The organism is Halomonas cupida (assembly GCF_900142755.1).
Taxonomy (GTDB): Bacteria; Pseudomonadota; Gammaproteobacteria; order Pseudomonadales; family Halomonadaceae; genus Halomonas; species Halomonas cupida.
In genome coordinates, this window is sequence record NZ_FRCA01000001.1 from 118,559 (window position 1) to 579,931 (window position 461,373).

Here is a 461,373-nt window from a genome sequence, read left to right on the forward strand (position 1 = left end):
ACCCAACAACCGGACAAGGTGTTGATCGACACGCCTGAGGGTGACGAGTATCGCTATATCGATGTCCAGACGGCCTCGCAGCGCCTGGCTAGCGTGCTGTCCGAACTTGGCGTACAGCCGGGGGATCGCGTGGCCGTACAGGTCGACAAGAGTCCTCAGGTGGTCATGTTGTATCTGGCCTGTCTGCAGGTTGGTGCGGTCTATCTGCCGTTGAATACGGCCTATACCGATGCTGAGGTTGAATACTTTCTTGGCGATGCTCGGCCGCAGTTGTATGTCTGTACGCCGGATAAGCTGGCCAACGCTCAGCAGTTCAGCCAGCAAGGGCTAGTGGTGCAGGTCGAGTGCCTGGGCACGGCAGGTGATGGAACCCTGATGGATCGCGCCGAGTCGGCCGAGCCGACCACTGAGGTGGCGCAACTGGATGGCAATGACCTGGCAGCAATTCTCTATACCTCCGGCACCACGGGGCGGGCCAAGGGCGCCATGCTCAGCCACGAGAATCTGGCCTCGAACAGCCGCTCTCTGGTTGAGGCCTGGCGCTACAGTGCCGATGACCACCTGCTGCATGCCTTGCCGATCTTCCATACCCACGGCTTGTTCGTGGCCTGCAACGTGACCCTGACGGCAGGAGCCTCCATGACGTTCATGTCACGGCTGGATGTTGACGGGTTGCTCGATCGAATGCCGACGGCGAGTGTGCTGATGGGTGTACCGACCTTCTACACGCGTCTACTGCAGTCACCGCGTCTGGACCAAGAGGTCGTGCGCAACATGCGTCTGTTCGTATCTGGTTCGGCGCCGCTACTGGCCGAGACCCATGAGGAATTTCAGCAGCGCACCGGTCACGCCATCCTTGAGCGCTATGGCATGACGGAAACCAACATGAATACCTCCAACCCCTATGTCGGCGCGCGTCGTCCCGGCACTGTGGGCATGCCGCTGCCCGGCGTGGAAGTGCGTATTACCGATCGTGAGAGTGGGCTGAGCGTGGCTCAGGGCGAGACCGGTATGGTTGAGGTGCGTGGGCCTAATGTCTTTCAGGGCTACTGGCAGATGCCCGAAAAGACCCGCTCGGAATTCCGCGACGATGGTTTCTTCATTACCGGTGATCTGGGGCGCATCGATGAGCAGGGTTATCTGCAGATTGTCGGGCGTGACAAGGATCTGGTGATTTCGGGAGGCTACAACGTCTACCCGAAGGAAATCGAGCAATTGATTGATGAGCTTCCCGGCGTCCTCGAATCGGCGGTGGTTGGTGTGGCTCACCCGGATCTGGGCGAGGGTGTCACGGCGGTGGTGGTGCTGAAGGACGGAGAGCGTCTCGACGAAGCGCAGGTCATCGCCAGCCTCCAGTCAAGCCTGGCACGCTACAAGCAGCCACGTCGGGTGTTCTTCGTCGATAGCCTGCCGCGCAATGTGATGGGCAAGGTTCAGAAGAATCAATTACGAGCGACCTATGCCGACATCTATCAGCACAAGGAGGCGACGACTGCCTGAAACGGTTCGCCCGCTTGAACGAACAGGGGCGGGCGACGTTACAACAAGTACGCCAGTGCGCGCCGACAAGAGCGCGACACTTCAGCAAGACGACAGCTTCATCACAACGATAACAGCGAGAAGTGACCATGGTGATTTACGGTGTTGCCCTGTTGGCAGGGTGCATGATGGCTGGCCTGATCGTAGGCGATCTGTTGGGTCAGCTACTGGGTATCGACTCCAATCTCGGAGGCGTGGGTATTGCCATGCTGCTGCTGATCTTCAGCACCAGTTGGCTCAAGGATCGTGGCCGTTTGCCCGAGGCAACGGCGTCCGGCATCAACTTCTGGAATGCCATGTACATTCCCATAGTGGTTGCCATGGCTGCCAGTCAGAACGTGGCGGCGGCCTTCAGCGGTGGTCTGGTGGCCATTCTGGCCGGCGCTCTAGCCGTGGTGCTGGGGTTGGTGATGGTCCCGGTCATTGCCGGCAAGCCCCGTGACGACAAGGCTTCTGGAGCAGTACCCAATTCCGAGGGGCGTTTGACCTCGGTATCCGAGCCGAGCCGCTGAGGGAGGAGCAAAAATGCTGGAATCACTACTGGAACTCTTCGACAAGTATCATCTCGTGGCGGCATTCGCGGTCATTGGCCTGACCATGTACGCAGCCTACTGGGTCAGCGCCCGCTTCACCCGCGGTAAACTGCACGGATCTGCCATCGCCATCATGATCGGCCTCGCGCTGGCGTACTTCGGTGGGGTGACGACCGAGGGTACCCATGGCCTGGCGGACATCAGTCTGTTCTCGGGACTCGGCTTGATGGGCGGAGGCATGCTGCGGGACCTGGCGATCATTGCAACGGCCTATGGTGTGCAGTTCAGCGAGATTCGCAAGGCAGGTGTTCGTGGCGTCATCGCACTGTTTGCCGGTGTCATCGTGTCCTTCGTGGCTGGCGCGGTGATTGCCGTGGCCTTTGGCTACACCGACCCCATCGACATCACCACCATCGGTGCCGGAGCCGTGACCTATATCGTTGGCCCGGTGACCGGCGCGACCCTGGGGGCGAGCTCCGAGGTAGTCGCGCTGTCGATCGCTGCCGGCCTGGTCAAGTCGATCCTCACCATGATTGCCACACCGATGACGGCGCGCCTGATCGGGCTGGACAACCCGCGTTCGGCGATGATCTTCGGTGGCTTGATCGGTACGACCAGCGGGGTGGCAGCAGGGCTTGCGGCGACGGACGCACGGCTGGTGCCTTATGGTGCCATGACCGCCACCTTCTATACCGGGCTCGGGATTCTGCTGGCGCCCACAGCGCTCTTCCTGGTGGTACGCGCACTGTTCTGAGGAACGGCGTTCACTGACTGACAAGGCGGTGACCGTAGGGGCTGATGCTCAAACGGTCGCTGCTGATTTTCCGGTTATCCTGCCAGGTTCCACTGGCCCATCCCTTTCTGCTGTAGATGCCTTCCCATCAGATGTCCGGGGCCTCCTTGCTTCTGGAAATCTGCTTCTGGAAATCTGCTTCTGGAAATTTGCTTCTGGCCATTTGACCGCCAGTAGCAGCTTCGGGCCTTGTCGCGTGAATATAGCCTCTTTGTTGATCCTCAGGGCATGCCAATTAATGAGCCTTGATTATTTTATAAGCGCTCGCTGTGCTGCTTTGGTACTGAGTTTTTGATTTTACTGGTGGGAAGTTTTTGATGCTGGTTAATTTGTAGTTAAGGTCGCATGTCATGACGCGCTGTTTAGTGTGTTTTATCTGGATCTTTATTTTTGATTCGCCCAGGTTCCATATTTGGCCTGAGACCTTTTTACTTGTGTTGTTCTCTATGTCTTCTGCCTCCTGAAAATTTGATATGGCGAAGTTTTCAAGAGGCTTTTGGTGATTCGACGATGGAGCCTGTGAGGCATGCTTCTCGGAGTGGATCAGAGAATGTTTGAGCGGTGGTCCGTAACGGTAAATGGTAAATGCCTTGAATGAATTTGATGGTTTTCGGCTGTTCCTCGAGGCATGAATTCATGACGAGTTTTATATATGGGCTTTTCTCCTGGGGATTTGGTTGTGCTGGCCAGAGAGGGATCAGGGTTTTTGAAATACGTAGCGATTATGGGTGTGGGGATAAGTATTGCTAATCCATTTCGGGATTCGAAGAACTCAAGATAGAGGATGCACAATGGTGAAGATTCTCCCTTATTCCCGACAGGGGCTTCCGGCAGGACGGAAATACTGTTACGGCATCGCCTGTATGGTGGCACTGTCGCTGGCCGGTTGTGCGGTGACTCCCGAGCCGTTTACGCAGCATGAGAACAGTCAACGAGCCTCGGATCTACTGGAGCGCTATACCGCTGATCAGGAACCGGTCACCGCACCGATTGATCTCTATACCGCCATGGCCAGGGCAATCAAATACAACCTCGACTATCGAGTTGAGTTGATGGAAACAGCGGCCCGTCTGCAGCAGTTGGATGTCAGCCGCTATGACATGCTGCCCCGCATTGTCGGCTCACTCAATTACAACGGACGCTCCAATGATGCAGGCAGCGTCAGCCAGTCACTGTTGACAGGGAAGACGTCGCTGGAGCCGTCAACCTCTTCGGAGCGTGAGTCCCTGGCCGGCGACTTGGCGTTGAGCTGGGATGTGCTGGATTTCGGACTGTCGTACGTCCGCGCCAAACAGAAAGCGGATGAAGTCCTTCAGGCGGAGGAGAACAAGCGTCGAGTGGTCCAGCGCATTGTCGAGGATGTGCGTTCAGCCTACTGGCGAGCGGCCAGTGCCGAACGCTTGATGGCCAGAACCCAGCAGCTCGAGGAGCGTACTCAACAGGCGCTGGATATGGCGCAACGTCAGAAGGCCAATCACCTCACCTCGCCCATGGCTGCACTGAGCTATCAGCGCGAACTGTTGTCGATCCGTCAGCAGCTTCAGCAGTTGACGCGGGAGCTCAAGGTGTCCAAACAGCAATTGGCAGCGTTGATGAACCTGCCCCCGGATACCGAATACAGCATTGTGGTACCGGCGCGTGATCTGGCCTGGGAATCGCTGAATATGAGCTATGACGACATGTTGCACCTGGCGGTGATGAATCGCCCGGAGCTGCATGAAGTTGCCTACAAGTTGCGCAGCAACGAAATGGAAGGCACAGCGGTGCTGCTGCAGACATTGCCCAGCCTGCGACTCTTCGCCGGTGCCAACTGGAGCAACGACGATTTCCTCTACAACAGTGACTGGGCGAGTTGGGGCGCCAAGGCCAGTTGGAACCTGTTGAATGTCTTCCGTATTCCAGCGGAACAGCAGCGCATCGAGGCGGGAGGCGAGTTGCTGGATGCCCGAGCCCAGGCACTGACTATGGCGGTGGCGACTCAGGTCTCGGTGAGTCGAGCACGCTACGCGCTGCGTCGCAAGGAACTGGAGACTGCACAGCGCTACCTCACCGTGCAATCCAGCATCGAGCACCAGATCGAGGCGGGGTATCGCGCAGAAAGCGTCAGTCGCCAGACCTGGATTCGTGAGCAGATGAATACTGTCGTTGCCGAGGCCAAGCTGGATGTGGCATTGGCGGATCTGCAGAGTGCCTATGCCAACGTCTACACCTCCATGGGGATCGATGCAGTCGATGCCAGCATGAGTGCCGACGAGAGTGTGGCGGAGCTGGCCGGTGACCTGCGTCACCTGTGGGCCGGACGCGGCGATGCCCTGGCACTGGCGGGAGATCTCTGACATGGCGATGTGGCGCAATGATGTTCGGCACATGCTGCTGGTGGCTGGACTGGCATCGCTGTGTTCGCTCCCTCTGCACAGCCTTGCACAGGAGTCGAGTGATCCTGGAGCGGATGCTACCGGAGAGGAAACCGCCGAAGTTTCGGGTACTCCATCGTCGGCTCCATTACCGGTGGGGAACCTACAACCGGTGGTGGCGACTGCGAGCACCGACGCGGCTGTGGATGAGAGGTCGAATGGCGTGGTTCGTGGTGTGTTGCGAGCAGAGCAGGAAGCTGTGCTGGCCAGCAACGTCTCGTCGCGGATCATTGCCATGCCGTTCAGGGAAGGTGACAGCTTCGACAGTGATGCCGAACTGGTGAAGTTCGACTGTTCTCGGTTTGAGGCTCAATTGCGTGGAGCAAGGGCGCAAGCCAATGCCGCCTCGCGGGATGCTGAAGTACAGCGTGAGCTGTTGAGCATGGGAGCCGGAGGTCGAGCCGATGCCGATATTGCCTTGTTCAAGGCGAGTCAGGGGCGTGCCGATGCCCAGGCCATCGAGAGTCAGATGCAGGGGTGTTCGATTCGGGCCCCCTTCGCCGGTAGTGTCGTTGAGCCGATGGTTCACCAGAACGAGACACCTGCGCCCAATGAGCCACTGATCCACATTGTCAGCGATGGTGCTCTGGAATTGCAGATGGTGGTGCCATCCTGCTGGTTGGCCTGGCTGACGGACGGCGCGACCTTCCATTTCCGAGTCGATGAGACCGGTGACATGTTGCAGGCGGAAGTGAGGAGGATGTCTGCAGCGGTCGATCCTGTCAGCCAGACAGTCAAGGTCATCAGTAGGGTGCTCGAGGTGCCGGAAGGAGTGTTGCCCGGCATGAGTGGTTCGGTGTACTGGCTGGAGGGAGACACACAGCCTGGTGATATTCAGGGCTGTCATTCGGAGTCTGCCGCGTGAGTGTGGCGGAGGTGCTGCCATCGGCGGTGGATCAGCCTGCCGCGAATGGACCCACCGGTGCTACCCGGGCTGGTATGGACGCTCCTTCTGAAACACAACGTCCGGTTGTCACCAGTCTGGACCATCTGGTTCGAATCGAAGGGGGGCTGCGTGCCTGTCGTTGCCTGGAGCAGCTGGCTGCCCATCTGGCCAACGAGACAGTAGCGCTGTTGCCGTTCTCCGAGTCTCTGGTATTCAAGCTGGAACGCGGGTGGCGAATGCAGGCTGCCAGTGGGCGCGCCACGGTGCAAAGAGATGTCTCCCGAGTACGTTGGTTCGAGCGCCTGGTGAGCCGCGTGTGGCAGCAGACCGACAGGCAGTTGGCGCCCACTGCTTTCGAGGTCTCCGGCTACGCCGATCCCGATGATGCGCTAACTCGGGAACAGGCCCAGCGCCAACTACTGTGGATACCGCTGGCTGATGCCGAACGCTCTGTCGGTCTGGGCTGGTTGCTCTGTCGGGCCTTGCCCTGGGAACCTCATCACCTGGTACTGGCCGAACGGCTTGCGGCGGCTTATGCCCATGGCGCCCATGCCATCCACGGGCGTCAGCGCCGTTGGCAGCCGTTGAAGGGAAGGGCGGTCTGGCTGGGAGTGGCGGGGATATCGGTGCTGGCCGCTGCAATGGCGCTGGTGCAGGTGCCCTTGATCACCCGTGCGCCGGTGGAAGTGGTGGCGGCGAGCCCCTTTGTGGTTGCTGCTCCCATGGAGGCCGTGGTTGACCGCATTCTGGTAACGCCTGGCACTGAGGTAGCCACCGGCACTCCTCTGGTGCAGCTCAATGACATTGAGTGGCGCAACAAGTATGAGGTGGCTCAGCGCCAGTTGGAGGTGGCCGAAGCGAGGACCTTGCGGCTACGTCAGGCATCGATCACCGATAGTGATGCTCGTCGTGAGTTGGCTATTGCACAGAGCGAGCAGCGTGTTGCGGAAGCCGAGCGTAACTACGCCCAGGTGATGCTCGACAAGACGCTGATCCGCGCACGAACTTCTGGTGTCGCATTGTACAGCGATCCTCGGGACTGGGTGGGCCGGCCAGTGGCGGTGGGAGAGGCGTTGATGCAGGTCGCCGATCCCGCTGATGTCGAGTTCCGTATTGAGGTGCCAGCGGCTGACGCAGTCAATCTTCTCCCAGACGCTCGGGTGGATGTCTTTCTCGATGCGGCGCCACTGGACCCTATCGAGGCCCATCTTGAACGCGCTTCCTACAAGGCTGAAGCCAACGCTGCCGGAATAGCCAACTTCACGGTCGCGGCGGGGGCGGAAATGCCTGACGGCGAGATTCCGCGTATGGGTTTGCGCGGCGTGGCACGCATTCATGGTGACCAGGTGTCACTGTTCTACTATCTATTTCGACGGCCGCTGGTGGCGCTCCGTCAGTTGACGGGGGTATAGCGCCATGCTTCCAGCCAACTCAGATTCCGGTGCTCCCGATGAACTACCACTGCCGCCGTTGCGCCAGGACTTGAAACTGATTCGCGGCGGAGCGGAAGGCGCGGATGACCAGCGCTGGAAGATCCATGATCCGTTGAGTGATCAGTTCTACGAGGTCAGTCAGGATGTCATTGATATCCTGTCGCTCTGGTATCTCGGGCAGGCCCAACGAATCGTTGATCAACTGCAGCGTGGCCTGCACCACGATATAGGTCTTGAGGCAGTGACGGAGGTGTTGGAGTTCCTGCGTCAGCACGAACTGCTGCAGGCACAGCCCGGTGAGAGCTACACCCGGGCGGCAGACAGGATCAAGGCAGGCAAGGGGCGCTGGTTCAGCAAGGTGTTGCACGGCTATCTGTTCTTTCGGGTGCCCTTGACGAGGCCTGCTCGCTTTCTACGTGCCACCATGCCGCTGGCCAGCCTGTTCTTCCAACCTCTGTTCTGGGGAATCACAGCACTGGCTGCCATGATCGGGCTGTTCCTGGTATCCCGTCAGTGGGAATCCTTCGTCACGACCCTGCCACAGATGTTCAGTGTCTCTGGCGTGGTGGCCTTCAGTCTGAGTCTGGTCGTTGTCAAGACACTCCATGAGTTGGGGCATGGGTATGCCGCGACGAGATCGGGGGTTCATGTCACCACTACCGGTGTGGCCTTCATTGTCATGATGCCAGTGCTGTACACCGATACTACCGATGCATGGCGGCTGTCATCACGTCGCAAAAGAGTCCTGATTGACGTTGCGGGTATCGCGGTGGAATTGATCATCGCGGTATATGCCACCCTGGCATGGGTGTTCCTGCCGGATGGACCAGTGCGCTACGTGGTGTTTGCGCTGGCCACAACTGGCTGGCTGGTCAGTCTGCTGGTCAACGTCAATCCGCTGATGCGCTTTGATGGCTATTACCTGTTCAGTGATCTGGTCGGAGTGGCCAATCTACAGGAGCGTTCCTTTGCCATGGGGCGTTGGTGGTTACGTGAAGCCCTGTTCGGGTACGGCGATGAGATTCCCGAGGAGACCACCGCATCACGACGGAGGTTGTTCATCGGCTTTGCCTTCGCCGTGTGGATCTATCGTTTTTTCCTGTTTCTTGGCATTGCCGTGCTGGTTTACCACTTCTTCTTCAAGGTCTTGGGACTGTTTCTGTTCCTGGTGGAAATCAGTTGGTTCATTGTGCTGCCGATCAGCCGTGAGTTGCTGGTGTGGTGGCAGAGGCGGCGAGATGTGGGACATCGCGTCGTTGTCACCATGATCGCTGGTCTGAGTGTACTGGCCGTGTTGATTGTCCCACTGCCGTTCACGGTACGCGCTCCGGCAGTTCTCGGTTCGGCCGAGCAGCATCCTGTTTACACACCGCATCCAGCGCGCATCGAACAGGTGTTGGTGGATGTGGGAGACAGGGTGGTCAAGGGACAACCTCTGGTGCAGTTGTCCGATCCCGAATTGAGCCAACGCATCGCTGCTGCTGTCGAGCGACGCTATCTCCTCAAGGCCCGGCTTGATCGGCGCAGTGCGGATCAACAGGACCGAGCGGAAAGCCTGGTACTGGATAGTGAGCTGGTGTCTGTGGAGCAGGAGCTCGATGGGCTCAAGCGGGAGCAGCAGCAGTTGCAGCTCAAGTCACATATCGATGGTGTCGTGGTCCAGCGCGATGACAACCTTCACACGGGGCGCTGGGTCAACGACAGCACTCGGCTGCTGCTGGTGGCCCAGCCACGAGCACTTGTCGTTCAGGGATACATCAACAGCGACGAGTTGAACCGAGTTCACCCGGGCCAGGCCGGAAGCTTTGTCGATCAGCAGTTTGTTCTGCCTCCGCTGAACATCGAGATCGATGAAGTTGCCGGTGCAGCGGCGGACTCCCTGGATAACTGGATGTTGGCTTCTGTCCATGGCGGCTCGGTGCCGTCGCGTATGGATGGTGAGACAGCGCATGCCGAAGGAGCAGAGTTTTCTCTGACAGCGCATGTGACCGGTGATAGCCCGGCCAGCCTTACCGAATTGCGTGGAGAAATGCAGTTTCGCGGAGAGCCGATCAGCCTCGCCGCTCGTGGTTTCAACCAGATCATCAAGGTGCTCTTGCGTGAGATGTCGGCGTAGGCCGCTATCGGCAAGATGACAGAAGGAGAGTTGTCATGACCAGCAAAGGAACCCCCTCAGTGAGCCCCACCGACAAGCCCTTGAAGAAAGAACGCAGCGCCTTGTTGCTTCGCGCACTGGAGCCTCGCATGTTGTTGGATGCGGCTGGTGCGATCACCGCGAGCAAGGCGGCCTCCGATGTGGCCACCGATCACCACGACCAGACACCGCCGCCTGCGGTAGCACCCACCACAGATCTAATGCGAGCACTGGGTATGCAGCAGGCAGAACGCAGCGCCCCTTCGGATCAGCGCACCGAGTCAGCGCACGACGGTGGAGTTACAACACCTCATGATATCTACTTCATTGATGCCGCGGTGGAGGAGAGCAGCGAACTAGTCAAGGACCTTCCTCCCGGTGCCGAGGTTCATATCCTTGATGCTCACCGTGATGGCGTCGAGCAGATCGCTGAGGTAGTGGGAAATCGCAAGGGCATAGACGCCATCCATATTCTCGGCCATGGCCATGAAGGTTCGTTGCAGTTGGGCAACGGGATACTCGATAGCGCCAGTGTCGAAGCCCAATACCGTGATGAGCTGGCAATCATCAAGAGCGCCTTGTCTGATTCCGCGGACCTTCTGATCTATGGCTGTGACTTTGCCGGCAATGAGGTCGGTCGACAGTTGGCGGACCAGTTGGCATTCATCACCGGTGCCGACGTTGCGGCGTCCACCGACTATACCGGTACGGCCAGCAAGGGCGGTGACTGGGATCTGGAATATCAGCGTGGTGATATCAATGCTGCCGTGGTGTTGTCAGATGACTGGAATCATCTGATGGCCCCGCCTTCCATTGATCTGGATACCGGGCGTGATGGAAGTGGTTCCACCATTATCTATGACAAGGGCTCGGTTATCATCGGGAAGGATATCTCGATAGAAGATCCGGATAATGCCGGGATCAAGTCAATGACGGTCACGCTCGAAAATGCTGGAGAGGGAGATTTCCTGTATCTATCCAAGCAACAGGATCACATCATTTATACTTATGATCCTGAAAATGGAACCCTGGTGTTGTCCGGTTCGACCAATGCGGCAGAATATCAAGCAGCGCTCGCTGACGTGCGATTTTCCACGACAAGGGGGGACCTGGCATCACGCACCATTACAGTAAAGGCTGTTTCCAATAGTGGAGGTGCTGAGACAAACGCGGCTGTTTCCACTATCAACCTTGTTGATACTGATGGCGATGGGGTTTTAAATAATGTAGATATTGATAACGATAATGATGGGATTGTTAATGGCAACGAAAAATTAGTTACTGAAGATACAGTGGATTTTTCTGCAAGTAGCGGGCAATCTCATACGTTCATCACTTCTGGAGGTAGTGAAGGAGTTGTTTTTGATGTCTTTACGCTGGACAACTCTTTTAATCTTACCATCAATGGGAAAGCAATATCAGGAGAGGATCTTCAGTTTTATACCGGTGGAGGCGGGAACCAGGTGCGCTTCCAGGATGGTAGTGCCTATGGTGCTATATGGATGATGAGGGGGAGCGCAGATCGTCCTTTGGTGCGTATAACTGTTGATGTGGATGGCAATGTCAAACTTTTTGGCTCGCGAACAAGTCGTGGGCCTCTTGAGGAGCTTGTGGTCTACAATGGAAATAAAATTTCCGATGATAATGTCTATAAGTTTGAAAAAGTAGAGTGGAGCAGTACTGGTGAAGATGTTGTTGTTGTTTCTCAGGAAGTGATTGGGGCTACATATGTTACGGGGCGCTCCTATGGGTATAAAGTCGTCGATATTGATGAGGATGAAGATGGGGTTGGCGATTCACTTGATATTGATGTAGATAATGATGGTATCACCGATAATGTCGAGGCTCAGGCAACCAGCGACTATATCGCACCGTCCGGTGTCGATAAAGATGGTGACGGGCTGGACGATGCTTACGATACCAATATCGGGGACACCAGTGCGGTAGCCAGTGTCGGCCTGATTCCAGTCGATACGGACAGCGATGGCCTTGGTGACTATCAGGACGGTGATAGTGATAATGATGGCTGGCTGGATATTGCCGAGCGTGGCGATGGGCAACCTGATTCGATCACTGATACTACCGATAGCGATGGCGATGGTCTGCTGGATATCTTTGAAGGAAAAGATATCAATGATGGCTATGATGCCAATGATGATAACGTGGTAAATGGTAAATTCAATCTGGCCGACAGTGATGATGATACCGTTGATGATGGGTCTGATGCTGTGGCGATGAATTTTGATTTTGATTATCGAGATTCACGGTTCAATATCGATACAGATGGCGATCGCGTGCTGGATGATGTTGATATTGATGATGATAATGACGGAATCATAGATGCTGTTGAAGACTCGTCAACCAAGGACGAGATATTCAATATAACTGATGGCCTTAGCCCTGGAAAGCATTCAGGGGATGCTTTTGTTGAAGATGGGTTTACTGTGGGTGTGGCTGACACTGAAACACTCGATATTATATCAAGTGATATTAATGTGATAGATCACAAGGGGGATTCTGACAAGAAGCTTGTTTATGAATATGGGAATGCTGTGAGTATTACCCTGGAGAACGAGTCTGGTGGGTACTCCAGTGACTATGTTTCAATTATGGCTGATCCTGCCGTCGATGGAAGTATTATCACTATCGTGGCAAGAGATATTAATGGAAAAGAGATATTCCGTCGGCAATTTCCTGACGGAAAAACATACACTATAGACTCTTCCATGACCCTTGGAGGGGCAGGAATTCATCAGATATTTATCTGGGGGTCAAAAGGCACCACTGCGGTTGATCAGATTGGCTTTAATGCAGCTCGATTTACGCAATCTGATAGTGATAATGATGGTATAGAAGACCGTCTGGATATTGACTCTGATAATGATGGCATCACCGATAATGTCGAGGCTCAGACAAGCAACGACTATATCGCACCCTCTGGTATCGATGAGGATGGCGATGGCCTGGATGACGCCTATGATGCGGCCATTGGTGACACCAGCGCAGCCGCCAGCCGGGGGCTGACTCCCGTGGATACCGATAGCGATGGTGCCGCGGATTATCTGGATGAGGACAGTGATGACGACGGACTGCTGGACGTCGCAGAACGTGGCGATGGGCAACCTGATTCGATCACTGATACTACCGATAGCGATGGCGATGGTCTGCTGGACATCTTTGAAGGTAGCGATGCCAGGGACGGCTATGATGCCAATGACGAGAATATCCAGGATGGCAGCTTCAACCTGGCCGACAGCGATCAGGACATGCTGCATGGCGAGGGCAAAGCCGAGCCCTCCGGTATCGATTACGACTATCGTGATGATGCGCGTATTGCTCCACCGACGCCGGTCGATGACACCATCTCGGTAACGGAAGACACGCCGTTGATCGTAGGCCCTGCAGGTGGCATTGCTGCCAATGATGCCAATGTCACCAACGGTAAGGTGGTGGGGGCCACCATCGATACTGATGGTGATGGCAAGCCTGACATGGCATTTCCCATCGACAAGGCGACCGACATCAAGGACGCCGACGGCAAGCTGGTGGGCACCATGACGCTGGGGGCTGATGGTTCCTACAGTTTTGTTCCGGCCGCCAACTACTACGGTGCCGTGCCGGTCATCAGCTACGTGATCAAGGGACCGGGAGGATACGGAACGGCCAACATCTACATTACTGTCAAGCCGGTGAACGACACCCCCATTGCGGAGGATGATCACAATACCACGGCTGAGGACACTCCCCTTGTGGTGGAGGCCAATGAAGGAGTGTTGGCCAATGACGCTGATATCGAAGGCGACTCGCTCAGCGTGGTGGACTTCTCCATCGAGGGCATCGACGGCACTTTCGAGGCCGGAGAGACTGTCAGTATCGCGGGTATCGGCATCCTGACACTGAGTGCGGACGGTTCCTATATGTTTGTGCCGGCACGCAACTACCATGGCGATGTGCCGGCCATCAGTTACCGCGTGAGTGACGGTGATGCCACGGCAACAGCGACGCTGGCGCTCACGGTGACCTCCGTCGAGGATGTTGTGACCATTGATGATCTTGATGACGGCAGTGATGCAGGAAGTGATGGTGAAGTCGATGAGGCTGGGTTGCCGAGCGGCACCATGGCGAATACTGCCGGAGAGCAGTACTCCGGCAATTTCACCATCAGCAATGCCGAAGGCCTGGAGCAGTTGACCATTGCCGGAGTCACCATCAGCTTCGTCGAACTTGTGGCGAGTGCGGATTCCCCTCTGACCATCGGTGGTGATTACGGCACCCTGACCATTACCGGCCTGGATCTGGCGACTGGTGTGGTCACTTATAGCTATGTTCTTGAACACCGAGCGGACCACATGGCAGGTCCGGTAGCCGACAGCTTCACGATGAGCCTGACCGATGGTGATGGTGATGTCATCACCCATGCCGGTAGTCTGGCGATTACCATCCTCGATGATCAACCCACCGCAGGTAATGATCAGCAGGGAATGACCGAAGACGCTTCGCCCCGAGGGGTCAGTGGTAGTGTGCTGGACAATGATGAAGCGGGTGCCGATACCACCGAACAGCCCATTACCGGGGTGGCGGGAGGGACAGAAACACCGGATGCCACAGGTACCGGCCAGCCGGTGGATGGCCAATATGGCACCCTGACACTCAATGCCGATGGCAGCTACGTGTATGTGCTTGACGAGGCCAACGCCGCCGTCGATGCGTTACAGAAGGGTGAGATCCTGACGGAAGTCTTTACCTACCAGTATACCGACGCTGATGGAAGTACTGCGACAGCGACACTGACGGTGACCATCCACGGTGCCAACGATGCCCCTGAAGCACAGGCTGAATCATTGACCGTTGCCGAGGATAACTCAGGTACCGGGCAGGTCACGGCCAATGATGTCGAGGGGGATGATCTCAGCTACCGCATCACTACCCCCCCGGCTCATGGAACCGTGGTGATCGAGGCGGATGGCAGCTATGCCTACACGCCGGACACTAATTACAACGGCAAGGACAGCTTCGAGGTCACGGTATCCGATGGCCATGGTGGTACCACTGTCGTCAAGGTGCCGGTGACAGTAACGCCAGTGAATGATGCGCCGACCGCAGCCAACGACACGGCTTCGGCAGTGGAAGACCAGACTCTTGAGGTGCCAGCGTCCGAGGGGGTACTCAGCAACGACCATGATCTGGATGGCGATACGCTGGTAGTCAGCGGCTTCACCATCGAAGGCATGAGTGAGACCTTCAGGGCCGGTGATACGGCAGTGATTGATGGGGTGGGGGCTCTGACACTGAATGCGGACGGCTCCTACACCTTTGAACCCGCATCGAACTACAACGGACCAGTGCCCGACGTACGCTACACCATCAACGATGGGCATGGCGGTGAAGCCTCCGCCAGATTGTTGGTGGAGGTCAGTGCCCAGGACGACAGCGTTGTTATCGATGGCCTGGATGATGGTAGTGCCGGTGGCACCGATGGCAGTGTCAAGGAAGCCGGATTAGCTGACGGGTCGGACGCGGATTCCGGCAGCGAGCAACTGGATGGCTCCTTCAATGTCGGCCCCGCCGACAGCCTGCGCAGCATGACCGTTGGTGGGACGACGCTGACCATCGCTCAGTTGCTGGAGAGTGCCGAATCGCCTATCGAGATTGCCGGACGTCATGGCATTCTGACCATCACCGGCTACGACGCATCCAGTGGCACGTTAAGCTATCAGTATGAGCTGACCTCCACCGTCAACCACGCCAGGGGAGATGTCAGCGAAGTCTTTGCCATCGGTGTCACCGACGTGGATGGCGATACCACGGCGAAGGCTGGCCGTCTTGCTTTCGAGATCATTGATGATACCCCGCGCCCCGTGGACGATGCAGACTCGGTCAGTGAGGGCGACGAAAGAGCGATAAATGGCTCGGTCAGCGATAATGATGTGGCAGGTGCGGATGGCGCAGAGGCTGCTGTAACAGGCGTAGGGACCGATGAGGCGGCGACAACGGCTGGTAACGTAGGAGAGGCGATCACTGGCGCCTATGGCACTTTGACGCTGAATGCCGATGGCAGCTACCGCTATGTGCTCGACAACAGTAACCTCGAGGTCAACGCGCTGCAGAAGGGGGAGGCGCTGACCGATACCTTTACCTATCAGACCACCGATGCCGACGGTGACGCGGTCGTCGCCACGCTCAGGATCACCATTGACGGCGTCAATGATGCCCCCGAAGCGACAACGGAGACCGTGACCGTCCCCGAGGATGGAGCGGCAACGGGGCAGGTGAGCGGCACCGATGTCGAGGGTGATGACCTTGCCTACCGTCTGGATGATGGCCCGAAGCATGGCTCCGTGGTGGTCAACGAGGATGGCTCCTTCCGCTATACGCCTGACCAGAATTTCACCGGCGAGGACAGCTTCACGGTGGTGGTGGATGACGGTCATGGCGGCACGACAACGGTTACCGTGCCGATCACGGTAACGCCGGTCAACGATGCGCCGAGCACGGCCGACGATCACAAGACCGCGACGGAAGATACGCCCCTGGTGGTCGATGCCGATAGCGGCGTGCTGGCCAACGATAGTGATATCGATGGCGACGCCATGAGCGTGACCGGCTTCACCATCGATGGACATACCTACAGTGCCGGCGATGCCGCTGTTATCGATGGTGTTGGCACCCTGACCCTCAATGCCGATGGCTCTTATCGGTTCGTTCCCGCCGAGAACTATAACGGCCCGGTACCGGTCATCACCTACACCGTCAGTGATGGGCATGGTGGTGAGGCTACCGCCCGCTTGACGCTGGATGTCGCCAGTGTGAATGACAACATCGTCGTGGACGGACTGGATGATGGAGTTGAGGACGGCTCGGATGGTTCCGTTCAGGAGTCTGCGCTGGCCGATGGTAGTGGTGGTGGCACCACGCGCCATGCCGGTAGTTTTACCGTGGGCCCCGCGGAAAGTCTCGATAGTGTGACCATCAGCGGCACCGAAATCAGCCTTGCCGAACTGCTGGCCAGTGGCGAGACGCCGGTGGTGATCGAGGGTGCCCATGGCACCTTGACGATCAATGGCTATGACGCCGCGACAGGCAAGGTCAGTTATGTCTACACCCTGACATCACATGCCGATCACTCCAGTGAGCAGCAGCCGGTCAAGGACAGCTTCGTGATCGGTGTGACCGATGCCGATGGTGATGTGACCAGCAATGCCGGTACCCTGGCGATGTCGATTGTCGATGATGCTCCCGTTGCCGAGGCCGACAGCGATAGCGTCATCAATATCCCTGATCAGCCCAGCAGTACTGCCGATGGTAACGTGATCACCGGCAAGGGCGGCCAGGACCCCGGCACAAGCGATGGCAGTCCGGATACCGTTGGAGCGGATGGGGTGGTGGTCAGCGGCGTGGTATCAGGCGAAGGCGATGGAGTCACGCCGGTGGCGGCCGATGTCGGCAAGCAGATTACCGGCAAATACGGCACGCTGACGCTCAATGACGATGGCAGCTACCTCTACGAACCGGACCTGGATAACGAGGCGGTAAAGAGCCTGACGGGAGGCTCCTCGGTTACCGATATCTTCACCTACCAGATTACCGATGCGGACGGCGACACCTCGGTGGCCACCCTGAAGATCGATGTGTCCAGTACACCGACGCTGATGGATACCACCGGTGGGGTGGTACGCGAGTCAGATCTTGCCGAGGGCAGCAACCCGGATGGCAATGCCGATGTGTACAACGGCGACTTCAAGGTCGTGCTGTCCGAGGAGTTCCCGTTGGCCACGCTGACGGTGGGCGACCAGACCTTCAGCCTGCAGGACCTGTTGAGTTTCAGTGAGGATTCATCATCCGCGAAGATCATCACCGAACATGGTTATATCGTGATCACTGGCTATCAGCAGGGCGACAACGCCACTGATACCGTCAGTTATCGTTTTGTGCTTGAGACACCTGCTTCCCACGGGGGTGGTCCCGTGGTCGATAGCGTCGACATGAGCCTGACGGATGAGGCCGGTAACGATACCAGCGCACATGCGAAGTCCCTGCGTGTGGCGATTCGTGATGATATTGGCCGAGCAGTGGATGATACCGGTGGCATCACTGAGAACAGTACGGGGCCTATCGAAGGCTCGGTGATCAGCAATGATGTGAAGGGCGCTGATGGGACGAACTCACCGGTCACTGGCGTGGGAAGCGATGAGCACAGCGCCACGGCGGCCAATGTGGGGAGCGCAGTAGATGGTGACTATGGAAGGTTGACGCTCAACGCCGACGGCACCTACCGCTACGTGCTTGACAACAGCAACTCGACAGTCAACGCGCTTCAAGAAGGCGAGACGCTGACCGAGACCTTCACCTACCAGATCACCGACGCCGATGGCGATGTCTCCATCGCGACCCTGACCTTGACCATCAGTGGCGCCAATGATGATCCGACAGCTTCCAGCGAGCCGGTCAATACCCGCGAGGATGCGCCTGTCGATGGCCGTATCGTCAGCGAGGACGTCGATGGAGATGAACTCAGCTACGAACTGGATGAGGGTAAGGGGCCGACACATGGCACTGTGGTGGTCAACGAGGATGGCACCTTCCGCTATACGCCTGATCCCGACTTTACTGGCGAAGACAGCTTTACGGTGGTGGTGGACGATGGTCATGGTGGCAAGACACTGGTTGAAGTGCCGGTCACCATCGAGGCCGTCAACGATGCGCCGGTCTCCGCGGATGATGCCGACAGTCTGGCCGAGGACACCACGCTTGTCGTCAATGCGGATGAAGGCGTGCTTGCCAATGACAGCGATGTCGATGATGACAGCCTGGTCGTCAGTGGCTTCACCATCGATGGCATGAGCGAGTCCTTCGACGCCGGAGACACGGCAGTCATCGATGGTGTAGGTGAGCTGACATTGAATGAGGACGGCTCCTGGACATTCACACCAGCGAGCAACTATCACGGCCCGGTGCCGGTAGTGACCTACACCATCAGCGACGGCAATGGTGGTACCGACAGCGGCAGTCTGACGCTCGAGGTCACAGGCGTCGATGATGTGGTGGAGATCGATGGCCTGAACGATGGAGATGTCGCAGGGACCGATGGACAGGCCGATGAAGGAGCGCTGGATGGTGGCTCGCATGCCTCGGACAACACCGAGACATGGCCCGGGGGCTTCAATATCGGGCCGTCCGATAGCGTGGCCAGCCTGGTGATCGGTGGCCGTGAGCTATCGATTGACGAGTTGAAGGCCAGCGACAGCACGGCGATCATCATCAAGGGCCGCTTCGGCACCTTGACCATCAATGGCTATGATTTGGCCACTGGCGCTGTCAGCTATGAATACACACTGACTCGGCATGCCGATCATGGTGCAGGAGATGTCGGCGAAAGCTTCCGCATCGGCGTCACCGATACGGATGGTGAGACCAGGCACAATGCCGGTACGCTGGTGATCACCATCCTTGATGATGCCCCCCTGGCTGACAATGACAGCGGAGACGTACAGGAAGACGGCGACAACCCGGTATCCGGCAATGTGCTGACCAACGATACCGGCAGCGCAGATGGCATCGACATCAGCGGAGTGGCCCGTGGTGGAGAAACGCCGGATGCTGCCGGCATCGGCGACGTGGTGAAGGGTGAGTACGGGGAGCTCGTCCTCAATGCCAATGGCAGCTACAGCTACAGTCTGGACAACAGTAACGCGAAGGTGAACGCACTCCAGAAGGGCGCGACGCTGACCGAGACCTTTACCTATCAGGTCACCGACGCTGATGGCAGCACCTCTACCGCCACCCTGACCCTGGTCATCCACGGAGCCAATGATGCCCCCACAGCGAGTGCCGAGGCGGTAACGACTCAGGAGGATGTGCCCGTCTCCGGCGCCATCACCACTCATGATGTGGAGGGGGACGAACTGAGCTTCAGTGTGGTGGATGAGCCGTCCAGTGGCACCCTTGTGCTCAATGATGACGGCACCTTCACCTACACGCCGGACAGCAATACCAAGGGCGCAGACTCCTTCCGTGTCAAGGTCGATGATGGCCATGGCGGCACCACCATCGTGACGGTTCCGGTCAAGGTGATGCCGGTGAACGATGCCCCGGTGGCCAGGGATGACGCTACGACCACGCGCGAGGACACTCCGATCACGGTCGACGCTGAGTCGGGACTGCTGGCCAACGACCGCGACATCGAGGGGGATGAGCTGGTGGTCCGCGATTTCTCCATCGAGGGGATCGATGGCACCTTCTCTGCGGGCGACTCTGCCTCAATCCCGGGCGTTGGTGAACTGACCGTGAACACCGACGGCTCCTGGCAGTTCGTGCCGGCAGACAACTATCACGGCGAGGTGCCGGCGATCAGCTACACGGTGGCTGATCCATCAGGCGACACCGATACCGGAGTGTTGAAGCTGTCAGTCACTGCGGTGGACGACGTGATCACCATCGATGGTCTGAACGATGGCTCCGCCGGAACTGATGGTTTGGTCAATGAAGCGGGACTGAGTGACGGCAGCCGACCGGGAGAGGCCGCGACCCGCCATGATGGCACTTTTGTGGTCGGACCCGACAACAGCCTGGCCATTCTGACCATTGACGGCACCGATATCAGCATTGATGAACTGCACAATAGCGGTTCGACACCGATCAGGATTGCCGGTGAACATGGCACGCTAGTGATCAATGGCTATGACGCGCAGTCCGGTACCGTAAGCTATCGTTTCACCCTCGAGCGAGCTGCGGACCATTCCGCCCGTGGTGTGAAGGATGTGTTTACGGTGGGATTCACCGACACGGACGGAGAAGTGACCCACAATGCCGCTAGCCTGGCGATCGCGATCATCGACGATGCACCGGACACGGTTGCTGATGACGACGGGATCAATGAGGGGCAGACGTCGATTTCTGGTGATGTATCGACCAATGACCGTCCGGGTGCTGATGGTGCAGAAGCCGCAGTGACAGGTGTAGTCGCCGGGAATGAGGGCAAGCCGGCGGGCAACATTGGTCGTCCGATCAATGGCCGGCATGGTCAGTTGATCATGGACGCTGATGGCAGCTATCAGTATGTGCTCAACAATGACGATCCGGCTGTCGACGCCCTGCAGGAAGGCGAGAGTATCACTGACGTATTCTGCTACAAGACCACCGATGCGGACGGTGATGTCAGGCTCGCTACACTGACGGTGACCATCCATGGTGACAACGATGACCCCACCGCCTCAACTCAGGACATCACCACCAGTGAGGATGCACCGGTAGAGGGGCAGATCACTGCCGAGGATGTGGATGGTGACGAGCTGACCTTCGAGGTCATCGACGGCCCATCCAAGGGCACTGTGGTGATCAACGATGATGGGACCTTCACCTATACACCGACGCAGGACAGCAACGGCAATGACAGCTTCACAGTGCTGGTCGATGACGGCCATGGTGGCACCACCACGGTGACGGTTCCGGTCTCGGTGTTGCCGGTCAACGATGCGCCGGTGACATCAGCGGATACGGCCAGCCTGGCCGAGGATACGGCACTTGTCGTCGAGGCGGATGAGGGAGTACTGGCCAATGACACGGATGTCGATGATGACCCACTGAGTGTGACCGGCTTCGAGGTTGCCGGTATTGATGGGACCTTCACTGCCGGAGAGACGGTGGTCATCGATGGCGTGGGTGAGTTGACGCTGAATGCAGATGGCTCCTATGCGTTCGTGCCTGTGCCCGACCATCACGGCGAGGTGCCGACGATCACCTACACGGTCACCGATGGTGCGGGAGCCACCTCGACCGGGACACTGGACCTGAACGTGACGGCGGTTGATGACAGGGTCGTCATCGACGGTCTCGATGACGGTCATGATGTGGATGGCGGCGGCGCCAGTGACGGTAGCGTCGAGGAAGCCTCATTGCCGGAGGGCAGCCACCCCGGCCATGACGGGCGCTCGTCCAGCGGCGACATGACCATCCACAACCTCGATGCTCTGACCTCGATCCAGATCGGTGATACGACCATCAGTCGTGACGAACTGATCGCTGCGGGTGATCGCCCGATTGTCATTGAAGGGCGTTTTGGCACTTTGACCCTCAATGGCTTCGATACGCAGACCGGCAAGCTCTGCTATGTCTACGAACTGTCCCGCTCGGCAGACCATACCCAGGGAGCGGTGCGGGATGTCTTCGCACTGGAGGTGACCGATGTTGACGGTGATGTGGATCGACACGCCGGTCACCTGGCCATCGCCGTCCTGGATGATGCTCCCGAGGCCATGGCTGACGCGGGAAGTGTCAACGAGGATGCCGCCGGCGCGATCCAGGGCAATGTGATCGACAATGATACCGCTGGTGTCGATGGTGCCGACATTCAGGTCACCGGCATCACCGGCAGTGGTGGCGAGGCGGAGGCAGGGTTGCCCGTCGAGGGGCGCTTCGGGCAATTGGTGATGAATGCCGATGGCAGCTATCGCTATGTTCTCGACAATGACCATCCGCAGGTTGATGCACTGCAGGTGGGCGAGAGTCTGACCGAGGTCTTTACCTACCAGGTGATGGATGCCGACGGCAGCCTGTCGGAAGCCACGCTGACGCTGACGATTCACGGCGCCAATGATGCCCCGGAAGCGACGGTGATACCGGCGGAGGGCCAGCAGGATACACCCATCGAGGGCAACATCCCGGTAACGGATGTAGAGGGAGATGATGTCTCCTTCACCATCGTCACCCCGCCGCAGAACGGCAGTCTGGTCATCAATGACGACGGCAGTTTCATCTATGTCCCCGAGCCCGGCACCAGTGGCAGCGACAGCTTCACGGTGGTGGTCGACGATGGGCATGGCGGCACCACCACCGTCACCATTCCGGTGATCGTGGAAGATATCAACGACGCGCCTGAGGCACATGCCGACCCTGTCGAGGGCAAGGAAGATAGGCCCGTCGATGGCAAGGTGGTTGCTGAGGATCTCGACGGGGACAGCCTGGACTTCCGTGTGCCGGAGCAACCGGCCAACGGTAGCGTCATCATCCATAAGGACGGCAGCTATACCTATATACCGGACAGTGGCTTCACTGGCGAGGACAGCTTTGTGGTCATCGTCAGTGATGGCCGTGGCGGTCAGGCCGAAGTCGTCGTGCATATCACCATCGAGCCTGGCGCCGGTCACTACGTTCCGCCCATTGCACCGGCCTCGCCGGACGTAGTGCCTTCCGGGCCGACGGCAGCGGAATCCTCGACGCCATCACGCCCGGTGATCAGTGATTCGGTGAACGAACTGTCTGACCTGGGAGGACTTCGTGACATCACGGCTGATCGCGCTGTCGAACAGGCTGTTGATGCTGCCTCTGATCTGGGAGGGCTGCCGGAACTGGGGGCCAATGGTGTTGTCCTGGCGACGGTCAATGCCATTGATCCGCTCCGGGATCATGCCGGAGCGAAGGACCTCTGGAACGACCGCATGGCTGGTCGTATGGTCGAGCCGGGCGGCGCCCAGCCGGCAATGCATGCATCGAACATTGCCGGTGATGGCCGTGTGGCGGTGGACCTGGCTATCGAGGCCAGCCAGGCCAGACTCTCGGTAGGCGATCTGGTGGCTGATGCTCAGGGTGCGGTGACCCATATGGATATCCGAATGGCCAATGGCGCTGCGCTGCCTGGCTGGATCAATACCGGCACGCGAGGTGATGTGATCATCGACCGTGTACCGGGGGCCGAGCAGATCTCGCTGAGGGTCAGCCTGGACCGAGAGGGCGGCGACACTCGCAGCTACCGCGTTACCCTCGACCTGAACACTGGCGAGATCAAGGTGAACGCCTTGAATGCTTATCCTCGCCAGGCGAGTGCTGCTATGTCATTTGCCGACCAACTGGCGCAGGCCAGTAGCTGGAATGGTGATCTGGCAGAGGGGCTGGCTCGCAACGACGAGCTAAAGCAGGGCTGATGTAGTACACCGGCAGCGGCCATTCGTGCCGCTGCCGACTTCTTGTTCTCTTCCCCCCATGATTCCCTTCCCTCCACGAACGAGAGCCTTTCTCTCGCTCGCTCAACATCCCGCTAGCCGCGGCGCCATGTTCCCTGCTACGGCTGGAAATATGGCTTCATCGCGCGATCATTACGGCACAAATTGGTTGATGTATTTATATTTTCTCCTGGGAAGTGAATCGTGGTTATTATTTAATGATTAAAAAACAATAAGATAGATTAAAATAGGAGAATTGGTTTGAATTTTTCGACCAAGGTTGCATTTCTGATTGGTCGACCAATACATATCTTTTAATGGTCAACCAATTATCGAGAGGTGCTCCATGGAGGCTTCGTCAGTGGGTGTCGAGCAGAACGACATCGAGCAGTTGAGACAGCATGCCTATCGCATCCGGCGCAACGCCTTGCTGATGGGCGAGGTTCAGGGGCAAGGCTATGTCGGTCAGGCGCTGGGCGTCTCCGATGTCCTGGCGGTGGCGTACTTTCGTCACCTGAACTTCAAGCCCAGCGATCCCGAGTGGGAAGGGCGCGATCGCTTCCTGCTGTCGATCGGTCATTACGCCATTGCGCTTTACGCTGCGCTGGTCGAGGCCGGTATTGTCGATGAGCAGGAAATCGACAACTACGGCAGTGATGACAGCATCCTGCCGATGTCGGGCATGGCAGCCTATACCCCGGGTATGGAAATCACCGGTGGCTCTCTGGGGCATGGTCTGGGGATTGGTGTCGGCATGGCGCTGGGACTCAAGCGCAAGCAGAGCGCTTCACGCATCTACAACCTGCTTTCCGACGGCGAACTCAATGAAGGCGCTACCTGGGAAGCGGCAGCCTCCGCGGCTCACTGGAAGCTGGACAACCTGGTCGCCATCGTCGATGTCAATGACCAGCAGGCCGATGACAAGTCGTCCACCGTGCTCAACTACGAACCCATCGCCGACAAGTGGCAGGCCTTCGGCTGGGAAACCTGGCGGGTCGACGGCAATAACCTCGAGGCTCTGGTCGAGGCATTCGATGCTGCGGTCAACAGCACTTCCGATAAACCGCGAGTCGTGATCTGCAACACCCTGATGGGTTGCGGTGTGCCATTCCTCGAGGAGCGCGACAAGACCCACTTCATCCGTGTTGACGAGAATGAGTGGAGCCTGGCGCTTCAGCAGCTGGATGAGGTCTACGGTGTCACTGGTCAGGAGCAGAAGGCATGAGCGTGAAGAAGAAACTCAAGACGTCGGCAATGATCGCCTCGATTGCGGCAGAAGGTCAGCCGACCACAGCGGCGCCCTTCGGTCATGCATTGGTTGAGGCCGCCCAGGGAAACGAGCGTATCGTCGGTATGACGGCGGATCTCGGCAAATACACCGATCTGCACGTCTTCGCTCAGCAGTTCCCCGATCGTTACTACCAGATGGGCATGGCCGAGCAACTGCTGATGAGTGCTGGTGCAGGTATGGCACGGGAAGGTTTCGTTCCCTTCGTGACCACTTACAGCGTCTTCGCCTCGCGTCGTGCCTATGACTTCATCTGCATGGCTATCGCCGAGGAAAGGCTCAACGTCAAGATCGTCAGTGCGCTACCTGGCCTGACCACCGGCTATGGTCCCAGCCACCAGGCAACCGAGGATATCGCCATCTTCCGCGGCATGCCCAACCTGACCATCATCGATCCCTGTGATGCCCTCGATATCGAGCAGGCAACACCCGCCATAGCCGACTTCGATGGCCCGGTCTATATGCGTCTGTTGCGTGGCAAGGTGCCCAGGGTGCTGGATCGCTTCGATGATTATCAGTTCGAGATCGGCAAGGCGAAGCGCCTGATGTCTGGTGGTGATGCCCTGATCATCGCTTCCGGGTTGATGACCATGCGCGCCATCGAGGCGGCGGATGAGTTGGCGAAGCAGGGTGTCAAGGTCAGTGTGCTGCACTGCCCGACCATCAAGCCACTGGACAATGCCACCATCATTGAAGAAGTGCGCCGCCATGCCGGTAAGCCCGTCTTTGTCGCCGAGAACCATACCGTGGTTGGCGGCCTTGGTGAGGCGGTGGCCGGTGTGCTGATTCGCGAGCAGGTTATGGCGAATTTCCACCAGATCGGCTTGCCCGATGAGTTTCTCGATGCGGGGGCGCTGCCGACCCTGCACGACCGTTATGGAATCTCCACCAGGGAAGTGGTGCGCAAGGTCGAGGGCGTCCTCGCCGCCTGAGGGGAGGGGCGTGTTCGACCGTAATACGTACCTGGCTTGAGTACGCACCTGGCCTGAGTACGTACTTGATATGAGTACAAGGCAATCACACACAACAACTGAAGAGAACCTTGCGTCATGAAAACGATAATTACTGGTTCCATCATCGCTGGCTCACTACTGGTGAGTTCCTCCGCGCTGGCCGTTCAGACGCTTCAGCTGGCGCACAATGCCGCGGAAGGCAATCCCAAGTGGGATGCTTCTGAACTGTTTGCTGAACTGGTCGAGGAAAAGACAGATGGCGAGATCGTCGTTGATGTGGGCGGTAACGCCCAGTATGGCGACGATGTTGAAGCCCTGACCCAGATGCGTCTCGGTAGTCTGGCCTTCAGTGCCAACTCCCAGGGTACTACCTCGGGGGTGATTCCCCAGTTCTCGATCCTTGGCCTGCCATTCCTGTTTGACTCGCTGCCAACGGCGTGGCGAGTCATGGATGGAGAAGTTGGCGATGAGCTGAAGCAATTGTCCGAAGAACAGGGGCTGGTATTGCTGGCGTTGTGGGATAACGGCATTCGCAACGTCAGCAACAACGTGCGTCCCATCGAGACCCCTGAGGACCTTGAAGGCATCAAGATTCGGACACCACCGGATCCGGTCACCGTGGATATCTTCGAGGCACTGGGCGCCAACCCTACACCAATGAACTTCTCCGAACTGTACATAGCGCTGCAACAGGGCGTGGTGGACGGCCAGGAGAACCCGCTGATGAATATCTACTCCTCGAAGCTGCATGAGGTGCAGGACTACATCTCGCTGACCGGCCACAAGTACGAGTCCACGCCATTGTTGATGAGCAAGGTGGTCTGGGACTCGCTGTCGCCGGAAGACCAGCAGGCGGTCCAGGAAGCCGCCGTCGAGGCAGGCGAGTTCAACCGTCAGGCGTCGCTGGAAGCCGATGAGAACCTGCGTTCGGCCATGGAAGAAGAGGGTGTCGAGTTCAATGACGTCGACAAGACACCTTTCATCGAAGCGACGCAGTCGGTCTATGACGACTGGCGCAAGCAATACCCCGAGCTGGTCGAGATGGTCGTCGAGGCAGCCCAGAGTGATGCTCCGTAAACGGGAGGATGCTGGTATGAAGCTCTCCGAGGAGAGCCTCGGCAGTGAGGCAGGGCAACCTGCCTCACTGCTGCAGGGCTCGAAAAATGCAATCTATCAGTTGTTCAAATGGGTGGCGATCATCTCGATCGTGACCATGTTCGCCTCCCTGATGAGCGGTGTTGTTGTTCGTTATGTGCTGTCCACCAGCCTGGGCTGGGTATCAGAGGTGCCCAACCTGTTCTTTCCGTGGCTGACGATGAGCGCCATCGTCGCCGCCGCCGCGAGGAATGAGCATATTGGCGTTGAGGTGGTGGTCGGCTCCCTGCCATCGACTCTGCGTCGAATCATTGCCCTTGCGGTGAATGGCCTGGCGGTTGTCGCCTTCTCGGTCATGGCCTGGTATGGCCTTGATGTCATTGCCATTGCCGGCAACCAGACACTACCCATCACCGGTATCGCAATGTCCTGGGCGTACTGGTCGGTGGTGGTCGGTTTTGCCGCCGTAGCGCTGGTGTCGTTGATCAATATTGCCCAGTTGCTCAAGGGCGAGTCGGTGCACCCGCCGGAGCTGGTCACCAGGGAGGAAGTGTCATGACCGTACATATGGTGTTGGGCTTCATCGTCTTCATGCTGCTGGCCATGCCGGTTGGGTATTCGTTGGTGATCAGCGGTTGGGCGGCGTTGTCGGTGTTCGGTCCCATGCCTTCGAGCATGGCGGTGATGAAGATCTTCCAGCCCACCCAGAGCTTCCCGTTGTTGGCGATTCCGTTCTTCATCCTGTCGGGCGGCTTGATGATGTCGGGCAAGCTGGGTCAGAAGCTGGTCGGTCTGGCGTCGATGCTGGTCGGCAAGTACCACGGTGGCCTGGGGCAAGTGAGCGTCGTGGGCTCCACTGTCTTCGGTGGGGTTTCCGGGTCCTCTGTGGCAGAAGCCTCAGCACTGGGCTCGATGCTGATCCCCTGGCAGAAACGCGAGGGCTATCCGGGGGCATTCGGTGCCGCGGTCACCTCGTCTTCCTCGGTCATTGCGGGGCTGATGCCGCCGTCGATCCCGTTGATCCTGTTTGCTACCGTTTCCAACACATCGATTGCAGCACTCTTCATCGCGGCGGTTATTCCGGCGCTGCTGCTGGCATTCGGCATGATGGCGGCCTGTTACTTCACCGGCAAACGGCGCGGCTTTCCGCGGCTTGACTTCAAGTACACCCGACGTGAGGTTCGTGACACCTTCCTCAGCGCCTTGCCTGCCTTGCTGATGCCGGTATTCATTCTGGTGTTGCTGCGCGCCGGTATCGCCACACCCACCGAGGTCAGCATCATTGCCGTGGCCTATGCCCTGCTGGTCAGTGGGCTGGTCTACCGTGATCTGAATGGCCAGCGGGTGATGGCGGCGCTGGTCAACACCGTGATCACCACCGGTGTGGTCATGCTGATCATCGCGGCGGCCAACATCATCGGTTACATCCTGACGTCCGGCGGTGTTCCCCAGGCCGTCGCGCAATGGGCCGTCGAGTATCTAAAGGACCCCCTGCTGATCATTCTGGCAATCAACCTCTTGTTGCTGGTCATCGGCATGCTCCTCGATCTGCCGGCTGCGATCCTGCTGCTGGGGCCGACTCTGGTGACGATTGCCAATGCCATCGGTCTGGATCTGGTCCAGCTCGGCATCATGATGTGCGTCAACCTGAGCATCGGGCTGTTTACTCCACCCATCGGGACCACGTTGTTTGTCTCTGCGGCGATTGCCAGGGAGAACATCGGCAGTGTGGTCAAGGAGCTGGTGCCGTTCTATCTGGTGGCGCTGGCAGTCCTGCTGCTGGTGTCCTACGTCCCGATGCTGATCATCTATTGATGGGGCAGGTCTTGAGGGGCATGTCTTGAGCAGCCGCACTTGAGGAGAAGAGCCTGTGAACAAGAAAGTGAGGAGAGCATCATGAACAACATCGTATTCGCCGGGCTGGGCTCGATGGGGATACCGATGGCCACCAATCTGCGTGCCGCAGGTATGCAGGTCCATGGTCTCGACGTCGATCGAGCCCGGGCAGAGCAGTTCAACGGTCTGGCGGAGCGGCAGATATCTGAGGGCGAAGCTCTTGCGGGTGCCGATGGCCTGGTGATCATGGTGGTCAATGCCGCTCAGGTACGCGATCTGTTGTTCAAACAAGAGATGGTCAGTCAACTTCCGGCAGGTGCCTGCATCGTACAGATGTCCACCGTCGCGCCGGGGGACTCTGCTGCCATCAGCGCCGAGGTCAAGGCGTTCCGTGACGACCTGCACTATGTCGATGCCCCGGTGTCCGGTGGCGTGGCGGGTGCGCGTGACGGAAGCCTGACGATCATGGTGGCGGCTGGCGATGATGCCTTCACGGCATGTCGGCCGATATTCGAGGCCATGGGTCGAGCCATCTATCGCGCGGGCACCGACGCGGGGCAGGGCTCGACCATGAAGGCAGTCAACCAATTGCTGTGTGGCGTGCATATCGCCGTGGCGGCTGAAGCCATGGCGATGGCAGAGAAGAATGGGTTGGATCTGGCGGTGATGCTGGAAATGCTCAGCGGGTCCGCAGCATCGAGCTGGATGATCAAGGACCGTGGGCCGCGCATGATACTCCCGCCGGACGAAGTCACCAGTGCCGTGGATATCTTCTGCAAGGATCTGGGCATCGTCTGTGAGTCGGCTGCTCAGTCGCGTACCTATACTCCTCTGGCCCACGCGGCTCATCAGTTGTTCGTCGCCTCCTCGGAGCGTGGAGAAGGGCAGCTCGATGACAGCCAGGTCATTCGCACCTATCGGCTGCTCAATGGTAGTCCTTCTCAGGAGGAGCAGTGATGTCGTTGGTATCGGTCAGCACTGCCGCCTATGACGGCTATGGTTTCGATGCCATCTTCGCGTCGCTGGCGCACTGTGGTGTGACGAATGTCGAGGTAGCCTTCATCGAAGGCTACGTGGAGGCCTTCACCGATAAGGACCTGAGCCGAGCCTATGCCCGTGAGCTGGGCGCGGAGATGCAGCGTCTCGGCCAGCAATGCCGTTATTTCTCGGGACATATCGATCTCGGTCTGGCGGATGCACCACAACGACTCGAGGCCCGCTGCCGTTTTGCCGCAGAGCTGGGGGCCAGCAATGTCATCACCAATGCGGCCAGTATGGCTTCCAGTAGTCAGTTCTTCGCCCATACCGGAGAGCTGGCGGCCATCGCCAGGCATCATGGTGTGCGCATCCTGCTGGAGAATCCCGGCAATCGTCAGGCCAATCTGCTCGATTGCGCGGCAGATATCCCCCTGCTACTGGAACAACTCGATGGCAAGGCCTTCGGCATCAACTTCGATGCCGGCAATCTGATGTCCCACTGTCCTGAACTCGATCCTCTGACAGATGGTCTCGAAGCACTGCCTCGTGCGGATCACTTCCACATCAAGCCTTGCAAGGCCGTGACCGATGGCTATGACTTCGTGCCATTAGGGGTAGGGGACATCGATGATGGAAGCCTGATTCGTCAGCTGAAGCGGCAAGGGATGCCATTCTCGCTGGAATTACCCTTTCGCCTGCATCGCGACCTGACGGCACAGCCCTGGCGAGATGAACAGCCGCTGGCACTGGAAGATATCGAAGAAAAACTCAAGCAATCACTCGCCTGGATGGACGAAGTCATTTTTCAACCTGGAGATTGAAAATGTCACTACAAAGTACGCTTTTGAAAAACCCGCTTTTGAAAGACAAGGTCTGTATCGTCACTGGCGCGGCAGGTATCAATGGAATCGGCCTGAGAACGGCGCGGTTGTTCTACGAGCAGGGCGCTACTATCGTCATTTCGGATGTCAATGCCCAGGCCTGTGAAGAGGTTCGCTCCATGTTCGATGCGGACCGATCGATGGTTGAGGTCAGTAATGTCACCGATCGCGATGATTGTATTGAATTGGCGAAAAAGGTAGTGGAGCGTTTCGGGCGTATTGATGTGCTGGTCAATAATGCCGGGATTACACAGCCGGTCAAATTTGATGAAATAATGCCTGAGGATTACGACCGAATCATGGACGTCAATCTTCGGGGTATGCTGTACATGTCCCAGGCCGTATCACCGCAGATGAAGCAGCAGAAAAGCGGTTCCATCATCAATACGTCATCGGTCTCTGCCCAGCGTGGAGGAGGTATCTTTGGCGGGCCTCACTATAGTGCTGCCAAGGCAGGTATGCTGGGGTTGGGCAAGGCCATGGCTCGTGAGTTGGGCGGCTACGGCATTCGGGTCAATGCTGTGACGCCAGGGCTGATTGCCACGGATATCACCGGTGGTAAACTCACTGATGAAATGAGAGAGAAGATTCTGGAAGGTATTCCGCTGGCCAGACTGGGCAAGCCGGAGGATGTCGCCAAGGCATTTCTGTTCCTGGCCAGTGACCTTTCCGACTATATAACAGGCGCTACATTAGACGTGAATGGCGGTATGCACATTCACTGACTGGTGCTATCCTGCCCCTGTGCACGTCAGGCAGGGGCAGCAATGGATATTCATATGAGTGCAATCGATCCGGGTCTCCTGGATAGACTCAAGGAATTCGTCTCTGTGTCGGAGCTTTCGAAGGATGGGCGCCTCAAGCTTCCTCCTGAGCGTGCTCTTTGCGAGCATTTCGATATGCATCGCACTTCGGTACGTAATGTGCTTTCCGTACTGCACAGTCTCGGGTTCATCGAGCGTAAACAGGGCAGTGGAACTTTCCTGAAAATGCCCGAGCCGGTTTTTATTCAGTTGTACTTCGAGCTGGCATTGAAGCTGAACTATATCTCTGTTGATCACCTCGAAACTGCCCGCGAAATGTTCGAGCGGGAAATCGTTCAGGCGGCAGCAATCAACCATTACGATCATGAACTGGACAGGCTCGAAGAGCTTTGTGGGCTTATCGTTAATTCCACTGATGTGAACGAAGGGATTCAGGCGGATTACGATTTTCATGAGCAACTGGCGATCATGGCAAGAAATCCTGCCATTCTGGTGATCTTTCAGGGCCTGTCTTCGGTATTGAAGACAGTACTCCACCAGCGCCGAGTTCTAGCGCGGCAGTCGAAGGTTGCGCAGGAAAAGACCAACGAAACCCATATCGCCATCGTTTCTGCGGTCAGGACGCGTGACCGTGAATTGGCGCGCCAGGCCATGGACGAACACTTTGAAACCTGGAATCGCCAGACCATGCGCGTCTATCGTAGTGACGAGCCTGGTCTGGCTTGAAGGTCAGGCCTTCATCTCGACCTCAATGAAGGCGAAACTTTCGCTACCGGCATTGATGACATTGTGTTCCACGCCAACAGGGCGGCGATAGGAAACACCTGGCGTCAGCGTGGCTTGCTGCTCCCCATCCGGTGTCTCGAGAAGCATGGTGCCCGGCGTCAGCGGGATCACTACATAGTCATGACCATGGCGGTGCCAACCGGTTTCTGCGCCGGGGGGGAAGTCCCAGCGCGTTACGATGCAGCGCTCATCGTCGATCTGAACAGTAGGGGTTGCAGAGGGGCGAGGTGCAGTCATGGGAGTTCCTTGTCGCTATTATTGTTTCCGAAACGATTAAACCACAACTGCGACAAGGAAGACTCCCGATGCTCGAATTCCTGCTGCTGTCGATGGTCATCGGTGCCGGTGGCACCGCGGCTCTGGATCTCTGGAACCTGCTGCTCCACCGAATCTTCGGCATGCCACTACCACCCTGGCACCTGGTGGGGCGCTGGTTTGCTGGATTGCCGAGCGGACAGCTGGTTCACAGCAAGGGCATAGGCGAGTCACCAGTGGTGGCCAATGAGCTGGCCATCGGCTGGGTCATGCATTATCTGGTCGGCATGCTGTTCGCTGCCATCCTGCTGGCGCTCTGGGGGATGGATTGGGCCGTGGCACCTACCTTCCTGCCACCGCTGATCGTCGGCCTGGTCACCGTGGGCGCCGGCTGGTTCATTCTCCAACCGGGCATGGGGGTTGGCGTAGCCTGTTCAGGAGCACCCCATCCCAGCGTCGCCCGACTCAACAATGTCGCCGGACATGTGGTGTTCGCCATCGGCATGTATCTTGCGGCGCTGGTGATAGGCTGACGTCATTCCCTGTCCAGCGAACGTGGTGGGGCGCCCCGATAGTCCCACAACCAGCCCTTGGGCATGGGGCCCTTGTTGCGCCCGCCCTGGCATTGCTGCTCCCGGGCGTGGGCAAGGATCCCGACGGAGCGTGACAGGCAGAACAGGCCGCGAGCCAACGGTGCCGGGAACTCCAGCTCTGCGTAGATCACTGCTGTGGCGCCGTCGATGTTCAAGGGAATAGGCTTGCCCTTCCGGGCGGCCAATTGACGCTCCACTTCACGTGCCACCTGAGCGAAGCGTCCATTGATATCGCCACGCTCCGCCGCTTCGTCGACCAGTGCCAGCAGGCGTGGAGCACGCGGGTCTATTGGATGAAAACGGTGGCCGAAGCCGGGCAAGATGGGGCCTCTGGATTGCTGCCACTGGTCGATGACGGCTTGTGTGGCTGATTCCAGAGCCATGCCATCGTCCAGTCTTGCGGCGATTTCCCGGTAGAGCTCAACGGCCTGTTCGCCGGCCCCACCATGAACATCGTCGAGCACATTGATGGCCGAGGCCATGGCGTTGTTGAGGCTGCTGCCGCAGGTCACTGCCATGCGCGCGATGGCGATGCTGGGGGCCTGAGGGCCATGATCAACCGCGCTGACCAGAGCGGCTTCGAGGAGTTCCGATTGAGCGGCCGTCGGCAGTTCACCGCGGGTCATCAGCCATATCATGTCGGCGAACCCAATGCGCCCGATCAGTTCTTCGATCGGGTAGCCACGATAACGAATCTCGCCCGGCTGCATGTCGATAATTTCGGTGTGCCACCAGTCGGCGGCGTGCTGATTCAGCTTCTTGGTATCGGTCATGCTTATGTCGCTCATACTTATATCACTCATGGCTATGTCATTCATGACCTGGGCTCCTGTCCTGGCGCCGAGGTGGTATCGAAGATAGAGGTGGCACCGAAGAACCTGGCATTGTCGGCACCCAGCGTTGGTGGCGGTTGACTGACACGGGGGGGATGGCCGTCGATGCGGTAACCACCACTGATGACTCTCAATGGTCTCCCGATACCGGCATCATCGAACTGCTCAACGACGCCGCGTTCACGAACCTGTGGATGCTCGAGCGCCTGGGCGACGCTGTAGACCGGACCTGCCGGCACCCCTGCAGCCACCAGGGCATGCCACCAGTGTTCGGTGCCTTGTGTGGTCAGTGTCTTTTCAATGAGTGTCTTGAGTTCCGCGCGGTGCTCCAGGCGTGCCTGACGCTCATGAAAGCGAGGGTCCTGACTCCATTGCGGCTGGCCGAGCACCTCACATAGCGCCAGGAACTGCTCCTGCTTGTTGGCGGCGATATTGAGCAACCCATCGGCAGTGCGAAAGGTGCCGGATGGCGAAGCGGTGACATTGTCGTTGCCCAGTGGAGAGGGGGGACGACCGGCGACCAGCAGGTTGGAAACCGCCCAACCCATGGTGGCAAGCACAGAGTCCAGCATCGAGACATCGATGAATCTGGCCTTGCGTTCGGGCTCGGCGAGGGCTGCATTGATGGTCATGGCGGCGGTGAGGCCGCCGATGGAGTCGGCCAGAGGATAGCCAACGCGATAGGGGGCATTGTCGGCATCCCCTGTGATGCTCATGACACCGGACATCCCCTGGATGATCTGATCGTAGGCGGGGAAATTCGATAACGGACCATCCTGACCGAACCCCGAGATCGCGCAATAGATCAGGCGGTCGTTCAACTGGCGCAGATCATCGAAACCGAGCCCCAGTCGCTGCATCACGCCGGGGCGGAAGTTCTCCACCAGTACGTCAGCAGTGGCGACCAGTTCCCGAAAGCGCTGGCGGTCCTGTTCATCCTTCAGGTCCAGGCTGACGGAGCTTTTGCCGGCATTCTGTGCCAGGAAGGAGACGCCCATCAGGCGCTGGTTGAGTTGTGGGTCGGCGCCAAGCTGTCGAGCCAGGTCGCCGCCATCGGGACGCTCGACCTTGATGACTTCCGCGCCGAGGTGAGCCAACTGGTGGCAGCAGAATGGGCCTGCCAGTACATTGGTCAGGTCGAGTACTCGATATCCGTTGAGAGGCAAGGGCATAGGGGTTCCTGAAAGCATGTTTCCTGAAGCGGTGGCACTTCCCTGTGTCGCGATTGACCCGACACAAACGCCTGTCGGGTCAGTACCTGTAAAAAGCAGTGCAGAGATCAATGGGTTGCAACGATGTTGCTGCTGCCGCAACATCCGGTTCTGGTCCTACCCAGTTGAAGGAGCCTGACCGTGGCGCAACGACGCGTGGAAGCAGTGGAACGAGCGCTGACCCTATTGGAAGTCTTCGATCAGACGCATCGCGAGTTCTCACTGACAGAACTGTCCCAGGCCACGGGGTTCTACAAGAGCACCATCCTGCGCTTGATGGCATCGCTGGAAGTCTTCGGCTACGTGGTTCGCGATCATCGCGGCATCTACCGAATCGGCCCAGCGGCCACACGCCTGGCGCCACTGGCGGTGGAAGGTATCCAGGTCGAGGGGCTGATAAGACCGGTGCTCGAAAGCCTGCGTGATACCAGCGGTGAAACCGCATCCTTCTATATTCGTGATGGCGAAGAGCGTATCTGTCTGTACCGAGAGAATGGTCGCCACGAGGTTCGCCATCATCTCGAACAAGGCACCAGACTCCCCCTTCGTCAGGGGGCAGCAGGCAAGGCGCTGTGTGGTGAACACCCGCATCGCGAAGTACAGGTGTCTCTTGGCGAGCGTGAACCTTCGGTGGCCGCCGCGGCCATTGGCATCGAACGGCACGATGGTGAGCTGCTCGGTGCGCTGGCCCTGTCGGGGCCTCGCGAGCGCTTCGCCTCCTCGCTTGATGAGCATCGACGTCTGCTGTCAGAGCGAGCCGCTGCACTGGAGTCTTCGTTACCACGAGGCCCGCTCCGCTTTCATTGAATGCACCTTCATCGAATCTACCGGGTCCATGCATGGCAGGCTCAGGGCTGGATCAGGCCGATCTCGGCCGATAGCTGGTGAATGTCTTCGATCTGCTGATTGACGAAGGCTTCGAATTCTTCACCCTGCATGTCGAAGGGAATCAGCCCATTACTGGTCATGACCTGTTGCCATTCATCGCTGGCATACAAGGTATCCAGAGCATCGACCCAATACGCCTCGGCCTCCTCGGGTACATCGGCTGGCATGTAGAAACCGCGCCAGTTGACTCCCACGACATCCAGTCCCTGTTCCCTTGCCGTCGGAAAATCAGCGAGATCTCCCTGCAGACGCTGATCTGCAAGCACGGCGAGAACGCGAAGATCTCCCGAGGCGGCGAAGCCCAGTACTTCACTGACATCGCCGGTAAACGCAGTGATATGCCCGCCGACCACCTGGGTCAGCGCCTCTCCACCTCCGGTATAGGGCAGGTACTTGATCGCGGGCAGGTCTTCGATCCCTGCCTCACGGGCAGCCATGAGCACCTTGAGGTGGTCCCAACCTCCCTTGGAACTGCCGCCGCCAAAGCTGATGGATGACGGTTCCTCGCGTAGGGCATCCATCAATTCGTTGAGGTTCTGAAAGTCGGAATCCGACGCGACTGCGATGACACCGAAGTCAGCACCCACGGCTCCCAACCAGGTGACCATGTCCGCCGACATGCCATTGAACTGGTCCTGGGCCAGACGAGTGGTGGTTGCCGTTGATGCAGCAATCAGCAATTGCTTCTCTCCGGCACGTTTGCTGACCACATGAGCGAAGGCTACGCCCCCGCTGGCTCCCGGCATGTTCACGGTCTGTACGCTGCGAGGTACCAGATCGAGCGTTTCCAGAACATTGCCGACACTACGGCAGGTGAAGTCCCAGCCACCGCCGGGGTCTGCTGGTGCAAGGCACTCGACCTTGCCCTGGGGGGCAAAATCTTGTGGCTCGAAAGCCTGAGCGGATGCCCCAGTGGTCAGGCAGACCGCGATGAAAGAGGCTGTGGCGAGAGTCTGGCGTGTGAAATGCGAGTTCATTGGTGGCTCCAGGTTTCCTGATGTTGTTTGTCAGGACGTCTTGTTGTTGGATTTGTTTTTCTTGATAGAACTTGTTGCTAGGAGTAGAACCTAGAGGGCGTCAATCGTCCGGTCAAGGGCAACGGGACGGGTTGAGACGAAAGTCGTGTTCGGGGGAGGGGGATGCCAAAGCGCCTGGTGAACCAGGCGCGATCTCACCGCACCATGACTATGTAACGGCAGCGGGCTGGCTTTCTGTTCACTGGGCCCTGTTGGATACCCACTGAATCCATAGTGGAGTGATGATCATCAAGGTGACCAACCTCAGAAGGTGGTGGAAGGTAACAAAGATGGGGTCCATGCCCAGGGCAACGGCAATGATGGCCATTTCACCGATTCCCCCAGGCGCAACCGACAGCAAGGCCACACTGAATGAGACATCAACGCTCTGATGGATCAACCAGGCGAATAGCGCCAGTACCGCCAGGGTAATGGCAGTTGCCATGCACGCCTGGGTTGCGTAGGTTGCCAACTGCCGCCAGTGAACGCCAACAAACCTGGCTCCGATGCTGCTGCCCAGTACAATCAGAAGGATGTCCAATCCCCACTCGGGAAGCACGAGATGGGCAATGTCAGCCAGACCCAGAGTTGATGCCACCAGCAGGGGACCGAGCAGGTCTGCACTGGGGAGTCGCAGGTATCGTGATAGCGGAATGATCAGTGGTAGCGTCAACAACAGCCACAGAGATGATGGTGGTAGAGGCGCTTCCAGTATCCGAGAGTCTTCAACATCACCATTGAGCACCCAGAATAATGCTGGGAGAAGAAGCACCACGAGCACAACACGAACCCCCTGGGCAATGGCAATGCGACTGGCTTCGACACCACTGCCACTGACCAGAGCCATGATGGCATTCATGGCTCCGGGGGTCGACGCCAGCCAGGCACTGATGCGCTCCATGTGGCAGGCATGTCGATACCAGAGCCATGTCGCCAGTGTAGAAACCAGCATACCTGACAGCAGCAGCACTGATGATAGCGGCCACTCGATGATGCGGTCGCTCAGCGCCGGAGTGACCTGACCGCCCAGCAGTAGACCCAAAGTACCAAGGAACCCGCTGCGAAACCGTTCTGGAATCGCTATCTGAACACCGGATATGGCCGCGACCAGGTTGGCGACCAGCGGCCCCAGCATCCAGGCAAGAGGCATCCCGGCCAAGTGGAAGGCAAGGCCCCCTGATGCGCCGATGAGCAGCGACTTGACGATGGGCATTCGGGGGGTCATGCAATCGGGTTCCCGGCGGCGATGGCAGGGTTCTGGCCCGAGTGCTGAAGCGCCTCGTGTATCAGCCCACTCTGGCGGGCTTCCTGCAGGAAACGTTCCAGCGGAGCAATAGCGTCGGCGTGATCAGAGGGAACTGCCATGGCCTGTTCTATCCGCGTGAAACTTCCGGGTAACACGCGATAGCCTGGGTGGTCCGCGCAGTAATGCTCGAGTGGTTGGCGTACGCCCGCAGCTGCATCCAACTGGCGTTCGACCTTCCAGTGGACCGCATCGGCGGATGTGGGGGCACGAACGATGCTGGCGTACTGCAGGGTGCGTGACAGATACAGATCGTAGGCAGCCCCCTGACCCACTGCGATGTCGACACCCTTGGCGTCGAGCTCTGACACCGTCTGAAAGGGCGCGTCCTGCGCTACCAGGTAGGTGCCTTCGATGATGACATAGGGAGAGGTAAAGGCGATGGTCTCTGCTCGAAGAGGGTCGCGGGCGAGGAAAGCCAGGTCCCATTGGTTGCTGTCACGGGCGGCGACGACCTTGCCTGCGGCATCATGCACCACAAACTCGATCTCCACCTGCAGCAGCTCAGCGAGATGTTGGGCGAGAGTGACGGACACTCCACCCAACTCACCGTTGTCCTTGCGCTGGGCAAGAACGGGGTTACCGAGGTTGATGGCGGCACGGAGGCGGTTGTCGGTGGTCAGCTGTCGGCGTAGCGTTTCCAGATATTCATGCATGATGGCTCCACAAGGGCTGGAGAGGAAGGCAACACGCCCGGAGAACCAGGCGCGATCTCATTGATCTGTTACTGCTCAGTCGCCGGTAGCAGCTTCGGGGTTGGCGGCACGCATTCGACGTCGTAGCACCGGGCCGACGATATAGGGCAGGATCAGACCCGCCGCCGCAAAAGCCCAGAGACCGATGGCCAGGCCGCTGTTCCACAGAATGGCCCAGTCGCCGTCGGAGATATCCAACGCATGGCGCAGGTTTTTCTCCATTTCCGGACCCAGCAGTAGACCGAGGATGATCGGGACCAGTGGAATCTCGAGCTTGCGCAGAACGTATCCCGCTACGCCAAAGGCCGTCATGAAGTAGAGGTCGAAGGTGGTATTGCTGATCGAGTAGATGCCGACGAAGGCCACCATGGTTACGATCGGCAGCAGATACATCGGTGGTACGGACAGCAGTTTGACGAAGATGCCCACCAGAGGAATGTTGAGCAACAGCAGCAGGAAGTTGCCGATCAGCAGAGCGGCGATGACTCCCCAGACGATGTCTGCATTCTGGGTGAACATCAGCGGTCCTGGAGTAATGTTCAGCGAGATCAGCAGGGCCAGAAGGACGGCAGTGGTACCACTGCCGGGAACGCCCAGGGTCAACATGGGCACCAGGGCGCCACTGGAAGCTCCATTGTTGCCGGCTTCCGGAGCCGCTACACCTCTTGGATCACCCGAGCCGAAATAGCCTTTACTGCCCACGGCCTTCTTTTCCATGGTGTAACCGATGAAACTGCCGAGCGAAGCGCCGGCGCCGGGCAGTACACCGGCAATAAAGCCCAGTACACCGCCGCGAAGGCTCGATGGCAGGATGCCGCGAATATCGGCCCACTTCAGCGACAGCTTATTGACCTTGATGGTCTGGTGTCCCTTCCCTGCACGATTCTCGATGAAGGTCAGCAACTCGGAAATGGCAAACAGGCCAACAATGGCGATGATGAAGTCCACTCCCTCGTAGAGTTCAAGAATGCCGAAGGTATAGCGCTGCACTCCAGTATTATCGATGCCCATGGTCGCAATCATCAGCCCCAGACAAGCGGCGACGACAGTCTTGATCGGGTTCTTGCCGGTAATGCCACCCAGGGTGGCGAAGGCCAGCAGGAACAGGGCGAAATACTCTGCAGGGCCGAAGGTAAGAGCAAAATCAGCCAGCACGGGGGCAAGCAGAATCAAGCCAATGGTAGCGATCAGGCTGCCGATGAACGAAGCGATGGCGGAGATGGCCAGCGCTTCCGCGGCCTTGCCGTTGCGTGCCATGGGATAGCCATCAAGGCATGTCATCATGGCTGGTTCGTCGCCCGGAATATTGAGCAGAATCGACGAGATGCGTCCGCCATACATGGCGCCGGCATAGACTGCGGTCAGCATGATCAGGGCGGTCTCTGGAGCCAGCCCCAGGCTGAAGGCCAGTGGAATCAGGATCGCTACGCCATTGGCCGGACCAAGGCCGGGCAGGGCGCCGATCAGGGTACCGAGAATCGCCCCGAGCAAGCCAAAGAGCAAGTTCTCGGGGGCCAGAGCGACGGCGAAGCCATCCATCAGAAATCCCAGGGTTTCCATCAGTTGGTCTCCAGCGGTGAAAGCAGGCCCAGCGGTAGAGCCAGGTCCAGGGCATAGCTGAATACGACGAACACCACGATGCCGGCGATGGCTCCAGTCAGGAAGCCCTTGAGCGGACGAGCACCCATGCGCCAGCAAAGCGTACCGACAGCCAGGGTGGTGCTGAGAATGAAGCCCAACGGCTCGAGCAGAGCGGCATAGAGCGTCAGCACCAGGATGGCAACGATCAGCTCAATCCCGGTGCGACTCCAGGGCCAGGCGTTGTCGGGGTCCGGACGGATGATCAGGTAAAGACTTGCCAGCCCGAGGGTTGTCGCAAGCATGTAGGGAAAGGTCTCGGGGCCAATGGCCTCCGAGCCTCCTCCGAAAGGTTCAGGAAACTGACTGGCGCCCCAGCCGTACGCGACGGCCAGGACGATAAGCAGTATTCCCGCTATGCGGTCGTTATAGATCATATGGGGTGGTATTCCTGATTACTGGGCGACCATTCCGAGTTCGGCGGACAATTCGCGGATGTCTTCGACCTGCTGAGCCATGAACTCCTTGAATTCCTCACCGCTGTAGTGGAACGGCATCAGGCCATTCGTTGCCATCACGTCCTTCCACTCGTCGCTCTCGTAAAGGGTTTCGACAGCATCGACCCAATACTCGTAAGCCTCATCGCTGATACCGGCGGGCATGTAGAAGCCGCGCCAGTTGGGCCCAATAGCATCGACGCCCTGTTCACGAGCGGTGGGGATCGAGGAGAAGTCGCCAGGCAGGCGCTCCGGAGCCAGTACGGCGAGGATGCGCAGGTCACCGGATTCCCAGAACCCGCGGGCTTCGGAAATGTCACCGGTGAAGGCGTCCAGGTGCCCTCCAACCACTTGGGTCAACGCTTCGCCACCATTGTTGTAGGAGAGATAAGGGATCTCGCGCAGCGTATCGACACCGGCGGCTCGGGCGGCGATCAGAGCCTTGAGGTGATCCCAGCCACCCTTGGCGCTGGCGCCGGCGAATTTCACTGCTCGTGGATCTTCCTTGATGGCATCCATCAGCTCCTCAAGGTTCTGGTACGGCGAATCATCGGTCACGGCGATGACGCCGTAGTCGGAGCCAACAGTGCCGATCCAGCGCACCATATCCATGGTCATGCCGGGGAACTGTCCCTGGGCAAGGCGCGTTGGCACGGCGGTGGAGGCTGCAATGATGAGGTTCTCATCTCCCTCTCGCTTGGCAACCACATGAGCATAAGCAACGCCACCACCTGCACCGGCCATGTTGATGGTCTGGACGTTACCTGGAACCAGGTCGAGGTCGGCAAGCACCTGACCGCCGGTTCGGCAGGTGAAATCCCAGCCACCGCCGGGGTCTGATGGTGCTATACACTCGGCACCCGAGCCCGGTTCAAAAGCGTGGGCGGTGAGAGATGTGCAAGCCAGCACAGCGGCAATGGAGACAGAAATGCGGGAAGTGGAAATGCGCATGAGTGGTTTCCTGATTATTGTGTTTATTGACCCCCGGCAATCACGATGCAGAGGAGTCAATTCATCGACAACGGGCATCCCCTGGCTGCCATGGTTGATATGACGAGAGCTCAAGGTAATGAACAGACTAGAGTTGTGCGGTGGAGACGAGAATTGCTTATCCGGAAAGCTGATCTTTCTCGTTTGAGTAGGGTTTCAATTCATTGTTTATAAAGAACAATATCTTCACTTGCTGGATCGTATATGACCTTTGTCCAGGACGTCTGCTATCTCGATTGAGCGAGCAAACACCCAGCAGTTCTACGAGAGCGGAGGCGCAAGAAGGCCGCCCTTGTAACCATGAGTTGGGGCAGCCCTGAACCGCAATAATCCGGAGATCAAGGTCACCGGGTAAGGTCCTCGTGATCACTGGTTGTTGGTTGAGCGCAACTGTTCCATGGTGGTTTCCAGCGAAGCGATCTGGTCGTGGAGAAAGCTCTCGAATTGTTCGCCACTCAGTTGGAAGGGCGTCATTCCGTTGCGAGCCATGATTTCCTGCCACTGATCACTTTCATACACTCGGCGGATTGCTTGCTCCCAGAACTGCCGGTCATCCGCGCTGAGTCCCGCAGGAGCGTAGAAACCACGCCAGTTTGGCGCTACCACGTCCACGCCCTGTTCTCGGGCGGTAGGAAAACCATCCAGAGGGGCAGGCAATCGTTCCTCTGCGAGTACCGCCAGCACACGTAGATCCCCACTGTCGACAAAGCTCTTGACCTCTGAAATGTCGCCGACCACTACGTCCAGATGGTGGCCCAGTACCTGAGTGATGGCGCTGGCGCCGTTGTTGAAATCGAGGTAGGTCACCTTGTCCAGAGATGTCACCTCTGCATCGGCAAGGACACGCAGCATGTTCAACTGGTCCCAGCCCAGAGGGCCGCTACCGCCGGAAAAGCTGACTGCCTTGATGTCTTCCTGAAGAGCATCGGTGATGTCAGCAAGCTCCTGCCAGGGCGAGTCCGTTGATACAGCCAGGGCCGCATAGTCGGCGCCGAGAGTACCCAGCCAGGCCACATCATCAACATCGAGGCCGGGATACTGTTGCTGTGCCAGACGTGTGGCGTTCGAGGATGAGGCGGCGACGATCAGGCCATCGTTGCCTTCTCGTTTACTCGCCACGTGAGCGTAGGCCACGCCACCAGCAGCCCCCGCCATGTTGATGGTCTGCATACTGGCATCCAAGATACCCAACTGGCGAAGCACCGTGGCGAACTGGCGGCAGGTGAAGTCCCAGCCGCCGCCGGGGTCGGCTGGTGCGATGCATTCCAGCCGCGAGGTCGGGGGTTCAGCTCCGAAAGTGGTTGATGACAGACCGAAGGTGGCCAGTGAGAGTGCAATGATTGAAGCGTGATGCATGGCGTTGACTCCAGTTGTACTTGTTGTTGCTGAACATCAAGTCATCGACGAACAGCCTGAGGTTGAGGCACGGTGGTTCAGACTCGGTGGTTGAGGCACAGGGGCATCCGTGCGATCCACCAGGGGGTCACAGTCGTCCAGGAGTGCCGTTGCGGGATTCGTCAACGGCAACGAATGCGGGTCAGAAAGAGCTCAGTCCATACGGAACGCCACACAGACGGGACTTGGGGTTGATATCTCACACAGTGGAGCTGTCAGCGTATCCAGTGACGATCCATCAAGAATGCACAGGGAGTCGCTGTCCTCGTTGGCGACATGCAAGCGACCATGGGGATCGAAACCGATGAAACGAGGTGTCGAACCACCCGATGCGAGGGTATGGCTGTAGTGCAGTTGTTGATTGGTGGGGTCGAGGCGGTACACGCTGATACTGTTCTCACCACGGTTGGTGACCAGTACATGCTTGCCCGACGGTGATACTGCAATGCCTGCGGCTCGGTTGTTTCCGGTATGGAAGGGCGAGACGCTGGGGCAGACCTGATAAGGGGTCAGGCGAGCGGTCTCTGAGTCAAAGCGGTAGGCGGTGAGCGTCGAGTCCAGCTCATTGACGATAAAGGCCAGCCCCCCCGATGGATGGAAATCGATATGTCGGGGGCCTGCTCCTTCGCGTGCCGTGACAGTGAGCTCGGGGCAGGGTGTCAGGCGACCTCGCTGATCATCGAAGGCGAATACAAAGGTACGGTCCAGACCCTTGTCCGGGACAATAACGAATCGTCCGTCGGCGGTGAATGGATTGGCGTGGGGCTTGGAGAACGGCTGTTCGATGCGGTGAGGTCCCACATCGCCGGAGAGTTCCACCAGGTCGACCACGCCCCTGAGACGGCCATCATCCTCGAGGGCGATGACTGCCAGTGAACTGGAGATATGGTTGGATACGACGATGAAGTGCTCATTATGGGAGAGCGCCATATGCACAGGGTTGGCCCCCCCTGTACTGACCTGATTCAGCAAACGCAGTTCGCCACTCACGGGGTGCACGGAAAAGGCGCTGATGTCGCTGCGATCACCATGAATGCAATAGAGACGGTCTCCGCGTCGATTCAGCAACAGCCAGGAAGGATTCACCAGCCCTTCCAGACATTGCAGTAGCTCCCATGCCCGGCCATCCTGGCTCACATGGTAGACACTGATACCCTTGCCGCGTGCCCGTCGACGTTGTGTGGTTCGACAGCCGATGAAAGCCAGCATGGTCAAGCTCCTGAAATTGGTGAGGGTGTGGCGGGCGATGGCATGGGGGACGAGCCCTGCGACGCCCCAGCCTGTTTTCGCACAACGTAGGGAAGAATGCCGCCGTGCCACAGATAGCGCAGCTCCTGATCCGAGTCGATCTGCAGATCAAGAAGGAATTCATGGATTGTCTCATTGCGCAGGACCCGCAGGTGGACCCGATTGATGCCCAGACTGAGCTGCTCCGGCACGTCGATATCCAATCGCTCTTCACCGTCGAGAGACAGACTTGTCGGGGTACTACCGTCAGGCAGGCGCAATGGAAGGATGCCCATGCCGATCAGATTGCTGCGGTGAATGCGCTCAAAGCTCTGGGCAATCACTGCACGCACGCCCAGCAGAGACTGAGCCTTGGCTGCCCAATCACGACTGGAGCCCGCCCCGTAGTTGATCCCGGCGACCACCACCAGCGGGATGTCTGCCGCAACATAGCTCTGAGCGGCCTCGTAGAGGATTTCGGGACTGGACTGATTCAGGGGTCTGGCCCAGACGCCCTTGCCTCCACTACTGGTGCCGGGGAGCTGGTTGTCCACCCGCGAGTTGGTGAATGCTCCACGCAACATGACTTCGTGATTGCTGCGGCGTGTGGAGTACTGGTTGAGGTCCCCAGCAGATTCGCCGTGCTCGAGCAGATAGCGTCCCGCCAGGCTATCCGCAGGTATCGCCCCGGCAGGAGAAATGTGATCGGTGGTGACATTGTCTCCAAGCTGCATGATCACTCTTGCACTGGCAATGGACAGTGTGTGACGAGGGGATCGTGCCACTGACTCGAGATAGCGTGGGCGACGTAGATAGGTGGAGTCTGGTGCCCAATCGAAACGCAGACTTCCGCTGGCATCGAGTTGCCGCCAATGGTCAGTGCCATCCCACAGAGTAGCGTTGCGCCGGGAAAAGGCCTCGGGCACCACTACCTTACGTACCAGTCTTTCGACTTCATCATCGTCTGGCATCAGCTCATGGAGGTATACCGGCTTGCCTGCGGCGTCATGGCATAGAGGTTCTCTGGTGATATCGATGGTGACATCGCCTGCCAGCGCATAGGCAACGACAAGTGCCGGGGACATGAGATACCCGGATGACAGTATCGGATTGACGCGCCCCTGGAAATTGCGATTGCCCGATAGCACGGCGACCGCATCCAGACCATTGCGTACCAGTTGATCAACTTCCGGGATCAGACCACCGGAGTTGCCGATACAGGTCATGCAGCCGAACCCGGTGACGGCGAAGCCAATGGCATCGAAGTCAGCCTGTAATTCCGCTGCCTCGAGATAATCGCCAACAATGCGTGAACCCGGTGACAGTGATGTCTTGACCCAGGGGCGGCGCGTCAGGCCGCGCTGCCGGGCGCGGCGGGCCAGTAGACCTGCCTGGATCATCTCAGCCGGATTGGCGGTATTGGTGCAACTGGTAATGGCAGCGATGGCAACAGCACCGTGATCGAGTTGCCAGGCCCAATCCGGGACGTTGCCGGCCAGGTCAGCATGGCGGCTGGTGGCAAGCAGGTTGCTTGACGGGTGAGCGCTATTGCGCCAAGAGGGGGAAAGCTGGTTCAGGGCGTGACGTTCATGGGGCTGATGTGGGCCGGCGACACTGGCTTCTATGGCCGTCAGATCCAGGTCCAGACAGCGGGTGAAGTGTGGTTCCGGTGACTCATCGCGACGCCAGAGTCCTTGCTTCTCCAGATAGGTTGCTACCTGTTCACGCAGTTCCGGTGAACGTCCACTCAGCTCCAGATAATCCATGGTGATGTCGTCGAAGGGGAAGAACATCACGGTAGCGCCGTATTCCGGAGCCATGTTGGCGACAGTGCCACGGGCCGCCCAGCTCAAGCAGGAAAGTCCCGGGCCACAGAACTCGACGAACTTACCGACGACACCCTCGGCACGCAGCAGCTCGGCAATATGCAACGCCAGGTCCATGGCGGTGACCGTAGGCGAAAGGCGTCCTGTCAGGCGTATGCCAATGACTTCAGGAAGCGTCAGCGTCACCGGTTCACCCAGCATCGCTGCCTGACCTTCGAGACCTCCGACACCCCAGGCCAGAATGCCAAGCGCATTGATCATCGGTGTGTGACTATCCGTGGCCACCATGTTGTCGGGGTGAATCCACTGACGCCCCTGATCATCTTCATGCGTCCACACCACCTGGGCCAGCGACTCCATATTGACTTGATGGATGATCCCGGTACCGGGCGGTACAACACTGAAGTTGTCGAGGCTGCGCTCGGCCCACTTGATGAAACGATAACGTTCGGCGTTGCGGCGAAAGTCGATGTCGAGATTGCGCGCGAGAGCATCGGGATGGTCGAACTCCTCGACGATCACCGAGTGGTCAATGGCCAGTACTGCAGGGATCGATGGATTGATGTTCTCGGCCTTGCCGCCCAGTTCATGAACGGCATCACGCAGGCCGGCGAAGTCCGCCAGTGCAGGCAGGCAAGTGGTATCGTGAAACATCAGGCGGTTGGGGTAGTAGTTCACTTCGCCACTGGAGGAAGTCCCGGCGAGAAACGCCAGCAGGTTAGGCAGGTTGTCGGGTGATCGGCGCGCGACGTTTTCCAGCAGAAGGCGCAGCGAATAGGGCATCTGTTCCAGCTGTTGCGACTTCACCAGGTCGCTCAGGTCAATGTAGTGGTAATCCTGGCCGGCAATACGCAGAGTGCGTGGTGACGGTTGTTGTCGTGCTTGTTGTGTGGTGACAGACATCTGGCCCTCGAGCATCGTAGTGGCGGCTTGATTGCACGATACGCCCGGAGGGTGGTAGCGAAAATTGAAGCTTGGGCAAGGATGGGTTCGCCACGAGAGAAGGCGGACATTCAAGCTGTTTGTTGGCGCTTTCTGCTCAGGCTGTGGGCAGCCGCTCAGGAGGCACGTAGATGCTCGACAAAGGCGCGGGCTGTCGGTGACAACTGGCGGAAATCCTTGACCCCGATGCGCAGGTTGCGAATTGCCCAGGGCTCATCGAGAGGCACATCGGTGATACCAATGGAGTGGGCATAGATACGGATCACATGACGAGGCAGAAGGGCAACGCCGAGGCCGCCTGCCACCAACTGACACATGCAGTCGAAACTGCTGACGCGGACCTTGACGGTAGGCGTCATGCCGAGCTTCTCGGCTTCCTGAGTGATCAGCGCATAGAGCGCGCTTTCAGCGTGCGAGGCAATCAACTCGTGACGCAGCACCTCGGAGAAGCGCACGGCTTCACGATCACTTAGATCATGGTTGACTGGTACGGCCAGGCATATCTCATCGCTGCGCCAGGCGAAGGTCTCGAGATCCGGAGCCGGCGTATGGCTGGCGAACACTCCCACCTCGGCACGGCCGTCATTGAGAGCCCTGACGATGGCAGCACCGACTCGTTCCTCGATATCCAGTTTGACGCCGGGGAACTGAGTGGTGAAGGTCTTGATTTCTGCGGGCAGGAACTGGGCCAGCGCCGAGGTGGTCGCGTGTAGCTGAACCTGTCCCTTGATTCCTTCAGAGTAGTCCCCCAGCTCGTTTTCCATGCGATAGAGCGCTTCGAACACCTGGCGGGCATGGGTGAGCATCGATTGTCCAGCAGGCGTCAGCTCTACACCACGTGGATAACGCGTGAACAGTGGCGAGCCGACGCGATGCTCCAGTTCGGCGATACGTTTGCTGATGGCCGACAGCGCTAAGTGGGCCCGCTTCGAAGCTCTGGTCAGGCTCTTTTCCTCGGCGACACAGAGGAATATCTGAAGGGAAGTGAGATCGAAGCGCATGGTGCAGGGCACTCGGGTAGTCAATGGGTTAGGGAACAGATAACACGTTGATATAGCTGAATCAAACGCTGTTGGCGCGCGGGGGGTAGTCTTCAGCCGAATTCAGCCATGTTGTCTGGCCCCTTGATGATCCGATCCAGCACGGAGAGGTCTTCTCGGATCATGATTACGATCCTGATATCGAACATTGGGCGGAGGGGCCTGACTTGCTCAGGGGTGCTCGAATCCCTCTTCACGGAGATACCTGACATCATCTCAACACGCTCCACCAGGCAACAGCGATCAATGCGACGGCCATCACCAGGTTGAATACCCTCATGCGACTGGACGTGGTCAGTAATCTGCGACTGCTGATTCCCATCAAGGCCCAACTCGAGGTGCCCAGCAGCGCCAGGCACAGGAATACCGTGGCCATGGTGGCAATGGTCGTCGGCGTCGCGTCGCTGCCGGCGAACACGGTGACCGCGGTCAAGGCCATCATCCAGCCTTTGGGGTTGATCAACTGTAGGCCGGAGGCCTTCAGACCGGTCAAAGAAATGCCCTGTTCGGCGCTGGCCGATGTTGTGGTCTTCGCCGTGGCCAGACGCCACGCCATCCAGCTCAGCCAGATGACACCGACCCATGACAGCAGGATCGGCACCAGTGGCGCGCTGATCATCAGGCTGGCCATGCCCAGCCCTGCCAGCACGATGGTGAGTGCTGCCGTAGTACAGGCCGCGAGGATGGCTGGTGCGGTAGCACGCCAGCCGGACTGACCTGCCTTGGCCATGACCAACAGATTGATGGGGCCGGGGCTGAAGGTGATGGCCAGTGTAAAGAGTGTGTAGGGGAGCCACTGTTGCATGTCGAGAGCCTCGTGATGGTGATGTCACGAGTGTCGCTGGTGGCGGGTGATGAGTCTGGAAGGTTTGAGCAGAAAGGATTGAAGCAGAATCAGTGTGCCTGAGAGCCTGTCAGGCATTGGCGTCGATACTGCGCCGGTGTCAGTCTGTAGGCACGGCGGAACCAGCGACCGAGGTGACTCTGGTCGGCAAAGCCGAGTTGGTGAGCGACATCGATGGGCAACTGGCCGGCGGCGAGGCGCTTGCGTGCCTGGTTGAGACGTAGCTGGACCAGGTAGGCATGAGGTGCAAGGCCATAGGCCGTCTTGAAGGTGCGAGACAGCCTGAAGCGATCCACTCCGCAGGCGTCGGCAAGCTCATGCAGGCTGATGTCCTGCTCGATATGGGCGTGCAGGTAGTCCCGTGCACGCGCTGCAATGGCCGGGTGGTGAGGTTGGCCGAGCTGGCGGGGCTTCCAGCCGATATGGGGCAATAACCCCTGCACCAGACTATCCAACGCAGTGTCTCGCATGATGCGCCAGGGCTGGTGACGCAGTGCATCGATGCTGCGATGAATCTGTATCGCCAGACTGGGATCATCGGCCAGAGTGCTGTTGAAGCCGGGATAGAGCGTGGCGGGAGCGGCATCACTCTGGTGACGAAGCTCGTTGTCCAGCCACTGGGGAGAAAGGTAGAGCATGGAGTAGGTGAAGCCAGCGTCGGTTGCTGCATGGCCATCATGGACTTCCCCCGGCTCAACCAGCACGAGACGCCCGGGCGTGCTGCTGTGACGTGAGCGACGGCAGTGGAATTGCTGCACACCCTGTTCGGTGACACCGACCAGGTAGCTGTCGTGCCAGTGGGGGTCGTAGGCATGACCATCGAAATGCGCACGAATGGTCTCGATGCCGGTGTCACTGTCCTGTTGCAGGTCGACCCAATCGGACTTGGCCATGGCTAACGAACTCCTGACACCACCAGGGAGCCAACGACCAATGGTGGTCGTTGGCTTGGGAGGTTGGTTGGTAATCCTGTGTTGGTCAGCATGGCACTATGCCAGGAGCACAGACTAGAACATTTGTGACATCGTCCGCGCCTGTTACGGGAGCCTTACTGTTGCAGTTCCTGCTCGCTGAACATGCCTTCGAAGAGGGCGGAGCTCAGGTAGCGCTCGGCACTGTCGGGCAGAATGACCACGATGTTCTTCGAGCGGAATTCCGGCAACTGCGAGATTCGTACCGCAGCAACGACCGCTGCGCCGCAGGAGATGCCACCGAGGATGCCTTCCTCGCGCATCAGTCGGTGTGCCATTTCCATGGCATCCTCGTTGGATACCTGTTCGACACGATCCACCAGCGACAGATCGAGGTTGTCAGGGACGAAGCCTGCGCCGATGCCCTGGATCTTGTGGGGCGCGGGAGTCAGTTCTTCACCTGCCATGGCCTGGGTGATGATCGGTGAGGCTGTCGGCTCCACGGCCACTGTGGTGATCGCCTTGCCCCGGGTCTGCTTGATGTAGCGTGATACCCCGGTCAGAGTGCCGCCAGTGCCGACGCCGGAGACGAAGACCTCAACTTCGCCATCGGTATCTTCCCAGATCTCCGGCCCCGTGGTGGTCTCGTGAATCATCGGGTTGGCCGGGTTGCTGAATTGCTGGGGCATGAAGTACTTGTCAGGGTCCGATTGAGCAACGGCTTCCGCCTCGGCGATGGCGCCAGGCATGCCCTTGGCAGGCTCGGTCAGAATCAATTCCGCGCCCAGCGCCTTGAGTACCTTGCGCCGCTCCAGGCTCATCGAGGCCGGCATGGTCAACAGCAGCCCATAACCACGGGCGGCCGCCACATAGGCCAGGGCGATACCGGTGTTGCCACTGGTGGGCTCGATGATGGTCATGCCGGGCTTGAGCTGGCCGCTCTTCTCGGCTTCATGGATCATCGATGCACCGATGCGACACTTGACGGAATAGGCCGGATTACGACCTTCGATCTTGGCCCAGATCGTGGCACCGTTGTTGACTCGGTTGAGGCGGACCAGCGGCGTATTGCCGATGGAGCGGGAATTATCGTCGTAGATACGCGCCATATCATGCTCCTTTCCGAATGCGGCCTACGCAGCCAACTGTGACCAGTAGCTGCGCATGGACAAGTGAAACCGGTCCTCATCATGCCTGAGTATCAACGAGATATCTGCACTCGATCCGCGATGTATGAGGGGCTCCGGGGATATGGTGATATTAACCCGGCATGCTTTCATGTTGGGTTAATGGCGGCACAGGGACGTGTCGCCGTCGGCCATCAGGCCGACGCGAGGCCGCACCCCACCAGCAGATCCGCGCATCTGCGCCAGTGTGGTGCGGACGACAATCAAATCGATCAGGATGAGCTATTTGATTGCCATGTTAATAGCCTGGCATACCGCTTTTCGATCGGCATACCAATCGCAAGTCAGTATGTCAGGCTCATTGGTTCAGGCGGCAACTTCGACCGGTTCTACTCGATGGCGCCGTCGCTCCACCAGGCGTCGCACACCAACGTAGAACAGTGGTGTCAGCAGCAGGCCGAATACAGTGACACCGATCATGCCGTAGAACACTGCCACCCCCATGGCCTGGCGCATCTCGCTGCCCGCGCCGGTGGCCAGCATCAGCGGGATAACACCGGCGGAGAATGCCACGGAAGTCATCAGGATCGGTCTCAGGCGCAGCCGGCACGCGGTGAGCACGGCCTGAACACGGGATTCGCCACTCTTCTGGCGTTCACGAGCGAACTCCACCAATAGAATGGCGTTCTTGCAGGCCAACGCGACCAGCACGATCAACCCGATTCGAGTGAAGATATTGTTGTCCCCCTGGCTGAGCCAGACGCCCGCCATGGCCGACAGCAGCGTCATGGGCACGATCAGGATGATCGAGAAGGGCAGCGACCAGCTTTCGTACTGGGCGGCCAGCACCAGGAACACCAACAACACGACCAGCGGGAAGATATACACCATGGTGTTGCCGGCCAGCTCCTGCTGATAGGTGACCTCCGTCCACTCGTAGTCGATTCCCTCCGGGAGCTGCGCGGCGAGAATCTCCTCGATGGCCTGTTTGGCCTGATCGCTCGATACCCCCGGCGCCGGGGAGCCATTGATGTCAGCACTGACGAAGGTGTTGTAGTGCATGACCCGATCCGGCCCTGTGGTCGGGGTGATAGAGACGAAGCTACCCAGTGGAATCATGCGCCCATCAGTGCTGGCCACCTTGAGCTGCCGAATGGATTCGGGGTCGAGTCGCCAGGCGGCATCAGCCTGGGCACGGACCTGATAGGTACGGCCAAAGCGGTTGATGTCATTGACGTAGAGTGAGCCCATGTAGACCTGCAAGGTGTCGAACACCTTGTCCAGCGGCACACGCATCAACATGGCCTGTTCACGGTCGACATCGATATCGAACTGCGGTACCTGGATACGGAAGCTCGAATAGACACTGGTCAGGCGTGGGTCCTGCTGGCTGGCATCGACCACCTGCTGCACGGCGTTGAACAGGCCCTCGAATCCCTGGTTACCGCGGTCCTCGAGTTGCAGCTTGAAGCCACCGGTGGTGCCCAGGCCCAGAATCGGCGGTGGCGGGAATACCGCGACAAAGGCCTCATCGATGGTCGAGAAGCGAGCATTGAGTTCCGCGGCAATGGCGTTGGCGGAGAGCTCGGGCGACTGCCGCTCCGCAAAGGAATCCAGCGTCGTGAAGACGATGCCTGAGTTCGATGCATTGACGAAGCCATTCACCGAGAGGCCGGGGAAGGCAACGGTGTGGGTTACCCCTGGCGTGTCCAGAGCGATACTCTGCACTTCATCGATAACCTCGCTGGTGCGCTCGAGACTGGCCGCATCCGGGAGCTGCGCCATGGCTACCAGGTATTGCTTGTCCTGGGATGGGATGAAACCACCGGGTACGGCATCGAACACCTTGACCGTGAGCAGCAACAGCCCGAGATATACCACACCGACGACAATGCCAAAGCGCAGCAGACGCTTGATCAGCCCGGTGTAGCCGCGTGACAGGGCAGAAAATACCCGATTGAAGGGACTGAACAGCCAACTGCCGAACACGGTATTGATGATACGGGTGAGCCGATCGGGCGGGGCATCATGGGGCTTGAGCAACAGGGCCGCGAGCGCTGGGGACAGCGTCAGTGAGTTGAATGCCGAAATCAGCGTCGAGATGGTGATAGTCAGCGCGAACTGCTGATAGAACTGTCCACTCAGCCCGCTGATGAAGGCGGTAGGTACAAAGACCGCCGTCAGTACCAGCGCAATGGCAATGATCGGACCAGTCACCTCGGACATGGCGATGCGAGTTGCCTCGTACGGCGAGTGGCCCAGCTCGATGTTGCGCTCGACGTTCTCCACCACCACGATGGCGTCATCAACCACGATGCCGATGGCCAGTACCAGACCGAACAACGACAGGGTGTTGATCGACACCCCCAACAACTGCATGACGGCGAAGGTACCGATCAGCGAAACCGGCACGGCAATCAGCGGGATCAGCGAGGCACGCCAGGTCTGCAGGAACAGAACCACCACCACGACGACCAGCATGATGGCTTCCACCAGGGTATGGACGACCGCCTCGATGGAGCCGCGGACGAATACCGTGGGGTCATAGACGATGTCGTAGCTGACGCCGTCCGGGAAGCGTTGCTGAGCCTCGGCCATGTAGGTACGAACGGCATCCGACAGGGCGATAGCGTTCGAGCCCGGTCGCTGGAAGATCGGCATGGCCACGGCATCGAAGCCATCCAACTGCGCGCGCAGGGCATACTGATCGGCACCCAGCTCGACACGGGCCACATCACCAAGGCGGGTAATACGGCCGTTGTCATCGACACGAATGACGATGTTGCGGAACTCTTCTGGTGTCTCCAGCCGTCCCTTGACGTTGAGTAGCTGCTGGAACTGACTGTGATCAGCACTGGGCTGGGCGCCGAGGCTTCCCGCGGCAACCTGTTGGTTCTGCGCCCGCAGTGCGCTGATCACATCATCGGCACTCAGACCTCGTGCGGCAACGGCATCGGGATCAAGCCACACGCGCATGGCATATTCACCGGCGCCGAACAGCTGCACGTCACCGACACCATCCAGACGAGCGATATCATCCTGCAGATTCAGCCGGGCAAAGTTGGACAGCCATAGCTGGTCATAGCGTCCGTCCGGCGAGGTCAGGTGGACCACCATGCTCAGGTTGGGAGAAGACTTCTCGGTGGTGACCCCCAGCGCCTGAACCTCCTGCGGCAGGCGTGGCGTGGCTCTGGCAACGCGGTTCTGGACATTGACCTGAGCCTGGTCGAGGTCGGTGCCCAGGGCGAAGGTGACAGTCAGGGTGAGATTGCCATCGGCAGTTGCCTGGGAATCCAGGTACAGCATCCCCTCGACACCGGTGATTTCCTGCTCCAGTGGTGTTGCCACCGTGCGCGCGATGACATCCGGGTTGGCCCCCGGATAATTGGCGCGCACCACTACCGTGGGCGGAACCACCTCGGGGTATTCCGACACCGGCAGTTTGACCAACGCCAGGCTGCCGGCGACCACGATCAGGATGGACAGGACCGCAGCGAATACCGGCCGGCGGACAAAGAAGTTCGACAGGTTCATGAACGCTCCCTGTTGTCCGCGGCGATGATGGCTTTATCTGCCGCCAGCGGAGGGGTATCGCGGAGTTGTGCGGCAAGGCGGCTGGTGCGCTCCGCCAGACGAGCCAGGCTTTCACTGTCTGGCCCCGGTACCAGGCTGGCCTCGACTGCCATGCCCGGGCGTACCTTGGCGGGACCTGCCGCAACAACCTGCTCTCCACCCTCGAGGCCGGAGGTGATTTCACGCCAGGCGCCAAAGCGACTGCCAATGGTGACCGAGCGGTAGGTTACCTGGCCGGTGTCGTCGACAACCAGCACGAAGCGGGAGTCGAGGTCAGTGCCGACAGCTCGGTCAGGAATCAGCACGCCAGGCTGTTGGCGGGCGGCGGCGATGCGAATACGGGCAAAGGCGCCCGGGCGCAATGCTCCATCGGTGACCGGGACACGAGCACGCACGCGCAGGGTGCCGGTGTCCGCATCGACGCGATTGTCGATGAAGTCGAGGCGACCGTTGTAGGCAAAGCCATCCTGACCGGACAGTTGCAGCTCCACCGGCCAATCGTTGGTGGCACTCAGTTGGGCAAAGTCGCGGTTCCAGGTACGTTCGTCGATGTCGAAATAGGCGTCCACGGCAGCGGTGCTGACAAGGGTGGTCAGGACGCTCTCGCCGTTGGTTACCAGATTGCCTTCGGTCAGGTTAGCGTTGGAGATCCGCCCACTGATCGGGGCGCGTATCCGGGAGTGGTCGAGGTCGAGTTGTGCGCTGTCCAGCTGTGCCGACAGTGCTGCAACCTGAGCGCCCAGCCCACGAGCATTGGCGCGTCGTGCTTCGGCTTCCTCGCGCGACATCAGGTTGCGTTCGATGAGCTGACTGGCACGATTGGCCTCGCCCTGAGCCTGGGCAAGTTCGGCACGCCCGCGTTCCAACTGTGCCTCGAGCTCACGTATGCGTGCCTCGAAGGGCGCCGGATCCAGCGCTACAAGGAGATCTCCCGCTTCGACCCTGGCACCTTCGGTGAACAGGATCTCATCGATCTGGCCACTGACCCGTGGGCGTACCGTGACGCGCTCGGGAGCCTCCAGGCGAGTGGTGTATTGATGCCAGGTGGCGATGGGTTGGCGCACGGCCTCGACCACTTCGATGGTGGGGACTGGGGCACTGGTGGTCGCCGCATCGTCCGCCCCCTGGCTGGGCTGGCAGGCGCTCAGGGCCAGACTCAGTGAGCCCATGATGCCGATCAATGCCCAGGCTCTGAAGCCCCTGCGCTGCGCTTTTGACGGGGTATGGAGCAGGGATGGATGGGTGGAAACAGACAATAGGGGTTCCGAGGACTGCGATCGGGCCGCATCCGCAAAGAGGTCTATGCTTGGCATGGCAGCAATGGTCCTGAAGGAGATTGGCAGCCAGTGTAAGGGTGAAAACAGGGTTGTATTAGACCGGTCGGTCGCACATGATTGTTGCTGTGATTGCACGCAATGAAAAATGCCGATGGCAGCTTGAATCACCGAAGCCCTTTCCCTGGCTCAAGGGGAGAGTCTGTGCTGTTGGGGATTTCTAGCTCGAAACTGCACTGGAGCCCTGGATGGATACGCCGAGTCGCATTCTGATGCTGGTGGAAGTCGCGGAGTTGGGAAGCTTTTCCGAGGTTGCCAAGCGTCGCGAGATGGATAGATCCGTTGTCTCGAAACACATTGCCCGGCTCGAGCAGGAGCTCGGGCTCAGGCTGATCAATCGCTCGACTCGCTCGTTGTCATTGACCGAGGCCGGACAGGCCATGGTCGAGCAGGGGCGCTCGTTGCGCGAGTGGATACATGACACCGAGACCATGGCCGAAAGCCTCGGTCAGGGCTTGAGTGGGCGCCTCAAGATCAGTGCTCCCGGGGTGCTGGGTCGTTGTATTGGTTTTCACGCCATGCGCAGCTTTCACGCCCAGTACCCGGATGTGGAGTTTGATCTGCAGTTGGAGGAGCGGCGTGTGGACCTGATTGCCGAAGGCTATGACCTGGCACTGCGAGTCGGTGATCTGGAGGATTCCAATCTGATTGCACAGCCGCTGGCCCTCAATCATCTGCTGATCGGGGCCAGTCCCGATTTCATTGCCCGTGTCGGCGAACCGCGTGATCTCAAGCAGTTGGCATCCCTGCCTGCGTTGACCTGGTCGTCACGCGACCTGCAGGTCGACTTCCTGCGCTATCGTGACGCCAATGGTGTCGTGCAGGAGCAGCAACTCAACACGCTTGTCCGTACCAGCGAAGTGGAAGTGATTCGCAATGGTGTGCTTGCCGGCATGGGGATTGGCGTACTGCCGGCCTTTGCTCTCGGCAATGATGTGCGTGATGGCTCGATCATTCCGCTGATGACCGATCTGCCACTGGAGCCTTTCGGTGTCATCAACATGATCTACCCCCATCGCCAGCTGCCGCTGCGCACGCGCCTGTTCATGGACATCATGCGCGAGACGATAGGATCGCCACCGATGTGGGAACAACGCATCCCGGGGTTCGACAGCATGTACGGCAAGCGCCGTGAGGCGCCTGCCGCAGTCCAGACAAGGGCTTCCGGCAGCGTGCTGGAGCCGGTGCCGTCGAGATCGATGAAATGTACGCCATGCGCGCTGGACGACCTGATGGCGCGTCCTGCGGGCCAGGCTCAGGAAGAAGCCTCAAGCCTGGTGGAAGAGCTCACGTAGGTGAGTGCGGTATGCGTCGCAATGGGCCTCGATATCCGGAGCCTTGATCACATCGTTGGCGAGGAAGGTCGGCAGGGCACTCATGCCCAGGAATTCGTGGGCCTTGTGCATGGGGAAGTAGACACCATCGACACCCTTGCCGTCGAAGAAGTTGCCGGGCTCCTCGAAGGCCTCGCGCGGCGCATTCCATGTCAGTGACAGCATGTAGCGGCGGCCCTGCAACAGACCACCGCTGCCATACTGGCGCTGGGGGTCCTTGCGTGAGCGACCGTCGCTGGCATACAGACGACCATGGCCGGTGGTCAGCACTTCGTCGAGGTAGCGCTTGACCGTCCAGGGCGCCCCCATCCACCAGCCGGGCATCTGATGGATGATCACATCCGCCCACAGCCACTTCTCGACTTCGGTTTCGGCGTCATAGCCATCATCAACGCGGGTTTCCTGCACCTGGTGGCCCATCTCCACCAACTCGCCTCGGGCCAGATCGTGAAGGGTGTCGTTGTAGCGTCCACCGGAGTGGGCGTAAGCCTTGGCACCATTGATCAGTAAGATGTTCATTTGGACTCCGTGCCTCATTCAGTCGTCGTTCCGCAGGGCGCCGTCATTTCAGGAACAGTGAGCGTCCGCAGATGTCAGCCAGACAGAAGAAAAAAGATAGCTGGCTAAATAGTGCCGCGAGTCTGACGGAGACCGAAGCCGTGAACAAGCGTCAGGAGTGCAAAACACCTTTACGCTGGTGAGGGTAATCGCTGGTGAAGGTAATCGCTGGTGAGGGTAATCGCTGGTGAAGGTAATCGCTGGTGAGGGTAATCAATGGGAATGTGGGGAGCGTGTGGGGACCGTGACCGACGGGAGCCGGTCACGGCATTGGCGTCAGACCGTCTGGGGAGTGCGATGACGGCGGTGGTGACGGATGGCAAGCAGGATGGAGACCGCCGCCAGCACCAGCAGAGCCAGAGAGATCGGGCGGGTGAGGAACAGCATCCAATTGTCGTCCGACATCAGCGCACGGCGCAGATTGGACTCGGCAATCGGGCCGAGAATCACGCCCAGCACCAGTGGTGCCAGCGGGTAGTCGAGCTTGCTGAGAAGATAGCCGAAGGCGCCGACGCCCAGCAGCAGGTAGATATCAGTGATCCGATTGTTCAGGGCAAAGGCTCCGATCACGCAGCACACCAGCACCACCGGCACGATGATGGAACGCGGGATGGCGGTCACGCGCAGGAACAGCCGCATGCTGAACAGACATACCACCAGCACCATGGCAGCGGCTACCAGCATGGCCATGAACATGCCGTAAACCAGGTCGCCGTGGTCGAGGATCAGTCGTGGGCCAACACCGATGCCATGAACCATCAGCGAGGCCATCAACACGGCATCCACGGCGCTGCCGGGAATCCCCAGAGCAATCATCGGAATCAGGCCGCCGCCCGAGGTCGCCGAATTGCCGGATTCCGAGGCAATCACGCCTTCGGGGGTACCGGTACCGAAGGTTTCGGGATGCTTCGAGGCGCGCCTGGCCTGGTCATAGGCGAGCAGGTTGGCGATGCTGCCACCGGCGCCGGGAACTGCGCCGATGAATACGCCGACGAAGGACGAGCGTATCAGGTTGACGGGATAGCTGAGTGTCTCGCGCATGCCGTCCATCGGGCGGAAGGAGACCTCCTTCGGCATCATCGGTCTTCCGCTGGCGACGTCATCGGCATCCTCGACTTCCGACATCAGCTGGCTGACGGCAAAGATGCCGATCAGTACCACCAGGAAGGGGAAGCCATTGGCAAGCAGGTCGCTGTCGAAGGTGAAGCGTGGTACGCCCATCATCGGATCGGAACCGACGGTGGCAATGAACAGACCCAGTAGTCCGCTGAGCAGGCCCTTGAGCATCGATTTGCCAACCAGGCTGGCGACCACGGTCATGGCGAAGATGATCAGCGAGAAATACTCCCAGGCGCCCAGCTTGACGGCCACCAGTGCCAGCGGAGGAGCGGCCACCATCAGCACAATGGCACTGATCAGCGCGCCGAAGAACGACGCCCAGATGCCCAGCGCCAGAGCGCGGCCAGGCTGGCCGGCACGGGCCATGGGAAAGGCATCAAAGGTAGTGGCCACCGATGAGGGGGTACCGGGAATCCCCAGCAGTGCGGCCGAGATCAGGCCACCGGAATAACCACCGACATACACCGCCAGCATGGTGGCAACCCCCTGCAGCGGGGGCATGGCGAAGGTCAGGGGCAGGGTCAGTACAATGGCCATGGTAATGGTGAAGCCGGGTATCGCCGAGGCGATGACTCCGGCAACCACCCCCAGCAGCATGGTGGCCATCGTGGAAATCGTGAAGAGCTGGTCCATGCCGGCCAGCAGGGCATCCATCATGATGACGTTCCTCTGTGATGCCTAATCTTGTGATGCCTGATCTTGTGAGGCCTGATCTTGTGATACCTGATCTTGTGATACATGGCCTTGTGAAGATCGGCTCTGCGATGAGTGGCCATGTCAACCGAGCAGGCCACGTGGCAGGCTGATGACGAAGACCTCGCGGAACAACAGGTCGATACCGAACGAGAAGCACAGGGCGATGATCAGTGCGATGCCCAGACCTCTGGCAGTGCGCGCGCCGAGTAGCCACTGACCGGCCAGCAGGAAACACAGCGAGGCCAATGCGAAGCCCAGCCAGGGCAGGCAGAGGATGTAGGCACCGAGCAGTACCAGCACGCCGAAGGCCAGACGATGGCGTCGCAGCCATTGCACGACCATGCCGGGCTCGCCGGGTTGCAGAGTACGCAGGCGGCGGGCCTCCTTGAGCATGATGGCGAGGTTGATCAGCACCAGAATCGCCAGGATCAGGCGCGGGAAACTGCCGGAGCCGAGTGGCTCCCACATCGAGGATGGCAGTTCCCCAGCGCGCAGGAACAGGCCGGCAAACAGCAGCGCGAGGATACCGTTCAGCACCAGGTGTGCGACAGGCTCGCCGCGCCCCCCAGACCTGGCAGGCCTATCAGACCCAGCAGACCCAGCAGACCCAGCAGATCCCGTAGGGGAGTTGGGCCGTTCCTCCGCGGAGGAACGGCTGGAGGATGGCGTACTCATCTTGCCAGCTTCCCTGCCAGGCGCTCGATGGTGGCGTTGGTCTCTTCGAGGTACTGGGCGAATGCCTCGGGGCCTTCATAGACCACACTGGCACCGGCATTGTGGACTTCCTCGGCGAACTTCTGGTCCTGGCTCATGGCCTCGAAGGCGGCCGCAAGCGTATCGACCTGGGCCTCGGGGGTTCCTGCTGGCGCCAGAATGCCGCGAACGATGTTCAGCTTGAGTTCGGGGTGCCCCAGCTCGGCGAAGGTCGGCACATCCGGCGTCTCTTCCTGACGCTCCTCGCTGCCGACGGCGAGGAAGCGCAGGTCGCCGTTCTTGACGAACTCCCCGCTGGACGAGATATCACCGATCGCGGCATCGATGTGACCACCGACCAGAGCGCGGATACGTTCACCTGTGCCTTCGAAGCCGACATAGCGGAACTCCAGGCCTTCGGCGTCTTCCATCATCGCGCCGTGAAGGTGGGGGACGCCGCCGAGCGTCACGCCGAAGCGGATCTCGCCGGGATGCTCACTGGCGTACTCGACGAATTCCTCGTAGGTGGAATAGGGCCCATCGCCGGGCACGGTCAGATACTGCGGTGACTGGGTAACCGCGGCCACCGGCGTGAAGTCGTCCCAGTTCTGCGGTGTCAGGCCGGTATGGTGAGCAACCATCAGACCCTCGTGAACCTGACCAACGGTGTAACCGTCGGCATCACGGCGAGCCAGTTCCTTGAGTCCGGTTGTGCCACTCACCCCCGGCATGTTGATGACCGGCATGGCTTCGCCGAGATATTCCTCGGCATGATGCGAGACCAGTCGCATCAGGGTATCGCTGCCGCCGCCCGGCGACCAGGGGACGATGAATTCCACCGGCTTGTCGGGGTAGTTGTTTTCCTGGGCCTGAGCAGTGGAGGCCAGGCCCAGGCTGGCAATGATCAGACCCAGACCGGTAATGAGGGGTGCTGTGGTTATGGTAACGGCACGTTTCATTGTCGGATTCCTCGCTATTGAGTTGTTGTTGAGGTGTTATTGATGGGGTGTAGCGGGTATTGCGTCATGGGTGGATGAAGCGGAACGCTGGGCTCAGCCCAGCAATAGCGCGCCATAGCCGAGGCCAAGGCACACCACCAGTGCAGGATGGACACGGGTCTTCAGCAGCAGCAGCGCTGCCACTGCGCCAATGATCAAGGTGTGCAACCAGCCGGAGGTATCGACGCCTTCCTGCAGGAAATTCCAGGTCAGCCCAGCCATCAGCACCATCACCACGGGCCTGACCCACTGGCTCATCGACTTGACCTTGATCGAGTTGCGGTAGCGGTACAGTGTGCCCAGCGCCGCAATCATCAGCAGTAGCGAAGGGCCAACGGTAGCGAGCACAGCGACGAAGGCGCCGCCGACACCGGCGATGTCATAGCCGATATAGCCCGCCATCTTGGTGGCAATGGGGCTGGGCAGGGCATTGCCGAGAGCCAGAGTCTCGGCAAACTGCTGGTGTGTCATCCAGCCATAGGTGCCGACTACCTCGTTCTCGATCAGCGGAATGATCGCCGGACCACCGCCGTAGCCGACGATGTTGGGGATGAAGAACGCGAGGAACAGCTGCCAGTAGATCATGGTGCAGACTCCTCGCCTTGTGCGCGTTTGCGGTCGGGATTGGGATCAGGACGTAGCAGGGCAGCGATCAGAATGGCACCGATCACCAGTCCTGGATGGACGCCAAGTACCAGAATAAGTACAGCAGCGGCTGCGCCGGTTGCCAGCGTGGCCACCAGGCCCATACCGGCACGGGACTTGGCGAAGAAGTCCCAGGTCAACTGGGCCATCATCACCATCACCACCGGCACCACACCCAGTCCCATGCCGTGTACCCAGCGCTGGTCACCGTAGCGGGCATAGAGTCCCAGCAGGCCGATCATGGCGACGATCAGCGGCACGATAACGGCAATCACCGCGTTGATCGCCCCCAGGGTGCCGCCGACACGATAGCCGATGTACCCCGCCATCTTGGTGGCAATAGGGCCGGGCAGCGTGTTGCCGATGGCCAGCACATCGGCGAAAGCTTCGTCCTCCATCCAGGCATGGCGCTTGACCACTTCCTGATGAACCAGCGGAATCATCGAAGGACCGCCACCGAAGCCGAAGATGCCGATACGAAAGAAGGCCATGAACAGCTGACCCTGCAGCTTGAGGCCTCGGGCCTTGAGGTCCTGTGTCTCGGAAGAATCATCGGCCATGGTTACAGCACCGCGATGGCAGCATCGGTGCGTGGCTCGGTGCCACCGCAGTAGATGCCGGTCTGTGGGTCACGCAGGATGACCTGACCGCGGCCGTAGCTGCGATTGTCATGGGCGACCTGCATGTCGTGCCCACGAGCCGACATGGCACGCACCAGGGCCGGTGAATAGCCGTGCTCAATGCCGATGGTGCGCTCGCCCATCCACTGCCAGCGTGGGGCGTCCAGTGCCGATTGTGGATTGAGGCCGAAATCGACCAGGTTCATTACCACCTGAACATGGCCCTGGGGCTGCATGAAACCGCCCATTACACCAAAGGGCCCCAGTGCCTTGCCGTGCTGAGTCAGGAAACCGGGGATGATGGTGTGGAAGGTCTTCTTGCCGGGCTGCAGGCAGTTGTCGTGGTTCTCATCGAGGCTGAAGTCGTGGCCGCGATTCTGCAACGCGATGCCGGTGTCCGGAACCACGATGCCCGAGCCGAAGCCGTGATAGTTGCTCTGGATGAAGGACACCATGTTGCCGTCGGCATCGGCGGTGGCCAGGTAGACCGTGCCGCCGGCACTGGGTTTGCCCGGCTGCGGATCGATGGCCTGATCGCCGATCAAGTCGCGGCGTTGCTCGGTGTAGGCATCCGACAGCAACTGCTCGACCGAATATGTCATGTGATCGGGCTGGGAAATATGTGTCTTGCCGTCGGTGTAGGCCAGCTTCATGGCCTCGAGTTGCCGATGCAGCAGCTCCGGGTCGTCGCGATGTGCAGGTGGGAAGCCATCCAGGATGCGCAGCGCCATCAATGCCACCAGGCCCTGACCATTGGGGGGAATTTCCCACACATCGACATCGCGATAGCGGGCCGAGATCGGGTCGACCCATTCTGGGTGATAAGCGGCCAGATCCTCCTTGCGCAGATAGCCTCCGGTTTCCCGGGAGAAGGCATCGATCCGTTCGGCCAGTTCGCCACGATAGAAGCTCTCTGCCTGACTCTTGGCGATGCTTTCGAGAGTGCGGGCCTGGGCCTCGCAACTCCACCAGGCGCCGGCTTCGGGGGCCTTTCCATTCGTGGTGAAGGTCTCGAACCAGGGGCGGGTCGCGTCTCCTTCGAGGTGACGCTTGAAATTGGCGGTATCGCGCTGCCACAGACTGGCGATGATCGGTGAGACTGGAAAACCCTCTCGAGCCAGGCGGATGGCGGGCTCTAGCAGGCTGGCGAAGTCGAGCTTGCCGAAGCGGCGCGACAGTTCCGCCCAGGCCGATGGCGTACCGGGCACCGTGACCGGAGTCCAGCCGTAGAGCGGTACGTTGCTGTGGCCTGCCTCGAGGACTGCATCCCGTGTCAGCGTGGCGGGAGCCGTGCCACTGGCGTTCAAGCCATGGAGCTGGCCATTGCCCTGGTCGTCGCTGGCGATCCATACCAGCGCGAAGGCATCGCCGCCAATACCGCATCCGGTGGGCTCGACAACGGTCAAGGCCGCCGCTGTGGCAATGGCGGCATCCACGGCATTGCCACCCCTGGCAAGAATATCGCGACCAACCTGTGCCGCCTGGGGCTGGGACGCCGCCACCATGCCGTTGCGGGCATAGGTGGGACTACGACGAGACGGATAGGGCGTCATGTCGGGATAGCGCGTGGCGTCGGAATAGGATGAGGCAAGCGTGGTCATGATGGCTCCAGTTGCAATGATCGAATGGTGCGCCAGTCGCTGTTGTTGCGCTGACTGCTGGCGCACTGACGGTTATCGGGCTGTCTGTTATCGAGTCGGGTGCGAGGTGCTCAGGTGCTGTGACGCCTGAGCATCTGCCTGACGGTGGCCGAGGCCGATCCCGGTCACCACATAGAACAGCGAGAACAGGATGGCGCCGTAGCAGAGAATGGCATAAAGGAAGAAGTCTGCCGTGGCGACACCCAGGGTGGCGGCGGTGAAGGCTCCGGTGACGCCCCAGGGGACCAGCGGCGACAGGGTGGTGCCGGTGTCTTCGAGAATGCGTGAGAGGTTCTTCGTCGGCGTGCCACTGTTGGCGACCAGCGGGCGCAGCAACGGCCCCAGCAGTGAGAAGGTCACGTAGTAACTGCCGGTCAGCAGGAAGGCCAGACCATGCAGGCCCATGGCGCCACCGAGCACCTGGCGGCGACCGGCATGGCGCTTGTTGAGCATGGCAATGGCAGCATCAAGGGTACCGGCGCTCTTGAAGGGCGTGCCCAGCACGGCAGCGGCAATGAGTACCGCGACAGTGGACATCATGCTCTGCAGTCCGCCGCGGGAGAGCATGCCGTCGATCATCTCGTTACCGGTGCTGGAGGCATAACCGCCGTTCATGGCCTGGCCGATGTCGCCGAGGCTGGCACCCTGCAGGACCAGGGCAATGGCGGCGCCACTGACGATACCGAGGGCAAAGGACGGCAGCACGGGTTTCTTGAGCAGAATGCAGCCGAATACCACCAGGGGCGGCAACAGGGTAATCGGGTTGGTACTGAACAATTGGTGAAGGGTCGACACAATGTCGGCCGCCTGGCCGGAGATACCGGACTGAGTCCCTTCGATGCTGCTGCCCAGCCAGGCATAAACGGCGAGGGCGATAAGGTATGCCGGCAGGGTGGAGTACAGCATATGGCGAATATGGGTGACGATATTGACCTCGCACACCGCTGAGGCCATGACGGTGGTATCCGACAGCGGTGACAGCTTGTCGCCGAAGAAGGTGCCGGTGATGATTGCCCCAGCGGCCCAGGCGGGGGGGACATCAAGGCCGATGGCGACGCCCATCAGTGCAACGCCAATCGTGCTCAGTGTCCCCCAGGACGTGCCGGCCATGATCGACATCAGCGAGCAGGACAGACAGGCGACCACCAGAAACAGGGCAGGTGAGAGTAACTCGAGTCCAAGCGTGACCATGGCTGGGATGGTGCCCGAGAGCATCCATACGCCGACCATCATGCCAACACAGATCAGGATAAGGATCGGTATCAGCATTGCCTGGATGCCACTGAGCAGATCGGCTTCCAGCCGTGCCCAGGGAATGCCCCACACCAGGCATAGGGACATGGCCAGACTGCCGGCAACGATCAGTGCAACGGCTGTCGGGATACCCAACAGCATGATGGCAATCAGCAGGCTGCCGATGGCAACGCACAGCAGGACGAGGTGGCGGACTCCGCCTTGCAGAGCAGGCTCGGGAGTCGTCGCAGTTTGACTGGAACTGGTCATGGAGAGACCTCTGAACAGGGTGTTATCGTTGTTGTGATCGAAGGCTGCGATGTATTTCCATGCGCAGCCGCCTCGATTCTGTCGAGCTGGCAAGTCTGTCGGACTGGCAAGTCTGTCGGATTGGCAAGACATGGGCTCGATTGTTGTGTGAAAAATCGCTTGGTTTTGAAATAATCGATTTTTTGCGACTATGCCCTGGTGTCCAGCCGACGTCAATCGACTGCCTGGGCTTGAGACTTGAGCTGAGATATAAGCTGAAACGTGGGCCTCAGGCAGATTCAAGGGTGGTGATGAGTGAGTGGTGATATGACGATTTCCCCTTCAGCGGTAGACGGGGCTGTCAGCGAGACCGCTGCCAGTCAGGCCTTCGAGGCCATCAAGCGTGACCTGATTCGGGGGCGCTTTGCAGCTGGCGAAAAGCTGGCCATCAGTGCCTTGAAGGCGGAATATCAGGTGGGGTTGAGCCCGCTGCGCGAGGCACTCAATCGCCTCTCGGCCTATGGCCTTCTGGAACAGCACAACCAACGCGGCTTCCGAGTCCCACCGTTATCGGAGCAGGAGCTGGAAGATATCGCCAGACTGCGCATTCAACTGGAATGCATGGCCTTGACTCAGGCCATGCAGCAGGGCGATGCAGAGTGGGAATCTCAGTTGCTGGCGGCACAGCACCGTCTATTGCGAGCGGATCAGCAACCCAGTCAAGTGGAGCAATGGGAGCAGGCCCACCTGCGGTTCCACCGAACCTTGCTGGCCCCCTGTGGATCGCCCTGGCTGCTGCGCTTCATTGGTCAGTTGCATGACCAGTTCGATCGTTATCGTCGTCTGGCCCCTCCCAACCCGGCCATTCGCGCACAGCTGGATGCACAGCACAGCGAACTGGTGGAAATGGCGCTGGATCGACGCATTCAGGACGCCCGCAGCCTGCTGGAACAGCATATCCAGTTGTCATGGCAGGTGGCTCAGGGAGCCACCGGCTGTTGAGCGTGGCTCGTCGGTCAACTGAAGGCACGGCGATAGAGACTCAGGTAGCGTTCCTTGGAGGGCAGTAGGTGCTCTCGGCACAACTGACGCAGCCTTTCACGGTCCTGGTCGCGGATGGCATCGAGCATGGCGTGGTGCTCTCGACGTGCCTGAGACAGGCTTTCCTCGTCGGCAATGGCGATGAAGCGGATGCCATGGGCACGCTGGGCGAATTCGTTGATGGTCTGATACAGATAGGGATTGCCGGTCGCGGCGAACAGGGTGCGGTGAAAGGCGATGTTGAGGTGAAATACCTGACGCAGATCGTGCCTGTCCACGGCGGCACTGTACGCCTGATGCACGCTTTCCAGTTCCTCGAGCCACTCGGCGGGAGCGGGAAGGGGCAGGGCATCGACACCTGCCAGTTCGAGAATCTCGCGCATCGCGTAGAGGTTCTCGACTTCTTCCGGTGTCCAGGTCTTGACGAAGGCACCGCGATTCTTGATGCGCTCGACCAGGCCGATGGTCTCGAGTTGAAACAGGGCCTGCCGCACCACATGGCGTTTGCCGCTGAAGCGCTCGATCAGGTCTTCCTCGACCAGACGCTCTCGAGGGTGTAGCCGGCCCAGGACAATGTCCTCCTCAACGGCGGCGACAATATCCTCGACTCCGGTACTGGTATCCGCCGCTGGTGTGGCGCGGACAGTTGAAGACGGATTTCCCATGCTCGCTTCCCCTGCGATAAGTACTGTTCAAAGAGCGCTGTGCGAAGAATGCGGTGTGACGAGTACTGTGTGAAGAGCACTGTGTGAAGAGTACTTTGTGAGTAGTGCTGTGCGAAAAGTCGCGGGCGCAATGACCGGCGATGCACAAGCCGTACATCGCCTCGTTGTCAGTCTACCAATCCCGGGCCCTCATGAGCGAGGTACCCGGCTGTGAGGTTGTGGGCGGCAAGCTCGGAAGTCGCAGCCTTCTTCCGCCTGCAGAATCTGCTCCATGAACAGTCGTCGATAGCCGAGCAGGTTGGTGTCTTCCTGCTGCGGAGACTGTTGTTGGCGTCTGGCCTGGAGTTCCTCTTCCGCGACTTCCAGCACCAGCTCGCGTGACTCCACATCCAGGCGAATAGTATCGCCGTCGCGCACCAGTCCCAGTGGTCCTCCCTGTGCCGATTCCGGTGATACATGCAGCACAATGGTGCCTGCCGCGGTACCACTCATGCGGCCATCGGAGATGCGTACCATGTCCTTGACGCCCTGGGCTGCGAGCTTTTTCGGTATCGGAATATAGCCCGCTTCGGGCATGCCGGGGGCGCCCCTGGGGCCGATATTCTGCAACACCAGCACGTCATCGGCCTGAACATCGAGATTCGGGTCGTCGATGCGTTGGGCGAGATCCTCCAGCGAGGCAAATACCACGGCACGTCCGCGGTGACGCATCAGTTCGGGGCTGGCGGCCGACTGCTTGATGATGGCCCCGGCCGGGGCAAGGTTGCCACGCAGCACGGCGATTCCCCCGCGAGCATAGATGGGGTTGTGGCGTGACCGAACCACGGGTTGGTCGACCAGGTGTACCGCCGCATCGATATTCTCGCCCAGGGTGCGGCCGTTGATCGTCATGGCGTCGAGATGCAGCAATGGCTTGAGTTCACGCAGCAGCGTCGGCAGGCCTCCGGCACGATGCAGGTCTTCCATGTAGTGTTCGCCGGAGGGCTTCAGGTCGACCAGTACGGGAGTTTCATGGCTCATGCGGTCGAAGGCATCGAGGTCGATGTCGATGCCCAGCCGGCCGGCAATGGCGGTCAGGTGGATCAGGCCATTGGTGGATCCGCCCAGTGCCAGTAGCACTCTCAGGGCATTCTCGAAGGCGTCTGGTGTCAGGATACGGTCCGGGGTTACGCCGGACCGTGCCAGGGCCACGGCGAGACTTCCGGAGTCCTCGGCCACTCGCAGGCGGTCGGCAAACACCGCCGGCGCCGTGGCGCTTCCCGGCAGCATGATACCGAGGGTTTCGGCGAGGCAGGCCATGGTGCTGGCGGTCCCCATCACCGAGCAGGTGCCTACGGTCGGTACCAGCTTGTCGTTGACCTCGGCGATCTCGGCATCGTCGATATCCTCGCCTCGGTACATGGCCCAGTAGCGGCGACAGTCGGTACAGGCGCCCACGCGAGTGCCACGATGGGAACCGGTCAACATCGGGCCGGTCACCACCTGAACGGTGGGAATGCCGGCACTGGCAGCGGCCATCAACTGGGCGGGCACCGTCTTGTCGCAGCCGCCGATCAGTACCACCGCATCCATTGGCTGGGCGCGAATCATCTCTTCGGTATCGATGGCCATCAGGTTGCGTAGATACATGCTGGTGGGGTGGGCGAAGGACTCGTGCAGGGTAATGGTCGGAAAGTCCACCGGCAGGCCGCCCGCCAGCATGACGCCGCGCTTGATGCTCTCCACCAGGCCGGGGACATTGCCGTGGCAGGCGTTGTAGCCGCTGTAGGTGTTGGCAATCCCGATGACTGGACGTGACAGGGCGTCGTCGGTGTACCCCATACCCTTGATGAAGGCCTTGCGCAGGAACAGCGAGAAGGCCGCGTCGCCATAGTTGGTCAAGCGGTTGGACATGCCATGACCTTGATGGCCGGTGCTGTCTCCCTTGCGCTGTTGCTGGTCATCGCTCATCGAAGATTCCTCGCTGGTCACATGGTTTGTTGTATTTGGCAGTGCCTGTTGCTGCCGGATTCAGTTGCCTCTGCACTGGAGGCTAGGTGGCGATAATATCTTTGACAAGATTATTGACAATTTTATTGGCAGTCTACTAGCTTGATTCCGGCAAGTGCGATCCCTGCCCTCAGCCATGCTGTGGCGCAGCACAACGACAACAGCACTGGAGATTCCTCATGATCAAGCGTGGAGCAACTGCCGCCGTTCTCGTATCCGGCATGCTGGTAGCGGGTCTGGCCCAGGCCGAGTACTCGGCAGGAGATGAAATCAAGGTACTGCAGGGCTTCAAGGCCGGCGGTGGTAGTGACACCCTGGCGCAACTGACGCAACCCTTCCTCAGCGAGGCGCTGGGCGTGGATTTCGTCAACGAGTATCTACCCGGAGCCACCGGTGCCATTGCCTGGACCAGACTGGCCAAGCAGTCCCAGGCCGATGGCACCGTCATCAGCATCACCAACACCCCGATGCTGATGACCAACTACATCATGAATGACTCCATCACCTACTCGGTGGATGAAATGACACCGATTGCCAATGTGGTGACGGACCCCGGCATCATTGTGGTACCCGCGGACAGCCCCTACGAGACGGTGGAAGACTTTCTTGCTGCCGCCGAGGCAAGCCCTGGAACCATCACCGTGGGCAATTCCGGTGTCGGTGGTGATGATTTCTTTTCCACCATCCTGATCGAGCAGGCCACCGGGCTGTCCTTCCAGAAGGTGCCTTTCCAGGGGGATGGGCCCTCGGCAACCGCTGCCATGGGCGGACAGGTGGATGCCAGTTTCAACAACCTCGGCAATGTCTACGGCCATATCGAGGCGGGGAGCCTGCGTGCCCTGGCGGTGTTCTCCGCTGAGCGTCTGGAAATGCTGGCCGATGTACCGACCATGGCCGAGAAGGGCGTGGATGTGGTTGCCGGTTCATCACGGGGTTACAGCGCGCCGGCGGACATCCCGGACGAAGCCCGTGAGCAGCTGATTGCTGCCTTCGAGTCGCTGAAGGACAACGAGGAGTTTCAGCAGACTGCGCGTGACCGGGCTCTCAACCTGGATATTCGGACCGGGGATGACTACCAGCAGATGATCAAGGACATGGAAACCCAGTACGAGCAGATCTGGGAAGAAGTGAAGGACCAGGTCAACGAGTGATGGCCAGTGGATGATCATGGATTGGAGGGGCTGCAATGAATATCAGTCGTGTGGCCCTGGCGCTGGTCAGTATCGGCATTGCCGGGGTCTTCTATGTCAATGCGCTGGAGTATCCATCACGCGCAGCGAGCATGCCATTGATCTATTCGGTGGTCGTGGCCCTGCTCGGTGTCGCGATGCTGGTTCAGGAAGTGGTCGGGGCTCGGCGTCGGAAGCTGGCGCCTGCCCCGTCATCTGACACCTCTGAGGGCGACAGCAGCGAAACAGGCGGGCAGCGCTGGAAGGCCCTGCTGGTACTTGTACTGGCGGCGGTCTACATCAACTGCATCATGTGGCTGGGCTATGTATTGGCGACGGTGGTGTTCATGTTGGTCGCCCTGGCCATCGTTCGCCACGTGGCACTGCGCTTCAGTCTGATCGGCATCTCGTTGCTGGTGGCCATGGTGTGTCTGGTGTTCATCGGCTTTCTCGGTTTGCCCGTGCCACTTCTACCTCCCTTCCTGGCAGCATTCTGATCTTCCCGACTGCTGTCATCTGGAGGCAGATGGCGGCAGCCGGGGATGGAGTCTTGTGTAATGGATAATTCCCTGATCATGACCGGACTGGTCAACGTGCTGAGTTTCACCAACGTGGCGTTGGTGATAGGCGGCACCCTGCTGGGCCTGTTCGTGGGTGCCATGCCGGGGTTGTCGGCGACCATGGCGCTGGCACTGCTGTTGCCGCTGACCTTCTCGATGGAACCGGCCAGTGGTTTGAGCATGCTGGCGGCGCTTTATGTAGGAGCGTCCTACGGTGGTTCGATCGCAGCCATCCTTCTGCGTACGCCAGGCACCCCATCGGCGGCCGCCACGGTGCTGGATGGCTTTCCTCTTTCCCAGCAGGGCAAGGCTGGGCAGGCGCTGGGTGTGTCGCTGTTTGCTTCCTTCTTCGGTGGGCTGCTCAGCGGTGTGGCCTTGCTGACGGCCGCGCCGCTATTGGGAGTGATGGTGCTCAAGTTCGGTCCGGTGGAACTGTTCGCCATTGCCGTGCTGGGCATCACCATCATCGGCTCGTTGTCTCAGGGCTCGGTGATCAGTGGTCTGCTGTCCGGGGCGTTGGGGCTGTTGCTGAGTACGGTGGGCATGGACCTGATTACCGGCACGCCGCGCATGACCTTCGGCAATATCAACCTGTTTTCGGGCATCGAGTTCACCGTGGCGTTGATCGGGTTGTTCTCGATCCCCCAGGCACTGTTGTTGATCGAGAAGGCGCACGGTACTCAGAAGGTCGCCAGCCGCATCACTGACCGGCTGATTCCGCGTCTATCCGAGTTGCGGCGCCTGATGCCCAACATTCTGCGTTCCAGTGGTATCGGCATTGTGACAGGGCTGATCCCTGGCACCGGAGGAGATACCGCCAGTTGGTTCGCCTATAACGAGGCCAAGCGCTTTGCCCGTGACAAGAGTCGTTTCGGCAACGGTGATCTGGCAGGTGTTGCTGCCCCCGAGGCGGCCAACAATGCTGTGGTGGGTGGGGCGCTGATTCCCACCATTGCGCTGGGGATTCCCGGCAGCTCATCGACGGCCATTCTGCTGGGTGCCTTGATGGTGCAGGGCATTCTGCCGGGTCCCAATCTGCTCACCGACTATGGCGATGTCACCTACACCCTGATCTGGGCGGTCATCATGGCCAACATCGGCCTGCTGGTCGTGGGGCTCATGTTCACTCGCATGTGTGTGGCAGTGACCCGAATTCCGGACAGTTTCGTCGCCTGCGCCATCATCACCCTCTGCGTCATCGGCGCCTTCGCCATCAACAACAGTCTGTTCGAGGTCGGTCTGATGCTGGGCTTCGGATTGTTCGGCTACTGGATGCAGAAGGCCGGTGTCTCTCCGGCACCGATGGTGATTGGTCTGATCCTGGGGCCGGTCATGGAAACCAGCTTCCAGCAGTCCATGCTGATCGGCCAGGGACGTATGAGCATCTTCCTCGATAGCCCCATTGCGGTGGTGCTGCTTTGCATCGCGGCGCTGTCGATTCTACAGGCGACACCACTGTTCCGCTGGCTGCGCACGGCAGTCGGCGGGCTGCGCCAGACGCAACGATGAAAGTATAGATATAGATAACCCCAGGACAACCCACAGGACAAATCCAGCGAGGACCCTTCATGACAACGATAAGATCGGTACGTGCCCGCACTATCAGTGTGCCTCTGGACCACCCCACCAGTTTCTCCAATCGCCAGGTATTCAAGCGCGACTATGCGGTCGTGGAGGTTGAGGGTGAGGACGGCCACAAGGGCATTGGCTTCTGTTATGGCGGCAGCAACGCCGGTGCGTTGGTTACCCATGCGGTACGTGAACTGTTCGCACCGCTGCTGGTTGGCGCTGATTGTCATGCCACCGAGGCGCTGTGGCAGAAAATGTACCAGGAGGCGCTGTTGCATGGCCGTTGCGGCTCGGTGATGCGCGCCATCAGCATTCTCGATACCGCGCTGTGGGATCGCAATGCTCGAGCGGCGGGGTTGCCGTTGTACAAGTACCTTGGGGCCAGCGATCTGGAGTCTGTCCCGGCCTATGCCAGTGGCGGCTATTACCTCGAGGGCAAGACACCAGATCATCTCGCCCAGGAAATGGCCAATCATGTGGAACAGGGCTTCACGGCGGTCAAGATCAAGGTGGGGCGCGGAGACCTGGCCAGTGAAGAAGCGCGTCTGGCTGCGGTGCGAGAGGCCATCGGACCGCATGTGCAACTGATGATGGATGCCAACAACGCCTGGCATGATCTACCCAGTGCGCTGGCCTTCATGCGCATGGCTGAGCCTTATTTTCCGTTCTGGATCGAGGAGCCCTTCAGTCCGGATGACATCGACAATCACCGCCGTCTGGCCGAGCGTACACCTGTACCGGTGGCGACCGGCGAGATTGAGGCAGGGCGCTGGCGCTTCCGCGAGCTGCTCGACAAGGAAGCGGCAATGATCCTGCAGACCGATGCTGCCGTGTGTGGTGGTATCAGTGAGTTTCGTCGTATTGCGGCCACCGCTGCCAGCTTCGGTGTGGAGATCTATCCTCATTGGTTCCATGACCTGCATGTGCATCTGGTGGCGTCGGCACCCAACGTGCGCATGGTTGAGTTTTTCGCCGATGATCAGGTGCTCAACTTTCGCCGTCTGGTCGATACCCAGCTGGAGCTCGACAACGGACGTTTGCTGTTGCCGAAGACACCAGGCCTCGGCTTCGACTTCGATGCGGAGACGCTGGACCGTTTTGCCAGCGACGCCTGGCAGTAGACGGCCCCATCTCGGTAACCGTTCAAGGAGGTCTTCATGTTTCCCGGTTCTACACAACAGGCGGACTCGGGGCAGGATGCCGGTTCGCCGGCATCCGCCGCAGGAAGGGTCTGGGCACCGGTCATCACTCCCTTTGATGATGAGCTGACGCCTCGCGCGAAGTCGTTGGTGGCCCATGGCCGTTGGCTGGTTTCCCATGGTGTGGGGTTGGCAGTGTTCGGCACCAATTCCGAGGCCAACTCGATGGCAGTGGCGGAAAAGCAGGCGTTGCTGAGTGCGCTGGTCGAGGGCGGTATCGAGGGTGAGACGCTGATGCCGGGCACGGGGCATTGCGCCATTCCCGACACGGTCACACTGTCACGGCATGCCCTCGACTGCGGTTGTGCGGGTGTGTTGATGTTGCCGCCGTTCTACTACAAGGGCGTCAGCGACGAAGGGCTGTTTCGCTACTACGCCGAGGTCATCGATAGGGTCGGCGATGATCGGCTGCGTCTGTATCTCTACCACATTCCCCAGGTGGCTCAGGTACCGCTGTCGCTGGATCTGATTGCACGCCTGCGTGCCACCTTCCCGAACATCATTGCCGGTATCAAGGACAGCGCTGGCGACTGGGCGCATACCCAAGCACTGATTGAGCAGTTCGCGGCTGACGACTTTGCGGTATACGCCGGCAGTGAACGTTTTCTGCTCGACACCCTGCGAGCGGGAGGCGCCGGCTGTATCAGTGCCACCGCCAACGTCAATCCTCAAGCCATTGCTGCGCTGGCCTCCCGTTGGCAGAGCAATGGGGCTGATGAACAACAGCAACGGCTCAATGCCATACGCGATTGTTTCGAGGGCTTTCCGGTCATTCCTGCAATGAAGGCGGCAACAGCGCATTTCTTCGCTGATGCGGACTGGCGAAGGGTCCGGCCACCGCTGGTCGAACTCGATGAGGAGCGTTGTCGTTCGCTGATCACTCAGCTGGAGGCAATGGGGTTCTCGATGGCCGGACCCTCGATGTCCGACTCCTCGATGTCTAAACCGGGGGAGCAACATAATGGCTGAACGACGCATTGTGACGCTGCGACGGCTTGATGAGGCACAACTGTCGCGCCTCAGGCAGATTGCCGTCGTCGATGCCTTCGAGGACCTCAACGAGACCAACCAGGCGCAGTTCATGGAAGCCTTGTCTCGGGCCCATGGGCTGGTGGGCGGCAAGCTGGAGCTCGATGAGGTCATGCTGGACAAGGCGCCATCGCTGGAAGTGGTCTCGACCATTTCAGTGGGTTACGATCACCTGCCGCTGGCGGCGATGAATGAGCGGGGCATCCTGTTATGCAACACGCCGGATGTGTTGACCGAAACCACCGCCGATACCGCCTTTGCCCTGATCATGGCCACCCAACGCCGTCTGGTGGAGCTATCGACCATGGTGCGCGAGGGGCGCTGGACCGCGCACGTTGATCGAGAACACTTCGGCAGCGATGTACACGGCAAGACTCTAGGCATTGTCGGGGCCGGGCGCATAGGAGCGGCCATTGCCCGGCGAGGGGCGCTGGGATTCGGCATGCCGATCCTGTATGCCGCCAACTCGGCCAAGCCGGAGCTCGAGGCTGAACTGGGGGCTCGGCACTGTAGTCTCGACGAGTTGTTGAGTCGTGCGGATATCGTCTGTCTAGTGGTGCCCTACAACGCCGACACTCATCACCTGATGGATGCTGGGGCGTTGGCCCGCATGAAGCCGAATGCCGCGCTGATCAATGTGGCACGGGGCAAGGTGGTGGATGAGTCAGCCCTGGTCGAGGCACTTGAGCGAGGCGTCATCCGCGCTGCCGGACTCGATGTCTTCGCCGAGGAGCCGTTACCCGCGACTACACCATTGGCGGCAATGGACAACGTGGTGGTGCTGCCGCATATCGGCTCGGCCACCCATGAGACACGTGATGCCATGGCACGTCGTGCCGTGGACAACATCATTGGAGCGCTGGCGGGAGAAGGTCCGATCAGCGCTGTCAATGAACACCGATGGCGCCATTATCAACAGAATCAACATCAACAAGATCAACATCAACCACACCGATACCATCGCTCCACAGAGGATAATGCATGACATCGAGGCTGGAACGGATTCTCAACCTGGATGATTTCGAACAGGCGGCACGACGACACCTACCAAGGCCCTTGATGGGCTATGTCTCCAGTGTCGCGGAAGATGGCCACACGGCGCAGGCCAGTCGTGATGCGTTCGAGGACCATCAGTTTCTGCCGCGTGCGCTGGTCAATGTGTCTTCCATCGAGCTCGAGAGGGAGCTGCTGGGCCGCCGTTATGCACTTCCGTTTGGCATTGCGCCGATGGGCATCAGTGCCCTGAGTGCGTTTCGTGGTGACCGGGTACTGGCGCAAGCCGCCGCGTCAGCCGGGATTCCGATGATTGTCAGTGGCTCATCGCTGACGCCCATGGAGGACCTGGCCGGAGAGCAGGGAACCGACTGGTTTCAGGCCTATCTGCCCGGGACTCCGGAGGAAGTGGAGGCGTTGTTGGCTAGAGTGACGCGGGCGGGCTTTCGCAATCTGGTGATCACCGTGGACTTCGCGGTACCGCCGAATCCGGAGACCCATCGCCGCCACGGCTTTTCCAGTCCCTTGAGACCCAGCCTGCGCCTGGCCTGGGACGGACTGGTGCGCCCGCGTTGGCTGTTCGGTACTTTCCTGCGCACCCTGGTCCAGGACGGCATGCCTCATTTCGAGAACAATGCCTCGACACGTGGTGTGGCCGTGCTGTCGCGTAACGTCAATCGTGATTTCTCCGGTCGTCGGCATCTCGACTGGTCGACGCTGGCCCACGTGCGCAGCCACTGGTCGGGCAATCTGGTGGTCAAGGGGATTCTGCATCCGGACGACGCACGCCGAGCCGTGGCAACGGGGGCCGATGGCCTGATCGTTTCCAACCATGGCGGTCGGCAACTGGACTCCACCGTGGCGCCTTTACGTATGCTGCCGGAAGTACTGAAGGCGGTCGACGGCGCGGTTCCGGTGATGATCGATGGTGGGTTCCGGCGCGGCAGCCACGTACTCAAGGCGCTGGCACTGGGCGCGGATTTCGTGTTCCTGGGGCGGCCGTTCAATTACGCTGCGAGTATCGGCGGAGAGGCAGGAGTCGCTCGTGCCGTTCAGCTGTTGGCGGAGGAGATCGAGCGTAATATGGCATTGCTGGGCGTTACCAGCCTTGCCGAGCTGGGGCGGGAGCAGTTACGCCCGACAATGTCTGTTATCAACATGGCAATCAAATAGCTCATCCTGATCGATTTGATTTTCGTCCGCACCACACTGGCGCAGATGCGCGGATCTGTTGGTGTGGTGCGGAGAATCAGGCGCCGTGATAGCCATCTTCTTCCGGTGTCTCGCGCTGGCCGTTGGGTAGCTGTGAGACCCAGTCCATGGCCGCTTGCCGTTCCGTCGGGGGGAAGGTCTTGATCTCGATGGCCTTGAACAGCTTCTCCTCGAGGTGGGCAATGTGCTTGATCCATTCCTGATCGGTGATCACGGCGGCTCGGTGATAATGCTTGAACTCACCGATCTGAGTGAGGCCGTAGCCGACATCCTTGAGCAAGGCGGTCAAGGTCATCCAGCGCAGGCCATCGATTTCGGCGACCATGCTGATGCGATCATGGTCGCGCTTGGCCGTTTCGATGGCGTCGATGGCTTTCTGCAGCTCGCTGGCGCTGATGGTGCCACCTAGTTTCATGGCGACCACATGGGGGGCGGGGGGAGGTAGGCATTCCAGCATCGGTGTGCTCCTGAAGGTCCCTGGGTGAAAGCAAGCGTTCAAGGACAAGATCGAAAGACTGCGTCGAAGGACTGCATTGAAGGACGACCTGCCTCTGTGACAGCACCTACGTGTCTCTGTTCAAGGGCTGTCTTCAAGGGCTGAGTACGGGCTGCTGTCCTCTCGCCGGTTGCCTTCAGCATAGCCCCATTGCCCACCCGTGTACCGACTGTTCGCCCTGATTTCTGTCAGCGCTCACGAATCGAGAGCAGCCGCGCTCCAGTGCCTGAGTTAGAGATCGAGCTGATAGGTCTGCCAGTTGGTGTGCGTGGCCACCCGATCATAGACGGCGCGGCCGCGATAGTTGTTGTCACGAGTGATCCAGCGAATCAGTGGCCAGCCCTGGCGACGGCCTTCTTCGGCGATGGTGGAGAACAGCGCATCGACAGCGCCGCTGCCACGATGGGCAGGATCGACGAACAGATCATCGAGAAAGCCGACCATGGTGCCGCGCAAGGGAGACGGCATGGCGCGGAAGTGTGCCAGACCAATCGGTGTCCCGTCGTTGTCGAGCGCCAGGCGGCAGAAGAAGGGCTGCTGGTCATCATGAATCCACTCCCAGACCTGAGCCAGAATATCGTCAGTCATCGGCACCTGGTAATACGCTGCATAGCCGCGATAGAGGCGCTGCCAGGCGGTCTGGTGTTCCGGCAGGGGAGTGCTGGTGGTGATCGACATCAGGTCTTCTCCGAGTATTGTGGGGTCGACGGGGTGATGGATTCTCCGCCGGACTGAGGCCAGCGCAGCACCTTGTCGCGATTGAGCAGACCATGAGGATCGAGGGCCTGCTTGAGTGTTGTCATCAGTGCCAGCTCGGCGGGACTGCGGGAGATAGGCAACCAGTCGCGTTTCTCGAGGCCAATACCATGCTCGGCGGAAATCGAGCCGTTGAGTGCCGCCAGCGGTTGATACAGGCAGTGTTCCACCTCGTGTCGGGTGGCTTGGGTGTTTTCGCTGATGCTGACCGACAGATGCAGATTGCCATCACCCAGGTGGCCGAACACCACCAACCGCGCCTCGGGCCAGCGCGATCGCAGCTCGGTTTCGACACCGCTGACATAGTCCTGCATATGCTCGATCGGCAGACTGACATCGAAGGCCATCAGTGGGGAGAGGGCTTCCACAATGCCCTCGATATCATCGCGGATGGCCCAGAGCGACTCACGCTGGGTGCCCGACTGGGCGATGACGGCATCCTCGACGAGCCCCTGTGCGAAAGCGTCCTCCATGGCACGTTCGAAAAGTGACTGGTGACGATCCGAGTCGGCTGACAGCGATTCCACCAGTGCGTAGTAAGGTGCGCTAGTGGCAAGAGGTGGGGTATGCCGGCCACTGTGCTCGGCAATCAGTGCGAAATGGCTCTGCCACATGACCTCGAAGGCCGACAGGCTGCCGCCGAGCTGGTGTCGAAGGCGAGTCAGCAGCGTTGTTACCGCATCGAAGCTCGGACAGGCGACCAGCGCGGTGCGGGTGTCGGTCAGGGCAGGCTGCAGCCTGAGCACGGCGCGAGTGACAATCCCAAGCGTACCTTCGCTGCCGATGAACAGCTGCTTGAGGTCATATCCGGCGTTGTTCTTGAGCATGGGGCTCATCGAACTGATCAGCTCGCCATTGGCCAGCACCGCTTCCAGCCCGATGACCTGCTGACGCATCATGCCGAAGCGGATGACTCGGTTGCCGCCGGCATTGGTGGCGATGTTACCGCCAATGGTGCAACTGCCACGGGCGCCCAAGTCGACGGGGAACTGCATATCCGCGGCAGCGGCGGCTTCCTGCACACGCTGTAGTGGCACCCCGGCCTGTACCTGGATGGTGCCGGCCACCGGGTCGAGGTGTTCGATGGCGTTGAGGCGCTCCAGAGAGATCACCAGCTCCTCGGGCTGCGCCTCGGCTCCGTGCACCAGCCCCGTCAGTCCGCCGTGGGTGACCACTGGCTGCCTGGCGGCGTGACAGAGGCGCATGATCTCCTGAACCTGGTGTGGTGTTGCCGGGCGCAGAATGGCGGCGGCATGGCACGGGGCCTTGCTGAGCCAGTCGACCTCGCGGTTGGTAACATCAGTGCCTGTCAGTACGGCGTTGTCACCCAGCAGGTCACGTAGCCGCTCGAGCAGAGCGGAGAGCCCTGTTGTGGGCATCGAAGTGGGGGCAGAGGAAGCGGTCATGTAATCGCGGTGGCCTCATGATGGTGGTCGTGTCGGCGTCCAGGAATGGCGTCCAGTAGCTGCCGGGTGTAGTCCTGCTGAGGATCGACGAAGACGTCCTGGGCATATCCCTGCTCAACGATGCGTCCTTTCTGCATCACGATGATGCGATCACAGATCTGGGCGGCAACACGGAGGTCGTGGGTGATGAACAGCAGTGACAGTGAGAAGCGTTGCTTGAGGTCTTCCAGCAGCTCCAGCATCTGTGCCTGGATCGACACATCGAGTGCCGACACCGCCTCGTCGGCCACGATCAACTCGGGCTTCAACGCCAGCGCGCGGGCGATACCGATGCGCTGACGCTGCCCACCGGAGAATTCATGGGGGAAGCGATCAGCGGTGCCCTCGAGACCGACGGTGGCCAGCAACTCGTCGGCCATGGCCAGCGCCTGGGCACGTGGCGTTCCGTTGGCGATGGGGCCCTGGGCGATGGCCATCCCCACCCGAGTTCGAGGGTTGAGCGAGGCGTAGGGATCCTGAAACACCATCTGGACCCGATGGCGTTCGAGGCGCAGCACATCACCACTGAGGGCAGACAACGGCACCCCGTCGAGTATGATCTCACCGCTGTCGGGGCGCTCCAGACGTACGATGCAGCGCCCCAGTGTCGACTTGCCGGAGCCGGATTCGCCGACAATGCCGATGGTCTCGCCACGCGACAGGGTGAAGCTGACATCCTGCAAGGCACGCACCTCGCGTGCGGGCTTGAACAGTCCGCCACGGGAGCGGAACACACGATTGAGATGGCTGACTTCCAGCAATGGAGAAGGCGGCAACGCCTTGCGTTGGGGAGGCGCTGCATCGCTGGGAATGGCTTCCAGCAGGTCGCGAGTATAGGGGTGGCGAGGGTTGTCCAGCACCTCATCGCGACTGCCCAGTTCAACCACCTTGCCATGGCGCATGACGCAGACCCGGGTGGCGATTTCTGCCACCACACCGAAGTCATGGGTAATGAACATCACTGCCATTTGTCGACGGTGCTGAAGGTCACGAATCAGTTCCAGGATCTGCGCCTGGGTGGTGACATCCAGCGCCGTGGTCGGCTCGTCGGCAATCAGTAGTTGTGGCTCCAGTGCCAGCGCCATGGCGATCATCACCCGCTGACGCTGACCACCGGACAGCTCGAAAGGGTAGGCGCGAATGGCACGCTCGGGCTGCGGAATACCGACTTCGGTGAGGAGTTCCAGGGCACGAGCCTGGCGCTCTGCTCTGTTGTTCAGCGCGCGATGCGCCTCGAATACTTCGGCAATCTGGTCGCCCACTCGCATCAGCGGATTGAGGGCGGTCATCGGCTCCTGAAAGATCATGCCGATGTCCTTGCCGCGCAAAGCGCGATGCTGACGCTCATCCAGTTCCAGCAGGTTGTGCTCGCAAAACCATACTTCCCCGGCCACCGGACGGACGCCACGTGGCAGCAGGCCCATCACGGTATTGGCGGCCATCGACTTGCCGGAGCCGGATTCGCCGACCACACAGAGAATTTCCCCGGGATGCACCTCGTAACTGAGGTCTTCCACAGCGTACTCGCGGTCGGCACCGTCGGGCAGGGCGACCGTTAGACCGTTGATGCTCAACAAGGCATCGCTCATGGTGTCGCTCCCGGGTTCAGTGCCGCTCACGGGCAAGTTTTGGATTGAGGGCGTCATCGAGGCCTTCGCCCACCAGGTTCAAGGCCAGCACGGTCAGCAGAATGGCCACGCCGGGAATGAACGATAACCACCAGGCCTGGCGGATGACCGTACGTGCCGCGCCGATCATATAGCCCCAGGACATGGCATTGGGATCGCCAAGTCCGAGAAACGACAGCGACGACTCGAGCAGAATGGCGGTGGCCACCATCAACGAAGCCAGCACGATGATCGGCGATAGGGTATTGGGCAGGATCTGACGCAGGATGATCTGGGTATTGGTCTGGCCGATCAACCGAGCGGCTTCGACATATTCGCGATGGCGCAGCGACATGAACTCGGCACGTACCAGGCGTGCGACAGGCGGCCAACTGACCAGAGCAATCGCGAGGACGATCGAGGTCACACTGGGTTGCATGACGGCAACCAGCACGATGGCCAGTGCAAAGTTGGGGATGGTCTGGAAGAACTCGGTGAAACGCATCAAGGCGTCGTCCAGCCAGCCGCCGTAGTAGCCGGCGATGGCCCCCAGAGGCACACCGATGAGCAGTGCCACGGAGGTCGAGATCAGACCGATCAGCAGTGACACCCAGGCACCATGCATCAGCCCGGCGGCGACGTTGCGCCCCATGGTATCGGTACCCAGCCACATGCCATCCACGGCGAAGGGGGGCAGGAACGGGCGTTGTACCATTCGCCAGGGTGACTCGGGAAACACGATCGGCGCCAGAATCGCCATGCCAATGATCACCCACAGGATGATCAGTCCAAACAGTGCGCCACGATTGCGGGCAAAACGAGCGAAGAAACTCATGCACTGGCCTCCTTGATGCGTGGATCGGCAATGCGATAGATCAGGTCGGTGATGATGTTGAACAGGATCACCATGGCCGCGGAGAAGAAGAACACCCCGAGCAGCAGGTTGTAGTCACGCTGTACCAGGGCTTCATGCATCAGCCGGCCGATACCCGGCCACGCGAACACGGTCTCGGTGAGAATCGCGCCGCCGACCATCTGGCCGGCCTGAAGCCCCGCCAGGGTGATGATTGGCAACAGTGCGTTGCGCAGGATATGCCGTCGCTGAATCACGCCGGGCGCCAGACCCTTGGCCCGCGCTGTCTTGACGTAGTCCTGCTGTGCGGCCTCCAGCATCGAGGTGCGTGTCATGCGGGTATAGACCGCCATGAAGAACAGCCCCAGAGTGGTTGCCGGCAAAATCAGGTGAAGGGCGATATCCAGCACCAGGTCGAGGCCCTGCAGGTTGGCGCCCACGGTGAACATGCCGTAGGCGGGCAGCCAATCCAGGTAGACCGAGAACAGCACCACCGCCATCAGCGCAACCCAGAACAGCGGTGTGGCGTAGAACAGTAGTGCCAGTGCCATGATCACTGAGCCTGATGGCTTGCGAGCCCGCATTGCTGCCATGGAACCGGCGACGATGCCGAGCACCAGTGACAGCACGAAGGCAGTACCGGTAAGCAGCAGTGTGGCGGGGAGGCGGTCGAGAATCAGATCGAGCACCGGCATCTGCTGGCGGTAGGAGTAGCCGAAATCGAGGCTCAGAATGCCCGAGACATACTTCCACAGTTGCACGTACAGGGGTTGGTCGAGCCCGAACCGCTCGCGTAGCTGGGCGATGAAAGCCTCATCGGCGGCGCCGGCCTCGCCTGCCATGATCGCCGCCGGATCTCCGGGGGCCAACTGGATCAGCAGGAAGTTGAAGATGATGATCATCAACAGCACGATCGCTGCCTTGAACAGCCGCAACAGGATCAGACGCGCGTAGACCATGCTCACTCCTGGCAATGATGGGCCACGACAGCAAGGCTGTCGGTGGCGCTGGAAAATCGGGTGACCGGGTCGGAGCGTGTCCGGCTTCGACCCGGTCGCTCAGGATTACTCGTCGATCCAGGCGTCGCGGAAGCCTTCGTTCACTCCCACGGCTGAATTGACAAGGTTCTTCACATTGCAGCGATAGATGGTCGGGAAACCCAGCTCCAGCAGCCAGCCCAGCGGCACGTCTTCCTGAAGGATTTCCTGAACCTCGTGGTAGAGCGCTTCGCGTTCGCTGTCGGGATGGGCGGTCGCTGCGGCATTGAACAACTCGTCGACCTTCGGGTTGGCGTAACCTTCGACGTTGTTCCACGGCGAACCTGCTGCGGTATTGGTCGACAGATAGGAACGTGAGATACCCAGGGCGGGATCGCCATACTGGTACAGGTAGGTGAAGGCGAGGTCGTAATCGCGCTCGGCCAGACGCTGGTTCCAGCCGCCGACATCGGTGGCAACGGTGCGCACATTGATGCCGACTTCCTTGAGGTTCTGTTGTACGGCTTCAGCCCAGCGTGTCCAAGTCTCGCCATAGGGCACCGGCAACAGGGTGACTTCCGTGCCGTCGTAGCCCATCTCGTCGAGCAGCTCGCGAGCGCGATCCGGGTCGTAGTCGTAGGGTGTCAGATCCTCGTTCTGGAATCTGGCGTTGGAGCCGAAGGCGCCGAGTGGTACCTGGCCCATGCCATTCCACAGCACATCACGAGCGAACTCTCGATCCATGGCGTACATCACGGCCTGGCGGAAACGCTTGTCGGTCATCGGTCCATGGCGGTTGTTCATCCACAGCATGGCGAAGGGGCTGAAATACTCGTGTCCCTGTTCGGTGGAACAGGTGTTGTCGAGTTCGCTCAGGCGGGGAACATCGAAGTTCTCGACGGTGCCGTAGGGCAGCACGTCGACGGTGCCGTTCTCGTAGGCCACGGCGCGGGATGCACCATCCGGGATGATGTGCCAGTTGACCCCATCCAGATAAGGCAGGTCTTCCTCGTAGTAGTCCTCATTACGCGTCAGCTTGATGACCGTGCCACGATCCCAGCTATCGAACTTGAACGGGCCGGTGCCGATGGGATGGTTGTTGGCATCGTTGTTGCGGAAGTCGGTACCTTCGTAGATGTGCTTTGGCACCATGGTGAAGGTGCCGGCCTCGAACGACAGCAGAAAAGGCCCGAATGGTTGCTTCAGGGTGAATACCACGGTGTGGTCATCGGGGGCCTCGATGCTTTCGACATGCTCGAGCACGGCGCGGGCACTGGGGTTGAGCTCGCGATGAAAGACATCGGCAGAGAACACGGCATCGGCAGCGGTGAAGGGCTCGCCATCATGCCACAACACGTTCTCGCGCAGGTGAAAGGTGTAGACCTTGCCGTCTTCACTGACGTCCCAGCTCTCGGCTAGTTGGGGAATCGGCTCCAGGTCTGTGGTGTAGCGCAGCAGTCCTTCGTAGATATTGCCGGCGACAGTCCGTGTGGGGGCGTTCTGGATCATGCCGAGGACCAGACCCGGTGGCTCGGGCTGGATTATCGTATCGATGACGCCACCGCGGCGCGGTTGCTCCTGCGTCTCTTCGGCCAGGGCGCTGATCGGTAGTGCGGTCAGAATTGTCAGCCCGAGGCCGCCAAACAGCTTGCGGAGGCCCGGTGCTGTCGGCAGCGCTGTCTCGTTGCCGCATGGAAGTTCGGAACGTGAGGGCGGAAGCGGTTCATTCATGGAACACCTTGTCTTGCCGTGGCGGTATCACCCGAGGTACTGAGCTCGCCTTGAGTGAAACCCGCCGGATTATTGTTGTGCAGCAGGCGGCGCTTCTGTGTGTTGTCCTGGACGGGCGGTGAGGCCCACTGTCCGCGGCCACTACTGATGCGTCAGGGTCCAACTGTCTCTTGAAGTTAGCAGTGACTTTTCAAACTGTCGACAGTCGACTGTTATACGAGCCAGGTTTCTTCCATACTGAAGGCCATGAGCGCATGGTCAGCCGTCATGAAAGGCTGAAGGTGGCGACATCGCTGCATATCACACAGACGCAAGGTGGAAAGACATGAAGTCAACCGGTCCGATATCCGCGCCATTCCCGGTTCAGCGCAACCTGGTCGATCAGGTGGCCGACTATCTGACCGAGGCAATCCTGTCTTCCCGGTTCGTGCCCGGGGAACGTCTGTCGGAGGTGGCCCTGGCTACGGACCTTGGCATCAGCAGGGCGCCGGTGCGCGAGGCTGCACGACTGTTGGAAAGTCGTGGACTGGTGATCTCACGTCCACGGCGAGGCTTCTTTGTGCGTAGCCTGGATGCGGAAGAGCTGAGCGATGTATTCGATCTACGCATCGGCCTGGAACGCCATGCCTTCGAACGAGTACAGCAGCGCTACAGCGCGGCTATTGATGCGCGCTTGAGCGCCGCCATCGAGCACCTGTGTAGTGTGGCCGAGGGGCAACGAGAAGGGTGCCGGATAGAAGAGGACCTCGCCTTTCATCGCTTGATCTTTGAGCTGGCTGACAATACGCGCCTGCTGCGCGCCTTCGATGACCTGTCCTTTGAGCTGCGGCTGTGTATTGCCTTGATCGACAGGACTCATGACATCCCCGCCAGTATTGCGTCAGCGCACTGGTTGCTGCTGGAAGGACTGCGCAGCGGCGACCCGCAGCAATGCCGAGCGGCCGTGGATCATCACATCGGGGTGGCGCGTGACTCGGTGCTGGCGCATTTGATGGATGCCGATTAGCGATACCGGTGAGTGGCCGACTTGCTGCAGGCTGCGTGGGCCGGTTGTCGTTGACAGGTTGTTCCGGCGGTCGGTAGCCGCCATGCCGTGAACACTGGTCAGCCACTACTTGTCCGTTACTACTGTGCGAAGGTGCTCAATATCCAGGCAAGAAGTATCATCCTGGATTGTGGTTTGGCATAGTAGCAGCATCCAGAAAAGCACCATTCCGATACGGCCGCATGTTTGATGCCGAAAACCCGATTCCAGCACCGCTGTCGTCGGGCATATCCGGTTGTCGCATCAGGCCGAGGCGCGTGCTCCTTCAACCTCATAGGGAAGTGAGGCCAATCTCATGAACCAGACTGACGCACTGCTTGATTTCCTCGGAACCGGCCCGCTGTCACAGCACGAGCGTCTGCTCAGGTTGCAGCTCGGCTCCGCGGATCTCATCCCTCATCGACTGGTGGGCAAGGAGCGCATCTCGCGGCCCTTCGCCTACACCCTCGATTGCATCTCCCAGAATGGCGATATCGAACTCAAGACGCTGATGGCGCAACCGGCCGAGCTGGCCATTCGCCAGGCCGATGGCAACTATCGTCAACTCTCCGGGCTGGTGGAGTCCGCCGCCCTGCTGGGGGAGGATGGCGGCGTCTACTATTACCAGATCACGCTGGTGCCGTGGCTGGCGATGCTCAAGCTGGGCCACGACAGCCGCATCTTCCAGGACCGCAACGTGGTCGAGATTCTCGAAGATGTCTTCGGCCGGCATGCCATCGCCATGGGGGAAAATACGGCTCGCTGGCGCTTCGATCTGCGCCGCGATTACCCGGCGCGTAGCTATTGCGTGCAGTACCGCGAGAGCGACTTCAATTTCGTCAACCGGCTGATGGAACAAGAGGGCTTGTTCTATTACTTCGAGCACGCCGGAAATGACGGTGATGACGAGGGCCGTCAGGGTAGCGTCGATGGCCACCGTCTGGTGATCACCGACGATGTCGAGACCTGCCTGGCGGTCGCGCCGCAGACCATTCGCTTCCATCGCCAGGATGCCACCGAGACCGAGGATTCGATCACCCAGTGGAGCGGGGTGCGTCAGCAGCAGCCCACCCGTGTCAGCTTGGCCACCTTCGATTACAAACAGCCTGGCCTCGAGAAGCGCAGCGGTCTGGAGACAGTGCGTGATCAGGGCAATCTGCCCGAGATGGAAGTCTACGACTATCCAGGTGAGTACTACTATCACGGTCATGAACGTGGCGAGCGGCTGACCCTCAACCGCCTCGAGGCGCTGGAGTCACAGGCCAAGCGGTTCCGTGGTTCAGGTGGGGCTCGTCAGTTGCAGGTGGGCCAATGGTTTGAACTCAGCCAGCACGCCCGCCATGCCTCGGGTATCAACAGCCGGGGTGACGAAAGCGAGCGTCAGTTCCTGGTGCTGGGCCTGAACATCCATGCCGAGAGTGCGCTGCCGGTCTCTGCCCATCTGAAGACCCTCCCCGGTAGCCTGCAACCCCAGATCGATGCGGCCTTCGAGGCCCATGGTTTGAATGACGACCGGCAGGATGACGAGGGGTATCGGGACAATTACCGGCGTGTCGGTACCGGCCACTATCTGGTGGACTTCGAGTCCCAGCGTCTCAGCCAGCCCTATCGTTCCTTCCTCGATCATCCGCGCCCGGTGATCGGCGGCCCACAGACCGCCACTGTCGTTGGCCCCGAAGGCGAGGAGATTCACACCGACTCGCTCAATCGAGTCAAGATCCAGTTCCACTGGGACCGCCAGGGCAGGCGCGACGCCAGTTCCAGTTGCTGGGTGCGTGTCTCCCAGCCCAATGCCAGCGGTCGCTGGGGTGGTGTCTTCGTACCGCGCATCGGTCAGGAGGTCATCGTCGACTTCCTCGAGGGCGATGCCGACCGGCCCCTGATCACCGGTCGCGTCTACAACGGCGACCAGACCCCCGACTGGCACAGCAACGGCCTGCTGTCGGGCTTCAAGACCAGCACCTACCGAGGCGGCAAGTTCAATGAACTGGTGTTCGACGATGCCACCGATCAGGAACGGGTCAAGCTCAACTCCGAACACAGCAAGAGTCAGCTCAACCTCGGTTACCTGATTCATCAGCAGGGCAATACCCGGGGTGCCTTCCGTGGCACCGGCTTCGAGTTGCGCACCGATGCCTATGGAGCCGTGCGTGCCAACCAGGGCCTGCTGCTGAGTAGCTGGGGCCAGATCGGCGCCAACGGCGAGCAGCTCGACATGACCCAGGCCCAGCAACAGCTCCAGAGCGCCTCGCAGCTGGCGGATAGCCTCAGCGAAAGCGCCACCGGTCACAACGCCGAACCGCTGGAAACCCGCCGCGACATCAAGCAGGCCAGCGAGGATGCCAAAGGGCGCTACGGGATCGCGGAGAGCAGCGGCCAGGTCGACTTCAACACTGCCCAAGGGGCGGCTCAAGGCGGCCGTGGCGAGGCCGCGCGGCTGGATGCCCCCTGGTTGCACGCCACCTCACCGGCGGGTATCGCCATGAGCACGCCGGAATCCACCCATCTGGCCCAGGGCAAGTCGTTAAGTGTGACCAGCGGCGAGGACATCAACCTTGCCACCGGCAAGAGCCTGATCGCCACCCTGTCCGAGAAGCTGTCGATGTTTGTCCAGCGGGCCGGCATCAAGCTGTTTGCCGCCCAGGGCAAGGTCGAGGTTCAGGCCCAGAGCGACAACATGGAATTGACCGCCGAGAAGGATCTCAAGATCACCGCCACCGAAGGCAAGGTTCACCTTAGCGCCGCGGACGGCATCCTGCTGGCCAGCGGCGGCGGCTACGTGCGCATCAAGGGCGGCGATATCGAGATTCACGGCCCCGGCAAGGTCGACCTCAAGGGCGCCCAGCACCAGTTTGCCGGGCCGACCAGCCTGGACGCACCGCCGGTGGAGTTGCCGGAGTTCGAGGACAAGCTCTGTGCCTTCAAGCGAGGCGAGGCTGAGCAGAGTGGTGGTGGAATCGTGGAGAGCTGACATGGAGAGTGCAGTATCTGCAGAGCCATTGCTGACATCGCTGAGCCGACGAGAGGGCTCGGCGCTGTATTGCTTGATCGACCCGGGTAACGCACCTGATCGAGTGTTGACCAGGGAGCAGAGGGAAGATTGTGGTGTTATCCGCAATCCCTTTTTTGATGACCCACTGGCAAAGCGCTTGTACCTCCAGCCTGTAGCGAAGGTTGACGATGACCTGCTGGCATTGGTCAAGCGTGAGCATCGTGCCTTGCCGCCCAGAAGGACTCAGCCCGTGGCATTCTGTGGCTGGATTTCAACTCGGGAAGACATTCGCACGGTGGCGGCCTACATGGAAAAGCAACTCACCGTGGTGAGTCCGCAAGGCAAGGCCTGTCTATTCCGGTTTCATGATCCGCGGGTGCTGGAGCGTCTGGAAGATATTCTAGAGCCCTGGCAGCTCTCGCGCTTGCTGGGGCCGGTCGACAGCTGGTGGTACTTCGACCACCAGAAGCGCCTGAGGGAACTATCACCCCATGGCGAACGACGTGGGCTGGGTCGCCTGAATCTGAGAGAAGCTCAATGGCAGGCCATCAAACGGATCGCTGATATCAATCATATCCTCGAGTTGTGGAACTCAATGGGCATCGAGAATGGGTATATCGCATCACCGGCGGATATTGATCAACTGATGGTCACCGCTGAAGGCTATGGTCTTCATGAATATGATGATGTCTCCCTTTTTGCTGTTCATGGTCTACTGACGGGTATCGAGTTTCATCAGCACCCAAGGATTCGGCAGCTTCTCAGGTCAATGAGTGCTGGGCGAGATTACTCGATGGTGACAGAGTGTCTGGAAGATGATGATTGGGAACGGATTGCCAGGGAATGCAGGGAGAACACTCATGTCCGACACCTATAAGAATGCGCGCGAACAGGTAAGAGCTCAGAGAAACTCAAGGAGAGCTGGCTCGAAGTGCCCTCTCTGCGAGAGAAAGGGATTGCCGATACTTCCTGTTCGGCTGGCCGTCTGTGAACGAACGGACCTGAACAGCGCGATCCCCGAGGTTCCGCCATCACGGGTCCAGGAGTTGACCGGGGTAACGCTCGACAAGTCTCTGGTAGATGGAGAGAAGCAGTCCAGGACACTCTCCGAGAATGTGCGGAAATATTACTCGGATGCCACGGGAAGCAGTGTCACCAAGTATGTGCTTCGCCAGCTCAGACCCGGTTATCTCTATATCCTGGATGACTCTGCCACCGAGCCTTTCAACTGGTTCGCCTATGTCGTAACGCCAGATGGAATGTTCTATCAGTTCAGCATCAATGGTACTCCCCCTGCACCGGAGGAGGCACAGTTTGATTGTGGTGGTGCGCCTGAGGAAGAGAAAAGCCACAAGGCGTTGAATGCTTCTCTGGTTGCACTTCCCACGGTTGAGAATGAAGGCAAGCTCTATTTCGCTTTCACCGAGCACCCCTGGTCTCAGGGGCACTTGAACAAAATTCGTAACACATCGCAGGTTCGAGACCAGGTCATGCAGGAAATCGACCTTAAACAATGGCTGGACAACCAGGAGGTTCCCTACGCCTTTGGAGTGGATGATCTCTCCATGGTGGCGGAGTATAGCGATGGGGCTTCCGGAATGGAGCATGAGTTCTGGCCGACGCAGCCAGAACGCCGACTGTTCAGTCGTGAGGATATCAGCACTGCCATGGATCACCGCTTGTCGAAAGCCGATGATCGGTATCAGGGGCGGGGATTGATACTGGTGGTCAAGGACGAGCTGGGCGTCATCGAGGAACTGAACGCTTACCGACAGCAACCGCTGGAGCTCATGCAGGAGTTTCTCGGTGAGGATGGCTCCGATAACCGACGTCAGTTGACGGTCATGCATGCCGTCGAGGCCTTCAAGGAGAACTTCAGAAACACCTATCTGGATAGCACGGCTCTTGCGGAAGATGAGACGGAATACCTGGAAAACCAGGACGCAGCCTATGATGCAGGGCTGTCCAGCATAGAGGCTCGAATCAGCGATGCGCGTGCCAATGGCGATGAGAATGCGCTGCTTCGACATCAGAGGGACAAGGAACAGTATATCGAGATATTTGGATGGCGGAACAATGCTCTCCAGAGGAATACACAGTCCCGTATGGCACAGGCCGATAACAAGTTGGCTGATTTTTCACAAGAGATGAGTGACCACTACGACGAAGCGAGATTGTCACTTTTTCAAAATGGTACCCCGAGTGATGACTGGGGTGGCTACAACGGCCGAGTGGAAATCATCCAGCAGTTGGTGACGGCTCTGGACGAAGACTACAGCTTCTGGGTTCTGGAGCATCTCAGCACTGCCGCAAAACGTTATAGCCAGGAAGACGCGGATTATTATTATGGCCTTGGACTCAGTGGCCTTGTTGCCAGCGCGTTGTCGGGGGGCATCTATTCTTCTGCGAGTGTGTACTTGTGGTCGGAGTTGGCGAAAGACCTGGATACTGAGTCATCACCCATTGGTCGTGCTCTTTTCGGCAATATGAACAACCTGCGCAACCGTGCCCTGCAGGACTGTAATTCCTTGAGTGGCTGGGGGTATTTCGATGAAGCCAGGCTCAAGGAGTGGCGGAGCGAATTCATGTCGCTGCGCTCCAGAGTGGAAAATGTGGCAGCCGAGACACTGGAGGAGCGTTATCAGGAAGCGGTTTCATCACTGATTGAAATATTGGGCGGGTCGTTCTCGGCACTGGCCATGGGTGAGACAGCGCTGGAGGTGATGAAGGCCACCGCGGAAGGAGATGGTGTGTCAGCAGGGGCTCGCGAGCACGGTATGACAGCGCTGCCGTCTCTTGTCCGCTATCTACAGCTGGTAACGATGGGACAGGCGGACATGTTCGAGGACAGTGCAGAACTGCCGATCATGGAGCGACTGCACTTGAAGAAGAAGGACTACTACGCATGGCTGCAGAGTCTTCCCCAGCAGATTGACACGGTTCGCCGCGGTCACCCCAGAAGCCAGGACAGTGGGGCTATGCACTACCCGGAAGGATCGGGAGGAAACTTCTCACTCGACACGCTTGATGGTGATGGCACTCTGGAGATCGTCGTACCGGTCTCGATGTCACTGGGCTTCCTGAATATCAATACCGGCACTTCTGATGGCGCGAGTCACGATGATCAAAACAAGAGCGCGGATATTGCCCGGTCAAGCCTGAAGACGGCAGGTGACGTGTTGGATGCAATGCAGGTTCACGCTGCCACGGCGAAAAGCCTTGTGACCATCAGTGCTGTCATTGCTCTCAGCCAGGAGTTCACCAAGACCGGGGAAAACAGAGACAACCTCAAGATATTTGGCGCGTTTGTCGCCTTTGTGGGAGCCGCTATGGGCCTCACCGAAGCGATAGTCAAGCGGAGAAACCAGGCGGTTGTCAGTAGCGGTGGCACGCCGTGGGGCCTCACCAGTCATCGACGTTGGGTCATTTCTGCTAAAGCTGCCAAGTACACAGGTGTCTTTTTCTCCCTGTACGATACCGGCAACAAGCTTTCTGCTGCAGAAACCGCCAGAAAGCGAGGCGTTCCTGTTGAAATAACCGGGAATTATATACAAGCCACGTTTTCCGGCATTGGTATCGTTGCAGGCCTTGTAGCTGGTTGGCAGGGAGTAGTGCTCGGGCTAGCATTGGCTCTGCTGGCTGGATACTTTGCCAGCGCATACAAGGCCCTGGTGCCTCTAGCATGCAGTACCTGGCTGGATCGGTGCTTTCTGCGGCGGGTGCTCGATAACTCGGGAAGGGGATGGGGACAGATTGATCCTTTCGAGGACGCCAACCACGAGATGAGCTCTCTGGATATGGTCTTCAGAGGCGTGACGGTTGATCTGTTGTGGGGGAACACCACGATCAAGCAGGAAACCGAGCGCGACAGTGGCGAGGACGACATCGCTGTTCTCCCGCATATGCGTGCCGGAACGGGCACGTCCAGTATTGCCAGCGGCTACCCGGCTATTGCCATCCAGGAAGAACTGGCCGGTGCGGTTGAAGGAAAGAAGATCAAGATTGAAGTCACCGTACCGGACTTGGATGAAATGGAATTAATGATTAGGCTTAGAAGTGGCGAAGATGAAATGAGCGCTGAGCTTTTTGAATATGTTTATAAAAAAGATTTGGCTGGAGAGCTTGTGCCGAGAGAAGACTCTGCGATAGTTGCGGAAAGTGTGATGGGAGAAGTTTCAAAAGGTGAAGGGTTGTATAAAATTTCTTTGGAGAAGGATTACCAAAACTCTGTGGTTTATGAGGCTGTGAGCTTGGATGTGAGTTTTAATAATGGAAGAGGTGGGGTTAATCAAAAGCGAGATACTTTCACCTTGAGGTTTTGAATATGAATAAAAGGTATGCGATTTTTCTGGTTTTCATCCCCTTGCTCTTTGTTCTTGTAGGGTGCGAAGAAAGAAAAGGTAGTGACTCATCTTCTGGTAATGGAGAAGTTTTTGTTGAGATGAGTTCTGAAGGTCGGGTGTATAACTCTGACCCAGATGCCTTGATATATGAAGATGTTTATGGGGGGTTGCCGATAGACGCGGTGGAGGAGGATGTGGATAAGGAGGATCCTTATGCTATATATCTTCTTGGCGTTCTTTATTTCAAGGGAAGCTCTCGGCATGGTCTGGAGGTTGATCATGTAGAAGGCAGGAAGTTGTTGGAGAAGGCTTGGGCGATGGGGGTCGTTGATGCTGGGTATTCGTTGTATCAAATTTATGGGAAAGGGATTGGTGTCGAGAGAAATATTGATTTAGCAGTGGCTTATCTTAATGAGTCTGCAGAGATGGGCTACATAGAATCACAGGTAGCACTAGCAAAAGATTACTTTGGACGAGGCGAAGTCGACTACCTTGATACGGACTATCAGCAGGCGAAGGTGTGGTATACGAAAGCTGCATCGCAGGGTGATGGTGAGTCAGGAACTGCTCTGGCATATATGTACAGGAAAGGCCTCGGGGGAGACGCAGACGAAAATCTTGCCTTTGAGTGGATGTCGAGTGTTGAGAACATGCCGTACGATGGCTATACATTCAGCTTCGGTGGATTGGCTATGTATTATGAAGAAGGTATCGGTACTGACATAGACCTTGTTCAAGCATATAAATACCGGGACCTGATGGGGACTGCGGGAATCCCTGATAAGGAACGTTTGTCCGAGCAGATGACCCCGGAACAGATTCAGGAAGCTATTCGGTTATCAGGCGAGTGGCAGCGAGAACACAATATCTCCATGCCCAATTCGGAAGGCTATCAGTATAGATAGAAGGCCTGGTTTTCTGAAGCTAAAGCCTGCCATCGTCAAGGTGTCAGTAATCCACGGTGGTGGGCAGTCAGGTGCGCTGAATATGCGCATTAATCATTACCCGCCTGTGTGCGACTATCTTCGCCTCCAGCACCGCTGCCGTCGCTGGATATGGTGTTCAGAGGCGTGACGGTTGATCTGTTGTGGGGGAACACCACGATCAAGCAGGAAACCGAGAGCGACAAGAGCGAAGATGACATCGCTGTTCTCCCGCATATGCGTGCTGGAACGGGTACGTCCAGTATTGCCAGCGGCTACCCGGCAATCGCCATCCAGGAAGAACTGGCCGGTGCGGTTGAAGGAAAGAAAATCAAGATTGAAGTTACCGTGCCGGATTTGGATGAGATGGAAGTGACGTTGAACTTGAGGGTTGAAGGCAGTTTTGCTGAAGATCACCTGTTTGGTTACGGTTATGTGAAATATGACCAAGGAGAAGACCTAAAGCCTTCGCCGAACGGGACGTTGGATAAAAGCGAAATGGGTGAAGTTTTCACGGTTGGTGGTGGATATAAGATTTCACTGGAGAAGTCTTATGAAGCTAGTAGAGTTTCAACAGGAGTTTCTTTGGAAGTCGTTTTTGTCGACAATTCTGGTGCTGGTAAAACTAGAAGTGATGAATTTGTTGTGAGGTTTTGATGATGGTTGTTTTTTCGTTTCCCAAACTTCTGGTTTTTATGCTCCTCATGATGTTCCTGGTTTCTGGGTGTAAGGGTGAGGATGAGGCGTCTGCAAAAGAAAGTGGTGCGGTAGAGTTTGTTGGTATGGAAGTGGATGGTAGAGTTTATAATCCTGACCCCTATGCTTCTTTATATGGAGATGTTTATGGTGATTCTCCGATAGATTCGGTTGTCGATGATTTGAGAGATAATGACCCTTATGCAACCTACCTGATGGGGGTTCTATATTATAACGACTATCCTGAGTATGGAATAAAGCGTGATCTTGAAAAAGGGAGAGAGCTGTTGGAAGAGGCTTGGCGGATGGGGGTTATTGATGCCGGGTACTCCCTTTATGAAGTGTATGGTTCGGGAAATGGGGTTGGTGAAAGCCGCAGCGTAGCATTGGAATATCTTATATCGTCAGCGGAAATGGGATATGTAAAGTCACAGGTTGCGTTAGCAGAGGATTACTTCGGGAGAGGAGAAAACGACTATCTTGAAACGGATTATAGGTTGTCTAAAGAGTGGTATGAAAAAGCGGCAGAACTAGGTGATAAAGAATCTGGGGTTGCCTTGGCAAAAATTTATTATGAAGGGTATGGCGTTCCAGTCAATTATAATGCTGCCTTTGAGTGGATGAAACGAGCCGAAAATATGCCGTATGGCAGTGCCACTTTTGGGTTTGGTACTTTGGCAAAGTGTTACGAAGAAGGTATTGGTACGACTATAAGTCTAGTTCAGGCTTATAAGTATTACGATCTTCGAGGCACCGCCGGAATCCCCGATAAGGAACGTTTGTCCGAACAGATGACTCCAGAACAGATTCAGGAAGCTATTCGGTTATCAGGTGAGTGGCAGCGAGAGCACAATATCTCCATGCCCAATTCGGAAGGCTATCAGTATAGGTAAAGTAGACAGCCTTGAGCTAGTATCCATCATCACTGGGATGTGTCGTTGCTTAGCGGTGATGGGCTGGGCGAGGTTGTTCAAGACCCTGCGTCAGATGGAGCGTCATGGGTTGATATGGCCGTCCAGGCGATTCGGAAAATGTATCGCTATTGTTTTGTGCTTCTCTAATGAGGTATTTTCTCCACAATGTGGGTGGAAATCTTTTATGATAAGGAATGTCATGTCATACCAAAGTAAGCTGGAAGCCGCTCATCAGGAGCTTAAAGAAAAAGGTGTATGGAAGTTTACGTATGACCCTCCGATTCTTCGGATATGCAGGGGATTAGGGATTAAGGTGATTCCCTTTCATTATCAGGGCTTTGTTAAGAATGCTATTATTTATTTCTTTATTATGCTTGTCATAGCCACTTGCTTCGGAATTGCTGCTGGACTTCATGTGAGTTGGGGAGCGTCGTTTTTCACCAGAATGATGCTTGTCGAGGGTGCCGTTGGTGGCATCCTTTCGGCGTCTTTTTATTATATTCGCAAAAAGCAATTGTCACTTACGGATTGGGATGATCTTCCGTAGGCAATTCAACGGTTAGCGATGTTCTGAAAAAGCCGTCGAGCAGGATGAGGCGCCATTCATGCTGTTCGTGCAGCATCCTGCCTGGTGGTTTCTCGGAGCATCTCCATAGCCAGAAGCAAAACTTGTTGCTGAACCCCGAGGGTGCCTTGGGCGCCCTCGGGTTGAGATGTCACCCTCAATGCGCGTCAGGTGAGTTCTCCAGTTTGCGGGTGACATCTCCTGGCGAGCTGAGCGGGTATATCTCGTCACTTACATTTTCGGCAGCCGATGACTTTGCAGAGGCAGTAGCTCATAGGAAAAATAACATATTACTTGCTTCCGCGTATTTTTCTAGGTTCTCTGCCAATGTGGGTATTGCTGTACTTGGCTCGGCGGTGGGATTGGCTTCTTCCGCATCCTATTTAGCCAAGCTTGCCGAGTACGGGAAAAACCAGTTGATGAGAAAACTGGCATCGCTACTGCTGCCATTGGCACGTACCTTGGCCACAGCCACCATTCGCGGAGTATTGGTCAGCAGTGCGCTGGTCATCGGCTATGCGGTTGCCTCCTGGGCAGCAGTAATTCTCAGTATTGGACTATGGTTTTTCAGCGATGATGGCCTTCAGGAGTGGTGCAAACGTTGCGTGTTCTCAAAGGAAGATAATCCGGACTATTATGATGATTATGCCGATGAGACCGGTGCTTTTTATCAAGCTCTTCAGGATGTGAACTGATGTATTTCAATGATTGGCTGCTGCACCGCACCCTGACTGCCAGCAAGAAGGATATTACCGGTTTCGAGGGAGATATGAAGGCCTTCGAGAAGGAGGCCATGAAATATGGCGAGCAATACCGAGGGTTCCAGTCGCGTAGTATCAGCGATGAGCCTTCCGATGCCCGTTCCATCTATAGAATGAATGACACCTATATGGATGTTAGGACATTCTTTGATGAATGGCGGGGAGGTGTTCTTGTAGGGTTGTCGCCCTTGTTGTTAGGTGTTGTTGGCTTTCCAATAAGCTTTTTGATACCCCTGTTAGACGTTTTTATTCATGGGGTGTGGCCTAATACTGGAGAGAAAGCGACAGCGGCAGATTATATCGGCACTATAGGGATGTGGGGCCTTTGGATTATCATGGTAGTGGCATTCAGGTACTTGTTTAAAATATTCCGCCTTGAATGCTTGGTCCAACGCCATATCGTCGTCCGCTTCAATCGCAAGACCCGCAAGGTGTATATCAACCGGCCCAATTTTGCCGGTGGCAACAAGGTCTACCACTGGGATGATGTAGTGGCCTCTGTCGACCCTGACGATATGGTGGTCACGAAGAAGCGTAAGCGCGAGATTCTGATGTTGTTCTTCTTCAAGCAACGTACCGGTGCCGAGCATCATGATGCGGTGTTCCTCGGCGCGCCTCTGCGTAGTGAGCATGAGCTTTATGCGTTGTGGGAGTACATTCGTCGCTATATGGAGGAAGGTCCGGAGAGCATCCCCAAACCCCGATGCATCCCCAGCTTTCCCTGGCCGTGGCGTTCGCTGCTGGCCCCCTGGAGCTTTATCGAGAACCGCTGGGCGCGTAATCCCTGGAGCCTGAAGATGATAGCGCTGGTGATTGTGTTGTCACCGGTCATGTTGCTCCATGCCACTGCGCACTGGTGCTCGCTGCTGCTGTGCTGGCCGGTGTACTGGCCCGGCGATCTGCGCCGCGAGAGCAAGGCCTCCAACCCCGTTTGACGACAGTCGAAGCTCGGCAGATCAACTTCTCAAGAACTGGGCCCCACGGGGCCCAGTTCTTTTACAGGGTCTGTGCTTCTGCCAACTGAGCATTGGCTCCTGCTGCTGTTCGCCCCTGCCCGATGCCTCCGAAGCCAACTCGACCGCTATGGTCTGCGTAGCTTTTGGCTTACCTCTACGACGCTGTGGCCGCTGGTTCTGGGCCTGTCTGGGTATGAAAAAGGGCAGTCCTGCAATGATTCATGTGGGATGCGTCTGTAGGTGTTGTAGGCCGTTTCCTACAACCTGTGGAAATTGATCTGGATCAATTTCTCATCGTGGATACATGAATATCCTTCGCTTCGCTAACCCAAGGGGCAGTCGGGTATGAAACCTGGTCGCCGACATTGGGCCGAGTTTCATGATTCCTGGCTGGAGGCTGTGATTACCAGTCATGAAAACTGCATTACCACGCTAGTCCATTACTGAGAAAATCATATGAAAACGTCTACCAAGTTGTTTATGGCTTCCTGCTGCGCCCTGATTTCCAGCAGCGCCCTGGCTGTCGATGGCACCATCGATATTACCGGTACTGTTACCGACTCTTCCTGCACCATCGCGCTTGATGGCGGCGCTGCCAGTGGCAGTGTAGTACTGCCAACCGTGTCAGCGACATCACTGGCCTCTGAGGGTACCGTAGCCGGTGCTACGCCCTTTACCTTCAACCTTTCCGGATGTCCGACAACCGGTGCGACACGTGCTTTCTTCGAGTCGACCAATGTCGACCAGAGCACAGGCTTCCTGGCCAATAACTCTGCCACTCCGGCAGGTAACGTCCAGGTGCAGGTTGCCGATGTCAATGGTACTGCCATTGATCTGCGTGACCAGACCAACAATCCCTTCGTCAGCTTCGATGCCTCCGGCAACGCCAACCTGACCTACAACGCTCAGTATGTTGCTGTCGGCGGCGGTGCAACTGCTGGTGAAGTGGAAACTCAGCTGGTTTATACCCTGGAGTACAACTAAGCAGGACGCCCTCCCGTAGCTGCCAGGGAAGGCAGCTATTCCCCTGAGTGCAGGATGCCTTTCGATCGACTGAGAGACCGTAGTGTCTCGTTATGACTCCCGCTGGTGTGTTCTTGTGTCTTTTCCTGGAAAGCGGGTGTCTCCCTTGAGGTGCTGTGACAATGCCGGTTATTACTGGTTATATCGCTTTTCTGGGCAATATTACTGAACACTGTTCGCTGGCGGGTGCCGGAGAGCGGGAGCGATCCTCTCGCGAGACGTCTGGTCGTGAAAAGTGGCTCCGCTTTCGGGGCGAGACACAACTGCGCAAGGTGCTGGTAGCGACAGCTCTATTGTCGTTGGTCATCAGCCCTGCATCTTTCGCTCAGGATGCGCCAGTCGTTGAATTCGACTCCCGGTTTCTGCGGGGCAACGGCAGTAATGTCGATGTGGCTCATTTCGAGCGCGCCAACCTGTTGACGGAAGGGCAGTATCGGCTGTCGGTATGGCTGAACGAGAAAGAGGTCTTCGATCAGGAAGCGCAGGTCGTTACCGGCCCCGATGACGAACCCGTACTGTGTTTCAGCGAAACCGCCGTGCAGCAATGGGGCGTCAAGTTTGATGCGATTCCGGATCAGTCGCTGCTCGAGCAGCAGAAGCAACAGCAGTGTCTGAATGTCGAGGCTCTGATCCCGGAAGCAACAGTTGCCATTGATACCTCTGCTCTGCGTGCGGATGTCACCATTCCGCAGGCGTATCTCGGTCAGGTGAAGCGCGGCTATATCTCGCCGACGGACTGGGACAACGGTATTACCGCGGGCTTCGTGGGCTACACCGCCAACGCCTTCAATTCACGCCCGGATACGGGCGACAGTTCCACTCGCTACAACGTCAATCTGGCGGCGGGTTTCAATCTCGGCGCCTGGCGGCTACGGCACAATGCCAATGTGCAGGGCGGCGATGAAAGTGGCTATGAAGCCATCAATACCTACGCTCAGCATGATGTAGTGCCGTTGAAGGCACAGTTCACGGCGGGCGAATACTTCACTCCTGCGGACCAGTTCGACAGCGTGCCCTTTGTCGGTGTTCAACTGGCCAGTGATGATCAGATGCTGCCCGAATCCGAGCGTGGTTTTGCGCCGGTGGTTCGCGGTGTCGCCAATACCAACGCGGTGGTCACGGTGCGGCAGTCCGATACCGTGATCTACGAGACCTCGGTGCCCCCCGGTGAGTTTGTCATCAATGATCTGTACGCCACCAGCTATGCCGGTGATCTAGAGGTAACGGTCACCGAAGCCGATGGCAGTGAGCGCCGCTTTACTGTTCCCTTCTCGTCGGTGGTGCAGTTGCTGAGGCCTGGCGCCTCGCGTTTCAGTGCTACCCTGGGACAATACCGTGACAGCGAAGAGGGGTATGGCCCGGCCTTTGGCCAGATCACCTATCGTCGCGGTATCAGCAACTTCATGACCATGTATGGTGGTGCCACTCTGGCGGAGCGCTACGGCTCGGCGGTGGTCGGGGCCGCGGTCGCGACTCCCATTGGTGCGTTGAGTACCGATGCCACAGTGTCACGGGCCCAGGACGTTCGGGTTGAATCGGGCGATCGGGAAACCCTGTCCGGCGAGAGTTATCGGGTCAGCTACAGCAAGAAACTGGATACCAGTGATACCAACCTGTCACTCGCCGCCTATCGTTTCTCCAGTGAGGAATATCTGGGCTTCTCTGATTACGCGCAGCTCGAGGCTCGTGACGAGAGCTTTGATCGCATCACCCGCGAACAGAACCGCTTCCAGGTGAGCATCAGTCAGCCGCTGGGACAATACGGCAATCTGGGTGTCAGCGGTATTTCCAGGTCCTACTGGGACGAGCGTGAAGACACCACGACTTATCAGGTCAACTACAGTCGTGGCTTCAATTGGGGAAGCCTGTCGCTGTCCGCCAGCCGGGACCTCTCCGACGATAATGACGCTGACACTCGTTATCTGGCCACGTTCAGCTTCCCGATTGGCCAGGGGGCTCGGCGGCCGAGGGTTTCGGTCAGCAGCAGCTTCGAGGACTCGGACAACTATCAACTGCGCAGCAGCCTGAGCGGTGTGATGGGCGAGCGTGACCAGGGCAGCTACCAGGTCTACGCGACCCATACCACGACCGTGGGTGAGAGCTCCGGGGATTACGGCGGCAGCCTGCAGTGGAATACGCCGGTGACGGCCCTTGGCGCCAGTGCCAGTGTGTCCGATACCTCCAGCCAGTACTCGGCTTCCATGAGCGGTACGGTCCTAGCGCACTCCGATGGGGTGGTGTTCAGCCCCGAGCGTGGCGAGACCATGGCGCTGATCAAGGCGGAAGGCGCCGGTGGGGCGGCATTGAGGTCCTCGCGGGGCACCGTTGTCAACGACAAGGGATATGCGCTGGCCGCGACCCTGACGCCGTATCGCTATAACAATCTGAGCCTCGATACCAGCAATCTCGATGCCAGTATTGAGCTGAGTGCCACCGGCCAGCAGGTAGTACCGACCCGTGGTGCCGTCGTCGCGGTGGAATATCCGACAGATACCGGGATGCCACTGTTGATTCATGTCACCAACAGCCAGGACATTCCCTTTGCCTCGTCGGTGATCGATCCCCAGACCGGGAATATGGTCACCATGGTGGGGCAGGGAGGATTGGTCTACGTCCGTGGGCAGTACAGTGTGCTGGACGTGGATCTGGGGTCAGACGCCAGCTGCCAGATTCAGTTGCCGGATATCGAATCGCTGCCGGTGGATGAGCGGGGCTATCGCAGTATCGATCTACCCTGCTCCGGTGCCGGGCAACTACACTCGATAGCAGGTTCATGAGTATCGCCAGTTCCGCGGCGCCTGGCGCTGCGGACGGCTCAATGTCATCGCATGTCATATGCCTTGTGACGTCAAGCAGTGAAGAGTGGCGTCAAGGAGCGAGGAGGGTGCATGCGGATGAGTCACCAGATGGTTCAATATCAGAGAAATCCCATGAAATCACTTCGACTCAAGGCCACCATTTTCAGCCTCTGTCTGTTGCTTCTCGGCGCAAGCCAGGCACAGGCAGCGATCACCATTTCCGGCTCCCGGATCATCTATCCAGCCGAACGCCAGGATGTGAGTGTCGAGCTGTCCAACAATGGCGATGTACCGGTGCTGGTGCAGTCATGGCTGGATAGTGGCAACGCCAGCAGCCAGCCGGGTGAGGAAGCGTTGCCTTTCGTGATCACGCCGCCAGTGGCCCGAGTCGAACCTCGCTCCGGGCAGACATTGCGGCTCGCTTATATCGGCGGCAATCTCCCACAGGATCGTGAATCCCTGTTCTGGCTCAATGTGCTGGAAATTCCGCCCAAGGCCTCGGGAACCGAGAACCTCAATACCGTACAGGTGGCGCTACGTACTCGCCTCAAGGTGATGTTCCGCCCCAGTGGCCTGCAGGGTAGCCTCGCCCAGGCCGCCGATGGCCTGCGCTGGCGCTGGGGCAACTCAACACCGGCCGGTCAGGAACTGATCGCCGAGAACGCTTCTCCGTATTACCTCAACTTTGCCAACCTCCGGGTGTCCTGGTCAGGAGGCAGCGGCAGCGTCGAAACCACACCGATTCCGCCGAAAGGTCAGCAGGTATTCGTGGTCAGCGGCGCCCAGGGAGCACAGTCCGGTGCCCGTATCAATGGCGACTGGATCAATGATTATGGCGCCACCACCAGTGTTGATTACTCACTGTAAGTGGCTGGCTTGCCGTATGTCATCAAGCCTGGTGGCGCAATCTGCAAAAGGAGAAGTCGTGTGAAAATGAAGGTGACAGGTACCTGGCTCGGCGCTCTCTGGATGCTGGCCATACTGCTGGGCGGCGAGCTTGCGTTGCCTACGGCGGCCTATGCCGGAAGGACGGATAATTGCAGCACTTCCCAACTGCCCTGGAGTCCTGTTCTGAATGCTCGAGTGGTTGGTAGTCTTGCTGTTGGTTCCATGATACCGGGCTCCGACGCCTATCAGTCGATATCCATCAACTGTGATGCTGCCTGGTCCAATGACTCCATTATGGGAGATACGTGCACTGGAGGGCCCAACTGGGCACTTTCCGAGCAGAGTGGCGCGGCGATTCAGCAAACGTCACTCCCAGGAGTCTTCACCTTTGCTGGGCTGCCTCCCAGTATCGGGTACCAGTTTATGGACTCGGGCGGACGGCCGCTTGAGCTGGACCCCGAGGGGAGGCACAACACCGGGGTCAGTATCAGAACGGGGGTACAGGAGGTTCCGATCTATTTTCGCCTGGTCAAACTGAGTGATGCGCCGGTGGCGGCAGGTAGTGCCAGCGTGAGTATGCATCTCAGTTGCAATGGCAACGAGTGGGCAAATCAGAATGGATCGAACAGTACGGTTACCTTGCATGTGGATATCGAACAGATCACTCAAACGTGCCGCATGGTGACGCCCAACACCGCGGTTGTCCTGCCGACGGTCTCTCGACCGGAGTTTACCGGCGTGGGGCATGCGGTGGGCAGCACTCCCTTCACCCTGGACTTCCGGTGTGATGCCGACGCCTCAGCGCGAGTCAATATTTCCGATGCCACCACCCCGAGCAACTCCAGCGAGATCCTGTCCCTGCAGGAGTCGTCGACGGCCAGCGGTATGGGCGTTCGCCTTTCCCATCAAGGTGTACCGGTGACGTTGGCGCCCAACCAGATGTTCGATCAGAACGGCAGCGAGTTTCCGCTGGACAGTCCGGGAAGCGAACAGGTCATCAGCCTGCCATTGTCCGCCGAATACGTGCAGACCAATAACACCATCACGCCCGGAACGGTGCAGGCGCTGGCCGTTGTGACCATTGCGTACGATTAGGCAATGGATTGCCTGGGGGGGGAAGGAGGAGGCTTCGCCGTATCACCTCAATTTGCCGACCTTCAGGTATTTGTGGTCAGTGGCGCCCAGGGAGCACAGTCCGGTGCTCGTATCAATGGTGACTGGATCAATGATTATGGTGCTACCACCAGCGTTGATTACTCGTTGTAAGTGGCTGGCTTGCCGTATGTCATCAAGACAGGTGGCGCAATCTACAGAAGGAGAAGTCGTGTGAAAATGAAGGTGACAGGTACCTGGCTCGGCGCTCTCTGGATGTTAGCCATACTCTTGAGTGGCCAGCTTGCGTTGCCTACGGCGGCCTATGCCGGAAGGACAGATAATTGCAGCACTTCTCAACTGCCCTGGAGCCCTGTCATGAATGCTCGGGTGGTTAACAACCTTCCTGTTGGTTCTCCTATTCCTGGTTCTGACGCTTACCAATCGATATCCATCAACTGTGGTGCTGCCTGGTCAAATGATTCTATTTTGGGGGACACTTGCACCGGAGGACCACACTGGGCGTTGTTCGAGGCGAGTGGGGCTCCTATACAGGAAACGAGCCTCCCCGGTGTTTTCACTTTCGCAGGTCTGCCGGATGCTCTGGGTTACCAGTTTATGGACTCCTCCAACCAGCCGTTGCCTCTGGATTCTTCCGGGAGACACAACACGGGAGTTCAGATCAGGACAGGGACGCAGAATGTCCCGATACATTTCCGGATGGTCAAGCTGAGTGATGCGCCGTTGGTCTCAGGCAGCGCTAGTCTGAACATGGGGCTTGGTTGCAATGGTAATGAATGGGCGAACCGGACTGATGCAGGTAGCCGGGTTACCCTGACAGTGAATATCGAACAGATCACTCAAACGTGCCGCATGGTGACGCCCAACACCTCGGTTGTCCTGCCGACGGTTTCTCGACCGGAGTTTACTGGCGTGGGGCATGCGGTGGGCAGTACTCCCTTCACCCTGGACTTTCAGTGTGATGCCGACGCCTCAGCGCGAGTCAATATTTCCGATGCTACCACCCCGAGCAACTCCAGCGAGATCCTGTCCCTGCAGGAGTCGTCGACGGCCAGCGGCATGGGCGTTCGCCTTTCTCATCAAGGTGTACCGGTGGCGTTGGCGCCCAACCAGATGTTCGATCAGAACGGCAGCGAGTTTTCGCTGGACAGTCCGGGGAGTGAGCAGGTCATCAGCCTGCCATTGTCCGCCGAATACGTGCAGACCAATAACACCATCACGCCCGGGACGGTGCAGGCGCTGGCCGTTGTGACTATTGCATACGATTAGCCAGCATCCTGATTTGATCTGGTGGAAGAAGATGCTGCAAGTTGCTGATGGAAGCCCGTTATATCCAGTCTGGTGACACCATCACGCCAGGCCAGGTTGACGCTCTGGCCACCATCACATTCTCCTACCAGTAGGGCTATCGCTCGGGGCAAGGTGGGGAGGTTCTGCACGCCTGCCATTCTGGAGAATGGCCAGCATTCTCTGTTGAGCTGAACTGTGATTTTCCGTCGGGCGCCCGACTTCTTTCTGCGGCAATGTCTCGTCCGGACTATTAACCCGGCATGCTTTCATGTTGGGTTGATTGCGGCACAGGGACGTGCCGCCGTCGGCCATCAGGCCGACGCGAGACCGCACCACACCAGCAGATCCACGCATCTGTGCCAGTGTGGTGCGGACGACAATCAAATCGATCAGGATGAGCTATTTGATTGCCATGTCAATAAGTCCCGAGTCGGCACTGATTGCGTTTACATTGCCTTCTGCTTATCTTCAATAGCTTCTGCAACGGTCTTATACAACGGTCTTATACAACAACAGCAGGAGGCACTGATGAGGCACTCGATGCTAGCCGTGGGATTGGCATATGGCATGTTCGCCGTTACGGCGCAGGCCGCTCCACAACAGGATGTGTACGATGCCGTCGAGGAGCAGCAACAGCCGTTACTGGATACCCTGGCAACCCTGGTCAACATTGACTCCGGTACCGGCTTCATCGCCGGTCTGAGTGAGGTCGAGGCGCTGCTCACCGAACGTCTCGAAGCCCTTGGCGCCGAGGTGGAAGCTCACCCCGCCGAAACCTACGGCGGCAATACCCTGGTGGGCCGTCTGCAAGGTAGCGGTGATCGCAACATCATGTTGATGATTCACTACGATACCGTCTTCGGTGAGGGAGCCGCAGAAGAGCGTCCCTTCCGCATCGAGGATGGGCGAGCCTATGGGCCGGGCGTGGGCGATGCCAAGGGTGGCGTCGCAGTGATCCTGCATAGCCTTGAGGTGCTCCAGACACTCGGCTTTGACGACTATGGCCAATTGACCGTGGTTCTCAATCCCGACGAGGAGAAAGGGTCTCTGGGCTCTCGCGACCTGATCCAGCAACTGTCCGCCGACCAGGACGCGGTGCTGGTATTCGAGCCGACGTTCAGTGAGGACGCCGCCGATGCCGTGACGGTAGTCACCAAGGGCATCAACTATGCCTTCCTCGAGGTGAGTGGCCGCGCCTCTCATGCCGGAGGTGCGCCGGAAGAGGGGCGCAATGCGGTCATGGAGCTCTCTCACCAGTTGCTGCAATTGGGTGATCTTGGTGATCCTGACAAGGAAACCACCCTCAACTGGACGATCGTCGAGGGTGGCACCAAGCGTAATATCATCCCCGAGCAGGCTCGGGCGGAAGGCGATATGCGCTACTTCGACAGCAGCGAATACGAGCGCGTTCTCAATGAAGCCAATGACATCATTGCCAACCAACTGATCGAAGATACAGAAGTGGAGTTCCGTCTCGACAAGGGACGTCCGCCTCTGCCCCCCAACCCCGAGACTCAGGGGCTTGCCGAGCAGGCTCAGCAGATCTATCAGGAACTCGATCGGGAGCTGCAGGCCGTCGAGATCGGTGGTGGTACCGATGCGGCATACGCCTATCACGCCGATTCCGCCACTCCAGCCGTGCTCGAGTCTCTCGGCCTGGTCGGTGGGCGCTTCCACAGTGATGAGGAGTTCGTGCTGGTCGACAGTGTAGTACCGCGGCTCTACCTGACCACGCGGATGATCATGGAGTTGTCCGACGCCGATCCAGAAAGCTGAATCACCGAACTGTGCCACGTTCCAGCCGGGCGCCCTATGGGCGCCCGGCTGTCGTTTGCGTTGAGGCCCGACCTGGTGCCGGGTTGATAAGACGCTCAGTGCGCGTCCGGTGAGTTCTCCATTTCCTTCTCCAGCTTGCGCGACACATCACCGGGGGAGCCCGTGTGTCGGGCGAGGAGATCGTAGGCCACGGGCACCACAAACAGCGTGAAGAAGGTGGCGGCGGCTACGCCGGTGAAAATCACCGTACCGATGACCATACGGGTCTCGGCACCCGCGCCGCTGGACAGGATCAGCGGGATGCTGCCGGCGATGGTGGTCACCGAGGTCATCACAATGGGGCGCAGACGGGTGAGGGCGCTACGGATCAACGCCTCGCGGAATTCCACGCCTTCATCGCGCAACTGGTTGGCGAATTCGACAATCAGAATGCCGTTCTTGGCCGCCAGCCCCACCAGCATCACCAACCCTACCTGGCTGTAGATGTTCAATGTCTGTCCGGTCACCCAGAGACCGAACAGAGCACCACCTATTGCCAGAGGTACGGTCAGCATGATCACCAACGGGTGTACGAAACTCTCGAACTGCGCCGCCAGCACCAGGAATACCACAAGGATGCCGAGCACCAGCAGGAAGGTGGTGGCGCCAGTCGACTCACGGTAATCACGTGCCGCGCCCTTCACATCGGTCTGCACACCTGCCGGCAGGATATCCTCGACGGCCTGGTCGAGGTAGTCGAGCGCTTCGCCCATGGAGTAGCCGTCGGCAAGGTCTGCCTGGAGGGTGATGGCGCGCAGGCGGTTGTAGCGATTCAGTGTACTGGGGCCGGCATAGGACTCGATATCGACCAGGCTCGACAGTGGCACCAGCTCACCGGTACGTTCCGAGCGCACACGCACGCTGTCCAGTGCAGCGGGTGTGGGGTTGGAGCCGCGCTCGGCTTCGAGGATCACATCGTACTCTTCACCTTCGTCGGTAAACTGGGTGACGGTGCGCCCGCCCAGCAGCGTTTCCAGGGTGCGGCCGATTTCGGTCACGGTCACGCCGAGGTCAGCAGCGCGGGTGTAGTCGATGTTGACGCTCAGCTGCGGCTGGCTTTCCTCGTAGTCGCTCTCGAGGTTGATCAGCTTCGGGTTGGTCTGGCGGATATAGTCCATCAGCGCATCGCGCCAGGTCACGAGCTGTTCATAGCTGCCACCGCCAAGTACGAATTGCAGACCCTGTTCGCTGCCCCCGCCGAAGCCCTGAGACATGACCGGAAAGGCACGGATACCGGGCAACTGACCCAGCGACTCGCGGACTTCATTCATGATGGGCCAGGCGGAACGGCGCTCGGACCAGTCGGACAGTCCAACGATGGCGAAGCCGGAGTTGAAGGTCTCGACATTGCCGCGTCCCATGGGCGAGATAACCAGCACACGCTCGACTTCCGGCTTTCCTTCTCCGTCCACCTGTTCAGTCAAGGGCATGATGCGCGCCTCGACCTCGTCCATGTAGTCCTCCATCCATGAGAAGGTCGCGCCGGGTGGGCCATTGACGATGACGAAGAAGGTGCCACGATCCTCGCGTGGGGTGTACTCCGCCGGCAGTTGTGGGTACAGCCAGGCGACTCCACCGAGCAACGCGACAAAGGCCACGGCGACCAGCCAGCGCAGCTTGAGAACCTTTTCCAGCAGGCCACGATAGACCCCCTGGGCATGCTTGAGACCCGAATCCACCCAGTGGGCGATGCGACCCTCATGCATGCTGGGCGAGAGGATCCGTGAGGCCATCATCGGCGTCAGGGTCAGGGCGAGCAGGGTGGAGATGGCCACCGCCGTTGATAGCGTCAGAGCAAACTCGGTGAACAGCTTGCCGATATCGCCCTGTACGAAGCTCAGGGGCACGAACACCGCGATCAGTACCAGACTGGTGGCCAGTACGGCGAAGGCCAACTGGCGGGCACCACGGAAGGCTGCGACCAGTGGCGTCTCGCCATACAACTGCATGCGCCGGTGGATGTTCTCCAGCATGATGATGGCGTCATCCACCACCAGACCGATGGCCAGTACCAGCGCCAATAGTGTCAGCAGGTTGATCGAGAAGCCCAGAGCGGCCAGACCGGCAAAGGTACCGACCAGGGTGATGGGGACGGTGATGGCTGGGATCAGCGTGGTGCGAATATTGCCGAGGAAGATGAAGATCGATACGACCACCAGGCCTATGGCAATGATCAGGGTCGACACCACTTCCTGGATCGATTTGGCCACAAAGGTCGAGGAATCGTGGTTGAGGGACAGCGTCATGCCTTCCGGTAGACGCGGCGATAACCGCTCCATCTCGGCGCGCACGGCCTTGGACAGAGCCATGACGTTGGCATTGGACTGCTTGATGATCCCCAGGCCGACCACGGTCTTGCCGTTGCCTCGAAACAGCGAACGTTCCTCGACGGTGCCCAGCTCGACGCGGGCGACATCGGCGAGACGTACCAGATAATCATTGTCGCCGCGGTCGAGGACCAGTTCGCGGAAGTCTTCCGGTGTGCTGAAACTGCGGGGGAGGCGTACCACGAACTGTCGATCCACGGATTCCACCGAACCACCCGGCAACTCGACGTTTTCGGCGCGCAGCACATCCTCGACATCGCCCACCGTCAGCCCGCGGGCGGCCAGCGCATCGCTGTCCAGCCACACGCGCATGGCATACTCCCGAGAGCCACCGACACGCACGCTGGATACGCCTTCCTGTACCGAGAAGCTATCGGTCAGGTAACGCTCGGCGTAGTCGGTCAGCTCTGCGGTGGTGTAGCCGTCGCCCGCGAGCATCAGCCACATGACGGTTTCTGAGCTGGTGTCTTCCTTGCGCACCTCGGGCGGGTCAGCCTCATCGGGCAGGTTGTCGGCGGCACCGGAGATACGGTCCCGCACATCGTTGGCGGCGGCGTCGATATCGGTGGACAGACTGAACTCGATATTGATGCTGGAGCTGCCGTCCTGGCTGGTCGAGGAGATCACCTCGATCCCGGCGATCCCGGCGATGCGTTCTTCCAGCACCTGAGTGATGCGGGTTTCGACGACATCCGCGGAGGCCCCTGAGTAGCTGGTGCGAATGCTGACCACCGGAGGGTCAATGGTCGGATATTCCTGCAACGGCAGGCGAGAGAGGGCCAGCAGGCCAAAGGCAACAATCAGCGACGCGATGACCATGGCCAGCACGGGGCGCTGAACGGAGACATCCGATAACCGCATCAGTCGTCTTCCCCGCTGCGCTGGCTCTGCAGGATATCGCTGACATCAGTGTCTTCATCCTGAATGCCCAGCAGTTGAATGGTGGCCGCAGAATGCAGACGGTCGGCGCCGTGCGTGACAACCATCTCTCCTTCAGCCAGCCCGGCCGTGACCTCGACTTCGCCTTCGCGACGCGAGCCGATCTCGATATCGCGTTGTTCGATACTGCCGGCTTCCTGATCGGTAATGACCCAGACTCGCTTACGCTGGCCTTGAGGTACCACCGCAGCTTCGGGAATGACCAGCGTTTCACGTGGGGAGCGGGCGATGGTTACACGCATCAGCATGCCGGGCTTGAGGAGCCCATCGCTGTTGTCGAGCACTGCCCTGACCTGAATACTGCGGCTGACCGGGTCGATTCGGGAGTCGATGGTGGCGACCTCGCCGTGGAACACCTGGTCCGGGTAGGCGGCGGTGGTAGCGGTCAGTGAAAGCCCCTGAGACAGGGAGCCGAGACGGACTTCAGGCACCTGGAAGTCGAGCTTCATGCTGGAGATATCATCCAGTGTGGCCAGCTCGGTGCCGGGGGTGACCAGGGTGCCGGCGCTGACCTGGCGAACCCCCACCACGCCATCGAAGGGCGCGCGAATACTGTAGTTGTCCAGGTGTGCCTGAAGCGCCTGGATATCGGCATCGACCTGCTGCAACTGGGCACGGCTGTCTTCGACATCGGCGCGCGGTGCCATGTTGCGGGACTCCAGTTGGGTGAAGCGGTTGACGGCATTCTGGCGTTCCAGGCGCAGCGCCTGTGCCGAGCGCAGATCCGCCTGTTCCTCGGTATCATCCAGCTTGATCAGTACATCGCCGCGCTCGACATGCTCGCCGCCTTCGAAGTTGATCTCGTTGATGATCTCGGTCACCGTCGCCGAAATCGTCACACTCTCGTTGGCCTTCAGCGTACCCAGCGATTCCAGCGGATCGGACCACGCCTTGTGCTCCACCTCGGCACCAATGGCCGGTGTGGGGGGCAGCGTCGTGGGCATCTCCTGTGCCACAGCCGCTTGAACGGTGAGCAGCAAGGTAGTCAGAGAGGTGAGCAGCAGAGCCGCGATACACCATCCCTGGCGGCGCTCGAGGAACTTGCGGCTGAATGTCAGGCGCGAAGCGGGAACTACGGTCATGTTATCGGCTTCCGAGCGTAGGGTAGTGGGGCTTTCTGTGATCCCCAGTCAACGGAATAAGCGTTACAGCATAGCGGCTGAGCGCATCTATAAATCAGTCAATTCTGTAATGGGTACACCATGCCCCAACGATACCCTGTTGAGGGGCGGTTTATCGTGACTTGCACAGTTTTTCCGCAACATGTTCGATACCTTGCAACAGATCGTTGCCGACATCGTGCCCCAGGGTAACCCACCACGGGCTGGGGCGGATGGCTTCTGCTACCATGGCGCCTTTCACTGGTGCGGGTGGCGGGAAACAGCATGGCGACGCAGTACGACGTGGTAATCATTGGTGCGGGTGCAGCGGGCCTGATGTGCGCGCTGACGGCGGGATATGCCGGGCGCTCGGTGTTGGTGATTGACCATGCCAACAAACCGGGCAAGAAGATCCTGATGTCCGGAGGCGGGCGCTGCAACTTCACCAACATGGCCACGACACCGGCCAACTTCTTCTCCGCCAATCCGCATTTCTGTATTTCGGCACTCAAGCGCTATCGGCCGGAGCATTTTGTCGAGCTGGTCGAGCGTCATGGTCTCGAGTACGTCGAGAAGGCGCCGGGCCAGCTGTTCTGCGCGGGCTCGGCGAAGGATCTGCTGCACATTCTGCTTACCGAGTGCGACTGGGCCGGTGTTGATATTCGCCTGAAGACCTCCGTCGAACAGTTGACGCAACACGGTGAGGGTATGCGCCTGGCCACATCCATGGGCAGTATCGAGGCCGGTGCGGTGGTGATCGCTAGTGGAGGCCTGTCGATTCCCACCATGGGCGCGACCGGCTTCGGCTATGACATCGCTCGGCAGTTCGGTCTGGAAGTCACGGAGACACGTGCCGCTCTGGTGCCCTTCACCTTGACCTCACAGTGGAAGGCACGGGCTGAAGCATTGGCCGGTGTCAGTACCGAAGTACAGGTGCGTTGTCGGGATGGTCAGTATCGCGAGCCGATGCTGTTCACTCATCGTGGAGTGTCAGGTCCGGCCATGCTGCAGATTTCCAGCTACTGGCTGCCTGGCGATGAACTGGATATCAATCTGTTGCCTGGGGAGGATGCGCTGGCGGCCTTGACCAGCGCGCGCCAGACAACACCAAGACGGCGTCTCTCCACCTGGTTGGGAGAGCGCTTCCCGAAGCGGCTGGCGCAGTCGTTGGTGGAATGGCAGGGGCATGATGGTGTGCTGGCCGAGTGTTCCAACGCGACCCTGGCCGAATGGGCGGAGACACTCAACCAGTGGCGCCTCAAGCCCGCCGGAACCGAAGGTTGGCGCACCGCAGAGGTGACCATGGGTGGTGTCTGTACCAGTGCCATCTCGTCGAAGACCTTTGAAGTCCAGGGGCTACCGCAACTGCGTTTTATCGGTGAGGTGCTGGATGTTACCGGTGAACTCGGCGGCTATAACTTCCAGTGGGCCTGGGCGTCGGCGGTAGCCTGCGGGCAGTCGTTGTGATGGGCTGAGCTTCGAGCCAGCTATGTTCGTTCCCGACGAACAAACGCACTTCCCACATCCATGTGGGTCGCGAGCTACGAGCTCACGGGGCGGCTACGTTCAGGCAGAGTGCTAAAGAATTCTTTCGACTTGCCAGGATTCTGAGGGCGGGCTGCGTCCAATAGGTAAATCGCTGGTAGATGGAAACTCCATGGCAGAACCTCACTCGGCAGGGGATTCGGACAGTGCACTGGCGGCGGCTGCCTCTCGGGGCTGCCGCAACGCTTTTGCCGAGCTGCTTGACCGCCATTACGACCGACTGTTCGCCTTTGCCTGGCGCCTGACCGGAAGTCAGCATGAAGCCGAGGATGTCACCCACGACATCTGTGTGGCCTTGCCGCGCAAGTTGGCCAGCTACGATGGTCGCGCGGCCTTTTCCACCTGGTTGTATCGCGTGGCGGTCAACGCCACTCATGACCGTCGCCGTCGACAGTCCGCTCATCTGCGTGCCGCCAGTGGCTGGGGCGAATGGGAGCAGCAGCGCCTTGACGAGGACCGACACGGCGAGGGCGATCAGCAATCCACGGATCTTCATTGGCTACAGCAGGCCATGGCCAGGCTGCCGGATGATCTGCGCGAAACCGTCGCTCTGGTGCTGGGTGAAGGGCTATCTCAGGCCCAGACAGCAGAGGTGCTGGAGATATCTCCCGGCACCGTGTCCTGGCGCATGAGTGAGGTGAAGCGGCGATTACGTGAACTGAGCCAGACGGAGGAACGATCATGAGCGATGAATTCGACCGTCTTGAGCAAGGCTTGAAGTCGCTTGGCACAACGCCTGCGCCACGTCGCCGTGCGCGTGATCTCGATGCCGCCATGCAGGCTTTCGAGCAGCATCAGGAAGGCTTGGTTCGGGAAAAGCAGGGTCGGGAAAAGCAGGGCCAGGAAAACCTGAGCCAGGAGAAATCGAACCAGGATTCCGCCGACGACATGCGTATCACTCCTGAGCGCCCCTGGTGGGCGAATGTGACAACAGGAGTGATGGCGATGGTCTTCAAGATTCCGCTTTCCAAAATCCGGTTTTTCAAGACTCGGTTTCTCAACAGCCCGTTTTTCAAGTTCTTGTCCTTGAGCAGGCCGATTCCTGCCGTGACCCGTCTGGCTTCGGTGGCGGTGCTTGGTCTTGGTGTCTATCTGTTGATTCCCCACTGGCAGGATGACCAGGACCCGGTGCCCGACGTCAGCCCTGGTGCTGTACAACAATCCGCACAGAAGACGGCGGACGGTGCTGAAGAGACGCTCAGCGAGAGCGAGTCCAGGGCAGGCTTGGCGAATCAGGCGCAGGAGCGTGTTGTCACCGAATCGACGGCCAGGTCGCAGCTGGAGACTTCGCCGGCGGATCTCGGTATGGCGATGGACGCCCCCGACGTGGCGATGAGCCGGGGCAGTGCTGGCAGTGCAGCTCTCGACAGCAGGGTCAGACGCCAGGTCGGCAGTGCCGAGATGAGCACGGTCCGGATCAGCAATGGTCATGCGCCGAGTTTGATGGCACCGGCACCTGAGGCATCTTCCGAGGCCTTTCCCGAGTTCGAGAGCAACGGCCTCAAGGTCACTGCCGAGTCGCCGGTATCGACCTTCTCCGTTGATGTCGACACTGCCGGTTATGGCATCGTGCGCTCATCACTGATGAACGGACAGATGCCGCCCCCCGGTGCGGTGCGTATCGAGGAAATGATCAATTACTTCCCCTATGACTATTCAGCACCAAACCAGTCAGCACCAAGCCAGCCAGCACCCGGTGCGGACGACGATGCCTTTCGTACTACGGTGACAACCATGGAGGCTCCCTGGGATAGCGGCAGGCAACTGGTGACCATCGGTATTCAGGGGCGCCAGCCGGCCATCGAGGATCGCCCACCGCTGAACCTGGTGTTGCTGGTCGACACGTCCGGGTCAATGCAGGGCCAGAACCGTTTGCCGCTGCTCAAGCAATCCATGCGCTTGATGCTTGGTGAATTACGCGCCGATGATGAGGTGGCGATTGTCACCTATGCGGGCTCGGCTGGGGTGACTCTGGAGCCGACGCCCGCCCAGGATCGCGCGGCGATTCTGACGGCTCTTGATCAACTGCAGGCGGGAGGTGGTACGGCCGGTGCTGCAGGCTTGCAGCAGGCCTATCAACTGGCGAACCGCATGGCCGAGGATGGCGAGGTGTCTCGCGTACTGCTGGCCACCGATGGGGACTTCAATATCGGTATCAGTGACCCCGAGGCGCTGGAAACCTACATCGGCAAGCAGCGTGACAGCGGCACCTATCTTTCGGTGCTGGGCTTCGGACGTGGCAATCTCGACGATGCCACCATGCAGGCACTGGCGCAGCACGGCAACGGCCAGGCCGCTTATATCGACACCTTGAGCGAGGCCCAGAAGGTACTGGTCGATCAGCTTACCGGAGCGCTGGTGCCGATCGCCGATGACGTCAAGATCCAGGTGGAGTTCAACCCGGCTAGGGTTCAGGAGTATCGACTGATCGGCTATGAGACCCGCAGCCTGGCGCGGGAGGACTTCAGCAATGACAAGGTGGATGCGGGAGATATCGGCGCGGGCCACCAGGTAACGGCCATCTATGAGATCACGCCAGTGGGTTCCGAGTCAGCGCTGACCGAACCGCTGCGCTATGCCGATCAGCATATCGATCAACCCGGTGGTGCGGTATCGGGTGGCGGCAATGAGGATGAGCTGGGCTTCCTGCGCCTGCGCTACAAGGCGCCGGGGGAGACCACCAGTCAACTGATCGAGACCCCTATACCTATCGATAGTGAAGCACCTTCCGAGGATGCACGCTTTGCCGTCGCCATTGCCGGTTTCGGCCAGTTGCTCAGCGGTTCCGTCTACCTTGGTGAGTGGAGCTGGAAGGATGCCATTGCGCTGGCGGAACAGTCCCGCGGTGAAGATCGTTTCGGCTATCGTGCCGAGGCCATCCGCCTGATGCGCCTTGCCGGCAGCCTGGATGACGCCTCTTCGCATGGTGAGGAGAGCGGGGAGTTGAGCCGGTAACGCTGTGCCACCATTGGACAATGTCGGTGATGTGCCCTCGCAGATGTGTCTATAGTCAGAGCAGGATAACGCTATTAACCCGGCATGCTTTCATGTTGGGTGAATGGCGGCACAGGGACGTGCCGCCGTCGGCCATCAGGCCGACGCGAGGCCGGGCCACACCAGCAGATCCGCGCATCTGCGCCAGTGGGGTGCGGACGAAAATCAAATCGATCAGGATGTGCTATTTGATTGCCATGTTGATCGCGTGGAGAGGATATGGCCAAGCCGCTTGCCGAACGCCGCCTGGGTACCGTGCTGGAGACCGTGGTTGTCGAACTGCTCGATGAAGCTCGGCTTGCCTGGCCTCGCATCCAGGATCCCGACGACTCCGAGGGGCTGCATGACTTTCGGGTTGCCCTGCGTCGTTTGCGTTCCTGCCTCAAGGACTATTTCAAGGACTATCTCAAGGGCTATCGCGGCTTTGCCGGTGTATCACTCGACAAAGGCCTGATGCGTGAACTGCGAGATCTTGCCCGATCCACCAACGCGGCCCGTGACGGTGAGGTAATGCTGGCCTGGCTGCAGGATCAGCATGAACTCTTGAATGGTAGTGAGCGTGCAGCGGTGGCCTGGTGGTGTGAACGTCTCGTGCCACAGGTCGAAGAGGAGTATCGCCGCATCGAGTTTCGCGTGGCAGCCTTCCCTCTGCTGGATGCACGTTTGCGTGAAGCGATGAAGGGCATCCGTCTGAAGGCACGCAAGACACCCCGTTTCGGCCCGGCGAGCGCCGATGTACTCGAGCGCCTGGTGACGCAGTGGTGCGCGGAATTGGATGCCATCAAGGGGCGCGAGGATGAGGATGCCTTGCATCGCCCGCGGATCACCGGCAAGCGCCTGCGTTACCTACTCAGGGCCTGGCGTGGTGAAGGCGAGGTGCTGGTGGTAGCCGAGTCGGCGCTGAAGTCCTTCCAGGAGGCCTTTGGCCAGTTGCACGACGACCTGGTGCGTTGCGAAGCACTGAGAGCCAGTGTCCAACAACACGTACTCGAGGAGACGGATGCGCGTCTGGCGGCTGCCATTCGTGATCCCGGCGCACGTGCCACGGCACCTCGCCACCTGCGTGGTTTCATGGGCCTGGTGGCCCACCATGAGCAGCGTACCGAGGCCCATCTGGCTGAGGTCCTGAGACTGTCACGTGGCAAACCGCGTCGCGAGCTGGAAAAACAGCTGGCGGAGGTGGCGGCAACCATGCGCGGCAGTCACTGAGTTGCAGGTCGCAGCCAGATCCAGCGCTATAGCTGAAGGCGCTGGTGGAGCTCACTCCACAAGCTTTCATACGCCCGGCAGGCAGGGGAGGCGGGGGCGAACTCGCGTACCGGTGCGCGCTCGACTCCCATGCGCTCGACGACACTGGCAGCAGGGATCACCGTGGATAGTCGCAATGGCCAATCCTTGCCGAGGTTGTTGATGATCTCGACATGCATGCTGCGGCGTCGGTCAGCGAGCGTTACGAACGGCCACAGGGGGCAGGGTAGATCATGCTCGTCGAGAAACTTCTGTAGCTGTTCCAGAGTGCGTAGCGACAACGTGGTGGGCACCATCGGTACCAGCAGGGCGTCCACGCTGGTGAACATGTTTTCGGATAGGTGAGACAGGGTCGGTGGGCAGTCCAGCACGACCAGGTCGTATTCCTTGCGCACTTCCTTGAGCATCTGGCGCAGATGGCTGGTGCCGCGCTTTTCCAGCAACTGATCCATCTCTCGTGAGGCCAGCGATGCGGGGAGGACATCCAGGTTTTCCAGGGAGGTGGTGCGGATGACCTTGTCCCAGGATGACTTGCCCTTGACCAGCTTTTCCACACCGCCACGAATTCGTGGCTTGATCTGCAGGTAGAAGGTGGTGGCCGCCTGTGGATCGAGATCCCAGAGTAGCACCCGCAACCCCTTGTGAGCGGCTTCCGCTGCGAGGTTGACGGCCGAGGCGGTCTTGCCTACGCCGCCCTTGATGCTGTACAGGGATACCATGCGCATCCGGTTGGGTCCTTTTATCTGTCGTTGTCACCGGTGTTGTTCAACCTACCATAGCCATGATCTAGCCATAGCCATGATCGAAGCGAAGGCGACCGTTCTCTGTCGTACCTGCTGGAGCGTTGTATCATTAACATGGCAATCAAATAGCTCATCCTGATCGATTTGATTGTCGTCCGCACCCCACTGGCGCAGATGCGCGGATCTGCTGGTGTGATGCGGTCTCGCGTCGGCCTGATGGCCGACAGCGGCACGTCCCTGTGCCGCCATTCACCCAACATGAAAGCAGGCCGGGTTAATATCTATTTAAAATGAATTAAGTCATACAAATCAATGATTGTCGCCGCCACCGCCGAGGACTGCCACTGACAAGAGCATTCCATACAGGATCTTGCCGGGCAGGACCATTTTCCGGAAAGGTGGCTTATGAAAAAAATGTCTTATGACAAGGATGGCTTATTGACAAGAATGGATTATGACAACAGGCGACGGAGTCGCTGTATCGTAATCGCAGTGGTCAGCGTCTTGCCGATGATGCGGGTGATGGTGCCGGGACGGCGGAGGACGGGAATCAGGGCGATGCCACCTGCCGTCAGCAGAGCGGTTCGGTAGGGCTTCAGCATATGCCAGTAGCGGTCGAGGCGACGGCTGGCATCGTTGCAGTGTGAGGCAGCATTGATCAGCGCCAGGCGCTGCTGATCAATGCTGGCTTCGAGTTCGGCCTTGCGCTGGGCTCGTTGGATGCGCTTGCTGCTGTTCACGCTCATCCGTCCTCCCGAGTGCTGTCCTCGGCCAGTTGCCTGTCCAGTGCCAGGTGTTTCAGGGTGCTGGTCAACAGGGTACGGCGACGAGCCAGACGCATGGCCCACAGTGCCGCGCCGACACCGGAACCGAGCAGTACCAGAGCACTCACGGCCACCGCAGTGATTCGCCACGAGTCCCAGAAAAGGATGATGACCAGAGCGGTCAGAGTGGCAATGCCCAGTAACAGCAGGATCAGGCTGAGACCGAGCAGTAGTGCCAGCGTGGCTAGCCGCGCGCGCTCTTCCTCGAGTTCGAGTACTGCCAGCCGCAGGCGAGTCTCACCCGTGGCCAGCAGTGTCGTCAGTACGCGTTTACCCGCGCTCAACAGACGCTGAGCGGGTCCGAGGCTTTCGGCCATCAGCGCCTTCCGATCAGCAGCCCGACAATGACACCTACGGCGGTGCCGATACCCACACTCTTCCAGGGGTTATCGTGGACATAGCGATCACAGCACTCGACCTGATCGCTCACGGTATCCCTGGCCTGGCGATAGTGGCGCTCGCCCTGTGCTTCAAGACGGGCACGGGTTTCATGAAGCCGTGCCTCGGCCTTGGTCCGCCATTGCTTGATGTTCTCACGTGAGTCATCGGCGGTAGCGCTGAGCAGCTCCTCGAGCGTGCCGGACAGTTGCTTGAGGTCTTCCTTCAGTTGCTGAGCCGAGGCATTGGTATGAGGGGCGGCTTGCTCGGCAAGTGTCTCTTCGGTGGATTCGGCGCTCTTGCTGGTTCTGCTGCGTGTAGCCATTGGATCTTCCCTGTTCAGGTGGAAACGCAATAGAGGACCGTTGCCGGTGGTCACGTTTCCTGATGGACAATCAGCATGGACCGGCAAGGCAGGCATGTCGATCCATGTTCTCCACGTCAACCAGCTTCCACATCAACCAGAGGCGCCCAGGTAGGCCACCTGTGTCATCTGATCGACTGGAAACTTTCGTCCGCCTGGAAACTACTGCCACCCCTGTCACCGGATGGGAACAACGGGTTCAGGCTGAAACCGATACCCAGACGGTTGGTTCTGGCGTTGTAGTCGAGCAGACTTTCGCCATAGCCATTGTAGTACTGTACATGGCCTCGGACCTTGCCGAAAAGGGGCCAGGAGTAATCGAGTTGGGCACCGTAGTTACCGTCACCGGGGTTGCCACGAAGCAGTAGCGAGGCCTCGTGGGTATTGAACAACTGGTGAGCGATGGTGATGTCAGCATAGCCGACATAGCTCTCGATATCCGGGTTGTCATCGTCTTCGTCGTCTTCCGGTACGCGCCAGTGCGGAGCCACCATCAGCGCCCAGTCATCGTTGATCCAGGACGAGGTAAAAATGACGCGGTTCCAGCTACGTGACAGCTCCGAGGAGCGGCCGTTGGACTGATGGTTGAAGGCAACACGGTTGTTGGTGTTGGTCCAGCCCCACAGTTCGTAGTCATTCTGGAAATCGAGGAAGACTTCCGGCTCGTAGTTGGTCTCACGGAAGGGTGCGGACTCCTCACTGTTGTATGCTTGCCACCAGCTACGCTGGGTGTAGGCGAAGAACAGGTCACCATTGTCGAACAGCAGGTCTTCGGCGATGTTGAACTTGGCACTGAACTGGAATTTCACTTCAGTGTTGTCCATTTCGCCATTACCGTCCTCGCGGAACGGGTCCTCATTCGGCTTCTGGTTGTAGCTGATCGGCAGAATGTAGTTGCGATGGTGCGTGGTGATGGCGAAGGGGTTACTCTCCGACTCTTCCTCCAGCACACGACGTTCCTGGACAACTTCTGCCGTCCCGGAGCTGGCAACCGCCGCAATCGTACCGTCGGTGATCAGTTCGTCGTGGACGGAGATGGATTGTTGGGTGGTGGGTGCACTGGCAGAGTCCGTATCAGAGGCAGCATCGTCATCCAGCTGTGACTGCAACCGAGACAGCTCGCTCTGGAGTTGCTGGACCCGAGCTTCCATGGCCTCGCGCTCGCTCGGACTGAGTGAGGTCTCGGCGTTGCTCTGTCCAACAATGCCTAGTGCCAGCACCGGTGTGACCAGCAGACCGAGAGCAGCGGGGCGTTTCATCATGTGGCTACCTGAATGGAAATGTAGAAAACGGTTTCTACCACGACTCGTGAACAAGTCAAACTTGTGGGAAACAACTTGCACTGGATTGCCATACTGACACAGTGGGTTGAAAATCTCGCCACACACATTTGCTGCGACAGGATTTTGTTGCTCATGCCTCGTTCTCCCATCGTTACAATGCGTCGTTGGTTTACCTCGTCAGCGCTGGTGCTGTTACTCCTGGTGTGTGGGGTTGCCTGGGCGCAGAGCAGTATCACCGACGATGAGTCCCTGCCCGGTATCGAAGAGTTGCAGAAGCAACTTGAGGAGCGCACTGCCAGTGCCGGTGATCCGCCGGATGCGGCTGCCAGCGAGGATATTGACGCCTTGAATCAGGCGATCACTGCGGTGGAAAAGCTGGCGGATACTCGCGAACAGCTAGAGGAACTGCAGACGCGTGTCGAGCAGGCGCCTCAGGAACTGGAGCAGCTCGAACATCAGTTACGCGAGCGGCAGGAGAGTCAGGACTTCGATATCAGTGAGCTGGAGGGACTGTCTCTCGATGCGCTGGAGCAACGCCTGCGTGATGCCACCGGCTCCCTTCAGCGGGTTCAGGATTCGCTGACTCGAGTGCAGAGCCAACTGCTGGGGGCCCAGACGCTGCCGGAGCGGGCCCAGAAGTCGATTGCCGAGGCGATGAAACGTGTGGACGAGGTTCGTCTGGAGCTCGAGGACCTCGCGCGGCGTGATATTCCCGATAATTCTCCCCAGCGTATCGCTGTGCTGGCCGAGCAGCAGCTGGCCGAAGCGGAGTTGCGCCTCTATCAGCAGCAGTTGAACTCCAATACCCGCTTGCGTGAATTGTTGCAGCAGCGTAGCGAGTTACTGGAGCTCGAGGCTGCTCGCGAAGAAGCCTGGGTTTCGGCGCTGCAGAGCCAGTTCGACCAGTTGCGGCGCAAGCAGTCGGAGCAGGCGATTGCTGATGCGGTGCAGAATGAGCCCCAGGCAATCGCCGAACACCCGGTTATCCAGGCGGAGCAGGAAGCCAACCGTGAGATATCGCAGGCACTGCTCAACGCCACCAGCAAGGCCAATGAGCTGGTTCGCGAAGGGCTGCAAACGCGTCGCCAGCTGGATCGGGTTCGGCGCATGCAGCAGGGACTCTACGATAACATTGAGTCGGTGCGCGGCAGCGTGCTGTTGTCCCGTATCCTGCGTGAGCAGCGCGAATCCCTGCCGGATATCGAGGAGCGCAGTGGGTTGGCCGACGAGATTGCCGATATACGCCTGACTCAGTTCGAGGTCGAGAGCCACCGGGAGAGCCTGCGCTTTCCCGAGCAACTGGCTCGGCAGACTCTCGAGGAGGCCGCCATCAATGAAGCGCTTGATGAGGAAACCAGTGAGGCCCTGACAGCGCCCCTGGTGCAGTTGTATCGCTCCAGGCGTGATCTGATCGATCAGTTGGAGCCGATCTATGGTGAGATCCTGACCTCGGCCATCGCTCTGCAGCTCAATCAACAGCAGCTCGTCGAGGTGGTGAGGGAGTTGCGTAATACCATCGATGAGCAGCTGTTCTGGGTGGCCAATGCTCAACCCCTGGACATGAAATGGCTGGGTAAATTACCCGCTCACCTGGCAGCCGAGTGGCATGATGGTGCCTGGCGCAAGGGTCTGCCCGGTAACTGGCAACGACTCGATGCGGGGGCCTGGTTGGCCCTGCCGGTGCTGTTGGCGGCAATAGCGCTGCTGATGTTGCGTCGTCGGATCAAGGCCCGCCTGATGGGGATACATGAACAGATCGGCCGGCTGCGCCACGATACCCAATTGCACACGCCGCGGGCGATCCTGCTCAACCTGCTGCTGGCGGCACCTGCTCCCCTGGTCGTGACGACACTGGGAATGATGCTGACCTTTGGAGGCACTGGCGCTGCTGTTGCCGTGGGCATGTCGTTGCTGCAACTGTCCGCCGCCTGGACCATGGTGGCCTGGGCGCGCCGCCTGCTGGTCAGCGATGGCGTGGCGCGACGGCATTTCTACTGGCCAGAAGGATACGTACGCAAGCTGCGCAGTTGGATGCTGTGGTTGGGGATCAGCCTGGCGCCGGTGTTGTTGATCGCCCCGTTGGCGAAGGACGCCGCTGTTACCTTCAATGAACAGCCGATCAGTCTGGTGATTCTGCTGATTGGCTTGACGGGCATGTCGGTGAGTATGGCGAAGTTGATTCTGGCCCATGTGCCTTTCTTCGGCGTCAAACTGTTCCGTCTCATACTGGGCCTGGTGATGGCCATGGTGCCGTTGGCGCTGGCCGGTGCAGTGGTGTACGGCTACGTCTATTCGGCGCTCAGCCTGGTCAGCCGCTTTGTCTTCACCCTGTATCTGTTCTCGTTCTGGATTCTTGTCGAGGCTGCTGTGGTCCGTGGTCTGGCGGTGGCAGCAAGGCGCCTCGCCTACCGTCGTGCACTGGCGCGACGTCGCGCGATGAACAAGGACGATGGTGATCGCGGCCTTGATATCGTCGAAGAGCCGCCGCTGGACATGGAGCAGGTCAACCAGCAGTCACTGCGCCTCTCCAAGCTGATCTTGACGATTGGCTTTGCTGCCCTGATGTACCTGGTGTGGGCGGACTTCCTGACCGTGCTGAGCTACCTGGACCATGTCGTGGTGGTGGAAGGTGCCTCCGGTGAGGGCGCAGACGCGCTGGAGGACAATCTCAGTGTGGGCGACGTGATTGTGGCGCTGTTCACCATCGGCATGACAGTGATGCTGGCACGTAACCTGCCGGGTCTGCTCGAGGTGATGGTGCTGTCACGCCTGGTGCTCAAGCAGGGCAGTGCCTATGCCATCAGTTCGCTACTGTCCTATGTGATTGTGGGCACCGGAACGGTGATGGCGCTGGCGACCATGGGGGTTTCCTGGGACAAGCTGCAGTGGCTGGTGGCGGCTCTCGGTGTGGGTCTGGGTTTCGGCCTGCAGGAAATCTTTGCCAATTTCATTTCCGGCCTGATCATTCTCTTCGAGCGTCCGATTCGTATCGGCGACACGATTACGCTCGGTAACTTGACCGGCACCGTCAGCCGTATTCGGATCCGCGCGACCACGGTAACGGATTTCGACCGCAAGGAAATCATCATTCCCAACAAGACCTTCGTCACCGATCAGTTGATCAACTGGTCGCTGTCCGACAGTGTTACCCGGGTGACACTCAAGTACGGGGTCAGCCACGATGCCGACCGCCGCGTGGTGCATAGGCTGCTGGAGCAGGCGGCTACGGAGAACAGTCGCGTGCTGGCGGATCCGCCTCCGGAGATATTCTTCATGGCCTATACATCGAGCACCATGGAGTACGAGCTGCGTATCTACGTCAATGCGCTGGGCGACCGGCTGTTGGCAACCGATGAGCTGAATGGCCGCATTGGCGATCTGTTCGCCGAGAATGGCATTCGCATCGCCTTCGACAAGCTGGATATCCATATCCAGCGTGCAGGCCGCGAAGGCTGGGGAACGCCGGTGGGGGCAGCGCGTGAGCTGGACGAAAGCCACCCGCCTCCTGGCTCCGATGGTGACCCCGGCGACGTCGGTATTGGCGGCGATGGTGGTGGCGGAGATGGTGGCGGCCGCTAAGAGCGCCCGCCGGCAGGTGCCTGCCGTCTAGCGGCGGCGGGCATGAAGCAGGAACTCGCGGTTGCCGTCGCCGCCCAGGATCGGGCTGTCTTGCCAGTGTTCGATGCCCAGTTCGAATTGTGTGCAGCAGACCCGGATACGTTGCTCCACATCAGCGTAGAGGCGTGTGTCGGTGACCAGACCGCGGTCATCGACACCGCCAGGTCCCACTTCGAACTGCGGCTTCACCAGTGATACCAGAGTGGCGCCGCTGGGTAGCAGGGCGGCGATCTCCGGCAGGATCAGTGTCTGGGAAATGAACGACACATCCATCACTGCAGCGCCCAGCGGGCCCTGTTCATCAATGGCGGCAAGCAGTTGTGGTGCTTCGGCCATGGCACGAGCGTTGAGGCCTTCCAGGCAGGTAATGCGTGGGTCCTCGACAAGGCTGGCATCCAACTGACCGTGGCCGACTTCCACTCCGATCACATGGCGTGCACCGAAACTCAGCGCACAGTCACTGAAACCGCCGGTGGATTGACCGACATCCAGTACTGTCAGGCCCGTGAGATCCAGGTTCAGGGTCTTGAGTACGGCCTCGAGCTTGAGGCCTGCACGGGAGACATAGCGTTCCTCGGGATCTTCCTCGACCCGCAATACCAGGTCCTCGGGACACTTCTCTCCCGGACGGGTCAGCAACTTGCCATCCTCGGCACGGCTTACCCGGCCATGGCGAATCAATCGCTGGGCCCGAGTGCGTGAGCGAGCGTGACCTTGACTGACAAGCAACTGATCGAGGCGGGGCATGACAACAACATCCTGGGCGGCTGGAAACGGCGCCAGTATGCCATAATGGACAGCCTGCTCAGACAGGGCCTGCTGACGTTTTCATCGCGGCCGCGACAGAGGCGGCGTTTGGTGGACAACAAGACGTGAGGCGCGTGGTTGGGTTGTTCCCAATGAGCGGCGAACAACGCCGTGGTGCGCCAAACTGGCCCTGTCCCTTCGGGTTGCGCGGCAAATGACGCCATGCGGTGTTGCGGAATTTGGCAAGGGAATGACCCTTACCTGCATCCCGCGTCTTGCCTGGCGCCATTTGGCGCCGCAACGCGGTTCACGCGGAAACGTCAGCAGGCCCTGATTACATGAGGACGCAAATGGATCGTCAGCACTGGTTGTCACTGATACGTTCTCTGGCGCTCGGTGCTGTGGGCGGTGCGTTGTTCTCGTTGACTGGCCTGCCTCTGGCCTGGATGCTAGGCCCTCTGGTGGCCAACCTGATCGCTGCCAATCGTGGTATGCCGGTTGAGATTCCCGAGCGGGTACGCAGCGGGTTTCTCGGTGTCATGGGGCTGGTGCTGGGTAGCCAGGTCACTCCAGAGTTGGCCAGCCAGGTATCCGAGTGGGGACTTTCGGCTCTGATGTTGATTCTCGGTGTGGCGGCTTCGACCCTTGCTGCCGCGGCCTGGTACCGTCAACGTGGCTTTGATGGCACCACTGCACTGTTCGCCGCAGCCCCTGGCGCGATGACCGCGATGATCATCATGGGAGAGGAGAGTGGCGGGGACCCTGCGCGTATCGCTATTGCCCAGTCGCTGCGTGTGGTGCTGGTGATACTGCTGTTGCCACCGCTGTTCTGGGCCATGGAGGATCCGGGCACGGTGGTCAGTGAGGTAGCCACGCCCTATACCGGGCTCTGGCTGTTGCTGGCCATTGCACCGGTGATCTGGCTGGGCACGCTGGTTCGCCTGCCAACACCGGCATTATTGGCGCCGCTGCTGCTGGCTGCGGTGCTGTCGGGTTTTGACCTTGCCCACTTCTCGCTGACCGACAACGCCATGAATGTGGTGTTGTGGGTGTTGGGCAGTTCCATCGGAGCACGCTTCCGTGGCCTGACCGGTGCGGTATTCACGCGTTATCTGGTCGACGCCAGCGTGGCCACCGTCATCGCTCTGGCCGTGCTGGCGCTGTTTGCCGAGGCGATCCATCAACTGATGGGGGTGCCGCGTGATGTCGCCATGCTGGCGTTGGCGCCGGGTGGTATTGGTGAGATGGCCATCGTCGCGCTGGCGTTGGATCTCGACCCGGTGTTTGTTGCTTTCCACCACCTGCTGCGCATGGTGCTGCTGATGTTCGCAGCACCTCTGGTGGCGCGCTGGATCCAGCGTTCTCAGCCCTGATCAGTTGGGCCGCTCTCCGCCTGCAGGTCGGTTGGGGGCAGCCGGTTGGCTCCCCAACTGCGGTGTACCATGGCAATCACTTCGGACAGTTCCTGCTCCGTGACCTCTGCCAACTCGCCATGCTCGAGAGGGTCATGGTGGAAGATGTACAACCGTGACGCGAACTGAGGAAAGGGCAGCGATGCCTCACCGAAGCGTTCGCCATTGCCGGCCGTACTGACTTTGACGCCATCTCCCCAATCCTGACCGCTATCGTTGTTGGGGTTGAAGAAGTACACCCGGACCACGCCACTCGGGTCCATGGCCGTGCGCAGAATGGTGATGGCATGCCAGCCAATGAAGCGTGCGGCGCTGTCGGTGATCGCCATTCCTGCCGGCTGGGGGTGGATCAAGGGCTGATTACCGTTGTAGCCGGGGTGGTAGCTGGCATAGAAGTGACGCAGGAAAGTGTCCATGTCACTGAGCTGGCCGGTCGCGACATCGACGTTGATTCGAAAGCCACGGCCCGACCACCAGCCATGAAACTCGGGATTGACCCAGCGGTGGGGATCGCCTTCCCGACCAACACAGCGTCGACCCATCTCGACATAGATGCGATCGAGGTGAGGCACGACCAGCAGTGACACCGGGTCGAGGTCCAGCGGCAGGTTCTGGGCAACCCCTCCTATGCTGTCCCGAGAGGAGATGGGCTGACCCTCGAAATGCATGATGATTTCGTCATCCCGTGCCGCCCAAGTGACCATCTGCAGTAGGTAGTCCGGGTCATTGAACGACCACATCGACAGTGCGCGGGCCGACTGGCAGGTCGGGTTGTTGCCCTGGCCGATACCCAGCGGTAGACCCAGTACACAGAGCACGCCTTCCATCAAGCGGGCGCGGTGCGAGACGCTGTCGCCGAAGGCCGCGTATAGACGCGCTTCCGACCATTCGGACAGCGTCAGCCCCAACTGTCGCCACAGGCTGGGGGCAATCGGTGGCTGATAGAGGATGCCCCGTTCCAGGGTCAGGGCCAGACCATAGGCCGCCTGGGAAGTCTGGGGGTGCACCGAGGTGCGAATGATGGTGTGCACCAGTTCGCGATAGCACAGTAGACAGTCTCGTCCCGTTGAGGACAGTCCCAGTGCTTCGGCGAGCAGTTGATCGCTGTGGTCGAGGAGATGGCGCAGCAGTACCGGATGATAGGGTGATACCAGCCCCGTATCGTGCATGGCCCGGGCAAAGCCGGTGGCCTCGTACTGGAGCGCGCCGCTGTCCATGCCGGACAGCCGTTCTCGGTAGACGTCGATGCCCGGGTCCTCGCGACAGGCCTGAGTGGGTCCGTAGAGCGAGCTGACCAGACGGTCGGCTCCCTGACCGCTGGAACCGAGGTCGATTGCTGGGTCCGCCTGACTCAGGGCGATCTGGGTGATCATCTGCTTGACCGGCTCGACCTGGATGGGACGTTGTTGCAGGATGCGCCAGATTTCCTGAATCAGCTCGTCAATGATGTGCTCGTAGCCGATGCGAGCAGCAATATGCTGGAACAGCAGCCGGGGTAATTGAGCCAGGCGACCCTGAGTCTCGCGTTCGGCCTCGTTGGGTGCAGTGAACAGCAGTGAAAGGTTGAGGGCCATCACCTGGGTGAGAAAGTGGAGGGCACTTTCGTCACTGATCAATGTGTGGCGATACAGCCCCTTGGCTACAGCCAGCATGCGCAGCTGGCTGAGGGACTCGATCACCACCAGGGTGACATCTGCGCTCTGCAGAGAACCGCCACTGAGTGACGGCATCAGGATCTGGGGCTGGGCCCAGTCCGAGCCATCAAAGATGCCCTCGGCCTCGAGCCGTTCGGCGCGTTCCTCGATAGCCGCACAGCCGCCTTCCTGCATCATCACGCGCCGCGCGATATCCAGTACATGCGGAACCTTCGACGGTTTGGCAAACTCAGCAGCTTCACTGAGTTGTGTAATACTCGCATCGAGCTTCTGCAGCAGGCCCGTCAGCTTGTCATTGCTCGCCGGTGACGAGGTGTTGGGGGGAGTCACGCAGGCTCCTTGGTCATCGGTTCGAGGTCACGACTGTATACGAAGTGCCCAGCACCGGATACTCCTCCCACCCGGCAACGGGAAACCAGCAGTACCGGTCAAGAGCCAAAACCGAGTGGGGGAAGCCGAATGAGCAGGGGTATCACCCCTGCTCGAGTGCACTAGACGTAGTAGTCCATATCCTCCTGCTCCTTCAGCAGGTCGCGCAGGGTGTGGGCATCCTCACCGCGGAAATACACCAGGCCCCAGTGGGTGCCGAACGCCGTGCGCTTGGTAACGGTCTCTTCCATCGGTGGTGTCAGTTCGTGAGATTCGAAGTAGGGGTGATCTTCCACCTCTTCGGGAATCTCTAGGCGACTGACCACTCGACGGCGTGGGTAGACACCGAAACAGCCGGCGAAGCCGTCGGCGTCGACCACCTCGCGAGGGAAGAACTCGGCCACCTCTTCGGCGGTTGTCTTCGGATCAAAGACCAGCATGCTGGCCTGATAGGCATTGAAGCCGTAGACGCGCTCCAGCAGCTCGAAGACCTTGAACCCCGGCGGGCGATAGGCGACTTCACCGAAGTACATCTCGCCATCGCTGGTCACAAAGTATTCCGGATGAATCAGGCCGAACTCGATATCGAAGGTCTTGACCAGCTTCTCGATCTGCTGACGGATCTGTTCACGATACCTCTCCAACTCGGGGGAGGCGGGCACGAACACCGAGTAGCCGAGGGTGACGTACTCGGAGATATTGAGAAACGCGATCTTGCCATTGTGAATCCAGGCCTCGACGGCAAACTCCCAGCCATCCAGGTGGGATTCCATCAGCACCGGAAATTCTTCGTCCGGGATGGCATCGATCTCATCGGGGGTACGTATCACCCGATGCCCAAGGCAGCCGGCCTTGTCGAAGGCCTTGAGGTGGATGGGGTCGTTGGGGTCACCGTCCAACTTGAGCAGGGTCTGATTGACGCGCTTGAGAAAACGCACCACATCACCCTTGTCGTGGGCTTCCTCGAAAATGCCGACACGAATGCCCCCCAATTGCGCGCGACGCTTCATCAGCGCCTTGTCACGCAGCAGCAGGGACTGGCCATAGAGACGAGGGTTGTCCAGCAGTACCGAGTTGATGGCGCCGGCCCACTCGACGGTTTCCTCGAATAGGGGAATCGACACGTCTACCCCCATTTCCTTGAGTGTCTCGGCTATCTCTACCGAGCGGTCATTGAGGCGCTCGAAGTTCCAGGACACGTAGGGAATGTCGTGCTGTTTGCAGTACTCTTCTGCCCAGTCCGGGGCAACCACCACATAGCGGCGGTCGAATTTCTCGGCGGCCTCTACTGCGTTCAGGCTCCAGCCCAGTAGAGCGATGAAGCCCTTGTTGGGATCCTTTTTCATGGTGGTACCTCCAGCGGGTAAATAGGGGGGTGTGGTTCGTGATCTCTCTCTATCGTTCTGGTGCGATGTTAGGGGAGACATCGGCCCTGCAGCGTGTCGCGGCTGGGTCGAAAAAAGAGCGCCTGACGAGTGGTGGTCGCCAGGCGAACAGCTATCTCTACCCTACAGAACTACTCGGAAGAACGCATATTTGTCTCAGTGTACGATCAAAACGGCAAAGTATGGACGTCAAGGCTTGAGCTCAGGGTGCGACATTGGTATAGTGCCCGCCGGCTTTGACAAATCTATGATTTTCAAGCCGTTCAACAGGCTCCGTCAGTCTGAAGATTGATCTGATGTGATAGCCTTGCTGTGGTGGCCCCGTTGGTCCTCCCGCAACGCGAAACTGCGAACCCCGCCAGGCCCGGAAGGGAGCAACGGTAGTGGTGGATGCGTGTGCCGGGATGTGGCTTTCGGGGTCGCCTCCTTTTGTGTTTATCCTTTTGATTCCGCTGGAAATTCTTCCTCCTTGACCTGCAAGTGGTACAAGTGGTGGTACAAACCATGTCTGTTTCAGCGCATCAGAAGGCTCGTCGAAGTTCCAGTACTCCCTACCTGTTCAAGTCCCGTCATGGCATCTGGTGTTTCCGGCTGGTGGTACCTGAGAGCGCTCGTGTGTCTGTTGGCGCCATTATTGAGAGAACCAGGGACCCTGAGAACCGTCAAACGGTTGGGGCCAATACTGGGTATATAGTGGAGATCCAGGCTGCCTGAATGATAAACATCATTGATGAATGACGTTACGTTCTGGTTATTGCTCTCGTCTCAAGCCGTGGGCTTCATGCCGAGGTGTCCTCGTTGTCCCTGGTTGCTGTTGTCGCCGAAGGTTGGGTGGAGTCCTCGTGGATCAGATCGGCGCCTTTCTCGCCGATCATCATCGTGGCCGCGCAGATGTTGGCTGAAGGTATTTCCGGCATGATCGAGGAGTCGATCACCCGCAGTCCTTCAAACCCATGCACACGAAGTCGATCATCGACCACCGCCATGGGGTCGCTGCTCGGCCCCATGCGCGCGGTGCCGTTGAGGTGGTAGGACGACACACCATAACGGCGGGCATAGTCCAGCAGCTCTTCATCGCTCTGGTGCTCGACACCCGGCAGTGCCTCTGTATCCATATAACGAGCCAATGCGTCACTGGCGAGCAGTTGTCGAGCGAGGCGAATGCCCTTGATCAGTACCTCGCGATCTCCCGGCTCGTTGAGGTAGTTGGGCTGAACTTCCGGTGCTGCCAGTGGATCCGTACTGGTGATGCGAACATAGCCCGTGCTGGCAGGACGGTGCTGCCAGAAACCACAAGTCATGCCGGGGTAGTTGTCGAGCATGCCGACATAGCCCTGACGATAACTGGCCGGCGTAAAAACCCCCTGCAGGTCGGCGCGCTCCATGTCGTTATCCGACTTCCAGAAGATATGCACCAGTGATGGGCTCAAGGCCAGGATACTGGGTCGGCGCAGCAACCAGTTGGCGATCTGGCGGACCAGTCGCAGTCCTCTGGCCTCCTCGTTGAGAGTCGTGCTGTTCTTGACCCGACCGACAATGCGCACCGAATAGTGATCCTTGAGATTGGCGCCAACTCCCGGCAGATCCCGAACGACAGGAATATTCAGTGATTCGAGCAGCTCGCGTGGTCCAACCCCCGAGAGTTGCAGCAGTTTTGGCGTATTGATGGCGCCAGCGCTGACGATCACTTCACGGCGGGCCGTGATACGAGTGGCCTTGCCGCTTGTGGGGTGGCGATATTCCACCCCAGTGGCGCGTGCTCCATCGAACAGGATTCGTGTGGCCTGGGCGTGGCAACGGATACTCAGGTTGGCGCGTTTGCTGGCGGGCCTCAGCCAGGCCTGGGCCGTGCTCATGCGTCGCCCACGATGGATGGTGCGTTGGAAGTAGCCGACACCAGCCTGGTGTTCGCCGTTGTAATCGGGATTGCGTGGGATACCGAGCTGTTCGGCTCCCTGGATGAATGCCTCACAGATCGGGTGAATCCAGTCGATATCGGTGACCGGCAGTGGTCCGTTCTGTCCTCGTAGCAGAGGATCACCTGCCAGGCGGTGTTCGAGTTTCCTGAACCAGGGCAGCACGCTGTCGTAGTCCCAGCCGACATTGCCCAGGCGGGCCCAGTGATCATAGTCCTCGCGCTGGCCACGGTTGAACACCAGGCCATTGATGGAGGTCGAGCCGCCCAGGGTTCGTCCCTGGGGAATGGGGATTTCGCGATCCAGTGTCAGGGCGTTGGGTGCCGTCCTGAACTGCCAGGCATAGCGCGGGTTGAAGATCATCTTGATGAAGCCGGCGGGAATATGGATGAAGGGGTGATGATCCTTCGGACCGGCCTCCAACAGGCAAACGCTGATATGGCTGTCGGCACTCAGCCGGTTGGCCAGAATCGCGCCGGCGGCACCACTTCCGACAATGATGTAGTCGTAATCTGCCCGCTCGGCCATAGGAGTCGTCTTCCCGGTTATGATCGTTGTTGTCTGGTTTTGGTGGCCTGGGTTGAATCGATGGAACCATGTCTCTGGACAGTGTCATCCTGGCATAGGTGTGGTGATTGAAGAACAGGACGAAGGCCCAGTTGCCGCCGGTAGGGCACTGAGCCATCCTGCCTGAGTGGTGGAAATGACAATGGCAACCATGGTGACAATGAGGGAGGCGAACGATGGCGGAACAGGCAACAGGTGGTATGGCCCTGCAGGGACTCAAGGTTCTGGAACTGGGGCAACTGATTGCCGGCCCCTTTGCTGCCAAGCTGCTGGGTGAGTTCGGCGCCGATGTGATCAAGGTCGAGCCGCCCGGGGTAGGGGATCCATTGCGTCGCTGGCGCAAGGTGCAGGATGGCACTTCGCTATGGTGGCATGTGCAATCGCGCAACAAGCGCTCCCTGACTCTCAACCTGCGTGAATCCGAAGGTCAGGATATCGTGCGTCGTCTGGTCGAGGAGTGTGACGTGGTGGTCGAGAACTTCCGACCGGGCACACTGGAATCATGGGGCCTTGGATGGGACGAACTCTCCGCCATCAACCCGCAGCTGATCATGGTTCGGGTCTCCGGCTATGGTCAGACGGGACCCTATCGTGACAAACCGGGGTTCGGCGTGGTCGGCGAGGCCATGGGGGGATTGCGTTACCTGACCGGTCAGCCCGGCGAACCTTCGGTGCGCGTCGGCGTCAGCATTGGTGACTCGTTGTCGGCCCTGTATGCAGTGATCGGTACGCTGCTGGCGCTGCAGGAACGCCAGCGTAGTGGCCAGGGGCAGTTCATCGACGTGGCGCTGTATGAGTCGGTATTCGGCATGATGGAAAGTCTGTTGCCGGAATATGACGCCACCGGTGAGATTCGCCAGCCCAGCGGCAGTGCACTGCCGGGGATTACGCCATCCAACGCCTATGCCTGCCTGGGGGGAGACTATGTGCTGATCGCCGGTAATGGTGACAGTATCTTCAAGCGCTTGATGCAGGCGATCGGTCGCGATGACCTGGCCGAGGATCCGCGCCTGGCCCATAACGATGGTCGTAGTGCCAATGCTGAGCTGATTGATGGTGCGATCGGCGACTGGGCCGCTCGACACCCGCGGGCACATGTTCTTGAAGTACTCGACGCGGCGAGGGTACCGGTGGGATATCCCTACACCGCCGAGGATATCGTCAGAGATCCTCATTATCAGGCGCGGGAGATGATCCAGAATATCCAGTTGGCCTCAGGCTCACCGCTAAAGGTGCCGGGCGTGTTGCCGAAACTGAGTCGTACACCGGGGCGTATCGGTGGAGCAGGCCCGGAGCTGGGCCAGCATACCCGCGAGGTGCTGGATGAGTTGGGGATCGATGAACACACCCAGCAACAGTTGCGAGAAAGGGGGATTGTGTAATGAGTCAGGGACGTGAACGGGTCTATATCAATGATGTGGCGCCACGCGATGGTCTGCAGATCGAAAAGCAGTGGGTGGCCACGGCAGACAAGGTTCGGCTGATCGACGGCCTGATGGCAACCGGCCTGGCCAGGGTTGAGGCAACATCGTTTGTGTCACCCAGGGCGATTCCCAACCTGGCCGACGCAGCCGAGGTCGTGCAGGGCATCCGTCGTGTGTCTGGTGTCGGCATCGTGGTGCTGGTGCCCAACGTCAAGGGGTGTGAGCGGGCGCTGGCGAGTGGTGTGGATGAGATCAACCTGGTGATGTCGGCCAGTGAGTCCCACAGCCGCGCCAATCTGCGGATGTCACCGGAACAGTCGTTGGCGCAGTTTGCCGAGATTGTCGATCTGGCCAAGGGGAGTGGAGTGTTCGTCAACGGTTCGTTGTCGACTGCCTTTGGATGCCCTTTTGATGGCGAGGTACCCCAGTCCAGGGTGCTGGGCTTCATCGAGCGTCTGCTGGAACTGGGTGTCGAGGGGGTAACGCTGGCGGATACTACCGGCATGGCCAATCCCGCCCAGGTGGCCAGGTTGTGTGAAGCGGTCATGACGCGCTGGTCACAGGTGCCTTTTACTCTGCACGTGCACAACACCCGGGGGATGGGGCTTGCCAACTGCCTGGCGGCCTGGCAGTCCGGCGTTACGCAGTTCGATGCGGCGCTCGGTGGACTGGGAGGTTGCCCCTTCGCGCCCGGTGCCACCGGTAATGTATGTACCGAGGATCTGGTGCATATGTTCGAACAGATGGGAGTGGATACCGGCGTGGACCTGGCGGCGTTGATCGAGCTTTCCACCACGTTGCCGGAGCTGGTTGGTCACGATGTTCCCGGCCAGGTGGCCAAGGCTGGTCCGGCGGATCGGCGCTATCCCTGTCCAGCGGGGCTGTGACGGATACGGCAGAACGGTAAATAGCTGACCACACCGATAATTGAGATCGCACCGGGGCTCCTCGTCATCTCGGTCAACCCTGGGTCATGGCATGGCTGGGTGTAGGAAATCTCCGTATATCGGTCGGATTGTACGGAATATGGTGGTAGGCGCTGGAGTGTCTGCCGATCCTGCCGCACCATTTCCCTCACACAGGCCTGGCCTGACAGCGCTGGTGGGCGTGCCGGATGTCTCGGGATCGGCACCAGCACCGTAAGAATAGTTTAAGCAACGCCTGGTAGCGTAGGAGGATCCATGACCCACAGTCCTTGTGCCGTGGGTGTTCGATCGAGCGTGCGGCGGGGGGAAACAATGAAAGGTGCAGATTATCTGGTTGAGTCCGAGAGCATTTCCTGGCTGACGACCTGGCAGGAAAGCTACGAGAAGCAATACGATCGCAATATTCTACGGTTGCTGATCAAGATGGTGGTCATGGTCGGCATGCTGGTGGCGCTCCATTGGGCTGGCGCGAGCGGTTACGGTGTGGTCAGCGTCCTGGCTATTGCGACCTTTCTATGTTGCTACTCATCCGTGAACATGTTCTTTGATGACTTCTTCTGCAACGGACTGTTCCGCGAAGAGACCGACCATGTCAGCAGCTTTTCCCTGGCCATGGTGCTTGCCGCAGTGACCCCGGCAGTTCTCTGGTGGTGACGTGACCACTGACTGTCAGGCGTGTCACTGGTTGCTGCGGTCGCATGCTCGGGTGTGGCCGCAATACCGGTACATTCAACAAACCGCCCTCCCAATAGACGGTCCGTCAGCACAGTAGCGGATGCCTGATGCATTCGACATTCACCAGCATGGCAGCCAGCATGGTGACTGTTTCTGGTGTAATATGTTGAATCGAAAAGGAAAGCCTGTCCTCCCTGGTTGACGGTGCCATACTGTCATGGCGGAGCGATACTGCCGGCTTCCGTCGATTCCTGTGGAGACTGTCAATGACCCGTTCGCACCACTCCTTCAGTGAGGAGGAGCGCCAGGGGCTCTACCGAGCCATCTTCGAGCGTCGCGACGTACGTTCCCAGTTCCTGCCCGACCCGATCCCGACGGATGTGCTGGGGCGATTGCTCGAGGCGGCTCACCATGCCCCTTCGGTGGGCTTCATGCAGCCTTGGGACTTCCTGGTGATCGACAGTATCGAGGTGCGCCGACGGGTACTGGATAACTTCGAGCGTGAGAACGCCCGCGCCACAGACAACTATGAGGGCGAGCAGCGTGCTGCCTACAGTGCTCTCAAACTGCAGGGCATACTCGATAGTCCCCTGAACCTGTGCATCACCTGTGACCGTAGCCGCGGTGGTCCGACCGTGCTTGGCCGCAACAGCATCGTCGAAACCGACCTGTTCAGTACCTGCCTGGCGGTTCAGAACCTGTGGCTGGCGGCGCGTGCGGAGGGCATTGGCGTGGGCTGGGTCAGCATCCTCGATCAGCAACGTCTGGCCAGGGTTCTCGACCTGCCTACGACAGTCTACCCGCTGGCCTACCTATGCCTCGGCTATGTCAGCGAATTCCTCGAGCAACCGGAACTCGAGGCCAGAGGCTGGCGTTCACGCCTGCCGCTGCAGGAGCTCGTGCATCACAACGGCTGGCACCAGCCGCTGCAGGATGAACATCCGCTGGCCGAGTGGTTGGTTCAGCATTCCAGCCGTCAGCCTACTCGGAAGGAATGATGACGGTTTGCGCCTGTCATGATGATTGCTTTAGGATGCTCAGATCGAGACAGGTGCCCCTGCCATTCAGGGGATAATCGAGAAGTATGGTGCGGCCCCTCGTGGCCAATTCCATCGCTGCCCCCGCAACGGTAATGAATGAGTAGCCTGCGAAGACCACTGGCCCCGGCCGGGAAGGTGCAGGCAATTGCGTTTTCTCTACGGAAGCGCGCTCATCGAGCCCGGAGACCGGCCTGTCACTCTGTTCCATCCAATGGCGGTGCGGCGGGCACCCGAGGGGTATCAGATGTCTTCCAGTTCCACGTTTTCCTCCCAGCGTTCTTCGCGTTCCAGTTCCCGATTGTCTGCTCTCCAGCAGGGCGCCGTTGTACTTTTCGGTGCGCTGATCCTCTATGCCGTCGGCTTCCTGCCGATGAGCGCGGCCCATAACGCGGCTCACGATACCCGGCACGTTTTCGTCTTTCCCTGTCACTGACGTTTATCCCTGTCACTGACGTTGGCTGTGGATTGGTTGCCGTTGCTGCGGTGTGGTCGTTCTGATTGCTCCGGCGGCGTATGTGTCGAATGCATTCTGGAGAGTTCTCGATGTTCCGTTCCCTGGTACTGAGTGCCTGTCTGGTCGGTATTGCCCTTGGGTTGGCGATGACGGCCATGCAGTCTGTGGGCGTGACGCCTATTCTGCTGGCTGCAGAGCAATATGAAGTCAGTGATGCCGGAACCGATATGGCTCATGACCATGCAAGTGGTGGCCATGATCACCATCATGATGAGCAGGCCTGGGCACCGGCCGATGGTGGCGAACGCTTCTTCTACACCATGATGTCCAATATCGGCGCTGGCATAGGCTTTGCCGCCATCCTACTGGTGTTGATGAATCACCTCCACGCCCGTGGCCGGCTGGTGTTGATGCCGGTGACTGGCCTGGTAGTCGGAGTGCTGTGTTATCTCGCTGTCTTTGTCGCCCCTTCGCTGGGGTTGCCGCCCGAGATTCCCGGTGCTTCCGCCGCTGCGCTTGAGTCACGTCAATGGTGGTGGTTTACCACGGTGGTAATGGCCGCCGCTGGTCTGGGGATATTGAGTCTGACTACGGGCTGGAAGCGTCTACTCGGGTTGCCTCTTCTGCTGGTGCCTTATAGCTGGGTACCGACCCATGAAGGGGCAATGTTTACCCATCCTGACCCACAAGTGGTGCAGATACTGAGTGAGTTGCATCGAGAGTTCATCTGGGCCGCTGGTATCACCAATCTGCTGTTCTGGTTGCTGGCCGGATTGCTATGTGTCCTTGTCCTCCAGCGCCTGACCACCAATCCCCCTGCTCCTGACCACCAACGCCAGGCCGGTTGCCCATGATGCTTCCACCTGAGTTTCCGTTTGTGGCGGTGGTTGGCCAGCACGCACTCAAGACAGCGCTGTTGCTCAACGCCATCGATCCTCGAATCGGCGGGGTGCTGATCAGCGGCCCCCGGGGAAGCGCCAAGTCCACCTTGGCTCGTGCTCTGGCGGATGTCCTCCCCGACGATGCCGAAGGCGGCCGTCCGCCGTTCGTCAACCTGCCGCTGGGGGCGAGCGAAGACCGCCTGACCGGCAGCCTGGATCTGCAGCAGGTGCTGTCGGAACGTGAGGCGGCCTTCCAGCCCGGATTGCTGGCGAAGGCCGATGGTGGCGTGCTCTATGTCGATGAGGTCAACCTGCTGCCGGACAGCCTGGTGGACCTGCTGCTCGACGTGGCCGCGCGGGGCATCAATATCGTCGAGCGCGACGGGATCAGTCACACCCATGCGGCGCGCTTCAGTCTGATCGGCACCATGAACCCGGATGAGGGCGAACTGCGTCCCCAACTGCTCGATCGCTTCGGTCTCTGTCTCGAACTGCAATCGCAGTTGGCCATCCAGGACCGGGTCACCATCATGCAGCAGCGCGAGTCCTTTGACCGTGATCCGTTTGCTTATGTCCAGGCCCATCAGCCCGATCAACTGGTGTTGATGCGCCGTCTTGAGTCGGCGCGACAAGCCCTGGCGAAGATCGTCGTGCCGAATTGGTGCTATGAGCATATTGCTGCAGGCTGCGAGGCCGCTGTTGTCGAGGGCATGCGTGCCGATGTGACCTGGCATCGTGCGGCAAGGGCCCATGCCGCCTGGCGGGGAGCGGAACAGCTGGGGCTGGAGGATCTCGACGCCGTTGAGCCCTGGGTCCTTGCCCATCGTCGAACCCACTCCCCTGAGTCAACGACACCGTCATCCTCACCACCCCCATCCTCGGTGCACGGAGGCGGTTCGGGGAAGGGCCAGTGTGATGGAAGGCGTCCCAATGCAGCCAGTGGCGACCCCCGGTCAGGCAAGGATGTGGACTCTGCCGAACAGCAGGGACGGCAGCAGGAACAGTGGGGCGCTCTGCCGCCGGTCACACAGCAGAATCATATACAGAAAACCCTTGCCACGCCGATGCTTGAGCTGCCGGGTATCGGCAGCGAGTCTCGAGCTGGCGCCTGGTCCAGCCCCGCTTCCCGGCGTATCCAGCGGGGGCCACAGTCGGGCCCGCGTCGGGCTCGGGATATGTCGACGTCCCCGGACTGGTTCAGCACCCTGGTGGCCAATCGTGGAGAGTGGCCACCTCGTCAGTGGTGTTACCGCAAGGCGCGTCGCGGCCAGTCGGTAGTGCATCTGGTGCTGCTCGATACTTCCGGCTCCACTCTGGGCCAGCAACTGCTCGGGCGAGCCAAGGGACTGGTCGAGGCGCTGGCGAGCCAGGCCTATGCCATGCGCGAGCAAATGGCAGTAGTGGGCTTCGGTAATGATGGTGTTGTTCCTGTGCTCAGGCGATGCCGTGCGCCCAGCGACATGCGGGGGAGGCTCGATGTCACCAGGGCAGGCGGTGGTACACCGATTCGGGCGGCTATCCGCCGGGCGTTGGAGCTGATCCAGAAGTGGCGGCGTCAGGCCCCCGGCCTGCATGTGCGGACCTATGTCATCACCGATGGCAGGACTCGGGAGTCGGTGACGGACCTGCCGCCACTGGGTGACTGCATCCTGGTGGATACCGAGCAGTCCAGCGTCAGGCGCGGGCAGGGACCGCGCCTTGCCCGGCAGTTGGGGGCTCTCTATCGCACGCTATCCACAGAGGTTCAGTCGGCCACAGAGGCTCTGCCTGGGAAGGTGTCGACATGATGCCCCATGGTAGCGAGCAGGCAGTTGCTGGGGCCGTCTGTGCCGCCGTCTTTATTGCCGCACCGTCCTCCGGCCAGGGCAAGACCACCGTTACCGCGGCACTGGCGCGGATGCTGCGTGATCAAGGCAAGGTGGTGCGAGTGTTCAAGACCGGTCCCGATTACCTGGATCCTCAGGTACTGGCCCAGGCCTCGGGACAACCAGTGGAACCGTTGGACCTGTGGATGGCTGGCGAGGCCTGGTGTCGGCAGCGTCTCCATGAGGCGGCGCTGGTTGCCGATCTGATCCTGGTCGAGGGCGCCATGGGGCTCTACGATGGCGAGCCTTCCAGCGCCGACCTGGCGGCACGCTTCGGTCTGCCGCTGGTCATCGTCATGGACGTCAAGGGCATGGCGCAGACGGCGGCGGCCTTGGTCACTGGCCTTGCTGGATTCCGTGATGACATCCATGTGGCAGGGCTGATCGCCAATGCGTGCGCTTCACCGCGTCATCGTGAGCTGATCGAGGCGGCCCTGCCGGAGCGGATTCCGTTGCTGGCCGCCATGCCCCGTGATCCGGGCCTGGCTCTGCCCGAGCGCCATCTGGGGTTGGTTCAGGCCGAGGAGATTCGTGAGGACCTGGAAGCCCGCTTCGAGGCCAGCGCCCGGGCGCTGGAAGGCGAGCCGTTGGCTGAGGCCCTGCTGCACCTGCCCGGTGTCGAGTTTGCGCCAGGGCCACTGGATACCACGATGTCTCCTGAGCTTCAGGATGCGCTGCGGGGACGGGTCATCGGCGTGGCCAGAGATGCCGCCTTCAGCTTCATCTATCAGGCCAACCTGGACCTTCTGGTGCGGATGGGCGCGGAATTGCGCTTCTTCTCACCATTGAATGATGATCACCTGCCTTCCTGCGATGCGCTCTGGCTGCCCGGAGGCTATCCGGAGCTGCATGGTGCTCGCCTGGCGGCCAATCAGTCGCTGGCCGACGATATCCGTCACTTCCATGCGGCGGACCGGCCGATCCTCGCTGAGTGCGGCGGCATGCTCTATTGCCTGGAAACACTGACGGATCACGCCGATCAGACCCATCTCATGCTCGGACTGATACCGGGGCGAGGGTGGATGCGTGGCCGCAACGGTTGCCAGGGCATGCAGACCGCCGAGTTACCCGAAGGCGACATTCGTGGGCATGCCCATCATCGCTCGGTGACCGAAGGCACCCCCGACCCCATCGGTCATGGACGGCGCCAACGCCATCCTGCGCCGGGTGAGGCCATCTATCGACAGCGATGCCTGACGGCGACCTATCTGCACCTGTTCTTTCCTGACAACCCTGCCGCTGTGGCACGTCTGCTGCGTGGTGACAGGGTGATGGACCTTCCTGCTGAGGAGCTTCCCGCATGCAATTGAACAAGATTCCCGCCACGGTGGTGACCGGCTTCCTGGGGAGCGGCAAGACCACGCTGCTGGCCAGTCTACTGCGCGGCGTGACCGGCAAGCGTATTGCGGTGATCGTCAACGAATTCGGTGAGCAGGATATCGATTCCGACCTGCTGCGTAGTTGTGCCCTCGGTTGTAGAGAAGAGGGGGGGAGCGAAGAGGGTTGCGAAGGCCCAGGCGCGGTGTCCCAGGGGGAGGACGGCATCTATGAACTGGCCAATGGCTGTATCTGCTGCACGGTGGAGGAGGAATTCCTGCCGGTGATGAAGAAGCTGGTGGCGCGTCGGGATGATATCGACCACATCCTGATCGAGACCAGCGGACTGGCGCTGCCCAAGCCGCTGGTGCAGGCTTTCAACTGGCCGGAGGTCCGCCAGCACTGTACCGTCGATGCGATCATTACCGTGGTCGACGGCCCGGCGGTGGCCTCCGGGCGCTATGCCGATGATGTCGAGCGGGTCGAGGCCCAGCGCCGCGCCGACGAGAGTCTCGATCATGATCCCAGCCTGCGCGAACTGCTTGATGATCAATTGAGTGCGGCAGACCTGGTGTTGGTCAGCAAGACCGACCTGCTCGAACCCGGTGACCGTCAGGCAGTCGAGTCGCTGGTTCGCGGGCGAGTGACAGGTTCGGTCAAGACACTGTTCATCGACCAGACACTGGCTGCGGACAGCACTCAGTTGGAGGCGTTGATGGGCATCGGTGCGGCGAGCGAGGAGCATATCGACCATATCGATAACCACCATGACCGCCATCATGCCGAGGGCGCTCATCATGATCATGCCCATGATCATTTCGACTCCTGTGTGATTCGTCTCGGCGAGGTCGATGGGCAGGCCCTGGCGACGGTTCTGCGCCAGTTGTTGAAGGAGCAGGAAATCTATCGCGCCAAGGGCTTTGCGGCCATCCCGGGCAAGCCCATGCGCCAGGTCATTCAGGCTGTAGGTGAGCGTCTGGATAGCTACTTCGATCGCCTCTGGAGAGCGGACGAGCCGCGCCACACCCAATTGGTCTTCATCGGCAGGTCGCTGGATGAGGCTGCCCTGCGCGAGGCGCTGTCCTCGACCCGGGTCGCCGAGACTGATGTGGACGTCTGATGCATCTGTTTGCCGCTAGACCCGGAGGTTTCGTCGATGACGAGGGGGTCGTCGACCTGCAGCAGGATCCTGCCGAGGTCGTGATCCTGTCCGCCGCCGACAGCAGTCTGTCGGCGCTGGCCCTGGCGGCCGAGCGGCTCGGTGATGACTACCCAACGGTGCGGCTGGCGAACTGGATGAATCTGGTCAAGCCCGCCGCCTACGATCTGTATGAAGATCGGGTGCTGGACAAGGCTCGCCTGGTGATCGTGTCGCTGCTCGGTGGCAGTGGCTACTGGCGTTACGGATACGAGCGCTTGTTGGCCTGGGTCAATGCGGGCCGCGATCGGCAGTTGATCGTGGTGCCGGGTTGCGATGCTCCGGATGAGGCTCTGCTGCAGGACTCCAGTGTGCCGACAGCTCTGGCACACCGCGTGTGGCGCTACCTGCGTGAAGGCGGGGTAGACAACGCCGAGCAGATGCTGCGCTGTGTGGGCACCCATTGCCTGGGCCTTGCCCTCGACTGGCGCGAACCCCGGCGCATGCCTGAGGCACTGCTTTACTTACCCCCCTCCTTACCACCTTCTGCCCGACGAGGGGGTGAGGAAGCCACGCTGAGTGAATGGCGTGAGCAACAGCGGGACGGGCGACCAGTGTGCTTGCTGCTGTTCTATCGCAGCCACCTGCAGGGCGCCAATACCCAGGCGCTGGACGGGCTGGTAGAGGTATTGCGGGAACGTGGCCTCGAGCCATTGCCGGTGGCCGTGACCTCGTTGAAGGAAGAGACCAGTCTGGCCTTCGTCAATCATTTGATCGAGCAGGCCGGCGCGACGCTGATCATCAATACCACCGGATTCTCCATCAACCGCAGTCCGGATGAGGAGGGCGACAGTGCAGCAGGGGTGCTGTTCAGCGGTCGCCCTGTGGTGCTACAGGCCATCCTGTCGAGCACGACCGAGGAAGACTGGAAGGAAGGCAGCAACGGTCTGCGCAGTCGGGACATGGCCATGCAGGTGGTGCTGCCGGAGATGGATGGTCGGATCATCACCCGCGCGGTGGCCTTCAAGGCAGAGGCGCTGTACAGCGAGCGCTGTCAGGTCTCGGTGATTCGTCATGTCCTGCATCCCGAGCGCGCTGCTTTTGTCGCTGAACTCGCCAGGCGTTTCTGTGCCTTGCGTCAGACACCCAATGCCCGCAAGCGACTGGCGCTGGTGCTGGCCAATTATCCCAACCGTGATGGCCGTATCGGCAATGGTGTTGGCCTGGATACTCCTGCCTCGACCGTGCGGATTCTTCAGGCGCTCGAAGCGGCCGGATATCCCGTGAGTGACGTGCCTGCCGACGGTGATGCGCTGATCGAATGCCTGCAGGGCGCGGTGACCAACGACCACGATGCTCTGGATCTGCGACCCTGCCGGCAGTCCATCGGTCTTGACGACTATCTGGCCTGGTTCGAGACGCTGCCGGAAGCACTGCGCACATCGGTACGGCAGCGCTGGGGCGCACCCGAGAGCGACCCGAAATACCGCCAGGGACGGTTGATGATTGCCGGTATTCGTCTCGGCGAGACCTTTGTCGGTATCCAGCCCGAGCGGGACTTCATCGATGATCTGACGCAGACCTACCACGATACCGAACTGGTGCCGCCGCACAGCTATCTGGCGTTCTACCTCTGGCTGCGCGATCACTACCGAGTGGATGCCGTCATCCATGTCGGCAAGCATGGCAACCTGGAGTGGCTGCCGGGCAAGAGCACGGCGCTGTCCGGTGACTGTTGGCCGGATATTGCCCTGGGACCGTTGCCGCACTTCTATCCGTTCATCGTCAATGACCCCGGCGAAGGGGCCCAGGCCAAGCGCCGTAGCCAAGCGGTGATCATCGATCACCTGATGCCACCACTGGCCCGTGCCGAGCTCTACGGCCCCATGGCGGAACTGGAAGCGTTGACCGATGAGTATTACCAGGCGCTGGGCATGGACCCGCGTCGTGAAACCCTGTTGCGCGAGCGCATTCTCGAGCACCTCCGTCAGACCGGCATCGATCAGGAACTGACGCATGGAGTGGAAGGGGGGGATGGCGGAAGCCGCCCGGGTGATGAGGCACTGCTCAACGAACTGGATACCTGGTTGTGTGACATCAAGGAAGCCCAGATCCGCCATGGGCTGCACATCCTCGGTTGCCTGCCGGAGCATGACAAGCTGGCCGCCACCCTGGTGGCGATCCTGCGCCTGCCGAGAGGAGAGGCCATCCACCAGCGTGGGTTGCTGCACAACCTCGCGGACGATCTGGGGCTGATGGCGGGAGAGTCGGGGATGGACGGTTTCGATCCGCTGAGGGCGGGCGCCGAAGCCTGGACGGGACCGCGGCCGCAGGTGCTGGTCGAGCAGGAATCGTCAATCTGGCGTACTGCTGCCGACACCCGGGAGCGCCTGGAGCGTCTGGCTCAGCGCCTGGTGGCCGACTATGTCTTGGCAGACCCGGTGCAGGCCAACTGCCCATTGGAGGAGCTGGTGGGAGACTACCCAGCCACCGCCGAGCTGTGTCGCTATGCCCGGGACACGGTCTGGGCGGCAATGAAACGCGGCGCCGAGATGGAAATCCAGTCGCTGCTGGATGGTCTCGATGGCTATTTCGTGCCTCCAGGGCCGAGTGGTGCGCCCAGTCGCGGGCGATTGGATACCCTGCCCACGGGGCGCAACTTCTTTACCGTCGACAATCGCTCGATTCCGTCGCCGGCGGCCTGGACGTTGGGGGAAAAGTCAGCTCAAGCCCTGGTTGAGCGCTACCTGCAGGACAACGGCGATTTTCCCCGTCGTCTGGGGTTATCGATCTGGGGCACGGCCACCATGCGTACCGGTGGCGACGACATCGCCCAGGCATTGGCACTGATGGGGGTTCGGCCTGTCTGGTCGCCGGGCTCGCAGCGCGTGGTCGATATCGAGGTGATTCCCGCCATGTTGCTGGGGCGTCCGCGGGTGGATGTCACGCTGCGGGTGTCCGGCTTCTTCCGCGATGCCTTTGCCAATGTGATTCGTCTATTCGATAGCGCTGTCCAGGCGGTGGCCGCCTACGAGGAGCCAGGCAACGGCAACGTCATCCGCGACACCATTGTGGCTCGTCAGCGAGAGTTGGAGGCCGATGGGCTGAGCGCCGAAGTGGCGGCACGGGAGGCCAGTTACCGGATCTTCGGCAGCAGGCCCGGTGACTACGGCACCGGCCTGAATCGCTTGATTGACAGCCGTGCCTGGCAGACTGCCGATGATCTGGCGGAGACCTATTTGCGTTCCAGTGGCTACGCCTATGGCCAGTTTCCCGAGTCCGGGGTTGCCGCTCGTGGCGCTTTCGAGCACCAGTTGGCGGGCCTTGATGCCGTCCTGCACAACCAGGACAACCATGAGCACGACATTCTCGACTCGAACAGCTACTACGCCTTCCAGGGTGGCATGGCCAATGCCAGTCGCGCGCTTGGGGGGCAGACTCCTTCGATCTATCACGCCGACCATGCCAACCCTGCTCAACCGACCATCCGTACGCTCAAGCAGGAGTTGAACCGGGTGATCCGCTCCCGAGTGCTCAATCCCAAATGGATCCTCGCCATGCGTGAGCACGGATACAAGGGTGCCTTCGAGATGGCCGCCACGGTGGACTATCTGTTTGCCTATGACGCCACCACCGATCTGGTGGCGGACTACCAGTACGCCCAGGTCACCGAGGCACTGGTGCTGGATGAGGCCAACCAGCGCTTCCTGCGTGATCACAATGCCGCTGCACTGGAAGAGATGGCGGAGCGCCTGCTGGAAGCCGCGCAGCGTGGCCTGTGGCGGGAGGCCGGTGAACAGGGAGAGGCACTGCAGGATCTGTTGCTGGAATTGGATGAAGCCCGGGAGATCTCAGGTTCTCCAGCCGGCGATTATGCCACGGCTACACCAGGCGGCTCGGTGTGATGGGGGGGACATGAATCAGATGCCACTCATCAAGGGCTGGTGCCCGGGAGCCTGGCAGCCAATGGCATCCGGGGATGGATTGCTGGTACGTGTCAGGCCGTTTCTCGGACGCCTGACCCGCCGCCAGGCGCTGGCGTTATGCGATGGGGCGGAGCGTTTCGGCACGGGGCTGATCGAGGTGACCAACCGGGCCAATCTGCAGCTGCGCGGTGTCCCCGAACAGCACTGGTCGGAACTGCTGGCGCATCTCGCCGAGCACGGACTGGTGGATTCCGATCCTGACACCGAGCGTCGTCGCAATATGCTGGTGACGCCGGACTGGCAGGCCGGTGATGACACTCACCAGTTGGCGACCCGGCTCATGGCGCGACTGGGCGATCTTCCTGAACTGCCGGGCAAGGTCGGCTTTGCCATTGACGCGGGAACCGCTCCGCTGCTGGCCGGGGTCTCGGCGGACTTTCGCGTGGAACGCTCGGCGGACGGCGGCCTGCTGGTACGTGCCGATGGCCACGCCAGAGGCACCGCGGTGACCTCGGTGGAGGAGGCGGTGGAAGGGCTGGTGCGCCTGGCACACTGGTTCGTCGACAGCGGTGGATGGGAGGCCGGGCGAATGCGTCGCCATCAGGCCTTGCTGCCGAGCTGGGCGCCACGGCAGGCGCTGCCTGCCGCATGCCGTGACCGGCCTGTGCTGGGGCAGCATCCCCGGGGGCTGTTGATCGGCATTCCTTTCGGACGCGTTACCGCCCCCGCGTTGCGCGAGGTGGTTCAGGGGGCCTTGGTGGGTGACGTGCGAGTCACTCCCTGGCGACGCCTGTGGATCGAAGGTGGCATGCCCGATTGCACTGGGGGGCTGCCCACAGATGAAGAGGATCCGCGGCTGGTGGTGGATGCCTGTCCTGGAGCGCCCTGGTGTAATCAGGCCAGTGTGGAAACCCGCCGACTGGCCGAAGCCCTTGCCTCGCAGGTTCCGGGGTCGGTGCATGTATCCGGCTGTCGCAAGGGCTGTGCCCGTCGCCAGCCCGCTGCACTGTGCCTGACGGGGCGTGACGGACGTTTTGACCTGATTGTCGAGGGGCGTGCGGATGGCGTGCCCGAAGTGACTGGCCTCAGTGAAGCCGAGGTCCTTGATTATCTGAAACATCATTTTCCTGCAGGAGCATAGCGATGCCTTTCGTCTATGAAACGAACGGGCCGGATATCTACCGTGAGTCCTTTTCCATCATTCGTCGCGAGGCCGAACTAGCTCGCTTCTCGGTGGACGAGGAGCCGGTTGCGGTACGCATGATCCATGCAGCAGGGCTGGTGGAGCTGGCTCGGTATATTCACTTCCGTGGTGATGTCGTCGAATGCGCGCGCCATGCGCTGCAACAGGGCGCACCGATTCTATGTGACGCGCGCATGGTGGCCGAGGGAATCACACGCGGCCGCCTGCCGGCAGACAACCCGATCATCTGTACGCTGCATGATCAGCGGGTACCGGAACTGGCCCGAGAGATGGCCAATACCCGCTCGGCGGCGGCCCTCGAGTTGTGGCGACCTCACCTGGATGGTGCCGTGGTGGCGATCGGTAACGCGCCTACGGCGCTGTTCCATCTGCTGAACATGCTGGAACAGCCGGATTGCCCGCGCCCTGCGGCGATCATAGGTTGCCCGGTGGGCTTTGTCGGTGCCGCCGAGTCCAAACAGGCACTCTGGGAAAGTGGGCCGGTGCCAAGCTGCATTGTGCAGGGGCGTCTCGGCGGTAGTGCGGTGACGGTGGCTGCCGTCAATGCCATGGCGGACCGCAGCGAATGACCAGAGGAACCATTTACGGCGTCGGGCTGGGGCCGGGCTGCCAGGATCTGATGAGTGTGCGGGCGGACCGATTGATCCGCCAGGCCTCGCACGTTGCCTATTTCCGTAAGCGCGGTCGCACAGGTCATGCACGGAGCATTGTCGAAGGGTTGCTGTCGGACACTGTCATCGAGTTGCCGATGGAGTATCCGCTGACCACCGAGATTCCCGTCGAGGATCCGCGCTACAACGAATGCCTGGCGAAATTCTATGGCGAATGCGTGGCCCAGCTCAGTGAGATAGCCGGGGCCGGTCGGGATCCGGTGGTGCTGTGTGAAGGCGATCCCTTCTTCTATGGTTCCTTCATGCATCTGTACCGTCGTTTGTGGGGGCGGGTACCGGTATCCGTGGTACCCGGTATCACCGGTATGTCCGCCGCCTGGACTGCCACCGGCCAGCCCATGACCTGGGGCGATGATGTCATGACGGTATTGATGGGCACACTACCGGAGGAAACCCTGGCGAAGCGTATTGCCGAGACCGATGCACTGGTGGTGATGAAGATCGGTCGCCATCTCGACAAGCTGCGCCGGGCTCTGGCTCGGGCCGGGCGTGAGGACGAGGCCTGGCTGATCGAATATGCCGCCATGCCAGAGGAGAGGGTGATGCCGTTCCGCGAGGCGGGGGACAGTGCGCCTTATTTCTCGATCCTGCTGATCCATGGCAACGGGAGGCGTCCATGAGCGGCTGGCTGGCCATCGTCGGGCTTGGCCCCGGTGCTGAAGCCATGGTGACGCCGGAGGTCTCCACGACCCTGGCCGAGGCCACCGATGTGGTCGGTTATCAGCCCTATGTCCAACGCGTAGCGCCGAGACCCGGCCTGGTACATCACGGTTCGGATAACCGTGAGGAACTGCAGCGAGCGCAGGCAGCGTTGCGTCTGGCCGCCGCAGGGCGCCGTGTTGCCGTCGTATCGTCGGGCGATCCGGGGGTGTTTGCGATGGCGTCGGCGATCTTCGAGGCGGTGGAGGCCGGAGACCCGGCCTGGCGCAGCCTGGATATCCGAGTACTGCCGGGCATTTCAGCGATGCTGGCCGCCAGCGCTCGCGTGGGAGCGCCGTTGGGGCATGACTTCTGCTGCATCAATCTGTCGGACAACCTCAAGCCCTGGCCGCTGATCGAGCGGCGCCTGCGGCTGGCCGCCGAGGCCGACTTCGCCATGGCCTTCTACAACCCGCGCTCCAGAGCACGTCCGGAAGGCTTTGCTCGGGTTCTGGAGGTGCTGCGCGAGGCCTGCGGTAGTCAGCGTCTGATCGTATTGGCTCGGGCCGTGTCGACACCGCAGGAAGCCGTTCACGTCACCTGCCTGGGCGAGGCAAGGCCGGAGATGGCCGACATGCGTACTCTGGTGATAGTGGGTTCGAGCCGTACTCGACGAATCGAGCGGGATGATGCCACGCCGCTGGTTTACACACCGAGGTCGGTGCCGTGGTCGTCATGAAGGCTGTCATGAGCGTCGTTACCATGAGCAAGCCACGACAACACCGCATCGACAGAATGAACCTCCCGGCGCTGCGGCAGTTCGGGACGCTCGATCATCAGCACCGGCAACCCCATCTGGCGAGCTGCTGCCAGCTTGGACATGGCGCCCTCACCACCGGCGTTCTTGCAGACCAGATGCTGGATGCCGTGCTCACGCAACAGGTCGAGATCTCCCTCCAGGCTGAAGGGGCCGCGGTCGACGGTGATGGTGTGATGGGGCAGCGGGGGAGACGTTTCGGGAGTGTCGACCAGACGCAGCAGGTAGTGGTGCTGGGGTTGAGCCGTGAAGGCGGTGAGATGCATGCGGCCGATCGCCAGCAGTATTCGCTCGGGCGGACCGGTAAGGGCATCGACGGCGGCTTCAACGCTGGCGACTCGTTGCCAGCGGTCGCCCGTCACAGGCTGCCAGGCGGGACGAGTCAGGGCGATGAGTTCGATATCGCTGTCTGCTGCGGCCTGTACGGCATGGCGGCTCATCTGTGCGGCGAAGGGGTGGGTGGCATCCACCAGATGGGTGATGCCGTTCTCCGCCAACCAGGACTTCAGCCCCTCGATGCCGCCGAAGCCACCAACGCGGGTGGGCAGTGGCTGGGCCTTTGGTGTAGTGACACGCCCGGCATAGCTGAACACGGCGGGAATCGAGCGACTGGCGAAAGCCTTGGCCAGGGCGCTGGCTTCGCTGGTACCTCCCAGAATCAGGACGTTGTTCATGGCTGATTTCAAGCGTGCTTCCTTAAATGCCGGTCCCTTCGACACGGCTTCGTGCGACAAGCGCCCTTGGTTGACGATACTGGGCTGGACGGAGGGTGGCACAACGGCACTGACAACGGCAAGCCGAACGGCCCTCGACACTGCCGAGCTGGTGTTCGGTGCGCGTCGCCATCTGCGACTGTTGCCGCGGCTGGAGGCCGAGGTGCGAGAGTGGCCGGTGCCCTTTGCCGATGGCATTCCTCAATTGCTGGCCGAGCGTGGCAGGCGAGTGGTCATGCTGGTCTCGGGCGATCCCTTCTGGTTCGGCGCCGGGACCAGTCTGACCCGCCACCTGTCGTCTGGTGAGTGGCAGGCACTGCCGTCGCCGTCCTCTTTCAGTCTCGCCGCCTCTCGGCTGGGATGGCCGCTGGAGAGCTGTGTCTGCCTGGGACTGCATGCTCGACCGCTGACACGTATTCGCCCGCATCTACACCAGGGCCGGCGCCTACTGGTGCTGTTGCGGGATGGTGATGCAGCGATCGAGTTGGCGGCGCTGCTGGAGCAGTTCGGCTTCGGCAAGTCTCACCTGCATCTCCTCGAGTCCCTGGGGGGAGACAACGAACGCCTGCGCACTGTGCTGGCGGGGGACGAACTGCCGGACGATATCCAGCATCCGGTCGCGGTAGCGGTGGAAGTCGCCGGTGCCGGCCCCGCGCTCCCTCCGATATCAGGATTGGCGGATGAATGGTTTGAACACGACGGTCAGATCACCCGACAGAGTGTGCGTGCCGTGACCATGGCCGCGCTGGCGCCGATCCCGGGCGAACGACTCTGGGATATCGGCGCCGGATCCGGCTCGGTGGCCATCGAGTGGCTGCTGGCCCACCCCGATAATCGGGCGCTGGCCTTTGAGCGTCATGCTGAGCGCGCCACTCGTGCCCGTCGCAATGCCTGTCAGTTGGGTGTTGACTGGCTCGAGGTGTTGGAAGGCCCTGTGCCCGATGTCCTCGCTGACCAGCCGCCACCTGATGCGGTATTCATCGGCGGTGGGCTGTCGGCTGCTTTGCTGGAAACATTATGGCGGCAGTTGCCGGAAGGCGTTCGTCTGGTGGCCAATGCTGTCACCCTGGAGTCGGAGGCCTTGCTCGGCGAGTGGCAGCAGCGGGTGGGCGGTGAGCTGGTGCGTCTGGAGCTGGCCACAGTTTCTCCCATCGGCACTCGCCGAGGGTGGAAGTCGGCATGGCCCATCGTGCAGTGGAGGGTTCTGCGATGAAGGTGGCGGGATTCGGCTTTCGTCGCTCGGTATCGCTGAGTGCTCTCGAGGAGCTGCTGGATCGTCTGCGGGAATGCCATGGTCCCATCGACCGACTGGCGGCCAGTGAGGCGATGTGGCCGAGGGTCGCGGAATTGGGAAAGGCGCATGGCCTGGTGGTGCTCAGAGTGCCGGAGGCGTCCCTGCCGACAGCTGTCACCATCACGCATTCCAGCCATAGTCTGAAGGCCAGGGGGACGGGCAGTGTTGCCGAAGCGGTGGCATTGATCGCCGCCGGGTCTGATGCACAGTTGCTGGGTCCCCGGCTGGTGTCCGGGGATCGTCAGGCCACCGCTGCGGTGGCGGAAAGGAGTTTTTCATGACGGTACATTTCATCGGCGCTGGACCCGGTGCCCCCGACCTGCTCACGCTGCGCGGGCGCGACCTTATCGCCCGTTGTCCGGTGTGTCTGTATGCGGGCTCACTGGTGCCCGAGCAGATACTCGAACACTGCCCGCCAGCGGCAAAGGTCATCAATACCGCACCGCTGTCGCTGGACGAGATCATTGAACACATCGCTGCCGCTCATGCGGCGGGGCAGGATGTGGCGAGGCTGCACTCCGGGGACCTGTCGCTATGGTCCGCCATGGGCGAGCAGTTGCGCCGCCTGCGCGACCAGGACATCCCCTATGCCATCACGCCGGGGGTGCCGTCCTTTGCCGCTGCGGCGGCCACCCTTGGTCAGGAGCTGACCCTGCCGGGAGTGGCCCAGTCGGTGGTCCTGACGCGTACATCAGGGCGAGCCAGCGCCATGCCGGACAACGAGACCCTGGCCAACTTCGCGCGCAGTGGCGCCACCCTGGCACTGCATCTTTCCATTCATGCGCTGGGCCGGGTAGTGGAGGAATTGGTGCCGTTCTATGGCGCCGATTGTCCGGTGGCCATTGTCTGGCGCGCGAGCTGGCCCGATGAAAGGGTAATCCGCGCCCGACTGTCGACGGTAGAGGCGGCACTGGAGCCCGCGATGAATCGCACCGCGCTGATTCTGGTCGGCCCGGTACTGGCGGCGGAGGACTTCGACGAAAGCTGTCTGTATGCGCTGGGTTACGATCGCCGTTTTCGTCCTCAGTCGGCGGCCTCTCCCTTTGCGGATACGGCTCCCGAGATGTTGCAGGACGACTCGGCAGAGCCGGGGAAAGGCCAATGATTCAGCTTTCTCTGATCGGCATCGGTACTGGTAACCCCGATCATGTCACCCTGGCGGGAGTAAAGGCGCTCCAGGCCGCAGATCTGATCCTGTTGCCACGCAAGGGTGAGGGCAAGTCGGATCTGGTGGATCTGCGTCGCCTGTTGTGCCGCGAGCTATTGGGTCGAGAAGCGTCGGGTCGAGAATCGCTGAATGATATGCAGCGCCCGCGGGTGGTGGAGTTCGACCTGCCGGAACGCGACAACAACACCGATTATCTGGCTGCGGTGGATGACTGGCACGCGGCGATTGCCGATGTCTGGGGTGAGCTGATGGGCACTTGGCTGCCACGGGGAGGTCGAGTCGCTATGCTTATCTGGGGCGACCCCTCGCTGTACGACAGCAGTCTGCGTATTGCCGGTCGCCTCGGCGAAGGCGGACGGCAACGGCAGGTCGAGGTCAAGGTGGTGCCCGGGATCACCAGCCTGCAGGTGCTGACCGCAGAGCATCGAATTCCCCTCAATGCCCTCGCCGAACCGGTCCAGATCACCACCGGACGCCGACTACGCGAGCGAGGCTGGCCGACAGACGCCGCCAGTGTAGCGGTGATGCTCGACAGGGGGGGAGCCTTCGAGACATTACCCAGCGAAGGCATTCATATCTGGTGGGGCGCTTACCTGGGCATGGACAAGCAATGCCTGATTCAGGGGCCGCTGAGCGAGGTCGGTGCAGCGATCCTGCAACAACGCGCCGCACTGCGTGAGCAGCATGGCTGGATCATGGATACCTATCTGCTGGCGAGGCGCTCGTACTGACTCACCAGGAGCTGTCTTCTATAGGGCGCGGTCTGCTATCGCGGCATTGAGGTCTTGGGAAATGACATTCTGTATATCTGGGCTTGGATAGAAATTTTTACCTTATTGATGGCATTCAAGGCACCGCTTTGGAATCTCCTTCCTGGAGGCCAGCGTTAGACTGAACCAGTACACAACTCATGCGGAGTTCCCCATGCGCGACTGGGTTCGTCAAGCCATCCATCGTATCGATAGTGACCGTCGCCGTTCGGCGGATACTCACTTGTACAAGCTTGATATTGCGTCCCTCGAGCAGATGGGGATCGACATCTATCTCAAGGATGAGAGCTCGCACCCCACAGGCAGCCTCAAGCACCGCCTGGCACGTTCGCTGTTTCTGCATGCCATCTGCAGTGGCCGGGTGAGGGAGGGCACGCCCGTCATTGAGGCGTCGTCCGGCAGTACCGCCGTGTCCGAGGCCTACTTCGCACGCCTGCTGGGGTTGCCGTTTCATGCGGTGATGCCGGCCTCGACGGCGCGCAGCAAGATTGCCCAGATAGAATATCTGGGTGGCCGGTGCTGGTTTGTCGAGCGTGGCTGCGAGATGTACGCCCGGGCCGAACGTCTGGCCGAGGAACTGGACGGCCACTACATGGACCAGTTCACTTTCGCCGAATGTGCTACCGACTGGCGCGGTAACAACAATATCGCCGAGAGCATCTTTCAACAGATGGCCATGGAGCGGCACAGTGTTCCACATACCATCGTTATGGGCGCCGGTACCGGCGGCACCTCGGCCACCATTGGCCGCTATATTCGCTATGCCGGACATGCTACCCAACTGCTGGTGGTCGACCCGGAAAACTCGGTCTTCCATGACAGCTTCCAGAAACGCGACCGCAGCCTGACCATCGAAACCGGCAGTCGCATCGAGGGTATCGGCCGGCCCAGGGTCGAGGCGTCCTTTGTTCCGGATGTCATCGACGAGATGATGGAGGTGCCGGATGCCGCCTCGATTGCCGCCATTCATTGGCTGGAACAACGCCTGGGGCGCAAGGCTGGCGGCTCCACCGGAACCAATCTGTGGGGTGTGCTGACGGTAGCCGAGCGCATGCGTGACAGTGGCCAGCAGGGTTCCATCGTGACCCTGATGTGCGATGGCGGTGAGCGCTATCTCGACAGTTACTACGATGAGGCCTGGCTAGCTGCCAACCTGGGGCCGCTTACCCCCTGGAACGAGTGGCTGGCGCGCTTCGACCAATAGTCGGTATCAGCTTCGAACAATAATCGGAATCAATAGCCTACAGGTAGCGCGGTGGTGTTCTTGATCTGCTCCATGGCAAAGTTGGAGCTGATGTCGCTGAGACCGTCAACACTGGCGATCAGGCGCTTGTAGAAGGCATCGTAGGCAGCGATGTCCCGCACCACGACGCGCAACATATAGTCCCACTCGCCGGACATGCGATAGAACTCCACGACCTCTTCGAACCCCATCACCTTGCGGGCAAAGTCCTCGAGCCAGGCATTGTTGTGGCTGCGGGTCTTGAGCTGCACGAACACCGACAGGCCCAACCCCAGTTTCTCGGGGTCGAGCAGCGCAACTCGAGCACGGATGTAGCCTTCATCCGCCAGTCGCTTGAGACGCTTCCAGCAGGGTGTTGTGGAGAGGTTGACGGCCTCGGCCAGCTGCTTGACCGACTGTGAGGCATCCTGCTGCAGCAGACGCAGTAACTGTCGGTCGTAACGGTCCAGTGACGACACAACTCTTTTCTCCTGGTTCTGTTCTCTCTAATGACTGGAGAATGGAATTCTACATCAGTGTGTCTGTGGCGATCATTTTTCCTCACCATCCATGACGGCGATCCGCACCAGCCAGCGTCGAATCACTTGCTCGTCATGCTCGGATAACCCGTGAAGCAACTCCTGGTCGATGGTACGTGCGCGGGGGCGGCACTCTGCCAGTAACGCCTCGCCCTGTCTGGTCAATTCGATCATGCGAATGCGGCGATGCACGGCATGCGGACGGCGGGTGATGGCACCATCTTCTTCCAGTCTGGCCACCACGACATTGACTGTCTGCGGTGTCAGGGCGCATAGCCGCGCGAGGTCAGCATTCGAAAGCCCCGGGTAGGCACCCACCATGGTCAGCACCAGAAACTGCGGCGGTGTCACCCCGATGTCGCTCATCAGGCGCTCCATTCGATGTCGGTTCGCCGCCGATGCCTGCGTCAACAGGTAGCCAAGGTAACCCTGCTCTCCACGTTTTCCTTCACCTGGCGCGGGAACTGTGGGTCCCGATTCATGGTTGATCATATTGTCAGTGTCCTGATAAGTTGTCTGTGTCCTGATATTGTATATTTCACTGTACGGAAACTCACCATGTCGACGACATACGCTTCCACTATCCCGCACCTGGAATTATCCGATCTCAACGACAACCTGCCTGGGGTTCAGGATGCACTCCGGGAAATGGGTAAGGCCGTTACTGACACGGGCTTTGATAAGCAATTGATTGAACTTGTGAAAGTTCGTGTCTCTCAGATCAACGGCTGTGCCTATTGTGCCCAGCTCCACCTCAATATCGCCCGCCAGTTGGGTGTCTCCCAGGCCAGGCTCGACCTACTGGCGGTCTGGCGTGAAACCAGTCGCCGTTACTCCAGACGTGAACGCGTCGCCCTTGGCTGGGCTGAGGCGCTGACGGATCTGGCACACCGGTCGATTGCAGCTGACGTCTATACCGATGCCACGGAGGAGTTTACCGAGACCGAGCTGATGGCGCTGACCGTCGCCATCGCCAACATCAATGCGTGGAACCGCATTTGCGGCCCATTGCACTTCAGCCCTCCGGAGCCAACATCATGACTTCTGCCATTGATATCCGTTATGCCGATGACGAGAACGCTGTCCGCTCCTGTTATCCTCTGATGCGGCAGTTACGTCCACACCTCGACACCGCAGCCGAATTTCTCGAGTGTTGGCGACGACAGCACGCTGAAGGCTACCGCATACTCGCCTTGTGGGAGGGCAGTGTGCCGATGGCGATTGCGGGTATCCGCACCCAGCACAACATGATTTACGGTTGTTTTCTCTATGTGGACGATCTGGTCACCGAAGGAAGTCAACGCAGCCACGGATATGGAGCTGTCTTGATGGCGCGACTGAAGGAAGAAGCGAGCGAACTCGGTTGCCGTCGGCTGGTACTCGATAGTGGCCTCGACAACGTCCTCGCTCACCGTTTCTATTACCGTAACCAACTTGTCGCCAGTGCTCTGCACTTTGGTATGCAAGTCGACTAGATGAGACGAGGGATTGCGTGATGCTGCTACACATTCCGGTCAGTCCGCGCGGGGAGGCTTCGTTCAGCCGCAGTGCGGGCCTGACCCTGCTCGACCGTCTACATGCGATGGCGCCTCGAGTGGAAGTCGTTACACGAGATCTGGCTGCCGAACCACCAACGCATCCTGACCACTCCTTTGTTGAAGCAAGCTTGATGCCTGCCGCAGATCGGAGCGCTGACCAGGTGGAGAGTCTCGGACTGTCGGAAACCCTCATCGGCGAACTGGAAGCCGCCGATGCTGTGTTGGTAACTACGCCGATGAACAATTTCACCGTTCCCTCTGCGCTGAAAGCCTGGATCGATCATGTGGTCCGCCCGAGTCGTACGTTCGATATTTCGCCGACCGGCAAGATAGGCCTGGTGCCTGACCGACCTGTCCTTGCCGTTGTCGCCTGTGGTGGGCGCTTCGGTGACTTTCCCGGTGCGCAGGAGGACTTCTTCACTCCTTATTTCAAGTACGTACTGGGCTCCATCGGCATTACTGATGTTGAAGTGCTGCGCCTGGAGGGCCTGGGCCACGGCCCCGAGTCTATCCCGGATGCGCTTGGCGAGGCTGGGAGCTGGCTGGAGCGGATCGTGAGCATCGAGCGCTGATGTGTCGCGGTCTCGCGTCGGCCTGATGGCCGACGGCGGCACGTCCCTGTGCCGCCATTAACCCAACATGAAAGCATGCCGGGTTAATAACCCCGACCAGAGATGATCAGCGCTCCTGTTGTTGTCAACGGTGATGGTGGCAGCAGGTTGCGATAGGCTAGTGTGGCGTCCCACAAGTTGGCATGATTTCAGCGCGTCATACCGGGTCGATGGCCAGACGCCGCTTGCAGGGAATGGCCGATACCCTTTCCAAAAACGGCAACACCGCCAGCGGCCCGGTATGGCGCGCCCTTTGGGAGCCATCAGGTGCCGTTGGTGCTGTGTTGTGTACCTGGTCCATATAGGCGATATGAACTGCAGAACACGCCAGGGTGCTGGACCACGTGCCCCAACGGCACCTGATGGCTCTGAAACACGATGAACTTGCGGGGCACCACACTAGAGCCTTCTGATTCGGAGGAGTATTTTCATGGCGTCCATTTCCCATGTGCTGAACAAGCCCGGTGATCCCACCATTGGCTTGGGTTGCATGAATCTCTGCCATGCCTATGGCACGCCACTGAGCGAGACGCAGGCACTGGATGCATTGCGTAACGCCTTCGATATGGGCTATCGGCACTTCGATACCGCCACGCTGTATGGGGCCACCCTCAATGAACGGCTGGTCGGTCAGGCGCTGGCGCCGTATCGCAGCGAGATATTCCTTGCCAGCAAGTGCGGTATGGCCAGAGACCCGGAACTGGAACGCAAGGTCATCGACGGTCGACCCGAGGTGCTGAGGCGTCAGTGCGAGCAGAGTCTTGGGCGGCTGAAGACCGATCATATTGACCTCTATTATCTGCACCGTCTCGACTTCAAGGTACCGATCGAAGAGAGCGTGGGCGAGCTTGGCCGCCTGGTGGAAGAGGGCAAGATCGGCGGGATCGGCCTGTCTGAAGTCTCGGCGGATACCTTGCGCCGAGCCGCGGCGGAGCACCCGATTGCCGCCCTGCAATCCGAGTACTCGCTGTGGACACGTAATCCCGAGGTGGCCACCCTGGCAGCCTGCCGTGAGCTGGGCACGGCCTTCGTCGCGTTCAGTCCGCTGGGACGGGGATTTCTCACCGGCAAGCTCGAGGATGTCTCAAGCCTGGTAGAGGGCGATGTTCGGCTCGGCATGCCGCGTTTTACTGAGCAGAACTATCCACTCAACCTGGCACGCCTGCAGGAAGCGCTGGCGCTGGCGGAGCAGGTCGATTGCACTCCCGCGCAGTTGGCATTGGCCTGGTTGCGTGCTCAGGGCGATGATGTGCTGTCGATTCCCGGTACCCGCAGTGTGGCGCATATGCGGGAGAACCTGGCCGCGTCGGAGATCCAACTGCCTGCCGATGTGGTTGCTCGACTCGACGACATGCTGTGTGAGGTCGATGGTGATCGTTACAGCGAGGCCCAGTTGAAGGAAATCGATACCGAACCGATGCCGGCCGTTGGGGGGTAAGTAAACGCCTCGGATGGCACCAGAGCTGCCTCTCCTGTTTGCGGAAATATATACACGGCGCGCCGGGGCAGGACCCCGACGCTTGACCCGCTCATCCCCTGGTCACGAGCCGACCCGGTCCGGGTAGTTCATCACCAGATTGACGAACAGCTCGGTACCGGTCTTCAGCGCCGCTTCATCAGCGAAGAAGTGTGGCGAGTGATTGGGCGCGGCCTCGGCGAGGTTCTGGTCCGGCGGGGTGATGCCCAGGTTGATGAACATGCCGGGCACCTCTTCGGCATAGTACGAGAAGTCCTCGGCGGCAGTAGTCATCGGCACCTCGACAACGTTTTCCTCGCCGACCAGTTGTTGCGCCACCGGCAGCATGGCGTTGACCAGTTCCGGGTCGTTGACGGTGACCGGGTAGCCTTCGTGCAGGTGGGCTTCGGCATTGGCGCCATTGGCCTCGGCGGTGGATGTGGCCATGCGCTCGAGATTGGCGAAGACCTGATCGCGGATGTCCATGTCGAAGTTGCGCAGGGTGCCCTTGAGAGTCACGCTCTCGGGGATGATGTTTTCGCGCACGCCGCCTTCGAAGATGCCGAAGGTCAACACGGAAGGCGTGCGGATATCGACCTGCCGACTGATGATGGACTGTGCGTTGTTTACGATCTGCGAGGCAGTGACGATGGGGTCGACGCCATTCCAGGGGGAGGCACCATGGGTCTGGCTACCATTGACGGTGATCTCGAAGGTATCACTTGAAGCCAGTAGTGGTCCTGCGCGATATCCCAGCTGCCCGGTATGCAGTGACGACACCACATGGATGCCGAATACGGCCTCCGGAGGATGTTCGTCGAAGGCACCTTCTTCCAGCATCTGCTTCGCACCCCAGGTGTCGGCATCGTAGACGCCTTCCTCGGCAGGCTGAAACACGAACAGCACGTTGCCACGCAATTCGTCCTTCATTTCTGCCAGAGCTTCAGCGGCACCCATCAACATGGCGACATGGTTGTCATGGCCGCAGGCGTGCATGACCGGAACTTCCTTGCCGTTGTAGGTGGCCGTGGCCTGTGAGGCGAAGGGCAGATCGGTCTTCTCGGCGACCGGCAGGGCGTCCATGTCGGCACGCAGAGCGATGGTCGGACCGGGTTGGCCGCCTTCCAGGAAGGCGACGACACCGGTTTCGGCCACGCCGGTGCGGACCTCCATCCCCAGTGACTCCAGATGTTCGGCAACCAGCGCGGCGGTGCGTGTTTCCTGATTGCCGAGTTCCGGGTGCTGGTGAATATCGCGACGCCAGTCGATGACCTGTTGCTCCAGGCTGTCATCAATATTGAAGCTCGAGGTGTTGGCCATGACCGCACCACTGGCGAGAGGGGTAGCGGTGATGAGGGTGGCGAGAATGGCAGTGGCGAGGGGAGATCGGGAGGTTATTGGGGTATTCAGCGACTTTTCGATAGTGCTCATTGTTGTGTTTGGCAATGTTCTTGTCCTTGGTGATGTTGCTGTCCTTGAGGGACGTCTTGTCCCGAGGAGTTTCATGAATTCCCCGGCCTCCGGGCCCGGAGGCCGGGAGAAGGATGGCTTGTATACATCCTGGCCATCAAATGAAACTCTGTCCCAATCATACGTATATAACAGTATTGTTTGGTTGCTGCACGGTGATGTAGCGTTGCTGCGGGGCTCAATGGAGTCGGTACCGATACTCAGTCACGAATGACCGGGCCGTATTCCACCGGCAACCAGCGATAGCCCTCGCCATCGCTCAGGACGTGGCCAATACCCGGGAATGGCATATGCGCGCCGGCCACCCAATGGCCGGTTTCAGCGGCGTTGGCCAAGATGGCCCGACGGGAGTCGACGGCCTGCTGCTGATCGCTGTCGAATTCGATGGCGACGCTGGGGTTGGCAAACTGCACCCCGTAGCTGTGAACCACATCTCCCCATACCAGAATCTCGTCATTGTCTCCCTGGAACAGAAAACTGACGTGGCCAGGTGTGTGCCCGACGCTGTCGACCACTGTCAGGCCTTCCAGTAGTTGATCGCCGGATTGAAAGGTGGTCACACGCCCGGACTCCTGGTAGGGAGCAACAGCTTCGCGCGCCATGCTGAAGAAGCCCTGCATCTCTTCCGGAGCAGCGGCCGCCTGCTCTTCGCTCAACCAGTAATCGGCGTCCGCCTGGCTGACGCGCAGTTCGGCATTGGGATAGATTGCCTGGCCGTTACTGTCCGTTATTCCGCAGACATGATCCGGGTGGAGGTGGGTCATCAGCAAGGTATCCACATCCTCGGGTGTGTAGCCCGAGGCGCGCAGATTCTCGGGCACATGACCCATGGTCGGCCCGAAGCAGGCTGCAGAACCGGCGTCGACCAGCACCAGGTGGTCTCCGGTATGCACCAGAAAGGCGTTCACGGCCGTCTGCACGCCGTTTTCGCTGTCGATGAACAGATGATTCAAGCGTTGGCGAATCTCCTGCTGGTCCAGCCCAGACAGCAGGGCGGTATCGATGTCGACGAAGCCATCATAGAGCGCGGTGACCTGGTGCTGATCCACTTGCATGCGGAACCAGCCCGCTACCTGGTCCTGACGTGGCTCAGGCGGCGTGGCCAGGGCCGGGGAGGCCAGCAATGCACTGGCGGCTGTGGCAGTAAAGGTCGAGCAGAGCGAGCGATGAGACAGGGGCATGAGAGAAGGATCCATGGTGGTGGAGGCACAGGTGCAGAACCCGAAACCTGAAACGCGGTGTATTCCATTTGCCTGCGAAGGAATAGCACAGCCTAGGCGACTTTGCCTGGCGGTTGGCATGGCAAGTTTTCACATACCGTTCCAAGGGTATGTCCCATGCAACATCGCGCTTGCTATAACGTTTGCGACTTTGCTCGATCCTGAGTCGAGTCCGGCGTAATGTAGGACAATGACAACGACATACCCCTTTCAAGAGAGGTGCAGATGATCAGTTATCAGGTGACCAACCCCGCAACCGGTGAAGTGGAGTCGACCTATGCCACGGCCAGTGATGCCGAGATTCATCAGGCATTGGAAGGCGCTCATGCCGCCTGGAAGAGCTGGCGGACCGTTGCTCCCGAGGAACGCGCTGCCCTGCTGACACGGGTGGCTGATCTGCATCACCAGCGCCGCGAGGAACTGGCCGACATCATCGTGCGCGAGATGGGCAAGCCGAAGGCCCAGGCGTTGGGCGAGCTGTCGGTGGTGGTCGATATCTATCGCTACTATGCCGACAATGGCCCGGCCTGGCTGGCACCGGAAGCGATTACCACGGCAGGCGCTACCGCTCAGGTTCGCAAGCAGGGGCTGGGGGTGTTGCTCGGCATCATGCCGTGGAACTTCCCCTACTATCAGGTGGCGCGTTTTGCCGCCCCGAACCTGCTCAACGGTAATACCATTCTGCTCAAGCATGCGCCTCAGTGCCCGGAGTCGGCCCAGGCCATCGAGCAGATCTTCCGCGATGCCGGGGCAGCGCAAGGGCTCTATACCAATATCTTCGCCAGCAATGAGCAGGTCAGCGAGCTGATCGAAGACCCGCGGGTGCTGGGTGTGTCGCTGACCGGTTCCGAGCGTGCTGGCGCCGCCGTTGCCGAGCAGGCCGGGCGTCACCTCAAGAAGGTGGTCCTCGAACTCGGTGGCTCTGATCCTTTCCTGGTGCTGGCGGATGCCGATCTGGAACAGGCAGTGACTCATGCCATCCAGGGACGCTTCGGCAACTGCGGCCAGGCCTGTAATGCGGCCAAACGCATCATTGTCGAGGATGCGGTGTATGACGCCTTTCTGGCGGCATTCGAGCAGGGCATCCAGTCGATCAAGGTCGGCAATCCCATGGCTGACGATACCGTGATGGGGCCGATGTCTTCCGAGCAGGCGTTACGCAATCTGGATGGCCAGGTGCAGGATGCCATCAGTCAGGGGGCGCGTCTGGTCACTGGCGGCAAGCGCCTCGACCAGCCGGGCGCCTGGTATGCTCCTACGCTGCTGGTGGATGTCACGCCGGATATGCGAATCTTTCATGAAGAGTTGTTCGGGCCGGTGGCAGTGGTCTACCGGGCCTCTGATCTCGAGGAGGCCATTGCTCTGGCCAACGACAGCCAGTACGGCCTGGGTGCGGTGATTCAGACCACCGACCCGGTACGTGCTCAGGCGCTCGCCGACCGCCTGGAAGTGGGCATGGTGCATATCAATGAGCCGCCCGGCAGCGAAGCCGAGTTGCCGTTCGGTGGCGTCAAGCGTTCTGGTTTCGGGCGCGAGCTTGGCCGTGCAGGCATGGACGAATTCGTCAACCGCCAGATGGTCAAGGTGGCCAGGCCTGGATGATGTACACGCCCAACTGATCCAGTAGTGATCCTTCTGCTCGGCGGCCCCGGTGACGACTTCGCCGGGGCCGCTGTCGTCTGGAGGGTTGGCCGGGCTATGCTGCAGTTGTTGTTTGTCGTCAGAGGGAACATCGCCGTCAGGCTGAGTTCCAATCAGCACCACTCATCCCTTTTTGCAGTGCCACCAAGGAGATACCGATGAATGCCAAGCACCTGCTTGACCAGATGATGAAACAGGCTTCCGGTTCCAGCGGTTCCAGAAGTAGCGGCAGTGGTAGTGGCGGTGGATTCAATGTACAGGGCCTGATCAACAGCGTGTCGTCACAGTTGTCCGGCAGCAAGAAGGGGGGCTCGTCCTCGTCCGGTGGTTTTGACGTCAAGAGCCTGCTGGGCGGCGGTGCGCTGGGCATGCTGATGGGATCCAGCCGCGGCCGCAGCATGGGAGGCAAGGCTGCCAAGTACGCAGCTCTGGCCGGCGTGGGCATGATGGCCATGAAGGCCTGGCAGAACTATCAGGGCAAATCGTCTTCAAGTGCCAACTCGGCGGGAGAGGGTCAGCCGCTGGAGGAGCTTCAGGGACAGGCGCAGGAGCAGCGCAGTCTGGAAGTGCTCCAGGCGGTGATCTGGGCCGCGCGTGCCGATGGCCATATCGACGCCGAGGAAAGGGCGTTGATCACCGAGCAGATTCAGCAATTGGGGGCCGATGATGAACTGCATGCCTGGGTACAGCAGCAGTTGGAAGCGCCACTGGATGCCCAGGCTCTGGCAAGTCAGGCGGACTCTCCCCAGGCGGCTCGTGAGATCTACCTGACCAGCGCTGCGGTGATCGATGAGCAGAATGCTATGGAGCGTGCCTGGTTGGATGAGCTGGGTTCGGCTTTGGGGATCGAGGAAGGTGTGCGTCAAGAGCTGGAAAAGCAGCTGCCAGCCAACTGAGGCAAGCTGCCCGCCCCGAAGCATCATCAGGGGCGGGCAGCGAAAATCAGCTCTCCGGAGGCGGGGCAAGCTGAGCAGGTGACACGACGTGATGCCCCGAGCCCGGCTGAATCCGATAGATTGTCCGGAACAGCTTAAGCCCCAGCCACATCAGCACCAGCGGAACCACCAGCGTACGCAGTACGAATAGTGCCATCAGGCTGAGGATGGCCCTGGTGCCGGATTCGATGCGTGCCTGGATGGCCTCGAGGCTGAGGCTGTCGCTGAGGCTCGACAGTCGTTGGCTGAGGCTCTCGACCAGGCTCTCGTCCTCGCCGGCCAGACGACGGCGTATCTGCTCGCGGCGTGCATCCAGATGAGCCAGCTCCTGGAGGAGCTGTTCGCGGCGCTCGACCTCATCTTCCAGACGGGATCGCTGTTCGGCGAGGCTTGTTTCGAGTCGCTCGAGTTCCGCATCTTCATGGAAGGGGTTGAGGCGTTCGGCCAGGCTCATGCGTGCCTTGATCATGGCCGCGCGTCCGCGGGTCTGTTGCAAGCTGTCCTCGGCGAGGGCGACACGTCGGTTGGCTTCGACCAACTGGGTGTGGAGATTGGGGCGACGCGTCTGAAGCAGTTCCTGCTCCGTCTCGAGGTCGGCTCGTTCGGCGCTGCTCAAGCTGCCGCTTCCGGCACTGGCACTGGTGGCCTGAACTTCATTGGCAAGGCTCTGGACTTCAGTCATGTTCTGTTCGGTGGGTTGGTCAAGGAAGGCGCGGTCGATGGCGGTATTTGCCAGCAGCGCCAGTAACAGCAGAAAGCGTACCAGCGCGACAGATGCGAACAACTTCCAGGCAAGGGCAGCGCTGCCCGGCCGCCACCACAGAGAGATAAGGCAGATCGCTGCGGCAAGGGTCAAGGCCACCTTGAATATCAGGCTGGAGGATATTTCCAGCAGCAGTGTCTGACCGATCAGCGAGCCGATCGCCAGCTTCATGACGCTCGAGTAATCCTCGACCAGATCATTGAAGGGGTCGAGCGCCTCGAAGGGATGGGTCGATACGCCAATCCCCACTTCAGTGGATTGCAGTACCGAGATGCCGGCGTTGAGCCCGCGTGCTGCGGCAAAAGCCACCAGTGCCTGGGTCGTGGCGCTTTCCACCTGGCGCTGTGTGGCACGGTCGAGCACCGACAGCCAGCACAGAGCGACCAGTGCGGCAATCAGCAGGCTGAGCAGCACCTGCATGCGGCGCTGCGACGAGGGTCTGGCGGGCGGAGATTGCCCGGGCGGAGTTGCCGTCGTGGGCGGCGCGGTTGGTGAGCTGGAAGTAGGTTCTTGCATGGAAGTGGGTCCATGAATGTGTGTCCATCTCAACGGTGATCGACAGACAGGATGAAAAACGATGTCGGTGGAGCAGGGTATTCTGGGGAGGCCTCTGCGTTCTGGCGCTTTTGTGCCTTTGCGCCTTCGCTGCCAGCCGGTAGAATGACACGAATTATTATCGATGAAATAAAGCCACGACTTACTTTTCGATAAAATATTGTCGAGTCGACGAGCGATGCTTTGCCAGCGGTGCAATCGGCACCGGCATCAGGCCCCGCAGCAAGGAAACCACGCCTCATGAGCTATCAGGTCCTGGCCCGCAAATGGCGGCCACGTACCTTCCACGAACTGGTCGGACAGGAACATGTTCAGCGCGCGCTGGTCAATGCGCTGGATCAAGGGCGCCTGCATCATGCCTATCTGTTCACCGGCACGCGCGGCGTGGGCAAGACCACCCTGGCGCGAATCCTCGCCAAGTGCCTCAACTGTACCGAAAAGGGTGATGGTGACGAGGGCATTACCTCGACGCCCTGTGGTTCCTGTGATGCCTGCCAGTCCATCGATCAGGGGCGATTCGTTGATCTGATCGAGGTCGACGCAGCCTCCCGGACCAAGGTCGAGGATACCCGCGAACTTCTCGACAACGTGCAGTATGCTCCGACTCAGGGCCGCTACAAGGTGTACCTTATCGATGAGGTGCACATGCTCTCCACCAGCAGTTTCAATGCGCTGCTCAAGACGCTGGAAGAGCCGCCGCCCCACGTGAAGTTCCTGTTGGCGACCACCGACCCGCAGAAGTTGCCGGCCACGGTACTGTCTCGTTGTCTGCAGTTCACCCTCAAGCATATGCCGCCCGAACGTGTGGTCGGTCACCTGTCGCGGGTCCTCGAGGCCGAGCAGGTGCCGTTCGAGGAATCGGCGCTGTGGTTGCTGGGCAAGGCCGCCGCGGGTTCGATGCGTGATGCCATGAGTCTGACCGATCAGGCGATTGCCTTCGGTCAGGGTGAAGTGCGCCATGCTGACGTGGCCGCGATGCTCGGCACCCTGGATCATCGCCATGTGCTGGAATTGATCGAGGCGTTGGCGGAAGTGGATGCCCAGCGCCTGCTGCAGGCGGTGGCCAGCCTCGCCGAGCAGGGCCCGGATTTTGCCGCTGTGCTGGATGACCTGAGTGCAGTGCTGCATCGTCTGGCCATCGGCCAGATGGTGCCGCAGGCACTGGACAATGGTCATGGTGATCGTGAAGCTCTGGTGGCGTTGGCCGCGCGCTTCACTGCCGAGGATGTCCAGCTCTATTATCAGATCGGTGTCCAGGGGCGGGCCGATATGGCACATGCGCCGGATTTGCGGACTGCCCTCGAGATGACACTGCTGCGGATGCTGGCGTTTCGTCCCCAGGGGGTGCCGAAACCCGCGCGAACGCCGCTGCCGATGCGTGGTGAGTCCGCCGATGCCGCTGCTGCGCCGTCGGCTGCCAATACGACACCTCCTGCTGCACCGAGCCACAACCCCGCGCCGAGTCAACAGGCGTCGCCGGATCAGGCCGCGCCGCAAGCGCCTGCACCGGTCCCCGAACCGATGGCTCCCGTAGCGTCTGAGCCTGCCTCTGATGCACAGCCACAGCCTGCTGCAGAGTCCACCGTGGAACCACCTCCGCCCTGGGAGGGCGGCGAACCCGAGGACCCTTCGTCGGGCGCTGAGGCGCCCCAATCTGCACATGAGTTGGCGACACATGAATCGGCCGCGAATCATCCAGCTGCCAGGGAAACCCCGCGGCCGGCAGTTGATCCGGTGGCGTCGAATGCTGCGGCTCAGTCCCGACCTCAGTCTCAGTCTCAGTCTCAACCACGGGCCGACTCACCGCAGCCGACCATGGAGGTGTCTGCTCCCGTCGACCCGGGATCGGCAGAGAGGGAAGTGACAGCGACGCCGGGAGAGATGCAGGTAGAGGGGAATGTGCCTGGGGATGATGAAGCCGCGCTGAATGAGTCGGTCGAGAAGGCTGGCCCTCAGTCGGTGGAGGACTCCAGCAGTGATGATGCTGCAGAGTCCGGCCCGGTCATGACGTCCGAGGCAGCGGCGCCGGCAGTATCGGGGGCGCTGGATCATGGCACCTGGTTGGCCGGTTTCGATCAGTTGGGTCTCTCCGGGCTGACCCGAAACCTGGCGGCGCACTGCATTGTCGCCGAAGATGATGGCAGGCGGATATTGCTGCATCTGGACCCGTCCCAGGCGGCCATGAATGCGGAGGTCCATGTGACACGCATTCGCAACGCTCTGGAGGCGGCTGGATATCCGCGTCGGCTGGAGGTCGAGGTGATCGAGCCGGACGGGCGAGTGGAAACGCCACGACAGATGTTCGATCGTCTGGCAGCAGAACGTCATGCGGCAGCGGTTGAGGCCTTGAAGCGTGACCCCCATATACTGCAGTTACAGCAGATATTCGGAGCCCGTTTGATCGAGTCGACGGTGACACCGGTGGAAGCGGAAAGCGGATCCTGACGTTGGGCGTTTCAAGAGCTCCTGGCGTTTCGAGAGCTCCGAGAATTTCGAGAGACGCAGAAGAATGCGGCTCTCCACTCTAGATGAGGACAGAACCATGATGAAGGGTGGAATGGGCAACCTGATGAAGCAGGCCCAGGAGATGCAGGAAAAGATGCAGCGTGTGCAGGAGGAAGTTGCACGCGCCGAGGTCCTGGGTGAAGCCGGTGCCGGTATGGTCAAGGTGACCATGAACGGTCGTCATGACGTCAGCAAGGTCGAGATCGATCCGAGCGTCATGGAGGAAGACAAGGAACTGCTGGAGGATCTGCTGGCAGCCGCGGTCAATGATGCCGTGCGCAAGGTAGAAACCAACTCGAAGGCGAAAATGGAAGAAGTGACCTCGGGCCTGAATCTGCCTGCGGGCTTCAAGATGCCGTTCTGATTCGGATTGGCCCTGTATTTCCAGGAGCCGTCTTTTCGAGAGCCGTGTTTCCAGGAGCGGTGTTCTCAAGGACCGTGTTTCAGAACGTCAGGTTCAGGAGCACCTGACAGGGTGCTTCCGCTACCTGTGTATCTGCAGGTGACTTGACCGAGTGAGATGCCTCAAGTGCCATCCCCGGAGGTGGCACTTTTTTGCTGAGCCGAGACGACGATGAGTTTTTCCCCGCTGGTCGAGCAGTTGATGGACGCCTTGAGGGTATTGCCGGGTGTGGGGCCGCGAACAGCGCAGCGCATGGCGATGCACCTGCTGGAGCGTAACCGTGAAGGCGGTGAGCGCCTGGCCGGAGTGCTGCGTGAGGCGGTGGAGCGCGTGGGCTATTGCCAGCGTTGCCGTACTCTGACCGAGGAGCCGCTGTGCACCCTGTGCCAGAGCCCCAGGCGGGATGACCGTCTGCTCTGCGTGGTGGAGTCGCCTGCCGACATGCTGGCCATGGAAGAAGCCGGGGGCTATCAGGGTCGCTACTTCGTGCTCCATGGACACCTGTCACCGCTGGATGGTATCGGCCCCGAGGATATCGGCCTCGATCAGCTCGAAGCGATCATCGCTGAAGGCAAGGTCGAGGAAGTGGTGCTGGCCACCAATCCCACCGTCGAGGGCGAAGCCACCGCTCACTATATTGCCACACAGATCGAGGCTCATGGTGCACGGCTGTCACGGCTCGCCTATGGTGTTCCCATGGGTGGTGAGCTCGAGTATGTCGATGGCGGCACATTGAGTCGCGCCTTTTCCGGTCGCTTGCCCTTTGCTGGCGAGTAGTACCTTCCCCTGAGCTGGATGCTTGAATGCCTGTTTCTCCCGATATTCGATGGATCGATAACGCTGCGGCCCTTGATGTGGCATGTGCTGACCTGATGGACGCGCCGGTACTGGCGCTGGATACCGAGTTCTTCCGCGAGAAGACCTTTCATCCGGTGCCTGCCCTTATCCAGATTTGTGCCGGTGGACCGGCCTGGCTGATCGACCCGCTGGCGGTGGAGTGCACGGATGCACTGCGCCAGCTGTTGACCAACGACGCCATCAAGCTGCTGCACGCCAGCAGTGAGGATCTCGAGGTCTTTGCCCATTGGGCAGGGGTGTTGCCTGCGCCGTTGGTGGATACCCAGGTGGCGCAGAGCCTGCTGGGCGAGGACGCGGCCATGGGCTATCAGCGGCTGGTGGAGCATTGGGTCGGAGAAACGCTGCCCAAGGAAGAGACCCGCTCCAACTGGCTGGAGCGCCCCCTGAGTGATGCCCAATTGAGCTACGCAGCGCTGGATGTGGTCTATCTGCTGGAGGTCTGGCATCGTCAGCGCGAGGAACTGGTTCGCCAGCAACGCCTGGAGTGGGTGATGCAGGATTGCGCGGATATTCTACAGCAGTCCGAGCGCAGCGAAGCGAGTGATGGTCAATGGTACCTGCGTCATCGTCAGTTGTGGCGCCTGAAGCCTCAGCAGATCGAAGCCTATCGACTGATGACCACATGGCGAGAGGGCGAGGCCCGCAGCCGCAACCTGCCGCGGGGTTGGGTGGTACAGGACAGGCTGCTCTACGCCATCGCCGAGCGCATGCCGGAGAATCGCTTCGAGCTGGCCGAAGTGGACGATATCAAGCCGACTCTGATCAAGCGGGAAGGCGATGAGCTGCTGGCCATGGTCAAGCAGGCCCGTCATGAAGACACGGTCAACCTGCCTCCTGCTCCCTTGTCGCCCGCGTTGCCGCCTTTCAAGAAACGTCTCAAGGCGCTCAAGCAGGTCGTCAACGGCGAGGCGCAGCGTCTGGGCGTGGCACCGGAAGTGCTGATGCGTCGCCGCGAACTCGAAGCCCTGGTGGTGGCCAACATGCGCGCTGAAACACCACCGCTGCCGACCGGCTGGCGCGGAGAGCTGCTCAACGCGGGTCTCGACGATGCCTTGAAGGCCTTCTCAGCTTGAAGGGCCTTCCGCCTTGAAGGTCTTGCCATGATGACCCGCTGTTGGATATCTGAATTCAAGTGACAATGAGAGAATCATGACCGATACCGCGAAACACACCACGATGCAGGGCAAGTTGTTGTGCGAGGTCTTCAAGAGCCCGCGCAAGGAAGAGATGTACCTGTACGTCGACAAGCGCAAGGGCCTCACCGAGGTTCCCGAGGCGTTGCTGGAGCGGTTCGGTAAACCCATCTCGGCGATGACGCTGATTCTCACCGCCGACAAGGTGCTGGCGCGCACCACTGGCGCCGAGGTGATGAAGGTTATCGAGGAGAAAGGATTCTATCTACAGATGCCGCCGGCGAAGGACGACTACCTGCTGGATCTGTACCGCACACCGACAGAGGCAAGATACTGAAACGAGCCACGAGCCACGAGCCACGAGCCACGAGCCACGAGCCACGAGCGACACAGTTGCACCGCACAGCTCGGTGCCCGTCGCTCGAGACTCGTCGCCACAGGAAGCACCGTGACAATGAGCAATGACTGCGTGAGACGGTCTTGAGAGATGACCTTGAGAGATAGATTCTGGGAGCGCTATGCGCTCGAGGAACTGAGTGATGAGGAGTGGGAGGCGCTCTGCGATGGCTGTGGTCAGTGCTGTCTGCTCAAGTTTCAGGACGAGGACAGCGGTGATCTGGCGGTGCTCAATGTGGCTTGTGAGCTACTGGATATCCACGGCTGCCGGTGCAGTGATTATCCCCACCGCTTCGACAGAGTACCAGACTGCACCCAACTGACCCCCGAGCTGGCTGGGCAGTTCAAGTGGCTGCCGCACTCCTGTGCTTACCGGCGCCTGGCAGAAGGGCGCAAGCTGGCCGGCTGGCATCACCTGATCAGCGGGGATCCCGAGCGGGTCCACCGCAAGGGCATCAGCGTGCGCTCTTTTGCAGTCTCTCAGCGAGAAGTGCCGGAGGAAGACTACGAAGACCACGTTATCGCCGTGATTCCCATCGATGATTAACGAGCTACGAGCTACGAGCTACGAGCTACGAGCAGCTCGCGGCTCGACTATCCCGCCATCATCTCGATCAGAGCATCATGAAACGCCTGAGCCGTGGATGTTAGACCTCGTCCAGCATCCCAGGCCAAGCCCACATCCATGGTCGGAATCGGGTCGCTGAGATCGATGTGTTCGATGCGCCGTCCTTCCAGCGACCAGGGACGGTAGACCATATCCGACAGGATGCTGATGCCGGAGCCATTGGCTACCAGGCTACGCACTGCTTCCACCGATGACGTACTGAACAGCACCTGGGGCGACAGCCCACTGGGTGCCCAGTACCTCATTGCCGTACTTTCCGCTTCATCAACATTGAGCATGATGTAGGGCTCCCGGGCGACGTCGGCCAGTCTGACCTGACGTTGCTGCAGCAACGGGTGGTGGCTGCCGACCCAGAGTCTTCTCGGCGAGCGGATCAGCAGGTGGTGGTCCAGAGGCGTATCGGACTCGAGGTTGGAGACCAGTACGATGGCCAGGTCGAAGCGTTCACTCTGTAGCCCTTGCTGAATGTCCGTGCGCGAGGCCTCGTGCAACTTGACACTGACCCCCGGATAACGTCGCTGGAACTGGGCCAACAGCGGAGGAAGGAAGTAGCCTGCCACCGTATAACTCATGGCCAGTTCGAGGCTGCCGGTGAGGGTCGGGGAGTGCATTCGGGTACTATCGAAGGCTTCGTCCACGGCCTGAAAGATATGCCGAACGCGGTGTAGAAAGCGCGTTCCTTCGCGAGTCAGCAGCATGCCCTGAGCCTGACGTTCAAACAGTTTGACGCCCAACTCCTCTTCGATTTCGCGCACGCCGGTGGTGATGGATGACTGGGACACGTTGAGGTCGACAGCCGCCTGGGTGACTCGACCGCTTTCTGCGACAGCAATGAAGTAGCGCAGCTTGCGTAGTGAGGGGGTGCGGGACATGGTGCAGCTCTCTTGTTCCAGATATGGCTCGTCGTGTGACGGCCTGTGTCTATTGTGTTCGGATTTTTTGATAATGCCAAACAAGAATGAGTATTTCCAAACATGGTGTCCCTTGCGCTAAACCTGTGGGTACCCAACCTGGAGACCCACAATGACAACAGTGCTGGATATCAATGCCGATATGGGCGAGGGCTTCGGTCCCTGGCTGATCGGCGAGGGTGTTGATGACGAGATCATGGCGCTGATCAGTTCAGCCAATATTGCTACCGGTTTTCATGCCGGTGATCCGTCAACCATGGTGCATAGCTTGCGTGAGGCTGGTCGCCATGGTGTGGCCGTCGGTGCTCACCCCGGGTTTCGAGACCTGGTCGGTTTCGGGCGCCGACATATCAATGCCAGCCCGGAAGAGCTGGTCAATGACGTGCTCTATCAGTTGGGTGCACTGCGTGAACTGGCCCGGCGAGAGGGCCAGACGCTGCACCACCTCAAGCTGCATGGTGCGCTGTTCATGCATGCGGCACGTGACGAGGCGTTTGCTGTTCAGCTGTGTGAAGCCTTGGTGGCGTCAGGCACTGATCTGCCGATCTATTGCCTGGTTGACTCAGTACTCGACCGAGTGGCTCGGCAGGCTGGTCTGCGTTCCGTTCACGAGTTCTATGCCGATCGTGATTACGACGATAACGGTTCGATTGTCTTCGTTCGCCAGGTGGCGCGACGTGACCCGGAGCAGGTCGCTGCCAAGGTGCTGCTGGCCGTCACTGAGGGTGTCGTCGAGAGCATCAATGGCAAGCGAGTGACGGTGAGCTGCGACTCGGTGTGTCTGCACAGTGACTCGCCGGGAGCGCTGGATATGCTCAAGGCCATTCGTCGTCGCCTGGATGAAGCCGGTATCGCAGTACAAACGGTGTGACCTTTCCCGCCAATCGCACATCCACAACAACAGGATTCATGTCATGTCACAACTTACTCAACAAGCCCCGTTTCCCGGCGTCTTCTACCGTCGGCCCTCACCGGACTCTGATCCCTTTGTCGAACCTGGCAGCTCGGTGGATGTGAACACGACCATCGGCTTGCTGGAAGTCATGAAGCAGTTCGTCGAGATCAAGGCTGAGGCCGCTGGCAAGGTGCTGGAGGTTCGTGCCGACGATGAGCAGGTGTTGGAGGCTGGTGACGACCTTCTGGTGATCGACACCAGTGGGGAGGGCGCATGAACGGTCGACTGCTGATTGCCAACCGGGGCGAAATCGCTGTACGCATCGTACGTGCTGCACACGAGCTGGGACTGACCAGCATTGTTGTACACAGCGAGGCAGATACTGAAAGCCTTGCCGTGCAGTTGGCGGATGAAGCGGTGTGCATTGGCCCGGCCCAAGCGGCGAAGAGCTATCTGAATATTGACGCTATTCTTACGGCGGCCCGCGATAGTCGTGCCGATGCGGTACACCCCGGTTATGGTTTCCTGTCGGAGAACGCCGAATTTGCCCGGCGCGTCGAGGCGGCGGGAATGGTCTTCGTGGGACCGGATGCCAGTCTAATCGAACGCATGGGCAACAAGTCAGAGGCGCGGGCCACTGCAATGGCGGCGGGTGTTCCGGTAGTGCCAGGCTCTCCCGGGTCGGTGGTTGGCATTGATGAGGCAACAAGTGTTGCCGGTGATGTTGGCTATCCATTGCTTATCAAGGCTGCCGCGGGGGGCGGTGGGCGTGGCATTCGTACTGCGCGTAACGAGAGCGAACTGCGTGAACAGTTGCCGCTGGCTCAGGCAGAGGCGCGTGCAGCATTCGGTGACGATAGCGTCTATCTGGAGCGGTATATTGAGCGGGCGAGGCATATCGAGGTACAGATTCTCGCCGATGGCGAGCGTGCTGTGCATTTGTTCGAGCGCGAGTGTTCCCTGCAGCGTCGTCGCCAGAAGGTGTTTGAGGAAGCGCCGTCTCCGGCACTTTCCGAGCAGGCACGTCAGCAGCTCTGTGAGTCTGCTGTGGCATTGGCCGAGCATGTCGGCTACCGCGCTGCGGGCACGCTTGAATACCTGTATGACGACGATAGCGGTGAATTCTTCTTTATCGAGATGAATACCCGCATTCAGGTAGAGCATCCGGTCACGGAGATGATCACCGGGATCGACCTGGTTCGAGAGATGATCCGTATCGCCCTGGGGCAGGGCCTGTCACTGCAGCAGGCGGATATCCAACGTCGCGGTTGGGCGGTGGAAATGCGACTCAATGCCGAGGATCCCGACAAGGGGTTCTTCCCGTCACCAGGACGAGTGGAGAAGCTGATCTGGCCCACCGGTCCCGGTATCCGCATCGATTCGTTGCTCTATGAAGGCTATCGCATGCCTCCCTATTACGATTCGATGGTTGCCAAGCTGATTGTCTGGGATGAAACCCGTGAGGCGGCACTGAAGCGCGCAGCGCGGGCGCTGGATGAGTTCTGCCTGGAAGGATTTACCACCACGGCGGGCTTACATCGCCGCCTGCTGGATGACCCAGCCATCCAGAGCGGTGATTTCCACACCGGCAGCCTGGAAGTCTGGCTGGAGACCCAATCTCAAGCGCTCTCTCAGCCCCCGTCTCAACCCCCGTCTCAACCCCGGCCCTCATCAGTGGAGGAGGCATCATGAACGCTGAATCCGTTGCGGAAAGTGCTGCGGCACGCTATAGCGTCGCGGGCGATGAATTCCTGTTCGTCGAGCTCAGCGAATCGATGACCCTGGAGGCTTTCTTTCGCTCGATCTCGATCACTGGTCGTCTGCGGGAGAGGGCGTTACCGGGGGTGCTGGAAATCTGTCCGGCCAATGCGTCCTATCAGGTGCGCATTGATCCGCAGCAGATATCGGTGAGCCAGTTGCAGGCCGAGCTGGAAGACATCGATGCCGAGGTATCCAGCCAGTCCGTGCAGAGGCTGACCACGCGGGTGGTTGAGGTGCCCGTGTTGTATAACGATCCCTGGACCCATGAAACGCTGATGCGTTTTCGGGATCGCCATCAGGATCCGAGTGGTACGGATCTGGAGTATGCCGCACGCATCAATGGCTATGCCGATGTCGAGGCCTTTATCGAGGCTCACAGTGGCAGCCCCTGGTTTGTGTCGATGGTGGGGTTTGTTGCCGGTTTGCCGTTCATGTACCAGATGGTGCCTCGCGAACGCCAGATCCAGGTGCCCAAGTATCTGCGGCCACGCACCGATACTCCGAAGCAGACCGTCGGTTACGGTGGCTGTTTCAGCTGCATCTATTCAGTGCGTGGGGCGGGGGGCTACCAGATGTTCGGTGTCACGCCGATGCCCATCTACGACCCCACCGGTAGCGTGCCTCATATCGACGACTCGATGATCTACTTCCGGCCCGGCGATATCGTCAAGCACTGCCCGATCAATCGTGAGGAGTACGACACCCTGCTTGCTGCTGCGGAAGCAGGCCGATTCCGGCCACGAACTGCCGAGTTCGTGTTTGATCTGGATGATTTCACTGCTGATCCCGATAGCGTCGCCAATCGTGTCAAGGAGGTGCTCAATGAGCATTGAAGTGATCAAGCCGGGACTCGCGACCACGGTTCAGGATGGTGGACGTAGTGGCCATTACCATCTGGGGATCCCTCCATCAGGAGCCATGGACCAGGTTTCGATGCGCTCCGCCAATCTACTGCTCGGTAATCCGGAGACTGCTGCAGTGCTTGAATGCGCTTTGATGGGCCCGGAACTGCGCTTTCATGACACCCTGCGTGTCGCCACCGGTGGCGCGGAAATGGTGCCGAAAATCGATGGCGTCGCCTGTCCCAATCATGAAGTCATTGAGGTACCGGCGGGGAGTGTACTGAGTTTTGACTTCGTGCGAGCGGGGGCGCGACTGTATCTGGCGGTGGAAGGGGGCTTCGATGTACCCGAACGCCTGGGCAGTCGCAGCACCTATGCATTGGGCAGTCTGGGAGGTCTGGATGGTCGGCCGCTGCAACCAGGGGATCGATTGAAGGTAGTGTCGGCAGAGCGTTGTGCTGACGCCGGCCGATCCTTGCCGGAGTCCTTGAGGCCTGTCTATCACAAGCAATACGAGCTGCGCGTGGTGCCCGGTATCTATGATCACCGACTGACACCGGCCGCTCGCGAACGCTTCTACGACGAGCTGTGGTCAGTGGGTTCCGAAGCGGATCGCATCGGTTATCGCTTCAAGGGGGGAACGCCACTGGAGTTCATCGAGCGTGAGCCGCCTTTTGGTGCTGGTGATGACCCTTCGAATATTGTCGATGCCTGCTATCCCATTGGCTCCATCCAGGTGCCGAGTGGTAGCGAACCCATCGTGCTGCATCGTGATGCGGTATCCGGCGGTGGCTACGCGATGATCGGTACCGTGATCAGCGCCGACATGGATCTGATTGGTCAGATTCAGCCCCATCAAAAGGTGCGTTTCGTGCCGGTCAGTCTGGATCAGGCACTCGAAGCTCGCGGTCAGCGTTCCAGGCGGCTCGAGGCACTGCGTCAGGCACTGGGCTGACGCCATCCTGAACGAGGGGGCAACTGCCATTGAGCTGTCCCCCGTTCGATCATTACTTCATCCCGAACTGTTCTGGGCGAGAGGCCGCAAGGCCTCTCGAGGAAACCCTGTGTCTGTCTGTTGTCGGCGCAGGAGAAAGCAATAACAACATCAATGAGGTGCAACAATGCAGGAAGACGCGAAGACGTCCTCGTCCGGGGATCTCGACTACACCGACTGCCCGATGCCCACGGATCAGCGTATGACCAGGGGCAGTCTGATGATGGCCTGGTGGGCCGTGTGCAGCGCCATCTTCTACATGGTGGTGGCTGCCGCCATGGCTCGTAGTTACGGTACGGTCAATGCCCTGATCGGTATCGTGCTGACGGTACTCTGTTATGGGCTGATCAATGCGGTGATCAGCCGCTTCGCGATACGCTCCGGGCTGACCGTGGCGCTGTTTTCCCGAATTCTGTTCGGCCACGTTGGCGCGGTGATCGCCACCTTGATCTTCTTTGCTACAGCGCTCTACTACGCGGTATTCGAAGGCTATGTGATGGCGCTGGTGCTTTCAGAGTGGTCAGCTTCGCTGACCATGACAGTGGCGACCTTGATCGTGGTGGTGATCGGTGTGGCGCTGATCTTCGGCAGCGTTCAACATTGGCTGGACAAGTTCAATGGCGTGCTGCTGCCGGTCTATGTGGTCGGCATGCTGGTGGCCGTGGGCATGGCCATCGCCGAGTTTGGTTATCCCGCCGACTGGCTGACCCGAGTGCCCGAGGGGGGCGTACCCAGTTGGGGGTGGCTGCACACCTTTACCTATTACATGGGAGTATGGGTGTTGATGATGTTCACCTTCGACTATGCGCGATTCGGGCGAGTCGAGGATGAAGCCTTCCATGGTCGCGTGACCTTCGGCATTCCCTTTTACCTGATGACTTTCCTGTTCAGTGGTGTGGTCGGCATTCTGCTGGATACCTGTCTGCCCAGTGAAGGGCTTTCCGAGGCATCGATCGTGCTCGGCTTGCTGGAGCTGATGGGGTTGGGTGGATTGTTGCTGGTATGGGTTACCCAGAGCCGCATCAATACGGCCAATTTCTATCTGGCTACCGTGAATCTGCAGGCCTGTATCAACAAGCTGTTGGGGGTCAGAATCAACAAGATCATGGCCGGATGCCTGGTGGGGGGGGGGGCCTGGGCGCTGATGTCGGCAGACGTCTTTTCCTATCTGTTGAACGCGCTGGCCTACCAGGGAGTCTTCGTGGTCGCCTGGGTGGGAGTGGCGTTGGCACATATTCTGACAGGGCGTCAGGTGACACCGCAGAGCTGGGATGAAACCACCTTATCTTCGTTCAATCCCTGGGGCATTCTCGCCTGGGGAGTGTCGACGATCATCGGCATTGTGCTGATGCATTCGCCATTGTCCGGGGCTTCAGCGGTAGCGACCTTCATCGTCGCCAGCCTGGTCTATGGCATTGGGTTGAGGCTGGCGCTTCGGCGCGAGTCGCTGGTGGCTCCCAACTGAGTCAAGCCTGCAACCTCGATCCGAGGCCCCTCCAGGGAGAGGCCTCGGAACACGGCGATCAACAGCCAGCATGTCGAGACTCAGTAACTGGAGTCTGTCGCTTCGTCCTCAGCGGTGTCATCCGATGTCTCATTCTCACCGCCGGAGTTCTGGGTGTTGCCATCACTGCCAGTGGCGTCGCTGCTTTCGCCATTGTCGCTGCTTTCACCATCGTCACTGGCTTCGTCACTGGCATTTTCCGGCTCCGCGGCGGTGGCCGCTTCCTGTTCGTCAACCAGGTCGGCGTTTTCATAACTGCCGTCGATCTCGCCTTCGAACAGGGGCTGAGCATCATCCAGGCTGTCGAAGGGTTCGATCAGCGTGGTGGTCGGCTCGGCGTCCGTGGTGTCCCCTTCGGCTTCGACATAGCTTGAACCATCAAAGCGCAGGCGCACAGTTTCGCTGGGCTCGTCGGCACCGACGTGGCGCTGCATCAGGAGATCCTGCCAGCCATCGTGGGCGCTGTTGGCCAGCTGTACGGGCGGCTCCGTGGTCGGTTGAGCACTGACCACCTGCCAGGCGTTGTCCTGGGCCTGAAGAATCAGGGTGTCGCAGCCGCCGGTACCACAGACCATGGGACCGACGACATGGACGACAGCTTCCTGCTGATCGTCGCCATTGAGATCGGCCCAGCCTACCAGGTAACGCACTTCGCCCAGTTGGGGGTCGAAGTTGGCGCGCAGAGAATCCTCCAGCGTGGCCTGACGGTCGGCTTCCGACATCGGCTCGCTATGGGACTCCTCCTCGCCGCTGTCTTCGGCGGAGGTGGCTTCATCGTCGGTGGACTGACTCTGAGCACTGGTGGTTTCGTTCTGCTCAGTATTCTCGTCATCGCCGTCGGAGCATGCACTCAAACCAATACCGAGCCACAGGGCTGCGGTCAGTGCGAGCATGGGTTTTGCGTTCATGAGAAAGATCCTTTTCTACCGGTGTTGATTCCGGAGACTGCACAGACAGACTGTAGTGCGCGCCTCAGCATAACCAATTTCAGTGAGCGGTGTCGTTATCGTCTTCTACCCGGCTATCCATGACACCATTTGCCAAACCCAGGGCCCAGAGAATGAAGGCATCCTGGCGGGCGCCATCGCGCCAGGCCTTGAAACGACCCGAGGCACCTCCATGACCGGCTTCCATGTCGGTGCGCAACAATACTGGTCGATTGGACAGTACAGGATCCACCGCGTTCGCCAGTGACAATCGCGCGTAGAGTTTGGCAGGCTCCCAGTAGGGTACACGGGTGTCGTGCCAGCTGCCCTGGAGGAAGACCGCGGGCCAGTCCTGGGCGGCAAGGTTGTCGAGCGGCGAGTAGTCACGAATGCGCCTTGCATCGCGTGGATTGCCGGGGTTACCCCACTCGGTGTATTCCGCGGTGGTCAGGGGCAGGTCGGGGTTCTCCATGGTGCGCAGGACATCCACGAAGGGCACATCCAGCACTGCGGCACAGAACGCATCCGGCTGCAGATTGAGGCTGGCACCGACCAGCAGGCCGCCGGCGCTGGCACCATAGGCAACGATACGTCCGGACTCTGCCTGGCCCTGCTCGACCAGCATGTTCCGTGCCGCCAGAAAATCGTGGAAGCTGTTGGGCTTGTGTTCCAGCTTCCCGGCCAGATACCAGGGCTCGCCGCGATCGCCGCCACCGCGCACGTGCGCCACGGCGAAGGCGACGCCACGACCCAGCAACTCCAGTCGCGCGGTGGCGAACCATGGGTCAAGGGCTTCGCCATAGGCACCATAGCCGTAGAGCAGCGTCGGCAACGGTTGGCCTGCAAGTCGTGCCAGGCGAACCACCGAAACCGGGATGCGTTCGCCGTCGTGGGACTCCGCCCACAGGCGTTCGCAGATGAGATCCTCCGGCGACAGGTCGCCATGAAGAGGCTGGCGCTTGAGCAATTCACGTTCGCCGGTGTCGAGATCCAGTGCCCACCAACTGGCGGGTGTCGTGAAGGACTCCTCGCGCAGTCGCAGAACACGAGCGTCGAAGTGCGGGGTATCGCCGAGGCCGATACTTACTGGTGGCGCGGCGATTGGCAACAGTTCGTCGCGCACCAGTGCTCCGTCGTCGGTGAATTCCATGCAGCGTAACTGAACCTGGGCGGTATCGTGGTTGCGTTCGGTGGCAATCAGACCCCACTGCCAGGCATCGATACCTTCCAGGGTGACATTGGCGCGATGGGGGATGATCACAGTGCCTTGCTGGGCACCACCACTGAAATCCTGCTCGGGGAAAGCATCGAGCTGGAAATGTACCGCTGCCTGGTTGTGCAGCACGTAGAACAGGCCAGGACGGTGATCCACGGCGTATTCGACGCCCCGCTGGCGAGACCGGAAGCAGACCGGCGGCGTTGCCGGCTGATCCGCTGGAATCAGGTGGGTCTCGCTGGTGTCCTTTGACGCACTCTCGATCAGCAGCCAGCGACGTGAGCGTGTCTTGCCGATTCCCACCCAGAACTCCGGATCCTCCTCGCACAGGATCAGCCCGGGCTCGTCACTTCGGCAGCGTCCATCAAGCTCCAGAGTGAGCGGTAGGCGCCATATGCTGTCCGGGCGTTGAGTCGCGTCGTAGCGGGTAAAAAGCAGTGTCGAGCCATCTTCTGCCCAGCACAGTTCTGCGCCGATCTGCTCAAGCAGGGCAATGGGATTACCATCGGGAAGGAACTTCAGGTACAGAGTGTAGGTCTCGTCTCCTTGTGTATCCTCTGTCCAGGCGAGCCATTGTTCGTCGGGTGACAGTGCCATGTCGCCAAGCTCGAGAAAAGTCTGTTGCGCGGCACGGGTTTGAAGGTCGAGAAAACACTCGCGCTGTTCGGGCTTGTCGTTGGGATGGCGCCACCACAGGGGGTATTCGGCGTCGGCTGCGGTCTCGCTCCATACTGTAAAGTGGTCGAGGCGTGTGGCGAGGCCGGTAAGTGCCAGCTCGCGGCGTGCAAGATGGCTGCTGTAGAGGCACTCGGCAAGTGGCTCGAGGGGCTGGAACCAGGCGTCCGAGGCACTGTTGGCCGCCTCGAGAAAGGCCGTGACCTGATGGTCATCGCGTGCTTCCAGCCAATGCCAGTCAGGGTCATCCTGACGCTGGAATTGCCTGGCAGGAAGGGAGGTTGCAGCATTGTCATCAATATTTGGCGGCTGTGCTTTCATGTGACGAGATGTACCATACACAAGGAAATTTCTGTCATGCACCAGGCTGACCCTGGTGCACCTGAACGTGAGGAACCCATGCTCATCTCGGATTCAATGTCATTGCTTTGGATGATTTATGCGGCATTGTCGCTGGTGGTACTACTGGCTGGCTACCTTGGTCTGGCTTTTCTGCCTCGTCTGCTACGCATTGTATTAACCTGGGCCGTCGCCGGTGTGATGTGGATGCCCGCCACATTCGAACTGCCGCTGGTGGAAGAAGGTCAGGTCTATGCCGGCAAGGCACCGGCTATCATGGTCGCTGCTGTGGCTTACTTCGAGCATGATGCCCAGTTTGCCGGTGCGGCGGCGCTGGTGGTAGTGGGCGCAGGCATTGGTGCGCTCTTCGGGTTGGTACTGTGGTGGTTCGGTCGCCAGCGGATCCAGCGCAAGGCTGCGGCTGTCCGCCGTCAGGCGCAGCGCGACCAGGATGATGACAACGGGCGTCCCGATGCCTCTGACGACGGCCAGCGCCGTGAGCCGGTGCTGGGCTGACGCCCGGTGACTGCAATGGACTTCATCGACTATACAGGATCATGATGCGAGCCCCCATGGTTGCCATGCCACATTGGCTGAGTCGTACCGTCACTCTTGCGGTGATGAGTGCAGTGCTGCTGTGGGTCGGAGGTCCGGGGAGCGCCCATGCTCAGATCCCCGCCAGTTCAACTGCACAGGAGCGCCCGGATGTTCGGGTGGTGGTCGATGTCTCCGGCAGCATGAAGGCCAATGATCCCAACCGGTTGTCCAGCAGTGCTCTGGACATGCTGGTCGCGCTGCTCCCCGGCGAAGTCTCGGCCGGAATCTGGACCTTTGGTGAGCGGGTCGATAACCCCTTGCCGTTGGCGCCGGTTACTGCTGAGTGGCGGGAGAATGCATTGCGCCTGCCACCCGCATTGCAGAATTATCAGCAATATACGGATATCGAGGCGGCTTTGCGTACGGCGTCGGCGGTCGATGGCAATGGATGGCGGCATGTGGTGCTGCTCACCGATGGCGTGATCGATCTGCCATCGACGCGAGGCACCAAACCCGCGATCGATATTGCTTCACGGGCTCGTGTGCTCGATGCCATGTCACCGGACCTGGTCAGGCAGGGCGTCGTGGTGCATGCGATTGCCTTCTCGGCTGGTGCTGATGTGGCCATGGTCGAGCGATTGGCCCAGCAGACCGGCGGGCTGGCCGCCGTAGTGGAAACACCGGAAGCCTTGCTGGGTGCTTTCCTGGATATCGTGGGCCGGATATTCCCGGCTGAGCAGGTACCGCTCGATGACGATGGAAGTTTCGTGATCGATGATAGCGTCAACGATTTCTCCGCTTTGGTCTTCCATGATCCGGATGATGGCGACATCACTCTGGTAGCACCGGATGGTACGCGCTACAGCCGCGATAACGTGCCGGACGAGATCAGTTGGCAGCACGAGCCACGCTTTGACCTGATTCGCGTGCCGGATGCGCAACAGGGGGAGTGGCGCATCGAAGGTGCGATGGGGGCCAACAGCCGCATCACGGTCTCCGGCGACCAGCGTCTGGTGACTGGGGCGCTGCCGTCGACGCTGTATACCGGGTTCGAGGTGCCGCTGGAGGCCTGGCTGGAGTCGCCGGAAGAGGCGACTGCCCCGGAGGAGTTGACTGTTACCGCGACTCTCAGTGGTGAAGCCTTCAAGGCGCCCGTCAATGCCACTCTGCAGCGCCGTGGTAAACATTTCTCCGGTATGCTGCCGGCACCGACGGCCATCGGCAACGCACGACTGGTGATCGATGCGCGCGGCGAGAGCTTTCATCGTCAACGCGTCCAGGCGGTCAATATTCTACCGGCCATTGGCGCAGTGGTGAGTGATGATCGTCGTCATGTCGAGCTGGTGGCCGAGCATCCAGGCCTCAATCGCGGCAATACGGTGCTGTCCGGCGATCTACTGGGTGTGCCGCTGGTGGTGGAACCGGTAGGGCGTCAGCGTTGGGAAATCGCGCTGCCGGAGACCGATGAACAATTGCGTCAGCCGTTGGTGATCGAAGGCCAGGCCACTCTGGATGGCCGTGAGCATCGCTGGAAGCTGCCGACACTATGGCTCAATGCCGATGGCAGTGTGAGCATTGATAGGGCAGCGGCGGGCCCAACACTGGTGGGTGAGCGTTTGACTCAACAGGCCGAGGAGGCGGCGGGGCAACGTTCGGCAGAGGCCCTGGCTGATCGCTTTGTCGAACTGGTCAACAACCCTCGCCTGGTGGTGGACTGGGCCAGACAGACATGGCCAACGGTGAAGACGCGCGCTACGGATCCTCGGGTGTGGATTGGCCTGGCAGTACTTGTCCTGGTGTTGGTGGTGTGGAGCCGTTGGCGTCGCCGCCGTGCGTCGGGACCGACGCGGGAGGAGCCTCATGTGTGAGCTACGCCGAGTTGACGATATTTTCTTGAATACTATTAACATGGCAATCAAATAGCTCATCCTGATCGATTTGATTTTCGTCCGCACCACACTGGCACAGATGCGCGGATCTGCTGGTGTGGTGCGGTCTCGCGTCGGCCTGATGGCCGACGGCGGCACGTCCATGTGCCGCCATTAACCCAACATGAAAGCATGCCGGGTTAATAATGAGATATTCTCGGGATGTTGTCTCGGGAAGCGCGTGGGGTACCGGATATAGGGCCTTGTTTTGCCGTATGCGCTGACTGTGGCGTGAGACGCAATTTCGGACTGATCTCAGTTGCGTCTCGGGACTGATTTGAGTTGCGTCTCGCGCCTTTCAGGCCTTCACTACGTAAGGGCCTGCTCGCAAACTCCGCCTTGTCCTTGATGGGCCGGGCCACATGTATTCCTGTACCCGATGAAAATGGATGACTGACAGGGACTGGGCAGTGGTTGATGAACTGAAATAATAATATGAGATTTCAGCAACACTGTTTTCGCCAGTTGCTGCATTTATGGTGGTGCGCTGGGCAATAGAAGTTAATACACAGCTCATGCGACTCGATGCGAAAATAGAGTCGTCGATACTGTACGTGAGATCCCCGAGAGATGGGTGTGGAGCCAGCGCGTCGAAGGTATTGGAAATAAGCAGAAAGCTTGTTACTGCCAAACGATCTATTATTTGCAATGACATAACATCGAGGTTGATGACTACGGTTTCTGAGGTTGATACAGGAGAGTCACCATGAATCAGGAATCCCGGAAAACGTGTGCCTGCCCCGACTGCAAATGCGCGGTGGACAGTCAGTCCATCGAAAAGGATGGAAAGCTATATTGCTGTGAAGCCTGTGCTACAGGCCATGCCGATGGCTCAAAGGACTGTGGTCATAACTGCGAATGCGGATGATGTCCCTTGGGAGGCCTGTAAGGGCCTCCTCTTTATATCTACGGCAATCGCCAGTTCTGGATGTACCGCTTTCCAGGCAGGCTGGCATATATGTCATGTTTATCCAGTGCTGCCTTCTTGATGGGGCGATCAAAGGCGTCAGGTTTCACAGGAACATACCTGGCTTCGACGGGTCACATGATTGGTCACCGACGCGCTTCTGAAGGGGTCGGTGGCCGAACCCCCATTCATGGAGAATGTTGTATGGATACACGACTCAAGACCCTCATCCTTGCTGGGCTGTTTAGCCTTTCGTCGATTGGTCAGGTGCAGGCCCTGTCTCTCGATAGCGTGACGGACCAAGCAGGCGACATGCTGTCGGGTGGTGAGAGCGGCGGACTGTTGAGCTCTCTATCGAGTGGTTCATTCAGTTCCGGCAGTCTGACTAACCTGACTGGTGTCATTAGCTATTGTCAGGAAAATGGCTATCTCGATAGCACCGCCGATATTGCGAAGAATCAAGTGATGGAGCAGCTTGGTGTTTCCTCGGAGCCCATGAATGATAGCGACTATCAGGAGGGATTGAGCGGTATTCTGCAGGGAGACGGCGAGTCGTTCAATCTGGCATCCTTGGGGGATACCGTCGGCGAAAAGGCCTGTGGCATAGTCGCCGACCAGGCCTTGTCCATAGCCGGGGGGTAAGACGTTATCCCAGGCCTCGTTGCGATGGGGCCTCCTGCTCTTTCACCATTCCACCTCCTTGTTATCCTTCGATACAGTTGTCCTTCGACACAGTAACTCCACGACACAGCTATCCTCCGACGCAACCTGTTGCACTGCTGTCTGGTCGACATTCGCCGTCCGACGCTGAGCTTGGTAGTTAGCCCGTGAGCCCAGTAGATCTCGGTTATTCGCTATTTCCCGGCTCGGTGCCGGAAGAGGTAGCAACAGGTGATATGGCATCGGCGGTTCTGGAATGAATATCGGTGACGGTGTTGGGGGATGGGCGGCGAGCTGGGCGCTGGGCCCGCGAGTTCGTGGCATTGACAAAAAAAGCCCCGGATGACGACCGGGGCATGGGCAAGATTCACAGCTACGAGAGATGCGGTGTGGAGATTATCACTCCCGTGTCATCCAGCAATACTGACACTGACCTCTCTATACCCTGCTGCGACTATGCCTTGCTGCGACTTGGATGGTGCAGGATGAGATCGCCGTGAATAGGCATGGGTGGTGGCGTCAAGCATCATTGAGATACGTCTACTCCAGGAGTGAGCTGGCCCTCGAGCCCTCGAGCCCAGGAGCCCAGGAGCCCAGGAGCCCAGGAGCCCGTTCGACATGATGGAGCACCCGTAGCGCACGTCTACTCTCCGGCGGGAGGGCACCTCCCGCCGGAGAGAGAGATCAGGGGCCGGGGCGACTGGGTCGTACGAGCGTGGGGGCTCGAGCGCACTATCCACGCGAGCGCCGGACAATCAGGCCGGTCAAGTAGTTCATTTCGTGAGACACTTAGACTATCGTGAGACGTAAGGTCATGCAGAAGATTGATCTACAAAGAGAATTCATAGCGGAAGAGCTCCATGTGTGAGTTGCTGGGCATGAGTGCCAATGTCCCCACTGATATCTGTTTCAGCTTTACCGGCTTCCTGACTCGCGGGGGCGGTACAGGGCCGCATCGTGATGGCTGGGGCATTGCCTTTTACGAGGAGGGGGGTTATCGCGATTTCCGTGACCCCCATCCGTCTGTTCACTCACCGATAGCGCGCTTGATCTGTGATTACCCGATCAAGTCACACATCGTCATCAGCCACATCCGCCAGGCCAATGTCGGCAAGGTGAAGCTCGCCAATACCCATCCCTTTACCCGTGAGATGTGGGGGCGCCCCTGGTGCTATGCCCACAACGGGCAGTTGACGGGGTGGGAGTCGCTACCGTTGAGCTTCTATCGGCCGGTGGGCTCCACGGATAGCGAGCATGCCTTCTGCTGGCTGATGGGCGAATTGCGTCAGCGCTTTCCCGAACCGGTCGATGATTGCCGGCAGTTGTGGCAAGGCGTGCACGAGCTGTGTGAGCGCTTGCGCGGGCTGGGTGTGTTCAATCTGCTATTGTCTGATGGACAGTACCTGTACAGCTATTGTTCGACGAAACTGGCTCATATCACCCGCAAGTCGCCCTTTGGAGAGGCGAGCCTGTCCGACGCGGAGATGATGGTTAATTTTGTCGAGCACACCACGCCGAACGATGTGGTGTCGGTAGTGGCCACGGAGCCTCTGACCGACAACGAGCGCTGGGTCCGGATGTTGCCGGGCGAGCTGCTGGTCTGGCACGAAGGGCAGATCGTTGGACGTTATCTGGCTGAGGCCACCACGGAATGAAACGACGCTATCGCCCGGCATGATAAGGCAATGGTGCTCCAGTGGAGGAGATGGCGGGCGACGTATGCCTACAATGTTTTAAACGAAAGTTTAAATCAGACGTATTACAGTTCTGGCGCGACCAGGCTAAGGTATCCCCCAGAGATGCTTCTGGACCATATGCTGGCTGTTCCGGGGCGCTGGCTGTGATTCGGTATCACCAGAGGTGGAATGGATGACAGTGCAGTGATCGGGAAAAGCTCATCAATTCCGAGGTATCGAAGAAAAAGCGATAAAGAAGATAGCTGCAGGACAAAGGGCTATAAAACAATAGGGGGCTCGCGGGGGCCTCCGGTGATGGAGAAAGTCCATGAATGAGCATGACAGCGAGACAATTGTCCGTGGAGCCGCGCTGGAAGGGCTGGACGACTATCACTCGATAATGGATATCTTCCGCCGTTCGGTGGAACGCTATTCCAGCAATATCGCTTTCTCATGCATGGGCAAGTCGCTGAGCTATCGTGAACTGGATCGTCTGTCGGCGGATTTCGCCGCCTGGTTGCAGAACGAGACATCATTGCAGCCGGGCGATCGTATTGCCATTCAGCTCCCCAACCTGCTGCAGTTCCCGGTGGCCGTGTTCGGTGCGATTCGCGCCGGTCTGGTCGTGGTCAACACCAATCCGCTCTACACCGAGCGCGAGATGGCGCACCAGTTCAAGGACTCCGGGGCGAAAGCGATCCTGATTCTGGCCAATATGGCCGACAAGCTGGAGAAGGTTCTCGACCAGACCGAGATCGAACATGTGGTGGTGACGGAGATCGGTGATCTCCACGACTTCCCCAAACGTCCGTTGATCAACTTCGTGGTCAAGTACATCAAGAAGATGGTGCCGCGCTACTCGCTCAAGAGTGCGGTTTCCTTCCGTGATGCGCTCAAGCGCGGCGGGGGGGTGGATCACCAGGATATCACCCGTGAACTGGATGATATCGCTGCGCTGCAGTACACCGGTGGAACCACTGGTCTGGCCAAGGGCACCATGCTGACCCATCGCAACCTCGTGGCTAATATGCTGCAGGCCAAGGCGGCGATTGGTTCCGGGCTCAAGGAAGGTTCGGAGATCGTGGTGGCGCCGCTGCCGGTCTACCATATCTACACCTTCACGGTGAATTGCCTGTTCATGCTGGAAGGCGGTAATCACTCGGTATTGATCACCAATCCCCGTGACCTCGATAATTTCGTCAAGGAATTGCGGGCGACACCGTTCACTGGCTTTGTGGGCCTCAACACCCTGTTCAATGCCTTGTGCAACCGCGATGACTTCAAGGCCCTGGACTTTTCGCGCCTGCACCTGACCATCTCCGGCGGCATGGCGTTGACGGGTGCCGTGGCCAGACGCTGGGAAGAGGTCACTGGTTGCCCGGTGGCGGAAGGCTATGGCCTCACCGAGACATCTCCCATTGTCAGTTTCAACCCGGTCGATGCCATTCAGTTGGGCACCATCGGCAAGCCAGTGGCCGGTACCGAACTGAGGTTGTGCGATGCAGAAGGCAAGACACCGCCACCCGGAGAGCCGGGTGAACTCTGTGTGCGTGGTCCCCAGGTGATGAAGGGGTACTGGAATCGTGATGACGAGACGGCCAGAGCCATCGATGCCGATGGTTTCTTCCATACCGGCGATATCGCGGTGATCCAGGACGATGGTTATGTGCGTATCGTCGACCGCAAGAAGGACATGATTCTGGTCTCTGGCTTCAACGTCTACCCCAACGAGATCGAGGATGTTGTCGCGGCTCACCCCGGCGTTGTTGAATCCTGTGCTGTAGGCGTTCCGGATGCCACTAACGGCGAGGTCATCAAGCTCTTCGTGGTGGCACGGGATTCATCGCTGACTGCCGAGGAGTTGCGTAGCTGGTGCAAGAAGGAACTGACCGCCTACAAGGTGCCCAAGCTGGTCGAGTTCCGCGATGAGCTGCCCAAGACCAATGTCGGCAAGGTGCTGCGCCGGCAGCTGCGTGATGAAGAGGCCAACGACAAGGGAGCCGGTGCCGACTGAGTCGGTGCGGCGTCCTGCAGGTCGGGATGGCCCGGGGGTAGAGTTGGCTCCAGGGTAGAGTTGGCTCTGGAGTGATGGTCGGCGTTACAATATCCGCTTTTATGCCCAGACGCTTCGCGCTTTCCAGCGCGAAGCGTCCTTTGCTGTGGAGCCTGGTTTTCCATCATGAGTTTCCCATCGTGAGTACCGAGACTTCGACTCCGCCCCAACGCCTTGATGATGCGACCCGCCTCAAGCAACTCGAGCCCATGCTGGAGGAGGTGATGCTGCGTGATCGTCCCGATCTGGCGAAACGCCTGTCCGGTCTGCAACGCCGTGTTCGCGAAGGCAAGCCGAGCGACCGTGGCCTGGGAGAAGTGGAGAAACAGGTTCAGCGCTCGCAACGACTGCTCGAGGCACGCCGTGCACAGCGAGTCACGCTGGAATATCCCGAGGCCCTGCCGGTCGCCGCCAGGCGGGATGACATTCTGGCCGCTCTCGCCGAACACCAGGTGGTGGTCGTGGCCGGTGAGACCGGTTCGGGCAAGACCACTCAGCTACCCAAGTTGTGTATCGAACTGGGGCTGGGACGACGTGGTTTGATCGGTCATACCCAGCCTCGACGCCTGGCAGCACGCTCGGTGGCCACGCGACTGGCCGAGGAGATGCAGGTCAATCTCGGTGATCAGGTTGGCTATCAGGTACGTTTTACCGACCAGACCAGTGATGACACCCTGGTCAAGCTGATGACCGATGGTATTCTGCTGGCCGAGACGCGACACGATCCCGACTTGCGTCGCTACGATACGCTGATCATCGACGAGGCCCATGAGCGCAGCCTCAACATCGACTTCCTGCTGGGTTATCTCAAGCGATTGCTGGAGCGACGCAGAGATCTCAAGATCATCATCACCTCGGCGACCATTGACGTCGAGCGCTTCAGTCAGCACTTCAGCCTGCCGGGGCCGGATGGTAAACCACGCCCTGCGCCGGTGATCGAAGTGACCGGGCGTACCTTCCCGGTGGAGGTGCGCTATCGGCCCCTGGTGCGTGATGCCGACGATGAGGAAGATCGCACCCTGAGTGAAGGCATTCTGCATGCCGTCGAGGAAATCGAGTCGATCGAGCGTGAGAAGCGCTGGTTCAGTGGTCCACGGGATATCCTGGTGTTCCTGCCCGGTGAGCGCGAGATCCGCGAGACGGCTGATATATTGCGCCGTGCTGACCTGCGCCATACCGAGGTGCTGCCGCTGTATGCACGGCTTTCCAATGCCGAGCAGAACCGTGTCTTTGCCGCGCACAGTGGTCGGCGCATCGTGCTGGCCACCAATGTGGCCGAGACATCGCTGACGGTGCCGGGGATTCGCTACGTGGTCGATCCAGGACTAGTGCGCATCAGTCGTTACAGCTATCGAGCCAAGATCCAGCGCCTGCCGGTGGAGGCCGTCAGCCAGGCCAGTGCCAATCAGCGTAAGGGACGTTGTGGACGTGTTGCCGAAGGGGTCTGCATTCGCCTCTACGATGAGGAGGATTTCCTTTCGCGGCCGGAATTTACCGATCCGGAGATTCGGCGTACCAACCTGGCCTCGGTGATTCTATCGATGCTGTCGCTCAAGCTCGGCAGCATCGAGGCCTTCCCGTTCGTCGATCCGCCGGATTCTCGCTTTGTCAGTGACGGTTTCCGTCTGCTGCATGAACTGGGCGCGGTGGATGAACAGCAGCGCCTGACGCCCCAGGGGCGGCGCCTGGCGCGTCTGCCGATTGACCCGCGTCTGGCCCGCATGCTGCTGGCCGGCGATGAGCAGCAATGCCTGCGAGATGTGCTGGTGGTGGTATCGGCGCTGGCGGTGCAGGACCCACGAGATCGCCCGGCAGACAAGCGCGAGGCAGCAGACCAGGCGCATCGCCGTTGGCAGGACCCTGAGTCGGATTTCGTGGCCATCCTCAATCTGTGGCAGGGCTTCGAGCAGGCTCGTGAGGAATTGTCCGGCAACCGGCTGCGGCGCTGGTGTCGCGATCATTACCTGAATTACCTGCGGCTGCGGGAATGGCATGACACCTTCCGCCAGTTGCGCCAGTTGTTGCGCGACCTCGATATCCAGGTGCCGCCACCTGCCGTGGTGGTCGAGGACGATGCCGAGCAGGTGAAGGAGCAGCGTCGCCAGGCCGGTGTCGCCATGCACCGAGCTCTGCTGACCGGTCTGTTGTCGAATCTCGGCACGTTGACCGAAAATCGCGATTACCTGGGCGCGCGTAACCGCAAGTTCATGATCCACCCATCCTCCGGGCTGTCGAAGAAGACCCCTAAATGGGTGATGGCCATGGAGATGGTCGAGACATCACGGTTGTTTGCCCGCACTGTGGCGCGCATTGACCCCCAATGGATCGAGCCGTTGGCCGGGCATCTGGTCAAGCGCAATTACAGCGAGCCGCATTGGGAGATGAAGCGGGCCCAGGTGGTGGCCTTCGAGCAGGTGACCCTGTTCGGATTACCGATTGTCGCTCGACGCAAGGTGCATTACGGCCCCATTGCCCAGCGTGAATCATGGGAATTGTTCATTCGCCGGGCACTGGTGGAAGGTGAGTTCCGCACCCGAGGTGAGTTTCTGGCCCATAACCGTGCGCTGGTCGAAGAAGTCACCGACCTCGAGGATCGTGCTCGTCGGCGTGACATTCTCGTCGACGAGGAGACACTGTTCGACTTCTACGCCGAACGGGTGCCGGAGCATATCGTCAACGGCAAGGGGTTCGAGGCCTGGCGACGCAAGGCGGAGGAGCAGAATCCGCAGTTGCTGATGTTCGATCGAGAGGCACTGCTGGCGCGGGAGGCAGAGGATGTCACCGAAGCTCAGTATCCCGATGAGTTGACTCTCGACGGCGTGCGTTACCCGCTGAGCTATCATTTTGCGCCTGGCGCTGAGGACGACGGCGTGACCATGACGGTGCCGGCAGCGATGCTGCCACAGCTGTCGGCATCACGCCTGGAGTGGCTGGTGCCTGGCCTGCTGCGCGACAAGTGCATCGCACTGCTCAAGTCGTTGCCCAAGTCGATGCGTCGCCAGGTCGTACCGATCCCTGACTGGGTCGATGCCGCTCTGGCCTCATTGACGCCAGGTGAAGGTGGACTGCGCGAGGCATTGGGAGAGTTCCTGCGCGTCAAGACCGGCGTACGGATGCATCCCGATGACTGGCGGCTGGAACAGCTCGAGCCCCATCTGATCATGAACTTGAGGGTTGTTGATCATAACGGCAAGGTTCTTGGTCAGGGGCGTGATCTACGTGAGCTGGAGCGACGCTTTGAGTCGGCGGCGGGAGAGGGCGCAAGAGCTTTGGCGCGGTCGGTGGAGGAAACCGAGCAGTGGCAGACTTTCCCTGACCAACCCCTGCCGGAGTCACGGGTGACGCATCAGGCCGGCATTCGTGTCGAGGCTTTCCCAGCCCTGGTGGCGGACAGCGAAGGGCTCAAGCTCGAGCTGTTTGATCACCCGGACAAGGCCCGTGAAGCGCACCGCAGTGGCGTGGTCAAGGCGGCCATGGAGCGCCTTGCCGACCAGGTACGGGCCATTGAGCGCCTGCCGGGGCTGGACAAGTGTGCATTGCTGTTTACCAAAGTGGGTAGCAAGCGAGCCTTGAGTGATGACCTGGTGCATGCGGTATTCCGTCAGGTCATCGCTGTAGACCCGCTGCCACGTGACGCGTCGGCGCTCGAGGCGAGGATCAACGAGGTCGGTGGCGACCTGGTGCCCCATGCCGAGAAACTGATCGCTATGCTTATACCTGCGCTGGAAGGTCACCTGGAGGTGACAAAGGCGTTGAAGGGGAATCTGAATCTGGCGTTGGCATTGGTATACAGTGATCTCAAGGCTCAGATGCAGCGTCTGGTGCACCCCGGGTTCGTAACCGAGGCAGGATCCTGGCTGGAGGCGTATCCTCGTTATATGGAAGCTGCTCTGGTGCGTCTCGAGAAGGCGCCGCGTGAGCGCATGCGTGATCAGATGCACATGCAGGAGGTCCAGCAGTTCGAGGCACAGCTGGCCGCACGTCGCGAGGCACAGCGCAAGGGGGCGGTGGAAGACCCGGCACTGGTTGAGTTCCGCTGGTGGGTAGAGGAGTTGCGTGTATCCCTGTTTGCTCAGCAACTGGGGACGGCAATGCCGGTGTCGAGCAAGCGTCTCGACAAGCGGTGGGCAGAATTGACCGGGCGTGGCTAGTGACGCTACGCCGAAGGCATTGAAATGCGCTGACACAACTGTGGGCCTGCAGTTGCGTCAACGCTGAAAGGAGAAGGGCATGACCCAAGTGGTGATCAGTGGCAGTGGGCTTTTTACCCCCGCCGAAGCAATCGACAACGATGCGCTGGTGGCATCGTTCAATGCCTGGGTGGATGCCGAGAACGCGCGCAATCGCGCGGCGATCGACGCCGGGGAAATGGCACCACTGGAGCACTCCAGCAGCGAGTTCATCGTCAAGGCATCAGGTATCCACAGCCGCTATGTCATGGATGCTCAAGGCATTCTCGACATCGAGCGTATGCGCCCGAGGTTGCAGGAACGGGACAATGAGCAGCCGGGCGTGCAGTGCGAGATGGGGCTGGCCGCGGCGGGGCAGGCGCTGTCGAACGCCGGTGTCAAGGCCGAGGACATCGACCTGCTGATCGTCGCCTGCTCAAACCTCGAACGCCCCTATCCGGCGATCGCTGTGGAATTGCAGGCGCGATTGGGGGCGGGGGGATATGCGTTCGACATGAACGTCGCCTGTAGTTCCGCCACCTTTGCCATCGAGACGGCCGCCAATGCGATCCGAGCAGGGACGGCGCGGCGTGCGCTGATCGTCAATCCCGAGATCTGTTCGGCCCACCTCAATTTCCGTGATCGCGACAGCCATTTCATCTTCGGTGATGCCTGTACTGCCCTGGTGCTCGAAGATGCGCAAATAGCCATCAGTGACGTCTGTTTTGAAGTGGTCGGTACGCGCCTGGTCACACAGTTCTCCAACGCCATTCGCAACAATGCCGGCTTCCTCAACCGTGTCACCGATGCCGACCCGTTGGCCACTGACAAGCTCTTTGTTCAGGAAGGGCGCCGGGTCTTCAAGGAAGTCTGCCCGTTGGTCGCTCGACTCATCACCGAGCACCTCGAGTCCCTGGAGATACCTCCATCAGAGGTGACGCGGCTGTGGCTGCACCAGGCCAACCACCACATGAATGACCTGATTGCCCGCCGGGTGCTGGGGCACGAGCCCGGTGAGAAGCAGGCGCCGATCATTCTCGATCGTTATGCCAATACCAGCTCCGCAGGTTCTATCATTGCTTTTGACCTCCATCATCGAGATCTTGTATCGGGGGACATCGGGGTGGTGTGTTCGTTTGGAGCAGGATACAGTGCCGGCTGCGTCATATTGCGCCGTTGCTGAGGGACCAGTGCCGTGTTGTCGAAGCTCATGATGAGTAGACGGCGTATGATAACGGAACGTGACACGATTTATTGATGGAGGGCAGTCGGACGATGGGAACTACCATGGGAGCGAGCCTGGGCAGAATAGGGCGTCGTGGTGTCATCATGATGGCGACGGTAGTGGGAATCGGTGGTTGCGCCTCCAATGGTGTATCGAGCGAACCAAACCCGGCGGACCCCTGGGAAGGCTTCAACCGCAAGGTGTTTGCTTTCAACGATGTACTGGATCGGTATGCACTGAGGCCGGCCGCGCAGGGCTACGACTATATAACACCGGACCCGTTGCAGAAGGGGGTGAGTAACTTCTTCGACAACCTCGGCGAGATCCATACCACCTTCAACAGTCTGTTGCAGGGCAAACCGCGCAATGCCGGAATCTCCTCGACTCGTTTCTTGATGAACTCGACCTTCGGTCTGGCTGGCCTGCTGGATCCGGCAACACATGCAGGCTTCATCGTCGACGATGAGGACTTCGGTCAGACCCTCGCCGTGTGGGGCGTTCCCGAAGGGCCATATCTGGTACTGCCGTTCTATGGCCCGAGCACGGTGCGTACGGCTGCGAGCTTGCCGGTGGACTACTACACCTATCCTCTGACCTATGTCGAGGATGACACCGTACGCTATACATTGCGTGGACTCGAGGTTCTCGATGCCCGCTCACAGTTGCTGGATCAGGAAGACCTGTTGCGGGGGGATCGTTACAGCTTCATTCGTGATGCCTGGCTGCAGCGTCTGCGCTTCGAGGTCAATGACGGGGAGATGGAGGATGATTCCTTCATCGACAATGATTTCGACTACGACGAAGATGCCTTCGCCGAATAAAGGCATGCTCATGCACGCGGCCAAATCCTTGATCGGTGTGATCGACCAGCCCGGTGACCATCGCGATGCATTGGTGGATGCCATTGCCCGTGATGGTCTGGCAGTATTCGCTGTCGATGAGGCCGATGAACTGCCGGAGGCGACTGTTCTGGTGGTGGCGCATGCGCGTGCCGTTCCCAGCAGTGACTGGCAGAGCCTGGCCGATCGCTGGCCGACGCTGGTCGTTACCGAGGATCGCCGCGACGACGACTTGCTGAAGGCGGTGGACGTGGGGCTGGTCGACTATGTCATCAACCCGCTGCGCCATGCCCACCTGCTGCGACGCATGATTCGTCGGGTGGTCGAGGTTCACCGGCTGGCCGCGGAGCGTGAGGCGGATCGTCGGCGTCTCGCCGAACTGAACGAGAGTCTCGAGACTCACCTCGCCATGTTGCGGCTCGATCAACAGGCCGGCGGGCAGATCCAGCGCCGCCTGTTGCCATTGCGTCCACAGCGGCTCAATGACATCGAGTGTGACTATTGGCTGGCACCTTCCCTGTACCTGTCAGGGGATTTTCTCGACATTCAGGCCTTCGACGAACGCTTTACGCTGTTCTATTTCGCCGATGTCTCTGGGCATGGGGCGTCATCGGCCTTTGTCACGGTATTGCTCAAGTACCTGTTCAATCGCTGGCAGAACGAGTGGGACGGCCAGTCACCGGAGCAGTTGGCTCCGCGTTGGCTGGACAACCTCAACCGCGAGTTGCTGGATACGGGGATCGGCAAGCACGCCACGGTATTTGTCGGCGTGATTGATCAGCAGCGCAGGTATCTTCACTATTCGCTCGGCGCCCAGTTGCCGATGCCCTTGCTCAAGTCGGCACAGGGGGTCGAGGCGTTGCCGGGCCAGGGAATGCCGGTTGGATTGTTCCCCGAGGTGGAATATCCCCAGCTTGGCTGTACACTACCCGACGACTTCTCCCTGTGGCTGTGTTCTGATGGTGTGCTGGAATGCCTGCCGGGAGCTGGTTTGAAGGAACGCCTGGAGGAACTGCAGGCCAGGGTAGAGAGTTGCAGCTCATTGGAAGAGATGCGCCAGAGCTTCGACCTGGGAGTCCTGTCGAGCGATGAAGAGGCACTCGACGACCCGACCACGGGACGTGCAGAGTTGCCGGATGACCTGACGATCATGAAGGTTAGCGGATTTCGCCATGAAAGTGCATGAAGGCCGTCTGAAGGCGGCGTTCGACTCCGGTGTGTTCATTCTCAAGCTGTTTGGTGATGTACGCCTTACGCTCTGTGCCACGCTCGATAATCAGGCGCAGATGCTGGCAGACACTCCCGGCCTGCGTGCGGTGATGATTGACCTGCGCGACACCACCAATGTTGACTCCACGGCTCTGGGCTTTCTCGCCAAAGTGGCCATGGCGTTGCGTGGGCGTCTGGAACAGCCGCCGACCATTGTGGCCGATAACCCGGATATCAAGCGCATGCTGGAGGTGATGGGGTTTGCATCCTTCTTCACCCTGGTTGAACAGCCGATAGTCGAGATCGAGGAGCTGGAAGAACTGCCGGAGCTGCAGGCGGATGAAGAGGGGATGCGCAAGCGTATCCTCGAGGCGCACCGTATCCTGATGCACATGAACGAGCACAATCGCGAAGAGTTCCAGCCGTTGGTCGAGATGCTGGAGTCACAGCGGACCAGTGACCATCAAGCCTGACGTCTCTGTCTGGCTGACTCCTGTACCAGTGTCGAAACGCTGTCATTCCCGAGAGAGGATGACGAGCCACGAATCTGCTCATGGCTCGCTCTTGTTTACTGGTTACGCAGCTCGCTCAACAGCGCTTCCAGCTTGCGCTGGTCAGCCATGAACTTGCGGATACCTTCGCTGAGCTTCTCGGTGGCCATGGCATCTTCATTCAGTGCCCAGCGGAATTCCTCTTCGTTCTGAGGCTCCGGCGTGCCTGTTTCGGCATCACTGGGAGACAGACGGCGTTCCAGCGAGCCCGTCTGCTGTTCCAGTTCTTCCAGCAGGGCAGGGGAGATGGTCAGGCGATCACAGCCGGCCAGCGCTGTCACCTCGCCGATATTACGGAAACTGGCGCCCATGACGATAGTCGAGTAGCCGTGTCCCTTGTAGTGATCGTAGATCTGCTTGACGGACTGGACGCCGGGATCGCGATCACCGGAAAAGTCGGTGTCCGGCTGCTGGGCCTTGTGCCAGTCGAGGATGCGGCCAACGAAGGGAGAAATCAGCGTGATACCGGCATCGGCACAGGCCTGCGCCTGGGCGAAGCTGAACAGCAGCGTGAGGTTGGTACGAATACCTTCGCGCTCGAGGACCCTGGCGGCACGAATCCCTTCCCAGGTGGAGGCAACCTTGATCAGGATCCGATCGGCCGGCACACCATGACGGTCGTAGCGTTCGATCAGTGAATAGGCACGTGCGAGGGTGGCGTCGGTGTCGAACGACAGCCGAGCGCTGACCTCGGTGGACACATAGCCGGGCACCAGAGCGCTGATCTCGGTGCCGATCTCGACAGCAACGGCATCCAGCGCATCGTCGATGTCATTGGCTTCACGGGCGATGGCCGCCAGGCGGGTACGACGCTCGGCATGCTGAGCCGCCTGCAGGATCAGGGAAGGGTTGGTCGTGGCATCGGTCGGGGCGAAGCGGCGAATAGCCTCCAGGTCGCCAGTATCCGCTACGACCGTGGTCATGTCCTTCAATTGAGAAAGTAGATCTGCTGCCATCGAGTATTTCCTCCGTGGGTGGGCTGCCCTTACTTTACCAAGGCCCCATGACAGGTGACAGTCAGTCGGAGCAGATGGCTGTCAGCCGATGGAAAACCCTCATGTCGAAAGGCAGGCATGGCGGGATGAAAATCCTGGGTTATCATTAGCCTTCTAGCTTTTTCCACGTTTGCCCGCAGGTCTGGTTCACCTGAGGGTCTGGAGGTTTCGTGTCACTGAATCCCCGGCGCGTTGCGCTTCTGGTCGCTGCCAATACGGCGCTGGCGCCCTTTGCCATCGATGCCTATCTCCCTGCCATGCAGTCGCTGGCGGCCTCGGTCGGCGCCAGTGTTCACCATACAGAGCTGTCATTGAGCAGTTTCCTGGTGGGCTTCGCGGTCGGCCAACTGGTATGTGGCCCGCTGTCGGATCGTCTTGGCCGCAAGCCCGTGCTGTTGGGTGGCCAGGTGGTCTTCATGCTGGCCAGTCTGGCGATCATCTTCGTCAATACCTTGCCGGAATTGCTGGTGCTGCGCTTTGTTCAGGCGCTGGGAGGAGGCGCCTGCGTGGTCAACTCGGCAGCCATCGTGCGGGATTGTTTCAGTGGGCGAGAGGCAGCCAAGGTCATGTCCACCATGGCGATGATCCTGATGCTGGCCCCCCTCGCGGCACCTGCGGTGGGTAGTCTGCTGCTGTATCTGGCTGACTGGTGGTTGATCTTCCTGTTCCTGGCTGTCTACGCACTCTTTCTGATGTGGTTGCTGAGTGTCCATCTGCCGGAAACCAGAGCGCCAGACCTGCCGGTGGCATCGCCGCGTCAGGTATTGCGCAACTATGCCAGCGTGCTGACGGATCGGCGGGCGATGGGTTATATCCTGGCGACCTCGATGGCTTTTGCCGGGATCTTTGCCTTTGTCACGTCGTCTCCATTCCTTTACCTGGAATATTACGGGCTGAGCCCCGCGATATACCCATTGGTATTTGGCGCCAATGTGTTGGTCATGGTGATGTCCAACCGTCTCAATATTCATCTGCTGCGCAAGCGCTCCCCGCAGCAGAATCTGCGCCTGGGGCTGGCCATTCAGTGGTTTGCTGGCGTGGGGTTGGTGATACTGGTGGCCAGTGGTCGGGATACGATCTATACCGTGGTGCCGCTGGTAATGATGTTTCTCGGTGTCATGGGGCTGATCTCGCCCAATGCCATCACCTCGTTGCTGGATCGGTTCAGCCATATGAGTGCCACTGCTACCGCCTTGCAGGGCTGTATCCAATTCAGCCTGGGAGCGCTCGTCGGAGTACTCGTGACGGCTTTCGAAATCGATTCCGCCTGGCCGATGGTCCTGGCGATGATCGCTGTTGCCACCATCGGTAATCTGGCACTGAGAGTGCTGGCGCGAGAAAGCGATGATTGAGTGGTGGAGTGACTTGTGGCAGAGCTGGTGGTCGTGGAGTGAGCTGTCGCCGACAGCCTGGTGGGGTGTCGGTATGGCCTTGGCACTGGGGGCTTTCGTCCAGCGTACCACCGGATTTGGTATGGCGGTGGTGGGGGCTCCGTTGATTCTGCTCCAGGCCCCTGATCTGGTGCCGGTGGTGTTGATCTTCTACGGCTTGCTGGTGTCCTGTCTGGTGGTCAGGCGCTACTGGCAGCAGATCACCATGAGCGATATTTCCACGGCCTTGATCGGCAAGGTACCCGGGACGATATTGGGGGTCTGGCTGCTGGTGGTCGCACCCATGGCAACCCTCGAATTGCTGATTGCCGGTATCGTGCTGTTTGCCGTGGTGGTTACCCTGTTTCGGCTGCGCCTGCCGGTCACTCCTGCTTCGTTGTTCGGCGCGGGTCTGGTGTCGGGCATCTTCGGCAGTGTCGCCGCCATTGGTGGCCCGCCCATGGTGCTGTTGATGCACGGTATGCCGATGGAGCGCCTGCGGGGCAGCCTCGCAGCTTTCTTCCTGATCTCGTCGTTCATGACCCTTGCGGCACTGGCGGTGGCGGGGCAGGTCAGCGGTTGGCGCTTGGGTGTCAGCCTGAGCTTTCTGCCATTGGTGGTGGCCGGGCATGCGCTGGGGGCGGCATTGGCGCCACATATTCCACGCGGCCTGTTGCAGGCGGTGTCGCTGGGACTCTGCGCGCTGGCGGCATTGAGCCTGTTGGTCAAGGCACTGAGCTGAGGCGTTGAGGGAGTGAGCGACGAGCTACGAGCTACGAGCACGCTACGCTCGAGCTTGAACCCCGAACCCCGAACCCCGGGGAAGGCACGGGATTGCCGTTTTGGCGATGAGCCGCTCGCAGCTCGAAGCTCGAGTCTCGCAGCTGTAACTCTTCGTATAGAAATGCTGCGATCCATGTGAGGTTGTCATGAGCCTGTCATCTTTCTCCGGCAATGTTGGCGTCGCGAAGGTTGACCACTTCTACCTTACAGGGAGCTCTCTCCATGAATCGCATCCTCAAGACCACTGCTATTGCCGCTGCCGTGATTGGCGTGGCGGGTGTCGCCCAGGCCCGTGACCAGGTCCGTATCGTCGGCTCCAGTACGGTTTATCCGTTTGCCAGCTATGTAGCGGAAGAATTCGGTGCGACCACCGAATTTTCGACTCCGGTCATTGAGTCCACCGGTTCCGGCGGTGGTATCAAGCTGTTCTGTGCCGGTGTTGGTGAAGGTACTCCTGACATCACCAACGCTTCACGTCGCATGAAGCCCTCCGAACTCGAAACCTGCGAAGCCAACGGTGTCACTGATATCACTGAAGCCTTCATTGGTTATGACGGTATCGCCTTCGCTCAGTCCGCCGACAACGAGCCGATGGACGTGACCCGCGAGCAGCTGTTCCTCGCACTGGCGGCCAAGGTGCCGGTCGATGGTGAGCTGGTCGACAATCCCTACCAGAACTGGAGCGATGTCGACGCTTCCCTGCCGGATCGCAAGATTGCCGTCTATGGACCGCCCACCACTTCCGGTACTCGTGATGCCTTCGGTGAACTGGTCATGGAAGCTGCTTCCGAGGAATTCGACGCCTATGGCGGCGAAGGTTACACCGATGTTCGTGCTGATGGTGCCTTCATTGATGCCGGCGAGAACGACAATCTGATCGTTCAACGCCTGGCCGAGAACAAGGATGCTTTCGGTATCTTCGGTTACTCCTTCCTCGAGGAGAATGCAGACAGCCTGATCGGATCCAATGTCGATGGTGTCGCGCCGACTCCCGAGGCGATTGGCTCTGGTGAGTACCCGGTATCTCGCTCACTGTTCTTCTACGTCAAGAACCAGCATGCGGAAGATGTCCCGGCCATGAACGAATACGCCACGCTGTTCATGAGTGAGCAGATGATTGGTGACATCGGCTATCTCAAGGGCATTGGCCTGATCCCGGCTCCGGAAGATGTCCGCGCTGAAGCACGCGCTGCGGTGGAGGGTCATGAGAAGCTGGCCGCCGCCGACCTGGGCGAGTAAGGCTCCAGCTCCGATCACGCCGGCCGGCAGCCTTGACGGGTTGTCGGCCGGTAAACGTTCCAGCGGGCTGTCGCTCGTTGTGACACCGAAATCCGAGAGACACCAATGCAGACCAATCAACTCCTGGCCATGTTCTGTGGCGCACTTCTGGTGCTGGGTCTGGTCGCCTATCTGCTGGGACGCTCGAAGGCGGCGCGAGTGCGCGCTTCCGGCACCGCGATGTATGCCCAGCCTGATCAGTATGCCTGGTTTACCGTGCTTTCGACGGCGGGGCCTGCTCTGGCGGTGGGGGCCGTTGCCTCCTTCGTCATGCTGTTGCTGGGTGCCGCTATCTCGCCGCTGTTGCTGTTGGCCGGTTGCCTGGTGGTGGCATGCGCTGGTCTGGCCATCGGCATCGCCATGGTTCGCCCCGATTTTCATGCACGTCAGGCCATCGAGAAAGTCATTCGCTTTATCCTGGCCGGTGCCGCACTGATTTCCATCTTTACGACCCTGGGCATTCTGCTGTCGATCGTCTTCGAGGCGGTACGTTTCTTCAAGATGCAGAGTTTCTGGGACTTCATCACCGGCACCACCTGGAACCCGGGAGCCAGTTTCCTGGCATCCGCGGGACGGGCCGAAGAGGGTGGGGCGGCTGCCCAGTTCGGCTCGGTGCCGCTGTTTGCCGGCACCTTCATGATCACCTTCATCGCCATGGTGGTGGCGATTCCGGTGGGACTGCTGGCGGCAATCTATATGTCAGAATTCGCGCCGCAACGGGTACGAACGATCTTCAAGCCGATACTGGAAATTCTCGCCGGTATCCCCACGGTGGTCTATGGCTTCTTCGCTGCCATCACGGTGGCGCCAATCATCGTTGCCGTTGCGGACTTTCTGGGATTCGAGGCGTCGTTCAACAGTGCTCTGGCGCCAGGTATCGTCATGGGCATCATGATCATCCCGTTCATTTCCTCGCTGTCCGATGACGTCATCAACGCGGTGCCTGACAGTATGCGCCAGGGGTCATTGGCGCTGGGGCTTACTCGGGGCGAGATGATCCGCGATATCGTGATTCCGGCAGCTCTGCCCGGCATCATCTCAGCGTCGCTGCTGGCGGTATCCCGTGCGCTGGGTGAAACCATGATCGTGGTAATGGCCGCCGGTATGCGCCCGAACCTGAGCTTCAACCCGCTGGAAGACATGACCACAGTGACGGTGCGCATCGTTGCAGCCTTGACCGGTGACCTCGAGTTCGGTAGCGCCGAGACCTTGTCGGCGTTTGCTCTGGGACTGGTGCTGTTTGTGGTGACGCTGTCCCTCAATCTGGTGTCAGTGATCATGATTCGTCGCTTCCGCGAGAAATATCGTGTCAACAACCTCTAAGGTCGTGGAGCCAAGCCAATGAGACAATCCTTCGACGATATCAGCGCCCAGCTCCGCGCTCGCCATCGCAAGTCCGCACGCCTCAAATGGACTTCCATGGGAGCCCTCGGTCTGGCGGTGCTGTTTCTGGTGCTGTTCTTTGCCGACATGACCATCAAGGGGCTGCCGGCTTTTCAGCAGGCGCAGATCCAGGTGGAAGTCGACTACTCTGAGCAGGCCAGCCAATTGCCGCTGGCGGCGGTCAACGAAGATATGCGACGCCTTGTCAGCCGCGGGTATCTGAGGTTGATCCCCGGTCGCATGCAGAACAACCCGGAATTGCTCGGCACCACAACCACGGAGTGGGTGCTGGCAGATGGGCAGGTCGACCAGTATCTCAAGGGACATCACTCACGCCTCTCCGACAGCGAGAAGGCCGTTGTGGATCGGCTACAGGAAGAGGGGCGTGCCGAGTTGCGTTTCAACACCACGTTCTTCACCAGTGGTGATTCGAAGATGCCGGAACTGGCGGGTATCGCCTCGGCGGCCATGGGCACGGTCTTCACCTTGATCGTGACGTTGGCAGTGGCCTTTCCGATCGGCGTGATGACGGCAGTTTATCTGGAAGAGTTCGCACCGGATAATCGGTTCACCCAGATTATCGAGATCAACATCAACAATCTGGCCGCCATTCCATCGATTCTGTTCGGTCTGCTGGGGCTGGCGATCTTCATCAATTTCTTCGGAGTGCCACGTTCGTCACCCGTCGTTGGTGGCTTGACTCTGGCACTGATGACGCTGCCGGTCATCATCATCGCCACGCGTACCGCACTGCGTAGTGTGCCGGACTCGATCCGTCATGCGGCCTTCGGGGTCGGCTGCTCGCGCTGGCAGGTAGTGCGAGATCATGTACTGCCGCTGGCATTGCCCGGCATCATGACCGGTTCGATCATTGGCCTGGCACAGGCCATGGGCGAGACCGCACCGCTGATCATCGTTGGTATGGTGGCCTTCATTCCTGATGTCACCAACTCCTTTACCGAAGCAGCCACCGTGCTGCCGGCACAGATATTCACCTGGGCTGGTGAGCCGGATCGCGCCTTCATCGAGAAGACTTCCGGCGGCATTCTGGTGCTGCTGGCCATCCTGGTGACGCTGAATGCGTCGGCGGTGGTGCTGCGCAAGAAATTCGAGCGTCGTTGGTAGCGGCGTCATCACACAGGATAAACTGCCATGAATATCAAGGTTGCCCAGCGCGGAGAGAATGTGATGAAGCAGGACGAACTCGGTCAGCCCGTCACGCGCAACGAAGATGCCAACCACGAGCTGAGCATTCGTGTCCGTGATCTGGACCTCTGGTATGGTTCCTTCCAGGCGCTCAAGTCGATCAACATGGACCTGTACCAGAAGAACGTGACGGCTCTGATCGGGCCTTCCGGGTGCGGTAAGTCCACCTTCCTGCGCTGCCTCAATCGCATGAATGATCTGATACCGAGTGTCAGCCTCACCGGCTTGATCGAGATGGACGGCCGTGATGTCAATGAATCGAAGATGGATGAGGTGGCGCTGCGTCGTCGTGTGGGCATGGTGTTCCAGAAGCCGAATCCGTTTCCCAAGTCGATCTACGACAACATCGTCTATGCGCCACGCATGCATGACCTGGTCAGCCGCAAGGCCGACCAGGACGAGTTGGTGGAGAAGGCGCTGCGTGATGCCGGCCTCTGGGAAGAGGTCAAGGACAAGTTGCAACAGCCGGGCACCTCGTTGTCCGGCGGTCAGCAGCAGCGTCTGTGTATCGCCCGTGCCATCGCTGTACAGCCGGATGTGATCCTGATGGATGAGCCGACCTCGGCACTGGATCCGATTTCCACAGCGACCATCGAAGACTTGATGGACAAGCTCAAGCAGCAGTTCACCATCATTACGGTCACCCACAACATGCAGCAGGCCGCGCGTGTGGCGGACTATACCGCCTTCTTCCACCTCGGTGAGGTGGTGGAATACAACGATACCAAGACCATGTTCTCCAACCCTTATACCAAGAAGGCTGAGGACTACATCACCGGGCGCTACGGCTGATATTGTCGTTTTCGGTGGTATGCACGGGGAGGCTTTGGCCTCCCCGTGTCGTTGCAGGCATTCCCCATGTCGTTGTTGGCATTCATTTGCGCCGCAGGCCTCGCATCGCCCATAGGCCCAGCAGTGGGCCGGGCAGCAGCAGCCAGGCCACCGAAGGTCCCAGACTGGCCCAGAGTTGGCTACCCAGCCAGATGCCGGGAAGCGTGAGGGCGAAACCAATCGCATTCATGACGGCAAGGGTGGCCCCGACACGGTCGCGTGGCGCGGCTTCGGAGGCCAGTGATGAGAATTGGGCCGAGTCGGCAACCACACTGAATCCCCAGAGTCCGAGTAGCGCCAGCAATAGCGAGGGAGGAAGCTGGCCAATCAGCGGATAGACCAGACATAAGCTGCCGGAAGTGGCCAACGCCAGGTTGGCCATGCGGTGCCTGCCATGGCGTCGGCTGAAATGCCCGGCCGCGATGCTGCCGGGCATTCCCAGCGCGATGACGGCAAAGGACAGCCAGGCGATCCAGCCGGGACCTAACCCTAGACGGTCGATCTCCCTGGCGACCAGCAAGGGAACCAGTAACCAGAAGGCATACAGCTCCCAGCAATGGCCGAAGTAGCCTCCAGCGGCCGCGCGAAAGTTGCGACTCCGCCAGGCGGCCAGCCCCTCGGTCAGGCTGACACCAGACGAGGTGCCGGGTAGATGGGGGCCATCACCCAGCCAGCGTACGGCAAGGCCCCCGCCGACGGCCAGTAGCGAGGTCAGTGCCAGGGTCCAGCCCCAGGGGAGAGACAGTGTCATGCCCCGCACCAGATGGGGCATGGCGGTACCCAGCGTCAGCATGCCCACCAGCCAGGCCAGCGCCGCTCCAGTATGTCGAGGCGTCCAGCCGATCACCAGCTTCATACCCAGTGGATAGATGCCCGCCAGGCAAAAGCCGGTGAGCCAGCGCAAGGCCAGCGCCAGATGCGGCTGGTCGATGACCATGATCATCGCCAGATTGCAGCTGGCGCCCAGCAGGCTGGCAACGAGAAACACCTGACTGGCACGAAAGCGGTCAGCGAGGCCGGTGGTGGCAATCAACAGGGTGCCGAGGATGAAGCCCAGTTGCACGGCTATCGTCAGTTGACCAATGACGGCTTCGTCGAGCCCGACCTGTGACACAAGCGTTGCGGCCACGCCGTTGATGCTGAACCACAACGAGGTGCCGCACCACTGGGCAAGGACGATAACCGGCAGGGCGAGTCGCTGGCGCTGAGGCATGGAGAGCGGAGGTCCGAAGAAGTGACTGAGCATGGGCAAGCCCCGGCAGGAGTACCGGCCGGGACTGGGTTCGGAATGTCAGTCGATCAGTTCGACGGCCACGGCGGTAGCTTCGCCACCGCCGATGCACAGGCTGGCGATGCCACGTTTGCCACCGCGCTGGCGCAGGGCATGAATCAGGGTAGCGATGATGCGTGAGCCGGTGGAACCGACCGGATGGCCCTGGGCACAGGCGCCACCGAACACATTGACCTTGTCGTGGGGCAGGCCGAGATCATCCATGGCCATCAGCGTGACCACAGCAAAGGCTTCGTTGACCTCGAAGAGGTCAACATCCGATACCTTCCAGTCGAGCTTCTTGAGCAGCTTGTCGATGGCACCGACCGGAGCGATGGTGAACTCGCTGGGATGGAGAGACTGGGTGCTGTGGCCGACCATGCGTGCCAGCGGTTTGGCGCCGAGGCGCTGAGCGGCTTCGGCAGAGGCCAGAATCAGTGCCGATGCGCCATCGGAGATCGAGCTGGCATTGGCCGCGGTGATGGTACCGTCGCTGGAAAATGCCGGACGCAGACTGCGAATGCGGTCGAGCTTCGCCTGGAAAGGCTGTTCATCGTGCTCGACCACACTGTCGCCCTGGCGGGTGGTGACGGTTACCGGTGCCATCTCGGCGTTGAGGTGTCCGGCTTCGGTGGCCTGCATGGCACGCTCGAGGGAGGCGATGGCGAAGTCATCCATGCGCTCGCGGCTGTAGCGGCGGTCGTCGGCCACCTGCTGAGCAAAGCTGCCCATCAGCTTTCCGGTTTCTGCATCTTCCAGCCCGTCGAAGAACATATGGTCCTTCAGTTCGCCGTGCCCGAGGCGGTAACCCGTGCGCGCCTTCGTCAGCACGTGAGGCGCATTGGACATCGACTCCATGCCACCGGCCAGCATGACTTCTCCACTGCCGGCCTTGATCAGGTCATGAGCCAGCATGGCTGCCTTCATGCCCGAACCACACAGCTTGTTGATGGTAGTGGCACCGATGCCGTCGGGGATTCCGGCCTGGCGCATTGCCTGTCGGGCAGGCCCCTGCTTGACACCTGCTGGAAGTACGCAGCCGAGGATGCCCTCATCGATGGCATCGGCGCTGATACCGGCTCGCTCGACAGCCGCCTTGATGGCGGTAGCAGCCAGTTGTGGCGCGGTGAGCGAGGCTAGTGACCCCAGCATCCCGCCCATGGGGGTACGGGTAGCGGACAGAAAAACGATATCGCTCTGGCTCATGGTGAAAACTCCTGGCGCCGGTACATCCTCCACGGCACTGTCTGGGGGAATGATCGAATTGTGATTGTGGTCTGTGCCGGGGGGCTGTGGCAGCAACGTCTGCATGATCCTGTCGTCATGGTCTTCAGTGTGGCCCAGCAACGAGAAACCTGCTCATCGGGCGCTGGTTCATTGACCCCGGCAGTGCGCTATGCTTTGCTCATCAAAACCAAGCAAGCGCTAGTGTAACTGCGGATGAATGTAATGAATGACTCGCCCCGCCGCAAGGAATTGACCCGTCTCGCCGCTCAGCTTTTCGTCCAGGAAGGCTTCGATCGCACCACGGTGCGCATGCTGGCTCAGGAGATGGGCATCAAGTCCGGCAGCCTTTTTCACCATTTTCGTGACAAGCAGGAAATTCTGGCGGTGGTGATTGAGGAGGGCACACAGAATGCCCTCGCTCTTGCACGGCAGGCATTGGAACGCAGTGACCCTGAGCCGTTGGCGCGTCTGCATGCGCTGGCCAGAGCTCATCTGGAAACCTTGTTGACCGACCGCAATGCCCATGTGGTGGCGCTGTACGAATGGCGGCGTCTGGATGTCGAGGCCCGTGAACACCTCACGCATCTGCGTGATGCCTACGAACAGCTATGGAACGAGGTCATTGACGATGCCATCACCGCTGGCCTGGTCAAGGGCGAGCGTGCACTGGTCGCCAGGTTCGTGCTCGGAGCACTCAATTGGACAGTGCGCTGGTATGACCCCGACGGCGCTCGTCAGCCAGAGCAACTGGCCGATGAGCTGGTGACGATGATCACCCAGCGTAGCTGACAGGCCAGGCGTCTTGCATCTGGAGCCTGGCGCCTGAGCCTTACCCGGCAATCATTATTTAAAATCTCTTCATTTCAAGTCTTTTCGCGGATCAGCGTGAAGACTGAGTCATTGTAGCCCCATCACCTCCGACCATTGTCCAGGCGACCCTGTCTTGTCTGTCCATGGGTTAGGTTCTACCTTGTACCAAGCGCTTGTTAGGTTGACGCTTACGTCAACGGCATGTTTTTCGGGTGCGAATGCAACTTCTTGCACCGTCATCAAGCATGCCAGTCATCGCACTGTCCGTTGCAGTACTGTCCATGGCAGTACTATTCATCGCAATACGCCCAACAATCACAATGCATGAGGACACCACATGAGCCGCCACGCCAAACCGGTAGACTACGGCCAATACCTGACCGAGTTTCGCATCGAGGATGTCATTGAATGCCTGGATGACCATATGGATGGATGCTTCAATGCCTATGAATCCTGTTGTGGTCGGCATGTGCGTGCCGGAAGAGGCGAGACCATAGCGCTGATTCATGAGGCGACGGATGGTGCCGTTACCCGGTTGAGCTATGCCGAGCTGGAGGAGCGCAGTGCTCGGCTGGCCGGCTGGTTGGCGGGGCAGGGCATTGGTATGGGAGATCGCATCGCCTGCATGTTGCCTCGCTCGCCTGAATTGCTGGTTACCGTACTGGCCACCTGGCGTCTGGGGGCCGTCTACCAGCCGCTGTTCACGGCTTTCGGTCCGGATGCAGTGGAGTTTCGTCTGGCACGGGCCGACACTCGACTGGTGATCACCGATGCGGCGAATCGCAGCAAGTTCGATAGCCTCGCCAACTGCCCGCCGGTGTTGTCGGTGGATGGCCCCGACTCGGACCATGGGGAGGACCTTGACTGGGACCGTGCGCTGGAGACCTCGGCCATCAGTACTCCGCCACCACGCCTGCCGGGTGATGCGCCCTTTCTGCAGATGTTCACCTCAGGCACCGTCGGCAAGCCCAAGGGAGTCGCTGTGCCTCTTTCGGGGCTGGTGGCCTTCCGGCTCTACATGGAGCTGGCCATCGAGCTGCGAGAGGATGATCGGTTCTGGAATATGGCCGATCCCGGTTGGGCCTACGGACTCTATTACGCCATCACCGGGCCGTTGCTGCTGGGGGCGACCACCCACTTCTGTGAGGCCGGATTTTCCGCCGAGGGTGCCATGGCGTTCATGAAGCGTCATTCCATTACTAACTTCGCAGCGGCCCCGACCGCCTATCGCTTGATGAAGGCTTCCGGGCTGTTCGACGAGGCCTCCGCAGAGCTGTCGTTGCGGTCGGCCAGCTCCGCCGGTGAACCGCTTAATGCCGAGGTCGCTCACTGGGTGGAGGCGAACCTGGGGTGCCCGGTCATGGATCACTATGGTCAGACCGAAACCGGCATGACCTGCAACAACCACCATGCCCTGAATCATGTGCGCCATGAGGGAGGTATGGGTATGCCCATGCCGGGCTATCGACTGGCAGTGCTGGACGCCGAGTACCGAGAGCTGCCGGCTGGCGAGCCCGGTGTGCTGGCGGTGGATGTCGAGCGCTCACCGGTGCACTTCTTCGCCGGCTACACATGGCAAGAGAAACATCCCTTTGCGGAAGGCTATTACCTCACCGGCGATGTGGTCATTCGCAACGACGACGGCAGCTTTCAGTTTGCCGGTCGCGATGATGACATCATCACCACAGCGGGTTATCGCGTCGGTCCTGCCGATGTCGAGAACTCGGTGATGACTCATCCCGCCGTCGCAGAATCAGCGGCGGTGGGACAGCCTGATGAAATACGCGGTGAGATCATCAAGTCCTATGTGGTGCTGCGTGATGGCTTTGAGCCCAGCGATGCCCTGGCAGATGAGATTCGCCAGCAGGTACGTGAGCGGCTCTCGAGCCACGCCTACCCGCGGGTCATCGAGTTCGTCAATGATCTGCCCAAGACCCCCAGCGGCAAGATTCAGCGCTTCAAGTTGCGCGCTGCCGCCAATCACTGAACCTGAATCCGGCTTTCCGGAAATATTCTCTCGGGAAGCTGCTCCATGAAAAAACGTGCTGAAGCGTGTCTGAGCGAAGATCCTGGAAGACCTTGATAGCACTGAGAGACGTACTGAAGAAAATACGGGAGAAGAGTGTCGATGCACATTGAATCAAGAACCTTCCTGATCACTGGTGCGGCTTCGGGCCTGGGGGCTGCCTGTGCCGAGCGCCTGGTCGAGGGAGGAGGCCGAGTGGTGCTCTGTGACCTCAGTGACGCTATCGACCCCCTTGCCGAAAGGCTGGGCGATGCCGCCATCGCGGTGCGTGCTGATATCACCTCGGGCGAGCAGATGCAGTCGGCGGTCGAGGCCGCGGTCACCCATGGCGGTGAGCAGGGGCTGGCAGGGGTGATTCACTGCGCTGGAGTGGTCAGCGTGGCCAAGCTGGTTGACCGCCATGGCCAGCCAGCTGACCTCGAGAGCTATGCGCGCACGGTACAGATCAACCTGGTGGGTACCTTCAACGTCATGCGCCTGGCAGCAGCGGCCATGGCCAACAATGCTGCCGGGGAGGATGGAGAGCGGGGCGTGATCATCAACACTGCCTCGGTGGCTGCCTTTGATGGCCAGGTGGGACAATGCGCCTACAGCGCATCCAAGGCGGGAGTGGTCGGGATGAGTCTGCCTGCGGCACGGGAGCTGTCGCGCCACGGTATTCGCGTCATGGCAATTGCGCCAGGGGTATTCGAGACGCCGATGATGGGTGATATTCCGGATGACGCGGTCTCCGCACTGGCACAGGCCGTTCCCTTTCCCAAGCGCCTTGGCAAGCCGCTGGAGTTTGCTCGCCTGGCGGAGCAGATCATCGTCAACCCCATGCTCAACGGTGAAGTGATCCGTCTTGACGGTGGCATTCGCATGCAATGACAGCAGGGGATGATGAATCATGAGTCATCCCAGGTAAATTTAAAACGAACGCTTGACCGTGACCTGCTCGAACGCTATTTTCAAACGAATGTTTGAACAGCGGTGCCGAGTCACGGATGTCTTGTGTCGGTCACTCCGGATCTCGACGCTGTTCGCCCCGACGAACAACGACGCTTCCCACGTATGTGGGGCGATATCACTGGAGTAGAACAATGCCCGACTATCAGGCTCCGCTACGTGACTTGCGTTTTGTGATGGACGAAATGCTTGATTATCCCGGGCACTATGCTCGACTGCCGGGCATGGAGCAGGCTTCCCCGGATATTGTCGCCGCGATCCTGGAAGAGGGGGCGCGTTTCTCCCGTGACGTGCTGCTGCCCTTGAACCAGGTCGGTGACCGTCAAGGGTGTCGACTGGAAGAGGGCGAGGTAAAAGCGCCGGAGGGTTTCCGCGATGCCTACCAGCGCTATGTTGAAGGTGGTTGGCCAGGGCTTGCCGGTGATCCCGAGTACGGTGGGCAGGGCCTGCCGCATTCACTGGCCATGGTGCTCTCGGAAATGGTCTGTGCCACCAACCTGGCCTGGGGGATGTATCCGGGGCTTTCCCATGGCGCTGCGGATGCACTGCGGGCCCATGGCACTGAGGAACAGAAGACCACCTACCTGACCCACCTGGTCGAGGGGGACTGGACGGGCACCATGTGTCTGACCGAGCCTCATTGTGGTACCGACCTCGGCCTGATCAAGACCCGTGCTCAGCCCAACGAGGATGGCAGTTACGCCATCAGTGGCACCAAGATATTCATTTCGGCCGGTGATCACGACATGGCCGACAATATCGTGCATCTGGTGCTGGCGCGGCTGCCGGATGCCCCGCAAGGGTCGAAGGGGATTTCGCTGTTCGTGGTGCCGAAGTTCCTGCCGGATGCCGAAGGGCGTGCAGGTGAACGCAACGCGGTGGCCTGCGGATCGCTGGAACACAAGATGGGTATCCACGGCAACGCCACTTGTGTGATGAACTTCGATCAAGCCACGGGCTTCCTTGTCGGCCAGCCGAACAAGGGGCTGGCGTGCATGTTCACGATGATGAACTCGGCACGTATCGGCGTCGGCATTCAGGGGTTGGGCCTGACCGAGATGAGCTTCCAGAACGCTCTGGCCTACGCTCGTGATCGCCTGCAGATGCGCGCACTCTCTGGACCGAAGGCGGCAGACAAGCCTGCAGATCCGATTATTGTGCACCCCGATGTCCGTCGCATGCTGCTGACTCAGAAGGCTTTCGCCGAAGGGGGACGCATGCTGGTGCTGTATGCTGCCCAGCTGGTGGATGTGGTCGAGCACAGCGATGTTGTTGACGAGCGTGAGCATGCTGATTCCTTACTGGGGCTGCTGACGCCGATCGTCAAGGCCTTCCTCACCGAGGTGGGTTTCGAGGCAGCCAACGAAGGTATTCAGGTGTTCGGTGGTCATGGTTTCATTCAGGAGTGGGGGATGGAACAGCTGGTCCGCGATGCTCGTATCACCCGTCTCTACGAGGGGACCACCGGTATCCAGGCGCTGGATCTGCTGGGTCGCAAGGTGCTGATGAGCCAGGGCGAAAGTCTCAAGCTGCTGACGCGGGAGATCCATCGATTCTGCAAGTCCCGGGCAGACGACGAAGCACTGAAGGAGTTCATCGACCCTCTGGCGCGTCTCAATGGCGAATGGGGCGAGCTGACCATGGAGATCGGTATGCGCGCCATGCAGGATCGCGAGGAAGTTGGCGCGGCCAGTGTCGACTACCTGATGTACTCCGGGTACGTGACTCTGGCCTGGCTGTTCGCGCGCTCGGTGGAGACGGCACGGCAGGCTCTTGCCAAACAACCCGCGGATGCAGCCTTCTACCAGGCGCGTATCGATACCGCTCGTTTCTATTTCCAGCGCCTGTTGCCACGCACTCGCGCACACGCCCAGATGATGCGAGCTGGTGCCGAGTCGTTGATGGCCATGGATGCGGAGAACTTCGGTTTGGGCTTCGAAGTGTAGGCCTTCACCTCGAAGTACATGAATTGCTCTCTCGGCCGGTGTTGGCCAGTGGTTTGGCGGTGAGGTTTCCTCACCGCCTTTTTTGTTTCCGGACGTCGACGGCAGATGCCTGTTTCATGGCTGACGGATTGGAGTGATGTCAGAATGGGCAGGAGCTCTCTGGGCTGCCAGCAGCCCAGTTCCTTTCGAGATCGTTGGGAGATATATCCATGGCAACGCCAGCCGGAGTTGATGAGATATGCATCCGTATCGAGCGTCCCGATGACGTTGCGACGATCCAGCGCATCACCGGACAGGCGTTCGCACAGGTAGCGCATGCCAGCGGCAGTGAGGCTCGGATCATTGATAGCTTGCGTGAGGCAGGAGTGCTGTTGTCCTGGGTCGCTGAGTCTGCCGAAGGTGGGGTGGTCGGGCAGGTGTCATTATCCCCGGTGTGGATCGGAGACAGCAGTGAAGGGTGGTTCGGCCTTGGACCGATTGCTGTTGATCCTCAGTATCAGCGGCGGGGTGTTGGGTCTCGACTGGTCGAGACCGCCATGTCTTACCTCCGTAGCATCGGCGCCTGCGGCTGCATTCTGATCGGAGATCCGGGCTGGTATCGGCGCTTCGGTTTTCTCCCCGCGCCGGATATGCACTTCGCCGAGGTGTCGGCACCATGGCTAATGGTGTTGCCATTCGTGGAGGATTGGCCGCGAGGAGAAGTGCATTATCATCCCGCTTTCATGTCTGCACTGGCTTGACCTGGGCCTCACTTGTAGAGTGGTCGTATAGCCAGGGAGGGCTTCATGATTCACCAACTCACACCAGATCTGCACATCGAGTCGCTTGGACCTCAGCATATCGAAGGCCTGTGGCGTGCCGTTGACAGTAGCCGCAGTAGCCTGCGTCACTGGCTACCCTGGGTGGATACGACCCACAGTCGTGATGACACTGAGGTTTTCGTGACGGCTGCGAGGGCGGAGCGTCGGTTGGGCACGGCCTGGCATTTCGCCGTGATCGAGGGCGGAGCACTGATCGGTACCTGTTCGTTCAACCGTATCGTCGAGGCCCACCGCTGGGCCTCGCTGGGTTACTGGCTGCATCAGCAGCATGTTGGCAGAGGCGTGATGACGCGCTGCGTTGCGGCCCTGATCGACATCGGTTTCACCGAGCTGGACCTGCATCGTCTGGAAATCCGTTGTGCGCGAGGCAATCAGCGCAGTCGTGCCATCGCCGAACGGCTGGGATTCGAGGTCGAGGGGTGCTTGAGAGAGTGTGAGTGGGTCAACGGTGAACCGCTCGATCACATGGTGTACTCACGGTTGCGCAGGTAGCGCATCGACCTGGTGCAGGAATATCCCGAAGCACTGGAGACCTGAATGAGCAATGGACCCTATATGCGTGGTGAATGCCAATGCGGGGCAGTCGCGTTGTTGGTGACCGGCAGCGCCCTGGCAGGAGACGAGAAGTCAGGCTTGATATGGTGGCGCCAGCAGGACCTGCAACTGGCCCAGGGAGAGCTCCTCGAACGGGATCTTGGTGATCGCACCATCGCCAGCTGTGCCGAGTGTGGGCAGCAGGTCTGGATGATCTTTCCCGGGCGCGATGATATCGAGACGCCTCTTGCCTTGTGGCCGTTTGATTAGCGGTCACTCGATCAGTGGCTCAGGCAACCTCTTGCATGAACCACACAAGCCACATCCATGGCATTCATCGAAGAGGAACATGCCCATGTCATTCGGTGAGGAGGAAAGGACCCGCCTTCTGCCGCTGCGATAGCGTTTGCTCGGAGCCTCGGCGCCAGATGATGTTATTGATCCGGATCTGAACTGCCGATGGCAGGATAACCAAGGGCCTCACGTAGTTGCTGGGCGTGCTCGGCTATCCAGCGTGGATCGATGGGCCCCCAGCCTTCAATGGCATAGTGGCCGATATTGTGTCGCTGACCGGGCTCGGCAATGAAGCGGCAGTCAATATGCAGCTCCTCCAGCGCGGCCAGAGTGTCCTGAGCCGTGCGGCGAGGCATACCGGTAGCCTTCATCAGGTCCGGCACACTGGCGATACCCTGATCAATGAGGTGGGCCACATACAGACGCCGATAGAAACTGGTACGAGTCTTGCTTGGGGTTGTACTTTTCTGAGTTGCACTTTTCTGAGTTGTATTGCTCAAGGTTTTATTGCTCTGAGTTGTGTTGCTCAAGGTTGCCATGGACACCTTTCGAAGGGGTAGGGAGGTCGCCGTCTTGACCTGGGTCAGTAGTCGTCAGCAGGTGCCGTACTAGAGTGGCTGCTGGTCTGATCAAGCAGGATGCCAGCACCATTGTATCAGTGAGTCGAGCCCCTGGGCTGTCGACTCCATTCCGCCCGTGCTCCTGATCCTGATCGATACCCACCCATTGTCGGCACAGCGTATGTGCCCAGATCATCAGGAAACGATACAGCGCAATGTTGATCTGCAGGCCACCGCTTGCCACAGGACAGAGTCACCTGCGTCGGACGTTACCTCTGGCCGCTCTGTCGTGCATGACGTTACACCCGGTCCGTCGCGCTCCTCCAGGCCGCACATTGCCATTCGATACCCTGCTCATTCACCGCAGTTGCAACGACTCTGGCGAGAGGGTGGTCTGCTCCGGGCGCAGATTCAAGGTAGTGTTGCTGGAAAGTCTGGTGCTGGCCACATCCCCGGCGCGGGAAATGGCGCCTGGCTCCTGCATCATTGGACCGCTTCCGCCGGGCCGCTATGAACTGGTGGACGATAGTGATCTCAGGCAGCCCCTCTGCTCGATTCTGGTTGTGGCCAGTCACGCACCCGGGGACAGGCGCCGTCAGCGCTGACGACCCGGCCCCATGGAAGTGCGTTGTCTTTCAGCCGATGAAGGGCGCCTTCATGGCGTGGATGATGCGCTGCATCTCTTCGTCGCTGGTGATATAGGCTGGCATGGTGTACAGCCAGCGTCCGAAGGGGCGCAGCCAGACGCCGTTCCGTCGTGCCTGTTCAGCAACTCCCGTCAGGCGTGATGGATCCTTCACCTCGATGACACCGGTGGCACCAAGGGTTCTGACACTCGCGACATCCGGGTGATGGCGCAGGTCTTCGTCGCCAGTGAGGCCGTCGCGCAGCATGCCGTTGAGTCGGCCGATCCGAGCGAGATAGTCATCGTCCTCGAAGACTCTCAGACTCTCCAGTGCCACACGACACGCCAGTGGGTTGCCCATGAAGGTGGGGCCATGCATGAAGGCATGCAGAGGACTGTCGCCGATGAAGGTATCGTGCACGGCGCCGTTGGCCAGCGTTGCTGCATGCCCCAGGTAGCCTCCCGTGAGTCCCTTGGACAGCACCATGATGTCGGGGCTGACATCGGCGTGGTCAGCGGCGAACGTCGCGCCTGTACGGCCAAACCCGGTGGCGACTTCATCGAAGATCAACAGGACATCAAACTCATCGCAGAGCGCGCGGGCACCACGTAGATAGTCCGGAGATGTCATGTTGAGGCCGCCTGCTGCCTGCAACAGCGGTTCCATCAGCAAGGCGCCGATTTCCTCGTGGTGCTGTTCGAGCACGGCACGTAGTGCTGCCAGGTCCCGGGAAACAGCCTCGGGGGGGGCATCGAAGCCGGCCTCTGGCGCTGGAGCAAAGTGGTGTTGGGGCAGAAAGCCCGCGAACAGCGAATGCATGCCTTCCTCGGGGTCGCACACCGCCATGCAGCCGGCGGTGTCGCCGTGGTAGGCCTTCATCAGCGACAGCATACGGTGTTTCTGTGGTTGTCCACGTAGATAGTGATACTGCACGGCCATCTTCATCGCCACTTCCATGCCGACCGAACCACTGTCGGAAAAGAACACATGATTCAGGCCGTCCGGCGTAATGCGGACCAATTCGCTGGCCAGCTGATCGGCGGGTTCGTGGGTCAGGCCGCCAAGCATGACATGGCACAGCGTCTCGGCTTGTTGCTGGATAGCGCGAACCAGTCGGGGGTGCCCGTAGCCGTGGATCATGCACCACCAGGAGCAGGTCGCGTCGAGCAGTTCCTCTCCGGTGGAAAGACGAAAGTGGGTTCCCTTGCCACCAGTGACGCAGGGTGCCGGTGGTTGAGAGGCAAGATGGGCGTAAGGGTGCCAGACAGCTGAGGACATCATGGCTCCTGAAAAAAGGATAAGAGTGGTAAACATTTATTGATGTGAATAGTTTACCATTCTCGATGCCAGATGCATCAGTCGTCTTGTGGCGGGGGAGTCAGCGCTGTGATCGGTGCTCGCTGGTGTCGAGGCGTTCGAGGAAATTCCGGAACAGGAAGCCTTCCTTGCCCTTGAGGGAGCGACTCAGGCAGTCGATGAACTCGCGGCGCGAATAATGGAAGAAGCGTGGCGCCTTGTAGGCGTCCAGGTCGATGGCAACAATATCGCCGTCGGCTACGAGGAAGTTGTTGGTATGCAGCCCGCGGCAGTGGATACGGTTCCGGCACAGGGTCACCAGGATCTCGACAAAGCGATGCTGTAACCTGGCATCGTTGCCGATCACATCATGCAGGGCCACACCGTGGATATTCGCTGTCACCAGGCGGTAGCGCTCTGCCGACAGGATCTTCGGCGTGCTGATGCCGAGGGCTTCGAGGCGCCTGGCGACATGGCGGAAATTGTGGCCCGGGTAGCGACGAATACCCAGTCGGTAGCGCCATTTGTCTCGCGTGTTGGGGGTGAAGGTCTTGATGAAGGCATCCTGGTCCGGGTCGTAGTGGACGCGGGAATACTTTCCAGTCTGGATCAATTGCAATGACATGGGAATATCCTGGTGCATGCCTGGCGCGCAGAAGGAGCGGGCCGTCAGCTGTCCTCATCGAATCGGGATGCAAAAAGGGCTTCAACAGCATCGAGCACCGCTTCGGCATCCTCGCCATCTGCATCGATGGTCAGTTCGGTACCACAGGGTGCGGCCAGCATCAGTAGCGTCATGATATTGCTGGCGTCGCCGGAGAGCTTGCCGTGGCGCACCGTAACAGTCGCCTGAAAGGGTTGGCAGCATTGTACCAGCCGAGTGGCGGCCCTGGCGTGCAGGCCCCGTTTGTTGATCAAGGTGAGCTGTCGACTCGGCATGCATCAGTCTCCTGTCGAGTCGAGGAGACGTTGGTGGCCGAGTTCTCGATGGCGCAGGCGAACACGAGAGTGGTGGGTGGCCAGGGCGGTAGCAATACGTTCGGCAAGATGCACTGAGCGATGCTGGCCACCGGTACAGCCAATGGCAACGGTAAGATAACTGCGCTGGCTGGCTTCATACTCCGGTAGCCACTTCTGTACCCAGTTGAGTATATCGTTCTGCATGTCGGCGACAATCGGGTAGGCGTCCAGGAAGTCGGTAATGGACTGGTCGCGCCCGGTGGCATCACGTAGTGTCGGGTCCCAGTAGGGGTTGGGCAGGCAGCGTGCATCGAAAACGATATCGGCGTCCGGCGGTACGCCGCGCTTGAAGCCGAAGGACTCCACTGTGAGAGTCAAGTTTGCGGCGCTGTGACCGGCGACCTGTTCGGCAATCCGCGCGCGCAGCTCATGCACAGAAAGCCGTGTGGTGTCGATCACCAGATCAGCGACATCACGAATACCGCTCAGTGCCTGTTCCTCGCTATCGATGGCTTCGGCCAGTGTCATGTCACTGTAGCGTGTCAGCGGATGACGGCGGCGGGTATGCGAATAGCGTTCGAGCAACACCCTGGCATCGCTGGTCAGATAGACCACCTGGCAGTGCAGATTGTGCTGCTTGAACTCCGCCAGGGCGGATGGGAAACGTTGCAGTGCCTCAGGCAGGTTGCGCGCATCGATGCTGACAGCGATACGCCTTGAATGCCCGTTCTCCAGTTCGCCGACCAGCGAGGCCAGCAGCATGGCCGGGAGATTGTCGATGGCATAGAAACCCAGATCCTCCAGGGCCTGAAGGGCAACGGACTTGCCCGAGCCGGACCGGCCACTGATGATCACGAGTTGCATTGACGATCTCCCGCTCATGGGTTGCCTGGGCCATGCCCGGCACTGAATGACAGATGGTGGTGCTGGAAGGATGAAGCGGCAGCCGAGGTTCAGCTGTCGCTATCCTGATCGGAGGCAACGCGAAGAATAGCCTCCTGCAGTCGTTCGTGCAGCTCACGTTGAGAGCCCGCCTGGCGCAGTCGCTGGCGCGTTTCGGCATCATTCATGACACCGGCGACCTGACCGAGTAGAGCAAGGTGAGCTTCATCGGCTTCTTCGGGCACCAGCAGCACGAAGATCAGGTCGACGGGCTCACCATCAATGGCATCGAAGTCGATCGGTTCCGCCAGCTTCAGAAAGCCGGAGATCGGAGCCTTGCAATGCGGGTTGCGGGCATGAGGAATGGCAACACCATTGCCTATCCCGGTGCTGCCGAGTCGCTCACGACCGATCAGACGGCTGAATACTTCCTGGCTATCCAGGCTTGGCGTGTTCTGGGCGATGAAGGTGCTGAAGAACTCCAGCACCCTCTTCTTGCTGCCTCCCGGCACATCAAACAGCGTGCGCTCGGGAGGGAGAATGGCATCCAATGTCATGAGGAGTCAGCGAAGTCCAGCGCCCTGGGCACGGGCTTGTGATTTTTCCTTGTGTTTGACCAGTTGGCGGTCAAGCTTGTCGGCGAGTGCGTCGATGGCGGCGTACATGTCACCATCCTGAGCATCGGCATGCAGATCAGCACCGGCAGCATGAAGTGTGCAGGCGGCGAGTTGACGTTCCTTTTCCACTGACAGGGTCACCTGTACGTTGGTGATGTTGTCGTAGTGGCGCTCCACGCGAGCGAGCTTCTCTTGTACATAGTCACGCAGTGGGGTGGTCAGTTCGACGTGATGGCCGGTGATGTTTACTTGCATGACAGGCTCCTTGCTCTTGCACATGGTAGCTCGATTGTAACCCTTTTTCGGTTCCTGCAAACCCCCTGGCCACAAGTCGTTGCCAGGCGCTGATGAGGGGGCTGTAACTATTGACGACAAGGTCATTATGAACGACAGGTTCATCGAGCGGCCCTCCTGTGATGAGACCGATATGGGATCCATGGTGGAAGGACGCTTCAGCGTAGTCGCTTGCGTTCGCTGGATGACGGAATATGCATGGCCTCGCGGTATTTGGCCACGGTGCGTCGTGCGACGGTGACGCCATCCGAGGCCAGCATCTCCACCAGTTTGCTGTCGGAAAGTGGCTTGCGCGGGGGTTCCTGCTGGATCAGCTTCTTGATCATGGCGCGGATGGCTGTACTGGAGTGCGCATCGCCATCGCTGCCGACCTGACTGGAAAAGAAGTACTTCAGCTCGTATACCCCCCGTGGCGTATGCACATATTTGTGGGTGGTGACCCTTGAGATGGTCGATTCGTGCATCTCCACCTTCTCGGCGATATCGGTGAGGATCAGTGGCTTCATCGCGGCCTCACCCTGCTCGAGGAAGTCCAGCTGACGCAGCATGATCTCACGGCCGACCTTGAGCAGGGTGTCGTTGCGGCTCGATAGGCTCTTCAGCAACCAGCGAGCCTCCTGCAGGTGATCCTTGAGGAACTGATTGTCCTGACTGCGATCGGCGCGGCGGATGAGTGCAGCGTAATCCGGCTGGATTCGCAGGCGTGGCATGGCCTCTGGATTGAGTTCTACCTGCCAGCCTTCGGATCCATGGCGCACGATCAGGTCAGGCACCACATAATCGGTATCGCTGTCACCGAAACTGCTGCCGGGGCGGGGGTCAAGGCTACGGATCAGTGCGATGACACTGTCCAGCTCATTGTCCTCGAGCCCCAGGCGTCGCTTCAGCAGGCGTCGCTCACCGCTTGCCAGGGCTTCGAGGAACTGGCGTACCAGGCGTCTGGTCTGAGGCAGTAACGGCGTCTCGCCAGGCAGGGTGTCGAGTTGCAGCAGCAGGCATTCACGAAGGTCCCTGGCGAAAACCCCGACCGGCTCGAACTGCTGCAGGCGCTTGAGAACCGCTTCCACATCGGCCAGCGACAGTTTGTCGAGTCCCTGTTGTTGCAGCCCCTGGTGAATCTCTTCCAGAGGTTGATCGAGATAACCATCGGCATTGACTGCATCGACCAGTGACTCGGCGACACGCAGATGGTCGCCATCGATGTCGAGCATGGCCAGTTGCCAGCTCAGATGACTCTGCAGTGACACGGAGGATGCCTGGCGCTCGAAGTCCGGGCCTTCGCCACTGCCCGCCGGCAGATTGCCGGAATCCTGATAGGTGTCGGACCAGTCACTGTCTACCGACAGTTCAGCGGGAATCTCGTCGGCCCAGTCATCGTCCGGCGCTTCGCTGACCGCTTGCTCTCCGAAATCGTCTTCCTGCTCCAGCATGGGATTGGCCTCGAGGGCCTGCTGGATTTCCTGACGAAGTTCCAGCGTAGACAACTGCAGCAGCGCGATTGCCTGTTGCAGTTGTGGGGTCATGGTGAGCTGCGTACCCAGCCGCAGCTGCAGCGACGCCTTCAGGGCCATGCGTAGGGTCCGTTGGTGATCTCAGAAGGCTTCACCCTACTCACGAGAGGTATGCCATGCAAGTCTCTTGCCAATATTGACAAAACGAGTTGACTTGTAGGAGGAAAGGAGGAGGGGGTGGGCTACGAGCTACGAGCTACGAGCTACTTTGAGCTATAAGCGGTAAATGGCTCCAGTTGCGAGCCCGCTGCGCTCGAGCTTGAGCCCCGAACCCCGGGCAAGGCACGAAATTGCCGATTTGGCACTGAATCCGCTCGTGGCTCGAAGCTCGCGTCTCGAGGTTGGGTTTGTCTGTGACCCATGGGGCGGCACTGGACAGCTCGTGGCTCGCAGCTCGACACTCGCGGCTTATGGCTTACAACCGGAAGTTCTCTCCCAGATACACTTCGCGAACGCGCTTGTTGTTCAGAATGTCGTCGGCGTTGCCTTCAGCGATGATCTGGCCGTCGCCGACGATATAGGCGTGGTCACAGATATCGAGTGTCTCACGCACGTTGTGGTCGGTGATCAGGACGCCGATATTGCGTTCCTTGAGCTGGCGGATGATTGACTTGATATCGCCCACCGAGATGGGGTCAACACCGGCGAAGGGCTCGTCGAGCAGGATGAAGGCCGGCTCGGTGGCCAGGGCGCGGGCAATCTCTACCCGACGTCGTTCGCCACCGGACAGGCTCATGCCGGGGTTGTCGCGGATATGGGTGATGTGAAAGTCCTCGAGCAGGCGCTCGAGGCTCTCTTCGCGGCCCTTTCGGTCGAGGTCCTTGCGAGTCTCGAGGATGGCCATGATGTTGTTGGCCACCGACAGCTTGCGGAAGATCGACGCTTCCTGCGGCAGGTAGCCGATGCCTGCCAGTGCACGTTCATGCATCGCCGAGCGGCTGAGATCGCGGTCATCGATAGAGATCTGTCCAGCGTCAGCACGGACCAGACCGACAATCATGTAGAAGGACGTAGTCTTGCCGGCCCCATTCGGGCCCAGCAGGCCGACAATAGAGCCCTGGGAAATCGACAGGCTGATGTCGTGGACGACGCGGCGACGCTTGTAGCTCTTCGCCAGGTTACGGGCGTGAAGGGTCTTCATTGGCTATTCTGACCCTCCGGTTCCAGCGTCATGCGAATGCGCTGGGTGCCGTCGACGCCGTCGGCGCTTGAACGTGCCTGTACCACGCGACGATCAAGGAAGTACTCGAGGTAGGCGCCATCAAAGGTGTCCCTGGCCTTGTGCAACTCTGCCTGGTCGATCAGCTCGATGCGGCGTTCAGAAACGTGATAGACCACCTTGCGTCCCCAGCCCTTGACCACTGGCTCTTCCGGAGAGGGCTTCTGCTCCAGATAGGCGCGGTCACCGGTCGCCGTGGCTTGTGACAGCTCGCCCTGGTCATTGCGCTGGATTTCGACGCGATCGCCGGTAAGTATCATGCTGCCTTGCTGGATACGGACGTCACCGGTGTACACGGCGGTACCGGCCCGGTCGTCGAGATCCAGACGATCAGCCTCGACCTGAATCGGGGCCGTGCGGTCGCTTTCAAGCGCCGACGCTGTCGAACTGATGATGCCGGTCGCCAGGGCGAGGCAGATGGCGAGCATGGGGGCGTGGCTCGGACGCATCATTGAGCAGGCTCCTTGTTGGTTTCAGGCGGGTGGTGGCCGGTCACATTGTCGGTCAGGCGCGCCTTTCTGTCATTGATCCAGGCGTCGAAGCGATCGCCGCGCATCTCTTGCGGCGGCTGGCGCAGTACGGCAGAGGTTTCACTCCATGCGTGGCCTGTGGTGCTGTCGTAGTGCAGGATCTCGGTGTCCAGCTGCCAGGTTTCGGCAGGGGCTTCGAGGTGTGCATCACCCGTCAGTGTAATGGGGTTGCCATCGGGGCCAAGCTGGCCGCGTCTGGCGTTGGCGATCCAATCACGCCCGCTGTCGTCGATCAGTGCAATATCGGGAGTCTGCAGGCGGGTAACATCATCCAGTGGGGTGTGCACCAGGCGCGGAGTGACCACTCGCTGATGGAGCACACCCTGCGCATTGAAGCGGCTCAGGGTCGCGTCAGTCAGATAGTAGTCCGGCTCACCTGCCTCGTCGTTGGGGATTTCGCTGGGAATGTCACCATCCCGCGGATTGAGCAGTGCCAGTCCTGCACCCAGCATCAGCAACAGGATGAATAGCCAGAAGCGAAACCCGGGACGCAATGCACGCAGATTCATGGCTCAGGGCCCGACATGAAGATAGGTGTCAAGTACGCTCTGCCAGTGGCCCTGACTCATCAGCAGCCTGTCGCAGATCTCGCGTACCGCGCCATGGCCACCCGTCTGCTCGGTGATCCAATCGGCCTGCTCGCGAATGTAGTGCGGTGCTCCGGGCACGCTGATGCCGACTCCTGCATGTCGGATGCAGGGCAGGTCCGGCAGATCATCGCCACAGTAGGCCACCTGGTCGAGCTCGATACCCAACTGCTCACACATCTGTTTGAGTGCCGGCAGTTTACGTTCGACGCCCTGGTGGACATGGTCGATGCCCAGTGCGCTGGTGCGCATGGTGACCATTGGTGAGCTGCGTCCGGTGATCACCGCAACGTTGATGCCGGCGCGTTTGAGCAACTTGAGACCGTGACCGTCAAGGGTATTGAAGACCTTGCTTTCCTGACCGTCGGCCTGGAAATACAGGCTGCCATCGGTCATGACACCATCCACATCGAGGGCCAACAGGCGCACGCGACGTAATTTATCGGACAGGTCGGAAGTGTTGGTGTGTGGCATTGACTGAATCCTTGTAACGAGCCGGGCAGAGCCGCTGTCAGATCACGCCGGCGGTCAGCAGGTCGTGCATGTGCAGTGCACCAACCGGGTGGCTGTCCTTGTCGACTACCGCCAGCGCAGTAATGCGATTGTCTTCCATGATACGCACCGCTTCCGCGGCGAGAATATCGGCCTGGATGCGCAACCCCGGACTGGTCATGACATCATCGACGCTAAGGTTGGTGAAGTCCTGATAACGATCCAGCGTGCGACGTAGATCTCCATCGGTGTAGACGCCAGCCAGAGTACCATCATTGGCGACCACGCAGGTGAAACCGAGCCCCTGGCGGGTGATCTCGAGCAGCGCGTCGCGTAGTGGGCAGCCTTGTGGAACCTGAGGTAGGCGCTTGCCGGTGTGCATCAGGTCACCAACGGTCAGCAGCAGGCGTTTGCCGAGACTGCCGCCCGGGTGCGAGAGGGCAAAATCCTCGGCGGTGAAGCCACGGGCTTCCAGCAGTGCCACGGCGAGGGCGTCACCGAGGGCCAGAGCCGCAGTGGTCGAGGACGTTGGTGCCAGATCCAGCGGGCAGGCCTCGCGTTCGACACCGGCATAGAGGTGCGCATCGGCATGGCGCGCCAGGGTGGAGGCCGGGCGCCCGGTCATGCTGATCAACGGAGCGCCCATGCGCTTGAGCAGTGGTAGCAGGGCGGTGACCTCGGCCGTTTCACCGGAGTTGGACAAGGCCAGTACGATGTCCCCCGGCGTAATCATGCCGAGATCACCATGACTGGCCTCTCCGGGGTGAACGAAGAATGCCGGAGTCCCGGTGCTGGCCAGGGTGGCGGCAATCTTGCTGCCGATATGACCGGACTTACCCATGCCGGTGACCACCACACGTCCCTTGCAGCCGAGAATCAGCTCGCAGGCATGGGCAAAGCCGCCGTCCAGGTGCGCGATCAAGGCATCAATGGCATCGCGTTCCAGGCCGAGGGTCCGCTGTGCGCTTTCGCGTAGCGCTGCAGCGTTGATGGTAGGTGTAGTGCTGGAATGGTCATTCATGGGCTTGATTGTTGCCGTTTGCGTCGAATCCCACAAGTTCCGCCGGGTCATGTGTGGCCTGGAACTGTGCCGAGACGGGATGGCTGTCTGTCCCCCTGGCTATCTGCCGCATAGGCATCCGGGGTCTGTCATGGCACACTGCCCGCCGAATTCGATCAATGAAAAATGGCCGCTCATTGAACCTGTAGAATGGTCATTGCGCAAGCTGGCCTCTGCTGCAGCAGCATACCCTGTTTGTGGCATGCCTTTATTGAGTTAGGATACGATGTTCGATAACTCGGCGTCAGCCTACCTGCAAGAGTGTAAGTAGGTGGCGTTGATCCTCGACAAAACAGTCTGGCTGGACAACGGTAGGATAAACGATGATGGCTGCTTCCCTGGTGGAGGTCGAGAATCTACATTTCTCCCGCGGAGATCGTGAGATCTTCCGTGGTGTTGACCTGTCCATCCGTCGTGGTGCCATCACTGCCATCATGGGTCCGAGCGGCACCGGAAAGACGACATTGCTCAAGCTGATCGGTGGGCAGTTGAGCCCTGATGCGGGGCGTGTGGTGATTGATGGGCGAGATGTGCATGCGCTGTCCCGCAATGCACTGTTCAGGATGCGCCGACGCATGGGAATGCTGTTCCAGAGTGGAGCGTTGTTCTCCGATCTAAGCGTCTTCGAGAATGTGGCCTTTCCCCTGCGCGTGCATACGGACCTGCCTGAAAGCATGATTCGTGACGTAGTGCTGATGAAGCTCGAGGCTGTGGGCCTGCGTGGTGCAAGGGAGTTGATGCCGGCGGAGTTGTCCGGAGGCATGACCCGTCGTGTGGCACTGGCGCGGGCGGTAGCGCTTGATCCAGAGTTGATTCTCTACGATGAGCCCTTCGTCGGGCAGGACCCGATTTCCATGGGCGTATTGGTACAGCTGATCAAGCGGCTCAATCAGGCGTTGGGCCTGACGTCGGTAGTGGTGTCCCACGATATCCGTGAAACCCTGACGATCGCTGATTATGTCTACGTTGTTGCCGACGGACGAGTCATGGCCCATGGCACACCGGAGATGCTGGAAGCGGTGCAGGATCCGAGAGTACGCCAGTTCATTCATGGTGAGCCCGATGGCCCTGTGCCATTTCACTATCAGGCGGATGATTTCATCGACGATATTCTCAGCCATGGAGAGCCGCAATGATCGAACGCATTACCCTGATCGGTCGTCATGGCTGCGAGCTGCTCGAGTCGCTGGGACGTGCCGGGATCTTCCTGTTGCAGTCGATGTTTGCGCGTCCTTCTCGGGAAGGGGTGCGCCTGTGGCTGGTGCAGATGCACATGGTTGGCGTCATGTCACTGGCGATCATTCTGGTGTCGGGGCTGTTCATCGGTATGGTGCTGGCCCTGCAGGGCTATACCATTCTGGTGGATTTTGGTGCCGAGCAGGCACTAGGCCAGATGGTTTCGCTGTCGCTGTTGCGTGAACTGGCGCCAGTGGTGGCGGCGTTGCTGTTCGCTGGGCGTGCAGGTTCGGCGCTGACGGCCGAGATCGGCCTGATGAAAGCCACCGAGCAGTTGAGCAGCATGGAAATGATCGGCGTTGACCCGCTGCGTCGTATTGTCGCGCCTCGGCTGTGGGCGGGTTTCGTGTCGCTTCCGCTGCTGACCATTGGTTTCAGCGTGGTCGGTGTCTGGGGTGGGCACCTGGTCGGCGTCGAATGGCTGGGCGTTTTCGAGGGATCCTACTGGGGCAATATGCAGGAGAGCGTGGGCTTTATCGATGATGTCGGCAACGGTCTGCTCAAGAGTCTGGTGTTCGCTCTGGTGATCACCTGGATTGCGGTGTTCCAGGGGTATGACCTGGTTCCGACCTCGGAAGGCATCTCCCGTGCCACCACGCGTACGGTGGTCTATTCATCCCTGGCCGTTCTGGGCCTGGATTTCGTGCTTACCGCCGTGATGTTCGGTGGACTTTCCTGATTCTGCGGAGACTGTGATGAAACGCAGCAAGACGATGGAATTCGGTGTCGGCCTGTTCATGCTGGCCGGTATTCTCGGGTTGGTATTTCTGGGCCTGAAGGTCAGTGGTCTGGATCTGACTCGCGCCGATGATACCTTCGAACTGAACGCCAACTTCGCCAATATTGGTGGGCTCAAGCCGCGTGCGCGAGTGACCATGGCTGGAGTGACCGTGGGGCGGGTCGACAGTATCGACCTCGATACCGAGTGGTACGACGCCAGGGTGGTGATGTCACTGGACAATGATCTGCTCGGCAAGCTGCCGGATGACAGTACCGCCGCCATTCTCACTTCAGGGCTGCTGGGCGAGCAGTACATTGGTCTGTCGGTGGGCGGTTCTCCGGAGTCGCTCGAGGACGGTGCCACCATCCGTGATACCCAGTCGGCGCTGGTGCTGGAGGAACTGATTCAGCAATTCGTGTCGAATATGGTTAATGAGTAAGCCAATCGGGAAGCGTACAAGGAGAGTCTCATGACTACGGTAAAACCTGTCAGTAACCGTTTCTTCCAGTGGCTGGCCACAGCATTGCTGGTATTGATGAGTCTGCCGGCGATGGCCCAGCAGTCCCCCGAGGATATGATTCGCGTCAGCATCACCGAGCTGATGGGGCAGATCGAAGGTCGCAAGGACTATTTCAGCAGTAATCCGGCAGAGCTCAAGCGGGTGGTGGACGAAAGCCTCAGTGATGTGGCGGACTTTCGTTACATCGGCGCGAGCGTGATGGGGCGCTACTTCGGCAATGCCACGCCAGAACAACGTTCGCGCTTTGTTGACGCCTTCAAGCAGACGCTACTGGACACCTACGCCAAGGGACTGGTGACCTTCGATTACCGCGAGATCCGCGTGCTTGATAACCAGTCCGCCGGACGTTACGAAGACCAGGCCAATGTTGCCATGGAGATCGTCGGCACTGACGGTACGGTCTATCCGGTCAGCTATACGTTGCGCCAGGATGGCGGCCAGTGGAAGGTGGTCAATGTCATCGTCAATGGTATCAATCTTGGATTGACGTTCCGCAACCAGTTCGATCAGGCCATGCGTCAATACAACCGGGATTATGATGCGGTGATCAACAACTGGTCACCGGAAGTCGGTGCCGAGGAACTGGAGCGCGGTGGCGCATGAAGCAACTGATGGCCCTCGGCCACGCGAGTGTGTGTGCCGACGCCAACACCCTGAGTGTCACCGGTAAGGTGGACTTCGATGGGGCAGCAGCCATGGCGGAAGCCGGTGGTGATTGGCTGAAGTCCCGTTCTCGAGGTGAAGAAATCATCCTCGATCTCGGCGCTGTAGAGGATGTTTCCAGCGCTGCTCTCAGCATGATGCTGGAGTGGCAGCGTGTCTCGCGTGGTGCCGGCCTGGTGCTGCGCGAGGTGCGCTTGTCTCCGGTGCTGGCGCAACTGACCAGTCTGTCCGGGCTGGATGCCCTGATTCCAGCCTCCTCTTCCTGAGCCTGTGCTCGGCCCTGTGCGCGTTTCGATTCGGGGCCGAGTTTCTGACTCGGCTTGTCATCGCTATCTGCTGCGGTTTTCTTTACCATATGGCGCCAATGCCATTACTGCGCGTCGATGTTATCGACGCTTCATGAAAACCTTGAGGAGAGCGGTTGCATGCAACCCAGTGACGTCAAGGCGCTGCTCGAGAGCCGCGTCGATGGCTGTGAATTCCACATCCAGGGCGAAGGCTGCAACTTCCAGGTCGTCGCCGTAGGCGAGATGTTCGCCGATCTCACCCCGGTCAAGCGCCAGCAGGTCATCTATTCGGCGTTGTCCGAGGAAATTGCTTCCGGTGCACTGCACGCCATCAGCATCAAGACCTATACGCCTGCCCAGTGGCAGGCCGCGGCCGAGAACCCGGGGGCCTGACGGTAACTCGCATGGACAAGTTGATGATCACCGGCAATGGGCCGGCCGAAGGGGAAGTCTGGGCCAGTGGTGCCAAGAACGCTGCCCTGCCGATTCTGTGTGCCACATTGCTCGCCGATGAGCCTGTTACCATCGGCAACCTACCGCATCTGCAGGATATTACCACCACCCTTGAGCTGCTCGGTCATATGGGCGTTCAGGCGGTGATGGGCGAGAAGATGTGTATTCAGCTCAATGGGGCTCAAGTCAATGACTGCCACGCCCCCTACGAGTTGGTCAAGAAGATGCGTGCATCGATTCTGGTGCTGGGGCCTCTGCTGGCTCACTTCGGCAAAGCGGATGTATCGCTGCCGGGGGGCTGTGCCATTGGTTCACGCCCGGTCGATCTGCATATTCGTGGTCTCGAGGCCATGGGCGCCGATATCCGTGTGGAAGGCGGGTATATCCGGGCCCGTACCGATGGCCGCTTGAAAGGGGCGACCATCTTCTTCGATACAGTGACCGTTACCGGCACCGAGAATCTGCTGATGGCCGCGGCTCTGGCCGATGGCGTGACGGTGCTGGAGAACGCGGCGCGTGAGCCCGAGGTTGTTGATCTGGCAGAATGCCTGATCAAGATGGGTGCCGACATCCGCGGTCATGGCACCGACACCATCACCATCCATGGCGTCGAGCGTTTGCATGGCGCCGAGCATGATGTGATGCCGGACCGCATCGAGACCGGAACTTTCCTGGTAGCCGGTGCCTTGAGTCGTGGCCGGGTTCGCGTGCGCCGTACCCGTGCCGACATTCTCGAAGCGGTATTGGCCAAGCTCGAGGAAGCTGGTGCGAAGATCACCACCGGTGATGACTGGATCGAGCTCGACATGGAGGGTCGCCGTCCAAAGGCGGTCAACATCCGCACGGCGCCCTATCCGGCCTTTCCCACCGACATGCAGGCCCAGTTCGTGGCGATGAATGCGGTGGCAGAGGGGACCGGGCGTGTGGTGGAGACGATCTTCGAAAATCGCTTCATGCACGTTCAGGAACTCAATCGCATGGGCGCCAATATTGCCCTTGAAGGTAATACCGCGGTCATTACCGGGGTCGAGCGGCTGTCCGGAGCTCCGGTCATGGCGACCGATCTGCGAGCCTCTGCCTCGTTGGTGGTGGCGGCGATGATGGCGGAAGGCGAAACCCTCGTCGATCGTATCTATCACATCGACCGCGGCTATGAATGTATCGAGGAAAAGCTGCAGCTGCTGGGTGCGCGTATCAAACGTATACCGGGCTAACTCTCCTCCGCTCGGGCACCCCTGCCCCGAGCGGTGATTCGACAATCGGGCGAGACCATGAACAAGCAATTGATACTGGCGTTGTCGAAAGGGCGCATTCTTGACGAGACCCTCCCGTTGCTGGCAGATGCCGGCATTCGCCCGGCAGAGGATCTGGGCAGCAGTCGCAAGCTGCTGTTCGATACCAATCTGCCCAACGTCAAGCTGGTGGTGATTCGTGCCACGGATGTGCCGACCTATGTCCAGATGGGGGCGGCAGATCTGGGGGTGGCCGGCAAGGATGTGCTGCTCGAGCACGGTGCCGAGGGGCTTTATGAGCCTCTTGACCTGGAAATTGCCCGCTGCAAGCTGATGACCGCTGGTGTTACCGGTCGCGAGTCAGCCATGCCTCGCCGCCGCGTGGCCACCAAGTTCGTCAATGTGGCGCGACGTTATTACGCGGAACAGGGTATCCAGGCGGAAGTGATCAAGTTGTATGGTGCCATGGAGTTGGCTCCGTTGATGAACCTCGCCGACGAGATCGTCGATATCGTGGATACCGGCAACACGCTGCGGGCCAATGGCATGGAGCCACGTGAGCTGATTGGCCATATCAGTACCCGGCTGGTCGTCAATCAGGCCGCCATGACCATGAAGCATGATCAACTCAAGCCGTTGCTCCAGCGTCTGAGCGACGCCGTGGCGGCCCGCCGTGAAATGGCCGATTGAGCGCCACCTCCGTTGAACAATGAAGGTAGATCCTGACATGAGCACAGAATTCGAGGTCGCTCGCCTGTCGACCGGTGATGCGGATTTCGCGCAGCGTCTGGACGCGCTGCTGGCCTGGGAAAGTGTCTCGGATGCTCGCGTTCAGCAGAGTGTCGACGAGATCATTGCCGCTGTTCGACAGCAGGGCGATGTGGCACTGCTGGAGTACACGCGACGTTTCGATCGCCTTGGGGCAGACTCCATGGCCGAACTGACGCTGGAGAGCGAGCGTCTGGCCGAGGCCTTTGAGCGCATCGAGCCACAGCAGCGCGAAGCGCTCGAGGTTGCTGCCCGGCGTGTGCGTGAATATCACCAGCGGCAGAAGCCCACGTCATGGCAGTACACCGAAGCCGACGGCACCGTGCTGGGTCAGCAGGTGACGCCGCTGGATCGTGTCGGTATCTATGTCCCGGGAGGCAAGGCCGCCTATCCGTCCTCGGTATTGATGAATGCCTTGCCGGCTCACGTTGCTGGCGTGGATGAGATCATCATGGTGGTGCCGACACCGGATGGTGTTGTCAATGAGCTGGTGCTGGCCGCCGCCCATGTGGCGGGCGTCAAGCGTGTGTTCACGCTTGGGGGCGCGCAGGCGGTGGCGGCCCTGGCCTACGGTACCGAGACGGTGCCGCGTGTGGACAAGATCGTCGGCCCGGGCAACATCTTTGTGGCCACCGCCAAGCGCGCAGTTTTCGGTCAGGTGGGGATCGATATGATCGCTGGGCCTTCGGAAATCCTGGTGGTATCCGATGGTCAGACCGACCCCGAATGGCTGGCCATGGACCTGTTCTCGCAGGCCGAGCATGATGAAGACGCCCAGGCGATTTTCATCAGTTGGGATGAGGCGCATCTTGATGCGGTGCAGGAGGCCATGGAGCGCCTGTTGCCAACGCTCGAGAGGGAGCCCGTGGCGCGTGCCTCGATTGCTGCCCGTGGTGCCTTGATTGCCTGTCGTGACGAGGCCGAGGCGCTCGAGCTGGTCAACCGCATTGCTCCCGAGCACCTCGAGCTTTCAGTGGCAGAACCCGAACGGTTACTGCCGCAGGTACGTCATGCGGGTGCCATCTTCATGGGGCGTTACACCTCCGAGGCGCTGGGCGACTACTGTGCTGGGCCCAATCATGTGCTGCCCACCTCGGGCACGGCGCGTTTTTCCTCGCCGTTGGGGGTCTACGATTTCCAGAAACGCTCGTCGATCATCCACTGTACGGCCGCGAGTGCCTCCGAGTTGGGCAAGACGGCATCGGTACTGGCGCGAGGAGAATCACTGACCGCTCATGCCCGTTCTGCCGAGTACCGCATCCACGACTGACGATGGCAGGCTTTTCTGTCGGGTTGTTCCTGGTGCAGGCGGCAATCGCACGGTGCTGAGTTGCCGTGCCACTTCAAGATTGGTTGCTTCAACACAAGCCACTTCAACATAAGGACCCCGCCCAGCAGGTGATGCCGGGCGGGGTCCTTTGCATGTGGGGGAGGTGTGGCGGATGGGTTACTCGACGATGGATTCCTGCTGCTGGCGGCCGTCCTGAGTATTGGCCTGAGTGCCGGTCTGAGTACTGGGTGTTGGACGCTCGCCGACGACCAATTCGGCCTGCAGCGGTTGGCCGTCGCGAGCCACGGTGACCCGCAGAGTGGTACCGGGGTCCACGGCGGCGATATCACTCATGGTACGGCGTGGGTCGATGACCGCTCGGCCGTCGACCTCAAGCAGTACATCGCCGGGCTGGAGACCCGCCTGGTCCGCCGGTCCGCCGGAGACAACGCCGGCAATGATCACTCCCGAGGGAGCCTTGAGGCCGAAGGAGTTGGCCAGTTCCTGATTGAGTTCCTGAGCCTCGATACCCAGCCAGCCGCGGATGACGCGCCCATGGGCGACCAGTTGTTCCAGGATGTTGCGTGCCAGGTTGGCGGGAATGGCGAAGCCGATGCCCTGGGAGCCGCCGGAACGCGAGAAGATGGCGGTGTTGATGCCGACCAGAGCGCCTTCGGGGTTGATCAACGCTCCACCGGAGTTGCCGGGGTTGATGGCGGCATCGGTCTGGATGAAGTCTTCGTAGGCATTGAGGCCAAGGTGGCTGCGGCCGGTGGCACTGATGATGCCCATGGTCACGGTCTGGCCGACCCCGAAAGGATTGCCGATCGCCAGCGAGACATCGCCCACTGCCACCTGGGTTGAGTCGGTCAGCTCGATGACCGGAAGGTCGTCGAGATCGATCTTGAGGACGGCCATGTCACTTTCCGGATCGGTGCCGATGACCTGGGCGAGGGTTTCGCGACCGTCGCGCAGTGCTACCTGGATCTCGTCGGCGCCATTGATCACATGATGGTTGGTCAGCACGTAGCCGTCATTGCTGATGATGACTCCTGAGCCCAGGCTGGACAGCATGCGTTGCCGTGAAGGCGCATTGTTGTTGCCGAAGAACTGGCGGAAGAAGGGGTCCGACATCAGAGGGTGGGTGTCACGTTCGATGACGCGTGATGAGTAGATGTTGACCACGGCCGGTGCGGCGCGATCCACCGCTTCGGCATAGCTCACTGGCCCCTCGTGGCGATTCAGGGGGGCAGCCTCACGGAGATCAGGTGCCGGGCGTTGTGGTGCCTCGTCGGTTTCGGCGCTGGCGTTGGTGGCCCCTGATTCCACGGCCGTCGGTGAGCCTTGAGACGGCACCCGTCCAAGCCGTTCGGGAAAGGCGTTGATCAACACGATGGCGAGCAGAACACCAATGATGATTGGCCAGAGATAGGGCAGCAGAGTGCGTCGCATGCGGCGAGGGTCCTTGTCGCGTGAGCGGCTTCGCGGTCGCAGCGTATATCGTCGCCGCGTACAATGACGAGCATTGTAACATTGCTGGCTTCCGACGGGTCTGGATGTTGGTGCTTAAAGGGGAAAAATGACCATGGATCGTGATGAACTGATCGCCGCCTGTGATGCGTTGCTGACCGCAAGCCGTTTCAGGGACTACACCGAGAATGGACTGCAGGTGCAGGGAAGGCCGTCGGTGACCCGTGTGCTCAGCGGGGTGACTGCCAGTCAGGCGCTGCTGGATGAAGCCGTGGCCTGGCAGGCGGACCTGGTGCTGGTACATCACGGCTACTTCTGGAAGAACGAACCGGTGGCCATCACCGGAATGAAACGTCAACGAATTGCGACCCTGCTGCAGCATGACATCAATCTGCTGGCTTACCACCTGCCGCTGGATGCGCATCCGAGCCTGGGGAATAACGCCTGTCTGGCGCAGCGCCTGGGGTTGGAGGTGGAAGGTGCTCTGGATGCCCCCCTGGGTGAAGGGCTGCTGTGGTACGGACGTCTGGCGGAGCCCATGAAGGTGGCGGAGTTCGGGGGGCATGTAGGCCATTGCCTGTCACGCCAGCCGTTGCTGATCGAGGCACCGGGCGGCAAGCCGATTTCTCGCGTCGCGTGGTGCACCGGTGGTGCTCAGGACATGATCGGAGCGGCGGCGGAGGCCGGCATGGACGCGTTCATTTCCGGAGAGATTTCCGAACGTACGACGCATATTGCTCGGGAAATGGGAATTCACTACCTTGCGGCAGGCCACCATGCCACCGAGCGCTATGGCGTCCAGGCGCTGGGGCAATGGCTGAATCAGCAATACGGTGTCGAGCACCGCTTCGTAGATATCGACAACCCTGCTTGAAGCGGGGAAAGCAGGTATCGAGAACGGATTGGACAGTCAATGCGCCCGAGCAGGTCTTCTGCTGCGGGCGCATGGGCAGTTCTGAGCGAGGCGAGGTGGATCAGTAGCGCGGTGGAGCAGGCTCTTCAGGGTCGGCATCGCGGTCGCGCAGACCAAAGTCCTCGGAAAGGGTGCCGCTGTTGCCATCAGCATAGTCGCGGGGGGCGCTGATGCCGCTGTCAGTAGCACCGTCGTCGCCGCTGGTGGGGGTTCCCAGTGCGGCGGTGGCAGTGGATGACGAAGCGACTGCGGCAGGTGGGGCGGTGTGCTGCAGGCTGGACACGACATCGCCACCGAGTTGGCGAGTGGACTCTTCCAGTTGTTGCTGCAGACTCTGGCTATCCTCGACCAGACGTCCGACCTTGTCGTTCATCTGGCGGAGGTGGTCATCAACGCCGGACTTCCACTCGGTAAGCTGGCGCTCGCGCTCGGTGAGCTGGACGCGAAGGCGCTGTGCACTGCGGGCACCGGAGTTGAGCAGATGATAACCCAGTGCGCCGATACCGGTCCCGGCCACCAGGCAGGCGACTGCCAGCACCACATTGATATTGCTTGCTTCCACTAGTATCTCCCTGAGCACATCGGAGCGGATCAACAGATGTCGTAAGCCGCGGTGCCTATGAACCTGACACTCAAGACTGTGCTGGGTGATTGCGGCATCGACCCAGCGGCGCCCCATTATAGGGGTTATCAGCGAGCGGGCGTCAAACGTGGACGCAAGGAGACGGTTCGAGCTGCAGGTGATTGGGCGATGCGGTGTAGTGGAGCGATGCCAGTGTCGTCGGATGTGCGTATAATCGGCGCCCTGGTTCAACAAGTAGCCCCTGATCAGGACGATTCATGTCTGCGACCTCACAAGCGCCCAGCCAATCTGGCTCCGAAAAACCGGGCTCCGAGAAACATGGCCCCGAGACGCCCATGGCGCGTTATCGTCGTGACCTCCAGCGCGATAACTTTACCCGGGATGCCGCTCAGGCCAATGCTGTTGAGCACCTGCAGCGTTTGTACGATGACCTGCTCAAGACGCCCGATACGCGTCCTGCCAGCGTTGCCGGCAAGGGTTGGGCGTCGAAGGTGAAGGGCTGGCTGGGCCGTCGTGAGGAAACGCTGGAGCCGGAGGTGCCGGCCATTTCCGGGTTGTATTTCTGGGGTGGCGTTGGTCGTGGCAAGACCTACCTGGTGGATACCTTCTACGAGTGTCTGCCGTTTCCGCAGAAGATGCGCACGCACTTCCACCGTTTCATGCAGCGTGTGCACAACGAGTTGGCTCACTACAAGGGCGAGAAGAATCCGCTCGATCTGGTTGCCGCCAGGTTTGCCGAAGAGACTCGGGTTATCTGTTTTGACGAGTTCTTCGTCAAGGACATCACCGACGCCATGATCCTTGCCAATCTGCTCGAGGCATTGTTCGAGCGTGGAGTGGTGTTGGTGGCGACCTCGAATATTGTCCCTGACGACCTGTATCGCGACGGGTTGCAGCGAGCTCGATTCCTGCCGGCCATCGATCTGCTCAAGCGTCACTGTGAGGTGGTCAACGTCGATTCCGGAGTGGACTATCGTCTGCGTGCCCTGGAGCGCGCGGAGATATTCCATTCGCCGCTCGATGCAGAAGCCGGTCGCGAGCTGGAGCGCAGCTTCCGGGAGATCGCCGGTCATGAAGGCGAGCGCAGTGTGCCGATCGAGGTCAATCATCGCGTGCTGAATGCTGAGCGCCTGCATGAGGCTGTGGTGTGGTTCGACTTTCTCGAGCTCTGTGACGGTCCCCGTAGTCAGAACGACTATATTGAACTGGCCCGCGAATATCACACGGTGCTGGTTTCCGGAGTAAGACGCATGACCGGAGCGACCGATGACCAGGCGCGCCGTTTCATCAATATGGTCGATGAGTTCTACGACCGTGGCGTCAAGCTGCTGATGTCGGCAGAGGCGCCGGCGGAAGGCCTCTACAGCGGAGGTAAGCTGGAGTTTGAATATCAGCGTACCCTGTCGCGATTGCAGGAAATGCAATCCAGGGAGTACCTGTCGCTGCCGCATAAGCCGTGATGGTGTGAGTCACGAGCCACGAGCCACGAGCCACGAGCCACGAGCCACGAGCCACGAGCCATGAGCTACGAGCTACGAGCTACGAGCTGGCACATGTTCGTTCCCGACGAACATGTGCACTCCCCACGTCCATGTGGGTCGGCTATTCGTGTTCCCGACACGAACACGCACTTCCCACGTCCATGTGGGTCGGCTATTCGTGTTCCCGACACGAACACGCACTTCCCACGTCCATGTGGGTCGCGAGCTACGGGGGCTGTTTGCGACTTGATGCTGAATGGCTGGCATCGGCTGCTCTTGTCGTGTAGAATGCGCGCTCGCTCGACCGTTGCGTCAATTTTTCAGCTCCCTGGCTGACAAGGCGCAACCAAGAAAAATAGGGATGATCCAATGTCGGCAATAGTCGCCGGCGGCAGGATCCAATACATCGAACTTGGTGATTTCATCCATGAAGACGTTCACTGCTAAGCCGCAGTCCGTCCAGCGCGACTGGTATATCGTCGATGCTGCGGACAAGACGCTCGGTCGTCTGGCCACTGAAATTGCTCGTCGCCTGCGCGGCAAGCACAAGCCTGAATACACTCCTCACGTTGATACTGGCGACTACATCGTCGTCATCAACGCCGAGAAGGTGAAGGTCACTGGCAACAAGGCCAGCGACAAGATGTATCATCGTCACACCGGCTATCCGGGCGGTCTGCGTTCCATGAGCTTCAAGCAGCTCATCGATCATGCTCCCGAGCGTGTTATCGAAGGCGCCGTCAAGGGCATGCTGCCGAAAGGTCCGCTGGGTCGTGCCATGCACTCCAAGCTCAAGGTCTATGCCGGCACCGAACATCCGCACACTGCGCAGCAGCCGCAAGAACTGAACATCTGAGGGGATCTTCGCCATGACACAGCAGTATTACGGTACCGGGCGCCGCAAGACCTCTACCGCGCGCGTCTTCCTCAAGCCGGGAACCGGCAAGATCACTGTCAACAGCCGTGATCTGAACGAGTATTTTGGCCGCGTCACTGGTCGTATGGTGGTTCGTCAGCCGCTCGAGCTGACCGAGACCCTCGAGCAGTTCGACGTCTTCGTCACCGTCAAGGGCGGCGGCGGTAGCGCTCAGGCTGGCGCGATTCGTCACGGCATCACTCGTGCCCTGATGGAATACAACGAGGACCTCCGTCCTCAGCTGCGTGAAGCGGGTTACGTCACTCGCGACGCGCGTCAGGTTGAACGTAAGAAGGTCGGTCTGCGCAAGGCGCGTCGTCGTCCGCAGTTCTCCAAGCGCTGATACACTCACCGCTTGTCGACCTCCAATGCCCGGGCCAATGGCCCGGGCATTGTCGTTTCTGGGGTCGTCAAGACCGACATTGGTCGTGTCTCCTCTGACTAAAGTCGTTCTGCTTCAACGCGCTGCCGATAGTGCGTACCCTCTTGCCAGGCACTATCCTTGTGCCAGAACATGGGTTACTCGATATTCGAGAGCACTTGTCTCCGTCGTTCGGGATTAGCGAGGGACCGTGAAAAAACAACAATGGAAAGGCTTGATGGGAGAAATCAGATCATGGCAGATAGCGGCGTGAACAAGGGGCGGCGCCGTTTCCTCGTGGGCGCGACTTCCGTAGTGGGAGCCATTGGCGCTGTCGGGGTGGCGATACCCTTCGTGGCTTCCTGGCAGCCAAGTGCCAGGGCTCGGGCAGCAGGGGCGCCTGTCCAGGCCGACATCTCGAAGCTCGAGCCGGGACAGCGTATGACCGTTGAGTGGCGAGGCCGTCCCGTCTGGGTGGTCTACCGCACCCCCGAGATGATCGAGCGCACCGAGAGTCTTGGTGATGGCATTCTTGCCGACCCGCAATCCGCCAGGCCGCAGCAGCCTGATTACGCCGCTGGACCAATGCGCTCCATTCGTCCCGAGATCGGCGTGCTGGTCGGGATCTGCACGCACCTGGGTTGTTCCCCTCTCTACAAGCCGGAACCCAATGCCGAGGACGTTGGCGCCGAAGACTGGCCGGGCGGTTTCTTCTGCCCCTGTCATGGCTCACGCTTCGATCTGGCCGGGCGGGTTTTCCGTAATGTGCCTGCGCCGACCAATCTGGAAGTCCCTCCCTACCATTTCGTCAGCGATACGGTGGTAGTGGTGGGTGAAGACGGGGAGGGGGCATAAATGGCCAATCCACACAAGGCAAAGGCCGAGCGTGGCCTGATGCGCTGGGTCGATGATCGCTTCCCGGCAACCCAGTTGTGGCGGGATCATCTGTCGGAATACTACGCACCAAGAAACTTCAATTTCTGGTACTTCTTCGGTTCACTGGCATTGCTGGTGCTGGTCAATCAGATCCTTACCGGGGTTTGGTTGACCATGAGTTTCAACCCCAGTGCCGAGGGAGCCTTTGCGTCCGTCGAGTACATCATGCGCGATGTCGAGTACGGGTGGCTGATTCGCTACATGCATTCCACCGGGGCCTCGGCCTTTTTCGTGGTGGTCTATCTGCATATGTTCCGTGGTCTGCTGTACGGTTCCTACAAGGCGCCACGCGAACTGGTGTGGATCTTCGGTATGGCGATCTATCTGGCGCTGATGGCCGAGGCCTTCATGGGCTATCTGCTGCCCTGGGGGCAGATGTCCTACTGGGGCGCTCAGGTCATCATTTCGCTGTTCTCGGCGATTCCTGGTATTGGCCCGGGGCTGGCCGAATGGATTCGTGGCGATTACCTGATTTCCGGTATTACTCTGAACCGTTTCTTTGCACTGCATGTCGTGGCGTTGCCGATCGTGATACTGGCACTGGTGGTGCTGCATATCATTGCGCTGCACGAAGTGGGCTCGAACAACCCTGACGGTATCGAGATCAAGGACAGGAAGGACGAGGCCGGCAAGCCGCTGGATGGCATTCCGTTCCACCCCTACTACACGGTCAAGGATATTGTCGGTGTGGCGGTGTTCCTGTTCGTGTTCTGTGTGGTCATCTTCTATTTCCCGGAGGGTGGGGGCTACTTCCTCGAGACGCCCAACTTCGAGCCGGCCAACCAGCTCAAGACACCGGACCATATTGCACCGGTGTGGTACTTCACGCCTTTCTACGCCATCCTGCGCGCGATCACCTTCAGTGTCTTCGGGCTTGATGCCAAATTCCTTGGCGTGCTGTTCATGGGGGCGGCGATCGGCTTGTTGTTTGTGCTGCCCTGGTTGGATCGCTCTCCGGTACGTTCCATGCGTTACAAGGGCTGGATATCGAAGGTCATGCTTGCGCTCTTTGCCGTCAGCTTCGTGACGCTGGGCGTGCTGGGCGTGCTGCCTCCCACCGGGACGCGTACGGCGATTGCCCAGGTCTGTGCCGTGGTCTACTTCGCGTACTTCCTGCTGATGCCGGTGTACACACGACTGGAGAAGACCAAACCCGTTCCGGAAAGGGTGACAGGCTAATGAAAAAGCAACTGATCGCACTGCTCTTTTTGCTGGTACCGACGGGGGTTCTTGCTGCCGGTGGGGAAGGGGTTCATCTTCAGCACATGTCGCCGGACCTGGCCGACAAGCCTTCCCTGCAGCGTGGCATGAAGCTCTATGTCAATTACTGCATGGGGTGCCATTCGCTGGAGTATCAGCGCTTCTCGCGAGCCGCCGAGGATCTCGGCATGCCCGAGGACCTGGTGGTCGATAACCTGATCTTCTCGCCGGAGCTGGGTTTCAATGACCAGATGCACCGAGCTATGTCCGCGGCCGACGCTGAAACCTGGTTCGGCCAGCCGCCGCCTGACTTGACCCTCGAGGCACGTCTGCGTGGCACGGACTGGATCTACAGCTATCTGTTGGGCTTCTATAGGGATCCCGAACGGCCCACTGGAGTCGACAACATGGTGTTCCCCTCGGTGGGGATGCCCAATGTGCTGGAGCCCTTGCAGGGCGTGCAGGAAAGAGTCTGTGCCGCGGAAGAGGGGGATGCCGAGGCGCATTCAGGTGAGGAAGGTTCGTCCTGTAATCTGGAGCTTGTGTCGCCGGGACAGATGACGGAGGAAGAGTTCGAGGAAGCGGTGTACGACCTCACCAATTTCCTGGCCTATGTCGGTGAGCCCTCGAAGCTGCAGGCTCAGGCGCTGGCACCGAAAGTGCTGATATTCCTGTTTATCTTCGGAGTGATTGCCTATCTGCTCAAGCGCGAGTACTGGCGCGATATCCACTGAGAGGTCGGCATTTATCGAGGCGCATGGTCGTGAGACCATGCGCCTTTTGCTGTATACGAGTATCATCCGTTTCCGGTAGTCTGCCGGGTGGCTGGAGGGCTTGCTGCCGGGAGGCCCCCAAGGCGGGCCTGTCGTGTTATCATCCCGGCTTGAACTGATGCGAGGATTGTTTCATGGGTGTAGTGGCCAAGCGGTCGTCGATGATCTTCTATTCCGGTGGCGATGACCATTTCAGTCATCGTGTGCGGATTGTGCTGGCCGAGAAGGGAGTCGCCGTCGATATCGTTGAGGTTGGCGAGGATAGCCACCCCGAGGAACTGGCGGATCTGAACCCCTACAACAGTGTACCCACACTGCTTGATCGTGATCTGGTGCTGTATGAGTCCAAGGTCATGATGGAGTACCTGGATGAGCGCTTCCCGCATCCTCCGTTGTTGCCGGTGTACCCTGTGGCACGTGCCCAGAGTCGTCTGTGGATGCATCGCATCGAGCGTGAATGGTGCCCGATGGTCGAGCGTATCCAGGCAGGCAGCAAGAAGGAAGCCGACAAGGCGCGTAAGGAGTTGCGTGAGAGTCTGGTGGGTATCTCGCCGATTTTCGAGGACATGCCGTATTTCATGAGTGAGGAATTCACTCTGGTGGACTGCTGTCTGGCTCCGGTTCTGTGGCGCCTACCGGCGCTGGGGATTGAGCTGCCGGAGAAGCAGGTTCGTCCGCTGATCGGTTATATGGAGCGCCTGTTTGCTCGTGAAGGCTTCAAGGCTGCACTTTCCGAGGCCGAGCGCGAGATGCGAGTCTGAATTCTCCTCGATCCGGTTGCCCGGGAGGGCAGCCGGTACCATCTTCTTCCATGCCAATCGAGAGAGCCGATTCATGAAGTCTAGTCGCCCCTATCTGGCCAGGGCCCTCTACGAGTGGTTGCTGGATAATGAACTGACACCCTATATCGTGGTTGATGCCGAGCAGGAAATGGTCGAAGTGCCGCGTCAGTTTGTTCAGAACGGTCAGATTGTACTGAACCTGGGTCCCACTGCGGTGCGCGACCTGCATATGGATAACGAACTGATTCGCTTTTCTGCCCGCTTCAGCGGCAAGTCGGAAAATCTGTTTGTTCCGATCTCGGCGTTGATTGCGCTCTATGCGCGGGAAAACGGTGTCGGCATGGTGTTCGGCCATGAGCCTGTACTGCCATCGGATGAGGCGGAGAACGCCGAGGACGAGGAAATCCCGTCGATGGAAGTGGTTGATGCTGAGGCGTCGTCAGAGAAGGCTGATGACAATGACGCGGAACGTCCGCCACGCAAGGGGCGCCCGTCGCTGCGCGTGATCAAGTAATCCGTGAGTGGGTGGCCTGCGACCGGGCCGCCTGTGATCGGATGGCTTGTGCTACAGCTACCTGCAGTCAATGTGGCAGGTGGTGCAACGAAGAAGGCAGGCCTCAGAGCCTGCCTTCTTCGTTGCAGCAGCATCCATCGTACCGTTGTGGTTGTGCTGCTTCGGGCGATGATCAGTCGGTGTAGTCGAACACCTTGACGATGCGCTCCATGCCGCCGGCGCTGGCGGCGATCTGTACGGCACGCTCGCCCTCGGCGCGGGTGACCGTGCCCATCAGGTAGACGGTGGCGTTCTCGGTGACGACCTTGAAGTGACTCGAGTTGATCTCGCTGCTGGTGGCCAGCGCGGTGTTGACCTTGGTAGTCAGCCAGGCGTCCTTCATGACCTGGCTGCCGGGCAGGTTACCGGACACCGTCAGCTCGTTATGAACACGGCGCACGTTACGCACCTGGGAGGCCACCTCCTCGGCGCGTTGGCGCAGTTCCTCGCTGGGTGTCTGGCCGGTCAGCAATACCACGCCGTTGTAGCTGTCGACATTGATGCGGGCATCGTTGAGTCGTGCATCGACGCGGCCCATATTGTGCTTGGCCTTGTTCTCGATGTTGGAGTCTTCGACTTCTGTGCCAATGGTGCGTTCGTGGTAGTCCTCATCGATCACGCCGGGGTTGGTGGCCGAGGTGACTGCCGAGCATCCGCCGAGTGCAATGGTCAGCGCCAGGATGGCGCCAAGTGAACGTTGATTCATAGGGGTTACTCACTTGTCCCGAAGAGTTGTTCGTCGATCAGGTCGCAGAGACAGTGGATCACCAGTAGGTGAACCTCCTGGATCCGGGCGGTGGAGGTCGCAGGCACGCGAATCTCGCAGTCATCCTGTCCCAGCAGAGATGCCATATTGCCGCCATCACGTCCTGTCAGGGCGACCACGGTCATGTCGCGATCGTGCGCCGCCTGGATGGCCTGGACCACGTTGCCGGAATTACCGCTGGTAGAGATCGCCAGCAGGATGTCGCCTGGCTGACCCAGCGCCCGAATCTGTTTCGAGAAGACGTCGTTGTAGCTGTAGTCGTTGGCAATCGACGTCAGCGTTGAGGTGTCGGTGGTCAGTGCCAGGGCGGGTAGGCTGGGGCGCTCGCGCTCGAAGCGGTTGAGCAGCTCCGAGGAAAAGTGCTGGCTATCGCCGGCGCTGCCACCATTGCCGCAGGCAAGAATCTTGCCTTCCGTGACCAGGCACTGGACCATCATCTGGCTGGCTACCTCGATGAAGGGAGGAAGCACTTCACTGGCGTAGGTCTTGGTGTCGATGCTGTCGTTGAAGTGTCCGAGAATTCGACTCTGGAAGTCCATGCTGCCGTCCTGGTCCATGGGGAAACACATACCGTTCAGGGGTTGGAGTGTTTCCCGCGTATTCGGTTCGCTTGCGTATTTGCTTCGATTGGGTATTCAGTTCGCTTCGATGGCGTTTTTCAGCCATTGATACTCGAGGTCAGGCGGATTGCCGGTGACCGCCAGTACGTCGAAGCGGCAGGGACATGATAGCCCGTTGCGATGAAGATAAAAACGCGCAGTCTTGATCAGCCGACGTTGCTTGGTGGCGGTGATGGTCTCGGCTGCCGAGCCGAAGCGCGAATCTGAGCGGTGGCGCACCTCGACGAAGACCAGGGTATCGCCTTCGCGCATGACCAGATCCAGCTCGCCGCCGCGGATCTGCACATTACGCTCGACCATGATCAGTCCCTGCCGACAGAGCCAGTCACCAGCGGCGCGCTCAATGAGTGCGCCACGGTGACGTGACAGTATAGCCTTCGGGTTGAGCATCAGCGCTCAGCGTTGGCTTCGTCGTTGTCGGACTCCGGATCCTCACCGCTGGGCAGTGACTGTCCCATCAGGATGGGAGCCGGGACACCACTGGAGAATACCGCCCAGGGCAGTTCGCGGTAGATGCGTCCGGCGTCATTGCCGAGCGTGCCGGTGGCACCTTGCAGGCGCGTCTGAGGGAGGACCTCGAACTGCGGTAAGCGGCGAGCAAGTTCGTAGGCGTCGACACCCATGGCCTGCAGGCGGAACAGCGCCGGATTGCCTTCCTCGCGCAGTTGTTGATAGCTGGCATTGAAGGGCAGGGCATCGGCACCACCCACGGCGGCATCCGGAATCTGCCAGGGGATGTCGAGGAACTGCACGCCGTTCAGGTCATTGTCGAGACGCGGCTGGGGGCGGCCTTCATAGAGGTGCGACGTGGCATAGACAGGAAGACCGCCTGCCGAGTAGTACTCGAGGGTCGGCTTGACCTGGCGGGCATAATCGGGAAGTGCCAGCAGGAACAGCATATCCGGGCGTGGGTTGGTGATCGCCTGGCGGGTGCTTTCGGTGGCTGATGCCTCGGGGTTGTAGCGCACGGCGTTGGAAATGTCGCCGCCGAGTGAGCTCCACTCGTTCCAGAAGGCCTCGCCAACGCGTTGTCCCCAGTTGTTGTTGGGAACCAACATGGCGGCCTGACGGTGGCCATCCTGCCAGGCTCGATCCGCGGCCTGGCGAGCTTCGTCCTCGGCGGAGAGCCCATACTCGAAAAGCCCTTCCGTGTTGTTGGAGGCGCTTTCGCCGTAGTTCAGGGCCAGTGTCGGGATAGGGACGCTGGCACGGTTCTCCAGCTGGGTGACGGCAGCCTTGTCGAGGGGGCCGACCACGACCTGGGCGCCGCTGCTCTGTGCCTGCTGATAGAGCGTGTCCAGATTGCCGCTGGACGAGTCGATGAAGGTCAACTGCGCGGCATTGGCGATGCTGCCCTGATGAGTGCGAATGCCTCGCTCGATCGCATCAGCAACACCTGCCAGGGGGCCGGATTCCGGCAACAGCACGGCGATACTGTCGACCTCCTGGCCGCGTAGATCCTTCAGCCCGGTGATCTGGCTGGGCATACGGCGATTGGCGGGGTGGTCGGAATGGCTGACGCGCCAGTCGTCAAGTTGGTTGAACAGGCGTTGTACATCGCCACCGCTGTTGCGTACCAGAGCAGCCAGCTCCAACCAGCCGGTGACGATGGAGTTGTCGGGTTGCGCCAGAGCGTTGGCCTGGCTGGTGCTGAGTACCGAAAGCTGTTCCCAGATGGCGTCGTTGATGTCTTCGCGGCCAGTGTCGGTCTGGACCTGCATCAACAGGCGTGCGGATTGCTGGGGCTCGCCGACCTGACCAAGTGCCAGGCCCTGACGCAGGCGCAGCAGGTTGGCCTCGTCGCTGGGGAAGCGCATATCGTCGAGTACTTCGGCGGCCCGCAGTACTGCGCGGGGATCGCCCTCACTGTCACCCAGCTCGGACAGCAGTATGGCCCATTCGCGGCGGCTGTCGTCCTGCAGCAGGCTGTCGTCCAGGTCGCTGGCGACATCAAGAGCCTCCGGGCGACGGCCCGAGCGTGCTAGGATGTCTGCCGCGTTCAGACGGGTCTGGGCGGCCTCGGCGGGTTGTTGTTGCGCGGCCTGTGCCAATAGCTGATCGGGGTCGCCATCCAGCGCCCGTTGAACGACGCTTGGGGTGAAACTACACCCGGCCAGCGAAATTGCGATCAGCGCGACGGCCAGAGGGCCGCGAGTCGAAATTATCATGAATCCTTCCTTGTCCTGGAAACAGAGAGTCCTGGAATCGGATAGCAGCCCTGGGAGCCAGAATGCCAGACACCAATGCAGGTTCATTGTACGTGGTCGCGACACCAATTGGGAATCTGGACGACCTCAGTGCCAGAGCATCGAGTGTGCTTGCGCAGGTCAGCCTGGTGGCGGCGGAAGACACGCGTCATAGCGCGCGCCTTATGCGTCATCTCGGTATAGCACCGAAAATGATTTCCCTACATGACCATAATGAGGGGGCGCGGGTTGCGCAGTTGGCGACTCATCTGGCCAATGGTGAGGATGTGGCGCTTATCAGCGATGCCGGCACGCCCTTGATCAGCGATCCCGGTTATGTGCTGGTGCGTGAACTGCGCGCTGGAGGGTATCGCGTCATCCCGGTGCCGGGCCCCTGCGCTCTGGTGACGGCCCTCTGTGCCGCCGGTCTGCCTACTGACCGGTTCACCTTTCATGGCTTTCTGCCGGCAAAGGGCAGTGCACGACGTGGACGGCTCGAGCAATGGATCAAGGCGCCGGAGACACTGGTGTTCTATGAGTCACCGCATCGTATCCGCGATACGCTTACGGATATTGCCGGACTGTTCGGGGCGCGTCGCGTGGTGCTCGGGCGTGAGTTGACCAAGACCTTCGAAACCTTTCTCGATGGCGATGCCGGGACCCTGCTGGAGCAGATGGCGGCTGACCCCGATCAGGCACGGGGGGAGTTCGTGGTGATGGTCGAGGGCGCGCCCGAGGTCGAGAAATCTTCCTCCGATATCGATGCCGAGGCGTTGCTCGGCGCGCTTCTTGCCGAGGGCGTTGGCGTCAAGCAGGCGGCCGCAATAGCGGCGCGTGTGCTGGGTGGCAGCCGTAAATCCTGGTATGCCAGGGCTCAGACACTTAAGGACGGGGATTGAGGGGGGTGCGGGGCGCTGGTATGCTTGCCCGCGGGAGTTGGCTAGACAGTCGCCGCCGCCGGTGTTCCTTCGGGAGAGCTGGTGGGGGAGGAAAGTCCGGGCTCCATAGGGCAGAGTGCCAGGTAACGCCTGGGCGGCGTGAGCCGACGGAAAGTGCAGCAGAGAGTAGACCGCCTAAGCACCTTTCGGGGTGCCGGTAAGGGTGAAAGGGTGCGGTAAGAGCGCACCGCGCGCCTGGCAACAGTGCGTGGCACGGTAAACCCCACTCGGAGCAAGACCAAATAGGAACCCCATGGCGTGGCCCGCGCTGGGTTCGGGTAGGTTGCTTGAAGCCAATGGTGACGTTGGCTCTAGAGGAATGACTGTCCTCGACAGAACCCGGCTTATCGGCCGACTCCCGCTTTATTTCATACGGACGCGCGCTGTGTTGTGTTCTGCCATTGGTCAGCAGGCCAGTGTCGGACTGCGCAGTGGGCGTCTGATTGTCGTCCGTCGAGCGAGATTGTTATGCCGTCACCCCCTTCAGAAAGTCCCGTGCGCGGCCATGCTCATACCAGTGTCTTGCTTGACGGTGCAGTGGATACCCTGATCCACGATGCCAGTGGCTGTTACCTGGATGGCACCTTCGGGCGCGGAGGGCACTCGCGTGCCATTCTGTCGCGCCTGTCCCCCGAGGGACGCTTGATTGCCCTTGATCGTGACCCTGACGCCATCGCCGAAGCTCAGCATATCGATGACGGTCGTTTCGAGATCGTGCGTGCTGAATTTGCCCGTCTGGCGGAGGTCGCTCGTGAGCAGGGGGTTTATGGGCAGTTGTCCGGCATTCTGCTGGATATCGGCGTTTCTTCCCCCCAGCTTGATGATGCCGAGCGAGGCTTCAGTTTTCTGCGCGACGGCCCGCTGGACATGCGTATGGATCCCAGCCAGGGCGAGAGTGCGGCCCAGTGGCTGGCACGAGTCGGTGAGGCCGAGATGGCGTCGGTCTTCAAACGTCATGGAGAAGAGCGTTATGCGCGCCGCCTGGCACGAGCCATCATCGCGCGTCGTGCCGAACAACCCTTCACCCGCACCGAGGATCTTGCCGCGGTAGTCAAGGCGGCGCATCCTGCCTGGGAAAAGGGCAAGCATCCTGCTACCCGTGTGTTCCAGGCGATTCGCATTGAAATCAACGGTGAACTCGACCAGCTTGATGCTGCTCTGGACGCCGCTCTGGAAGCGCTTGCACCGGGCGGGCACCTGGTGGTGATCAGTTTCCACTCCCTTGAGGACCGTCGCGTCAAGCGCTTCATCCGGGACCATGTCCGGGGCGATACCAATGTACCGAGAGGTATACCGCTCAGGGATGACCAGTTGCAGCGCCGGCTGGAGTCGCTCGGCAAGGCAATGCGTGCCAGTGATGATGAGGTCGCTGACAACCCGCGAGCACGCAGTGCAGTAATGCGCATGGCCCGCAAGCGTTATTGAGGAGACTCCATGGCTCAAGGACGGCTGGATATCAATGCCTTTGGATGGCCTCTCAGACAGACCATCACGCCTCGTTTCCTGTTGGTGCTGGCACTGTTGGCTGCCTGCCTGCTCAGCGCTCTGGCGGTGATCAGCGTCAGCCATCAGACGCGTGTCCAGTATGCACAGCTCCAGCAACTGGAGCGTGAGCAACAGCAGTTGCAGACGGAGTGGGGTCAGTTGCTGCTCGAGGAGAGTGCCTGGTCGGCACCTTCGCGCATCGAGCGCCTGGCGATCGAGCGTCTGGAGATGCACCTGCCCGATGTTCACAATGTCGAGGTCATCACGCCATGAGTACAGAGCAGTCCCGTGGTGTGACGCCGCGTCGCCCACCGCCCATGGCTCCCATGGGCAAGACGCGTTACATAGTAATGATGACCTTGATCCTGATTGGGCTGGGGCTGTTGACCGGGCGTATCGTCAATCTGCATGTCATCGACCGCAATTTCCTGCAGGTGCAGGGTAATGCCCGTATTCTGCGTACCGATCCGATTCCCGCCCACCGGGGCATGATCACCGACCGCCACGGAGAGCCCCTGGCGGTGTCGACGCCGGTCGTTACGGTGTGGGCCAACCCCCAGGACCTGCCGAATGACGATGTCCAACTGGTCCTGCTGGCTCAGGCGTTGGGTCAGGACCTGAGGGAACTGAAGGATCGTATCGAGAACTACCGTGATCGCGAATTCATGTACCTGCGTCGGCGCATGACACCCGAGGCTGCCCAGCAGGTGCTCGATCTTCGCGTGCCAGGGGTGCATGCGCGGGAAGAATACAAGCGCTATTACCCGGCGGGTGAAGTCGTGGCCCAGGTGATCGGCGTGACCAATGTCGATGACCACGGGCAGGAAGGGCTGGAACTGGCCTATCAATCCTGGCTGGCTGGTCAGCCGGGCAAGCGCCGCGTGATCAAGGACCGTCGTGGCCGCCTGGTGCGCGATCTGGAGGTGGTCCAGGAGGCTCAGCCTGGTGGTGACCTGGCACTGTCCATCGATCAGCGTCTGCAGTACATCGCCTATCGTGAGCTCAAGGTGGCGGTGGACGAGAATGATGCCGATGGCGGCAGCGTAGTCATGATGGACGCGCGTACCGGTGAGGTACTGGCCATGGCCAACCAGCCGTCCTACAACCCCAACAACCGTGCCGGTCTCGATCCGGCGGGCCTGCGCAATCAGGCCATGGTCGATGCCTTCGAACCGGGTTCGGTGATAAAGCCACTGGCCATGTCGGCATTGCTCGAGACTGGACGCTTCCCGGCGGATACCGTGGTCGATACGTCACCGGGCTGGATGCGCATCGACAGTTACACGATTCGTGATGTGTCCAACAACGGCCAACTGACCCTGGCGGGGATTCTGCGCAAGTCATCCAATATCGGCATGGCCAAGCTGACGCTGCAACTGGATGAACCGGTGGTGCCGGATCGCTACCGTCAGTTGGGCTTCGGCCAGGCGCCGGGTACTGGCTTCCCGGGGGAGGCCACGGGTGAGGTGCCATCTCCTCAGGTCTGGTCGAGCAGTCAGTGGGCGGCGCTGTCCTATGGCTACGGTCTGTCGGTTTCCGCGCTGCAACTGGCCAGTGCCTACACCGCCATCGCCAACCACGGCGAGTACATGCCACCCTCGCTGCTGCGACTCAATCAGTCGCCTCAGGGGGAACAGATCGTCCGCCCGGATGTCGCCGACCAGGTGCTGGGCATGATGGATGAAGTGGTCGAGCCCAATACCGGGGCGCGTCGCGCTGAAGTTCCTGGCTACACGGTGGCGGGCAAGACCGGCACGGTGCGCAAGACTGGCAGTGGGGGCTATCAGGAGAATGCCTACCGCGGGGTCTTCGTCGGTATCACTCCGGTCTCCGACCCGCGCATCATTACCGTGGTGATGATCGACCACCCGCGTGGCGACGCCTATTATGGTGGCGCCATCGCGGCACCGGTCTTCTCGCGCATCGCCGGCAGTGCATTGCGCATCCTTGATGTGCCGCCGGACAACCCCGAAAGCGGTGAGGAGGACCAATGATTTCATTGCCCTATTCCGATGCTGGACACTGTTGATATGAGCATACCCACGGCACGACTCGCTGCCGCATTGAACCGACTCTGGCCTGACAGTGTGGTGCCTGCCGGGCTACCGAAGCAGTTGGGCCCACTCACCACAGATAGTCGCGAAGTGACCGCCGGTGGTGTGTTTGTCGCCATCCCCGGGGTTGGCGCCGACGGCCGTGATTACATCGATCAGGCACTGGCTTCCGGTGCGGTGCTGGTGCTTGCTGAGCGTGATGAAGTTATCGACGCTTCTGTCAGTGAATCCGTAGTCTGGCTCGACGGCTTGCGTGAGCAGGTCGGGGAGCTGTCTCGCGAGGTTCATCAGGTACCGGATGAGTTGGAGTTGATCGGAGTCACCGGCACCAACGGCAAGAGCTCCGTAACCCACTACATCGCCGAGCTGTCGCGGGAGGTCGGTGTCGATACCGGGTTAGTGGGTACCTTGGGCCATGGCCGTCCCGGTGCTCTGGTCCAGGGCATGCTGACCACCCCTGAGCCGCTGGCGTTGCAGCGACAACTGGGAGAGCTCGCTGGTCAGGGGATCACCCGTGTGGCAATGGAAGTGTCTTCCCATGCGCTGGACCAGCAGCGCGTCGCTGGTTGCCGGTTCTCGGCAGCAGTATTCACCAACCTCAGTCGCGACCACCTCGATTACCACGGCAGCATGGTGGCGTACGCCGCTGCCAAGGCACTGTTGTTCAAGCGCTCTGAATTGAGCCTGGCAGTGGTCAATGGTGACGACCCTCTCACCCGGCTGATGCTTGCCGGCATCGGCAAGGATGTACGGGTATTGGCCACAGGAGAGGATGACAGCGTCTCGCTGCGTGTGGTCGAGTGGTTGCCTAATGCCAATGGTCAGCGTGCGCTGATTGCGACACCGGAAGGTGAGCGCGTGCTGGTATTGCCACTGATGGGGCGCTTCAACCTCGACAACGTGCTGCTGGCCATGGCCGCACTCTATGGTCTGGGTGCCTCCATGGATGCTCTGGTGGCCGCCGCAGAACGCCTGACGCCGGTGCCGGGGCGCATGCAGCCGCTGGTGCGGCCCGAAGCACCGACGGTGGTGGTCGACTACGCCCACACACCGGATGCACTGGACAACGCCCTGCAGGGGCTGAAGGCACACCTGCCTGGTGATGGAGAACTATGGTGTCTCGTTGGCTGCGGTGGTGATCGCGATGCCGGCAAGCGCCCGCTGATGGCTCAGGCCGCGGCTCGACATGCCGACCGGGTGGTGATTACGGATGACAATCCGCGCAGTGAAGACCCCGAAACGATTCGTGAGGCGATGAGCGCGGGGCTGGACAACGCGGCTCGTCAACGTAGCTGGAATATCGCGGGGCGTGGCGAGGCCATTGCCAGGGTCATCCAGCAGGCGGGGCCCGACGACGTGATTCTGATTGCCGGCAAGGGCCACGAGACCTATCAGGAAATACAGGGTGTGCGTCACGCCTTTTCCGACCTCGAGGAGGCGCAGCGCGCCCTGTCTTTACGGACAGGAGCTGCTCGGACAGATGAGGGGCGTGCCGAATGAGCGCCTGTGGACTGGGCACGCTGAAAGAGGTTGCCGAGGCCCTGGGGCAGCGATTGTCTGCTGCCGACCCGCAGGCGAGTGTCGAGGCCATTGTCACTGATACCCGGCGGCTCGGACCGGGAGCCTTGTTCATTGCCATTCGTGGTGAGCGATTCGATGGTCATGATTTCGTTGCACAGGCCCGCGAGGCAGGCGCTGTCGCTGCTGTGGTGGAAGAAGCCCAGGATGATCCGTTGCCACAACTGGTGGTTGGCGATACGCGCCTTGCATTGGGCTTGCTGGGACGTGCGCGGCGGCGTGTCTGGGGCGGGTCGTTGGTTGCGGTGACCGGCAACAGCGGCAAGACAACCGTCAAGCAGATGCTGGCCACGCTGTTGGCACGGAGCGGCAAGGTGCTTGCCACACAGGGCAACCTCAACAATGATATCGGCGCCCCTTTGACCCTGCTTTCACTGCAGACCGAACATCAGCGGGCTGTGGTCGAACTGGGCGCCAATCATATCGGTGAAATTGCCTGGACGACGATGCTGGCCGAGCCACAAGTCGCGGTCATCACCAATGTCACTGGTGCCCATGTCGGCGAGTTCGGAGGCATGGGGCGGATTGCTCAGGCCAAGGGAGAGATTCTGGCCGGCCTGTCCGAGGATGGCATTGCGATACTCAACCGCGATGACCGGTTCTTCCCCCTCTGGGAGCGTCTGGCCTCTCCGCATGAAGTCATCGATTTCTCACTCGCTGACGGGGCGCGGATGGTGGCATCGGATCTGGTTTGTGACGAGTTCGGGCGCTATGCTTTCACGCTGACTCTGGATGGCCGTTGCCTGGGGCGCGTCCAGTTGCCGCTGATGGGGCGCCACAATGTCTCCAATGCATTGGCTGCCGCCGCGGCGGGTCTGGCGATCGGGCTGGCGGCCGAGGATGTCGTGGCCGGGCTGGCCGAAGTGGCCCCGGTTGCGGGTCGCCTGGTAGTTGAGCAGGGAATACGTGGTGCTCGGTTGCTGGATGACACCTATAACGCCAACCCTGGTGCCATGAAAGCGGCGATCGATACATTGATGTGTCTACCCGCGCCGCGCTGGTGCCTGCTGGGTGCCATGGGCGAGCTGGGGGATGCAGCTGAAGCGTTGCACGCCGACGTCGGGCTGTATGCTCGACACTGCGGCATCGATTTTCTCGGTACTCTGGGTGAGGCCGCGCAAGCGGCCAGCCAGGCCTTCGGTGAAGGTGGGTACCATTTTTCCGATCAGGCGGCACTGGTTGATCATGTGCAGCACCATCTACCGGACAATGCGAGCGTATTGGTGAAGGGCTCGCGGTCGGCAGGTATGGAGCGAATCGTGGCTGCCCTGCGGTCAGATGTTTCAAGGTGATACTGATACATGTTGCTTTTTCTGGCGGAATTTCTGGCGCGCTACCAGAGCGCTTTCAATGTTTTCGGCTACCTCACGCTACGCATGATCCTCGCGACCATCACTGCGCTGGTGCTATGCCTGTGGCTCGGGCCGATCGTTATTCGTCGTCTGGTGGAGCGCCAGATTGGTCAGGCCGTTCGCGACGATGGACCGCAGTCGCATCTGTCCAAGGCCGGAACACCTACCATGGGCGGGGCGATGATCCTTCTGGCCATGGCCATCAGTACTCTGCTGTGGGCAGACCTGAGCAATCATTACGTCTGGGTTGTGTTGATTGTGACCCTCGGCTTCGGTGCCATCGGCTGGGTCGATGACTATCGCAAGGTGGTGGAGAAGAATCCACGAGGTCTGCCGGCGCGCTGGAAGTATTTCTGGCAGTCAGTGATTGGCCTTGCTGCCGCCCTCGAACTGTATTTGACCGCTGCTTCTCCGGTCGAGACCAGCCTGATCCTGCCGTTGTTCAAGGATTTCGTGCTGCCGTTGGGGGTGTTCTACATCCTGCTGACCTACCTGGTGATCGTTGGCAGTTCCAATGCGGTCAACCTCACCGATGGTCTCGACGGGTTGGCCATCATGCCCACGGTGATGGTCGCCATGGGCCTGGCGGTTTTTGCCTATGCCAGTGGCCACGCGGTGTTCTCCGAGTATCTGCAGATTCCGCTGATTCCCGGTGCCGGTGAGTTGGCGGTATTCTGCGCCACCATTGCTGGCGCGGGGCTGGGTTTCCTGTGGTTCAATACCTATCCCGCTCAGGTGTTCATGGGGGATGTCGGCGCGCTGGCGCTGGGCGCGGCCCTGGGGGTTGTGGCAGTCATCGTGCGTCAGGAAGTGGTGCTGTTCATCATGGGCGGGGTCTTCGTCATGGAAACTGTCTCGGTGATCCTGCAGGTGGGCTCCTACAAGCTCACCGGGCGGCGCATCTTCCGCATGGCACCGCTGCACCACCACTTTGAGCTCAAGGGCTGGCCCGAACCTCGGGTCATTGTACGCTTCTGGATCATCACCGTAGTGCTGGTGCTGATGGGGCTGGCCACACTGAAGATTCGCTGAGGAACGCATGACCGCCAGCCAGTACACGCTGCCTAAACAGTATCAGGTGCCGTCGGGAGTCACTGTCGCGGTAGGGCTAGGGGTCTCGGGAATGGCGATCTGTCGCCATCTACAACGTCTGGGGCGGCGCTTCGTGGTGATCGATACCCGTGAGTCGCCCGCAGGGCTCGAGGCGTTTCGCCAGCAGTTCGCCACGGTGCCGCTGCGTCTGGGGCCGCTGGATGGCCTCGACCTCTCTGCCGCCGACGAGGTGGTGCTGAGTCCAGGTATCGACCCATATCAGCCACCCTTTGCTGCCTTGCTCGACGAGCTCAACCCGCAGACCGGCGAGCCGCGCCTGATCGGCGAGATCGCTCTGTTCCGGCGAGCCTGTCAGGGCCGCATCGCTGCCATTACCGGTGCTAACGCCAAGTCCACCGTGACCACGCTGGTGGGAGAAATGGCCCGTGAGGCAGGGCTCAGGGTTGCTGTGGGAGGTAATCTGGGAACCGCGGCGCTGGATCTGCTGGCCAGCGAGCCGAATGCTGAGTTGTTCGTGCTCGAACTGTCCAGCTTCCAGATCGAGACCACGCCCTGTCTGGCCGCCGACAGCGTAGCCTTTCTCAACCTCAGCGAAGACCACCTGGATCGGCATGGCGATATGCCGGGTTATCGGCGCGCCAAGCTCGGTATCTACCGTGGCGCGAGCCAGGCAGTGTTCAACGCCGATGATTCCATGACCTGGCCGGAGGCACCGCTGGCCGTGCAATCACGCTTCACGCTCGGGGCTCCCGTCACCGGAAGTGATGACTGGGGCGTTGTCGAGCAGCAAGGTAATGCCTGGTTCGTCCGTGGTGAAAGCCCGTTGTTTCCGGTGGCGGAGATGCGTCTCAAGGGGCGTCATCATCAGGCCAACGCTCTGGCGGCCATGGCGATGGGCGCTCAGCTGGGGCTGCCGATCAGCGCGATGCGCACAGTGCTGGCGCGCTTCGGAGGTCTGCCTCATCGCAGTGAGCTGATCGCCGAGATCGATGGTGTTGCCTGGATCAATGATTCCAAAGGCACCAACGTTGGTGCGACCCTGGCGGCCATCGAAGGCCTGGGCCCAGCGTTGTCCGGTCGTCTGGTACTACTGGCCGGTGGCGTTGGCAAAGGCGCCGACTTTCGCCCGCTGGCCGAGCCTCTGGCAAGATACGCGCGTGAAGCCATTCTGTTCGGGGCCGATGCCGACAAGCTGGAAGCGGCACTCGGCGGATACGTGAACCTGATCCAGGTGGCTGACATGCAGGATGCCATGGCGCATGCGCGCAGGATCGCCGAGCCGGGCGACGCGGTATTGCTGTCACCGGCTTGCGCCAGTCTCGATCAGTTCATCAATTATCTGGCACGTGGCGATGCCTTCCGGGCCTGGGTCGAACGTCATGCCGACCGGTCCTCGCTTGACAAGGAGCCGTCATGAGTCGAATTGCCAGAACCTTCCACCGTCTGGCGGAAATCCGCCGGCGCCTGTCCACCCGTGACCACGCTTTCGATGGCTGGTTGTTGGTGGCTACCTTTTCTCTGTTGTTGATCGGTTGGGTGATGGTGACCTCGGCGTCCACCGAGGTGGCCACGAGCCTGACCGGCAATGCCTGGTATTTCAGTATTCGTCACGGCATCTTCGTGCTGGGCGGTGTCACCATTGGTGCGCTGGCATTGCGTATTCCACTGGCCTGGTGGAAGGCCAATGGGCCACTGTTGTTGCTGATCGGTCTGGCGTTGCTGGCACTGGTGCTGGTGGTGGGGCGTGAAGTCAATGGTAGCCGTCGTTGGTTGTCACTTCCCGGGGTGCCATTCAATCTCCAGGCCTCCGAAGTCGCCAAGCTTTGTCTGATCACCTATATGGCCGGCTACCTGGAGCGCTTTCTCCCCGAGGTTCGTCGGCAATGGGGCGCATTCCTGCGGCCCTTGATGGTAGTCGGCGTCGTCGCTGTGCTGTTGATTTTCGAACCCGACTACGGCGGTGTGGTGGTCATGACCAGCTGTGTCATGGGCATGCTGCTGATGGCAGGAGCTCCCTGGGGGCGCTTTCTGCTGTTGTTTGTGATGGTGGGTCTGCTGGGAGCAGTGGTGGCCATTGCCGAGCCCTATCGCATGGCGCGCCTCACCAGCTTCGTTGACCCCTGGGCCGACCAGTTCGCCAGTGGCTATCAGCTCACTCAGGCGCTGATCGCCTTCGGCCGAGGCCATGTCTTCGGCATGGGGTTGGGCAACAGTGTCCAGAAGCTGTTCTATCTTCCCGAGGCGCATACCGACTTCGTGTTTGCGGTGCTGGCCGAGGAACTCGGCATGCTGGGGGCGATCATCGTGGTCGGGCTGTTTGCCATGCTGGTATGGCGAGCCATGGCCATAGGCCGTCGTGCCGAGCTGGCACGCCAGCCTTTTGCGGCCTATATGAGCTACGGCATCGCTCTGGTGATCGGGGCCCAGGCCTTCATCAACATTGCCGTCAGCACCGGCATGCTACCGACCAAGGGGCTGACATTACCGCTGCTTTCCTATGGCGGTTCCAGCCTGGTGGTGAGTTGTGTCATGGTCGCCCTGTTGCTCAGGGCGGATATCGAAACGCGCGAACGCCAGCGCCAGGCAGCGCCCACGGCGCGTCGCGAATCCACCGCACGCAAACGCAGTAATGCACAAGGAGTCAAGCCGTGAGTGACCTGCAAGGACGGCGTGTGTTGATCATGGCGGGTGGCACCGGCGGACATGTCATTCCAGCACTGTCGCTGGCCCGCGCCCTCGGCGAGCGTGGCGCCTCGGTCGAGTGGCTGGGCAGTCCCCGAGGTATCGAGAATCGCCTTGTGCCCGAAGCCGGTTTGCCGCTCAATCAGATTGCGATCAGCGGCTTGCGTGGGAATGGTCTGGCTGGGTGGCTGATGGCACCGGTACGCCTGACGCGAGCGGTATGTCAGGCGCGTGCAGTGATCAAGCGTTTCGACCCTCAACTGGTTGTCGGCATGGGAGGCTTCGCCAGTGGTCCCGGCGGTCTGGCGGCCTGGTTGACGCGACGGCCGCTGGTGATTCATGAGCAGAATGCGGTGGCAGGGTTGACCAATAGAGTGCTGTCACGCCTTGCCGCACGTACCTATGCGGCCTTTCCTCAGGCGTTCGGCGATGCAGCGGAGGTCGTCGGCAACCCGGTGCGAGAGGATATCGCAACTCTGGGCCAGCAGCCGCGACAGGTCGCTGATATGCAGGACCGCCGTCTGCGCCTGCTGGTGGTTGGCGGCTCGCTGGGTGCGCTGGCGCTCAATCGGCAGTTGCCCGAGGCGCTGGCGCTGTTGCCCGAGGAGCTGCGCCCGGAGATTCGCCATCAGGCCGGTCGCGACAAGGATGCCGACACTCGGGCAGCCTATGCCAGGCAGGGTGTCGAGGCCGACGTCACGGACTTCATTGGTGAGATGGCTCAGGCCTATGCCTGGGCTGACCTGGTGGTGTGCCGTTCCGGAGCGTTGACCGTAGCCGAGCTGGCTGCTGCCGCGAAGCCCGCGTTGTTTGTACCTTTTCCTCACGCGGTGGACGACCATCAGACGGTCAATGCCCAGGCATTGGTGGATGCCGGGGCGGCGGCACTGATTCAGCAGAAAGACATGAGCGCAGCGCTGTTGGCCGAGCGTCTGACAGCGCTGCTCAACCCTGCGACCCTCGCCGACATGGCAGGCAAGGCTCGGGCCGAGGCCCACCTCGATGCCGTTGAGCGATTGGTGGCAGGCTGTATGGAGACAGGTCTTGAGTAATCAAACCAATGGGCCGGTTCCCGGTCAGATGACGCCCAGTCGTGGGCTGGGGATGCGTCGTATTCGTCGCATTCATTTCGTTGGCATTGGTGGCGCCGGTATGTGTGGCATCGCCGAGGTTCTTGCCAATCAGGGCTACCAGGTGTCCGGTAGCGATCTGAAATCGTCAGCGGTGGTGACGCGGCTCGAAAGCTGCGGTGTACGCGTCTTCATTGGCCATGCGGCAGAAAACGCTGCCCAGGCGGACGTGGTAGTGGTCTCCACGGCGGTCAGCGATGACAATCCCGAGCTGGTATGGGCCCACGAGCACCGTGTTCCAGTGGTACGCCGTGCAGAGATGCTGGCCGAGCTGATGCGTTTCCGCCACGGAATTGCCGTGGCAGGTACCCATGGCAAGACCACCACCACCAGTCTGACAGCGACGCTGCTTGGAGAAGGTGGTCTGGATCCGACCTTCGTCATCGGTGGCAAGTTGACCAGTGCCGGCACCAACGCTCAGTTGGGGCAGGGGGATTATCTGGTGGCCGAGGCTGACGAGTCCGACGCTTCCTTCCTGCACCTGCAGCCGATGGTCAGCATCGTCACCAACATCGATGCCGATCACATGAGCACCTATGGCGGCGATTTCGAGCGCCTCAAGACCACCTTCATCGAGTTTCTGCACAACCTGCCGTTCTACGGGTTGGCGGTGCTGTGCATCGATGATGACAACGTGCGTGGGCTGCTCGAGTCGATCAATCGCCAGTTCGTCACCTACGGTTTCTCCGAGGATGCCGATTATCGCATCGAGGACTTTGTGCAGACCGCTGGTGAGGTACGTTTCACGGCAGTTCGCCCGGGAGGCCTGCAGTCGCTGGATATCAGGCTGGCCATGCCGGGGCGTCACAATGCGCTGAATGCGTTGGCAGCGATTGCTGTGGCTACGGATGCCGGCGTCGATGATGCGGCCATCTGCCGAGGCCTCGTCAGCTTTGCTGGTGTCGGCCGGCGCTTTCAGGTGCATGGTGAATTTCCCGTGGCCCAGGGCGATGGCAAGGTCATGCTGGTGGACGACTACGGCCACCATCCCCGCGAAGTCGAGATGGTCATCAATGCCGTTCGTGACGGCTGGCCGAAGCGCCGCCTGGTGATGGTCTATCAGCCGCACCGTTACTCACGCACGCGTGACCTTTATGAGGATTTCGTGCGTGTCCTGGCTGGCGTCGACACCCTGTTGCTGCTCGATGTCTACAGCGCAGGTGAAGCCCCCTTGCCGGGCGCCGACGGCCGTAGCCTGGCAGGCTCCATCCGCCAGCGTGGTGAAGTCGATCCGATCTTTGTGCAGGACAAGGCGGAGCTGCCTGCGCTGCTGGCCAATGTCCTGCGCCCCGACGATATCCTGATTACCCAGGGCGCAGGCGATGTGGGAGGAATTTCCCAGCGCCTGGCGGATGCCCGGTTGCAGCTTGATGAGGTGACACTATGACCACGCAGGGCGGGACCACGCAGGGCGGGACCATGCAGGGCCGGGATTTTGGTCGAGTGGTGGTGGTGTTCGGTGGTCACAGTGCCGAGCGGGAGGTTTCGCTCAACAGCGGCGCCGCGGTTCTCGCTGGGCTCCAGCGTAGTGGAGTCGATGCCATCGGCTACGACTTCGCCGAGGATGGCATGGCCGGCCTCGAAGCGCTCAAGCCGGATATCGTGTTCATTGCCTTGCATGGCAGGGGAGGGGAGGACGGTTGCCTGCAGGGAGCCCTGGAGCTGGCGGGTATCCCCTATACCGGCAGTGGTGTGATGGCTTCGGCGCTGGGAATGGATAAGTTGCGCACCAAGGCGCTGTGGCAGGCGGCTGGTCTACCCACCCCGGAAAGCATCGAGATGACCGCCGCGACTGATCGTGCGGAGCTGATCGAGCGTCTCGGGCTGCCGATGATCATCAAGCCGGTTCATGAAGGTTCGACCATCGGTATCACCATCGTGCGCCACCTGGATGAGCTGGAAAAGGCCTGGCAGGACGCTGCGAAATACGACGCGCGGGTGATGGCCGAGCGATTTGTGGTGGGAAGCGAGTTTACCTTGTCTGTTCTCGGAGACAGTGCCCTGCCGGCCATTAAAGTCGAGGTTCCCAATGGGTTCTACGACTATGAAGCCAAGTATCTGTCCAATGACACTCTCTACCATTTGCCCTGTGGTCTCGAGCCTGAACAGGAAGCCCAACTGGCTGAACTCAGTCTGTCAGCATTTGCCGCTGTAGGCTGCTCTGGCTGGGGACGAGTCGATGTCATGCGCGATGCAGAGGGATGCTTCTGGCTGCTTGAGGTCAACACGGTTCCGGGAATGACCGACCACAGCCTGGTCCCTCAGGCGGCGGCGCATGCGGGGATCGACTTCGATGAGCTGGTGGTGCGGATCCTCGCCGACGTCAAGGAGCGCAACTGATCATGATGCGCCGTGGCACCCTGTTCGGCATCCTGCTGCTCGGCCTGTTGCTGGCCGCCGGCGGTAACGCCCTGTGGTTGTGGCTGGATCGGCCGATCCAGAGGGTGTCGATCCGCGGCGAGTTGCAATACGCCAATGCGGACTATCTCAGGAACCAGTTGACGCCACTGATTCGCAGCCAGACATGGCTGTCCGTGGATATCGAGGAGTTGCGTGAGCAGGCACTGAAGGTGGGTTGGCTGAGGGAAGTCCGCATTCGCCGCGAGTGGCCCAATGCATTGACGTTTGAACTCACCGAGCAGGTTCCGGTGGCTACCTGGAATGATGATCAGTTGCTGAATGGCGACGGTGTTCCTTTCGACTTCGGAACCATCACTCCGCCTGAAGGATTGCCGGTTCTGGCTGGGCCCAGGGACTCAGGTAAGGAAGTTCTGACTTATTACTCGGAACTTTCTGAACGCTTCGATTCCATGAATGTCGGCCTCGAACAATTACGTCTCGAGGCTCGCGGTGCCTGGCGGTTTCAACTTGATGATGGTGTCTGGGTAATTCTTGGACGTAATGACAGGGCCGGGCGCCTGGGGCGTCTGGAGGCTGCCTGGCGGCGGGAACTTGGTAGTGTGGCGTCGCATATTCGCTACATTGATCTACGTTATCCCAATGGCATCGCCGTGGCCTGGCATGGTGAGACCGAGCCCGTCGAGGAAGGTGATTCCAGGCAAGGCTGAAGAGCGTCGGATGCCCCTGGTGTATTTGTTATTGATGAGATTCGGGTATTTCCTTTGAAAGAAACAACCCGTATCGTGAAATAAGTATAGGTTCTGGGGTGGTAGAGTACCTGTAGTTGTTTCTATAATCGTCCCAGGTTTTTTATTTCTGTAATAGATTCCCGAATTCAGGGGAATTGACTCGAGGAGAACTCCCGACTCATGGCAGGTGCATCCAACGTGTCCAATATGGTAGTCGGGCTGGATATCGGAACATCCAAGGTCGTTGCGATCGTGGGTCAACCCACTGACGACGGTGGTATTGAAATTGCCGGTATCGGCTCTCACCCTTCGCGTGGCATGAAGAAGGGTGTAGTGATCAATATCGAATCCACCGTGCAATCGATTCAGCGTGCTGTCGAAGAGGCGGAGCTGATGGCAGGTTGCGACATTCACTCCGTGTATGTCGGCATAGCCGGAAGCCATATCAGTTCCATGAACTCCGATGGCGTGGTGGCGATCAAGGAGCGCGAGGTTGCGCCTTCCGACATCGACCGGGTGATCGACTCGGCACGGGCACGCGCCATCTCTGAAGGGCAGCGGGTGTTGCATGTGTTGCCTCAGGAGTTTGCCATCGATACCCAGGGCGGTATTCGTGAGCCGCTGGGCATGTCCGGGGTAAGGTTGGAAGCCAGAGTGCACCTGGTGACGGCGGCATTGAATGCGGTCCAGAACATCGAGAAGTGTGTGCGCCGTTGCGGCCTTGAAGTCGATGCCATCATTCTCGAGCAACTGGCGTCCAGTCACGCGGTGCTCACCGAGGACGAGCGTGAACTTGGCGTCTGTATGGTCGATATAGGTGGTGGAACGACCGATATTGCAGTCTTTACTGAAGGCGCCATTCGACATACTGCAGTGATTCCAATCGCCGGCGATCAGGTCACCAATGACATCGCCATGGCGCTGCGCACACCGACGCAGTATGCAGAAGAGATCAAGGTCAAGTACGCCTGTGCGCTGACCCAGCTGGCTTCCAGCGATGAAATGATCAAGGTTCCCAGTGTCGGGGAGCGCCCGGCGCGAGACCTGTCACGCCAGTCACTGGCCGAAGTCGTCGAGCCTCGCTACGAGGAGCTGTTCACGCTGGTGCGTGATGAGCTACGGCGCAGTGGTTACGAGGACCTGGTGGCGGCGGGGGTTGTATTGACCGGAGGCACCTCACGGATGGAAGGTGTCGTTGAACTGGCAGAAGAGATCTTTCATATGCCGGTTCGCATTGCCTGTCCCCAGAACGTACGTGGGCTGGCCGACGTGGTAAGAAACCCGATTTATTCGACGGGCGTCGGCTTGTTACATTACGCTTTACATGAAGCCCGACAGGGCCATGGCCGCCAGGGGCAGGGTGGCACGACCTCGACGCAACCGAGGCGCGAGGACGCCTCCCGGCGTGGACCAGAGGAAAGGACTCCTGCGCTGGAAAAGATCAAGGGCTGGTTCAAAGGAAATTTCTGAGAGGGCCGCAACAGCGGCTCAGGAGACGGGGCAAATGTTTGAACTCGTAGACAGCGCACCCTCAAGCAGTGCGGTCATAAAGGTCATCGGCGTAGGTGGCGGCGGCGGCAATGCTGTCAACCACATGGTCGAGAGCAATATAGAAGGCGTTGAGTTCATCTGCGCCAACACGGATGCGCAGGCCCTCAAGCGCGTCTCCGCCCGAACGGTACTGCAGCTCGGCACGGAGATTACCAAGGGGCTGGGCGCCGGGGCCAACCCCGAGGTCGGCCGACAGGCGGCCATGGAAGATCGCGAGCGTATCGCGGAGCTTCTGGATGGTGCCGACATGGTGTTCATCACCGCCGGTATGGGTGGTGGTACCGGCACCGGTGGTGCGCCTGTGGTGGCGCAGGTTGCCAAGGAGCTGGGTATTCTGACGGTTGCCGTGGTGACGCGCCCGTTCCCCTTCGAAGGCCCCAAGCGTATGCGTGCGGCCGAAGAGGGTATGAAAGAGTTGTCCGAACACGTCGACTCCTTGATTACCATCCCCAACGAGAAGCTGCTCTCGGTGCTTGGCAAGAGCGCGACGCTGCTGACTGCCTTCAGTGCGGCCAATGATGTGCTGCTGGGTGCCGTGCAGGGTATCGCCGAGCTGATCACCAGTCCTGGCATCATCAACGTCGACTTTGCCGACGTGCGGACCGTCATGTCCGAGATGGGCATGGCCATGATGGGCACCGGCGGTGCTACCGGCGAGAACCGTGCTCGCGAGGCGGCCGAGAAGGCCATTCGCAGCCCGCTGCTGGAAGATATCGACCTGCACGGCGCGCGTGGCATTCTGGTCAACATCACGGCAGGCCCCGATCTGTCGATCGGTGAGTTCAATGACGTGGGCGCCACGGTTCAGGAGTTCGCTTCCCAGGACGCTACCATCGTGGTCGGTACTTCCATCGATATGGACATGACCGACGAGCTGCGGGTTACCGTGGTGGCTGCTGGTCTCGATAGCCAAGTCAACCAGCGTGCCAAACAGGCAGCGGCATCCTCCCAGCCGCAGGCACGGACCCGTCCGGAGATGCGTCAGCGTCCTCAGCAGCAGCCGGTCATGAACCGCGCGGCTTCTCAGCAGACCGCAAGCAAGCCGGAAGCTCAGGAAAATCCGCGCCCCCAGAGCGAGTCGCGCAAATCGCAGGATCTCGATGACTATCTCGATATCCCGGCGTTTCTGCGTCGTCAGGCTGACTGAATCGTGATGCGCCTCCGTCTCCCGGGGGCGTTGTCATGCAGATGCGAGGTTTTTTTGTTGAAACGTTCGTTTGGTGTTATAGTGAACGGTGTTTGATAACCAACGACTGCCTGGCGACTGCAAAATGATCAGACAACGTACCCTGAAAAACGTGATCCGCGCCACTGGCGTGGGACTACATTCCGGCAAGAAGGTCTACCTGACCTTGCGGCCGGCTCCGGTGGATACCGGAATCGTGTTCGTCCGTACGGACCTCGATCCGGAAGTCCAGATTCCTGCTCAGGCGACCAACGTCACCGACACCACGCTGTGTACTGCCCTGTCTCGCAATGGTGAGAAGGTGGCGACCGTCGAGCACCTGATGTCAGCCTTTGCGGGCCTCGGCATCGACAATGCCTATGTCGACCTCAGTGCACCTGAGGTACCGATCATGGACGGAAGTGCCGGTCCCTTCGTGTTCCTGATCCAGTCGGCGGGCATTCTCGAGCAGAACGCCCCGAAGAAGTTCATCCGCATCAAGCGAGAGATCTCGGTGCGCGAAGATGACAAGGAAGCGCTGTTCCTGCCCCATCAGGGCTTCAAGGTCTCCTTCTCCATCGACTTCGATCATCCGGTGTTCGAGGACCAGAAACAGACGGCGGCAGTGGATTTCTCGACGACGTCCTTCGTGCGCGAAGTGTCCCGAGCGCGTACTTTCGGCTTCATGCGTGATCTCGAGTATCTGCGTTCCAACAATCTGGCGCTGGGCGGCAGCCTTGATAACGCGATCGTGGTCGACGACTACCGCATCGTCAACGACGGTGGCCTGCGTTACGACGACGAGTTCGTCAAGCACAAGGTGTTGGACGCCATCGGCGATCTCTATCAGCTCGGTTACAGCCTGATCGGCGAGTTCCGTGGAGTGAAGTCTGGCCATGCGCTCAATAACCAGCTGTGCCGCGCACTGCTCGAACAGCCGGAAGCATGGGAAATCGTGACGTTCGAGGACGAGTCGGAAACCGCTCCGATCTCCTACGCTGCACCGGCCATGGCCTGACGCCTCGCCCCCGTCAGGTCTAGACAGCAGTCGTTATCAGACGCCGCCCTTCGGGGCGGCGTTTGTGTTTGAGGGAGGGCGAGCCGCAGGCGGCTTGAGCTGTAAGCTTTAAGCGGTAAGTAGTTCGGGGGCCGAGCGTGTTGTGGGCAGAAGGGGCGGTCCCGGGCTGGACAGTTCATTACCAGAAGAGTGAAGCTCGCCGCTTACCGCTTACCGCTTACCGCTTACCGCTTACCGCTTACCGCTCTTCCTCATCCTTCTGCGCATGCGAAGCGAGGCGTTCGAGAGCCTTCTTGAGCTTCGGGTCATCGACATCGGCAGCGCAACTGGATATCTCGTCGCCGGCACCCGAGGAAAGGTGTCGGAACTGGCGCGGCGGGACGCGTGCTGGACGAACCGGGCGCACCTTGAGATGAAAACCGGTGACTGCCTGGAATTCGGGAAGCTGGTGGAGCAGTTCCAGCAGGCGCGGTTGTTCGTAGCGCAGGCGTGTCAGCCAGGCGGCACCATCCGTGATCAGCGTCAAACGTCCACTCTGATAGCCACCGACAAACAGATGCTCGGCAAACTCCGGCGGCAGTTGTTCGCGCAGGTGTTGTTGCGCCTTCTCGATCAGGCGCGCCATGCGCATCAAGTCCCCGAGTTCGCCACGTCCGTTCAACAGGCGTGACATGGGCTGGGCGCGGAACCGCTTAAGCTTTATACTCATACGCTTGCTTTCCGGGGCATTGGCCCCGATATCTGTTTCCTGATGGACTGTCGTTGCAGTTCGCGAGACATCCGAGCCTAGCATGCCAGGGGGTTGCTCAACAGCATGTCTGCTGCCCGTTCCGACAACACGCACCACACCGAAGGTCGCCCAAGGCGCGTCAATACGCGCTGGTGGTTGGCCGGACTGCTGGTCGGTTGTCTGTTGCCGGCGGGCCTGATTCAGGCAGAGTCCCCGCGAGCGACCCAGCGACTGGTGCAGATATGCATCATGGCACCGGCGATGATTCGCGCCCGCACCGTGCTCAAGGCGTGTCGGCGCCAACTGGTCAGCCATCCCGTCGTTGCTGCCTCGCGGCGTCTGGCGGCAGCGACCATTATTCGTGCTCCGTTACTGCGCGCGGTTGCCGCGCTTGATGTCGTTTCCCGTCGTGGTCCTCCCTCATTGGCCTGATCGTTACAGCCGGTATTGACCGGATAACGGTGGCGTCGCGTTGTACGTCACCGCGATTCTTTTCGCCAATGATGGACTCAAGATGATCAATACGTTGTTACGCAAGGTAGTCGGCTCCAAGAACGACCGTGAGGTCAAACGCATGACGCGCCAGGTTCGCGCGATCAATGCGCTGGAGTCGCAGGTGGAAGCGCTCGATGACGCGGCACTCAAGGCTCGCACAGCGGAGTTTCGCGAGCGACTGGCAGGCGGTGAAAGCCTTGATGCGATCCTGCCGGAAGCTTTTGCCACGGTACGCGAGGCCAGCCGACGCGTCATGGGTATGCGCCACTTCGACGTTCAGTTGATCGGCGGCATGACCCTCAACCGTGGTCGTATCGCCGAGATGAAGACTGGTGAGGGCAAGACTCTGGTGGGTACGCTGGCGGTCTACCTCAACGCTCTGCCGGGACGTGGCGTCCACGTGGTAACGGTCAACGATTATCTGGCCCGCCGTGATGCCAACTGGATGCGTCCGCTGTACGAATTCCTCGGCCTGTCCGTTGGCATCATCTACTCAGGACAGCCGCCGGCTGACAAGCGCGCGGCCTATGCCTGTGATATCACCTACGGCACCAATAACGAGTACGGCTTCGATTACCTGCGCGATAACATGGTGTTCGCGCTGGAAGAGAAGGTGCAGCGTGATCTCTATTTCGCGGTCATTGACGAAGTCGACTCCATTCTTATCGATGAAGCTCGTACCCCGCTGATCATCTCCGGTGCGGTGGACGAGAATACCGAGCTGTACAAGGTCATCGATCGCCTCGCCTTGAAACTCGACAAGTGCACCGACGAGGAAGATCCGGAAAGTGGCCACTTCACGCTCGACGAAAAGCAGAAGCAGGTCGAGGTGACCGAGAGTGGCCATCACCAGATCGAAGAGTTGATGCGTGAGGAGGGGCTGCTGGGCGCCGACGACTCGCTGTATGCCGCCCAGAACCTCAATCTATTACAGCATATGCATTCGGCGTTGCGTGCCCGCCATCTGTATTACGTCGATGTGGACTATATCGTCAGCGATGGTCAGGTGGTGATCGTCGATGAGCATACCGGTCGTACCATGCCGGGACGTCGCTGGTCCGAAGGCTTGCACCAGGCGGTTGAGGCCAAGGAAGGAGTGACCGTGCAGCGCGAGAGCCAGACGCTGGCCTCGACGACCTTCCAGAAGTACTTCCGCCTTTACGAGAAGCTGTCCGGGATGACCGGTACTGCAGATACCGAGGCCTTTGAGTTCCGTCAGATCTACGGTCTCGACGTGATCGTCATTCCGACCAACCGGCCGTTGGCGCGTAACGACATGAATGATCTTGTCTACCTCAGTGCCGAGGAGAAGTACGAGGCCATCATCGAAGACGTCAAGGCCCAGGTCGAAGCGGGTCGCCCGGTGCTGGTAGGTACGGCGTCGATCGAGACCTCCGAGTATCTTGCCGCGTTGATGAAGAAGTCTGGTCTTCCATTCGATGTCCTCAACGCCAAGCAGCACCAGCGGGAGGCCGATATCATTGCCCAGGCAGGTCGTCCCGGTGCAGTGACCATCGCCACCAACATGGCCGGTCGCGGTACCGACATCGTGCTGGGCGGTAACTGGGAGGCCGAGGTCGCCAAACTGGAAGATCCCAGTGAAGCTCAGATTGCTGAGCTCAAGGCTGCCTGGCAGGAACGCCATGAGGCTGTGCTTGCTGCGGGTGGCCTGCACGTGGTTGGTTCCGAACGCCACGAGTCCCGTCGTATCGACAACCAGCTGCGTGGGCGTGCGGGTCGCCAGGGGGATCCGGGCTCGACGCGCTTCTTCCTGTCCCTCGAGGACAACCTCATGCGCCTGTTCGGCTCGGAGCGTGTGCAGAAATTGATGCAGGCGCTGGGACTGGAGCGTGGCGAAGCTATCGAACACAAGATGGTCTCCAATGCGGTCGAGCGTGCGCAAAAGAAGGTCGAGGGACGCAACTTCGATATCCGCAAGCAGTTGCTGGAATATGACGATGTTGCCAACGACCAGCGTTCGGTGATCTACGAGCAGCGCAACGAGATTCTTGCTGCGTCGGACGTTTCCGAGAACGTCCTGGGTATTCGTGAGGAAGTGCTCGACCAGGGAGTCAGCGAGTTTGTGCCTCCGCAGAGTCTGCCGGAGCAGTGGGACCTGGCTGGACTGGAGGCGCACCTCAAGAGCGAGTTCAACCTCGATGCACCGGTGGTGCAGTGGGCCGAGGAAGACGAGCATTTCCATGAGGAGAAGCTGCGTGAGCGTCTGCAGACCCAGCATCGCCAGGCCTATGAGGCCAAGGTGGCGATCGCTGGTGAAGAGCTCATGCGTCGCTTCGAGAAGCAGGTCATGCTTCAGGTGCTCGATACCCGCTGGAAGGAGCACCTGCAGTCGATGGACCACCTGCGCCGTGGTATTCACCTGCGTGGCTATGCGCAGAAGAACCCCAAGCAGGAGTACAAGCGTGAGTCCTTCGAGCTGTTCCAGAACTTGCTGACCAACATCAAGGCCGATGTAACCCGTATTCTCAGCCATGTTCAGGTGCGTGCACCGGAAGAGGTCGAGGCTCTGGAGCGTCAGCGTCGCGAGTCTCTGGAGCGAGAGTCTGCACAGGCGTCCAGTCGTCATGATGAGGCTCCGGCTCCTGCGGCTGATGAGGGCGAGAGCGAACGTGGGGGCAGCGAAGCGGGCGACATGAAACCGGTGCGTCGTGATGCTCCCAAGGTAGGCCGTAACGAGCCGTGCCCCTGTGGTTCGGGCAAGAAGTACAAGCAATGCTGTGGCCAATTGAGTTAGGCGAGTCTCGGCACGGGGTGCGTTGAGCGGCTTTGATCCTGCTCGGATACGACATCGACGCCCCCTGTATCCACAACGGCAGTATTCACAACCCCGGGCCCAGGTCCCGGGGTTGTGCCCAATGAAGGAGACATTCGATGGCTGTGGGTGAAAGTCATTTTCCGATCATGCCGCGCATTGACGGCGTGCGCCTGGGGACCGCGATGGCGGGTATCAAGAAGCCGGGGCGCCGTGATCTGGTGGTAATCGAGGTAGCCGAAGGGGCCAGTGTGGCCGGGACCTTCACCCGTAATGCTTTCTGTGCCGCCCCCGTGCATGTGGCGAAAGAGCACCTCGGCCAGGGCGACGCAGTGCGCTATCTGGTCATCAATACCGGCAATGCCAACGCCGGTACCGGTGAAACCGGAATGCGTGATGCGCGTGCCAGCTGTGCTGCTCTTGCCGAGCTGGCCGGGGTTGCGCCAGAGACGGTGCTGCCATTCTCCACCGGCGTGATCGGTGAGCCGCTGCCCATGGATCGCCTGGTGGCAGGCCTGCCCCAGGCGCTGGAGGCACTGGGCGATGATCAGCAGGCATGGCAGCTGGCGGGAGAGGGGATTCTCACCACTGACACTCGGGCCAAGGGATCCAGTCGTCAGCTCGAGCTGGCGGGGGCAACGGTGACCATCAATGGCATCGCCAAGGGCTCGGGTATGATCTGTCCCAACATGGCGACGATGCTTGGCTTCGTCGCCACGGATGCAGCCATCGACCAGGCGCTGCTGGCACGGATACTCAGGGATACGGTACGCAAGTCCTTCAACAGCATCACGGTGGACAGCGACACTTCGACCAATGATGCCTGCATGCTGATGGCTACCGGCAAGGGCCCCAGACTGGCCACCGACGGGGACCTGGCGGCATTTGTCGCCGCACTGCAGGAGGTGCTGGTGGAGCTGGCCCAGGCCATCATCCGCGATGGTGAGGGTGCCACCAAGTTTGTCACCCTCGACGTGCAGGGTGCCACCAGCGAGGATGAGGCTCGTGAGGTGGCATTCACCGTGGCGCATTCGCCGCTGGTCAAGACAGCGCTCTACGCCAGCGATGCCAATTGGGGTCGTATTCTCGCCGCCGTGGGGCGTGCCAGGGTAGACGACTTCGATGTCGAGCGTGTGACCATCGACCTCGGTGAGGTGCGTCTGGTGGAAAATGGCGGTCGTGCTGCCGGATATACCGAGGAGGCTGGAAGCACAGTCATGGCACGTGAAGAGATCGTTATTCGCATCGACCTTGGCCGCGGAGAGGAAGGGGCAGTGATCTGGACATCTGACCTGTCCCATGACTATGTGTCGATCAATGCGGATTATCGTAGCTGAGCTATTGATCCGACAACCAGGTAAATCGTCCCGAGCTCCTTTTGACTCCTGCCATTGTCGCGATCAACCCGGCAGAATAATCTGCCGGGTTGATACTGGCTTGTGGCTCAGTGCGGGGTGAAACCTGGCGCTGGTGTCGGTATCCTGTGTCGACTTCGAGCGGGCCGACTCAGGGAAGGCCAATGCCGAAAAGAGCTCCCTTGACAGAGAACCACGCGGGCATGGTCCCGCGACTCCAGGCTGGTAAAGTTGAATGAACACTATGGTGAAGAGAAGGGTGCATGTGGCGGCTGCCGCCATCATCAGCGCCGACGGTAAGGATGTGCTGCTGGCTCGGCGCCCGTCGAATGTTGATCAGGGCGGTCTCTGGGAGTTTCCCGGCGGTAAGCTGGCGCCCTACGAGACAGGGTTGGAGGCGCTCAAGCGTGAGCTGCACGAGGAGTTGGGGATCGAGATTCGTCGCGCCCAACCGCTGATCCGCATCCATCACGAGTACCCGGACAAGCACATCCTGCTGGATGTGTGGCAGGTCAGGGACTTTGTCGGTGAACCTTTCGGGCGCGAAGGTCAGGCGGTGCGTTGGGTGCCCATGACGGAGCTGTTCAGTTATCCGTTCCCGGCGGCCAATCTGCCGATACTGCGTGCGGTCATGCTGCCGTCCGAGTATCTGATCACTGACGAGGAAGGTGATGAAGCGCTGTTCGATACGCGTCTCGAGCGTGCCCTGAAGGAAGACGGCGTGCGTCTGGTGCAGTTGCGGGCCAAGGGGCTGGATGATGATGCCTATGTTGCCAGGGCTGAACGGGCACTGGCCTTGTGCCGCCAGTACGGTGCACGCCTGGTCATCAACGCCGAGCCGGAGATGCTCGAGCGTGTCGATGCCGACGGCGTTCACCTGACCAGCGCGCGCCTGATGACTCTGGAGCGTCGCCCGATCAGTGAGGACAAGTGGCTTTCCGCTTCGACTCACGACAAGGCGCAGCTCGACCAGGCCGCTCGCATCGGTTGTGACTTCGTGACTCTGTCGCCGTTGCGGACCACACCGTCCCATCCGGAAGTACCGCCCATCGGTTGGCATGACTTCCAGCAGTTGGTCGAGCGTGCCGGCATGCCGGTGTATGCGCTTGGTGGCATGACCCGACATGATGCCAGTCATGCGCGTGCGGTAGGTGCCCAGGGTATCGCCTCGATCCGCGACTTCTGGCAGTAGGTATTAACCCGACAAGCTCTTGTACGGGTTAATCGCGGCACAGGGACGTGCCGCCGTCGGCCATCAGGACGACGCGAGCCCACATCACACCTGCAGGCCCATGCATCTGCGCTGGTGTGGTGCGGGCGATGATCAAATCGATCAGGAAGATCGATTTGATTGCCATGGTTATAGCACGGGCCATGAGCGGCCGACCTGCTCGTGGCCTGGGTGACCACCGAATGGTTTGTCCCGATCCATTCGGTGGTTGGCTTGATCAGTCGCGGAAGCGGCGGGTCAGGTCGCCATAGGCATCGACCCTTCTGTCGCGTAGATAGGGCCAGATACGCCGCACGTCCTCACCATGATCCAGGTCCAGGGTGACCAGTAGCCGCTCGGCTTCGGTGCCTGCATGGGCCAGCAGCTCTCCCTGCGGACCGCAGATGAAGCTGCCCCCCCAGAAGTCGATACCTTCGCTGAGGCCGGACAGATCCGCCTCGTGGCCGACTCGGTTGGCAACCATCACCGGAATGCCGTTGGCGACGCCATGGCTGCGCTGGATCAGTGTCCAGGCATCCTTCTGGCGCTGCTTCTCGGCATCGTCATCGCTGGGGCACCAGCCAATGGCGGTGGGATAGAGCAGGATCTCGGCGCCGGCCAGTGCCATCAGGCGTGCCGCCTCGGGATACCATTGATCCCAGCACACCAGTACCCCGAGGCGACCGACCGAGGTATCGATGGGCGTGAACCCTTCGCATCGCTGGGCGTCATGGTCGCCGGGAGTGAAATAGAACTTCTCGTAGAAGCCGGGATCATCCGGAATATGCATCTTGCGATATTTGCCGACCAGGCCACGCTTGCCGTCGTAGACCACCGCAGTGTTGTGGTAGAGACCAGCAGCACGGCGCTCGAACAGTGATCCCATCAGCACAACATCAAGTTCCGCAGCCAGCTCGCCCAGGCGTGTCCCCGTCGGCCCGTCCAGTGGTTCGGCCAGATCGAACAGTTCGGTATCCTCGTACTGACAGAAGTAGTGAGTGGCGTGCAGTTCCTGCAGCATGATGAGGTTTGCACCGCTGGCCGCCAGTTCACGAATGCCGGCCTCGCTCTCGGCAAGACTGCGCTGTTTGTCTGGCCAGGCGGGTTGTTGCACCAGGCCAACCTTGAGTTGCCGCGTCATGAGGATGCTCCTTGGGGCGGTGTGGTTTGAGACAGAGCTGCTTGAGGTCTGGAGGTCGCAGGGCATCAGGCTGCCACGGGGCCACTGCATGGTCAGGCAGTGCAGGCTACCGTGTTGACGAATGGCGGCACTGGCATCGACGCCAATGATGTCATGCTGAGGAAAGGCTTCAGCCAGAGCATTCAATGCCTCGCGGTCGCGTCGGTCACCATGGGTGGGTACCAGAACGGCGCCATTGATGATCAGGAAGTTGGCATAGGTGGCCGGCAGGCGATGGCCGTCATCGGCATCCAGGCAAGCGCCGGGCCAGGGCAGCGCGATCAGACGATAGGCGGAACCATCGGCCCGTGTCAGGGACTCGAGCTCCAGCTCCATGGCGCGCAGCTCTGCATAGTGAGAGTCTTCGGGATCATCACAGCGGACGTAGGCGATGGTATCTGGACTGCAGAAGCGTGCCAGAGTATCGATATGGCTGTCGGTGTCATCGCCTTCAAGGTGGCCGTGCTGCAGCCATAGTACCCGTTCGATACCCAACCGCTGACACAGTTGCTCCTCGACCTGAGTGCGATTCAGGTGTGCATTGCGGTTGGGGTTGAGCAGGCAGGCTTCGGTGGTCAGCAGCGTGCCCAGACCATCGGTTTCCACAGCGCCGCCTTCGAGAATCAATTCATGTGGCTCCAGCGGGCAGGCCAGCAGACCAAGCTCATCGAGCTGTCGGGTGATGGTGTTGTCGCGCTCGGCGGGAAACTTGCCACCCCAGCCAGTGAATATGAAATCGTGCAGCTTGACCTGATCACCGTCACTGGTTGCCAGCGGTCCATGGTCGCGGGCCCAGGTGTCGTCGTTGTCGATGATGACGGTGTGCAAGCGGTCGCTGGCCATCCCGCGCCTGTGCAGACGCATGGTGATGCGCTCGCGGGTTGCCGCATCGGGAAATCCGATGATCACCGCCTGGTAGCGCCCGGTGATCAGGGCAATCTGCTCGAGCATCTGCTCGATGGCATCAAGCATGTAAGCCCAATCCCCATCGGGGCGGGGCCAGGTCAGTTGAACGGCATCCTGGGGGTACCATTCGGGGAGTAATCGGTGCATGGCGTTCTCGAAAGGCTGGGAATCTCGAAGGACTGGGGCTGTAATGGGCCTATTTTCGCATGGTGTGGCCCGGATGTGACCCTTTTGGATGCTCATGAAATGGCAGTTCATCCAGCTCATGGAGAAGCGTGAGGCTGTCGATGGGAGAAAGGCGTTGTCGGCTCATCAGCATGAAAGGTGCAACGATCTCGCAAATAGCGCCTTTCGGCGATGAAGTCGGCGCAAAAAAACTTTACCATGACGGCCCGCCGACAAGGAAAGAGTCCATGCTTGATCGACTGCCATTTCTGATCGGGCTGCGCTATGTGCGCGCCAAACGACGTAATCATTTCATCTCGTTCATTTCCCTGACCTCGATGCTGGGCCTGACGCTGGGCGTTGCGGTGCTGATTCTCGTGCTGTCGGTGATGAACGGTTTCGACCGCGAGCTGCGTGAGCGCGTGCTGGGCATGGTGCCCCATGTGCAGATCGAGCAGGCCGGTGGCATGAGCGACTGGCAGCCGCTGGCTGAGGAAGTCACTGAGCATCCGCATGTCATCGGGGCCGCGCCCTACATCCAGCAACAGGGCATGTTCTCGGTGGGAGGGCGCAACCACGGCGCCATGGTCAACGGTATCGAGCCCGAGTGGGAGAGCAAGGTCTCGATCGTCGACGAACATATGCAGACCGGCAAGCTCGATGACCTCAGCGCTGGGTCCTGGCATATCGTGCTGGGATCGATCCTCGCCCAGAACCTGGGGGTAGGGGTGGGCGATAGCGTCACCCTGCTGGTGCCGGAAGCCTCCATTACGCCGGCAGGCGTGTTTCCGCGTCTCAAGCGCTTTACCGTCAGCGGTATCTTCAGCGTGGGTGCCGACCTGGACGCCAACCTGGCCTACGCCAATATCAGCGACATGCAGACTCTGGCACGCATGGGCGACGATATCGGCGGGTTGCGTCTCGAACTTGACGACCTGTTCCTGTCGGGCAGTGTGACGCGTGAGGTCGTGGATTCCCTCGGCCAGGGCTATCGCGGCTACGACTGGACCTACACCCGTGGCAACCTCTTCCAGGCGATCCAGATGGAGAAGCGCATGATTGCGTTGCTGCTGACGGTGATCGTGGCGGTGGCGGCCTTCAATATCGTCTCGACTCTGGTCATGGTGGTGACCGACAAGCGCGCCGATATCGCCATTCTACGGACTATCGGTGCCACGCCGCGTTCGATCATGGGCATCTTCATCGTCCAGGGCCTGGCGATCGGGGTGATCGGAATTGTGATCGGGGTTGTGCTCGGCATACTGCTGGCATTGACGGTGTCCGACATCATCCTCTTCGTCGAGAATGTGTTCGGCATCCACTTCCTCGATGCTGGTGTCTATTTCGTCAGTGAACTGCCGTCCCAACTGATCTGGAGCGACGTGAGCCAGATTGTGACAGCTGCATTTGTGCTGACCTTCCTGTCCACCCTTTATCCGGCCTGGCGTGCGGCCCGGGTTCAGCCTGCCGAGGTGTTGCGTTATGAGTGATTTCGACAAGCAGGAACCTGTTGATGTCAGGAGACCCGGGGCCGGCGAAGTCATGCTGGAGTGTCGTGATCTGTCACGTGTCTACAGTGAAGGCCCCCAGGATCTGGTGGTGCTCGACAAGCTCGAAATGAGCGTGAAGGCTGGCGAGCGAGTCGCGGTGGTCGGCAGCTCCGGCTCCGGAAAGACCACCTTGCTGAACCTGCTCGGCGGCCTTGACCTGCCCAGCGGCGGCGAAGTAAGGGTGGCGGACACGGCACTGCACGAGTTGGGAGATGCCGAAATCGGGAAATTCCGTAATCGGCATATTGGTTTCGTCTACCAGTTCCACCATCTGCTGGCTGAATTCTCGGCGGTCGAGAATGTCGCGCTGCCACTGATCGTGCGTGGTCAGAGCAAGAAGGACGCGGAGCAGCAGGCGATGAAATTGCTGGCGCGTGTCGGCATGGAGCCGCGTGCCGAGCACAAGCCGGGTGAGCTGTCCGGCGGTGAGCGTCAGCGTGTTGCCATCGCACGCGCGCTGGTCACCGATCCCAGTCTGATGTTGATGGATGAACCAACCGGTAATCTCGACCAGAACACGGCCGCCAGTATTCTCGAACTGATGGATGAACTGGCCGCGAGTGCGCGTTGCGCCTTTGTCATCGTGACTCATGATCCGGGGCTTGCCGCTCATCAGGATCGTGTACTGCGTCTCGATGGAGGTCGCCTGCACGCCGAGTAACGATTGGAACGCCCAGCGCAGAACGACAATGGCCACCTTCGGGTGGCCATTGTCGTTCCGGGAACTGGGTTGCGGGACGGAAAGGGGGTCCGTTCAACGTTCGCATTGCTGGCGCGCACGACGTCGACGTGCGCGGGCGCGCCAACTGCGTGAGACCTGCCAGCGCCACAGGAGGCGAATCAGCAGATAGCCCAGAGCCGCCAGGGCAATGGCCGAGACCAACGACCCCAGCACCAGGCTCGGCAGAATCTCCATGATCTCATGGCGCACCCATTCGATATTGATCTTGTCCGGTGTATGTAGAGCGTGTTTCTGCAACAGCCAGGCACCAATGCGGTAGTTGGCGTAGTAGATGATCGGCATGGTCAATGGATTGGTGATCCACACCAGGGCGACGGACAGTGGCAGGTTGCAGCGGGCCAGGCGAGCTGCCAGGGCAGCAATGACCATCTGAAAGGGGATCGGCAGCAGTGCGCTGAACAGGCCAATGGCGAAGGCATTGGAGACGCTTCGGCGCGACAGTGCCCACAGCGCTGGATCGGCGATCAGATGCGCCATGAAGCGCAACGATCGGTGCTGCTTCAGGGTATCTGGCCTGGGAAGATGACGCTGCAGAAATCGACGCGGCATGGTCTGGTGGCTCGCGGCTGCGGGTGCGAGGCTATTATCCATACATGCCTGTCTGGTTACCATGACATTGGCCAACGATCCTGGACGAGATGGCGCACTTGAGCGCTTGACGTCGTGGCTGGCCAGTCGAGGACTGGATGTTGAGCGCTTCGCAATTCACGGCACCAGGGAGGGGCCGAGTATGAGGTGTTTGAAGATACCTGAGTTTGAAGTGTTTGAAAGAGATGCCTGAAAGAGGCGTATGAGATTGCCGGCCACCTTCGCTCTGGCGCTGGGAGCGCTTGGCGGAGCAGTCGCATTTCATGGTGCCGAGATTGGCCTGCCGTTGATGGGGCTGGTGCTGATGGCGTCGATGGCCGCGCGTCGAGTGACGTTGGTGGCCAGTGGGCTGATGGCGTTGTGGGTATTATGCAGTTTGCTGCAGAGCGCCGGAGGCCAGTTACCCGAAGGGCTGGTGGGAGAGCCGCTGCTGATCGAGGCGCGGGTCGAGGCCTTGCATCGATTTCCGAACATGCAGCGTATGACGCTTGCCATTGATGACTGCCGACCGATAGCGGAGGGGCTGCCTGACTGTCGGAAACTCAAGCGTGTGCGCGTCACCTGGTATGGGGCGCGCAGCCAGGACGCAGCAGGTAGTACGGCTACCGACGATGTGGTTGTGGAGCAGGGGGAGCGCTGGCAGTGGGTGGTACGCCTCAGGCCGGGATCGGGCATGGCCAACGCCACGGGCTTCGACTATGAGCGCTGGCTGTGGCGCCGTGGTATCCAGGCCACGGGCTCGGTGGCTTCCAGTGAACAGGCGGTGCGTCTCGAGTCGGCGCCGGTTGATGCTCGCGATGGATTGCTGAACTACCTCCTTCACCTGCCGCTGGAAGATCATCATCGGCGCTGGCTGGCAGCACTTACCCTGGGCGTCGGGCAGCAGCTCAGTGATGATGAGTGGAGCATGCTGCGTGATACCGGTACCACTCATCTGGCGGTAGTTTCGGGCCTGCATGTGGGAATGGTGGCACTACTGGTGCTGGTGATGGCGCGCCTGGTGGCACGCCTTCTCTATCCCCGTCGTTGGCGATTGCTGACCTGGCCCTGGTGGGGGGCTGCACTGATGATCAGTGGGTATGCCTGGTTGGTTGGGGCCGAACCGCCGGTGCTGCGTGCATTGATCATGTCGTTGGTCGGGTTGTGGGTCGCCAGTGGTTGGCATTCACCATCTCCCTGGCAGGGGCTGGCGTTGGCCTTCACTGGCGTGGTTGTGCTGGACCCGTTGGCGTTGTGGCATTCCGGGCTATGGCTTTCCTTCGGCGCTGTCGCCTTGCTGATTCTGATCTGGCAGGGACGGGATCCCGGTAGCGGAGCCGCCGGTACCCTCCATGCCATCTGGCGAACCCAATGGTTACTGGCTCCTCTGGTGGCGGGACTGGTGCTGCTGGCCTTTGGGCTGGTGACTGCGTTGTCGCCATTGCTCAACCTGTTCGCAGTTCCCTGGCTGACGCTGGTTGTCGTGCCGCTGGGTATGCTGGGGTGGCTGACCAGCGTGATTTGGCCCTCGGCAGGGGTACTTGTCTGGCAACTGGCAGGTCAGGCCATTGATGTGCTGGTGTGGGCGTTGTCAGTCGCCGCCGAATTCCAGGGCGTGGTCTGGTACCCCGAGGAGTCACCTGGTCTGCGGCTGGCAATGGTTATGTTGTCCATAGCGGTTGTCATGGCCTTGCCGGGATTGGCCTGGCGGCTACGACTGGTGCTGGGGATGGGTCTACTGGTGGCTGCCTTGGTGGTGCGTAGCGACACGCCTGCGCCGGGTGAGGCCCGGGTGGTGGTCTGGGATGTCGGGCAGGGATTGATGGTGGAAGTGCAGACGGCCCATCATCGTCTACTGTTTGATAGTGGTCCACGCTTCTCCTCCGGATTTGCGCCGCTGCAGAGCTTCTGGCGCTCCTCTCAGCAGTTCGATGCGGTGGTGATCAGTCACGCTGATCTCGATCATGCCGGTGGTGTGTCGTCTCTGCTGAATGATCATCGCGTGGAGCAGTGGTATTACCCAGAAGCCGAGTCGCTGGTGCTGCCGCAGGGCGCCGGGTTCAGCCATTGTCGGCACGGGCTTGGCTGGCGCTGGGACGGCGTCGAGTTTCGCTTTCTGTGGCCACCGGCTGGTGACCTTCAGACGCAGCTTTCAGCCAATGATCGCTCCTGTGTGCTGGAGCTGGAGGTTGCCGGGCGTCGTATCCTGGTTCCCGGTGATGCCGGCAAGCGTACCGAGCGTTTCTGGATGGGGGCGTTCGAGGGGGCTCTGGATGTGCTGGTAGCGGGTCACCATGGTAGCGCCACCAGCACCGGGGCAGCGCTGGTGGCGGCGCGGCCTCCCGCCATGGCAATCTTTTCGGCGGGGCGCTACAACGCTGCCGGGCACCCGGCTGATGAGGTGGTAAGGCGTCTGCGTCGTGCCGGGAGTTGCCTGCTGAGTACGGCGTTGGACGGGCAGATCCGGCTGTACGTTGATGATGCCGGGAGAATCTCCTGGCGAGCCCGGCGCCGACCACTGGTGGTGGGCGCTGTTGAAGGGCCTTGCCATGGGGTAGAATCGGGCCACTGACGTCGGAGGCCGAGAGGCGCATCTGCATGGAAACCCTGTTCTTGTGGAAACTCAAGCCGTCGCTGTTTCCCCGGCATCAAGGCCGCAGGGATGGTGATATGGCATCGGTGGGTAACCGACTTCCCTCGCAAGTGGAGCCAACGTGACTGAATATTCCGGCTGGGCGCTCTACAAGCGTCTTCTAGGCTACGTAAAACCCTTCTGGAAATCCTTTCTCGTCGCGGTCGTTGGATATGGCATATACGCTGCCTCCAGTACCGCGCTCGCAGAGATGATGAAGCGACTGATTGACGGTATCCAGAACCCGGATGCCGACTTCCGGCTCTTTCTGCCACTGTTTGTCGTCGGCATGTTTGCTGCACGTGGCCTGGGCACCTTCCTCGGCAGTTACTTCATGAGCAATGTGGCGCGTAACCTGGTTCACGCGCTGCGCTGTGATGTCTTCAATCACATGCTGCATCTGCCTGGGCGTTATTTCGATAACCATTCGTCGGGCCATCTGGTTTCCCGTGTGACCTACCATGTCGAGCAGGTCACCGGAGCGGGTACCAAGGCGATTACCGTGGTGCTCCAGGAGGGCCTGTTCGTATTGGGGCTGCTCGGCTATCTGCTGTGGACCAATTGGATGCTGACCCTGCTGTTCATGGCCGTGACGCCCTTGATCGGTGGAGTAGTCACGTACGCCAGCAAGCGTTTCCGTCGTATCTCGCGGCGTATCCAGCGTTCCATGGGCGATGTAACCCATGTTGCTTCCGAAGCCCTGATTGGCTACCGAGTCGTGCGCACCCATGGTGCTGAGCACTACGAGAAGGAGCGTTTTCGTCATGCCAGCGACGTCAACCGTCGCCAGAGTATGAAGGAAGCCCTGACCAAGGCCACCAGCACGCCGGTGATCCAGCTTCTGGTGGCCATCTCGCTGGCCATTCTGGTTTGGCTGGCGATGGCTCCGGCGCTGATGGACAACATGACGCCGGGCGAATTCGTCGCCTTCATCACTGCGGCTTCACTGCTGGCCAAACCGATTCGCTCATTGAGTGAGATCAACAGCACCATCCAGAAGGGGATCGCGGCCTCTTCCGAGTTGTTCGGTCTGCTGGATGAACCGCTCGAGGATGATCGCGGCACTATCGTACCGGAGCGCCTGGTGGGCCGGGTGCAATTCGAGAATGTGAAGTTCTCCTATGGTCCGGACAAACCGGAAGTACTCAAGGGGATCGACCTGGATATCCCTGCCGGAGAGATGGTGGCAATCGTGGGTCGTTCCGGCAGTGGCAAGTCGACTCTGGTCAGTCTGTTGCCGCGCTTCTATCACCCAACGTCAGGGCGCATCCTGGTCGACGATGTTCCGGTGGACGATTATGTGCTGACACCACTGCGTCAGCAGATTGCGCTGGTTTCCCAGCAGGTCACCCTGTTCAACGCCACCATCGCCGAGAACATTGCATATGGGGAGCCGGAGGCGGACCTCGAGGCCATCAAGGCCGCCGCCCGTGCCGCTTACGCCGACGAATTCATCGAGAACATGCCGGGTGGATATGAGGCTCTGGTCGGCGACAACGGTGTGATGCTGTCCGGTGGTCAACGCCAGCGTATGGCCATCGCCCGAGCGATCTTCAAGGATGCCCCCATCCTGATACTGGATGAGGCCACTTCGGCGCTGGATACTGAGTCCGAGCGCTATATTCAGGCGGCACTGGAGGAGGTGTCCAAGGGGCGCACGACCCTGATCATTGCTCACCGTCTATCGACCATCGAGCGCGCTGATCGGATTCTGGTCATGGACCAGGGGCAGATCATCGAGCAGGGCACTCACCGGGAACTGTTGGAGCGTGGCGGTGCCTACGCGGCGCTCCACCAGTTGCAGTTCCAGGAGGCGTGATGGGGCTTGCCGATCATTGGTTGAAGGCCGCCTATGAAGGAGCATCGTGGCTCAAGCTGATGCGGCCGCTGGAGTCGCTCTATGTACGCGAGGTAGAGCGCCGTGCGGCCGCCTGGCGTAATGGGCGGCGTCACCCATGGCGTGCTCCAGTGCCGGTGATCGTGGTGGGGAATATCACCCTGGGCGGGACCGGCAAGTCGCCGCTGGTGGCATGGTTGGGTCGCCATCTGGTGGCACGAGGATTTCGCCCCGGCCTGTTGTCACGGGGTTACGGTGGCAAGGCCGAGTACCCGCTCCGAGTGACGGCTGACACCAGGGTCGTGGAATGCGGTGATGAGCCCCGCATGCTCCACGACCAGACCGGCTTGCCGGTGGTGGTGGATCCGGAGCGCGCGCGAGGAGCCCGGTGTCTGATCGAGGAAGGCTGCAACCTGATCATCACCGACGACGGGTTACAGCATCACCGCCTGGCGCGGGACCTGGAGATCGTGGTGGTGGATGGTGCCCGAGGCTTCGGCAATGGCCGTTGCCTGCCTGCCGGGCCGTTGCGTGAGCCGCTGGGGCGGCTCGAAACCGTAGACGCGGTTATCATCAACGGTCAGCCGCACCACGACGTCTCACCGAGCATCCTTCGCTCATCAAATACCTTTCATATGGCGCTCGAGCCTTCGGCCTGGCGTCGGGTGTCAGGGGATGATGGCCCTCATCCGCTATTACCCTTGCCGTTTTCAGCGCCGCCGTTTTCACCGCAGGTCAGGGCGGTGGCAGGCATCGGTAATCCGCAGCGATTCTTTGCCACCCTCGATGCCCTGGGTATCGAACATCAGGCCTGTCCCTTCGGCGATCATCACCGCTTTGTCGCGGAGGATCTGGCGGTCGAGGACGGCAGGGTCGTGGTCATGACCGCCAAGGATGCGGTCAAGTGTCGAGATATCGCGCCGCCCGACTGCTGGGCGTTGGACGTTGAAGCCGCGCCCTGCAAGGCGTTTGTTGCCTGGCTGGCCCGCCAGGTGGCAGGCTGGACCGCCGAGGCGGTGCCCCATACTGATCCCGTGGAGAAGAGCAATGGATAAGGAACTGTTGGCAATGCTGGTCTGCCCGGAATGCCAGGGCAAACTCAAGTATGATCGCGAGGCGGCAGAACTGCGTTGTCAGTTCGATGGCCTGGCCTATCCCATTCGTGACGACATTCCGGTGATGCTGGCCGAGGAAGCTCGCCGCATGGATATCGACGAGACGCTCAAGCGCTCTCCCGGCTCTGTTTCGCCGGGCGCACCGGGCGAGCAGGCAGGTAACGCCTGATGCAGGATTTCATTGTCGTGATCCCGGCGCGTTACGCGTCAACGCGCCTGCCTGGCAAGCCGCTGGCGGATATCGCTGGTAAGCCGATGGTGGCGCGGGTCTGGGAGCAGGCTCGACGGTCCAGTGCGGCTCGGGTTGTGGTAGCTACCGATGACCCGCGCATTGAAGCGGTGCTGCAACCGCTGGGCGCCGAAATCGTGATGACTCGTGATGACCACTCCACTGGCACCGATCGTCTTGCCGAAGTCGTTGAGCAGTTGGCATTGGGCGATGATGCCATCGTGGTGAATGTGCAGGGTGATGAGCCTCTACTGCCCGCGGAACTGATCGACCAGGTCGCCGCGCGTCTGATTCAGGATGAGGGGGCCTCGGTGGCCACGCTTGCCGAGCCGATCAATGACGTGGAAACCCTGTTCAATGCCAATGTCGTCAAGGTGACGCGCGCCATGTCCGGCCGTGCCTTGACCTTCTCGCGGGCGCCAATGCCCTGGGACCGTGAGGGCTTTCGCGAACCGCCACAGATGTTGAGTACCGATGCCTGGCTGCGTCACATCGGCCTGTATGCCTACCGTGCTGGTTTCCTGCGTGACTTCAGTCAGTGGATGCCGGCACCGATCGAGCAACTGGAACAACTCGAGCAGTTGCGTGCGCTCTACCATGGCCATGCGATTCAGGTCGCGCTGGCCGAGGTGACACCGCCGGGCGGTGTCGATACGCAGGAGGATCTGGAGCGGGTTCGGGCCTGGTTTGCCGAACGTGATGCCTGATGGGAAAGGAAAAAGGAGGGGAGTCGAGGATGCGAGTGCTGTTTGTCTGCCTCGGCAATATCTGCCGCTCACCGACAGCGGAAGGAATCGTTCGTGCTCGGCTGCGTGCTGCTGGGCTTGAGAGTGTCGTTGAGCTGGATTCCTGTGGCACCGGCCCCTGGCATGTAGGAGAGGCACCGGATGCTCGGGCACAGCAGGCTGCGGCCCAGCGCGGTATTGACCTGTCAGCTCTGCGCGGCAGGCAGTTGCAGGACGCTGACTTCATGCGCTTCGACTACCTGTTGGCGATGGATCACAGCAACCTGAGTGTGCTGGAATCACGACGCCCTGCGGCCAGCGAGGCCCATGTCGGACTATTGATGGACTTTGCCGGAGAGCCGGGAGAACAGGTGCCGGATCCGTACTATGAGGGTGGTTTCGACCGCGTCTACGACATGATCGAGCGCGCGGCCGACGGGTTGGTGGTTGAACTTCAGGATCAGTTGCAGGATCGGTTGCAGCACCAATCTCCACAGCGGCCGGAGACGCATCGGTGAAGTTTGATATTCAGGCAGATGTGGATCTTGGCGCCGCCAATACTCTGGGATTGCCATGTCGGGCCGAGCGCCTGGTGGATGCTCACCATCAGGACCAGGTGCGTGCCCTGGCCGATTCCGGCCTGTGGCAGGGCGGACTGACGCTGGTTTCCGGTGGCAGCAACCTGATTCTACCTCCGTGTCTCGGTGGCATTACGCTGCGGCCGCGTCTCACCCATTGGTGGCTGGAAAGGCACGGCGAGGATGCGTTGGTGCATGTCGGCGCCGGTGTCAATTGGCACCAGTTGGTGATGGCGCTGGCAGAGCGGGGCTGGTGGGGCATCGAAAACCTGGCGCTGATTCCTGGTCAGTGTGGAGCGGCCCCGGTACAGAACATCGGTGCCTACGGCGTTGAACTGGCCGATGTGCTGGAGTCACTGACCCTCGTACAACTCGACGGCGGCGAGATCCGCTACCTGACGGCGGACGACTGTCGGTTCGGCTATCGCGAGAGCATCTTCAAGGGTGAGCTGGATGGACGTGTGGTGATCACTGAGTTGGTATTGCGAGTGACACGTCGGCCAGGTCCCCGGCTGGGGTATGGGGATCTGGCGCAGCGTGTGTCGGCCTGTCCTTCACCGCTGGAGGTCGCCAGAGCGGTGGTGGCCATACGTCAGGAAAAGCTTCCCGACCCGGCGTACCTGGGCAATGCCGGTAGTTTCTTCAAGAACCCGGTGGTGGATGCCGAGGTTGCCGAGAAGCTTCAGATTCAGCATCCGGGTATGCCGCATTTCCCCCTCGCTGATGGTCGCACCAAGCTGGCTGCAGGCTGGCTGATTGATCAATGTGGGCTAAAGGGCTGGCGCCGAAAGCACTTTGCCGTTCATGAGCGTCAGGCGTTGGTGCTGGTGCATCTGGGGGGCGGCAGCGCCGAGGAGTTGCTCGACTTTGCCGCTGAGGTGGCGAGGCGAGTGGAGCATCGCTTTGGGGTCCGTCTGGAACGAGAGCCGCGCGTTGCTGGGGAATTCCAGGCATCGGCCGCACCGCTGCAGTAGGTAAGCGACCAGGTTCGATAACCTTGTCGGGCACTCCTGGTTGGTAGTTGCCCTGGAAATGAAAACGCCCGCAGCCATGGCTGCGGGCGTTTCTGTTCAGGACAGGAGAGAGGGCAGTTTACTGGCCTTCGCCAGTGCAGCCTCCCTGCTGTGCCTGGCGGCGCTGCTCACGTGGGTCGTTGTGAGCGCGGCGGCGACGGCGTGGCGAGGCTGCTGCCTCGGCCTGTTCCGCCGTGGCCTCGACGGGCTGCTTGTCTGCCTTGGCCGGTTCCGCGCTGGCGTCAGCTGGCTTGCTGGCTTGCGGCTCGGCCTTGGGCTGTTCTGCCTTGACGTCGGTGGGCTTGTCAGCCTGTGGCTCGGGCTCGGCCTTGGGCTGTTCTGCCTTGACGTCGGTGGGCTTGTCAGCCTGTGGCTCGGGCTCGGCCTTGGGCTGTTCTGCCTTGGCATCCATCGGCTTGCTGGATTGCTCAGCCTTGACGTCGGCGGGCTTGTCAGCCTGCGGCTCGGCCTTGGGTTGTTCTGCCTTGGCGTCCGTCGGCTTGCTGGACGGCTCAGCCTTGACGTCGGTGGGCTTGTCAGCCTGCGGCTCGGCCTTGGGCTGTTCTGCCTTGGCGTCCGTTGGCTTGCTGGACGGCTCAGCCTTGACGTCGGCGGGCTTGTCAGTCTTCGGCTGTTCGGCCTTGCTGTCGACTGCTGTGGCGTCATCACCGTTACGCTCGCCTTCGGCCTGTAGACGCTGCTGTTCGGCAACGGCTTCGGGGTTGAGCGCATGGGTGCGGGTCCGGTTGCGCGGATTATTGCGTGTGCGCTTCGGCTTGCCACTGTCGGTGGTCTCGCTGGCCGCCTTGTCAGTACGACGGTTGTCGCTGCGGGTTTCGCTGGGCTTACGGTTGTCCTGACTGCGGCTGTCCTGGGAACGACTTTCTTGAGAGCGGTTGTCCTGGCTGCGCTTGTCATCCTGCTGGCTGCGGCGCGAGCGGCTGCTGCGATTGTCGCTGGTATCCTGAGCAGACTTGTTGCTGGAGTCCTGGCTCGTCTTGCTGCGACGATCGTCCTGGCTGGATTTGCTGCGGCTGTCCTGCTGGCGCTCGTCCTGGTTGGACTTGCTGCGGCTGTCCTGCTGCCGAGAGCGGTCACTGCGCTGACTATCGCTGCGCTGGTTGTCGCTGCCACTGCGCTGATTGCTGCGGCGATTGCGCTGACGACTGTCGCTGGACTGCCCAGTGCTGCGCTCGCTGGTACGCTGCTCGGTGCTGCGATCCTTGCTGGTACGCTGCGTCTGGGTGCTGGTCTCGCTGGCAGCATTTTGCTCTTCACCGCCGAGGAAGCGTGCGAAACCCTTGACCAGGCGGCCGAACAGGCCGGCATTCTGCATAGCTGGCGGTGTCTGTGGCGCGGAAGTGGTGCGGGAAGCAGGGGTGGCGCGCGGTGTCGGCGCTGCAGCGGGAGCCGCAGGCTCCTTCTGCAGTGAAGCCGGAGCCGGAGCGTTGTGGACGACGCTCTTCACAGCGGCTTCTGCACGTTGCACGGGCTTGCCGAAGGTCGATTCAGGCTCCTTGCCGACTTCGGTGTCCATGGACAGCTCGAAGCTCGAGGTGTGCGTTGTGCCTTCCTCATCGACGTGGTCATCGCGCAGACGCTGCACGTCGTAGTGGGGCGTATCCATGTCCGGGTTGGGCAGGATCACCACACGCACGTCCTGACGACGCTCGATGTCAGCGAGAATGGTGCGCTTCTCGTTGAGCAGGTAGGTGGCAACCGGCACAGGAAGAATGGCGCGGATCTGCGCGCTGCGCTCCTTCATCGCCTCTTCTTCGATCAGGCGCAGCACCGACAGTGACAGCGAGCGCACATCACGAATGGTGCCCTGTCCGTCGCAACGAGGGCAGACTCCTCCGCTGGTCTCTCCCAGCGAGGGGCGCAGACGCTGACGGGACATCTCCATCAGCCCGAAGCGAGAGATGCGTCCAATCTGGACCCGTGCACGGTCGAGCTTGAGGGCGTCACGTGCGCGATTCTCGACTTCGCGCTGGTTACGCGCCGGTCCCATGTCGATGAAGTCGATGACCACGAGGCCACCGATATCACGCAGACGCAGCTGGCGAGCGATCTCGTCGGCCGCTTCCAGGTTGGTCTGTAATGCTGTCTCTTCGATGTCACTGCCGCGTGTGGCGCGAGCCGAGTTGATATCGATGGAGACCAGTGCCTCGGTGTGATCGATGACGATGGAGCCGCCTGAAGGCAGTTTGACTTCGCGCTCGTAGGCCGTCTCGATCTGGGACTCGATCTGGTAGCGCGAGAACAGCGGCACCTCGTCAGAGTAGAGCTTGATCTTCTGCTGGTAGGACGGCATGACCTGGCGAATGAACGCCAGCGCTTCCTGGTGTACCTGCGGGCTGTCGATCAGCACCTCGCCGATATCCTGGCGAAGGTAGTCGCGCATGGCGCGAATGATGACATTGGACTCGCGGTAGACCAGGAAGGGGGCAGGGCGCTTGGCCGCCTCTTCGGTGATCGACTCCCAGACCTGCACCAGGTAGTCGAGGTCCCACTGGAGCTCTTCCGGTGAACGACCGATGCCGGCGGTGCGCACGATCAAGCCCATCTTCTCGGGGACGGTCAGCTGGCTCATGGCTTCCTTGAGCTGGCTGCGCTCCTCGCCTTCGATGCGGCGGGAGATGCCGCCAGCACGAGCGTTGTTGGGCATCAGCACCAGAAAACGGCCCGCCAGGCTGATAAAGGTTGTCAGTGCGGCACCCTTGTTGCCACGCTCTTCCTTGTCTACCTGGACAATGACTTCCTGACCTTCCTTCAGAACTTCCTTGATGCTGGGGCGGCCGGAGGGTTCCTTGAGGAAATATTCACGGGCCACTTCCTTGAGTGGCAGGAAACCATGGCGCTCGGCGCCGAAATCGACAAAGGCGGCTTCAAGGGAGGGTTCTACTCGAGTGATCTTGCCGCGGTAGATATTGGCTTTCTTCTGTTCCCGGGCACCGGATTCGATGTCCAGGTCGTACAGGCGTTGTCCATCGACCAGGGCGACGCGCAGCTCTTCCGGCTGGGTCGCGTTGATGAGCATCCGTTTCATGTTGTCTCGCAATATGGACGCGCCGGAGAGCGCCCACAGGCATCGACGAAGGCGAACCGCTGGGTGCTGCGTGCTTGTGCTCAGCGCATGTCGCGGAAGCTGCGCCCGGCCGAGCCGTGAGATGGTACAGGCCGCGGCTCGGCATGATCATGTTGAGTACGGGGCGGAGGGAGGACATGTCTCGGTGGGTCTTCGCCCATCCGGTCCTACCGTCACCGCCAACACCTGGCATTCATCGATTCACCGACGCCGACTCTTCCGGCACGGTGTTGTACGTATCCCGTCGCTGGGCTCGCCAGATACAGCAGAGCTGGGGCGGCGGGGATGTTGTAATGGAATCATCGCGCAGAACTACGTTCGCTGTCGGGCACCTGGCGGGGCCTCGCTGTGGTTCACCTGCAGGAGAACACTCAGATCAGGAACCCGGAGATGCCAACCTCTGATGGCGGACGAGGTCGGGGCGCTGCTTCCGTTTCGGCATTGACGCTGGAAGTCGCTTCTCGAAACATTTCTGAGACGACCAGGGCAAATGCCATATCAATCAAGGTCTTCGCTCAGGCCTGCGTGTCTGTCGTGCAGGCGCCTGCGAGGGTCGGACGGACCCTGGGAGCGAGTAGGCAATATAACAGTAATACTAGAGTGCGGCAATTGAGTCGCTGTAGTGCCTGTAACGGGATACAGGGCTTGTATGACTCGGTTTGTGTGACCTGCCTGTATGGCTAGGTTTTGTAGGGTACAGGCCGAAGCTCGACGCCATCTGGTGCAGGCCATAGAATGGCGCCTTCCCCGCGGGATTGTCAGTGGAGTGTTGTCGTGGCCGAAGGTCAGGAAGTGCAGTGGATAGAAGTAACGGAAGGCCAGGTCGGGCAGCGCGTCGACAATTTTCTGATGTCGCGGCTGAAGGGCGTACCACGCTCGATGGTCTACCGTATCGTTCGCAAGGGCGAAGTGCGCGTCAACAAGAAGCGCGTCAAGGCCGACCATCGCCTCGAGGTAGGGGATGTGGTGCGTATTCCACCAATCAGAGTCGCCCCCCGGGAAGCTGTGCGCGAGGTCAGCGATAACCTGAGAGACCTGCTGGTCGGCAGTGTGTTGCTCGAGGGACCGGACTGGATGGTGATGAACAAGCCGTCGGGGCTGGCTGTTCACGGTGGCAGTGGCGTCAAGATCGGCTTGATCGAGGCATTGCGTCAGGTGCGTGACGACCTGGATTTTCTGGAACTGGTCCACCGTCTGGATCGCGACACCTCCGGCTGTCTATTGCTGGCCAAGTCTCGTCCCGCACTTTTGGCGCTGAACACCTCGCTCAAGCAGCATCAGATGAACAAGCAGTATCTGGCTCTGGTCGGTGGCCGCTGGCCGGCCCGCCGCGACTTCGTCAGTGCGCGCCTGGATCGCTATGACGCCGGTAATGGTGAGCGGCGGGTGCGCGTCGACGCAGCCGGTAAGGTGTCCAGGACGCGGTTTGCGGTGCGCGAGACCTTCGCTGGCGCCACCCTGGTCGAGGCCGAGCCGATCACCGGGCGGACCCACCAGATCAGGGTTCATGCCGCCCATGCAGGCCATGCGTTGTTGGGCGACGACAAGTATGGCACTCGTGAGGGCGCGCAGCTCAGTCGGCGATTGGGCCTCGGCCGTCTCTTCCTGCATGCTGCATCTCTCACCTTTCCCGAGCCTACCAGTGGCAGGCCTGTGCAGATTCGTGCGCCGTTGGGCCCAGAGTTGGAAGCGGTGCTCGCCAGGGCGCGAGACTGAAAGCTCGACAATGGTTGACCCAGCGTCGACTGGCTTGAGCACTTGGTGCTTGCGTCCTGCTGGTCTCGCACTCAAGGATGTATCCTTCACCCTTGGTCGGTAGGCATGGAAGTTCGGTCTCGGTAACTCGCTGCTGGTAGCGCGGCCCTCGAAACCATGTCGACGGCATCCGAAACAACGACACGCAGGGAAGCGGAGGAGTTCGATTACATGATCAGCATTCGCGAAGAGTTTGCCGGGCACGATGGCCAGACGTTGGCTGCGCGATTCGACAGGCCCGAGGCGGGCGAGCCCCAGGCGGTGGCGATCTTTGCCCACTGTTTTACCTGTTCCAAGGACTTGCTGGCCGTGAGGCGCATAGCCCAGCGCCTGGTGGCCAGGGGCGTTGCGGTATTGCGCTTCGATTTCACTGGTCTGGGGCATTCCCAGGGCGAATTTTCCAATACCGACTTCTCGTCGAATGTCGATGATCTGGTGGCGGCGGCAGACTTTCTTGAGCAGCGTGGTCAGAAAGCCACGTTGTTGATCGGCCATTCGCTGGGCGGGGCGGCTGTCATCGCCGCGGCCGAGAGGCTGCCCGACGTCAAGGCGATCACCACCATCGGTGCACCCTTCGAGCCTGCCCATGTAGTGCATAACCTGGGCTCCAGTCTCGAGGCCATCGAGCGTGACGGTGAGGCCCGGGTGGCACTGTCGGGGCGGGAATTCCTGATTCGGCGCTCGTTCATTGAGGATCTGAATCAGCAGAAGCAGACGCAACGTATCGCTGCTCTGAAACGTCCCTTGCTGGTGATGCACGCGCCGGGGGATCTCGTGGTAGATGTGGATAACGCTGCGCAGATCTTCATGGCGGCGAAGCATCCGCGTAGCTTTGTGTCCCTCGATGATGCCGACCACCTGCTGACTCGAGCGCAGGATGCCGAGTACGCGGCGGAAGTCATCGCGGGATGGGCCTCCCGTTATCTGGATCTCGCGCCCCCGGAAGTTCACGCTTCTGCGCCTGAGGGAATCACCCGGACTGCCGAGGCCGACCCCGAGGGCTTTCGCCAGGATGTCGTAGCAGGAGTGCACCATCTGCTGGCGGATGAGCCGCTGGCCTACGGTGGTACCAATCTCGGCTTTACCCCCTACCAGTTGCTGTCGGCGGCACTGGGGGCCTGCACATCCATGACCGTGCGCAGTTATGCGCGGCGCAAGCAGATCGCACTGGAGGATGTTGTGGTGGATGTCTCTCATGACAAGATCCACGCCAGCGACTGCAGTGACTGTGAAGGCAAGAGCGGGAAGATCGATCACTTTCAGCGGGTGCTGCATCTCACCGGAGATCTGAGCGAGGACCAGCGAGCATCGCTGCTGGCGATTGCTGATCGTTGCCCGGTACACAAGACGTTGGAAGCCAATGCCAGGGTGATGACACGCCTGGCCGAAGAGGGAGAGTAGTTGCACGAGGAGCCGCTCAATTGCGCTATGAACTGGTGATTTTTGACTGGGATGGCACCCTGATGGATTCGATTGCCCGTATCGTGTCCAGTATGCAGGCTGCCGCCCTGGACGTGGGATGGGGGGCGCTGGAAGCGGCTGCGGTGCGCAATATCGTCGGCCTGGGGCTGCCGGAGGCCATCGCAGAACTGTGCCCGAGAATTACCGCCGGGCAGGCTGAAGCGCTCAAGGAACGTTATGCCTGGTACTTTGTGACGGGCAGCGAAGCCGACATGAGTTGGTACCCTGGAGTGGAACAGGGGTTGGCGCAACTGGCGGCCACTCCTGGCATGCGCCTGGCCGTGGCCACCGGCAAGAGCCGCAAGGGGCTGAATCGTGCCTTTAGTGAGCACTCCATCGAGCCGCTGTTCGCTGCCAGTCGCACCGCCGACGAAACCCGCTCCAAGCCCAATCCGCAGATGCTGGAAGAACTGCTGGTGGAGCTTGAGGTGCCGGTGGAGCGGGCGGTGATGGTCGGAGACACCGAGTATGACATGGCCATGGCGGCGGCACTGGGGATGGATGGCATTGCGGTGAGCTATGGTGTCCATTCCCGAGAGCGATTGCAGGCCTGTCGGCCGGTGGTCATGGCGGATGATTTTCAGGCAGTGATGGATGCGCTGCTGAGTCGCGGTAGTTGATGGAGGCCAAGGGGCCCATGGAGATGACGCAATGAGTGACAGGTCAACGGAAGATCCCTGGACCCAGGGGCATGCACCCGAAGCGCTTGAGAGCGCCGTGTCGACCGAGGATATCGATGCGCTGCGTGAACAGCAGCGACTCAAGCAGATCGAGGTGATGGACCGCTGGATCGAGGGAGTGTTGGTGGAGCAGCGGCGCACACGCCGCTGGAAGCTGTTCTTCCGCCTGGCATGGTTGATGTTGTTTGTTGCCCTGGTGGGGTCGTTGGTCTATGCCGCAACCCGAGCACCGGTGGGCGGGGTGGTGGAGGGACAGCACCTGGGTGTGGTCGAGATCAGGGGCGTGATCGATAGTGAATCACCGGCCAATGCTGATCGCATTATCGAGGGGCTCAATGCGGCCTGGGAGGCGTCGGACAGTGTTGCGTTGGTGCTGCATATCAATAGCCCGGGCGGCAGTCCGGTGCAATCCCAGCGTGTCTATGATGCCATACGGCGGCTGCGTGACAGCGGTGACAAGCCGATTATCGCCGTGGTGGAGGATATTGCAGCCAGCGGTGCCTATTACATGGCATCGGCGGCGGATGAGATTGTCGCATCTCCGGCCAGCCTGGTGGGGTCGATCGGGGTGATCTACTCCGGTTTCGGCCTCGGCGAGGCGATCGATAGTCTGGGCATTGAGCGACGGGTGTTCACGGCGGGGGACAACAAGGCCTTCCTTGATCCTTTCAGCGATATTCGTCCCGAGCAGCAGGCATTCTGGCAGGAAGTTCTCAATACCACCTATCGCCAGTTCGTTGAGGACGTCAAGGCCGGGCGGGGAGATCGTCTGAGTGATGACCCTGATGTGTTCAGCGGGCTTATCTGGACCGGCGAACAGGCGAAGCAGCTAGGCCTGGTGGACGACATCGCCAGCATCGAGGATGTGGCGCGAGAGCGTCTGGATGAACCGAAGCTGCATGACTATACGCCGCCAGAGGCAACGTTGGATCGCATCAGTCGTGAGCTGGGCATGATGGCGACTCAACTGCTGGGGCTGTCGGAATCAGGGGCTCCGGTGCGCTATCAATTGCGCTGAAGCGGCGCGGGCGGCAATCGAGTCGCCCATGCTGGGATGGGTGTCACGTCGTTAGAGGATCAGCGCCGGCCTCGCGCAGCCACTGGCAAAGGCGAATCAGCGGCAGGCCGATCAACGTATTGGGGTCGTCACCTTCGAGACGCTCGAAGAGGGTGATCCCCAATCCTTCCATGCGAAAGCTTCCTGCGCTGTCCAGCGGCTGCTCGCGGGCCACGTATGTCTCGATCTCCGCCTCGCTGAGCTGGCGGAAGATGACATCGTAATGTTCATGGGCCACCCGGTGGCTGCCCAGCCGAGTGTCGATCAGGGCCAGGCCGGTCAGGAAGCGTACGCGCTGGCCGGAGAAGCTGCTCAACTGTTCATGAGCCCGTTGCTCGCTATGGGGTTTGCCGAGGATCTGGTCGGCGAAGACGGCGACCTGGTCCGAACCGATGATCAGGTGCTGCGGAAAGTCGTCAGCGAGGCGCTGGGCCTTGGCCAGTGCGAGGCGATGGACCAGTGCGCTCGGGGTCTCGTTGGCCAGAGGTCGTTCATCGATATCAGGGCTGGCACAGGTGAATGGCAGGCCAAGACGCGACAACAGGTCGCGGCGCCAGGGTGAGCTGGATGCCAGAACAATGCGGGACATCTGTGGCTCCTGAACAAGGGGAGGGGCGGCAAATGAAGGAAGATTATAACCCATTGAGAACATGGCTTTGACAGGGGGGCAGCGAGTGCCTATCATTGCGCGCCTATGTTGACCTCACGATTGCCCGGCAGGGTCGAGCCGTACAAGCTCGCTGCCCATGCCGAACACCTTGAAGGCCTGGTGGCGCTGGCCGATATGGATCGTCTGACCGAAGAGGTCGGCATCCAGCAGGGCGACGCCAGTGTCTGGCTGGAGTTCGCCATTGACGCTCAGGGGCGTCGGGTGATCCGGGGGCGCCTGGAGGCCGATCTGCAGCTGCCGTGTCGGCGCTGCCTCGAGCCCATGGCCCAACATGTCGCGAGCGACTTCCTGCTCGGGCTCGTCTCCAGTGACGACCTGGCAGCCGAATTGCCCAGCACTCATGAACCAGTGCTGGTCGAAAACGAACAGCTGAACCTGCTTGGGGCTGTCGAGGATGAACTGATCCTCAGCCTGCCCCAGGTGGTCTACCACGACGAGTCAGCATGTCCTGTCTCGCGCGAGCAGCTGAGCAGCGGGGCGGATGCCGAAGCCTCGGAAGCGCCTTCTGGCAGCCCCTTTGATGTGCTCAAGCGCCTCAAGGGCAACACCGAATCCTGATCGATACTTGTGGAGTGAATTCCCATGGCAGTTCAACAGAACCGTAAAACCCGTTCCAAGCGCGGCATGCGTCGTAGCCACGATGCGCTGAGTGCCCCGACCCTGTCTCAGGACAAGGAAACCGGTACCACTCACCTGCGTCATCACGTCGCTCCGGACGGCTTCTATCGTGGTCGCAAGGTCGTCGACGCCTGAGGCGACGACGTACCTGATACCGTCTGGCCGCTGAGATGCGGATTGCCGTTGATGCCATGGGTGGGGACAAGGGGCCCCATGCAACTGTGGTAGGTGCGGCCAGCGCGGTCATCGAAGACCCGAATCTCGAGATCCAGCTGTTTGGTCCCCTTCAGCAGCTGAAGGACGAGATTTCACGCCTGCCGCGGCCTCTGGTCGCGGCGGCGTCGCGTATGCGCCTGGTGGATGCGCCTGATGTCATCGTGCAATCCATGCGCCCCTCGGAAGCTCTGCGTCATGCGCAGAATTCGAGTATGGCGCGCATGCTTGAGTGCGTGGCCTGCGGTGATGCCGCTGTTGGTGTCAGCTCCGGCAATACCGGAGCCCTGATGGCGCTGTCGCGCCGCGCATTGGGTATGGTCGCGGGAATTCCGCGGCCGGCCATCAGTACTGCCATTCCCACTCGAAATGATGGGCGCTGTTATCTACTGGATCTCGGGGCCAATGTCGACGTTTCTGCCGCGCGGCTGGTTGACTTTGCCTTGATGGGTGATGCCATGGCGCGCCATGTCGACGGTATCGCTGCACCACGTATTGCGTTGCTCAATGTCGGTGCCGAGTCGACCAAGGGAGCGGCCAGCGTGCAGCAGGCTGACCTGGAACTTCGGCGCCTTGGCGGTATCAATTACTGCGGCTTCATCGAGGGCGATGGTATCTTCGCCGGTGAAGCGGATGTGGTGGTGTGCGACGGTTTTGTCGGCAACGCCGTGCTCAAGGCCAGCGAAGGCCTGGCGCGGATGCTGGTGCAGCGTGTGCAGGCAACTTTCGAGGCCCACTGGAGCAGTCGTCTGGTGGGGCTGTTGGCGCGTCCTGCACTCAAACGCCTCAAGAATGAGCTGGATCCGGTGCGTTACAACGGCGCCAGCCTGTTGGGGTTGGCGGGAATCATTATCAAGAGTCACGGCAGCTGCGATGCAGCAGGCTTCCATTACGCGCTCAGACGAGCCGTGCAGGAAGTCAGTCGTGACTTGCCGAGCCGGCTGGAGGCCGAGCTCGTTCATCGTCGATCAGTGTCGTCTCCGGCTGGAGGACATTCGTTGCCAGGGCTGGCAGCTGATCGGTGACCAACAAGAGCATAGGTGATCGACATGACCCAACCGCTTGCCCTTATCTTTCCTGGGCAGGGCTCGCAGCAGGTAGGGATGCTGCGTGAACTGGCGGAACGCTACAGTGTGGTGAGAACCACCTTCGAGGAAGCCGCAGAAGCACTCGGCTATGATCTGTGGAAGGTCGTGCAGGAAGGGCCGGACACCGCGCTCAACGCTACCGCTTGCACACAGCCGGCGTTGTTGGCCTCGAGTGTGGCCATCTGGCGTGTCTGGCAGGAACTCGAAGGGCCGCGCCCTGGCGCCATGGCCGGGCATAGTCTCGGTGAGTACAGCGCCATGGTCTGCGCCGGTGTGATGACATTTGCCGAAGGCGTGCGTCTGGTGCGCCTGCGTGGTGAGGCCATGCAGGAAGCAGTGCCGGCCGGAGAGGGCGCCATGGCGGCAATTCTCGGTCTCGAGGATGCTGCTGTTGAGGCTGCCTGTGTCGAGGCTGCGCAGGGGGACGTGGTCTCCGCTGTCAACTACAATGCCCCGGGGCAGGTGGTGATTGCCGGTTCCCGTCAGGCGGTGGATCGTGCGATAGCGGCCTGTCAGGCGGCAGGTGCCAAGCGCGCCATGCCGCTGCCGGTGTCGGTGCCATCGCATTGTGCACTGATGCGTCCGGCGGCCGAACGTCTGGCGGAGGCGTTGAATGACATCGAGCTGCGTGCGCCGCGCTATACGGTGGTTCAGAATGTGGATGCCTGTGCTCACGCTGACGTCGAGACATTGCGTACGCGTCTGATTGAGCAGCTCTATCAGCCTGTGCGCTGGGTCTCTTGTGTCGAGGCCATGGCGTCTGGTGGTGCCGAGGTCTTCATCGAGTGTGGCCCCGGCAAGGTGCTGACCGGCCTCAACAAGCGTATTGCTCGTGGCAGTCGCGGGCTGGCGGTCAACGACCCCGATAGCCTGTCTGCAGCGCTGGAGCTGGCACGAGAAGTGCTTTGACACGAAAAGCACTTTGATACGAGAAGTGCCTTGAAGAGACGAGGTCCCGTGACGTTGTGCCCGACCGAGCTTCGGGTCGGGCCGTTTCAACGGACCTGTTCGATGAATTAACGGGAAGTGATCATGACAACCGAGCGTAGAGTCGCCCTCATTACTGGAGCCAGTCGCGGCATCGGTCGCGCCATCGCGCACGAGCTGGGACGGCAGGGCTGTGTCGTTATCGGCACGGCGACATCGGATAGTGGCGCCGAGCGTATCGATGCGGATCTCAAGGCCAATGGCATCGAAGGTGCCGGTCGCTGCCTTGATGTCACCGACCAGCAGAGCATCGATGGCTTGATCAAGGCGATCGGTGAGGAATTTGGTGCACCGACCATTCTTGTCAACAACGCCGGCATTACCCGCGATAACCTGCTGATGCGGATGAAGGAAGACGAGTGGGACAGCGTGGTGGACACCAACCTCAAGTCTGTCTACCGCGTCAGCAAAGCCTGCCTGCGTGGCATGACCCGGGCACGCTGGGGGCGTATCGTATCGATCAGTTCGGTAGTGGCGACCATGGGCAACCTCGGTCAGACCAACTATGCTGCTGCCAAGGCCGGTATGGAAGGTTTCACCCGTGCGCTGGCGCGTGAGGTTGCATCTCGCGATATTACCGTCAATGCTGTGGCTCCGGGGTTCATCGCGACCGATATGACCGATGCACTGTCCGAGGAGCAGCATACCCAGCTCAAGGGGCAGGTGCCGCTGGCACGCCTCGGCAAGCCGGAAGAAATCGCCGCCGCTGTCGGATTTCTTGTCAGTGACGGAGCGGGATACATCACTGGCGAGACGCTGCATGTCAATGGTGGCATGAATATGCGTTGAACGCGCACCCTGCGTGTGTTGCGTCGACCCCGAGGGGTCTATAAACTACCCCGCAGTTTATTGCGGATTAAACAGCTGGTCATCAGAACGGCTAACGTGAACGACTGGAGTACGATTAAATGAGCACCATCGAAGAGCGCGTGAAGAAAGTTGTAGCTGAGCGCCTGAACGTCAAGGAAGAGGATATTCAGAACTCATCTTCCTTCACCGAGGACCTGGGCGCTGATTCCCTGGATACCGTCGAGCTGGTGATGGCGCTGGAAGAGGAATTCGATACCGAAATTCCTGACGAAGAAGCAGAGAAGATCACCACTGTTCAGGAAGCTATCGACTACGTCAACGCTCACCAGTAAGTTCACATCAGCGTTTGCTGATCGAGCTTTCGGTGGCGGTCGATGCCGCTTGCTGAAATGAGAGAGCCAGACTCCCTGAAACCAGGGAGTTCAACTCTCCGGAAAGCCGCCCTCCAGACGAGGGCGGCTTTTGCATATCTGGAAGGCCCTCGCGCGATATCTAAAAGGCTCACCCTGTAGCCGTCTGATGTCGATATGGAGGCCTGCCGCGGCCATTCGGAGCCGCACAGCATCGGCTTGACACCGGAGCTGGATTTCGCGCTGGGCCGGGGGAGCGCAGTGGTGTCCTCTCAGGTATAATGCGCGCAACATGACGACCCTCTGGAAGCGGGTCGTGATCAATTGGATGTCTGGAGGAAAGCTGATGTCTCGCAGAAGGGTAGTGGTGACTGGCCTGGGACTGGTCACGCCGGTTGGCAATACCGTCAAGGAAAGCTGGGAGAGCATTCTGGCCGGCAAGAGCGGTGTGGCGCCCATCGAGCACTTTGATGTCAGCGGCTTCAATACGCGTTTTGGCGGCTCGGTCAAGGATTTCGACATCAGCCCGTACCTGAACCCCAAGGATGCGCGCAAGATGGACCTGTTCATCCAGTACGGCGTTGCCGCCGGGGCTCAGGCCATCAGTGATGCCGGTATCGAGTGCAACGACGAGAATGCTGATCGTATCGGTGTTGCCATCGGGTCGGGCATCGGTGGGCTGCCGATGATCGAGCACAACCATCACGCGCTGCTCAAGAGCGGTACGCGCCGTATCTCGCCGTTCTTTGTGCCGGGATCCATCATCAACATGATCTCGGGCAATCTGGCGATCCAGCATGGCTTCCGAGGCCCCAACATCGCGATCACCACGGCCTGTACCACCGGTACCCATAATATCGGCTACAGCGCTCGTACCATCGCCTATGGCGATGCCGATGTGATGGTCTGTGGTGGCGCCGAGATGGCCACCACACCGTTGGGCCTGGGTGGCTTCTCCGCAGCTCGCGCGCTGTCCACCCGCAACGACGATCCGCAAGCGGCAAGTCGTCCCTGGGATCGTGATCGTGATGGCTTCGTGCTCTCCGACGGTGCTGGTGTACTGGTGCTCGAGGAATACGAGCACGCCAAGGCTCGTGGTGCGAACATCTACGCTGAACTGATCGGCTTCGGCATGAGCGATGACGCCTATCACATGACCTTGCCGCCGGAAGACGGTAGAGGCGCGGCGGCTTCCATGGCCAATGCAATCAAGGATGCTGCCATCGATCCGTCCGCGATCGACTACATCAATGCGCACGGAACCTCGACTGCTGCGGGTGATCTGGCGGAGAGTCGCGCCGTCGAGAAGGTCATGGGCAGCGCTGCCGAAAAGGTGGCCGTCAGCTCGACCAAGTCGATGATCGGTCACCTGCTGGGCGCCGCCGGTGCGGTGGAAGCGGTATTCAGCATTCTCGCCATTCGCGACAATGTATTGCCGCCGACCATCAACCTCGACAACCCGCAGGAAGGCTGTGTGCTCGACTATGTGCCGCACACCGCTCGTGAGTCGAAGGTGGATGTCTCGCTGTCGAACTCCTTCGGCTTCGGTGGCACCAACGGAACTCTGGTGTTCAAGCGCGTCTGATGGGTCAATGGGTTTCGTGAAACAGGATCTCGTGAACCAGACACAGTTGCCGCTCGACGACCGTGGCCTTGCCTATGGTGACGGTCTGTTCGAGACAGTGCTGGTTCGCGATGGGCGTCCACAGTTGTGGGATCTTCATCTGCAGAGGCTCCGGCGTGGCTGTCGTGTGTTGGGCATGCCGCCACCTGCCGAGTCAGAGCTGGAGAGGTTGCCTGCGACGCTGGGTGCGGGCCTCAAGGTGCTCAAGCTGATCTATACCCGCGGCAGCGGCGGTCGCGGTTATGCTCTTCCAGCTCAGCCCGTCCCTCGTCTGGTGTGGCAGGCCCAGGACTTTTCCCCGGATACACAGCGTTGGCAGGGTGTCACGGTTCGGCTGTGTCGCACTGGTCTGGCGCGTCAACCGTTGCTGGCCGGCATCAAGCACATGGCGCGCCTCGAGAATGTTCTGGCGCGGGGAGAGTGGCAGGACCCCATGGTTGCCGAAGGCCTGTTGATGGATTGCGAGGGTCTGGTGATCGAGGCCACCAGTATGAACCTGTTCTGGGCACCGGAAACAAGCCATCAAACACCGGTGTACACACCGCCCCTGGACCAGTGTGGTGTGGCGGGAACGTTGCGTCAGGCGCTGTTGGATCTTGCCGTGCTCGAGGAGCACCCTCTGGTCGCTGATCAGTTGCCCGGTTGTGCCGCGCTCTGGGTCGGCAATAGTGTTCAGGGTGTCTGGCCGGTTTCACGTCTCGAGGATGCCGACGGGCGGGAACTTGCCCGGTGGCAACCTGGTCATCTACATCGTGACCTTCAACATCAGGCGCACCTGGCGCTCGGGTATGTTGGTGGCTGAAGGGGGCGACGATCGCCATTCGGCAGTCATGTCGAATGGATAACGGTACAGGAGGTGCCGTTGCCGACCACCGAGTCGGCGCTGACTTGCACCGCTCCCGCAGAGACTGATCTCGGCAGGTGGAGGTGTGAGCGTCAATCAAGGGGGCCGGGAAGATCCACTTGATGACCGGGTTGATGGTTTCTTCTGCTGGCAATCAAGGAAAAGTCATGCGCATAGCGCTCAAGGCTCTGGTGGTGCTGCTGGTACTGGGGTTGACGGCAGCCTTTGCGGGTTATCGTTACTGGCAGTTGCAGCTCGAGGCTCCCATTGCGGTGGACGAGCCGGTTCTCTTTGAGGTTGCCCCGGGGGCTGGCTTCAATCGTGTGGTCGACCAGTTGGAAGACAGCGGCGTGCTGGAGTCCGGTTGGGCGTTCAAGTTGCTGACGCGTCTGGAACCCGGCCGCGTGCCGTCTCTCAAGCCCGGTGAATATCGCCTCGAGCCTGACATGAGCGGGCTTGATGTACTGGATCGAATGGCCAACGCCGAGGTGGTCACCTACAGCGTGACCGTTCCCGAGGGCTGGACCTTCGCACAGATGCGCAGCGCCCTGAACAGTGCCGAGAAACTGGCCCACGATACCGAGGACATGTCTGACGACGAACTCATGGCCTTGCTGGGCCGTGAAGGTGAGCATCCCGAGGGGCGCTTCTTCCCCGATACCTATGTCTATCACAAGGGCGTGAGTGACCAGCAGATCCTGAGTCAGGCGCTGCGGCGGATGGACAGCGTGCTGGCTGATCTGTGGGAGTCGCGTGACGAGGATCTGCCCTATGACACGCCTTACGAGGCGTTGATCATGGCATCGTTGGTGGAGCGCGAAACCGGAGCTCCCGAGGAGCGTGACGAGATTGCCGGGGTATTCAAGCGGCGACTAGAGCGGGGCATGCGACTGCAGACGGACCCGACCGTGATCTACGGCATGGGTGACCGCTATCAGGGCAACATTACCCGTGCCGATCTGCGCGAAGCGACCGACTACAACACCTATGTGATCGAGGGTATGCCGCCGACACCGATTGCGTTGCCGGGACGCGCTGCACTCGAGGCCGCCGTGCATCCTGCCGAGGGCGATACACTGTATTTCGTGTCGCGGGGTGATGGCACTCATCACTTCTCGCGTACGCTGCGTGAGCACAACAACGCCGTCAACAAGTACATTCTCAATCGTTAAGTACGTTCTCAATCGTTAAGTACGTTCTCAATCGTTGAGTGCAGTTTCAATCACCAAATGCTGCCTCCCTTGTTGAGGCACCACAGATCATGGGTACAGGAGCCGATATGTCCCCGCAAGTGACGCCAACCCGAGGCCGCTTCATCACCCTCGAGGGGGGTGAAGGCGTCGGCAAGTCGACCAACCTGGGTTTTGTTGTCGACTTTCTGCGTGGCCAGGGCATTGAGGTCGTCGAGACCCGCGAGCCGGGTGGCACGCCGCGTGCCGAGGCGATGCGTCAGTTGCTGCTGGCCCATGGTGATGAGCCGCTGGACAGCGATGCCGAGCTGCTGTTGGTGTTCGCCGCTCGCGCCCAGCACCTGGCCGGCAAGATCCGTCCGGCACTGGAACGCGGTGCCTGGGTGGTCTCGGATCGTTTCACCGATGCTACCTTTGCCTACCAGGGCGGAGGACGTGGCATCGACGCCGAGCGGATCGCGCTGCTGGAACAGTTTGTTCAGCGAGAGCTGGCACCGGATCTGACCCTGCTGCTGGATATGCCGCTGGAAGCCGCGGAGCAGAGGCTGGCCGGCCGGCTCGACCGCCGGGGAGAGGTACGTGATCGTTTCGAACAGGAGCAGCGTGACTTCTTCGAGCGGGTCCGTGACGCCTATCTCGCACGCGCTGCCGCTGATCCACAACGTATGTCCGTCATCGACGCCAGTGGTAGCCTCGACGAGGTTCAGGCACAGATTGCACAGCAACTGCGCAACCGCACGGCAGCCTGGTCATGACCACTGGAGAGTTGAACGCCACGCCCTTGCCCTGGCTGCTGCCGCGCTGGCGGGAGTTGGTGCGCTTGATGGACGCCGGCCGACTGCCCCATGCGCTGCTGGTTTCCGGCCCCCATGGCATCGGCAAGCAGACTCTGGCCGAGGCACTGACGGCGCGAGCGCTGTGCGCCCAGCCCGATGAGCTGGCCTGTGGCCGTTGCCACTCCTGCCATATGCTGGCATCGGGCTATCATCCTGACCTGCTCAGGGTGGTGCCGGAGGACGGCAAGCGGATGATCCGAATCGATCCGATTCGTCAGGTCAATACCTTCGTTTCCCAGACGGCTCAGCAGGGCGGCTATCGGGTCATCGAGATCAAACCGGCCGAGGCGATGAACATCGCCGCTGCCAATGCTCTGCTCAAGAGCCTCGAGGAACCGGGGGCGAGTACCCTGTTCATCCTGCAGTCGGATATGCCATCACGGCTGCTGCCCACCATACGCTCACGCTGCCAGCACTGGAGCCTGGCGATTCCCGAGCTCGAGAGCAGCCTCGGCTGGTTGGTCGAGCAGCTCGGCAGCGAAGAGGAAGCCCGCTTCTGGTGGCGTGCCGCAGGGGGACTGCCGCTGTTGGCCACCGAGATGGCCGAGCCCGGTTCTCGAGCACTGCGGCAGCAACTCCATGAAACCTTCGATGCACTGGTGCGGGGAGCCGAGCCAGTGGCGGAGGCGGCACGCCTGGATCGCCAGTCAGTGGACCGCATCCTGTGGTACGGTATCGCCTGGTTGGAGGACCTGATTCGCTTTGGTCTTTCCGGTGAGTCCGGCGACCTGCGCAACCCGGACCTGATGCCTTTGTATCGTCAGGCGGTCAAGAATGCGCGAGTGCAGGATTGGTTCCGGTTGCTTGACTATGCCCGTGAGCAGCGACGCCTGCTGGGCGAGGGCGGCAACCCCAATGCCCAACTGGTGCTCGAGGCTTGGCTGGTGCGCTGGGCGGCACTGTTGCGCTCCTGAACTCCAGTGGCCCGGGCGATCCGAGCTCCTGTGAATTGGGCCCCGGTGCACCTGCGCCGATCCTGTCGAGCAACTGCATTGTTCAGACAGTTGAAGCAGAATTTCCAGAATCAGTATTTTCCAGAATCAGTATTTTCCAGAAAAAGAGAGTCCGGCATGTTCGTCGATTCCCATTGCCATCTTGATCGCCTGTCCCCGGAAACCTGCGACGGTGATCTCGACAAGGTCCTCGACGCTGCGCGTGACCGTGGCGTCAAACAGTTTCTTGCCATCAGTGTGACCCTCGACGGCGTGCCCGGCCTGGCGGAGATCCGTTCCCGCCACGATGATGTGGTGATCTCGGCGGGAGTTCACCCGCTCCAGCAGTTGGAGCAGGAGCCGAGTGTCGAGGACATCGTGCGCTGTGCCGAGGACCACGATGCCGTGGCCATCGGTGAGTCGGGGCTGGACTACCATTACGATCATGTCTCCCGCGAACAGCAACATGAGCGCTTTGCTCGCCACCTGCAGGCAGCCACGCAACTCGGGCTGCCGATTGTGGTACATACCCGCGAGGCGCGTGAAGACACCCTTGAGCTGATTCGCCGCTATACCGACCCGGAGATTGGCGGTGTACTGCACTGCTTCACCGAGGATCTGGACATGGCCCGGGCGGCGGTGGCTCACGGTTTCTACATCTCACTGTCGGGAATCGTGACCTTTCGCAATGCCGAGTCGCTTCGCGAACTGGCGCGGGTCATCCCGCTGGATCGGCTGCTGATCGAAACCGATAGCCCGTATCTGGCGCCGGTGCCGCACCGTGGCAAGCCCAACCAGCCCGCCTGGGTGGTGGAAGTGGCCGAGTGCATTGCACAGCAGCGCGGCATCAGCCTGGAGGAGGTCGGCATGCAGACGACCGCCAACTTCCACCAGTTGTTCCGTCGCGCGGCACCGGCGGTGGATGGCGAACTTCGCCAGCAATTGATCAATGCCGGTATGGCTCACGGATCCGTTTGAGTTCTGTCCAGTTGAGTTCTGTCCGGTTGAGTTCGGGCCCAGCCATTGAGGAGGGACGTGATGCAACTTGAGCGAATCCTTGGCGGCATAGCTCCGCTGGCCGAGCGCCCCCCAATCGGGCAATGGACGCCGGAGCTGAGCGGGGATATGGATCTGCTGATTGCACGTGATGGCCAGTGGATTCATGAAGGCACCGCCATTACTCGCCATGAGCTGGTGCAGTTATTCGCCAGGATTCTGCGCCGCGAGGCCGATGGCCACCACTATCTGGTGACACCGGTGGAGAAATGGCGCATCAGTGTCGAGGACTGCGCTTTTGTGGTGGTGGAGGCAAGCTTCGACGAAGGTATCTGGACGCTGACCACCAATGTCGGTGAGCAGGTTGCGCTGGGTGAGCAGCACCGATTGGTGGTGACCGCCACGCCGACAGGAGAGCGGATTCCCCAGCTCGACCTGGTCCATGGCGTCGCCGCCCGACTGGGACGCAATGTCTTCTATCAGCTGGTTGAGCAGGGAGAGAGCCGCCAGTTGTCGGATGGCACCTGGCTGGGGTTGGAGAGCGATGGGCACTGGCAACCGCTGGGTAATGTCGAGGCCGATGAATGAAGTTGACCTCGGAGCAGCAGGCAGTTGTCAGGCATGGTGGTGGTCATGCACGGGTTGCCGCCGTGGCGGGCTCCGGCAAGACGACGACCATGGTCGCCAGAGTCCTCCACCTGCTGCAGCAGGGCGTCGACCCGCGTCGCATCATGGTGCTGATGTTCAACCGTAGTGCGCGGGAGGATTTCCAGCGTCGCCTCGCCGAGATGGCGCCATCGGGGCAGCCGCTACCAGACGTGCGTACCTTCCACTCCCTGGGGCTGCGTCTGACCCAGAGCCTGACCCGCTGGAGAGCGCTCGAGTCACGACAACTGCTGACCGCCGACTGGCAACTGGAGCGTTTGCTGCGCCAGGCGACACTCGAGGTGCTGACCGACGCCGATGCGGATCGCGACAGTGCTCTGGAGCAGGACCGCCTCGAAGCACTCGCCCACTTCAGTGGTCTGGTCAAGGCGGAGGTCATTGATCCCCAACTGGTTTATGAAAGGCTCGAGCCTGGTGACGGGAGCTCCCATTTCGTTGCTGCCTGGCATCGTGCCGAGGCGTTGCTGGCCGAGCACGGCCTGATGACCTATTCCGACCTGCTGTATCGTCCGCTGCTGGCGCTGGAGGCTGCCCCTGACCTGCAACGCCGGGTTCAGGGCTTTCTGGATCACGTCATCATCGACGAATACCAGGACGTCAATGCCGCCCAGCAGCGCCTGCTGGCCATGCTGGCCGGACGCGAGGCAGCGGTGATGGCGGTGGGCGATGCCAACCAATGCATCTACGAATGGCGTGGAGCCCGCCCCGACGCCATGCTCGACAACTTCGTCCGGGTCTTCGGGCATGCCACGGACTACCCGCTGTCGACGACATTCCGTTATGGCCACGCCCTGGCGCTGGCTGCCAACCAGGCGATCGACGCCAACCGGCGGCGGGCCGACCAGCTGTGCGTGGCGGCACCGGGTAACCCCACCACCGATATCTGTGTTCACCAGGGGGCGTCGGCATTTCTGGAACAGCTCGGTGACTGGCAACGCCAGGGACGCCAACTGGGAGAAGCGTGCCTGCTGGTGCGTAGCTGGACGCTGTCGGTGCCCATGCAGCTGGCCCTGCTGCGTGAAGGCATTCCCTTCCGTCTGGCTCGAGAGGATCGTTTCGTCTTCCGGCTGCCACTGGTCGAGGCGCTGGCCGGTTATCTGAGCCTGGTGCTGCAACCCCGTCTGCTTCAGGATCCGGCGCATCTGCTGCTGGTGTTCTCCCAGCCGACCTGCTTCGTGCCTCGCGAAGTACTGGCGGCGCTGGTCACTCGACTGGCCGAGACCCAGCGCTGGCCGGGGCGTGACGACCCACTGGTGGCGCGGCTCAAACCCCATCAGCGCCGCACGCTCAAGAAGCGCTGGGAATTGCTCTGCGAGCTGCCTCGTCTGGGCCGCTTGAGTGCTGATGCATTGCTCGAGCATGTGGTGGCCGAGGTAGATGCCGAGAAGGTGCTCAAGCGCGCTGCGGCACGCCGCGACAAGGGTGAAGAGGATGTGCGTCTACTGGATGTCCTGATCGAACAGGCGCGCGAGGTCCGGGATCTGACGACCTTCATCGAGCTGCTCCGGCGCCCGGTGGAGAATCGTGACGATGGTATTCTGATTACCACAGTGCATGGCGCCAAGGGACTGGAATGGCCGCTGGTGGTGGTCGGAGGCGTCAACGAGGAAGACTTTCCGCACTACACTCGAGATAACCCGCTGGATGCGGCGCGCCTCGAGGAAGAACGGCGGCTGTATTACGTCGCCATTACCCGTGCCATCGAAAAGCTGGTGCTGCTCCATGACGCCGGGGCCCACCGTCCCAGTCGCTTCATTGCCGAGACCGGCTGCGAGGATGCCTGCCGTCTGGCCGAGGCACTCGCCGAGTCCACGCCTCCAGCCGAGCCGGTAAGACTGGCTGCCGTGCCGCTCGCGCGTCGCTACCTGAAGGTCATCGGCAGCGAACTGCCGCTGGTCGAGGACCGCACGGCGCAGGCAGTGACCAGCGACACCTTCGTGGCGGGGGAGCGCATTCGTCATGCGGTATTCGGGGAGGGGGAAGTCAGCGTCGTGGAAGGCGATCCGGCCAACCCGGTGATTGAAGTCCGCTTCGACCAGGCCGGTCGTCGACGATTGGTTGCTCACCGAGCTCCCATTGAGCGGTTGGCCTGATTCGGACAGCGGCCGTTTTATCGGGGCACGTGTTTGACCGGGACATGTACTTTATCGCGACATGTTTTCTACGGATATGCTCTCTACCAGGACCTGTTCTCTACCAGGACAGCAACCGCCAAAGGAGGCCCGCCATGACTACTCCCTTGATTCAAGCTGACCAGTTGCGCCTTGCCCAGGCCAGCGCCGAGCCACCCCAGGTATTCGATTGCCGCTTCCGGCTCGGGCAACCGGAGGCGGGTCTGCAACTGTGGCGAGAGGCACATATCCCCGGTAGCCAGCACCTCGATCTCGATCGACATCTGGCCGATCTCAGCCGCAGTGGCGGCCGTCACCCGTTACCCGACGAGGACAGCTTCCGCAGCACGCTCCAGCAACTCGGCGTGCGCCCGGAGCGCCCCATTGTGGTGCTCGATGATATGGGCGGGCAACTGGCCGCCGCACGTGCCTGGTGGATGCTCAGCCAGTGGGCGGGCCATCCGAATGTCACCCTGCTTGATGGAGGACTTGCCGCCTGGCAGGCCATCGAAGGCGAATGGCAGACGGGAGATGACGTGGTTCCTGAACCCTCTGACTGGCAACCGCAGTTCTCCAGTGCCGGACTGATCGCGATGGCTGAAGTAGCCGCCAGTGACGCGCTCAAGGTCGACGCCCGTGCCGGTGAGCGCTTCCGTGGTGAGCAGGAACCCATGGATCCCCGTGCCGGCCATATTCCCGGTGCAGTCAATCGCCCCTGTGCCGAGAACCTCGATGGGGAGGGGCGTTTCAAGAGCGTCGCCGAACTGGACGGAGAGCTACCCCGGGCGGATGAGGCCATCGCCTATTGTGGTTCCGGGGTGACCGCCTGCCACAATATTCTCGCCTACCGAATTGCCGGGCGCCCGCTGCCGCGGCTTTATGTCGGCTCCTGGAGCGAATGGAGCAGTGACCCTACACGGCCCGCCGAAACAGACGTTTCTTCCCCCTGAACCTGAACCGATAGGCTGGCAGGTAAAGCTCACCTGTCAGCCAATTCCTGCCATATTTCTCCTGTACAACTGCCGGTTATTGACTCCTTTCTTGCTCGACCTTTCCCAGCACGCCCCTCCTTAATTCCAGCATGACTCTCCTTAATTCCAGCATGACTCTCCTTTTTCAGCACGACTCTCCTGGCAATATCTCGCTTCTTTTGCGTAGGCAATTCCCCTTAGTTTGTAAGCGATTTCTTCACTTCTATCCCGTGGCGCTCAACCGTCAGGCTGGCGGTCACTTATTTGAAGAGGAGCGGGCCGTTAGCTATTACCATGGCGTTTATCAATAAAAGGATTCTTCGTAAGTGCGTGATATCTGAAGTTGTGAATTAGCGCCGACCGGAGAACCAGACTTCGTTCGGGAACGATAACGATATGATGCTTCCATGCAGGGACGCCGCCGGACGCTACAGAGTCCGATCACATCACACCCTTGTCTCATCGGGTCGAGTGTTGTCTCGCCTGCTGCTGGTTTCGGTGTCGGGAGTGATCCTGCTGTGGCATTCCACGCTTCAGGCACAACAGGTGCCACCGATTCCACCTGACCTTGACCGCAACTTCATTCGAGGTGATCAACAGCGCCTGCTGGAAGAGCAGCAGCAGCGTCTCGAGGAACTGCAGAATCTGCCCGGTGAGCAGGCTGAACCACCATCGCCGGAAGCGGCTGAGCCTTCCCCCTGTATCGATATTGCGCAGGTGTCCTGTCCGCACTGTCCAGATTAGCAGGCTAGCGGATATTGGGTGGAAATCGCGCCATTATCCGTCTGATACTATGCTGAAACCTCTCTCGCTGCATTGGCAACGTGGGAGGTTTTCTATTTTCACGGCTAACGATTGATCAAACTGTGCCGATTCCCTCTTTCTTGATTCCGCAAGAAAACGCCAACCGTGGACAGTGATCGCCTGTCTTTTTCCTCCTACCCTGAATACCTCCGGTGCTGGTTATGGCGGAAACCACCATCCATTTATCCTGCCATTCCAGATGCTGATGAACTGAGGTGTTCTGGTCGATTTCGGTCGACCTTCCCACACTTCTGCCGGGGTATAGCCATAAAGGTGCTGGTGTGGCTTGGCATGGTTATACCAGCATCGAAACTCCGCCATCATGATCTTGAGGTCAGCATCGTCAATAGGAATTACCGTATTGAGGTGCTGCTTCAGGGTGCCAAAAAACCGTTCGATTCTTCCGTTCTGCCAGGGGCAGTGTGGTGCGATGGTCTGTAACCGAATGCCGAGCCATGCCAGTGCTGTCCTGAGCAGCATCGAGTTGAAGCAGGCTTCATTATCGACACGTATCTGCTTTGGCATACCGAAGCGACGGCAGGCGGTGATCAACTCGCGCAGTATCCTTAGGCTTCGTTTGTCTTCCAGCACGCACAGTTGCAGACAGGCCCGTGAGCCATGATCCAGCAACCCCAGAATCATTCGCTGTCGCCCGGAAGCATCCGCCTTGCCGGTCAGATCCAGTCCCCAGGTGCGATTGCAGGGCTGGGGGCGGGGCACGCGGTGCTTCAGCTTTCTTCGTAATCTCAGTACCTCGACCCTGGACTGACATAGCACCTTGGCCACGTAACTCTTGCTCACACTGATACGGCGTTCAGCGAATTGTCGGTTGAAGCACTCAGCAATAAGGCGACAGCCCAACTGCGGTGAACAGGCTTTCAAGCGGATGATCTCGTGCCTTACCCAAGGCGGTTTTGGCCTGCCGCGTGTTGTGGGGCGAGGGTATGGCATAAAACGGACCGAGGACGAACAAGGCCGCGACTCGGGCCTCACCTCAACCCCTAACCATCGTGCCAACGTCGAGATAATCGCGATCACCCACCGCTTCAGGGCTTGCCAACGCTTCATGTGGCTTTCCTTACTCTAAAGGTTCTTGCAGCGCCTGATTACCGAACAGATCAAGCAGTTGACCGGCCAGCGCACGGTCACTGTCACCAATGCCCCCTCGCAAGTGACGGCGGGCGGCAATGTGGATATCCAGGCGGGGTCGGATATCTCGCTGGTCGGCTCGCGAGTGGAAGCCGGTGGCGGGGCGCCGCGTACCCCGGATGAGAGCTCCCCGACGCGGGGAGAGGATGCGGAGGGCGGCAACATCCGCCTGAGTGCTGGGCGTGACATCACGCTGTCGCCCGGTACCAGTGGCAGCGATCAGCAGCAGTGGGAGTCGGAAAGTCGCTACGGCATCTCGTTCGACAGTGACGAGAATAGCGTATCGGTGTTTGTGGGCCGTGAGTCCGAAGCCGAAGGCCACGGCCTGGCCAGCCAGCAGAGTGTCGGCAGTGAGCTGTCGGCGTCCGGCAATGTCGAGGTCAATGCCGGTCGCGATATCACCCAGGTCGGTGGCCGCACCTCGGCAGGCGAGGACATCACCTACACCGCCGAGCGTAACATGAACCTGCTGTCGGGCAGCAACACCGAGCGCACCACCGAGACCCATGAGCAGACCCGCAGCGGCTTCGGGACCAGCGTCAACCACAACTTCGGCAACGCGCGGGATGCCATCCAGGGCGCCGGAGAAGGCGACAACACTGTCAGCCAGGCCAGCAGTACGCTCAAGGCGGTGGACACGGTCAGTCGGACCGCGGCGGGCCCGACCTTCAGCGGCAGCCTGGGACGCTCGGGCGAAGACATCCGCGTTACCGGGGAAGACGTCCGGGCCGCGCCCGCCGAGCTGAACGCCGGTGGCAGCGTCTCCATCGGTGCCGGGAAGGACGCCACACTGGAAGGCACTCGGGTCAATGCAGGCGAGGATATCCTCGTCGAGGCCGACAACATCTTCGTCCGCCCCGGCGCGGAGAGCGCTTCACAGCAGACCGAAGCCCGCCATGAGTGGTCAGGGATCCGCCAGGAAGGCAACAGCGTCGGCGGGGGCGCCAGTCTGGGCGTGGATACCGCGGACATCGAACAGACTTCCGGGGCGGGAGCACAGCTTGCCGCCGGTGGCGATGTCGATCTGATCGCCGAGGATGCCCTGCGCATCGAGGGCAGTGATGTGGCGGCGGGCAATGATGTCCGGCTGGAAGGCACCACGGTGGATATCGTCGCCTTCCAGGGCGATTACAGCGAAGTCCATGACGGTGAGCAGATTGGCGGCGAGGTGGGCATCACCGCCGGTGGAGAAGGCGGCACCCTGGGCTACTACGTCGAGGTCGAGGGTGGCCAGAACGACCTGGTGCGTGACGATCAGCAGCACCGCAACAGCCGCATCACCGCAGGTGATCGACTGGAGGTGGTCAGCACCGACGATGCCACCATTTCCGGGGCCAACCTGACCGGCAACGAGCTGGATCTCGACGTGGGCGGCGACCTGCTGGTGAGCTCGGTGCAGGACGAGGGTGCAGTCGACGGACAGCGCTGGGATGGCAAGCTTCGGGTCACCGTCGGCGCTGGAGTCTCGGTGTCCGGCAGTGCCGGTTACGGCGAGACCGAGGGCGAGAAGGCCTGGGTGGCCGACCAGACCCGCCTGATCGGCCGAGAGCGTGTGGATATCGACACCGTCGGTCACACCCAGGTGGATGGTGCGGTGATCGCCAATGTCCGCGAGGACGGTAGCGACGGCGGCAACCTGAGCCTGACCACCGATACCCTGGCGGTCACCGACATCCACGACAGCCACACGGAAGACAGTCACTACACCCGGATCAGCGGCAGTTGGGAGAGCGAGAAAGCCTACCAGTCAAGAGGCTCCGACAGCGACTACACCCAGACCACCGGCAAGCCACGTGGCGACGAGACCGGCGATACCCTCGACGAGCGGACCACCTGGGGCATCGAGGGCAGCTACAGCAGCCTCGACCGCGAGCAGATCAACCGCGGCACCATCGGCCAGGGCGAGATCACGGTCCACCACCCGGACTCGGACCTCAACACCGAACTCGCCGACATCAACCGCGATATCGACCGTGCGCAGGAGATCACCCGGGACGAATCCGAGACCACCGAACTCTATGTCACCGAAACCTCGGTGGAGGATGCGGCGAACCCGGTAGACACCGTCAATCGCTGGGGTGAGCAACTGCAGAATCTGCCGCAGAAGTACATCGAACTGCCGCAGGAGGTGAAGGATAACTACGTGCAGTTGGAGCGGGGGCTCACCGCATTGGCGACCGATGCGCCGGAGGATAGTGTTGCGGCATTCGAAACGATGCTGGCGATAGCAGATCCTAACGCCGATGGGACGGGGATTACGGATAAAATCTACGACACCCTTATTTTGCGTTATGGCAAAGACGCTGCAGATCAGGCGATGGAAGGGCTCAAGGCTCTCGACAACCCAGTTTCTCGTACTCTTATGGAGCTGCACCGGGAGGATCCAGAGAAAGCAAGGGAAGTTCTGACCGCTCTGAGGGAGGTTCTGCCTGAAGACAATGACAGTTCTGCCCTTGATCAGCGATGGGCTGCGATATCAACGACCTGCTCTCGCGCTCCTTCAGTCTGTGGTGCGGTCGCCGGGACTATTGGTATGGGGGCATCCGGTACGACTGACAGCGGCCAGCAGCCGGTCGTATCCGATGATACTGACATGGCCATTGTTTCCACTTGTATGCTCATACCGTCCTGTTTGGGTCTCATGGAAATGGCGGTGCCGTCAATTGCGGCTGATGGCGAGCTGGCTGATGGCAGTCGAACAGAATACCCGGCAGAGGCAGGCCAATTGCCTGCTATCCCTGGTTACCCGGCCGAGAATGAGTCGCAGGTTACCAGCACCGAATACCCCACGTACGACATCGATCGCCCCGGGCGCTATGAGACGCCAGTGGTCGATGGTCAGACCGGCCAGACCAGTGCAGGGGGCTATCAGCCCGCAGGTACGGAACTGATTGGTGGGGCGGTGTATAGTGAGGGAAGTGATGCCACAAATAAGAGATTGCCCGAAGGGGGTTCATTTGGTCGAAACGCGAACCAAGACTATCACGTTTGGCGCCATGTCGAAGATGAGCTTGGTATGAGTCGACAGCGTGTCCAGGATGCAGTTGTGGCTGACCTACCGCCTGTTAGCAACCTGTCCAGCGGTCTTAACGTGCGGTTCGTGACCGTGGATGGCGTGCGGTTGCAATACAATGCTTTCAAGTTGCCTGATGGCACGGTAAATATTGGGCGGATCCATGAGGAAAATTGAACCGGCAGAGGAAAAGCTTATTGCATTCCTTACTCGAGTCGGCGATGTACAGCTTTCGTTGCCCGCCAAGCAGTTAGTTTGGGTAGTGAACCAAGAAATGCGGTCAATTAGAGCTGATTATTGCCCTGTGGGGTGCCGTGTTCGCTCGGTTGCCTCATACGAATTTGAGGACGATGATGGCGTTCCGATCATTGCTACATTGTTCTTGACCGATGATGGCCGGTTCGGGGAGCTGGACTTCTGGAAGGTTAATGATGAACCTGTTTTAAGATTGCCATCCATATCTCCCTAATGGTCGTTCTAATGATGCCTATGATACTCCGATAGAAAGCGGTCCGGTTGTCCTGTCCGCACTGCCTAGGTTAGCAGCCTAGCGGATATTGGCTGGAAATTTCGCCATTATCCGTCTGATACTATGCTGAAACCTCTCTCGCTGAATTGGTAGCGTGGGAGGTTTTCTATTTTTACGGTTGATTTTTGATCAAACTGTGCCGCTTGCTTCAAGTCTTATTCCACAAGAAAACGCCAGTCATAGACAGTGATTGCCTGTTTTTTCTCAATGCTATCTGATGGTTTTCGGTCCATTCATCCTTTCCTATGGCGGAAACCACCATCCATTGATCCTGCCATTCCAGATACTGATGAGCTGGGGAGAATTGGTCGATTTTGGTCGACCTTCCCACACTTCTTCCCCGTAAAGGTGCTGATGTGGTCGGGCATGGTTATACCAGCCTCGAAATTCCATCATCATAATCTGAAGGTCAGCACCCTCGATAGGAATTATCGCATCGAGGTGCTGCTTGAGAGTGCCGAAGAATCGCTCGATTCTTCCATTCTGCCAGGGGCAGTGTGGCGCGATGGCCTGTAGCCGAATACTGAGCCAATCCAGCGCTGTCTTGAGCATCATCGAGTTGAAGCACGTTTCATTATCGACACGTATCTGCTTGGTATTGGAGGTTTACTCTTCCACGTCGGGCGAAAGCATGAAAATTTGATTTTCAGGAGTGGATTTCTGTTTTAAATGAAGCAAAGAAACGGCTGGCGTGATAGGCCATGCATTAAACTGTCCCGTCCTCTTTAGCTACTCTAGCAGACCAATGTTTTCTGCTGAAAGCCTCTCCATTCTCCTCCGACGCTATGCCAAAACCTCCTACGCTGAGCTGGCAGCGAAGGAGGCTCTGCATTGGAATGGCTAACGGCTGACCAAACGGTGTCGCTTGATTATTAACCCGGCATGCTTTCATGCTGGGTTAATGGCGGCACAGGGACGTGCCGCCGTCGGCCATCAGGCCGACGCGAGACCGCACCACACCAGCAGATCCGCGCATCTGTGCCAGTGTGATGCGGACGACAATCAAATCGATCAGGATGAGCTATTTGATTGCCATGTTAATAGTTCCAGCCTGGGCACCGGCCTATGGACGCTCCAGTGCCTCGCTTTCGGTTTCCGGACTACTTCCCTTCGGGCTTCGCTGGGTACGGGCCAGCAGCATGGCATTGGCGGTGTTGCCCATGACGTTGAGTGCGGTGCGGAAGCCGTCGGTAAAGCGGTCGACACCGGCGACTACGGCGACGCCCTCCAGTGGCAGGCCTGCGGCGGAGAGCACTGTGCTCATGGCCACCAGTCCGGCGCCGGGAACGCCCGCGGTGGAGAATGACACCAGCAGGCCGGTGGCAAAGATGGTGATGACCAGCGTCAGAGTGACATCGACACCGAACAGCTGTGCCACGAACAGGGCATTGAAGCCCTGGAGGACGGCGGCACCATCTCGTTTCAGCGCCGTGCCGAAAGGCAGGGCGAAGGCCGTCAACTGATGTGGGGCACCGTAGGCTCGGGCATTCTCCAGTGCAATGGGCAGGGTGGCGTTGGAGCTCGCGGTACCCAGGGCGAAGCTGAGTGACTCACCGAAGTGTCTCAGGTAGGCACCGGGGCGTGCGCCGGCCAGCGCCATCAGCGCCAGGTAGAACAGGGCCATGGCGGCGATGGCCAGTAACAGCCCGACCACATAGAGTCCGAGCTTGACCATCAACTCCAGTCCCTGGGTGGCCACCACAGAGGCAATCAAGGCGAAGACACCGATCGGTGCCAGCTTTAGTACCATGGCCAGAATCTTGAGTGTGATGTCGTAGCCGCTTTCCAGCACCTTGATGAAGGGTTGGCTCTGCTCGGGGAGCTGGCGCGCGGCGATACCCACCAGGGCGGCGGCGATGATGATCTGCAACAGGTTGGCATCGGCCAGGGCCTCGAAGGGGTTCCTCGGCACCAGGCTGACCAGCCATTGGGTCAGCGGCATCGGCTCGGCGGCCTGGACGTTGGCCTGTCCCACCTCACCGATCCCGGTTCCCGGTGTCAACCAGGCTGCCACCGCCATGCCGATGGCGAGCGCCACACCACTGGTGACGATGTACAGGCCCAGCAGCTTTCCGGCATAACGACCAACATGCCCGCCACGTTCCACCTGGGTGAAGCTAAGCACCAGGGCGCAGAACACCATCGGCACCACAATGAACTGCAGCAGGCGCAGAAATACCTGACCCAACGGTGTCAGTAGCTGCTGGTCGAGTGGTGCTGCCCACTGAGGTACCAGCAGGTTGATGGCGCCGCCGGCAATGACGCCCAGTATCAATGCCAGCAGTATCTGGCGAGTGTGAGCCATGGTGCCTCCCGAGGCGGTTGTGTGCAGAGAAGGGCCGACCTGTCGCAACGGTGGCTGGCGGTACCGCGGTTGTCCGAGGGTCGGAGGCTGCAGAGTTTTCAAGGTGGCACACTATTGTGGCCGCTATGGAATATCTCAAGTGATACTTTATTCCATATGGTTATGCTGATGTTCTTCTAGAACAGGATTCCTGAAAATCAGCGCTCCTGGAGCATAGGGCTCCTGTAAAGCCAGTGCTCTTGCGGGGAAGGGGAAGGCAAATGCAAGTGGGATTCGGTAGGAGGGAGAAGTGGAGGTGACGCTGAGGCGAGGATGACAAGGGCACGAACCAGGCGCGAGGCCTGGTCCGTGGGGTAGTCATGTCGAAAAGGGTTACATATTCGGGTAGTTGGGGCCGCCGCCACCCTCTGGAGCCACCCAGGTAATGTTCTGCGCGGGGTCCTTGATGTCACAGGTCTTGCAGTGCACGCAGTTCTGGAAGTTGATCTGGAAGCACGGCTTGCCCTGGTCATCCTCGACCACCTCATACACTCCGGCTGGACAGTAACGCTGGGCCGGTTCGGCGAAGGTCGGCAGGTTGTCGCGAATCGGCAGCTCTGGATCGGCCAGCTTGAGATGGCACGGCTGGTCTTCCTCGTGGTTGGTATTCGACAGGAAGACCGAGGACGGCTTGTCGAAGGATAGCTTGCCATCGGGCTTCGGGTAATCGATGGGGCTGAACTGGTCGGCAGCCTGCAGCGCTGCATGATCCGGCGTGGTGTCGTGGATATTGGGCAGCTTGTTGCCCAACAGCTGGTGGGCAAAATTCCAGGCGCCCCCCATCACGGTGCCGTACTTGTGGATCGCCGGGCCGAAGCTGGCGGTTTCCTTGAGCTCCTTGTAAGCCCAACTGGACTCCCAGGCGGTGGTGAACGCGGTCAGTTCCTTGCCGCCTTCGTTTTCGGCTGCCTGGTCGCCCAGTGCGGTGAACACGGTTTCCGCGGCCACCAGACCGGACTTCATGGCGGTGTGGATGCCCTTGATCTTGGCAAAGTTCAGGGTGCCGGCATCACAGCCGATCAACAGGCCGCCGGGGAAGGTCATCTTCGGCAGGCAGTTGAGGCCGCCCTTGGTGATGGCCCGCGCGCCATAGGCAACGCGCTTGCCGCCCTCGAGATACTGCTTGAGTACCGGGTGGTGCTTCATGCGCTGGAATTCATCGAAGGGCGACAGGTACGGGTTCCGGTAGCCCAGGTCCATGATCAGGCCGACCACCACCTGCTGATTCTCGGCATGGTAGAGGAACCACCCGCCATGCGCCCCACTGGCCTCCAGCGGCCAGCCGGAGCCATGCAGAATCAGGCCGGGCTGGTGGTGTTCGGCAGGCACGTCCCACAGCTCCTTCAGGCCGATGCCATAGTGCTGGGGATCCTTGCCCTCATCGAGGCTGTATTCCTTGATCAGGCGCTTGCCGATATGGCCACGAGAGCCTTCGGCGAACAGGGTGTACTTCGCGCGCAGCTCCATGCCCGGCATATGCCCGCTCTTGGGGCTGCCATCAGCAGCGACGCCCATATCGCCGATCAGAATTCCGCGCACCACGCCATCTTCGATGATGGCTTCCTGGGCGGCAAAGCCGGGGAATATCTCGACCCCCAACCCTTCGGCCTGTTCGGCCAGCCAGCGGCACAGGTTGCCTGCGGAGATCACGTAGCGAGTGATGTCGCCGCCGGTGTTGTGCATGGATTTCGGCACCAGGGCGTTGGGCAGCTTCTGGGCTTTGTCGTTGTCCTTGAGCAGATACAACTCGTCACGTAGGGCAGGTGTGGTCAAGGGTGCGCCGCGCTCCTCCCAGTCGGGGAACAGCTCGAACAGCGCACGGGGCTCGAGAATGGCACCGGAAAGAATATGCGCGCCGACTTCGGAGCCCTTTTCCACCACACAGACGGTGAGTTCCTGTTCGGCTTCATTGGCCTGCTGCATCAGGCGGCAGGCGGCAGCCAGTCCAGAGGGGCCTGCACCAACGATGACAACATCGAATTCCATGGTGTCGCGTTCTATTTGTTCTGTCATCGAGAGCTTCTCCTCCTTTGGGGGGACGTTACCGGCCGGTCCGTACCACTAACGTCGAACGATTTTAAACGGTCGTTTGCTTCTAGGTATGTCCCATGATAGGCATAATAGCGTTGCTGGGTCACCCTTGCGATGGGTGGCCATGCATGAACATCTAAGGTCATAGCGGATTGTTCCACATCAATAGCTGAACGCAGCGACCGGCTCTGGAATAATTTCGCAGGCTCATTTTCCTGCAGGTCGCGTTGGCGACCAGGCTCAGAGACACTGCTGTGCGGCACCTGCCGTTGTGTTCTTTCATCCAGGGTTCCGGGGTGAACCAAGCGAGGACAATATGAAGGTACTCGTCGCGGTTAAACGCGTCATCGACTACAACGTCAAGATCCGGGTCAAGCCCGATAACTCCGACGTCGATCTCACCAACGTCAAGATGGCCATGAATCCCTTCTGCGAGATTGCCGTGGAAGAAGCGGTGCGCCTCAAGGAAAAGGGCGTGGCCACGGAAGTGGTCGCCGTCACCGTGGGTCCCAAGGCCGCCCAGGAGCAACTGCGTACCGCGCTGGCGCTGGGTGCCGATCGCGCCATTCACGTCGAGACCGATGAGCGTGTCGAGTCTCTCGGTGCCGCCAAGGCACTGGCAAAGGTGGTGGAGCAGGAACGCCCGCAACTGGTCATCCTCGGTAAGCAGGCTATCGATAGCGACAACAACCAGGTCGGCCAGATGCTCGCCGCCCTGACGGGGATGCCCCAGGCAACCTTCGCCTCGGAGGTCGTGGTTGATGGTAATGGTAGCGAGGGCGACAAGCTCAAGGTAACCCGCGAGATCGACGGCGGTCTGCAGACCATCGAGCTGGCTCTGCCGGCGGTGGTGACCACCGACCTGCGTCTCAATGAGCCGCGCTACGCCAAGCTGCCGGACATCATGAAGGCCAAGAAGAAGCCGCTGGACGTCGTTACCCCGGCGGATCTGGGCATCGAAGTGGCCTCTCGTGTCAAGCTGCTCAAGGTCGAGCCGCCCGCCGAGCGTCAGGGTGGCGTCAAGGTCGGCTCGGTGGATGAGCTGGTCGACAAGCTGAAGAATGAAGCCAAGGTAATCTGAGAGGAGATGATCTGATGAGTGTACTGGTTCTGGCAGAACATCATGACGGTCTGCTCGCGGATGCCACGGCCCATGTAGTGGCAGCGGCTCAGGCCATTGGTGGCGATATCGATGTGCTGGTCGCGGGCCAGGATGTTGGCGCCATCGCCGAAGCGGCGGCGAAGCTGGATGGAGTAGGCCGCGTCCGCGTCGCCGACAGCGCGACGTTCGCCCATCAACTGGCCGAGCCGCTGGCCGACCTGCTCAAGGCGCTGGCCGACGACTACAGCCATGTGCTGGCCGCCGCCTCGACCACCGGCAAGAACGTGCTGCCGCGTCTGGCCGCGCTCAGCGATGTTGCGCAGATCTCCGAGATCATTGCAGTGGAGAGTGCTGATACCTTCAAGCGTCCGATCTACGCCGGCAACGCCATTGCCACGGTGCAGAGTGAAGACTCGCTCAAGGTCATTACCGTACGTGCCACAGCGTTCGATGCGGTTGGCCAGGGCGGTTCCGCCAGCGTCGTACCGGTCGAGGCGGACGTCAGCAACACGCTGTCGAGCTTTGTCGGTGAAGAGCTGGCGCAGAGCGATCGCCCCGAACTGGGTGCCGCACGAGTGGTGATCTCCGGTGGCCGTGGCATGGGCAACGGTGAGAACTTCAAGCTGCTGGAAGGTATCGCCGACAAGCTCGGGGCCGCCATTGGCGCCTCACGGGCGGCAGTGGATGCCGGCTTCGTGCCCAACGATATGCAGGTTGGTCAGACCGGCAAGATCGTGGCTCCCGAGCTGTATATCGCCGTGGGCATCAGTGGTGCCATTCAGCACCTGGCGGGCATGAAGGACTCGAAGGTGATCGTGGCGATCAACAAGGACGAGGAGGCGCCGATCTTCCAGGTCGCGGACTATGGTCTGGTCGCCGACCTGTTCGAGGCCGTACCGGAGTTGGACAGCAAGCTGTAAACGAGCTTCGAGCTTCGAGCTTCGAGCTTCGAGCTTGTGCTGTTTCGATCAACGCCCCTGCCGGGTAGCAAGCCGGCAGGGGCGTTGCTTTTCCTGGAGAGCTTTTTCAGAAGAGTTTCTTCAGGAGAGCTTTTCTGAGAGAGCTTTTGTGAAAGAGCGCTTGTTTTATGGGCGGGGGACGACGCTCGGTATCCATATGGTCATTGATAATAATTCGTGTTTAGGGTAGTGTTTCGGCCATTTCGTTGCGCCGCTAACTAGCCAATCCATCGGCTGTGTGAAGCAACCCACCGGTTCGGTGATATGGGCTAATGGTCTTTGGGGCGGCGCCTGATGGCATTCTGGAGAGCTTTGAATGGCGATGTATCGGGGATATCGCGTCGGCACTGCGGGGGCTGTATCGGCCCTGACACGCTCGGCGTCGGCAGTAGGTGTGTTCGCGGTGGGCCTGACCCTGTCCACCTCGGCCCTGGCCCAGAGCGAACTGGAGCAGGAAGCCCTCGCGGCGCAGCAGGCCCAGGCGGAGTTGCAGGCGAAGATCGATGCCGCGGACGAGAGCGTGCGTGAACGCATCGAGCAACTGCGTCAGGCCGAGCAGACGTCTCGTCGACTGACGACCTACAACGACGCGCTGGCCCCTCAGGTCGAGGAGCTCGAGACAACTCTGGCCGAGCGTGAGGCCGGAGTCTCGACCTTGACCGAAACACGAGAGGCGCTGCCGGGCCTGCTCGCCGACATGACCGAGCGCCTCGGTCGGTGGGTCGAGCAGGATATCCCCTTCCTCAAGGAGGAGCGCCTGTCCAGAGTGGCCGCGCTGGAGTCGCAGCTGTCCAGCGCCAGGCTCAGCAACAGCGAGAAGCTGGAGCATGTGTTGGGCGCCTGGCGTGTCGAGCTGGGTTACGGACGTGAACTGGATGCCTGGCGTGGAACTTTAACCGAGACCGGTTCGGGGACAGGAACCAGTTCAGAGACAGAGACCAGTTCGGGCGAAGTGAGCGACGCCGAGCAGGCTGGCGCGACACGTGAAGTGGACTATCTGCGCCTGGGCCGGGTCGGGTGGTATTACCTGACCCCCGATGGTCAGCAGGGAGCGGTGTGGAAGGCCGCCGAGCAGCAGTGGCAGCCGCTGTCTGCGGAGCAGCGTGACGAGGTGGCGAAAGGCCTGAGCATCGTACGCGACCAGCGAGCCCCTGAGCTGTTGAACCTGCCATTGTCCCAGCCTCGGCAGGCTCAATCTCAAGTTCGGTCTCAAGTTCAGTCTCAAGCCCAGTCCCAGTCTCAAGTCCAGACCCAGCAGGAAGCTCAGTCCGAGGAGAGCCACTCATGACCGCCCGTATCATTCCGAGCGTGCTGGGTGCCGGGCTTCTCGGCCTGGCACTGGTGACCTCTGCTTCCTCCAGCCTTGCTCAGGAAGCCACTCCGTCCGTTGATAGCCCGCAGGTTGAGATCGATGCATTGACCTCCCTGCGTGAGGCCCGTGAGGCTGCCGAGACTCGGGACCAGCAGCGACTGGCGGGTCTGGTCGAGGATAGCGAAGCCCTCGACGAGGCCCTGGCCAATGCCCAGCAGTCGTTGACCGAGCAGCAGCAGCGTCGCGAGAGTCTGGAAAGCAGGCAGCAGGAGCTGCAGAGCACCCTCGAGGAGCTGAACGCTCAGCGAAGTGCCCAGGGGACTGATCTGGACGGAGTCTTCTCTACCGTGGTTGGCGAGAGTGGCGAATTGCGTGATGAACTCGGTCGCAGTTGGCTGACGCTGGGCCAGCAGGACATCCTGCCACCGCGCATGGATGCGGATGCGATTCTGACGGCTCGGCAGATCGAGGCGGTCGCCGATAGCCTGATGCAACTGACGGCCGCGACCGCGGATGTCGAGGTGCAGGAGTTGCCGGTGGCTGGTGCCGATGGCGTGGTCAATCAGCAGTCGGTAACCCGGGTCGGTGATGTGCTGGCCTTCAGCCAGGGCAAGCTGCTCGAGCGGGTCGGTGAAGAAGGACAGCTTGCCGTGATCGAACACACTCCGGCATCGGTCAGCCAGGCTCTCGATGACTTTGCTGGTGGCTCCGGCGAGACAGTACCAGTGGACCCTGCAGATGGTCGGGTGCTCGAGGCGCTTGGCCAGCAGCCGACGCTGTGGGAGCGCTTCCAGCAGGGTGGTGCCGTGGGCTGGGTGATCGTCGGTCTCGGCGCCCTGGGCCTGTTGATCGCGGTGATCCAGTACCTCTATCTGGCGCGGATCAGCATGACCATGCGACGTCAGATGGCCAACATCGAGGAGCTGCGTGGCGACAATCCGTTGGGCCGTGTACTCAAGCGTTTCAAGGCGTTGGGTGAGGGACATGTGCCCGAGGCCCTGGAAGCTCGTCTGGACGAAGCCATGCTGGCCGAGCAGCCGAGGATCGAGCGTGGGCAGGCACTGGTCAAGATGATCGCCGCGGTGGCGCCGCTGCTGGGACTGCTGGGTACCGTCACCGGCATGATCGTGACCTTCCAGTCGATTACCGTCTTCGGTACCGGAGACCCGCAGCTGATGGCCGGTGGTATCAGTCAGGCGTTGGTCACTACGGTGCTGGGTCTGATCGTCGCGGTGCCGTTGCTGTTCGCACACACTGCGCTGTCATCGCGCTCGCGTGCGCTGATCGGCACCATGGAAGGGCGTGCCAGTGCGGTGCTGGCTGATCGCCTCGAACAGGATCGTCTGGCCGAGCAGGGTCGTGGTGTTGCCGGGAAGACATCTCATGACGCTCTGGCCTGAATCCCTGGACTGGCTTGATCCTCTTCACTGGCTGATCGATGCCGGTGGCCCGGTATTGGTGGTGATTGCTGTAGTGGCGATGCTGCTGTTCTCGGTGGGTCTGGAACGCTGGTGGTTCTTTCGCTTTCATTACCGCCCAGCGCGCCGGGCCCTGGTGGAGCGCTGGATTGCTCGTCAGGATCACACCAGTTGGACGGCGATGACCCTGCGTGAGGTCTGGGTACAGGACCTGATTCGCGGTCTGCGTGGCCCGCTGCCCTGGCTCAAGCTGCTGGTGGTGATATGCCCGCTGCTCGGATTGCTGGGTACGGTCACCGGGATGATCACGGTATTCGATAGTCTGTCACTGGCGGCGGTCAACCAGGCTCGGGCCATGGCCGATGGCGTGGCGCGGGCCACACTGCCGACGCTGACCGGAATGGCGGTGTCGGTGGTCGGCCTGCTGTTCATCACTCGATTGGAACATATCATTCGGCGCGAGGATCAGCGGTTGCATGACCGTCTGGCTCGTGCTGTGGAGGACGCTCATGCGTAGGCGCCGCTTGTCCCATGGCGCGGAAGACGCCAGCGAGATCAACCTGACCCCGATGCTGGATGTGGTGTTCATCATGTTGATCTTCTTCATTGTCACCACCAGCTTCATCAAGGAAAGCGGTGTCGAGATCGAGCGCCCGGAATCCAGTTCTGCCACCCCAAGGCCCAGCGTTCAAGTGCTGGTGGCCATCACCCCGGAAGGGGCAGTGTGGGTGGATGGTGAGCCGGTGGATATTCATCGGGTTGGCACCACCGTGGCAGGCATGGTCAGCGACGAGGGATCGGTAGTGGTCCAGGCTGATCGCAATGCGGCCACTGGCGTGTTGCTTGAAGTCATGGACCGTCTACGCGAGGCCGATGTCGACAAGGTGGCCGTGGCCGCCGAGAGGAGCGCCAACGGATGAGGCGGGTGTTTGCGCTGATTGCCGGAAGCCTGTTGACGCTGGCACTGTTCGTGCTGCTGGCGCTGTTGGTGGCGCCACCGGACGCCAGAGTCGAGTTGCGCGAGGAGATCATTCTGGAGCTCACCGAGGCACCGGCCCCTCAGGCGGACACGCCCAGTGAGTCCTCGGCGTCTGCTTCGGCTCCGCCGCCACCGCCGCCGGTAGCGGCGGCACCGCCCCCACCGGCCCCGGCGCCGAATGTCGAGAGCGCCATCGAGCTGCCTGACCCGGAGGTTCCGCCGCTGGAGCAGCCACCTCAAGCGATGGACAGTTCGCTGCCGGAGTTGGTCGAGACGCCACCAGAGCCGGAACCGGAGCCGGAGCCACAGCCTCGACCTGAGCCGCAACCTCGTCCGGCACCCCGGCCGACTCCGACGCCAGCGCCGACACCTTCTCCGGAGCCGTCGCCTGTGACCTCGGGGCCTGCTGCAGCCGGTAATAGTGGCCCGGCGGCACCAGCATCCAATGAGCCGGTGGATGTCGGCAGTTCGGCGCATGCCACCCACAAGGAGCCGCCTCAGTATCCGTCGCGTGCCCAGCGTCGTGGGCTGGAAGGCTATGTGGTAGTGCAGTTCATCATCCGTGCCGATGGCAGTGTGGATCGCAGCAGTATCCAGGTGATCGATGCCAGCCCGCGGCGCACCTTCGAGCGTGCTGCCACCGATGCCATTGCCAGTTGGCGCTTCGAGCCGGGGCAGGGGCTGCGTCGCGCCAACCAACGGCTCGAGTTCCAGCTCAGATAGGAGGGTGATCCATGCGTACAGCCAGATCATGGCGCGCTCCGCTGCGTCTAACAGCTATGCTGAGCGGCCTGTGCACTGCATTGCCGGTGTTTGCCGCACCAACCTTGTCGGCCGGGTTGATCGCCGACCTGCGCGGACTGGAAGAGCAGCTGTCCGAGTCTCCCTCAGCCGTGGAAGACAAGGCATCAAGCCAGGCGCAGCGCCTCGCGGGAGGCAATGCCTCTGATCGTTGGGCCAGTGCCCTTTATCTGCAACTGGCGGCAGGCGCTGAGGCGGCTCAGGGCAAGCACGGCGAGGCGGCGGACCATCTCGCGGAGGCGCGCAGCGTCAGTAGTGTTGATTCCGTGCAACGCAGTCGCTGGCTACGGCAGGAGGCCGAATTGCGTCTGCAGGCCGGCCAGGCGGAGCAGGGGCGGGCATTGCTCGGCGAATGGCTGGTCGATCACGGCGAGGATGCCGCGACGCTGTGGCAGATGGCCCAGCTCGAGGCGGACGTGGAGAACTGGGAGGCTGCCGCCGATTGGGTGGCGAAGGCTCGAGAGACAGATGCTGTGCCCACCACCGAGCAACTGGCCTTTTCTGCGGCGGTCATGCAGCGCAGTGGTCGACTCGATGAGGCCCTTGCCGCCCTGCAGCAACGTCTGGATCAGTCCGCTGATGACCCTGATGCATGGCGTAGAGCGGCGGGCCTGGCCCAGCAGCTCGGAGACCCTGTACGGGCCGCCTCCATCTGGGAAGCCGGTTGGCGTCAGGGGCTGCTTGAAGGCCCTGACGATCTGACCCGGCGTATCCGCCTACAGTTGGCGGCGGGTACTCCGGCTCGAGCCGCGGAGATGCTGAACGCCGCTCTGGCGGACGGCATCTTGCCCGAGGATGAGGAGCACCTGAGGTTACTGGCCGAGAGCTGGCACCTGGCCCGAGATCGCGAGCAAGCGCTGGGGGCCTGGCAACGGCTTGCCGAGATGACCAATCAGGCCAGTGACTGGATGCATCTGGGGCAGTTGGCGACAGCCTGGGGGAAAGAGTCCGTCGCCCGTGATGCGTTGGCCCTTGCCGAAGAGCAAGGAGCTGAACAGGTCGGGGAGTGGCGCGCGCTGCTCGAAGACGAGGGCGTGCCGGATGAAGTGCTGAAGGCGCTGGATGATATGCAGCGTGCAGGTCAGCAGGTACAGATGTAGCGCCGGACCCTGCTGGGCAGTCCTGCTGACCGCAATGGTCATGTGTCAGCAGGACATATCTGAGACAGTATTCACCAAATGACTAGTCTCGGAACTCGGTCCATACCGGCGCATGGTCCGAAGGTTTCTCCATTCCTCGCAGTTCGTAGTCGACTCCCGCATCGACAATGCGCTGACTCAATGGCTCGGTGGTCAGGATATAGTCGATGCGCAGTCCGCGCCTGGGCTCGCGGTCGAAGCCTTTCGAGCGATAGTCGAACCAGCTGAAGAAGTCGGTGGAATCCGGGTAGCGCAGGCGGTAGCTGTCGCTCAACCCCCAGGTCTTGATGCCGTTCAGCCACTCACGCTCTTCCGGCTGGAAACTGGTCTTGCCTTCACGTAGCCAGCGTTTGCGATTGTCCTCGCCGATGCCGATGTCGATATCTTCCGGCGAGATATTGAAGTCGCCCATGATGGCCAGGTGTTCGTCCGGGCGATGGCGCTCGTCGAGCAGCTGCTTGAGCTGGGCGTAGAAGGCGCGCTTGAGCGGATACTTGGTCGGGTGACTGATGTTCTCGCCCTGGGGAAAGTAGCCGTTGTAGACCCACAGCGGTTGACCATCGGCCTGCCTCAGGCGAACGCCGATCATGCGGCGCTGTGCGTCTTCAGTATCATCGGCGAAACCCCGCACCACCTCTTCGGGTTCCTGCAGCGTCATGATGGCGACGCCATAGTGCCCCTTCTGGCCGTGGAAATGGACGTGATAGCCCATGGCCTCGAGGGCCTCGAGAGGGAACTCGCTGTCCTGGACCTTGGTTTCCTGCAGGCCGATCAGCGCCGGGCGGTGGGCGGCAATCAAGGCTTCAAGCTGGTGCAGGCGTGCCCGCAGTCCATTGATGTTGAATGATACCAGGCGCATCAATCCTGTCCTCCGCTGGGCGTTTCGCTGTCCGTGCTGCTGTCCTTGTGGATGGCGATATTCGGGGCGGCCTGTTGGCGCTCCAGTCGTCGCGCCGCCTGGAGCTTGCGTTGCTGACGTTTCTTTTCGCTGAAGCGGCGTGACGAGGTCACTTCACCGGGATTGTCCTGGCGCCACTGACGATAGTCCTTGCGACGGCCAGTACGAATATTGACCTTGTCCGCCAGCGAGCGGGTCTTCTTGCGGCGTGTCATGGCACGACTCCTCTTTCGATGTGGGTATTCTAACAGCTACGAGCTACGAGCTACGAGCTACGAGCTACGAGCTACGAGCTACGAGCTACGAGCTACGAGCTACGAGCTACCCGAGGCTCGCGGCTCTGAACCATGGGCGAAAGCATCGGTCTTCTTCCGATGGATCGCCCAGCTCGGGAAGGACGGCTTCGGACGCGTAGCCCGGGTCTTGTAGCTGTCACTCGAAGCTGAATCACAACCTGGGGGGACTCGGAGGGGGAGAGGCTGATATAATACCCGCTTTGTATGATTCATCTTCTATCGGTAATGGATAAACTGCACAGCCTATGAGCGAGTCGGAACAGACCACCGCACCGGCCCAGAGCCGCAAGCCCAAGCGTCGTCGGCGCAAGCCGAGGCGTCGTCAGTCGAGCTGGGATCTTCGCCAGTTTCAGGTGCCTGCCGTGGCAGGCAAGTGGCGGTTCCACGATTTCGACCTGCCACTGCCGCTGATGCGGGCCATTCATGCACTGGGCTTCGAGTACTGCACCCCGATCCAGGCCGAGGCGTTGACTCAGACGCTGCTGGGCGGAGATGTGGTCGGCAAGGCGCAGACCGGCACCGGCAAGACAGCCGCCTTCCTGATTTCGATGCTGGCCTACTTCCTCGAGGAAGAAGTGCCGGACGGCCAGAAACCGGGCGCTCCACGGGGTTTGATCGTGGCGCCAACCCGTGAGCTGGCGCTGCAGATCGAGAAGGATGCCAAGGCCCTGGCGCGTTTCACTTCGCTGAACGTGACCAGCGTAGTGGGCGGCATGGATTACCAGAAACAGCGTGACGGACTGAGCGGCAACGTTGATATCCTCGTCGCCACGCCGGGTCGTCTGCTGGATTTTCAGCAAAAGCGCGATATCGATCTCAGCCAGGTCGAAGTGCTGGTGCTCGACGAGGCCGATCGCATGCTGTCGATGGGATTCATCCCGGACGTCAAGCGCATCATTCGCTACACGCCCAAGCCGGTTGAGCGTCAGACCTTCCTGTTCTCGGCCACCTTTACCGAGGACATTCTCAACCTTGCCAGCCTGTGGACCCACGAAGCTGCTCACGTGGATATCGCGGTCACCGTCGACAACGCGGCGGATATCGACCAGCGCGTCTACATGGTCGGCGATGCTGAAAAACAGCGTCTGCTGGTCAAGCTGCTGCAGCAGGAAGCCTTTGATCGCGTCATGGTCTTCGGTAACCGTCGTGACCTGGTGCGTAACCTGCTTGATCTACTCAAGAAGGCCGATATCAACGTCGCCATGCTGTCCGGTGATGTGCCACAGAATCAGCGTATTCGCACGCTCGAGCAGTTCCGCGAGGGCGAAGTGCAGGTGCTGGTGGCTACCGATGTGGCCGGGCGTGGCATCCACATCGAGGATGTCAGCCATGTCATCAACTACACCCTGCCGGAAGACCCCGAGGATTACGTGCACCGTATCGGACGTACTGGTCGGGCCGGCGCCAAGGGGGTATCCATCAGCTTCGTCGGTGAGGAGGATGCCTTCTCCCTGCCCGAGATCGAACGCTTCATCGGTGACAAGCTACCTTGTGAGCACCCGCCCGAAGGTCTGCTCTGACACCTTGTTGATCTTGATGAGCCGGCGTCCCGCCGGCTTGTTTTTCTGGACCTGCCTGCATGCTGGATGAGTCGCTGAAGAGCGAGATACAGGGCGCCTATCGACGAGTCATCGATAGCCTCGATTTGACGCCGCGTTACGGTCAACGGCTGATGATCGCCGAGATCTCGCGCACCCTGGCCAACATCGAGATGGATGACGCCGGCAAGCGCACCAGCAACGAGCATGTCTGTGTGCTCGAAGCGGGCACCGGTACCGGCAAGACGCTGGCCTATCTGCTGTCGGCACTGCCTGTAGCCAAGGCGCGTGGCAAGCGCCTTGTGCTGGCGACCGCGACCATTGCTCTCCAGGAGCAGGTGCTTCATCAGGATCTGCCCGCGCTCAAGGCGCACAGTGGCCTGGCCTTCGACTATGCCCTGGCCAAGGGGCGAGGGCGTTATGTCTGTGTCGCCCGGCTGGATCAGGCCATGGATGGCGGTGGCGAAGACAATCCAACGCTGTCACTGTTCGAGCAGGCGCTGGATGCCGATCATGGCGATGATTTCCAGAAACTGGTGCGCGAACTGGGCGATGCCTATGGCAATGGCCGTTGGGAAGGTGATCGTGACAGTTGGGGTGAGGCCATCGATGATGTCCATTGGCGCCGCCTGACCGTTGATCATCGCCAGTGCACCAATCGCCGTTGTGGCCACTTCGGAGCCTGCGCCTTCTTCCGTGCGCGCCGCCATCTCGACAGTGCCGACATCATCGTTGCCAATCATGACCTGGTGTTGGCTGACCTGGCGCTGGGTGGCGGTCTGGTACTGCCGGATCCCGCCGACTGTATCTATGTCTTCGATGAAGGCCACCATCTGCCGGACAAGGCCATCTCGCACTTTACCTATCGCTTTAGTGTCGGTGGGGGCTTGCGCTGGCTGCGCAATCTGCGCGGCTCGCTGGCGGAACTCAACAAGAGTCTGGGTGTGCAGCCGACCCTGGCGCGCCTGCTTGGCGGATTGCCGACCCTGATCGAGGGCATCGAGCCGCGTCTGGGCGAAGCCTTTGCCATGGGGCATCAGTTGGCCCAGCGTAGTGAAGGGCTGGAGGAGGGCGAGGATAACCTGCATCACCGTTTTGCCATGGGAGTGGTGCCGGATGCGCTGCGTGAACATGCCGACGCGTTGGTAACGGTTTTTGCCGAGCTGTGTCGCAGTCTGGAGTCCATGGCTGACATCCTGCGCGAAAGTCTCGACCCCGAGAAGTCCACCGGGCTGCCCAGGGAGCAGGCCGAAGCCTGGTTGCCGCTGATGGCATTGCTCCACGGTCGTGCGCTCGAGGCGCATGCGCTGTGGCAGGCTTTTGCCGAGCGTGACCCTCAAGATGCACCGCCACGCGCCCGCTGGTTGACCCTTGAGCGTTTTCAGGGTGAGCCGGAGTTGAGCTTCTCGGCCAGCCCGGTATCGGCGGCGCAAACCCTCGCAAAGTCATTGTGGGGGCGTTGCTTTGGCGCGGTGGTAACCTCCGCGACCCTCACCGCTCTGGGGCGTTTCGAACGTCTGCAGGAACGGGCCGGGCTGGCCAACCGTTACCGTTACCAGATTCTGCCCAGTCCCTTCGATTATTCGCGAGCGGTATTGAGCGTGCCGTCGGAGGCCTGTGATCCAGGCAACCGTGAGGCTCACGAGAAGGCCATCGTTGACTTTGTCGAGGCGCTCGATGAGCAGCAGGCGGTGCTGGTGTTGTTCTCGTCCCGGGCCCAGTTGAGAGGGGTGGAGCGTGCGCTGTCCCGCGCCCGCCGAGATCGTGTGCTGGCTCAGGATCGTCTGCCCAAGCGTGAACTGGTCGAGCGTCATCGTGCGCGGGTGGATGCCGGAGAGGGCAGTATCCTGTTCGGTCTGGCCAGCTTTGCCGAGGGCGTGGACCTACCCGGCAGTTATCTGACGCATGTGGTGATCACACGCCTGCCGTTCTCGGTACCGGATGATCCGGTGGGAGCAACCCTGGCGGAATGGATCGAGAGTCAGGGAGGTAACCCCTTCATGCGCATCAGTGTGCCGGATGCTTCGATCAAGCTGGTTCAGGCCTGTGGACGCTTGATTCGCAAGGAGGCTGATGAAGGACGCATCACGTTGCTTGATCGGCGAGTGCTGACACGGCGTTATGGTCGTGCGCTGCTGGATGCACTACCGCCTTTTGTGCGTGAGATCGATGGGGTCGTGCAGGGGCGCTGATGATTCTCCCGCGCCTGGATTTCTCCAGGCACGGGGTCATCGGTGGGGAAGGCCCGGATTCGGCTTCAGGTTCAGCTCAGGCGCTGGCTGAGTGCCGGACCGAGACGCTGATTCATGCTGCGCAGGGCCTCGACGGTGGTATCCCAGTCGATGCAGGCATCGGTGACCGACACGCCGTAGGCCATCTGCGAGTGATCGTCGAGAATCTTCTGGCTACCCCAGCCGATGTTGGATTCGACCATCAGGCCGATGATCGAACGGTTACCGTCGAGAATCTGGTGGGTGACGTTCTCCAGCACCAGCGGTTGCAGGGCGGCGTCCTTGTTGGAGTTGGCATGGGAGCAGTCGATCATGATGTTGGGCTTGATGCCTGCCTTCTTGAGCTCCTGTTCCGCCAGGGCCACGCTGACGCTGTCATAGTTGGGCTTGCCGTTGCCGCCGCGCAGCACGACATGGGCGTAGGCGTTACCGCGGGTGCGGATGATCGCCACTTGACCCTTCTGGTCGATGCCGAGGAAGTTGTGCGGGTGAGCGACGGACTGCAGGGCGTTCACGGCGACATCGAGGCTGCCATCCGTGCCGTTCTTGAAACCGACCGGGCCCGACAGGCCAGAAGACATCTCGCGGTGGGTCTGGGACTCGGTGGTACGTGCGCCGATGGCCGACCAACTGATGCAGTCCTGAAGGTACTGCGGGGAAATGGGGTCGAGGGCTTCGGTTGCCAGCGGCAGGCCGAGTTCCGACAGTTCCACCAGCAGGCGGCGTGCGATGTGCAGTCCTTCCTCGATCTGGAAGGAGCCATTCAGATGAGGGTCGTTGATCAGGCCTTTCCAGCCCACGGTGGTACGTGGCTTCTCGAAGTAGACGCGCATCACGATATACAGGGTGTCCTTGACCTCATCCGCCAGGCGCCGCAGGCGGCGGGCATAGTCGAGTGCGGCATCGACATCGTGGATGGAGCAGGGACCAACCACCATCAGCAGACGTGGGTCCTTGCCATCAAGAATGTTCTGTATGGTACTGCGGCCCTCGAGCACTGTGGCTTCGGCTTCTGCTGTCAGCGGGACTTCCTGCTTGAGCTGTTCCGGAGTAACGAGGACGTCCTGGGAGAGAACGTTGAGATTATTGACCTGCTGGTCGGACATGAGGGCTACCTGTGTGTATCGTGTCAGCGCTGGGAGGCGCATCATTGCGCTCCCTGTCTATCGTAATCTGTCTACTATCTCTTGCGCATCGGGCAAATTCAATCGTCTTCGGGAACTCGGGACATTCTGTGTTGTCACATGCCTTCAATGGTTTCCAAGTAAAGGATACTTGATGCGAGGCCTCGAAACAGGAACACTTGTGCCTTTTAGCGTGACGAATCCCATGATCCGAATTCAGCCGCCAGGCTTCAGGTGGACTCCTGCCGACGAGGTTCTGGCCTTCGCCTCTCGTTTTGTGACTCCGTCCCGACGTGCTCGGGGAGGGGTGGCATGACGAGCAAGGAAACTGATCAGCAGCTGGTCGAAAGGGCTCAGAAAGGGGATACCCGCGCCTTCGACCTGCTGGTGAAGAAATATCAGCACAAGATTCTCGGCCTGATCGGGCGTTATATCAATGATCATGCAGAGGTGCAGGATGTGGCGCAGGAGGCTTTCATCAAGGCTTATCGTGCGCTGGGCAAGTTCCGTGCAGAGAGTGCCTTCTACACCTGGATGTATCGCATTGCGATCAATACCGCCAAGAACCATCTGGTGTCCCGTGGCCGTCGCCCGCCGGGAAGCGATCTCGACATCAATGATGCCGAGATCGTCGATATGAGTGGGCGTCTCGCCGACATCGAGACCCCGGAGGCCGCGATTGCCAGAGATCAGCTCGAGGCTGCGGTGTTCGAGGCCATCGAGAACCTGCCGGATGATCTACGTACCGCCATCACTCTGCGTGAGCTCGACGGCATGTCCTACGAGGACATTTCCCAGATCATGCAGTGTCCGGTGGGGACGGTTCGATCCCGGATCTTCCGGGCGCGGGAGGCGGTGGATCAGCATATCCAACCGTTGGTCACGACGTCGCGCAACGGCGAGACAGTGGCGGATTGATGGTGTTGGATGGATGACGCTGGACTGACTGTGCTGGAGCGTTGTCATGCAGGCTGGCAGCGTTGTAAGTGACGCCGAAAAGAGGTAGATGAAGAGTGAGTTCCTCATTTTTTTCAAATTGGGATGAACTGTTCAGCAAAATGGGCGTCATACCCAGTGACTGTTACCGGCAAGACGAAAAACGGACGGTCGCGTTCCTGTCCCCCGTAAGTGGAGCTTTCAGCGGAAGCGTGGAACCTTCAGCAGAATCGGGGATCTGTGACAGTGAGGCGCAACGCTTCGTCGAAATGAGGTGTGGAGAATGACTCTGAACGCACGGGAATCGCTTTCAGCTCTGATGGACAATGAAGGTGATGAGCTCGAGTTGCGCCGAGTGTTGAAGTCGCTGGAAAGCGATGACGACGCGGCGATGAGCTGGCGTCGCTATCACCTGATGCGCGCAGCCATGCGGCGCGAAACTGACAGTGATCCCAGCGTGGACCTTTCGGTAGGCATCATGGCCCGGTTGGAACAGGAGCCGGCTCCGGTGATGGACATCGAGACGGACCATGGCCAGGCACGCAGAGGTGGCATTGGTCTGGCAAGAGGCGCGGGAATTGCTGCAGCGGTCTCCCTGATGGTGATCAGTGGTGTGCAGTTCTATAACGGCTCTCTGGGCGATTCTTCCGGTGCCGCGGCGCCAGGTCTGGCATCCAGCGACGGGAGTGGTGTTTCGGCCGGTCAGGCTGGGGGCTCCGGGTTGGCCCGGGTCTCGGCGGGACAGCCTTCACTGATGGATCTGCCGATGTTCCAATCGGGACAGCTGTCCGGTGGTGGCGGCAATGGTCTGATGACCGTTGGCGCTCAAGTGGCTTCGCCGATGTTCCTGGCGCCATCTTCCTCGTCACGCTCATCCGTGCAGGCCGATCAGGAGCAGGCGCAGTTGCTGCAATCCTACCTGGACCGTCATGCCCAGGGCGCTGCGTTCAGCAGCGCGGACAACTGGATGCCGATGCTTAGAGATACCCAGGTAAGTGCTGCCAGCCAGTAAGTGGCGGCTTTTTACCAGCCTGATCTGGTTGTCTTTCACCAAACGCTGACCCTTCGACATCTGGAGATCGGTCAGCGTTTGGTATTCCAGTCATTGCCTACGGTTCGAGATGTCATCCATGCCATACCCGAGAACCGCGCCGTACCCGAGAACCTCACTTCATCTGGCTCGCCTGGTGGCGATCGGGCTGAGTCTACTGACGCTGCCCGTGGTGGCCAATGATGCCGTGCCGGCCGGCATTGCAGCGAGTCAGGCGAAAGTCCAGACGGTCTTTGATTGCCGTAGTTTGAAGTCGGCGCCTCCGGCGATAGCTCCCGACCAATGGTTTCAGCGTAGTGTGTGGGCCACACACTGTTACAGCTATCAGGCACGCGCCGTGCGTGTCGTCGATGACGATATCGTGACCTTGTCGCTGGTACGTGACATCGAGGACGGCGTCGAAAGTGATCGCATGTACTTTCTCAATGGCCCTACGCGCTCGCTGGTGCGTGAGGGCGGCTCCATGCGCTTTCAGCTCGGTGCCAGTGGCGAACTTGCTTCCCCTGCTTCCCCCAGCGCTCTGGTCGAGCATCTCAGTGAGCTGTATCGATTGCGCTTTCATGGTGAAGGCCGAATCGCCAATCGGACCGCCGTGGTCGTGGAGTTCGCTCCCCAGGATGGTCTGCGCTATGGCTATCGACTGTGGTTGGATCGTGTCACCGGAATACCGCTCAAGCGAGCGCTGCTGGATGACCGAGGTGCGGTGCTCGAGACGTTCGAGCTGGTCGAGCTGACCCCGCCGGAACTCTACGACGGTGAAGTGGTGTTGATGGAGCCGACGTCCAGTGCCGCGGTCGGCTGGAGTGCCGGGTGGCTGCCTCCGGGCTTCGTGGTGCAACCTCTGATGGCACTGGCTTCGCCGGAAGACAGCCCTCGACGTCACAAGTTCTACAGTGACGGTCTGGCGACCATCAGCCTGTTTGTTGAACCTCTGGAGGGGGAGGGAACCTTGCGTCCGGGCTTGCATCGCCTGGGAGCCAACTATGCGGCAGTGCGCCGCATCGAGCGCGGTGATGAGACCCTGCAGGCTGTTGCCGTGGGGGAGTTACCACCGGGCGTATTGATGCGTGTGGTCGATATGCTGGAGTTTGCCTCGGAAGATGCCGAGGACGACTCCGCATCGTGAACTTGCCAGTCTCATGAAGGCTGGCTTCCGCTTGATGCCCCTGGCGTTGGGCTGTATTGGCATGAAGAATGTCAACACCCAGAGTGCCAGCATCATGGTGATCAATGAGGCCGCTGTCATTTCCCCCTCTGGTTATTAACCCGGCATGCTTTCATGTTGGGTTAATGGCGGCACAGGGACGTGCCGTCGTCGGCCATCAGGCCGACGCGAGACCGCACCACACCAGCAGATCTGTGCATCCGCGCCAGTGTGGTGTGGACGACAATCAAATCGATCAGGATGAGCTATTTGATTTCCATATTAATAATAACTGGTGGCGGTTGTCGTCCGATAACCTGCGGCCATGGGCATGCTGGCGTCGGAGACTGAAGCCTCCTTCCACCACCCGGTGCTTGGTGTTTGCTTGCTAATGAGTGAACCTTTTTCGATAACAATGGTAGATGAACTGGCAGCCTCGGTTGCCGACATCCAATTAATCGCATTCATTGCATATAGTCTTCCAGCAGGAGTCTTGCATGAAGCCAATGACACGTACTCTGGCCCTATGGGCAACACTCGCAGCAGGGCTGGTGTTTGCTCAGGCGTCCATGGCCCGAGAGTTACCTGACTTCACCGAATTGGTCGAAGAAGCTGCTCCCGGCGTGGTCAATATCTCGACGACTCGAATGACCGAAGATCGAGGGATTCCCTTCGGTGCCTTTGGTGGCCAGGATGTGCCGGAGATCTTCCGCCATTTCTTCGGCGATCGTATCCCCATGCCGCCGGGTGGTGGCGGTCACACCGAGGAGCGACAGTCTCTCGGTTCCGGTTTTGTCATCGATGCCGATGGTTACATCATGACCAACGCTCATGTGGTCGCAGGTGCCGATGAGATCATGGTGCGTCTCAATGACCGACGTGATCTCAAGGCCGAACTTGTGGGCGCCGATGAGAAGACCGATGTGGCCGTGCTCAAGGTCGATGCCGATGATCTTCCTACGCTGCAACTCGGGGACTCCGATGGCCTCAAGGTCGGCGAGTGGGTGGCTGCCATCGGCTCGCCATTCGGGTTCGACCATTCGGTGACTGCAGGTATCATTTCGGCAATAAATCGTACGCTGCCGCGTGATGCCTATGTGCCTTTCATTCAGACTGATGTGGCCATCAATCCGGGGAATTCCGGTGGGCCACTGTTCAACCTGGATGGCGAGGTGATCGGTATCAACTCCCAGATATTCACCCGCAGTGGTGGATTCATGGGGCTGTCGTTCGCGATTCCCATCAATGTCGCCATGGATGTGGCGAATCAGTTGCGCGACACCGGCCATGTCTCCCGTGGCTGGCTCGGCGTGATGATTCAGCCGGTATCGCGTGATCTTGCCGAGTCGTTCGGTATGGACCAGCCGGAAGGGGCACTGATCGCCGATGTCGATCCGGATGGGCCGGCGGCGCGCGATGGCATTCAGGCCGGCGACATCATCCTCGAGGTCAACGGTGAGCGGGTGGAAAGCTCGGACAAGCTGCCGCGTTTGATTGGTCGGGTCAGTCCGGATTCCGACGTGGAGATGAAACTGTTGCGCAACGGTGAGGAGCAGACCATCACGGTCACGGTGTCGGATTGGCCCGAGGACCTTGCAGGTAACAGCAATGGCTCCAGTGGCAGTGGCGACTCTCCGACTCGCCTCGGTGTAGCGGTGCAGGCGCTGAGTGACTCCGAGGCCGCACAGATGGGAGTCGATACCGGTGTGCGCATCGTCGACATCGATCCGCGTGGTCTGGCCGCCGCCGCCGGTATGCGTCCTGGTGACGTGCTGGTGAGCATCGATCACCAGTCTGTCGAGAGTGCCCGTCAGTTGAGCAGTCTGGTGTCGGATCTGCCGACGGATCGCGCCGTTCCCGTGCGTCTCTATCGTGACGGACGCTCCCTGTTTATCGCCTTGCGGCTGGGATCCGACAGCGAGTAGTCGCATCCACTGCCTGCCTTGAGACGCCCGGGTTCTGCCCGGGCGTCTGCGTTGAGGGCGAGGCCAGAGTGAGTCAGGCGCATGATGCCGTGCATCGCAGGGTGCGCCGAAAGGGGGATGCCGGTACAATGTTGCCAACTTTTCCCACGCGTCGCCGATTGCCGGCGAGCCGCTCGTTGCCGAGCGCGTCCTTCAGACGGAAACACGTTGCATGTCAGATACTGATAACCGCAAGGTAATCAATAATATACGTAATTTCTCGATCATCGCGCACATCGACCATGGCAAGTCGACCCTGGCCGATCGTTTGATCCAGAGTTGCGGTGGCCTGACCGAGCGCGAACTCAAGGAGCAGGTCCTCGACTCCATGGATCTGGAGCGAGAGCGGGGCATTACCATCAAGGCGCAGTCGGTAACGCTCGACTATGTTGCGGCGGATGGTGAGACCTATCAGCTCAACTTCATCGATACCCCAGGGCACGTGGACTTCTCCTATGAGGTGTCGCGTTCGTTGTATGCCTGTGAAGGTGCACTGCTGGTGGTTGACGCCGCTCAGGGGGTCGAGGCGCAGTCGGTAGCCAACTGCTACACCGCCATCGAGCAGGGGCTTGAGGTATTGCCGGTTCTCAACAAGATGGATCTGCCTCAGGCCGACCCCGAGAAGGTTGCCCACGAGGTCGAGGAAATCATCGGTCTTGATGCCACGGATGCCTGCCAGGTCTCGGCCAAGAGTGGCCTGGGCATCGACGCTCTTCTCGAACGCCTGGTGCGGGATATCCCGCCTCCCAAGGGGGATCGTGAGGCACCGCTGCAGGCACTGATCATCGACTCCTGGTTCGACAACTACCTCGGGGTGGTGTCTCTGGTGAGGATCTTCGACGGTACCCTGAAGAAGGGCGAGAAGATTCGCATTCTGTCGACAGGGCGCGACTGGCAGGCCAACGAGGTCGGTATCTTTACACCGCTGCGCAAGGAAACCGGCATGTTGCGCGCGGGTGAAGTCGGGTTCGTGGTGGCGGGTATCAAGGATATCCATGGTGCGCCGGTGGGTGACACCATCACCCATGCGAAGACCGCTGAGGTCAAGCGCCTACCGGGCTTCCAGAAGGTCAAGCCGCAGGTCTATGCCGGTATGTTCCCGGTCAGTGCCGATGATTACGAGGACTTCCGTGATGCGTTGTCCAAGCTGGCGCTGAATGATGCATCGCTGGATTACGAGCCGGAGAACTCCGATGCGCTCGGTTTCGGCTTCCGCGTCGGTTTCCTCGGCACCCTGCACATGGAAATCGTCCAGGAGCGCCTGGAGCGGGAGTATGACCTCGACCTGCTGACCACGGCGCCCACCGTGGTCTATGAGCTGGCGATGAAGAATGGTGATCTGGATTATGTGTCCAACCCTTCCAAGCTGCCGGACATGGCGGATGTGGAGGAGATGCGTGAGCCGATCGTGCGTGCCAGTATCCTGGTGCCTCAGGAATTCGTCGGCAATGTGATCGCCGAGTGTGAACAGCGTCGTGGTACCCAGCTCGATATGCTGTTCCTCGGTAACCAGATCCAATTGACCTATGAACTGCCGATGAGTGAAGTGGTCATGGATTTCTTCGACCGACTCAAGTCGATCTCGAAGGGTTACGCTTCTCTCGATTACAACTTCGAACGCTTCGAGGCGGCAAAACTGGTGCGCCTCGATGTGCTGATCAACGGAGATCGTGTTGACGCTCTGGCGGTGATCATCCACCGCGATCACGCCCACGGCCGCGGGCGGCTGTTGGTCGAGAAGATGAAGGAACTGATCCCGCGCCAGATGTTCGATGTAGCCATTCAGGCGGCAATCGGTGGTCAGGTGGTAGCGCGTTCTACCGTCAAGGCGCTGCGCAAGAACGTCACCGCCAAGTGTTATGGCGGAGACGTGTCCCGCAAGAAGAAGCTGCTCGAGAAACAGAAGGCGGGCAAGAAGCGCATGAAGCAGGTAGGCCGCGTGGAGATTCCTCAGGATGCCTTCCTTGCCGTGCTCAAGGTGAATGACTAGGAAACACATACATGGATTTTTCCCTGATATTGGTGGTCGCGGTGGCGGTCACAGGGCTGGTTGCGTTGCTCGATCTGGTCTTCTGGCGGCCCCGTCGCAAGGCGACGGCCATGCAGGAGGCTCAAGCCGCGGGGGCTGACGCTTCATCGGCGGCTGTCCGCGACCCCTGGCCGGTGGATTATGCCCGGTCCTTCTTCCCGGTGCTGCTGGTGGTATTGGTGTTGCGCAGTTTCGTGGTCGAGCCTTTCCAGATTCCGTCCGGCTCCATGCGGCCGACGCTGGAGGTCGGGGATTTCATCCTGGTCAACAAGTTCAGCTATGGGCTGCGCCTGCCGGTTCTCGACACCAAGGTCGTGGAAGTAGGGGAGCCGGAGCGGGGAGATGTGATGGTGTTCCGTTTCCCCAAGGATCCGTCGGTCAACTTCATCAAGCGGGTGGTTGGTCTGCCGGGTGACCGTGTGGCCTACCTCGACAAGCAGTTGTACGTCAACGGCGAGCCGGTTACCAAGACGCTGGTCGATTCCTCCCCGGACAGTGCTCCGGGAGAAGAGAAATATGTCGAGCAGTTGGGCGATCATCAACACGATATCTACAATAGTCCACGAGAGCCTGGTGTCTTGAGGCATGAACGGGTGGTGCCCGAGGGCATGTATTTCGTCATGGGAGACAATCGTGATCACTCCGACGATAGTCGCTACTGGGGCTTCGTTCCGGAGGAGAATATCGTAGGCAAGGCATTTGCCGTGTGGATGCATTGGGATGGTGGCCTGCCGAGTTTCTCCAACGTGAGATTGATCCCCTGAGGGGAGCTTTCGCTTCGCACTCGGCCGCCGGTGATGGTCCTTCGGGACCTTCGCCGGCGTGTTGTCACCAGCCCCCACCATATTGAATCAGCAGGAGCGTCGTGAGTAATCCCCTGACCGCCTTCAGTCACCGCATCGGCCACGAATTCGAGGACTCTGAACTCCTTGAATTGGCGATGACGCATCGGAGCTTCGGTGGCCGCAATAATGAACGGCTCGAGTTTCTCGGAGACTCGATCGTCAATTTCGTGATCGCCGAGGCACTTTTTCAACGTTTCCCCGAAGCACGCGAAGGCCAGCTTTCGCGTCTGCGTGCTCGACTCGTCAAGGGTCAGACCCTGGCGGAGCTTGCCCGCGAGATGAGCGTGGGCGAATGCCTGCGCCTGGGCTCCGGTGAGATGAAGAGTGGCGGCCACCGCCGCGAGTCGATTCTCGCCGACGCGGTAGAAGCCGTGATCGGCGCGATCTACCTGGATGCGGGCATGGATGTGGTCCGCCAGCGAGTATTGACCTGGTTTGCCGAGCGTCTCGAGAACATCAATCTCAAGGAATCGCAGAAGGATCCCAAGACCCGCCTGCAGGAATTTCTTCAGTCACGCCAGTCACCCTTGCCACGCTACGAGGTGACGGCGGTGGAGGGCGAGGCCCACGCGCAGATATTCACCGTCGAGTGTCATATCGAGATGCTCGAGGAACATACAGTAGGTAACGGCTCCAGCCGTCGTCACGCGGAGCAGCAGGCCGCCGAGCGTGCTCTTGCACTACTCGACCCCAAGGGAGTCAGCGCATGACCCAGAGCTGTGGCTTTGTCGCCATCGTCGGCCGTCCCAATGTCGGCAAATCGACATTGATGAACCGTATCCTCGGCCAGAAGATTTCCATCACCTCGCGTCGTCCTCAGACGACCCGTCACCAGGTGATGGGCATCAAGACCGAGGATGACACTCAGTTCATCTATGTCGATACGCCAGGTATCCATATCATGGCGAAGGATCGCAACAAGGCGATCAACCGCTTCATGAACCAGGCTGCGGTTCAGGCCTTGCGCGACGTGGATTGCGTGGTGTTTCTCATTGACCGTACTCGCTGGTCGGAAGAGGATCAGGTCGTGCTGCAACGCCTCGAGCACGTCAAGGCTCCGGTGATTCTGGCCGTCAACAAGGTCGACCGCCTGACTGACAAGGCCAGCCTGCTGCCCTGGTTGGCCGAGGTTGGGGCGCGTCGTGAATTCGCTGCTGTAGTGCCTATCTCTGCCAAGCACGGTACCAATGTCCCGGAGCTGGAGGCGGAGATTGCTGGCCATCTGCCTGAGGGAATCCACTTCTTCCCGGAAGACCAGGTCACTGATCGCAGCCAGCGCTTCCTCGCATCCGAGCTGGTCCGGGAGAAGGTCATGAGGCAACTGGGTGATGAGCTGCCTTATCAGATGACCGTGGAAATCGAGGAATTCCGGGAAGATCCACGTGTCACTCACATCAGTGCCTTGATTCTGGTCGAACGTCAGGGCCAGAAGAAGATTCTGATCGGTGAGAACGGCGAGCGCATCAAGAGCATCGGCCGCGAGGCGCGTCTCGACATGGAGCGTGCCTTCGGCAGCAAGGTAATGCTCAACCTGTGGGTCAAGGTCAAGCGTGGCTGGTCCGATGACGAACGTGCACTGAAGAGTCTCGGCTACGACCTCGACTGACCTGCGCACGGCAGGCACTTTCTGAGCGATCATTGTCGAGTTTCTGCGATGCAGCCACAGCCCGCCTTTCTTCTGCACCGGCGTCCCTATCGCGAAACCAGTGCGCTGGTGGAACTGCTGACCCTGGACCATGGCCGGGTACGGGCCGTGGCTCAGGGCATGCAGCGTCCCGGCAGTCGTTCGCGTAGTCAGATGCAACCCTTCTCGCCGCTGCATATCACCTGGCAGGGCGAGCGGGAGCTCAAGCGCCTACGTCTGGTGGAGTCGCGCGGAACGGCTGCCATGCTGGTCGGCGAGGGTCTTCTGTGTGGTTTGTATGCCAATGAACTGCTGACTCGCCTGTTACCGGTGGAGTTTGCCGTGCCTGAGGTATTTGCCTTCTACACCTCGCTGCTTTCCGAGCTGATGCGCCCGGCGGAGCGTGCACCGGCCTTGCGGCGTCTGGAAGTGGCACTGCTCGATGCGCTGGATGCGGCTCCGCGTTTCTGTACTCCCGACGGTGATGCACTGGACCCTCAGGCTCGCTATCAATATGACACCTCCAGCCGTGCTTTTGTCGCGGCTTCTCAGGGCATCGATGGCCGTACGCTGCGTCTGCTGTCGCATGCCGACTGGAGTGAACCCGGTCTCGCAGGTGTCGCCAAGGCAGTGACTCGCGCCGCACTGGCACCACTGTTGGGCGATCGGCCACTGCGTTCGCGACAATTGATGCAGGCCATGGCCCAACGTCGTCGAGCGCAGTGATACCATGCGTTGATTCCCTGAACCTTCACCAGGTGAGTTGTTTACCGAACTCCACGAACCCGGCCGCTCCAATCCCTGACGGTGGCAGCGCCGGGCTCCTCGACTCTGCACAGTGCTACGGAGACCATGATGTATCCCCCTCGACTGCTACTCGGTGTCAACATCGATCATATCGCCACTCTGCGCCAGGCGCGGGGCACCCGCTATCCGGATCCAATCCAGGCGGCATTGCTCGCCGAGGAGGCCGGGGCAGATGGCATCACTGTGCATCTGCGTGAAGATCGCCGGCATATCCAGGAGCGAGATATCCGCTTGCTGGCCGAGGTGCTCAACACGCGCATGAACCTCGAAATGGCGGTGACCGAGCCGATGCTGGCGCTGGCCGAGGAAGTACGCCCGGCACATGTCTGCCTGGTACCGGAGAAGCGCGAGGAACTGACCACTGAAGGCGGACTGGATGTGGTTGGCCAGTTCGAGGCCGTGCGCAATGCCTGTCAGCGTCTGGCCGCGGCAGGCTGTGACGTATCGCTGTTCATCGACCCGGACCCGGACCAGATTGCCGCCGCACAACGTGCTGGTGCTCCGACCATCGAACTGCACACCGGTGCCTTTGCCGATGCCGAACCGTTGCAGTCAGCCACCGAGTATCAGCGCCTGGTGGCGGCGGCGGAGATGGCGGTGGAGCTCGGCCTGGTAGTCAATGCCGGTCATGGACTCCATTACCACAATGTTGAGGTCATCGCTGCCATCCCCGGCTTGCATGAGCTCAATATCGGCCATGCGATCATTGCTCGTGCGCTGTTTGTTGGCCTCAAGGAGGCGGTGGCCGAGATGAAGCGCTTGATGATTGCGGGTTACGAGGCTGGATTGGTCGCGGCGATTGATGGGATGGAGCACGACCACGACGATGACCACATTCATTGAGTTCTGCCCACCGTTGCACGCGGGGAGTCGCCTGCCATGATCCTCGGAATTGGTACCGACATCGCCCGTATCGAGCGGTTTGCTGCGGCCACCGAGCGTCATGGCGCGCGTTTTGCTGCTCGCATCCTCGGGCAGAATGAACGCCCTGCGCTGGACAGTGCCGCGCAGCCAGCGGCCTGGCTTGCCAAGCGCTTTGCTGCCAAGGAGGCCTTTCTCAAGGCGCTGGGCACCGGATTGCGCTACGGCATGAGCTGGGGGGAGATCGAAGTGGTCAATGATGACCTGGGTTGTCCTCGGCTGGTGTTGTCGGGAGTGGCTGCGCAGCTTGCCGCGGAGCGTGGCGTCATCCGTAGTCACCTTAGCCTCAGTGACGAGTCGGATGTGGCGGTCGCCTTTGTGGTGCTGGAAGGCGACTGAACGACCTGGCGGCTAGAGGCTATGCGGGGGAGTGGATGTACTGGCGTTGGCTTCCGGCGCTTCGGTTTCACTGCCATGCTGTTGCTGCCACTGCTGTAGTTGCTGCATGGCGGCAGTCAGGTCGGGCAGCATGGCCATGGTGTCCTGCATGCCTCTTGAGCGCAGACGGGTCTCGATGGTTTCCACCAGCAGCGCCAGGCGCGGAACGCCGCAGTAACGACAGGCGCCATTGAGCCCATGAATGGCGTCGAGCAGGGCCTCCTCGTCGTCTTGCTCGATGGCCGCGTCGATATCCTGTTGCGTGGCGTCCAGCGAGGCCGCGAGAGACGCGATCAACTGTTTCGCCAGCGCCTCGCGGCCTCCGGCCACTCGAGTCCCTAGCTGGAGGTCGACGATGGGGAGATCGTCTCCCTTGCCCGGAGACGGTGTGGTTGGCTGTGGCTGAGAGGTTGGCGAGGCTGGCTTGCCGGTATGCAGTGAGATACCCAGCCAGATCTGCAGCAGTTCATCAAGATGAGCAGGATCCAGCGGCTTGATCAGCACGTCGTCGATGCCTTTCTGCAGTAATTCGCGCCGCTGGGACTCGAGTACGTGGGCGGTCACGGCGATGATCGGACGCTCCCGCCAGCTGTCGCTGATACGGCGCAATGCCTGGGTCGCCTCGACGCCGTCAATACCCTTCATGCGGATATCCATCAGCACCATATCGAAGTCCTGCTGCTGGGCTAGGGCAATGGCTTCCTCGCCACTTGATGCCAGTGTCAATCGCCGTGAAGGTCCCTCGATCAGCTCCTTGAGCAACAGCCGGTTGGGCTCGCTGTCATCGACAATCAGTAGACTGACTTCAGGTTCCCCGCCTTCGATGGCGAGAGGTGGCGGCAATGGTTTGTCAGTCTGGGGCAACAGCAGGGCGGGGTGGTGGTCGGTGCCGAGCAATCCGCTCAACTGGCGCTCGACGGCCTGTGCCAGTACCTTGCGCGAAATCGGTTTGGCCAGAATCTCGATGTGCGGCGGCAGCGCCAGGCTGGCCTGGTCCGGAAGCCCGGCGTTGAGCATCAGCAGTGTCGGACAGGAGCGTGTTGCGAGGCGCTGTCTGAGGTGGGCCAATCGTTTGCCGGTGAGATCTCTGGCGCTGATGGCTTCCAGGCAGACGCTGGCATGGTCGGCTTCATCGACCACTGTCGCTTGCCACTGCGTTGCCAGATGCACCAGGGCACGGCGTGATGGGCCGTGGGGTTCTTCCACGTGAAAGCGGCAGTCGTGGAGTTCGAGCTCTGGCATGCGCTCCAGGTGGGGGTTGCCGGTCAGCGAAATGGTGAAGTGGAAGGTGGAGCCTTGTTCGGGGGTGCTGTCGACTCCGATGGAGCCGCCCATCTGTTCCACCAGTTGGCGCGAGATGGTCAGGCCCAGACCGGTACCGCCAAACTGGCGCGAGTGACTCGGTGTGGCCTGGCGGAAGGCCTGGGACAGTCTCCGCTGCTGGATGTCGGTCAGGCCAATGCCGGTATCGCTGACGCTCAGGCGCAGGGTGACGCAGTCGTTGTGGGACTCTTCGACCATCACTCGAACGATGACCTCGCCGTGGTCGGTGAACTTGATGGCGTTATTGACCAGGTTGGTCAGCACCTGGCGGATGCGTAGCGGGTCACCAGTCAACTGTGGCGGCACGTCGTCGTATACCAGGCTCAACAGTTGCAGGTCCTTCTGGTGAGCGAGCGGGGCCTGCAGGCCGAGCACCTCGTCGACCAGCGTCTGGATATCGACAGGCACATGCTCGAGGACCAGTCGGCCGGCCTCAAGCTTTGAGAAGTCGAGCACATCATTGACCAGCGACAGCAGGTTGTTGCAGGCGCGTTGCACCTGGTCCAGCCATTCCTGCTGTCGTTGATCCAGAGGGGAACGTCCAAGCAGTCGGCAGAAGCCGACGATGCCGTTGAGCGGCGTACGGATCTCGTGGCTCATGTTGGCCAGGAACTCCGATTTCACGCGATTGGCTTCCACTGCCTGGCGGTGCGAAATATCCAGCTCGATATTCTGCACCTCGATGGTTTCCATGGACTCCTGCAGTTCGCGGGTCGCGCTCTCGATCTGATGATTCAGATCCTCACGGGCCTCGGCCATATGGTCGGCCAGTGCATTGATCCTTGCCGCCAGCTCGGCCAGTTCCGCGGGCTTGTCCACGGGCATGTGTGGTGGCTGGCGACCCAGGGAGAGCTGGTCCAGTAGATGGCTCATATCATCCAGTGGTTGGGTAATGCGTCGCGATAACGAGAATGCCACCAGAAACAGCAACAGGCCGCAGACCAGCAGGATCAGAGCCGCTCGAGCCAGGTCGCTGTAATTGGCCAGCAGCAGCAGCGAGGCATCGACATCGAGAATCAGCCAGGCATCCTGAGTCTGTGCCAGGGGGACGACGACCACCCACTGGCGGTAGTGCTGCATCAGACGACGTTCACCGGAGGGGCTGACCGCCAGCGCTTCGCCGCGCAGCCGACCGAATTCGAGCACGGACTGATTGCCCCGCTGTAGACGCAGAGCACGAATCGACGGAGAGTCCATCAACTGGTTGGCCGCCTTCTGCAGGGCTGCGGCATCGTTCATGGCCAGCGCCTCGCCGAGCTGCGGTGCCAGCAGATCGACCGCATCGTTGATTCGCGCCTGCATGGCGGACTGTCGCAGCGAATTCTCGTGGTACAACGACAGAGAGGCCATCAGCGTAAGCAACAGCATCGGCAGGCCGAGGAGTGCCAGCATCAAGCGGGATTTAAGCGACATGTACTGCTGTCCGTCCAGTTGGAGTTCCCCTATGTCAGCTCATGGTGCCACGCCTGTCCAGTACCCATGGTCACCGATATAATGCAGAGCAGACCACTCAACAAGGTAGGTTGCATGGAATTTCTGACCCTCGAACAGGTGGTGGGCCAGACCCCGCTGGTTCGTTTGAAGCGTATCACCGCCGGTCGCAACAATGTTCTACTCGCCAAGCTGGAGGGCAACAACCCCGCCGGCTCGGTCAAGGATCGCCCTGCGCTGTCGATGTTCAGCGAAGCCGAGGCCCGGGGGGACATCGTGCCCGGCGATACGCTGATCGAGGCCACGTCCGGTAACACCGGTATCGCTCTGGCCATGGTCGCGGCGATGAAGGGCTATCGGATGGTCCTGATCATGCCGGAGAACGCCTCCGTCGAGCGCAAGCAGGCCATGGCCGCCTATGGCGCAGAGCTTATCGAAGTCAGCCGCGAAGGTGGCATGGAAGAAGCTCGCGATCTCGCTGATACCATGATCGCCAGGGGCGAGGGCAAGGCGCTTGACCAGTTTGCCAATCCCGATAACCCGCTGGGGCATTATCGCACCACCGGTCCGGAATTATGGCAGCAGACCGGCGGTACCATCACTCATTTCGTGAGTTCCATGGGCACCACCGGTACGATCATGGGCGTGTCGCGCTATCTCAAGGAGCAGCGCAGCGAGATTGAGGTGATAGGCCTGCAGCCGGAAGATGGTGCCAGTATTGCGGGTATTCGCCGTTGGCCAGAGGAATATCTGCCGAAGATCTTCGAGCCTGCTCGGGTCGATCGAGTGCTCGATATTGGGCAGCATGAAGCTGAGCACCATATGCGCCGGCTGGCGCGGGAGGAAGGGATCCTCGCGGGAGTCTCCTCCGGAGGGGCTCTGGCCGGAGCCCTGCGTATTGCCGAGCAGGTGGAGAATGCGGTGATCGTATTCATCGTCTGTGATCGTGGCGATCGTTATCTGTCGACTGGCCTTCTGGCCCCGGAGCTGTAGCGTGTCCACACTTGGCAAGCGGCGTCCGTCGAGAGCGGCGTCCGGTGGCTCGGGGTTGTCGCGCAAGGCATCTGGGGGACGTGAAGGCGTACCTCGGAGTGTCGAAAACGGTGTGGCCCCGGGACAGGTTGATATCGAGGGGCTGGCTCATGATGGGCGAGGTATTGCGCGCACTCATGACGGCAAGCGGGTATTCGTGGATGGCGCACTGCCCGGAGAGCGTGTTGCCATCGCCGTGCACCGATCACGCGGACGCTACGATGAAGCCCATGCCAGTGACGTGGTAGCGGCGTCGCCACTGCGTGTCACACCACCCTGTTCCCATGCTGGACGTTGCGGAGGCTGTGACCTCCAGCACATGGACGTCGACGCCCAGCGTCGACACAAGTCTGGTGTGCTGAGGGAACTGCTGCAGCGTCAGGGTATCGAGTTCAGTGGTGATGTCGAGGTGTTGGCAACCCGGAATCAGCACTATCGGCGTCGTGCGCGGCTGGGTGTGAGAGTCGATGCCGAGGGTAGAATTCACCTCGGTTTTCGGGCACGCAACAGCCAACGCCTGGTGGCGGTGGAGCATTGCACCATACTGGTGCCGGAACTGGCGGCACTGCTGCCGGCGCTTGGGCAACTGCTTGACGGTCTGGAAGCTCCCCGGCATGTCGGTCATATCGAGTTGCTGTACAGTGACCAAGGCCCGAGCCTGGTAATTCGCCAGCTGCGGCGTCATCACGCGGATCAGCAACGTTGGCAGCAATGGGCGCAGCAGCGACAACTACGTCTGGCGCAATGGGTTGGTCGCGAGCAGCCAACGCTGGAGTGGTTGTGGCCGCAGCTGGCGCCACAGTTGAGCGTCGCCGTTCCGGGGGCGCCGGATGACTTGACGCTGTTGCTCGAGCCTCAGGACTTCCTGCAGGCCAATGATGGTGTCAACCGCCTGATGGTGGTGACGGTTCTTGAGTGGCTGGGCCCGGGCGCCACCACCTTGCTCGACCTGTTCGCCGGGCTGGGCAATTTCAGTCTGCCACTGGCTCGTTCAGGCTACCGTGTCACCGCTGTGGAAGGGCAGGCGGACATGGTCAAGCGTCTGGCCATCAATGCCGGGCGTAATCAGCTGGAAGTCGACTCACGCCGGGCCAATCTGCACGACGATGGAGAGGTTGCGGCATTGTTCGCAGACCTGTCTACCGAGGTAGTGGTGCTGGATCCGCCCCGTGATGGTGCAGAAGCGGTGTGTCGAGCGTTGGCCGAACAGATGTCGGTGACGCGGGTGTTGTACATTGCCTGTGATCCGGCCACATTGGCACGCGATGCGGCATACTTGTTGCAGGGAGGCTTTGCCTTGAAGCGTGTCGCGATGGCGGACCTGTTCGTGCACACTTCTCACCTCGAATCCATGCTGCTGTTCGAACGCAAGTAACGGCTGTCCCAAGGAGTGACCCAAGATGGTAAAGGTGCGTGAAGACCAACCACTGACCGCGGAGGGACGCGTCGACATTGCTCAGTGGGTCACACGCCTGCAGGAAGACGTCAAACTGACACGTCCCGATGATCTGGTAGCCGCCTGTGAGCTGGCTCAGAATCTGGAAATTCAGTCGCTGGAGCTCGAGTCAGAGCGCCCACACCGCAGTTGGTTGGTGGATGGTTCCAGCTTCCGCATGGGGCTGGAAATGGCCGATATCCTGAGTGAACTGCGCCTTGATCAGGAGCCGATCGTCGCGGCGGTGCTGTATCGCGCGGTGAGAGAGGACATGCTGTCGCTGGAAACGGTCGCCAAACGCTTCGGCAAGGAAGTGGCGCGGTTGATCGAAGGAGTGCTGCAGATGGCTGCCATCAGCAACATTCAGACGATGTCCAACGGCCTGCAGCAGGACCAGCAGGACAATCTGCGCAAGATGCTGGTCAACATGATCGATGATGTCCGGGTGGCGCTGATCAAGATCGCCGAGCGCACCTGTGCCCTGCGCCAGGTACGTGACGCCCCTCGCGAGAAGCGACTGCGCGTAGCACGTGAGGTGTTCGACATCTATGCGCCGCTGGCGCATCGGCTCGGTATCGGTCATCTGAAGTGGGAACTCGAGGATCTGTCGTTCCGTTATCTGCACGAGGACGACTACAAGACCATCGCGCATCAGTTGGCCGAGAAGCGTCTCGATCGAGACCGCTACATCCATGATGTTGTCGAAACCCTCAAGTCGCTGATGGCGGCACAGGGTATCGAACGCTATCAGGTCGATGGTCGGGCAAAGCATATCTATTCGATCTGGCGCAAGATGAAGCGCAAGCGGATCGATTTCTCACAGGTCCACGACATTCGTGCTGTGCGTATTCTGGTGCCGACGGTCAGTGACTGCTACACCATGCTGGGCATCGTTCACTCGCGTTGGCACCACGTCCCCGATGAATTCGATGACTATATCGCCAACGCCAAGAAGAACGGCTATCAGTCGTTGCACACGGCGGTGATCGGCCCCGAGAACAAGATACTCGAGATCCAGATTCGGACCTTTGCCATGCACGAGGAGGCCGAGTTGGGGGTCTGCGCCCATTGGCGCTACAAGGGCCATGATACCAACGCCAGAAGTGCCAGCTACGAGGAGAAGATTGCCTGGTTGCGCCAGGTACTCGAGTGGCATGAGGAAGTCGGCGAGCTGGGAGATCTGCGTGAAGGTCTGTCCAGTGATGTCGCTCCGGATCGTATCTATGTCTTCACCCCGGATGGTCACGTGATTGACCTGCCGCGCGTGGCCACGCCCATCGACTTTGCCTATCGCGTACATACCGAGGTCGGTCATCGCTGCCGAGGTGCCAAGGTCAATGGGCGTATCGTGCCGTTGACCTATCGGCTCAAGACCGGCCAGCAGGTAGAGATTCTCACCGGTAGTCAGAGCGCGCCGAGTCGTGACTGGCTCAACCCGAGTCTCGGCTTTGTGCGCACGTCACGGGCGCGGGCCAAGATACAGTCCTGGTTCAAGCACCAGGCGCGGGATCGCAACCTTGACGAGGGTCGGGCCCTGTTCGAGCGCGAGATGAAGCGACTCGATGTCGAGGACATGGACCTTGATCAACTGGCCCGCAAGGTCAACTACACCAACGCCGAGGACATGTATGCGGCATTGGGGGCCGGTGATCTGCGCATTGGCCAGGTGTTGCACCAGGCTCAGCAGTTGTTCGGTGAGAATGATGATCAGGAACATCTTGAGCGGCTGTTGGCCAAGCCGCGTCGTTCGGGCTCACGAGACACCGATACCGGCATAACAGTGCTTGGGGTCGGCAATCTCAAGACCAGCATGGCCAACTGCTGCAACCCGGTGCCCGGGGAACCCATTGTCGGTTTCATTACCCAGGGGCGTGGTGTGACCGTGCATCGGCAGGACTGCTCCAACATCCTGCAGTTGCGCATGGATGAGCCTCAGCGGGTGATCGAGGTGGAGTGGGGAGAGCGGGCCAGCACTCGGTATCCGGTGGATGTGGAGATCCTCGCCTGGGATCGTTCCGGGTTGCTGCGTGATGTCACGACGCTGTTGGGACAGGACAAGGTCAATGTGCTGTCGATCAACACTCGTACCGACACTGATGATGGTATTGCTCGCCTGGCGATCACTCTCGAGGTGGATGGACTGGAAACGCTTGGGCGGCTGTTCTCGCGCATTCAGCAGTTGCCCAATATCATCGAGGTGAAGCGTTTGCGTAATGGCGCTCATGGCAAGCCTCGGGATGGCGCTGGAAAAGGACGCAAGGGATGAGTGCTCGATACACGCTGGATGACCTCCTGACGCTGATGGCCGTGCTGCGGGATCCGCAACAGGGTTGTCCGTGGGACGTCAGGCAGGACTGGGACAGTATCGTTCCCCACACCATCGAGGAAGCCTATGAAGTGGCGGATGCCATCGAGCGGCGGGCCTTTGATGAGCTCCCCGGGGAGCTTGGCGACCTGTTGTTTCAGGTGGTGTACTACAGCCAGTTCGGCGATGAGGAAGGCCGCTTTGACTTTCGGGATGTCGTTCATGTCTTGACCGAGAAGATGCTGCGCCGCCATCCTCATGTGTTCCCCGACGGTCATCTTGGCTCCCGGCGGCAGGGTATCAGTGCCGCCGAAGTCGAAACGCATCAGGTCAATTCGCGCTGGGAAAGCCTCAAGCAGAACGAGCGTGAATCACGGGTGGCGGAACCCGACACCCAGCCCTCGGTACTTGATGATATTCCTCGGACCCTGCCAGCCATGAGCCGTGCCATGAAACTGTCGAAACGTGCCGCACGGGTCGGCTTCGACTGGCCGGATACTGAAGGGGTGATGGCCAAGCTTGGCGAGGAACTCGATGAGATCCAGCAGGCACTGGATGCCGGTGACCGGGCTCATGCAGGCGAGGAACTGGGCGACCTGTTGTTCGCGGCGGTGAATCTGGCACGGCGCCTGGGGGTTGACCCGGAAGCCTGTCTGCGTGGTACCAATCAGCGCTTCGAGCAGCGTTTCCGCCACCTCGAATCAGCGCTGGGCAATGAGGGTGTGCGGCTTGAGGATGCCGAGTTGGAACGAATGGAGCGTCACTGGCAGGAGGCCAAGAAGGCCGAATCGATCAGTGACTGAGCACTGAATCAAGCACCAGTCAACATGTGCGGCCACCATGCAGGATAGTGTGGGGCAGGAGAGAGACGAACCGTGGAGAGCGTGAGGTCCCGGGGCAAGGCACCTGTGGCAGAGATCCTGTGGCAGAGATACCGATGCCCGGGCGAGATCGGTCTGCTGAATAAGGGACCTTGTTGACCTGGCTGGACCGGTTCACCTCACAACCTATCTACCCGACAAGACTATTTACCCGACAAGACTATTTACCGGACAAGACAAGGGAGCCTCCGAATGAGTCATGACCTTCACGAATCGCTGCGCGACAATGTGCGCATCCTGGGGGACAGCCTGGGACGTACCATTGCCGATGATCTGGGGCCAGGCTTTGTGGCGCGCATCGAGACGATTCGTGGCCTGGCCAAGCGGGGGCGCTCCGGTGAGCAGGCCGGGCAGCAGGAGCTTATCGACTACCTGCGGCGGCTGCCGGAAAAGGACCTGTTGCCGGTGACCCGTGCGTTCAACCAGTTTCTCAATCTGGCCAACATCGCCGAGCAGCACTATCGTGCGCGATTTCGCCGTGTAGAGGACTACAAGCCGGGAGTTCAACCGGTGCTGGGCGAACTGCTGGAGCGTGCTCGCAATGAAGGCCATTCACCTCGCAAGCTGGTCGAGACACTGGCCAACATGCGTGTGGAACTGGTACTGACCGCTCATCCCACCGAAGTCATTCGACGCACCCTGATCCAGAAGTACGATGCCATTGATGATTGCCTCACCGCGATCGAGTCTTCCAGCGAATACCCTGAGCGCGCGACACGGGCCAGAGGACGCCTCGAGGAGCTGATCAGCCAGGCCTGGCATACCGATGAGATTCGCCATGATCGACCTACTCCGGTTGATGAAGCCAAGTGGGGCTTTGCGGTCATCGAGAATTCACTGTGGCAAGCGGTACCCGATTTCCATCGTGACCTGGACAATCTGCTGCTCGATGCAGCCGGTGAGCGCCTGCCGCTGGATGCTGCTCCGATTCGTTATGCTTCGTGGATGGGCGGGGACCGTGATGGTAACCCCAATGTTACGGCCAAGGTGACCCGAGAAGTGCTGTTGCTGGGCCGCTGGATGGCTGCTGATCTGTACCTGCGTGATCTGGAGCAGCTCAAGACCGAGCTGTCGATGTGGAATACCAACAGCGCCATGCGGGCCGAGGTTGGTAATGTGGCGGAGCCCTATCGCGAACTGCTCAAGCGGCTGGTGGCCAGGGTCGAGGCCACACGGGACTGGGCCAAGGCGCAACTGGACGGTCGCAGCTTCGAAGGCGGTCCGATCATCGAGACCCGTGATCAGTTGTATGCGCCGCTGCTGGCCTGCTATCGCTCGCTTTGTGATGTCGGGCTGGACACCATCGCCAATGGCGTGTTGCTCGATACCCTGCGCCGAGTGGCGGTATTCGGCGTCACCTTGACCAAGCTGGACCTGCGTCAGGAAGCCGGTCGTCATGCCCAGGTGATGGAAGAGCTGACCCACGACCTGAATCTCGGCAACTACCGTGAATGGAGCGAGGAACAGCGTCAGGCGTTCCTGCTGAACGAACTGGAGTCGTCACGTCCACTGATCCCTCGGCGTTGGGAGTGCTCGGCGGAAACCCGCGAAACCCTTGATACCTTCCGCGTCGTCGCAGCGGAATATGGTGAGGCACTGGGAACCTACATCATTTCCATGGCCGGGCAGCCTTCGGATGTGCTCACCGTGGCGCTGTTGATGAAGGAAGTTGGCGGCCGCGTGGGGATGCCGATTGCACCTCTGTTCGAGACCCTCGATGACCTCAACCGAGCAGGGGATGTCATCGATCGTCTGTTGGCTCTGCCCGGTTATCGGCAACTGGCGGGGGACCGTCAGGAAGTGATGATCGGCTATTCGGACTCGGCCAAGGATGCAGGCCAGTTGGCTGCCGCCTGGGCGCAGTACCGAGCTCAGGAAGCGCTGGTGGATGTCTGCGAGCGCAATGGTGTCAATCTGACCTTGTTCCATGGTCGTGGTGGCACGGTGGGTCGTGGTGGTGGCCCGTCCCATGCGGCTATCCTGTCCCAGCCGCCGGGGTCGGTGAATGGTAGTCTGCGTGTCACTGAGCAGGGCGAGATGATTCGCTTCAAGTTCGGTCAACCGGACATTGCTCTGCGCTCCATGGAAATCTACACCTGTGCAGTGCTCGAGGCCTCGTTGTTGCCGCCGCCCAGGCCCAAACCTGAATGGCGCGAAGAAATGGACCGGTTGGCGGACACCGCGCACAAGGCCTACGTCGGTGTGGTGCGTCAGGATCCCGACTTTGTGCCCTATTTCCGCGCCGTCACGCCGGAAGGTGCATTGGGACGCTTGCCGCTGGGATCACGGCCGACCAAGCGTCGTCAGGACGGCGGGGTGGAAACCCTGCGGGCCATCCCGTGGATTTTTGCCTGGACACAGATCCGTCTGATGTTGCCGGCCTGGTTGGGTACCGGAGAAGCCTTCGCCAATCGTATCGAGGAGCCCGGTGGTCTGGATGTGATCCAGCAGATGCGCGACCAGTGGCCGTTCTTCGGCACCTATCTCGACATGCTCGAGATGCTGCTGGCCAAGGCAGATGTCGAGATTGCGGCCTACTACGAACACCGGCTGGTTGATGAGCCTAGTCTCGAGGCCCTGGGCGAACGCCTGCGCGAGCGTTTCCGCCGTCTGCACAAGGTGGTACTGGACGTGCTGGAACAGGATGAGTTGCTGGAGAAGACACCACTGATCCGTCAGGCCATCGAGGTGCGCAACCCTTACATTGACCCGTTGCATGGCCTCCAGGCCGAGCTGTTGCAGCGTAATCGCGATGCCGACGGTGCCATCAGTGCTGATCTTTCGCGGGCGCTGATGGTCACCATGGCCGGGATTGCTGCAGGGCTGCGCAATACAGGCTAGTATCGGTGCTGGTTGGACCGCAACGCCCGGCTGATCCGTGAGGATCGCCGGGCGTTGTCGTACTGGGCAGGCTGGTCAGAGAAGGGCTGAATCAGAAGGGCAGGTGCACCGATGCGGTGACCATGTTCAGGTGTTCGAGCAGCGGATGGTCGATCTCTTCCATTTCCAACTGGCCGATCCAGCCATCATCGGCCAGCCAGCGTGCCCCGAAGCCCTGGATTCGCGCCATGCCGCTGCTGGTTTCGATCTGCTGGCTGCCGGTGACCGGGTCGCTGCTCCACTGGGCGTAGCCGGTCTTGCCATAGAGGCCGAAAGCGCCGACACGCAGCCCGGCAATCAAGCTGCCGCCGAAACTGGTGACATCCTGAACGTGATTGCCGCCGACGCTGGTTGGCACATTATTGCTCTCCCGATAACGCAGTTCGGCACCAAGATCAAGGCCGTCACTGGGTACTGGAGTGAAGCCGGCGGTCAGTCGAAACCCCGACGTGTAGCCATCCGGCGTGTGCACCTCGTCACCCTGAAGCAACAGGCCATTATCGAGGCGCACTATTTCCTGGGAGAGAGTGGAGAATGAGGGAGCTGGACGCTGGGACGAAGGCTTGAAGTCAGTGGCCTGGTTCTCTGCGCGCTCGGTATCCATCGCGGGGCCTTGGGGAGGAGAGGAAGGCGATGTCGATTCCTCCGCCTCGGCTGGATCGCCAGTCTGGGAGGCGTCTGTACCCTGGGCGGAATTATCGGGGCTGGCCGTTGTTTCAGCGAGCGCTGTTTCAACAGGCAGGGCTTCAACAGATGTTGCCACAGACTCGGCCGCGGTTGCGGGGGTGGTGATCATTGCTGACGCGATGCTGAGTGTCAGCAGAAGAGAGCAGCCAAATGAACTTCGTATGAGTGATGGCGACAACATTCTGGCATCCTGAGGGTCTACACCCTGGCCGGTAGGCTGTGATGAAAGCGGACCCGGCGTCACATCCCTGGCGTTGACTGGCGTCGAACACTACGCAATGGACGGCACTGTTCATTCACTCAGTGAGCCCCATTCCATCAGTGACAGCGTGATCGACGGTGGTACAACGAACCACGTACGAACCTCTCCACAGCAGCTCTGTGAAATTGATTCGCATATTCCTCAACCAAATTAGCACCGTCCGCGGGACTATTCCAGCCTATCCTTCGCCCAGGATTTTCGGGAATAAAGGTTTTATGGAGCATAGGTTTCATGAAGTATGCGGTTCATGGGATACAGGCTTCATGAAATCACTGCAGCCTCTACCGCAAGGAACTCAGTCTGCGGCTCGCTGGTCCAGTTCCTGCCAGCGCTGATCCAGCTCGGGAGTGGCGATGTCGGCTGTTCGGGCTGCCTCGCGCAATGGCCCGAGGATGGCATCGTATTCGGTAGGCCGGCTGGCTTCGAGATCCTGCAGCATGGAGGCGCGGTTGGCGGCGGTCCGCTCGATAACCTGCCACACCAGGTCGTGCCATGGGCGTGACGTGGAGCTGGCGGGAGGCGGGATGTCCAGAGCCTGCATCAGGGCGTCAAGCTCGGCAAGCGTGGCCTCGACCCTTTCGCGCCAGGGGCTTTCGCGCAGCTGTCCATTGAGGATGCGGAAACGCGCGACCAGTGGGTTGATGGCAGCATTGACCACCAGCTTGTGCCACAGGCGCACCTCGATATCATCGACCGCCGTGGCTGCCAGCCCGGCCCCGCTCAGTTGTCGGGCAATCTCCTCAGCCAATTCGGCGTGACCCCCACCGAGGTGTCCGAGCACGGTCTGCCCGTGTCCGGCATGGACAACGTGATCGTTATCGACGACATAAGCACCTTCCGTAGTCGAGGCACAGAGCACTGGCCCCGTCCATCGTTCGGTCAGTGGGTGCTGGACGCGCAAGCCGTTCTGCCACAGGACCAGCGGAGTGTCTGCCGGCAGGTGGGGTGCCAGCGTCTCGAATGCTTCCAAGGTGGCCCAGGACTTGGTGGTCAGGTGCACCAGCTTGATATCCTGGACAGCGAGTTGCGGCTCGACGACAGTGGCGATGTCGACCCACCGCTGCTCGCCATCGGGTCTGGTCAGCCACTGCCTGTCCGGCAAGAGGCGACGGCCCAGCAGGCGGGCGGCGGGTTGGCGATCGGCGGAACCCTGTAGCGACAGCGCCAGTAGCCGCCCAATGGCGCCGGGACCCACAACCAGACTCAGAGCGTCATGCATCAGGATTCCTCCGTGGTCCGTCGCCGGCGGCGTGGTGCGCTGCTACTGGCGCCAGAGCGTGACTTGCGGCTGCCGGTACCACTCGAGGTTCTGGAGCTGTTGCCGGCCTTGCTGCTGCGCCGTGATGTGGTCGAGCGACGACGTTGGCGTGGAGTGGCATCGGGGATCGCCTGATGTTGGCGGGCCTCGCTCAGTGCCTGGGCCAACCGCTGTGAATCGGCGGCGGCCACCAACTGATGCAGGTCGTTGACCAGTGCATCGAGGAAGGGGGCGGGATTGTCCTGGTTGGCGATGGCCTCCAGTCGCTGTTCCCACAACGCGGTGCGTTCCGGCCGACCAACGGCGGGTGGCACTGATTGAATCAGCGCGACGCCCAGTTGGGTAGCACGCAGTGACTTGCCGTCACGTACCAGGTAGCAGCGTTCGATCAGTGTCTCGATGATGTTGGCGCGGGTGGCCTCGGTGCCCAGGCCGTCGGTGTCGCGCAGTGTACGACGTACCTCGCTGTCCTCGACATAGCGCGCGATATTCATCATCGCCTTGATCAGACTGGCATCGGTGAAGTGTTCCGGTGGCCGGGTCTGTTTTTCCTCGACCTCGGTGGCGAGCACTCGGCAGCTCTCCCCCTGGCGCAGACTGGGCAGTGGTGGTGTCTCTTCTCGGGTGGTGAACAACGGCTTCCAACCGGGAGCAATGATTTCCTGGCCCGAGGCACGGAAACGCTCGTCGAGAATGATGAACTCTGCCTTGACCTCGCAGGTTTCCAGCGGTGGGTAGAACTGTGCCAGGACGTTGCGGGTGATCAGGCGATAGACATCGGCTTCCTGACGCGTCAGGCGCGTCGGGTCGAAGGGCTTTCCGGTGGGCGACAGAGCATGGTGTGCGCCCACCCTGGTGTCATCCCATGCCCTAGAGCGCAGGCTCATGTCAGCATTGGCCAGCCAACTGCTCAGAACGTCATCCCGGGCGCAGGCACTGGCTAGTTGTTGCGGCATGCCCTTGAGGTGTTCCCGGGGCAGATAGCGACAGTCCGAACGCGGGTAGGTGATCAGCTGGTGGCGCTCGTAGAGGCGTTGGCAGATATCCAGCACTGCCTTGGCAGAGAGCCCGTGGCGTCGCGCTGCATCGACCTGCAGTGCGGACAGGGAATAGGGCAGAGGTGGGGGTTGGCGGCGCTGGCGTCGATCCAGGTTGGTCAGTTGTCCCTGGGCGCCCTGGAGGCGTTCCGTCAGAGTGTCGGCGGGTTGACGGTCGAGCAGTCGGCCACGCTCATCAAGGCGATGGCCCTCGCCCGGAACCCACCAGGCGCGTAGCTGTCCACTGGCCACCGCCAGCTGTGCCCAGAGCACGAAGAACGGATAAGGCGTGAAATCCCGGATTTCCTCGTCCCGTCGTACCACCAGGCCAAGCACGGGTGTCTGCACTCGGCCGATGGACAGCACGCCATCATGACCGGCCTGACGACCGATCAGCGTCCAGGCGCGGGTCAGGTTGATACCATACAGCCAATCGGCTCGTGCGCGGGTCTCTGCGGCCCGGTAGAGCGGAAGGTAGTGGGTGTTGTCCTCGATGCGGGACAGGGCCCGGACCACGGCTGGTCGGTTCAGGTCACTGATCAACAGACGCGCGATGGCCCCTTTCCAACCCAGATGCTCGATGACTTCCTGGACCAGCAACTGGCCTTCGCGATCCGGATCTCCGGCGTGCACCACGCTGGCGGCGCGTTTGATCAAGCCACGCAGTACACCAAGTTGAGAGCGTGCCTTGGGCCGCGGTGTCAGCTTCCATTGTTGCGGCACGATGGGGAGGTGATCACGTCGCCAGGTCTTGAAGGCGGCATCATAGGCATCCGGTGGCGCCTGTTCGAGCAGGTGGCCGACACACCAGCTGACAATGGTGTCTCCGGCCTCGATATAGCCGTCACGCCGCTGTGCAGATGCGGGCAAGGCCTCGGCGATGGCGCGAGCAAGGCTGGGTTTTTCCGCAATGATCAAACGCATGGGGACGCCCTATCCACGAAGAGTTATGTATATTCTTCCAGTATGTCAGCGGCGATGCCAGGTTTACCATTTTCGTTGTCGTGTACAAGTATCATATCGGTTTTTGTGGCACCCTTGATGACTCATGACGTGGCGGGTGATGAATGCCACCCTCTGGCCTTGACGCGCGCGGGTTTTTGGCTCCGACGGCCAGGATGCTGATGGTGAGGGGCGTGGACAGTGGCCATGTCGGTATCACCAGGACGATGAGAACACAGGAGTGCATTACAGCGTGTCCGGAATGCACGGAAGGACACAGGATCGGCTGGAAACTTCCACGTACGGGAACTGAACTGCCCTTGAGCGTGAAGGGCTGGTAGACTGTGTCGCTTTTTTTGAGTTTGGAGATGGCAATGCTGGCAGTATGGGTGGATCAACTGCTGGGCTTTGCCTCGGGCGCCCTCGCAGCCATTCGACAGGACGAACGTTATCCGACCTTGATGCGCTGGGCGAGGGAAGAAGGCCCGGGGCGAGTAGGTGGGGACAAGACACTGGCTCAGGCATTGGCGCCTGAGTTGTGGTCGCAGACGCCGCTGGAACGGCTCGGTTTTGCCTGTGAACAGTTGGCGCGTCCCGGCCGTAATGAGCCCTGCTGGTGTGACTCGGGGCGCAAGATGAAGCAGTGTTGTGGTGCCGTGAACTTGCCGGGGCACTTACCGCCACATCTGATGTGGATGCTGTCGTTGCGTGAATGGAAGGGCAGCACGCTGAAGGCGGCGCTGGCCAGTGGCCGCGCACCGGCGCAGGCATTGCTGGAGGCCGGGCTGATTGCCGCGGAGTCGGGGCAACGTGGACGTGCCCAACAGATTCTCGAGTCCTTGTTCGACAACTCCGACTGGGATCGGCTGCCGGAACAGGCTGAGCCGGCCTTCGAGATTCTCCTCGACCTCTTCCAGGAACGCGGCTTCTATCGCAAGCGCGAGGCTCTGCTCGATGAGGTGCTCGAACGCGGGCCCATGTTCCTGCGTGGCGTGGCACTTGAGCGCCTGTGCCTGATGCATCTGGACAACGACGATCTCGATAGCGCTCGCTCAGCTTTCGTGCGTGCCCAGCAGGCACTGCCGGATTCTCCGACCCTGGCCTATGTCGAGGCCATGTTGCTGCTGCATGAGGGCAACGAAGAAGAGGCCGTCGAGCGTTCAAGGTTCTGGCTGCGCCGCCTGACCCGGAGGGGCGACCTGGATCCTGATCAGCTGCAGTTCCTCGCCGACCTCGCTGATAACCCCGGTGCCACCCTGGCCGATCAGTTGCTCAGCGCCGAGGAAGATCTTGGTGATGCACTGGTCGGGCTTCAGACCCTGTTGGCCGAGCTGACGCCACCACCGCCCATCAAGGTAAAGCAACAGGATGGTGAGCTGGTCTATCGGTCTACGGCGCGCGAGGACACCTTCTTTGCAGAGTTCCAGGAGGGGTTCGAGATCGAGATCGACCCAGATGCAACAATGGGCTTCCTCGGTGACCCCTGGGTCAATGCCGGGCAGTGGCTGCCGGCGCTGTGCTCCAATCCGGAACAGCTGGATTCACCAGCGGTGCTGCAATCCGTGGCTCTGGCGCTGACCAGCCGCTTCGGCAGCCTGCCGTGGATGGCTCCGAGCCTGTTGGAGCCTCTGGCGGAACGTCTGGAGCGTTGGTTGATCCAGGTGCGCCAGGCCGGCGATGGTCCGTTGTCATGGGATCGGGCCGACAATGTTCAGCTACTGCGTGCCGGACTTGCGCTGGTGGTGGGGATGGAGCGTGGTTCACGTCAGCATTCCCGTGAACTGGCCGAGTTGCTGCTGTCGCTGGACAGCGGCGATAGCCTGGGACTGCGCGAGCTGGTGCTGGATCAGTTGCTCCGCGAAGGACGCAATGATGAAGCCCTGGAGATGAGTCAACAGGCTCTGGCCAGTGCAACGGGCGATGAGGAAACGCCTTTGCTGGGCATGTACATGGGGCAGGTACTGGCGCTGTATCGGCTCGGCAAGCTGGACGAGGCTGCGAGTGCGCTGGAACGGGCGCGGCGTCACAACGGCCATGCCATCATGCTGTTGTGTGCCGATAACCCACGACCTGCCAGTGTCGCGCCCAATACCGGCGCGGAGGTGGATCCCGGCACCCGTGCCGAGGCGTGGCAGTATCGCACCTTGATGCGTGATCAGTGGCGCAATACGCCGGGAGCGCTCGACTGGCTCAGTAGTGCTTCCCGCAACTGATGCTGTGAAGCGCCGTGCACTCCCTCCCACTCCCTCCGACATGCTGTCATGTCGGGGGAGGTCGGGGAGCGTGTGATTCAGGCAACAATCCAGTGAGGCAGGGTGACCCACTGGATTATCGGGTTAAGTATTCGGCTGCTCTGCGTTGTCCGCGTTCAGCGAGGGTGTCAGGTGGCGTCGCCAGACCTGGATGGCCATGAGGATCGCCGGGATACCCATCAGCGAGGCGATCACGAAGAAGGTGGTATAGCCGTAGTCGGTGACCACGATACCCCCGAAGCCGGACAGGAACTTGCCGGGCAATGTCATCAGTGACGAGAAGATGGCGTACTGGGTAGCGGTATAGCCACGCGATGTCAGGCTCGACAGGAAGGCGATGAATACCGCGCTGGAAAGCCCGTTGCTGAGATTATCGCCGGTAATCGTCGCCACCAGCATGCTGATGTTGTCGCCACTGTTGGCCAGCACTGCGAAGACCAGATTGGTGGCGGCGGTCATGATGGCGCCCAACACCAGGATGCGACCGATACCGTAACGTGCCACCAGCAGCCCGCCCAGCAGTCCCCCCAGCAGACTCATGATCACTCCGAACACCTTGGTGACATCGGCGATGGTCTTGAGTTCGAACCCCAGGTCGATGTAGAGCGGATAAGCCATCGATGCCATGGCCAGATCACTGATCCGGTACAGGGCAATGAAGGCCAACAGGTAGAAGCCGAAGCGGCCATAGCGTTGCCACAGATCGACAAAGGGACTCCTGAACAGTACCAGCCAGGCACCGAGCCGCTTGGCGGTGCGGCCGCGGTGGCGATGGGTGCGCAGGTACTGGCGCAGTTGGGCGTCACTGCGGAAGGTCGCCGAACGAGCGCGACGTATCGGCTCGGGGCGAAGCAGCACGGTCAGCATACCGATGCCCACCAGTATGGCCATGGTCAGGTAGGACAGGTGCCAGGACCAGTCCTGGGCGAGGTGCAGGGCTCCGGCGCCAGCGATGATCAGGCCGCCGCGATAGCCGATGATATAGGTGGAGGCCATGGCCGCCTGAAGGTCTTCGCTGGCCGACTCGATGCGGAAGGCATCGATGGCGATGTCCTGGGTAGCCGAACCGAAGGCGACCAGCAATGCAAACCCGGCGACCAGCCAGAGTTGATTGACCTCCGAGCCTGCGGCGATGCTCGACATGCCGAGCAGCCCGATCATCATCAGCGCCTGGCCACTCAGCATCCAACTGCGGCGTTGCCCCAGCCAACGGGTCAACAGTGGAATGGCCACGCCATCCACCACCGGGGCCCAGATGACCTTGACCGAATAGATCAGGCCGATCCATGAAAAGAAGCCGATGGCGGCGACCTCAACGCCACTTGAGCGTAGCCAGGTGGTCAGAGTCGAGAAAACCAGCAGAAAAGGGAGACCGGCAGAGAAGCCCAGAAACAGCATGGTAATGACGGGAGCCTTGAGGTAGATCGCCAGGCTATCGCGCCAGCTACGCTGTCTTGAGGTTTCGGTCATGTAGGAGCCTCCTGGGCTGTTCATGCAGGATAATCAGCAGAATCAACAAGGCCGCAGTTGCTGATTCCGAGATGTTAGAATGTAGGCATAACGAGCGGCGCTCGACGGTCAGAGGCCGGCTTCGAAAGTCGCCACCGGATATCGAGTCGTTACGACTCGCGTCGGGGCCCTGATGGCCTTGTCCGGGCGCCGATCACGGAATTGTTACAGAGCCGCGTTGCTGATACCACCGGTTCGGGGTCACACCGGACACGCCTGGCATTTTTCAGACAGGGCCTGGCGATGGTACCAGCTTGCGGCATGAATGATGGGAGAAGCATGAGTCACACCGATCCAGCCACTGACACGCCAGACGACGATAGACCGCGTTGGTATGTCATTCAGTGCAAGGGTGGCGAATCGTTCCGTGCGGCAGAGCATCTGGCCAATCAGAATTATGAGCTGTTCCACCCGGTGCTGGAAGTTCAGAAGAAACGCCGTGGCCGCCTCGAGTGGGTGCAGGAGCCGCTGTTTCCCCATTACCTGTTTCTGCGTCTCGACCGCGTGGCCAGCAACTGGCGTCCGATTCGTTCGACGCGCGGTGTGTTGCGCATCGTGACGTTCGGTACCGCAATGCCGGTGCCGATCAGCGACGAACTGGTCGAAGTATTGCGTCAGCACGGCGTCACACGTAGCGAGAATCCACGCCAGTTGTACTTCCGTCAGGGAGAGTCGGTGGACATCACCGAGGGACCCTTCAAGGATCTACAGGCCGTTTTCGAGAGTCACAAGGGCGAGGAGCGAGCGATCGTGCTGCTTAACCTGCTGCATCGCCAGCAGCGTCTGGAAATGCCGGTCTCGCAGCTCAAGCGTCATGACTGATGGATGGATTGCCGGGGGATTCGACAGCCCTCGGTGAGCAAGCACTACTGGATATCCCCTGGAGTTGAAGATGAACATAACCTCACAGCACGTCGCGACACTGCATTTTGTGCTGACCAACACGGATGACGAGGCGCTGGATGACTCGCGGCAGCGTGCCGAGCCGTTGGAATATCTCCACGGTCACGACAACCTGTTGCCGGGCCTTGAACGCGCCCTGGAAGGTCGGCAGCCGGGTGAACAGTTGAGTGTGACTCTGGTGGCAGCGGATGCCTATGGCGAGCGTGACGAGGCGTTGGTGCGCCAGGTGGGGCGACAGTCCTTCCCGGTGCCTGACCTGGAGCCGGGCATGTGTTTCCAGACGCCGGGTGAGGCCGGACCTCAGATCGTCACTGTGGTCGCAGTGGATGCGGATAGCGTGACCATCGATACCAATCATCCGTTGGCCGGCCAGACGCTTACCTGGCAGTTGGAAGTACTGGATGTCCGCCCGGCGACGCGTGCCGAGCTGGCCAAGGGCCATCCATTGCCACCGGGTGTCGAGGCATCCGCCGTCGAGGATCGCAAGGTACTCTAGGTGTGGTGATCCGTCGCCCTCATCCGATGAAAGATAGCGCCACAACAGCACACTTGATGTAGATCAGTATTGCGTGATCGCAACAGCGTTAGGATGGCTGCATCGACATCGCGGGAATGCCACCATGTCATGCGGCCGGTTTTCATGGGCCCGGTGCAGCTCTCTCCCGATGACCTTGTCAGGTCGGTTGGAACGCCAGTTTCGCGATAGTCATCATCGCAGGCGTTGAGCCGTCGTCCTTCGTCAGGGGAGGGGGACTCATAACCCCCTTTTTTCAACCGACCCTCTTTGGGTCGGTTTTTTTTCGTACCCGGTTTTTCTGTACCTGCCAGACCTCGGCTCTTGCCATAGGATGACGACACCAGCTCCGAGAGCGGACGGAGGGAGATATGTATGGAGAGAGTGGTAGGCTGTTACAGGTGTAGCGCGGAGGGCGCCAGCGAGCCGAGTGGCTCGCTGGCGCTGGCGATCAGATCCTGATGGTCTTGCTCAGGAAGTCGACAATGGTATCGAGGGGAACCATGGTAGCGTCGCTGTCGCGGCGGCCCTTGTACTCCAGCTCACCGTTGTCGAGGCTGCGGTCTCCGACCACGACGCGGTGAGGAATACCCATCAGTTCCTGATCGGCAAAGCGTACACCGGGGCGCAGGTCACGGTCGTCGAGCAGTACGTCGTAGCCGGCATCGACCAGGGCATCGTGCAGGCGCTCGGACTCTTCACGCACACGCTGTGACTTGTGGGCATTCATCGGCACAATGGCGACCTGGAAGGGAGCCAGAGCATCCGGCCAGATGATGCCGTTGTCATCGTGGTTCTGTTCGATGGCGGCCGCCACCACGCGAGTGACACCGATGCCGTAGCAGCCCATCCAGGGTTGGATAGCCTTGCCTTCATCGCCCAGTACGGTGGCATTCATTGCTTCACTGTACTTGCGGCCCAACTGGAAGACGTGACCCACCTCGATGCCACGCTTGATTGCCAGCACGCCCTTGCCGTCCGGCGAGGGGTCGCCCTCGACAACGTTGCGGATATCGGCGACTTTCGGCAGTGCCGCATCGCGCTCCCAGTTGATCCCGAAGTAGTGCTTGCCGTCGATATTGGCGCCGGCACCGAAGTCACTCATCAGCGCCACACTACGGTCGATGATGATCGGCATCTCGAGGCCAACCGGGCCCAGTGAACCGGGGCCTGCACCCACGGCGGCACGAATCTCTTCCTCGGTGGCCATGGTCAGCGGCGTGGCCACTTCCTCGAGATGCTCAGCCTTGACCTCGTTGAGCTCATGGTCACCGCGCACCAGCAATGCCACCAGGCCGCCTTCGTTACCGCGCACCATCAGGGTCTTGATGGTTTTCTCGATAGGCAGGCCGTGCTGCTCGACGAGGGTGGCAATGGTTCTGGCGTTGGGAGTGTCGACCAGCTCCAGGTCCTGTTGGGGAGCCGCACGCTGAGCATCGCTTCCCAGCGGCGCAGGCAGCGCTTCCGCCTTCTCCATGTTGGCGGCGTAGTCGGATTCGGTGGAGAACACGATGTCGTCTTCACCGGAATCGGCCAGCACATGGAATTCATGGGAGCCGGTACCGCCAATGGAGCCGTTGTCGGCGATCACCGGACGGAAGTCGAGGCCAAGACGGGTAAAGATCCGTGTATAGGCGTCGTACATCTTCTGGTAGGTGTCCTGCAACGAAGCCTCGTCCACGTGGAAGGAGTAGGCGTCCTTCATGATGAACTCGCGTGAACGCATGACGCCGAAGCGCGGACGAATCTCGTCGCGGAACTTGGTCTGGATCTGATAGAAGTTGGCCGGCAGCTGCTTGTAGCTGGAGACCTCGCGGCGCACCAGATCCGTGATCACTTCCTCGTGGGTCGGGCCGACACAGTAATCGCGCTCATGACGGTCCTTGAGGCGCAGCAGTTCCGGACCGTACTGTTCCCAGCGGCCGGATTCCTGCCACAGCTCGGCGGGCTGGATGGCTGGCATCAGCACTTCCTGAGCTCCGGCGCGATCCATTTCCTCGCGCACCACACGTTCCACCTTGCGCAGTGTCTTCAGACCCAGTGGTAACCAGGTGTAGAGGCCCGACGTCAGGCGGCGAATCATCCCGGCACGCAGCATCAACTGATGGCTGACGACTTCAGCGTCAGCCGGGGTTTCCTTCATGGTGGCGATGAGAAGCTCGGTGGCACGCATGGATCAGGAGTTTCCTTCAATACGTAAAGACGAGTCGCCGCCGGTGACAACGGCGACAGATTGTTCCGCATTGTACGGGGATCGCGGGGTGGCGGCAAAAGTCATGATGCCTGGCAGCGTTGAAGGCTCTGCGGGGGCGACTTGCTGCCGGACATCTCCATCAGCGGCGGTTACGTATCAGGTGTATCAACAGGCCGGCGACCAGGCCCCAGAAGGCCGAGCCAATTCCCAGCAGGGTGATCGATGAGGCGGTGATCAGGAAGGTTACCAACGGCGCATCGAGGTCGGTGTCACTGTGGAAGGCACTGCGCAGACCATTGCCCAGAGTGCCCATCAGTGCCAGTCCAGCGAAGGACATCACCAGGGCCTGGGGCAGCGCGGTGAACAGAGCGGTCACTGTTGCGCCGAGCAGGCCCAGCACCAGATAGGCGATGCCCGCCGAGATACCGGCGATGTAACGTCGCCGAGGGTCTCGGTGGGATTCTTCCCCCACGCAGGGAGCGGCGCTGATGGCGGCAAGGTTGATGCCATGGCCGCCGAAGGGAGCCATCAACAGAGAAGCAAGGCCGGTCCAGCGCAATGCCGCCGCTACCGGTGGTTGAAAACCTGCGGAACGAATGATGGCGATGCCCGGCAGGTTCTGGGTTGCCATGGTGACCAGAAACAACGGCACTCCGACGCCGAGACATACCTTCAGCGAGAATTGTGGTGTCGTCCACTGCGGAGTGGTCAGCGCCAGCTCGATGCTGGATGTGTCCAGCTGTCCCAGCGCCAGAGTGAGAACGATGCCCGCCACCAGTACTACCGGTATCGCCATACTGGGCAGCCAGCGCCGAGCGGTGATCCAGCAGGCCAGCAGTGCCAGAGGCAGCACCGGTTCGATCTCCACCGCCTGAAAGACATCAAGACCGAAGGGTAGCAGGATGCCAGCCAGCATCGCCGCCGCCAGCGATGCCGGCACTGCGTTCATCAGTCGTGTCATCACATCGCTCATGCCAACCACCATCAGCAACAGCGAACTGACCACAAAGGCGCCCAATGCCTGCTCGAAGGGCACGCCGGGAAGTTGAGTGATCAGCAATGCGGCTCCGGGCGTTGTCCAGGCCGTGAGCAAGGGGATGCGGTGGCGCCAGGACAGCCCCAGTGATGTCAGCCCCATGCCGATGCCCAATGCCCACATCCAGGAACCGATCTGTGCCTGGTCGGCGCCCGCGGCGGCGGCGGCCTGGAAGATGATGGCGGCGGAACTCGAGTAGCCGATCAGTACCGCTACGCAGCCTGCAACCACCGCAGACAGACTGATGTCGTGACGCAGGCTGCGGGGCGTTGGGGCGTCGGTTGTCACGCCAGAAGTGCTGGTGGCAGGCGCTCCAGTGTCAGGCACGCTTCTGTGGGGCATGGTCAGGTTCTCGCAGAGCTGTTCCTGCAGGGCTGTTGCGGTCGAGGTTGGCCGTGCAGGGCTTGTTGTCGCACGATTCACAGTTGTGCGTTATAACGGTCACCAGCAGAAAAATACCACTGTGCGCTATAGCGCACAACGGCTCTTGGCGTAGTGGCTCTTGACACAATGGGTTCTCGAGCAGCGACGCTCGAGACAGTGAGCGAGAGCGAGAGAGGAGCATGCGCATGCAGGATATCGCAGGGCATATTGCCACTACGCTCAGGCGTTTGAGGCAACAACAGGGCTGGAGCCTCGACCAGGCGGCGCGATTGACGGGGGTGAGCAAGGCCATGCTCGGGCAGATCGAGCGTAGCGAGTCGAGCCCGACCGTCTCGACGTTATGGAAGATCGCCAGCGGCTTTCGCGTCAGTCTATCGGAATTGCTGGAAGGCGCTGACGAGACGGTGGGGCTGCGTCAGCGTGATGGCCATGAACGTGTCTGGGGAGAGGATAGTGCGGGAATGCAGGCGCGGGTGCTGTTTCCGTTTGATCCTCAACTGGGGTTCGAGATGTTCGAAGTGGAGCTGGCGCCGGGTGCGGAAAGTGCATCCAGCCCCCATGCTCCCGGAGTCGTCGAGCATATCGTGGTGCTGGAAGGCAGTCTGGCCTTGCAGGTTGGCGAGCAGTGGCAGCATCTGGCAGTCGGCCAGGGACTGCGCTTTCAGGCCGATCAACCGCATCTGATGCGTAATGCCGGGGAAGGGCGTCTGCGTTTCCATGACGTCATTCACTATCGTCCGCCGGTTTCCTCCAGCAATTCAGCAAGCTGATCCGGGTGGTAGCGCTCGAGGAGGGCCCACAGAATTGCGGCCGTCTGTGCATCGGGCAGGCCCCGATGATCGGTGGGACGGAAGTGCATCTGGAAAGCTCGTAGTGTGCGGTGGGTATCCTCATCCAGAATGCCGCTGGGCGAGAGCTCGTAACCCCAGGCAGCCAGCGCCCGCTGCAGTTGTTCGAGGCTGGGAGGTGTGAGTCGGAACCGGTCAAGCCAGGCAGCAACACGCTTGTCCTCCGGCCAGGCGCCAATACCGGCCTCATGCAATTGCTGCCAGGGAAAGGCCGGACCCGGGTCGAGCTTGCGATGTGGCGCCACGTCGGAGTGGGCCAGCACGTCTTCGGGATCAAGCTGATGGCGACGCATCAGGTCCTGCAGCAGTTGCACCAGCGCTTCGGTCTGGGCGTCGGGGAAAGGTGCCCAGCTCAGATCGCGATGAGTGGGGTCGTCGCCAGGCCAGGGGCCGTCCGGACCGGCGTTGACAATCTCGATGCCGATCGAGGTGTCGTTGAGATAGCGATGGCCGCGCCAGTAGCTGGATCCGGCATGCCAGGCGCGCCGTGACTCGTCGACCAACTGGTAGATCACCGGCTGGCCCTGCAGCCTTCGTGTCGGCAGAGGCACCAGGTAATGGCTGCTGACATGGGGGCCAGTGAGGGCGCGCAGCGAATCGTCGAGGTTCTCGTCGGTGTAGTGCAGGATCAAGTAGCGGACACGGCTTTCCTCGGCTCGGGCCGGCTGACGATGGTCGACCACATAACCGTCACGTGGCTCCAGTAGCGGGCCCGTCGAGGCAGTATGTCGAGTGCCCTGGGGAGAGCCGTCGCAGGCAGCGAGAAGCGCCGCCGTCAGCAGCAGGGCGCAAGGCCGACGTGCTGTCCCTGGATCGAGCAGTGCCTTCATGCGAGGTTCATGATCTGTCGGATGAGCAGCCCCAGAATCAGGGTCGAAGCGATGCTGGTCAGGGTGCCCAGCAGCACATACTCGGTCAGTTTGCGATCCGGGTTTTCCTTGAGATCTCCATAACGCAGTACCGACTTGGCAGTGACCACGAATCCCACCGCCGTGATCTGATCCAGCAGGGTCAAGGTCAACACCAGCAGGCGCTCGACGATGCCGACGCGCGCCCCGGCGGCGCTCAGGGTGCCGCCATCATCCAGCTGTTCCGCCATGGGTTTCATCAGCATGGCAATCATGATCGACATCGGCCGAGTCACGATCAGATAGGCGATCATCAGACACAGGGTAGTGCTGGAGGTCAGCAGTCCCAGTCCCTGTTGCAGCGGCGCCAGGCTGGTCGCGAGAACCAGCCACAGCAGGCCGATGATCAACAGGTGCAACAACTGGTCGATGACAAAGGCCTGCAATGGATGCTCGGGCCGACGCCGCTGCAGATGCACCTTGCCGAGGTCGATCAGCCAGTGGCTGGCGCCGAGTAATGCGGCCACGGGCAGCGCCATAAGGCCTCCATCGGTGAACAGCCACAGGGCGACCAGGGCAAGGAGCCCGTGGACCAGGGCGTGCTTCAACAAACACCGCGAGCGAGCTCCATGCTGTTGGCGGTCGGCGATCCAGGTGCCGGGTTGCAGCAGGAAGTCGCCGATCAGGTGAGCGAGCACCAGAGCAAGCGGGACAAGGGGATCCACGGCAGTCATCCTTGAGTCTCCGTTGTGGTAATGGGAGGGAGGTCGTGGTGTAGAAGATCATGGTGTAAAAGGTAGTGGCGAAAGTACGCCAGACTGGCGTTGAGCAGATCCCAGCGAGCCACCTGCAGGCGTTTGTGAACGCTTGGCTGGCGAATCCCCAATAGCGTTGCCAGGCGTGCCTGGGTAATCCCCGGCTCGCCCAGACACAGTGCCACACTTTGCGCGGAATTTGTCGACCAGCCGTCGAGCATTTCATCGAGGTAACGAACCACCAGTTCCTCGGCGGGGCCCACACCGGCCAGTACCAGGCGGCGGTCGGTGTCGGACAACTGGTCAAGGGCTCGTCCCGAGTCAATGAAGGGGGCGTCATTGGCATCGTCGAGGGATTGGTCGTGGGCCCACCTCGCATCGCCGATGGCCAGGCTGATGCGTGCATCCCAGCGCTGATCAGCTGGGCTGGCAGCGATCAGTCCGGCACGCAATGCCACGGCGGCGTCGAGCCCTGCATCGATCTGGTGCAGGGCCAGTTGGAAGCCATCACCGCGGAAGCGTGACCAGGCACCATTGTGGCGTTGGGCAAGCGCTTCCAGGTCGTTATCCAGCTGCTTGTACAGCAATTGGGTAGTGCTCTGTTGGGAAGCGACCAGATCCCCGGTCAGCACCGCTATCCTGGTGGTCGGCATCACGTTCCTCTCCATATCGACTGCTGTCAGAATTATAGCCTTTATGGGCTATTTTTCAATTTTATAGCCATTTGGGGCTATTAATGCATGGGGTTATGATTACGAGCCGGCACATGTTCGTTCCCGACGAACATGCACACTTCCCACATCCCTGTGGGTCGGCTATTCGTGTTCCCGACACGAACACGCACTTCCCACATCCATGTGGGTCGCGAGCCATGGGCTACTGGGCGTGAGGCCTGGCTTTCGGACAGCGCTTTCATTGTGGTTCATGGTCGGCTTTCGTACACTCGTTTGACTGATGGGAAATACCCGTTTCCTCTGCTTCTTCTGCATGGAGAGATTGTTCGCATGGCGTTTGATTCCACTTCCACCTATGTTGCCACCGATGCCCTCAAGCAGGCCGTCAACGCTGCGGTGGTGCTCGAGCGCCCTCTGCTGATCAAGGGCGAGCCCGGTACCGGCAAGACCCTGCTGGCAGAGGAACTTGCGGCGTCGCTGGGCACACGCTTGATCACCTGGCACATCAAATCGACCACCCGCGCTGCTCAGGGACTCTACGAGTATGACGCCGTGAGCCGCCTGCGTGATTCCCAGCTCGGGGTAGCGGGGGTCGAGGACGTGGCCAATTACCTGCGCCCCGGCAAATTGTGGGAGGCGTTTACCGCGGATGAGCGGGTGGTACTGTTGATCGACGAGATTGACAAGGCCGATATCGAGTTCCCCAATGATCTACTGCAGGAACTCGACCGCATGGAGTTTCATGTCTATGAGACCGGAGAGACCATTCGTGCGCGTCATCGCCCCATCGTGGTGATCACCTCCAACAATGAGAAGGAGCTGCCGGATGCTTTCCTGCGTCGCTGCTTCTTCCACTACATCGACTTCCCGGATCGCGACACCATGGAACGCATTGTCGATGTGCACTTCCCGGAAATCGCGCCTCGCCTGGTCAGCGAGGCACTGGAGGTGTTCTTCGAATTGCGCGAGGCGCCGGGGCTGAAGAAGAAGCCATCCACGTCGGAGCTGGTCGACTGGCTGAAACTGCTGCTGGCCGACGAGATCTCTCGCGAGGCGTTGTATCAGCGCGATCCGGTCAAGGCGATTCCGCCTCTGGCTGGCGCCCTGGTCAAGAACGAGCAGGATACGGCGCTGCTCGAGCGCCTTGCTTTCATGGCCCGGCGCCGGGGGCGCTGAGCCGTGTTTCTTGAACTCTTCGATACGCTGCGGCGCCATCAGGTGCCGGTATCGCTGCGCGAGCTGCTGGACCTCCATGCCGCGGTCGACCGTGGTTTGGCCTTCGCTGACGTCGAGGACTTCTATCAGCTTGCTCGCACGGTGATGGTCAAGGACGAGCGCCACTTCGACCGCTTCGATCGGGCCTTTGCGGCCTGGCTCGGAGCGGTGGAAAGCCTCGATGCGGCCATTGAGGCATTGATCCCGGACGACTGGCTGAGGCGTGAATTCGACAAGCATCTCAGCGATGAGGAGAAGGCAAAGGTCGAGTCACTCGGTGGGCTGGAGAAACTGATCGAGACCTTCAAGAAACGTCTCTCCGAACAGCAGAAGCGTCACGCCGGTGGCAACAAGTGGATCGGAACTGGCGGTACCAGCCCCTTCGGCGCTTATGGCTACAATCCCGAGGGCATTCGCATCGGCCAGGATGGGTCGCGTCAGCGGCGTGCGGTCAAGGTCTGGGACGAACGTCGCTTTCGCGATTACGACGATGACCAGACGCTGGGACCACGCAATATCAAGCTGGCGCTGCGTCGGCTGCGGCGCTTTGCTCGTCAGGGCGCCGCGGATGAATTCGATATCGATGCCACCATTCGTGATACCGCTCGAGATGCTGGCCTGCTCAATGTCCGCATGCGCCCACCGCGTCACAATGCGGTCAAGGTGCTGCTGTTTCTCGATGTCGGTGGCTCGATGGATGATCACGTGCGCGTCTGCGAGGAACTGTTTTCGGCGGCGCGTGCCGAGTTCAAACACCTCGAGCACTTCTACTTTCACAACTGCCTCTATGAAGGTGTCTGGCGCAACAACGTCCGCCGCCACCGCGAGCAATTCTCGACGCTGGAGCTGTTGCGCACCTTCGGCAGCGACTATCAGGTGGTGATTGTCGGCGATGCCGCCATGTCACCCTACGAGATCACTCACCCCGGTGGCAGTGTCGAGCACTTCAACGACGAAGCCGGGGCCGTGTGGCTGCAACGTCTGGTCGATCACTTCCCGCAACTGGTGTGGCTGAATCCCCATCCTCAACGCTTCTGGGAATTCACTCATTCCACCCAGTTGATCCGGCAGGTGATCGGCGAGCGCATGTACGGCATGACCCTCGAGGGACTGGATGCCGCCATGCGTAATCTGGTCTCGGGAAGGCCACAGAGCTGAGTCTGTGGCGCTCGCACGGGCACTGTGGCTGATCGCTCAATGTTATCGGTATGCGCCAATCAGAATGGCGGGATCCCGCTCGCCGTTACCCTGCGCCACCTGCTGGCGCATGATCTGAGCGGCGAGTCCGGACATGGGCACGGCGGAGGTTGAGCGCTGGCCTTGGGCGACGGCCATGTCGAGGTCCTTGAGCAGGGTGCGCAGATGCCATTTCGGCGCTTCGAAGTCGCGTTCGGCCATGCGCGGTGCCAGCATGCGGAAGGGAGTGGAGTCGGCAAAGCCGCCCGCCAGTGCCTCACACAGCCGAGTAGCATCCACGCCACTGACCTCGGCCATGGCGACCATCTCGGCGATGGCTGCGGCCGCGCATCCGACCAGCATCTGATTGCAGATCTTGGTCACCTGGCCTGCTCCGACCTCGCCCATGTGTGTGATCCGTGCCGCCAGCGGCTCGAGAATCGGACGCACGGCTTCGATATCCCCGGCGCTGCCGCCACACATGATGGCCAGGCTTCCGGCCTCGGCTCCGGCCACGCCACCCGATACCGGCGCGTCGACCCAACTCACGCCATATTCGTCATTCATGACGGTAGCCAACTCGCGGGTCACCTCGGGGTCGCTGCTGGACAGGTCGATCAGGCGTTGGCCTGGCCGGGCATGGCGGGCGATGCCGTCATCTCCAAGCACCAGTTCACGGACCACCCCGGTATTGGCCAGACACATCATGATCACGTCGACGCTCTGCACCAGCTCGCCAATGCTGGTTGCAAGCTCTGCTCCGGTGGCCTCGGCCACTTCCCGCGCCTTGTCCGCTGAACGGTTCCACAGCACCAGCGGGTAGCCGGCGGCGGCCAGTCGCCTGGTCATGGGGTCGCCCATCAGGCCGATACCGATGAAACCGAGCCGGGGTAGGGTCATGGAGTCTCTCCTCGATAGTCATTGTTGATAATGGATGAGATTATTGTTTGCATCGCATGTCTACATAAATTGCCATAATGTTGAGTCTTCGCCAGAGCAGCAGGTCACATCGACTGAACCGTGAATTTGATGTCCAACAGGCCCCTCAAGCCCGGTGTGATGGCATCGCCTGTATGGGACAGGGGCCCGTTGGTCGTATCTGACGGCTATGTTGGGTCACTATGTTGGCTAGACTGTTTCCAGCACAGCGGATAAAGAACTGGTCATAAAGGCACTGGACGATGCCTTGGACCGACGAGGACCACTGGAGGAGTTGATGTTCCACTCGGATCGCAGGACTGCAAGGTGCCGGGTGTTTCCGGGTTGCCTACTACACAGCATGGGTAAGGGGCAGTGCCCGAAATAGAGCATCAGGAGAATGGGGCTCAATGGAGTCCCGCCAACCATTCAATCCGGATATCCAGGAGTTGGTGGTGATTCCGTCTAGAGGACCAGATTGTCCAATGCCGAACGTCCGACGGCCTGTCGTAATGCAGCCACCACATCGTCGGGTAATGGCAGTCCTTCCTCGAGATACTGTACTTTCTTGCGTAGCCCCGCCTGTCCTGGTAGCCGTACAGGGGCGTTTTCATTGACAGGAGATGAAGAAAGACACTGTTCGGCAAGGTAGTCGGTTTCATCAAGAAAAGCCTCAATACCACCAAACTGTGCTGGGTCGATCACCATGGTCATGACAGACGCCCCCCATCCGGTGGGACTATCCTTGCGACCAAAGCCACTCAACGCCGACGTCAGCGCTTCAACCATCAATGCCAATGCAAATCCCTTGTGACCAAACGCCATTTCTCCCAATGGCAAAATAGTTGCAGGAGGAGTGGTGAAGGCATCCTCTGGGTTGTTGCTCAGTGTCCCCTCTGGAGTTAGCAATACGTGGTGCAGTAGTGATTTCCCCTCTTGTCGTGCCTTGGCCACACTGCCATTGGTAATGACCGACATACTGACATCTATCAGCATGGGGTGCGTGCGACCAGGAATGCCAACGGCGATCGGATTGGGAGTATAGACAGATTCCGTACCGCCATACGGCGCAACCGATGCGACCGCGGGGTCCGAGCTCATGATGATTGGTACGAGCCCTTGCTCGACGATTTTGGGCAAGTAGGCTGCCAGACAAGCAATATGATGAGAGCGCTTGATACTGGAAACACCAATACCGAACTCCTGTGCCGCTTGGCTGCACTTGGCTAATGCTTGTTGGACCACATAGGGGCCCAACAGATAATGCGCATCCACCAGCGATGAAACTGGCCCCCGCTGAGTGAGCTCAAGAATACCATGATCACCCTTGGCATGATTGGCCTCGAGATCCAACAGGTAGCCGTTGGCCAGTTTCACCCCATGGGTATGATGGCCCAGAAGATCTCCTTCAACGAGAACCTCCGCAGTGACACGGGCAACTTCCTGACTCACTTCCCTTTCCACAAAAAGGCGAGTGAGAAGATCAAGCAGATGATTATACTGATACCGTGTAGTCATAGTTGCCTCAAGAATTATACGTTGGACCGCTGTGTGTAGCCTTTATAAATGGCCATGATCAGAGGGGAACACCAAATAAAAATAACCATGATTCCAAGGGTTGCGCTAATGGGACGAGCAAAAAAGCTGGTTAAGTCGCCACCGGTTCTCATCATCGCACTCATGAAGTTATTCTCTACCGTAGTGCCAAGTACAAGCCCGAGAATAGCTGGCGCCACCGGGAAATCATTGGAAATCAACAGGTGTGAGATTAGCCCTATGATCAGCATGATCCAGACATCTGTCATGCTGTTGTTGATGGCGAAAGCACCCACAATACAGAAGCATAGAATAATAGGCATCAACACTCGGCTAGGTGTAAGAATGAAGATCTTCGACAGCCTGATAGCCATGTAGCCTATGGGTAGCATCATGAGGTTGGCAAGTATAAATACTATGAAAAGTGCATAAATCAATCCCGATCCATCCATGAAAATGGTTGGTCCAGGATTCATGCCTTTCATGTACAACACGCCAATGACAATTGCCGTAATGGAGTCACCCGGTATACCAAACACCAATGCTGGCACCCAGGCACCACTGATGCCAGAGTTGTTGGCGGAGCTGGCGTCCACTATTCCCTCAATATGGCCCTTTCCGTACTGGCTTTTATCCTTTGATTTTCCTTTGCTTACCGCGTACGAAATCCAGGCCGCGATGTCGGCGCCGGCACCAGGAAGGGCTCCAATGAGCGTGCCTATTGAACTTCCTCTCAGCATGTTTGGCCAATATTTCTTTACATGGACTGGCACTTGGGAGAATACGTTATCGCTTGAGGTCATGTTGACCTTTTTGTTTTCCGAGTGTGACCCATAATATTTCATCAGCTCACTAAGTGCGAACATACCTATCATTACGGGAATGAAATTTACCCCTGCCATTAAATCGGGAACACCAAACGTGAATCTCGGCGCGCCGCTCATCATGTCAAGACCAACCGTGGAAAGCAGAAGGCCAAAGAGTAGTGAGAGAGATGCCTTGATCTTCGAACCAGATGAAATGAAGATTGAACAGCTCAGGCCAAGAATTGCTAGCCAGAAATATTCAAATGCGCTGAACTTCAGGGCAACTTCTGCTAGGAATTGTGCTACGACTATTAAAACCACTGTGCCAAAAATGCCACCAAAAACAGAACAGACAAGATTGATTCCAAGAGCTTCTCTGGCCCTGCCTTGGCGAGCCAGCATGTGAGACTCTCCCACATAAGCTGCCGAAGCAGGTGTGCCTGGAATATTCAGGTATGTTCCCGGAATGTCCCCAGCAAATATGGCCATGGCTGAAGTGGCGACAATGGCCGCGATAGCTGGTGTAGGATCCATATAAAAAGTCACGGGAACCAGCAGGGCGACGGCCATGGTTGCAGTCAGCCCAGGTACGGCACCAACAAATATACCAAACAAGGATGCCGCCAGGATAACCAGCAATGTATCAACGGTGAGAACCAGATTTAGGCCATTGATAAAGGTGTCCATTACAGGCTCCCCTCAAATAATGTTCCCTGCGGTAGGGGGATCAGTAGATAGTGGGAAAACAAGAAGTAAATAACGGCTGAGAGAATTGCAGAGGAAGAAAAAGCAATCAGGAACCTGGTCTTTCGAATCATCATTAACGAAAACATGATGATAAACATCGTGAGCAATGTCCCGAGAAAATCGCTTGATAGAATATAAAATACAATTAATGCGGCGGGAAGGAGGGAGGTAAGAAGTTTGCGAGGGGCATTGATCTTTATGCCCATGTCCTGGCATCTAGAGATCAGAAGTCTAATATTGTTGAGCTGGCTCAATGATAGTGCTAACCCACCTATACAGAATCCCCCCCCGATAAGGGAGGGAAAGAGGGAGGGACCGAACTGAAGGCTGGGTAGGGTCGGGAATTTCTGAGCAGTCACAATTGTTACAATGCCTGCCAGAATGAATCCCAGGCCAATAAGTAAATCCCTCATTGCCGCCCCTTAGTTAGCTAAGCCAACTTGCTCTACGATATTGCCGAAGACTTGGTCCATCTCTGCCATGAACTTCCCAAATTCTTCCGCATTACGCCACTCGGTACCAAAACCTTGCTGTTTCATGAAGTCCTGATAGGTATCGCTTTTATATGCCTCTTCCAACGCCTCCTCCAGGGTGGCGACAACTTCGGGGGGCATTCCTTTTGGTCCGGCGATTCCGCGCCATTCACCCACTTGATAATCACTGCCGATTTCTTCTCGAAGAGTGGGAACATTGGGGAAGCTGGGAATCCGTTCAGGCGACATAACAGTAAAGCTCTTCACCTTGCCGGCTTCAATCATCGAGCGCGCTTCGGGGACTGAGCTTGGTACGATATCAATACCGCCAGAGACAAGTTCCGTCATAGCGGGTGCTGCGCCTTCGCTGGGAATCCAGGAAACGCGATCCGCTTCTATTCCCTGATCCATCAGAAAACCTGCGAATGCAAGGTGCCATACACCACCTAGACCGGTGCCTGATGCGGTGAAAGTACCTTTTGGCTCTGTGCGGATAGCTTCCACCAGCTCTTCCAGACTTTCATAAGGTGAATCGGCGGCGACTTGTACTCCCGGGAAGTCATAATTTATCTGACCAATAGGAGTGAAATCCTCATAGGTGAGATCCGTCAGCCCCAGCCAATGCATCATGTTGACCTCACCCGTGGCCAAGCCGATGGTGTAGCCATCTGGGGCCGCATTCAACATGGCAGTATGGCCAACAACGCCACTCCCTCCTGTGCGGTTGACCACATTGACCGTCTGGCCCAGCTGCTCTTCCAGCGCCCGCCCGATAGTACGTGCGGTGGCGTCGGTGCCACCTCCAGCTGCCCACGGAACGACCAAAGTAATGGGCCGCTCGGGATAGTCAGCCAAGGCCGCTCCTGAGGCAAAAACAAATGTCGCGACGATGCCTGTTACCATGAGATGTTTGCACATATTGGATGTAATTGTCGTTTTCATAGTGCCCTCGGTATTGTTGATAGTTGTTTGGTATTTTCTTCTCTAGCCGTGGCCTAGAGTACTTCCATAAGCATGTCAAAGAAGTCTTGTTTAGTTGCAGGTCTTGGGTTGGTGGCTGTGGAATGATCTTCGTAAGCCCACTGTGCGGCTTGATCGAACATGCTTTCTGTCACTCCAAGTTCGCCAAGTCGCCTTGGCATGCCCAGTTTGATATTGATCCTGTCGAACTCCGCAGCCAGGTCGACCTCTGGGGTAAGTCCCATGGCTTCCTTGATGTTTTCGTACTTTTTCTCACAGTGGCTTTCGTTGAAACGCAATACTGTTGGCATGAGTAGTGCATTCAACGTGCCATGATGTAGACCGAGTTCGTGTAACCCGCCCAAGGCATGGGAAAGCGAGTGGACCGCTCCCAGACCTTTTTGAAATGCCATGGCTCCTTCCAGCGCGGCCATCATCATTTCTCTTCTGGCCTCGAGGTTCTGTCCGTTCTCGACAGCGTCAAAGAGATGGCGACTGGCACGTCTCAAGCCATCCATAGCAATGGCTTCGGCGGGAGGGTTCACCTTGGGGCTCAGGTATGTCTCGATGCAGTGAGCAATCGCATCCATGCCGGTAGCCGCGGTGAGGTAAGTGGGCAAGCCAAGGGTGAGCACTGGATCGCAGATAGCCACGGTAGGGATCAAGTGGGGCGAAAGGAACCCTAGCTTACGGCTATCCTGCATAGTGATGAGAGATGCTCGGCCTACCTCGCTACCAGTGCCCGCTGTCGTGGGTACCGCAATCAACGGGAGCACAGCTTCGCCGATGCGTGCAGACCCTCCGTCGATAACAGCATACTGGCGCAAGGGCGCGGGATGAGTTGCCATCAGTGCCACAGCCTTGGCTAGATCAATACTGGAACCACCACCAACGGCGACGATGCCATCACACCCCTGTAGTTTGAGGTGGTTTAGTGCTCGGTCGACAGCTTCTTCCGTCGGATTGGCCGGCGTTTCATTGAAAATTATCGCAGTCGCGGAAAGTTGTGCGGCGTTCACCACGCTTTCCAGCACTGGGGTGGCGCTCAATCCCTTATCGGTGATGAAGAGGGGGGTTGTGATACCCAGCTGGTTCAGCTCATTGGCTAGCTCATCAATGGCGTGATCACCGAATTGTATTTTGGTCAAATAGTTGATTAAGTCAGCCACGATGCCACCCTGAATGTGTGTTGTTGTAGGTCTTTCTGTACTTTGCTACCACCATTCTTTAACTGCATGTTAATGCTGAAAAATCATCACAGATTCTTGCCTGTCCTACGTGCAGATAACAGGCGGTGTCCCTTGTGCCATGACAGCAATCTAGAACAAATGAATATTGTATTCAATAATCATTATGTGGGACGATAGTCTAACCGACCCCCGTTGAGGGGCTCGTCGGAGTGCATGCTCATCGGAGACCCCGTGATGTGTGCCTTGCCTTTGGAACATCGGTCAGTATCCGCTCGAGGTAGACAATGAATCTCATCAATTCACCATCGGTTATCATTCGACTCAATCCCAGAGATAACGTGGGGGTTGCTGCGCAAGCGGTGCCTGAAGGCTTTCCTGTCGACGAAGAAGGCACGCTGTCCCGCGAGAACATAGATGCCGGTCACAAGGTGGCTTTATCATTTATTGGACAAGGAAAACCCGTATACAAATATGGCCAGGTTATTGGCTTGGCAGTGCAAGATATTGTTCCGGGTGAACACGTGCATACGCACAATATCGAGATGAGCAAGCGCGACTTGTCATTGAAGGGTTTTCAGCCCTACCCGAGGACTGGCGTGACGTGTCAATCTCGGACTTTCCAGGGTTTTATGCGTCGTAATGGCAGCGTAGGTACACGCAACTACATTGGCATCCTGTCCACGGTCAACTGCTCAGCCACAGTGGCCAAGGCGGCAGCCGACTCACTTGATCAATCTGCTGAGCTCAGCCAAATGGGCTTCGATGGTGTTGTGGCCATCACACATGGTACCGGCTGTGCCATCAACACTGAGTCAGAGGGCTTCGCGTTTCTCGAACGTGTCATTGCCGGTTATGCTCAACATCCCAATTTTGCCTTCGTATTGATCATCGGCCTGGGCTGTGAGACCAACCAGGTAAAGGCGCTGGTACAACGGTCTGGACTTGAGGATGCCTCACGGCTCTCCTACTTCAATATTCAGGAAGCCGGTGGTACCCGCTCCAGTATCAAGATGGCGCGCGAACGCATTATGGAAATGGCAGTGCAGCATGGGCCCATGGTGCGTCAGTCCGTTCCTCTCGAGCATTTAGTCGTCGCCCTGCAGTGTGGTGGCTCGGATGGCTACTCCGGGATTACCGCCAACCCTGCTCTGGGCCATGCGGCTGATCTCATTGTGCAACAGGGAGGTAGTGTCATTCTTGGGGAAACCCCCGAGATCTATGGCGCCGAGAACCTCTTGGTCGATCGTGCCACCGACGAGAGCATTGCCCAGAAACTGCTTGATCGTATCGATTGGTGGATGCACTACACCGAGATCAATGGAGCAGAGCTCAACAACAACCCCTCGCCGGGCAATAAAGCCGGTGGACTGTCGACCATCCTCGAGAAGTCGCTTGGCGCAGTGGCAAAAGGGGGAACTTCCAGCCTCAACGATGTGTTGGAGTATGCTGAGCGGATGACCCAGCGCGGCTTCAACTTCATGGACAGTCCAGGTTATGACCCCATATCGGTGACAGGTCAGATCGCTTCCGGTTCCAACGTGGTGTGTTTCACCACAGGCCGCGGCTCAGTCTCCGGCTTCAAGCCCGCACCGTGTCTCAAGCTCGCCACCAATACCCCCATGTATGAGAAAATGCAGGAGGATATGGACATCAACTGCGGTGTCATTGTCGACGGAACCGCCAGTGTCGAAGTAGTCGGTGAACAGATCTTCGAGCAGATCATCGCTATCGCCTCTGGCGACATGAGTGCTAGCGAGTCGTTGGGTTATGGCAACAACGAATTCGTGCCATGGATGGTCGGTGCTGTCACGTGATCATCATTGGGGGCAAGCGATAGGCGGGATATGACGAAAACGCTGAGAGATCAACTCTATGCTGCTCTAAGACAGGGCATCGATGGTGGAGGCCTTGAGCCAGGTCTAGTACTGCTCGAGGGGCACATCGCCAAACTGTTCGGCATCAGCCGTTCACCCGTGCGTCAGACGCTGAGTCAGCTGCATGACGAGTGCCTGATTTGCCGTTTCGAGGGACGCGGTTATCTGGTCGGTGTGACTCCCGAAGAGGTGGTGCGCCGTCCTCTCAGCGAAGCTGATTTCCAGCAGTCAGGACAAGCTCCCAAGGTGGATCGTACTGTTTCCTGGCGAGCGAATCTCGATAGCGTTGAGCATGATGTCGTCCTTTGTTCCATCAAAGGGGCATTCGAGTTGAATGAGCTGCAGCTGTCCAAAGCACTCAATGTCAGTCGAACCGTTGCTCATCAGATCATGTTGCATCTACAGTCGATTGGCCTGGTGGAGAAGATCAAGTATAACAGCTGGAATGTAGTGCCTATGGATGATGAGCGGCTCCACAATCTCTATGAAGCCCGTCGTCAACTAGAGCCCTATATGATCGCCAGAGCGGCTCGCAATATTTCCAATAATGCACTAGATGGTTATATTGAAAAGCTGCATTGTGCTGCCAAGTGTTATCCGGCCATCGAAGGAGAGTTATTGGATGAGTTGGAGAATGACCTCCATCATACTGCCATCAACCTTGGTGGAAATCAGGAGATCATGAATATGCTCAAGCGAACACATCCTATCTTACTGATCAGCAAGCATCTTCTTGGTAGAGTTCTGGAATTTCCTGATCAGGATCCCTTCTTTGATGAGCATCTTCGAGTGTTCGAAAAAATGCGATCCAGGCAGCCAGAAAAGGCGGGAGAGGCACTTCTAGAACACTTGACCCTCTCAGAATCCAAGGTGTTGGACCGACTCATTCATTTCAGAGAATCTGGGGATGTCGTCATCCCAAACTATCTTCGCTAGAAAAAAAACGGGTTTCCAGCGATGCTCGGTCCTGATATGGGGGCGTGTATCAGCACAGTGAATAGAGTTTATTTCAAGCCTCGATAATTCCGAGTCATGTGATTGTTTGGTGAAATTCTATGCTATTTCATGATGCATTTTCTCATCTCGCTTCCTGATTTTTTTCTGTCTGTGCGAGGTTCAGGTAGTAACGACAGAGATCCAATCATGGAAGTGGCATTCGAGGCTTGAGCAGATCCTCGAGTAGATCGATATCGACATGAATACCGACATCGTCGACGAGTATCTCGTGATACCGGTCACGATGGCGCTGAATGACACTCTTTCCTCCTTCATCGCCCTGCAATGCGCGCAGTTCGGGCCAGAAATCGCGGCCGATGATCACCGGGTGACCGGGGCGCCCAGCGTGGGAAGGGCGAACAATGCGCGATTGCCCCGCCTGACGCTGCAGCATGTGAAATGTCTCGAGCCGTATGCTGGGCATATCACCGAGCAGAATGGCCGCGGCGTTGACTTGACGTAGCGCGTCGTCCTTCTCGAGCAGGCCAATGGCTTCGGCCAGGCTGGCCCCCAGACCGGCCTCGGCATTGTGCACACGCAGAACTGGTGTTGCATGAGGGAGGCCAAGAGCAGCGGTTTCATCATCACTGCGCAGCACGACGCGGAGCGGTGTAAATGCCTTGCTGGCTTGTGACACGATGCTCGCCAAAAGCAGCTGCCCGTCAGGCAAAGGGGCGAGTCGTTTGTCCTGTGGCCCGAAGCGGTGCGAGAAGCCCGCGGCCAGCACCACACCCACGACTTCCTCATGGTGAGATGCAGACCCTTCATGCCTGTTGTTGACGATCATGAGGTTGCCTCTTGCGGGCCGCGGTAGCGGAGCGTTTCCACCAGCAGTGAGAAAGCCGGAGAGGATTGGCGTCGGTTGGGATAATAGAGGTGGAAACCCGGAAAGGGGGCGCACCAGTCGTCGAGGACCTGGATCAGGCGCCCGGAAGCGATGTGCTGGTGGACCATATCCTCCAGTATGAACGCCAGACCGAGCCCCGATAATGCGGCGGCCACAATCTGCTGAGGGTCATTGACCGTCAGTTGCCCGTCGGTCTTCACCTTCATCTCATGCCCATCCTTCTCGAACTCCCAGGTATACAGGGCTCCAGAGGCCTGGAATCGCATGTTGATGCAGTTGTGTCGAGTCAGGTCGTGAGGCGTTTGCGGTATCGGGTGTCGGGAGAAGTAACCCGGGCTGGCTACTGCTACCAGGCGTATGTCCGGACCGATCCGAGTCGCGATCATATCGCGCTCCACTTGCTCGCCGATCCGCACTCCGGCATCGAAGCGCTCGGCGACAATATTGGTGAGACCGTTATCGATGTTGATCTCGACGTTGATGTCGGGATACTCGGCGAGCAGGGGCTGTAGCCCAGGTAGCAGAATACTCTCGGCGGCGTGACTGCTGGTGGCGATGCGTATGGTGCCGGCGGGTCGATCGCGCAATTCACTCAGCGCGGTGAGTCCTGCCTGGATCTCCGCAAAGCCGGGATCGATGGTACGAATCAAGCGTTCACCAGCCTCGGTGGGGGAAACACTGCGCGTGGTGCGGGTCAGCAGGCGGATACCGACTCTTTCCTCCAGGCCACGGATGGTGTGACTCAGTGCCGATTGGGAGACGCCGATTTCGGCAGCGGCCCGGGTGAAACTGCCTTTCTCTGCCACGATCAGGAATGCATGGAGGTCATTGAAGTTCTCGCGAGTCATTGATGAACCTGTTTCATTAGTTCGCGTTCATTGATTCATGCTCTGTCAGGAATCCAATCATAGAACAGGTGGACGCCTTGAGCCTGCCTGGTTTCAGTCCTGTTTCATACCCAGTCTTGTTTCATACCCAGCCATGATTCACGGCCTGCTATGGAGTGTGACGTCTATGCTTCGAGGTAGCCAAGGTTCGCATACGCCCACGACGTACTCATGAATCGAGCTCATGACGGTATGCGTCTTTTCTGCAGTAATCGCCTGGAGAGGTGACTGCTAAGGTGTATTACATCCAGAAGTGGCGGTCTTGAGGGGCGGACTCATCGTCGGTCCCGGATGAGTGCTGTCACCGGATTTCGCATCAGGAGGAGGGGAAGATGGTCACACTCAATGTGAACGGCCAGACAGTTCAGGCCGATGTGGAACCCGATACGCCCTTGTTATGGGTCCTGCGCGATACGCTCCAGCTCACCGGCACCAAGTTTGGTTGTGGCATGTCGCTGTGTGGTGCCTGCACGGTCCATCTTGATGGCCAGGCGGTCCGTACCTGTACGCTTCCGGTATCTGCCGCCGTTGATGGTGAAATCGTAACCATCGAAAGCGTTGGCGACAGCTCGGTTGGCGAGGCAGTACAGCAGGCCTGGCAACGCCTGGATGTGGTGCAGTGTGGCTACTGTCAGTCCGGCCAGATCATGAGTGCGGTGGCGTTGCTGGAAGAGAACCGCACGCCTTCGGATGAGGACATTGATAACGCCATGGGCGGCAACGTCTGTCGCTGTGCCACCTATGTGCGCATTCGCGCCGCGATCCATGCGGCGGCCGAGTCACTGGCCTGAGGAGACATCATGACGCGATACATCGAGAATGCCAGTCGACGCCGGTTTCTCAAGGGCTCGGCGGGACTCACGCTGGCGCTGTATTTCCCCTGGCAGATGGCCGCAGCCGCGGAGTCCAGTGGAAGCACTGAGGATGGCGATAGCCAGGCCTTCGAACCCAATGCCTTCCTGCGCATCGACGAGGACAACAAGGTCACCGTGATTGCCAAGCATCTGGAGATGGGGCAGGGCACCTATACAGGATTGGCCACCATCGTGGCGGAGGAGCTGGATGCCGACTGGTCACAGGTGCAGGTCGAAAGTGCGCCCGCCGATGCCAGTCGTTACAACAACCTTCACTGGGGCCCGAATCAGGGGACCGGTGGCAGCAGTGCCATTGCCAACTCCTGGCAACAGTTGCGCGAAGCCGGTGCCACGGCGCGCGCCATGCTGGTCGCTGCAGCGGCACAACAGTGGGAGGTTTCGGCCGCAGAGATCGTGGTCGAGTCGGGAGTCGTCAAGCATGAGGCCTCAGGCAATGAGGCGAGTCTTGGAGAGCTTGCCAGAGCTGCGGCCGAGTTGCCGGTTCCCGATGAGGTGACGCTCAAGGAGCCTGCCAACTTCACCTTGATAGGCCGCCATATCCAGCGCCAGGACAGCCCCGACAAGACGACTGGTCAGGCGATGTTCACACAGGATATCCATCTACCCGACATGCTTACCGCCGTCGTGGCTCATCCTCCGCGGTTTGGTGCCAGGCTGAGCAGCTTTGATGATGCCGAGGCCAGGCAGGTCAAGGGCGTGGTTGAGGTTGTCGAGATCCCCAGTGGTGTCGCTGTGCTGGCGAAGGATACCTGGAGCGCTCGTCAGGGTCGCGAGGCGCTGAGTATCGAATGGGACGAAAGCGGGGCCTTCACGTTGGGCACGGAGGAGATTTTTGAGCGCTATCGTGAGCTGGCCGAGTCAGCGGGGACCGTCGCGGAACAGCGCGGTGACGCCGATGCAGTGCTTGCCGAGACCGAGCATACATTGGAGGCGGCATATGACCTGCCGTATCTGGCCCATGCGGCCATGGAGCCGTTGAATTGTGTCATCCAGCTCTCCGAAGAGGGTTGTGAGGTCTGGAACGGTGACCAGATGCAGACCTATGATCAGAGCGTTCTGGCTGAATTGTTCGATCTGTCACCGGAGCAGGTGCGTATCAACACCCTCTATGCGGGGGGCAGCTTCGGGCGCCGAGCCGCCAAGGGGGCCGACTATATTGTCGAGGCAGCGCATATCGTCAAGGCGATCGATGGTCGCGTGCCGGTCAAGCTGGTGTGGTTGCGTGAGGATGACATGCGCGCGGGTAACTATCGCCCGCTGTTCCATCACCGCCTGTGGGCGGGGCTGGATGAACAGGGACAATTGGTGGCATGGCGCCATCGCCTGGTCGGGCAGTCTGTCGCCGAGGGTTCTCCCTTCGAGGCGATGATTCAGGACGGTATTGATCCGACCTCGGTAGAGGGGGCCAGCAACCTGCCTTATGCCATTGCCAACTTTCAGGTCGAGCTGCATACCCCGAGTGATATCGGTGTGCCGGTTCAGTGGTGGCGGTCGGTTGGGTCGTCACACACGGCATTCTCGACAGAATGTTTCATTGACGAGTTGGCAAGCGAAGCGGAGAAGGACCCCGTTGCCTGGCGTCTCGAGATGTTGGCGGACCACCCTCGTCATGCTGGAGTCCTCGAGCTGGCGGCGGAGAGGGCCGGATGGGGGCAGCCTCTGGCGGATGCCGATGATGAAGGTGCGCTGCGCGGGCGAGGAGTGGCGGTACATGAGTCCTTCAATTCCTGGGTCGCCCAGGTGGCTGAGGTCACTGTCCAGAGCAACGGCAATGTACGTGTGGATCGGGTGGTCTGCGCCGTGGACTGCGGTATCGCGGTCAACCCTGATGTGGTGAAGGCCCAGGTGGAGGGCAGCATCGGCTTTGCCCTGACGGCTGCGCTGTACGGTGAGATCCGTTTGACGGAGGGACGAGTGGAACAGTCCAACTTCCATGACTATCAGCCACTGCGTATCGGTGCGATGCCGGCCATCGAGGTTCACATCGTAACCTCGGTGGAAGCACCGTCGGGGATTGGTGAGCCGCCTGTACCGCCTCTGGCCCCCGCGGTGACCAATGCCATCTTCGCCGCCACCGGCAAGCGCATTCGTCGACTACCCATCGCTGATCAATTGGCGAGCTGAGCATGCAGCATCTGGACGTACGTGTTATCGAGCAGGCACTGGCCTGGGCGCGGGAAGGCGAGACGCTGTGGTTGTGCACCGTGCTGGCGACCTATGGCTCCTCGCCTCGTGCTCCCGGCTCGTTGCTGGTGGTGCACCGCGATGGCCGCCATGTCGGGTCGCTGTCGGGAGGGTGCGTCGAGGACGACTTCCTTGCGAGGCTGGCCGAGGGCGAATTCGCCAGGCCGGTCACTACATTGCGTTACGGAGAGGAACGCGCTGATGGTACGGGAATCACGCTCCCCTGTGGTGGCATTCTCGACGTCCTGATCGAGCGCGTGGTGCCGGATGCTGATAGCCTGGTGCATCTGGACGTCGTGCTGGCCACGTTGAAGGGGCAGCGCCCGCTGGCGCGTCGAGTCGACCTGGTCAATGGTACTCGTCACTTTGTGGAGGACGATGGCATCGGACCTCGGGTAGTGCTGGAAGCCGAAAGTGGTGCCGCGCAAATACGCATGACACCAGCCGCTCGCCTGGTGATTGCGGGTATCTCACCCGTTTCGGAGGCTTGTGCTCAGTTTGCCCGAGGACTGGGGTTCGAGGTGTTCGTCTGCGATCCCCGCGAGGAGGCACTGGCGGGGTTCCATGTCGAGGGTGTTGAAGTTCGCCCCGAATTACCGTCGGCATTTATCGCAGCGGGGCACTGCCATGCTGCTACCGCCATCGTGGCGCTTACTCATGATCCCCGTATCGATGACCTGGCGATGATCGAGGCGGTACGCACCCCGGCCTTCTACATCGGTGTGATGGGGTCATGGCGAACTTCCCAAGCGAGGGCTGAACGGCTCCAACGCTCCGGTGGCTTGAGTGAACGCGACATCGCGCGATTGCATATGCCGATTGGTCTGGACCTGGGCAGCAAGACACCCGCAGAGATCGCGCTGTCGGTGATGGCAGATATTCTGCGTGTGCAGCGCGGCAAGGCTCGCGACGCACTCTGATGGTCACTCGATATTGCAGTGCTCTCGATCTGTTGGTCTAACGGCCGTGGGCACTGGGAGCGTTGGACATTGAGTGCGTTAGGCACCGGGAGCTTTACACTCGACGAGTCCGGGTGATGGACTTTGTCCATGGGTCGCCATAATCTGGGGTAGACAGTCGAATGAAACGCTTCTTTCCCCACTCCTCAGGACCTGACGATGTTCGAGTACTCCCTGGCGCACTGGACAGCCTTCACCACTGCAGCGGTATTGCTGAATCTTTCCCCGGGGCCGGATATGGCCTTTATTCTCGGGCAGACGGCACGCCACGGAAAACGCGGTGGCTTTGCGGCCATGTTCGGGGTCTGGAGTGGGGCGACGGTTCATGTCGCCATGGCGGCGCTGGGCCTATCGGCAGTCCTGATGACTTCGGCACTGGCGTTTTCGGTAGTCAAGTGGATAGGCGCTGCCTATCTGGTGTGGCTGGGGATCCAGGCGCTGTTGGCGCGTCCGGCCGAGAGCGGGGAAGCAACCCGCGAGGTGGCGCAGTGTCGCCGGCGGGATATCTTTCGTCAGGGCATCATGATTTCGTTGCTCAATCCCAAGGTGGCGATCTTCTTTCTCGCCTTTCTGCCGCAGTTTGTCGTACCCGGCGCCGGGCCGGTCAGCCTTCAGCTTGCCCTGCATGGCATGCTGATCATTGCGGTTGCCGCCATTATCGAACCACCATTGGTGATGGCCGGAGCACGGATTGCCAAGACCTTGCGCGGGAGCTCACGCCTGGGCGTGTGGTGCGAGCGAGGCCTCGGCGCGCTCTTCGTTGCGCTGGGTGTCAAGCTGGCAATGAGTTCTCGCGTCGCATGATGATAGGAATGATGGGATGGCGAGATGATGCGCTGATGGGAGAGCATCATGCGGCTGCGAGTACTGTCTGACCTGCATCTGGAGCATTTCCGCCAGGGTCGTGAATTGCCTGAGGTTGCCGCCGATGCGGTGATCCTGGCAGGTGATATTGGCGTTGGCCTGGCGGGGCTCGAGTGGGCCGCCCGTCGTTTTGCCGGGACGCCGGTGCTCTACGTGCCGGGTAATCATGAGTTCTATCAGCAGCGCATGACAGCGCTTCGAGCGGCAATGCGACAGCGCGCAGCACAGCTCGGTATCCATCTGCTCGACAACGACAGTGTCGAGCTGCAGGGCGTACGCTTCCTGGGCACTACATTGTGGACCGACTTTGCCCTGTACGGTTCGCGCACACATCAGGATCGTGAAGACATTCCTCCTGGGAGTACTCCCTTCGAGACCAACCCTCTCGAGACGATCCCCCTGGAAACCATTCCCTTGGCAACAGTATCGGCAGCGCTGAGGATGATGCCCGACTATTCTCTCATCGAGCAGCCGGATGGCGAGGTATTTGCCCCGGAAGAGAGTGTGCGGCTGCATCGCGAGGCGGTGGCCTGGTTGGCGGAGGAGCTGGCGCGCCCGTGCCCGGGGCCTCGCGTGGTCATCACTCACCATGCTCCCTTGCCTGACTGCATCCCGCCACGCTATCGCGGTGACGTCCTGTCGCCGGCTTTTGCTTCGAATCTGGAGTCGCTCATGGGCTCCGCGGCACTATGGGTTCATGGCCATGTGCACGATGCCGTGGACCTGTCGGTTCACGGCACCCGAGTGCTGTGTAATCCTGGCGGATACCCCGACGAGGTGCCCGAGATTGCGCCATGTCTGGAGCTGGTTGTCGAGGTGTAGATTCTTGGCTACGAACTGGCACATGTTCGTTCCCGACGAACATGCACACTTCCCACGTCCATGTGGGTCGCGAGCTACGAGCTACGAGTCAGTAGCAGTCGTCTGGTGGGTTACTTGCTCTGCAACTGTTCTTTCAGTTTGTTGGGCAGTTTCTTGATGATCAGTCGATCGCGCTCGGCGTCGTACTCAATGCTGTTGCCCAACAGGTGGGAGTCGAAGCTGATCGAGACACCTTCGGCACGGCCAGTGAAGCGGCGGAACTGGTTCAGGGTGCGCTTGTCCGGTGGGATCTCTGGCGACAGGCCATAGTCGGCATTGCGGATGTGATCGAAGAAGGCGCGGGGGTTGTCTTCATCGACCAGCGCAGACAGCTCGTCCAGAGTGATGGCCTCGCCACGGCTGGCCTGGTCATTGGCGTAGTCGATCAACGCATCGGTCTTTTCCCGCGAAGCTTCCTCGGCCATATCCTCGCTTTCGACATAATCACTGAAGGCCTTGAGCAGGGTGCGGGTCTCGCTCTTTGGATCGACGCCATCCGAGGCGCCCAGTAATGCCTGCATGTCATCAGCCAGCTTGCGCCCGCCACGATCCGCGAGCAGTGATAGATACTGACTGGACTCGCCGCCCTGTTGCCACTGGCTCAGATTGATGCGCGCGGCCAGAGACATCTGGGTGTGGTTGATCTGGCCACTGATCGCCACACGCTGATCGCCGTCGATAACGAAGCCGTCGCGGTGATGCACCAGTACCATGAGCAGGGTGCGGGTTTCGCCCTGTTGTTGGTCGACCATGATGAAGTGCCCGCCTACCGGCAGGTGTGCATCGATCACCCGCGCCAGTTGTTCAGCGAAGCCATTGGCCAGACTGAGCAGGTCGCCATTGCCGGCAACGAAGGCTTCCAGGTCGGTGGGGAAGCGGCTGTTGATCACCAGTTTCGGAGCATCACCAGAGGCCTCGTTGTCGCCTTCATCATCCTGCCACGGCGGCGTGTCGTCATCGCTGCTGGCCTGATCGGTCGAAGTGGCTGACGCATCCCGGAAACGGCCCCAGCGCTTCGACTTGCCGTGATAGGCATCACCGAGGCGCTGAATCAGTCCTTCCAGCGCCTCGGTGGGCGGATGCAGGTCGGTAGCGGGAATCTGACGCGCTGGCGTGTCGCTATCGGACTTGTCGAGACGCTGGATGACACAGGCGTTGATCGGCATGGAACCCTCATCGTAAAGCCGCTGGAACGGCCGCCGATGATACCGCACTGACAGTGTTATTCCGATGAGTCTCTGCGAATGTCGACAACAACGGGCAACAACAATGGGAGGCGGCAGGTACTGTGCTGTATCTACATTGTTGCAACGGGTATTGGTGGGTACTATAGTTGCTGTACTGGTATCTACGTTGTAGATACAAACGCAAGGAGGTTGTTGAGCATGCGTGCACATATCAAGCAGTGGGGGAATAGCGCCTCAGTACGGATCCCGACCTCTATCATGCAGGCCTGCGATCTTCACCTTGACTGCCCGGTTGAAGTTCGTGTGGAAGATGGCCGGATTGTGATCGAGCCGGTTCGTGAAGACTATGACCTGGATAGCCTGGTCGCGGGAATCCGTGACGATAATCTTCATGAAGAGGTGGATACCGGAACGCCTGTTGGGCGTGAGGTGTCTTGATGTCTGGTCAGTTTGTTCCTGACGCGGGAGACATTGTCTGGCTGCAGTTCAATCCTCAGGCAGGAAACGAGCATGCGGGGCACCGTCCTGCTGTTGTGTTGAGCCCAGCCAGCTACAATGGCCGGACTGGGCTGATGGTGTGTTGTCCGATGACAACTCGAGTGAAGGGATATCCGTTCGAAGTCGTTCTCTCATGTGGTGATAGCGTGGTGCTGGCAGATCAGCTCAAGAGTCTTGACTGGCGCATTCGTGGAGCGCGACGCAAGGGGGGAGTCACACCAGCGGAACTATCAGAGATCCGACGCAAGGCGAAAGCCTTGATTGGTATTGTGTGACTGCTCGCTGATCGATCCCCCTGGCCAAGGTAGTGTTACGGCTTCAAGCGATAGCCACTGCGGAATATCGCCTGGACGATCACCAGACAGATGGCCATGAACAGAGTGATCATGCCGAGACTTACCCAGATACTGACATCTCCCATACCGTAGAAGCTCCAGCGGAAGCCGGACACTAGATAGACCACGGGGTTGAACAGGGTCACGGTCTGCCACACCGGGGGCAACATATCGATGGAGTAGAAGGTGCCGCCGAGAAAGGTCAGCGGGGTGATGATCAGCAGCGGCACCAGTTGCAGTTTCTCGAAGCCGTCCGCCCAGATGCCGATGATGAAACCAAGCAGACTGAAGGTCAGTGCCGTCAGTACCAGGAACAGCAGCATCATCAGAGGATGGGCGATGGTGAAGGGTACGAACAGGCTGGCGGTGGCCAGCACGATCAGGCCGAGAATGATCGATTTGCTGGCCGCTGCGCCGACGAAGCCGATGACGATCTCCAGCGGGGTGATGGGTGCCGAGAGAACCTCGTAGATAGAGCCGGTGAAGCGCGGGAAGAAGATGCCGAACGAGGCGTTGGACACACTCTGGGTCAGCAGCATCAGCATGATCAGGCCCGGCACGATAAAGGAGCCGTACTCGATGCCATTCACTTGACTGATGCGTGAGCCGATGGCCGAGCCGAAGACCACGAAATACAGCGAGGTCGACAACACCGGTGAGACGATACTCTGCGCCACGGTACGCATGGCTCGTGCCATTTCGGCAATGTAGATGGTCTTGATGGCGGTGAGGTTCATGTGCGCTCCCTGACCAGATTGACGAAGATTTCTTCCAGTGAACTCTGGCGGGTATGTAGATCCTTGAAGCCGAGCCCTGCGGACTCCACTTCGGCCAGTAGGTCGGCGATGCCACCCCGGGGGTTGCTGTCTTCGCGTGTGGCATCGTAGCTGTAGATCAATGCATGGCCGTCTTCGGCCAGGCGCAGATCGAATCTGGACAGCACATCGGGTATCGCCGTGACCGGTTCGTGCAGGTGCAGAGTCAACTCCTTGCTGCCCAGACTGCGCATCAGTTCCTGCTTTTCCTCGACCAGCACCAGTTCGCCACTGCGAATGACACCGATGCGGTCGGCCATCTCTTCGGCTTCCTCGATGTAGTGGGTGGTCAGGATGATGGTCACACCGTTGTCGCGCAGTCCTCGCACCACTTCCCACATGTCGCGACGCAGCTCTACATCAACACCGGCGGTGGGCTCATCCAGAAACAGCACTTCGGGTTCGTGGGCCAGAGCCTTGGCGATCAGTACCCGACGCTTCATGCCGCCGGAGAGGGTGATCAGACGGTTGCGGCGCTTGTCCCACAGGCTGAGCGAGCGTAATACCTTCTCGATGTGAGCCGGGTCTCTGGGCTTGCCGAACAGGCCGCGACTGAAGCTGACCGTATCCCATACCGTGGAGAATGCCTCGTTGGTCAACTCCTGGGGCACGAGGCCGATACGTGAGCGGGCCTCTCGGAAGTCGTCGAGGATATCGTAGCCGTCCACCCGTACTTGACCAGCGCTGGGGTTGACCAGCCCACATACCACGCTGATCAGTGTGGTCTTGCCTGCCCCGTTGGGGCCGAGCAGGGCAAAGATCTCGCCACGGCGAATACTGAGGTCGACGCCTTTCAAGGCCTCGAATCCACCGGAATAGACCTTGCGTAGTCCTTCGATCTCGATCATGGCTTCCTGCACGATAGCGCTCCTGGAATATCAGGGGGACAACGTCCTGCTGGCGGGCAAGGCGCTGTGGTTCACCGAAGTGGCTCATTGAGATGCTTCATTGACGCGGAGGCACATCCAGCATACGCGGCAAAACATCTTCCGTCCTGCGGCTGAAACGGTGATGCAAGGTCATCAATACATGGCCCAGTGCCAGTGCGAACAGTGTCCAACCAAGCCAGCCGTGCAGAAGGTTGGCTGGCGTCATCATCCATTCGATCTCAGGACTCTCGAAACCAGCCATCAGCGGCAGGCCAAAGGGCTCGAAGGCGCGTCCGGAGCCGTACTGGCGCAGCAGGGCGATGGTCGGGATAAACAACACCAGGCCATACAACACAATATGTCCCAGCCTTGCCAGACGGCTGACGCTGGCGGGGCGGCGGGCATGGTTGATCAACGCCCAGCTCAAACGCAGCACCATCAAAACAAGAATCGTGAAGCCGATGGGCTTGTGAGTAGCCCAGAGTATTTCATCCAGGGCCGAGTCTTCCGCCAGACTGGTGACCGTCGCGGTGGTCAACTGCCAGATGACCAGGATGGCGACGACCCAGTGCAGCGCTCGAGTCAGGGTGCCATAACGTTGAGGGGTATCCATTGTCGGCATGGTCAATTCCTGAATGGTGATGTAATCGGTTCCACGGCTATTCACAGCCCAGTTGTTCGAAACCCGAATGGTCCGAAGCCCAACTCGTTGGAAGGATAGCCGTTCGAGATGAAGCTTCCAGGAAGAAGTCAGGTGCCGGGATAAGGAAAGCCTGGGGTTGATGAAAACAAGCTTGATGCAAACGAGGTTAATGAAGACCGAGTTAGTGAAAACAGATGGCGGTTAAGGGAGGCGACGGGTTGACAGGGCAGGATGGCATCGGCCCCGCACCGGATGCAGTGCGGGGCCGGATCACTCAGCCGCGGCTGGTGATTTCCAGCAGGTGATAGCCGAACTGGGTCTTGACCGGGCCATGGACCTTGTTCAGTTCGCCGGAGAACACGACCTCGTCGAATTCACGAACCATCTGACCGGGGCCGAAGCTACCCAGGTCACCGCCCTGGCGGCCGGACGGGCAGTTGGAGTGCTCGCGAGCCACTTCCGCGAAGTCACGACCGTTCTCGATTTCGGCCTTGAGAGTGTTGCACTGATCTTCAGTGTCGACGAGGAGATGACGGGCAGTTGCCTGTACCATGATGAAGCTCCTGGGGGAATTGGACCGGCAAGGCTAGCATGAGAGCTGCCTTGTGGCACCCTCGGTGAGAAGCAGGCGAAAATCTACTTTGATGATGGGTGGGTGGTCCAGGAGAACGGGAGAAGATGAACACGGAAACCAGCGAGGGCGCCGGACTGGCTCGGATACTGGTCAGCGCCTGTCTGATGGGAGATCCGGTGCGTTATGACGCCGGGCACAAATGGCTGGCAGATGAGCGTCTGGCTCGTTGGAAGCAGCAGGGGCGGCTGGTAGTGGTCTGCCCTGAAGTGTCGGGCGGTCTGCCCACGCCAAGACCCCCAGCCGAGATTCAGCAGGCCAGCGGTGCCGAGGTGTTGAGTGGCCGGGCGCGGATTGTCGATATCGAGCAGGATGACCCCACCGAAGCCTTTCTGCGAGGAGCTCACCTGGCCCTGCATGCGGCGAAGCGCCACGGTTGCCGCCTGGCATTGCTGACTGACGGCAGTCCTTCCTGTGGCAGCGCCACCATCTACAGTGGCGATTTTACCGGCACTCGGCGCGAGGGTGAGGGGGTTACCGCGGCTCTGTTGCGCGCCAATGGTGTCGAGGTATTCAGTCAGCACCAACTCGAGGCGCTGGACCGTCGGTTGGCTGAACTCGACTCAAGGACTGGGTGAAGGCAGGGTCACCAGTTGCTGTCGCCGCTCGCCAGCGCGAAGCACTTCCACCGGAATCAGGCTGCCGGGCAGGCTGCGCGCCATCAGGGCGCGGACTTGTGCCGTATCCCGAACTTCATGCCCAGCGATCGCTACCACTTGATCCCCTTCCTCCAGCCCCGCGTATTGTGCCGGGCTGTCCGGGGAGATGGCAGTGATGACCAGGCGGTCTGGCCCCAGGGGCTGAGGAGTGCGCTCAACGTTGATGCCGAGTCGAGGTGTGTCCGCTGAAGGTGCATCCGGCTCTGCGATGAACAGCGCATCGGCGACACCGGTTGGTGCCAGGCAGGCGTCAGCGGCAGCCATTGGCATCAGGCCGGTGACGTCACTGATGCCGTAGCGTGTCAGCTGGTGGGGGACGCCATCGGCGTATTGCACATGCCCCAGTCCGAGTATCGCGACCACCAGCGAATGTTGATGGCTGGCATTGGCCAGCGCCGCTGCCATGGAGCTGTCCCAGACCAGTTGAGCGCGGATGAAGGCTTCACTGATGTGGCTGCTGAGCTGTTCACTGCTGTGTTGCTCAAAGCTCTCCATCAGCCGCTGCCGGTAGCGGGCACTGGCCGCGAGGGGTACCGGTACACCGTGGCGTTGGTCGAGCGTCCACTGGTGGCTGGCGGGGTCGCTCAGTTCTCGGCGCTGCTCGGGCGTGACATTGAGCGCGATCAGTGGCAGACGGTGGTCACGAGCGAAACGCAGGATCGGCAGATAGCGCTCGGCATCGCGGCCCCAGTAGCGATACCACTGTGTCCTGTCGAGCAATTGTGATTCATCCAGTTCTCCGGCGACCCACTGGTCCAGAGCCGGTTGCACCTTGCGTGGCAGCATCTCCAGACCGATGGCCATATCCGCCTGGCGGGAGTGCAGTGCGGTGATGGTGCTCAATTGCCAGCGGTGGTGAGCTGCCTGGTCATGCTGCTCACCCAGCAGTACGACTCGTTGACGAGCCAGCCTATCCCAGCCCATCGGCGGCTGGGCCTCGGCGTGTTGATTGCCGGGTGTCAGCCACTGGCCGGGCGTGGCGCAGTCCTGTGCGGTGACGGGAGTTGCCATGCTGACCACGGCGGTCATGAGCAGGGCATTGGTGATGGTCTGTCGTAATGTCGCCAAACGATGAGCTCTCCTACCATGAACCCGACAATCAAGGCGTATCATCCGTGCCTCCTGAGTACTGGACCTTGATCCAAGCAGATATGAAAACATGCCGGGTCGATAGTGAGTATCCGTTTCCACCTTTATACTCTGCGCACTCAGAATAGCGTCTCGCCACAGTGTGTCGAGATGACGCCGAACGATCCATCATTGGTGGGCAGATACTCCCGTATGGCTACCGGTACCACTTCCGAATCAGTTTGGGCCTACCGCTTCACTCGTTTGACCGAGTTGTTGGCGCAGTGGCAATGGCTGTGGGCACCAGCACCCTTCACGCACCGTGGCTCACCCTGGCAGCCCCGCAGTGACGAGGAGTCACAATGGGTGACGGCGATCAGCGCAGAACTGGCGGAGCTTGACGACGGTGATTGTGAACGCCTGCAGCACGAGCCCTACAGGGACTCACCGTTGGCATCCTGGTTACCGGTGGCGGAGTTGCAGGAGTTGATTGGGGTACCTGCCACTGATGTTGCCGATGGCTCCTTTCCGCAACGTTGGGCGCAGCATGTCAGCGGTCGCAAGTGGCAGCAGATGGTGGCTTTCGTCCCTCATGTCGCGGCGCCTCGGCAAGGCGGGCTGGTGGAATGGTGTGCCGGTAAGGGCCACCTCGGCAGGTTGATGGCTCGCTGTCACCAACAGCCGGTGGTGGGGCTGGAGTGGCAGTCGGCCCTGTGTCGCGATGGTCAGCAGTTGGCCGACCGCCAGCAGTTGCCTGTGGAGATGGTCTGCCAGGATGTCATGCAGCCTGACGTCGAATGTTGGCTGTCATCTCAAGGAGGGGTGGCGGCATTGCATGCCTGTGGTGATCTGCACGTGCGGCTGATCGAACTGGTGCGCCAGAAGGGGACAGCTCTCACCCTGGCGCCATGCTGTTATCAGCGGACTCAGGCCGAGTACTACCGCCCCTTGTCGTCACAAGGACAGATGTTGAGCCGTGACCTGGGCCTTGGGCTGACGCGGGAGCATCTGGCATTGGCGGTACAGGAAACCGTGACAGCATCGAGAGGTGAAAGGCGCAAACGGGAACGCGGTAATGCCTGGCGGCTGGGGTTTGATGAGCTGCAACGTGAGCTGCGTGGGAGTGACGATTATCTGCCGGTACCGAGCCTGGCCTATGGGCGCATGCCCGAGCAGTTCGCCGACTTCTGTCGTTGGGCGGGTGGGCAGAAGAGAATCGAGATCCCTGGTGAGGTCGATTGGTCGCACTACGAGAGCCGTGGGTGGCAACGATTGCGGCTCACCAACCGCCAGGAACTGGTACGGCACCTGTTTCGGCGCCCTCTGGAAATCTGGTTGGTACTCGATCGTGTGTTGTGGCTGGAAGAGGCCGGGTTCGAGGTTGAGCTGGTCGAGTTCTGTGCTGCTGAACTGACGCCCCGTAATCTGCTCATCAAGGCGCTCCCCAGGCGTTGACTCATGCCCTCGATATTCCTGGTGCCTGACGCCAGCGGCCCCGGTGTCAAACCGGGGCCGCTGGCGTGACAGTCCTGCTCTACCTAACGCTTGGGATTTCTGAAGTTGTCCTGTTCCCAGGTCTTGGCGCGACGGATCATCGGTGTGATGCTGGAGCCCTGGATCAGAATCGAGAACACCACCACCGAATAGGTCATCACCAGGATAATCTCGCGTACATCGATACCCTTGTCCGGGATGACCATGATGCCTGCGGGGATCGACATTGCCATGGCCAGCGCCAGTCCGCCACGTAGCCCCCCCCAGGTAAGGATCGGCACCGACCAGGGGTTGTAGCGGCGAAAGCGGTGAAAGCCGACGTAGGCGGTACGCACGCTGAGGAAACGGGACAGCAGAACCAGTGGAACGGCTGCCAGCATCAGCACCCAGTCCTCAGGATGGAAGCTGAAGGACATCATGGTCATACCGATCAGCAGGAACAGCACGCCATTGAGGAATTCGTCGACCAGTTCCCAGAAATGATCGAGGTGCTGTCGGCTTTCTTCGGAGAAGCCCTTGCGACGAGTACGGTTACCGATAATGATGCCTGCCACGACCATGGCCAGCGGGCCGGAGACTTCAATGAGCTCTGCAAACACATAGCCGGAGGTGGGCACCAGCATGGTCAGCATCAACTCCATGGAGTGGTTGTCGGTGTGGCGAATCAGGTAATGGCACAGCTGGCCCAGCAGGAAGCCGTAGAGAATGCCGCCCACGGCTTCCTGCAGGAACAGGTGGCCGATGCTCATCACTGTTGGCTGGGTTCCGCCGAAGGCCAGTGAGTAGAGGGTGACAAAGATCACTAGACCAAAGCCATCATTGAACAGTGACTCGCCTTCGATCTGGGTGGAAATGCGTCTTGGCGCGTTCATCTTCTTGACGATGGCCAGAACTGCAATAGGGTCGGTGGGCGAGATCAGTGCTCCAAACAACAGGCAGTAGATCAGGTCAAAGTCGATGCCCAGCAGTGTGACCAGCCCCCACAGTGCGAAGCCGATAAAGAAGGTCGAGAATAGCGTGCTGCCCATCGCCAGGGTGGCGATTTCCCACTTCTGGTCACGTAGGTGGGGAAGCTTGATACCCAGAGCACCGGCAAACAGCAGAAATCCGAGGATACCCTTCAACAGGAAATCCTCGAAATTCAACTCATTGATGAAGTGGGCCGCATTCTCGTCCAGTGCAAACCAACCGGCGTGACCGGCAATGACAATAATCAACGACAGTATTAGAGCGCCAGCGGTGATGGCAATGGTGGTCTGGAACTTGCCGATCCTGTCGTTGATCAGCGATATCAGCATCGCTATGGCGGCGAGTAGGCATAGGGTGGCGTACACCGACATTAGTGGGAGGCCTCTGAGTCAATGGATGAGTCGGGGTGGCCGGCCGCGGGGCGACCTGGCGCAGAAGCTGGGAGGAAGGGCACTGGTATCGCGACATGACAATGAGACGCAGCATCGCCCGCCATGGTCGCTGGCCTGCAGATTGCGGCCAGGAGGGGCGGAATGAGCGATACTGGGCTGTCCATCGCGGTGTCTGATCCTGAAAAATGACGCCTGCCCGGTGGCACAATGGCGGGCAGGGGAAGTGCGGGCCGGTACTTGTCAGGGGACTGGCGAGAACAGCGCAAACGGGGCTCGACGCAATGCGGAGCTCATCACGAATAGGCGAATTCCAATGCCAGCCAGGTACAAGAACGGAACCGGCTGTGCGGCGCAGCAAAGTATACGCCTGTCATTCATCTGGTGCAGCTGATGTGGCGCATTTTTTAAAGCTTTCCGTGCCATGCTGATAGCATCATATGCACCAGGTGGGTCGGGCGTCGGCAGCATCCACCGGTGTCTACTCCGGCATCCGGGCATAAACCGGCAATGGTCAGGTATGCCGGAGTGAGGCAATGGCAACCACGGGCAAGGACTCATGATGGGGGATGGTGCGTCACCACTGGTCGAACTGCCGACGTTGAGGCTTCCGGAGCTCAGCGTACGCCGTTGGTTGCCATCACCAGGACTGCGGCCCTGGGTCGATCTCTACTGGTTGGCCGAAGGCCAGCAGTTGTCGGCGGTGACAGCCTATGGTTACGCCGATGGCGGGACAACCCTGCGCCTTGATGGCCTGGATTCGCCCCGGCCCACTGCACGCTGGGATGGTCGCCCGGCCAGTGCTGTGCACCATTTCTGCGTTCTGCATCATGCCATGGGCGTGCGTCTGCGTCCCGGCGGAGCCTGGCAACTGGCCAGTGCTCGCCGACGCGGGCGGGACCTGATGGAGGTACTGGATGCCGGCCCGTCATGGCTCGATACGCTGAGTGAGCAACTGGCCGAGTATCGAGGGCTATACCAGCGCCTGCAGTACCTGGACGATTTTCTGTCTCGAGTGGCGCGGGACAACGGAGCAGGCATCGAGACCGTGCAGCGGGTACTGCCGATTCTCGCCCGGCAGCAGGGACCGGTCGATGACTGGCAACATCAGCTGGGCATTACCCGCCGCGGACTCGAACGCGTCTTCTCCCGCCAGGTGGGGATGTCTCCGGGACAACTGGCACTTGCCTGGCGCCTCAAGGCGGCGCGTCAGGCACTGGCCGAGGGTACGACTCCTATCGTCAATATTGCCATGGACACGGGCTTCCATGATCAGGCCCATTTCACCCACAGTTTTCGGCGTTCCGTCGGCGAAACCCCCGGTGCCTACCGGCGGCGTAAACGGTCGCAAATCTACAATCCTGACTGAGTGAGATACGAGAGTATGGCCTGGTCAAATCGTCAGGAGACATGACCATGTCCACACAACTCAGTCGCGAACAGTTCTACGCACAGCAACCTGAAATTACCCGTTCGCTGGTCAAGCTGTACGAAGCCAGCACCAGGAAGTTCGATGAACGCCTGGTATGTCTGGTGCTGCTGCGCAGCTCACAACTCAACGGCTGTGCGTTCTGTCTGCACATGCATGATGAGCATGCTCGGCGTGTCGGCGAGACACCGGATCGTCTGGCGCAACTGGCCGCGTGGCACGAGGCCCGCTGTTTCAGTGAGCGCGAGCGGGCGGCGCTGGCCTGGACCGAGGCGCTGACGCAGCTTGCCATCCAGGCTCCGAGTGAAGCGCAGAAGGCCCAGTTGGCGGAGCATTTCAGTGTCGAGGAACAGGTCAATCTGAGCGCCTTGATCGTGACCATCAACGGCTGGAATCGTATTGCTGTCGGCTTCTCGTTTACGCCGGGGGAATGATCGCGGTCAGCGTGCCCGATAGGGATCCGGTGCGCCATCTTCCGGCCGCCAGCGGTTGCGCTCGCCATTCAGGGTCAACACCAGTTGGCGGGCGCCACCCTGGTCACGGTGTTCACACAGGTAGATTCCTTGCCAGGTGCCCAGTGCCAGGCGGCCCTCGGTGACCGGGATGCTGACACTGGAGCCCAGCAGGCTGGCCTTGAGATGGGCAGGCATATCGTCGCTGCCTTCGTAGGTGTGGCGATAGTATGGCGCATCTTCCGGCACCATCTGATTGAAGTGGCTTTCGAAATCCTCACGTACCGTGGGGTCGGCATGCTCATTGATGGTCAGCGATGCCGAGCTGTGCTGGATGAACACATGCAGCAGGCCGGTACGTGCCTCTGCCAATGCTGGAAGCGCTCGTACGATGTCGTCGGTGATCAGGTGGAAACCGCGTGGACGCGGCGCAAGGCGTAGAGTCGTCTGATGCCACATGGTGCTGGAAACATCTTGTGAAGGGCTGGGGTACTATCGTAGCGCATCGAGGACGGAGAATTCGATGCACTTCAGCGGCCGCCGGTACCCGCGCATGACTCATGGTAGTGAGCAGAAGTGCTCCGGCGTGGGTGTCGAGGTGAGTCAGCCCGGGGATTGGTATTGCTGCATCCACTGCAGCGCTCGCTCTGCCGGCATCGGCGCGGCGATGCCATAGCCCTGGGCCCGGTAACAGCCCAGCTGTTGTAACCGTCGGCAATGGGCGGGGGACTCGGCTCCTTCCGCGACCACAGTGAGCCCGAGACGTCGGGCAATCTGCATGACACCTTCCACCACCACGACATTACGTTCATCGCTCAGCAGTCCCTTGATGAAACACCTGTCGATCTTCAGTGTATCGATCGGGAGCTCAAGTAGCTGTGCCAGCGACGAGTGACCGGCTCCAAAGTTATCCATCGCCAAGCTCAGACCGAGAGTTCGGCAGTGGGCCAACGAGTTTGCCACGGGGGCCGCGCCATCCGCTGAGTCCTCGCAGCGGAACTCCAGTTCCAGTCGGGTCGGGGACAATTCTGGATAACGGCTCAGGATACCTTCCAGGCGTTCGCCGAAATCAGGCTGACTCAGATGTTGAAGACTGATATTGAAGCTGACTCGTGGGCTGACTCCGAGCTGCTGCCACTGACGCAATTGGCGCAGGACCCGCTCGATTACCCATTCGCCGAGGCTGCTGACCAATTGAGGATCCTGCACCATGGGCAGGATGTCCACGGGCATCACCAGACCATGCGGAGGCTGTGGCCAACGCAGCAGCGCCTCGAATCCCAACAGGTCTCCGCTGGCCAGGTCGATTCTCGGTTGGTAATGGAGGGTGAGTTCGTCATTGGCAAGGGCGGCTTCCACTCGCTGCTGGTGGCGGCGTTCCGGCAGGCCCAGACTGGGGTCAAACAGTTGATAGCGGTTCTTGCCGCTGTTCTTGGCCCGGTACATGGCCTGATCGGCGTGGCGCAGCAGAGTATCGGCATTTGCATTGTCCTGCGGATACAGAGTAATGCCGATGCTGACGGTGATGCATGCTAGACATTCTCCGATGGCAATCGGTTGAGTGAGGGTCTGTTGCATGCGCTGGACAGCCTGTAGACACTCGCCGTGATCATGTAGATCGGCCAGCAGGACGGCGAATTCATCGCCTCCCAATCGAGCCAGCAGATCGCTGTCGCGAATGACACCCTGCAGTCGCCTGGTGATCGCAACCAATACATCGTCGCCGGCGGCATGGCCAAAGCGGTCGTTGATCGGCTTGAAGCCATCCAGGTCGAGATAGCAGACGGCCAGCAGCCCGTTATGCCGACGCGCTCGATCAAGTGCCCGCTCGAGGTGTTGGGAGAAGTACTGGCGATTCGGTAAACGGGTCAGAGCGTCATGGGTGGCCTGGTACTTGAGCTCATTCTCGTGGCGCTTCAATTCGGTGATGTCCGAGAAGATGATGGTGCAATTGAGCACCTGTTCCCTGGCATCGCGGACGAGTGACATGGAGAGATGTTGAGGGTATATCTCGCCGTTGCGGCGTCGTCCCCAGAGCTCGCCTCTCCAGCCGCCGTGCTTGATCAGGTGGCGCCAGATTCGAGTGTAATGACTCCGACTATGGCTCCCCGAGTCGAGCATCAAGGGGCTTTGACCGATCACCTCGGTTCGAGAGTAGCCCGTGAGACGAGTAAAGGCGGGGTTGACGTCGCAGATGCGGTTGTCCGCGTCAGTGATGATGATGCCTGCGTAGCTGGAGGCAAAGACGCTGGCCGCCAGGCGCTGTTGGTTCTCGGCCCGGCGCAGCTCGGTGAGGTCATGGCCTATGCACAGCATATCGCCACTGGGCAGGGGAATGTTGGCCCACATGGTGGTGAGCTGTTTGCCATCCCGAGTGGAGGGATACCATTCCCGAAACATCTCGCCATCGGCAGAAGCGATGCCTTCCAGTACGTCCTTGTATTGTTCTTCCTCGGGGTAGAAGAGAGCCAATGGATGTGGATGTGCCTTGATCTCTTCGGCTGACCAGCCGAAGACCCTGACGCATTCCTGGTTCCAGAGGATGCAACGCCCTTCCTTGTCGAAACCATCAACCATCAGCGGTGCCTGATCGAACAACAAGTCGAACAGCTTCAGTAATGAGCGTCCCTGCTGCATGTCCGGGCTCATGATCATAGTGAGACCTGTTGGATGAGACTCGTACCACTATAGACCTGGCCAGAGAAGGATGAATAATGCGCTTTTTCTGCATTAGTTAACGATTACCTGTGAGTATCTCTCCGGGTCGAAGCGCAGGCAGGTAGCCATCAAAACCACTGTCACCAGGGCAAGGAACGCCCATGCACTCGAGAAGGTGCCGGTCAGGTCGCGAATGAACCCCGCACCCAGAGGCGAAAAGGCTGCGATGAAATAGCCGATGCCTTGCACTCTTCCCGAGATATTAGCCCGGCATGCTTTCATTATGGGTGAATGGCGGGACAGGGATGTGCCGCCGAAAATCAAATCGATCAGGATGCGCTATTTGATTGCCATGTTAATAGTTCGACGACAGGGCCGATGGCGGCCATGGATGGCCGAAGGCTCAAACCGATCAATACTGCCAGCGGCACGATACTGATGATCGAGGGAAGTGGTCGTGTGCAGTTCCTTGTGCGAACTGAGTATCCATCCGGGCTCCTGTTCAGGGATGTGGCTTGGGGAAGCCTGGTGCGTCTTGCACCAGGCTCCGGCAGCCTAATACCTCAATCCAGCTTTAGGTCAAGAGGCCCGGCAGAGGAGTTCTCGCAAGGAAACGCCGGCGGAGAACCGGCGTTGAGTGGGTCAGGGGTGGATCCCGTCCGTGTGGCCGACGGGAGGCACCGGTTGAGTCCTCACACGAGTGGCGATCAGAAATGCCACGAGCAGCAGCAGGGTACCGCTGAAGGCAAAGGTGCCCAGCACACCCTGCGCATCGAACAGCACCCCACCAACGGCGGCACCGGCGGCGATGGACAATTGGATCGAGGCGCCAAGCAGTCCCCCTGCACTTTCAGCCTCGTCGGCCACAACCCGCGTCAGCCAGGTGGACCAGGCCACTGGTACGGCACCGAAGGCCAATCCCCAGAGTGTGATCATCAGCGCGTCGGTCCACAGCGAGAACCCGCCCAGAGTGACCAGCAGCCAGGCAATGATGCCCATCGTCAGTGGCATCGTCAGCAGGGTCAGGCGCAGGTGGTGCTCCAGCCACCTGCCGGCCAGCAGGGTGCCGGTGAAGTTGGCCAGGCCGAACGCCAGCAGAGTGGTGGAGATACTCTGGATACCGGCCCCGGAAATCTGCTCGAGAAAGGGGCGCACATAGGTGAAGAAAGCAAAGTGTCCGCAGAACACCAGCATCGCGGCGAAGATGCCCATACCGATTCCCGGTCTGGCCAGCACATCGACAAGCGTACGCAGTGGAGTGGGACGTTGTGGGGGCATCGAAGGTAGCGTCAGGACCTGCACCACCAATGTCATCACAGCCAGTCCCGTGGCGATCAGGAAGACATTGCGCCAGCCCAGCATGTCACCCAGAAAGCTACCGAGTGCCGCAGCGCTGATGGTAGCGATGGGGACACCGGTGAAGATCAACGATAGTGCTCTTGGCACATCCTGTTCACGCACCAGGCGCATTGCCGTAGCGACCGAGAGGGCCCAGAAGCCGCCCAGCGCAACACCCAGCAGGACACGGCCGAACAACAGCCAACCCAGGCCGGGAGAGAAATAGACGATCAGGTTGGCGGCAATCAAGATGATGGAAAAGGCCTGCAGCACATATCGTCGGTCGAGGCCTCGCGTTGCTGAGGTCACCAACAGACCGGCTACCAGCGCGACCAGAGCGGTTACGGTGACGGCCTGGCCCGCCTGGCCTTCGCTGACCTGCAGGGAGTGGGCCATCGGTGTCAGCAGGCTGGCCGGGAGAAATTCAGACATCACCAGACTGAACACCCCAAGCGCCAGTGATACGACGGCGCTCCATGCCGACTCACTCTGTTGTGGACGGTCTTCGTGGCTGGAATCGGTCATGCAGATATCTTGTGGCATCGTCTTGCTTCCATGACTTGGGATCGGGATGGAAGCAGCGTAAAGTAGCAGGGCAATACTAACTATCATTGAAGGTCTTGGATGTTTGATAGATCGTCCTGACTTGGTTCTGTCGGCCCGACGGAGAGTGCCTCGATGGCAAGTACTTCAGTGGAAAGTGTCTCAGTGGCAAGCACTTCAGTGGCAAGCACTTCAGTGGCAAGCACTTCAGTGGAAAGTGCTTCAGTGGAAAGTGCCTCGAATGAGTGGATCAGCGAGCTACTGCTGGGGATGCGTCTCTCCGGCCTTGATTACCGCAGGTTCCAGATGGCGCCGCCGTTCGGCATCCGCTTCGATATCCAGTCCAGTTGTGCGCAATTTCATTTCATTGCCCAGGGGCCTGTATTCCTCAATACCCCGGACGCCGGTGTACTGCGGCTGGAGAGCGGTGATGCCGTGTTGCTGCCGCGGGGAGGCCATCATCAGTTGCTGTCGTCGCAGGATGTGAAATGTCGTGACATCAATGGCATCGAGACAATCCCGCTGTGTGAAGCCTTCAGTTGTGTCACGGATTGTCCGGATGGCACCTGTCGTAGCCGGGACGTGCGCATTTTCAGTGGCCGAATGACTTTCGATCTCGGTGGCATGCACCCCTTGATTTCGCTGATGCCCAGGGTCATGCACGTGGGCACACTGCTGGCACGCTACCCGGAAGTCCTGCCGATGCTCGAGGCCATGGAGCGTGAGTCGCGTCTGGAGCGGGTGGGGGCCGCCGGTATTCTGGCGCGGCTGGCCGATGTAGTCGCCGCCTGCATTGTGCGTGGCTGGGTGGAATGTGGCTGTGGTGATGTTGGCGGTTGGCTGGCAGCACTGCGTGATCCACGGTTGGGGGCCGTCATTGCCGCCGTGCACCGTGAGCCGGGGCGCGACTGGAGCGTGGCCAGCATGGCCGCCGAGATGGGCAGTTCACGCTCGGTATTTGCCCAACGCTTCCGTGAAGCGCTGGGCATCTCTCCGCTCAACTACGTCACTCAGTTGCGCATGCGCCTGGCCAGTCAGTGGATCACCGAGAAGGACATGTCGATCGACCAGGTGGCCTGGCAACTGGGATACGGCTCCCAGGCAGCCTTCAGTCGAGCCTTCAAGCGCGCTACAGGCAAGACACCGGGATCGCTGCGCCATCCTGCATGAGCCCGGTGCAGCAGGAGTGGTCAGAGCGTACTCCATGGGCTGGTGTCACCACGTTCGAGTACCTCGATGATGATCTCCAGTGCCTTCTCGAGAGCATCGCGGGTATGGGGTGAGCCGACGCACAGCCGGATCGCCTGGGGGGCGGGTTCGCTACCTGTGCAGAAGGGTTCGGGGGTCGATACGCGAACGCCGGCACTCTCGAGTAGCGCATGTACTTCGCTGGACCGACGGCCCTCCGGGAGAGGCAGCCAGATGTTGGACCCTCGCAGCTGGCCTTGCGGCCGGTAGCAGGCGAGACGTTCCGAGGCCCGTTGCTGACGGTATTGCTGCTCCTCGGTCTGCCAGGCAATCAGCTCGTCGGCCCGCGGGGAGGCAATCCAGCGGCAGGCGGCTTCGGCCATCAACGGAGGTGCCATCCAGGTCTCGGCACGCAGCGAGCTGGCGATGCGATCACGCAGACGTTGAGGCACCTGCAGGGTGCCGACTCGCAATCCTCCGGAAAGCACCTTGGCGGTACTGAATACATGCAGGGTCCGCTCTGGTGCCAGCTCAAGCAGGGAGGTTCCTCGGTCCTCGGGGGGAAGATACTGCACGTGGTCCTCCAGCAGCCAGAAGTCATGCCGCCTGGCCAGTTCTGCCAGCTGTTGGCGACGCTCCTCGCCCAACGCGATGCCTGTCGGGTTGTTCTGATCCGGAGTGATATAGACCAGACGCGGCACCTGACGCTGGCACAATCGCGTCAGGGCGTCGATGTCCATGCCGTCATCGTCGAGGGGAATTCCTGCCGGCTTGAGGTAGGCATGGCGCACCGCCGCATTGAAGCCGGGGTAGGTCAGGGCATCGGCCGCGACCAATTCACCTGGCCGAGTCAGTGTGCGTAAACAGAGGTCGAGTCCGTGCTGTCCGCCCTGGGTAACAACCAGTTCGCCTCGGGTCGTGAATCCCAGATGCTCAAGCCAATCAGCAAGCGCCTTGCGGTGGGCGGGGTTACCGATATCCGCCTGATATCGGCTGGCCATGGCAATGGCATCGGGGTCCTGACAGATCTCACTCAGGGCATCGCGCAGACACTGCTGTCGCCAGGTGTGATGGGGCGCGAAGCTCAGGCTCATGTCGATCATGCCATTGTCTTCGCCCTCGACGTGCACATCGAAGGACAGGCCGGCACTTTCCTCGTCACAGACATAGGTGCCGCTGCCCACTCGGGACTGTACCCAACCGCGGTGTTGGGCTTCGTTGTATGCCCGGGTGATGGTGCCAACGGTGACTCCCAGGGCATCGGCCAGCTGTCGCTGGGGTGGCAGACGCTCGCCCGGCGAAAGATCCCCGGTAGCGATGGCGCTGCCGATGGACTCTGCAATCTGCCGGTAGCGGGGAGCCTGACGAGCACCTGATTCGAGTTCTGGTATCCAGATTGTCATGGTGACAATAAAACCTTTGACGTCAGAATTGACCCTATTATGCTGCTTGTATGTCGGAAATTGTAGTGCAATGTAGATAATTGTATGGGTGCAATGTCCAGGCAACTTTCAGCGCCCAATATCAGAATGGAATGTCAGGAAGGAATGTCATGCAGGACTTGTCTTTTGTGGTACCCGTCACCCTGTTCATGCTGTCGATGACGCTGACGCCAGGCCCCAACAACATGATGTTGACCGCCTCCGGTGCCAACTACGGGTTTCGGCGCACTATGCCTCATATCCTGGGCATCAATGCGGGGTGTTTCATACTGTTCACTGCCGTGGCGCTGGGGCTGGGAGTGATCTTCGAACGTTTCCCTGTGGTGCAGACGGCGCTCAAGATCGTCGGCAGTATCTATCTGCTGTATCTGGCGTGGAAGATTGCCACGGCTCCGCCACCGGAACTCCGCCGCGACGGGGCCAGGCCCATGACATTCTGGCAGGCGGCGGCCTTCCAGTTCGCCAATCCCAAGGCCTGGGTCATGGGGATTGCGTTGATGGCGAGCTTCCTGCCCGAAACCGGTAATCCCTGGCTGAATGCCTTCATCGTGGCGGCCTTTGCCGAGGTGGTGGCGTTTCCCTGCATCTCGCTGTGGGCAGGTTTTGGCACGGCGGTAGGACGTGCGCTCAAGACGAACACCAGTTGGCGATGGTTCAACGGCGTCATGGGGGCAATGACGGCGGCCTGTGTATTTCTGATTTTGGGTTAATGCTTCGTGGTGCTGATGAAAAATCCGCTCATGGAAAGGGCCGACGCCTGTTGCCAGGCGTCGGCCCTATTTGTGCTACATGCTGTCTGATCAGTGCTGTTCGGCGCTCTGCAGCGTCTGCTCACGGTGGTGATGGCGTTCATTGACCGGGCGCAGCAGTAGATTGGCGAAGAATGCGACCACCAGTAGTGCCGCCATGCAGTACATCGTCGTGTTGTACAGGCTGGGAGTCGGATCCGCGGTGCCGGGGGGGACGATTTCCATCAGCTTCGAGACGGTCACCGTCCTGGTGGCAACCAGTTGTTCCAACTGGTCGATCGAGGCTCCGAACTTCTCCGCAAACACCGCCGGGTCGACCTTGCTTGCCAGGTTCGAAATGGCCTGACCCACCGACACCTCGCGTAGCGATGTGATGGCCAGTGGACCCAGCACCCCTGCAGCCGACCATGCGGTCAGCAGTCGGCCATGTATGCCGCCGACGTGCATGGTACCGAACATGTCTGCCAGGTAGGCGGGGATGGTGGCAAAGCCACCTCCATACATGGAGAAGATGATCATGGTGGCGATATAGAAACCGATCAGATAGATCACATTGGCACTGTCTGCTCCTGCCGTGGCAAAAAATGGCAGCGAGAGATACAGCAAGGTGCCCAACACGAAGAAGCAATGGTAGGTATTCTTGCGCCCGATATAGTCCGAGGTGGAGGCCCAGAAGAAGCGACCGCACATGTTGAAGACCGAGATCATCAATACATACGTCGACGCGAAGGCGGCAGTGACAATCATTGGCATGGTGGTGCCATAGATCTCGCTCATCATCGTCTTGGCGACACCAATGACACCGATGCCGGCGGTAACGTTGAAACACAACATCAGCCACATCTGCCAGAACTGTGGTGTCTTCAGTGCCTGATCGATGTGTACGTGCTCGCTGGTGACCATGCGATTGGTCTTCTCTTCCGGTTGCCAACCTTCCGGCTTCCAGTCGGCTGCCGGCACACGGTACATGAAGGATGCAACCAGCATCACGCACAGGTAGACGATGCCCAGGGTCAGGAAGGTCGCAGACGCACCGGTATCGCCGGTACCCACCACGTAGACACCGGCCTCGCCACCGTAGGCTGCCGCCTGTTCCACCGACGCGATCACTACCTCGACCTGGCCCGATGCGGTTTCAGCGAAGCGTCGGCCTCCTTCGGTGATCACCGTGACCGCCGACTCTGCCCCCAGATACTCGGGGGCGCTGGCATAGAGCGACAGCAGCCAGTCCTTGACGGGAGCGGCGATCATGGCGCCACCACCAAAGCCCATGATCGCCATTCCGGTCGCCATACCGCGGCGGTCAGGGAACCAGCGAAGCAGCGTCGAAACTGGTGAGACATACCCCAGGCCAAGGCCGCAACCGCCGAGCACACCATATCCCAGGTAGATCAGCCAAAGCTGATGCAATGAGATACCCAACGAGCCGATGATGAAGCCTCCGCCCCACAGGAGGGCGGCTACCACGCCAACCATGCGCGGACCGACCTCTTCCAGCCACTTGCCCGCAAAGGCGGCGGCCAGGCCGAGAAAGACAATCGCCACCGAGAAGATCCAGACCACGGATGACAGGCTCCAGTCGTCAGCGGCGGGAGCGACCACCCCCATCTCACTGGCCAGTGGAAGATTGAATACCGACCACGCATAAACCGAGCCGATGCAGAGGTGAATGGCGATCGAGGCAGGTGGTACCCTCCAGCGATTGAAACCGGGTTTGGCGACGATGTTTTCCTTGCGCAGGAACGCCAGACGGCCGCCGGGTGTATTGTTGTTGTTCATGCTTCCTCCTTGCTTAGCGTCGTCATTCGAGACGCTGCGATCACAGTTGCCCGGGAGGAAGTCTGGTGGTCGACTACTGGCGTCGCCAACTATCTTTAGTATTAATTTCAGATGGTTATGTGCATTATGTCCGTCGGTCCAGGCATTCTTTCAGCCCTTTGAGACATTCTGTCCGCTGGAGGGGGTGTGAGCGTTGGAGATCGGGACATTCTGTCCCTTCAGATGATATCGGCGGCAGGCAACACAATATCAAAACGGCTGCCGGCGCCGGGAGTGGAGGTGGCCAGAATACGTCCGCCGGCTTGTCCGACAAGCTGCTGACTGATCGACAGTCCCAGGCCCGTGCCCTGGGCCTGCTTGGTGGTGAAGAAGGGGTCGAATATGCGTCGCAGTATCTCGGGGGGAATACCGACTCCGGTATCCTCGACACGAATCACCACATCGTTGCCTTCGTCGACGACGCTGAGCGTCAGGGTGCCGCCTTCAGGCATGGCGTGGATAGCATTGAGGGCGAGATTGATGATGACCTGCTGAAGTTCGGTCTGTTCCATCAGCACCGTGCGCTCCGAGCTCAGATTCGTTTCTACTGTGACCCGTGCCTTGTCGAATTGCCTCTGAGTCAGCACCAGGCAGTCACGAGCCACCTGCGCAGGCACGACCATGTTGGTGGCCCCGGAGAACTCCGTCGGGCGTGAGAATTGCAGCAGTTTCGAGACAATGACACCGATTCGGTAGATCTGGTCATCAATCAGGCGGAGCTCGGTCTTGACCTTTTCGGCATCGGCGCCGAGTAGATCGCGGGCGACATCGAGGTTCCCCTGGATCACCGCCACCGGGTTGTTGATCTCATGCGCGATACCGGCGCTGATCTCGCCAACCGCGGCGAGCTTTTCGGACATGATCAGACGCTCGGTGGCATGTTCCAGTTTGCGATTGGCCTCCTGGAGATCTCGGGTTCGCTCCTCGACCTTGTGCTCCAGGCTTTCGGCCCAGTCTCGCAGTTGACGATCGCGCTCCTTGACCGCGTCCAACAGCTCGTCAAGGTGGCGTGCTACCTGGGCGATCTCGCCACTGCCCCTCTGGGGGCCGTTGCGGGCATCCAGGTTGCCGGCTTCGACACGGGAAATGGTATGGGTCATGCGCTCCAGTGGCAGGAAGATACGTCCCGCCCAGCGCAGGAATATCGGCACCGAGATGGCGGCGACAAACAGGAAGATCAATGACAGAACAACAAAGCTGGCGATCTTCTCGTGTCGAAAGGGAGCCTCGAGAAAACCGACGTACAGCATACCGACGCGTTCGCCTCTGCTGTCGGTAACGGGTTGATAGGCGGAGACATACCAGTCATTGACCACGAAGGCACGGTCAAGCCAGGTCGCGCCCTCGTCCAGCACTTGTTGACGAACTTCCGTGGACACTCGGGTCCCCAGCGCACGCACATCCTCGAACAGTCGGACATTGGTGGAGATCCGCACATCATCGAGAAACAGTGTCGCCGTCCCCTGGCTGCCTTCGGGCAGGGAACGGTCTCGATAGACCAGCGCGTTGATGGTGTCGATGAAGTCCAGGTTGCGATTGAGCAGTAATCCGCCGACCAGTGCTCGGTGTTTGCCGTCGACGGGTGGGACGGGAGCCGCGGAGTGAATGATCATGCCTTGCTGTTCGATACTGCGATCCGTCGGCTGGGCGGCCTCGGTCGGTACCAGTGGAATGGCAGCGCGTTCTGCGAGACCGGGAGCAAGGGCGTCGAGTTGCTGCGCGTCGAGGATATCGATAGCGCTGCGCGGTCGGCCGGAGAGCGCATCGTTGATTACCGGCCACTCGCCGGGAACGAAACCTGACGCCAGAGGGCGGCCGTCGGCAAGATACAGGAAGTCCAGACCGAGTCTCTGCCGTTGCTGTTCCAGCCAGGCATCCGCTGCGTCCGAGCCTCGGGCGTCGGAGAAGGCTTCTGATGCGGCCAGAGCATCGAGCTCCTTTACCGAGTTGTCCAACAGGTGTTGGAGGTATTGTTCGGCGATGGTCAGGTCACTGTTCACCTTGACGATCAACAGATTATCGAGCTTGTTTGACCAGCGCAGCATGGTGCCGCCCAGCAACAGCGGAACCAGCACCAGCATGGGTAATAGCGCGATCACCAGCAGGCGTACTCGCACCGAGTGCAGCAGTGGTCGCGCTCTCGCCATCTGCTACAGCCCCCAGGCCGAGCACTTGCGGTCAATGGTCTTCCGCGAGACCCCGAGCAGGCGTGCCGCCTTGGAGCGGTTACCGCCGGTGGCCTCGAGAGCTTGCAGGATTTCGCGACGCTCCACCTGGCTCAAGGGCTCGATATGTTGCATGGCCATTGTCGGCAGGGCGAGGGTCTCCAGAGGAAAACGGCCGAAGATCAGCGAGCGTTCGATGAAGTTGCGTAATTCGCGGATGTTACCGGGCCAGTCATGTCGCAACAGAGCGGCGCGGGTGGTGGTGTCGATCTGCAACGGAGCCAACCCGAGCCGGGCAGCAATCTCGCGCAGGAACAATTCCGCCAGTTCGATGACATCGCCTTCGCGCTCGACCAGGCTGGGCATGCGCAGCTCGATGACATTGATGCGGAAGAACAGATCCTCGCGAAAACGACCCTCTGCCACCTCTCGATCCAGCGCATGGCTGGTGGCCAGTACAAAACGGAGATCCAGTGGAATCTCACGCTCCGCGCCGACGGGGCGCACCGTTCCATCCTCGAGTACCCGCATCAGTGCGGACTGGGCGGAAGGGCTCAGTCCGGCGACGTCGTCAAGGAACACCGTACCGCCCCGCGCCGAGGGCAATAGCCCTTCGCGTGCGCTGTTGGCGCCGGGAAAGGCGCCCGCGATATGGCCGAACAGTTCACTTTCCATTATGTCGGCGGGGATGGCTGAACAGTTGATTGGCACAAAGGGGTAGGCCGCGCGGTGCGAGGTGGTGTGCAGGTGGCGAGCAGCAACTTCCTTGCCGGTTCCCGAGGCACCTGTGATCAAGACCGGAGTGGTGACATCGCGAATACGTGCCAGCAGCTCGCGAGTGGTCGCGATGGCGGATGATGAACCAATCAGCTCGCGCCGTTGCTGGCCAAGGTCCTGACCGTCGAGTTCGCGCAGCAGCAGCATGTTCTCGCGGCGAAGCTGCGTCATCTGTATGCAGCGGCCGACGGCATTCAGTAGCTGATTGGAGCGAAAGGGCTTGAGAATGAAATCGGCAGCTCCAGCGCGCATGGCCTCGATGGCGGTTTCCAGGTCGGCGTAGGCCGTGATCATGATGGTGTCGGTAAACCCGCCGCGATCACGCTGTTCCGCCAGCCAGTCGATTCCGCGTTGTCCCGGCATCATGTTGTCGAGGATCATCACATCGAAATGACGTCGGTTCAGTTGCTCTTCGGCATGTGTCGCGTCCTCGGCCTCGGCGACGACCAGACAGTGCGGGGCGAGCATCTTGACCAGGAAATTGCGCATTCCCGGCTCATCATCGACGATCAGTACACTGGCGTGTTTCAGGCGCTGGGTCAGTTCTGGGTCGCTGCCATTCATATCCATTTCCGTCGCGTTCCATGTCCGTCGTGTTCCAAGCCATCCGGCTTCAAGCGTACCGCAAAGTCGGACCGATCCGGACCCAACGTCTTGAATTCGCATCAACGCTGGGGTTGACGGCGGGCGACCAAGGTAACCTCGACGCTGGCGCCTCCCGCCAGTTGGGGAGAGACGGTACAGGTTCTGGCGGGATAGAACGGCGCAGAAAACCATCGGGCATAGACCGCGTCGAAGTCCGGTTGCAGTGCGAGGTCTGTCAGATGCACATCAACACGCACGCTATCGTCGAGTGTGCACTCGGCATGGGCCAGTAGCCGTGCCAGGTGCTCCATGATCTGGTGGGTTTCTTCCCTGATATCGCCGAGGGTGGCCGCTCCGTCCGGCAGGTCGGCGGCGGTCAGGCCGGATAGATAGACGTAGTGATCATCCATGACCAGATGGCTACCGGGAAAGCTGGGTATGCCCAGCGCCGGCTCATTGTAGTGTCGCAACATGTTGCCTCCTGGTTCAGGTGTCTGCTTGAGGGTTGTCTGTGCTGGCTGGCGGCTTTTCTCCTCTGCGCGCTGCACGGTGCCTGGCCTTGTCCTCGCTGGTATCGTCGGGCACCAGGGCCAGCAGGGTTTCATCGCTGTCGGCCTCGAAGCGGGTATCTCTGGTCATGACCCGGACGCTACCATCTTCACTGTAGGCGGAGATGACCCGGGCTTCCGGGTTATCGCGTCGGTAGTCGTCGAAGGTGTATTCCTTGCTCAACCTCGTCAGCCGCAGGCACCAGCCAGCGTTGATGTGCTCGATGACGGTGTCGTAGTCGAGGTTGTTGCCGAAATAGTAGCCGCCGAGTGTTTCCGGTGCCTTGTGAGCGCTGTCGCCGATGTCGCCACTGCGAGAAGGGGCGAACTGGAAGACGCGATGGCCCGACGATGCTTGGGGAGGCGTTTGATGGGCATCTCGTGTGTGGGGTCATGACGGCTAGTGCCTTGGCCGCCGTAATGGAGGACGGCAAACAGTTCCAAATGTAGTCGAGATTCTGCAGCATCTACCGGTCTGGTGGCATGGCAATACGGCACAGGCGGTAGAGTCAATCTGCAGGGGATCAGCAAACGAGGCGAACCTGCGACAACTGTTGATCCAGTGCGCCAGAGTCTATCTGATGCGGCTGAGGCCATCGTGACCAGGCATCTGACGTTCGATACAGTGCCAAATGCGACGACAGCTGAGCCATCGCATCCTGTATTTCCTACCACGTTTCTGGTTTTGCGATAGCTGATACATGATGACGTGAACGGCCAACGAGCTTGGTGAAGAATCATGTTGCATGACTGGGCTGTGGAAGCCGCAGTTTTTCAGGGGCGCCAATAGCGACTCTCTTCAAGGCGCGGGGCATATTCCGTCGAGGCGCCGGATAGACCCAGGTAAGCCAATCTCCGTTACATCTCAGCGTTGCAAGCCCGGAGGTGACCATAGGTTCATTGAAGTTAAATTCTTCGCTATGGGTCACCTGGTGTGTGTTGCTTCAATAAAGTGTTTAGCTCTGTGATGAATAGGGCCTACTTCAGGGGCCTCCTCATGCGTTTCTCGAGCGGCTTTTCCGCCCCTTTGCCCTCGAATATATCGGACGCTTTATCCGTCATCTCGCGCTTTCACTGGCCCACCAGGCCGGATGGATCTCGAAGCGTGCAGTGATCCCTGGTCGCCTTTAAAAGCGGCAAGAGCCACCTTGGGCATGAAACCAGTGCTGCATTGTCTTGTGATCAGGTTCTCGTATCGTCCTGATCATAGGCTTAGCTTCTGGTCCATATTTCGAGGTCAACTTCATAATATGAATCCACTGCATTCGAATGTAATAGAAAATTTTGAATTAAGTTTTTGGTGTTGAATATGCATAGTTTATAGGAGATGGGATATTGAAGTGACGATAGTGAGGTGCGACGGTGATGTTGCTCTAGATGAATGATGTTCTTTTATTCTGGTTTCATGGTTTCATGGTTTCATGGTTTAGAAATTTGTTCGATATGTTGGTGTGAATTTATATTGTGGCAAAGTGCATGTGGGGATGAAAGAGAGAAGAGAGGGTATTCCTTCTTGGCGGTAGCGTGGTTAAAAGTATAATTGTAGAGTCTCGGATGTTTGATTGACAAAGAGAGGAAATCCTTTGATTGCTGCCAGAGGGCTTCTTCGTCAGTTCGTCCAGGAGCATCGAGATGGATATCAAGCTTCATAAGCAAGCGACCACCACGCCCAGAACCCGGGACGAGACGAGGGAAGTATGTTTACGTGTACTGATTGGGTAGCGTTTCATGGATTGAGCTTTATGACATGACTTATAACCTCTTTCCCAGCCATGCCGCCACTAGCTTGCGCCGCAGCCATGATGGCTCGGTGCGTAGTATTAACTGGTGGAACAATAAGAAGTATAAGTTTTTCCCGCCGATGAAAGCGGGAATGGGTGGAGGGATGTAGCGATCTCTCCACCCAGTGAAGCCACTGGGCGGGAAAACCCAACAAACAACGACGGCGGAGACGATAACAGATCTGGCCCGCAATCAGAAGGAAGTTAAAAATGCAAAATGCATATCAAACGTCAATGACTGACCTGTACAGTATTGCAGGTAGCGGCAGTGATGGCCTTGGCAGAAGAGCTTCTGGTGGTCCAGGAGGTGGAAGTGATCCAGGCAAGCACGGCGGAGTTAATGCTGCTCGCTCCGGACCGTCCTCGTCGGCACAGCAAACACTCGGGAGTGTTGCCGCTGGAGCAGCGCTAGGTGGATTTGGTGGTGGTTTACGGGAAGCTTTTGGAGGAGCTATCGCTTCCGGCGCCAATTTATAAAAATTCACTTAACATATTTGGGGCTGCTCTTGGCGGGAGGTTGAATGTATACAAAGATAAAAGGTGGGTTAAAAGTTTCTGCCGTTTGTACCCTGGCAAATATATTCTTTGATTATATTGATGGCAATGTGTTTTCACTAACCAAAGCTTTAATGGTTTTTTTGGTGGTGTTTTCAATATATGAGGTTCTTGGGTTTTTAGAGAACAAGTTCAAAAAATGACAATTGCGAAGACGTTGATAGGTGTAGGGGGTCGGATGTTCAATTGACGGAGAGAGGCTATCCTTTGATTGCTGCCAGAGGGCTTCTTCGTCAGTTCGTCGAGGAGCATCGAGATGGACATCAAGCTGCATAAACAAGCGACGACGAGACCCAAAATCCGTGCCGAGATCCAGGCAGCTCCTGCCCTCATCCCGGACATGGTGCTGGCGGAGCGCTTTGGTGTGAGCGATATGACCATCCGTCCGGGGCATCCCCAAACCAACGGGATGGTCGAGCGCTTCAATGGCAGTATCAGCGATGTGCTGGCTACTCGACGGTACGAATCAAGGAAAGACCTGGAACAAACGCTCAAGCGTTGCTGTTGGCTCTATAATCACTGCATGCAAGCAGAAAGCATATACCACCAGCCATCGACACAGTTTGACGAGTGACACCGTATGGCCATTCTGGGCCATATCCGCCTGCAACGACCTTACGAGTTCTCGTCCTCGTCGAGCAGGCGTTAGCGCGCAGATCTGCAAGTGGGCCTCGCCCAATGCCTCCCAGGTCCCCCATAACTCGGCCTCGTACTGCTCCCGGATATCCCTGGGCGGGTCCAGAACCCGTTCCCCATATTGCGCTGGGCCTCGTCAATCCAGCTGTCCTCCTCGGATACAGCGAGGTTATGTTGGCGGGCCACTTCGGCAACAGTGGTCTTACCCTTGAAGATATCGGTGACCACGGCAGCCTTGCGCCTGGCGGTCCAGCGTTTGACGGTGGGTTCTTCGTTCATTCTGTCCTTCTGATGGCTGCCCGATAGTCTGTGCAACTCTGGAGGGGGTCACTTCACCTCCTGGTTCAGGTGTCTGCTTGAGGGTTGTCTGTGCTGGCTGGCGGCTTTTCTCCTCTGCGCGCTGCACGGTGCCTGGCCTTGTCCTCGCTGGTATCGTCGGGCACCAGGGCCAGCAGGGTTTCATCGCTGTCGGCCTCGAAGCGGGTATCTCTGGTCATGACCCGGACGCTACCATCTTCACTGTAGGCGGAGATGACCCGGGCTTCCGGGTTATCGCGTCGGTAGTCGTCGAAGGTGTATTCCTTGCTCAACCGCGTCAGGCGTAGACACCAGCCGGTGTTGATGTGTTCGATAGCGGTGTCGTAGTCGAGGTTGTTGCCGAAATAGTAGCCTCCGAGTGTTTCCGGTGCCTTGTGAGCGCTATCGCCGATATCACCGCGGGACGGAGCGAACTGGAAGACACGATGGCGGCCAAACTCGGGGCCATAGTTGACGCACACCAGGGCGTTGTAATCGTCGTTGTCGGTCAATGCCACCACCGAGTCGAACTGGTTCATCTCGATATCCAGCTCGGCTTCTTCCGAAAGAATTTCACCGAAGTAGCACGGGATATCGTGACCGCGTACCGCGCGAATTCGCTTCCAGTTACGGTCGGCGATCATCACCGGCCGTCCGATGGACTGGATGGTCTCGGCCAGTCTGCGGCTGAAGGGATTGGCACCGACGATCAGTAAGCCCTTGGTACCTGTCGATTTGAGATTGAAATGACGGGACAACGGCTCCAGTGAGAAGCCGTGGAAGACCACGGTGACCGCCACGATGGCAAAGGCCAGTGGCGGCAGGATGGCGGCATCCTCGACGCCCAGTTCCACCAGCCGATTGCCGAACAGGCCGGCGATGGCCACGGCCACCACACCGCGAGGGCCGATCCAGCCCACAATCAGCTTTTCCGACAGCGGCAGCCCGGTTCCGATAAGTGACAGGAATACCGCCAGCGGGCGTACCACAAACAACACCATCAGTACGAAGACAATCTCACGCCAGCCCAGTGAGGTCAGGGTCGCGAGGTCGACATCTGCCGCGAGCAGGATGAATACCGCCGAGACCAGCAGTACGGTGATGTTCTCCTTGAAGCGTCGGATCTCATCCAATGATGCCACCGAAGAGTTGCCGAGCACCATGCCCATGACGGTTACCGCCAGCAGACCACTCTCGTGCAGCAGGGAGTTGGGCAGGGTATAGATGATCAGGACGGCGACGATCATCACCGGCACCTTGAGGTATTCGGGGATATGACCCTTGCGCAGGGCGAGGATCAGCAACCAGGCGCCGAGATAGCCAATGCCGATGGATAGCACGATGCCCAACGCCATATGGCCGAGAGTGGTGGAAAGCGAGTGCGCCGAGTAGGCGACAATCGTCAGCTCGAAGGCAAGCACGGCGGCCAGGGCGCCCACCGGGTCATTGACGATGGCTTCCCAACGCAGGATCTCGGCGGGGCGGCGCTTGAGACTGGCTTGACGCAACAGCGGGATGATCACCGTGGGACCGGTGACGATCAGAATACCACCCAGTACCGCAGCCGATGCCCAGCTCAGTCCGCCGATGTAATGGCCGCAGAGGGTCGCCAATCCCCACACCAGAGGTCCGCCAATGATGACCAGACGTCTCACTGCTGTTTCGGCATCGGCGAGCCGTGCGAAGTGCAGGGTCAGGCCGCCCTCGAACAGAATCAGCGCCACCGCTGTGGCAATCAGCGGCTCGAGCAGGTCACCGAATACCACCTGAGGCTGCAGGATTCCAGTGGTCGGGCCAATCAGCACACCGACTGCCAGCATGACCACGATGGCCGGGATCTTCCAGCGCCAGGCGATCCATTGAGCGCCAATGCCGCAGGCCCCTATCAGGCAGAAGATTACGAGAGTGGTCATGCAGAAGGCCTCCATGGCAATTCGGGACAGTAGCGGCGACAGCGCTCCCTCTGAATGAGGATAGGGCAACAGCGAGGTAACGGTCGATGCTCCAGAGCAAGGAGCGCGGGAATCGGAGGAAGGGCGAGGAGTCTCTGGTCTGAAGTAGAATGGCTATATCAACACTGGGGCACAGGAAACGGGTTTATGGCACTAAGCGAATTCGAATTGAAGCGGGTGGAGCGTGCGGTCTCCGCATTCATGGACCGAAGACGACCACCGGAGCATATCCGGGCGAAGCTGGATTTCGGCTATCGCATAGATGGACAGAGTCTCGAACTGTTCGAGATTCGTCCATGGTTTGTTGACCCTACGAAGGTCATGGAAAGGCCGTTGGCGAAGGGTACCTATGTCAAGAGTCGCGGCAGATGGAAGATATACTGGCAGCGAGCGGACTTGAAATGGCACCTGTATAAACCTGAGCCGGAAGTGAATTCCGTAGAGGCATTTCTGGCCGTTGTCGAAGCGGACGAGTTTGCCTGCTTCTTTGGCTGAGGCACGTCCGTGTGCCTTTCGGCCAATGGCTTGCTGACTTCATGGCCCGCTGACGTTGTGTTGGATAGTTGCCAGTCAGCGGCTACTCAGCGCAACGCCGGTTCTGGAGCGGTTGGGCCGTGAAATGCTGCGGCTTATCCAGTCGCCTACCGCGGCGATGCGCTCCAGATCGACACCACAGTCGATACCCAGACCATTGAGCAGATAGACCACATCTTCCGTGGCGACATTACCGCTGGCACCTTTGGCGTAGGGACAACCCCCCAGACCGGCGACGGAACTGTCGATTACCGCAACGCCCTGGTCGAGGGCTGCCATCAGGTTGGCCAATGCCTGGCCGTAGGTGTCATGGAAGTGGGCGGCCAGATGCTCGATGGGGATGTCCCGTGAGACGACTTCAATCAACCGGCTGGCCTTGAGCGGAGTACCGGTACCGATGGTGTCGCCCAGGGAAACCTCGTAGCAGCCCATCTCATATAATGCTCGGGAAACGCTGGCGACCTGTTCGGGATCGATCTCGCCCTCATAGGGGCAGCCCAGCACGCAGGAGACGTAACCACGCACGCGTACGCCGGCGGCTTGGGCGCGTTCGACGACGGGCGCAAAGCGCGTCAGGGACTCGGCAATGCTGCAGTTGATGTTCTTCTGCGAGAAGCTCTCCGAGGCGGCGCCGAATACCGCCACCTCCTTGACGCCACACTCCAGTGCGGCCCCCAACCCCTTGAGGTTGGGGGTCAGGGCGGAGTAGGTCACCTGTGGCCTTGCCTGACCCTCCTGCATCAGCGCCTGCATCACTTCGCGGTGGTCAGCCATCTGCGGCACCCACTTCGGTGATACGAAGCTGGCGGCTTCGATATGGCGATGTCCCGCACCGGCCAGACGCTCGATCAATTCGAGCTTGGTCGCCGTAGGGATCGGTTGTGGCTCATTCTGCAGGCCATCGCGCGGGCCAGCCTCGACGAGGCGAACGCTAGCGGGGAAGCTCATCTCTGTCTCTCCAGCACTCAACAAAAGGGTTTATCCTGGCCATCATTCACTGGCGCTGAAGTCGAGCAGTACGTCGCCCTGACCAACGCTGTCGCCCGGGACGAAGTGGAAGCCATCGACACTGCCGTCGTCTGGCGCATTCAGCGTGTGCTCCATCTTCATGGCTTCCATCACCATCAGGGCGTCGCCCCGTTGCACCGGGTGTCCGGGCTCGACCAGCAACGCAACTACGGTGCCGTGCATGGGCGCGGTCAGCGTGGCCTCGGATTCCCGGGCACTGGCATCAATGGCATCGATACGCCGCCACAGCAGGCGTGTCTCGCCACTCGTCTCTTGCTTCAAGGTGCCATCCTCACCCTGTACCGCGCCACTGCCGGAGGTCAGCACAATCACATTACCGTCGCGGCGAGCCAGCAGGCGTCGACGGTGCCCATCCAGAGTGATGGCCACGGCATCACCGGACAGGTCGGTCAAACATGCGGTGAACTGATGAGGTTCGCGGTTAGCGCCGGTGACGCTCAATTGCCAGGCATCGTCATCGATGCCGTGACGGCCTTCAACGATGGCCAGGCTGGCCGGAGCCAGATCATTGGCCTCGGTCGGGTCACTCAAGGCAATGCGGATACGCCGCGGGCCGTTGAGACGGAAGCCATCATGACGGTCCCAGGGCGACTGACTCTCGCGTTCGCCGGCCAACTGATACAGGGCGATCAGTGCAGCACTGGCCAGGTCCTGAGCACTGGTCTCGCGCCTGGCAAACAGGCTGGACTCGTGACGTTCGATAAAGCGCGTATCGAGTTCGGCCGCCTTGAAGGCCGGGTGGCTGGCCAGCCGCTGCAGGAAACCCCGGTTGGTGACCACGCCCTGAATATCGAGGGCGGCGAGGGCCCGGTTGAGCGTGGCCAGAGCTGCAGCACGATCCGGGCCATGGACAATCAACTTGGCCAGCATCGGATCGTAGTGCATCGAGACGCTGTCGCCGCTGTCCACGCCGCTATCGAGGCGCACCTCACGTTCGTCCAGGGCAGCCCCCTGAAGATCCAGAGCGAAGCGGGTCAGTTGACCTGTCGCCGGCAGGAAGTCGTTGTCTGCATCTTCCGCATAGAGACGTGCTTCGAAGCTGTGCCCGTCGATGACCAGCGCGGCCTGATCCTTCGGCAATGGCTCGCCCATGGCCACGCGTAGCTGCCATTCCACCAGGTCCTCGCCGGTGATCATCTCGGTCACCGGATGCTCGACCTGCAGGCGGGTATTCATCTCCATGAAGTAGAAACGCTGCGGCTCCTGAGATTGACCTTGCGGGGCGTCGAGCAGGAATTCCACGGTACCGGCACCGACATAGCCGATCTCCCGGGCGGCACGTACCGCCGCTTCGCCCATCTGCTGGCGCAGGGCTTCCGTCATGCCTGGCGCAGGAGCTTCTTCGAGAACCTTCTGGTGGCGACGCTGTACGCTGCAGTCGCGCTCGAACAGGTAGACACCATTACCGTGGCGGTCGCAGAACACCTGGACCTCGACGTGGCGTGGCTGAGTCAGGTACTTCTCGATCAGCATGCGATCATCGCCGAAGGCGGCTCGGGATTCGCGACGGCAACCGTCCAGCGCCGCCTGAAACTGTCCATCGGACTCGACCACGCGCATGCCCTTGCCGCCACCTCCTGCGCTGGCCTTGAGCAACACCGGATAGCCGATTGCCCCGGCCTCGCGGCGCAGCAGGTCATCATTCTGATCCTGGCCGTGATAGCCGGGCACCAGTGGCACTCCGGCATCCATCATGCGCGCCTTGGCCGCCGACTTGTCACCCATCGCTGCGATGGCCGAGGCGGGAGGGCCAACGAAGACGATACCGGCCTCCTCACAGGCCTGGACAAATTCTCCGTTCTCCGACAGGAAGCCGTACCCTGGATGAATGGCGCCGGCGCCACTGCGTCGGGCTGCCTCGATCACTTTCGAGATGTCCAGGTAGCTCTCCCGCGCAGGAGCGGGTCCCAGGCGGATTGCCTCATCGGCCTCACGGACATGGCGAGCGTCGGCATCGGCATCGGAATAGACCGCAATGGTGCGCAGGCCCATGCGGCGCGCGGTGCGCATCACACGGCAGGCAATCTCGCCGCGGTTGGCCACCAACAGGGTATCGAAGCGGGAGGTTGCGCTCATGAGCGGGGCTCCTGGGTTGTTACAGAACAGCTCGGTATAGAACGGTTCGGTACAGGGCGTTGCCAGGCCGGTGGGCGCTTGTCGAGAAAGCTTGCCAGCCCCTCCTGACCCTCGGGGCTGACACGTAATTCACTGATCACCCGACAGGTATGCTCGCGGGTGTCGTCACTGTCCGGAGCTCGCGCTACCTCGGCAAGCAGCGCCTTGGTAGCGCGACTGGCTTGAGGCGAAGTGGTGAGCAGCGTATCGATCATGCTGTCGACAGACGCATCCAACTGATCGCTGGCGACAGACTGATGGACCAACCCCAGGTGTTCAGCGGTATCAACGTCGATGACTTCGGCAGTCAAGGCATAGCGGCGCATCTGTCGACTGCCGATGGCACGCTGAACATAGGGACTGATCACCGCCGGTGAGAGACCGATGCGTACCTCCGACAGACAGAATCTCGCCCGCTCGCTGGCAATCACGATGTCACAGCAGGCCGCCAGGCCCACCGCGCCACCGAAGGCGGCGCCCTGGACGCGGGCAATGGTCGGGCAGGGCAGGGTGTCGAGACCTTGCATCATCGCCGACAGCTTGCGTGAATCCGCCAGGTTGTCATCGAGATGGTAGTCGACCATGCGCTTCATCCAGTTGAGATCAGCACCGGCCGAGAAGCTCTTGCCCTCGGAACCCAGCACCAGTACGCGGACCGTACCTTGCTCAGCCTGCTGCCTGACGGCATCGAGATGCTGGTTGATCTGTTCGATCAAGCGGTCGTCGAAGGCGTTGTGGACCTCGGGGCGGGTCAGGGTCAGCCAGGCAACGCCTCGAGAGTCGATCTGAAGCTTTGCAAGGCTTGTTGTGTCTGTCATATACAGCGACCTCATCGGTAAAGCGGTAAGCCGTAAGTTTCAAGCTGCAAGAACCCCAGCCAGACCTTCGAAGCGTGCTGCGAACTTCCAGCTTACAGCTTCAAGCTTATAGCTCCCCTTGCACAGCAAGGGGCTTACATACGGAACACGCCGAAGCGCGTCGGTTCGTTTTCAGCGTTCATGGCGGCAGCCAGTGACAGTCCCAGCACGTCGCGAGTCTGGGCTGGATCAATGACTCCGTCATCCCATAGGCGGGCGCTGGCGTAGTAAGGGTGGCCCTGGTGCTCGTACTGCTCGCGAGTCGGTTGCTTGAAGGCTTCCTCGTCCTCGGCGGACCACTGCTCGCCGGCGCGTTCCATCTGTTCGCGCTTGACCTGGGCAAGTACACCAGCGGCCTGTTCACCGCCCATCACCGAGATACGGGCGTTGGGCCACATGAACAGCAGGTTGGGATCGTAGGCGCGGCCACACATGCCGTAGTTGCCGGCACCGAAGCTGCCACCGATCAACACGGTGAACTTGGGAACCCTGGCGCAGGCCACCGCGGTGACCAGTTTGGCACCGTGCTTGGCGATGCCTTCATGCTCGTATTTCGAACCCACCATGAAACCGGTGATGTTCTGCAGGAATACCAGCGGGATGCCGCGCTGGGCGCAGAGTTCAATGAAGTGGGCACCCTTGAGTGCGCTTTCCGAGAACAGCACACCGTTGTTGGCGACGATGCCCACCGGATGGCCATGGATATGTGCAAAGCCGGTGACCAGGGTGTCGCCGTAATAGCGCTTGAACTCGTCGAAGTCGGAACCATCGACAATGCGAGCGATCACCTCGCGTACCTCGAAGGGCTTGCGCAGGTCGGTACCGACAATGCCGTACAGTTCCTCGGCAGCATATTTCGGTGCCCGTGGCTCGGCCATGGTCAGCGATCCACGTTTCTGCCAGTTGAGACGTGCCACACAGCGGCGTGCCAGCATCAGTGCATGGGCGTCGTTGTCCGCGTAGTGATCGGCCACGCCACTGACACGGGTATGCACGTCGGCGCCACCGAGGTCCTCGGCGCTGATGGTCTCACCGGTAGCCGCCTTGACCAGTGGCGGGCCGCCGAGAAAGATGGTGCCCTGTTCGCGGACGATGATCGACTCGTCGGCCATGGCGGGGACATAGGCACCGCCAGCGGTGCAGGAGCCCATGACCACGGCAATCTGGGGGATGCCCTCGGCGGACATGGTGGCCTGGTTGTAGAAGATGCGCCCGAAGTGGTCGCGGTCAGGAAATACCTCGTCCTGGCGGGGCAGAAAAGCACCGCCGGAATCGACCAGGTAGAGGCAGGGAAGGCGATGCTTGCGGGCAATTTCCTGGGCCCGCAGGTGCTTCTTCACGGTGATCGGGAAATAGGTGCCGCCCTTGACCGTGGCATCATTGGCGACGATCACGCACTCGACACCGCTGACACGGCCGATGCCGGTCACCACTCCTGCCGCCGGTACTTCTGTGTCATAGAGCTCGTGGGCAGCCAGTCCTGATAATTCCAGGAAGGGCGAACCCTCGTCCAGCAGATGGTCGATGCGGTCGCGGACAAATAACTTGCCCCGCGACTCATGGCGCTCGCGAGCCTTGTTGCCGCCGCCCTGTTGGATCCGCTCAGTCAGTTCCTGAAGGTGTTCGACTTCAAGGCGCATCGCCGCCTCGCGAGCCTGAAAGTCCTCGGAACGAGGATTGATGCTGCTATCGAGAGTTGCCATACAGCTCGCCTCTAGTGTGTCTTCTCGCCCGATTACGCTGATTCATTGAAGATTTCGCGGCCAATCAGCATACGCCGAATCTCGCTGGTACCCGCGCCGATCTCGTAGAGTTTGGCGTCGCGCAGCAGGCGCCCGGTGGGATATTCGTTGATATAGCCATTGCCTCCGAGCAACTGGATGGCATCCAACGCCACCTGGGTAGCCTTCTCGGCGCAGTACAGGATCACCCCGGCGGCATCCTTGCGTGAGGCCTGGCCACGATCGCAGGCGGCAGCGACTGCATACAGATAGGCGCGACAGGCATTGAGGGTGGTGTACATATCAGCGATCTTGCCCTGTACCAACTGGAATTCGCCGATGGCCTGGTCGAACTGTTTGCGCTCGTGAATGTAGGGAACCACCACGTCCATGGCGGCCTGCATGATGCCGATGGGGCCAGCAGCCAGCACGGTGCGCTCGAAGTCGAGGCCGCCCATCAGTACGCGCACGCCCTTGCCAACCTCGCCGAGTACGTTGTCCGCTGGCACTTCGCAATCCTCGAAGACCAGCTCACAGGTGTTCGAACCGCGCATACCGAGCTTGTCGAGCTTCTGGGCGGTGGAAAAGCCCTTGAAGCCCTTCTCGATGATAAAGGCGGTGATGCCCTTCGAGCCGGCCTCTGGATCGGTCTTGGCATAGACCACCAGCACGTCCGCGTCAGGACCGTTGGTGATCCACATCTTGTTGCCGTTGAGAATGTAGCGATCACCATCCTTGCGGGCGCGCAGTTTCATTGACACCACATCAGAGCCGGCGCCCGGTTCGGACATGGCCAGTGCACCGACATGTTCTCCACTGATCAGTTTCGGCAGGTATTTCGCCTTCTGCTCGGCACTGGCATTGAGCTTGATCTGGTTGACGCAGAGATTGGAGTGAGCGCCGTAGGAGAGGGCCACCGAGGCGCTGGCGCGCGAGATTTCTTCCATGGCGATACAGTGGGCGAGATAGCCCATGCCGCTGCCGCCGTCTTCATCGGCAACGGTGATGCCGAGCAGGCCCATATCACCGAACTTCTTCCACAAGTCGGCAGGGAACTCGTTGTTGGCGTCGATCTCCGCTGCGCGGGGGGCGATCTCGTCGCGCGCGAAGGCGTTGACCTGATCGCGAAGCATGACAAGGGTCTCGTCGAGACCGAAATCCAGAGGGGTGTAGGGACTATGCATGATGAACTCCCGGAATCCGGCGCAAGCGCGGGCAATGTAATGGTCGATATGTCAGTGCCCCGGACAGACGAGGCGTGCTGATGTCCTTGTTGCCGTACGAGCGCTCTCGACGCTGGCGATGAAGGTACGGCGGATAGTGGATACAGGCTAGGCAAGGTTTACGTTAACGTAAAGTGCAGCTTGGGCGCGTTACGACCAAAGTCGACGGGTGTGATCGAGGTCGAGTGCATCCGTTGGCCGAATTCTGGATAATCCTTCAGGGCGGAACTCCGCCCCGGTGTTTGGGAGTGGCAGGTCTCTATCGTCGGGACGAGGAAAGGTGACCTAATGAAGGAGGTGATGGACTGATGGCGTATTGGCTGTTCAAAACCGAACCCGATGTGTTTGGCTGGGATGATCTGGTTGCCAGAGGTGATCAGGGCGAAGAATGGGATGGCGTGCGTAACTACCAGGCACGCAACAATATGCGGGTGATGAAGAAGGGCGATCTTGGCCTTCTGTACCATTCCAACCAGGGGAAAGAGGCCGTCGGCATTGTTGAAGTCATTGCCGAGATACATCCCGACAGCACTACCGATGACACCCGCTGGGAATGCGTCGATATCAAGGCGGTGCAACCCTTGCCGCGCGCGGTTTCGCTGGCGCAGGTGAAGTCGGAGCCGCGCCTGACTTCGATGGCACTGGTCAGTAATTCACGCCTCTCCGTGCAGCCGGTTACCGATCAGGAATGGAAGATTGTCATGGAACTGGCTGGTTTGTGATGGCGGTTTCCATGGAGGCGCTTTCGGATGATCGAGTGCCGCGGCTGAGGTGGCAGAAGGTCGGGACTGAGGTGGTAGAAGGCGGGGCTGAAGCAGTAGAAGGCAGGAGTTTGGGTGCTGATCTCCTGCCTTCAGGCGCAGGGCCCGGGTTCAGGTTCCGGCGTTGTGGATGACCTTGAGCAGATCGCTGCAGTCGATCATCGGGTCTTCACAGTCGATATTGATGGTGGTCTGGTTCAGCACATGACTGCGACCACTGATGGTGTTCTCGAGCACCTGATGAGTGCCCTGCTGATGAGTGCCGAGCATGGTGCCGGTGAAACGGGTGTCGCGCAGTGACACGGTTTCCAGACTGTCACCGGGCTTGAGATCGCCCTGCAGGTGCATCAGCGCCAGGCGTGCCGAGGTGCCGGTGCCGGTCGTGCTACGGCAGATGACGCGGGGATGTACATAGGTCGTCGAGCGTGAGCGATAGCGACCCGGTGCCACGGTTTCCACTGGCCCCATGAAGTGCAGGAAGGGCAGGGGGCCGACATCGCCGAGGAGGTAGTGGCTGTAGCTGTGCTGTAGCTGAATGGCGTCGACGATGGCGTGGGCGCAGGCTGTCAGTCGATCCTGTTCTTCCAGCACCAGGTCGAAGCCCAATTCGCTGGCATCAACCAGCGCGTAGAAGCCGCCGCTGTAGGCAACGCTATAGGTTATTTCGCCCAGTCCCGGGACCTCGATGCGCGCACGATGGGTGTCGATATAGCTGGGCAGTCCTTCGCAGGTGACCGACGTCACCACGTTGTTCTCGACCTGTGCCTCGACCTGCACCAGGCCTGCCGGCGCTTCGAGGTTGAAGCTCTGGCGGCCTTCGCGTTTCTCGACCAGCCCGGTCTCGAGTACGGCGGTGGCGGTACAGAGCGTGTTGGAGCCGGAATAGATGGGATAGCCCATCACTTCCATGATGATATAGCCGGCGGCCGCCTGTGGGTCACAGGCAGGCACCAGCAGGTCGACAGACATCTCGGGGATGCCGTGGGGTTCGGTAAGCAGCAGGCGGCGCAGGCCATCGGCCTGGTCACGCAGATATTCCATCTGCGCGCGGACGGTATCGCCCGGCAGCGGTTTGATACCGCCAGTGACGATGCGACTGACATCACCTCCGGCATGGGTGTCCATCAGCGAGAAGCTGGCCATGGGAATTCCTTGTACTCTGAATTCGATGAAGGGAGCCCATCCATTGCAAGGCTCCCGGGTGGGCCGTAGGTATTAACCCGGCATGCTTTCATGTTGGGTTAATGCGGCACAGGGATGTGCCGCCGTCGGCCATCGGGCCGACGCGAGACCGCACCACACCAGCAGATCCACGCAGCTGCGCCAGTGTTGTGCGGACGAAAATCAAATCGATCAGGATGAGCTATTTGATTGCCATGTTAATAGGTCAGTCGGCGATGACGGCGAAGGGCGCGCCATGTTCCTGCCACTGGGAGTCAGGGACGATGACGATCTTGCCGAGAAAACCCTTGCTGCGCTCGACGAAGTAGCGCTCCGCCTGGTGCAACTCGGAAAGTCGGAAGGCACCGTGCAGCACCGGGCGAAGCTGGCCACTGCGAATCCATTCGATCAGTTGCGCCGCTTCCTCGCGGGTGCCGTGGGACACACCAAAGATCTGCACCTGATACAGGTAGATGCGGGTCCACATGATCTCGCTGAGGTTGCCGCCGCTGGCACCGGCGATCGATAGCCGCGGATAGCTGTCGCGCGCCTTCATGTCGAAGATCATGGTGTCGATGAAGCGATCGGTCATTTCTCCACCGACCAGGTCCATGACCGCATCGATGGGGCGATCGCCGGTGGCCTTGCGTACCAGCGCTTCCAACTGGTCGATATGCTGACGATCGAATACTGCCTCGGCGCCCAGTTCGAGCAGTGCTTCGGCCTTGTCGGGCTGACTCAGGGCGTAGGGGATGGCGCCGACGACGCGACACAGCTGAATCAATGCCGTTCCCACACCACCACTGGCACCGGTGACCAGCACGCGCTCTCCGGCACGGATATTGGCCGAGGTCATCATGTGGTAGGCGGTCTGGTAGGAACACATGCCCATGGACGCCAGCTCGGCATCCGCCAGCTCCGAGTTGGGGACGTGATGGAACTGGTCCGCCGGAACCACCACGTATTCGGCGAAACCGCCATCCGCTCCATGACCGTAATAATCCGGCGTCAGGTTGATGTCCGGGCGCTGGTCGGCATAGATGTTGAAATCCAACAGCCCGCGCTGACCGATACGAGCACTGTCGACCCCGTCACCTACCGCCGCGATGCGACCGGCGATATCAGCCCCCTGGATGCGCGGAAAAGTCAACGTTGGCGTACCGCCCATGGCGAAGGAGGTGACATCGCCCTTGTCACGGGTTGGATAGAGCCCTTCGCGTGCCTTGCGATCGGTGTTGTTCTTGGCGGTGGCAGTCACCTGCACCAGAACCTCGCCGGCGCCCGGTTGGGGGACTGCTACATCGTCGTGATAGACAAGCTTGTCCACGTCGCCATGGGCGGTGAGCAGCATGGCGTGCATGCTGGTGGGGATGGGGTTGGCCATGTAAATCCCTTTGCGCTGAGTGTGTGTCTGCCCGCAGGACTCCGGCGGCGGAAATGGCTCGCTGCCCGGGTCATGGACCTGAGACGTTGAACAGCGCTTTCGGGAGTCACCTGGATACAAGTTGACACTAGCATTGCCCAGGCTACCGATAAAAGGGGGGCGCCCGGCGAACAGAGGGTAAATGCATTGCACGGCAAAGGCGGCTTTGGGTCGCTGTCGTCGGTACGCGACGTTCGATCACCTCATGTCCTCAACCCACTCGATAGGAGGAGGGGAGTTCTGCCAGCAGGCCGCGGCCTCCGGCCAGGGTCAGGGCCAGATCCTGCAGCCCCTGGTGGAGTGGCAGGTCACTGGCACCCTTGATCGAGAGATCAAGGCGTTGCGCGAACATCAGCAGCTTGTGCAGACGGCGCAGTGGCAGGCGGCCGATTGCCTGCTGATAGAGGGGGCGACGCTTATCGAAGATCGGTGGCTTCTGCGCCTTGCAGGCATGCTCGAAGCTCTGGCCCTGGTCGAGGTGCTGATGCAGTGACAACAGGATACGGATTTCCCGAGTCAGGGCCCACAGCACGATGGGGGCTTCGGTACCCTCGGCCTGAAGTCCGGCGAGAATACGTATCAGCCGTTCGCGTTCGCCCTTGAGGCAGGCATCGATCAGGGTGAAGACGTCATAGCGAGCGCTGCTCTCCACATCGCCCGCCACCTGACGTGGCGAGACCTGGCTGCCCGGCGGCAGAATCAGGGCCAACTTCTGGAGTTCCTGGTCAGCGGCCAGCAGGTTGCCCTCGGTGCGCTCGCCCAACAGGCGGGCGGCATCCAACGACAGATTGAGACCATGGACCTGGGCGCGGTCGCGCAGCCAGAAACCGAGACGCGATGCGTCGACCGGCCACACAGGGACGAATAGCCCGATCTTGTCGAGAGCCTTGAACCAGGCGCTCTTCTGCTCTCGGGCATCAAGTCGACCTGCCATGATCAATAGCATGTTGTCGCTGCCGGCTGCGCTTTCGGCATATTCCTTGAGTGCCTTGCCGCCTTCCTGGCCTGGCTTCGAGGAACCGAGGCGCAGCTCGATCAATTTGCGTGAGGCGAACAGCGACATGCTGGCACCTGCCTCGGTCAGACGACCCCAGGCAAAGTTGGCTTCGACATCGAGAACATCCCGCTCCTCGACACCTGCCTCGCGAGCCTGACGTCGCACCAGGTCGCAGGCTTCCATATGTTGAAGAGGTTCATCGCCGGCGATGATGACCACCGGCGGCAATGACTTGCTCAGTGCATCGGGCAGCTTGTCGGCAAAGACCTTCATTCGTTGACGCTACCTGCACTCTGTTCCGACCCACTGGTCTGCAGGGGGGTGCTGCTGACGCCGGGAGTCGTGATGGTATTCACCGTGGTACCGTTCCCGCCATCGATGCTGCTGCTTTCGGCAGGGGACGGTTCGGCAGGAGGCTGTGCGCTGCTGCCGGGTTCGACAGCACCACCCTGAGGCAAGGCTCGCAGACGTTCGATCATCTGGCGGACAGCGTTGCTGCGGGCACGATCCAGAGCGTCTTCACGCAGGTCATCTCGTGACAGCAGATTGCCATCTTCGACGATGTAATAATCCGTTGCCTCGAGGTTCTCGCGACTGACCAGATAGGCGCTGTCGGAGCTGCGCTGGATCGAGTAAGGAATGGTAAGCACCAGGGTTTCATCGCGACTACCGGAGTCCAGGACACCGTCACGGCGAACGAAACTGTCCTCGGGACTCAGGTTGAGGCGCAGGGGAGCGTTGGCATCCACTCGGGTACCCTGAGCCTCGAGACGCTCGGTGAGCTGTTCGGCGAACGGACTTTCCGCGCCGGGACCGGCGATCGCCAGGCTATCCAGGCCCAGCACGTCGTCACCGAGGCCACGGAGATGAAAGCCGCAGCCGACCAGCGTCAGGGCAATGCCGGCAGTAAGGGAAAGGCTGAGAAGTTGGCGGCGCTGCAGCATGGGAACTCCTTATCCAGCAAAAGAAACAGTCCAGCAAGAGGATCAGCCCAGGCAATATATCTTGTCCAGGCACTTGTTCTGGCAAGCGTCAGATCGAATCAGCCGCTGCCCGTCCCCGGGGTGTGACGTCGGGAGCGAGCAGCGGAGCCGGGGCTGATCAGTCGGCAATCTGTCAGTTGGCCACAATATTGACCAGCTTACCCGGTACCACAATCACCTTGCGAACGGTCTTGCCGTCGACATGGCGCTGGACATTGTCTTCTGCCATGGCCTGGGTCTCGATGGCTGCCTTGTCGGCATCAGCGGGGACCTCGATACGGGCCCTCAGCTTGCCGTTGACCTGTACCACGACCTCGACACTATCGCGCTTCAGGGCAGACTCGTCGACCTGCGGCCACTCGGCATCGATAACCGGCTCGTCATGCCCCAGTTCCTGCCACAGGGCATGACAGGCGTGGGGGGTGATCGGAGCCAGCAGCAACACGCAGGCCTCTACCGCTTCACGGACGACGGCCAGGCCCTGGGGGGTGGTATCGGTGAAACGGCCGATGGCGTTGGTCAGTTCCATCACCGCGGCGATGGCAGTGTTGAAGGTGGTACGACGACCGATGTCATCGCCGGCCTTGGCGATGGTCTCGTGGGTCTTGCGGCGCAGCTCACGCTGAGCGTCGTCGAGGTTGGCGACATCCAGACTGGCCGGAGAGCCCGCTTCGAGGTGCTCCGCGACCAGGCGCCACAGGCGCTTGAGGAAACGGTTGGCACCCTCGACACCGGAGTCCGACCATTCGAGGGACTGCTCGGGCGGTGCAGCGAACATCATGAACAGGCGTACCGTGTCGGCACCAAAGCGGTCGATCATCGACTGAGGATCGACACCGTTGTTCTTGGACTTGGACATCTTCTCGATGCCGCCCATCTCGACGGGTTGACCGTCGCTGACCAGGATGGCGCGCAGCGGGCGGCCCTTTTCGTCGCGCTCGACCTCGACATCCGCCGGGTTGAACCATTCCTTGCCGCCGTTGGCCTCGTGGCGATAGAAGGTCTCGGCGATCACCATGCCCTGGGTCAGCAGACGCTTGAACGGCTCGTCGGAGTCGACCAGCCCGAAGTCACGCATCAGCTTGTGGAAGAAACGGGCATACAGCAGGTGCAGAATGGCGTGTTCGATACCGCCGATGTAGAGGTCCACCGGCAGCCAGTAATTGGCGCGCTCGTCGAGCATGGCCTCGTGGTTGTCAGCGCAGCAGAAGCGCGCATAGTACCAGGAGGATTCCATGAAGGTGTCAAAGGTGTCGGTCTCGCGGGTCCAGCCATCGCCCAGATCGGAAAACGCCGGCATCTTCTTGAGCGGCGAGCCGGAGGCATCGACAGTGACTTCCAGCGGCAGGGCCACCGGCAGTTCCTCGTCGGTGAGCGGCACCGTCTGACCCTCGGGGCCGTACTTGACCGGAATCGGTGCGCCCCAGTAACGCTGGCGAGCCACGCCCCAGTCGCGCAGGCGATAGTTGGTCTTGATCTCTCCGTGGCCCTGCTGCTCGAGGCGTGCAGCGATGGCGTCGAAAGCCGCCTGGAAGTCGAGGCCATCGAACTCGCCGGAGTTGATCAACTTACCGTGTTCCACCCAGGCGGCTTCGCTCAGGTCGGGCGTATTGCCATCGGCATCGGCGATCACCGGCTCGATCGGCAGGCCGTATTTCGTGGCGAATTCCCAGTCACGCTGGTCGTGTCCAGGCACCGCCATGACCGCGCCGGTGCCGTATTCCATCAAAACGAAGTTGGCAACATAGACCGGAATGCGACGGCCGGTCAGCGGGTGAACGGCCTCGAAGCCCGTGGCCATGCCGCGCTTTTCCATGGTCGCCAGTTCGGCTTCGGAGGTGCCGCCCTGGGCGCAATCCTCAATGAACCCGGCCAGCTCCGGAGCGTTCTCGGCCGCCTTGCGGGCCAGCGGATGGCCGGCAGCCACGGCGACGTAGGTAACACCCATCAGGGTGTCAGGGCGGGTGGTGTAGACCTTGAGTGGTTCGTCACCCTCGACATCAAAGGCCAGCTCGACGCCACGGGACTTGCCGATCCAGTTGCGCTGCATGGTCTTGACCTGCTCCGGCCACTCGACATTCTCGAGGTCGGCAAGCAGCTCATCGGCGTAGTCGGTGATCTTGAGGAACCACAGCGGGATTTCCTTGCGCTCGACCGGGGCGCCTGAACGCCAGCCGCAGCCGTCGATGACCTGCTCGTTGGCGAGCACCGTCTGATCGACCGGATCCCAGTTGACCGTGGCCATCTTCTTGTAGACCAGCCCTTTCTCGACGAGGCGCGCGAAGAACCACTGCTCCCAGCGGTAGTACTCGGTGTCGCAGGTGGCGAACTCACGGTCCCAGTCGTAGGCAAAACCGAGAGCCTTCAACTGGGCACGCATGTAATCGATGTTCTCGTAGGTCCACCTGGCCGGAGGGACCTGATTCTTGATGGCGGCATTTTCCGCCGGCATACCGAAGGCATCCCAGCCCATCGGCTGAAGAACATTGCGGCCCTGCATACGCTGGAAGCGCGTGACGACATCGCCGATGGTGTAGTTGCGTACATGCCCCATATGCAGCTTGCCGCTGGGATACGGAAACATCGATAGGCAATAGAACTTTTCGCGATTGGCGTCCTCAATTGCCTTGAAGCACTGGTTCGCGGTCCAGAATGTCTGGGCGTTGTTTTCGATGTCGTGTGGCTTGTACTGAGCGTCCATCGCGGTCTTCAGGTACCTTGAAAGTCAGGCGTGCATCCATATCGATACACGCAGGGAATGACGGAACCTCCGGCGAAATCGAGCTGCCGGCCTATACCAGGGCGGCATGGCTTGCCGGAGTGGCAAGTAGAGCCAGAGCAATTCTACGAACGGGTATTGCGTAGAAAAAATTCCACGAATTGGTATTGCGTAGAAGAAGTTGGGCAATTCTACCGTCAAGTCGTGGGTGGAGACCAGCGTACCGCAATGCCGGTGAGGCTCGCCAGGATACCCAGGCTGCCGGGGATCAGGTTATGGTGTGAGAACCTGCCTCGTTCCGTCTGTAGAATCAGGTCAAGGCGGTAGAATCAGATCAGGATTCTCCGGCCTGTCTCAAGACCTCATCAGGGAGATTTCGCCATGAGTAATGATCCGGGACACAACGACCATCGCCTGCGTGAAGGCTATGAACGAATGCTGGCACGCCTCCGTGAGGGTGCCGACGAGCTGACCTGGGAGAATCTACAGCGTGATCTGGACGAGGCCGTCGAGTTCGAGGCCGAGCTTGAGGAATACACCCGCGATGAACTGGCTCTGCTCCGGGCGTGGGTGGAGCGGGACCTCAAGGACATGCGCCGTTATCTCGCCGCCGGCAGTGGCACGGTTGCCACCTGGCTGGGATTCGATCTCGATGTTCTGTCGCGCAAGATCACGGAATCACTGCTGTCGATTGCCGACCGCAGTGTGATTGAACGCGAGCAGCTCGAGGATGCGCTCGAAGCCTCGCGCGCCGATTACACTGCGGGAGAAGTTGCCGCCCCTGGCCGGATGGCCTGCGTGCACTGCGACTCCGTGGTAGTGCTTGAAGGAGTGCAGCGTATCGAACCCTGTCACCAGTGTGGGCACCGCTACTTCACGCGCGCCTGAGTGTTCACGCGCGGCTGAGCTGAAGCGTGCCACTCATGCCTGGGTTCCTCGCGTACCTGGTTCCACTCATACCCGGTTTCCAGGTATGCCCGGGGGTGGGTCAGAGGTCGCGGGCAAGCCAGGCGATGCCGGCCAGTACCAGGCCGGACATGATCAGCGCATAGAGCAGGTTGTGGCGCATCATGCGGTAACCGCTGACGCCATAGCGGCCCTGTAGTGACAGGTTGATGCCGGATAACGGTCCAACGCTGGTGCCCACCGCCCAGGATGCCAGGGCAACAAAGCCGAACAGGGTCTGGTGGGCACCGTCGAGGTCGAGCATCGACGCCAGGATCGAGACACCGATGATCGGATGCAGACCGGCAATCGCGCTGATCACAATGGCCAGATAGCTGGCCATGGCGGGCAGGGTGCTGAAATCCGGGAACAGGGTCCAGTCGCCCTGGGTGGCGGCATCGACCAGGCTGGACAGTCCCCGGGTCAGGAGGCCCGCGCACAGGAAGAGTGTGATCTCTCCGCGCATCGCCGGTAATCGGTAGTCGATATGACGGCCGATGCGAGTCCGTGCCAGGCCGATGCCGCCCCGCAACAGGTTGGCCAGCAGAGCGATACTCGGCATCAGTAGGGTAATGATGCTGACAATGGTCAGGTCTGGCGTCAGTACATAGTGGAAGAGCATGACCAGCGAGGCCATGGAGACCGGCATCAACAGGCTGCGTGGTGCCAACGAGAAGCCCGCTACGTGCTGCACATCGAAGCGGCGTGATACCTCGAACACCGTGAGCAGACCACTGAAAAGTGCCAGAGGCAGACCGATACCGACCAGGTCGGTATAGCTGAGCCCCGGTGCCAGGGTAATGACCACGCCCATCGAGGCAAAGAAGGGTGACCACAGGGCGGCACTCGACAGGCCGCGATTGAGCCCCAGCAATTGCGAGTCGGTTAGCGGTCCGCGGCGCTCGAGGCGGTCCCCGACCATGAATACGGTCGATAGATTGAGAATGGCGCCGAGCAGGTGTACGCCCAGCCAGGTGCCGGCCAGACCGCGACGCCCGGTGATGCCTCGGGTGGCAGGGGGGGCGGCCTGTTCCGCAGGACGCCCGATCAGGGCGATGAAACTGACACCGACCAGCATGGCAGCGACGAAGATGTTGCCATCCAGTATGTGCAGTATCTGGATGTCGGCGCCGTAGATCCACCAGGCCAGCAGCAGCATGACCAGCCCCAGCACTGCCAGACTGCCCGCCTGCCATTGGTTGCGGTGTGGGATATCGCGCCACATCAAGGCGACGGAAGACCACAGCAGGACACTCGTCAGCGGGGCCGGTATCGGCAGGACAAAGGACAGGATCTGAGTGAGCAGTCCTGCCAGCGTCAAGCTTCCAGCAAGGCGATGCCGCAATGGCGGTCGGGGAGTAGGGCTGGTGGTCATGAATCCGTTCGCTTTCCCTGGCTGACGTGTGGATGGGGCTTTTATGGGCCGGTGAGGCTCAGTGGGATAGAGGCCAATCGATTGCTGCAGCCTCACGACTTTCGTCGAGTCGGGCCAGCATCGCCCGGGCGGCGTTGGATAGGGTACGGTCACGGTGCACCAGATAACCCAACGGACGCTGGATGTCGATGTCATCCACTGAAAGGGTGGTCAGCCTGCCTTTCTCGATATCCGTCACCACCATTCGCTCGGGCAATAAGCTCCAGCCCAACCCGGCGATGACCATCATCTTGAGGGTTTCCAGGTAGTTCGTCGACTGGCTGACCCGTAGATCCAGGTGATGCTCGGCAAGACATTGCTCGATCAACTGGTGGGTGAAGGTGAATGGGCCGGGCATCAATGCATCATGGTCGCTGAGCGCTCGGGGTGAGAGGTGAGGGTGGTGAGCAAGAGGGTGGTCGGGACTGGCTACCAACACCATCCGATCGATCCACACCGGCACCACCCTCAGTTGGGGGTCAGGATTCGCGGTCAGCGTCACCAGAGCCACCTCGATCTGACCATCGAGCACGCCCTGCCAGGCCTGCTCGGAGTCGAGAAAGCGCAGATCCAGGCGGACCTCAGGGTGGTCCTTGACGTAGTCGCCCAGAATGGGCGGTAGACGATGCAGACCGATATGGTGGCTGGTGGCGAGGATCAGTTCACCACCGACATCGCCATCGAGATTGCCCAGCGCCCGGCGGCTGTCATCCACCATCACCAGGATCTGCCGCGCGCGTGGCAGCAATACTCGGCCAGCCTCGGTAAGACTGACACGCCGACCTATGCGATCGAACAACCGGGCGCGAGTCTGGTTCTCCAGCACGGCGATGCGCTTGCTGACCGCCGGCTGCGTCAGGTGCAACTGCTCCGCCGCGCGCGAGAAACTGCCGCAATCGGCGACGGCCAGAAAGGCCTGCAGGCTTTGGGTGTCCATGGCGTTTCCTTGATGAAGCTACGAGCTACGAGCTACGAGTACGCTTCGCTCGAGCCGAACCCCGAACCCCGAACCGGGGAAATACACGGAACTGTGGGTTTGGCGATGAGCCGCTCGCGTCTCGAAGCTGGAGCGGCACTGGTCCGCTCGAAGCTCGCTGCTCGTAGCTCGGAACTTTATTATTCCTCTTAGGAATCGTTTTAATAAATAACATGAATTGCTTTTATTTGGGAGGGGCGCGAGACTTGTTGCACAAGCCCGGTTTTCAAGGACTGGTTTCCAGGTTCTGCGCTGACCACAGGCGCCGATACTTCGATCGGATTGATGACAGTAACAGAGAGGCGAGAGAGGCGTGAGCCCGAGCCTCGGAGGAGAATTCATGGCAGCCCGGACACTTTACGACAAGTTATGGCAGCAGCATCTCGTCAAGGAACGCGATGACGGCACGGCACTGATCTATATCGATCGCCAATTGCTGCACGAGGTCACCTCACCTCAGGCCTTCGAGGGCCTGCGTATTGCCGGTCGCAAGCCCTGGCGTCTCGATGCCAACCTGGCAACCCCTGATCACAATGTTCCGACCACGGTCAAGGAGCGTGCTGAAGGCAACAGCGGCATCAAGGATCCGGTGTCATTGATCCAGGTGCAGACGCTCGACGATAACTGCGAAGCCTTCGGTATCGAGGAATTCCGCATCAATGACCCGCGTCAGGGCATTGTTCACGTGGTCGGTCCGGAGCAGGGGGCGACCCTGCCTGGCATGACGGTGGTATGTGGCGACTCTCATACCGCCACACATGGCGCTTTCGCCGCTCTGGCCCATGGCATTGGCACCTCCGAAGTCGAGCACGTATTGGCGACTCAGTGCCTGCTGGCCCAGAAGATGAAGAACATGCAGGTGCGTGTCGAAGGGCAGCTTGGTGCCGGAGTCACTGCCAAGGACGTGGTCCTCGCCGTGATCGGTCGCATCGGCACCGCCGGCGGCACCGGCTATGCCATCGAGTTTGCCGGCAGCGCGATCCAGAGCCTGAGCATGGAAGGCCGTATGACGGTGTGCAACATGGCCATCGAGGCCGGGGCTCGCGTCGGCCTGATCGCCGTGGATGACACCACCATCGATTACCTCGCGGGGCGGCCCTTTGCTCCCCAGCAGGCTGATTGGGAGGCCGCTGTTGCTGATTGGCGCAACCTGGTGTCCGATGAAGGCGCCCGGTTCGACAAGGTGGTGACCCTCGATGCGGCCGAGATCGAGCCGCAGGTCAGCTGGGGAACCAGCCCGGAGATGGTCACCGGTGTCAGCGGTGAAGTACCGGACCCCGCTCAGGCGGGAGACGACACTGTGCGGGGCAGCATCAGCCGCGCGCTGGAATACATGGGATTGTCCCCTCGCCAGAAGATCACCGATATCCGTCTGGATAAGGTGTTCATCGGCTCCTGCACCAATTCGCGTATCGAAGACCTGCGTGAGGCGGCGAAGGTTGCTCAGGGCCGCAAGGTGGCCAGCTCGATTCAACTCGCCATGGTGGTTCCGGGCTCCGGTCTGGTGAAGCGCCAGGCCGAGCAGGAAGGGCTCGACAGGATCTTCATCGATGCGGGTTTCGAGTGGCGTGAGCCGGGCTGTTCCATGTGCCTGGCCATGAACGCCGACAAACTGGGGGCCGGCGAGCACTGTGCCTCGACCTCGAACCGCAATTTCGAGGGGCGTCAGGGGTATGGCGGCCGAACGCACCTGGTCAGCCCGGCGATGGCTGCTGCCGCCGCGATTGCCGGTCATTTTGTCGATGTTCGTCATCTTGACGCTGATGCCAGCAATGCACGAGAGGAGGCCTGAGCCATGGAAAAGTTCGAACAGATTCAGGGATTGGTCGCACCGCTTGACCGTGCCAATGTCGATACCGACCTGATCATTCCCAAACAGTTTCTCAAGTCCATCAAACGCACAGGATTCGGCGTCAACCTGTTTGATGAATTGCGTTATCTCGATGAAGGACAGCCGGGGCAGGACACATCACAGCGCCCATTGAATCCGGATTTCGTGCTCAACCAGTCCCGCTATCAGGGGGCTCAGGTGTTGCTGGCTCGGCGCAACTTCGGTTGCGGCAGTTCCCGCGAGCATGCCCCCTGGGCGCTGGAGGACTTCGGTTTCCGTGTGGTCATTGCGCCGAGTTTTGCCGATATCTTCTACAACAATGCGTTCAAGAACGGCATTCTGCTGATCACTCTGGCCGAAGAGCAGGTCGACCGCCTGTTCCGCGAAGTCGAGGCCGAGGAGGGCTATCGCCTGGATGTGGACCTCGTGAATCAGCGGGTGACAACACCTGGTGGCGAGATTCTCGACTTCGAGGTGGATGCCTTCCGCAAGCATTGTCTGCTCGAAGGTCTCGACGACATCGGCATCACTCTGAAGGATGAGTCGGCGATTCGTGATTTCGAAGTGCGTCATCGCACTGCACGACCCTGGCTGTTCCGCGATACGCCATCGGCTTGATTGCCATCTTGAATGTAAGGATAGAACGATATGACTCGCAGGATTCTGGTACTGCCCGGTGATGGCATCGGGCCGGAAATCACCGCCCAGGCAACGCGTGTGCTCGAGGCCTGTCAGACGCTGGGACTCGATGCCGAGATCGAGCAGGGCCTGGTGGGGGGCAGTGCCTACGATGCGCATGGCGTGCCGCTTCCCGATGAAACTCTCGACAAGGCGCGGAGTGCCGATGCGATTCTGCTTGGCGCTGTCGGTGGCCCCAAATGGGATCGCATAGAGGATCTCTCGAAGCGCCCGGAAAAAGGCCTGCTGGGCCTGCGCAAGGAACTGGGGCTGTTCGGTAACCTGCGCCCGGCGATTCTCTACCCGCAACTGGCTGAGGCCTCGACCCTCAAGCCGGAAGTCGTGTCCGGTCTCGATATCATGATCGTGCGCGAGTTGACCGGCGGCATCTATTTCGGGCAACCGCGCGGTATCGAGGAGCGCGACGGCCAGCGTGTCGGCTTCAACACCTACGTCTACAGCGAAAGCGAGATCGAGCGTATCGGTCGAGTGGCCTTCGAGATGGCACGCAAGCGCAATGGCAAGCTGTGCAGCGTGGACAAGGCCAATGTTCTCGAAGTCACCATCCTGTGGCGTGAAGTCATGGATCGTCTCGCCGCCGAATACCCAGATGTTGAGCTGTCGCACATGTATGTCGACAATGCGGCCATGCAACTGGTGCGCGCGCCCAGGCAGTTCGACGTAGTGGTTACCGGCAACATGTTCGGCGATATCCTTTCCGATGCGGCGGCAATGCTCACTGGCTCCATCGGCATGCTGCCGTCGGCTTCGCTCAACGAGCGTGGCCAAGGTATGTATGAGCCCTGCCATGGTAGTGCGCCGGACATCGCCGGTCAGAATCTCGCCAACCCTCTGGCAACGATCCTGTCGGTGGCAATGATGTTGCGTTATTCCCTCGACGAGGCAGACCTCGCCGCCCGCATCGAAGCGGCAGTCGGCAAGGTGCTGGATGATGGACTGCGCACCGCGGATATCGCTTCCGAGGGCAAGCGCCGTGTCTCCACCTCGGAGATGGGTGACGCCGTTTTGGCCGCCTTGTCCTGATCGTTGCTTGAGGGCAATATTTGCTGAGTCTTTACGCAGACGATCCCTTGAATTGACCGGTAGCGTCTGAAAGGCGCTGCCGGTTTCTGTATAATATTCGCCACACTCGATATCTGGAGGACTTCACATGTTGAAAGTCGGTTTTGTTGGATGGCGCGGCATGGTGGGCTCTGTGCTCATGCAGCGCATGGTGGAAGACGGTGATTTCAAGGGTATCGAGCCGATCTTCTTCACCACATCCCAGGTTGGCCAGCCCGGCCCCGACATCGGCGTGGACGTGCCTCCGCTGAAGGATGCCTACGATATTGCGGCGCTCAAGGCACTGGATGTCGTGGTGACCTGTCAAGGCGGTGACTACACCAAGCCGGTATACCAGGACCTGCGTGGCAGTGGCTGGAAGGGCTACTGGATCGACGCTGCCAGTACCCTGCGTATGGCCGATGACGCGACCATCGTGCTGGATCCGGTCAATCGCCGCGTCATCGATGCGCAGTTGGCCGCCGGCAGCAAGACCTTTGTTGGCGGCAACTGCACCGTCAGCCTGATGCTGATGGGCCTCGGTGGCCTGTTCGAGGCTGATATGGTCGAGTGGATGACCTCCATGACTTATCAGGCGGCCTCCGGCTCCGGTGCGCGCCATATGCGCGAGCTGCTGACTCAGATGGGGACGTTGCGTGACAGCGTTGCAGCCGAGCTTCAGGATCCGGCCAGCGCCATCCTCGACATCGATCGCAAGGTCACCGAAACCATGCGTTCCGGCGACTTCCCGACCGAGAACTTCACCGCGCCCCTGGCCGGAAGCCTGCTGCCGTGGATCGACACCAAGCTCGATAATGGCCAGAGCCGTGAAGAATGGAAGGGCGGTGTAGAAACCAACAAGATCCTGGGGCGTCAGGTCAACCCTGTTCCCATCGACGGTCTCTGCGTGCGGATCGGTGCCATGCGCAGCCACAGCCAGGCGTTCACCATCAAGTTGCGTCAGGATGTGCCGCTCGACGAGATCGAGGAGCGCATCGCCGCCCACAACGAATGGGTCAAGGTGATTCCCAACGACAAGGATGCCTCCATCGCCGGCCTGACTCCGACGGCTGCGACCGGCACCCTGAGCATTCCGGTTGGCCGCTTGCGCAAGCTGGCCATGGGCGGGGAATACCTGTCGGCCTTCAGCGTGGGTGACCAGCTTCTGTGGGGGGCAGCGGAGCCGCTCAAGCGGATGTTGAAGATTCTGCGCGAACAGTAATCGCGACCGGGAGAACCGGTTCTGTTCTGGAAGGGGCGCCGCAGGCGTTACCCTGGCACACCCGGCTTCGGCCGGGTGTCTTTCGTTCTGGGGGGCGATAAGTGGATCGAGGTGGTCAAGAAGCAGGGGAAAAGGGATAATGCGCGGCTCATCTTTCAGCGCCACATTTTTCAACGCCTTGTTTTTCAATGTGCTGACCGCCAGTTTTCATGAAGCACAGCCGAAGCCGGGCTCGAAGGCTCTTTTGAAGGTAATGCAACCAGCATGTCCCTGTTTCATTTTCTCGATGAACGTACACCACTGACGGGGCGCCTGGCCCTGAGTGTCGAATACGATGGCACCGCCTACTGTGGCTGGCAACGTCTGAAGCACTCGCCTTCTGTTCAGGGAGCGGTGGAAAAGGCTCTGGGTCGGGTGGCGGGTACCGATATCACGATTCACTGCAGTGGGCGAACCGACTCCGGGGTGCATGCGACGCGCCAGATTGTTCACTTCGATCCGCCGGTGCCGCGCTCCGAGAAGGCATGGGTATTCGGAGGCAATGCCAATCTACCGCGAGATATAGCGATTCGCTGGATAAGGGAAGTCCCTGATGACTTTCATGCGCGCTTCAAGGCGCTGGCGCGGCGTTATCGTTATGTGATTCTCAATCAGCCGAGCCGTCCGGTACTGGAACGCGCCAACGCTACCTGGTGCCGCGATCCGTTGGATGCCGACGCCATGCACGAGGCCGCCCAGGTGCTGGTGGGAGAGAATGACTTCTCGAGCTTCCGTGCGGCCGGCTGTCAGTCGAAGACCCCCTGGCGCCATCTGCACTTCATTGAAGTTCATCGCCACGGCCCGCTGGTAGTCGTGGATATCCAGGCCAACGCCTTTCTTCATCATATGGTGCGCAATATTGTCGGGGCGCTGATGACCGTCGGGCGGGGAGAGGAAGGCACCGACTACCTCGCTCGCCTGTTGGCACTCAAGGATCGTACCCTCAGTGACGTCACTGCACCTGGCAGCGGACTGCATTTTGTCGATACCCTTTATGACGAGGTGTGGCAGTTGCCGAAGGAGCCACTGGGGCCCAACCTGCTGGCATTCCTGGGTGAGTGGACCGGCGAGCGTGAACTGCCCGACTGTCGCATGGTGGACTTCCGTCGCCGCCGTCAGATCGCGCCGGACGACAAGCCTGCCCCTTGACTCTGGCTGAACACATCAAGCAGCCAGCAGAGTGTTACCGAGAAGCCGGCTTGAAAGGGGCAGCATCATGGAGAACGAGGCACAGTGAAATGAGACGTACCAGGGTCAAATTCTGTGGTCTAACCGATGCTGACGATCTGGCATCGGCCATCGCCGAAGGCGCTGACGCCATCGGTTTTGTGCTGTGGCCCGGCAGTAAACGTGCCATCGATCTGGCCGCTCTGCAGCTGTTGGCATCTCGGGTGCCGGCCTTTGTCACTCGAGTTGGGCTCTTCGTTGACCCGTCAGCGGAGGAGGTCGAGGCCTGTCTGCCCTGGCTGGATCTGCTGCAGTTCCATGGTGATGAGTCTCCTGCCTTTTGTGCTCGGTTTGGTCGTGCCTGGATCAAGGCATTGCGCATGCGGGATGACATTGATCTGTACACTGCGCAACGTGACTATGCAGCCTCCAGCGCACTGCTGCTGGATGCGTGGCGACCGGGTGTGCCGGGGGGGACAGGGGAGACCTTCGACTGGTCGCGAATCCCCGCAGACCTGGAAAAACCTGTTATCCTCGCCGGTGGCCTGTGCGCCGAGAATGTTGGCCAGGCGATAGCCGCTGTGGCGCCCTTTGCGGTGGATGTTTCCGGTGGTATCGAGGCAAGCGCTGGACGCAAGGACAGTGCCCGTATGCGGGCCTTCATGTCGGCGGTGGCATCGGCGGATCGCCGCTGACAGCACCTGATGCAGCCTGGTCTTGCAAAACAGGTCTTGCAAATCGGTCTTGCCAAGCGGTTTTGCCAACGATGGATTCGCCCACGATTGATTCGAGCTGGAGGTGAGTGTAGTGAGCAAGTTCAGTGACCTGACTCGGCTACCTGATGCTCGTGGCCATTTTGGCCCCTACGGGGGGCGATTTGTCTCCGAGACTCTGAGCTTCGCGCTGGAAGACCTGTCTCGTACCTATGACCGTCTGCGTCAGGACCCCACCTTCCAGGCCGAGTTTGACTACGACCTGGCACACTACGTTGGGCGTCCTTCACCGCTGTATCATGCGCGTCGCTGGTCGCAGCAATTGGGGGGCGCACAGATCTGGTTGAAGCGCGAGGACCTCAATCACACTGGCGCGCATAAGGTGAACAACACCATTGGTCAGGCTCTTCTGGCCCGGCACAGCGGCAAGCCCAGGGTGATTGCCGAGACCGGTGCCGGTCAGCACGGGGTTGCCACTGCGACAGTGGCCGCCCGCCTTGGACTGAAGTGCGATGTCTATATGGGCGAGGCCGACACCCAGCGCCAGAAACTGAACGTCTATCGCATGCGGTTGCTGGGCGCCAACGTGATTCCGGTGACATCGGGGACGCGCACACTCAAGGATGCGATGAACGAGGCACTGCGCGACTGGGTGACCAACGTCGATGACACCTTCTACATCATCGGGACCGTGGCTGGGCCCCACCCCTATCCGCAACTGGTGCGCGACTTCAATGCCGTGGTGGGGCGTGAAGCACGTCGTCAGTCGCTTGAGCATTTCGGCCAACTGCCGGACGCCCTGATCGCCTGTGTCGGCGGCGGGTCCAATGCCATGGGCCTGTTCTATCCCTTTGTCGAAGACGATGAGGTTGCCATGTACGGTGTCGAGGCCGGCGGTGACGGTGTCGAGACTGGTCGCCACGCGGCACCGCTGGCTTCGGGTGCGCCGCGTGGCGTGCTGCACGGCAATCGTACCTACCTGATGTCGGATGAGGGCGGTCAGGTCAGCGATACCCATTCGATCTCTGCCGGGCTCGACTATCCCGGTGTCGGCCCGGAGCACGCATTGTGGAAGGATGTTGGTCGAGTGAACTATGTGGCCGCCAATGATGACGAAGTGCTGGATGCCTTCCGTGAGTTGACCCGTGTCGAAGGCATCATGCCGGCACTGGAATCCGCCCATGCCCTGGCCCATGCCCGCAAGCTCGCACCGACCATGAGTTCCGAGCAGAACATTGTCGTCAACCTATCCGGGCGTGGGGACAAGGACATTCTTACCGTTGCCGGTATCGACGGCATTGAGCTGTAGGGGAGCTTCGCCATGACTGTTGCTCGGGAACACGGATCACGTATCGAGAAGTGCTTTGCGTCACTCTCTGCTCAGGGACGCAAGGCGCTGATTCCCTATATCACCGCTGGCGATCCGCTGCCGGACATCACCGTCGACTACATGCATGCGCTGGTCGAGGCCGGCGCTGACATCATAGAACTGGGGGTGCCGTTCTCCGACCCCATGGCGGATGGCCCGGTGATCCAGAAAGCCTGTGAGCGAGCGCTCAAGCATGGCGTACGTCTGACCGACCTGCTGGATATGGTGGCTGATTTCCGACGCAAGGATACGCAGACACCTGTGGTCCTGATGGGCTACCTGAACCCCATCGAACGTCTTGGTTTCGAGGAGTTCGCAAGGCGTGCCGGGGAAGTGGGGGTCGACGGGGTGCTGGTGGTGGACATGCCGCCGGAGGAGACGGATGAGCTGGGCCCATTGTTGAGCCAGTATCAGCTTGCCCCGATCTTCCTGGTCGCCCCTACCACATCCCCGGAGCGAGCCGCTACAATATGCGCCCATGCATCCGGCTATCTCTACTACGTTTCGCTCAAGGGGGTCACTGGGGCCGCCAGTCCGAACGCGGATGATGTAGCGGAACATCTGGCGCCATTGCGTCACCTGACGAACCTGCCCCTGTGCGTAGGCTTCGGTATTCGCGATGGGGCTTCTGCCGCCGAGGTGGCAAGAGTGGCCGACGGCGTTATTGTCGGTAGCGCTCTGGTATCACGTATCGCCGAGAATGAGCACACGCCTCGGCAGGCAATTGCAGAGCTCAAGGCACTGCTGAGTGAAATGCGCCAGGCGCTCGACGCTTGAAGGGCGAGGCCTGGGCATCCGAATCGACTCCATCACCGGCACGTTGGCCGGTGACTGCATCAATGGAAGACATCTGACATGAGCTGGTTAGACAAGATTGTACCTTCGGTGGGCCGCATTCAGCGCAAGGATCGTCGTGCAAGCGTCCCCGACGGTCTATGGCGCAAATGTCCCAAGTGTGAAGCCGTGCTCTATCTCCCGGAGCTCGAGAAACACCACAATGTCTGTCCCAAATGCGACCACCACTTGCGCCTGACGGCTCGCAAGCGTCTGAACTGGTTCCTCGACAAGGAGGGCCGCGAGGAACTGGCAGCAGACCTTGAGCCGGTGGATCGTCTCAAGTTCCGCGACTCGAAGAAGTATCGTGATCGTCTGGCAGCGGCGCAGAAGGACACCGGCGAGAAGGACGCCCTGGTGGCCATGCGCGGTCAGTTGGATGGTGTTCCGGTCGTCGCTGTGGCCTTCGAGTTCACCTTCATGGGTGGTTCCATGGGCGCTGTGGTTGGCGAGAAATTCGTGCGTGCCGCTACCATCGCACTGGAAGAGCGTATCCCATTGGTGTGCTTTGCTGCTTCGGGCGGCGCGAGGATGCAGGAGGCGCTGTTCTCGTTGATGCAGATGGCCAAGACATCCGCTGCACTGGAAAAGCTCAAGCAGGCGGGTCTGCCGTATATCTCGGTTCTGACCGATCCGGTATTCGGTGGGGTTTCTGCATCGCTGGCGATGCTGGGGGACCTGAATATCGCCGAGCCCAATGCACTGATTGGCTTCGCCGGACCACGGGTTATTGAGCAGACTGTGCGCGAGAAGTTGCCTGAGGGCTTCCAGCGCAGTGAATTCCTGCTCGAACACGGTACCGTCGATATGATCGTGCACCGTCACGATATGCGTGAAAGGGTAGGTAATGTCCTGCGCAAGCTGACCCATCAGCCTGTCGCCGGGCTGCGTGTGTCGGCGGAGCCGGATCTGGTGGATGCTGCCGAGGCTGCGGAATTCGAGCAGGCCAATGCCGAAACCGGTGAGCAGCCGCTCCAGCAGGGTGGTGCGGAGGCAGCGGGCGAAGTCGAGCAGAGCAGTGAAAAGCCTGGAGCGTCATCCGAGGCACCGCGCTGATCGCCGCCCATGACAGACTCCAGCCTGCCCAAGACCCTTGATGCCTGGCTTGCCAGGCTCGAGGCGTCGCACCCGACGGGAATTGATCTCGGCCTTGATCGGGTGTCTGCTGTAGCCCGACGTATGGGGCTGATGGATGCTCCTATCGCCGAGCGTGTCATCACCGTTGCCGGAACCAACGGCAAGGGCTCGACCGTGGCCATGCTCGAGGCGTTCTCGATGGCACATGGATTGAGTGTTGCCTGTTATACGTCTCCCCACCTGTTGCGGTACAACGAGCGCCTGCGTCTTGATGGCATTGAAGCCGAGGATGCCCTGCTGATGGCTGGCTTCAAGGCTGTCGAGCAGGCGCGTGTTGCGTCTCCTTCCATCAGCCTGACCTATTTCGAGGTCGGCACGCTCGGTGCCCTCTGGGCCATTGCCCAGCGGCGCCCGCAGATGGCGATTCTCGAGGTTGGGCTGGGTGGGCGCCTCGATGCTGTCAATATCATCGATGCCGATGTTGCCGTGGTGACCACTGTTGCGCAGGATCATGCCGCCTTCCTGGGCACTGATATCAATGTGATCGGGCGCGAGAAAGCCGGGATCATGCGGACTCAGCGTCCGGTAGTCCTCGGAAGTGATTCCCTGCCGCCGTCGGTCGCCGAGCATGCGCGTGACATCGGGGCACTGGTGCATGCTCTCGGTAGTGACTTCAACCATGATGCTGACGGTGCCGGGTGGAAATGGCAGGGAAAATCTGCCTCGGGACAGCATATGGTGCTCGATGCATTGCCCGACCCGAAATTCCCGCGTGACAATGCCGCCGCCGCGCTGCAGGCGTTTGCACTGGGTGGTGTCGCCCTGGAGGCTGACAACTGCCGCCGTGCATTGGCAGATGTACGTCTCAATGGGCGCATGCAATGGCGCGGTCAGTGGTGCCTGGATGTCGGGCACAACCCCCATGCGGCGAGCTGGGTGGCTGGGCAGCTGGGGGCATCTGATGCCCATGTGGGGCGTACCCTGTGCCTACTGGGAATGCTGGGCGACAAGGACGCCGAAGGTGTCATTGATGCTCTGTCGCCTGCGATTGATGCCTGGCTGCCGGTGAGTCTCGAAGGAGAGCGTGCACGCAGGGCTGCCGATCTTGCCGAGTACCTCGCTGAACGTGGCCTGGAGGTCATGCATTGCGCCGATGACCCCGGGAGTGGCGCAGACTGGCTTGAGACACGACTTGAACCGACAGATCGTGTGTTGGTGACCGGGTCGTTCCTGACGGTCAGTGCCATACTGGATAGGTGGCAGCAGGCATCCAGCGATGACGAGAATGTATCGAGGGAGCGAGATGAAATACGGAATGCGTGAGCGTATCAGTGGAGTCGTCATTGTCGTGGCATTGGCGGTGATCTTCGTGCCGATGCTGTTTGATGAGCCGGACAACGCGGATTCGCGTCCGGATCCGGTGTTGACCATTGAGCCGCCGGTTGAGGTGGAGCAGCGCGATGTGCCGGCTCCGGAGCCTCCCGATGGTCTCGGCGAGATCGCACAGCCGCAGACTCATGAGCAGCGCGAGGAGTCACTGGCCGAGGCCGAGGAGCATGCCAGACGAGTGCAATCCGCGTCGGACTCCGAGACCGACGCGTTGCCGGAGCAGGGCACTGCGCCTGCTGCGAGTGAGCCGGAGTCGGAACCTGAGCGTGAGGACCCTATTGCGGCCATTGCCCAGGCGGCGGATCAGCGTCGGTCCTCGTCCAGTTCTTCTGCCCCCGCGGCTGATTCGTCTGGCGAATGGGAAGTACAGGTGGGGAGCTTCGGCAATCCCGCGAATGCTCAGGGCCTGGTACAGCAGCTTCAGGACAAGGGGTTCAACGCCTATACCCGTCCCAGAGGTAACTCGCTGACCGCGGTTTATGCCGGTCCCTATGCGAGTTCCCAACAGGCCGAGTCGGCGAGAGCGCAGATCAAGTCCAGCGTGAATCAGAATGGTATGGTGAAGAGGGTCGCGCCGTGACGCTGGTGACCTGGGTGGATTGGGTCTTTGTCGCCATTCTGGCATTGGCCGTCGCTGCGGGGTTTGTGCGCGGCCTGGTACGTGAAGCGCTGGGGCTGGCGACCTGGATCGTGGCATTGCTGGCAGCGCGGATCTTCAGTGAACCGGTCGCGGATTTTCTGGCCGGCTGGATCGATAATGCGGATGGACGCTTGATTGTCGCCTTCGTCGCCATCATTATCGCCACCATTCTGGTAGGTGGCATTCTGATTCGCATGATCCAGGCGGCCATCGAATGGGCTGGTGCCGGGTTCCTCAATCGTATGACCGGCGCCATGTTCGGGGGGGCCAAGGCGGTGGCGGCCTTGACGCTGGTGACCCTGTTGATCGGCTTTACCCCCCTGGTACAGTTGACCGCCTGGCAGGATGCTGCGGTACGCCCCTGGTTCGAGCAGTCCCGCGATTGGGCGCTCGGTCACCTGGACAGTTTCGAGGGAGGCATGCTGGCCTTGCCGGAAGCCCTGCGCAAGCAGCCTGCAGACGGTGAGGTGTCGTCGGAGGCCGGGCAGGTAGAGCAGGTTCAGCAACAGTCGGCCACGCCGGAGACAGCGTTGCCGCCCGAGCAGCAGCCATTGCCGCAAACGGAGTCGGCAGTGGAACAACCGTCGTCTTCACCGCAGATCCCTGGCGTGGATGATGGCGCAGCGACCAGTGACAGTTGACTTTCGCGCCGCCTGACAGGGCGGCGCATCATGGCAAATGAGGTAAGGTGAATGTGCGGTATCGTCGGCCTGATGGCCAAGCAGGCGGTAAACCAGGCGATCTATGACGCCCTGACGGTGCTCCAGCATCGCGGTCAGGACGCTGCGGGAATGATGACCTGGAACGAGGGCCGATTCCTGCTGCGCAAGAGCAATGGCCTGGTTCGCGACGTCTTTCATACCCGCCACATGGCGCGACTGAAGGGCAACCTGGGCATCGGGCATGTGCGCTATCCTACCGCCGGTTCCTCCAGTGAGGCAGAATCCCAGCCGTTCTACGTCAACTCCCCCTACGGCATCACCCTGGCTCACAATGGTAATTTGACCAATTCCGAGCAGATCAAGAAAGAGCTGTTCTCGTCGGATCTGCGTCATATCAATACCAGCTCGGATTCCGAGGTGCTGCTCAACGTCTTTGCCCACGAACTGGGCAAGCAGGGGCCGCATCTGAAGCCGGGCGATATCTTCGACGCCGTACGTCGTGTACATCGCCGCTGTCTTGGTGGGTACGCCGCGGTAGCGATCATCAATGGCGTGGGTCTGGTGGCCTTCCGTGACCCCCATGGTATCCGTCCGGTGGTGTTCGGCACCCGTGACGAAGGCCAGGGACAGGAAGTGATGATTGCCTCTGAATCCGTGGCGTTGGATGTGGGCGGCTTCGAGCTGCATCGCGACCTGGCGCCGGGCGAGGCGATCTTCGTTGATATGGACGGTGAAATTCACACACAACTCTGCGCTGACCGCCCTCAGCTGGCTCCCTGCATTTTCGAACATGTCTATCTGGCACGCCCCGACTCCATGCTTGACGGCGCCTATGTCTATGGCACCCGGCTGCAGATGGGCCGCAAACTGGCCGATCGTATCAAGCGTGAATGGCCGGATCATGACATCGATGTAGTGATTCCGATCCCCGATACGTCGCGCACGGCAGCGCTGGAAATGGCGCAGCATCTCGGTGCAACCTATCGCGAAGGGTTCATGAAGAACCGCTATATCGGGCGTACCTTCATCATGCCTGGGCAGACTCAGCGCAAGAAGTCCGTGCGTCAGAAGCTCAATGCCATTGATGTCGAATTCCGTGGCAAGAACGTGATGCTGGTCGATGATTCCATCGTGCGTGGTACGACCTGCAAGCAGATCATCCAGATGGCACGCGATGCTGGTGCCAACAAGGTGTATTTCGCCTCGGCGGCGCCGCCCGTGCGCTACCCGAACGTCTACGGCATCGATATGCCGGCCGCCAGTGAGCTGATCGCTCATGGCCGCAGTGAAGCCGAAGTGGGTGAGTTGATTGGCGCTGATCGCATCGTCTATCAGGATATCGAAGACCTCAAGGCCGCCTGTCGTGAGGTCAATCCGGCTCTTGATGATTTCGATTGCTCGGTGTTCGATGGTCGTTACATCACTGGCGATATCGACGACAACTATCTTGCCGAGCTGGAAGCGTCGCGCAACGATATGGCCAAAGAGACGCAGAATGCCGGCGATCACGCGCTGGTGGGCATGCACAATCAGGACGATGACATCGATTGAGGAGAGGCGGTATGCAAGACGACGCATTTGGCGACGACTCTGGCAAACAGGCAGGCAATCACCCAGACGAAAGTCAGTGGGCAATCGATACATTGGCGATTCGTGCCGGTCAGATGCGTACTCATGAGCAGGAGCATTCCGAGCCGATCTTCCCGACCTCGAGCTTTGTCTATGGCAGTGCCGCCGAGGCGGCACGCAAGTTTGCCGGCGACGAGCCGGGTAACATCTATTCGCGCTTTACCAACCCGACGGTCCGTACCTTCGAGCGTCGCCTTGCGGCACTCGAGGGTGGTGAGCGCTGTGTTGCTACCAGTTCCGGGATGGCGGCCATCCTGTCCACCGCTCTGGCGTTGTTGCAGGCCGGAGACGAGATCGTCGCCTCGCGCTCGCTGTTCGGCTCCACTGTCAGCCTGTTCGACAAGTATCTCGGCAAGTTCGGTATCAAGACCCGTTATGTCGAATTATCCGATCTGCCGGCATGGGAAGCGGCGATCACACCGGCGACGCGACTGCTGTTTGCCGAGACGCCTTCCAACCCGCTTTCGGAAGTGGTGGATATCCAGGCGCTGGCCGAGATCGCGCATCGCCACGATGCCTGGTTGGCTATTGATAACTGCTTCCTGACGCCAGCGCTGCAGCGACCGTTGGAACTTGGCGCCGATCTGGTGATTCACTCCGCGACCAAGTATCTGGATGGACAGGGGCGCGCCATTGGTGGTGCTGTGGTGGGTGCCGACGCACTGCTCGAGGAAGTCTTCGGTGTGGTGCGAACCTGTGGCCCATGTCTGAGTCCCTTCAATGCCTGGATATTCTCCAAGGGGCTGGAAACTCTAGGCCTGCGTATGAAGGCGCATTCCGCTGCCGCACTGGAACTGGCCCAGTGGCTGGAGGCGCATCCTGCCGTGGAGCGCGTGCACTACAGTGGTCTGGAAAGTCATGCTCAGCATGCCCTGGCCCGTCGCCAGCAGCGCGCTTTCGGAGCGGTGCTGGGCCTGGAAGTGAAGGGCGGTCGTGAGGCGGCCTGGTCCGTTATCGATGCCACCCGCCTGTTATCGATCACCGGTAACCTCGGTGATGCCAAGACCACCATCACTCATCCGGCGACCACCACCCATGGCCGTCTTTCCGACGACCAGAAGGCGATTGCCGGTATCAGCGACAACCTGATCCGTATCGCCGTGGGCCTCGAGGATCTCGAGGATATCAAGACCGACCTCGCGCGAGGCCTGGATGCCTTGACCGCCTGACTGTCGTTCCCCGGCTGTCTCTAAACGCAAACTGCCCGACCAGAGTCGGGCAGTTTGCGTTTAGAGACAGCCACGAGCTACGAGCTACGAGCACGCTACGCTCGAGCCGAACCCCGAACCCCGAACCCCGAACCCCGAACCCCGAACCCCGAACCCCGAACCCCGAACCCCGAACCCGGGGAAGGCGCGGAGTTGCCGTTTTGGCGTTGAGCCGCTCGTGGCTCGAAGCTCGCGTCTCGAAACTGGGGTTGTGGAATTTCCGAACATTTCATTCGATTTTATCCACGAGAATGGCTGAGTCTGTTGCGTTAAGATCGATTTCATCGACAGATTAGCTTGGGTCATCAAGACTATGTGGCGTAATACCCGAAGTGGATGGGGGTTGATCAGCATCGGCCTGCACTGGCTCAGCGCCATCGCCATCATAGGCCTGTTTGTGCTGGGTTGGTGGATGACGGGGCTCGACTACTACAGCAACTGGTACCACACTGCACCCTGGTGGCATCGCGGTATCGGCATGCTGGTACTGCTGGCGACTCTGATGCGCCTGGTGTGGCGCCTGCTGCAGCCGCACCCGGAGGCTCACGGTTCACGACTGGAGCAACGTGCGGCATCCCTGGGCCATGTCGCCATCTACCTCCTGTTGCTGGCGGTATTGATCAGTGGCTATCTGATTTCCACCGCCGAAGGCAAGGGAATCGCGGTGTTGGACTGGTTCACCGTGCCGGCGTTGCTGCATGGGCTACCCGAACAGGCGTCACGTGCTGGTGTTGTGCACTGGTACAGTGCCATAGCGTTGATGGTGCTGTCGGCTGGGCACGCACTGGCAGCGTTGAAACACCATTTCATCGATCGGCAGGATACGTTGGTCAGAATATTGAGCCCGCGTCCTTCACGACGCGACCGATAGTAAAGCCCTTTATCCGAGAAGTCGTACTCACAGGGAGTAATCAATGATGTACAAGAAGACTACCATCGCCGCGCTGAGCGCACTGGCCATGCTGCCGTTTGCCCAGGCCCAGGCAGCGGACTATGCCATCGATACCGAAGGTCAACACGCCTTTATCCAGTTCCGTATCAACCATGTCGGTTTCTCATACATTCTCGGCAACTTCGAGTCCTTCGATGGCACCTTTTCCTATGATGCCGAGGACCCGGCTGCTTCAAGCGCCGAGCTGGAAGTCGATGTGACGAGCCTCAACACCAACCACGCCGAGCGTGACAAGCATATCCTCAGCGGTGATTTCCTGGATGCGGGTGAATACCCGACCGCGACCTTCACTTCCACTGGATTCGAGTCCACCGGAGACGGTGAGGGTGTGCTGACCGGTGACCTGACGTTGCATGGGACTACCCAGAGCATCGAAATGCCGGTCACTCTGGTGGGCGAGGGCGAAGATCCCTGGGGCGGCTATCGTGCCGGTTTCGAAGGCAGTACTGACCTGACCCTGACCGATTACGGCATCGACATGAGCAAGTTCCCGGAAGCCATGCAGACACTGGAACTGTATGTCACCTTCGAGGGTGTGCGTCAGTAATTCGCACCTCTCTGCCTTGAAACATGATGAACTTGCGGGACACCACACCAGCCCCGGGTATGCTCCCCGGGGCTTTTTGTCGATGGGGCTCCTGACGCTCGCTGAGTATTGTCGATTGACCCTGTCGAGAACTGAACACTGATTGCCCGAGCTTAACCAATATCTGAGTTTAACCAATACCTGGGCTGAACCAATACCTGAGCTGAACCACTAACTGCAGCACCTGCGTTACGGAGATCCTGTGCATCTATCGACTGACTCCCCCCAGTCTCTGGGACGAACCCTGTGGAGACAGACCTGGCCCATGGCCATCGGGGTTCTCTCGTTGCTTGGCTTTCAACTGGTGGACTCCGCCTTTATTGCTCGTCTGGGCACCGCGCCGCTGGCGGCCCAGTCCTTTACCTTTCCGCTGAGCTTCCTGATCATCGGTGTTCAGGTCGGTATGGGGATTGCCATTGCCGCCCTGATCTCGCGTGCCCTGGGGGCGGGAGAAGAGCAGCGGGCGCGGCGCCTGGGAAGCCTGGTGCTGTTGCTGGGGGCTGCGGCTATTGCCGTGCTGGCGGTGGTGCTGTGGCTGGTTCAGACACCGGTGTTTCGCCTGCTGGGAGCGGATGCCAGTGCGCTGGCCGAGATTGCCGATTACTGGGGGCCCCAGTTGCTGGCCAGTTGGGTTGGCGCGTTGGTCTATTTTGGTTACAGCCTGTTTCGTGCCCACGGAGATACGACCTTTCCCGGTACCATGATGGTACTCACCAGCCTGGTGAACCTGTGCCTGGACCCGTTGCTGATCTTCGGCATCGGCCCCTGGCCGGGCCTCGGGCTGCCGGGTGCGGCCTGGGCGACAGTAATCGCCTTCGCGGCCGGTCTGGTTCTGCTGGCACGTCGGCTGGCGAGCCGCAACTGGCTGGCAGGCGAGGGGCTGTCGGGTGAGCTGCGGACATCTGGCGGTGCCTTTGCTGGTGTTGCTGGACCGGCGATGATCGGTCAATTGATGCCGCCGTTGTCAGCGATGCTGGCGGTGTCCGTGGTTGCCCAGCTCGGTCAGACCGCAGTGGCTGCCTGGGGGCTGGGTAGTCGCCTGGAGACCGTCTCGCTGATGGTGGTGCTGGCCATGACCATGTCCTTGCCGCCCTGGTTGGGTCGTTGCTATGGCGCCGGGGACTGGGTGCAGGTACAGCGCCTGATGCGTCTGGCGCTCAGGGTTGTAGTGATCTGGCAGTTGGGACTGGGCCTGGTGATGGCGCTGTTGGCACCCTGGATTGCGGGCCTGTTGGCGGGCAACCCCGAGATTCGTGGCGAACTGGCAATCCTGATCCGTTTCCTGTTGCCCAGTTATGCAGCGCTCGGCGTATGCATGCTGGTGGTATCCGCCGGGAATGCGTTGGGTTGGCCGATGCGTGCCATGTTGATGTCTGCGGCCCGTCTGTTCATCTGCTACCTGCCATGCCTGTGGCTGGGCATCACTCTGGTGGGTGGAATGACGGGACTGGCTGCAGGAGCTGCGCTGGGCAATGTTCTGGCGGGACTGTTGGCCTGGTGGTGGTTCAATAAAGTGATGTCGCGACCGAAGCGTCAATACGCTGGCCGAAACATATCCTGAATATCAACCCAACATGAAGGCATGCCGGGTTGATACCAGACTGATGTCGGCTGTGCTCAGGGCGGTGCAGCTCGGTGCTGGTATCTCGATTGATGGTGGCTTCCAGCAGAACTGCTGTGTCGCGCAGTTTCCTGACTCCGCCAGCGGTCGAGGCATCCGTGTGCCGTGCATGCAGGAGTTGACAGCATTGGGGCTGGCCGGACTGTGTGGCGTTGATATTGAATCAGCGGAGGAAGCGGGCGAGGCCTTCGTACCGGCAGGCGAAGTATCCGACGATGATCATCAGCATTTTGCTCGGGCGCTGGATTGCGCCAGTGGCTGGCAAGACAGCTGGCTCTGAGGCAACCAGCCCTGAAGCAGCCAACGAAGGATGCGTCACCAGGCGCTTTTATTGAGCTGTAGTGATACATCCTGTTTTTTTGATTCTTTCATTGTTTAATTATCTATTTTGTGAAAATAAAGCACTCAACGTTCTGTATGTTGACATAAATACAGAATAATTTCCTGATGCTCATCGTTATACTCGCCTGACAACAGCATCAATGTGACTGGTCGTCGTCAGCAATGGTTTTCAACGACGTCCGTCAACAACAAGAGGGTGGCGAGATGAAGATTCTGGTTCTGGGTTCTGGTGTCGTCGGTGTGACTTCGGCCTACTATCTGGCGCGTCAGGGACATGAAGTGACGGTCGTTGATCGCCAGGCTTCTCCAGCGATGGAAACCAGCTACGGCAATGCCGGTCAGGTCTCCTTTGGCTTCTCTTCCCCCTGGGCGGCTCCGGGTATTCCCCAGAAAGCCATCAAGTGGATGTTCCAGGAACATGCACCGCTGAAGATTCAGCCGCGCCTTGATCCGGTCATGGGTCGCTTCATGATGCAGATGCTGAACAACTGCAATCCGGACAGCTATGCGGTCAACAAGGAGCGTATGGTCAGGGTTGCCGAGCACAGCCGTGCCTGTATCAATGCCTTGCGTGACGATACCGGAATTCGCTACGAGGACCGCCAGCGGGGGTTGCTGCAGTTGTTCCGCAGCGAACAGCAGATCGAGGCCGTGGGCAAGGACATGAAAGTCCTTGAACAGTGTGGTGTGCGTCACAACCTGCTCAATGCCGAGGAAATCACTGCCGTTGAACCTGCGTTGTCGCGGGTCCCCGGCAAGTTTGTCGGTGGCCTGCACCTGCCCGATGACCAGACCGGCGATTGCTTCCTGTTCACCAACCGACTGGCGGACTATTGCCGTGAGCAATTGGGGGTGACCTTCCTGTTCAATACCGCCATCCAGCGCATCAGTCGGGTGGCCGGGCATGTCGAGAGCGTCGAGACCAGTGCCGGTACACTGAGTGCCGATGCCTACGTGATGGCATTGGGCAGTTATTCGCCTTTCCTCGCTCGCGATCTCGATATTCGTCTGCCGATCTATCCGGTCAAGGGCTATAGCCTGACGCTGCCGGTCATCGACGATGGTGGGGCGCCACAGTCGACGGTCATGGATGAGACCTTCAAGGTCGCCATCTCGCGCTTCGACAACCGCATCCGGGTCGGCGGCACCGCCGAGCTGGCTTCCTATAACCTGAGTCTGGCCGAAAAACGCCGCGCCACGATCAGTATGGTGGTCCGCGATGTGTTCCCTGAAGGCGGTGACCTGGAACGGGCCGAGTTCTGGACGGGGCTGCGACCGATGACGCCGGACTCTACCCCAATCATCGGCGCCACGAAGTATGACAACCTGTGGCTCAATACCGGGCATGGTACCCTGGGGTGGACAATGAGTTGCGGCAGTGGACAGTTGCTGGCGGACCTGATCGACGGCCGTGATCCGAAGATTGATCCCGATGGCCTGTCAGTGGCACGTTACGCCGCCTGATTCCCGCCACGGGACTCGAGTTCAGCGACCCCGTCAGCCTTCTGGCTGACGGGGTCCTTCTGTTTACGGTGTCTATCTGGAAAGGGGGGGCGCATCTATGCCGCGGTTGGTGCATAGACGTAGAGTCGAGCGAAGCGACTTCCTCTCAAGGCATGGCGCATTGGAAGCTCTATATAGCGGTACAAACCGACAGAGATCAGAAGGATGGCAGCAATCAGAACCATGAGCGCCAGTACGGATGTTGGTGCATCCAACCAGTGGCCAAAACCATGGCCCGTAATAACGTGACTTCCCAGCTGAATCGCTTCGAGCACCAGCATATGGCTCATATAGATGGAGTAGGAGATCACCCCCATCATGCGAAGAGGGGCGACCGTAAGGAGTGACGCGATACGGTGCTTATTACCGGAAAGAGACAGAATCAACAGCGCAAAAACCGGAGGAAGCAACAGGTCGTTGGCCCCAATATGCATCAGTCCTGTAGTGATCGAGGCAATCACCACGAAAGCCATATCATGATGCAGCCAGCGCATGCTGCCTCTGCGGAAGACCTGGTACAGTACTGCTCCGATGCAGAACTGGAACAGGCACCGGAAAGCCCCGTAGTCGTAGGTGAGATTCAAACCTCGGGGATTATCGGCAATGACGGCCAGGCCGAGGATACCGACCAGGCAGATAACGACGTGGGCTCGCCAGCCCTTGCCGAACAGGAATGAGGCAAGCACCGGAAAAAACAGGTACGCGAGCCACTCTGCTCCAATCGACCAGGCGGGGCCATTCCATGTCAAGCCATCCTGCAGGCCAGCCGCCTGAATCATCAGCAAATGTTCAACAAGGGCTGGCAGGTTCTTGCCTCCTTCAAAGGCTTCTCGTTGCAGGTCGTCCACTCCTGACTGAGTCAACGTGGCTCTCAACAGCTCAAGCAGGACGAAAGCCACCAATATCGTCAGATGGAGTGGATAAAGACGTGCAATTCTCCCGAACAGGAAAGTCCGGAAGGAAGGCCAATCAACTCTGG

At 60.1% G+C, this 461,373-nt stretch carries 396 protein-coding genes, 2 other RNA genes, 3 pseudogenes and 1 riboswitch (2 of these 402 only partly in view); of the genes and pseudogenes, 258 read left to right on the top strand and 143 right to left on the bottom strand.

Annotation, left to right across the window (positions count from 1 at the left end; translation table 11 throughout):
- From BUE38_RS00505 to BUE38_RS00585, 17 genes are all read left to right on the top strand, one after another.
- Nucleotides 1-1,500 carry the 3' portion of a malonate--CoA ligase gene (locus BUE38_RS00505; protein ID WP_073433080.1) on the top strand. 39 nt of this gene lie to the left of the window's left edge, so the window shows 1,500 of its 1,539 coding nt (coding positions 40-1,539); its start codon lies beyond the left edge, outside the window; the stop codon is at nt 1,498-1,500.
- A 128-nt stretch (nt 1,501-1,628) separates the two neighbouring features.
- On the top strand, nt 1,629-2,051 hold the full coding sequence (gene madL / locus BUE38_RS00510) for a malonate transporter subunit MadL (protein WP_073433081.1): 423 nt from the start codon (nt 1,629-1,631) through the stop codon (nt 2,049-2,051).
- Between the two features lie 13 nt (nt 2,052-2,064).
- Nucleotides 2,065-2,826, top strand: a complete 762-nt coding sequence (gene madM / locus BUE38_RS00515) for a malonate transporter subunit MadM (RefSeq protein WP_073433082.1) — start codon at nt 2,065-2,067, stop codon at nt 2,824-2,826.
- A gap of 830 nt (nt 2,827-3,656) precedes the next feature.
- On the top strand, nt 3,657-5,201 hold the full coding sequence (locus tag BUE38_RS00520; protein WP_084541634.1) for a TolC family protein: 1,545 nt from the start codon (nt 3,657-3,659) through the stop codon (nt 5,199-5,201).
- Between the two features lies 1 nt (nt 5,202).
- Nucleotides 5,203-6,144 (top strand): efflux RND transporter periplasmic adaptor subunit, encoded by a 942-nt coding sequence (locus BUE38_RS00525; RefSeq protein WP_073433084.1) that lies wholly within the window; start codon nt 5,203-5,205, stop codon nt 6,142-6,144.
- Nucleotides 6,141-7,577: an efflux RND transporter periplasmic adaptor subunit gene (locus BUE38_RS00530; protein WP_073433085.1), complete on the top strand. Its 1,437-nt coding sequence runs from the start codon at nt 6,141-6,143 to the stop codon at nt 7,575-7,577. Before BUE38_RS00525 ends, BUE38_RS00530 begins: the two co-directional genes overlap by 4 nt.
- Before the next feature lie 4 nt (nt 7,578-7,581).
- Entirely contained in the window at nt 7,582-9,714 is a 2,133-nt protein-coding gene (locus tag BUE38_RS00535; protein WP_073433086.1) for a site-2 protease family protein, read from the top strand.
- A gap of 35 nt (nt 9,715-9,749) precedes the next feature.
- Nucleotides 9,750-23,648 carry an Ig-like domain-containing protein gene (locus BUE38_RS22280; protein ID WP_073433087.1) on the top strand — a complete coding sequence of 4,633 codons (13,899 nt, stop codon included), beginning with the start codon at nt 9,750-9,752 and terminating at the stop codon, nt 23,646-23,648.
- Nucleotides 23,649-24,012: 364 nt separating this feature from the next.
- Nucleotides 24,013-24,891, top strand: coding sequence for a transketolase (locus BUE38_RS00545; RefSeq protein WP_073433088.1), 879 nt, complete (start codon nt 24,013-24,015; stop codon nt 24,889-24,891).
- Entirely contained in the window at nt 24,888-25,886 is a 999-nt protein-coding gene (locus BUE38_RS00550; RefSeq protein ID WP_073433089.1) for a transketolase family protein, read from the top strand. The genes BUE38_RS00545 and BUE38_RS00550 overlap by 4 nt, the downstream gene beginning before the upstream one ends.
- Nucleotides 25,887-26,003: 117 nt before the next feature.
- Nucleotides 26,004-26,984, top strand: a complete 981-nt coding sequence (locus BUE38_RS00555) for a TRAP transporter substrate-binding protein (protein WP_073433090.1) — start codon at nt 26,004-26,006, stop codon at nt 26,982-26,984.
- 16 nt (nt 26,985-27,000) lie between these two features.
- Nucleotides 27,001-27,561 carry a TRAP transporter small permease gene (locus tag BUE38_RS00560; RefSeq protein ID WP_159438826.1) on the top strand — a complete coding sequence of 187 codons (561 nt, stop codon included), beginning with the start codon at nt 27,001-27,003 and terminating at the stop codon, nt 27,559-27,561.
- Nucleotides 27,558-28,817 carry a TRAP transporter large permease gene (locus BUE38_RS00565; protein WP_073433091.1) on the top strand — a complete coding sequence of 420 codons (1,260 nt, stop codon included), beginning with the start codon at nt 27,558-27,560 and terminating at the stop codon, nt 28,815-28,817. The genes BUE38_RS00560 and BUE38_RS00565 overlap by 4 nt, the downstream gene beginning before the upstream one ends.
- Nucleotides 28,818-28,898: 81 nt before the next feature.
- Nucleotides 28,899-29,795: an NAD(P)-dependent oxidoreductase gene (locus BUE38_RS00570; RefSeq protein WP_073433092.1), complete on the top strand. Its 897-nt coding sequence runs from the start codon at nt 28,899-28,901 to the stop codon at nt 29,793-29,795.
- Entirely contained in the window at nt 29,795-30,637 is an 843-nt protein-coding gene (locus BUE38_RS00575; RefSeq protein WP_073433093.1) for a sugar phosphate isomerase/epimerase family protein, read from the top strand. The genes BUE38_RS00570 and BUE38_RS00575 overlap by 1 nt, the downstream gene beginning before the upstream one ends.
- Before the next feature lie 2 nt (nt 30,638-30,639).
- Nucleotides 30,640-31,422, top strand: a complete 783-nt coding sequence (locus tag BUE38_RS00580) for an SDR family NAD(P)-dependent oxidoreductase (RefSeq protein ID WP_073433094.1) — start codon at nt 30,640-30,642, stop codon at nt 31,420-31,422.
- 54 nt (nt 31,423-31,476) lie between these two features.
- On the top strand, nt 31,477-32,187 hold the full coding sequence (locus BUE38_RS00585; protein WP_200802119.1) for a FadR/GntR family transcriptional regulator: 711 nt from the start codon (nt 31,477-31,479) through the stop codon (nt 32,185-32,187).
- 3 nt (nt 32,188-32,190) lie between these two features.
- On the opposite strand, the gene BUE38_RS00590 is transcribed toward BUE38_RS00585, so the two are convergent.
- Nucleotides 32,191-32,484 carry a cupin domain-containing protein gene (locus BUE38_RS00590; protein ID WP_073433096.1) on the bottom strand — a complete coding sequence of 98 codons (294 nt, stop codon included), beginning with the start codon at nt 32,482-32,484 and terminating at the stop codon, nt 32,191-32,193.
- A gap of 68 nt (nt 32,485-32,552) precedes the next feature.
- Between BUE38_RS00590 and BUE38_RS00595 the strand changes: the two genes are divergently transcribed.
- Nucleotides 32,553-33,035 (top strand): DUF2938 family protein, encoded by a 483-nt coding sequence (locus BUE38_RS00595; protein WP_073433097.1) that lies wholly within the window; start codon nt 32,553-32,555, stop codon nt 33,033-33,035.
- A gap of 2 nt (nt 33,036-33,037) precedes the next feature.
- Here the strand turns inward: BUE38_RS00595 and BUE38_RS00600 are convergent, their stop codons facing one another.
- Both BUE38_RS00600 and BUE38_RS00605 read right to left on the bottom strand, forming a co-directional pair.
- Entirely contained in the window at nt 33,038-33,868 is an 831-nt protein-coding gene (locus BUE38_RS00600; RefSeq protein ID WP_200802120.1) for a citryl-CoA lyase, read from the bottom strand.
- 41 nt (nt 33,869-33,909) lie between these two features.
- Nucleotides 33,910-35,100 (bottom strand): CaiB/BaiF CoA transferase family protein, encoded by a 1,191-nt coding sequence (locus tag BUE38_RS00605; RefSeq protein ID WP_073433098.1) that lies wholly within the window; start codon nt 35,098-35,100, stop codon nt 33,910-33,912.
- A gap of 180 nt (nt 35,101-35,280) precedes the next feature.
- Here BUE38_RS00605 and BUE38_RS00610 point away from each other — a divergent pair, with 180 nt between their 5' ends.
- A complete protein-coding gene (locus BUE38_RS00610; protein ID WP_159438827.1) occupies nt 35,281-35,946 on the top strand; it encodes an IclR family transcriptional regulator in 666 nt (221 codons plus the stop codon).
- Between the two features lie 41 nt (nt 35,947-35,987).
- Here BUE38_RS00610 and BUE38_RS00615 read toward each other — a convergent pair whose 3' ends face one another.
- The 15 genes from BUE38_RS00615 to BUE38_RS00685 form a co-directional block, all read right to left on the bottom strand.
- Nucleotides 35,988-37,004 carry a Bug family tripartite tricarboxylate transporter substrate binding protein gene (locus BUE38_RS00615; RefSeq protein WP_073433100.1) on the bottom strand — a complete coding sequence of 339 codons (1,017 nt, stop codon included), beginning with the start codon at nt 37,002-37,004 and terminating at the stop codon, nt 35,988-35,990.
- Between the two features lie 238 nt (nt 37,005-37,242).
- Nucleotides 37,243-38,268 carry an AbrB family transcriptional regulator gene (locus BUE38_RS00620; RefSeq protein WP_073433101.1) on the bottom strand — a complete coding sequence of 342 codons (1,026 nt, stop codon included), beginning with the start codon at nt 38,266-38,268 and terminating at the stop codon, nt 37,243-37,245.
- Nucleotides 38,265-39,002 (bottom strand): transporter substrate-binding domain-containing protein, encoded by a 738-nt coding sequence (locus BUE38_RS00625; RefSeq protein ID WP_073433102.1) that lies wholly within the window; start codon nt 39,000-39,002, stop codon nt 38,265-38,267. Before BUE38_RS00625 ends, BUE38_RS00620 begins: the two co-directional genes overlap by 4 nt.
- Before the next feature lie 75 nt (nt 39,003-39,077).
- On the bottom strand, nt 39,078-40,601 hold the full coding sequence (locus tag BUE38_RS00630) for a tripartite tricarboxylate transporter permease (RefSeq protein WP_073433103.1): 1,524 nt from the start codon (nt 40,599-40,601) through the stop codon (nt 39,078-39,080).
- Nucleotides 40,601-41,056, bottom strand: a complete 456-nt coding sequence (locus tag BUE38_RS00635) for a tripartite tricarboxylate transporter TctB family protein (RefSeq protein WP_073433104.1) — start codon at nt 41,054-41,056, stop codon at nt 40,601-40,603. The genes BUE38_RS00630 and BUE38_RS00635 overlap by 1 nt, the downstream gene beginning before the upstream one ends.
- A gap of 18 nt (nt 41,057-41,074) precedes the next feature.
- Complete coding sequence (locus tag BUE38_RS00640; RefSeq protein ID WP_073433105.1) at nt 41,075-42,067, bottom strand: Bug family tripartite tricarboxylate transporter substrate binding protein; 993 nt, start codon at nt 42,065-42,067, stop codon at nt 41,075-41,077.
- A gap of 405 nt (nt 42,068-42,472) precedes the next feature.
- Nucleotides 42,473-43,462, bottom strand: coding sequence for a Bug family tripartite tricarboxylate transporter substrate binding protein (locus BUE38_RS00645; protein WP_073433106.1), 990 nt, complete (start codon nt 43,460-43,462; stop codon nt 42,473-42,475).
- Nucleotides 43,463-43,654: 192 nt separating this feature from the next.
- Complete coding sequence (locus BUE38_RS00650; protein WP_073433107.1) at nt 43,655-44,710, bottom strand: lactonase family protein; 1,056 nt, start codon at nt 44,708-44,710, stop codon at nt 43,655-43,657.
- Nucleotides 44,711-44,712: 2 nt separating this feature from the next.
- The gene (acnA, locus tag BUE38_RS00655) at nt 44,713-47,457 is read right to left on the bottom strand and encodes an aconitate hydratase AcnA (RefSeq protein ID WP_073433720.1); all 2,745 of its coding nucleotides are present in this window, start codon (nt 47,455-47,457) and stop codon (nt 44,713-44,715) included.
- A gap of 155 nt (nt 47,458-47,612) precedes the next feature.
- Nucleotides 47,613-48,497 (bottom strand): LysR family transcriptional regulator, encoded by an 885-nt coding sequence (locus BUE38_RS00660; RefSeq protein ID WP_073433108.1) that lies wholly within the window; start codon nt 48,495-48,497, stop codon nt 47,613-47,615.
- Between the two features lie 250 nt (nt 48,498-48,747).
- Nucleotides 48,748-49,341, bottom strand: coding sequence for a LysE family translocator (locus BUE38_RS00665; protein WP_073433109.1), 594 nt, complete (start codon nt 49,339-49,341; stop codon nt 48,748-48,750).
- 89 nt (nt 49,342-49,430) lie between these two features.
- Nucleotides 49,431-50,273 carry an AraC family transcriptional regulator gene (locus BUE38_RS00670; protein ID WP_073433110.1) on the bottom strand — a complete coding sequence of 281 codons (843 nt, stop codon included), beginning with the start codon at nt 50,271-50,273 and terminating at the stop codon, nt 49,431-49,433.
- 155 nt (nt 50,274-50,428) lie between these two features.
- Entirely contained in the window at nt 50,429-51,400 is a 972-nt protein-coding gene (gene cysK, locus BUE38_RS00675) for a cysteine synthase A (protein ID WP_073433111.1), read from the bottom strand.
- A gap of 384 nt (nt 51,401-51,784) precedes the next feature.
- Entirely contained in the window at nt 51,785-54,952 is a 3,168-nt protein-coding gene (locus BUE38_RS00680; protein ID WP_073433112.1) for an efflux RND transporter permease subunit, read from the bottom strand.
- Nucleotides 54,949-56,247 (bottom strand): efflux RND transporter periplasmic adaptor subunit, encoded by a 1,299-nt coding sequence (locus tag BUE38_RS00685; RefSeq protein ID WP_159438828.1) that lies wholly within the window; start codon nt 56,245-56,247, stop codon nt 54,949-54,951. The genes BUE38_RS00680 and BUE38_RS00685 overlap by 4 nt, the downstream gene beginning before the upstream one ends.
- A 266-nt stretch (nt 56,248-56,513) precedes the next feature.
- Between BUE38_RS00685 and BUE38_RS00695 the strand changes: the two genes are divergently transcribed.
- Nucleotides 56,514-57,620, top strand: a complete 1,107-nt coding sequence (locus BUE38_RS00695; RefSeq protein ID WP_073433115.1) for a LysR family transcriptional regulator — start codon at nt 56,514-56,516, stop codon at nt 57,618-57,620.
- Here BUE38_RS00695 and BUE38_RS00700 read toward each other — a convergent pair.
- The 8 genes from BUE38_RS00700 to BUE38_RS00735 form a co-directional block, all read right to left on the bottom strand.
- Nucleotides 57,594-58,178, bottom strand: coding sequence for an NAD(P)H-dependent oxidoreductase (locus BUE38_RS00700; RefSeq protein WP_073433116.1), 585 nt, complete (start codon nt 58,176-58,178; stop codon nt 57,594-57,596). The genes BUE38_RS00695 and BUE38_RS00700 overlap by 27 nt on opposite strands.
- 315 nt (nt 58,179-58,493) lie before the next feature.
- Nucleotides 58,494-59,993, bottom strand: a complete 1,500-nt coding sequence (locus BUE38_RS00705; protein WP_200802121.1) for a tripartite tricarboxylate transporter permease — start codon at nt 59,991-59,993, stop codon at nt 58,494-58,496.
- A 120-nt stretch (nt 59,994-60,113) separates the two neighbouring features.
- A complete protein-coding gene (locus BUE38_RS00710; RefSeq protein ID WP_073433117.1) occupies nt 60,114-60,569 on the bottom strand; it encodes a tripartite tricarboxylate transporter TctB family protein in 456 nt (151 codons plus the stop codon).
- Between the two features lie 134 nt (nt 60,570-60,703).
- The gene (locus tag BUE38_RS00715; RefSeq protein WP_073433118.1) at nt 60,704-61,684 is read right to left on the bottom strand and encodes a Bug family tripartite tricarboxylate transporter substrate binding protein; all 981 of its coding nucleotides are present in this window, start codon (nt 61,682-61,684) and stop codon (nt 60,704-60,706) included.
- Between the two features lie 93 nt (nt 61,685-61,777).
- Complete coding sequence (locus tag BUE38_RS00720; protein ID WP_073433119.1) at nt 61,778-62,308, bottom strand: chromate transporter; 531 nt, start codon at nt 62,306-62,308, stop codon at nt 61,778-61,780.
- On the bottom strand, nt 62,305-62,928 hold the full coding sequence (locus tag BUE38_RS00725) for a chromate transporter (RefSeq protein ID WP_084541639.1): 624 nt from the start codon (nt 62,926-62,928) through the stop codon (nt 62,305-62,307). The genes BUE38_RS00720 and BUE38_RS00725 overlap by 4 nt, the downstream gene beginning before the upstream one ends.
- A gap of 2 nt (nt 62,929-62,930) precedes the next feature.
- The gene (locus BUE38_RS00730) at nt 62,931-64,589 is read right to left on the bottom strand and encodes a gamma-glutamyltransferase family protein (protein ID WP_234986722.1); all 1,659 of its coding nucleotides are present in this window, start codon (nt 64,587-64,589) and stop codon (nt 62,931-62,933) included.
- A gap of 87 nt (nt 64,590-64,676) precedes the next feature.
- On the bottom strand, nt 64,677-66,131 hold the full coding sequence (locus tag BUE38_RS00735) for a Na+/H+ antiporter NhaC family protein (protein WP_073433120.1): 1,455 nt from the start codon (nt 66,129-66,131) through the stop codon (nt 64,677-64,679).
- A gap of 306 nt (nt 66,132-66,437) precedes the next feature.
- On the opposite strand from BUE38_RS00735, the gene BUE38_RS00740 reads away from it, so the two are divergent.
- Nucleotides 66,438-67,112, top strand: a complete 675-nt coding sequence (locus tag BUE38_RS00740; protein WP_073433121.1) for a GntR family transcriptional regulator — start codon at nt 66,438-66,440, stop codon at nt 67,110-67,112.
- A 14-nt stretch (nt 67,113-67,126) separates the two neighbouring features.
- Here BUE38_RS00740 and BUE38_RS00745 read toward each other — a convergent pair whose 3' ends face one another.
- Together BUE38_RS00745 and BUE38_RS00750 are read right to left on the bottom strand one after the other, a co-directional pair.
- Nucleotides 67,127-67,816, bottom strand: a complete 690-nt coding sequence (locus BUE38_RS00745; RefSeq protein WP_073433122.1) for a GntR family transcriptional regulator — start codon at nt 67,814-67,816, stop codon at nt 67,127-67,129.
- Nucleotides 67,817-68,005: 189 nt separating this feature from the next.
- Entirely contained in the window at nt 68,006-69,766 is a 1,761-nt protein-coding gene (locus BUE38_RS00750; protein ID WP_073433123.1) for an IlvD/Edd family dehydratase, read from the bottom strand.
- 218 nt (nt 69,767-69,984) lie between these two features.
- Between BUE38_RS00750 and BUE38_RS00755 the strand changes: the two genes are divergently transcribed.
- From BUE38_RS00755 to BUE38_RS00785, 7 genes are read left to right on the top strand one after another with little or no spacing between them, the layout of a single operon-like run.
- A complete protein-coding gene (locus tag BUE38_RS00755) occupies nt 69,985-70,956 on the top strand; it encodes a tripartite tricarboxylate transporter substrate binding protein (RefSeq protein WP_073433124.1) in 972 nt (323 codons plus the stop codon).
- A 35-nt stretch (nt 70,957-70,991) separates the two neighbouring features.
- Nucleotides 70,992-71,471 (top strand): tripartite tricarboxylate transporter TctB family protein, encoded by a 480-nt coding sequence (locus BUE38_RS00760; protein ID WP_073433125.1) that lies wholly within the window; start codon nt 70,992-70,994, stop codon nt 71,469-71,471.
- 60 nt (nt 71,472-71,531) lie between these two features.
- Nucleotides 71,532-73,043, top strand: coding sequence for a tripartite tricarboxylate transporter permease (locus BUE38_RS00765; protein ID WP_073433126.1), 1,512 nt, complete (start codon nt 71,532-71,534; stop codon nt 73,041-73,043).
- Between the two features lie 59 nt (nt 73,044-73,102).
- Nucleotides 73,103-74,224 carry a mandelate racemase/muconate lactonizing enzyme family protein gene (locus BUE38_RS00770; protein ID WP_073433127.1) on the top strand — a complete coding sequence of 374 codons (1,122 nt, stop codon included), beginning with the start codon at nt 73,103-73,105 and terminating at the stop codon, nt 74,222-74,224.
- Between the two features lie 36 nt (nt 74,225-74,260).
- Nucleotides 74,261-75,271: a dihydrodipicolinate synthase family protein gene (locus BUE38_RS00775; RefSeq protein WP_073433128.1), complete on the top strand. Its 1,011-nt coding sequence runs from the start codon at nt 74,261-74,263 to the stop codon at nt 75,269-75,271.
- Complete coding sequence (locus tag BUE38_RS00780; protein ID WP_073433129.1) at nt 75,264-76,316, top strand: 2-hydroxyacid dehydrogenase; 1,053 nt, start codon at nt 75,264-75,266, stop codon at nt 76,314-76,316. The genes BUE38_RS00775 and BUE38_RS00780 overlap by 8 nt, the downstream gene beginning before the upstream one ends.
- Complete coding sequence (locus BUE38_RS00785) at nt 76,313-77,497, top strand: alpha-hydroxy acid oxidase (RefSeq protein WP_073433130.1); 1,185 nt, start codon at nt 76,313-76,315, stop codon at nt 77,495-77,497. The genes BUE38_RS00780 and BUE38_RS00785 overlap by 4 nt, the downstream gene beginning before the upstream one ends.
- Nucleotides 77,498-77,573: 76 nt before the next feature.
- Here BUE38_RS00785 and BUE38_RS00790 read toward each other — a convergent pair whose 3' ends face one another.
- The 7 genes from BUE38_RS00790 to BUE38_RS00820 all read right to left on the bottom strand — a co-directional run bounded on the left by BUE38_RS00790 (nt 77,574) and on the right by BUE38_RS00820 (nt 85,401).
- Nucleotides 77,574-77,993 carry a SpoIIAA family protein gene (locus tag BUE38_RS00790; RefSeq protein WP_073433131.1) on the bottom strand — a complete coding sequence of 140 codons (420 nt, stop codon included), beginning with the start codon at nt 77,991-77,993 and terminating at the stop codon, nt 77,574-77,576.
- 270 nt (nt 77,994-78,263) lie between these two features.
- Nucleotides 78,264-78,710: a GNAT family N-acetyltransferase gene (locus BUE38_RS00795; RefSeq protein ID WP_073433132.1), complete on the bottom strand. Its 447-nt coding sequence runs from the start codon at nt 78,708-78,710 to the stop codon at nt 78,264-78,266.
- A complete protein-coding gene (locus BUE38_RS00800) occupies nt 78,710-80,194 on the bottom strand; it encodes an FAD-binding oxidoreductase (RefSeq protein WP_073433133.1) in 1,485 nt (494 codons plus the stop codon). Before BUE38_RS00800 ends, BUE38_RS00795 begins: the two co-directional genes overlap by 1 nt.
- Nucleotides 80,191-81,822 carry an ABC transporter ATP-binding protein gene (locus BUE38_RS00805; RefSeq protein ID WP_073433134.1) on the bottom strand — a complete coding sequence of 544 codons (1,632 nt, stop codon included), beginning with the start codon at nt 81,820-81,822 and terminating at the stop codon, nt 80,191-80,193. Before BUE38_RS00805 ends, BUE38_RS00800 begins: the two co-directional genes overlap by 4 nt.
- 16 nt (nt 81,823-81,838) lie before the next feature.
- A complete protein-coding gene (locus BUE38_RS00810) occupies nt 81,839-82,675 on the bottom strand; it encodes an ABC transporter permease (RefSeq protein ID WP_073433135.1) in 837 nt (278 codons plus the stop codon).
- Nucleotides 82,672-83,652: an ABC transporter permease gene (locus tag BUE38_RS00815; protein ID WP_073433136.1), complete on the bottom strand. Its 981-nt coding sequence runs from the start codon at nt 83,650-83,652 to the stop codon at nt 82,672-82,674. The genes BUE38_RS00810 and BUE38_RS00815 overlap by 4 nt, the downstream gene beginning before the upstream one ends.
- Before the next feature lie 105 nt (nt 83,653-83,757).
- The gene (locus tag BUE38_RS00820) at nt 83,758-85,401 is read right to left on the bottom strand and encodes an ABC transporter substrate-binding protein (protein ID WP_084541641.1); all 1,644 of its coding nucleotides are present in this window, start codon (nt 85,399-85,401) and stop codon (nt 83,758-83,760) included.
- A gap of 325 nt (nt 85,402-85,726) precedes the next feature.
- On the opposite strand from BUE38_RS00820, the gene BUE38_RS00825 reads away from it, so the two are divergent.
- The 17 genes from BUE38_RS00825 to BUE38_RS00900 all read left to right on the top strand — a co-directional run bounded on the left by BUE38_RS00825 (nt 85,727) and on the right by BUE38_RS00900 (nt 107,463).
- On the top strand, nt 85,727-86,407 hold the full coding sequence (locus tag BUE38_RS00825; RefSeq protein ID WP_073433137.1) for a GntR family transcriptional regulator: 681 nt from the start codon (nt 85,727-85,729) through the stop codon (nt 86,405-86,407).
- Between the two features lie 334 nt (nt 86,408-86,741).
- Entirely contained in the window at nt 86,742-89,396 is a 2,655-nt protein-coding gene (locus BUE38_RS00830; protein ID WP_073433138.1) for a type VI secretion system Vgr family protein, read from the top strand.
- Nucleotide 89,397: 1 nt separating this feature from the next.
- Nucleotides 89,398-90,294 carry a DUF4123 domain-containing protein gene (locus tag BUE38_RS00835; protein ID WP_073433139.1) on the top strand — a complete coding sequence of 299 codons (897 nt, stop codon included), beginning with the start codon at nt 89,398-89,400 and terminating at the stop codon, nt 90,292-90,294.
- Nucleotides 90,278-93,739, top strand: coding sequence for a T6SS effector BTH_I2691 family protein (locus BUE38_RS00840; protein WP_073433140.1), 3,462 nt, complete (start codon nt 90,278-90,280; stop codon nt 93,737-93,739). Before BUE38_RS00835 ends, BUE38_RS00840 begins: the two co-directional genes overlap by 17 nt.
- Before the next feature lie 2 nt (nt 93,740-93,741).
- Complete coding sequence (locus tag BUE38_RS00845; RefSeq protein ID WP_073433141.1) at nt 93,742-94,665, top strand: tetratricopeptide repeat protein; 924 nt, start codon at nt 93,742-93,744, stop codon at nt 94,663-94,665.
- Nucleotides 94,666-94,830: 165 nt separating this feature from the next.
- The gene (locus tag BUE38_RS00850; protein WP_143166158.1) at nt 94,831-95,340 is read left to right on the top strand and encodes a hypothetical protein; all 510 of its coding nucleotides are present in this window, start codon (nt 94,831-94,833) and stop codon (nt 95,338-95,340) included.
- On the top strand, nt 95,340-96,272 hold the full coding sequence (locus BUE38_RS00855; protein ID WP_073433143.1) for a tetratricopeptide repeat protein: 933 nt from the start codon (nt 95,340-95,342) through the stop codon (nt 96,270-96,272). Before BUE38_RS00850 ends, BUE38_RS00855 begins: the two co-directional genes overlap by 1 nt.
- 220 nt (nt 96,273-96,492) lie before the next feature.
- A complete protein-coding gene (locus BUE38_RS00860; RefSeq protein ID WP_073433144.1) occupies nt 96,493-96,840 on the top strand; it encodes a DUF6404 family protein in 348 nt (115 codons plus the stop codon).
- Between the two features lie 203 nt (nt 96,841-97,043).
- Nucleotides 97,044-97,553 (top strand): hypothetical protein, encoded by a 510-nt coding sequence (locus tag BUE38_RS22285; protein ID WP_143166159.1) that lies wholly within the window; start codon nt 97,044-97,046, stop codon nt 97,551-97,553.
- Nucleotides 97,553-98,554: a DUF6708 domain-containing protein gene (locus tag BUE38_RS00870; protein WP_234986723.1), complete on the top strand. Its 1,002-nt coding sequence runs from the start codon at nt 97,553-97,555 to the stop codon at nt 98,552-98,554. Before BUE38_RS22285 ends, BUE38_RS00870 begins: the two co-directional genes overlap by 1 nt.
- A gap of 477 nt (nt 98,555-99,031) precedes the next feature.
- Complete coding sequence (locus tag BUE38_RS00875) at nt 99,032-99,559, top strand: fimbrial protein (RefSeq protein WP_073433146.1); 528 nt, start codon at nt 99,032-99,034, stop codon at nt 99,557-99,559.
- A gap of 161 nt (nt 99,560-99,720) precedes the next feature.
- A complete protein-coding gene (locus tag BUE38_RS00880) occupies nt 99,721-102,375 on the top strand; it encodes a fimbria/pilus outer membrane usher protein (RefSeq protein ID WP_084541642.1) in 2,655 nt (884 codons plus the stop codon).
- A gap of 153 nt (nt 102,376-102,528) precedes the next feature.
- Nucleotides 102,529-103,263 (top strand): fimbrial biogenesis chaperone, encoded by a 735-nt coding sequence (locus BUE38_RS00885; RefSeq protein WP_073433727.1) that lies wholly within the window; start codon nt 102,529-102,531, stop codon nt 103,261-103,263.
- A gap of 66 nt (nt 103,264-103,329) precedes the next feature.
- A complete protein-coding gene (locus BUE38_RS00890) occupies nt 103,330-104,379 on the top strand; it encodes a fimbrial protein (RefSeq protein ID WP_073433147.1) in 1,050 nt (349 codons plus the stop codon).
- A 3-nt stretch (nt 104,380-104,382) separates the two neighbouring features.
- Nucleotides 104,383-104,550, top strand: coding sequence for a hypothetical protein (locus BUE38_RS22795; protein ID WP_159438829.1), 168 nt, complete (start codon nt 104,383-104,385; stop codon nt 104,548-104,550).
- Between the two features lie 66 nt (nt 104,551-104,616).
- Nucleotides 104,617-105,666 carry a fimbrial protein gene (locus BUE38_RS22140; RefSeq protein WP_234986756.1) on the top strand — a complete coding sequence of 350 codons (1,050 nt, stop codon included), beginning with the start codon at nt 104,617-104,619 and terminating at the stop codon, nt 105,664-105,666.
- Between the two features lie 549 nt (nt 105,667-106,215).
- Nucleotides 106,216-107,463, top strand: a complete 1,248-nt coding sequence (locus BUE38_RS00900) for a glutamate carboxypeptidase (protein WP_073433149.1) — start codon at nt 106,216-106,218, stop codon at nt 107,461-107,463.
- Between the two features lie 95 nt (nt 107,464-107,558).
- Here the strand turns inward: BUE38_RS00900 and BUE38_RS00905 are convergent, their stop codons facing one another.
- Together BUE38_RS00905 and BUE38_RS00910 are read right to left on the bottom strand one after the other, a co-directional pair.
- Nucleotides 107,559-110,690, bottom strand: coding sequence for an efflux RND transporter permease subunit (locus tag BUE38_RS00905; RefSeq protein WP_073433150.1), 3,132 nt, complete (start codon nt 110,688-110,690; stop codon nt 107,559-107,561).
- Nucleotides 110,690-111,850 carry an efflux RND transporter periplasmic adaptor subunit gene (locus BUE38_RS00910; protein ID WP_084541645.1) on the bottom strand — a complete coding sequence of 387 codons (1,161 nt, stop codon included), beginning with the start codon at nt 111,848-111,850 and terminating at the stop codon, nt 110,690-110,692. The genes BUE38_RS00905 and BUE38_RS00910 overlap by 1 nt, the downstream gene beginning before the upstream one ends.
- Before the next feature lie 303 nt (nt 111,851-112,153).
- Here BUE38_RS00910 and BUE38_RS00915 point away from each other — a divergent pair, with 303 nt between their 5' ends.
- From BUE38_RS00915 to BUE38_RS00930, 4 genes are all read left to right on the top strand, one after another.
- Nucleotides 112,154-113,335, top strand: a complete 1,182-nt coding sequence (locus tag BUE38_RS00915; RefSeq protein ID WP_073433151.1) for a BaiN/RdsA family NAD(P)/FAD-dependent oxidoreductase — start codon at nt 112,154-112,156, stop codon at nt 113,333-113,335.
- A gap of 190 nt (nt 113,336-113,525) precedes the next feature.
- On the top strand, nt 113,526-114,098 hold the full coding sequence (locus BUE38_RS00920; protein ID WP_073433152.1) for an RNA polymerase sigma factor: 573 nt from the start codon (nt 113,526-113,528) through the stop codon (nt 114,096-114,098).
- Nucleotides 114,095-116,368, top strand: a complete 2,274-nt coding sequence (locus BUE38_RS00925) for a vWA domain-containing protein (RefSeq protein WP_073433153.1) — start codon at nt 114,095-114,097, stop codon at nt 116,366-116,368. The genes BUE38_RS00920 and BUE38_RS00925 overlap by 4 nt, the downstream gene beginning before the upstream one ends.
- Nucleotides 116,369-116,626: 258 nt before the next feature.
- The gene (locus BUE38_RS00930) at nt 116,627-117,616 is read left to right on the top strand and encodes a CHAD domain-containing protein (RefSeq protein ID WP_073433154.1); all 990 of its coding nucleotides are present in this window, start codon (nt 116,627-116,629) and stop codon (nt 117,614-117,616) included.
- Nucleotides 117,617-117,642: 26 nt separating this feature from the next.
- Here BUE38_RS00930 and BUE38_RS00935 read toward each other — a convergent pair whose 3' ends face one another.
- The 6 genes from BUE38_RS00935 to BUE38_RS00955 all read right to left on the bottom strand — a co-directional run bounded on the left by BUE38_RS00935 (nt 117,643) and on the right by BUE38_RS00955 (nt 121,226).
- Nucleotides 117,643-118,380 carry a ParA family protein gene (locus BUE38_RS00935; RefSeq protein ID WP_073433155.1) on the bottom strand — a complete coding sequence of 246 codons (738 nt, stop codon included), beginning with the start codon at nt 118,378-118,380 and terminating at the stop codon, nt 117,643-117,645.
- Between the two features lie 45 nt (nt 118,381-118,425).
- Entirely contained in the window at nt 118,426-118,647 is a 222-nt protein-coding gene (locus tag BUE38_RS22290; protein WP_143166161.1) for a hypothetical protein, read from the bottom strand.
- Between the two features lie 203 nt (nt 118,648-118,850).
- On the bottom strand, nt 118,851-119,144 hold the full coding sequence (locus tag BUE38_RS00940) for a YqjK family protein (protein ID WP_073433156.1): 294 nt from the start codon (nt 119,142-119,144) through the stop codon (nt 118,851-118,853).
- Nucleotides 119,141-119,539, bottom strand: coding sequence for a phage holin family protein (locus BUE38_RS00945; RefSeq protein WP_073433157.1), 399 nt, complete (start codon nt 119,537-119,539; stop codon nt 119,141-119,143). The genes BUE38_RS00940 and BUE38_RS00945 overlap by 4 nt, the downstream gene beginning before the upstream one ends.
- Nucleotides 119,539-119,925 carry an ElaB/YgaM/YqjD family protein gene (locus BUE38_RS00950; protein ID WP_084541646.1) on the bottom strand — a complete coding sequence of 129 codons (387 nt, stop codon included), beginning with the start codon at nt 119,923-119,925 and terminating at the stop codon, nt 119,539-119,541. Before BUE38_RS00950 ends, BUE38_RS00945 begins: the two co-directional genes overlap by 1 nt.
- Nucleotides 119,926-120,089: 164 nt before the next feature.
- Nucleotides 120,090-121,226: a phospholipase A gene (locus BUE38_RS00955; protein ID WP_234986724.1), complete on the bottom strand. Its 1,137-nt coding sequence runs from the start codon at nt 121,224-121,226 to the stop codon at nt 120,090-120,092.
- Nucleotides 121,227-121,379: 153 nt separating this feature from the next.
- Here BUE38_RS00955 and mscK point away from each other — a divergent pair, with 153 nt between their 5' ends.
- Complete coding sequence (gene mscK / locus BUE38_RS00960; RefSeq protein WP_073433158.1) at nt 121,380-124,826, top strand: mechanosensitive channel MscK; 3,447 nt, start codon at nt 121,380-121,382, stop codon at nt 124,824-124,826.
- 27 nt (nt 124,827-124,853) lie between these two features.
- On the opposite strand, the gene BUE38_RS00965 is transcribed toward mscK, so the two are convergent.
- Nucleotides 124,854-125,612 carry a TlyA family RNA methyltransferase gene (locus tag BUE38_RS00965; RefSeq protein ID WP_073433159.1) on the bottom strand — a complete coding sequence of 253 codons (759 nt, stop codon included), beginning with the start codon at nt 125,610-125,612 and terminating at the stop codon, nt 124,854-124,856.
- Between the two features lie 350 nt (nt 125,613-125,962).
- Here BUE38_RS00965 and BUE38_RS00970 point away from each other — a divergent pair, with 350 nt between their 5' ends.
- Nucleotides 125,963-126,985 carry an AbrB family transcriptional regulator gene (locus BUE38_RS00970; RefSeq protein WP_234986725.1) on the top strand — a complete coding sequence of 341 codons (1,023 nt, stop codon included), beginning with the start codon at nt 125,963-125,965 and terminating at the stop codon, nt 126,983-126,985.
- On the opposite strand, the gene BUE38_RS00975 is transcribed toward BUE38_RS00970, so the two are convergent.
- Complete coding sequence (locus tag BUE38_RS00975) at nt 126,976-129,009, bottom strand: hypothetical protein (RefSeq protein WP_073433161.1); 2,034 nt, start codon at nt 129,007-129,009, stop codon at nt 126,976-126,978. The two genes, BUE38_RS00970 and BUE38_RS00975, sit on opposite strands and share 10 nt — an antisense overlap.
- Before the next feature lie 161 nt (nt 129,010-129,170).
- Nucleotides 129,171-130,394 (bottom strand): carboxylate--amine ligase, encoded by a 1,224-nt coding sequence (locus BUE38_RS00980; RefSeq protein ID WP_073433162.1) that lies wholly within the window; start codon nt 130,392-130,394, stop codon nt 129,171-129,173.
- A gap of 361 nt (nt 130,395-130,755) precedes the next feature.
- Between BUE38_RS00980 and ffs the strand changes: the two genes are divergently transcribed.
- Nucleotides 130,756-130,852, top strand: an RNA gene (gene ffs / locus BUE38_RS00985) — signal recognition particle sRNA small type.
- Between the two features lie 360 nt (nt 130,853-131,212).
- Here the strand turns inward: ffs and BUE38_RS00990 are convergent.
- Entirely contained in the window at nt 131,213-132,877 is a 1,665-nt protein-coding gene (locus BUE38_RS00990; protein WP_073433163.1) for a GMC family oxidoreductase, read from the bottom strand.
- Nucleotides 132,878-133,092: 215 nt separating this feature from the next.
- On the opposite strand from BUE38_RS00990, the gene BUE38_RS00995 reads away from it, so the two are divergent.
- The 14 genes from BUE38_RS00995 (at nt 133,093) to cobJ (ending at nt 149,815) form a co-directional block, all read left to right on the top strand.
- Nucleotides 133,093-134,298 (top strand): CaiB/BaiF CoA transferase family protein, encoded by a 1,206-nt coding sequence (locus BUE38_RS00995; RefSeq protein WP_073433164.1) that lies wholly within the window; start codon nt 133,093-133,095, stop codon nt 134,296-134,298.
- Nucleotides 134,298-135,227: a hydroxymethylglutaryl-CoA lyase gene (locus BUE38_RS01000; protein WP_073433165.1), complete on the top strand. Its 930-nt coding sequence runs from the start codon at nt 134,298-134,300 to the stop codon at nt 135,225-135,227. Before BUE38_RS00995 ends, BUE38_RS01000 begins: the two co-directional genes overlap by 1 nt.
- A gap of 351 nt (nt 135,228-135,578) precedes the next feature.
- Nucleotides 135,579-135,920, top strand: coding sequence for a hypothetical protein (locus BUE38_RS01005; protein ID WP_073433166.1), 342 nt, complete (start codon nt 135,579-135,581; stop codon nt 135,918-135,920).
- A gap of 287 nt (nt 135,921-136,207) precedes the next feature.
- Complete coding sequence (gene bluB, locus BUE38_RS01010) at nt 136,208-136,939, top strand: 5,6-dimethylbenzimidazole synthase (protein WP_073433167.1); 732 nt, start codon at nt 136,208-136,210, stop codon at nt 136,937-136,939.
- 34 nt (nt 136,940-136,973) lie between these two features.
- A riboswitch (cobalamin riboswitch) is annotated at nt 136,974-137,190 on the top strand.
- A gap of 35 nt (nt 137,191-137,225) precedes the next feature.
- Nucleotides 137,226-137,414, top strand: a complete 189-nt coding sequence (locus tag BUE38_RS01015; protein ID WP_073433731.1) for a CbtB domain-containing protein — start codon at nt 137,226-137,228, stop codon at nt 137,412-137,414.
- 110 nt (nt 137,415-137,524) lie between these two features.
- Nucleotides 137,525-138,289 carry a CbtA family protein gene (locus BUE38_RS01020; RefSeq protein WP_073433168.1) on the top strand — a complete coding sequence of 255 codons (765 nt, stop codon included), beginning with the start codon at nt 137,525-137,527 and terminating at the stop codon, nt 138,287-138,289.
- Nucleotides 138,286-140,103, top strand: a complete 1,818-nt coding sequence (locus BUE38_RS01025; protein WP_073433169.1) for an AAA family ATPase — start codon at nt 138,286-138,288, stop codon at nt 140,101-140,103. The genes BUE38_RS01020 and BUE38_RS01025 overlap by 4 nt, the downstream gene beginning before the upstream one ends.
- A complete protein-coding gene (locus BUE38_RS01030; protein ID WP_073433170.1) occupies nt 140,100-141,491 on the top strand; it encodes a cobyrinic acid a,c-diamide synthase CobB in 1,392 nt (463 codons plus the stop codon). Before BUE38_RS01025 ends, BUE38_RS01030 begins: the two co-directional genes overlap by 4 nt.
- Nucleotides 141,482-142,618 carry a cobalamin biosynthesis protein CobW gene (gene cobW, locus BUE38_RS01035; RefSeq protein ID WP_073433171.1) on the top strand — a complete coding sequence of 379 codons (1,137 nt, stop codon included), beginning with the start codon at nt 141,482-141,484 and terminating at the stop codon, nt 142,616-142,618. Before BUE38_RS01030 ends, cobW begins: the two co-directional genes overlap by 10 nt.
- The gene (cobN, locus tag BUE38_RS01040) at nt 142,618-146,541 is read left to right on the top strand and encodes a cobaltochelatase subunit CobN (protein ID WP_073433172.1); all 3,924 of its coding nucleotides are present in this window, start codon (nt 142,618-142,620) and stop codon (nt 146,539-146,541) included. The genes cobW and cobN overlap by 1 nt, the downstream gene beginning before the upstream one ends.
- 19 nt (nt 146,542-146,560) lie before the next feature.
- Entirely contained in the window at nt 146,561-147,703 is a 1,143-nt protein-coding gene (gene cobG / locus BUE38_RS01045; protein WP_307725389.1) for a precorrin-3B synthase, read from the top strand.
- A 2-nt stretch (nt 147,704-147,705) separates the two neighbouring features.
- The gene (locus BUE38_RS01050) at nt 147,706-148,335 is read left to right on the top strand and encodes a precorrin-8X methylmutase (protein ID WP_073433174.1); all 630 of its coding nucleotides are present in this window, start codon (nt 147,706-147,708) and stop codon (nt 148,333-148,335) included.
- Nucleotides 148,332-149,057, top strand: a complete 726-nt coding sequence (gene cobI, locus BUE38_RS01055) for a precorrin-2 C(20)-methyltransferase (protein WP_073433175.1) — start codon at nt 148,332-148,334, stop codon at nt 149,055-149,057. The genes BUE38_RS01050 and cobI overlap by 4 nt, the downstream gene beginning before the upstream one ends.
- Complete coding sequence (gene cobJ / locus BUE38_RS01060) at nt 149,054-149,815, top strand: precorrin-3B C(17)-methyltransferase (protein WP_073433176.1); 762 nt, start codon at nt 149,054-149,056, stop codon at nt 149,813-149,815. The genes cobI and cobJ overlap by 4 nt, the downstream gene beginning before the upstream one ends.
- Here cobJ and BUE38_RS01065 read toward each other — a convergent pair.
- Nucleotides 149,782-150,567 (bottom strand): cobalt-precorrin-6A reductase, encoded by a 786-nt coding sequence (locus BUE38_RS01065; protein ID WP_073433177.1) that lies wholly within the window; start codon nt 150,565-150,567, stop codon nt 149,782-149,784. The two genes, cobJ and BUE38_RS01065, sit on opposite strands and share 34 nt — an antisense overlap.
- On the opposite strand from BUE38_RS01065, the gene cbiE reads away from it, so the two are divergent.
- The 5 genes from cbiE (at nt 150,566) to BUE38_RS01090 (ending at nt 155,042) form a co-directional block, all read left to right on the top strand.
- A complete protein-coding gene (cbiE, locus tag BUE38_RS01070) occupies nt 150,566-151,819 on the top strand; it encodes a precorrin-6y C5,15-methyltransferase (decarboxylating) subunit CbiE (protein ID WP_084541647.1) in 1,254 nt (417 codons plus the stop codon). The two genes, BUE38_RS01065 and cbiE, sit on opposite strands and share 2 nt — an antisense overlap.
- Nucleotides 151,786-152,181: a cobalamin biosynthesis protein gene (locus BUE38_RS01075; RefSeq protein ID WP_234986726.1), complete on the top strand. Its 396-nt coding sequence runs from the start codon at nt 151,786-151,788 to the stop codon at nt 152,179-152,181. The genes cbiE and BUE38_RS01075 overlap by 34 nt, the downstream gene beginning before the upstream one ends.
- Entirely contained in the window at nt 152,178-153,005 is an 828-nt protein-coding gene (gene cobM / locus BUE38_RS01080) for a precorrin-4 C(11)-methyltransferase (RefSeq protein ID WP_073433179.1), read from the top strand. The genes BUE38_RS01075 and cobM overlap by 4 nt, the downstream gene beginning before the upstream one ends.
- On the top strand, nt 153,002-153,799 hold the full coding sequence (gene cobF, locus BUE38_RS01085) for a precorrin-6A synthase (deacetylating) (RefSeq protein ID WP_073433180.1): 798 nt from the start codon (nt 153,002-153,004) through the stop codon (nt 153,797-153,799). Before cobM ends, cobF begins: the two co-directional genes overlap by 4 nt.
- 193 nt (nt 153,800-153,992) lie before the next feature.
- Nucleotides 153,993-155,042, top strand: a complete 1,050-nt coding sequence (locus BUE38_RS01090) for a PLP-dependent cysteine synthase family protein (protein WP_073433181.1) — start codon at nt 153,993-153,995, stop codon at nt 155,040-155,042.
- A 29-nt stretch (nt 155,043-155,071) separates the two neighbouring features.
- On the opposite strand, the gene BUE38_RS01095 is transcribed toward BUE38_RS01090, so the two are convergent.
- Nucleotides 155,072-155,539, bottom strand: a complete 468-nt coding sequence (locus tag BUE38_RS01095) for an Lrp/AsnC family transcriptional regulator (RefSeq protein WP_371860380.1) — start codon at nt 155,537-155,539, stop codon at nt 155,072-155,074.
- Nucleotides 155,540-155,611: 72 nt separating this feature from the next.
- Entirely contained in the window at nt 155,612-156,091 is a 480-nt protein-coding gene (locus BUE38_RS01100) for a MarR family winged helix-turn-helix transcriptional regulator (RefSeq protein WP_073433182.1), read from the bottom strand.
- Between the two features lie 66 nt (nt 156,092-156,157).
- Here BUE38_RS01100 and BUE38_RS01105 point away from each other — a divergent pair, with 66 nt between their 5' ends.
- From BUE38_RS01105 to BUE38_RS01120, 4 genes are all read left to right on the top strand, one after another.
- Nucleotides 156,158-156,640, top strand: coding sequence for a carboxymuconolactone decarboxylase family protein (locus BUE38_RS01105; RefSeq protein ID WP_073433183.1), 483 nt, complete (start codon nt 156,158-156,160; stop codon nt 156,638-156,640).
- A complete protein-coding gene (locus BUE38_RS01110) occupies nt 156,637-157,074 on the top strand; it encodes a GNAT family N-acetyltransferase (RefSeq protein WP_073433184.1) in 438 nt (145 codons plus the stop codon). The genes BUE38_RS01105 and BUE38_RS01110 overlap by 4 nt, the downstream gene beginning before the upstream one ends.
- A 20-nt stretch (nt 157,075-157,094) precedes the next feature.
- Nucleotides 157,095-157,709 (top strand): FMN-dependent NADH-azoreductase, encoded by a 615-nt coding sequence (locus tag BUE38_RS01115; RefSeq protein ID WP_073433185.1) that lies wholly within the window; start codon nt 157,095-157,097, stop codon nt 157,707-157,709.
- A gap of 469 nt (nt 157,710-158,178) precedes the next feature.
- Nucleotides 158,179-159,186 carry an aldo/keto reductase gene (locus tag BUE38_RS01120; protein WP_073433186.1) on the top strand — a complete coding sequence of 336 codons (1,008 nt, stop codon included), beginning with the start codon at nt 158,179-158,181 and terminating at the stop codon, nt 159,184-159,186.
- Between the two features lie 102 nt (nt 159,187-159,288).
- On the opposite strand, the gene BUE38_RS01125 is transcribed toward BUE38_RS01120, so the two are convergent.
- Nucleotides 159,289-160,650, bottom strand: coding sequence for an amidohydrolase (locus BUE38_RS01125; protein ID WP_200802122.1), 1,362 nt, complete (start codon nt 160,648-160,650; stop codon nt 159,289-159,291).
- A 224-nt stretch (nt 160,651-160,874) separates the two neighbouring features.
- Nucleotides 160,875-161,855, bottom strand: a complete 981-nt coding sequence (locus tag BUE38_RS01135; protein WP_073433189.1) for an MBL fold metallo-hydrolase — start codon at nt 161,853-161,855, stop codon at nt 160,875-160,877.
- Between the two features lie 264 nt (nt 161,856-162,119).
- Here BUE38_RS01135 and BUE38_RS01140 point away from each other — a divergent pair, with 264 nt between their 5' ends.
- Both BUE38_RS01140 and BUE38_RS01145 read left to right on the top strand, forming a co-directional pair.
- Complete coding sequence (locus tag BUE38_RS01140) at nt 162,120-163,496, top strand: NAD-dependent succinate-semialdehyde dehydrogenase (RefSeq protein WP_073433190.1); 1,377 nt, start codon at nt 162,120-162,122, stop codon at nt 163,494-163,496.
- A 197-nt stretch (nt 163,497-163,693) separates the two neighbouring features.
- Nucleotides 163,694-164,431, top strand: coding sequence for a tellurite resistance TerB family protein (locus tag BUE38_RS01145; RefSeq protein WP_073433191.1), 738 nt, complete (start codon nt 163,694-163,696; stop codon nt 164,429-164,431).
- A 46-nt stretch (nt 164,432-164,477) separates the two neighbouring features.
- Here BUE38_RS01145 and BUE38_RS01150 read toward each other — a convergent pair whose 3' ends face one another.
- Entirely contained in the window at nt 164,478-165,749 is a 1,272-nt protein-coding gene (locus BUE38_RS01150) for a hypothetical protein (RefSeq protein ID WP_143166162.1), read from the bottom strand.
- Between the two features lie 279 nt (nt 165,750-166,028).
- On the opposite strand from BUE38_RS01150, the gene dnaX reads away from it, so the two are divergent.
- The 7 genes from dnaX (at nt 166,029) to BUE38_RS01180 (ending at nt 171,630) form a co-directional block, all read left to right on the top strand.
- Nucleotides 166,029-168,233, top strand: a complete 2,205-nt coding sequence (dnaX, locus tag BUE38_RS01155) for a DNA polymerase III subunit gamma/tau (RefSeq protein WP_073433193.1) — start codon at nt 166,029-166,031, stop codon at nt 168,231-168,233.
- A gap of 97 nt (nt 168,234-168,330) precedes the next feature.
- Nucleotides 168,331-168,657 carry a YbaB/EbfC family nucleoid-associated protein gene (locus tag BUE38_RS01160; RefSeq protein WP_073433194.1) on the top strand — a complete coding sequence of 109 codons (327 nt, stop codon included), beginning with the start codon at nt 168,331-168,333 and terminating at the stop codon, nt 168,655-168,657.
- Between the two features lie 5 nt (nt 168,658-168,662).
- Nucleotides 168,663-168,764 carry a pentapeptide repeat-containing protein gene (locus BUE38_RS23430; RefSeq protein WP_407645989.1) on the top strand — a complete coding sequence of 34 codons (102 nt, stop codon included), beginning with the start codon at nt 168,663-168,665 and terminating at the stop codon, nt 168,762-168,764.
- A 103-nt stretch (nt 168,765-168,867) separates the two neighbouring features.
- Nucleotides 168,868-169,473, top strand: coding sequence for a recombination mediator RecR (gene recR, locus BUE38_RS01165; protein ID WP_073433195.1), 606 nt, complete (start codon nt 168,868-168,870; stop codon nt 169,471-169,473).
- A gap of 26 nt (nt 169,474-169,499) precedes the next feature.
- Nucleotides 169,500-170,627, top strand: coding sequence for a ribonuclease D (gene rnd, locus BUE38_RS01170; protein WP_073433196.1), 1,128 nt, complete (start codon nt 169,500-169,502; stop codon nt 170,625-170,627).
- Nucleotides 170,628-170,703: 76 nt separating this feature from the next.
- On the top strand, nt 170,704-171,024 hold the full coding sequence (locus tag BUE38_RS01175) for a YcgL domain-containing protein (RefSeq protein WP_234986727.1): 321 nt from the start codon (nt 170,704-170,706) through the stop codon (nt 171,022-171,024).
- 150 nt (nt 171,025-171,174) lie between these two features.
- Nucleotides 171,175-171,630: a YcgN family cysteine cluster protein gene (locus tag BUE38_RS01180; RefSeq protein WP_073433197.1), complete on the top strand. Its 456-nt coding sequence runs from the start codon at nt 171,175-171,177 to the stop codon at nt 171,628-171,630.
- A gap of 47 nt (nt 171,631-171,677) precedes the next feature.
- On the opposite strand, the gene BUE38_RS01185 is transcribed toward BUE38_RS01180, so the two are convergent.
- On the bottom strand, nt 171,678-172,583 hold the full coding sequence (locus BUE38_RS01185; RefSeq protein WP_073433198.1) for a LysR substrate-binding domain-containing protein: 906 nt from the start codon (nt 172,581-172,583) through the stop codon (nt 171,678-171,680).
- 151 nt (nt 172,584-172,734) lie between these two features.
- Here BUE38_RS01185 and BUE38_RS01190 point away from each other — a divergent pair, with 151 nt between their 5' ends.
- The 6 genes from BUE38_RS01190 to BUE38_RS01215 all read left to right on the top strand — a co-directional run bounded on the left by BUE38_RS01190 (nt 172,735) and on the right by BUE38_RS01215 (nt 178,579).
- Complete coding sequence (locus tag BUE38_RS01190) at nt 172,735-173,493, top strand: 5-oxoprolinase subunit PxpA (protein WP_073433199.1); 759 nt, start codon at nt 172,735-172,737, stop codon at nt 173,491-173,493.
- Between the two features lie 43 nt (nt 173,494-173,536).
- Nucleotides 173,537-173,794 carry an acetyl-CoA carboxylase gene (locus tag BUE38_RS01195; protein ID WP_073433200.1) on the top strand — a complete coding sequence of 86 codons (258 nt, stop codon included), beginning with the start codon at nt 173,537-173,539 and terminating at the stop codon, nt 173,792-173,794.
- Nucleotides 173,791-175,209 carry an acetyl-CoA carboxylase biotin carboxylase subunit gene (locus BUE38_RS01200; RefSeq protein ID WP_073433201.1) on the top strand — a complete coding sequence of 473 codons (1,419 nt, stop codon included), beginning with the start codon at nt 173,791-173,793 and terminating at the stop codon, nt 175,207-175,209. The genes BUE38_RS01195 and BUE38_RS01200 overlap by 4 nt, the downstream gene beginning before the upstream one ends.
- Nucleotides 175,206-176,111 carry a 5-oxoprolinase subunit B family protein gene (locus BUE38_RS01205; protein ID WP_073433202.1) on the top strand — a complete coding sequence of 302 codons (906 nt, stop codon included), beginning with the start codon at nt 175,206-175,208 and terminating at the stop codon, nt 176,109-176,111. Before BUE38_RS01200 ends, BUE38_RS01205 begins: the two co-directional genes overlap by 4 nt.
- Entirely contained in the window at nt 176,101-177,075 is a 975-nt protein-coding gene (locus BUE38_RS01210; RefSeq protein ID WP_073433203.1) for a 5-oxoprolinase subunit C family protein, read from the top strand. Before BUE38_RS01205 ends, BUE38_RS01210 begins: the two co-directional genes overlap by 11 nt.
- A 166-nt stretch (nt 177,076-177,241) precedes the next feature.
- Nucleotides 177,242-178,579, top strand: a complete 1,338-nt coding sequence (locus BUE38_RS01215; RefSeq protein WP_073433204.1) for a purine-cytosine permease family protein — start codon at nt 177,242-177,244, stop codon at nt 178,577-178,579.
- An 80-nt stretch (nt 178,580-178,659) separates the two neighbouring features.
- Here the strand turns inward: BUE38_RS01215 and BUE38_RS01220 are convergent, their stop codons facing one another.
- Together BUE38_RS01220 and BUE38_RS01225 are read right to left on the bottom strand one after the other, a co-directional pair.
- Complete coding sequence (locus BUE38_RS01220) at nt 178,660-179,526, bottom strand: putative sodium/potassium/calcium exchanger (protein ID WP_073433205.1); 867 nt, start codon at nt 179,524-179,526, stop codon at nt 178,660-178,662.
- Nucleotides 179,527-179,605: 79 nt separating this feature from the next.
- Nucleotides 179,606-181,756: a S9 family peptidase gene (locus tag BUE38_RS01225; protein ID WP_073433206.1), complete on the bottom strand. Its 2,151-nt coding sequence runs from the start codon at nt 181,754-181,756 to the stop codon at nt 179,606-179,608.
- Nucleotides 181,757-181,792: 36 nt separating this feature from the next.
- Between BUE38_RS01225 and BUE38_RS01230 the strand changes: the two genes are divergently transcribed.
- Nucleotides 181,793-182,290: a hypothetical protein gene (locus tag BUE38_RS01230; RefSeq protein ID WP_234986728.1), complete on the top strand. Its 498-nt coding sequence runs from the start codon at nt 181,793-181,795 to the stop codon at nt 182,288-182,290.
- 41 nt (nt 182,291-182,331) lie between these two features.
- Nucleotides 182,332-184,179, top strand: a complete 1,848-nt coding sequence (locus BUE38_RS01235) for a VWA domain-containing protein (protein ID WP_234986729.1) — start codon at nt 182,332-182,334, stop codon at nt 184,177-184,179.
- Nucleotide 184,180: 1 nt separating this feature from the next.
- On the opposite strand, the gene BUE38_RS22805 is transcribed toward BUE38_RS01235, so the two are convergent.
- Nucleotides 184,181-184,354, bottom strand: coding sequence for a hypothetical protein (locus BUE38_RS22805; RefSeq protein ID WP_159438830.1), 174 nt, complete (start codon nt 184,352-184,354; stop codon nt 184,181-184,183).
- Between the two features lie 591 nt (nt 184,355-184,945).
- Between BUE38_RS22805 and BUE38_RS01240 the strand changes: the two genes are divergently transcribed.
- The 9 genes from BUE38_RS01240 to BUE38_RS01280 all read left to right on the top strand — a co-directional run bounded on the left by BUE38_RS01240 (nt 184,946) and on the right by BUE38_RS01280 (nt 197,450).
- Nucleotides 184,946-185,107 (top strand): metallothionein, encoded by a 162-nt coding sequence (locus BUE38_RS01240; RefSeq protein WP_073433207.1) that lies wholly within the window; start codon nt 184,946-184,948, stop codon nt 185,105-185,107.
- 243 nt (nt 185,108-185,350) lie between these two features.
- Complete coding sequence (locus tag BUE38_RS01245) at nt 185,351-185,788, top strand: DUF2501 domain-containing protein (RefSeq protein ID WP_073433208.1); 438 nt, start codon at nt 185,351-185,353, stop codon at nt 185,786-185,788.
- Between the two features lie 878 nt (nt 185,789-186,666).
- Complete coding sequence (locus BUE38_RS01250; protein ID WP_073433209.1) at nt 186,667-187,461, top strand: class II glutamine amidotransferase; 795 nt, start codon at nt 186,667-186,669, stop codon at nt 187,459-187,461.
- Between the two features lie 349 nt (nt 187,462-187,810).
- Nucleotides 187,811-189,496, top strand: coding sequence for an AMP-binding protein (locus BUE38_RS01255; protein ID WP_073433210.1), 1,686 nt, complete (start codon nt 187,811-187,813; stop codon nt 189,494-189,496).
- 179 nt (nt 189,497-189,675) lie between these two features.
- The gene (hrpA, locus tag BUE38_RS01260) at nt 189,676-193,686 is read left to right on the top strand and encodes an ATP-dependent RNA helicase HrpA (RefSeq protein WP_073433737.1); all 4,011 of its coding nucleotides are present in this window, start codon (nt 189,676-189,678) and stop codon (nt 193,684-193,686) included.
- Nucleotides 193,687-193,765: 79 nt separating this feature from the next.
- Nucleotides 193,766-194,887 carry a beta-ketoacyl-ACP synthase III gene (locus BUE38_RS01265; RefSeq protein ID WP_073433211.1) on the top strand — a complete coding sequence of 374 codons (1,122 nt, stop codon included), beginning with the start codon at nt 193,766-193,768 and terminating at the stop codon, nt 194,885-194,887.
- A 104-nt stretch (nt 194,888-194,991) separates the two neighbouring features.
- Nucleotides 194,992-195,750 carry an MlaA family lipoprotein gene (locus BUE38_RS01270; protein WP_073433212.1) on the top strand — a complete coding sequence of 253 codons (759 nt, stop codon included), beginning with the start codon at nt 194,992-194,994 and terminating at the stop codon, nt 195,748-195,750.
- A 10-nt stretch (nt 195,751-195,760) separates the two neighbouring features.
- Complete coding sequence (locus tag BUE38_RS01275) at nt 195,761-196,954, top strand: PP2C family protein-serine/threonine phosphatase (RefSeq protein ID WP_073433213.1); 1,194 nt, start codon at nt 195,761-195,763, stop codon at nt 196,952-196,954.
- Nucleotides 196,941-197,450: an STAS domain-containing protein gene (locus BUE38_RS01280; RefSeq protein WP_073433214.1), complete on the top strand. Its 510-nt coding sequence runs from the start codon at nt 196,941-196,943 to the stop codon at nt 197,448-197,450. Before BUE38_RS01275 ends, BUE38_RS01280 begins: the two co-directional genes overlap by 14 nt.
- A gap of 95 nt (nt 197,451-197,545) precedes the next feature.
- On the opposite strand, the gene tal is transcribed toward BUE38_RS01280, so the two are convergent.
- Nucleotides 197,546-198,484, bottom strand: a complete 939-nt coding sequence (gene tal, locus BUE38_RS01285) for a transaldolase (RefSeq protein WP_073433215.1) — start codon at nt 198,482-198,484, stop codon at nt 197,546-197,548.
- A 209-nt stretch (nt 198,485-198,693) separates the two neighbouring features.
- On the opposite strand from tal, the gene BUE38_RS01290 reads away from it, so the two are divergent.
- The 6 genes from BUE38_RS01290 to pstB all read left to right on the top strand — a co-directional run bounded on the left by BUE38_RS01290 (nt 198,694) and on the right by pstB (nt 205,335).
- Entirely contained in the window at nt 198,694-199,875 is a 1,182-nt protein-coding gene (locus tag BUE38_RS01290; protein WP_073433216.1) for a Bcr/CflA family multidrug efflux MFS transporter, read from the top strand.
- Nucleotides 199,868-200,635, top strand: a complete 768-nt coding sequence (locus BUE38_RS01295) for a sulfite exporter TauE/SafE family protein (protein ID WP_084541651.1) — start codon at nt 199,868-199,870, stop codon at nt 200,633-200,635. The genes BUE38_RS01290 and BUE38_RS01295 overlap by 8 nt, the downstream gene beginning before the upstream one ends.
- 263 nt (nt 200,636-200,898) lie before the next feature.
- Nucleotides 200,899-201,915, top strand: a complete 1,017-nt coding sequence (locus BUE38_RS01300) for a PstS family phosphate ABC transporter substrate-binding protein (protein WP_073433217.1) — start codon at nt 200,899-200,901, stop codon at nt 201,913-201,915.
- A gap of 105 nt (nt 201,916-202,020) precedes the next feature.
- Nucleotides 202,021-203,277, top strand: coding sequence for a phosphate ABC transporter permease subunit PstC (gene pstC, locus BUE38_RS01305; protein WP_073433218.1), 1,257 nt, complete (start codon nt 202,021-202,023; stop codon nt 203,275-203,277).
- Between the two features lie 18 nt (nt 203,278-203,295).
- Nucleotides 203,296-204,462 carry a phosphate ABC transporter permease PstA gene (gene pstA / locus BUE38_RS01310; RefSeq protein ID WP_073433219.1) on the top strand — a complete coding sequence of 389 codons (1,167 nt, stop codon included), beginning with the start codon at nt 203,296-203,298 and terminating at the stop codon, nt 204,460-204,462.
- Nucleotides 204,463-204,525: 63 nt separating this feature from the next.
- Complete coding sequence (gene pstB, locus BUE38_RS01315; RefSeq protein WP_073433739.1) at nt 204,526-205,335, top strand: phosphate ABC transporter ATP-binding protein PstB; 810 nt, start codon at nt 204,526-204,528, stop codon at nt 205,333-205,335.
- A gap of 82 nt (nt 205,336-205,417) precedes the next feature.
- Here pstB and BUE38_RS01320 read toward each other — a convergent pair whose 3' ends face one another.
- Nucleotides 205,418-206,620, bottom strand: coding sequence for an MFS transporter (locus tag BUE38_RS01320; protein WP_084541652.1), 1,203 nt, complete (start codon nt 206,618-206,620; stop codon nt 205,418-205,420).
- Between the two features lie 45 nt (nt 206,621-206,665).
- Entirely contained in the window at nt 206,666-207,850 is a 1,185-nt protein-coding gene (locus tag BUE38_RS01325; RefSeq protein ID WP_073433220.1) for an acetyl-CoA C-acyltransferase, read from the bottom strand.
- Nucleotides 207,851-208,093: 243 nt separating this feature from the next.
- Between BUE38_RS01325 and BUE38_RS01330 the strand changes: the two genes are divergently transcribed.
- The 7 genes from BUE38_RS01330 to BUE38_RS01360 all read left to right on the top strand — a co-directional run bounded on the left by BUE38_RS01330 (nt 208,094) and on the right by BUE38_RS01360 (nt 215,226).
- Complete coding sequence (locus BUE38_RS01330; RefSeq protein ID WP_073433221.1) at nt 208,094-208,660, top strand: TetR/AcrR family transcriptional regulator; 567 nt, start codon at nt 208,094-208,096, stop codon at nt 208,658-208,660.
- Nucleotides 208,661-209,018: 358 nt separating this feature from the next.
- Nucleotides 209,019-210,668: an AMP-binding protein gene (locus BUE38_RS01335; RefSeq protein WP_073433222.1), complete on the top strand. Its 1,650-nt coding sequence runs from the start codon at nt 209,019-209,021 to the stop codon at nt 210,666-210,668.
- Between the two features lie 141 nt (nt 210,669-210,809).
- Nucleotides 210,810-211,577 carry an SDR family NAD(P)-dependent oxidoreductase gene (locus BUE38_RS01340; protein ID WP_073433223.1) on the top strand — a complete coding sequence of 256 codons (768 nt, stop codon included), beginning with the start codon at nt 210,810-210,812 and terminating at the stop codon, nt 211,575-211,577.
- A gap of 212 nt (nt 211,578-211,789) precedes the next feature.
- Complete coding sequence (locus tag BUE38_RS01345; RefSeq protein ID WP_073433224.1) at nt 211,790-213,601, top strand: acyl-CoA dehydrogenase C-terminal domain-containing protein; 1,812 nt, start codon at nt 211,790-211,792, stop codon at nt 213,599-213,601.
- A 209-nt stretch (nt 213,602-213,810) separates the two neighbouring features.
- Nucleotides 213,811-214,341, top strand: a complete 531-nt coding sequence (locus tag BUE38_RS01350; protein ID WP_073433225.1) for a GNAT family N-acetyltransferase — start codon at nt 213,811-213,813, stop codon at nt 214,339-214,341.
- 45 nt (nt 214,342-214,386) lie between these two features.
- Nucleotides 214,387-214,914, top strand: coding sequence for a GNAT family N-acetyltransferase (locus BUE38_RS01355; RefSeq protein ID WP_073433226.1), 528 nt, complete (start codon nt 214,387-214,389; stop codon nt 214,912-214,914).
- Between the two features lie 45 nt (nt 214,915-214,959).
- Nucleotides 214,960-215,226 (top strand): hypothetical protein, encoded by a 267-nt coding sequence (locus tag BUE38_RS01360; protein WP_073433227.1) that lies wholly within the window; start codon nt 214,960-214,962, stop codon nt 215,224-215,226.
- A 164-nt stretch (nt 215,227-215,390) separates the two neighbouring features.
- Here the strand turns inward: BUE38_RS01360 and BUE38_RS01365 are convergent, their stop codons facing one another.
- The 14 genes from BUE38_RS01365 to BUE38_RS01430 all read right to left on the bottom strand — a co-directional run bounded on the left by BUE38_RS01365 (nt 215,391) and on the right by BUE38_RS01430 (nt 225,845).
- The gene (locus BUE38_RS01365; protein ID WP_073433741.1) at nt 215,391-215,750 is read right to left on the bottom strand and encodes a winged helix-turn-helix domain-containing protein; all 360 of its coding nucleotides are present in this window, start codon (nt 215,748-215,750) and stop codon (nt 215,391-215,393) included.
- A 418-nt stretch (nt 215,751-216,168) separates the two neighbouring features.
- Nucleotides 216,169-216,297 (bottom strand): hypothetical protein, encoded by a 129-nt coding sequence (locus BUE38_RS23350; protein ID WP_255320723.1) that lies wholly within the window; start codon nt 216,295-216,297, stop codon nt 216,169-216,171.
- Nucleotides 216,298-216,445: 148 nt separating this feature from the next.
- Entirely contained in the window at nt 216,446-217,714 is a 1,269-nt protein-coding gene (gene bioA / locus BUE38_RS01375) for an adenosylmethionine--8-amino-7-oxononanoate transaminase (RefSeq protein ID WP_073433229.1), read from the bottom strand.
- Nucleotides 217,715-217,814: 100 nt separating this feature from the next.
- Nucleotides 217,815-218,357: a BUD32 family EKC/KEOPS complex subunit gene (locus BUE38_RS01380; protein WP_073433230.1), complete on the bottom strand. Its 543-nt coding sequence runs from the start codon at nt 218,355-218,357 to the stop codon at nt 217,815-217,817.
- A 44-nt stretch (nt 218,358-218,401) separates the two neighbouring features.
- Entirely contained in the window at nt 218,402-218,671 is a 270-nt protein-coding gene (locus BUE38_RS01385; protein ID WP_073433231.1) for an HPr family phosphocarrier protein, read from the bottom strand.
- A gap of 3 nt (nt 218,672-218,674) precedes the next feature.
- Entirely contained in the window at nt 218,675-219,556 is an 882-nt protein-coding gene (gene rapZ, locus BUE38_RS01390) for an RNase adapter RapZ (protein WP_073433232.1), read from the bottom strand.
- Between the two features lie 89 nt (nt 219,557-219,645).
- Nucleotides 219,646-220,131, bottom strand: a complete 486-nt coding sequence (gene ptsN, locus BUE38_RS01395; protein WP_073433233.1) for a PTS IIA-like nitrogen regulatory protein PtsN — start codon at nt 220,129-220,131, stop codon at nt 219,646-219,648.
- Between the two features lie 6 nt (nt 220,132-220,137).
- Entirely contained in the window at nt 220,138-220,446 is a 309-nt protein-coding gene (gene hpf, locus BUE38_RS01400; RefSeq protein ID WP_073433234.1) for a ribosome hibernation-promoting factor, HPF/YfiA family, read from the bottom strand.
- A gap of 197 nt (nt 220,447-220,643) precedes the next feature.
- A complete protein-coding gene (locus BUE38_RS01405) occupies nt 220,644-222,056 on the bottom strand; it encodes an RNA polymerase factor sigma-54 (RefSeq protein ID WP_073433235.1) in 1,413 nt (470 codons plus the stop codon).
- A gap of 355 nt (nt 222,057-222,411) precedes the next feature.
- The gene (lptB, locus tag BUE38_RS01410; protein ID WP_073433236.1) at nt 222,412-223,137 is read right to left on the bottom strand and encodes an LPS export ABC transporter ATP-binding protein; all 726 of its coding nucleotides are present in this window, start codon (nt 223,135-223,137) and stop codon (nt 222,412-222,414) included.
- Entirely contained in the window at nt 223,134-223,664 is a 531-nt protein-coding gene (gene lptA / locus BUE38_RS01415) for a lipopolysaccharide transport periplasmic protein LptA (RefSeq protein ID WP_143166186.1), read from the bottom strand. The genes lptB and lptA overlap by 4 nt, the downstream gene beginning before the upstream one ends.
- Nucleotides 223,664-224,254: an LPS export ABC transporter periplasmic protein LptC gene (gene lptC, locus BUE38_RS01420; protein WP_073433237.1), complete on the bottom strand. Its 591-nt coding sequence runs from the start codon at nt 224,252-224,254 to the stop codon at nt 223,664-223,666. Before lptC ends, lptA begins: the two co-directional genes overlap by 1 nt.
- Before the next feature lie 3 nt (nt 224,255-224,257).
- Nucleotides 224,258-224,806, bottom strand: coding sequence for a KdsC family phosphatase (locus BUE38_RS01425; RefSeq protein WP_073433238.1), 549 nt, complete (start codon nt 224,804-224,806; stop codon nt 224,258-224,260).
- A gap of 37 nt (nt 224,807-224,843) precedes the next feature.
- Nucleotides 224,844-225,845 (bottom strand): KpsF/GutQ family sugar-phosphate isomerase, encoded by a 1,002-nt coding sequence (locus tag BUE38_RS01430; protein WP_073433239.1) that lies wholly within the window; start codon nt 225,843-225,845, stop codon nt 224,844-224,846.
- Nucleotides 225,846-226,207: 362 nt separating this feature from the next.
- Between BUE38_RS01430 and BUE38_RS01435 the strand changes: the two genes are divergently transcribed.
- The 9 genes from BUE38_RS01435 to hisD all read left to right on the top strand — a co-directional run bounded on the left by BUE38_RS01435 (nt 226,208) and on the right by hisD (nt 233,034).
- Complete coding sequence (locus tag BUE38_RS01435) at nt 226,208-227,020, top strand: ABC transporter ATP-binding protein (RefSeq protein WP_073433240.1); 813 nt, start codon at nt 226,208-226,210, stop codon at nt 227,018-227,020.
- Nucleotides 227,017-227,799 (top strand): lipid asymmetry maintenance ABC transporter permease subunit MlaE, encoded by a 783-nt coding sequence (mlaE, locus tag BUE38_RS01440; RefSeq protein ID WP_073433241.1) that lies wholly within the window; start codon nt 227,017-227,019, stop codon nt 227,797-227,799. The genes BUE38_RS01435 and mlaE overlap by 4 nt, the downstream gene beginning before the upstream one ends.
- Before the next feature lie 16 nt (nt 227,800-227,815).
- Nucleotides 227,816-228,280, top strand: coding sequence for an outer membrane lipid asymmetry maintenance protein MlaD (gene mlaD / locus BUE38_RS01445; RefSeq protein ID WP_073433242.1), 465 nt, complete (start codon nt 227,816-227,818; stop codon nt 228,278-228,280).
- Between the two features lie 30 nt (nt 228,281-228,310).
- Nucleotides 228,311-228,964: an MlaC/ttg2D family ABC transporter substrate-binding protein gene (locus BUE38_RS01450; RefSeq protein WP_073433243.1), complete on the top strand. Its 654-nt coding sequence runs from the start codon at nt 228,311-228,313 to the stop codon at nt 228,962-228,964.
- Nucleotides 228,961-229,290 carry an STAS domain-containing protein gene (locus BUE38_RS01455; RefSeq protein ID WP_073433244.1) on the top strand — a complete coding sequence of 110 codons (330 nt, stop codon included), beginning with the start codon at nt 228,961-228,963 and terminating at the stop codon, nt 229,288-229,290. The genes BUE38_RS01450 and BUE38_RS01455 overlap by 4 nt, the downstream gene beginning before the upstream one ends.
- 159 nt (nt 229,291-229,449) lie before the next feature.
- Nucleotides 229,450-229,704, top strand: a complete 255-nt coding sequence (locus tag BUE38_RS01460; RefSeq protein WP_073433245.1) for a BolA family protein — start codon at nt 229,450-229,452, stop codon at nt 229,702-229,704.
- An 11-nt stretch (nt 229,705-229,715) separates the two neighbouring features.
- Entirely contained in the window at nt 229,716-230,978 is a 1,263-nt protein-coding gene (gene murA / locus BUE38_RS01465) for a UDP-N-acetylglucosamine 1-carboxyvinyltransferase (protein WP_073433246.1), read from the top strand.
- 57 nt (nt 230,979-231,035) lie between these two features.
- Complete coding sequence (gene hisG, locus BUE38_RS01470; protein ID WP_073433247.1) at nt 231,036-231,686, top strand: ATP phosphoribosyltransferase; 651 nt, start codon at nt 231,036-231,038, stop codon at nt 231,684-231,686.
- Between the two features lie 37 nt (nt 231,687-231,723).
- The gene (hisD, locus tag BUE38_RS01475; RefSeq protein ID WP_073433248.1) at nt 231,724-233,034 is read left to right on the top strand and encodes a histidinol dehydrogenase; all 1,311 of its coding nucleotides are present in this window, start codon (nt 231,724-231,726) and stop codon (nt 233,032-233,034) included.
- A gap of 177 nt (nt 233,035-233,211) precedes the next feature.
- Here the strand turns inward: hisD and BUE38_RS01480 are convergent, their stop codons facing one another.
- Entirely contained in the window at nt 233,212-234,486 is a 1,275-nt protein-coding gene (locus BUE38_RS01480) for a Do family serine endopeptidase (RefSeq protein WP_073433249.1), read from the bottom strand.
- Nucleotides 234,487-234,619: 133 nt separating this feature from the next.
- On the opposite strand from BUE38_RS01480, the gene BUE38_RS01485 reads away from it, so the two are divergent.
- Complete coding sequence (locus BUE38_RS01485; protein ID WP_234986732.1) at nt 234,620-235,378, top strand: Nif3-like dinuclear metal center hexameric protein; 759 nt, start codon at nt 234,620-234,622, stop codon at nt 235,376-235,378.
- Between the two features lie 100 nt (nt 235,379-235,478).
- On the opposite strand, the gene BUE38_RS01490 is transcribed toward BUE38_RS01485, so the two are convergent.
- The gene (locus BUE38_RS01490; RefSeq protein WP_073433251.1) at nt 235,479-235,979 is read right to left on the bottom strand and encodes a Z-ring associated ZapG family protein; all 501 of its coding nucleotides are present in this window, start codon (nt 235,977-235,979) and stop codon (nt 235,479-235,481) included.
- Nucleotides 235,980-236,335: 356 nt separating this feature from the next.
- Here BUE38_RS01490 and zapE point away from each other — a divergent pair, with 356 nt between their 5' ends.
- The 8 genes from zapE (at nt 236,336) to BUE38_RS01530 (ending at nt 242,963) form a co-directional block, all read left to right on the top strand.
- Nucleotides 236,336-237,460: a cell division protein ZapE gene (zapE, locus tag BUE38_RS01495; RefSeq protein ID WP_234986758.1), complete on the top strand. Its 1,125-nt coding sequence runs from the start codon at nt 236,336-236,338 to the stop codon at nt 237,458-237,460.
- A gap of 448 nt (nt 237,461-237,908) precedes the next feature.
- A complete protein-coding gene (gene rplM / locus BUE38_RS01500) occupies nt 237,909-238,337 on the top strand; it encodes a 50S ribosomal protein L13 (RefSeq protein ID WP_073433253.1) in 429 nt (142 codons plus the stop codon).
- A 13-nt stretch (nt 238,338-238,350) separates the two neighbouring features.
- Entirely contained in the window at nt 238,351-238,740 is a 390-nt protein-coding gene (gene rpsI / locus BUE38_RS01505; RefSeq protein WP_073433254.1) for a 30S ribosomal protein S9, read from the top strand.
- A 273-nt stretch (nt 238,741-239,013) separates the two neighbouring features.
- Nucleotides 239,014-239,613: a ubiquinol-cytochrome c reductase iron-sulfur subunit gene (petA, locus tag BUE38_RS01510; protein WP_073433255.1), complete on the top strand. Its 600-nt coding sequence runs from the start codon at nt 239,014-239,016 to the stop codon at nt 239,611-239,613.
- Complete coding sequence (locus BUE38_RS01515; RefSeq protein WP_073433256.1) at nt 239,614-240,873, top strand: cytochrome b; 1,260 nt, start codon at nt 239,614-239,616, stop codon at nt 240,871-240,873.
- Nucleotides 240,873-241,628, top strand: a complete 756-nt coding sequence (locus BUE38_RS01520; protein WP_073433257.1) for a cytochrome c1 — start codon at nt 240,873-240,875, stop codon at nt 241,626-241,628. The genes BUE38_RS01515 and BUE38_RS01520 overlap by 1 nt, the downstream gene beginning before the upstream one ends.
- Before the next feature lie 173 nt (nt 241,629-241,801).
- Nucleotides 241,802-242,428, top strand: coding sequence for a stringent starvation protein SspA (sspA, locus tag BUE38_RS01525; protein ID WP_073433258.1), 627 nt, complete (start codon nt 241,802-241,804; stop codon nt 242,426-242,428).
- Between the two features lie 73 nt (nt 242,429-242,501).
- Nucleotides 242,502-242,963, top strand: a complete 462-nt coding sequence (locus BUE38_RS01530; protein WP_073433259.1) for a ClpXP protease specificity-enhancing factor — start codon at nt 242,502-242,504, stop codon at nt 242,961-242,963.
- 172 nt (nt 242,964-243,135) lie between these two features.
- Here BUE38_RS01530 and BUE38_RS01535 read toward each other — a convergent pair whose 3' ends face one another.
- The 4 genes from BUE38_RS01535 to BUE38_RS01550 all read right to left on the bottom strand — a co-directional run bounded on the left by BUE38_RS01535 (nt 243,136) and on the right by BUE38_RS01550 (nt 246,556).
- Nucleotides 243,136-243,708 carry a BON domain-containing protein gene (locus BUE38_RS01535; RefSeq protein ID WP_073433260.1) on the bottom strand — a complete coding sequence of 191 codons (573 nt, stop codon included), beginning with the start codon at nt 243,706-243,708 and terminating at the stop codon, nt 243,136-243,138.
- Between the two features lie 5 nt (nt 243,709-243,713).
- Nucleotides 243,714-244,307, bottom strand: a complete 594-nt coding sequence (locus BUE38_RS01540) for a phosphoheptose isomerase (RefSeq protein ID WP_073433743.1) — start codon at nt 244,305-244,307, stop codon at nt 243,714-243,716.
- Nucleotides 244,308-244,403: 96 nt separating this feature from the next.
- Nucleotides 244,404-244,778: a YraN family protein gene (locus BUE38_RS01545; protein ID WP_073433261.1), complete on the bottom strand. Its 375-nt coding sequence runs from the start codon at nt 244,776-244,778 to the stop codon at nt 244,404-244,406.
- A complete protein-coding gene (locus BUE38_RS01550) occupies nt 244,778-246,556 on the bottom strand; it encodes a penicillin-binding protein activator (protein ID WP_073433262.1) in 1,779 nt (592 codons plus the stop codon). Before BUE38_RS01550 ends, BUE38_RS01545 begins: the two co-directional genes overlap by 1 nt.
- A gap of 62 nt (nt 246,557-246,618) precedes the next feature.
- On the opposite strand from BUE38_RS01550, the gene rsmI reads away from it, so the two are divergent.
- From rsmI to lpxC, 17 genes are all read left to right on the top strand, one after another.
- Nucleotides 246,619-247,473 carry a 16S rRNA (cytidine(1402)-2'-O)-methyltransferase gene (gene rsmI / locus BUE38_RS01555; RefSeq protein WP_073433263.1) on the top strand — a complete coding sequence of 285 codons (855 nt, stop codon included), beginning with the start codon at nt 246,619-246,621 and terminating at the stop codon, nt 247,471-247,473.
- A 33-nt stretch (nt 247,474-247,506) separates the two neighbouring features.
- Nucleotides 247,507-247,875, top strand: an RNA gene (gene rnpB, locus BUE38_RS01560) — RNase P RNA component class A.
- A 105-nt stretch (nt 247,876-247,980) separates the two neighbouring features.
- A complete protein-coding gene (rsmH, locus tag BUE38_RS01565; protein ID WP_073433264.1) occupies nt 247,981-248,937 on the top strand; it encodes a 16S rRNA (cytosine(1402)-N(4))-methyltransferase RsmH in 957 nt (318 codons plus the stop codon).
- Between the two features lie 9 nt (nt 248,938-248,946).
- Nucleotides 248,947-249,270, top strand: coding sequence for a cell division protein FtsL (ftsL, locus tag BUE38_RS01570; RefSeq protein ID WP_073433265.1), 324 nt, complete (start codon nt 248,947-248,949; stop codon nt 249,268-249,270).
- Nucleotides 249,267-250,991 (top strand): peptidoglycan D,D-transpeptidase FtsI family protein, encoded by a 1,725-nt coding sequence (locus tag BUE38_RS01575; RefSeq protein WP_073433266.1) that lies wholly within the window; start codon nt 249,267-249,269, stop codon nt 250,989-250,991. Before ftsL ends, BUE38_RS01575 begins: the two co-directional genes overlap by 4 nt.
- Nucleotides 250,992-251,027: 36 nt before the next feature.
- On the top strand, nt 251,028-252,551 hold the full coding sequence (locus BUE38_RS01580; RefSeq protein WP_073433744.1) for a UDP-N-acetylmuramoyl-L-alanyl-D-glutamate--2,6-diaminopimelate ligase: 1,524 nt from the start codon (nt 251,028-251,030) through the stop codon (nt 252,549-252,551).
- Nucleotides 252,548-253,921 carry a UDP-N-acetylmuramoyl-tripeptide--D-alanyl-D-alanine ligase gene (locus BUE38_RS01585; protein ID WP_073433267.1) on the top strand — a complete coding sequence of 458 codons (1,374 nt, stop codon included), beginning with the start codon at nt 252,548-252,550 and terminating at the stop codon, nt 253,919-253,921. Before BUE38_RS01580 ends, BUE38_RS01585 begins: the two co-directional genes overlap by 4 nt.
- A 9-nt stretch (nt 253,922-253,930) precedes the next feature.
- A complete protein-coding gene (gene mraY, locus BUE38_RS01590) occupies nt 253,931-255,013 on the top strand; it encodes a phospho-N-acetylmuramoyl-pentapeptide-transferase (RefSeq protein WP_073433268.1) in 1,083 nt (360 codons plus the stop codon).
- Between the two features lie 7 nt (nt 255,014-255,020).
- Nucleotides 255,021-256,451, top strand: coding sequence for a UDP-N-acetylmuramoyl-L-alanine--D-glutamate ligase (gene murD, locus BUE38_RS01595; protein WP_073433269.1), 1,431 nt, complete (start codon nt 255,021-255,023; stop codon nt 256,449-256,451).
- Nucleotides 256,448-257,686, top strand: a complete 1,239-nt coding sequence (gene ftsW, locus BUE38_RS01600) for a putative lipid II flippase FtsW (protein WP_073433270.1) — start codon at nt 256,448-256,450, stop codon at nt 257,684-257,686. The genes murD and ftsW overlap by 4 nt, the downstream gene beginning before the upstream one ends.
- Nucleotides 257,683-258,768: an undecaprenyldiphospho-muramoylpentapeptide beta-N-acetylglucosaminyltransferase gene (murG, locus tag BUE38_RS01605; protein ID WP_371860374.1), complete on the top strand. Its 1,086-nt coding sequence runs from the start codon at nt 257,683-257,685 to the stop codon at nt 258,766-258,768. The genes ftsW and murG overlap by 4 nt, the downstream gene beginning before the upstream one ends.
- 28 nt (nt 258,769-258,796) lie before the next feature.
- On the top strand, nt 258,797-260,233 hold the full coding sequence (gene murC, locus BUE38_RS01610; RefSeq protein ID WP_073433745.1) for a UDP-N-acetylmuramate--L-alanine ligase: 1,437 nt from the start codon (nt 258,797-258,799) through the stop codon (nt 260,231-260,233).
- A complete protein-coding gene (locus BUE38_RS01615; RefSeq protein ID WP_234986733.1) occupies nt 260,230-261,186 on the top strand; it encodes a D-alanine--D-alanine ligase in 957 nt (318 codons plus the stop codon). Before murC ends, BUE38_RS01615 begins: the two co-directional genes overlap by 4 nt.
- Before the next feature lie 2 nt (nt 261,187-261,188).
- Complete coding sequence (locus tag BUE38_RS01620; RefSeq protein WP_073433271.1) at nt 261,189-261,914, top strand: cell division protein FtsQ/DivIB; 726 nt, start codon at nt 261,189-261,191, stop codon at nt 261,912-261,914.
- A 201-nt stretch (nt 261,915-262,115) separates the two neighbouring features.
- Nucleotides 262,116-263,405 (top strand): cell division protein FtsA, encoded by a 1,290-nt coding sequence (ftsA, locus tag BUE38_RS01625; protein WP_073433272.1) that lies wholly within the window; start codon nt 262,116-262,118, stop codon nt 263,403-263,405.
- A 34-nt stretch (nt 263,406-263,439) separates the two neighbouring features.
- Nucleotides 263,440-264,633 carry a cell division protein FtsZ gene (gene ftsZ / locus BUE38_RS01630; RefSeq protein ID WP_073433273.1) on the top strand — a complete coding sequence of 398 codons (1,194 nt, stop codon included), beginning with the start codon at nt 263,440-263,442 and terminating at the stop codon, nt 264,631-264,633.
- A 124-nt stretch (nt 264,634-264,757) separates the two neighbouring features.
- Complete coding sequence (lpxC, locus tag BUE38_RS01635; protein WP_073433274.1) at nt 264,758-265,669, top strand: UDP-3-O-acyl-N-acetylglucosamine deacetylase; 912 nt, start codon at nt 264,758-264,760, stop codon at nt 265,667-265,669.
- A 238-nt stretch (nt 265,670-265,907) separates the two neighbouring features.
- Here lpxC and BUE38_RS01640 read toward each other — a convergent pair whose 3' ends face one another.
- The gene (locus BUE38_RS01640; protein WP_073433275.1) at nt 265,908-266,378 is read right to left on the bottom strand and encodes a DUF721 domain-containing protein; all 471 of its coding nucleotides are present in this window, start codon (nt 266,376-266,378) and stop codon (nt 265,908-265,910) included.
- Between the two features lie 105 nt (nt 266,379-266,483).
- Between BUE38_RS01640 and BUE38_RS01645 the strand changes: the two genes are divergently transcribed.
- The 4 genes from BUE38_RS01645 (at nt 266,484) to BUE38_RS01660 (ending at nt 272,214) form a co-directional block, all read left to right on the top strand.
- The gene (locus tag BUE38_RS01645; RefSeq protein ID WP_073433276.1) at nt 266,484-266,831 is read left to right on the top strand and encodes a hypothetical protein; all 348 of its coding nucleotides are present in this window, start codon (nt 266,484-266,486) and stop codon (nt 266,829-266,831) included.
- Nucleotides 266,832-266,913: 82 nt separating this feature from the next.
- Entirely contained in the window at nt 266,914-269,649 is a 2,736-nt protein-coding gene (secA, locus tag BUE38_RS01650; RefSeq protein WP_073433748.1) for a preprotein translocase subunit SecA, read from the top strand.
- A gap of 137 nt (nt 269,650-269,786) precedes the next feature.
- Entirely contained in the window at nt 269,787-271,004 is a 1,218-nt protein-coding gene (gene argJ, locus BUE38_RS01655) for a bifunctional glutamate N-acetyltransferase/amino-acid acetyltransferase ArgJ (RefSeq protein WP_073433277.1), read from the top strand.
- Between the two features lie 262 nt (nt 271,005-271,266).
- Complete coding sequence (locus tag BUE38_RS01660) at nt 271,267-272,214, top strand: Nudix family hydrolase (RefSeq protein ID WP_073433278.1); 948 nt, start codon at nt 271,267-271,269, stop codon at nt 272,212-272,214.
- A 28-nt stretch (nt 272,215-272,242) separates the two neighbouring features.
- On the opposite strand, the gene BUE38_RS22810 is transcribed toward BUE38_RS01660, so the two are convergent.
- The 3 genes and pseudogenes from BUE38_RS22810 to BUE38_RS01670 form a co-directional block, all read right to left on the bottom strand.
- Nucleotides 272,243-272,398, bottom strand: coding sequence for a hypothetical protein (locus BUE38_RS22810; RefSeq protein WP_159438831.1), 156 nt, complete (start codon nt 272,396-272,398; stop codon nt 272,243-272,245).
- A gap of 72 nt (nt 272,399-272,470) precedes the next feature.
- The gene (locus BUE38_RS01665; RefSeq protein ID WP_073433749.1) at nt 272,471-273,373 is read right to left on the bottom strand and encodes a carbon-nitrogen hydrolase; all 903 of its coding nucleotides are present in this window, start codon (nt 273,371-273,373) and stop codon (nt 272,471-272,473) included.
- A gap of 90 nt (nt 273,374-273,463) precedes the next feature.
- Nucleotides 273,464-274,585 (bottom strand): annotated as a pseudogene (locus BUE38_RS01670) (agmatine deiminase family protein); the annotation flags it as partial.
- A gap of 146 nt (nt 274,586-274,731) precedes the next feature.
- Between BUE38_RS01670 and BUE38_RS01675 the strand changes: the two are divergent.
- Both BUE38_RS01675 and BUE38_RS01680 read left to right on the top strand, forming a co-directional pair.
- Nucleotides 274,732-275,973 carry a lipoprotein-releasing ABC transporter permease subunit gene (locus tag BUE38_RS01675; RefSeq protein ID WP_073433279.1) on the top strand — a complete coding sequence of 414 codons (1,242 nt, stop codon included), beginning with the start codon at nt 274,732-274,734 and terminating at the stop codon, nt 275,971-275,973.
- Nucleotides 275,966-276,694: an ABC transporter ATP-binding protein gene (locus BUE38_RS01680; RefSeq protein ID WP_073433280.1), complete on the top strand. Its 729-nt coding sequence runs from the start codon at nt 275,966-275,968 to the stop codon at nt 276,692-276,694. The genes BUE38_RS01675 and BUE38_RS01680 overlap by 8 nt, the downstream gene beginning before the upstream one ends.
- 93 nt (nt 276,695-276,787) lie before the next feature.
- On the opposite strand, the gene BUE38_RS01685 is transcribed toward BUE38_RS01680, so the two are convergent.
- A complete protein-coding gene (locus tag BUE38_RS01685; protein WP_073433750.1) occupies nt 276,788-277,324 on the bottom strand; it encodes a DUF2062 domain-containing protein in 537 nt (178 codons plus the stop codon).
- A 241-nt stretch (nt 277,325-277,565) separates the two neighbouring features.
- Here BUE38_RS01685 and BUE38_RS01690 point away from each other — a divergent pair, with 241 nt between their 5' ends.
- The 7 genes from BUE38_RS01690 (at nt 277,566) to murB (ending at nt 285,432) form a co-directional block, all read left to right on the top strand.
- Nucleotides 277,566-279,914: a DNA internalization-related competence protein ComEC/Rec2 gene (locus BUE38_RS01690; protein ID WP_073433281.1), complete on the top strand. Its 2,349-nt coding sequence runs from the start codon at nt 277,566-277,568 to the stop codon at nt 279,912-279,914.
- 142 nt (nt 279,915-280,056) lie between these two features.
- Nucleotides 280,057-281,793 (top strand): lipid A export permease/ATP-binding protein MsbA, encoded by a 1,737-nt coding sequence (gene msbA, locus BUE38_RS01695; RefSeq protein WP_073433282.1) that lies wholly within the window; start codon nt 280,057-280,059, stop codon nt 281,791-281,793.
- Entirely contained in the window at nt 281,793-282,866 is a 1,074-nt protein-coding gene (gene lpxK / locus BUE38_RS01700; protein WP_073433283.1) for a tetraacyldisaccharide 4'-kinase, read from the top strand. Before msbA ends, lpxK begins: the two co-directional genes overlap by 1 nt.
- Nucleotides 282,859-283,095 (top strand): Trm112 family protein, encoded by a 237-nt coding sequence (locus tag BUE38_RS01705; RefSeq protein WP_073433284.1) that lies wholly within the window; start codon nt 282,859-282,861, stop codon nt 283,093-283,095. The genes lpxK and BUE38_RS01705 overlap by 8 nt, the downstream gene beginning before the upstream one ends.
- Nucleotides 283,095-283,862: a 3-deoxy-manno-octulosonate cytidylyltransferase gene (kdsB, locus tag BUE38_RS01710; RefSeq protein WP_073433285.1), complete on the top strand. Its 768-nt coding sequence runs from the start codon at nt 283,095-283,097 to the stop codon at nt 283,860-283,862. Before BUE38_RS01705 ends, kdsB begins: the two co-directional genes overlap by 1 nt.
- A gap of 29 nt (nt 283,863-283,891) precedes the next feature.
- Nucleotides 283,892-284,398, top strand: a complete 507-nt coding sequence (locus BUE38_RS01715; RefSeq protein ID WP_073433286.1) for a low molecular weight protein-tyrosine-phosphatase — start codon at nt 283,892-283,894, stop codon at nt 284,396-284,398.
- Nucleotides 284,395-285,432 (top strand): UDP-N-acetylmuramate dehydrogenase, encoded by a 1,038-nt coding sequence (gene murB / locus BUE38_RS01720; protein WP_073433287.1) that lies wholly within the window; start codon nt 284,395-284,397, stop codon nt 285,430-285,432. The genes BUE38_RS01715 and murB overlap by 4 nt, the downstream gene beginning before the upstream one ends.
- Nucleotides 285,433-285,550: 118 nt before the next feature.
- Here murB and rne read toward each other — a convergent pair whose 3' ends face one another.
- Nucleotides 285,551-288,520 carry a ribonuclease E gene (rne, locus tag BUE38_RS01725; protein ID WP_084541656.1) on the bottom strand — a complete coding sequence of 990 codons (2,970 nt, stop codon included), beginning with the start codon at nt 288,518-288,520 and terminating at the stop codon, nt 285,551-285,553.
- An 813-nt stretch (nt 288,521-289,333) separates the two neighbouring features.
- On the opposite strand from rne, the gene BUE38_RS01730 reads away from it, so the two are divergent.
- The 4 genes from BUE38_RS01730 to sppA all read left to right on the top strand — a co-directional run bounded on the left by BUE38_RS01730 (nt 289,334) and on the right by sppA (nt 293,473).
- Nucleotides 289,334-290,275: an RluA family pseudouridine synthase gene (locus BUE38_RS01730; RefSeq protein WP_073433289.1), complete on the top strand. Its 942-nt coding sequence runs from the start codon at nt 289,334-289,336 to the stop codon at nt 290,273-290,275.
- Between the two features lie 210 nt (nt 290,276-290,485).
- Nucleotides 290,486-291,715, top strand: a complete 1,230-nt coding sequence (locus BUE38_RS01735; protein ID WP_073433290.1) for a bifunctional alpha/beta hydrolase/OsmC family protein — start codon at nt 290,486-290,488, stop codon at nt 291,713-291,715.
- A gap of 20 nt (nt 291,716-291,735) precedes the next feature.
- Complete coding sequence (locus BUE38_RS01740) at nt 291,736-292,395, top strand: HAD-IA family hydrolase (protein ID WP_073433291.1); 660 nt, start codon at nt 291,736-291,738, stop codon at nt 292,393-292,395.
- A 31-nt stretch (nt 292,396-292,426) separates the two neighbouring features.
- Entirely contained in the window at nt 292,427-293,473 is a 1,047-nt protein-coding gene (gene sppA, locus BUE38_RS01745) for a signal peptide peptidase SppA (RefSeq protein ID WP_073433292.1), read from the top strand.
- A gap of 43 nt (nt 293,474-293,516) precedes the next feature.
- Here the strand turns inward: sppA and BUE38_RS01750 are convergent, their stop codons facing one another.
- The gene (locus BUE38_RS01750) at nt 293,517-294,101 is read right to left on the bottom strand and encodes a Maf family protein (RefSeq protein ID WP_073433293.1); all 585 of its coding nucleotides are present in this window, start codon (nt 294,099-294,101) and stop codon (nt 293,517-293,519) included.
- Nucleotides 294,102-294,206: 105 nt separating this feature from the next.
- Here BUE38_RS01750 and BUE38_RS01755 point away from each other — a divergent pair, with 105 nt between their 5' ends.
- From BUE38_RS01755 to BUE38_RS01830, 16 genes are all read left to right on the top strand, one after another.
- Nucleotides 294,207-294,740, top strand: coding sequence for a YceD family protein (locus tag BUE38_RS01755; RefSeq protein ID WP_073433294.1), 534 nt, complete (start codon nt 294,207-294,209; stop codon nt 294,738-294,740).
- 24 nt (nt 294,741-294,764) lie between these two features.
- A complete protein-coding gene (gene rpmF / locus BUE38_RS01760) occupies nt 294,765-294,935 on the top strand; it encodes a 50S ribosomal protein L32 (RefSeq protein ID WP_073433295.1) in 171 nt (56 codons plus the stop codon).
- A gap of 35 nt (nt 294,936-294,970) precedes the next feature.
- Nucleotides 294,971-296,038 carry a phosphate acyltransferase PlsX gene (gene plsX / locus BUE38_RS01765; protein ID WP_073433296.1) on the top strand — a complete coding sequence of 356 codons (1,068 nt, stop codon included), beginning with the start codon at nt 294,971-294,973 and terminating at the stop codon, nt 296,036-296,038.
- A gap of 24 nt (nt 296,039-296,062) precedes the next feature.
- Nucleotides 296,063-297,010, top strand: coding sequence for an ACP S-malonyltransferase (fabD, locus tag BUE38_RS01770; protein ID WP_073433751.1), 948 nt, complete (start codon nt 296,063-296,065; stop codon nt 297,008-297,010).
- A gap of 123 nt (nt 297,011-297,133) precedes the next feature.
- On the top strand, nt 297,134-297,877 hold the full coding sequence (gene fabG, locus BUE38_RS01775; RefSeq protein ID WP_073433297.1) for a 3-oxoacyl-ACP reductase FabG: 744 nt from the start codon (nt 297,134-297,136) through the stop codon (nt 297,875-297,877).
- Between the two features lie 119 nt (nt 297,878-297,996).
- Complete coding sequence (acpP, locus tag BUE38_RS01780; protein WP_008956801.1) at nt 297,997-298,230, top strand: acyl carrier protein; 234 nt, start codon at nt 297,997-297,999, stop codon at nt 298,228-298,230.
- A gap of 364 nt (nt 298,231-298,594) precedes the next feature.
- A complete protein-coding gene (gene fabF, locus BUE38_RS01785) occupies nt 298,595-299,833 on the top strand; it encodes a beta-ketoacyl-ACP synthase II (RefSeq protein ID WP_073433298.1) in 1,239 nt (412 codons plus the stop codon).
- A gap of 31 nt (nt 299,834-299,864) precedes the next feature.
- The gene (gene pabC / locus BUE38_RS01790) at nt 299,865-300,674 is read left to right on the top strand and encodes an aminodeoxychorismate lyase (RefSeq protein WP_234986734.1); all 810 of its coding nucleotides are present in this window, start codon (nt 299,865-299,867) and stop codon (nt 300,672-300,674) included.
- Between the two features lie 209 nt (nt 300,675-300,883).
- On the top strand, nt 300,884-301,888 hold the full coding sequence (mltG, locus tag BUE38_RS01795) for an endolytic transglycosylase MltG (RefSeq protein WP_084541657.1): 1,005 nt from the start codon (nt 300,884-300,886) through the stop codon (nt 301,886-301,888).
- Between the two features lie 107 nt (nt 301,889-301,995).
- Nucleotides 301,996-302,661: a dTMP kinase gene (tmk, locus tag BUE38_RS01800; RefSeq protein ID WP_073433300.1), complete on the top strand. Its 666-nt coding sequence runs from the start codon at nt 301,996-301,998 to the stop codon at nt 302,659-302,661.
- Complete coding sequence (locus BUE38_RS01805) at nt 302,658-303,656, top strand: DNA polymerase III subunit delta' (RefSeq protein WP_073433301.1); 999 nt, start codon at nt 302,658-302,660, stop codon at nt 303,654-303,656. Before tmk ends, BUE38_RS01805 begins: the two co-directional genes overlap by 4 nt.
- A 156-nt stretch (nt 303,657-303,812) precedes the next feature.
- The gene (locus BUE38_RS01810; RefSeq protein WP_073433302.1) at nt 303,813-304,652 is read left to right on the top strand and encodes a TatD family hydrolase; all 840 of its coding nucleotides are present in this window, start codon (nt 303,813-303,815) and stop codon (nt 304,650-304,652) included.
- A gap of 60 nt (nt 304,653-304,712) precedes the next feature.
- Nucleotides 304,713-305,258, top strand: a complete 546-nt coding sequence (locus BUE38_RS01815; protein ID WP_073433303.1) for a DUF1285 domain-containing protein — start codon at nt 304,713-304,715, stop codon at nt 305,256-305,258.
- A complete protein-coding gene (locus BUE38_RS01820; RefSeq protein WP_073433304.1) occupies nt 305,255-307,429 on the top strand; it encodes an ATP-dependent helicase in 2,175 nt (724 codons plus the stop codon). Before BUE38_RS01815 ends, BUE38_RS01820 begins: the two co-directional genes overlap by 4 nt.
- Before the next feature lie 134 nt (nt 307,430-307,563).
- A complete protein-coding gene (locus tag BUE38_RS01825) occupies nt 307,564-308,397 on the top strand; it encodes a sulfurtransferase (RefSeq protein WP_073433305.1) in 834 nt (277 codons plus the stop codon).
- 495 nt (nt 308,398-308,892) lie between these two features.
- A complete protein-coding gene (locus BUE38_RS01830; protein ID WP_146950952.1) occupies nt 308,893-309,162 on the top strand; it encodes a hypothetical protein in 270 nt (89 codons plus the stop codon).
- 219 nt (nt 309,163-309,381) lie between these two features.
- Here the strand turns inward: BUE38_RS01830 and BUE38_RS23205 are convergent, their stop codons facing one another.
- Nucleotides 309,382-310,290 (bottom strand): integrase core domain-containing protein, encoded by a 909-nt coding sequence (locus BUE38_RS23205; protein ID WP_084541658.1) that lies wholly within the window; start codon nt 310,288-310,290, stop codon nt 309,382-309,384.
- Between the two features lie 25 nt (nt 310,291-310,315).
- Between BUE38_RS23205 and BUE38_RS01840 the strand changes: the two genes are divergently transcribed.
- Complete coding sequence (locus tag BUE38_RS01840) at nt 310,316-313,561, top strand: hemagglutinin repeat-containing protein (protein ID WP_073433308.1); 3,246 nt, start codon at nt 310,316-310,318, stop codon at nt 313,559-313,561.
- On the top strand, nt 313,548-313,853 hold the full coding sequence (locus tag BUE38_RS23435) for a DUF6984 family protein (protein WP_371860373.1): 306 nt from the start codon (nt 313,548-313,550) through the stop codon (nt 313,851-313,853). Before BUE38_RS01840 ends, BUE38_RS23435 begins: the two co-directional genes overlap by 14 nt.
- A 303-nt stretch (nt 313,854-314,156) precedes the next feature.
- Here the strand turns inward: BUE38_RS23435 and BUE38_RS23440 are convergent, their stop codons facing one another.
- The 3 genes from BUE38_RS23440 to BUE38_RS01855 all read right to left on the bottom strand — a co-directional run bounded on the left by BUE38_RS23440 (nt 314,157) and on the right by BUE38_RS01855 (nt 318,270).
- Nucleotides 314,157-314,468 (bottom strand): integrase core domain-containing protein, encoded by a 312-nt coding sequence (locus tag BUE38_RS23440; protein WP_073433309.1) that lies wholly within the window; start codon nt 314,466-314,468, stop codon nt 314,157-314,159.
- A 508-nt stretch (nt 314,469-314,976) separates the two neighbouring features.
- Nucleotides 314,977-316,218 (bottom strand): dicarboxylate/amino acid:cation symporter, encoded by a 1,242-nt coding sequence (locus BUE38_RS01850; RefSeq protein WP_073433310.1) that lies wholly within the window; start codon nt 316,216-316,218, stop codon nt 314,977-314,979.
- A 372-nt stretch (nt 316,219-316,590) separates the two neighbouring features.
- Complete coding sequence (locus tag BUE38_RS01855; protein ID WP_073433311.1) at nt 316,591-318,270, bottom strand: electron transfer flavoprotein-ubiquinone oxidoreductase; 1,680 nt, start codon at nt 318,268-318,270, stop codon at nt 316,591-316,593.
- 334 nt (nt 318,271-318,604) lie between these two features.
- On the opposite strand from BUE38_RS01855, the gene BUE38_RS01860 reads away from it, so the two are divergent.
- The 8 genes from BUE38_RS01860 (at nt 318,605) to BUE38_RS01895 (ending at nt 325,959) form a co-directional block, all read left to right on the top strand.
- Nucleotides 318,605-319,369 (top strand): electron transfer flavoprotein subunit beta/FixA family protein, encoded by a 765-nt coding sequence (locus tag BUE38_RS01860; protein ID WP_073433312.1) that lies wholly within the window; start codon nt 318,605-318,607, stop codon nt 319,367-319,369.
- Nucleotides 319,370-319,383: 14 nt separating this feature from the next.
- Nucleotides 319,384-320,310 (top strand): electron transfer flavoprotein subunit alpha/FixB family protein, encoded by a 927-nt coding sequence (locus BUE38_RS01865; RefSeq protein ID WP_073433313.1) that lies wholly within the window; start codon nt 319,384-319,386, stop codon nt 320,308-320,310.
- Nucleotides 320,311-320,665: 355 nt separating this feature from the next.
- Nucleotides 320,666-321,637: a DUF3450 domain-containing protein gene (locus tag BUE38_RS01870; protein ID WP_234986735.1), complete on the top strand. Its 972-nt coding sequence runs from the start codon at nt 320,666-320,668 to the stop codon at nt 321,635-321,637.
- Complete coding sequence (locus BUE38_RS01875; RefSeq protein ID WP_084541659.1) at nt 321,634-323,061, top strand: MotA/TolQ/ExbB proton channel family protein; 1,428 nt, start codon at nt 321,634-321,636, stop codon at nt 323,059-323,061. The genes BUE38_RS01870 and BUE38_RS01875 overlap by 4 nt, the downstream gene beginning before the upstream one ends.
- A complete protein-coding gene (locus tag BUE38_RS01880) occupies nt 323,045-323,596 on the top strand; it encodes a MotA/TolQ/ExbB proton channel family protein (RefSeq protein WP_073433314.1) in 552 nt (183 codons plus the stop codon). The genes BUE38_RS01875 and BUE38_RS01880 overlap by 17 nt, the downstream gene beginning before the upstream one ends.
- The gene (locus tag BUE38_RS01885) at nt 323,589-323,999 is read left to right on the top strand and encodes an ExbD/TolR family protein (protein ID WP_073433315.1); all 411 of its coding nucleotides are present in this window, start codon (nt 323,589-323,591) and stop codon (nt 323,997-323,999) included. Before BUE38_RS01880 ends, BUE38_RS01885 begins: the two co-directional genes overlap by 8 nt.
- Nucleotides 323,996-324,781 carry an energy transducer TonB gene (locus tag BUE38_RS01890; protein WP_073433316.1) on the top strand — a complete coding sequence of 262 codons (786 nt, stop codon included), beginning with the start codon at nt 323,996-323,998 and terminating at the stop codon, nt 324,779-324,781. Before BUE38_RS01885 ends, BUE38_RS01890 begins: the two co-directional genes overlap by 4 nt.
- Nucleotides 324,782-324,792: 11 nt before the next feature.
- Nucleotides 324,793-325,959 carry a heme biosynthesis protein HemY gene (locus BUE38_RS01895; protein WP_174788027.1) on the top strand — a complete coding sequence of 389 codons (1,167 nt, stop codon included), beginning with the start codon at nt 324,793-324,795 and terminating at the stop codon, nt 325,957-325,959.
- 82 nt (nt 325,960-326,041) lie between these two features.
- Here the strand turns inward: BUE38_RS01895 and xthA are convergent, their stop codons facing one another.
- On the bottom strand, nt 326,042-326,857 hold the full coding sequence (gene xthA, locus BUE38_RS01900; RefSeq protein ID WP_073433318.1) for an exodeoxyribonuclease III: 816 nt from the start codon (nt 326,855-326,857) through the stop codon (nt 326,042-326,044).
- A complete protein-coding gene (locus BUE38_RS01905; RefSeq protein ID WP_073433319.1) occupies nt 326,857-327,111 on the bottom strand; it encodes a hypothetical protein in 255 nt (84 codons plus the stop codon). Before BUE38_RS01905 ends, xthA begins: the two co-directional genes overlap by 1 nt.
- Nucleotides 327,112-327,437: 326 nt before the next feature.
- Between BUE38_RS01905 and BUE38_RS01910 the strand changes: the two genes are divergently transcribed.
- Together BUE38_RS01910 and dinG are read left to right on the top strand one after the other, a co-directional pair.
- Entirely contained in the window at nt 327,438-328,712 is a 1,275-nt protein-coding gene (locus BUE38_RS01910) for a DEAD/DEAH box helicase (protein ID WP_073433320.1), read from the top strand.
- A 59-nt stretch (nt 328,713-328,771) separates the two neighbouring features.
- Nucleotides 328,772-330,922: an ATP-dependent DNA helicase DinG gene (gene dinG, locus BUE38_RS01915; RefSeq protein WP_073433321.1), complete on the top strand. Its 2,151-nt coding sequence runs from the start codon at nt 328,772-328,774 to the stop codon at nt 330,920-330,922.
- Nucleotides 330,923-330,993: 71 nt separating this feature from the next.
- Here the strand turns inward: dinG and BUE38_RS01920 are convergent, their stop codons facing one another.
- The gene (locus BUE38_RS01920; protein ID WP_073433755.1) at nt 330,994-332,067 is read right to left on the bottom strand and encodes a 3-deoxy-7-phosphoheptulonate synthase; all 1,074 of its coding nucleotides are present in this window, start codon (nt 332,065-332,067) and stop codon (nt 330,994-330,996) included.
- A gap of 330 nt (nt 332,068-332,397) precedes the next feature.
- On the opposite strand from BUE38_RS01920, the gene rpoE reads away from it, so the two are divergent.
- The 12 genes from rpoE to BUE38_RS01975 all read left to right on the top strand — a co-directional run bounded on the left by rpoE (nt 332,398) and on the right by BUE38_RS01975 (nt 343,745).
- Nucleotides 332,398-333,003: an RNA polymerase sigma factor RpoE gene (gene rpoE / locus BUE38_RS01925; protein WP_073433322.1), complete on the top strand. Its 606-nt coding sequence runs from the start codon at nt 332,398-332,400 to the stop codon at nt 333,001-333,003.
- Between the two features lie 301 nt (nt 333,004-333,304).
- Nucleotides 333,305-334,033 carry a sigma-E factor negative regulatory protein gene (locus tag BUE38_RS01930; RefSeq protein ID WP_073433323.1) on the top strand — a complete coding sequence of 243 codons (729 nt, stop codon included), beginning with the start codon at nt 333,305-333,307 and terminating at the stop codon, nt 334,031-334,033.
- A 118-nt stretch (nt 334,034-334,151) separates the two neighbouring features.
- Complete coding sequence (locus BUE38_RS01935; protein ID WP_159438834.1) at nt 334,152-335,198, top strand: MucB/RseB C-terminal domain-containing protein; 1,047 nt, start codon at nt 334,152-334,154, stop codon at nt 335,196-335,198.
- 164 nt (nt 335,199-335,362) lie between these two features.
- On the top strand, nt 335,363-335,608 hold the full coding sequence (locus tag BUE38_RS22300; protein WP_143166163.1) for a hypothetical protein: 246 nt from the start codon (nt 335,363-335,365) through the stop codon (nt 335,606-335,608).
- A 105-nt stretch (nt 335,609-335,713) separates the two neighbouring features.
- Nucleotides 335,714-337,141 carry a DegQ family serine endoprotease gene (locus BUE38_RS01940; RefSeq protein ID WP_073433325.1) on the top strand — a complete coding sequence of 476 codons (1,428 nt, stop codon included), beginning with the start codon at nt 335,714-335,716 and terminating at the stop codon, nt 337,139-337,141.
- 211 nt (nt 337,142-337,352) lie between these two features.
- The gene (gene lepA / locus BUE38_RS01945) at nt 337,353-339,170 is read left to right on the top strand and encodes a translation elongation factor 4 (protein ID WP_073433326.1); all 1,818 of its coding nucleotides are present in this window, start codon (nt 337,353-337,355) and stop codon (nt 339,168-339,170) included.
- An 11-nt stretch (nt 339,171-339,181) separates the two neighbouring features.
- A complete protein-coding gene (lepB, locus tag BUE38_RS01950; RefSeq protein WP_073433327.1) occupies nt 339,182-339,973 on the top strand; it encodes a signal peptidase I in 792 nt (263 codons plus the stop codon).
- Nucleotides 339,974-340,074: 101 nt separating this feature from the next.
- A complete protein-coding gene (rnc, locus tag BUE38_RS01955; RefSeq protein WP_073433328.1) occupies nt 340,075-340,764 on the top strand; it encodes a ribonuclease III in 690 nt (229 codons plus the stop codon).
- Complete coding sequence (gene era / locus BUE38_RS01960; protein WP_073433329.1) at nt 340,761-341,660, top strand: GTPase Era; 900 nt, start codon at nt 340,761-340,763, stop codon at nt 341,658-341,660. The genes rnc and era overlap by 4 nt, the downstream gene beginning before the upstream one ends.
- Before the next feature lie 48 nt (nt 341,661-341,708).
- The gene (gene recO, locus BUE38_RS01965; protein WP_073433330.1) at nt 341,709-342,404 is read left to right on the top strand and encodes a DNA repair protein RecO; all 696 of its coding nucleotides are present in this window, start codon (nt 341,709-341,711) and stop codon (nt 342,402-342,404) included.
- 129 nt (nt 342,405-342,533) lie between these two features.
- Nucleotides 342,534-343,328 (top strand): pyridoxine 5'-phosphate synthase, encoded by a 795-nt coding sequence (pdxJ, locus tag BUE38_RS01970; protein ID WP_073433331.1) that lies wholly within the window; start codon nt 342,534-342,536, stop codon nt 343,326-343,328.
- A 36-nt stretch (nt 343,329-343,364) separates the two neighbouring features.
- On the top strand, nt 343,365-343,745 hold the full coding sequence (locus BUE38_RS01975) for a holo-ACP synthase (RefSeq protein ID WP_073433332.1): 381 nt from the start codon (nt 343,365-343,367) through the stop codon (nt 343,743-343,745).
- A 12-nt stretch (nt 343,746-343,757) separates the two neighbouring features.
- Here the strand turns inward: BUE38_RS01975 and BUE38_RS01980 are convergent, their stop codons facing one another.
- A complete protein-coding gene (locus BUE38_RS01980; RefSeq protein ID WP_073433333.1) occupies nt 343,758-346,520 on the bottom strand; it encodes an ATP-binding protein in 2,763 nt (920 codons plus the stop codon).
- A 114-nt stretch (nt 346,521-346,634) separates the two neighbouring features.
- Between BUE38_RS01980 and cysM the strand changes: the two genes are divergently transcribed.
- The 5 genes from cysM to ppc all read left to right on the top strand — a co-directional run bounded on the left by cysM (nt 346,635) and on the right by ppc (nt 355,032).
- Nucleotides 346,635-347,531, top strand: a complete 897-nt coding sequence (gene cysM / locus BUE38_RS01985; RefSeq protein WP_073433334.1) for a cysteine synthase CysM — start codon at nt 346,635-346,637, stop codon at nt 347,529-347,531.
- A 1-nt stretch (nt 347,532) separates the two neighbouring features.
- A complete protein-coding gene (locus BUE38_RS01990; RefSeq protein ID WP_073433335.1) occupies nt 347,533-348,945 on the top strand; it encodes a TRAM domain-containing protein in 1,413 nt (470 codons plus the stop codon).
- Nucleotides 348,946-348,970: 25 nt separating this feature from the next.
- Nucleotides 348,971-351,271, top strand: coding sequence for a GTP diphosphokinase (relA, locus tag BUE38_RS01995; RefSeq protein WP_073433336.1), 2,301 nt, complete (start codon nt 348,971-348,973; stop codon nt 351,269-351,271).
- The gene (gene mazG / locus BUE38_RS02000; RefSeq protein WP_073433337.1) at nt 351,268-352,113 is read left to right on the top strand and encodes a nucleoside triphosphate pyrophosphohydrolase; all 846 of its coding nucleotides are present in this window, start codon (nt 351,268-351,270) and stop codon (nt 352,111-352,113) included. Before relA ends, mazG begins: the two co-directional genes overlap by 4 nt.
- 270 nt (nt 352,114-352,383) lie before the next feature.
- Nucleotides 352,384-355,032 carry a phosphoenolpyruvate carboxylase gene (gene ppc, locus BUE38_RS02005; RefSeq protein ID WP_073433338.1) on the top strand — a complete coding sequence of 883 codons (2,649 nt, stop codon included), beginning with the start codon at nt 352,384-352,386 and terminating at the stop codon, nt 355,030-355,032.
- A 91-nt stretch (nt 355,033-355,123) separates the two neighbouring features.
- Here ppc and BUE38_RS02010 read toward each other — a convergent pair whose 3' ends face one another.
- The 3 genes from BUE38_RS02010 to BUE38_RS02020 form a co-directional block, all read right to left on the bottom strand.
- A complete protein-coding gene (locus BUE38_RS02010; RefSeq protein ID WP_143166164.1) occupies nt 355,124-355,675 on the bottom strand; it encodes a hypothetical protein in 552 nt (183 codons plus the stop codon).
- A 640-nt stretch (nt 355,676-356,315) separates the two neighbouring features.
- Nucleotides 356,316-357,239 (bottom strand): ketopantoate reductase family protein, encoded by a 924-nt coding sequence (locus tag BUE38_RS02015; protein ID WP_073433340.1) that lies wholly within the window; start codon nt 357,237-357,239, stop codon nt 356,316-356,318.
- Nucleotides 357,239-359,239: a DNA topoisomerase III gene (locus tag BUE38_RS02020; protein ID WP_073433341.1), complete on the bottom strand. Its 2,001-nt coding sequence runs from the start codon at nt 359,237-359,239 to the stop codon at nt 357,239-357,241. The genes BUE38_RS02015 and BUE38_RS02020 overlap by 1 nt, the downstream gene beginning before the upstream one ends.
- Before the next feature lie 392 nt (nt 359,240-359,631).
- Between BUE38_RS02020 and BUE38_RS02025 the strand changes: the two genes are divergently transcribed.
- Nucleotides 359,632-361,470 (top strand): SEC-C metal-binding domain-containing protein, encoded by a 1,839-nt coding sequence (locus tag BUE38_RS02025; RefSeq protein ID WP_073433342.1) that lies wholly within the window; start codon nt 359,632-359,634, stop codon nt 361,468-361,470.
- 123 nt (nt 361,471-361,593) lie between these two features.
- On the opposite strand, the gene BUE38_RS02030 is transcribed toward BUE38_RS02025, so the two are convergent.
- Nucleotides 361,594-362,979 carry an AmpG family muropeptide MFS transporter gene (locus BUE38_RS02030; RefSeq protein WP_073433343.1) on the bottom strand — a complete coding sequence of 462 codons (1,386 nt, stop codon included), beginning with the start codon at nt 362,977-362,979 and terminating at the stop codon, nt 361,594-361,596.
- Between the two features lie 318 nt (nt 362,980-363,297).
- On the opposite strand from BUE38_RS02030, the gene rfaH reads away from it, so the two are divergent.
- Both rfaH and BUE38_RS02040 read left to right on the top strand, forming a co-directional pair.
- Complete coding sequence (gene rfaH, locus BUE38_RS02035; RefSeq protein WP_073433344.1) at nt 363,298-363,840, top strand: transcription/translation regulatory transformer protein RfaH; 543 nt, start codon at nt 363,298-363,300, stop codon at nt 363,838-363,840.
- 70 nt (nt 363,841-363,910) lie between these two features.
- The gene (locus tag BUE38_RS02040; protein WP_073433345.1) at nt 363,911-364,417 is read left to right on the top strand and encodes an FKBP-type peptidyl-prolyl cis-trans isomerase; all 507 of its coding nucleotides are present in this window, start codon (nt 363,911-363,913) and stop codon (nt 364,415-364,417) included.
- 469 nt (nt 364,418-364,886) lie between these two features.
- Here the strand turns inward: BUE38_RS02040 and BUE38_RS02045 are convergent, their stop codons facing one another.
- Nucleotides 364,887-366,608 carry a proline--tRNA ligase gene (locus tag BUE38_RS02045; protein WP_073433346.1) on the bottom strand — a complete coding sequence of 574 codons (1,722 nt, stop codon included), beginning with the start codon at nt 366,606-366,608 and terminating at the stop codon, nt 364,887-364,889.
- Nucleotides 366,609-366,768: 160 nt separating this feature from the next.
- Nucleotides 366,769-368,007 (bottom strand): benzoate/H(+) symporter BenE family transporter, encoded by a 1,239-nt coding sequence (locus BUE38_RS02050; RefSeq protein ID WP_084541661.1) that lies wholly within the window; start codon nt 368,005-368,007, stop codon nt 366,769-366,771.
- Nucleotides 368,008-368,234: 227 nt separating this feature from the next.
- Between BUE38_RS02050 and BUE38_RS02055 the strand changes: the two genes are divergently transcribed.
- Nucleotides 368,235-368,819 carry a helix-turn-helix domain-containing protein gene (locus BUE38_RS02055; RefSeq protein WP_073433348.1) on the top strand — a complete coding sequence of 195 codons (585 nt, stop codon included), beginning with the start codon at nt 368,235-368,237 and terminating at the stop codon, nt 368,817-368,819.
- On the opposite strand, the gene BUE38_RS02060 is transcribed toward BUE38_RS02055, so the two are convergent.
- From BUE38_RS02060 to BUE38_RS02070, 3 genes are read right to left on the bottom strand one after another with little or no spacing between them, the layout of a single operon-like run.
- Nucleotides 368,780-369,727 carry an N-acetylmuramoyl-L-alanine amidase gene (locus BUE38_RS02060; protein WP_073433349.1) on the bottom strand — a complete coding sequence of 316 codons (948 nt, stop codon included), beginning with the start codon at nt 369,725-369,727 and terminating at the stop codon, nt 368,780-368,782. The two genes, BUE38_RS02055 and BUE38_RS02060, sit on opposite strands and share 40 nt — an antisense overlap.
- On the bottom strand, nt 369,724-370,479 hold the full coding sequence (locus BUE38_RS02065) for a DUF3307 domain-containing protein (RefSeq protein WP_073433350.1): 756 nt from the start codon (nt 370,477-370,479) through the stop codon (nt 369,724-369,726). Before BUE38_RS02065 ends, BUE38_RS02060 begins: the two co-directional genes overlap by 4 nt.
- Nucleotides 370,476-371,153 (bottom strand): hypothetical protein, encoded by a 678-nt coding sequence (locus BUE38_RS02070; protein WP_073433351.1) that lies wholly within the window; start codon nt 371,151-371,153, stop codon nt 370,476-370,478. Before BUE38_RS02070 ends, BUE38_RS02065 begins: the two co-directional genes overlap by 4 nt.
- Nucleotides 371,154-371,504: 351 nt before the next feature.
- On the opposite strand from BUE38_RS02070, the gene BUE38_RS02075 reads away from it, so the two are divergent.
- Entirely contained in the window at nt 371,505-372,350 is an 846-nt protein-coding gene (locus BUE38_RS02075; protein WP_073433352.1) for an AAA family ATPase, read from the top strand.
- A 3-nt stretch (nt 372,351-372,353) separates the two neighbouring features.
- Complete coding sequence (locus BUE38_RS02080) at nt 372,354-373,547, top strand: vWA domain-containing protein (protein WP_073433353.1); 1,194 nt, start codon at nt 372,354-372,356, stop codon at nt 373,545-373,547.
- Between the two features lie 42 nt (nt 373,548-373,589).
- Here the strand turns inward: BUE38_RS02080 and BUE38_RS02085 are convergent, their stop codons facing one another.
- The 6 genes from BUE38_RS02085 to BUE38_RS02110 all read right to left on the bottom strand — a co-directional run bounded on the left by BUE38_RS02085 (nt 373,590) and on the right by BUE38_RS02110 (nt 380,174).
- The gene (locus BUE38_RS02085) at nt 373,590-374,465 is read right to left on the bottom strand and encodes an NAD(P)-dependent oxidoreductase (RefSeq protein ID WP_073433354.1); all 876 of its coding nucleotides are present in this window, start codon (nt 374,463-374,465) and stop codon (nt 373,590-373,592) included.
- A gap of 483 nt (nt 374,466-374,948) precedes the next feature.
- Entirely contained in the window at nt 374,949-376,001 is a 1,053-nt protein-coding gene (locus tag BUE38_RS02090; protein WP_073433355.1) for an Ldh family oxidoreductase, read from the bottom strand.
- Nucleotides 376,002-376,015: 14 nt separating this feature from the next.
- Complete coding sequence (locus BUE38_RS02095; RefSeq protein WP_073433356.1) at nt 376,016-377,512, bottom strand: tripartite tricarboxylate transporter permease; 1,497 nt, start codon at nt 377,510-377,512, stop codon at nt 376,016-376,018.
- On the bottom strand, nt 377,512-377,985 hold the full coding sequence (locus BUE38_RS02100; protein WP_073433357.1) for a tripartite tricarboxylate transporter TctB family protein: 474 nt from the start codon (nt 377,983-377,985) through the stop codon (nt 377,512-377,514). The genes BUE38_RS02095 and BUE38_RS02100 overlap by 1 nt, the downstream gene beginning before the upstream one ends.
- A 9-nt stretch (nt 377,986-377,994) precedes the next feature.
- Nucleotides 377,995-378,963, bottom strand: coding sequence for a tripartite tricarboxylate transporter substrate binding protein (locus tag BUE38_RS02105; RefSeq protein WP_073433756.1), 969 nt, complete (start codon nt 378,961-378,963; stop codon nt 377,995-377,997).
- 77 nt (nt 378,964-379,040) lie between these two features.
- Nucleotides 379,041-380,174, bottom strand: coding sequence for an iron-containing alcohol dehydrogenase (locus BUE38_RS02110; RefSeq protein WP_073433358.1), 1,134 nt, complete (start codon nt 380,172-380,174; stop codon nt 379,041-379,043).
- A gap of 305 nt (nt 380,175-380,479) precedes the next feature.
- On the opposite strand from BUE38_RS02110, the gene BUE38_RS02115 reads away from it, so the two are divergent.
- Nucleotides 380,480-382,009, top strand: a complete 1,530-nt coding sequence (locus tag BUE38_RS02115; RefSeq protein WP_073433359.1) for a UxaA family hydrolase — start codon at nt 380,480-380,482, stop codon at nt 382,007-382,009.
- A 30-nt stretch (nt 382,010-382,039) separates the two neighbouring features.
- Nucleotides 382,040-383,005 carry a GntR family transcriptional regulator gene (locus BUE38_RS02120; RefSeq protein WP_073433360.1) on the top strand — a complete coding sequence of 322 codons (966 nt, stop codon included), beginning with the start codon at nt 382,040-382,042 and terminating at the stop codon, nt 383,003-383,005.
- A gap of 205 nt (nt 383,006-383,210) precedes the next feature.
- Here the strand turns inward: BUE38_RS02120 and BUE38_RS02125 are convergent, their stop codons facing one another.
- On the bottom strand, nt 383,211-383,852 hold the full coding sequence (locus BUE38_RS02125; protein WP_073433361.1) for a nucleotidyltransferase family protein: 642 nt from the start codon (nt 383,850-383,852) through the stop codon (nt 383,211-383,213).
- Nucleotides 383,849-384,760: a LysR family transcriptional regulator gene (locus BUE38_RS02130; RefSeq protein WP_073433362.1), complete on the bottom strand. Its 912-nt coding sequence runs from the start codon at nt 384,758-384,760 to the stop codon at nt 383,849-383,851. Before BUE38_RS02130 ends, BUE38_RS02125 begins: the two co-directional genes overlap by 4 nt.
- Before the next feature lie 371 nt (nt 384,761-385,131).
- On the opposite strand from BUE38_RS02130, the gene BUE38_RS02135 reads away from it, so the two are divergent.
- The 5 genes from BUE38_RS02135 to BUE38_RS02155 all read left to right on the top strand — a co-directional run bounded on the left by BUE38_RS02135 (nt 385,132) and on the right by BUE38_RS02155 (nt 390,503).
- Nucleotides 385,132-385,590, top strand: a complete 459-nt coding sequence (locus BUE38_RS02135; RefSeq protein ID WP_073433363.1) for a (2Fe-2S)-binding protein — start codon at nt 385,132-385,134, stop codon at nt 385,588-385,590.
- Nucleotides 385,591-385,599: 9 nt separating this feature from the next.
- On the top strand, nt 385,600-387,798 hold the full coding sequence (locus tag BUE38_RS02140) for a xanthine dehydrogenase family protein molybdopterin-binding subunit (RefSeq protein ID WP_073433364.1): 2,199 nt from the start codon (nt 385,600-385,602) through the stop codon (nt 387,796-387,798).
- Between the two features lie 2 nt (nt 387,799-387,800).
- Entirely contained in the window at nt 387,801-388,778 is a 978-nt protein-coding gene (locus BUE38_RS02145) for an XdhC family protein (RefSeq protein WP_073433365.1), read from the top strand.
- Between the two features lie 198 nt (nt 388,779-388,976).
- On the top strand, nt 388,977-389,621 hold the full coding sequence (locus BUE38_RS02150) for a LysE family translocator (RefSeq protein ID WP_073433366.1): 645 nt from the start codon (nt 388,977-388,979) through the stop codon (nt 389,619-389,621).
- 48 nt (nt 389,622-389,669) lie between these two features.
- The gene (locus BUE38_RS02155) at nt 389,670-390,503 is read left to right on the top strand and encodes a metallophosphoesterase family protein (protein WP_073433367.1); all 834 of its coding nucleotides are present in this window, start codon (nt 389,670-389,672) and stop codon (nt 390,501-390,503) included.
- 110 nt (nt 390,504-390,613) lie between these two features.
- Here the strand turns inward: BUE38_RS02155 and BUE38_RS02160 are convergent, their stop codons facing one another.
- On the bottom strand, nt 390,614-391,708 hold the full coding sequence (locus BUE38_RS02160) for a nucleoid-associated protein (protein ID WP_073433368.1): 1,095 nt from the start codon (nt 391,706-391,708) through the stop codon (nt 390,614-390,616).
- Nucleotides 391,709-391,927: 219 nt separating this feature from the next.
- On the opposite strand from BUE38_RS02160, the gene BUE38_RS02165 reads away from it, so the two are divergent.
- Nucleotides 391,928-392,167, top strand: a complete 240-nt coding sequence (locus BUE38_RS02165) for an AbrB/MazE/SpoVT family DNA-binding domain-containing protein (protein ID WP_073433369.1) — start codon at nt 391,928-391,930, stop codon at nt 392,165-392,167.
- Entirely contained in the window at nt 392,167-392,502 is a 336-nt protein-coding gene (gene mazF / locus BUE38_RS02170) for an endoribonuclease MazF (RefSeq protein ID WP_073433370.1), read from the top strand. The genes BUE38_RS02165 and mazF overlap by 1 nt, the downstream gene beginning before the upstream one ends.
- A gap of 35 nt (nt 392,503-392,537) precedes the next feature.
- Here mazF and BUE38_RS02175 read toward each other — a convergent pair whose 3' ends face one another.
- The 4 genes from BUE38_RS02175 to BUE38_RS02190 all read right to left on the bottom strand — a co-directional run bounded on the left by BUE38_RS02175 (nt 392,538) and on the right by BUE38_RS02190 (nt 395,442).
- Complete coding sequence (locus BUE38_RS02175; protein ID WP_073433371.1) at nt 392,538-393,299, bottom strand: ABC transporter permease; 762 nt, start codon at nt 393,297-393,299, stop codon at nt 392,538-392,540.
- Nucleotides 393,296-394,225, bottom strand: a complete 930-nt coding sequence (locus BUE38_RS02180) for an ABC transporter ATP-binding protein (protein ID WP_143166189.1) — start codon at nt 394,223-394,225, stop codon at nt 393,296-393,298. The genes BUE38_RS02175 and BUE38_RS02180 overlap by 4 nt, the downstream gene beginning before the upstream one ends.
- A 97-nt stretch (nt 394,226-394,322) precedes the next feature.
- Nucleotides 394,323-394,868, bottom strand: coding sequence for a cytochrome b (locus tag BUE38_RS02185; RefSeq protein ID WP_073433373.1), 546 nt, complete (start codon nt 394,866-394,868; stop codon nt 394,323-394,325).
- Between the two features lie 295 nt (nt 394,869-395,163).
- Nucleotides 395,164-395,442 (bottom strand): peptidylprolyl isomerase, encoded by a 279-nt coding sequence (locus tag BUE38_RS02190; RefSeq protein ID WP_073433374.1) that lies wholly within the window; start codon nt 395,440-395,442, stop codon nt 395,164-395,166.
- 125 nt (nt 395,443-395,567) lie between these two features.
- Between BUE38_RS02190 and BUE38_RS02195 the strand changes: the two genes are divergently transcribed.
- Entirely contained in the window at nt 395,568-396,098 is a 531-nt protein-coding gene (locus BUE38_RS02195; protein WP_073433375.1) for a 2-thiouracil desulfurase family protein, read from the top strand.
- Here BUE38_RS02195 and BUE38_RS02200 read toward each other — a convergent pair.
- Nucleotides 396,084-397,247, bottom strand: a complete 1,164-nt coding sequence (locus tag BUE38_RS02200; protein ID WP_159438835.1) for a ChaN family lipoprotein — start codon at nt 397,245-397,247, stop codon at nt 396,084-396,086. The two genes, BUE38_RS02195 and BUE38_RS02200, sit on opposite strands and share 15 nt — an antisense overlap.
- A gap of 213 nt (nt 397,248-397,460) precedes the next feature.
- On the opposite strand from BUE38_RS02200, the gene BUE38_RS02205 reads away from it, so the two are divergent.
- Entirely contained in the window at nt 397,461-398,702 is a 1,242-nt protein-coding gene (locus BUE38_RS02205; RefSeq protein WP_073433376.1) for a methyltransferase, read from the top strand.
- A gap of 83 nt (nt 398,703-398,785) precedes the next feature.
- Here BUE38_RS02205 and BUE38_RS02210 read toward each other — a convergent pair whose 3' ends face one another.
- Entirely contained in the window at nt 398,786-400,081 is a 1,296-nt protein-coding gene (locus tag BUE38_RS02210) for a cation:proton antiporter (protein ID WP_073433377.1), read from the bottom strand.
- A 577-nt stretch (nt 400,082-400,658) separates the two neighbouring features.
- On the opposite strand from BUE38_RS02210, the gene BUE38_RS02215 reads away from it, so the two are divergent.
- Nucleotides 400,659-401,468 carry a helix-turn-helix transcriptional regulator gene (locus BUE38_RS02215; protein WP_084541664.1) on the top strand — a complete coding sequence of 270 codons (810 nt, stop codon included), beginning with the start codon at nt 400,659-400,661 and terminating at the stop codon, nt 401,466-401,468.
- 47 nt (nt 401,469-401,515) lie between these two features.
- Nucleotides 401,516-401,962 (top strand): carboxymuconolactone decarboxylase family protein, encoded by a 447-nt coding sequence (locus BUE38_RS02220; protein WP_073433379.1) that lies wholly within the window; start codon nt 401,516-401,518, stop codon nt 401,960-401,962.
- 6 nt (nt 401,963-401,968) lie between these two features.
- Here BUE38_RS02220 and BUE38_RS02225 read toward each other — a convergent pair whose 3' ends face one another.
- From BUE38_RS02225 to BUE38_RS02235, 3 genes are all read right to left on the bottom strand, one after another.
- Entirely contained in the window at nt 401,969-402,439 is a 471-nt protein-coding gene (locus BUE38_RS02225; RefSeq protein WP_073433380.1) for a secondary thiamine-phosphate synthase enzyme YjbQ, read from the bottom strand.
- Nucleotides 402,440-402,583: 144 nt separating this feature from the next.
- Nucleotides 402,584-404,617: a sensor domain-containing protein gene (locus tag BUE38_RS02230; protein ID WP_073433381.1), complete on the bottom strand. Its 2,034-nt coding sequence runs from the start codon at nt 404,615-404,617 to the stop codon at nt 402,584-402,586.
- Between the two features lie 663 nt (nt 404,618-405,280).
- Nucleotides 405,281-406,501, bottom strand: coding sequence for an MFS transporter (locus BUE38_RS02235; RefSeq protein ID WP_073433758.1), 1,221 nt, complete (start codon nt 406,499-406,501; stop codon nt 405,281-405,283).
- A gap of 153 nt (nt 406,502-406,654) precedes the next feature.
- On the opposite strand from BUE38_RS02235, the gene BUE38_RS02240 reads away from it, so the two are divergent.
- Nucleotides 406,655-407,689: an AraC family transcriptional regulator gene (locus tag BUE38_RS02240; protein WP_084541666.1), complete on the top strand. Its 1,035-nt coding sequence runs from the start codon at nt 406,655-406,657 to the stop codon at nt 407,687-407,689.
- A 20-nt stretch (nt 407,690-407,709) separates the two neighbouring features.
- Here the strand turns inward: BUE38_RS02240 and BUE38_RS02245 are convergent, their stop codons facing one another.
- On the bottom strand, nt 407,710-409,110 hold the full coding sequence (locus BUE38_RS02245; protein ID WP_073433382.1) for an aminotransferase-like domain-containing protein: 1,401 nt from the start codon (nt 409,108-409,110) through the stop codon (nt 407,710-407,712).
- A gap of 149 nt (nt 409,111-409,259) precedes the next feature.
- Between BUE38_RS02245 and BUE38_RS02250 the strand changes: the two genes are divergently transcribed.
- On the top strand, nt 409,260-409,859 hold the full coding sequence (locus tag BUE38_RS02250; RefSeq protein WP_073433383.1) for a LysE family translocator: 600 nt from the start codon (nt 409,260-409,262) through the stop codon (nt 409,857-409,859).
- A 90-nt stretch (nt 409,860-409,949) separates the two neighbouring features.
- Here the strand turns inward: BUE38_RS02250 and BUE38_RS02255 are convergent, their stop codons facing one another.
- The 5 genes from BUE38_RS02255 to BUE38_RS02275 form a co-directional block, all read right to left on the bottom strand.
- Nucleotides 409,950-411,677 (bottom strand): OFA family MFS transporter, encoded by a 1,728-nt coding sequence (locus BUE38_RS02255; RefSeq protein ID WP_073433384.1) that lies wholly within the window; start codon nt 411,675-411,677, stop codon nt 409,950-409,952.
- Between the two features lie 218 nt (nt 411,678-411,895).
- A complete protein-coding gene (locus BUE38_RS02260; protein ID WP_073433385.1) occupies nt 411,896-413,863 on the bottom strand; it encodes a sensor histidine kinase in 1,968 nt (655 codons plus the stop codon).
- A gap of 3 nt (nt 413,864-413,866) precedes the next feature.
- A complete protein-coding gene (locus BUE38_RS02265) occupies nt 413,867-415,222 on the bottom strand; it encodes a sigma-54-dependent transcriptional regulator (RefSeq protein WP_234986736.1) in 1,356 nt (451 codons plus the stop codon).
- 101 nt (nt 415,223-415,323) lie between these two features.
- Nucleotides 415,324-415,716 (bottom strand): RidA family protein, encoded by a 393-nt coding sequence (locus BUE38_RS02270; RefSeq protein ID WP_073433387.1) that lies wholly within the window; start codon nt 415,714-415,716, stop codon nt 415,324-415,326.
- A 13-nt stretch (nt 415,717-415,729) separates the two neighbouring features.
- Nucleotides 415,730-415,975 (bottom strand): hypothetical protein, encoded by a 246-nt coding sequence (locus tag BUE38_RS02275; protein WP_073433388.1) that lies wholly within the window; start codon nt 415,973-415,975, stop codon nt 415,730-415,732.
- Between the two features lie 165 nt (nt 415,976-416,140).
- Here BUE38_RS02275 and BUE38_RS23210 point away from each other — a divergent pair.
- The 4 genes and pseudogenes from BUE38_RS23210 to BUE38_RS02280 form a co-directional block, all read left to right on the top strand.
- Nucleotides 416,141-416,381: pseudogene (locus BUE38_RS23210) on the top strand (transposase); the annotation flags it as partial.
- A gap of 1,462 nt (nt 416,382-417,843) precedes the next feature.
- A complete protein-coding gene (locus BUE38_RS22820; RefSeq protein WP_159438836.1) occupies nt 417,844-417,984 on the top strand; it encodes a hypothetical protein in 141 nt (46 codons plus the stop codon).
- Nucleotides 417,985-418,093: 109 nt separating this feature from the next.
- Nucleotides 418,094-418,270 carry a hypothetical protein gene (locus tag BUE38_RS22825; protein WP_159438837.1) on the top strand — a complete coding sequence of 59 codons (177 nt, stop codon included), beginning with the start codon at nt 418,094-418,096 and terminating at the stop codon, nt 418,268-418,270.
- A gap of 218 nt (nt 418,271-418,488) precedes the next feature.
- Nucleotides 418,489-418,647, top strand: a pseudogene (locus BUE38_RS02280) (integrase core domain-containing protein); the annotation flags it as partial.
- A gap of 125 nt (nt 418,648-418,772) precedes the next feature.
- Here BUE38_RS02280 and BUE38_RS23445 read toward each other — a convergent pair.
- Both BUE38_RS23445 and BUE38_RS02290 read right to left on the bottom strand, forming a co-directional pair.
- A complete protein-coding gene (locus BUE38_RS23445; protein WP_073433389.1) occupies nt 418,773-419,042 on the bottom strand; it encodes a DUF1153 domain-containing protein in 270 nt (89 codons plus the stop codon).
- A 65-nt stretch (nt 419,043-419,107) separates the two neighbouring features.
- Entirely contained in the window at nt 419,108-420,973 is a 1,866-nt protein-coding gene (locus BUE38_RS02290) for a cation:proton antiporter (protein ID WP_159438838.1), read from the bottom strand.
- A 186-nt stretch (nt 420,974-421,159) separates the two neighbouring features.
- On the opposite strand from BUE38_RS02290, the gene BUE38_RS02295 reads away from it, so the two are divergent.
- Entirely contained in the window at nt 421,160-421,507 is a 348-nt protein-coding gene (locus BUE38_RS02295) for a DUF3024 domain-containing protein (RefSeq protein ID WP_073433391.1), read from the top strand.
- 75 nt (nt 421,508-421,582) lie between these two features.
- On the opposite strand, the gene BUE38_RS02300 is transcribed toward BUE38_RS02295, so the two are convergent.
- From BUE38_RS02300 to BUE38_RS02320, 5 genes are all read right to left on the bottom strand, one after another.
- Nucleotides 421,583-422,494 carry a hydroxymethylglutaryl-CoA lyase gene (locus BUE38_RS02300; RefSeq protein ID WP_073433392.1) on the bottom strand — a complete coding sequence of 304 codons (912 nt, stop codon included), beginning with the start codon at nt 422,492-422,494 and terminating at the stop codon, nt 421,583-421,585.
- Between the two features lie 42 nt (nt 422,495-422,536).
- Nucleotides 422,537-424,651, bottom strand: coding sequence for an acetyl/propionyl/methylcrotonyl-CoA carboxylase subunit alpha (locus BUE38_RS02305; RefSeq protein WP_073433393.1), 2,115 nt, complete (start codon nt 424,649-424,651; stop codon nt 422,537-422,539).
- Nucleotides 424,648-425,508, bottom strand: a complete 861-nt coding sequence (locus BUE38_RS02310; protein ID WP_073433394.1) for an enoyl-CoA hydratase/isomerase family protein — start codon at nt 425,506-425,508, stop codon at nt 424,648-424,650. Before BUE38_RS02310 ends, BUE38_RS02305 begins: the two co-directional genes overlap by 4 nt.
- A gap of 134 nt (nt 425,509-425,642) precedes the next feature.
- Nucleotides 425,643-427,250 carry a carboxyl transferase domain-containing protein gene (locus tag BUE38_RS02315; RefSeq protein ID WP_073433395.1) on the bottom strand — a complete coding sequence of 536 codons (1,608 nt, stop codon included), beginning with the start codon at nt 427,248-427,250 and terminating at the stop codon, nt 425,643-425,645.
- Between the two features lie 32 nt (nt 427,251-427,282).
- Nucleotides 427,283-428,452: an isovaleryl-CoA dehydrogenase gene (locus BUE38_RS02320; protein WP_073433396.1), complete on the bottom strand. Its 1,170-nt coding sequence runs from the start codon at nt 428,450-428,452 to the stop codon at nt 427,283-427,285.
- Between the two features lie 347 nt (nt 428,453-428,799).
- On the opposite strand from BUE38_RS02320, the gene BUE38_RS02325 reads away from it, so the two are divergent.
- A complete protein-coding gene (locus BUE38_RS02325; RefSeq protein ID WP_073433397.1) occupies nt 428,800-429,213 on the top strand; it encodes an EVE domain-containing protein in 414 nt (137 codons plus the stop codon).
- A 150-nt stretch (nt 429,214-429,363) separates the two neighbouring features.
- Here the strand turns inward: BUE38_RS02325 and BUE38_RS02330 are convergent, their stop codons facing one another.
- The 5 genes from BUE38_RS02330 to leuS all read right to left on the bottom strand — a co-directional run bounded on the left by BUE38_RS02330 (nt 429,364) and on the right by leuS (nt 436,517).
- Nucleotides 429,364-430,395 carry a proline racemase family protein gene (locus tag BUE38_RS02330; protein ID WP_073433398.1) on the bottom strand — a complete coding sequence of 344 codons (1,032 nt, stop codon included), beginning with the start codon at nt 430,393-430,395 and terminating at the stop codon, nt 429,364-429,366.
- A gap of 244 nt (nt 430,396-430,639) precedes the next feature.
- Entirely contained in the window at nt 430,640-431,797 is a 1,158-nt protein-coding gene (locus tag BUE38_RS02335) for an alcohol dehydrogenase catalytic domain-containing protein (protein WP_073433399.1), read from the bottom strand.
- A 250-nt stretch (nt 431,798-432,047) separates the two neighbouring features.
- A complete protein-coding gene (gene holA / locus BUE38_RS02340) occupies nt 432,048-433,106 on the bottom strand; it encodes a DNA polymerase III subunit delta (protein ID WP_073433400.1) in 1,059 nt (352 codons plus the stop codon).
- Nucleotides 433,103-433,777, bottom strand: a complete 675-nt coding sequence (locus BUE38_RS02345) for an LPS-assembly lipoprotein LptE (RefSeq protein WP_073433401.1) — start codon at nt 433,775-433,777, stop codon at nt 433,103-433,105. The genes holA and BUE38_RS02345 overlap by 4 nt, the downstream gene beginning before the upstream one ends.
- A gap of 172 nt (nt 433,778-433,949) precedes the next feature.
- Entirely contained in the window at nt 433,950-436,517 is a 2,568-nt protein-coding gene (gene leuS, locus BUE38_RS02350; protein ID WP_073433402.1) for a leucine--tRNA ligase, read from the bottom strand.
- A 399-nt stretch (nt 436,518-436,916) separates the two neighbouring features.
- Between leuS and BUE38_RS02355 the strand changes: the two genes are divergently transcribed.
- The gene (locus tag BUE38_RS02355) at nt 436,917-437,423 is read left to right on the top strand and encodes a zinc ribbon-containing protein (RefSeq protein WP_073433403.1); all 507 of its coding nucleotides are present in this window, start codon (nt 436,917-436,919) and stop codon (nt 437,421-437,423) included.
- Between the two features lie 100 nt (nt 437,424-437,523).
- On the opposite strand, the gene BUE38_RS02360 is transcribed toward BUE38_RS02355, so the two are convergent.
- Nucleotides 437,524-438,855, bottom strand: coding sequence for a hypothetical protein (locus BUE38_RS02360; RefSeq protein WP_073433404.1), 1,332 nt, complete (start codon nt 438,853-438,855; stop codon nt 437,524-437,526).
- Nucleotides 438,856-438,913: 58 nt separating this feature from the next.
- Nucleotides 438,914-439,831 (bottom strand): LysR family transcriptional regulator, encoded by a 918-nt coding sequence (locus BUE38_RS02365; RefSeq protein ID WP_073433405.1) that lies wholly within the window; start codon nt 439,829-439,831, stop codon nt 438,914-438,916.
- Between the two features lie 379 nt (nt 439,832-440,210).
- Here BUE38_RS02365 and leuC point away from each other — a divergent pair, with 379 nt between their 5' ends.
- From leuC to BUE38_RS02460, 19 genes are all read left to right on the top strand, one after another.
- Nucleotides 440,211-441,662: a 3-isopropylmalate dehydratase large subunit gene (gene leuC / locus BUE38_RS02370; RefSeq protein ID WP_073433406.1), complete on the top strand. Its 1,452-nt coding sequence runs from the start codon at nt 440,211-440,213 to the stop codon at nt 441,660-441,662.
- Between the two features lie 3 nt (nt 441,663-441,665).
- The gene (gene leuD, locus BUE38_RS02375; RefSeq protein ID WP_073433407.1) at nt 441,666-442,319 is read left to right on the top strand and encodes a 3-isopropylmalate dehydratase small subunit; all 654 of its coding nucleotides are present in this window, start codon (nt 441,666-441,668) and stop codon (nt 442,317-442,319) included.
- Nucleotides 442,320-442,349: 30 nt separating this feature from the next.
- Complete coding sequence (gene leuB / locus BUE38_RS02380; RefSeq protein WP_073433408.1) at nt 442,350-443,423, top strand: 3-isopropylmalate dehydrogenase; 1,074 nt, start codon at nt 442,350-442,352, stop codon at nt 443,421-443,423.
- A gap of 127 nt (nt 443,424-443,550) precedes the next feature.
- Nucleotides 443,551-444,663 carry an aspartate-semialdehyde dehydrogenase gene (gene asd / locus BUE38_RS02385; protein WP_073433409.1) on the top strand — a complete coding sequence of 371 codons (1,113 nt, stop codon included), beginning with the start codon at nt 443,551-443,553 and terminating at the stop codon, nt 444,661-444,663.
- Between the two features lie 264 nt (nt 444,664-444,927).
- Nucleotides 444,928-445,851: a tRNA pseudouridine(38-40) synthase TruA gene (gene truA / locus BUE38_RS02390; protein ID WP_073433410.1), complete on the top strand. Its 924-nt coding sequence runs from the start codon at nt 444,928-444,930 to the stop codon at nt 445,849-445,851.
- 89 nt (nt 445,852-445,940) lie between these two features.
- Entirely contained in the window at nt 445,941-446,564 is a 624-nt protein-coding gene (locus BUE38_RS02395) for a phosphoribosylanthranilate isomerase (protein ID WP_073433411.1), read from the top strand.
- A 112-nt stretch (nt 446,565-446,676) separates the two neighbouring features.
- Nucleotides 446,677-447,891: a tryptophan synthase subunit beta gene (gene trpB / locus BUE38_RS02400; protein WP_174788026.1), complete on the top strand. Its 1,215-nt coding sequence runs from the start codon at nt 446,677-446,679 to the stop codon at nt 447,889-447,891.
- A gap of 12 nt (nt 447,892-447,903) precedes the next feature.
- Nucleotides 447,904-448,728, top strand: a complete 825-nt coding sequence (trpA, locus tag BUE38_RS02405) for a tryptophan synthase subunit alpha (RefSeq protein ID WP_073433413.1) — start codon at nt 447,904-447,906, stop codon at nt 448,726-448,728.
- Between the two features lie 78 nt (nt 448,729-448,806).
- Nucleotides 448,807-449,841, top strand: a complete 1,035-nt coding sequence (gene accD / locus BUE38_RS02410) for an acetyl-CoA carboxylase, carboxyltransferase subunit beta (RefSeq protein ID WP_170234275.1) — start codon at nt 448,807-448,809, stop codon at nt 449,839-449,841.
- Nucleotides 449,842-449,850: 9 nt separating this feature from the next.
- Complete coding sequence (locus BUE38_RS02415) at nt 449,851-451,185, top strand: bifunctional folylpolyglutamate synthase/dihydrofolate synthase (RefSeq protein WP_073433414.1); 1,335 nt, start codon at nt 449,851-449,853, stop codon at nt 451,183-451,185.
- Entirely contained in the window at nt 451,178-451,831 is a 654-nt protein-coding gene (locus BUE38_RS02420; protein ID WP_084541667.1) for an SPOR domain-containing protein, read from the top strand. Before BUE38_RS02415 ends, BUE38_RS02420 begins: the two co-directional genes overlap by 8 nt.
- Entirely contained in the window at nt 451,828-452,532 is a 705-nt protein-coding gene (locus BUE38_RS02425) for a CvpA family protein (protein WP_073433416.1), read from the top strand. The genes BUE38_RS02420 and BUE38_RS02425 overlap by 4 nt, the downstream gene beginning before the upstream one ends.
- Before the next feature lie 51 nt (nt 452,533-452,583).
- A complete protein-coding gene (gene purF, locus BUE38_RS02430) occupies nt 452,584-454,104 on the top strand; it encodes an amidophosphoribosyltransferase (protein ID WP_073433417.1) in 1,521 nt (506 codons plus the stop codon).
- An 11-nt stretch (nt 454,105-454,115) separates the two neighbouring features.
- Nucleotides 454,116-455,351: an O-succinylhomoserine sulfhydrylase gene (locus tag BUE38_RS02435; RefSeq protein ID WP_073433418.1), complete on the top strand. Its 1,236-nt coding sequence runs from the start codon at nt 454,116-454,118 to the stop codon at nt 455,349-455,351.
- A 352-nt stretch (nt 455,352-455,703) separates the two neighbouring features.
- On the top strand, nt 455,704-456,261 hold the full coding sequence (locus BUE38_RS02440; protein WP_073433419.1) for a cytochrome b: 558 nt from the start codon (nt 455,704-455,706) through the stop codon (nt 456,259-456,261).
- Nucleotides 456,262-456,307: 46 nt separating this feature from the next.
- Nucleotides 456,308-456,889 (top strand): YceI family protein, encoded by a 582-nt coding sequence (locus BUE38_RS02445; protein WP_073433760.1) that lies wholly within the window; start codon nt 456,308-456,310, stop codon nt 456,887-456,889.
- Between the two features lie 304 nt (nt 456,890-457,193).
- A complete protein-coding gene (locus BUE38_RS02450; protein WP_073433420.1) occupies nt 457,194-458,489 on the top strand; it encodes an MATE family efflux transporter in 1,296 nt (431 codons plus the stop codon).
- A gap of 43 nt (nt 458,490-458,532) precedes the next feature.
- Nucleotides 458,533-458,829, top strand: a complete 297-nt coding sequence (locus BUE38_RS02455; RefSeq protein WP_073433421.1) for a hypothetical protein — start codon at nt 458,533-458,535, stop codon at nt 458,827-458,829.
- Nucleotides 458,830-459,095: 266 nt separating this feature from the next.
- On the top strand, nt 459,096-460,355 hold the full coding sequence (locus BUE38_RS02460) for a D-amino acid dehydrogenase (protein WP_073433422.1): 1,260 nt from the start codon (nt 459,096-459,098) through the stop codon (nt 460,353-460,355).
- A 95-nt stretch (nt 460,356-460,450) separates the two neighbouring features.
- Here BUE38_RS02460 and BUE38_RS02465 read toward each other — a convergent pair whose 3' ends face one another.
- Nucleotides 460,451-461,373: the 3' portion of an acyltransferase family protein gene (locus tag BUE38_RS02465; protein WP_073433423.1), read on the bottom strand. Its footprint extends 205 nt past the window's final position; only the last 923 of its 1,128 coding nucleotides appear in the window; its start codon lies off the right edge, out of view; its stop codon occupies nt 460,451-460,453.

Excerpts from the sequence above, each read along its gene's own strand:
- BUE38_RS02310 (WP_073433394.1), bottom strand. The coding sequence starts at position 425,508 with ATGACAGACACAACAAGCCTTGCAAAGCTTCAGATCGACTCTCGAGGC.
- BUE38_RS01820 (WP_073433304.1), top strand. The coding sequence starts at position 305,255 with ATGAAGTTGACCTCGGAGCAGCAGGCAGTTGTCAGGCATGGTGGTGGT.
- BUE38_RS01150 (WP_143166162.1), bottom strand. The coding sequence starts at position 165,749 with ATGCAAGAACCTACTTCCAGCTCACCAACCGCGCCGCCCACGACGGCA.
- BUE38_RS00885 (WP_073433727.1), top strand. The coding sequence starts at position 102,529 with ATGAAATCACTTCGACTCAAGGCCACCATTTTCAGCCTCTGTCTGTTG.
- BUE38_RS01025 (WP_073433169.1), top strand. The coding sequence starts at position 138,286 with ATGATGCTTCCACCTGAGTTTCCGTTTGTGGCGGTGGTTGGCCAGCAC.
- truA (WP_073433410.1), top strand. The coding sequence starts at position 444,928 with ATGTCCCTGTTTCATTTTCTCGATGAACGTACACCACTGACGGGGCGC.
- BUE38_RS02250 (WP_073433383.1), top strand. The coding sequence starts at position 409,260 with ATGCAGGACTTGTCTTTTGTGGTACCCGTCACCCTGTTCATGCTGTCG.
- BUE38_RS01620 (WP_073433271.1), top strand. The coding sequence starts at position 261,189 with ATGATGCGCCGTGGCACCCTGTTCGGCATCCTGCTGCTCGGCCTGTTG.
- BUE38_RS02215 (WP_084541664.1), top strand. The coding sequence starts at position 400,659 with ATGATGGGGGATGGTGCGTCACCACTGGTCGAACTGCCGACGTTGAGG.
- BUE38_RS02445 (WP_073433760.1), top strand. The coding sequence starts at position 456,308 with ATGTACAAGAAGACTACCATCGCCGCGCTGAGCGCACTGGCCATGCTG.
- era (WP_073433329.1), top strand. The coding sequence starts at position 340,761 with ATGACCCAGAGCTGTGGCTTTGTCGCCATCGTCGGCCGTCCCAATGTC.
- sppA (WP_073433292.1), top strand. The coding sequence starts at position 292,427 with ATGAGTGACAGGTCAACGGAAGATCCCTGGACCCAGGGGCATGCACCC.
- BUE38_RS02325 (WP_073433397.1), top strand. The coding sequence starts at position 428,800 with ATGGCGTATTGGCTGTTCAAAACCGAACCCGATGTGTTTGGCTGGGAT.
- BUE38_RS00535 (WP_073433086.1), top strand. The coding sequence starts at position 7,582 with ATGCTTCCAGCCAACTCAGATTCCGGTGCTCCCGATGAACTACCACTG.
- tal (WP_073433215.1), bottom strand. The coding sequence starts at position 198,484 with ATGGCAGCAGATCTACTTTCTCAATTGAAGGACATGACCACGGTCGTA.
- BUE38_RS22300 (WP_143166163.1), top strand. The coding sequence starts at position 335,363 with ATGGCGGCACAGGGACGTGCCGTCGTCGGCCATCAGGCCGACGCGAGA.
- BUE38_RS00725 (WP_084541639.1), bottom strand. The coding sequence starts at position 62,928 with ATGGCCGATGATTCTTCCGAGACACAGGACCTCAAGGCCCGAGGCCTC.
- BUE38_RS01825 (WP_073433305.1), top strand. The coding sequence starts at position 307,564 with ATGACTACTCCCTTGATTCAAGCTGACCAGTTGCGCCTTGCCCAGGCC.
- mazF (WP_073433370.1), top strand. The coding sequence starts at position 392,167 with ATGTCTGGTCAGTTTGTTCCTGACGCGGGAGACATTGTCTGGCTGCAG.
- cobN (WP_073433172.1), top strand. The coding sequence starts at position 142,618 with ATGCATCTGTTTGCCGCTAGACCCGGAGGTTTCGTCGATGACGAGGGG.
- BUE38_RS00760 (WP_073433125.1), top strand. The coding sequence starts at position 70,992 with ATGAATATCAGTCGTGTGGCCCTGGCGCTGGTCAGTATCGGCATTGCC.
- BUE38_RS01910 (WP_073433320.1), top strand. The coding sequence starts at position 327,438 with ATGAGCGAGTCGGAACAGACCACCGCACCGGCCCAGAGCCGCAAGCCC.
- plsX (WP_073433296.1), top strand. The coding sequence starts at position 294,971 with ATGCGGATTGCCGTTGATGCCATGGGTGGGGACAAGGGGCCCCATGCA.
- BUE38_RS02365 (WP_073433405.1), bottom strand. The coding sequence starts at position 439,831 with ATGGACACCCAAAGCCTGCAGGCCTTTCTGGCCGTCGCCGATTGCGGC.
- BUE38_RS00825 (WP_073433137.1), top strand. The coding sequence starts at position 85,727 with ATGAAGTCAACCGGTCCGATATCCGCGCCATTCCCGGTTCAGCGCAAC.
- BUE38_RS02230 (WP_073433381.1), bottom strand. The coding sequence starts at position 404,617 with ATGCAGCAGGGACGCTCATTACTGAAGCTGTTCGACTTGTTGTTCGAT.
- lpxK (WP_073433283.1), top strand. The coding sequence starts at position 281,793 with ATGGGGCTTGCCGATCATTGGTTGAAGGCCGCCTATGAAGGAGCATCG.
- leuB (WP_073433408.1), top strand. The coding sequence starts at position 442,350 with ATGACTCGCAGGATTCTGGTACTGCCCGGTGATGGCATCGGGCCGGAA.
- ftsZ (WP_073433273.1), top strand. The coding sequence starts at position 263,440 with ATGTTTGAACTCGTAGACAGCGCACCCTCAAGCAGTGCGGTCATAAAG.
- BUE38_RS02130 (WP_073433362.1), bottom strand. The coding sequence starts at position 384,760 with ATGACTCGCGAGAACTTCAATGACCTCCATGCATTCCTGATCGTGGCA.
- BUE38_RS00600 (WP_200802120.1), bottom strand. The coding sequence starts at position 33,868 with ATGACCGATACCAAGAAGCTGAATCAGCACGCCGCCGACTGGTGGCAC.
- BUE38_RS02020 (WP_073433341.1), bottom strand. The coding sequence starts at position 359,239 with ATGCGTTTGATCATTGCGGAAAAACCCAGCCTTGCTCGCGCCATCGCC.
- BUE38_RS01715 (WP_073433286.1), top strand. The coding sequence starts at position 283,892 with ATGCGAGTGCTGTTTGTCTGCCTCGGCAATATCTGCCGCTCACCGACA.
- BUE38_RS01120 (WP_073433186.1), top strand. The coding sequence starts at position 158,179 with ATGGCGTCCATTTCCCATGTGCTGAACAAGCCCGGTGATCCCACCATT.
- BUE38_RS02140 (WP_073433364.1), top strand. The coding sequence starts at position 385,600 with ATGACGCGATACATCGAGAATGCCAGTCGACGCCGGTTTCTCAAGGGC.
- ptsN (WP_073433233.1), bottom strand. The coding sequence starts at position 220,131 with ATGACATTGGATGCCATTCTCCCTCCCGAGCGCACGCTGTTTGATGTG.
- pstC (WP_073433218.1), top strand. The coding sequence starts at position 202,021 with ATGCAGACCAATCAACTCCTGGCCATGTTCTGTGGCGCACTTCTGGTG.
- BUE38_RS02420 (WP_084541667.1), top strand. The coding sequence starts at position 451,178 with ATGCGTGAGCGTATCAGTGGAGTCGTCATTGTCGTGGCATTGGCGGTG.
- BUE38_RS01190 (WP_073433199.1), top strand. The coding sequence starts at position 172,735 with ATGACAACAGTGCTGGATATCAATGCCGATATGGGCGAGGGCTTCGGT.
- BUE38_RS22280 (WP_073433087.1), top strand. The coding sequence starts at position 9,750 with ATGACCAGCAAAGGAACCCCCTCAGTGAGCCCCACCGACAAGCCCTTG.
- BUE38_RS01485 (WP_234986732.1), top strand. The coding sequence starts at position 234,620 with ATGGATCGTGATGAACTGATCGCCGCCTGTGATGCGTTGCTGACCGCA.
- BUE38_RS02355 (WP_073433403.1), top strand. The coding sequence starts at position 436,917 with ATGAGTAATGATCCGGGACACAACGACCATCGCCTGCGTGAAGGCTAT.
- BUE38_RS01380 (WP_073433230.1), bottom strand. The coding sequence starts at position 218,357 with ATGTCATTGCAATTGATCCAGACTGGAAAGTATTCCCGCGTCCACTAC.
- BUE38_RS01385 (WP_073433231.1), bottom strand. The coding sequence starts at position 218,671 with ATGCCGAGTCGACAGCTCACCTTGATCAACAAACGGGGCCTGCACGCC.
- BUE38_RS00790 (WP_073433131.1), bottom strand. The coding sequence starts at position 77,993 with ATGCTGGAATGCCTACCTCCCCCCGCCCCCCATGTGGTCGCCATGAAA.
- BUE38_RS01675 (WP_073433279.1), top strand. The coding sequence starts at position 274,732 with ATGCTTGATCGACTGCCATTTCTGATCGGGCTGCGCTATGTGCGCGCC.
- BUE38_RS01705 (WP_073433284.1), top strand. The coding sequence starts at position 282,859 with ATGGATAAGGAACTGTTGGCAATGCTGGTCTGCCCGGAATGCCAGGGC.
- BUE38_RS01235 (WP_234986729.1), top strand. The coding sequence starts at position 182,332 with ATGATGCGAGCCCCCATGGTTGCCATGCCACATTGGCTGAGTCGTACC.
- pstA (WP_073433219.1), top strand. The coding sequence starts at position 203,296 with ATGAGACAATCCTTCGACGATATCAGCGCCCAGCTCCGCGCTCGCCAT.
- BUE38_RS00715 (WP_073433118.1), bottom strand. The coding sequence starts at position 61,684 with ATGAAACGTGCCGTTACCATAACCACAGCACCCCTCATTACCGGTCTG.
- BUE38_RS01890 (WP_073433316.1), top strand. The coding sequence starts at position 323,996 with ATGAGGCGGGTGTTTGCGCTGATTGCCGGAAGCCTGTTGACGCTGGCA.
- BUE38_RS02105 (WP_073433756.1), bottom strand. The coding sequence starts at position 378,963 with ATGTGCAAACATCTCATGGTAACAGGCATCGTCGCGACATTTGTTTTT.
- hisG (WP_073433247.1), top strand. The coding sequence starts at position 231,036 with ATGAACAAGCAATTGATACTGGCGTTGTCGAAAGGGCGCATTCTTGAC.
- BUE38_RS01325 (WP_073433220.1), bottom strand. The coding sequence starts at position 207,850 with ATGAGCCAGAGCGATATCGTTTTTCTGTCCGCTACCCGTACCCCCATG.
- BUE38_RS00860 (WP_073433144.1), top strand. The coding sequence starts at position 96,493 with ATGTCATACCAAAGTAAGCTGGAAGCCGCTCATCAGGAGCTTAAAGAA.
- mlaD (WP_073433242.1), top strand. The coding sequence starts at position 227,816 with ATGAAACGCAGCAAGACGATGGAATTCGGTGTCGGCCTGTTCATGCTG.
- BUE38_RS02295 (WP_073433391.1), top strand. The coding sequence starts at position 421,160 with ATGGCACTAAGCGAATTCGAATTGAAGCGGGTGGAGCGTGCGGTCTCC.
- BUE38_RS00855 (WP_073433143.1), top strand. The coding sequence starts at position 95,340 with ATGATGGTTGTTTTTTCGTTTCCCAAACTTCTGGTTTTTATGCTCCTC.
- BUE38_RS22825 (WP_159438837.1), top strand. The coding sequence starts at position 418,094 with ATGTATACAAAGATAAAAGGTGGGTTAAAAGTTTCTGCCGTTTGTACC.
- BUE38_RS02070 (WP_073433351.1), bottom strand. The coding sequence starts at position 371,153 with ATGCCGACCACCAGGATAGCGGTGCTGACCGGGGATCTGGTCGCTTCC.
- BUE38_RS02435 (WP_073433418.1), top strand. The coding sequence starts at position 454,116 with ATGCAAGACGACGCATTTGGCGACGACTCTGGCAAACAGGCAGGCAAT.
- BUE38_RS01160 (WP_073433194.1), top strand. The coding sequence starts at position 168,331 with ATGATGAAGGGTGGAATGGGCAACCTGATGAAGCAGGCCCAGGAGATG.
- BUE38_RS01690 (WP_073433281.1), top strand. The coding sequence starts at position 277,566 with ATGAGATTGCCGGCCACCTTCGCTCTGGCGCTGGGAGCGCTTGGCGGA.
- rpoE (WP_073433322.1), top strand. The coding sequence starts at position 332,398 with ATGACGAGCAAGGAAACTGATCAGCAGCTGGTCGAAAGGGCTCAGAAA.
- holA (WP_073433400.1), bottom strand. The coding sequence starts at position 433,106 with ATGAAGGTCTTTGCCGACAAGCTGCCCGATGCACTGAGCAAGTCATTG.
- BUE38_RS02055 (WP_073433348.1), top strand. The coding sequence starts at position 368,235 with ATGCAGGATATCGCAGGGCATATTGCCACTACGCTCAGGCGTTTGAGG.
- cobF (WP_073433180.1), top strand. The coding sequence starts at position 153,002 with ATGATTCAGCTTTCTCTGATCGGCATCGGTACTGGTAACCCCGATCAT.
- BUE38_RS00630 (WP_073433103.1), bottom strand. The coding sequence starts at position 40,601 with ATGGAAACCCTGGGATTTCTGATGGATGGCTTCGCCGTCGCTCTGGCC.
- BUE38_RS02205 (WP_073433376.1), top strand. The coding sequence starts at position 397,461 with ATGGCTACCGGTACCACTTCCGAATCAGTTTGGGCCTACCGCTTCACT.
- rfaH (WP_073433344.1), top strand. The coding sequence starts at position 363,298 with ATGAGTCACACCGATCCAGCCACTGACACGCCAGACGACGATAGACCG.
- BUE38_RS02155 (WP_073433367.1), top strand. The coding sequence starts at position 389,670 with ATGCGGCTGCGAGTACTGTCTGACCTGCATCTGGAGCATTTCCGCCAG.
- BUE38_RS00780 (WP_073433129.1), top strand. The coding sequence starts at position 75,264 with ATGGCTGAACGACGCATTGTGACGCTGCGACGGCTTGATGAGGCACAA.
- BUE38_RS01575 (WP_073433266.1), top strand. The coding sequence starts at position 249,267 with ATGAGTACAGAGCAGTCCCGTGGTGTGACGCCGCGTCGCCCACCGCCC.
- BUE38_RS02225 (WP_073433380.1), bottom strand. The coding sequence starts at position 402,439 with ATGTGGCATCAGACGACTCTACGCCTTGCGCCGCGTCCACGCGGTTTC.
- BUE38_RS01110 (WP_073433184.1), top strand. The coding sequence starts at position 156,637 with ATGACTTCTGCCATTGATATCCGTTATGCCGATGACGAGAACGCTGTC.
- BUE38_RS02050 (WP_084541661.1), bottom strand. The coding sequence starts at position 368,007 with ATGCCCCACAGAAGCGTGCCTGACACTGGAGCGCCTGCCACCAGCACT.
- BUE38_RS01335 (WP_073433222.1), top strand. The coding sequence starts at position 209,019 with ATGAGCCGCCACGCCAAACCGGTAGACTACGGCCAATACCTGACCGAG.
- BUE38_RS02330 (WP_073433398.1), bottom strand. The coding sequence starts at position 430,395 with ATGGCCAGCTTCTCGCTGATGGACACCCATGCCGGAGGTGATGTCAGT.
- ppc (WP_073433338.1), top strand. The coding sequence starts at position 352,384 with ATGAGTCATGACCTTCACGAATCGCTGCGCGACAATGTGCGCATCCTG.
- BUE38_RS02120 (WP_073433360.1), top strand. The coding sequence starts at position 382,040 with ATGACGAAAACGCTGAGAGATCAACTCTATGCTGCTCTAAGACAGGGC.
- lptA (WP_143166186.1), bottom strand. The coding sequence starts at position 223,664 with ATGCGTCCGAGCCACGCCCCCATGCTCGCCATCTGCCTCGCCCTGGCG.
- BUE38_RS01975 (WP_073433332.1), top strand. The coding sequence starts at position 343,365 with ATGATCCTCGGAATTGGTACCGACATCGCCCGTATCGAGCGGTTTGCT.
- recO (WP_073433330.1), top strand. The coding sequence starts at position 341,709 with ATGCAGCCACAGCCCGCCTTTCTTCTGCACCGGCGTCCCTATCGCGAA.
- BUE38_RS02265 (WP_234986736.1), bottom strand. The coding sequence starts at position 415,222 with ATGAATGGCAGCGACCCAGAACTGACCCAGCGCCTGAAACACGCCAGT.
- BUE38_RS00580 (WP_073433094.1), top strand. The coding sequence starts at position 30,640 with ATGTCACTACAAAGTACGCTTTTGAAAAACCCGCTTTTGAAAGACAAG.
- BUE38_RS01135 (WP_073433189.1), bottom strand. The coding sequence starts at position 161,855 with ATGCCCCTGTCTCATCGCTCGCTCTGCTCGACCTTTACTGCCACAGCC.
- BUE38_RS01980 (WP_073433333.1), bottom strand. The coding sequence starts at position 346,520 with ATGTCGCTTAAATCCCGCTTGATGCTGGCACTCCTCGGCCTGCCGATG.
- cobJ (WP_073433176.1), top strand. The coding sequence starts at position 149,054 with ATGAGCGGCTGGCTGGCCATCGTCGGGCTTGGCCCCGGTGCTGAAGCC.
- BUE38_RS01275 (WP_073433213.1), top strand. The coding sequence starts at position 195,761 with ATGCACGCGGCCAAATCCTTGATCGGTGTGATCGACCAGCCCGGTGAC.
- BUE38_RS02115 (WP_073433359.1), top strand. The coding sequence starts at position 380,480 with ATGAATCTCATCAATTCACCATCGGTTATCATTCGACTCAATCCCAGA.
- argJ (WP_073433277.1), top strand. The coding sequence starts at position 269,787 with ATGGCTGTGGGTGAAAGTCATTTTCCGATCATGCCGCGCATTGACGGC.
- BUE38_RS01880 (WP_073433314.1), top strand. The coding sequence starts at position 323,045 with ATGACGCTCTGGCCTGAATCCCTGGACTGGCTTGATCCTCTTCACTGG.
- BUE38_RS00815 (WP_073433136.1), bottom strand. The coding sequence starts at position 83,652 with ATGGTCTACGCGCGTCTGATCCTGTTGCGGCTGTTCAAGGCAGCGATC.
- BUE38_RS00635 (WP_073433104.1), bottom strand. The coding sequence starts at position 41,056 with ATGATCTATAACGACCGCATAGCGGGAATACTGCTTATCGTCCTGGCC.
- BUE38_RS02450 (WP_073433420.1), top strand. The coding sequence starts at position 457,194 with ATGGCCATCGGGGTTCTCTCGTTGCTTGGCTTTCAACTGGTGGACTCC.
- BUE38_RS00665 (WP_073433109.1), bottom strand. The coding sequence starts at position 49,341 with ATGCAACAGTGGCTCCCCTACACACTCTTTACACTGGCCATCACCTTC.
- BUE38_RS00870 (WP_234986723.1), top strand. The coding sequence starts at position 97,553 with ATGTATTTCAATGATTGGCTGCTGCACCGCACCCTGACTGCCAGCAAG.
- BUE38_RS02010 (WP_143166164.1), bottom strand. The coding sequence starts at position 355,675 with ATGGATACCGAGCGCGCAGAGAACCAGGCCACTGACTTCAAGCCTTCG.
- BUE38_RS01240 (WP_073433207.1), top strand. The coding sequence starts at position 184,946 with ATGAATCAGGAATCCCGGAAAACGTGTGCCTGCCCCGACTGCAAATGC.
- BUE38_RS00950 (WP_084541646.1), bottom strand. The coding sequence starts at position 119,925 with ATGGCTACACGCAGCAGAACCAGCAAGAGCGCCGAATCCACCGAAGAG.
- BUE38_RS01065 (WP_073433177.1), bottom strand. The coding sequence starts at position 150,567 with ATGAACAACGTCCTGATTCTGGGAGGTACCAGCGAAGCCAGCGCCCTG.
- BUE38_RS00720 (WP_073433119.1), bottom strand. The coding sequence starts at position 62,308 with ATGATCTACTGGCAGCTGTTCCTCGCGTTCTTCATCCCCAACATCGTC.
- BUE38_RS01295 (WP_084541651.1), top strand. The coding sequence starts at position 199,868 with ATGATTGAGTGGTGGAGTGACTTGTGGCAGAGCTGGTGGTCGTGGAGT.
- tmk (WP_073433300.1), top strand. The coding sequence starts at position 301,996 with ATGTCCCCGCAAGTGACGCCAACCCGAGGCCGCTTCATCACCCTCGAG.
- BUE38_RS00785 (WP_073433130.1), top strand. The coding sequence starts at position 76,313 with ATGACATCGAGGCTGGAACGGATTCTCAACCTGGATGATTTCGAACAG.
- kdsB (WP_073433285.1), top strand. The coding sequence starts at position 283,095 with ATGCAGGATTTCATTGTCGTGATCCCGGCGCGTTACGCGTCAACGCGC.
- BUE38_RS02300 (WP_073433392.1), bottom strand. The coding sequence starts at position 422,494 with ATGAGCTTCCCCGCTAGCGTTCGCCTCGTCGAGGCTGGCCCGCGCGAT.
- sspA (WP_073433258.1), top strand. The coding sequence starts at position 241,802 with ATGGGTGTAGTGGCCAAGCGGTCGTCGATGATCTTCTATTCCGGTGGC.
- BUE38_RS01930 (WP_073433323.1), top strand. The coding sequence starts at position 333,305 with ATGACTCTGAACGCACGGGAATCGCTTTCAGCTCTGATGGACAATGAA.
- BUE38_RS01660 (WP_073433278.1), top strand. The coding sequence starts at position 271,267 with ATGGTGAAGAGAAGGGTGCATGTGGCGGCTGCCGCCATCATCAGCGCC.
- BUE38_RS00990 (WP_073433163.1), bottom strand. The coding sequence starts at position 132,877 with ATGGCCGAGCGGGCAGATTACGACTACATCATTGTCGGAAGTGGTGCC.
- BUE38_RS02335 (WP_073433399.1), bottom strand. The coding sequence starts at position 431,797 with ATGGCCAACCCCATCCCCACCAGCATGCACGCCATGCTGCTCACCGCC.
- pstB (WP_073433739.1), top strand. The coding sequence starts at position 204,526 with ATGAAGCAGGACGAACTCGGTCAGCCCGTCACGCGCAACGAAGATGCC.
- BUE38_RS01480 (WP_073433249.1), bottom strand. The coding sequence starts at position 234,486 with ATGCGACGCACTCTGCTGCCCTATCTCTGGCCAATCATCATTGGTGTT.
- BUE38_RS00570 (WP_073433092.1), top strand. The coding sequence starts at position 28,899 with ATGAACAACATCGTATTCGCCGGGCTGGGCTCGATGGGGATACCGATG.
- BUE38_RS00645 (WP_073433106.1), bottom strand. The coding sequence starts at position 43,462 with ATGCATCACGCTTCAATCATTGCACTCTCACTGGCCACCTTCGGTCTG.
- BUE38_RS02315 (WP_073433395.1), bottom strand. The coding sequence starts at position 427,250 with ATGGCAACTCTCGATAGCAGCATCAATCCTCGTTCCGAGGACTTTCAG.
- BUE38_RS00875 (WP_073433146.1), top strand. The coding sequence starts at position 99,032 with ATGAAAACGTCTACCAAGTTGTTTATGGCTTCCTGCTGCGCCCTGATT.
- BUE38_RS00705 (WP_200802121.1), bottom strand. The coding sequence starts at position 59,993 with ATGATGGATGCCCTGCTGGCCGGCATGGACCAGCTCTTCACGATTTCC.
- BUE38_RS22290 (WP_143166161.1), bottom strand. The coding sequence starts at position 118,647 with ATGGCGGCACAGGGACGTGCCGCTGTCGGCCATCAGGCCGACGCGAGA.
- zapE (WP_234986758.1), top strand. The coding sequence starts at position 236,336 with ATGGCGCGTTATCGTCGTGACCTCCAGCGCGATAACTTTACCCGGGAT.
- BUE38_RS00520 (WP_084541634.1), top strand. The coding sequence starts at position 3,657 with ATGGTGAAGATTCTCCCTTATTCCCGACAGGGGCTTCCGGCAGGACGG.
- BUE38_RS00615 (WP_073433100.1), bottom strand. The coding sequence starts at position 37,004 with ATGAACTCGCATTTCACACGCCAGACTCTCGCCACAGCCTCTTTCATC.
- BUE38_RS01345 (WP_073433224.1), top strand. The coding sequence starts at position 211,790 with ATGCCCGACTATCAGGCTCCGCTACGTGACTTGCGTTTTGTGATGGAC.
- cysM (WP_073433334.1), top strand. The coding sequence starts at position 346,635 with ATGGAATTTCTGACCCTCGAACAGGTGGTGGGCCAGACCCCGCTGGTT.
- BUE38_RS02025 (WP_073433342.1), top strand. The coding sequence starts at position 359,632 with ATGCTGGCAGTATGGGTGGATCAACTGCTGGGCTTTGCCTCGGGCGCC.
- BUE38_RS01755 (WP_073433294.1), top strand. The coding sequence starts at position 294,207 with ATGTTGACCTCACGATTGCCCGGCAGGGTCGAGCCGTACAAGCTCGCT.
- purF (WP_073433417.1), top strand. The coding sequence starts at position 452,584 with ATGTGCGGTATCGTCGGCCTGATGGCCAAGCAGGCGGTAAACCAGGCG.
- BUE38_RS02260 (WP_073433385.1), bottom strand. The coding sequence starts at position 413,863 with ATGGCGAGAGCGCGACCACTGCTGCACTCGGTGCGAGTACGCCTGCTG.
- BUE38_RS01030 (WP_073433170.1), top strand. The coding sequence starts at position 140,100 with ATGATGCCCCATGGTAGCGAGCAGGCAGTTGCTGGGGCCGTCTGTGCC.
- BUE38_RS01530 (WP_073433259.1), top strand. The coding sequence starts at position 242,502 with ATGAAGTCTAGTCGCCCCTATCTGGCCAGGGCCCTCTACGAGTGGTTG.
- BUE38_RS01000 (WP_073433165.1), top strand. The coding sequence starts at position 134,298 with ATGAGTCAGGGACGTGAACGGGTCTATATCAATGATGTGGCGCCACGC.
- mscK (WP_073433158.1), top strand. The coding sequence starts at position 121,380 with ATGCCTCGTTCTCCCATCGTTACAATGCGTCGTTGGTTTACCTCGTCA.
- BUE38_RS01175 (WP_234986727.1), top strand. The coding sequence starts at position 170,704 with ATGACCGATACCGCGAAACACACCACGATGCAGGGCAAGTTGTTGTGC.
- BUE38_RS02090 (WP_073433355.1), bottom strand. The coding sequence starts at position 376,001 with ATGACTACACGGTATCAGTATAATCATCTGCTTGATCTTCTCACTCGC.
- BUE38_RS02125 (WP_073433361.1), bottom strand. The coding sequence starts at position 383,852 with ATGATCGTCAACAACAGGCATGAAGGGTCTGCATCTCACCATGAGGAA.
- BUE38_RS02135 (WP_073433363.1), top strand. The coding sequence starts at position 385,132 with ATGGTCACACTCAATGTGAACGGCCAGACAGTTCAGGCCGATGTGGAA.
- ftsW (WP_073433270.1), top strand. The coding sequence starts at position 256,448 with ATGAGTCGAATTGCCAGAACCTTCCACCGTCTGGCGGAAATCCGCCGG.
- mltG (WP_084541657.1), top strand. The coding sequence starts at position 300,884 with ATGCGCATAGCGCTCAAGGCTCTGGTGGTGCTGCTGGTACTGGGGTTG.
- BUE38_RS22820 (WP_159438836.1), top strand. The coding sequence starts at position 417,844 with ATGGCCTTGGCAGAAGAGCTTCTGGTGGTCCAGGAGGTGGAAGTGATC.
- BUE38_RS02145 (WP_073433365.1), top strand. The coding sequence starts at position 387,801 with ATGCAGCATCTGGACGTACGTGTTATCGAGCAGGCACTGGCCTGGGCG.
- rne (WP_084541656.1), bottom strand. The coding sequence starts at position 288,520 with ATGAAACGGATGCTCATCAACGCGACCCAGCCGGAAGAGCTGCGCGTC.
- BUE38_RS01020 (WP_073433168.1), top strand. The coding sequence starts at position 137,525 with ATGTTCCGTTCCCTGGTACTGAGTGCCTGTCTGGTCGGTATTGCCCTT.
- BUE38_RS01460 (WP_073433245.1), top strand. The coding sequence starts at position 229,450 with ATGCAACCCAGTGACGTCAAGGCGCTGCTCGAGAGCCGCGTCGATGGC.
- BUE38_RS23435 (WP_371860373.1), top strand. The coding sequence starts at position 313,548 with ATGAGGAAAATTGAACCGGCAGAGGAAAAGCTTATTGCATTCCTTACT.
- BUE38_RS00970 (WP_234986725.1), top strand. The coding sequence starts at position 125,963 with ATGGATCGTCAGCACTGGTTGTCACTGATACGTTCTCTGGCGCTCGGT.
- BUE38_RS01005 (WP_073433166.1), top strand. The coding sequence starts at position 135,579 with ATGAAAGGTGCAGATTATCTGGTTGAGTCCGAGAGCATTTCCTGGCTG.
- BUE38_RS00740 (WP_073433121.1), top strand. The coding sequence starts at position 66,438 with ATGACGATTTCCCCTTCAGCGGTAGACGGGGCTGTCAGCGAGACCGCT.
- BUE38_RS01250 (WP_073433209.1), top strand. The coding sequence starts at position 186,667 with ATGTGTGAGTTGCTGGGCATGAGTGCCAATGTCCCCACTGATATCTGT.
- BUE38_RS02290 (WP_159438838.1), bottom strand. The coding sequence starts at position 420,973 with ATGACCACTCTCGTAATCTTCTGCCTGATAGGGGCCTGCGGCATTGGC.
- BUE38_RS02045 (WP_073433346.1), bottom strand. The coding sequence starts at position 366,608 with ATGCGTGCCACCGAGCTTCTCATCGCCACCATGAAGGAAACCCCGGCT.
- BUE38_RS01685 (WP_073433750.1), bottom strand. The coding sequence starts at position 277,324 with ATGCCGCGTCGATTTCTGCAGCGTCATCTTCCCAGGCCAGATACCCTG.
- madL (WP_073433081.1), top strand. The coding sequence starts at position 1,629 with ATGGTGATTTACGGTGTTGCCCTGTTGGCAGGGTGCATGATGGCTGGC.
- cobI (WP_073433175.1), top strand. The coding sequence starts at position 148,332 with ATGACCAGAGGAACCATTTACGGCGTCGGGCTGGGGCCGGGCTGCCAG.
- BUE38_RS01870 (WP_234986735.1), top strand. The coding sequence starts at position 320,666 with ATGGCGATGTATCGGGGATATCGCGTCGGCACTGCGGGGGCTGTATCG.
- BUE38_RS00945 (WP_073433157.1), bottom strand. The coding sequence starts at position 119,539 with ATGGCCGAAAGCCTCGGACCCGCTCAGCGTCTGTTGAGCGCGGGTAAA.
- BUE38_RS01905 (WP_073433319.1), bottom strand. The coding sequence starts at position 327,111 with ATGACACGCCGCAAGAAGACCCGCTCGCTGGCGGACAAGGTCAATATT.
- BUE38_RS00750 (WP_073433123.1), bottom strand. The coding sequence starts at position 69,766 with ATGAGCGATGACCAGCAACAGCGCAAGGGAGACAGCACCGGCCATCAA.
- BUE38_RS01115 (WP_073433185.1), top strand. The coding sequence starts at position 157,095 with ATGCTGCTACACATTCCGGTCAGTCCGCGCGGGGAGGCTTCGTTCAGC.
- BUE38_RS00625 (WP_073433102.1), bottom strand. The coding sequence starts at position 39,002 with ATGCATGAATATCTGGAAACGCTACGCCGACAGCTGACCACCGACAAC.
- BUE38_RS01455 (WP_073433244.1), top strand. The coding sequence starts at position 228,961 with ATGAAGCAACTGATGGCCCTCGGCCACGCGAGTGTGTGTGCCGACGCC.
- BUE38_RS01195 (WP_073433200.1), top strand. The coding sequence starts at position 173,537 with ATGTCACAACTTACTCAACAAGCCCCGTTTCCCGGCGTCTTCTACCGT.
- BUE38_RS02360 (WP_073433404.1), bottom strand. The coding sequence starts at position 438,855 with ATGACCACCAGCCCTACTCCCCGACCGCCATTGCGGCATCGCCTTGCT.
- BUE38_RS22810 (WP_159438831.1), bottom strand. The coding sequence starts at position 272,398 with ATGGCCCGTGCTATAACCATGGCAATCAAATCGATCTTCCTGATCGAT.
- BUE38_RS00765 (WP_073433126.1), top strand. The coding sequence starts at position 71,532 with ATGGATAATTCCCTGATCATGACCGGACTGGTCAACGTGCTGAGTTTC.
- BUE38_RS00605 (WP_073433098.1), bottom strand. The coding sequence starts at position 35,100 with ATGCCCTTGCCTCTCAACGGATATCGAGTACTCGACCTGACCAATGTA.
- BUE38_RS00555 (WP_073433090.1), top strand. The coding sequence starts at position 26,004 with ATGAAAACGATAATTACTGGTTCCATCATCGCTGGCTCACTACTGGTG.
- cobG (WP_307725389.1), top strand. The coding sequence starts at position 146,561 with ATGCCACTCATCAAGGGCTGGTGCCCGGGAGCCTGGCAGCCAATGGCA.
- BUE38_RS00730 (WP_234986722.1), bottom strand. The coding sequence starts at position 64,589 with ATGACCACGCTTGCCTCATCCTATTCCGACGCCACGCGCTATCCCGAC.
- BUE38_RS00920 (WP_073433152.1), top strand. The coding sequence starts at position 113,526 with ATGGCAGAACCTCACTCGGCAGGGGATTCGGACAGTGCACTGGCGGCG.
- BUE38_RS02190 (WP_073433374.1), bottom strand. The coding sequence starts at position 395,442 with ATGGTACAGGCAACTGCCCGTCATCTCCTCGTCGACACTGAAGATCAG.
- lepB (WP_073433327.1), top strand. The coding sequence starts at position 339,182 with ATGGATTTTTCCCTGATATTGGTGGTCGCGGTGGCGGTCACAGGGCTG.
- BUE38_RS00820 (WP_084541641.1), bottom strand. The coding sequence starts at position 85,401 with ATGAATGAACCGCTTCCGCCCTCACGTTCCGAACTTCCATGCGGCAAC.
- BUE38_RS23205 (WP_084541658.1), bottom strand. The coding sequence starts at position 310,290 with ATGAAGCGTTGGCAAGCCCTGAAGCGGTGGGTGATCGCGATTATCTCG.
- rsmI (WP_073433263.1), top strand. The coding sequence starts at position 246,619 with ATGCCAGACACCAATGCAGGTTCATTGTACGTGGTCGCGACACCAATT.
- BUE38_RS00640 (WP_073433105.1), bottom strand. The coding sequence starts at position 42,067 with ATGCGCATTTCCACTTCCCGCATTTCTGTCTCCATTGCCGCTGTGCTG.
- BUE38_RS01545 (WP_073433261.1), bottom strand. The coding sequence starts at position 244,778 with ATGCTCAACCCGAAGGCTATACTGTCACGTCACCGTGGCGCACTCATT.
- BUE38_RS01220 (WP_073433205.1), bottom strand. The coding sequence starts at position 179,526 with ATGAACGCAAAACCCATGCTCGCACTGACCGCAGCCCTGTGGCTCGGT.
- BUE38_RS01735 (WP_073433290.1), top strand. The coding sequence starts at position 290,486 with ATGATCAGCATTCGCGAAGAGTTTGCCGGGCACGATGGCCAGACGTTG.
- BUE38_RS02040 (WP_073433345.1), top strand. The coding sequence starts at position 363,911 with ATGAACATAACCTCACAGCACGTCGCGACACTGCATTTTGTGCTGACC.
- BUE38_RS00880 (WP_084541642.1), top strand. The coding sequence starts at position 99,721 with ATGCCGGTTATTACTGGTTATATCGCTTTTCTGGGCAATATTACTGAA.
- BUE38_RS01265 (WP_073433211.1), top strand. The coding sequence starts at position 193,766 with ATGACCCAAGTGGTGATCAGTGGCAGTGGGCTTTTTACCCCCGCCGAA.
- BUE38_RS01090 (WP_073433181.1), top strand. The coding sequence starts at position 153,993 with ATGCGCGACTGGGTTCGTCAAGCCATCCATCGTATCGATAGTGACCGT.
- murD (WP_073433269.1), top strand. The coding sequence starts at position 255,021 with ATGACCGCCAGCCAGTACACGCTGCCTAAACAGTATCAGGTGCCGTCG.
- BUE38_RS22805 (WP_159438830.1), bottom strand. The coding sequence starts at position 184,354 with ATGGCGGCACATGGACGTGCCGCCGTCGGCCATCAGGCCGACGCGAGA.
- BUE38_RS00755 (WP_073433124.1), top strand. The coding sequence starts at position 69,985 with ATGATCAAGCGTGGAGCAACTGCCGCCGTTCTCGTATCCGGCATGCTG.
- fabD (WP_073433751.1), top strand. The coding sequence starts at position 296,063 with ATGACCCAACCGCTTGCCCTTATCTTTCCTGGGCAGGGCTCGCAGCAG.
- xthA (WP_073433318.1), bottom strand. The coding sequence starts at position 326,857 with ATGCGCCTGGTATCATTCAACATCAATGGACTGCGGGCACGCCTGCAC.
- mraY (WP_073433268.1), top strand. The coding sequence starts at position 253,931 with ATGTTGCTTTTTCTGGCGGAATTTCTGGCGCGCTACCAGAGCGCTTTC.
- BUE38_RS01810 (WP_073433302.1), top strand. The coding sequence starts at position 303,813 with ATGTTCGTCGATTCCCATTGCCATCTTGATCGCCTGTCCCCGGAAACC.
- BUE38_RS02030 (WP_073433343.1), bottom strand. The coding sequence starts at position 362,979 with ATGACCGAAACCTCAAGACAGCGTAGCTGGCGCGATAGCCTGGCGATC.
- BUE38_RS01580 (WP_073433744.1), top strand. The coding sequence starts at position 251,028 with ATGAGCATACCCACGGCACGACTCGCTGCCGCATTGAACCGACTCTGG.
- BUE38_RS01185 (WP_073433198.1), bottom strand. The coding sequence starts at position 172,583 with ATGTCCCGCACCCCCTCACTACGCAAGCTGCGCTACTTCATTGCTGTC.
- BUE38_RS01920 (WP_073433755.1), bottom strand. The coding sequence starts at position 332,067 with ATGTCCGACCAGCAGGTCAATAATCTCAACGTTCTCTCCCAGGACGTC.
- BUE38_RS00550 (WP_073433089.1), top strand. The coding sequence starts at position 24,888 with ATGAGCGTGAAGAAGAAACTCAAGACGTCGGCAATGATCGCCTCGATT.
- relA (WP_073433336.1), top strand. The coding sequence starts at position 348,971 with ATGGTAAAGGTGCGTGAAGACCAACCACTGACCGCGGAGGGACGCGTC.
- BUE38_RS00680 (WP_073433112.1), bottom strand. The coding sequence starts at position 54,952 with ATGAACCTGTCGAACTTCTTTGTCCGCCGGCCGGTATTCGCTGCGGTC.
- BUE38_RS01535 (WP_073433260.1), bottom strand. The coding sequence starts at position 243,708 with ATGAATCAACGTTCACTTGGCGCCATCCTGGCGCTGACCATTGCACTC.
- BUE38_RS02060 (WP_073433349.1), bottom strand. The coding sequence starts at position 369,727 with ATGAAGGCACTGCTCGATCCAGGGACAGCACGTCGGCCTTGCGCCCTG.
- BUE38_RS01540 (WP_073433743.1), bottom strand. The coding sequence starts at position 244,307 with ATGGACTTCCAGAGTCGAATTCTCGGACACTTCAACGACAGCATCGAC.
- BUE38_RS01355 (WP_073433226.1), top strand. The coding sequence starts at position 214,387 with ATGATTCACCAACTCACACCAGATCTGCACATCGAGTCGCTTGGACCT.
- BUE38_RS00590 (WP_073433096.1), bottom strand. The coding sequence starts at position 32,484 with ATGACTGCACCTCGCCCCTCTGCAACCCCTACTGTTCAGATCGACGAT.
- BUE38_RS00965 (WP_073433159.1), bottom strand. The coding sequence starts at position 125,612 with ATGCCCCGCCTCGATCAGTTGCTTGTCAGTCAAGGTCACGCTCGCTCA.
- BUE38_RS01100 (WP_073433182.1), bottom strand. The coding sequence starts at position 156,091 with ATGATCAACCATGAATCGGGACCCACAGTTCCCGCGCCAGGTGAAGGA.
- BUE38_RS01200 (WP_073433201.1), top strand. The coding sequence starts at position 173,791 with ATGAACGGTCGACTGCTGATTGCCAACCGGGGCGAAATCGCTGTACGC.
- secA (WP_073433748.1), top strand. The coding sequence starts at position 266,914 with ATGATCAATACGTTGTTACGCAAGGTAGTCGGCTCCAAGAACGACCGT.
- BUE38_RS02395 (WP_073433411.1), top strand. The coding sequence starts at position 445,941 with ATGAGACGTACCAGGGTCAAATTCTGTGGTCTAACCGATGCTGACGAT.
- BUE38_RS01940 (WP_073433325.1), top strand. The coding sequence starts at position 335,714 with ATGAAGCCAATGACACGTACTCTGGCCCTATGGGCAACACTCGCAGCA.
- BUE38_RS22140 (WP_234986756.1), top strand. The coding sequence starts at position 104,617 with ATGAAGGTGACAGGTACCTGGCTCGGCGCTCTCTGGATGTTAGCCATA.
- BUE38_RS02175 (WP_073433371.1), bottom strand. The coding sequence starts at position 393,299 with ATGAACCTCACCGCCATCAAGACCATCTACATTGCCGAAATGGCACGA.
- BUE38_RS00840 (WP_073433140.1), top strand. The coding sequence starts at position 90,278 with ATGTCCGACACCTATAAGAATGCGCGCGAACAGGTAAGAGCTCAGAGA.
- BUE38_RS01665 (WP_073433749.1), bottom strand. The coding sequence starts at position 273,373 with ATGACGCGGCAACTCAAGGTTGGCCTGGTGCAACAACCCGCCTGGCCA.
- ftsL (WP_073433265.1), top strand. The coding sequence starts at position 248,947 with ATGGCTCAAGGACGGCTGGATATCAATGCCTTTGGATGGCCTCTCAGA.
- BUE38_RS01520 (WP_073433257.1), top strand. The coding sequence starts at position 240,873 with ATGAAAAAGCAACTGATCGCACTGCTCTTTTTGCTGGTACCGACGGGG.
- accD (WP_170234275.1), top strand. The coding sequence starts at position 448,807 with ATGAGCTGGTTAGACAAGATTGTACCTTCGGTGGGCCGCATTCAGCGC.
- BUE38_RS00890 (WP_073433147.1), top strand. The coding sequence starts at position 103,330 with ATGAAGGTGACAGGTACCTGGCTCGGCGCTCTCTGGATGCTGGCCATA.
- BUE38_RS02160 (WP_073433368.1), bottom strand. The coding sequence starts at position 391,708 with ATGCCGATCAACGCCTGTGTCATCCAGCGTCTCGACAAGTCCGATAGC.
- BUE38_RS02220 (WP_073433379.1), top strand. The coding sequence starts at position 401,516 with ATGTCCACACAACTCAGTCGCGAACAGTTCTACGCACAGCAACCTGAA.
- BUE38_RS00910 (WP_084541645.1), bottom strand. The coding sequence starts at position 111,850 with ATGACCGTAGTTCCCGCTTCGCGCCTGACATTCAGCCGCAAGTTCCTC.
- BUE38_RS00980 (WP_073433162.1), bottom strand. The coding sequence starts at position 130,394 with ATGAAAAAGGATCCCAACAAGGGCTTCATCGCTCTACTGGGCTGGAGC.
- BUE38_RS00930 (WP_073433154.1), top strand. The coding sequence starts at position 116,627 with ATGGCCAAGCCGCTTGCCGAACGCCGCCTGGGTACCGTGCTGGAGACC.
- BUE38_RS01860 (WP_073433312.1), top strand. The coding sequence starts at position 318,605 with ATGAAGGTACTCGTCGCGGTTAAACGCGTCATCGACTACAACGTCAAG.
- BUE38_RS01320 (WP_084541652.1), bottom strand. The coding sequence starts at position 206,620 with ATGCTCAGTCACTTCTTCGGACCTCCGCTCTCCATGCCTCAGCGCCAG.
- BUE38_RS02015 (WP_073433340.1), bottom strand. The coding sequence starts at position 357,239 with ATGCATGACGCTCTGAGTCTGGTTGTGGGTCCCGGCGCCATTGGGCGG.
- BUE38_RS02255 (WP_073433384.1), bottom strand. The coding sequence starts at position 411,677 with ATGAACAACAACAATACACCCGGCGGCCGTCTGGCGTTCCTGCGCAAG.
- recR (WP_073433195.1), top strand. The coding sequence starts at position 168,868 with ATGAGTTTTTCCCCGCTGGTCGAGCAGTTGATGGACGCCTTGAGGGTA.
- BUE38_RS00650 (WP_073433107.1), bottom strand. The coding sequence starts at position 44,710 with ATGCTGGCTTTCATCGGCTGTCGAACCACACAACGTCGACGGGCACGC.
- trpA (WP_073433413.1), top strand. The coding sequence starts at position 447,904 with ATGACTGTTGCTCGGGAACACGGATCACGTATCGAGAAGTGCTTTGCG.
- BUE38_RS01750 (WP_073433293.1), bottom strand. The coding sequence starts at position 294,101 with ATGTCCCGCATTGTTCTGGCATCCAGCTCACCCTGGCGCCGCGACCTG.
- cbiE (WP_084541647.1), top strand. The coding sequence starts at position 150,566 with ATGGCTGATTTCAAGCGTGCTTCCTTAAATGCCGGTCCCTTCGACACG.
- BUE38_RS02245 (WP_073433382.1), bottom strand. The coding sequence starts at position 409,110 with ATGACAATCTGGATACCAGAACTCGAATCAGGTGCTCGTCAGGCTCCC.
- BUE38_RS00585 (WP_200802119.1), top strand. The coding sequence starts at position 31,477 with ATGAGTGCAATCGATCCGGGTCTCCTGGATAGACTCAAGGAATTCGTC.
- BUE38_RS00795 (WP_073433132.1), bottom strand. The coding sequence starts at position 78,710 with ATGTCGATCACCACCAGCACTCCCCTGCCGGAACACCAGACCGCCTGG.
- BUE38_RS00560 (WP_159438826.1), top strand. The coding sequence starts at position 27,001 with ATGAAGCTCTCCGAGGAGAGCCTCGGCAGTGAGGCAGGGCAACCTGCC.
- BUE38_RS01585 (WP_073433267.1), top strand. The coding sequence starts at position 252,548 with ATGAGCGCCTGTGGACTGGGCACGCTGAAAGAGGTTGCCGAGGCCCTG.
- BUE38_RS02185 (WP_073433373.1), bottom strand. The coding sequence starts at position 394,868 with ATGCCGACAATGGATACCCCTCAACGTTATGGCACCCTGACTCGAGCG.
- BUE38_RS01215 (WP_073433204.1), top strand. The coding sequence starts at position 177,242 with ATGCAGGAAGACGCGAAGACGTCCTCGTCCGGGGATCTCGACTACACC.
- BUE38_RS00620 (WP_073433101.1), bottom strand. The coding sequence starts at position 38,268 with ATGACCCCCCGAATGCCCATCGTCAAGTCGCTGCTCATCGGCGCATCA.
- rapZ (WP_073433232.1), bottom strand. The coding sequence starts at position 219,556 with ATGCAACTCGTGATCATCAGTGGCCGGTCCGGCTCGGGCAAGTCCGTT.
- BUE38_RS01360 (WP_073433227.1), top strand. The coding sequence starts at position 214,960 with ATGAGCAATGGACCCTATATGCGTGGTGAATGCCAATGCGGGGCAGTC.
- BUE38_RS01050 (WP_073433174.1), top strand. The coding sequence starts at position 147,706 with ATGCCTTTCGTCTATGAAACGAACGGGCCGGATATCTACCGTGAGTCC.
- fabG (WP_073433297.1), top strand. The coding sequence starts at position 297,134 with ATGACAACCGAGCGTAGAGTCGCCCTCATTACTGGAGCCAGTCGCGGC.
- rsmH (WP_073433264.1), top strand. The coding sequence starts at position 247,981 with ATGCCGTCACCCCCTTCAGAAAGTCCCGTGCGCGGCCATGCTCATACC.
- BUE38_RS01015 (WP_073433731.1), top strand. The coding sequence starts at position 137,226 with ATGTCTTCCAGTTCCACGTTTTCCTCCCAGCGTTCTTCGCGTTCCAGT.
- BUE38_RS00915 (WP_073433151.1), top strand. The coding sequence starts at position 112,154 with ATGGCGACGCAGTACGACGTGGTAATCATTGGTGCGGGTGCAGCGGGC.
- BUE38_RS00695 (WP_073433115.1), top strand. The coding sequence starts at position 56,514 with ATGGATACGCCGAGTCGCATTCTGATGCTGGTGGAAGTCGCGGAGTTG.
- BUE38_RS01350 (WP_073433225.1), top strand. The coding sequence starts at position 213,811 with ATGGCAACGCCAGCCGGAGTTGATGAGATATGCATCCGTATCGAGCGT.
- dnaX (WP_073433193.1), top strand. The coding sequence starts at position 166,029 with ATGAGCTATCAGGTCCTGGCCCGCAAATGGCGGCCACGTACCTTCCAC.
- BUE38_RS01300 (WP_073433217.1), top strand. The coding sequence starts at position 200,899 with ATGAATCGCATCCTCAAGACCACTGCTATTGCCGCTGCCGTGATTGGC.
- hpf (WP_073433234.1), bottom strand. The coding sequence starts at position 220,446 with ATGCAAGTAAACATCACCGGCCATCACGTCGAACTGACCACCCCACTG.
- acpP (WP_008956801.1), top strand. The coding sequence starts at position 297,997 with ATGAGCACCATCGAAGAGCGCGTGAAGAAAGTTGTAGCTGAGCGCCTG.
- lpxC (WP_073433274.1), top strand. The coding sequence starts at position 264,758 with ATGATCAGACAACGTACCCTGAAAAACGTGATCCGCGCCACTGGCGTG.
- BUE38_RS00995 (WP_073433164.1), top strand. The coding sequence starts at position 133,093 with ATGGCGGAACAGGCAACAGGTGGTATGGCCCTGCAGGGACTCAAGGTT.
- BUE38_RS00745 (WP_073433122.1), bottom strand. The coding sequence starts at position 67,816 with ATGGGAAATCCGTCTTCAACTGTCCGCGCCACACCAGCGGCGGATACC.
- BUE38_RS02065 (WP_073433350.1), bottom strand. The coding sequence starts at position 370,479 with ATGACTGCCGTGGATCCCCTTGTCCCGCTTGCTCTGGTGCTCGCTCAC.
- BUE38_RS00565 (WP_073433091.1), top strand. The coding sequence starts at position 27,558 with ATGACCGTACATATGGTGTTGGGCTTCATCGTCTTCATGCTGCTGGCC.
- BUE38_RS01435 (WP_073433240.1), top strand. The coding sequence starts at position 226,208 with ATGATGGCTGCTTCCCTGGTGGAGGTCGAGAATCTACATTTCTCCCGC.
- BUE38_RS02455 (WP_073433421.1), top strand. The coding sequence starts at position 458,533 with ATGTCGGCTGTGCTCAGGGCGGTGCAGCTCGGTGCTGGTATCTCGATT.
- BUE38_RS01815 (WP_073433303.1), top strand. The coding sequence starts at position 304,713 with ATGCAACTTGAGCGAATCCTTGGCGGCATAGCTCCGCTGGCCGAGCGC.
- BUE38_RS01330 (WP_073433221.1), top strand. The coding sequence starts at position 208,094 with ATGAATGACTCGCCCCGCCGCAAGGAATTGACCCGTCTCGCCGCTCAG.
- BUE38_RS01270 (WP_073433212.1), top strand. The coding sequence starts at position 194,992 with ATGGGAGCGAGCCTGGGCAGAATAGGGCGTCGTGGTGTCATCATGATG.
- lptC (WP_073433237.1), bottom strand. The coding sequence starts at position 224,254 with ATGAATCTGCGTGCATTGCGTCCCGGGTTTCGCTTCTGGCTATTCATC.
- BUE38_RS02345 (WP_073433401.1), bottom strand. The coding sequence starts at position 433,777 with ATGCTGCAGCGCCGCCAACTTCTCAGCCTTTCCCTTACTGCCGGCATT.
- BUE38_RS01430 (WP_073433239.1), bottom strand. The coding sequence starts at position 225,845 with ATGAATGACCATTCCAGCACTACACCTACCATCAACGCTGCAGCGCTA.
- BUE38_RS02235 (WP_073433758.1), bottom strand. The coding sequence starts at position 406,501 with ATGACCGATTCCAGCCACGAAGACCGTCCACAACAGAGTGAGTCGGCA.
- murA (WP_073433246.1), top strand. The coding sequence starts at position 229,716 with ATGGACAAGTTGATGATCACCGGCAATGGGCCGGCCGAAGGGGAAGTC.
- BUE38_RS02270 (WP_073433387.1), bottom strand. The coding sequence starts at position 415,716 with ATGTTGCGACACTACAATGAGCCGGCGCTGGGCATACCCAGCTTTCCC.
- bluB (WP_073433167.1), top strand. The coding sequence starts at position 136,208 with ATGACCCGTTCGCACCACTCCTTCAGTGAGGAGGAGCGCCAGGGGCTC.
- leuD (WP_073433407.1), top strand. The coding sequence starts at position 441,666 with ATGGAAAAGTTCGAACAGATTCAGGGATTGGTCGCACCGCTTGACCGT.
- bioA (WP_073433229.1), bottom strand. The coding sequence starts at position 217,714 with ATGTCCTCAGCTGTCTGGCACCCTTACGCCCATCTTGCCTCTCAACCA.
- BUE38_RS02440 (WP_073433419.1), top strand. The coding sequence starts at position 455,704 with ATGTGGCGTAATACCCGAAGTGGATGGGGGTTGATCAGCATCGGCCTG.
- BUE38_RS01280 (WP_073433214.1), top strand. The coding sequence starts at position 196,941 with ATGAAAGTGCATGAAGGCCGTCTGAAGGCGGCGTTCGACTCCGGTGTG.
- BUE38_RS00735 (WP_073433120.1), bottom strand. The coding sequence starts at position 66,131 with ATGACCAGTTCCAGTCAAACTGCGACGACTCCCGAGCCTGCTCTGCAA.
- BUE38_RS00800 (WP_073433133.1), bottom strand. The coding sequence starts at position 80,194 with ATGACCGCTTCCTCTGCCCCCACTTCGATGCCCACAACAGGGCTCTCC.
- cobM (WP_073433179.1), top strand. The coding sequence starts at position 152,178 with ATGACGGTACATTTCATCGGCGCTGGACCCGGTGCCCCCGACCTGCTC.
- cysK (WP_073433111.1), bottom strand. The coding sequence starts at position 51,400 with ATGGCGCGTATCTACGACGATAATTCCCGCTCCATCGGCAATACGCCG.
- BUE38_RS00660 (WP_073433108.1), bottom strand. The coding sequence starts at position 48,497 with ATGCGCTTCGATCTCACTTCCCTTCAGATATTCCTCTGTGTCGCCGAG.
- BUE38_RS01850 (WP_073433310.1), bottom strand. The coding sequence starts at position 316,218 with ATGGCTCACACTCGCCAGATACTGCTGGCATTGATACTGGGCGTCATT.
- rplM (WP_073433253.1), top strand. The coding sequence starts at position 237,909 with ATGAAGACGTTCACTGCTAAGCCGCAGTCCGTCCAGCGCGACTGGTAT.
- cobW (WP_073433171.1), top strand. The coding sequence starts at position 141,482 with ATGCAATTGAACAAGATTCCCGCCACGGTGGTGACCGGCTTCCTGGGG.
- BUE38_RS01425 (WP_073433238.1), bottom strand. The coding sequence starts at position 224,806 with ATGCCACACACCAACACTTCCGACCTGTCCGATAAATTACGTCGCGTG.
- BUE38_RS02195 (WP_073433375.1), top strand. The coding sequence starts at position 395,568 with ATGAACACGGAAACCAGCGAGGGCGCCGGACTGGCTCGGATACTGGTC.
- BUE38_RS02180 (WP_143166189.1), bottom strand. The coding sequence starts at position 394,225 with ATGATCGAGATCGAAGGACTACGCAAGGTCTATTCCGGTGGATTCGAG.
- BUE38_RS02150 (WP_073433366.1), top strand. The coding sequence starts at position 388,977 with ATGTTCGAGTACTCCCTGGCGCACTGGACAGCCTTCACCACTGCAGCG.
- BUE38_RS02320 (WP_073433396.1), bottom strand. The coding sequence starts at position 428,452 with ATGCATAGTCCCTACACCCCTCTGGATTTCGGTCTCGACGAGACCCTT.
- BUE38_RS00830 (WP_073433138.1), top strand. The coding sequence starts at position 86,742 with ATGAACCAGACTGACGCACTGCTTGATTTCCTCGGAACCGGCCCGCTG.
- BUE38_RS01230 (WP_234986728.1), top strand. The coding sequence starts at position 181,793 with ATGCACCAGGCTGACCCTGGTGCACCTGAACGTGAGGAACCCATGCTC.
- mlaE (WP_073433241.1), top strand. The coding sequence starts at position 227,017 with ATGATCGAACGCATTACCCTGATCGGTCGTCATGGCTGCGAGCTGCTC.
- BUE38_RS02415 (WP_073433414.1), top strand. The coding sequence starts at position 449,851 with ATGACAGACTCCAGCCTGCCCAAGACCCTTGATGCCTGGCTTGCCAGG.
- BUE38_RS01180 (WP_073433197.1), top strand. The coding sequence starts at position 171,175 with ATGACCTTGAGAGATAGATTCTGGGAGCGCTATGCGCTCGAGGAACTG.
- BUE38_RS02210 (WP_073433377.1), bottom strand. The coding sequence starts at position 400,081 with ATGTCGGTGTACGCCACCCTATGCCTACTCGCCGCCATAGCGATGCTG.
- rnd (WP_073433196.1), top strand. The coding sequence starts at position 169,500 with ATGCCTGTTTCTCCCGATATTCGATGGATCGATAACGCTGCGGCCCTT.
- BUE38_RS01515 (WP_073433256.1), top strand. The coding sequence starts at position 239,614 with ATGGCCAATCCACACAAGGCAAAGGCCGAGCGTGGCCTGATGCGCTGG.
- BUE38_RS00935 (WP_073433155.1), bottom strand. The coding sequence starts at position 118,380 with ATGCGCATGGTATCCCTGTACAGCATCAAGGGCGGCGTAGGCAAGACC.
- BUE38_RS23445 (WP_073433389.1), bottom strand. The coding sequence starts at position 419,042 with ATGAACGAAGAACCCACCGTCAAACGCTGGACCGCCAGGCGCAAGGCT.
- BUE38_RS01645 (WP_073433276.1), top strand. The coding sequence starts at position 266,484 with ATGTCTGCTGCCCGTTCCGACAACACGCACCACACCGAAGGTCGCCCA.
- BUE38_RS01205 (WP_073433202.1), top strand. The coding sequence starts at position 175,206 with ATGAACGCTGAATCCGTTGCGGAAAGTGCTGCGGCACGCTATAGCGTC.
- dinG (WP_073433321.1), top strand. The coding sequence starts at position 328,772 with ATGCTGGATGAGTCGCTGAAGAGCGAGATACAGGGCGCCTATCGACGA.
- fabF (WP_073433298.1), top strand. The coding sequence starts at position 298,595 with ATGTCTCGCAGAAGGGTAGTGGTGACTGGCCTGGGACTGGTCACGCCG.
- BUE38_RS01875 (WP_084541659.1), top strand. The coding sequence starts at position 321,634 with ATGACCGCCCGTATCATTCCGAGCGTGCTGGGTGCCGGGCTTCTCGGC.
- BUE38_RS01105 (WP_073433183.1), top strand. The coding sequence starts at position 156,158 with ATGTCGACGACATACGCTTCCACTATCCCGCACCTGGAATTATCCGAT.
- petA (WP_073433255.1), top strand. The coding sequence starts at position 239,014 with ATGGCAGATAGCGGCGTGAACAAGGGGCGGCGCCGTTTCCTCGTGGGC.
- BUE38_RS00905 (WP_073433150.1), bottom strand. The coding sequence starts at position 110,690 with ATGCGGTTATCGGATGTCTCCGTTCAGCGCCCCGTGCTGGCCATGGTC.
- BUE38_RS02305 (WP_073433393.1), bottom strand. The coding sequence starts at position 424,651 with ATGAGCGCAACCTCCCGCTTCGATACCCTGTTGGTGGCCAACCGCGGC.
- rpmF (WP_073433295.1), top strand. The coding sequence starts at position 294,765 with ATGGCAGTTCAACAGAACCGTAAAACCCGTTCCAAGCGCGGCATGCGT.
- BUE38_RS00940 (WP_073433156.1), bottom strand. The coding sequence starts at position 119,144 with ATGAGCGTGAACAGCAGCAAGCGCATCCAACGAGCCCAGCGCAAGGCC.
- BUE38_RS00775 (WP_073433128.1), top strand. The coding sequence starts at position 74,261 with ATGTTTCCCGGTTCTACACAACAGGCGGACTCGGGGCAGGATGCCGGT.
- BUE38_RS01225 (WP_073433206.1), bottom strand. The coding sequence starts at position 181,756 with ATGAAAGCACAGCCGCCAAATATTGATGACAATGCTGCAACCTCCCTT.
- BUE38_RS00925 (WP_073433153.1), top strand. The coding sequence starts at position 114,095 with ATGAGCGATGAATTCGACCGTCTTGAGCAAGGCTTGAAGTCGCTTGGC.
- lptB (WP_073433236.1), bottom strand. The coding sequence starts at position 223,137 with ATGAAGACCCTTCACGCCCGTAACCTGGCGAAGAGCTACAAGCGTCGC.
- BUE38_RS01680 (WP_073433280.1), top strand. The coding sequence starts at position 275,966 with ATGAGTGATTTCGACAAGCAGGAACCTGTTGATGTCAGGAGACCCGGG.
- BUE38_RS02460 (WP_073433422.1), top strand. The coding sequence starts at position 459,096 with ATGAAGATTCTGGTTCTGGGTTCTGGTGTCGTCGGTGTGACTTCGGCC.
- pdxJ (WP_073433331.1), top strand. The coding sequence starts at position 342,534 with ATGTATCCCCCTCGACTGCTACTCGGTGTCAACATCGATCATATCGCC.
- BUE38_RS00575 (WP_073433093.1), top strand. The coding sequence starts at position 29,795 with ATGTCGTTGGTATCGGTCAGCACTGCCGCCTATGACGGCTATGGTTTC.
- BUE38_RS00700 (WP_073433116.1), bottom strand. The coding sequence starts at position 58,178 with ATGAACATCTTACTGATCAATGGTGCCAAGGCTTACGCCCACTCCGGT.
- BUE38_RS00835 (WP_073433139.1), top strand. The coding sequence starts at position 89,398 with ATGGAGAGTGCAGTATCTGCAGAGCCATTGCTGACATCGCTGAGCCGA.
- BUE38_RS01885 (WP_073433315.1), top strand. The coding sequence starts at position 323,589 with ATGCGTAGGCGCCGCTTGTCCCATGGCGCGGAAGACGCCAGCGAGATC.
- ftsA (WP_073433272.1), top strand. The coding sequence starts at position 262,116 with ATGGCAGGTGCATCCAACGTGTCCAATATGGTAGTCGGGCTGGATATC.
- BUE38_RS01450 (WP_073433243.1), top strand. The coding sequence starts at position 228,311 with ATGACTACGGTAAAACCTGTCAGTAACCGTTTCTTCCAGTGGCTGGCC.
- BUE38_RS02240 (WP_084541666.1), top strand. The coding sequence starts at position 406,655 with ATGGCAAGTACTTCAGTGGAAAGTGTCTCAGTGGCAAGCACTTCAGTG.
- BUE38_RS00900 (WP_073433149.1), top strand. The coding sequence starts at position 106,216 with ATGAGGCACTCGATGCTAGCCGTGGGATTGGCATATGGCATGTTCGCC.
- BUE38_RS01210 (WP_073433203.1), top strand. The coding sequence starts at position 176,101 with ATGAGCATTGAAGTGATCAAGCCGGGACTCGCGACCACGGTTCAGGAT.
- BUE38_RS02100 (WP_073433357.1), bottom strand. The coding sequence starts at position 377,985 with ATGAGGGATTTACTTATTGGCCTGGGATTCATTCTGGCAGGCATTGTA.
- BUE38_RS00770 (WP_073433127.1), top strand. The coding sequence starts at position 73,103 with ATGACAACGATAAGATCGGTACGTGCCCGCACTATCAGTGTGCCTCTG.
- BUE38_RS01140 (WP_073433190.1), top strand. The coding sequence starts at position 162,120 with ATGATCAGTTATCAGGTGACCAACCCCGCAACCGGTGAAGTGGAGTCG.
- BUE38_RS01245 (WP_073433208.1), top strand. The coding sequence starts at position 185,351 with ATGGATACACGACTCAAGACCCTCATCCTTGCTGGGCTGTTTAGCCTT.
- BUE38_RS02075 (WP_073433352.1), top strand. The coding sequence starts at position 371,505 with ATGGCGTTTGATTCCACTTCCACCTATGTTGCCACCGATGCCCTCAAG.
- rpsI (WP_073433254.1), top strand. The coding sequence starts at position 238,351 with ATGACACAGCAGTATTACGGTACCGGGCGCCGCAAGACCTCTACCGCG.
- BUE38_RS00670 (WP_073433110.1), bottom strand. The coding sequence starts at position 50,273 with ATGGCCAAGTCCGATTGGGTCGACCTGCAACAGGACAGTGACACCGGC.
- BUE38_RS00805 (WP_073433134.1), bottom strand. The coding sequence starts at position 81,822 with ATGAGCGATGCCTTGTTGAGCATCAACGGTCTAACGGTCGCCCTGCCC.
- BUE38_RS00525 (WP_073433084.1), top strand. The coding sequence starts at position 5,203 with ATGGCGATGTGGCGCAATGATGTTCGGCACATGCTGCTGGTGGCTGGA.
- lepA (WP_073433326.1), top strand. The coding sequence starts at position 337,353 with ATGTCAGATACTGATAACCGCAAGGTAATCAATAATATACGTAATTTC.
- BUE38_RS01255 (WP_073433210.1), top strand. The coding sequence starts at position 187,811 with ATGAATGAGCATGACAGCGAGACAATTGTCCGTGGAGCCGCGCTGGAA.
- BUE38_RS01340 (WP_073433223.1), top strand. The coding sequence starts at position 210,810 with ATGCACATTGAATCAAGAACCTTCCTGATCACTGGTGCGGCTTCGGGC.
- BUE38_RS00955 (WP_234986724.1), bottom strand. The coding sequence starts at position 121,226 with ATGATGAAACGCCCCGCTGCTCTCGGTCTGCTGGTCACACCGGTGCTG.
- BUE38_RS00595 (WP_073433097.1), top strand. The coding sequence starts at position 32,553 with ATGCTCGAATTCCTGCTGCTGTCGATGGTCATCGGTGCCGGTGGCACC.
- BUE38_RS00810 (WP_073433135.1), bottom strand. The coding sequence starts at position 82,675 with ATGAGTTTCTTCGCTCGTTTTGCCCGCAATCGTGGCGCACTGTTTGGA.
- BUE38_RS01855 (WP_073433311.1), bottom strand. The coding sequence starts at position 318,270 with ATGACAGAACAAATAGAACGCGACACCATGGAATTCGATGTTGTCATC.
- BUE38_RS01865 (WP_073433313.1), top strand. The coding sequence starts at position 319,384 with ATGAGTGTACTGGTTCTGGCAGAACATCATGACGGTCTGCTCGCGGAT.
- BUE38_RS02095 (WP_073433356.1), bottom strand. The coding sequence starts at position 377,512 with ATGGACACCTTTATCAATGGCCTAAATCTGGTTCTCACCGTTGATACA.
- BUE38_RS22795 (WP_159438829.1), top strand. The coding sequence starts at position 104,383 with ATGGATTGCCTGGGGGGGGAAGGAGGAGGCTTCGCCGTATCACCTCAA.
- mazG (WP_073433337.1), top strand. The coding sequence starts at position 351,268 with ATGAGTGCTCGATACACGCTGGATGACCTCCTGACGCTGATGGCCGTG.
- BUE38_RS00545 (WP_073433088.1), top strand. The coding sequence starts at position 24,013 with ATGGAGGCTTCGTCAGTGGGTGTCGAGCAGAACGACATCGAGCAGTTG.
- hisD (WP_073433248.1), top strand. The coding sequence starts at position 231,724 with ATGAGCACAGAATTCGAGGTCGCTCGCCTGTCGACCGGTGATGCGGAT.
- leuS (WP_073433402.1), bottom strand. The coding sequence starts at position 436,517 with ATGGACGCTCAGTACAAGCCACACGACATCGAAAACAACGCCCAGACA.
- BUE38_RS01615 (WP_234986733.1), top strand. The coding sequence starts at position 260,230 with ATGACCACGCAGGGCGGGACCACGCAGGGCGGGACCATGCAGGGCCGG.
- murC (WP_073433745.1), top strand. The coding sequence starts at position 258,797 with ATGACGCCCAGTCGTGGGCTGGGGATGCGTCGTATTCGTCGCATTCAT.
- asd (WP_073433409.1), top strand. The coding sequence starts at position 443,551 with ATGTTGAAAGTCGGTTTTGTTGGATGGCGCGGCATGGTGGGCTCTGTG.
- BUE38_RS23350 (WP_255320723.1), bottom strand. The coding sequence starts at position 216,297 with ATGATGCAGGAGCCAGGCGCCATTTCCCGCGCCGGGGATGTGGCCAGC.
- BUE38_RS23440 (WP_073433309.1), bottom strand. The coding sequence starts at position 314,468 with ATGATGCTCAAGACAGCGCTGGATTGGCTCAGTATTCGGCTACAGGCC.
- BUE38_RS01145 (WP_073433191.1), top strand. The coding sequence starts at position 163,694 with ATGAATGCCAAGCACCTGCTTGACCAGATGATGAAACAGGCTTCCGGT.
- BUE38_RS01075 (WP_234986726.1), top strand. The coding sequence starts at position 151,786 with ATGGCCCATCGTGCAGTGGAGGGTTCTGCGATGAAGGTGGCGGGATTC.
- madM (WP_073433082.1), top strand. The coding sequence starts at position 2,065 with ATGCTGGAATCACTACTGGAACTCTTCGACAAGTATCATCTCGTGGCG.
- BUE38_RS02085 (WP_073433354.1), bottom strand. The coding sequence starts at position 374,465 with ATGACCCTACCCCGGCTCGGTTTCATCGGTATCGGCCTGATGGGCGAC.
- BUE38_RS01895 (WP_174788027.1), top strand. The coding sequence starts at position 324,793 with ATGCGTACAGCCAGATCATGGCGCGCTCCGCTGCGTCTAACAGCTATG.
- BUE38_RS02165 (WP_073433369.1), top strand. The coding sequence starts at position 391,928 with ATGCGTGCACATATCAAGCAGTGGGGGAATAGCGCCTCAGTACGGATC.
- BUE38_RS01405 (WP_073433235.1), bottom strand. The coding sequence starts at position 222,056 with ATGGCCCTGAAGGCGTCGCTGCAGCTGCGGCTGGGTACGCAGCTCACC.
- BUE38_RS01550 (WP_073433262.1), bottom strand. The coding sequence starts at position 246,556 with ATGATAATTTCGACTCGCGGCCCTCTGGCCGTCGCGCTGATCGCAATT.
- BUE38_RS01805 (WP_073433301.1), top strand. The coding sequence starts at position 302,658 with ATGACCACTGGAGAGTTGAACGCCACGCCCTTGCCCTGGCTGCTGCCG.
- leuC (WP_073433406.1), top strand. The coding sequence starts at position 440,211 with ATGGCAGCCCGGACACTTTACGACAAGTTATGGCAGCAGCATCTCGTC.
- BUE38_RS01935 (WP_159438834.1), top strand. The coding sequence starts at position 334,152 with ATGCCATACCCGAGAACCGCGCCGTACCCGAGAACCTCACTTCATCTG.
- acnA (WP_073433720.1), bottom strand. The coding sequence starts at position 47,457 with ATGTCTGTCACCACACAACAAGCACGACAACAACCGTCACCACGCACT.
- BUE38_RS01640 (WP_073433275.1), bottom strand. The coding sequence starts at position 266,378 with ATGAGTATAAAGCTTAAGCGGTTCCGCGCCCAGCCCATGTCACGCCTG.
- BUE38_RS00845 (WP_073433141.1), top strand. The coding sequence starts at position 93,742 with ATGAATAAAAGGTATGCGATTTTTCTGGTTTTCATCCCCTTGCTCTTT.